The following is a 370394-nucleotide window of genomic DNA, read 5'->3' as shown; positions in this document are numbered from 1 at the left end:
ACACCGCCGGACCACACCACGGGTCGAGCCCCCGCACCACCACGGTGCGGGGGCTCCCCACATTAACCACCCCACCACCACAGCGCCCCTGCGGGGCACATTCCGCGGCACAGGCCCCCACCAACACCGGTGCCGGGCCTGACCCGTACCCACCACCGGCCGGCACCACCGGTCCCGCACAGGCCCCCACCGGACACGGTGCGGGGCCCTTCCTCATGCCACGGGGGACGCCCGTGGCGGTCTGTCGAGGAGCTCCCAGAGAGACGGCCGAAGTGGAGGTCGGCTTTCCTGTCCGGGGAGACACGCGGCTCTCCGGCGCCGTGGTGATCAGCCAGTTGCCGGCCTCACGGGCGGTGTCGTGCGTGCGCCGGGGGAACTACGAGGACCTCGGGGAGTCCTGGGAGCAGCTCGCCCGATGGGCCGAGGACCAAGGCCTGGTGCTGGGCGAGCACCTGGGGGAGGTCTACGTGACCGAGCCACGCCCGCGCGACGCTCCGGTCGACATGGTCGCGGAACTGTACTGGAGCGTGTCGAGCTGAGGCCGCACCGGATGCCTTGTTCGCGATGACGACGAAGGCCCCGACCGCACGGTCCGGGCCTTCGTCGTCATGGTCGAGCCGGTGCTCGGAGGGTCACCGTGCGGAGGAACCGCCGACCACTTCGACATCGTCCGCAACCGGACCGCTCGGCGCCCCACGATCGCCGATGAGCTTGTCCATGACGACCGCGATGGCACCGTCCCCGGTGACATTGGTCGCCGTGCCGAAGGAGTCGATGGCGATGTATGTGGCGATCATCAGGGCCACCGCCGTCTCGTCGAAACCGAGCATGCCCTGCAGCACTCCCACGGCCGCCATGATCGCACCCCCCGGGACTCCGGGTGCCGCGACCATCGTCACGCCCAGCATGAGGATGAACCCGAGATAGGTGAGGTCGTCGATCGGCATGCCCGTGATCGTCATGATCGCCACGGAGAACAGCACGATCTTCATGGTGGAGCCGGCGAGGTGGATGGTGGCACTGAGCGGGACGACGAAACCGGCCACGGACGAGCGGACGCCGTTGGCCTCGGCGCACCGCAGCGTGACCGGGATCGTCGCGGCCGACGACGACGTACCCAGGGCGGTGGCGAACGCCGGGAGCATGTTCTTGGCCAGCACCGCGGGGTTGCGGCCGGCGTAGGCTCCGGCCACCACGTACTGCAGGCTCAGCAGCACGGCGGACAGGACCACGGCGAGCACCACGACCTTCAAGAACGTCGCGACGACCGTCAGGATCTGCCCGTTCATGGTCAGGCTCATGAACATCCCGAAGATGTAGACGGGCAGCAGCGGGATGATGACCAGCTCCACGATCCGCATGATGATCCGGCGCAGGTCGTCCATGGTCCGGTGGAGCGTGTCGCCGGGGATGAGGGTGATCCCCACGCCGAGGCAGAAGGCGAGGAGCAGCGCGGTCATCACGCCGAAGACGGGTTCCATCTCGAGCGCGAAGAAGCCGGTGAGCGCGCTGTCCTCGGGGTTGGCCAGGGCATCGACCTCCTGCGCCCCGCCGAGCAGCCACGGGTAGCTGCCGCGGGCCACCACATAGGCGAGCACTCCGGAGAGGACGGTGGAGGCATAGGCGATGGCGGCGGTGACAGCGAGCCATCTGCCGGCTCCCCTGCCGAGGTCACCGATGGCCGGAGTGACGAGTCCGACGATCAGCAGCGGGATGAGGAAGCCGAGGAACGCGCTGAAAAGTCCGTTGAACGTGAGGAAGACACGTGCGAGCGGTTCGGGGAAGAACAACCCGCACGCGATGCCCAGGACGATGCCGAGGAGCACGCGCACCAACAGGTGGGACGTGAGGGGTTTTTTGGTCATGGATCAATCATCGGCCGCGGACGGAGGGCGGTCGAATCGGGCGGGCGGCCACCGACCCTGCTTATACAATGGGGGACGATCAAAATGGCGGTCCGTTCCCCGGTCACCGCCGACATCCACGAGAGTCGACCCGCAGCGCGTCGGCACAGAGGAGCGGTACGTGACCGATTCTTTCCAGCACGGTTCCCGGGACGAGCGCCGGAGCGGGCAGTCCGGCGACCGCCGGTCCGGCAGCGGCGCGGGCGGTGACCGCTCCGATTCGTCGTCCCGCCGACGCGACGACGGGCGGGCCGGCTACTCCCGCGACGCCCGTGGCGGCGCGCGGAACGGTGAGCAGGGACGCGGCCGTGACTCGGCTGAGAGGCGCGGCTCGGGTGAGGGTTTCCGTGGGCGCCGGGACGACCGGCAGGACGACCGCGGTGACGACCGCCGTGGTGGGTACGCTCCTCGCGGTGACCGGCGTGATGACCGGCAGGGTGACCGCGGTGACGACCGTCGTGGTGGGTATGCCCCTCGTGGTGACCGGCGTGATGACCGGCAGGGTGACCGCGGTGACGACCGTCGTGGTGGGTACGCTCCTCGCGGTGACCGCCGCGACGACCGGCAGGGTGAGCGGGGTCCGCGCCGGGACGGTGAGGGTTTCCGTGGGCGCCGGGACGACCGGCAGGGCGACCGCCGTGGTGGGTACGCTCCTCGTGGTGACCGGCAGGGTGACCGCGGTGACGACCGTCGTGGTGGGTATGCCCCTCGTGGTGACCGCCGCGACGACCGGCAGGGTGAGCGGGGTCCGCGCCGGGACGGTGAGGGTTTCCGTGGGCGCCGGGACGACCGCCAGGGCGACCGCCCGGGTGGGTACGCCCCTCGCGGTGACCGCCGCGACGACCGCCAGGGTGAGCGGGGTCCGCGCCGGGACGGTGAGGGTTTCCGTGGGCGCCGGGACGACCGGCAGAGCGACCGCCCGGGTGGACACGCCCCTCGCGGAGACCGCCGCGACGACCGCCAGGGTGACCGCGGTGACGACCGCCGTGGTGGGTACGCCCCTCGCGGTGACCGGCGTGACGACCGGCAGGGTGAACGGGGTCCGCGCCGGGACGGTGAGGGTTTCCGTGGGCGCCGGGACGACCGGCAGAGCGACCGCCCGGGTGGATACGCCCCTCGCGGAGACCGCCGGAACGATCGTCAGGACGACCGCCGTGGTGGGTATGCCCCTCGTGGTGACCGGCGTGACGACCGGCAGGGTGACCGCCGCGATGACCGTCGTGGCGGGTTCCCCGACCGGGGCGACGGCTACCGTGGCCGCCGGGACGACCGCCGTGACGACCGCCGTGACGACCGGACGGACATGTCCACCCACCGGCACCCTGCTCCCGAGATCGACGAGGACGTCACGGGCCGGGAGCTCGACAAGCCGACCCGTGCCCAGCTGGGCGCCCTCGAGCCCCGCAACGCCGAGGCCGTCGCCAAGCACCTGGTCATGGCCGGGCGCTACCTGCTGGACGACCCGGAGCTCGCCCTCGAGCACGCACAGGCCGCCGGCCGCCGCGGCGGCCGCATCGCCGCCGTCCGCGAGGCCGCGGGCGTCGCGGCGTACGAGGCGGGGGACTACGCCCTGGCCCTCAAGGAGCTGCGCACGTTCCGCCGGATGACCGGCGCCGAGATCCACCTGCCCCTCATGGTCGACTGCGAACGCGCTCTCGGGCGCCTGGACAAGGCCGCCGAGCTCGCGACCTCCGAGGCGGCCTCCACCCTGGATTCCAGCGAGCAGGTCGAGCTCGCCATCGTCCTCGCCGGCATGCGCCGGGACCAGGGGGACGCCCAGGGAGCTGTCGACGCGCTGAGCATCCCTCAGCTCGACAAGAACCGGGGCTTCGCCTACAGCCCCCGCCTGTTCCGCGCCTACGCCGAGGTCCTGCGGGGAGTCGGCCGGGACCGGGAGGCGTTCACGTGGGACCGGCAGGCCGTCGTGGCCGAGGCGGCCCTCGGGACGGGCCAGTTCGCCGAGCCCGAGATCGTCGACTTCGACGACGAGGACGAGACCGAGCAGGCGCCGGCCACCGGCGTCGCCCTGCCCGAGCCGGAGACCGCCGCCGGGGAGTCCGACGAGGACACCGCTGCGGCGGGTGCCGCCACGGCCGCCGACGCCGGCCCGCTGGACGAGACGGCCGACGACGCGGACGGCGACTCCGACGCCGTGCTCGACGAAGGCACCGACGAGGAACCCGACGAGGAGCTCGACGACTCGGAGGAGGACCTCGACCCGGACGACGACTTCGAGGGCGGCTCCGAGCCGGACCTCGACCCGGACGACGACGAGGACCTCGTGGACGACGACGCCGAGCCGGGCGACTCGGACGGCGGCGACGGGGCGCGTGGTGCCCAGCATGGCTGAGCGGCTCCTCGACCGCTACGACGCCGTCCTGAGCGACCTGGACGGCGTCGTCTATGCCGGTCCGCACGCGATCCCGGGAGCCCCGGAGATCCTGCGCACGATCGCCTCGGACGGAATGCCCGTGGTCTATGTGACCAACAACGCCTCGCGCTCCGTCGCGTCGGTCGCCGCCCACCTCACGGACCTGGGCGTGCCCACGGGCTCCGACGGCGTCGTGAGCTCGGCCCAGGCGGGGGCCGAGCTGCTGGCGCGGCGACTGCCCGCCGGGACGAAGGTGCTCGTCACGGGGTCCGAGGCCCTCGCCGAGGTCGTCGCGGACGCGGGCCTGGTCCCGGTCCGGACCCAGTCCGAGGAGCCCGGGGCCGTGATCCAGGGCTTCGATCCCGGTCTCGGCTGGGCGCAGCTGGCCGAGGCGTCCTTCACCCTCGCGGACCCCGCCGTGCTGTGGGTCGCGACCAACACCGACCTCTCCATCCCGCAGGCGCGTGGACTGGCCCCCGGCAACGGGACCCTGGTGGCGGCGGTCGCCGCCGCCACCCGGCGGACGCCCGTGGTGGCCGGCAAGCCCGAGGCGCCCATCTTCCGCACGGCGGCCGAGCGGGCGGGCAGCACGCGGCCCGTGGTGCTGGGGGACCGCCTCGACACCGACATCCGGGGCGGCAACGCCGCGGGGTTCGCGACCGTGGCCGTCCTCACCGGCGTGGACACGCTCGAGACCATCCTGGCCGCCTGCAGCGCGGAGCGCCCCGACCACGTCGTCGGGACCCTCGAGGCGCTGTTCCAGCCCTATCCGGACGTCGAGGTCTCCGCCTCGGACCGCGGTCACACGGCGCGCTGCGGAGCCGCGTGCGCCGAGACGGACGGCTCCCGGCTGCGGGTCGAGGGCGACCGGGAGGACCTCGACGCCTGGCGCGCCGCCTGCGGGGCGTGGTGGGCCGCGCACCCCGACGCGGAAGCCCCCGTGACCCCGGAGCTGGAGTGGGAGGTCGGGGCGTGAGCGCCGACCCGGCGCGGAGCACGGACCTGGCGTCCCCGCCCGCGCCCCCGACGGGTCACGCCCGCGTGGACGCCGTGCTGGACCGCGCCGCGGAGCTGGACGTGCTGCCCGTGGCCGAGCATCCCGCGCGCTACGAGGAGCTGCACGCCGTGCTCGTCGCCGAGCTCAGCGCCGAGCCCGGGACCGTCCCGGCCGGTCCGGCCCCCGGCGGGGGACCCGGGGCCGGGCCGAGCGGGCAGGGGCCGAGCGGACCGCCATGAGCGCCCGCCTGGACCAGGAACTGACCGCCCGGGAGCTCGCCCGCTCCCGGACCGTGGCCGCCCGCTGGATCGCGGAGGGCAGGGTGCTCGTCAACGGCGAGCCCGCCACCAAGCCGTCCGCCCGCGTCGGGGCCGGCGACCGGTTGGAGGTCCGGGCGGCGGAGGTCCCCGACTACGTCAGCCGCGCCGGGCACAAGCTGGCCGGTGCGCTGGCGGCCTTCCCGGACATCACGGTGGCGGGCCGGCGCTGCCTCGACGCCGGGGCGTCGACGGGCGGCTTCACCGACGTGCTGCTGCGGGCCGGTGCCCGGGAGGTGGTGGCGGTGGACGTCGGCCACGACCAGCTCGTGCCCTCGTTGCGCCATGACGCCCGGGTCCGGGTGTTCGAGGGCACGAACGTGCGCTGGCTGCGGCCCGAGGACATCGGCGGCCCGGCCCAGCTGACGGTGTGCGACCTCTCCTTCATCTCGCTGACCCTCGTCGTCGCCCCGCTCGCGGGGGCCACGGTGCCCGGCGGGGATCTCGTGCTCATGGTCAAGCCGCAGTTCGAGGTCGGCGCGGACCGGCTCGCCCGCACGGGCGTGGTCACCAGCGAGGAGGAGCGGGCCCGGGCGGTCGACGCCGTGGCCGCCGCCGCACGGGCCTGCGGTCTGACGGTGCTCGGACGGGAGCGCAGCCCGCTGCCCGGCCAGGACGGCAACCACGAGTTCTTCCTGTGGTGCCGCCGGGACGAGGTGGAGGGGAACCCCTGAGAGTTCCCGCCCTCGCGTAGGGTGGTGAGCGGTGCCCGGTCCCGGGCACGGCGCGCAGCACGGGCCGGTCCCGGTACCGACGACGCCCGCGTGCACCGAGCAGTCGAGAACGGGGGGATCCTGTGAGCAGGAAGATCCTGGTCATGGCCCACATGGGCCGGCAGGAGGCCAAGGACGCCGCGCGCGACTCCTGCCGCCAGCTCCACGACTCCGGCCTCGTGCCGGTGATCTCGCGGGACGACCTCGAGTCGCTCCAGGAGGACGAGGAGCCCCTCGTGCCCGTGGAGGTCATCGAGGAGGATGTCTCCCTGCGGGAGATCGAGCTCGTGATGGTGCTCGGCGGGGACGGGTCGATCCTGCGCGCCGCGGAACTGGTGCGCAGCATGGACACCCCGCTGCTGGGCGTGAACCTGGGCCACGTCGGCTTCCTCGCGGAGAGCGAGCGCTCGGACCTCAGGGAGTCCGTCGAGGCGATCGTGGACGGGCGCTACACCGTCGAGCAGCGGATGACCATCGACGTCACCGTGTGGCAGGACCAGAAGAAGGTCCTGCACACCTGGGCCCTGAACGAGGCCTCGGTGGAGAAGGGCGACCGCGAGAAGATGATCGAGGTCGTCGTCGAGGTGGACCGGCGCCCGCTGAGCACGTTCGGCTGCGACGGCGTGGTGCTGGCCACCCCGACCGGCTCCACCGCCTACGCGTTCTCCGCGGGCGGTCCCGTCGTGTGGCCGGAGGTCGAGGCGCTGCTCCTCGTCCCGCTGAGCGCCCACGCCCTGTTCTCCCGGCCCCTCGTCATCTCCCCGAACTCGATGATGGCCGTGGAGGTCCTCACCCGCACGGACGCCCGCGGCGTGCTGTGGTGCGACGGGCGGCGCACCACCGAGCTGCCGCCCGGATCCCGGATCGAGGTGGTGCGCTCCCCGAAGGCGGTCAACCTGGCCCGGATGCACCGCACCCCCTTCTCCGAGCGGCTCGTCCGGAAGTTCGAGCTGCCGACGACCGGCTGGCGCGGTCCCGTGCCCTCGCACGAGGCGACCGCGGCCCGGACCGCGGTCCTGCCCACCGTCAGCGCCGACGGCAGCGGTGCCGGCCGGCCGGCCCCGCTGCCGAAGTCCACCGTGGGGCACGAGATGCCCCACGGGTCGGAGCCGGCGCCCGTCGGGCCACGGAACGAGATCGCGGAGGCCGACTGAATGATCGAGGAGATCCACATCCACGACCTCGGCGTCATCACCGATGCCGTGCTGCCCCTCGGGCCGGGGCTGAGCATCCTCTCCGGTGAGACCGGCGCGGGCAAGACCATGGTGGTCACCGCCCTCGGGATGCTGCTGGGCAACCGCTCCGACGCCGGGGCGGTGCGCTCGGGGGCGCCCCGGGCCGTCGCCGAGGCGGTCGTGCGGGTCCCGGCCGGGCACCCGGCCGCGGCGCTCGTGGAGGACGCCGGCGGAGCCGTCGACGTCGAGGCCGTCGGGGACACGGACGAGGCGCTCGTCACCGTGGCCCGGACGGTGACCGCGGAGGGCCGCAGCCGGGCCCACGTCGGTGGCCGCTCCGCCCCCGTGGGCACGCTCTCCGCCGTGGGGCAGACCCTGGTGGCGGTGCACGGGCAGTCCGACCAGCTGCGGCTGAAGTCCGCGGCCGCCCAGCGCCACGCCCTGGACCAGTACGCGGGGGAGGAGCTGTTCGCGGAGCTCCGGCGCTACCGGGAGCTGCTCGCCGAGTACCGCACCGTGCAGCAGACGCTGCGGGAGGTCACCGAGCACGGCCGCGAACGCGCCCTCGAGGCCCAGACCCTGCAGGGCGCCCTCGAGGAGATCGACGCGGTGGACCCCCAGCCGGAGGAGGACCAGCGGCTCGACCAGGAGAGCCAGAAGCTCACCAACCTGGAGCAGCTGCGCACCGCGGCCCTCAGCGCGCACGCGGCCCTGAGCGGCGGGGAGTTCGCCGACGGCGACAGCGCGGACGCGATCGCCCTCATCGCCGGGGCGCACCGGGCGCTGGACCAGGAGGCGGACTCCGACCGGGACCTCGCGGAGCTCTCCGCGCGGGTCGCCGAGCTCGCGGTGCTCGTCAACGACATCGCCGCCGACCTCTCCGGCTACGCCTCCGGCCTCGACGACGAGGGCCCCGCGCGCCTGGCCGAGGTCGAGGCCCGGCGGGCCAAGCTCAAGGGGCTGACCCGCAAGTACGGCGCCACCGTGGACGAGGTCCTCGTGTGGGCGGAGCGCTCGCGGGCCCGGCTCGACGAGCTCACCGACGACCCCGCCCGGGAGCAGGAGCTGCGCGCACGGCTGGAGCGGCTGCACACCGGGCTGAGCGAGCTGGCCGCGCGGATGACCGAACGGAGGCAGGGCGCCGCGCACCGGCTCTCCGAGGCCGTCAGCGCGGAGCTCACGGCCCTGGCGATGCCCAACGCCTCCCTGGTCATCCGGGTGGAGCCCACCGAGGAGTTCTCCGCCCACGGACGCGACGAGATCGCGTTCCTGCTCGAGCCCCACGCCGGCGCCGCCCCGCGGCCCCTCGGCAAGGGGGCCTCCGGCGGTGAGCTGTCCCGGCTCATGCTGGCCATCGAGGTGGTGCTGGCCGCCGTCGACCCCGTGCCCACGTTCGTCTTCGACGAGGTGGACGCGGGCGTGGGCGGCAAGGCCGCCGTGGAGATCGGACGCCGGCTGAAGATGCTCGCCCAGCACGTCCAGGTGCTCGTGGTGACCCACCTGCCGCAGGTGGCCGCCTTCGCGGACCAGCACATCCTCGTCACCAAGAGCGAGGACTCCACCGTCAGCGACGTGCGCGTGCTCGACGAGGAGGAGCGCGTCGTGGAGCTGGCCCGCATGCTCGCGGGCCACGAGGACTCCGCGGCGGCGCGCGAGCACGCCCGTGAGCTGGTCCGCGACGCGGCACTCTGAGACCTCGTCCCGTGCGGCCGTCCGCACGGTGATCCGCAGCACGCAACCGGTGTCCCGGGAGGACAAGAATGATAGGGTCGAATTCCGTGGTGAATGCAAACGAAGCCGCCCACGGGGCCGGCGCACAGCAGACCGAAAACCAGCGACCGGGCAAGGTGACCCGCCAGATCTTCGTGACGGGCGGCGTGGCCTCCTCCCTCGGCAAGGGCCTGACCGCCTCGTCCCTGGGCATGTTGCTGCGGGCCCGCGGGCTCTCCGTGACGATGCAGAAGCTGGATCCGTACCTCAACGTCGATCCGGGCACCATGAACCCCTTCCAGCACGGTGAGGTCTTCGTGACCGACGACGGGGCCGAGACCGACCTCGACATCGGCCACTACGAGCGGTTCCTCGACGAGAACCTCGACGCCTCGGCGAACGTGACCACCGGCCAGGTGTACTCCACGGTCATCGCCAAGGAGCGCCGGGGCGAGTACCTCGGGGACACCGTCCAGGTCATCCCGCACATCACGGACGAGCTGAAGAACCGCATGCGCCGCCGGGCGCAGGGCGACGACCAGCCGGACATCATCATCACCGAGATCGGCGGCACGGTCGGCGACATCGAGTCCCAGCCGTTCATCGAGGCGGCCCGCCAGGTCCGCCAGGACGTCGGCCGCCGCCACGTGTTCTACCTGCACGTGTCCCTGATCCCGTACATCGGGCCCTCGGGGGAGCTCAAGACGAAGCCCACCCAGCACTCGGTGGCCGCCCTGCGCGGGCTCGGTATCCAGCCCGACGCGCTCGTGCTGCGCTCCGACCGGCAGGTCCCGGACGCGATGCTGCGCAAGATCGGCAACGCCTGCGACGTCGACCACGACGCGGTGATCTCCTGCCCGGACGCCCCGAGCATCTACGACATCCCCAAGACCCTGCACTCCCAGGGGCTGGACACCTACATCCTCGACTACCTGGGCCTGGACTACGAGGACGCGGACCTGGGGCAGTGGGAGCGGCTGCTCAAGGCCGTGCACGAGCCCGCCCACTTCGTCACGGTCGCCATGGTCGGCAAGTACATCGACCTGCCGGACGCCTACCTCTCCGTCTCGGAGGCCCTGCGGGCGGGCGGCTTCGCCAACGACGCGCGCGTGAAGATCAAGTGGGTCGCCTCGGACCTGTGCGAGACGCCGGAGGGGGCCCAGCGGGAGCTGGGCGACGTGGACGCCATCTGCATCCCGGGCGGCTTCGGCATCCGCGGGATCGAGGGCAAGCTCGGCACCCTGCGCTTCGCCCGCGAGCACCGCATCCCGACGCTGGGCCTGTGCCTGGGCCTGCAGTGCATGGTGATCGAGTACGCCCGCACCGAGCTCGGCCTCGCCGGGGCCTCCTCGAGCGAGTTCGAGCCGGACACCGACTTCCCGGTCGTGGCGACCATGGACGAGCAGAAGCAGTTCGTGGAGGGCGCCGGGGACCTGGGCGGCACCATGCGCCTGGGCCTCTACGACGCCCACCTGCGCGACGGGTCGGTGGTGGCCGGCGCCTACGGCTCCACGGTGGTCAAGGAGCGCCACCGCCACCGCTACGAGGTCAACAACGAGTACCGCGAGCAGCTGGAGCGGGCCGGGCTGGTGATCTCCGGGACCTCGCCCGGCGGCACCCTCGTGGAGTTCGTGGAGCTGCCCGCCGAGGTGCACCCCTACTACGTGGGCACCCAGGCGCACCCCGAGCTGATGTCCCGCCCGACCCGCCCGCACCCGCTCTTCGACGGCCTCGTCAAGGCCGCCCTCGAGCGCCGGGAGGCCGAGGGGCGCTGAGTCCCGGCCCGTGCCCGCACGGGCCGCAGGCGCCGCGTCCTCGTCCGGACGCGGCGCCTGCGCCGTCCTCCCGCCGACCCCTCCGCTGCCCGCTCCGCTCCGTCCCCCTCGGACGGCCGACCCGGAAGGACCACCATGGACATCCGCCACCTCGCCCCCGAGGAGCTCACGGACCGGCTCAGCGACCGCCGCACCGTGGCCTCCGAGACGGTCTACGAGGGCTACATCTGGAACGTCCAGCGCGACGAGTTCGAGCTCGCCCAGGACACCGACCCCCTCCGGCGCGACTACATCACCCACCCCGGTGCCGTGTCCGTGCTCGTGCTCGACGACGACGACCGGGTGCTGCTGATCAACCAGTACCGGCGCCCGGTCGGCATGACGATGTGGGAGGTCCCCGCCGGCCTGCTCGACGTCGAGGGCGAGGACCCGGCCGCGGCCGCCCGGCGGGAGCTGGCGGAGGAGGCCGACCTGCAGGCGGAGCGGTGGGACGTCCTGGTGGACTTCCACAACAGCCCCGGCTCCTCCTCGGAGGCCAACCGGATCTTCCTGGCCCGGGGCCTGAGCGACGTCCCCGAGGCCGAGCGCCACGAGCGCGACGGCGAGGAGTCCGAGATCCACGGGGCCTGGGTCCCGCTCGACGACGCCGTGCGGGCCGTGCTCGAGGGGCGGCTGAACTCGCCCTCCGCGGTGGTCGGCCTGCTCGCCGCGCACGCCGCCCGCGCCGACGGCTACCGCTCCCTGCGCGCGGTCGACACCTCGTGGCCCGGCCACCCCGGGCTGCGCTGACCGGGGGCCCCGCGGGCCCGGACCCCGGTCCTGCCCCGTCCGGCCCCGTCCCGGGTCCCCGTTCCGGCACCTGATGCCGCACGGTGCCCTGCCCCGTCCGGGCCTCCCGGTCACACATCGGCCGGTGCTGTGCCGCGGGCCACGACGGGTCTAGCCTGGACGCACGCACAGCCGGTGCGCCCGGAGGGACGGGGACGTCATGCGAGAGAACACACGCGTCACTGCTGGAGTGCGCCGGGCGCTGCTCGCCCTGCTGTGCTGCCTGGGCCTGCTGGTCGGGCCCGTGTCGGCGCCGGCGTTCGCCGCCACGGCCATCGAGGCCGAGCACCAGCGCCTCGGCGGGGCCGGCGGCCGGCTGGGCGCGGCCCTCGGCCCCGAGCGCTGCGGCCTCGTCCGCGGCGGGTGCTACCGGAGCTTCGAGCGGGGCAGCATCCACTGGTCCCCGAAGACCGGGGCGCGCGCGACCTGGGGGGCGATCCGCGGCGCGTGGGCCGCACAGGGCTACGAGCGGGGCCGCCTGGGCTACCCGGTGGGTCGCGAGACCTGCGGGCTGCGCGACGCCGGGTGCTACCAGGGCTTCGAGGGCGGGGTGATGCTCTGGTCCCGGGCGAGCGGGGCCCACCCCACGATCGGCGGCATCCGGGCGGCCTGGCTGCGCGAGGGCGCCGAGCGGGGCGCGCTCGGCTATCCGACCTCGGGGGAGGCCTGCGGGGGCGGGACCTGCCGCCAGTCCTTCCAGCGCGGGTCCATCACGTGGACCCAGGGCGCCGGGACCCGGGTGCACCGGGAGATCGACCGGGCCGCGTCGGTGTACGTCGTCGTCAACAAGCGCCGGGCCCTGAACCCCGTCGACCACGTCCCGCGCGACCTCGTGTCCGTGGACGGGCAGCTCCTGCGCGCGGACGCCGCGGCGGCGTTCCGGCGGATGCGCGCGGACGCCGCCGCGGCCGAGGCCCCGATGACGGCGGTCAGCGGCTACCGCTCCTACACCACGCAGGCCGGTCTCTACCGGGACTACGTGGCCCGCTACGGGCAGGAGCAGGCGGACCTGATCTCCGCCCGGCCCGGTCACAGCGAGCACCAGACCGGACTGGCCGTCGACATCGGCAACCCGGACGGGGCGTGCGGGCTGCAGAGCTGCTTCGCCGGGACCCCGGCCGGGGCGTGGGCGCGGGCGCACGCCCACAAGTACGGCTTCGTCGTGCGCTACCCCTCGGGCTGGACAGCGACCACCGGCTACACCTACGAGCCCTGGCACCTGCGCTACGTCGGCGTGCACGTGGCCACCGGCATGGTCACCCAGGGCATCCCCACGCTGGAGCACTACATGGGACTGCCGGCGGCGCCCTCCTACTGAGCGGTCCCGGCCCCCGGCAGGTGCCGCTCGTCGGGGCCGTTGTACTCGGACAGGGGGCGGATCAGAGAGTTGGCCGCCACCTGCTCCATGACATGGGCGGTCCAGCCCGTGATCCGGGCGGCGACGAACAGCGGGGTGAAGGTGGGGACGTCGAAGCCCATCAGCCAGTAGACCGGTCCGGCCGGGTAGTCGAGGTTGGGCTTGATCCCCTTGGCCTCGTCCATGGACCGCTCCAGCCCGTTGTACAGGCCCAGCAGCTCCGGGCGCCCGTAGTGGTCGATCATGGTGTCCAGGGCCGCCTTCATGGTCGGCACCCGGGAGTCGCCGTGCTTGTACACGCGGTGGCCGAAGCCCATGACCTTCTTCTTCTGCGCCAGGGCGTCGTCCATCCAGGCCTTGGCGCGGGCCTCGGCGTCCTCGGCGGACTCGTCGGCGCGGACGCCGAGTTCCTCGAAGGTGCGCATGACCGCCTCGTTGGCCCCGCCGTGCAGCGGCCCCTTGAGCGCGCCGATGGCCGCGGTGACCGCCGAGTGCAGGTCCGAGAGGGTGGAGGTCACCACGCGGGCCGTGAACGTCGAGGCGTTGAAGGAGTGCTCGGCGTAGAGGATCATCGACACGTCGAACGCCGCGACGACCTCGGGGGCCGCCTCCTCGCCGAAGGCCATCCACAGGAAGTTGGCCGAGTAGCCGAGGTCGGCCCGGGGCTCGACCGGCTCCTGGCCCCGCCGGCGCCGCTGGTCGTAGCACACGACGGCCGGCATGGCCGCGAACAGCTTCTGCGCCTTGGCCAGGTTCGCCTCCGGCGAGGAGTCCTCGGCCTCGGGGTCCTGCGCGCCCAGGACGGACGCCGCGGTGCGGCACACGTCCATGGGGTGGCACGTGGTGGGCAGCGCGTCGATGATCGCGCGCAGCTCGGGGGTCAGGGCGCGGTGCTCGCGCTCGCGGGCGGTGAACTCCGCCAGCTCCTCGTCCGTGGGCAGCTCGCCGTTCCACAGGAGCAGGGCGACCTGCTCGAAGGAGCAGTGCGCGGCCAGCTCCTGCACGGGATATCCGCGGTAGAGCAGGGAGTTGGTCTCCGGGTTGACCTTGGAGACGGCCGTGTAGTCGGCGACGACGCCGGCCAGTCCCTTGCGGACCTCGCTGTGGGTCTCGGTCATGGTGGTCTCCTTCTCGTGGTCGGGCGGTGGGCGGTCAGCGGTGCAGGCCGGGCACCTCGAAGTCGAAGACGCCGGCGTCGAACTGGTTGTAGCCGTTGTAGTCCACCAGTTCGTAGAGCCGGGCGCGAGTGAGCATGTCCGGCACGGCCGCCTCCTGGGTGCCGTCCTCCCGGATCGTGGACAGCACCCGCTCCATGGCGCCGAGGGCGGAGCGCATCAGCGTCACGGGGTAGATGATCATGTTCACGCCCGCCTCCTCGAGCTGGGCGGCGGTGAACAGCTGCGACTTCCCGAACTCGGTCATGTTCGCCAGGATCGGCACGTCCACCGCGGCGCGCATGGCCTCGAACTCGGAGAGGTCGGCCATCGCCTCGGGGAACACCGCGTCCGCCCCGGCGTCCACGAGGGCCTTGGCCCGCTCGGTGGCCGCGGTCAGGCCCTCGACCCCCCGGATGTCGGTGCGCGCCATGATCAGGAAGTCCGGGTCCCGGCGGGCCTCGGCCGCGGCGCGGATCCGCTGCACGGCGGTGTCGAGGCCCACCACGGACTTGCCGTCCAGGTGGCCGCAGCGCTTGGGGTTGAACTGGTCCTCGATGTGGCAGCCGGCCAGGCCGGCGTTCTCGAGCTCCTGCACGGTGCGGGCCACGTTCATGGGCTCCCCGAAGCCGGTGTCCGCGTCGACGATCGCCGGCAGGTCCGTCACGCGGGCGATCTGACCGGCACGCTGGACCACCTCGGCGAGACTGGTCAGGCCGATGTCGGGGAAGCCGAGCTCGTTGGCGAGCACGGCCCCGGAGATGTAGACGCCGTCGAAGCCCTGCTCCTGGATCAGCTTCGTGGACAGCGGGGTGTAGGCGCCCGGGAACCGGACGATCCGCGGGCCGGCCAGCATCTGCCGGAGGGCCACGCGCTTCTGCTCGGGGGTGGTGGCGGAGAACAGCATGCTCAGAAGATTCCCTTCGTGCCGGTGCGCAGCTCGACGCCCGCGGTGACGTTGAGGGCGCCGAGCTCCCCGGGGCCGAGGTCCCGGAGGTTCTCGGCGGCCCCGACGAAGCGGTCGAGCTCGTCGGGGTCGACGAGCCCCTCCGCGAGGGTGCGCAGCTTGGTGATGTACTGCTCGCGGGCGAACGGGCGCGCGCCCAGCGGGTGGGCGTCGGCCACCGCGATCTCCTCGACCACGGTGGAGCCGTCGCTCAGCAGGATCTCGGCGCGCCCGCCGAAGGCCTTCTCCTGCGGGTCCGGGGAGTGGTAGCGGCGCGTCCACTCCGGGTCCTCCGCGGTGGTGACCTTCTGCCACAGCCGCACCGTGTCGGGGCGCCCGGCGCGGGCGGGGGCGTAGGAGTCCACGTGGTGCCACGCCCCGTCCTGCAGCGCCACCGTGAAGATGTAGGGGATCGAGTGGTCGAGGGTCTCGCGCGTGGCCGTCGGGTCGTACTTCTGCGGGTCTCCGGCGCCGGAGCCGATCACGTAGTGGGTGTGGTGGGAGGTGTGCAGCACGATCCGCTCGATCCGCGCCGGGTCGGCGAGCTCGGGGCGCTCGCGGTGCAGCTTCCGGGCGAGGTCGATCCAGGCCTGCGCCTGGTACTCCGCGGAGTGCTCCTTGGTGTAGGTGTCGAGGATCGCCCGCTTGGCCTCGCCCGGGGCCGGCAGCGGCACCTCGTAGGCCGCGTCCGGGCCGTCGAGCAGCCAGGCGACGACCCCGTCCTCGCCCTCGTAGATCGGGGTGGGAGAGGTCTGCCCGCGCATCGCCCGGTCCACGGCCTCGACGGCCATCTTCCCGGCGAACGCGGGGGCGTGGGCCTTCCAGGTGGAGATCTCGCCCTTGCGGGACTGCCGGGTGGCGGTGGTGGTGTGCAGGCCCTGGCCGATGGCGTGGAAGATCGTCGCGGTGTCCAGGCCCAGCAGCGTGCCGATCCCGGCGGCCGCGGACGGGCCGAGGTGGGCCACGTGGTCGATCTTGTGCTGGTGCAGGCAGATCGCCTTCACGAGGTCGACCTGCAGCTCGTAGCCGGTGGCGATCCCGCGCACGAGGTCCGCGCCGGTCGAGCCCACGTGCTGGGCGACGGCGAGGATCGGGGGGATGTTGTCCCCGGGGTGGGAGTACTCCGCGGCCAGGAACGTGTCGTGGTAGTCGAGCTCGCGCACCGCCACGCCGTTGGCCCACGCCGCCCACTCGGGGGAGACCGCGGTCCGTGCCGCGGGGACCCCGTAGAGCGCGGCGCCGGAGCCGCCGGGGGTCGGGGCGTGGGCGAGGGCCTGGTCCCGCGCCGAGACGATCGGGTCCCGGTTCAGGGAGGCGATCGCGACCGAGGCGTTGTCGAGGACACGGTTGATCACCATCTCGGCCACCTCGTCGCTCACCTCGACCGGGTCCGCGGCGACCTCCGCCATCTTCCAGGCGAGCTGGTCCTCGCGGGCCAGGTTGTCCTTGGACGGGTGGACGCGCACGTGGTGGGTGACGGTCATGGAACTTCCTCTCGTGGGGACGGACGTCCACCGGCGGCGGACGGATGGGGTCCTGCTCAGCCGGCGGCCTCGAGCGGGGGAGCGGGTTCGACCCACTCGCGGACAGGGGTGGTCAGGACCGCGTGCAGCGAGTTCGCCAGGTGCACCCGGGTCGCGGCCTCGGCGAGCTCCTCGGAGCCCTCCGCGATCGCGCGCGCGATCTGCGCGTGCTCGGCGGCAGCCCGCGCCAGGCGCTGCGGATTGGTCCGGGACAGCTTGCGCACACGCGCCAGGTGCAGCCGCAGGGACCGCTGGGCGGCCGTGAGGTAGGGGTTGACCGTGGCGTCGTCGACGGCCTGGTCCATGCGCTCCACGAGCTCGTAGTACGCGGAGCGGTCGGTGTCCGGGTCGCGGAGCCGGTCCACGCAGGCCTCGAGCTCGGCCGCCAGCCGCTGGAACTCGGCGGCGTCCCGGCGCCGGGCCGCGAGCCGGGCCGCCCGGCAGTCGAGGGCCTCGCGCAGCTCGAAGAGGGCCCGGACGTCCTCCAGGGAGACCTGCGAGACGACCACGCCCCGGCCCCGGTGGGCTTCGGCGAGCCCGTCGGCGGTGAGCCGGCTGAGCGCTTCGCGGATGGGTGTGCGGGAGATGCCGAAGCGCTCCGACTGCTCCACCTCGCCCAGCACCTGGCCGGGAAGCAGCCTCCACTCGACGATGTCGCTGCGCAGGGCCTCGTAGGCGCGGTCGCTGGCGCGCACGGCTCCCTCCTCACTTCTGCGGCCCCGGGGCCGCAGAACCGGCGGGAGCCATCGGTGACCGACCTCACACTTCTCCGTCAGTGTATACACGTAACGACGCCGGGAGCCAGGGATTCGGGAAATACTGGAACATTGTCGCGTCAATGTATACAGCAGTATTGTCTGTTGTGATCTGCGCCACTAGGGTGACCGGCAGGACCGCGACGCCCCGGAGGAACCCATGAGCACCGACCACCAGACCACGCAGGCCGAGGACTACAGGGAGGTCTACCGGCGCAGCGTCCAGGACCCGGAGCGGTTCTGGCTCGAGGCGGCCCGGGCCGTCGACTGGACCCGAGAGCCCACCGTGGCCCTCGACGGGACCACGGCTCCGCTCTACCGCTGGTTCCCCGACGGCGAGCTCAACACCTCCTACAACGCCCTCGACCGCCACGTGGAGGCCGGCCACGGCGAGCGCACGGCGCTGATCTACGACTCCGCGCTGCTGGGCGTCCAGGAGCGCTACAGCTACGCGCGGCTGCGCGACGAGGTGGCGCTGTTCGCCGGGGCCCTCGCCGCCCGCGGGGTGGGGCGGGGCGACCGGGTGCTCGTCTACCTCCCGATGATCCCGCAGGCGGCCGTGGCCATGCTCGCGTGCGCCCGCCTGGGGGCCGTGCACTCCGTGGTCTTCGGCGGGTTCGCCCCCAAGGAGCTGGCCTCGCGCATCGACGACTCGCGGCCCCGGGTGGTGGTGACCACGACCGGCGGGCTGGAGCCGAAGCGGCGGATCGAGTACATCCCCGCGATCGAGGAGGCCCTGCGGCTGTCCCGGCACGTGCCGGAGACGGTGGTCGTGCACGAGCGGCCCGGCTTCGAGACCACCGTCGGGCAGGCCCGGGACCGGGCCGGGCGCGGCGAGCAGCCGCCGGCCGAGTGGCTGAGCTGGGCCGCCGCCGTCGAGGGCGCCGAGCCCGCGGCGCCGGTGCCCGTCGCCGCGACCGACCCGCTCTACGTGCTCTACACCTCCGGCACCACGGGCACCCCGAAGGGGGTGGTCCGCGACAACGGCGGGCACGCCGTGGCCATGGCGTGGTCCATGCGCCACGTCTACGACGTCGGTCCCGGCGAGGTGATGTGGACGGCCTCCGACGTGGGGTGGGTCGTGGGCCACTCCTACATCGTCTACGGCCCGCTGCTCGCCGGCGCCACGACCGTGCTCTACGAGGGCAAGCCCGTGGGCACCCCGGACGCCGGCGCGTTCTGGCAGCGCGTGGAGGACCACGGTGTGAAGGTGCTCTTCACCGCACCCACGGCCCTGCGGGCCATCCGCCGGGCGGACCCCGAGGGCGAGCTCGTGCGCCGGCACGACATCGGCTCCCTGCAGGCGCTGTTCGTGGCGGGGGAGCGGCTCGACCCGGAGACCTACGGCTGGGCCTCCCGGGTGCTGGGGGTGCCGGTGGTCGACCACTGGTGGCAGACGGAGACGGGGTGGGCGATCTGCGCCAACCCCTTCGGGATCGAGCGGCTGCCCCTGAAGCCCGGTTCGCCGTCCGTGCCCGTGCCCGGCTACCGGGTGGAGGTCCTCGACCCCCTGGGGCAGCCGGTCGCGGCCGGGGAGGAGGGCAACATCGCCCTGCGCCTGCCCCTGCCCCCGGGCACCCTCACCACGCTGTGGGGCGACGACCGGCGCTTCGTGGAGTCCTACCTCACGGCCTTCCCGGGCTGCTACGCCACCGGCGACTCCGGCCACGTCGACGAGGACGGCTACGTCTACGTCATGGGACGCACCGACGACGTGATCAACGTGTCCGGCCACCGGCTCTCCACCGGGGCCATGGAGCAGATCCTGGCCGCGCACCCGGCGGTGGCCGAGTGCGCGGTGATCGGGGTGGCGGACCCGCTCAAGGGCCAGCGGCCGGCCGGCTACGTCGTGCTCAAGACCGGGGCGACGATCCCGGGCGAGCAGCTGCGGGACGAGCTCGTGGCCCTGGTGCGCCGGCAGATCGGGGCGGTCGCCGACTTCAAGGACGTGACGGTCGTGGACGGGCTGCCCAAGACCCGCTCGGGCAAGATCCTGCGCAAGACCATGCGGCAGATGGCCGACGGCGAGGACTACGCGGTGCCCTCGACGATCGAGGACGCCTCCGTGCTCGAGTCCCTCGAGGACGTGCTGCGCCCGCCGCGGGCCGGCTGAGGGACCGGCGCGCCGCGCACGGTGGCCCGGGTCAGATCGGGGTCTGGGGGGCGGCCTCCTCGGTCCCGGTCTCGCGCACGGCCTTGCGCCGGCGGGCGCGGTCGAGCACGGCGATGACCGGCCCGGCGGCGACGCCGTGCACCACGACGGACATGACGATCACCAGGCCCACGATCCGCCACAGCGTCTGGTCCTCCGCGAGGAACTCGCCCTCGGCCAGGGCGTAGCCGAGGTAGTAGACGGATCCGATGCCGCGGACGCCGAAGAAGGCGATGACGCCGCGCTCCCACGGACCGGTGCGGCCCCGGGCCAGGGCGATCCACCCGGCCACGGGCCGGACGAGCAGCAGGAAGGCAGCGGCGACGAGCACCTCGCGCCAGCTGAGGCCGGCGAGCAGCCCCCGGGCGACGGCGCCGCCCAGGAGCACGAGCACCACCACCGTGAGCAGCCGCTCGAGCTGCTCGATGTAGCTGTGCAGCACGCCGTGGTAGCCGTGCACCCGCTCGCCCGCCCGGATGGTCACCGCGCACACGAACACGGCCACGAAGCCGTAGCCCTCCACCATCTCGGTGATCCCGTAGGTGAGGAAGGTCGCGGCTAGGGCGACGAACCCCTCGGAGTGGGAGGCCATGCGGACGCTCTCGATCGGGGAGCGGAAGAAGACGCGCCCCAGCAGCTTGCCCACCGCGTACCCGGCGAGGCAGCCGATGGCGATCCGCCAGGCCACGTCCACGAAGAAGAAGTTCGGCACCCACGCCGCGGGCGACGTCCCCACGACGCTGAGGGCGATGGCGAGGTAGACGAACGGGAAGGCCAGCCCGTCGTTGAGCCCCGCCTCCGAGGTGAGGCCGAAGCGCACCTCGTCCTCGCCGTCGAGGTCCTCCTGGGCCTCGGAGGGCGCCCCGACCTGGACCTCGGAGGCCAGGACCGGGTCGGTGGGGGCCAGGGCCGCGGCCACGAGCACGGCGCCGGCCACGCTCAGCCCCAGCACCGACCACCCGAGCAGGGTCAGCCCGATCAGGCACAGGGGCATCGCGATGCCGAGCAGGCGCCAGGTCGTGGCCCACCGGGCGCGCCCCAGGGGACGGTCCAGGGCCAGGCCGGCGCCCATCAGGGAGATGATGACGCAGATCTCGCTCAGGTGGACGGTGATGTCGCTGTAGACCACGGGGTCGGGATCGGGAAGGGAGTCGGCGACGGAGAAGACGGCCATGCCCGTGGCCAGGAACACCATGGGCATCGAGATGGGGGCGCGCATCAGCAGGCGCGGGAGCAGCGCGGCGGCGAACACGGCCAGACCGGCGGCGGCGAACATCAGGCTCGGTGCTTCGAACACCTGGACCTCGTCTCTTCAGCGGGTGGGGGCGACCCTCGTGAGACTACGCACTGCGGGCCCAGGTGCGCACCGGTCCGCCCGCACCGGTTCCTCCCCGGCGGCGTCCGGGGACGCCGCCGGCGGCTCAGCCGGCCCAGCCGTACTCGAGCTCCGGGCGCCCGGGCGTGCCGTAGCGCGAGCGCCGGTGCACGAGGCCGCGCTCGGCCAGGTGCTCCAGGTAGCGCCGGGCCGTCACCCGCGACAGCGTGCTGCGCTCGGCGACCTCCCCCGCGGAGAGCCACTCCCCGCCGCGCACGAGGTCCGTGACGGCGGCCAGGGTCCCGGCGGAGAGGCCCTTCGGCGCGGGCGGCCGCACCGGCGAGCCCAGGGCGGCGAACGCGCGGTCCACCTCGGCCTGGCCCACGGCGCCGCCCGTCCCGAGGGCCGAGCGGTAGCTGCGGTAGGCGGCGAGCTTCTCCTCGAACACGGCGTAGGTGAAGGGCTTGATCAGGTAGCCGACGACGCCGAGGGTGGTCGCCTCGCGGACCGTGGCCACGTCCCGGTGCGCCGTGATCACGAGCAGGTCCACCGACTCGCCCCGGGCCCGGAGGGTGCGCGCCACGTCGAGCCCGGTCATGTCCGGGAGGTTCACGTCCAGCAGCACCAGGTCCACGGGCTGCCCCGCCCGCCGGGCGGCCTGCACCGCCTGCACGGCCGTGCGCCCGGACACGGCCGTGGCCACGGCCCGGAAGTCCTGGGAGCGCTCGACGTACTCCGCGTGGGAGGCTGCGGTCAGCGGCTCGTCGTCGACGACGAGGACCCGCACGGGCCCCGTCACGGGACCTGCTCCGGCACGGCGTCGCGAGGGGCCGGGATCGTCACGGTGAACACGGCCCCGCCGTCGTTGCCCAGCTCGATCCGGGCGCCCCACCGCTCCACGACCTCGCGCACCAGGTGCAGCCCGACGCCCCGGCCCTCGGGCCCTGCCGGCTTCGTGCTGACCCCGAGGTCGAAGACCCGGTGGGCGAGCTCGTCGGGGACCCCCATGCCGGTGTCGGCCACGGTGATCACGGCGGTGTCCCGGGCCGGGTCGGCGTCGTCGGGCGCCCCGGTGATCTCCACCTCGACGACGGGGCGCACTCGCGCCGCGTTGGCCGCGGCCGCCTCGACGGCGTTGTCCACGAGGTTGCCGACGAGGCTGACGAGGTCGGCGGGGGAGACGGGCAGGCGCGGCACGTCCGGGCCCACGACGACCTCCAGCTCCACCCCGCGCTCGTGGGCCGCGGCGGTCTTGCCCACGAGCAGGGCGGCGAGGAAGGGGTCGTCCAGTCGGGCGAGCAGGTCCTCGGACAGCCCCCGGGTGCGCTGCCGGTCCGCGGAGGCGAAGTCGAGGGCCTCCTCCTGGTGGCCCAGCTCCAGCAGGGAGACCACCGTGTGCATCCGGTTGGCGTGCTCGTGCGTCTGGGCGCGCAGGGCCCCGGCCAGCGCCGACGTGGCGCGCAGCTGCCCGGAGAGCCGGGAGATCTCGGTGTGGTCGCGCAGGATCACGACCATGCCCCGCCCGGCGAGCGCCCCGCGGGCCGGCAGGCTCGAGACGATCAGCGTGCGCTCGCCGGCCACGACCCACTGCTCCTGCACGGCGGCCCCCGAGCGCAGCACGGCCTCCAGCGCCAGGGGCAGCCCGAGCGAGCCGAGCGGCAGGGCGGTGCGCCGGCCGGGCCCGGGCGCCTCCGGGGGGATCCCGAGCAGCTCGCGGGCCCGGGCGTTGAGCACCGGCACCGTGCCCGCCGTGTCCACGAGCAGCAGCCCCTCGGTGGCCTCGTTGAGCACGGCGTCGTGCAGCGCGTGGACCTGGGCGAGCTCCTCCGGTCCCCACCCGTGCGTGACCCTGCCCAGGTAGCGGGCCGCCAGGGCCGCGACCGTCGCCGAGGCCGCGAGCAGCAGCAGGCCCACGAGCAGCACGGCCGGCAGCTGGGCCAGGGCCTGCTGGGACAGGGCCTCGAGCAGGACGCCCGTGGCCACGAGCGCCACGACCGTCCCGTCCTGGTCCCGGACGGGGGCGATCGTGCGCACCGACGGGCCGAGGTTGCCGCGCTCCGTGCTCGTCCACACCTCGCCGGCGAGCGCGTGCGAGCGGTCGCCCCGGTAGGGGTCGCCCACCGAGGAGGGCCAGGGGTGCGTCCAGCGGGTGCCGTCGGGGGCCATGATCGTGACGAAGTCGAGCCCGGTGTCCTCGAGCAGCCGGTCCGTGAGCGGCTGCAGGGCGGGGTGCGGGTCCGGGGTGCCGGCGGCCTCGAGCACGTACGGGTCGTCGGCCAGGGCCGTGGCCACCGCCCGGGTCACGGCCTCGGCGCGCTCCTGCACCGCGCTGCGCTCCTGGGCGAACAGCACGAGGGAGACCGTGACGGTCACCAGGGCCACGACGGCCAGCTGGAGCAGGAGGAAGCGCCTGGCCACCGACATGCCCGCGTCCTCTCCTCCTGCCCGTCGTCCGTCTGTGGTGGGCGTCACGACCATTATGACCACAACGCGACAGGGCGCCGGCCGCCGGTGAGACTCGTCACATCGCCCGAATCCCGGGCCCCGCGCGCCACCCACCCGCACCGTCAGGAGAAGCATGGCCACCGTCGCCACGGACCCCGTCGACCCGCAACGGCCCGTCCAGAAGCCGAAGAAGGACAAGACGCACTACCTGTACGTCTTCGTGATCATCGCCGTCGTCGCCGGCGCCGTCCTGGGTCTCGTGGCCCCCGAGTTCGCCCGGACGCTCAAGCCCGTCGGCACCGCGTTCATCGCCCTGATCAAGATGATGATCGCCCCCATCATCTTCTGCACGATCGTCCTGGGCGTCGGCTCCATCGCCAAGGCGGCGACCGTCGGCAAGGTCGGCGGCCTGGCCCTGGCCTACTTCATGGCGATGTCCACCGTCGCGCTGGCCATCGGCCTGGTCGTGGGCAACCTGATCCACCCGGGCGAGGGCCTGAACATCCAGGGCTCCGAGTACGAGATCACGGACACCGGCCACGGCGACGGCGAGGGCGGGACGATCGGGTTCCTGCTCGGCATCATCCCCACCACGCTGCTGTCCTCCCTGACCGCGGGCAACATCCTGCAGACCCTGTTCGTGGCCCTGATCGTGGGCTTCGCCCTGCAGCAGATGGGCCCGGCCGGCAAGCCCGTGCTCCAGGCCGTCGGCTACCTCCAGGCCCTGGTCTTCCGGATCCTGATCATGGTCATGTGGGTCGCCCCGATCGGCGCCTTCGGCGCGATCGCCGGCGTGGTCGGCGAGACCGGCGTGCAGGCCATCGTCTCCATGGCCACCCTGATGGTCGCCTTCTACCTCACCTGCGTCCTGTTCATCGTGCTGATCCTGGGCGGGCTGCTCAAGGCGGTCACCGGGATCAACATCTTCCGGCTCATGAAGTACCTGGGGCGCGAGTACCTGCTGATCTTCTCGACCTCCTCCTCCGAGGCCGCCCTGCCCCGGCTCATCGCCAAGATGGAGCACGCCGGCGTCTCCAAGCCCGTGGTCGGCGTGACCGTTCCGACCGGCTACTCCTTCAACCTGGACGGCACCGCCATCTACCTGACCATGGCCGCCCTGTTCGTCGCCTCCGCCATGGGCAACCCCCTGGCCCTGGGTGAGCAGGTCTCCCTGCTGGTGTTCATGATCATCGCCTCCAAGGGCGCCGCCGGGGTCACCGGCGCCGGACTGGCCACCCTCGCCGGCGGCCTGCAGTCGCACCGCCCGGACCTGGTCGACGGCGTGGGCATCATCGTGGGCATCGACCGGTTCATGTCCGAGGCGCGCGCCCTGACGAACTTCACGGGCAACGCGGTCGCCACCCTGCTGATCGGCAAGTGGACCCGCGAGATCGATCTCGCCCAGGTCGAGCGCGTGCTCTCGGGGCAGGACAAGTTCGACGAGTCCACCATGACCGCCCACTCGCACGGCGGCCCCGAGCGCGGCTCCGACGCCGCCCCGGTCGAGGACTCCGTCGCCGAGAAGGTCGAGGCCGCCGCCGGCGCGCGCTGAGCGCCGGTCCCCGCCGCCCGCGCCCGCCGCACCCCACCGGGTCCGGCGGGCGCGGGTCGTCCGCGTCCGGCCCGGGCCCGCCGCCGCGGCAATTCGGGACCGGCAGGCCGCGGCGGTACGCTGGTGGCTGATCGAGTCCAGGAAAACCCCAGGTCGGCCGCACCGGCCCGGGCCGCCCCGCGCCCGGGCCGGCCCACCCACGACAGCGACCACGAACGAAAGAGCGGTGCCACGAGTGAGCCAGCGAAGCGACGAGAGGATCCCCGGAACGGGCGAGACCGCGGCGGGAGACCTGGGCCACACCGGCCGCCCCGTCCGCAGCTTCCCCGAGCCGCCCGAGCTCTCCTCCCACGGGCCCGCCCGGATCATCGCGATGGTCAACCAGAAGGGCGGGGTCGGCAAGACCACCTCCACCATCAACCTCGGGGCCGCGCTCGCCGAGCTGGGGCGCAAGGTGCTGCTCGTCGACTTCGACCCGCAGGGCGCGCTCTCCGCCGGTCTCGGCGCGAACCCGCACGAGCTGGAGCTGACGGTCTACAACGTCATGATGGACCGCGCCGTGGACGTGTGGGACGTGGTCCAGGAGACCGACGTCGAGGGCATCGACCTGCTCCCCGCCAACATCGACCTCTCCGCGGCCGAGGTGCAGCTGGTCACCGAGGTGGCCCGCGAGCAGGTCCTGGCGAGCGCGCTGCGCAAGCTCGAGGAGCACTACGACGTCATCATCATCGACTGCCAGCCCTCGCTGGGCCTGCTCACCGTCAACGCGCTGACCGCCGCCCACGGGGTGGTCATCCCGCTCATCGCCGAGTTCTTCGCGCTGCGCGCCGTGGCGCTGCTCGTGGACTCCATCGAGAAGGTCCAGGACCGGCTCAACCCCCGCCTGCAGATCGACGGCGTGCTCGCCACGATGTTCGACTCCCGCACGCTGCACTCGCGCGAGGTCATGGCCCGGATCGTCGACGCGTTCGGGGACAAGGTCTTCGACACGGTGATCAAGCGCACCGTGAAGTTCCCGGACGCCACGGTGGCCGCCGAGCCCATCCTGTCCTTCGCCACCGCCCACCCGGGCGCCGAGTCCTACCGCCAGCTGGCGCGGGAGCTGATCTCGCGCGGCGGCGCGCCCTGATGCACTCCCAGGAGCTGCCGGAGCCCTCGGGGCCCGGCGGCTTCGCGGTGCGGCTGGAGGACTTCGCGGGGCCCTTCGAGGTGCTGCTGTCCTTGATCGCCAAGCACGAGCTGGACATCACCCGGATCGCGCTGGCCACCGTCACCGACGAGTTCCTCCAGTACGTGCGCGCCCTGCACGACGTCGGGTCGGCCCGTGCCCTCGACGAGGCCAGCGAGTTCCTCGTGGTCGCCGCGACCCTCCTGGACCTCAAGGCCGCCCGGTTGCTGCCCCGCGGCGAGGTCGAGGACGAGGAGGACGTGGCCCTGCTCGAGGCCCGGGACCTGCTCTTCGCCCGGCTGCTGCAGTACAAGGCCTTCAAGGAGGTCGCCGGCCTGCTCGACGAGCGGATGCGGGCCGAGTCCGCCCGCCGGCCCCGGGTCGTGCCCCTGGAGCCCGAGGTCGCCGCGGTCCTGCCCGAGCTCGACTGGCGCACCACCCCCGAGCAGCTCGCCGGGATCGCCCGCGCGGTGCTCGAGGCCCGGCCGGGGACGCCCGCGGAGGTCGGCCTCGACCACCTGCACGGGGCCGCGGTCACCGTCCGGGACGAGGCCGGGACGCTCGTCGGGCTGCTGGAGGACGGGGTGCCGCGCTCCTTCCGCGCGCTCGTGGCCGGTGCCGGGTCCACCCTGGCCGTGGTCGTGCGCTTCCTGGCGCTGCTGGAGATGTTCCGCGACGCCGTGGTCGAGCTCTCCCAGGAGACCCCGCTGGGGGAGCTCACGGTGCGCTGGACCGGTGCGGACAGCGGGTGGACCGCCGAGCGTCTCGCCGCGGACGGGGCCGCGGAGGGCACCACGGACGACTCCGCGAGCGCCGGTGGCGCCGCGGCCTGTCCCGTCAGCACCGCGGCCGGGACCCCGGTGGGGGTGCCCGCGTGAGCGCCGGGACCGGTCCGGTCCTCGAAGGGCTGCCCGGCGGGGTGCAGGCCGCGGTCGAGGCCATCCTGATGGTCGCCGACGAACCCGTCAGCGAGTACGAGATCGCCGCCGCCCTGGTGGTCCCCGTCGCCACGGTGCAGCGGGTCCTGGATCGGCTCCGCGCGGAGTACGACGGACGGGCGGCGGATCTGGGGTATGCTGGAACGTTGGTGCCGCGCGGGTTCGAGCTGCGCAGCACCGGTGCCGGTTGGCGGATCTACTCCCGCAGCGAGTTCGCCCCCGTCGTCTCCGCGTTCGTCGCGGAAGGACAGACCGCCCGGTTGTCCCAGGCGGCCCTGGAGACCCTGGCCGTCGTGGCGTACCGCCAGCCCGTGAGCCGAGGGCGGATCTCCGCGATCCGCGGGGTGAACGTCGACGGCGTCGTCCGCACCCTCGTGCAGCGGGGGCTGATCCGCGAGCTCGAGCGGGACGGCGAGTCCGGTGCCCTGCGCTACGGCACCACCACGTTCTTCCTGGAGAAGATGGGCATCGGGTCGCTCGACGAGCTCCCCGACCTCGCTCCTCATCTGCCGGGCATCGACCAACTCGACCACTACGAGGACTGAGACACCACCATGGCCACTTCACGTTCATCATCCGGCCGCCCTGGGCCCGGCGGCCGCCGGGGCCCCGGCGCCCAGGGCGGAAAGCCCCGGACCGGCCAGGGCGGCAAGACCTTCCAGGGCGGCCGCGGCGGGACCGGCCGCGGTGCGGCCTCGGGCGGTACCACGCGGGGCGGGTCCGCCCAGGGCGGCACCGCGAAGGGCGGCGCGGCCAAGGGCGGTGCCGCGAAGGGCGCCGCCCCGGAGCGCGGCCCCCGGCCGTTCGCCTCCTCCGAGAAGAGCGCCCGGCGGATGCCGGCCACCCCCTACCGCCCGCCGCACCGCAAGCGGCGGCCCAAGAACCCGCCCGTGGACCGGCTCGACCAGCACGACCCGAACGGGGTGCGCCTGCAGAAGCTCATGGCGCAGGCCGGGGTGGCCTCGCGACGGGTGTGCGAGGAGATGATCGAGGCCGGCCGGGTGCAGATCAACGGGGAGACCGTCACCGAGCTCGGCATCCGCGTGGACCCCGCCACCGTCGAGATCCACGTGGACGGCGTCCGCGTCCAGCTCGACGAGAACCTGGTCTACTACGCCTTCAACAAGCCCGAGGGCGTGCTCTCCACCATGGAGGACCCCGAGGGCCGCCCCTGCGTGGCCGACTACCTGAACAACCAGAAGAACGAGCGAGTGTTCCACGTGGGCCGGCTCGACGTCGAGACCGAGGGCCTGCTGCTGCTCACCAACGACGGCGAGCTGACCAACCGGCTCACCCACCCCTCCTACGAGGTGCCCAAGACCTACCTCGTGCAGGTCCGCGGGCCCATGGACAAGGGCATCGGCGCGGCCATGAAGGCCGGCGTCGAGCTCGAGGACGGCATCGCCTCCGTCGACTCGTTCCGGCTCGTGGACTCCACGCCGGGCCACCTCCTGGTGGAGGTCGTCCTGCACTCCGGGCGCAACCGGATCGTGCGCCGCCTCTTCGACGCGGTGGGCCACCCCGTGGAGAAGCTCGTGCGCACCCAGGTCGGTCCCATCCGGATCGGCGACCAGCGCCAGGGCACGATCCGCAGGCTGTCCAGGACCGAGGTCGGACACCTCCTCGCCTCGGTGGGCATGTAAGGAGCACCGGTGACGCAGACCTCCTCCGCCCGGCCGGCCCCCGCGGCGACCACCGGTCCCGTCCTCGTGGTGGGCGCGGGCCTGCTCGGCGCCAGCATCGGGCTGGGCCTGCGCCACCTGGGCGTGGACGTGTGGCTGCAGGACGCCTCGCCCACCGCCGAGGCCGTCGCCCAGGACATCGGCGCCGGCCGCTCCTGCCGCGCCGCCGGGCCGCCGCCGGAGCCGGCCCTCGTCGTCGTCGCCACCCCGCCCGACGTCACGGCGCAGACCGTGACCGAGGCGCTGGGCCGCCACCCGGGCGCCGTCGTCCTCGACATCGCCTCCGTCAAGGAGGCCGTGCTCGAGGGCGTGCGCGAGCTCGGCGGCGACCTCGCCCGGTACGTGGGCACCCACCCCATGGCCGGGCGCGAGAAGTCCGGGCCGGTGGCCGCCCGCGGCGAGCTGTTCACCTCCATGCCCTGGGTCGTGTGCGACTCCGGGAGCTCCTCGCCCGCGGCGCTGGCCGCGGCGAAGAACCTCGCGGTGGACCTCGGGGCGACCGTCACCTTCATGGACGCCCGGGAGCACGACGCCACGGTGGCGCTGATCTCCCACCTGCCGCAGGTGATGTCCTCGCTGCTGGCCTCCCGGCTGCAGGACACCCCGTTGCACCACCTCTCCCTCGCGGGGCAGGGCCTGCGGGACACCACCCGCATCGCGGCGTCCGACCCCCACCTGTGGGTCCAGATCCTCTCCGCCAACGCCGGGCCGCTCGTGGCGTCCCTGCACGGGGTGCGCCAGGACCTCGACCGCCTCATCGCCACCCTCGAGGGCCCCGAGGCCCCCGGCGCGCGGCTGGACATCGCCCAGCTGATCGCCGAGGGCAACGCGGGCCGGGCCCGGATCCCGGGCAAGCACGGCGGGGCGCCGCGCGCGTTCGCGACCCTGACCGTCCTCGTGGGCGACGTGCCCGGGCAGATCGCCCGGCTGCTCACCGAGATCGGGGAGATCGGCGTCAACCTCGAGGACCTGCGCCTCGAGCACTCCCCGGGCCAGCCCGTGGGCCTCGCCGAGGTCTCCGTGCTGCCCAACCGCCGCAAGGAACTCGTCGAGGCGCTCCAGGAGCGCGGATGGAAGGTCGTGCAGTGAACACCGGAACGAACACCGCCGCCCCGCAGGGCGGGGCACCGCTCCCCGCCCCGGCCGGGCACGAGCTCGTCGTCGCGATCGACGGGCCCTCCGGCTCGGGCAAGTCCAGCGTGTCCAAGGAGGTGGCCCGCCGCTTCGGGCTGGCCTACCTGGACACCGGGGCGATGTACCGGGCGCTGACGTGGTGGTGCCTCGACCGCGGGGTGGACCTCGCCGACGCCGACGCCGTGGTGCAGGCCGCCCGCAGCTTCCCGCTCGACCAGGGCACCGACCCCGACCGGGAGCAGGTCCTCGTGGACGGCACCGACGTGGGCGCGGAGATCCGGGGCGCCCGCGTCACCGGGGCGGTCAGCGCCGTGGCCACCAACCCGGCGGCCCGCGAGGTCCTGGTGGCCCGCCAGCAGGACCTCATCGCCGGCAGCGGCCGGCGGATCGTGGCCGAGGGGCGGGACGTCACCACCGTGGTGGCCCCGGACGCCCACGCCCGGATCCTGCTCACCGCCGACGAGCGGGCCCGGATGGCCCGCCGCGGCCTGCAGAACGGCGGGGTCGAGGACGCCGAGCAGCTGCGGGCCCAGGTCGTGGGCCGGGACGCGAAGGACTCCACGGTCGTGAACTTCACCGAGGCCGCCGACGGCGTCGTGACCGTCGACTCCTCCGAGCTCACGGTCGAGCAGACCGTCCAGGCCGTGATCGACGTGGTCGTCCGGGCCGCCGGCCGCCCCGCCTAGACTGGCCCCGGGTCCACCCCCCTCACCTTTTTCACGCACCCCGACCGGCCGCACCCGGCCCAGCGAAGGACAGCCATGACCGGCAACCCCGACAACTCCGCGCCCGAGGGCGCCCACGACCCGTACGAGGCCGAGATCCTCGGCGGCACCACCGACGACGTCGCCGAGCGGCTCGCGGCCATCGGCGACGAGGAGGCCGAACAGCGTGCGCAGGCCCTGCGGGCCGGGCTCGAGGACTACGAGCTGGACGAGGAGGACGCCGCGCTGCTCGCGGAGTGGGCCGAGGGCGAGGACCAGGCCCCGGTGCACCGCCCCGCCCCCGTGCTCGCCATCGTGGGCCGGCCCAACGTCGGCAAGTCGACGCTGGTCAACCGCATCCTCGGCCGGCGCGAGGCCGTCGTGGAGGACACCCCGGGCGTGACCCGGGACCGCGTCTCCTACCGGGCCACCTGGAACGGGCGCAACTTCACCCTCGTGGACACGGGCGGGTGGGAGTACGACGCCAAGGGCATCAACGCCCGCGTCGCCGAGCAGGCCGAGATGGCGGTGGAGTTCGCCGACGCCGTCCTGCTCGTGCTCGACGCCACCGTGGGCGTGACGGCCGCCGACGAGGCGATCGTCAAGATGCTGCGCCGGGTCAAGAAGCCCGTGATCCTGGTCGCCAACAAGGTGGACTCCCCGCAGCTCGAGGTCGAGGCCACCTACCTGTGGTCCCTGGGCATGGGGGAGCCGCACCCGGTCTCCGCCCTGCACGGGCGCGGCGCCGCGGACGTCCTGGACGCCGTCCTGGACGTGCTGCCCGAGTTCTCCGCCGTGGCCGAGACCGAGCTCACCGGCGGCCCCCGCCGCGTGGCGCTGATCGGGCGCCCCAACGTGGGGAAGTCCTCGCTGCTCAACAAGCTGGCCGGCTCCGAGCGCGTCGTCGTCGACCCCCTGGCCGGGACCACCCGCGACCCGGTCGACGAGCTGATCGAGCTCGGCGGCAAGCCGTGGCGCTTCATCGACACGGCCGGCATCCGCCGCCGCGTGCACATGGCCCAGGGCGCGGACTTCTACGCGTCCCTGCGCACCCAGGCCGCCCTCGAGCGCGCCGAGGTGGCCGTGGTGCTGCTGGCCTCCGACGAGGTGCTCTCCGAGCAGGACGTGCGCATCCTGCAGCTGGCCGTGGACTCGGGGCGCGCCCTGGTGCTCACGTTCAACAAGTGGGACCTCATGGACGAGGACCGCCGCTACTACCTGGAGCGGGAGATCGACCGCGACCTCGCGCACGTGGCGTGGGCGCCGCGGGTGAACGTCTCCGCGAAGACCGGCTGGCACAAGGACAAGCTGGTCCCCGCGCTGGAGACGGCCCTCGCCTCCTGGGACACCCGCGTCCCCACCGGCCGGCTCAATGCCTTCCTCGGCGAGATCGTGGCCGCCCACCCGCACCCCGTGCGCGGTGGCAAGCAGCCCCGGATCCTCTTCGGCACCCAGGCGTCCTCGCGGCCGCCGCGCTTCGTGCTCTTCACCACCGGGTTCCTCGACCCCGGGTACCGCCGCTTCATCACCCGCCGGCTGCGGGAGACCTTCGGCTTCGAGGGCACCCCGATCGAGGTCAGCATGCGGGTGCGCGAGAAGCGCAGCCGCAAGCGCTGAGCCGCGGTGCGCCCCGAGATGAATTCCGCCCCGGGTTCCTGTAATGTGATGCGAGTGCTCGGGGCGGAGACGTACTGAGCACTTCGGGCTGTGGCGCAGCTTGGTAGCGCACTTGACTGGGGGTCAAGGGGTCGCAGGTTCAAATCCTGTCAGCCCGACGATTCGAGGCCGGTGGACCGCGGGAACGCGGGCCACCGGCCTCTGTCGTGCCCGGGTCCCGGGCCGGGTGCTCAGCCCGTGAGGTCGTCGTCGGTGACGAAGAACCGCACGCGCCCCGGGTCCTGCGGGAACTCCTGCACGAGCTCCGCGGTGAGGTGCAGGCCGTCCCGGGAGGCGGTGAGCAGCTCGCCGCCCGCGAGCCGTTCGGCCGGGACCTCCGGGGACGGCCGCTCCTCCTCGGGGCCGGGCAGCGGTGGTTCGTCGAGGACCTCCACCTGCCAGCCCTCCTCCTGGAGCTGCGGCCCGTAGTGTGCCTGGAGCTCGACGAGCGACAGGTCCGTGCCGAACTCCGCGTAGCAGCCGAACTCCATCCTGCCGTCGGGCTCGAGCGGCTGCCCGGCCGGCGTCGAGAGCTCCGCGAGCGCCGACTCCTCGGCCTCGCCGCACTCGGTGAGCGGAGCCGTGGCGACGCCCAGGGCGGCGAGCCCGGCGGTGAGGGCGCCCGAGACCAGAGGGACGGCCAGCACGGCCCAGCGGCGCCGCGCCGTCAGGAGCACGATCAGCACGAGCGCGAGCAGCGCCTGGAGCATCGCCAGGACGTGGGACCAGCCGCCCCAGCCGAGGCCCATGACCAGGGTGAGGAACAGGACGAGCAGCTGCAGGGCCACGGCGGCCACGACGGCGGGCCACCACCCCGGGGAGGTGCTGCGGGCACCCGTTCCCGGGCGGTCTGAGGAGGCGGCCATGGAACTCCTCTCCCTGCGGCGGGCCGGCGTGCCCGCGTGCGCACAAGCTACTCCTGCTGCGCCGGTCCCTGCGCGCGCCGCGCCGCGGCGCGCAACCGGTCGAGATCGAGGTGCGGCCGGCCCCCGGCCGTGCCGACCCCAGTGCCTCGGCCACGGCGGGGCGTCGACCGGCGCGTACACTGCTCGGGACGTCGAGCGCTCCGGTCCCGGAGCCGGACCGCGAAGGAGCACCACGAGTGAAGGACCTGTACACCCTGCCGAAGGCCGAGCTGCACCTGCACATCGAGGGCACTCTGGAGCCCGAGCTCGCGTTCGAGCTCGCCGCCCGGAACGGGGTGGAGCTGCCCTACGGCTCGGTGGGGGAGCTGCGGCGGCAGTACGACTTCGAGGACCTGTCCTCCTTCCTGGAGCTCTACTACGCCACGATGGCCGTGCTGCGCGAGGCCGCGGACTTCGAGCTCCTCACCCGTGCCTACCTCGACCGGGCGGCCGCCCAGGGGCTGCGCCACGTCGACGTCTTCTTCGACCCGCAGGCGCACGCCGCCCGCGGGGTGGGCCTGCCGACCGTGATCGACGGCATCCGCGCCGGCCTCGACGCCGCCCGCGCGCAGCACGGCATCACGAGCACGCTGCTGCTGTGCTTCCTGCGCGACCGGCCCGCCGCCGAGGCCCTCGCGCTCTTCGACTCCCTCGGGGACCAGCTCGCCCGCATCGACGGGATCGGCCTCGACTCGGCCGAGGTGGGCCACCCGCCGGCCCTGTTCGAGGAGGTCTACGCCCGGGCGCGGGCGGCGGGGCTGCACGTCGTCGCCCACGCGGGGGAGGAGGCCGGTCCCGAGTACGTCCGGGAGGCGCTGGACGTGCTGCGCGTGGAGCGGGTGGACCACGGGATCCAGTGCCTGCAGGACCCGCAGCTCGTGGACCGTCTCGTCGCCGAGCGGGTGCCGCTGACGGTGTGCCCGCAGTCGAACGTGCGCCTGCGCGTGGTCGGCGCGCTCGCGGAGCACCCGGTCCTGGAGATGCTCGAGCGCGGGCTCGTGGTCACGGTCAACTCGGACGACCCCGCCTACTTCGGCGGCTACGTCGGGGACGCCTTCCAGGGCCTGCGCGAGGCGCTCGGGCTCACGGACGAGCAGGCCGCGGCCCTGGCCCGCAACGCGGTGGACGCCTCGTTCGCCGGGACGGCGCGCAAGCGGGCGATGCACGAGGAGATCTCCGCGTGGGAGCAGGACTGATCCCGGGGGTCGCCGCACCCGGACCGGCGGGGTGGTCTGTGCCATAATCGAGCCGACCGTGCACGCCCGACCAGGAGTGACCCATGAGCAGCATCCCCGCCGACCTGTCCTACACGGCCGAGCACGAGTGGGTCACGACCCCCGGCGCCGACGGCGTGGTGCGCATCGGCATCACGGACCACGCCCAGAGCGAGCTGGGCGACGTCGTGTTCGTGCAGCTGCCCGAGGTCGGGGAGACGGTCGAGTCGGGCGCCGCCGTGGGCGAGATCGAGTCCACCAAGTCGGTGAGCGACATCTTCGCCCCGGTCTCCGGCGAGGTCACCGCGGTCAACGACCGTCTCGAGGAGGAGCCCGCGGCGGTGAACACCGAGCCCTACGGCGGGGGCTGGCTGTTCGAGGTCCGTCCCGCCGACGAGGACTACCGCTCCGGGCTCCTGGACGCGGAGGGCTACGCCGCGCAACTGGGCTGAACCGGGCCGGGCCGGTCCCGGTGCACCGGCGGCCGGGACGTGTCCCGGCCGCCCTGTCCTGTCGCCCCCACCCAGTACACTGAAAAGTGCAACCGGGTGGCTCCGGCCGCCCGCCGGGAGACCCCCGGGACGGGCGGTCGCGGGGTCGGGATCCCACGGGATCCGCCAACCATCACGTCACCAGTCGAGGGAAGAGATGTCCAGAACCCAGAACGGCTCGAACGCACCCCACGGGGAGCCGGAGACCACGTCGATCCAGATCGTGGCCGAGGTGCTCTCCCACGCCGCTTCCCACAAGCTCTCGCCGGAGGAGAACGCCGCCGTCTCGGCCCTGCCGCCGCGCAGCGCCCTCCTCGTCGCCCACGACGGCGCCGGCACCGGCTCCCGTTTCCTCCTGGACCGCGACGAGGTCCCCGCCGGGCGCCACCCGTCCTCCGAGATCTTCCTCGACGACGTCACCGTCTCGCGGCGGCACGCCCGGTTCGTCCGCCGGGGCGAGACCTTCGAGCTCATCGACTCCGGTTCCCTCAACGGCACCTACGTCAACGGGGACCGGGTGGACAGCGCGGAGCTCGACAACGGCGACGAGGTCCAGATCGGGAAGTTCCGGTTCACGTTCTACCGTTCGCTGCGCACGCAGTCGGACCAGTAGAAGGGAGCCATGGCCGACCCCGCCGAGCTCGACCCGCACCGGGACGACGTCCAGCACGAGCCCCGGGTGGGCATCAGCGCCGTGCTCAGGGAGCTCGGCGCCGATCACCCCGGCATCACGGCGTCCAAGCTGCGCTTCCTCGAGGACAAGGGACTGGTGCACCCGGCCCGTACGGCCTCGGGCTACCGGAAGTTCTCCCGGGCCGACATCGAGCGGCTGCGCCGCATCCTGGAGCTCCAGCGCGACCGCTACCTCCCGCTCAAGGTCATCCGCGAGCGCCTGGACGCCGACGGGGACCCCCGGGACGGCGACCACCGGCGCGCCCCGGAGCCCGCGGGCCCGGCCTCCGTCCCGACCGCCTCCGCACCGCCCGCCTACAGTCTTCGGGAGCTGGCCGCACGCACCGGCGCCGGGATCCCGCTCGTGCGCGAGCTGGTGAGCTACGGGCTGATCCGGGAGCAGAACGGGGTCTTCGACACCCACGCCCTGGCGATCACCCGCGCGGCGCACGCCCTCACCGCCCACGGGCTGGAGCCGCGGCACCTGCGCCCCTTCAAGGCCGCGGCCGACCGCGAGCTGGGGCTGGTGGAGCGAGCCGTGGCCCCCCTGACCTCCCGACGGGACGCCGCCTCGCGCGCCCGCGCCGTCGAGCGGGCCCAGGAGATCTCCGGGCTGTGCCTGACCATCCACACCTCCCTCGTGAGGTCCGAGATCGCCGCGCTCCAGGAGCGCGCCGCGGTGGAGAACTGACATGGCCGTGCACCAGGTCCTGATGGAGATCGCCGGCGTGCGCATGGACGTCCCCTCCGCGCAGCCCGTCGTCGTGCTGCGCGAGGTGGAGGGCGGACGGCACCTGCCGATCTGGATCGGCACGAACGAGGCGACGTCGATCGTCTTCGCGGTGCAGGGCATCGAACCGCCCCGGCCGCTGACCCACGACCTCCTGCTCTCGGTGGCCACCGCCTTCGGGCGCACGCTCACCCGGGTGCGGATCCACACCGTGGAGGAGGGCGTCTTCCACGCCGCGCTCGAGTTCTCGGACGGGACGGTCGTGGACTCCCGCGCCTCGGACGCGATCGCCCTGGCCGCGCGCACCGACTGCCCCATCCTGTGCACCGAGACCGTGCTGGACGAGGCCGGCCTCGTGATGAGCGGGGACGGCGAGCTGCGCGAGCCGTCGCACCGCTCGGGCGAGGCCGAGCAGCAGCTGCCGCCGGAGGCGCAGGTCGAGCAGTTCCGCGACTTCCTGGACAACGTCGACCCCGAGGACTTCTGACCGGACCGGCCGGCCGCCGGGCCGACACGGGGCCGGGGGCGCGGATGTCTTTGACCCCGTCACCGGCGAGGTCTAACGTCGGTGCTGTGCTCGAGGTGTCCCCCGGGGGGCCGGACGTCCGAGCGAGTCCATCCATTCCCGGCGCCGCGAGGACCGGATCCACGAGCGAGGAGGCGGCGTGAGCGAGCACGAGCGGCCCGGCGGCCCGGCCGGTCCCGACCGTCCACCCGCGCAGGGCACCCAGGGGGTCCTCTTCGCCGACTCGGTGGTCCGGGACGAGTCCGTGGGCTACCGCGGCCCCACGGCGTGCAAGGCCGCCGGCATCACCTACCGGCAGCTCGACTACTGGGCGCGCACCGGTCTGGTGGAGCCCACCGTCCGCGGTGCCGCCGGCTCCGGGACCCAGCGCCTGTACAGCTTCCGGGACATCCTGGTCCTCAAGATCGTCAAGCGGCTGCTGGACACGGGCGTCTCCCTGCAGCAGATCCGCACCGCCGTCGGGGCGCTGCGCGCGCAGGGGGTGGAGGACCTCGCCCAGCTCACGATGATGAGCGACGGCGCGAGCGTCTACGCCTGCACCTCGCCGCACGAGGTCATCGACCTGGTGCAGGGCGGCCAGGGCGTCTTCGGGATCGCGGTCGGCCGGGTCTGGCGCGAGGTCGAGGGCACACTCGCGGCGATGCCGGGGGAGCACATCGGGCAGGAGGCCGGCCCGCCCGTCCCCGACGACGAGCTCTCGGCCCGCCGGGCCCGGCGGCAGAGCGCGGGCTGAGCGACGCAGGGCTCCGCCGCTCTCAGGGCGAGCGGTCCAGCAGTCCCCGCAGGATCGCCGTGAACCGGCCCGACAGGTCCTCGGCCTCGGACCCCGGCCAGCGGTGGATGGGCCAGGCCGCGCCCTGCGCCTGCTGCCACACGGGCAGGTCCGGGATCACGGGGTTCACCAGCAGCGGCCCGAAGAGCTCTCGCAGCTCCTCCAGCCGGTGGCGGTGCTCCACCGACGCGTGCTGGACCTTGTTCACCACCACTCCGGCGGAGGGGACGGCCCAGCTGCGGCTCTGCTCGAACTGGGCGATGGCGGTCATCGTGCGCTTCGTGCCCGCGACCGAGAACAGGGAGGGCTCCGCGACCGAGAGCACCTTGTCGCTGGCGGCCCAGGCGGTGCGGGTCAGGGCGCTCAGCGTCGGAGGGCAGTCGACCAGCACGAGGTCGTAGCCCGGGACGCCGGCGAGGACCCGTTCCAGCCGGCCCAGGTCCTTGTCCCGGAACTCGGAGCGCTCGAGGTGGGACGAGCGGGCGGAGCCCGGGGCCACGTCGAGGGCCTTCGCGTCGAGACCCTCCCGCACCGCCCAGGCCGAGGCCACGACCACGCGCTCGAGGGCGCCGCGGCGGGGCCGGCGCAGCGCCTCGCCCACGTCGTGCCCCCGCTCCGGCTGCACGCCCAGGCCGGTCGTGGCGTCCGCGTGCGGATCGAGGTCCACCACGAGGGTGGGCACTCCCGCCCGGAGCGCCGCCGAGGCGATCCCGAGGGTCACCGAGGACTTGCCGACACCGCCCTTGAGGCTGCTGACGCTGACGATCTGCACGGAGGGGACACCCTTCGCTCGCGGGGAAACAGGGGAAGCGGCCCCTCGTGCCCGGGATCGGGGGCCGCGGCGAGGAGACGGTCCGCGCCCATCGTAGCCGGGAGGCGGGTCCGCCCCCGGTGCGGCACGGGACGCCCGCGTGGCCCTCTGTGACGGGGCTCACGGCTGCGTGCCGGGCGGCGTGGTTCACTTGTGGCACGGCTCACCGGGCGCGACCCGGCCGCAGCCCGTGGCGCCCATGACCGGCATGGGCGCCACGCAGCCCTGCACGACTCGAGGAAATGAGCGCCCGGGCGTCCGCGAGACGCGCCGGGCGCGGAACGGGTGTAGATGTTCTCCAAGATCCTGGTGGCCAATCGCGGTGAGATCGCGATTCGCGCCTTCCGCGCCGCGTACGAGCTCGGCGCCAAGACGGTGGCGGTGTTCCCGTACGAGGACCGCAACTCGATCCACCGGCAGAAGGCCGACGAGGCCTACCAGATCGGTGAGGAGGGCCACCCGGTGCGGGCCTACCTCGACGTCGAGGAGATCGTCCGGGTCGCCAAGGAGTCCGGGGCGGACGCGATCTACCCGGGCTACGGGTTCCTGTCGGAGAACCCGGAGCTGGCCCGGGCCGCGGCGCGGGAGGGGATCACCTTCGTGGGCCCCCGGGCCGAGATCCTCGAGCTCGCCGGGAACAAGGTCGCGGCGCTGAAGGCCGCCAAGCGCGCCGGGATCCCGACGCTGGCGTCCACGGAGCCCTCGGCGGACCCCGAGGAGCTGCTGGCGCAGGCCGAGGGGATCGGGTTCCCCATCTTCGTGAAGGCCGTGGCCGGCGGCGGCGGGCGCGGGATGCGCCGGGTGGAGACCCCGGAGGCCCTGCCCGAGGCGCTGGCGGCCGCGATGCGGGAGGCCGACACCGCGTTCGGGGACCCCACGGTGTTCCTGGAGCAGGCCGTGCTGCGGCCCCGGCACATCGAGGTGCAGATCCTCGCCGACAACGAGGGCGGGATGGTGCACCTGTTCGAGCGCGACTGCTCGCTGCAGCGCCGGCACCAGAAGGTCGTGGAGATCGCCCCGGCCCCCAACCTCGACGAGGGCATCCGCCAGGCCCTGCACCGTGATGCGGTGAAGTTCGCCAAGGAGCTGGGCTACGTCAACGCCGGCACCGTGGAGTTCCTGGTGGACACCGCCGGGGAGCGGGCCGGGCAGCACGTGTTCATCGAGATGAACCCGCGCATCCAGGTCGAGCACACCGTGACCGAGGAGATCACCGACGTCGACCTCGTGCAGTCCCAGCTGCGGATCGCGTCGGGGGAGACCCTCGCCGATCTCCGGATCGCCCAGGACGAGCTGCGCGTGCGGGGCGCGGCCCTGCAGTGCCGGATCACCACCGAGGACCCCGCCAACGGGTTCCGCCCCGACGTGGGCAGGATCTCCGCCTACCGCTCCGCCGGCGGCGCCGGCGTGCGCCTGGACGGGGGCACCGTCTACGCCGGTGCCGAGATCTCCCCGCACTTCGACTCCATGCTCGTGAAGCTCTCCTGCCGGGGCCGGGACTACCCGACCGCGGTGCACCGGGCCCAGCGGGCGCTGGCGGAGTTCCGCATCCGCGGGGTGGCCACCAACATCCAGTTCCTCCAGGCGGTGCTGGCCGACCCGGAGTTCCTGGCCGGCAACGTGGCCACCGACTTCATCGAGCGCCGCCCCGAGCTGCTGGAGGCGCGGACCTCCGGGGACCGGGCCACCAAGGCCCTCACCTGGCTGGCCGAGGTCACGGTCAACCAGCCCAACGGGGAGCGGGTGGAGGGCATCGACCCGCGCACCAAGCTGCCCCACTACCCGGGGGACAAGCAGGACGAGCCGCTGCGCTCCCCGTTCGACGGGCCCTCGACCCACGAGCCCCCCGCCGGGTGGAGGCAGCGGCTGCTGGAGCTGGGGCCCGAGGGCTTCGCGGCCGCCCTGCGCGAGCAGTCCGCGGTGGCCGTGACGTCGACGACGTTCCGCGACGCCCACCAGTCCCTGCTCGCCACCCGGGTGCGCACCCGCGACCTGCTGGCCGCCGCGCCGGCCTACGCCCACACCCTGCCCCAGCTGTTCTCGGTGGAGGCCTGGGGCGGGGCCACCTACGACGTGGCGCTGCGCTTCCTCGGCGAGGACCCCTGGGAGCGGCTGGCCCTGCTGCGCGAGGCGATGCCGAACATCCCGATCCAGATGCTGCTGCGCGGGCGCAACACCGTGGGCTACACCCCCTACCCCACGGAGGTCACCGACGCGTTCGTGGCCGAGGCGGCCGCGACGGGAGTGGACATCTTCCGGATCTTCGACGCCCTCAACGACGTCGAGCAGATGCGCCCGGCGATCGAGGCCGTCCGCAAGACGGGCACCGCGGTGGCCGAGGTCGCGCTGTGCTACACCGGCAACCTGCTGGACCCGGCCGAGGACGTCTACACCCTGGACTACTACCTCGACCTGGCCGAGAAGTGCGTGCAGGCCGGGGCGCACATCCTGGCGATCAAGGACATGGCCGGGCTGCTGCGCCCGGCTGCGGCCGCGAAGCTGGTCACCGCGCTGCGGGAGCGCTTCGAGCTGCCGGTGCACCTGCACACCCACGACACCGCCGGCGGGCAGCTGGCCACCCTGATGGCCGCCATCGACGCCGGGGTCGACGCCGTGGACGTCGCCGACGCCTCCATGGCCGGCACCACCTCCCAGGTCCCCGCCTCGGCGCTGGTCGCGGCCCTGGAGAACACCGAGCGGGACACCGGCATCCCCCTGGAGGCCGTCACGGACCTGGAGCCCTACTGGGAGGTCGTGCGCAAGATCTACGCACCGTTCGAGTCCGGGCTCACCGCGCCCACGGGGAGGGTCTACCGGCACGAGATCCCCGGCGGGCAGCTGTCCAACCTGCGCCAGCAGGCCATCGCCCTGGGCCTGGGCGAGCGCTTCGAGGCCATCGAGGACATGTACACCGCCGCCAACGCCATCCTCGGCGGGCTGGTGAAGGTCACGCCCTCCTCGAAGGTCGTCGGCGACCTCGCGCTCCAGCTCGTGGGCATGGGCGTGGACCCGAAGGAGTTCGAGGCCGACCCGCAGAAGTTCGACCTGCCCGACTCGGTCATCAGCTTCCTGGCCGGGGAGCTCGGCACCCCGCCGGCCGGCTGGCCGGAGCCGTTCCGGTCCAAGGCGCTGGAGGGACGCACCGTGAAGGTCGGGGTCACCGAGCTCGCCGCGGAGGACCGCGAGGGCCTCGGCGGGGACTCCGCCACGCGCCGGGCCACGCTGAACCGGCTGCTCTTCGCGGGTCCCACCCGTGACTTCGAGGCCAGCCGCGCCAAGTACGGCGACCTCGCCCTGCTGCACACCCGCGACTTCCTCTACGGGCTGACCACCGAGCACGAGCACGTCATCTCCCTGGGCAAGGGCGTCCGGCTCCTCGTCACCCTCCAGGCCGTCTCGGAGCCGGACGAGAAGGGCATGCGCACCGTGATGCTCACCCTTAACGGGCAGCCGCGCATGGTCGAGGTCCGCGACGCCTCGGTGGCCTCGGCGGTGCCCGCCACCGAGAAGGCCGACCCCACCGCCCCCGGCCACGTGGCCGCTCCCTTCGCGGGCGCGGTCACCGTGACCGTGGCCGAGGGCGACGCCGTCGAGGCCGGTGCCCAGGTCGCCACCATCGAGGCCATGAAGATGGAGGCGTCCATCACCGCCCCCACCGGGGGGACGGTCAAGCGCGTCGCGCTCCCGGGCGTCACCCAGGTGGCCGGCGGGGACCTGCTGCTGGTCCTCGACACGGCCGGCTGACACGGCCGGCACGAGCCGGGCGGGCCCACCGGTCGGGGCCCGCCCGGCTCACGCCGACCAGACCTCGCGGAACTTCCCGCTCGGGTCCGGCCGGGGCGGGTCGGGGGAGCGCTCGACGCCGACCGCGCCCAGTCCCCGCTCCGCGAGGAAGGCGCGCACCCGGGCCTCCACCGCGGCGCCGACCCGCCCGGGATCCACGCCCGGCTCGGCCTCCAGCCGCACGGCCAGCGCTCGCGGCCCGGTGCGGACCGCCTGGAACCGGTGCACCCCGGGCGTCTGCCCGACGACTTCCGCGAGCGCCCGGGGCAGGACGGCGACCTCCCGCCCGTCGGCCGAGCGGAACCGCAGGACGTCACCGGCGCGGCCGTCCACCCGGACCGGCGGCAGCGGGCTGCCGCACGGGCACGGTCCGGGCAGGACGGTCACCCGGTCCCCGAGGTCGTAGCGGATCAGGGGCTGGACCCGGTTGGCGAGGTTGGTGACCAGCACGGTGGCGGAGGTCTCGCCCGCCGGCACCGGGCGGCCCGCCTCGTCGACCGGCTCGAGCAGGTACCGGTCGGCGTTGACGTGGAGCACCCCGCGGTGGCACTGCACGGCCAGCCCGGGCACCTCCGAGGCGGCGTACTCGTCGAGGACCGCGCAGCCGAAGGCGTCCCCGATCCGGTGGCGGGCCGCCCCGGAGAGGGTCTCGCCGCCGGCGGCGACCAGCGCGGGCGCGATCCGCAGCCGTCCGGCCCGCAGCTCGTCCGCGAGCACCTCCAGCGTGCTCGGGAAGCCCAGGAGCACCGTCGGGCGGTAGTCGTCGAGCTCTGCCACCAGCTGCGGGACCGGGCGCAGCACGGAGAGCACACGGATCTGCCGCGCCCGGCGGCGGCTCCGCCGGCGCATGGCCTCGGCCGTGCTGACGGCGGCGAAGTGCCCGCCGGTGGCCAGGACCGCGGCGGCGCGCACGCCCTGGCGCAGCACGGGGCCCAGGACGTCGGGGCGCAGGACCGTGCGCCGGGCCCGGACACCCAGCACGGCGCCGGCCACCGTCCACGACGAGCGGTCGTGCACCAGCACGACCGGCTCCCCGCTGGTGCCGGAGGTGGTGAACACCCGGTAGCGGCCGAGGTACAGGGTGCCCACCAGGGACTCGTCGGCCAGGTGGTCGCGGCGCAGGGCCTCCAGGCCGACCTCCGGGTCCGTCACCCACTCGTCGAAGCGGGCCATGAGCGCGCCCTTGCTGACGGGGGGCAGCAGCCGGGGCTCGTCGACGCCGGCCGGCAGGCCACGGTAGAGCGCACGGTAGTACGGCGAGGCGCGCCGCGCGTGCTCGACGAGGCCGGCGAGCCGGGTCCGCTCGCGCCGGGCGACCGCGCCGGGCCCGCCCCGTTCCGTCCGCCACGCGTCCCACGCGGCGGCCGGGGCGCCGAACCCGTCCTGCACCATGCCGCCCTCCCCGCCGTCCCGGTCGCCCCACTGTAGGACGGGCCGTTCCGGTCCACCAGGCCGGACGGCGACCGCGCATAGGATGGGCGGCATGCGGACATTCGACCTCATCATCATCGGCTCCGGCTCCGGCAACTCGATCCTCAACGAGGACTACGAGGGCCTGGACGTGGCCATCATCGACGGAGGGACCTTCGGCGGCACCTGCCTGAACGTGGGCTGCATCCCCACGAAGATGTACGCCTACCCGGCCACACTGGCCCGGCACACGGCGGACGCCGACCGGCTGGGGGTCCGTGCGCAGGTGCAGGACGTGCGCTGGCGGGAGATGCGCGACCGGATCTTCGGGCGGATCGACGCGATCTCCCACGGGGGCCTCGAGTACCGGCGGACGCTGCCGCACGTGACGGTCTACCAGGAGCACGTGCGCTTCACCGGCCCGCGGGTCCTGTGCACCGCCTCGGGCGAGGAGATCACGGCCCCGCAGATCGTGGTGGCCTCGGGCTCCCGTCCGCTCCTCCCCGACGTCCCCGGGATCGACCTGCCGCAGGTGCACACCTCGGACACGGTCATGCGCATCGACGAGCTGCCCCGCCGCGTGGTGGTGGTCGGCGGCGGCTACATCGGCGCCGAGTTCGCCCACGTGTTCTCCAGCCTCGGCTCCCGGGTCACCCAGGTGAACCGCACCCAGCGCATCCTGCGCTACCACGACCCCGAGATCGCCGAGCGGTTCGCGCGGGAGGCCTCCCGGCAGTGGAAGCTCGAGACCGGCTGGACGCTGTCCGAGGTCGAGGAGTGGGACGGCGACGAGTGCGCCGCGATGGTCACCTTCCGCGACCCGCAGGACCCGGAGCTCGTCCTGCGCCTGCCCGCCGACGTCGTGCTGGTGGCCACGGGGCGGCAGCCCAACACGGACGTCCTCGACGCCCGGGCGGGCGGGCTCGACGTGCGCGAGGACGGCCTGCTCGCCGTCGACGAGTACCAGCGGGCCCTCTCCGGCGGAGCGCCGGCCGAGGGCGTGTGGGCGCTGGGGGACATCAGCTCGCCCTACCAGCTCAAGCACGTGGCCAATGCCGAGGCGCGCACGGTCCAGCACAACCTGCTGAACCCGGGCGACCTCCGGGCCTCCGACCACCGCTTCGTCCCCTCGGCCGTGTTCACCAGCCCGCAGATCGCCTCCGTGGGCATGACGCAGGAGGAGGCCGAGCAGTGGGCGGTCGAGCACGGCACCGAGATCACGGTGAAGGTGCAGGACTACGGGGCCACGGCCTACGGGTGGGCCATGGAGGACCGCACAGGACTGTGCAAGCTGATCGCCGAGAAGGGCACTGGCCGGCTGCTGGGGGCCCACCTGATCGGGGAGGAGGCCAGTCTGCTGATCCAGCCGATCGTGCAGGCCATGTCCTTCGGCCTCGACGCCCACACGATGGCCCGGGGCCAGTACTGGATCCACCCGGCGCTGAGCGAGGTCGTGGAGAACGCCCTGCTGGGCCTGGAGGTCCCGGAGCACTCGCCGCTGGGCGCGGAGGAGCTGGTCGGCGGCCGGTGATCCCACCGGCCGCCGCGCGGCTCAGCCCTCGCCGCGGCCCGGCAGGTGCGCCTGGGAGAGCTTCTCCTTGATCCGCTCCGCCGGGGTGGCGGGGGCCGGCTCGGGCGCCGGCCGCGAGTAGATCTCCTCGATCCGGTCCGCGAAGTCCTGGGCGATCTTCGCCCGCTTGATCTTCATGGACGGGGTCAGATGGCCGGAGGCCTCCGTCCAGTCGACGTCGAGGATCTCGAAGGAGCGGATGCTCTCCGCCCGGGAGACGGCCTTGTTGGCCTGGTCGACGATCTCCTGCACGTGCTCCACGATCCTCGGGTGCCGGGCGGCCTCGGTCACGGGCATCGCGGGGTCCAGGCCCATCAGCTCCAGGCGCGCGGGCAGCACGTCCTGGTCCAGGGTCACGAGGGCCGCCACGAACGGGCGGTCGTCGCCGACCACCATCACCTGGGAGACCACGGCCGACGCGCGGATGGGGTCCTCCAGCACGTTCGGCACCACGTTCTTGCCGCCGGCGGTGACGATGATCTCCTTCTTCCGGCCGGTGAGCGTGAGCGCGCCGTCCTCGTCGAGCGAGCCCAGGTCGCCGGTGCGGAACCAGCCGTCCTCGAACGCGGCCGCGGTCAGGTCCTCGCGCCCGTGGTAGCCGCGCATCACGTGCGTGCCGCGGACCTGGACCTCCCCGTCCTCGGCGATCCGGACCTCGTTGCCGGGCAGGGGCAGGCCCACGGTGCCGATCTTGCCGACCTCCGGGGTGTTCACGGCGATCGGGGCGGTCGTCTCGGTGAGGCCGTAGCCCTCGACCACGTACACCCCGATCCCGTTGAAGAAGTGGCCCAGACGGGTCCCGAGGGCCGCTCCGCCGGAGACGGCGTGGGTGACCTCCCCGCCCATCGCCGCCCGCAGCTTCGAGTAGACCAGCCGGTCGTAGAGGGCGTGCCGGGCGCGCAGCAGCGGCAGCACCCGGCCGCTCTGCTCGGCCCGGGAGTGGGCGACCGCGGTGCGCACCGCGCGCTCGAAGATCAGGGCCTTCGCCTTCCCGCCCTTCTCGGACTTGAGCCGGGCGCTCTGGTAGATCTTCTCGAACACGCGCGGCACGGCCAGGATGAACGTGGGACGGAAGGACTCGAGGTCGCCCATGAGGTTCTTCACGTCCGGGGTGTGCGCCAGGACGGTGCCCGAGTACAGGGCGATGACCTCCACGAAGCGGGCGAAGACGTGGGCCAGCGGGAGGAACATCAGGGTGCGGGCCCCGGGGCGGATGATGTCCGAGACCACCAGGGTCGTGTTCTCGCACAGCCGCACGAAGTTCCCGTGGGTGAGCTCGCAGCCCTTGGGCGGGCCGGTGGTGCCGGAGGTGTAGATGATCGTGGCGATGTCCTCGAGCCCGCGCGACGCGCGCCGCGCCTCGAGCTCGTCGTCGGAGACGCCCTCCCCGGAGCGGGCGAGCCCGTCCAGGTCGGCGCCGGTGCCGTCCAGGCGCCAGACCCGCTCCGCCGCCGCGAAGGGCTCCTCGCGGGCGGCCTCGGCGACGGCGTCCTCCAGCTCCTGCGTCTCGACGAAGACCGCCTTCGCGTCGGAGTCGGCCATGATCCACCGGATCTGCTGGGCCGAGGAGGAGTCGTAGACCGGCACCGGGACCGCGCCGGCGTACCAGATCGCGAAGTCCACGAGCGTCCACTCGTACCGGGTGCGGCTGAGGATCCCCACCCGGTCCCCGGGCCCGATGCCCGCCGCCACGAGTCCCTTGGCCACCCCCTGCACCGCTGTGCGGAACTCCCGGGCGCGCACCTCGCGGGAGGACCCGCCCGGTCCCAGGACCGTGTACAGGTGCGGGTCGCCGTCCTTGTCGGCCTGCATCAGCAGGAAGTCGGTGATGCTGCGGTGGACGGGCGGGTCCACGAGGGCGTCGGTTGCGACGTGGCGCATGGGGTTCCTCCTCAGGTTCGGGGTCGGCGTGCCGTTACTGCTCAGTCTAGTGAGTTGGCTCACGCAAATTCGGTCACACGCGGGCGCCGTCGTCATGATCGTCACGGTCCTCGGGCAGGGACGTCAGGAGGTGGCCGATCGCCGTGACCACGGCCACGAGCCCGGCCACGACCGCCCACCAGGGCAGGGACCCGGGCATCAGGCCCAGGACCAGCAGGAGCAGGGGCACGCCGATCAGCACGGTCCAGGACAGGACGGCCCCGGCGCCGAGCCCCTGCGTGACGGGGCCGGGATCGGGGGAGTAGGGCTCGTCGTCGTCCTCCGCGTCCTCCGCCCACGCGGGAGGCCCGCCGAAGACCGCCTCCTCGGGCGACCAGTCCCGGGGCCCGGTGAGGTGCCGGTCCCCGGCCCGGCGGACGTCCTCGAGGCCCGAGACGATCTCCGTCCACTCGTCCTCGGGGCCCGGCCCGGGGCCGCCGGGGGAGCCCGGGCGCGCGCTCATCGTCCGGCTCCTCGTCCGGCGGAGGGAAGGGGCAGACCGGTGACCGGGTTGCGCCCCGCCACGAGGTCGGCGACGAACCGCGCCGACCGGGCGTGCAGGACGTCCGCCTCCCGGTCCAGGGTGGCCACGTGGAAGCTCTCGGTCAGGCGCACGATCTCCACGTCCCCGGCCACGCGCCGCAGCACGTGGGCGTGGGAGGCGTCGGAGACCACGTGGTCGTGCTGCGAGCGCAGGAGCAGGACGGGGGCGGTGACCGCGGGCAGGAGCTTGCGCGTCCTGGCCATGAACCGGCCCAGCTCGGCCACCCCGGCCACCGGGGTGCGCGGATAGGCGTACTCGGTCACGCCCGGGAGGCTGATGTCGTCCGCCACGGAGGGCACGGAGGGCACCGCGCGGCGCAGCGCGGGGGCGAAGCGCGCCGTGCGGCTGACCAGGGACAGAGCGGGGTTCAGGGCCACGACCCCGTCGACCGGCAGGAGCGCGGCCAGGTGCAGGGCGAGCGCGCCGCCCATGGACAGCCCGCAGACCACCACGACGTCGTGCCGCGCGCGCAGCTCCCGGACGTGCCGGGCCGCGTGGTCGCGCCACTGCTCCCACCGCACGGCGGCGAGGTCCTCCCAGCGGGTGCCGTGGCCGGGCAGCAGGGGCCCGACGACATCGGCGCCGGCCTCGTGCAGGGCCCGGCCCCACGGGCGGACGCTGAACGGGACGCCGGTGAAGCCGTGCAGCACGAGCACGCCGACCGGGCCAGCGGCCGGATGGTGGAAGGGAGCTCCGGGGGACCCGGCGGCGGGCGCCGCGGGCCCGGCCACGGCCGGGGCGGGCGGGCGGTGGTCCTCGACCGAATGCGTCATGCGTCCATGATGGCAGGGCGGGGCCCGGACCGGTCCCTCTGGCGCTCGCGGGCGCGCGGACGTGAGAGAATACCGGAGGCCGGACCCGGTCCGAGCGGCACGGACCCCGCGACATCCCGATCAGCACGAATGGAGTCCCCTCCCACATGGTCTACATGTTCTTGAAGCGCTACGTCGTCGGACCCCTGATCAACGCCGCCTTCCGTCCCGAGGTCCACGGCCTGGAGCACGTGCCCGGCGAGGGTCCTGCGATCCTCGCGAGCAACCACCTGTCCGTGTCCGACTCCGTGTTCATGCCCGTGGCCGTGCCGCGCCAGGTGTTCTTCCTCGCGAAGTCCGACTACTTCAACAGCCCCGGCGTCAAGGGCCGCATCATGGCGGTCTTCTTCCGTGCCATCAACCAGATCCCCATGGACCGCTCGGGCGGCCGCGCCAGTGCGAAGTCCCTGAGCAACGGGGGGCGCAAGCTGGCGGAGGGCGAGCTGCTCGGCATCTATCCGGAGGGCACCCGCTCCCCGGACGGGCGGATGTACAAGGGCAAGATCGGCGTGGCCCGGCTCGCCCTCGAGACCGGTGCGCCCGTCGTGCCCGTCGCCATGGTGGGCACCGACAAGGTGCAGCCGCTCGGTGCGCGGCTGCCGCTGCCCCGCCGCTCGGCGCGGGTGGCCACGATCTTCGGGGAACCGCTCGACTTCTCCCGCTACCAGGGCCGCCAGGGCGAGCACGCCCTGCTGCGCGAGGTCACCGACGAGATCATGCACGCCATCCAGGCCCTCTCGGGCCAGGTCCGTGTGGACGTCTACGCGGCCGAGCACAAGAAGCACCTCATGGAGCAGCACCGGCAGGAGACCAAGCAGGCCGCCGTGGAGTTCGTGGACAGCGCCAAGGACCGGGCGCGCACGGCCGCCCACTCCGCGAAGCACGCCGCCGACTCCCTGACCCACCGCGACCGTCCCGCCGCCACGGACGACGACGCGTCGCGACCCACCGCACCCTGATCCCCCGCCCGGGCCCGTCCCGGACGAGACCATAGGAAGACATGATGCTCGACTTCACCGTTCCCGACAGCCTCCGCAACCTGGCCTCCCCCGTGCCCTCGGCGGCCGACTACCCCGGGCTGGACGACTGGCGCGAGCTCTCCGCCGACCAGCAGCCCACGTGGCACGACCACCCCGACTTCGCCACCTCGATCGCGGAGCTCAACGCCGTCCCGCCGCTCGTCTTCGCCGGGGAGGTGGACCAGCTGCGCGAGCGTCTGGCCGAGGTCGCCAGCGGCAGGGCCTTCTTGCTGCAGGGCGGCGACTGCGCCGAGACCTTCGAGGGGGCCACGGCCGACCGGATCAGCGCGCGCGTGAAGACCGTGCTGCAGATGGCCGTGGTGCTCACCTACGGCGCGTCCATGCCGGTCGTGAAGATGGGCCGGATGGCGGGCCAGTTCTCGAAGCCCCGCTCCTCCAACGACGAGACCCGGGACGGCGTGACCCTGCCGACCTTCCGCGGGGAGATGGTCAACGGCTTCGACTTCACCGAGGAGTCCCGCGTCCACGACCCCCGGCGCATGGTGCGCGGCTACCACACCTCCGCGTCCACCCTGAACCTCATCCGGGCGTTCACCACGGGCGGCTTCGCCGACCTGCGCCTGGTGCACGCGTGGAACATGGGCTTCACCACGAACCCCGCCCACGCCCGCTACGAGTCCCTGGCCCGCGAGATCGACCGCGCCGTGAAGTTCATGGACGCGTGCGGCGCGGACTTCGACGCCCTGCGGACCACCGAGTTCTACGCCGGGCACGAGGCGCTGCTGCTGGACTACGAGCGCGCGCTGAGCCGCATCGACTCCCGCACCCACCTGCCGTACGGGACGTCCGGGCACTTCCTGTGGATCGGGGAGCGGACCCGGGAGCTCGACGGCGCCCACGTGGACCTGCTCTCGAAGCTGCGCAACCCCATCGGCGTCAAGCTCGGCCCGAAGACCACCGGGGACGACGCCCTCGCGCTCATCGACAAGCTCGACCCGCAGCGCGAGCCCGGCCGGCTGACCTTCATCACCCGCATGGGGGCGAAGAACATCCGCGAGAAGCTGCCCCCGCTGGTCGAGGCCGTCGAGCGCTCCGGGGCCAAGGTCGTGTGGGTCACCGACCCCATGCACGGCAACACCGTGTCGCTGCCGTCCGGGTACAAGACCCGCAACTTCGACGACGTCGTGGACGAGGTCCGCGGCTTCTTCGAGGTGCACGAGGCCATCGGGTCCTTCCCCGGCGGCATCCACGTGGAGATGACCGGCGACGACGTCGCGGAGTGCCTCGGCGGCGCCGACCCCGTGGACGAGTCCTCGTTCGAGGACCGGTACGAGTCGCTGTGCGACCCGCGGCTGAACCACATGCAGTCCCTCGAGATCGCCTTCCTGGTGGCGGGCTACCTCTCCCGCCGCTGAGCGGGGACCGGGCCGACGGGGCCGGACCGGCCGTCCGCTGCTGGACGGTCCGGCCCGGCCCCGTCCGTCGTCCGGGAGGAGCACGTGGCTGAGGGGCGGCGAGGCTCTCCGCGGGGCTCCGGCCGCCCGGAGGAGTCGTCCGCCCGGAGGAGTCGTCCGCCGCCGGGGCGGCGAGCTCGGGTGCGGTGCTCCGCTACGGGCCGGTCGAGACGAACAGGACGACCTGCTCCGCGGGACGCACGGTGGCCGCCGCGCCCGGGTCGGTGCCGATCACGGTGCCCGCGGGGGCCAGCGGGTCGGGGGTCTCGTGCACGGCCACGTTCTCGAGCCCGGCGCCGGCCAGGTACTGGCGGGCCAGCTCCGGGCCGGTCCCGCGGACCTCCGGCACGCTCGCGGTCCCGCCCGGGCCGGAGCCGATCAGCCAGCCCAGGAACGCCGCCGCGGCCACCGCCAGCGCGGCCAGCGCCAGGTGCGCGGCCGTGCGCAGCGGACGCGCCGGGCGCAGCTCGACCTCGGGCCGCCACGGGTCGGACGAGCCGCCCGGGTGCACCCCGCCCGGCCGTGCTGCCGGGTCCGAGCGGTGCAGGGCCTCGGTCGCGGCCGCGGACGGGCGGAGGACCTCCGTGGCGGCGCCGGTCCGGCCGATCGCCTCGGTCGGTGCCGTCGGCGGGCCCAGCGTCTCCCTCCGGGAGCCCTGGCCTCCGGCCCCGGTGCCCGAGGTCTCGCTCCGGGTGCCTGCGGGGACCTGGGCCTGCACGGGTGCGCCGCCGCGCGGCGGACGGTGCACCGGAGCGCGGTCCAGCTCCTCCGGGCGCAGCTGTGCCCGGACCGCCCGCAGCCGCCCGAGGAGGTCCCCGGCGTCCGCGGGACGGTGCTCCGGGTCCCGGGCCGTGGCCCGGGCCACGAGACGGGCCAGGGCGGCCGGCACGCCGGGCTCGAGGGAGCGCAGGTCCGGGATCCCGCCCTCGGCGTGGGCGCGGGCCACGGCGAGCGGGGTCCCCTCGAAGGGGCGGCGCCCGCACAGGAGCTCGAAGAGCACGATCCCCGCCGAGTAGACGTCCGCCCGCGTGTCCACCCGCCGCCCGGTGACGAGCTCCGGGGAGGCGTAGCCGACGGTGCCGAGCACGCTCCCGCTCGCGGTGTGCTGGTCGACCGCCCGGGTGAGGCCGAAGTCCGCCACGGTGACCCGGCCGCCGGCCGCGATCAGCACGTTCTCCGGCTTGACGTCGCGGTGCACCAGTCCTGCCCGGTGGGCCGCGGCGAGCCCGTCCACGGCGGCCTCCATCACCTCCAGCGCCTCGCGGGGGGTGAGGGCGCCGCGCCGGCGCAGCAGGTCCCGCAGCGTGGAGCCCTCCACGTGCTCCATGACGAGGTAGGGCACCCCGTCCGGGGCGTGGCCCTGGTCGAGCACGGAGACGACGTGGGGGTGGGACAGCCGCGCCGCGGCCCGTGCCTCGCGCACGAAGCGCTCGGCGGCGGCCGGGTCCTCGGCCAGGTGCGGGTGCATGAGCTTGACGGCGACGGTGCGCTCGAGGCGCGTGTCGACCGCGCGGTACACGGTGGCCGTGCCGCCGCGGGCGATCCGGGGGCCGAGCTCGTACCGGCCCTCCAGGAGGGGGCCGGTCAGGTGGTCGGGGAGCGCGTGCTGCACGGGATCAGTCTAGGCCCCGGCGCTGTGCGGCCCCTGAGCCGGGTTCACCCGCCGAACGACCGGCGGTGGGCCTTGACGCTCTTGACGTACTTCTTGGTGTCGTCGTACATCCCGTACTTCTTCACCCCGTGCAGGCCCTGGTAGTACGCGGCGATGGCCACGTCGGTGCTGGGGGCGCTGCGGCCGAGCTGGCGGATGATCGCGACGCCCGCGGTGGCGTTGTCGTGCGGGTCGATCAGGTCGAGCCGGCGGCCCACCAGCCCGGACGCCCACTCGCCGGCGTCCGGGATGACCTGCATGGTGCCCACGGCGTCGGCGGGGGACACCGCCCGGTGGTCGAACCCGGACTCCTGCTGGGCGTGGGCCAGCGCGAGGGCCGGGTCCACGCCCATCCGCACCGCGGTGTCGTGGACGATCTGCCGCATCTGCTCCCGGGACGGAGCCGGCCGGGAGGCGAGCTGCTCGTGGTGGCGGTTGGCGGACTCCACCACGTCCCGCTCGTACGTGCGGCCGAGGAACGTGTCCCCGACGGCCTGCTCGGGCGCGGCCGCGGGCTCCGGCGCGGGCTTCGCCGCCGCGTCCGGGACGGCCGCGGGCCGGGCCGGAGCGCCGCCGGCCACCGACAGCCTCTGACCGGGGCGCAGGAGGGAGCCGACGGTGAGGTCGTTCGTGTCGAGGAGGTCCTGGACCGACACGTCGTGGGCCTGCGCGATGCTCCAGAAGGAGTCGCCGGAGCGCACGACGTAGTCCGCGCGCGCGGCGCGGTCCTCCGGGGCGGCGTCCTCGGCCGGCTCGGGCCCCGGGGCGTCCGGGCCGGCCAGCCGCAGGGTCTGTCCCGGCAGCAGCAGTGCGGCTCCGGACAGGTCGTTCCACCGCATGAGCTCGTCCACGGCGACACCGTGGTGCTGGGCGACCGCCCACAGGGAGTCGCCGGGGGCCACGGTGTGCTCGGCGGACTTCGACGTCCCCTGCCCGAGGACGAGGGGCGTCGGGGCCACCTGGGAGGTCTGCACCGGCGCGGCGTGGGCCACGGTGCCCCCGCCCAGCGCGGCCATGGCGGCGACGGCGGTCACCGCCGAGCCCGTCCTCGCGCGGCGGGCCCACCGGGGGGAGCGGTCGTCCCGGGTCCCGGGGCGCTCGGCCGGGCCGTCGGGGCGGGAAGCGGGGGAGCAGTGCGGTGCGTCGTTCGGGTCGGTCGTGTCGCTGTCGGGGGGATACGGCATGAAGTGGCTCTCTGACGCTGATCGGGGAAGAGGCGGAGGTCTCAGCGGTCTCCGCGGGTCCGAGCATACCGTGACGGGCCCGCGTGGCACGGGCACCGGCGGACGTGGCACCCTGGGACCGTGAAGAAGACATCCGGAAACACCACCGAGGAGTTCGACCGCCTGGACGGGCTCGTCCAGGACTGGCTGCCCCTGCCCGACGTCGCCGAGCGGCTCGGGCTCGTGGTCACGCGCGTCCACGGCCTCATCGACGACGGGACGCTGCTCGCCGTGCGCAACCCGCACGACAACATCCGACGGGTCCCGGCCGCGTTCCTGCTGGACGGCGCCGTGCTCGACTCCCTGAAGGGCACGGTGGCGGTCCTGCGGGACTCCGGGTACACCGACGTCGAGGCGATCGCCTGGCTGTTCACCGAGGACGAGTCCCTGCCGGGCCGCCCCGTCGACGCCCTGCGCGACGGGCGCAAGACGGAGATCCGCCGCCGGGCCCAGGCCCTGGGCTGGTGACCCGTGGGCCCCGGCGGGTCGGCTCGCCGGGGCCCACGGGGCACTGCCGCGCCCCCTGCCGCGCCTGCCCGGCGGGACGGCTCACGAGGAGCGGCGCACCGCCGCCGCGGCGAGTCCCCGCAGCGCGGCCAGGGGCACCGGCCCGGCCCCGAGCCGGTCCAGGGCCGCGAAGGCCTCCTCGCTCAGCCCGTCGATGAGCTCCTCCGTGGCGCGCAGGGCGCCGCAGCCCGTGATCAGCGCGCGGAGCTCCTCGACGTCCTCCTCGGTGAGCTCCGGCCGGCCCAGGGCGGCCTCGAGCCGGGCGATCTGCTCCTCGTCGCCCAGCCGGCGCACGTAGCCCACGAGCACCGTGCGCTTGCCCTCGCGCAGGTCGTCCCCGGCGGGCTTGCCGGTGGTGGCCGGATCGCCGAACACGCCCAGGATGTCGTCGCGCAGCTGGAACGCCTCGCCCAGCGGCAGCGCGAACGCCGAGCACCGCTCGAGCTCGGCCTCCGGGGCCCCCGCGAGGGCGGCACCGAGGACCACCGGGTGCTCCACCGAGTACTTCGCGGACTTGTACCGGATCACGTCCAGGGCCCGCTGCACGGCGCCCGCCCGGTCCTGGCCCGCCCCGGCGACCTCGCCCTGCACGTCGAGGTACTGCCCGACCATCACCTCCGAGCGCATGAGGTCGAAGACGGCCCGCGCCCGCGGGGCCCCCGGGGCGGCGGCCCCGGCGAACAGCTGCTCGCTCCAGGACAGGCACAGGTCCCCGGACAGGATCGCGGCCGCGAGGCCGAACGCCGGGCCGTCCAGGGACCAGCCCCGCTCGGCGTGCAGGGACTCGAAGCGCCGGTGGACGCTGGGCGCGCCGCGGCGCGTGTCCGACCGGTCGATGACGTCGTCGTGGATCAGGGCGGCGGACTGGAAGAGCTCCAGCGCCGCCCCGGCCCGGACCACCGCGGCGTCCTCCGGGTCGCCGCCCGCCGCCCGCCAGCCCCAGTAGCACAGCCGAGCGCGCAGCCGCTTGCCCCCGGCGGAGAGCGCGGCGACGGCCTCCAGCAGCGGCAGGGTCTCCGCCGAGATGCCGCCGAGGACCTCCCGCTGCCCCGCGAAGAAGTGCTCCAGCTCGGCGTGCAGCCGGTCGACGAAGCGCGCGTCCTCGGCACGGAAGGCGTCCTCCGGCGCCCCGTGCGGCACGGAGCGGGGGGGTGCGCCGGACGGATGCGGCAGGGACGGTGGCGTCATGGGCGGGTCGACCTCGATCTCGGGCGGCGGGGGACGGGCCGGGCGGCCGTCCGCGGTCTCCGGCCAGCCTAGCGAAGGGCCGTTCCCGACGCCCCGCCCCGGCCCGGGCGGGCGCCGTGGGCACGATGTCCGGACCGGGGCCTATGCTGTGCCGGACGCGAGAGCCGGACGCGAGAGGAGGACGGGGTGACCGAGACGCCGAAGGACCGGCTGGACCGCTGGCGGGCGTGCGCCGTGATGCACGTCGACATGGACATGTTCTACGTCGGTGTGGAGCTGCTCGCGGCCCCGCAGCTGCGGGGCCGGCCCGTCGTCGTGGCGGGCGCGGGCAACCGCTCCGTCGTCCTCTCCGCCTCCTACGAGGCGCGGGCGTTCGGCGTGCGCTCGGGCATGCCCCTGGCCCGGGCCCGCGCCATGTGCCCGGGCGCCGTCCTGATCGAGCCGCACCGCGGTGCCTACGAGGCCTACTCGCGACGGGTCATGGCCATGTTCGCGGAGATCACCGACCGCGTGGAGCAGATCAGCGTGGACGAGGCCTTCGTGGACGTCTCCGGGGCCGTCCGGCGTCTCGGCCCGCCGGTGGGCATCGCCCGTGCGCTGCGCGCCCGGGTGCAGGAGGAGCTGGGGCTCACGGCCTCCGTGGGCATCGGGGTCAACAAGACCGTCGCGAAGATCGCCTCCACCCGCTCCAAGCCGGACGGGCTGCTGCTCGTCCAGCCGGAGGACACGCTCGCGTTCCTCGCGGAGCTGCCGGTCACCGCCCTGTGGGGCGTCGGCGGACGCACGGCGGAGGCCCTCGTCGGCGCCGGCCTGCGCCGGGTCGGGGACCTCGCGGCGGCGCCGCTGCCGGAGCTGACCCGCGTGGTCGGCCGGGCGGCGGGCCACCACCTGCACGAGCTGGCGAACGGCCGGGACCCGCGCCCGGTGGTCCCCGTGCGGGAGGAGAAGAGCGTGGGCGCGGAGGAGACCTTCCCCCACGACGTCTCCGACGACCGGGTGCTGCGCGAGACCCTGCTCCGCCTCGCCCACCGGACCGCCTCGCGGCTGCGGCGCCACGGCCTGCGCGCCCGCCGGGTGGGGCTCAAGCTGCGCTACGCGGACTTCACGACCATCACCCGCTCGCGCACCCTGTCCCAGCCGTTCACCTCCGCGCACGACCTCCTCCAGCACGGCGTGGGCCTGCTCGAGGAGCTGGGGGAGCGGCCGCAGGCCGTGCGGCTCATCGGCGTCCGGGCCGAGGCCCTGGAGCAGGCCACGGGCGCCCTGCAGCTGAGCCTGGACGGCCGCGAGGAGGAGTGGGGGGCGGCCGAGGAGGCCATGGACCGGGTGCACGCCCGCTTCGGGTCGGACCGGCTGGGCCCGGCACGGCTGCTGCCCACCGGACCGCGGCACCAGCAGGGCGATTCCAAGGGTGTTGACAGCCGCGCGCGCGGTGCAAAATCGGCAGCCGACGGTCTATCCTGGTATCAGGCGGCGCCGGAACAGCCGGGGATTTCCGCACCCGAAGGATAGAGGAGGGCTACCGTGCCACTGTCCGAGCACGAGCAACAGCTCTTGGCCCAGCTCGAGAAGCAGCTCCACGCGGACGACCCGCGGTTCGTGACGAGCATGGGATCCCGTGCCGTGAAGGGAGCCTCCACCCGGAACATCGTCCTCGGGATCGTGATCGCCGTCGTCGGCCTGCTCGTCCTCCTCGGCGGAGTCGTCCTCAAGTCCGTCCTGCTGGGAGTGCTGGGCTTCGTCGTCATGGGCGCCGGCGTCTATGTCGCCACGTTGCGCTCCGGCAAGCCCCGCTCCGACGGCGCGGGAGGCAAGGCAGGACCGCCTCGGCGCTCCTCGCCGTTCCTGCAGAACCTGGAGCAGCGCTGGGACCAGCGCAACTCCGGCGGCCAGCCCTAGCCCGCCGACCCGCAGGGACCCCGCCCTCCACGACCCACCACCCCGCACCACTTCCGATCGGCTCCCCGGCGTCCCGCCGGGGAGCTTCTTCGTGCCGGGGCCCTCCCGCCGCCGGATCCCTCCACCGCCCGCCCCACTTCCCTCCCCGCCGGCACCGCGCCCCGCCGCACCTGCGGCGACGCCGGCAGGGCGCCCCGCCGGCGCCGCGCCACGCCGTGCCGGGCGGGGCCCGTGTTCGTTGACCGGGGAGTGAAGTGGAGTAAAGTGGGGCGAAGAGAAGGATCTGGGAGAACTCTCGGGCTGGAGAGGGCGGTGAGCATGTTTCTCGGAACGTACTCACCCCGTCTCGATGAGAAGGGCCGTCTGATCCTGCCGGCGAAATACCGGGAGGAGCTCGCCGAGGGACTGGTCCTGACGCGCGGCCAGGAGCGGTGCCTGTACGTCTTCAGCACCCGTGAGTTCGAGCGGGTCCACGAGCAGCTGAGGGCGGCACCGCTGTCCTCGAAGCAGGCCCGGGACTACATCCGGGTCTTTCTCTCGGGTGCCTCCGACGAGGTCCCGGACAAGCAGGGCCGCGTCACCATTCCGCCGCCGCTGCGGGAGTACGCCGGGCTGGACCGGGAGCTCGCAGTGATCGGCGCGGGCACCCGGGCGGAGATCTGGGACGCCCAGGCGTGGAACGAGTACCTGAACGAGAAGGAGGCCGTCTTCTCCGAGACCGAGGAGGAAGTGGTGCCCGGGCTCTTCTGAGCGCAGGGTCGCCGACCACCACCGCGAGGCGCGGAACCGCTTCCCGGATGAGATCTCCAGCCGCACAGCCGTCACCGTCCTGACTCAACTTCCCCTGAGCCAGGCCGGATTCGAGGGAGGGCCAGCGGATGGGGTTCTGATCCTGGAACGCCTGCGGCCGCACCACGGCGTCGACCCGGCGCCGGCCACCCCGACCGACCGACCGCCGAAGAGAGAGGGCCCATGGCGCAACGCCCAGCCGAGCAGCTCCACGTCCCCGTCCTGCTCGAGCGCTGCCTGGACCTGATGGCTCCCGCGCTCGCCGAGGACGGTGCCGTGGCGGTGGACGCGACGATGGGCATGGGCGGTCACTCCGAGGCGCTGCTGCGCCGCTTCCCCGGGCTGCAGCTCGTCGCCGTCGACCGGGACCCGCAGGCCCACGCGCTGGCCGGCCCGCGCCTGGCCCCGTTCGGAGACCGGTTCCACCCGGTGCACACCACCTACGATCGGATCCCGGAGGCCCTGGCCCAGCACGGCTTCGACCACGCGGACGCCGTCCTGTTCGACCTCGGCGTCTCGTCCCTGCAGCTGGACGAGCGGGAGCGCGGCTTCGCCTACTCCTACGACGCACCCCTCGACATGCGCATGGACTCCACCGCGCCGGTCACGGCCCGGGACGTGGTCAACGACTACAGCGAGGCGGACCTGCGCCGGATCCTGCGCGACTGGGGCGAGGAGCGCTTCGCGGCCCGGATCGCCCGGGCCCTCGTCGAGCGCCGGGCGCAGGCCCCGCTGCGGACCACGGGCGAGCTCGTGGAGGTCGTCCGCGCGGTGGTCCCGCAGGGGGTCCAGCACCGCAAGGGCCACCCGGCCAAGCAGACCTTCCAGGCGCTGCGGATCGAGGTCAACGAGGAGCTCGACGTCCTGCGCCGGGCGATCCCCGCGGCGCTGGACGCCGTGCCCGTCGGCGGGCGGGTCGTGGCGATGAGCTACCACTCCCTGGAGGACCGGATCGTGAAGCAGGCCTTCGCCCGGGGGGCCACCTCCACGGCGCCCAAGGGCTTCCCCGTGGAGCTCGACGAGCACAAGCCCACGCTGCGGATCCTCACCCGCGGCACCGAGACCCCGACCCCCCGGGAGATCGACGAGAACCCTCGGGCCGCCTCCGCGCGTCTGCGGGCGGCCGAACGGATCCGGCAGAACCCACCGCACCCATCACAGAACGCGCAGAGGTACAAGGCATGAGCGGCACCGGACTCCAGCGACGACCGGCCCGTCCGGCCCCTCCGCGCAGCGGCATCGGCGCCTGGGCGGCCCGGCGCGGCCAGCGCCCGCCGGTGGAGGGCAGCTCCGCCCGCCAGTTGGAGACCCCGGCCCCGCCCTCGCCGGGGACCGGCGGCTCCACCCGCGCGCCCCTGTCCGTGGTGCCCGGCCGGGCCCGGCGCGGACGGGTCTCGGCCGTGGTGCTCAGCCTGATCGCCCTCGTGGTCGCCCTGGCCTCGATCCTGGTCCTGAACATCCAGATCTCCGGCGGCCAGTACCGGCTCGTCGAGCTGCGCGCCCAGGAGCAGGCGCTCAGCCAGCAGAACGAGGCCCTCACGCAGGACCTGGAGTTCTACGGGGCCCCGCAGCACCTCGCCGTGATGGCCCTGGACCTCGGCATGGTCCCCGCCCAGGGCTCGGGCACCGTGGACCTCACGACCGGGTCGGTCGAGGGCGACCCGCTGCCCGCGCAGCCGCAGGAGAACCACGAGATCCTGGTCGACCGGGCGCACCAGACCGGTTCGGAGGCCGCGGACCGCGCCGCCCAGCGCGCGGAGGAGCGCGAGCAGGAGAAGGCGGAGCAGGAGCGCGAGGACGCCGAGCGGCGGGCCCGTGAGGACTCGGCCCCCGCCGGGGAGCTCGGCGGGGGGTCCCTGCCGGCCCCCCAGCAGCGCCTCCCCGGGGAGTGAGCGGGGCGCAGGTCCCCGCCCCCGCACGCAGCACCTCCCCGGAAACCCCCCAGCCGAGACCAGGAACGAGGCAGACACGTGGCACGCGCACGCTCGACGTCGACGGGTGACACCCCCGGCTCCCTCGGCATCGGCCGCAGCCACATCGGCATCGTCCTCGTGCTCGGCCTGCTCGTGGTGCTGGGGCTGCGCCTCGTGTGGGTGCAGGGCTTCGACGTCGCCGGGCGGGCCGAGGCCGCCGCCACGGACCGCTCCCGCACCGAGGTGGTCCCCGCGCTGCGCGGGGAGATCCGCGACACCGACGGCAACGTGCTCGCCCGCACCCTCCAGCGCTACGACGTGACGGTCGACCAGAGCAAGGTCCGCGAGTTCCAGCGCCTCCAGGCGGACGGCACCGCCGAGACCGTCACGCCCACGCAGGCCGTGTACCAGCTCGCCGACGCCCTCGAGCTCGAGGACACCGAGGTCAAGAAGTCCCTCGACGGCGAGAAGCAGTTCGAGTACGTCGCCCGCGGCGTCACGCCCGAGCAGTGGAACACCGTGCGGGAGCTGGACCTGCCCTACGTCTACGGCCAGCCGTCCTCGGACCGGATCTACCCCAACGGACCCGTGGCCGGCAGCGTGGTCGGCTTCATGGGCGGCGACGACGAGGCCCTGGGCGGGATCGAGCAGACCCAGGACGAGCTGCTGCGGGGCACCGACGGCAGCCGCACCTTCGAGATCAGCGCCGACGGCGTGCGCATCCCGGTGGCTCCCACGGAGGAGAGCCCCGTGACGGACGGCTCCTCGGTGCAGCTGTCCATCGACAGCGACGTCCAGTTCATCGCCCAGCAGGCCGTCACCGAGCGCACCGAGGAGCTCGGCGCCGACTGGGGCACCGCCGTGGTGATGCGCATCGAGGACGGCGCGGTGCTCGGACTGGCCGACTCCTCGACGGTCGACCCCAACGACCTCGGGTCCGCGGCCCCGGAGGACCTCGGGGCCCGGGCCGTGACCCAGGCCGTGGAGCCGGGGTCCACCCAGAAGATCCTCACGGCCGCGGCCGCCGTGGAGGAGGGCCTCGTCACCCCCCGGACGGAGATCACGGTCCCGCCGTTCCTGGAGATCGACGGCGAGAAGATCACCGACTCCTTCGACCACGACGAGCAGGACCGCACGTTCGCCGGGATCATCGCCGACTCGATGAACACCGGCACCGTGATGGTCGGCAGCAAGCTCTCCCCGGAACAGCGCCACGCGTGGCTGCAGCGCTTCGGGGTGGGCGAGACCACGGGGATCGAGCTGCCGGGGGAGTCCCGGGGCATCCTCGCCCCGGTCGACCAGTGGGACAAGCGCCAGCAGTACACCGTCCTCTTCGGCCAGGGCGTGTCCCAGACGCCCCTGCGCACCGCCACCGTCTTCCAGGCGATCGCCAACGGGGGCGTCCAGGTGGAGCCGCGCGTCGTCGAGGCCGTCGTCGACGCCGACGGCACGCGCACCCCGGTGGAGCGCCCGGAGGGGGAGCGCATCGTCTCCGAGGAGACGGCGCAGCAGATCCTGGACCTCATGGAGGTCACCGTCACCGAGGGCGGGGCCAAGGAGGCCGCCGTCGAGGGCTACCGCGTGGGCGGCAAGACCGGCACCGCCGAGGCCCCCGGCGCGGAGGGCGGCTACGACGGCTACACGACCTCCTTCGTGGGCGTGGCGCCCATCGAGGACCCGCAGTACCTCGTGGCCGTGACCCTGCAGCGGCCCGAGGGTGACGTCCGCACCATCGGGGCCACCGGCACGTTCAGCAAGATCATGGGCCAGGTGCTGCGCCACTACGGCGTCCCGCCCTCGACGACCGATCCCGTGGAGATCCCGCTGCGCACCGACGAGCCCGAGAAGACCGCGCCCGAGGACGCCCCGCCGGACGTCGTCGGGACGGACGACGCCACGGACGACACCGGGGACAGCACCACGGAGGGCACCACGGCCACCCCTGACCCGAGCGCCACCGCGAGCGGGTCCGCCTCCCCGAGCCCGTCCCGGCCGGCCGACGAGGGCGACTAGACTTCCGTATCGCTGTGCCCGGACACCCCCTGGGCGCCTCCCCCCAGCACCCCGGCGGCCCACCCACCCGCCCCCAGACCACGAAGGACGTTGATGGACGCGACAGCCCAGCAGGGACACGACGCGCAGACGATGCGCCCCGCCAGGCCCCGGCCGCTGAGCCTCGCGGAGACGGCCCGGCTCGCGGACGGCACCGCACCGGTCCGCGCCGTGGACGTCACCGGCATCTCCCTGGACTCCCGGCAGCTGCGCCCCGGCGACCTCTACGCGGCCCTGCCCGGCGCCCGCGCGCACGGTGCGCAGTTCGCGGTGCAGGCAGCGCGCGCGGGCGCGGTCGCGGTGCTCACCGATGCCGAGGGCGCCGCGCTGCTCGAGCGCGCCGGTGTGGACCTGCCCGTGGTCGTGGCCCCGGACCCCCGCCGGTCGGTCGGGGCGATCGCGGCCCGGGTCTACGGCTCCCGCCCGCAGGACGGCACCGCCCCGGTGCTGTTCGCGGTCACCGGCACCAACGGGAAGACGACCACCACCTACTTCACCAACTCGGTGCTCCGCGCGCTCGGTCGCCGCACCGGGCTGATCGGCACCATCGAGATCCTCGCCGGCGAGCAGGCCATCCCCTCGCGGCTCACCACGCCCGAGGCCCCGCACGTGCACGCGCTGCTCGCCCTGATGCGGGAGCGAGGCATCACCGCGGCGTCCATGGAGGTCTCCTCCCACGCCCTCCAGTTCCACCGGGTGGACGGGGTGCGCTACGACGTGGCCGGGTTCACCAACCTCACCCAGGACCACCTGGACCTGCACGGGTCGATGGAGGAGTACTTCGCCGTCAAGGCCCAGCTGTTCACCCCCGAGCGCACGCGCCGGGCCGTGGTCGTCGTCCAGGACGAGGACGACGCCTGGGGCCTGCGGATGGCCGAGCACGCCCGGGAGCAGCTCGGGGCCGAGCACGTGGACACGGTCGCCCTGCGCGGCGACGTGCCCGGCGACCGCGACGCCGGCCCGGACCGGCACGGCGCCGACTGGACCCTGACGGCCCTGGGCCGCCGCGGCATCGGGCACTCCTTCGCCCTGCTGCACCGGGACGGGCGCTCCCTGCGCGTGTCCACCGCCCTGCCGGGCGACTTCAACGTGGCCAACGCCGCCCTGGCCGTGGTGATGGTCGTGGCCTCCGGGGTCGACGTCGCGCGGCTGCAGCGGGTGCTCGACGAGGAGGACCCGCTGACCACGGACGTGCCCGGCCGGATGCAGCTGATCGGCACCGAGCCGACCGCCGTCGTCGACTTCGCGCACAACCCCGACGCCCTGCGCCGGGCCCTGGGCGCCGTGGAGCCGCCCGCGGCGGAGGGCCGCGTGCTCGTGGTCTTCGGCGCCACGGGGGAGCGGGACCGGACCAAGCGCCCCGTCATGGGCGAGGTCGCGGCCCGGCACGCCGACGTGGTGATCGTCACCGACGACGACCCCCACGACGAGGAGCCGGCCGGGATCCGTGAGGAGGTCGCCGCCGGGGCGCGGGCGGCGCGCGCCGCCGGCGCCCGCGCCCAGGAGGTGCTCGTGCTCGCACCGCGGGCCGTGGCCATCCGGGCCGCGGTGGCCATGGCGGGTCCGGCCGACTCCGTGCTCGTGGCCGGCCGCGGGCACGAGACGGTCCAGGAGATCCGGGGCGTGGACCACCCGCTGGACGACAGGGAAGAGCTGCGGGCCGCACTGGCCGACGCGCAGCAGGGCCGTTGGGAGGACCGATGATCGAACTGACCGCTGCACAGATCGCGCAGATCACGGGCGGGCGCGCCGTCGGCGACGCCGCCGCGCGGGAGGTCGTCGTCCAGCACGTCACGACCGACTCCCGCGAGGCCCGTCCCGGGACGCTGTTCGTGGCCAAGCCGGGCGAGGTCACCGACGGCCACGAGTTCGTGGGCGCGGCGTTCGCCGCCGGGGCGGTGCTCGCGCTCGTGGAGCGCGAGGTCGCCGACGCCGCGGACGTGGCCTACCCCGGCGTCCTCGTCCCCGACGTGGTCGAGGCGATGGGCCGGCTGGCGGCGTGGGTCGTGGCCCAGCTGCGCGCCGACCACGAGGTCACGGTCGTCGCGGTCACCGGCTCCGTGGGCAAGACCACCACCAAGGACCTCCTCCGGGGCGTCTTCGCCGAGGAGGGCCCCACGGTCGCGCCCCGCGGCTCGTACAACGGCGAGGTGGGCGTGCCCCTCACGGTCTTCGAGTGCACCTCCGAGACGCGCTACCTCGTCGTCGAGATGGGCGCCACCAGGATCGGCAACATCGACTACCTGTGCCGCATGGTCCGCCCCGACATCGGGGTGGTGCTGTGCGTCGGCTCAGCCCACGCCGGCGAGTTCGGCGGGGTCGCCAACATCGCGCGCGCCAAGGGGGAGCTCGTGGAGTGCCTCCGCGCGGACGGGGTGGCCGTGCTCAACGACGACGACGCCCTGGTGCGCCAGATGCACGGGCGCACCGCCGCGCCCGTGCTGTACTTCGGGGAGTCCCCGGCCAACGTCCTGCCGGACGTGCCGGCTGCCCGCGTCCACGCCTCCGGGGTGCGGCTCGGGCCCGGCGGCAACCCCGAGTTCCTCCTGCACCTGCCCGACGGCTCCGAGCACCGGATCGTCTCCCGGCTCATCGGGGAGCACCACGTGACCAACCTCCTCGCCGCGGCCTCCGCGGCCTTCGTGGCCGGGGTCGCCCCGGAGCGGATCGCGGCCTCGCTCAACGCCCAGGGCGCCGGGAGCCGGTGGCGGATGGAGCGCACCGAACGGGCCGACGGGGTGACCGTGGTCAACGACGCCTACAACGCAAACCCGCAGTCGATGCGGGCCGCGCTGCAGAGCCTGGCCCAGCTGGGCCGGGGGGCCGACGGGTCCGCGCCCCGCCGCACGTGGGCTGTGCTGGGAGGCATGCTCGAGCTGGGGGACAGCACCGTCGAGGAGCACGACGCGCTGGGACGCATGGTCGTGCGGCTCAACATCTCCAAGCTCGTCGCGGTCGGCGATCTGGCCCGACCGGTCTACGACGCCGCCCAGCTCGAGGGCTCGTGGGGCAACGAGGCCACGTGGGTGGCGACGGCCGAGGAGGCCGAGGAGATCCTGCGCGAGGAACTGGCCCCGGGCGACATCGTCCTGTTCAAGTCCTCCAACGCCTCCGGCCTGCGGGTGCTGGGCGACCGGGTGGCGGCCACCGCCCACGGCGGCGCCGACGGGCCCGCCCCCGGCAACGACGCCCCCGCGCGGGGCGACCACTGGCGCTCCGCCGGGCCCTTCGTCAACGCCTCCCTCGACCCGAGTGGCCGGCCGGTCACCCCGGGCCGCGCCGCCGAGAGGGACGAGCAGGCATGATCCAGATCCTCATGGCCGCCGGACTCGCGCTCGTGCTGTCCCTGTTCGGGACCCCGGCCTTCATCAAGTTCCTCGCCCGCCGCGGCTACGGCCAGTTCATCCGCGACGACGGCCCCACGAGCCACCACACCAAGCGCGGCACGCCCACGATGGGCGGGGTCGCGATCCTCGGCTCCGTGGTGCTCGCCTACGGGCTCACGCACCTGGTCTCCGGCCTCGTGTGGCCGTCCTACGGCGGGGTGACCCTCTCCGGGCTCTCCGCGCTGCTGCTGATGCTCGGCATGGGCCTGGTCGGGTTCGTCGACGACTACAAGAAGATCGCCAAGAAGCAGAACCTGGGCCTGAGCCCCATGGGCAAGATCGTGCTGCAGGGGCTCATCGGCACCGCCTTCGCGCTGCTGGTGCTGCTCGTGCCCGACCAGCAGGGCTCGACCGCCGCGTCCTCGGCGATCTCCTTCACCCGGGACACCGTCCTGGACCTCGCCTTCGCCGGCCCCGTGCTCGGCGCGGTGCTCTTCGTGGTCTGGGTGAACCTCATCGCCACGGCCACCACCAACGCCGTCAACCTCACGGACGGCCTGGACGGGCTCGCCACGGGAGCGTCCATCCTGGTGTTCAGCGGCTACATGCTGATCGCCATGTGGCAGAACACCCACCTGTGCGGGTCCGTGTCCGCGGGCGTGTGCTACGAGGTGCGCGACGCCGCCGACCTGGCCATGACCGCGGCCGCCCTCGTGGGAGCCCTCGTCGGCTTCCTGTGGTGGAACACCTCCCCGGCCAAGATCTTCATGGGCGACACCGGCTCCCTCGGCCTCGGCGGGGCGCTGGCCGCGTTCGCCGTGCTCACCCGCACCGAGCTGCTGCTCGTGCTCATCGCCGGGCTGTTCGTGGTGATCACGATCTCCGTGATCCTGCAGGTCGGCTACTTCAAGCTCTCCGGCGGCAAGCGCATCTTCAAGATGGCGCCCCTGCAGCACCACTTCGAGCTCAAGGGCTGGAACGAGGTGACCATCGTGGTCCGCTTCTGGATCATCGCCGGGCTGTTCGTCGCGGCCGCGCTCGGCGTCTTCTACGGCGACTGGCTGCTCTCCCACGGAGGAATGATCCAATGATCCACGCGAGCAACGACAACCCCGTCCTGGACCGCCCGCGCCTGGCGGGGCTCACGAGCTGGGACGCGGACTGGGCGGGGCTGCGCGTGGTCGTGGCCGGGATCGGGGTCTCGGGCTTCGCCGCGGCGGACACCCTGATCGAGCTGGGCGCCCGCGTCGTCGTCGTCGACGGGGCGGACACCCCGGAGACCCGCGGCAAGGCGGACACCCTGCGGATCGTGGGGGCGGCGGACGTGCTGCTGGGCCAGGAGCACCAGGGCACGGTGCCCGACGTCGACGGCGCCCGCCCGGAGCTCGTGGTCACCTCCCCGGGCCTGCGGCCCGACCACCCGCTGCTGGCCGCCGCGGCCGCCGAGCGGATCCAGATCTGGGGCGACGTCGAGCTCGCCTGGCGGGTCCGCGAGCGCGCCGGGCGGAAGACCGCCGAGTGGGTGTGCATCACCGGCACCAACGGCAAGACCAGCACGGTGGGGATGACCGATTCGATGCTGCGGGCCGCGGGGTTCACGGCGGCGGCGGTGGGCAACGTGGGCACGCCGATCCTCGACGCGCTGCGCGAGCCGGTCGAGCACGACGTGCTCGCGGTGGAGCTCTCCAGCTTCCAGCTGCACTGGGCGCACTCGGTGTCCCCGCTGGCCTCGGTCGTGCTCAACGTCGCCGAGGACCACGTGGACTGGCACGGCGGCTACGAGAACTACGTCGCGGACAAGTCCCGGATCTACGAGAACACCCGGGTGGCCTGCGTCTACAACGCCCAGCAGCCCGAGACCGTGCGGATGGTCGAGGAGGCCGACGTGGTGGAGGGCTGCCGCGCCGTGGGCTTCACCCTGGACACCCCCGACGTCAGCATGCTCGGGGTGGTGGAGGACCTGCTCGTGGACCGGGCGTTCCTGGAGGACCGCCGCGGCTCCGCCCTCGAGCTGGCCTCCGTCGTGGACACCGGCACGATTCCGACCCCCCACGGCGTGGCCAACGCCCTGGCCGCCGCCGCTCTGGCCCGCGCCGCCGGCGCGCCGCCGGAGGCCGTGCGGGACGGGCTGCACGCGTGGGAGCCCGGCGACCACCGGATCCAGGCCGTCGCCACGACCCACGGCGTCGTGTGGGTCAACGACTCCAAGGCCACCAACCCGCACGCCGCGGACGCCGCTCTGTCGGCGTTCGGCTCGGTCGTGTGGATCGCCGGCGGGCTGTCCAAGGGCGTGTCCTACGACCGGCTCGTGGCCCGGCACGCGGAGCGGCTGCGCACCGTGGTGCTCATCGGCACCGACAACGAGGCGCTGCTGGCGGCCCTCGCCGAGCACGCCCCCGAGGTCCCCGTCCTGCGGGCGGGCGAGGACGGGACGAGCGACGGGGACGCCGTGATGGCCGGCGCGGTCCGGCTGGCCCACGGGGCGGCGCAGCACGGTGACACCGTGCTGATGGCCCCGGCGTCCGCGTCGATGGACCAGTTCGGCTCCTACGCCCACCGCGGCGACGCGTTCATCCGCGAGGTCGTCGAGCTCGTGGAGCGGCTGTCGTGACCCAGCTCCGGGACCGGACGGGGGACCGGGAGCCCGTGCACGGGCCCCGGGGCGGGCTGCGGCGCTTCTGGCGCGCGCTCGTGGACGGCCCGCTCGTCCACTCCTACTACGCGCTGGCCGGATCGGTGCTGCTGCTCACCGGCATCGGCATCATGATGGTGCTTTCGGCCTCCGCGGTGGAGTCCATCTCCGTCCAGGAGTCCGCCTACTCGTACTTCCTCAGGCAGGCCACGTACGCGGGCCTGGGCATCGTGCTGATGTTCGGGCTCTCCTTCGTGCCCACGTCCTGGTACCGGCGCGGCGCCAACGGGCTGCTCGTGCTCTCCGTGGTGCTCCTGCTGCTGGTCTTCACCGGACTGGGCCAGGAGATCAACGGCAACCGGAACTGGATCGTGGTCGGCGGGCAGTCCTTCCAGCCCTCCGAGGCCGCGAAGCTCGCCGTGTCCGTGTGGCTCGCGGTGGTCCTGGCCCGGCAGGGGGACGCCGTGCGCGACTGGCGCCAGGCCCTGTGGCCCTCGGCGCTGGGCATCGGGATCCCCACCCTCCTGGTCGTGCTCGGCGACGACGTCGGCACGGCCCTGGTCTTCGCGCTGATCTACGCCGCCGCGCTCTTCTTCGCCGGGGCCCCGCTGCGGCTGTTCGCCGTCGCCGCCGCCGGGGCGGCCGCGCTGGGCGCGCTCGCGGTCGCCGCGGCCCCCCACCGCGTGGACCGCATCACCGGCTGGCTGTTCGGGGAGTGCGGGGCCACCGACGCCTGCTACCAGGCCGACCAGGGGCTCAACGCCCTTGCCTCGGGCGGTTGGTGGGGCGTGGGCCTGGGCCAGTCCCGGCTCAAGTACAACTACGTCCCCGAGGCGCACAACGACTACATCTTCTCCATCATCGGAGAGGAGCTGGGTCTGCTGGGGACGGTGCTGATCCTCGCCCTGTTCGCGGCCATGACCCTGGCGATGGCACGGATCATCCTGCGCGCCCGCAGCCGGTTCGTGCGGATCGCCACCGCGTGCGTCGTGACCTGGCTCGTGGGCCAGGCGTTCATCAACATCGGCATGGTCACCGGGGTGCTCCCGGTGATCGGCGTCCCCCTGCCGTTCATCAGCTACGGTGGGTCCTCGCTGCTGATGAGCCTGGCCGCCGTCGGTGTGGTGATGTCCTTCACCCGCCTGCCGCGCCGGATCCCGGTCCCCTCCCGCACCCCCCGCCCCCGCACCCCGAACGAGGATCGCGCATGACACCGTCCCGACCGACCTCCGAGCGCACCGCGCCCTCGGTCCTGCTCGCCGGCGGTGGCACCGCCGGGCACGTGAGCCCCCTCCTGGCCGTGGCCGCCGCCCTGCGCGAGCAGGCCCCGCAGGCCCGGCTCACCGCGGTGGGCACCGCCTCCGGCATGGAGACCCGGCTCGTCCCGCAGGCCGGGCTCGAGCTGGAGCTCGTCGACCGGGTGCCCCTGCCCCGGCGGATCTCCGTGGACCTCGCCCGGCTGCCCGGGCGGCTGCTCGGCGCCGTGCGGCAGGCGGGCGAGATCCTGGACCGGGTGCGCCCCGACGTGGTCGTCGGCGTCGGCGGATACGTCTGCACCCCCGTCTACCTCGCGGCCGCCCGGCGCGGCCTGCCCATCGTGATCCACGAGGCCAACGCCCGCCCCGGCCTCGCCAACCGGGTGGGCGCGCGCTGGGCCCGGACCGTGGCCACCGCGTTCCCCGGCACGCCCCTGCGCGGCGCCGTGACCGTCGGCATGCCCATGCGCCGGGAGATCTCCGGCCTGGACCGGGCGGGCCTGTGCGCCGAGGCGCGCCGCTCCTTCGGGCTCGACCCGGACGTGCCCACCGTCGTCGTGACCGGCGGCTCCTCCGGGGCCCTGAACATGAACCGGACCGTGGCGGGCGTGGCGGAGGAGGCCGCCGGGCGGGGCCACCAGCTGCTCCACGTCACCGGCCGCGGCAAGCAGCTCACCCGCGACGACGGCACGCTGCTCGAGGCCCCCGGCTACGTGCAGGTCGAGTACGTCGACGGCATGGAGCGCGTCTACGCGGCCGCGGACCTGCTGGTGGCCCGGGCCGGCGCCGCGACCGTCTCCGAGGTCGCGGCCGTCGGCCTGCCCGCCGTCTTCGTCCCCCTGCCCGTGGGCAACGGCGAGCAGTCCCTCAACGCGGCCTCCCTCGTGGCCGCCGGCGCGGCGCAGCTGGTCCCCGACGACGCCTTCACCCCCGCCTGGTACCGCGGGCACGTCCACCCGCTGCTGGCCGCGCCCGAGCGCCTGGCCGCCATGGCCACCGCGAGCCGCGAGCACGGCGTGCGCGACGCCGACGCCGTCGTGGCACGCCTCGTCCTCGAGGAGGCCTCCCGTGGGCGCTGAGCGCGAGACCGACCCCGCCCGGCTGGGCCGGGTCCACTTCATCGGCATGGGCGGGGCCGGGATGTCCGCCGTCGCCAAGCTCATGCTCGCCCACGGCGTCCCCGTGAGCGGCTCCGACCGGCAGGACTCACCGGCGCTGCGCCAGCTCGAGGACCTGGGCGCCACGGTGTTCGTGGGACAGCGGGCCGAGCACGTGGCCGGGGCCCGGACCGTGGTCGTCTCCACCGCGATCCCGCCCGAGGACCCCGAGTACGCCGCAGCACGCGCCGCCGGGCTGCGCGTGCTGCACCGCTCCGACGGGCTGGCCGCCACGATGCACGGCCGCGACGTCGTGGCCGTCGCCGGCACCCACGGCAAGACGACCACCAGCGCCATGGCCGCGCTCGCCCTGCAGTCCGCCGGCCTGCACCCGTCCTGGGCGATCGGCGCGCACGTGGCCGACCTCGGCGCCAACGCGGCGCTCGGGGACGGCCGGTGGTTCGTCGCCGAGGCGGACGAGTCCGACGGCTCCTTCCTCAAGTACGGGCCCCGGGTCGCCGTGGTCACCAACATCGAGCCCGACCACCTCGACTTCTATCCGTCCCGCGAGGCCTTCTACCGGGCCTTCGACGACTTCGTCGCGACCATGCCCGAGGACGGGCTGCTCGTGGCCTGCCAGGACGACGCCGGCTCCCGGGCCCTGGCGCAGCGGCACCGGGCCGCCGGCGGGCGCGTCGTCAGCTACGGTGCGGACGCCGGGGCCGACGTCCGGGTGCTCCCGGGCGAGGCCGACGGGCTGCGCACCCGCAGCACCCTGGTGCTCGGGGAGGGCGCCGACCGCCGCGAGGAGCAGCTCGAGCTCGCGGTGCCCGGCCGGCACAACGTCCTCAACGCCACGGCCGCCTTCTGCGTGGCGCTCGAGGCCGGCGTCCCGCCCGCGGACGCGGTGCGCGGGCTGGCCGGGTTCCATGGCTCGGCGCGGCGCTTCGACCTGCGGGGCGAGGTGCGCGGCGTCCGGGTCTTCGACGACTACGCCCACCACCCCACGGAGGTCGTCGCGGCCCTCACCGCGGCCCGCGAGGTCGCGGGCGGCCACCGGGTGATCGCGATCTTCCAGCCGCACCTGTTCTCCCGCACCCGGGAGTTCGCCGCGGAGTTCGCCGAGGCGCTGTCCCTGGCGGACGAGAGCCTGGTCATCGACATCTTCGCCGCCCGCGAGCAGCCCGTCGACGGGCTCAGCAGCGAGGTCATCACCGATCGTGCCCCGGCCCACGTCCGCTACGTCCCCGACGGCGCGGAGGCGGTCGCCGAGGCCGCCCGCGCGGCCCGCGCGGGGGACCTGGTGCTCACCGTGGGCGCCGGCGACGTCACCCGCCTCGGCCCCACGCTCGTGGACCGGCTCGGGGAGAGCTGATGAGCCGGCACGGCCGCCCGCACCAGCCGCGGTTCGGGGAGGACCCCCGGGACCCCGGTGGCACCGGCACCCCGGGAGCGGGGTCCGGGACCCCCGGGGAGCCTCCCGCGGGTGCCGACCCGGAGGGCGCCGCCGACGCGCCCTCCGCACCGGCGGCGGGCACCGCGCCGGGGCCGCCGGACTCCGGGCCCCCCGCGCCGCGGGGCGGGCGGGTGCGCGTGAACGACGGGGGCAAGGTCACCCCGCTGTCCGACGAGGACGAGCTCGAGGAGGTGCCCGCGGCGGGCGGCCGGTTCAGCGCCTGGCGACGGCACCGGCAGGAGCGCGCCGGCTCCCGGACGCTCACCGCGTCCCGGCTGCCCGCCGACGTGGAGCCCGCCCGCGCCGGCTCCACGGCGGTCGGGGCCACCGTCGTCGCCTTTCCCGGCTCGCCGGGCGCCCGGCGCCGCCGGCACCGGCTCGCGGCGGCCCTCGGCGTGCTCGCGGCCCTCGCGGTGCTGGCCGGCGTCCTGTTCCTCTCCCCGGCCCTCGCCGTCCGGGACATCTCCGTGCGCGGCGGCGAGCTGACCGACCCGGCCAGCGTCGAGGAGGCCCTGGACGGCTACCGCGGCGTCCCGCTGACCCGGATCTCCAAGAGCGAGGTCCGGGAGCGGGTGGGGGCCATCCCGCAGGTCCGCTCGATCGAGGTCCTGTTCGAGCCGCCGCACCACCTCGTGGTCGAGCTGCACGAGCGGGTGCCCGTGGCCGCGGTCCAGGACGGGGACGAGTTCGCCGTCGTGGACTCGGAAGGCGTCCGGCTCACCACCGTGGCCTCCGCCGAGGAGGCCGGCGTGCCCGTGGTCACCGGGGACCGCGACGTGCTCGGGAGCGAGCGCTTCGAGGCCATCGCCGACGTGCTCGCCGCCCTGCCGGAATCCGTCCTCGCGCAGCTGCGCACGGCCTCGGCCGAGTCGCTGTCCTCCGTGGAGCTGGCCTTCGCCGACGGCCGCACCGTCGTCTGGGGCACGGCCGAGGACAGCGAGCTGAAGGCGCAGGTGCTGCGGGAGCTCGTCGAGGCCCGCGGCGCCGACAGCGGGATCGAGACCTACGACGTGTCGAGCCCCACGCGCCCCGTCGTGCGCTGAACGCCGCGCAGATCCGTCAGGTTCCACCGGAGGTTTAAAGATGGATCCGACTACACCACGGCCTGCTGTTTTGGCGAAAAGTGTCGAAAGCGGTATGGCTTGTCGTGCAGGCGGTCCCCTCGGTTGTTAGGCTTGACCTCGACATCGAACCGCCAGGAGAAGCAGCTGACGGCCTGACGTTCGACCTTCGATCAAGGGTTGAGCAACGGCTCGCGACCCCGGCCCCGAACCATCTCGAGTTAGGTACCCATTGGACTCCTCCACCCCTCAGAACTACTTGGCCGTCATCAAGGTCGTCGGAATCGGCGGCGGCGGCGTCAACGCCGTCAACCGGATGATCGACGAGGGCCTGCGCGGCGTCGAGTTCATCGCGATCAACACGGACGCCCAGGCCCTGCTGATGAGCGACGCCGACGTCAAGCTCGACGTCGGGCGCGAGCTCACCCGCGGCCTGGGCGCCGGCGCCAACCCCGATGTCGGGCGCCAGGCGGCGGAGGACCACCACGAGGAGATCGAGGAGGTCCTCAAGGGGGCCGACATGGTCTTCGTGACGGCCGGCGAGGGCGGCGGCACCGGCACCGGCGGCGCCCCCGTGGTCGCCCGGATCGCCCGCTCCCTCGGGGCCCTGACCATCGGCGTGGTCACGCGCCCGTTCACCTTCGAGGGCCGCCGCCGGTCCAACCAGGCGGAGAACGGCATCGAGACCCTGCGCGACGAGGTCGACACCCTCATCGTCATCCCGAACGACCGGCTGCTGTCCATCTCCGACCGCAACGTCTCCATGCTGGACGCCTTCAAGTCCGCGGACCAGGTGCTGCTCTCCGGCGTGCAGGGGATCACCGACCTGATCACCACGCCCGGTCTGATCAACCTCGACTTCGCCGACGTGAAGTCCGTGATGCAGGGCGCCGGCTCGGCCCTCATGGGCATCGGCGCCGCGCAGGGCGAGGACCGTGCTGTCAAGGCCGCCGAGCTCGCGATCGCGTCCCCGCTGCTCGAGGCCTCCATCGACGGCGCGCACGGCGTGCTGCTGTCCATCCAGGGCGGCTCGGACCTCGGCCTGTTCGAGATCAACGAGGCGGCCCGCCTGGTGCAGGAGGTCGCCCACCCCGAGGCGAACATCATCTTCGGCGCGGTCATCGACGACGCCCTGGGCGACCAGGCGCGCGTCACGGTCATCGCCGCGGGCTTCGACTCCGTGAGCCCGGAGACCAACGCCAACAACACCAACGCGGCCGCCCAGCAGGCCGCGAGCACCCGTGCCGCCTTCGGCTCGGGCGCCGGCCAGCCCGCCGGTCTGGCCCGCTCCCCGCAGCGCGGCGGCGCCCCCTCCCTGAGCCAGCCCGTGAGCTCGCAGCGGTGGGCCCAGCCGGCGGCCAACGACGACGTCCCCGACGACGCCGGCTTCGACGTCGACCTGCCCGCCGAGGCCGAGGCCGGCTCCGCCGCCGGGTCGTCCCGGAAGGACTCCCTGGACTTCCCTGACTTCCTGAAGTGAGGTCCGGCCCGGGGGCGGACGCGGAGCACCGCGTCCGCCCCCGGGCGCTTTAACGCCGTCCCGCCCGGCGGGGCGTGCGGCAGGACGGGAGCACCGGCGGGACCACCCGCCCGGTGCGGCACGACGACCGGCGGGACGGCCGGTGCGGCACGACGGAGGAGGAGCACGGTGTTCTGGTGGCAGGACGAGGTCGGGCACGGCGTCCGGGTGGCGTTCACGGACCGCGGCGCGGGCAATCTCGCGCTGCACACGGGTGACGACCCGGCCGCGGTGCGGGAGCGCCGGGCGGCCCTGGAACGGGAGATGGGGGTGGGGGGCGGTTCCCTGCTCTTCCTCGAGCAGGTGCACGGCACCGAGGTCGCCGACGCGGACCGCCCCGACCGCCCGGCCGTGCCGACCGCGGACGCCGCGGTCACGGCCACGGGCGTGCCCTTGGCCGTGATGGTCGCCGACTGCCTGCCCGTGGTCCTGGTGGCCACGGGGCCCGAGGGGCCCGTCACGGCCGTGGCGCACGCCGGTCGGCGCGGGCTGCTCGACGGCGTGCTGGAGCGCACCGTGGAGCGGATGCGGGCACGGGGCGCGCACGGGGTCGCGGCCTGGATCGGGCCCTCGGTCTGCGGGAGCTGCTACGAGGTGCCCACCGCGATGCGGGAGCAGTCCGCACGGCGGATCCCCGCCGTGGCGGCCACGACGGCCTGGGGCACCCCGGCGCTGGACCTGCGCGCCGGCGCCCGGGACCGGCTCGCCGGCCTCGGCGTCGACGTGACCGAGCCGGCGGCAGCCGGCCCGCCCTGCACGCTCGAGAACGAGCGGCTCTCCTCGCACCGGCGGGACCCCCGCTCCGGGCGGTTCGTCGGCCTCGTCTGGCGGGGCACCCCGGGCGACCGGGCGGAGCGGGCGGCATGAGCGCCGGCGGGGAGGACCCGCGCGGCCGGGAGCTGGCCGAGGCGCTCGACCGGGTCCGCGCCCGGATCGCCGGCGCGGCCCGGGCGGCCGACGCCACCGTGCAGCCCACGCTGATCGCCGTGACGAAGTTCTTCCCCGCCGCGGACGTGGTCCGGCTGCACCGGCTGGGCGTGCGCGACGTGGGGGAGAACCGGGACCAGGAGGCGTCCGCGAAGGCCCGGGAGGTCGCGGAGCTCGTGCCGGCGCCCCTCGCCTGGCACTTCGTCGGGCAGCTGCAGTCGAACAAGGCGAAGTCCGTCGTCCGCTACGCCTCGTGGGTGCACTCCGTGGACCGGGCCTCGCTGGTCACCGCCCTCGGCAAGGCCGTGCTGCGGCACCGGGACGAGGCCGCGGCCGGGCAGGCGCCCGCCGGGCCCTGCACGGAGCAGGACCTCACCTGCCTGGTGCAGGTGTCCCTGGACGCCGAGGAGCACCGGGGCGGCGTCCGCCCCGAGGACGCCGTCCGGCTCGCCGAGCAGATCGCCGCCACGGAGGGTCTGCGCGCCGGAGGGGTCATGGCCGTCGCCCCGCTGGGGGCGGCCGCCGGCCCCGCCTTCGACCGGCTGCGGGTCGTCTCGGAGCAGCTGCGGCAGTCCCTGCCGGAGGCCGCCGCGATCTCCGCGGGGATGAGCCAGGACCTCGAGGAGGCGGTCGCCCGGGGAGCCACGCACGTGCGCGTCGGCTCCGATATCCTCGGCCCCCGCCCGCCCGTAGGATAGCTTGGAGGACGGCCCCGCGGGGCCAGGGCCGTACCGCGATCCGTGCAGCACGACGGGTGCCGGGCGGTCCGAGGATCCCGGAACTTCCCCCACCGCCGATATCCGCACAGACAGTCAAGGAGAGCACCATGGCCGGAGCGTTGCGCCGCACCATGATCTATCTCGGCCTCGCCGAGACGGACGAGGACTACGACGACCCGACGCCTGCCCGCCAGGAGCACCAGTCCGCCGTCGCGGTCCGCGAGGAGCCGCGCGACGCCCGCGCGCAGGGGTCCACGGCCGTGGCCGTGCCGCGCGGGTCGGCCGAGTACAGGGCGCCGGTCACCCCCATCAAACGCGCCCCCTCCAGCTCTCGAGAGGACAGCTCGACCTTGCGCACGATCACCACGGTCCACCCCCGTTCCTACAACGACGCCAAGTCCATCGGCGAGGCCTTCCGCGAGGGCACCCCCGTCATCATGAACGTCAGCGACATGGGCGACGCCGAGGCCAAGCGGCTGGTGGACTTCTCCGCCGGCCTGGTCTTCGCCCTCCACGGCTCCATCGAGCGGGTGACCGGCAAGGTCTTCCTGCTCACCCCGTCCTACGTCGAGGTCGTCGGCCACCCCGCCGGCGGCGACGGCGAGGACGGGTCCGACGACCACCCGGAGGACTGAGGCTGACCGATGGATCTGTTGCTCTCGCTGCTCTACCTCGCCCTGCACCTCGTGTACGTGGCGCTGCTCGCCCGCCTCGTCCTGGACTGGGTGCAGATGTTCGCCCGCAGCTGGCGGCCCCACGGGATGGCGCTCGTGGGCGCCTCGGCCGTGTACACCGTCACCGATCCCCCCATGCGGTGGCTGCGCCGGGTCGTGCCGCCGCTGCGCTTCGGCGGGGTGGCGCTGGACCTCGGGTTCCTCATCCTGATCTTCGCCGTCAGCATCGTCCAGGGCATCGTCGGCTCGCTGCTGATCTGAGCCGGTCCCGCCCTGCCTGTACCCTTTAACCGCACGACCCGCCGGGGCCCTGCCCCGGTCGGACGGAACCCCCGTCGCGGGCCGCGCCCGCGCCCCGCCCCAGGAGGAATGCACCCATGGCCCTGACGCCCGAAGACGTCATCAACAAGCGGTTCCAGCCCACGAAGTTCCGGGAGGGCTACGACCAGGACGAGGTCGACGACTTCCTCGACGAGATCGTCGTGGAGCTGCGCCGCCTCAACCAGGAGAACGCGGACCTCAAGCAGCAGCTCGAGACCGCCGGCCGGCCCGTCGCACCCCGGGACGCCGCGCCCTCGGCGGGCTCCGAGCCGGGCCCGGCCGCCGCCGAGCACCCGGCCGACGAGCGGCCCGCCGGCGCGGAGCCCATCGAGGCGCGGTCCGCGGGGCCCGTGGCCGAACCGGCCGCCCCGGCCGTGGCGGAGACCACCCCGGCCACCGGGGCGGCGCAGTCCGCCGCCGGTGTCCTGGCGATGGCGCAGAAGCTGCACGACGACTACGTCGCCGAGGGCACCGCCGAGCGCGACCGGCTCGTCGCCGAGGCCCGCGTCCAGGCCGAGGAGCTCGTCGAGGACGCGCGGCGGACCCGCGAGGAGACCCTCACCGCCCTGCGGGACGAGGAGGCCGAGCTGCAGCGCCGGGTCGCCGGGCTGCGCGGCTTCGAGCAGGACTACCGCGACAGCCTCAGAGGCTTCATCCAGGACCAGTTGCACGACCTCGAGACCACACCGGCCCTCGAGCCCGTGTCCGCCGCGGACGCCGACGGGGTCTCCGCCGCGGCTCCGGCCCGCGAGGCCTGAGCCCCGCTCCCCGCGGAAGAGCCCCGACGGAGGGACCGGCCACGCGGCCGGTCCCTCCGTCGTCGTCCCGGCCCGTGCCCGCCCGGCGGGACGTGGCACCATGGAGCGGGGCCCGTGACCGGCCCCGCCACCCGACCCCTCCCGAGGAGAGCATGAGCGAGCACCCCGAAGCCCCCGCGGGCACGACCGGCCGCGCGGCCCCGCGCGGCGTGCTGCTCGTGGCCGCGGCCGCCGCCCTGCTGGTCTACGTCCTCGACCAGCTCACCAAGTGGTGGGTCGTGGCCACCATGGAGCCCGGCCAGCGGACGCCGGTGGTCGAGGGCCTGCTGTGGTGGCAGTTCATCCGCAACCCCGGGGCGGCCTTCTCCCTGGGGGAGGACGTCACCTGGCTCTTCACCATCGTGATGACGGTCGTCTCCGTCGTGATCGTGCTGACCCTGCGCCGGGTGCGCTCGGCCGCGTGGGCCCTGGCGCTCGGCCTCGTCCTGGGCGGGGCCCTCGGCAACCTGACCGACCGCCTCCTCCGGGAGCCGGGATTCGCGGTCGGCCACGTGGTCGACTTCATCGCCGTGCCCCGCTTCGCGATCTTCAACGTCGCCGACTGCGGCGTGGTCGTGGGCGTGTGCCTCGTGGTGCTCCTGACCCTGCTCGGCCGGGAGCTCGACGGCACCCGCGCCGCCGAGCGGCTCGGGACCGCGCCGGGGGAGGAGAGCACCCGTGCCTGAGCCCGAGCACACCACCGAGCACACGGTCGAGCGCTTCACCGTGCCGCCCGAGCTGGAGGGCCACCGCGCGGACGCCGCGGTCGCCGTCCTCACGGGTCTCTCGCGCTCCGCGGCCGCCGGCCTCTGCGCCGAGGGGCGCGTGCTGCACCGCGGGCGCCCGGTCACCAAGTCCTTCCGGGTGGAGGCCGCCCAGACGCTCACGGTGCACGTCCCCGTCCCCGAGGACCCGTCGCGGATCGTCCCGCAGCTGGTGGAGGACTTCCGCGTGGTCCACCTGGACGACGACATCGTGGTGATCGACAAGCCGCCGGGGGTCGCCGCCCACCCGTCGCCGGGCTGGAGGGGCCCCACCGTGGTCGGCGCCCTGGCCGGGGCCGGCGTGGCCGTGAGCACCTCCGGGGCCCCGGAGCGGCAGGGCGTGGTCCACCGGCTCGACGTCGGCACGTCGGGGCTGATGGTCGTGGCCCGCACCGAGCGCGCGTACACCGCGCTCAAGCGGGCCTTCAAGGAGCGCACGGTCACGAAGGTCTACCACACCGTGGTGCAGGGCCTGCCGGACCCGCTGCGCGGGACCGTCGACGCCCCGATCGGGCGCCACCCCGGCTACGAGTGGCGCTTCGCCGTGGTCGAGGGCGGGCGCCACGCGGTCACCCACTACGAGGTGCTCGAGGCGTTCGGGCGCGCGACCCTCGTCGAGGTGCACCTGGAGACCGGGCGCACCCACCAGATCCGCGTGCACTTCTCGGCGCTGCGCCACCCGTGCTGCGGGGACCTCACCTACGGTGCGGACCCCGCGCTGTCCGCCGGACTGGGCCTGACCCGGCAGTGGCTGCACGCCAAGGGGCTCGGCTTCGAGCACCCCGGGACGGGGGAGCCGGTCGAGTTCGGGAGCCCGTACCCGGCGGACCTCTCGTTCGCCCTGGAGAGCCTGCGGGACGGCGGGCCGGCCTGACCCGGCACGGCCCCGGCGACGCGGAGCGGTCGGTGCGGGCGACTACACTGGTCGGGTGACGACGGCTACCGGCAAGAACAGCTTCACCCACCTGCACGTGCACACCGAGTACTCCATGCTCGACGGTGCGGCACGCCTGGACGACCTCTTCGAGGCCTGCCACGAGATGGGGATGTCCTCCCTCGCGACGACCGACCACGGCTTCGTCTTCGGTGCCTTCGACTTCTGGAACAAGGCCCGCAACGCGGGGATCAAGCCGATCATCGGGGTCGAGGCGTACCTCACCCCGGGCACCGCCCGCTCGGACCGCACCCGCGTGAAGTTCGCCGACGGCGGCCGCGACGACGTCTCCGGCGGCGGCGCCTACACCCACATGACCCTGCTGGCCGAGACCACGCAGGGCATGCAGAACCTGTTCCGGGCCTCGTCCCTGGCCTCCCTCGAGGGCCAGCTGTACAAGCCGCGCATGGACCGCGAGCTGCTCAGCACCTACGGCAAGGGCCTGATCGCCACCACGGGCTGCCCCTCGGGCGAGGTCCAGACCCGGCTGCGCCTGGGCCAGTACCAGGAGGCCCGCCAGGCCGCCGCGGAGTTCCGCGACATCTTCGGGCCCGAGAACTTCTACTGCGAGCTCATGGACCACGGCCTCGCGATCGAGAAGAACGTCACCGGCGACCTCCTGAAGCTCGCCAAGGACCTGCAGCTGCCGCTCGTGGCCACCAACGACCTGCACTACACCCACGCCGAGGACGCGAAGTCCCACGCCGCGCTGCTGTGCGTGCAGTCGGGCTCCAGCCTGCAGGACCCCAAGCGGTTCAAGTTCGACGCCGACGAGTTCTACCTGAAGTCCCCGGCCGAGATGCGCGAGCTCTTCCGCGACTTCCCGGAGGCCTGCGACAACACCCTGGAGATCGCGGAGCGGTGCAGCGTCGACTTCGACACCTCCGCGAACTACATGCCCCGCTTCCCGACCCCCGAGGGCCACGACGAGGACTCCTGGTTCGTCGAGGAGGTGCAGAAGGGGCTGCACCACCGCTTCCCGGGCGGGATCCCCGAGGACGTGCAGCGCCAGGCGGACTACGAGAAGGGCATCATCCTGCAGATGGGCTTCCCCGGGTACTTCCTGGTGGTCGCCGACTTCATCAACTGGGCGAAGAACAACGGGATCCGCGTGGGCCCGGGCCGTGGCTCCGGGGCCGGGTCCATGGTGGCCTACGCCATGCGCATCACCGAGCTGAACCCCCTCGAGCACGGGCTGATCTTCGAGCGCTTCCTCAACCCGGACCGCGTGTCCATGCCCGACTTCGACGTCGACTTCGACGACCGCCGCCGCGCGGAGGTGATCCACTACGTCACCGAGAAGTACGGGGACGAGCGCGTGGCCATGATCGTCACCTACGGCACCATCAAGGCCAAGCAGGCCCTCAAGGACTCCTCGCGCGTGCTCGGCTACCCCTTCTCCATGGGGGAGAAGCTGACCAAGGCCATGCCGCCGGACGTGATGGGCAAGGGCATCTCCCTCAAGGACGTCTACGACGAGAGCGCCAAGCGCCACGGCGAGGCCGACGAGCTGCGCGAGGTCCTGGCGCAGGACCCCGAGGCGAAGAAGATCTTCGAGACCGCCGAGGGGCTCGAGGGCCTCAAGCGGCAGTGGGGCGTGCACGCCGCCGGCGTGATCATGTCCTCGCACCCGCTGATCGACATCATCCCGATCATGCGACGGGAGCAGGACGGCCAGGTGATCACGCAGTTCGACTACCCCACGTGCGAGGGGCTCGGACTGATCAAGATGGACTTCCTGGGGCTGCGCAACCTGACGATCATCTCCGACGCCCTCGAGAACATCACCCTCAACCAGGACGGGTTCGTCCTGGACCTGGAGAACCTGGGCCTGGAGGACGCCGAGTCCTACGAGCTGCTGGCCCGCGGGGACACCCTGGGGGTGTTCCAGCTCGACGGCGGGCCCATGCGCCAGCTGCTCAAGATGATGCGCCCCGACAACTTCGAGGACATCTCCGCGGTCATCGCCCTGTACCGGCCGGGGCCGATGGGCGCGAACTCGCACACGAACTACGCCCTGCGCAAGACCGGCCAGCAGGAGATCACCCCGATCCACGCGGAGCTCGAGGAGCCGCTCGCGGAGATCCTCAACACCACCTACGGGCTGATCGTCTACCAGGAGCAGGTCATGGCGATCGCCCAGAAGGTCGCGGGCTTCACCCTGGGCCAGGCGGACATCCTGCGCCGCGCCATGGGCAAGAAGAAGAAGTCCGAGCTGGACAAGCAGTACGCGGGCTTCCACGGGGGCATGGTGGAGCGCGGGTACTCGGAGGGCGCCGTCAAGGCCCTGTGGGACATCCTCCTGCCGTTCTCCGACTACGCCTTCAACAAGGCCCACTCCGCGGCCTACGGGCTCGTGTCCTACTGGACCGCCTACCTCAAGGCCCACTACCCGGCCGAGTACATGGCCGCGCTGCTCACCTCGGTGGGCGACGACAAGGACAAGCTCGCCCTGTACCTCACCGAGTGCCGCAGGATGGGCATCACCGTGCTGCCCCCGGACGTCAACGAGTCCGCGCTGAACTTCACCCCGGTCGGCACCGACATCCGCTTCGGCATGGGCGCGGTGCGCAACGTGGGCGCCAACGTGGTCGGCGCCATGGTGGATGCGCGGGACGAGAAGGGCGCCTTCACGTCCTTCAACGACTTCCTCGCCAAGGTCCCCGCGGTGGTGTGCAACAAGCGCACGATCGAGTCCCTGGTCAAGGCGGGCGCCTTCGACCGGCTCGGCCACACCCGGCGGGGCCTGGTGCTGTGCCACGAGGAGGCCGTGGACGCCACGGTCGCCGTCAAGCGCCAGGAGGCCGCGGGACAGTTCGACCTCTTCGGCGGGATGGGCCTGGACGAGGACGACCCCACGACGTCGCTGACGGTGGCGGTGCCCGACGTCCCCGAGTGGGAGCGCAAGGACCTGCTGGCCTTCGAGCGCGAGATGCTGGGCCTGTACGTCTCCGACCACCCGCTGCGCGGGCTCGACGAGGCGCTGGGCCAGTACGCCGACACCTCGATCCAGCCGCTGCTCGGGGAGGACGGCCGGCCCGACGGCGCGGTCGTGACCGTGGCGGGCATGATCACGTCCCTCTCGCGGCGGATCGCCAAGACCTCGGGCAACGCCTACGCCCGGGTGGAGCTCGAGGACCGGACCGGTTCCATCGAGGTGATGTTCTTCGGCAAGGCCTACGCCCCCATCGCGGGGGTGCTCGCGGAGGACCTGATCTGCGTGATCAAGGGCCGGCTGCAGCGCCGGGACGACGGGTCGGTGACCATCTCCGCCCAGGAGCTGACCGTGCCGGAGCTCACGGCCGACGGGCACAGCGGACCCGTGCTCATCGCGCTGCCCGAGTTCCGCGCCACGGAGGCCACCGTCAAGGAGATCGGGGCGGTGCTGCGCAACCACCGCGGGGACTCCGAGGTGCGCATCCACCTGGAGACCCGGCAGAAGGTGCAGGTCCTGCGCCTGGGCCCGGACCTGCGGGTCAACCCCTCGCCGGCCCTGTTCGGGGACCTCAAGGTGCTGCTGGGCCCCACCTGCCTGGAGGTCTAGCCGACCGGGCCGCGGAGCGCAAGACCCGGGCCCCGGCGGGGCGGTGCGGTGGAATACCATGGACAGCGTGACTACTGCTGAGACGACCACGACTCCCGCCCTGCGCACGATCGACCTCCGCGGCCGGCGGCTGTCCTGGGCCGAGCTGCGGGCGGTCGTGCCCCGGCAGAGCCCCACGTCGCTCGCCTCGGCCCAGCAGGCCGTGGAGGAGATCATCGAGGCCGTGCGCACGGAGGGCGCCGTCGCCCTGCGCCGGTACGCCCAGCGCTTCGACGGGGTGGAGCAGCAGCGGCTGCGCGTGGACCCCGCCGAGATCCGCCGGGCCGTCGACGGTCTCGACCCCGCGGTGCGCCACGGCCTCGAGACCGCGATCGAGCGCACCCGGGCCTTCGCGGCGGCGCAGCGCCCGGCCGACGCCCGCATCGAGGTGGCCCCCGGCGCGGTCCTGGTCCAGCGGTGGACCCCCGTCCGCCGGGCCGGGCTGTACGTCCCCGGCGGACTGGCCGTCTACCCCTCGTCGGTGGTGATGAACGTCGTCCCGGCCCAGGCGGCCGGGGTCGGCTCGATCGTCCTGTGCAGCCCGCCGCAGAAGGAGTTCGGCGGGCTGCCCCACCCCACGATCCTCGCCGCCGCCGGCCTGCTCGGCGTGGACGAGGTCTGGGCGATCGGCGGGGCCCAGTCGCTCGCCGCCATGGCCCACGGCGTGACCGACGGCGAGGACGTCCTCGAGCCGGTGGACACGGTCACGGGCCCGGGCAACGTCTACGTGGCCGCGGCCAAGCGCCAGCTGCGCTCGGTCGTGGGCGTCGACGCCGAGGCCGGCACCACCGAGATCGCCGTCCTCGCCGACGACACCGCCGATCCGGCCTACGTCGCCGCCGACCTCATCTCCCAGGCCGAGCACGACCCCGCCGCAGGGTCCGTGCTCATCACCCACTCGCCGGACCTCGCGCAGCGGGTGGCCGCGGAGCTCGCCGTGCAGGTGCCCTGCACCAGGCACCGCGAGCGGGTCGCGACCGCACTCTCCGGGCCGCAGTCCGGAGCCGTGCTCACCGACGACCTCGACGCCTCGATCGCCGTGGCCGACGCCTACGCCGCGGAGCACCTGGAGATCCATACCGCCGACGCCCAGGAGGTCGCCGCCCGGGTGCGCAACGCCGGCGCGATCTTCGTGGGCCCCTACAGCCCCGTTCCACTGGGCGACTACGCCGCCGGGTCCAATCACGTGCTGCCCACCGGTGGCACGGCCGTGCACACGCAGGGTCTGTCCACGACCTCCTTCCTGAAGGCCGTGCAGGTCGTGGAGTACTCGAAGGAGGCCCTCGCCGAGATCGGCGAGGACGTCGTGGCCCTGGCGGAGTCCGAGGACCTGCCCGCGCACGGGCGGGCCATCACGATCCGCACCGGGGGCTGATCCGACCGTGCACTGCCCGTTCTGCCGTCACACCGACTCCCGCGTCGTGGACAGCCGCACCACGGACGACGGGACGGCGATCCGCCGCCGCCGCCAGTGCTCCGAGTGCGGCCGCCGGTTCACCACGCTCGAGACGACGACGATCTCCGTCATCAAGCGCTCCGGCGTCACCGAGCCCTTCGACCGGCAGAAGATCGTCAACGGGGTGCGCAAGGCGTGCCAGGGGCGGCCGGTGAGCGAGGACGACCTCGCGATGCTCGCCCAGGAGGTCGAGGAGACGATCCGCGCGATGGGCGCCGCGGAGATCGAGGCCCACGAGGTGGGGCTCGCGATCCTCGCCCCGCTGCGCCGCCTGGACGTGGTGGCCTATCTCCGCTTCGCGAGCGTCTACCAGGCCTTCGACGGCCTCGGGGACTTCGAGCAGGCGATCGACCTCCTGCGCCAGCAGCAGGCCGAGCAGTCCGGGCAGCAGACGATCCCCGCCACCGTGGAACCCGTGGGGAGCGGGGCGAAGAAGCGCACCGGCCGCCGGTCCCGGGCGAAAAGCCTCGACGGCGTGTCCCAGCCGAGGCTGCTCTGAGCGCACGCCGCGCCGCGTTGACATGCCCCGGCGTGTCTCTTGCCGCAGGCCGGACGAGGGTCGTAGAGTAAGGACCACAACAGGCTCCCGCCGGGGGCTGCGGAGGGGAAGCCGCGGCCTTCGGCGGGTTTTTTCTGCCCCGGCCCGTCCGAGCACCGCCGTCGACGGCGACGCCCGGGCACCTCCTCGCGGAGGCGCCCGGGCGTCGTCGTCGGAGGGGCCGGGCTCAGCTCTCCGGCTCGTGCGGGATCCCGGCCCACAGGGCCGCGCCCACGATCCCGGCGTTGTTGCGCAGCTCGGCGACCTTCACGGGCGTGCGCAGCTCGAGGAACGGGAGGAACTTGTCGGCCTTCTTCGACACGCCGCCGCCCACGATGAACAGGTTCGGGGAGAACAGGAACTCCACGTGTCCGAAGTAGCGCTGCAGCCGGGTGGTCGCCCACTGCTTCCACGGCATGTCCTCGCGCTCGCGCGCCGAGGCGGACGCCTTGGTCTCCGCGTCGTGGCCGTCGATCTCCAGGTGGCCGAGCTCGGCGTTGGGCACGAGCTTGCCGTTCAGGATCAGGGCGGAGCCGATCCCGGTGCCCAGGGTGATCACGATGACCAGTCCCCTGATCCCGCGCCCGGCGCCGTAGACCGCCTCGGCCAGACCGGCCGCGTCGGCGTCGTTGAGGGCCTCGACGGGCCGGCCCAGGCGCTCGGTCATCAGCGCGTCCACGTCCGTGCCGATCCACGACTTGTCGATGTTCGCCGCGGACAGGGCGACGCCCTCCTTGATAATCGCCGGGAACACGATCCCCACCGGGGAGTCCGGGGCCGGGGCCTCGGGACGGGACTGCAGCTCCGCGACGATCTGCTCCACGACCTCCGCCACCTTCTCCGGCGTGGCCGGGCGCGGGGTGGGGATGCGGAAGCGCTCGCCCACGAGCTCACCGGTGTCCAGGTCGACGATCCCGCCCTTGGTCCCGGTGCCGCCGAAGTCGATGCCGATGACGCGGCGGCTCGGTACGGCTGCGACGTCGCGGTCTGGTGTGGTCATGGGGCGGTCCTCCCGGGGTGCCGTGGTCGTGTGATCAGTGCGCAGTCTACGGCAGGGGCTACGGCAGGGTGAGGACGTCCACGCCGTCCTCGGTCACCGCCATCGTGTGCTCGAACTGCGCGGTGCGCATCCGGTCCCGGGTGGTGATCGTCCAGTCGTCGTCCCACTGGTCCCACTGGATCGTGCCCAGGGTCAGCATCGGCTCGATCGTGAAGACCATGCCGGGGACCATGAGGGTGGAGTAGGACGGCGCGGCGTCGTAGTGCGGGACGATGAGCCCGGAGTGGAACTCGCGCCCCACGCCGTGGCCGGTGAAGTCGCGGACCACGCCGTAGTCGAAGCGCCGGGCGTACTTCTCGATCACGCGGCCGATGACGTTGATCTCGCGGCCCGGCCGGACCGCCTTGACGGCCCGGTTCAGCGCCTCCTCGGTGCGCTCCACCAGCAGCCGGGACTGCTCGTCGACCTCCCCCACGAGGAACATCCGGTTCGTGTCGCCGTGGAAGCCGTTCTTGTAGGCCGTGACGTCGAGGTTGATGATGTCCCCGTCCTCGAGCGCGGTGGAGTCGGGGATGCCGTGGCAAATCACCTCGTTGAGGGAGGTGCAGATCGACTTCGGGAAGCCCCGGTAGCCGAGGCAGGACGGGTAGGCGCCGTGGTCGCACATGTACTCGTGGGCGATCCGGTCGAGCTCGTCGGTGGTGGCGCCGGGCACGGCGGCCCGACCGGCCTCCTGCAGGGCGCGTGCCGCGATCCGGCCGGCCTCCCGGATGAGCTCGATCTCCTCCGGTGGGTAGACGTTGCCGCCCCGGCCCTCGTCGGGCTCGTCCCGGCCCACGTACTCGGGCCGGGGGATGGACGCGGGGACGGGTCGTCCGGGGGTCGGGGACCCCGGGGCGAGCGTTCCGACGGGAGCGGTGCTGCCGGGGGCGGTGAGATTGTGCGTGGGCACGGGGGTCTGGACCTCCTGGATCGGGTGTGCCGGCCCCGTCCGGGCCGGTCCGGGCCTAGGATCTACCCTAACGCGCCGGGGCCCGGCCCGGCCCGGTCGAGGACGCCCCGGCGGTCCGGGAGAGGAGAGGTCATGAGCGAGTTCTGGTTCAACGTCTACACCCACGAGGTCGAGGAGGGCCCGCAGTCGGACTACCGCAAGCTGCTCGGCCCCTACGCGACCCGCCAGGAGGCGCAGAACGCCCTGAAGACCGCGGCGGAGCGCACCCGGAAGTGGGACGAGGAGGACCGCGCCTTCGACGAGGGCTGATCGGCGCGGACGGTGCTCAGAAGCTGTGCTCGGGGCCCGGGAAGGTCCCCGAGCGCACGTCCTGCACGTAGCGGCCCACGGCCTCGGTGACCACGCCGTGCAGGTCCGCGTACTGCCGGACGAAACGGGGCGTCCGCCCGCGGCGCAGGCCCAGCATGTCCTGCCACACGAGGACCTGCCCCGTGGTCCCGGCTCCCGCGCCGATCCCCACGGTCGGGACGTCCACGGCGGCGTCCACCGCCTCGGCGGCCTCGGCCGGGACCATCTCCAGCACCAGGCAGAACGCCCCGGCGTCCTCGAGGGCGCGGGCGTCCTCGACCAGGGCCTGCGCGGCGTCGCCGCGGCCCTGCACCCGGTAGCCGCCCAGGGCGTGCTCGCTCTGGGGCGTGAAGCCCAGGTGCGCCACGACGGGCACCCCGGCCTGGACCATGGCCTGGACGTGCGGGGCGAACCAGGCCCCGCCCTCGAGCTTCACCGCGTGGGCGCCGCCCTCCTTGAGGAAGCGCACGGCGGTGGCCACCGCCTGCTCCGGGGAGGCCTCGTAGGAGCCGAAGGGCAGGTCGACGACGACGAACGCGCGCTCGGCGGCCCCGGACACGGCCCGGCACATGGGCAGCAGCTCGTCCACGGTCACGGGCAGGGTGGTCGAGTAGCCCAGGACGTTGTTGCCCGCGGAGTCCCCGACGAGCAGCGTGTCGACGCCGGCGGCGTCGAAGATCGCCGCCGTCAGGGCGTCGTAGCACGTGAGCATGGTGAACTTCTCGCCGCGGCGCTTCGCCTCGCGCAGGTGGTGGGTGCGCACCCGGCGCACGTCGAGCGCGCCCGGCTCCGGGCGGGGGGTCTCCTGGGTCATGGGCCCAGCCTAACCGGCGGGTCCCGCGCGCCCGGCGGGCGGGCGGGGCCAGCGCGTTAGAGTGGGCAGGACAACAGGAGTGCCCGTTCGGCACGGCACACGCGGGCGGCCGCAGCCGCGGGCAGGAAGACGAGGAAGACAGCCATGGACCGTCAGCAGGAGTTCGTCCTCAGGACCATCGAGGAGCGAGACGTGCGCTTCGTGCGGATGTGGTTCACGGACGTCGTGGGCACTCTCAAGTCGGTGGCCCTGGCCCCGGCGGAGGTCGAGGCGGCCTTCGAGGAGGGGCTCGGCTTCGACGGGTCCTCCATCGAGGGCCTGTCCCGCGTCTCGGAGGCGGACATGCTGCTGGAGCCGGACCCCTCCACGTTCCAGATCCTGCCCTGGCGGGGGGAGACCGAGCCCACCGCCCGCATGTTCTGCAACATCCTCACCCCGGACGGCGAGCCCTCCTCCTCCGACCCGCGGGGCGTGCTCAAGCGCGTCCTGGAGAAGGCCTCGGACATGGGCTTCACCTGCTACACGGCCCCCGAGATCGAGTTCTACCTGCTCGAGTCCGCCGACCTCGCCGCCGACGGGCAGCCGGTGCCGGTCGACCACGAGGGCTACTTCGACCACGTGCCGGGCGGCGTCGTGCAGGACTTCCGCCGCAAGGCCGTCAACATGCTGGAGGCCGTCGGGATCTCCGTGGAGTTCTCCCACCACGAGGCCGGCCCCGGGCAGAACGAGATCGACCTGCGCTACGCCGACGCCCTGCAGACGGCGGACAACATCATGACGTTCCGCACGGTGATCAAGGAGGTCGCGCTCTCCCAGGGGCTCTACGCCACCTTCATGCCGAAGCCCTTCACGGACCACCCCGGCTCCGGGATGCACACCCACTTCTCCCTGTTCGAGGGGGACACCAACGCCTTCTTCGACGGCGGCTCCGAGTTCCGGCTCTCCCGCACGGCCGGCCACTTCATCGCCGGCATCCTGCGGCACGCCCCGGAGTTCACCTCGGTCACCAACCAGTTCGTCAACTCCTACAAGCGGCTCTGGGGCGGGGGAGAGGCCCCCTCCTACCTGTCGTGGGGGCACAACAACCGCTCCGCCCTGGTGCGGGTGCCGCTGTCCAAGCCGGACAAGGTGCAGGCCGCCCGGATCGAGTACCGCGGCATCGACTCCGCCACGAACCCGTACCTCTCCTACGCCGCGCTGATCGCGGCGGGACTGCAGGGCATCGAGAAGGAGTACGAGCTGCCGCCCGTGGAGCTGGACGACGTCGCCGCGATGAGCTCGGCCGAGCGCCGGGCCCTCGGCCACAACCCGCTGCCCTCGAGCCTCTACGACGCCATCCGCGAGACCGAGGAGTCGGAGTTCATGGCCGAGCTGCTCGGGGAGCAGGTCTACGACTACTTCCTGCGCAACAAGCGCCGCGACTGGAACGACTACCGGCGCGTGGTCACCCCCTTCGAGCTCAAGAACAACCTCGGCATCCTGTGAGGCCGGGACGGAGCCAGTCATGACGCACCCTCCCCAGTCGACGGCCCCCACGGACCCCATCGCCTCCGGCCGGCTCATCAAGGTCGGCTTCGCGGACACGGGCAACGCCCAGCGCTGGCTCGGCTTCCCCGAGCTCGTCCGGGTGGACGTGGACCGGCTGCTGGAGGGGCTCGCCCTGGCCGCCTCGCCCGACGTCGCCCTGCAGCTGACCGTGCGGCTGCTGGAGGGCTCGCCCCAGCTGGCCGAGCGGATCAACGCCGGTCCGGAGGCCTCCGAGACCATGTTCCGGCTGCTCGGGGCCTCCGAGGCCCTCGGCGAGTTCCTGCTGCGCCGGCCGGAGCAGCTCGACCTGCTCGAGGAGCCGGCTGCCGCCGAGCCCGAGGAGATCCCCGCGGAGCAGTTCCGCACGGCCCTGCTGCACGCGGTGGGAGCGGACCCGGCGGCCCGGACCCCGGTGGCCGGGCCGACCGGCGACGAGGCCTACACCGCGATGCGCGTCGCCTACCGCCGGGAGCTGACCCGCATCGCGATCCGTGACGTCGGCGCCCTCTATCCCGCCGACCACATGCCGGCGGTGGGCCGGCAGCTGGCGGACCTCGCCGCCGCGGCGCTCGAGGCCGCCCTCGCCGTCTCGCGCGCGGAGGCCGCGCAGAGCTGGGCGCCCGAGCTCGTCGACCGGGTGCGGCTCGCCGTCATCGGGATGGGCAAGTGCGGGGCCCGGGAGCTCAACTACATCTCCGACGTCGACGTCGTCCACGTCATGGCCGTGGACGGCCCGGCGGACGGGGGCTCCGACGAGGACGGCCCCGGACCGGACGGCGCGGAGGCGACGACCATCGCCACGGCCCTGGCCGCGGGCACCGCCCGGGCGATCATGGCCCGGGCGGCCGAGCCCCCGCTGTGGGAGGTGGACGCCAACCTCCGCCCCGAGGGCAAGGACGGGCCGCTCGTGCGCACGCTGGAGTCGCACGTGCGCTACTACGAGCGCTGGGCGGAGTCCTGGGAGTTCCAGGCCCTGCTCAAGGCCCGGCCGATCGCCGGGGACCCGCAGCTCGGGGAGTCCTACCGGGCGGCCATCCAGCCGTACGTGTGGAGCAGCGCCGCGCGCGAGGGCTTCGTCGAGTCGGTGCAGGCCATGCGCCGCCGGGTCACGGACAACATCCCGTCCGCCGAGGCCGAGCGGCAGATCAAGCTGGGTCCGGGCGGCCTGCGCGACGTCGAGTTCACCGTCCAGCTGCTCCAGCTCGTGCACGGGCGCACCGACGAGCGGGTCCGCACCCAGGCCACCACCGACTCGCTGAGCGCCCTGTCCGAGGGCGGCTACATCGGACGCGGCGACAGCGAGCAGTTCCACGCCCACTACCGCTGGCTGCGCCTGCTCGAGCACCGCATCCAGCTCTTCCGGCTGCGCCGCACCCACCTCATGCCGCGCGGCGAGCGGGAGCTGGGCATCATCGCCCGCTCGCTGCGGGGCGCGGCGGACACCGCGCGCCCCTCGGCTGAGTCGCTGCTCGAGGAGTGGCGCAAGGTGAAGCGCAGCGTGCGGGGCATGCACGAGCGGATCTTCTACCGGCCGCTGCTCGCCGCGCTGGCGCACCTGCCCGAGACCGAGACCAGCCTCTCGCCGGAGTCGGTGCGGGACAGGCTCGCCGCGCTGGGCTACCGGGACCCGAAGGCCGCCGTGCGGCACATCGAGGCGCTCACCCGTGGGGTGAGCCGGCGTGCCGAGATCCTGCGGACCCTCCTGCCCGTGCTCCTGTCCTGGCTCGCGGACGGGGTCGACGCCGACGCCGGCCTGCTGGGCTTCCGGCGGCTCTCGGAGTCCCTGGGGACGACCCCCTGGTTCCTGCGGCTGCTGCGCGACTCCAACGCCGCCGCCGAGCGGCTGTGCCAGATCCTCTCGAGCTCCCGCTACGTCGCCGACCTGCTGGAGAACTCCCCGGAGGCCACCGCCTGGCTGGGCCAGGACGACGACCTCTGCCCGGTCCCCTTCGACACCATGTGGAGCGAGATCCGCTCCCAGATGGCACGCCACCCCGACTCCGGCGAGGCCGTCCGGATGATCCGGCTGATCCGCCGCCGCGAGGAGCTGCGCGTGGCGCTCGCGGACACCTCCGGGCTGCTCGACGTCGAGCAGGTCGCCGCGGCGCTGTCCGACATCGACCGCGCCTGCATCCTGGGCGCCCTGCACGTCGCCGAGCGCGAGGTCTACGACCGGTCCGGCCGGCTCGCGGAGGTCCTGGTGGTCGCGATGGGCCGGCAGGGCGGCCGGGAGATCGGCTACGGCTCGGACGCCGACGTGATGTACGTCTACGGCCCGGTCGGCGACGCGGATCCGGCCGCGGCCCGGGAGCAGGCCGAGGTCCTGCTGCAGCGGATGGTCCAGCTGCTCAAGGCACCGTGCACCCCGCCCATCGTGGCGGAGCGCGTGCTGGAGATCGACAACGACCTCCGGCCCGAGGGCAAGCAGGGTCCCATGGTGCGCTCCGTCGATTCCTACGCCGAGTACTACGCCCGGTGGGCGCAGACCTGGGAGTTCCAGGCCCTCACCCGGGCGATGCCCATGGCCGGCAGCGACGACCTGGCGGAGGCGTTCCGCCGCGTGATCGACCCCCGGCGCTATCCGGCAGAGTTCACGGAGCGCCAGTTGCTGGAGATCCGCCGGATGAAGGCGCGGGTGGAGAACGAGCGCATGCCCCGGGGGGCCGACCCCTCCCGGCACGTGAAACTGGGCCGGGGCGGGCTCTCGGACGTGGAGTGGCTCGTGCAGACGCTCCAGCTCCAGCACGCCCACCGGGTTCCGGGCCTGCGGACCACGAGCACGCTGGGGGCCCTGCGGGCCGCCGAGGAGGCCGGGCTGGTCACGGCCGAGGACGCCGCCGCTCTGGCCGCCGCCTGGCGCCTGGCCACCGCGGTGCGCAACGGCAACGTCCTGCGCACGGGCCGGCCCTCCGACGCCCTGCCCTCCAAGCGGGGGGACCTGGAGGCGGTGGCCCGCTGGTGCGGCTACGGCCACGGCGGTGCCGGCCGCCTCGAGGAGGACTACCTGCGGACCACCCGCAAGGCCCGCGCGGTGTTCGAGCGGGTGTTCTACGGGCACTGAGACCCCCGACGCCGGACCGTTCCCGCACGGGGAATCCCCCGGACCCTCACGGGATCCGGGGGCTTCCTGCACCGGTTCCGGCTAGGCCAGTTCGGCGCAGATGTCCCGCTGCCGGCCGGAGGTACTGACCAGGGTCCACACGCCGTCCGTTCCTATGGTGTAGACCACTCGTCCGAGGTAATGAGTGGTGCTGGGGCCGGAGATATGCCGGTCACGACGAGAGCGCAGGCGAGGGCGGCCGGGGCCAGGACGCGCTTGGTCGAGATTTTCATGGTCGTGTCGATCCTGTGCGGAAGAGCGACGCTGGTGGGGAGGCAGCACCTGGTGGTCGTCACAGGTTCATGGCCTCGACGGGACGAGCCCTGATAGCAGTCCACCGGATCGGCTGCTCGGCACCCGGTCTCGAGCACGTGGACCGGGGCTCCCACGGTAGACCCTGTTCCAGGGTTCGGAACCGTGTGACGCGGATGTTTCCGCACGTGGGAAGGCCCCGGACCCTTCGACAGGGGCCGGGGCCTTGCCCGTGCTGCGGTGGAGATCCGAGCGGATCAGACGCCGTAGTACAGCGAGAACTCCAGCGGGTGCGGGACCACGGAGAGCGGCTTGAGCTCGAACTCGCGCTTGTACTCGATCCAGGACTGGATGGTGTCCTCGGTGAAGACGTCCCCGGCGAGCAGGAACTCGTGGTCCTCCTCCAGGGCCAGCAGCGCCTCCTCGAGCGAGGCCGGGGCCTTCTTGATGTCCTTGGCCTCCTCGGCGGGCAGCTCGTAGAGGTCCTTGTCGATCGGGTCGGTCGGCTCGATGCGGTTGCGGATCCCGTCCAGGCCCGCCATGAGCTGGGCGGCGAACGCCAGGTACGGGTTGCACGAGGGGTCCGGGGCGCGGAACTCGAGGCGCTTGGCCTTCGGGTTGGTGCCCGTGATCGGGATGCGGATGCCGGCGGAGCGGTTGCCCTGCGAGTAGACCATGTTGACCGGCGCCTCGAAGCCCTTGACCAGGCGGCGGTAGGAGTTCACGGTCGGGTTGGTGAACGCCAGCACGGCCGAGGAGTGCTCGAGCAGGCCGCCGATGTACCAGCGGGCGAGGTCGGACAGTCCCGCGTAGCCCTTCTCGTCGTAGAACAGCGGCTCGCCGCCCTTCCACAGCGACTGGTGGCAGTGCATGCCGGAGCCGTTGTCGTTGAAGACGGGCTTGGGCATGAACGTGGCCGACTTGCCGAAGGCGTCCGCCGTGTTCTTGATGACGTACTTGAACTTCTGCAGGTCGTCGGCGGCCTTGGTCAGGGTGTTGAACCGGTAGTTGATCTCGGCCTGGCCGGGAGCGCCCACCTCGTGGTGAGAGCGCTCGACCTCAAGACCCACCTCGTCGAGGGCCACGCACATCGCGTCGCGCAGGTCGGCCTGCTTGTCCACCGGGGAGACCGGGAAGTAGCCGCCCTTGGTGGCGGTCTTGTTGCCCAGGTTCCCGCCCTCCTCCTTGCGCCCGGTGTTCCAGGCGGCCTCGTCGGAGTCGATGGCGTAGAAGGAGCCCTGCGGCTGGACGTCGTAGCGGACGTCCTCGAAGATGAAGAACTCGGCCTCGGAGGCGAAGTTGGCGATGTCCGCGATGCCGGTGGAGGCCATGTAGGCCTCGGCGCGCTCGGCGACGCCGCGGGGGTCGCGGTGGTACGGCTCACCGGTGCGGGGGTTCACGATCGAGCAGGTGACCACGAGGGTCTTCTCGACGCGGAACGGGTCCACGAACGCGGAGGTCGGGTCCGGGATCAGCTGCATGTCCGACTCGGCGATGCCCTGGAAGCCCCGGATGGAGGAGCCGTCGAACAGCTGCCCGTGCACGAAGAAGTCGTCGTCCACCGACTTTGCCGGGAGGTTGAAGTGCTGCTGCACGCCGGGCATGTCCGTGAACCGGACGTCGACGAAGACGATCTCCTCGTCCTTGATGAACGCGAGGACTTCCTCGGGTGTCTGGAACATGTGCTGTTCTCCTTCTCAGATGGGCTGGACCGCCGTGCCGAGAGGTTCGTGCGGCGTCCTTTTCCGGGGACCACGCTACGGACCGGGCATTAAGGCTCCGTGTCCCGGGTGTTTCCTCGGTGTTACGCGGTGCGGCCCGGGGGAGCCACGGTCTGGCGCCAGTCTAGGGGAGTCCGTTCCCGATACCCTGAGGACATGATCGACAGACGCGACGTGGGCTCCTGGCTCGAGGGACCGGGGACCGGCCGGCAGCAGTACCCCGGGGAGCGCCTGGGACGCCCGGCGGAGGGGCCGGGCTCGGTGGGCCGCGTGGGTCGGCGGATCGTGGCCCTGGTCCTGGACTGGTACCTGTGCTGGGCCCTCGCCGAGTGGCTCGCGCCGCAGTGGAACGAGCACGGGCTCGTGACCCTCGCGCTCCTGTTCCTGCTCAACGTGCTCCTGGTCGGTGCCACCGGGCACACCCCGGGTCACTGGCTGACGGGCCTGCAGGTGCAGACGCTGGACGGCCGGCCCGCCGGATTCGCGCGGGCGGCGGTGCGCTCGCTGCTGCTGTGCCTGCTGATCCCGCCGGTGGTCTTCGACCCGGACCAGCGCGGTCTGCACGACCGGGCGGTGGACACGATCCTGGTGCGCACCCGCTGACGGCGTTCCCCCGACGACGACGGAGCCCCTCGCCTTCCAGCGGAAGGCGAGGGGCTCCGTCGTCGTCGGGGTGCCGGGTCAGCGCCCGCGCATGGACTTGCGGTCCGGACGGGCGCGCATCGGGTCGACGCCCTTGGGGATCGGCAGCCGGTTGCCGAGGGTGGTGATCCGCTTGTGCACGGTCTGCACCTCCTGCTGGGTGAGCTTCTTCTCCAGCTTCCGCATCCGCTGGGACAGCTCGCGCAGCGGCACCTGCCCCTCGCCCTTGCCGGTCTTGATGACGTGGATCGGCACGTTCGGGATCACCGGACCGATCCGGCGGCGCTCCTTCGAGACGAGCTTGTCGACCCGGCCGGCGGGCCCCTCGGTCACGAGGACCACGCCGGGACGGCCGATGGCGCGGAAGATCAGGTCGCGGGTGCGCGGGTCCATGGCGGCCGGCTGCTCCTCCACGATCCAGCCGCGGCGCAGCGCGGAGAGCGCCGCCCCCGCGGCCCCCGGCTGGTCCTCGATCCGGGCGAACGCGGCGCGCTCCGCCCGCCGCGAGAGCAGGAAGGAGGCCGCCAGGGCGGCGAACGGCAGGCCGATCAGCAGGCCGGTGATCCAGTTGCCCAGGAGCACACCGATAAGCAGGAAGACCAGCAGCACCCCGAGGCCCAGCAGCAGCATCCACCACCCGATGTTGGGCTCGACCTTGCGGGTCATCTGGAAGACCTGCTTGATCTGGTTGAGGAAGCCGGGGCCCTTGCCGGCCTTCCGCCGCTTCTTCTCCTCGCGCTTCTGGGCCCGGGTCGGCTTCCCGGCCGGCTTCCCGGGGGAGGAGGATCGCGACGCGGGGCGCGACTTGGCGTGGGAAGGTGACACGGTGAGACCTCGTCCTGTGGTGCGGTGGCTGTGTTTCGGAGGGACCGGCGGCGGAGCGCGCCCGGGCGCCCGCCGTGGTCCGTCCTCCAGTTTAGCGGGTGCGGGTCACCATGACCGGCCCGGCCTCAGCCGAGGCGCTGCACGAGCGAGGAAGCCTCCTGGGAGGCCGAGCCCTCGTCCTCGATGTGCGCCAGGTGGGCGGGGATCTCCCGGCCGGACTTCTCCATCGCCCGGGCCCACAGCCGGCCGGCACGGTAGGAGGAGCGGACCATCGGCCCCGCCATGACGCCCAGGAAGCCGATCTCCTCCGCCACCCCGGACAGCTCCACGAACTCCTCGGGCTTCACCCAGCGGTCGATGGGGTGGAAGAGGGGCGAGGGGCGCAGGTACTGGGTCAGCGTGATGATGTCGCACCCGGCGTCGTGGAGGTCGCAGAGGGCCTCGTGGATCTCCTCGTTGGTCTCGCCCATGCCGAGGATGAGGTTCGACTTCGTGATCATGCCGGCCTCCTTGCCCTGGGTGATCACGTCCAGGGAGCGCTCGTACGTGAACGCGGGGCGGATCTGGCGGAAGATGCGCGGGACCGTCTCGACGTTGTGCGCGAAGACCTCCGGCTCGGCCTCGATGACCTGCCGCAGCCGGTCCGGCTTGCCCTGGAAGTCCGGGATGAGGATCTCCACGCCGGTGTTCGGGTTCAGGGTGTGGATCGCCCGGATGGTCTCGGCGTAGAGCCAGGCGCCGCCGTCGTCGAGGTCGTCGCGGGCCACGCCGGTGACCGTCGCGTAGCGCAGGCCCAGTTCCTTGACGGACTCGGCGACCTTGCGGGGCTCCGTGACGTCCAGCAGGTCGGGCTTGCCGGTGGCGATGTCGCAGAAGTCGCAGCGGCGGGTGCACTTGGACCCGCCGATCAGGAACGTCGCCTCCCGGTCCTCCCAGCACTCGTAGATGTTGGGACAGCCGGCCTCCTCACACACGGTGTGCAGGCCCTTGCCGCGTGCCAGCGACTTCAGCTCCTGGAACTCCGGGCCCATGCGGGCGGTGTTCTTCAGCCAGGAGGGCTTCTTCTCGATGGGTGTCTCGGCGTTGCGCGCCTCGACTCGCAGCAGGCGGCGGCCCTCGGGGGCAACGGTCATGGTCGGTCTCCTTGTCGAGATGTCGACGGTGGGGCGCTCACGGTCCCGGTGGTGCCGGGGGCGGCGCGGATCAGCTGACGGCGGTCGGCCAGGGCAGCGGGCCCGGGGTCGCGGACGGGTGGAACTGTTCGCACAACTCGTCCTGGCGGGCGGATATTTCCTGCTCCACGCGATCCACCACGTCCTGCGGCGTGATCAGCCGCCCGGTCTCCTGCGACAGGCTCGTGACGGAGGCATCGGTGATGCCGCAGGGGATGATGTTGCCGAACGGGCGCAGGTCGTTGGAGCAGTTCAGGGCGAAGCCGTGCATGGTCGTGCGCTTGGAGACCTGGACGCCGATCGCGGCGATCTTGCGATCGGGCCCGCGCTCGTCGGCGAGCACCCACGCTCCCGAGCGGCCGGCCACGGTGTCGGCCCCCACCCCGAAGTCGGCGACCACCGCCAGGATGATCTCCTCCAGCAGACGCACGAAGCGCACGACGTCGATGGGCGTGGTCAGCCGGACGACGGGGTAGCCCACGAGCATCCCGGGCCCGTGGTAGGTGAGCTTGCCCCCGCGCCCGATCTCCACGACCTCGGTCCCGTCGGACGGGTACTCGTGAGGTTCGGTGCGGCGGCCCGCGGTGTAGACGGGCGGGTGCTCCAGCAGCAGCACGGTGTTGTCCCGCTCGCCGGCGACGACCTCGCGGTGCACGTTCTTCTGCAGCTCCAGCGCCGCGCGGTAGTCCACGAGGTGGGGGTCGAAGCCGAGGCGTTCGAAGGAGAGGGGCATGGGCCCAGCCTATCGCGCGGCGGCGACACGCGTGCCGGGCCGGGGCTGTGGACGGCCCCGGCGGGACCGGGCCCCGAGCGGGCATGCTGGGCCCATGGACGACGGCCTCGCCGCACCGGGCGGCCAGCACCCCGACCCCCGGCCCGTTCCTGCCTCCGCACGGGCCCGGCTCACGGCCGCCGTGCGCGACGACGCCCGCGGCCTCCGCCCGCTCCCGCCGGGACCGACGCCCCGGGCGGCGGAGGAGCAGCTCCCGCAGCTGCCGCCGGAGGAGGGTCTCGAGCCGGTCCGGCGACTCGGCCACGTCTCGTGGCTGGTCCGCGAGGCCCGCTCGGGGGAGCCCTTCGTCCTCCGCCCGCACACCGGGACGGCGGACCCGCAGCGGGCCGCCTCCGCGAGCGCCCTGCGAGCGCTCGCCGTCGACCTGGCCGGCCGGGAGGACCCTCACCTGGTGGCCGTGCGCGGACTGCTGGGCCCCGCGGCCGATCCGGTGGGACTGGTCGAGGAGTTCCTCCCGGGCGGCTCCCTCGCCGATCGGCTGGCCGAGCACGGGCGGCTGGCCCCGGACGAGGTGGCGGCGGTGCTCCGCGACGCCGCGGCCGGCCTGGCCGTGCTGCACGGCCTGGGCCGGTGCCACGGGCGGCTCACGGCCCGCCAGGTCCTCTTCCGCGGCGCCGGGCCCGGCGCCGGCCTGCCCCCGGCGGCCGTGCGGCCGGGCACCGCGGCCGGCAGCCCGGCGGACGACGTGCGCGCTCTCGGCGCCGTCGGATGGGCGGCCCTCACGGGACGGGCCCCGGCCGTCGGCGACCACCGGGTCCCCCTGGCACGGCTGTGCCCGGAGGCCCCGCCCGGGCTGCTGCGCGCCGTGGAGACCGCGCTCGCCCCCGATCCGTCGGACCGGCCCAGCGCCGCGGAGCTGGCCGCCGGGCTCCGGGCGCCGGCGGAGGCCGATCCGCCCGGGGCCGGTCCAGGAGGTTCCGAGGCCGGGGTGCGCACCCGCGGGCGCACCCCGGCCCGGGCGTCCCGTCGGCGGGCGGCGCTGCTCCCCGCGGCGGCCGTGCTCCTGCTGGCCACCGGGACGGTGGTGCTGCGGGCGGCCCCGGACTCCGTGGCTCCGTCGCCCGCGGCACCGGCGGGACCCGCCGTCCGCACGCCTCCGGAACCGGCCGTCCCGTCGGCCGTTCCGGAGCCGGCGGTCCCGGAGCCGGTGCCGTCCGGACCGGCCACCCGGGACGGGGACGCGGCCGGGGGGCCGCACGAGGCCCTGCGCCGGCTCGTGGCACGCCGGGGCGAGGCCCTGCGGACCGGGGACGTGCAGCTGCTCGGGCAGGTCTACGCTCCCGGGGCCGAGGCCGCGGCGGCCGACCGTGCCACCATCCACCGCGCCGCCAGGACGGGGGACCGGGCCTTCGCCGACCTCACCCTGGAGGCGGGACCGATCCGCGGGGCCGCCCCGCCCCCGGGCCTCGCCGAGCCGGGCGGCATCGCGCTCGAGACCGAGGTGCGGGTGGAGGGCTACCGGGGCGAACCGGGCCCGGCCCCGTCCGTGGTGCCCGCGGGCGAGGGGTGGGTGCAGAGCGTCGTCGTGGTCCTGGTGCGGGGCGAGGAGGGGTGGCGGCTGGCCGCCGTGGAGCCGGTGCAGGACAGGGGCGCGGTGGCCGGGCCGGCAACGGGAAACCCCCGGCACTGACGGGCAGCACCGGGGGTGGCGTCGAAACGGACACGGCTCACCAGAGGGTCGCGACCGCCATGTTGATCAGAGCGAACCCGCCCACCGCGTGGGCCAGGCCGGTCGAGACCGGCTCGCCGCGCCTGGTCCGCCGTTGGCCCACGAACGCGGCCACCGCCACCGCGAGGGCCACGAGCAGCTTGACGGCGATCTTTCCGTGGTTGACGTCCCCGTCGCCCATCTCGTGGATCGCCACGAGCAGCAGGCCCGTGACCAGACTCAGCAGCGAGGCGTGGAACTGACCCGGGGAGACCGTGGGGCGCTTCATGGTGTAGATCCAGGTGCCCACGATGATCGCGGCGCCGACGAGGTGCAGGAAGACGAGGAGTCCGGTCAGGAAGGTCATGATTCCGAGCCTAACCGAGCCGCCCCGGCGCACGACGAGAGGGCGTGCCCCCTGTGACCAGGAACACGCCCTCTCGCGCCGGGGTGCTCCCGGCGCGGTGCTCGGACCGCGCCGGGACGAGCCGCCGGACCGGTCAGAGGCCGACCTCGGACTCGAAACGGCCCTCCTGCAGGCGCGCCTTCAGCGCCTGCAGGAAACGGCCGGCGTCCGCGCCGTCGACCAGACGGTGGTCGTAGGTCAGCGACAGGTAGCACATCTGCCGGACGGCGATCGTGTCGTTGCCGTCGGCGTCGGCGACGACCATCGGCCGCTTCACGATCGAGCCCGTGCCCAGGATGGCCACCTGCGGCTGGTTGATGATCGGGGTGTCGAACAGGGCCCCGAAGGAACCGATGTTCGTGATCGTGAACGTGCCGCCGGTGAGGTCGTCCGGGGTGATGTTGCCGTCCTTGGCCCGGGAGCCGAGGTCGGCGATCTGCTTGGCCAGGCCGCCGAGGTTGAGGTCGCCGGCGTTCTTGATGACCGGGACGAGCAGACCCCGGGGGGTGTCCACCGCGATGGCGATGTTCTCGGAGCCGTTGTAGACGATCTCCTTCTCCGCTTCGCGGAAGGTGGCGTTGAGCTTGGGGTGCGCCTGCAGCGCCTCGGCCACGGCCTTGGCGAAGAACGGCAGGAAGGTGAGCTTGGCGCCCTCCCGCTCCTGGAACTTCGCCTTCGCCTTGTCGCGCAGCGCCGCCACGCGCGTCATGTCGACCTCGGTCACCTGGGTCAGCTGGGCCGACTCCTGCAGCGACTCGCGCATCCGCTGCGCGATCGTCATCCGGATCCGCGGGGCCTTCTCGGTGGTCCCGCGCTTGGCGTCCGGCTTCGGCGCGGCCTCGGGGGCCTTCTGCGGCTGCTCGGCGGCAGGCTGCTCGGCCGGGGCCTCGGCCGCCGGGGCCTCCGCGCCCTTCTGCTGCTCCGCGGCCGCCAGCACGTCCTGCTTGCGGATGCGGCCGCCCACACCGGTGCCGGTGATCGTGGAGAGGTCGACCCCCTCCTTCTTGGCGAGCTTGCGCACGAGCGGCGTCACGTAGGCCGAGTTGTCACCGGTCGGGGCCTCGGACGCCCCGTCGGTGTTCTCGGTGCGGGCGCCGTCGCGCTCCGCGGCGTCCTGCTGCTCGTCGCCGGAGGTGTCCGCGAGGACGGACTCCTCGGTCTCGACCAGGGCCTCGTCGCGGGACTGCGCCTTCTCGGGCGCGCCCGAGGCCGAGCCCTCGTAGCCCTCGCCACCAGCGGACTGCTCCGTGTCCTCGGCCTGCTCGGCGGAGGGCTCGTCCTGGGACGGGGCGGAGCCGGAGGGGGCGGAGCCGGAGCCGATAATCGCCAGGACCTGGCCGACCTCGGCGTCCTCGTCCTCCTGGACCCGGATCTCGAGCAGGGTGCCGGCCGCCGGGGAGGGGACCTCGGTGTCGACCTTGTCGGTGGAGACCTCCAGCAACGGCTCGTCGACGGCGACCTCGTCGCCGACCTGCTTGAGCCACCGGGTCACGGTGCCCTCGGTCACGGACTCGCCCAGGGCGGGCAGGGTGATCTCGGTGCCCTCGCCGCTCTGCTGGGCCTCGGCCTGCGGAGCCTGCTCCTGGCCGGAGTCCTCCTTCTTCGGGGCCTGCTGCTCGGCGGCCTCGTCGGTGGCCTCCGGGGTGCCGGCCTCGGTCGCGGCGTCCTCGGCCTGCTCGGCGGAGGGCTCGTCCTGGGACGGGGCGGAGCCGGAGGGGGCGGAGCCGGAGCCGATAATCGCCAGGACCTGGCCGACCTCGGCGTCCTCGTCCTCCTGGACCCGGATCTCGAGCAGGGTGCCGGCCGCCGGGGAGGGGACCTCGGTGTCGACCTTGTCGGTGGAGACCTCCAGCAACGGCTCGTCGACGGCGACCTCGTCGCCGACCTGCTTGAGCCACCGGGTCACGGTGCCCTCGGTCACGGACTCGCCCAGGGCGGGCAGGGTGATCTCGGTGCCCTCGCCGCTCTGCTGGGCCTCGGCCTGCGGAGCCTGCTCCTGGCCGGAGTCCTCCTTCTTCGGGGCCTGCTGCTCGGCGGCCTCGTCGGTGGCCTCCGGGGTGCCGGCCTCGGTCGCGGCGTCCTCGGCCTGCTCGGCGGAGGGCTCGTCCTGGGACGGGGCGGAGCCCGAGCCGTCGCCGATGACGACCAGGGGAGCACCGACCTCGACGTCCTCGTCCTCCTCGACGAGGATCTCCTCGATCACTCCCGCCACGGGCGAGGGGATCTCCGTGTCGACCTTGTCGGTGGAGACCTCCACCAGGGGCTCGTCGACGGCGACCTCGTCACCGACCTGCTTGAGCCACCGGGTCACGGTGCCCTCGGTCACGGATTCGCCCAGTGCGGGCAGGTTTACGGTTTCTGACATGGTCCGACCGTCTCTCTTTCGGTGCCTTCGATGGTGCGGTCCGGGCGCCGGGCCCGGTGCCGGGGTGCTGGGGAGGCCCCGCCCTCCCGGGCGGGGCCTCGACGCGGTCAGCCGTGCAGCGGCGTGCCCGCGAGTGCCATGGCGGCCTCGCCGATGGCCTCGTTCTGGGTGGGGTGGGCGTGCACGAACGCGGCGACGTCCTCCGGGTAGGCCTCCCAGTTGACGATGAGCTGGCCCTCGCCGATCTGCTCGCTGATCCGCTTGCCGATGGCGTGGAAGCCGATGATGGGCCCGTCCTTCTCGCGCACCAGCTTGATGATGCCGCCGGTGCCCAGGATGGAGCTCTTGCCGTTGCCCGCGAGGTTGTACTCGGCGACCTCGACGTTGTCCTCGCCGAACTTCTCCTTCGCCTTCGGCTCGGTGTAGCCGACGGAGGCGATCTCGGGCTCCGTGAACGTCACCTTGGGGATGTTCACGTCGTCGACGACGGCGGGGTTCAGCCCGGCGATCTCCTCGGCCACGAACCGGCCCTGCTGGTAGCCGCGGTGGGCGAGCTGGACGCCGGGGACGATGTCGCCGATCGCGTAGATGTTGCCCACCCCGGTGTGCAGGCGCTCGTTCGGGGTGACGAAGCCGCGGTCCATGGGGATGCCCTGCTCCTCGTAGCCCATGTCGGCGGTGTTCGGGCCGCGGCCCACGGCGACGAGCACGATGTCCGCCTCGAAGACCTTGCCGTCGGCCAGGGTGACCTTCGCGCCGCTGTCGTCCTGCTCGACCTTCTCGAAGAAGGTGCCGAGGCTGGACTTGATGCCGCGCTTCTTGAACTCCCGCTCGAGGATCTTGATGAGCGCCGGGTCCTCGTTGGCGACCAGGTGGGGGAGGCCCTCGATCACGGTCACGTCCACGCCGAAGGACTTCCACATGGAGGCGAACTCGCAGCCGATCACGCCGCCGCCGAGCACGATCGCGCTCTTGGGCACGAAGTCGATCTCCAGGGCCTCGGTGGAGGTCATGATCCGGCCGCCGATCTCGACCCCCAGGGTCTTGGAGATCGAGCCCGAGGCGAGCACGATGTGCTTGCCGGTGTAGGTGGTTCCGTCGACGTCGACGGTGTTCTCACCGGTCAGCTTGCCCACGCCCTCGATGACCGTGATCTTGCGCATCTTCATCAGGCCGCTGAGGCCCTTGAACTTGCCGGCGACGATCTTGTCCTTGTACTCGCGCACGGCCGCCATGTCGATCGAGTCGAGCGTGGTGTGGATGCCGTACTTGGAGCTCTCGCGGGCGTCCTCGGCCAGCTCGGCGGAGTGCAGGTACGCCTTGGTCGGGATGCAGCCCCAGTGGAGGCAGGTGCCCCCGAGCTTGTTCTTCTCGACCAGGGCCACGGTGAAGCCGAGCTGGACGGCCCGGAGCGCCGCGGCGTAGCCGGCGCTCCCCCCGCCGAGGACGAGGATGTCGAATTCGTTGTCGGCCACGTGTTTGGCTCCCTTGCGCGTTGACGTCGTTCCGAGTGCGTGCACCCGTACGGTGACGGGTTGGTTTCGTACATACCTTAGCCCCACGGCGGAGGGAGCGACCAGGCGGGCGCTCCCTCCGCCGCAGGGTGTCGCGGGAGCTCAGCCGCGGGCGGCGGCGGCGTCCTCGAGCAGCCGGACGAGCGTGCGGACGCCCGCTCCGGTGCCCTCGGCGGGGGTGTACCCGTGGGGGGAGCCCTCGTTGTAGGAGGGGCCGGCGATGTCCACGTGCGCCCACGGCACCCGGGCGCCGTCGGGCCCGCCGACGAACTCGCGGAGGAAGAGCCCGGCCACGAGCATCCCGCCGTTCTTGTCGCCGATGTTCTTGAGGTCGGCGACCTTGGAGTCCAGGGATCCGCGCAGGTGCTTGGGCAGGGGCATGGGCCACCCGTCCTCGCCGGCGGCCCGGGCGGCCTCGGCCACGGCCGCGCGCAGGGCGTCGTCGCCCATGATCCCGAAGGTCCGCGCCCCCAGGGCCACCATCTGGGCGCCCGTGAGGGTGGCGATGTCGACGACGGCGTCCGGGGCCTCCTCGCAGGCGGCCACGAGCCCGTCGGCGAGCACGAGCCGGCCCTCGGCGTCGGTGTTGAGCACCTCCACGGTGCGGCCCCCGCGGATGGTGATGACGTCGCCGGGGCGGGTGGCCGTGGACGAGGGGAGGTTCTCCGCCAGGCACAGCCAGCCGGTGACCTTGACCGGCAGGCCGAGCTCGGCGGCGGTCAGGACGGTGGCGAGGACGGCGGCGGCCCCGGCCATGTCCGACTTCATGGTCATCATCGAGGCCGGCGGCTTGAGCGAGAGCCCTCCGGAGTCGAAGGTGATGCCCTTGCCCACGTAGGCGTAGTGCCGGGCGGCGCGCGCCGGGGAGTACTCGAGCTTGACGAGGCGGGGACCGTGCACCGAGCCCTGGCCCACGCCCAGCAGACCGCCGTAGCCGCCCTTGGCGAGGTCCTTCTCGGCCAGCACGGTCACGGAGACCTTCGTGCCCCGGGCTGCCTGCCGGGCGTACTCCGCGACGGCCTCGGGGTAGATGACGTTGGGGGAGAGGTCCACAAGGGTCCGGGCGGCCCGGACGCCCCGGCCGAGGGCGGCGGCGCGGTCGAGGCAGCGGCTCAGCGTGGCGCGTGCGACGTCCGGGGCGTGCACGACGGCGGAGGCCAGCGGCGCCTTCACGGAACCGGCGGTCACGGCCCGCTGGTGGGAGAACGCGAAGGCGCCCAGCGCCGCGCCCTCGGCGACCGCCGCGGCGTCCTCCTCCGAGGCCGCGGGCAGCGCGAGCACGGCGGACTCGGTGCCGGCGAGGCGGCGCACGGCCGCCCCGGTGGCCCGGCGCAGCGCCTCGGCGCGCTCGGGGCCGCCCTCGGGGAGATTGCCGACCCCGGTCAGCGCCACCACCGTGAAGGGCAGCGTGCCCGGTGCGGGGACCAGGGTCACCTCGTCGGCGCCGCCGCCCACGCGCAGGGCCGCAGCGGCGTCCACCACGGAGGAGAGCCTGCGCTGCTCACCGGCGGGCAGCACGACGCGGCCGGCGCCGTCGCCCTCCGTCCCCGTCTGCACGGCGAGCACGAGGGCGTGCGCCGGAGTGCGGCTCAGGGACTTGTGGGTGGCGGTCAGCTCGATCCCCCGGGGCTCGAGCAGGTCCTGTACATCGGGCATGGGTCGTCCTTTCGCTGGGGTCTGGGCCGGCGGGGCCGGGCCGGGCCGTGCGTGGCGGTCCCGGCCCGTCCGGCAGGCGTGCTGTCGATCCTAGCCCCGGGCCCGTCCGGGTCCCGGTCCCGCCCGGGCCCGGACGGGGAATAACAGGGGGTCCGCGGACGGTTGACATGAACCAGGGCACGCCGCCGGAGGCGTGCCTCCCGGTTCCGTCGATGACGCCCGGACCCCCGCCCCACCCCAGGAGGAAGTCGCCGTGCTGGATCCCACCTCGCTGTACCTGAGCAACCCCGCGCTGCTCGAGGACGCCCGGGTCCGTGGCCTGCCGCTGATCGTCGCCCTGTCCGGCTACGCGGAGGCCGGGCACGTGGCCGTGCAGCTCGAGCAGACCATCACCGACGCCCTGCCGCACGAGGTGATGGCGCGGTTCGACCTGGACCAGCTCTACGACTACCGTGCCCGCCGCCCCCACGTGCGCTACGTGGAGGACCACTTCGAGGACTTCTAGGAGCCCGAGCTGTCCCTGCGGCTGGTCACGGACCCGCTGGGGCGCAGCTTCGCGCTGCTCACCGGCCCGGAGCCGGACCTGCAGTGGAACCGCTTCACGGAGGCCGTCGTCGGCCTGGCGCGGAGGATGGGCGTCTCGCTCGTCGCCATCGTCTCGGGCATCCCGATGCCCGTCCCGCACACCCGTCCGTTCATCGTGTCCGTGCACGGGAGCCGGACCGATCTGCTGCCCGTCAAGCACGCCTGGCGGCCGGTGGTGGAGATGAGCTCCTCAGCCGCGCAGCTGCTCGAGATCCGGCTGGGCGAGGCGGGGATCGACAACATCGGCTTCACCGTCCACGTCCCGCAGTACCTGGCGGAGGCCCACCTGCCGCACGCCGCCGTGGCCGTGCTCGAGCACATCAACGCCGTGACATCGCTCACCCTGCCCTCGGACGAGCTGCGCGAGGCGGCCCGCGAGATCGAGCGGCAGATCGACCAGCAGGTGGGTGCCTCGCCCGAGGTGCAGGCGGTCGTGGCAGGTCTGGAACAGCGCTACGATGACGTCGTCGATGCCTCGGCCCCCCGCTCCCTGCTGGTGGGGGACGAGTCCGAGCTCCCCGACGCCGACGAGATCGGCGCCGCGGCCGAGGCCTTCCTGGCCGCCCAGGAGCACGAGCAGGACTGAGCCCCGCGCGGGCGGGACCGGCCTCGTCCCGGGACGGCGCTGCCGTCCCGGGCCCCCGGCCCCGTCCTCCCGAGAGCGAAGTGCATGACGTCCGACCGGTCCCGACCCCCTGAGCCCGGGAAGGACTCCCGCCGCGCGTACCTGATCTTCGGGATCGGCATCTTCGCCTACTTCAGCGCCGTGGCGCAGCGCACGAGCTTCGGCGTCGCGTCGGTCGACGCCGCCGAGCGGTTCGGGACGGCAGCCTCCGCGCTGTCGCTGTTCTCCCTCATGCAGGTCCTGGTCTACGCCGCCCTGCAGATCCCCGTGGGCGTGCTGGTGGACCGGTTCGGCTCCCGGACCATGATCTCCGCGGGGGCCCTGCTGATGACCGCCGGGCAGGTGCAGCTGGCCCTGGCGGACACGGTCGGGGAGGGCGTGGCGGGCCGTGTGCTGGTGGGGGCCGGGGACGCCGCCACCTTCGTCTGCGTGATGCGGCTCATCCCCGCATGGTTCTCCGCGCTGCGGGTCCCGCCGCTCACCCAGTTCATGGGGGTCGTGGGCAACCTCGGCCAGCTCGTCTCCGTGCTCCCGTTCGCCTGGCTGCTGGATCTCACCGGGTGGTTCCCGTCCTTCCTCGGGCTGGCCGCGCTCGCGCTGCTCGCCGCGGTGCTCTCCGCGGCCGTGCTGCGCAACGCGCCGGCGGGGGTGGACGTCCTGAACCGGGAGCTGGGGCTGCGGCGCACCGGGCAGGTGCTCCGGGAGAGCCTGGCCGAGCCGGGGACGCGGCTGGGCTTCTGGGTGCACTTCACCACCCAGTTCGCCGGCAACACCTTCGTCCTCATGTGGGGCTATCCCTACCTCGAGTACGCGCAGGGGCTCCCGGACGCCACGATCTCCCTCGTCATGACCTCCTTCGTGCTGACCAACCTGGCCGTCGGCCTCGTCCTGGGCGGGCTGACGGCCCGGCGCCCCGAGCGCCGCGTGCGGCTCGCGCTCACGGTCACCGCCTGCATCTTCGCGGCCTGGGCCGTGCTGCTGGTGTGGCCGGGCACGGCCCCGGCGGCCGTCGTGCTGACCGCCGTGTGCGTCATCGCGATCAGCATGCCCGCGTCGATGATCGCCTTCGACGTCACCCGCAGCTTCAACCCGGCCCGGCGCTCGGGCACGGCCATGGGCATCGTCAACGTCGGCGGGTTCACGGCCTCGGTGCTCGCCATCTTCCTGGTCGGGTTCGTCCTCGACCTCCTGTACGCCGCGGGGTTCCGCGACGAGCTCTACGCGCCGGACGCTTTCCGGATCGCCGTCGCGGCGCAGTTCCTCATCGCGGCCGGCGGGACCGCCGGCGTCCTGGTCACCGCCCGTCGGGTGCGCCGTCGGCACGGGTCCGGCGCGGTGTGAGCCGCCGCCCGGAACACCGTCGTCCGGGCGCACCCGCACTGCACCGGCGGCTCGCCGCCGTGCCCCTCCGCCGGCACGTCCACAGGGCACCGCCCGCCCGTCCGCCGCCGGGCCGGACCGCCCAGGCTGGGCGCATGAGAGAGCACCCCGCCCGTGACCCCTTCGTCCCCGTCGTCCGCTGCGCCGCCGACCTCCTCGCGGTCGTGCCGCACACCCTCGGCTACTGGCCCGCCGACTCGCTCGTCCTGTTCGCCGCCGGCGGCGGCACGGCCGGGGCCTGCGTGCGGGTGGACCTCCCGGCCGACCCGGACGACGAGCGCTTCGCGGAGGCCTTCGTCACGGAGCTCGCCGAGCTCGTGGGCCACGACGCCCTCAGCGACCGGGTCTTCGCCATCGTCTACGCGCCCGGTGGTCCGGAGGCGCCCGTGCCGCCGACCGCTCCGGTGGGCCCCGTGCTCGCCCTCGTGGACGAGGCCGCCCGTCGCGCCGGCCGGGCCGTGGCGGCCCGCTGGGTCGTGGCCGGCTCGCACTGGTGGCCGGTCGAGGACCCCACCGACGTCCGGGACGTCGCCGGGATCCAGGACAGCGCCGTCAACGCCGCTCTCGTGGCCGCCGGGAGCTCCTACGCGGCGGCCCCGCGCCTGGCCATGGACCACGAGTACGGTGCGCTGCCGGCCGGCACCCGCCGCGACGTGGCGCGGGAGGCCGTGCGCTGGGCGCGGTCCGGGCAGGGCGGGTGGCACCACCTCGACCGCCTCGCGCCCACCCTGGCCGTGTGGGAGGACGTCCTGTCAGGGGTCCGGGACGCCCCCGCGGACTGGCTGCCCGCGGTCCTCGCCCACGACGACGACCTCCTCGGCTTCCTCGCCGCGGGCCTGTCGGACCCCGTGCTGGCGGACCTGCTGCTCGCGGCCTGCGCGACGGACGACCTGACCGGTGTCCTCGCCGGGGCGGCCCTGTGGGCGCGGCTGTGCGCGGAGGAGCTCGTCGGCGCGGACGTCGCCGACGACCCGACCGGGCCGTCCTGCGCATCGGCACCGCCGGGTGCGGCGCCTGTGCCCCCGCGGCCCCGCGCTGCGGGCCACGGGGGCGGCCCCGGTCCGGGCGCCGTCCGGGTGCCCGCGCCCGACGCCGGGGAGCTCATCCGGCTCTCCCGCGTGCTCGCGGGGGAGTGGGACGAGGCCCCGGACTGGTCCCGGCTCGACGCCCTGTACCGGGTGCTGCAGGCCCTCGGCTGGCTGCTGGACCCGGTCCGGACCGCACCGGAGGAGCCCGGGGTGGACCCCGCGGCGCAGGGCGCCGTGCTCGCGGGCGTGCTCGTGGAACTGGCCCAGCTCAACCGGTTCCGCGCCCGCGGCTCCCACACCGCCCACTTCGTGCGCCGCGCCACGGCACTGATCCCCGGCCACCCCGCCGCGCTGCGCGTCCTGCGCCTCGCGGACGCCCGGCCCGTTCCGCTCTGGGCCCGGGACCGAGCCACCGCCTGGCACTGCTGAGCGCCGGTTCCCGACCTTTTTCCGGATCCCCGGTCCGGGCGGGAACAAATCCCGCACGACGGTGGTTCCGGCTGTCAGGACCCTTCAAGACCTGCCGCGCCGGACGTTGCCCGGAGCACGGACTTGACAGGGTCATAGGCGTGTTGCCCCGAGGGCGGGCGCCGTGACCGTTCAACGAAAGGCTCTCAGTGTCACCTTCCGCCAGCAAGAAGACGACGGACACCGCCGCCGAGGCTCCGGACACCGGGGACGCTCGGTCGCCGTCCGGCACCGCGGGCACGTCGCCGCGGGCGAAGACCGCCGCCGCGAAGTCCACCGCGGCCAAGAAGACCGTGGCGGCCAAGAAGACCACGGCCACGAAGTCCACCGCCACGAAGTCCACCGCCGCGAAGTCCACCGCCACGAGGTCGGCCGCGCCGAAGGCGGCACCGGCCGGGGCCACGAAGCCGGCTCCCGCCCGGTCGGCGGCGACCCGTACCGCCGCGGACGGGACGCCCGTGCCCGCCGCCGGCCCCGGAGAGGAGAAGGCGCCGGCCGCCAAGAAGCCCGCGGCCCGGAAGAAGGCCGCCCCCAAGAAGAAGACGGACCAGGACGTCACGGCCGAGCTCGAGGACGACGTCGAGGTCACCGACGACGCGGACCTCGAGACGGGCCTGACCGACGAGGCCGGGGTCGTCGAGCCCGCCGTGGACGAGGACGACGAGGCCGAGGAGCCGGCGGCGCCCGAGGACGAGGCCGCGGCGCCCGTGCGCAAGGACGAGAAGACCTCCGGCTTCGTCATCACCGCCAACGACGACGACGACGCGCCGGCGCAGCAGGTCGTCTCGGCCGGCGCGACCGCCGACCCCGTCAAGGACTACCTGAAGCAGATCGGCAAGGTCGCCCTGCTGAACGCCGAGCAGGAGGTCGACCTGGCCCTGCGGATCGAGGCGGGCCTCTACGCCGAGCACAAGCTCGCCGACGAGAAGGAGAGCCTGGACCCGCAGACCCGCAAGGAGCTGCGCTGGGTGATCCACGACGGCAAGCGGGCCAAGAACCACCTGCTCGAGGCCAACCTGCGCCTGGTCGTCTCCCTGGCCAAGCGCTACACCGGGCGCGGCATGCTCTTCCTGGACCTCATCCAGGAGGGCAACCTCGGGCTCATCCGCGCGGTGGAGAAGTTCGACTACACCAAGGGCTTCAAGTTCTCCACGTACGCCACGTGGTGGATCCGCCAGGCCATCACCCGCGCCATGGCCGACCAGGCCCGCACCATCCGCATCCCGGTGCACATGGTCGAGGTCATCAACAAGCTCGCCCGCGTCCAGCGGCAGATGCTGCAGGACCTGGGCCGGGAGCCCACCCCGGAGGAGTTGGCCAACGAGCTCGACATGACCCCCGAGAAGGTCGTCGAGGTGCAGAAGTACGGCCGCGAGCCGATCTCCCTGCACACCCCGCTGGGCGAGGACGGCGACTCCGAGTTCGGCGACCTGATCGAGGACTCGGAGGCCGTGGTCCCGGCCGACGCCGTGAGCTTCACGCTCCTGCAGGAGCAGCTGCACTCCGTCCTGGACACCCTGTCCGAGCGGGAGGCCGGCGTCGTGGCGATGCGCTTCGGCCTCACGGACGGCCAGCCCAAGACCCTCGACGAGATCGGCAAGGTCTACGGGGTGACCCGTGAGCGCATCCGGCAGATAGAGTCCAAGACGATGTCCAAGCTGCGCCACCCGTCCCGCTCGCAGGTGCTGCGCGACTACCTCGACTGACCGGACGCCCCTGTCCCGGATCCGCCCGGGACAGGGGCCCGGCAGCGGCACCGCGTCCCGGCGTGGTGGCCGCGGCCGGACGTGCAGAAGGGCCCCGACACCAGGTGTCGGGGCCCTTCTCGCGTCGGGCGCTCGGCCTGGAGCGCCCGGCTCAGGAACCGATCCGCTCCGTCTCGTCCTGCCAGGTGGCCGCCAGGGGCCGCAGCTTCTGCTCGTTCTTGCGCGCGTGGTGAGCGCAGAAGAGAAGCTCACCGCCCGTCGACTCGAGGATCACTCGGACGTAGGCCTGGGCGCCGCACGCGTCGCAGCGGTCGGTCGCATTGAGTTCTCGGCTTTCCAATGTTGCGTTCACGGGATCCTCCTCCTGTGTCGTACGCGGTGCACGGAGGCCGCAGACCGCCGATGCAGGTACCCGGGGTCACGTGGACGCTTCGGGGTACTGCTACATACAACCACGACCGTCGGACATTCGATCCCGCGGGGGACGTTTTTTCGCCCGGGGCGTAGGCCCCGGCGCGGGTCGCCGGTGCGGGCCCCGGCGGGGCCCCCGCCCCGGCCCAGGGTGTCCGCCGCCCCGACTACAGTGGTGGGGAATCCCACCGTCCCCCAGGAGTCGTATCCCCGTGACACCGTCCCGTTCCGAGTACAACGCCCGCCACCTCTCCGTCCTCGAGGGCCTCGAAGCCGTCCGGAAGCGGCCCGGCATGTACATCGGCTCCACCGACTCCCGCGGGCTCATGCACTGCGTGTGGGAGATCATCGACAACTCCGTGGACGAGGCCCTCGCCGGGTACGGCCACCAGATCACGGTGATCCTGCACGCCGACGGCGCCGTGGAGGTGCACGACGACGGCCGCGGCATCCCCATCGACATCGAGCCGCGCACCGGGCTGAGCGGCGTGGAGGTCGTGTTCACGAAGCTGCACGCGGGCGGGAAGTTCGGCGGCGGCTCCTACAGCGCCTCCGGCGGCCTGCACGGCGTCGGCGCCTCCGTGGTCAACGCCCTCTCCGCCCGCCTGGACGTGCAGGTGGACCGGGGCGGGAAGACCCACCAGATGTCGTTCCGCCACGGCGAGCCGGGCCGCTTCCTCGACAAGGGCCGGCCGTCCCCGCACGCCCCCTTCGAGCCGTTCGTGGAGGGTTCGGTGCTCGACGTCGTGGGCAAGGCCAAGCGCGGCGTCACCGGGACCCGGATCCGCTACTGGGCCGACGAGCAGATCTTCACCACGGACGCCCGGTTCAGCTACGAGGAGCTGGCCAAGCGCGCCCGCCAGACGTCCTTCCTGATCCCGGGACTGCGCATCACCGTGCGCGACCAGCGCGGCCTGCCGGGCACCCCGGGGGAGTTCGGCGCCCATGAGGAGGTCTTCCAGCACGACGGCGGGATCTCCGAGTTCGTGGAGTACCTCGCCGCCGACAGCTCCGTCACGGACGTGTGGCGCTTCCAGGGCGAGGGCCGGTTCACGGAGACGGTCCCCGTCCTGGACGAGAACGGCCGCTCGAAGCTCACCGAGGTGGACCGCACGTGCGAGGTGGACGTCGCCCTGCGCTGGGGGATCGGCTACGACACGTCCCTGCGCTCGTTCGTGAACATCATCGCGACGCCCAAGGGCGGCACCCACCAGGCCGGGTTCGAGGCCGCCCTGCTCAAGACGTTCCGCAAGCAGATCGAGGCCAACGCCCGCAAGCTCAAGCCGGGCAACGACAAGGTGGAGAAGGACGACGTCCTGGCCGGTCTCACGGCCGTGCTGACCGTGCGGCTGGCCGAGCCCCAGTTCGAGGGCCAGACCAAGGAGATCCTCGGCACCCCGGCCGTGCGCCAGATCGTGAACCGGGTGATCGAGAAGGAGCTGACGGCCAAGCTCACGTCCACCGCCCGGAACGACAAGCAGCAGGCCGGCCAGCTGCTGGAGAAGGTCGTGGCCGAGATGAAGTCGCGCGTCTCCGCCCGGGTGCACAAGGAGACGCAGCGGCGCAAGAACGCCCTGGAGACGTCCTCCATGCCGGCCAAGCTGGTCGAGTGCCGCTCCAACGACGTCGAGCGCTCGGAGCTGTTCATCGTGGAGGGCGACTCCGCCCTGGGCACGGCCCGGCTGGCCCGGTCCTCCAACTACCAGGCCCTGCTGCCGATCCGCGGCAAGATCCTCAACGTGCAGAAGGCCTCCCTCACCGACATGCTCGCCAACGCCGAGTGCGCGGCGCTGATCCAGGTGATCGGCGCGGGCTCGGGCCGGACCTTCGACCTCACCGCCGCCCGCTACGGCAAGGTCATCATGATGACGGACGCCGACGTCGACGGCGCGCACATCCGCACCCTGCTGCTCACGCTGTTCTACCGCTACATGCGCCCGCTCGTGGAGGCCGGGCGGGTCTACGCCGCCGTGCCGCCGCTGCACCGGGTGGAGATCGTCAACCCGGGCGGCAAGGCCAACGAGACGATCTACACCTACTCCGAGCGGGAGCTCGCCGACCTGCTCGGGCGGCTGGAGACGGAGGGGCGCCGGTACAAGGAGCCCATCCAGCGCTACAAGGGCCTGGGCGAGATGGACGCCGACCAGCTCGCGGAGACGACCATGGACGTCCGGCACCGGATGCTGCGCCGGATCCGGGTCGAGGACGCCGAGGCCGCCGAGCACGCGTTCTCCCTGCTGATGGGCTCCCAGGTGGCCCCGCGCAAGGACTTCATCATCGAGGGCGCCACCCAGCTGGACCAGGAGCGGATCGACGCCTGAGCCCCGCCCGCGACCCGGGCGGGGCCACTACGCTGGGCAGGGACGACCGTCCCCGAGGAAGGACCCCGGCATGACCGACTCCAGCCCGCACCCCCGCCCCGACGGACCGCGCCGGACCCGCCCCGCGACCGTCACCGTCACCGGCGCCGCCGGGCAGATCGGCTACGCCACGGTGTTCCGGGCCGCGGCCGGCGACCTCCTCGGCCCCGGCACGCCGATCCGCCTGCACCTGCTCGAACTGCCGCAGGCGCGGCGGGCGGCGGAGGGCACGGCCCTGGAGCTCCAGGACGGCGCGTTCCCGCTGCTCGAGGGCGTGGAGGTCTTCGACGACGCCGACGCCGCCTTCGACGGGGCCTCGGTGGGCCTGCTCATCGGGGCCCGTCCCCGCTCACGGGGCATGGAGCGCGCCGACCTGCTCGAGGCCAACGCCGGGATCTTCTCGGTGCAGGGGCGGGCCGTCAACCGGGGCGCGGCGGAGGACTTCCGGGCGGTCGTGGTCGGCAACCCCGCGAACACCAACGCCTACATCGCCGCCTCCCACGCCCCGGACGTCCCGCGCGAGCGCTTCACCGCCCTCACCCGGCTCGACCACCACCGGGCGGTCGCGCAGCTGGCCGCGGCCACGGGAGCGCGCGTGGCCGAGATCGAGGGCGTGGCGATCTGGGGCAACCACTCCGCGAGCCAGTACCCGGACCTGACCCACGCCACGGTCGCCGGCCGCCCGGCCCTGGAGGTGCTGGCCGGGAAGGGCCTCGACCTGGACTGGGTGGACCACACCCTCATCCCGCGCGTCGCAGGGCGCGGCGCGGAGATCATCGACGTGCGCGGCGGGTCCTCCGTGGCCTCGGCGGCCCACGCCGCCCTGTGCCACGTGCGCGACTGGGTACTGGGCACCCCGGGGGACGCGTGGACGTCCATGGCGGTGCCCTCCGACGGCTCCTACGGCGTGCCGGAGGGCCTCGTCAGCTCGTTCCCCGTCGTCTGCCGGGACGGGCGCGCCGGGATCGTCCCGGACCTGGAGCTCGACGAGTTCTCGCGGTCCCGGCTCGAGCGCTCCGTGCGGGAGCTCGAGGAGGAGCGGGACGCCGTGCAGCAGCTCGGGCTGGTCGGCCCCCGGCGCTGAAGGCCCCCGGGCCGGGGACTCAGGAGTAGGCCGGGCCCACCGCGTCGATCGCCTGGTCGGTGGCCACCCCGGAGCCGTCCCGGCTGCCGTGCTCCGTGGGCAGGGCCCGGGCCACGCCCGTGGCGGAGACGGCCTTGGCGGGACCGTGCCCCGCCCAGGCGAGGGTCAGCCCGGTCTCGCCCTTCAGGAACCGGTGGGCGCGCACCCCTCCGGTGGCCCGGCCCTTGGGCGGGTACTCGGCGAAGGGCGTGACCTTCACCGAGTACCGGGACATCCCGGGCAGCACCTCGTCCGCCCGCGCCACCGTCACGACCACCGGCGTCTCGTCGGCGGCTCCCACGGTCCCGAAGAACAGCACGGCGTCGCCCGCGGCGAGCTTGATCCCCGCGACGCCACCGGCGGTGCGGCCCTGGGGGCGCACCGCCGCCGCCTCGAAGTGCAGCAGCTTCCCCTCGCGGGTCACGAACACCAGCTCGTCGTCCTCGGCCGAGGACTCGGCGAGGCCGACGACCTCGTCGCCGTCCTTGAGCGTGATGACCTCCCACTCCCCGCGGTTGAGGGGGTACTCCGGGTTGACGCGCTTGACCACGCCGTTGCGCGTGCCCAGGGCGAGCACCGCCCCGAGCGGTGCCAGGCCCACGAGCCGCTCGCCCCGGCCCAGCGTGAGGAACTCCTTGACCGGCACGCCGTCGCCGAGCTTGGGGGTGCCCTCGAACGCGGTCAGCACGGGCACGTCCATCACCTGGACGCGGAGCATCCGACCGGACGAGGTGACGGCCCCGATCTCCGAGCGCGCGGTGGCGGACACCACGGAGGCCAGGGCGTCGTGCTTGATCCGCCGCGGGGGATCCACCAACGGGTCCCGGGAGGACGTGCGGGCGAGCTGGCCGGAGGTGGAGAGGAAGACCCAGCACGGGTCGTCGGCGATCTCCAGGGCGAGACCCCCGCTGCCGCCCCGGCCCGGGGCGGGCGCCGCGGCGGCCGCGGCCGGACCGGGCAGCGCCTCGGACTCGAGCAGCGCGGTGCGCCGGTCGTCGCCGTGCACCGCGGCGACCTCGGCGAGCTCCGCGGAGACGAGCGCCCGCAGCCGGGAGTCCGAGGCGAGGACCTCCTCCAGCTCGGCGATCTCCCCGCGCAGCTCCTCCTGCTCCTTCTCGAGCTCGATCCGGGAGTACCGGGTGAGCTGGCGCAGGCGCAGCTCCAGGATGTGGTCGGCCTGGACCCGGGTGAGGTCGTAGGCGCCCATGAGCCGTTCCCGGGCCGCGGCGGTCTCGTCGGACGAGCGGATGATCCGGATGACCTCGTCGATGTCGACGATCGCCACGAGCAGGCCCTGCACCAGGTGCAGGCGGTCGCGCCGCTTGGCCAGCCGGTAGCCCGTGCGCCGCCGGACCACGGAGAGCCGGTGCTCCACGTAGACCCGCAGCAGCTCGAGCAGGCCCATGGTGCGGGGCCGCCCGTCCACGAGCGCCACGTTGTTGATCCCGAAGGAGTCCTCCATCGGCGTGTACTTGTACAGCTGCTGGAGCACCGCCTGGGGGTTGAAGCCGTTCTTGACCTCGATGACCAGGCGCAGGCCGTTCTTGCGGTCGGTGAGGTCCACGACGTCGGAGACGCCCTGCAGCTTCTTCGCCTGCGCGGCCTCCTTGATCTTCTCGGTGACCTTCTCCGGGCCCACCATGTAGGGCAGCTCGGTGACGACGATGCCCTGCTTGCGCGGGGTGACCTGCTCGATCGAGACCTTCGCCCGGGTCCGGAAGGACCCCCGCCCGGTGCGGTAGGCGTCCCGGATCCCGTCGAGGCCCACGATCCGCCCGCCGGAGGGCAGGTCCGGACCGGGGACGAAGCGCATGAGCTCCTCGAGGGTCGCCTCGGGGTGCTCCACGAGGTGGCGGGCCCCGGCCACGACCTCGCGCAGGTTGTGCGGGGCCATGTTCGTGGCCATGCCCACCGCGATGCCCGACGAGCCGTTGACCAGCAGGTTCGGGAACGCCGCGGGCAGCACGCCCGGCTGGAAGAACTGGTTGTCGTAGTTGGGCACGAAGTCGACGACGTCCTCGTCGAGGTCGGCCGTCAGCGCGAGGGCGGCGGGCGCCATCCTGGCCTCCGTGTAGCGGGAGGCGGCGGGGCCGTCGTCGAGGGAGCCGAAGTTGCCGTGCCCGTCCACCAGCGGCAGGCGCATCGCGAAGGACTGGGAGAGGCGGACCATCGCGTCGTAGATCGCGGAGTCCCCGTGCGGGTGCAGCTTGCCCATCACCTCGCCCACCACGCGGGCGCTCTTGACGTGGCCGCGGTCCGGGCGCAGCCCCATCTGGTTCATCATGAACAGGATGCGGCGCTGGACGGGCTTGAGCCCGTCCCGGGCGTCCGGCAGGGCGCGGGAGTAGATGACGGAGTAGGAGTACTCGAGGAAGCTCGTCTCCATCTCGGAGGTCACGTCGATGTCGACGATGTTCTCCCGGAAGTCGGCGGGCAGCTCGTCCTCGGCGGACGGGTGGGAGGACGCACGGCGTCGGGCCATCAAAGCGGGGGGTCCTTCGGTCGGGGATCGGCCCGGGCGGACCCGGCGACTCGACGGGCGAGATCGCGCGGGGACGCACCGGGACGCACCGTTGACGGTGCGGGTTTGTCTACTAGCCTGAAGTCTATGGTTCCAGAGACCGCAGACACGGAAGACGCCGGCCGGTACCCCGCGTACTGGGAGGCTGACGTGATCCTGCGCGACGGCGCGACGGCGCACCTGCGCCCGATCGCCCCGGAGGACCGCGACGCCCTGCTGGCGTTCCACCAGTCGCAGTCCGAGAACACCATCTACCTCCGCTTCTTCTCCTACAAGCCCACCCTCTCCGCGCGCGAACTGGACCGCTTCACCCGGGTCGACCACAAGGACCGCGTCTGCTTCGTGCTGCTGCTGGGGGAGCAGATCATCGGGGTGGGCCGCTACGACCGCACGGACGATCCCCACGACGCCGAGGTCGCGTTCATGATCTCCGACGCCCACCAGGGCCGGGGGATCGGCTCCGTCCTCCTGGAGCACCTCGCCGCCGCGGCCCGGGAGAACGGGATCGACCACTTCTCCGCCGAGGTGCTCCCCGAGAACCGCAAGATGCTCCGCGTGTTCGCGCAGGCCGGCTACGAGCTGTCCCGCCGCTTCGACGACGGCGTGGTCGTGGTCGGCTTCGACATCGACCCCACCGAGAAGTCGCTGGCCGTGATGGCCGCGCGGGAGCACCGGGCGGAGGCCCGCTCGATCGCGGACCTCGTCTCCCCCTCCTCGATCGCGGTGATCGGCGCGTCACGGGACCCCGGCCACGCCGGGCACGCCCTCGTCGAGCACCTGCTCGCCTCCGGTTTCGCGGGCCGGCTGAGCGGGGTGAGCCCCACGCCCTTCGAGCGCGAGGGCATGACCCACGCCACCTCGATCGGCGCGGTCGCCGACGGCGTGGACCTCGCCGTGATCGCCGTGCCCGTCGACCAGGTCGCCGACGTCGTGGACCAGTGCGGGGCGGCCGGGGTGCGCGCCGTCGTCGTGGTCACCGGGGGCTACGCCGAGGCGGGTGCGGAGGGCCAGGCCCGGCAGACCGAGCTCGTGCGCCGGGCCCGCTCCCACGGCATGCGCCTGGTCGGGCCGGCGAGCCTCGGGCTGTACAGCACGGCCCCGGAGTGCCGCTTCAACGCCTCGGTGCTGCCCGCGACGCCCCGCGAGGGCCCGCTGGGGCTGTTCAGCCAGTCCGGGGCCATCGGGATGATGCTCAACGCCGCCGCGCTGCGGCACGACGTGGGCGTGTCCACCTACCTCTCCGCCGGCAACCGCGCGGACGTCTCCGGCAACGACATGATGCAGTACTGGGAGGACGACGCCGCGACCCGCGCCTGCGGGCTCTACCTGCAGTCCGTGGGCAACCCGCGCAAGTTCTCCCGCATCGCCCGCCGGCTGTCCCTGACCAAGCCCGTGATCGTGGCCAAGAGCGAGGTCACCGGGGTGCGGCTGCCCCCCGGCCACACCGGGCGCACCACCCAGGCGCCGCCGGGCGCCCTCGACGCGATGTTCCGGCAGGCCGGGGTGATCCGCGCCGACACCAGCGAGCACCTCATGGACGTGGCCGGCATCCTCGCCGGTCAGCCCCTGCCCGCCGGGCCGCGCACGGCGCTCGTCTCCAACGCCCTCGCGCTGGGCCAGCTCATGGAGGACCGGTGCACGCAGCTGGGCCTGGAGACCGCCGTGACCGAGGCGTCCGTGCGGACCACCGAGGGCGGGGACGGCGCCCTCGAGGCCCTGCGCGCCGCGGTCGCCCGCAGCCTCGGCGCCGACACCGTCGACGCCGCGGTGGTCACTCTCATGCCGATCCCGGGCACCACCCCGCAGCAGGTCGCGGAGGTCGTGGGACGGGCGGGCCGCGAGCTCGGCAAGACGGTGGTCGTCGCCTTCACCGGCAGCACCGAGCCGGGCGCGGCCTCCGTCCTCCACCACGCCGACGACGGCCTGGACGTGCCCTGCTTCGACTCGCCAGGGGCGGCCCTGCGCGCGCTGGCCAAGGTCGTGGACTACACCCGGTGGCGCGCCCAGGACCAGGGTCGCTTCGCCGAGCCGCCGGGGATCGACGCGGAGGCGGCCGAGACCTTCGTGGAGACGATGCTGCCCCGGGTGCCCGGCGACGGGCTGCTCGAGCTGGACGCCGACCGGGCGCGGACGCTGCTGAGCAGCTACGGGATCGGACTGCTGCCCAGCGCACGGTTCACCGACCCGGCGGACGCGCTCGCCGCCGCCGAGCGGCTGGGCTACCCGGTGGCGCTGAAGACCACCGACCCCAACCTGCGGCACCGGCTGGACCTCGGCGGCGTGCAGCTCAACATCCAGGACGGGGAGCAGCTGCGGGCGGCGATCTCCACCATGCACCGGACCCTCGCCGCCTTCGGGTCCTTCGACCTCGAGGTCCAGTCCATGGCGCCCACGGGCCAGGCCGTGGTGGTCCGCGCCATCGAGGACCCGCTGATCGGTCCCGTGGTCTCCTTCGGGATGGTCGGGGACGCGGTGAACCTCCTGGAGGACTGGGCCCACCGGGTCCCGCCGCTGACGGACCAGGACGTGCGGCGGATGGTCCGGGAGCCCAAGGCCTCCCGGAAGCTCTTCGGCTACCAGGGGGTCCCCGCCGCGGACGTGGACCGGCTCGAGGACCTCGTCGCGCGGGTGGCCCTGCTCAAGGACCGGCACCCCGAGATCGCCCGTGTGGAGCTCAACCCCGTCCTGCTCTCGAGCGACTCCCTCACCGTGCTCGGCGCGTCGGTGGGGCTCGGCAACCCGCGGCAGCGGACGGACAGCGCTCGCCGGGCGATGCGCAGCTAGGCGGATCCGGACCTCGTGGCGGACACCATAGCCGGCCGGTACACCCTCATCGACCCCATCGCGCGCGGCGGGAGCGGCTCCGTCTGGCGCGCGTGGGACGGCCGGCTCCAGCAGCTGTGCGCCGCCAAGGTGCTGCGCCAGCGGGACTCCGCGGACCTGCTCCGGTTCGCCCGCGAGCAGTCGGTGAAGCTGGACCACCCCCACGTGCTCGCCCCGTACGGCTGGGCCGCCGAGGACGCGCACGTGGTCATCGCCATGCCGCTGATCCACGGCGGGACCCTCGAGTCCGCCCTGCTGGACAACGGGGCCGCCTCGGCGCAGCTGACCGAGGAGGTCCTGGCCCAGCTGCTGCGGGCTCTGCAGTTCGTGCACGCCCAGGGGTGGGTGCACCGGGACGTGAAACCGGGCAACCTCATGCTCGACAGCACGGGCACCGGCCGGCCCCACGTGTTCCTCTCCGACTTCGGCATCGCCGTGCGCGTGCAGGACGCGCGGCTGACCCGGACGGGCACCGTCGTGGGCACCCCCGGCTACCTGCCGCCGGAGGTCTACGGCCTCGCCGACCCGGACCCCGCGCAGGACCTCTACGCGGCGGGGATCACCGCGCTGCGGATGCTGGATCCCGCCCTCGAGCCGGAGGGCAGCCTCGGGCCCAACGACGCGCGCGCGGTCGTGGGGGAGCAGGGCGACCTGGCGGAGCACCTCGCGGCCCTGCTGACCCCCGACCCGGCGCTGCGCCGCGACGCGGCGGTGTCCGTGCTGGACGCGCTCACCGCGGGCGCGGCCGGGCGCACCTTCGCCCCGGCCCTGACCCGTGACGGGGAGCCGTTCGAGGTCTTCGACGTCCTCGACCCGCTGCCGGAGCCCTGGGCCAGCCGGGTGCTGAACGGCTGGGACGGCCCGGGCGGCGGCGGGGCGGAGACGCCCTCCCCGGGCGACCGAGCACCGGGCGCCGAGGACGGTGGCCCCGACACCGTGGCCCCGGCCGCCACGACTCCGGCCGCCGTGACCCCGGACCCCGGCGGCCCGGTCACCGTGGCCGCCGCGGCCGGCCGCGACGGGCACGGCCGCGCCACCGGAGCGGCACCGTCGCGGGCGCACTCCGCCCCGGGGAGTGCCCGGACCACAGGTGCTGCGGCCTCGACGACGGAGACCTTCCTCGCCCCGCCGGACGGGGCCGCGCCATCGCGGCGGCGCGGCGGCGCGCTGAGGGGACTGCTCGCGGCCCTCGCCGGGGTGACGGTCCTGGTCGGCGGCTACCTGGCGCTCGACGTCCTGGGGCTCGCGGAGCAGGTGTCCGCCCCCACCGGCACGCCCTCGGTGTCCCGGGACGCGGAGCCCACGCCGAGCGCCACTCCCGAGGAGACACCGGTGCAGCTGGAGGAGGTGTGCGAGGACATCGGCGGCGGCGAGCAGAGCTGCTCCTTCCGCGTGCCCTGACGGCCGGTGTTGGGCGAGGACGCCGACGTGGGGGAAAATGGTCCCCATGACGTATTCAGGTGAGCGCGGCCAGCGGCTGGTCGAGGACATCAACAAGGCCGGCTTCTACCCGCAGCTGGTGATCGACGTGGTCCAGGACTCCCTGGACGGCCGGTCCCCGGTCTCCCACCTCGTGCAGCTGGAGACGCACATCGACCGGACCGAGGTGCACCGCCACATCACCGTGCTCGTGCTGGCCGAGGACGTCCTGCACGTCACGCACGTGGACGACGAGGAGTTCGACGAGAGCGGCCGCGACGTGGTCGCCCGGGTCTCGACCGAGACGGTGGGGATCTCCCAGATCCGCTCCGTCACGCTCAGCTACTCGTACTACCAGCCGGCCAACTACCGGCCGGACAGCCCCATCTCCGAGGTGACCTTGGCGATCGCGTGGACCGGGACGCTGCACGTCGACCTGGCGCCGGCCCTGTGCGACGACCCGCAGTGCCAGGCCGACCACGGCTACACCGGCACGGCCTCCCGGGAGGACATCGTGCTGCGGATCAGCGCGGAGGCGGACGGACCGGCCGCCGTCGAGGGGGCGCGGGAGTTCGCCCGCACGCTGCGCCGCGCCAACCTCTCCCCGCTCACCGACGGCGCCCAGATCGCCCAGCCGGCGCACGGCCGCGTGCCCGCCCCGCGGCGGACGTCCGCGACGACCCCGCGCCCGCGGTTCACCGACCGGTTCACCGGCCGGGACGGCGGCGCCGCCCGATGAGGGCGGTCCAGGACGTCCTGCCCGGTCTGCCCGCCGACCTGCCGAAGCCTCCGCGCTACGGACAGCGCACCGTCGCGGAGGTCCTGTCCTCGGCCGCCGGGTCCCTGGGCGTGCCCGGCTTCGAGGACGTGCTGGGGCTGCCCGCCGCACGCCGCGTCGTCGTCGTGCTCGTCGACGGCCTCGGGCGCGCCCAGCTGCGCGCCCGCGCCGGGCACGCCCCGACCCTGGCCGGTGCCACGAACCTGGCCACCCTGGACGCCGCGTTCCCCACGACGACGGCCTCCTCCCTCGCGTCCCTGGGCACGGGCGCCGCCCCCGGGGCGCACGGGCTCGTGGGCTACGACGTGCTCGACCCGGACCGGGACACGGTCGTGAACCAGCTCGGCGGCTGGGACGCCGCCGTGGACCCCCACACGTGGCAGCCGCTGCCCACGGTGCTGGAGAGCGCGGCCGAGCACGTCGACGTGGTGACCGTCAGCCGGCACAAGTTCGCCGACTCCGGGCTCACCAACGCCGCTCTGCGCGGGGGGCGGTTCGTGGCCGCCGAGGGACCCGCGGCACGCGTCAGCACCGCCCTGGACCAGCTCGCCGCGGGCCGGGACGCCCTCATGTACTTCTACTGGGACGAGCTCGACCGGACCGGGCACGCCAAGGGCTGGGAGTCCTGGGACTGGACGGCCCAGCTCGAGGAGCTCGAGGCGTCCCTGCGCCGCTTCGTCTCCCGCGTCCCCGCCGGCACCACCGTCCTGGTGACCGGCGACCACGGCATGGTGGACGTGCCCGTGGACGCGCGCGTCGACGTCTCCGGGGTGCCCGGGCTGCTCGACGGCGTCCGCCACACGGCGGGCGAACCGCGCATGGTGCAGCTGCACCTCGAGCCGGACGCGACGGCGCCGGACGTGCAGGCGCTCGTGGCGGCCTGGCGGGAGCAGTTCGGCTCCCGGGTCTGGCTGTTCTCCCGGGAGGCGGCCCTCGCGGCCGGCTACTTCGGGCCTCCCGGGCTGGTGCGCGAGACCGTGCGCGCCCGGATCGGCGACCTCCTGGTCGCGGCCAAGGACCCGCTCGCGCTGTTCGACCTGAGCAGGCTCCGGCCCAGCGTCCTGTCGATGGTGGGCCAGCACGGCTCGCTCACGCGGGCCGAGCGGGAGGTGCCGCTGCTGCGCCTGGCCTGAGCGGCCGGGCGCCGCACGGTCAGGGGGAGCCGGGGAAGTCCTCGTCGGCGTTGTCCGCAGGCGTCTCCCCGGCCGCCGCCTGGTCGGCGAGTTCGTCCTCGGGCGCCTCCTCGGGCACGTCCTCGGCGTCGTCCGGCACGTCCGGGGCGGGGCTGCCGGTGCCCGGCGCCGGGCTCTCGGCCGGAGCAGCGGGGGCCGGGGCGACGGGTGCGGGGGCCGGGGCGACCGGTGCCGGGGGCGCGGGGGCCGGTGCGACCGGGGCCGGTGGCACCGGTGCCGGAGCCGGCGCCGGGGCGACGGGTGCGGGAGCCACGGGCGCGGGGGCCACGGGCGCCGGTGCGACCGGTGCCACGGGTGCCACGGGTGCCGGGGCGGCGGGCTCCGGCTCCTCGGACGGGCTCGGCGTGGGCGAGGGCGTCCGGCTCGGCGTGCGGGAAGGGGTCGGTGTGGGCGAGGCAGTGGCGGAAGGCGTGCGGGTCACCGCGGGGGCGGGGACGAACTCCCCTTCCCTGCCGGCGCCGAAGAGGTCGCGCCCCACCCCGCCGAGGTAGAGGGCACCGACCCCGGCCAGCACCACGAGCACGACCGCGCCCAGCACGAGCCCCGCGACGATCCGGCCCGGCCCGGAGCCCTGGACCGGATCAGCGAACGCCCCGGCCGCACCGCGGTCGTCCGGGACCCCGGATGTCGTCGACCCGGGGACTGCGTCGCGCTCGTCCTCGCCGAAGAGGTCGTCCTCGATCGAATTGCCCATGACCTGCTGCCCCTGACGTGGTCTCGTGCTTCCCGGCCGCGCGCAGGATGGGGGAGCGCACGAGCCCGCGGGGGCGGAGCGGCCCCTGCTGCGTGCACTCTATCCCGGGGCCGTGCGTCCCGGGGCCCGGACGGCGCGCTCCGGCGCCGGGCGATCAGTCGCCGGAGCTGCCGAAGACGATCTCGTCCCAGCTGGGAACGGAGGAGCGGGTCGAGCGGCGGGCCTTGGCGGTCCGGTTGCGCGGACGGGGCCGCTCGGGCGCGCCGCTCTCGTCCTCGGCGCCGGCCGGGCCCGAATCCGCGCTCCCGCTCTCGGTGCCGGCCGGGTCGGGGTCCGCGCTCCCGGTCTCCGCCCCGACGGCGCCCGTCGTGGCGGTGTCCGTCCCGGCGGCGTCGGTCGACGCGGACGTCTCGTTCGACGGCGCGGGCTCGGGCGCGGGCTCCCGCACGGTGTTGGCCTGTGCCGCGGCGGGCGCGGCGGCGGCACCGCGGTCCGCCGCACGCCCGGCGCCGGGGACCGGCGTCTCGCCGGACAGGTCCTCGTGCGCGCTCCCGTCGGAGTCCTCGTCCGGTGCGGCCGGCTGCGCTGCAGGGTCCCCGGCCGGGGCGGGGTCGCCGGCATCGTCGTCGGGGAACCGCGTGGCGGGCTGGAAGGGCCGGTCGAACACCGGGGTGTCCTCCGGCGCGGCGAGCGGACGGGGCCGGTGCTCGACGTGCCCCATGCCGCGGCCCAGCAGCTCGGCCAGGGCGTCGTCGCCCTCCGCGTCCTCGCCGATGCGCTGGCCCCGGCGGGCCTGCAGGACGTCGAGCAGGTCGTCAGCCTCCACGGCGGATCGGCGCAGCTGCGTGAGCTCCGGGTCGAGCCCGCCGTCCAGGAGGCCGAGGCCGGTGCCGAGCGGCGTGTCGGGGGTTCCGGGCTCGGTGAGGGCCTCGGCCCAGGGGTTGCCCGGCCGGACGCTCTGGTTCGCCGGGTTGTAGAGCCACTCGGCCTGGGGCTCGTCGTCGGACGGGGTCGCCGAGGAGTCGAGCACGGAGAACCGGGCGACCACGGTCCACAGGTGGTCCTCCCGCTGCCAGGAGTCCCACTCGAGGGACGAGGGGTCCACGCCGAGGTCGCCGGCCCGGTGGGCGACGGCCCGGCCCAGGGTGAGGGGCTCGCCCTCGAAGACCGAGTGGTAGCCCCGGTGCGCGGAGCGGTCCTCGATCTCGACCTTCTGCGCCTCGGTGGCGACGTGGGCCCGCTCGGCGAGGATCGGCCACTCGTAGCGGCGGACCCGGGAGGCCTCCCAGCCGCTCTCCGCCACGATCTCCTCGACCGTGGCGCCGCTGCGGAAACGGGCCTGGATCTCACGGGGGCCGAACTGGCCCGTGTTCCGGGGGCGGGCGCCGGCGAGCCGCCGGGCGCGCTGGACGGCCAGGCGCAGCTCCTGGTCGATCCGCAGCAGGTGGCGGGTGCCTGCCTCGTCCTCGACGACCAGGTGCTCACCGTCGTCGTGCACACCTGCCAGGCGCAACTGCTCCATGCTGTCATTCCTCCGGGGTGGTTCTCGGGTGCGCTCGCGGTCGTCGAGCGGGGAGTGCGGGGCGGGGCCGGCGGCCGCAGGCGTGGTGCCGGTGCGGCCCTGCGCCCCAATCCTACTGGCCGCCCCGCAGGGGGCGCCGGACGCGGTGCGGGAACCGCCTCGGCCGCGTGTTCGCGGGAGGGGAGCACGGTTGGATTTTTGCCCTCACATGGTGAACAATCTACGCGATACAGAGCCCGGGGGGCGGCGTGGAAGCCGCCCCGGAGCTCACCCTGGGACCCATCTTGGAGCGAAGACCGACTATGGCCACTGATTACGACGCGCCGCGCAAGCAGGACGACGAGCTCAAGGAGGACTCGATCGAGGAGCTGCAGCAGACGCGTCGCAGCGACCCCCAGTCGGCCAGCGTCGACGAGGACGAGGCCGCGGCGGCCGAGAGCTTCGAGCTCCCGGGAGCGGACCTCTCGAACGAGGAGCTCTCCGTCGTCGTGCTGCCGGCCCAGGAGGACGAGTTCACCTGCGGGTCCTGCTTCCTGGTGCGCCACCGGTCCCAGATTGCCCAGGAGAAGAACGGCGCCAAGTACTGCGTCGAGTGCGTGGGCTGAGCACCGCACCGCTCGATCCCGTCCGAGGAACGGAAGAACCCCGCCGCGACATCCGTCGCGGCGGGGTTCCTCCGTTCGGGCGCCCGGTCGGGACGCGGGGCTCAGGCGTGCCGGGCGAGCACCTCGACGACCCGCTCCGGGTGCCGCGTGGAGCTCAGCCAGTACGGGGTCGGGTCGACGGGGTCGGTGATGCGGATCCGCACCACCGGGCCCACGGACACCCGGAAGTTCATGAAGGCCCTGCCGTCGAGCTCGGGGCCGCGCACCCGGCGCACGTCCTCGCCGCGGAAGGCCTCCGCCTGGCCGACGAACCGGCGCTCGATGCGGGCCCGGCCGACCTGCAGCGACTCGTCGGTGATGACGATGGAGGTCGTGGAGGCCAGGAGCGCCACGGTGGTGCCCCCGGCGACGACGACGGCGGCCGTCCCGGCCACCCACAGGTCGACGGGCGCGAGCGCCACGAGGGCGACCAGGCCGGCGAGGAGGACGAGGAGCCACATCCACCACGCGGGGGAGAGCTTCTCCTCGTAGAGCACCTCGGCCCCCGGGACCGCGGGCGAGGAGGGGCGGGGGACACGGGGTCCGTCGGACGGTGACGCACTGGAGGAAGCAGGGTGGGACATACGTCAAGAGTCTCACGACTGCGGGCGTGGTCCGGCGCGTTAGAGTGGGGCACTGTGAACGACCAGTCGACAGGCCACCGGCCGCCGTCGGGCAACGGGCGCCCGCTCAGCATCGCGCTGCAGGCCCTCGACCCCGACCTCCCCCTGCCCCTCTACGCGAAGCCCGGCGACGCCGGCGCGGACCTGCGCTCGCGCGCGGACGTGACCCTGGGCCCCGGCGAGCGCGCCCTGGTGCCCACGGGCGTGGCCATCGCCCTGCCGGAGGGGTACGCCGGGTTCGTCCACCCGCGCTCCGGGCTCGCCGCCCGCCACGGCATCACGGTGGTCAACGCGCCGGGCACGGTGGACGCCGGCTACCGCGGGGAGATCATGGTGACGCTGCTCAACACCGACCGCGCCGAGGCCTTCCGGGTCAACCGCGGGGACCGCATCGCGCAGCTCGTCGTGCAGCGCGTCGAGCAGGCCGTCTTCGAGGTCGTCGACGCCCTGCCGGGCTCCGAGCGGGGGAGCACGGGCTTCGGCTCCAGCGGCACCGCCTGACCACGAGCTGACCCGAGAGCTGACGCCACGAGCCGGCACCGCACGCCGGCGGAGGAGAACGAGAACATGTTCGGTCGCAAGAAGAAGAAGCCGACGGCGCAGGACGCCGCGCAGCAGCAGAACGCCCCGGAGGAACGGCAGGACGGAACTGCGGAGCCGCCCGGGGAGCCGCAGGGGCCGCTGGACGTGTCCCAGCTCGAGAACCGGGACGGCTACCTCGATCTCGGGGCCCTGCTCGTGCGCGCCCGCCCCGGGCTCGGCGTGCGCCTGGAGGTCGACGAGCGGACCCAGCGCCCGCGCGCACTGGCGCTGGACCTCGCCGGCGGTTCCGTGCAGGTCCAGGCGTTCGCCGCCCCCCGGTCCGAGGGGCTGTGGGACGAGGTCCGCCGCGAGCTCGTGCAGTCCCTGCGCACGGGCAACGGGGAGCCCACGGTCGAGGAGGGGCCCTTCGGGCTCCAGGTGCTCACCCGCTTCCCGGCCACCGCCTCGGACGGGACCCAGGGGTTCCGCCTCGCGCGCTTCGTCGGCATCGACGGGCCCCGCTGGTTCGTGCGGGCCGTGTTCACGGGCACCGCCGCGGTGACGGCCGAGCCCGCCGCCGCCCTCGAGCAGGTCGTGCGCGAGCTGGTCGTGGTGCGCGGGGACCGTCCCATGCCCCCGCGGGAGCTGCTCCCGCTGACCGTCCCGGAGGGCTCCGTCCGGGCCGCCGCGCCGCCGCAGGACGGGGCCCCGGCGCAGCCGCAGGACGGGGCCGTGCGCCCGCCGCAGCGCGGGCCCGAGATCACCGAGATCGGCTGAGCCGTGGGACGCCGGCACAGCAGCTCGCCCCGCGCGACCTCGGCGACGGGAGCGATCGACGTGGTCACCGAGGAGCCCGTGTGCGCCGGGGACCTCGACCCGGCGACGGCCGCCGGCGGACGCCACCGGGTGATGGCCACGGGCCAGGTGGTCGAGGTGACCGTGCCCCCTGTGACGGGGGTGCAGAACTTCACCGCGCTGCTCGTCCCCGAGTGCGCGCAGGACCCGGGGGCGCAGGGGCGCGCCGAGCCGCGCCCGCTGCTGCTCGTGTGGCAGGGCCAGCGCAGCGTGCCCGGCGTGACCGCCGGGACGCGGCTGCGCTGCGTGGGGATCGTGAGCTTCCGGGACGGCCGCCCCACCATGTTCAACCCCCGCTACGAGATCATCGCCAAACAGGTCAGCAGATAGGACGGATCCGCCCATGAACCAGGTCGACGGATGACGCAGCCCCGGGAACCGGACGAGGCGGGCGTCGCCCCGCGCCGCGGCGGCGTGGAGGACGGGATGGCCGCCTACGCCGCCCGCTCCGGGATGCGCCGCAAGGACAACGGCCAGCTCGACGTGCTGCACGCGGTCGGCGGCTGGCGCGGCCTGGCCGAGACCGTCCTGCCGGGGTTCGTGTTCCTGGTCGTGCTGCTGGCCGGCAACACCCTGGGCGTGGCCCTGCTGGCCTCCCTCGGGACCGCGGCCGCCTTCACCGTGCTGCGCCTGGCCCAGCGCCAGAGCCTCGTCCAGGCCGCCTCCGGCGTCGTGGGCGTGGGCGTGTGCGCCCTGTTCGCCCGGGTCACCGGTGAGGCCCTGGACTACTACGTCCCCGGGTTCTGGATCAACACGGTCTCGTTCGTGGGCCTGGGGATCTCGCTGCTGGCCGGCTGGCCGCTGCTCGGTGTCTTCTACGGCTACATCCGCGGGGAGGGCACGCAGTGGCGCGACGTCCCGGTGCGCCGCCGGGCCTACCGGGTGGCCACGATGATGCTCATGGCCCTGTTCGCCGCGCGGCTGCTCGTGCAGGTGCCGCTGTACTTCGCGGAGAACCTCACCGGGCTGGGCGTGGCCCGGCTCGTCATGGGAGTGCCCCTGTACGCGCTGACCCTGTGGCTCGCCTGGCTGGTCTCCCGGCCGCCGGAGCAGATCGCCGCCGAGGAGGACGACCCCCGCTGAGGACGGCCGGGGTCGTCCTCAGCCGCAGGCCCCGCCGGGCTCAGGCCTCGTGCGGCTCGCGCTGGTCGGCGGTCGTGAACATCGCGCGCAGCTGTCCCTCGCCCGCGGCGGTGGAGACGAAGAAGAGCTGGTCCGCGCCCTCGAGCACGTCGTCCCCGGACGGGGTGATCGGCACGCCGTCGCGCAGGATCGCCACGAGGGTCACGTCCGGGGGCCACGGCACCTGGGAGACCATCGAGGCGATGACCGGGTGCTCGTGCGGGACGGTGTAGGCGGCCAGCGTGGCCCCGCCGGTCTGCAGGGTCAGCAGGCGCACGACGTCGCCCACCTCCACGGCCTCCTCCACGAGCGCGGTCATCAGCCGCGGCGTGGACACGGCGACGTCCACGCCCCACGCGTCGTCGAAGAGCCACTCGTTCTTGGGGTTGTTGACCCGGCCCACCGTGCGGGGCACCCCGAACTCGCTGCGGGCGAGCAGGGAGACCACGAGGTTCGCCTTGTCGTCGCCCGTGGCGGCGACCACGACGTCGGTCTCCTCCAGGCCGCCCTCCCGCAGGGTCGAGAGCTCGCAGGCGTCCCCGATGATCCACTGGGCGCCGCGCAGGTCGGAGCGCCCGATCACCTCGGGCTTCTCGTCGAAGATCACCACCTCGTGGTGGTGGGTGAGCAGCTCCCGGGCGATCGAGGCGCCCACGGCGCCCGCGCCCACGACGACCACGCGCATCAGTTGCCTCCCGGGTAGCTGCGGTCGGGCTCCGGCGCGTCCCCCGCCTCCCGGCGCAGGGAGTTGGCGAAGTCCAGCACCTCAGGATCGGGCGGGCGGGCGAGGATGCGGGAGACCGCCTCGACCTCGCCCGTGCGCATCATGGCGTGCACCACGTCCCCCTGCTGGTAGCTCGTGTCCGGGCCGGGCAGCACGCCCTCGCCGAAGCGCGTCACGAAGGCCACGCGCACGCCGGCGGCCTCCTCGATCGCCTCGAGGTGCAGGCCCGACCACGAGTCGTCGAGGGAGAGCTCGCCGAGCTGCAGCCGGCCCGAGGCCTCCCGGAAGTCCGCGGTGATCGACTGCTCGGGCAGGATCCGGCGCAGCGCCTGGTCGGCGCTCCAGCGCACGGCGGCCACGGTGGGGATGCCCAGGCGCTGGTAGAACTCCGCGCGCGAGGGGTCGTAGATGCGGGCCACCACGTGACGGACCTTGAACGTCTCGCGCGCGACCCGGGCCGCGATGATGTTGGAGTTGTCCCCGCTCGAGACCGCCGCGAACGCGTAGGCCTCCTCGATCCCGGCCCGGCGCAGGACCTCGCGGTCGAAGCCGAGGCCGGTGACCTTCTTGCCCTCGAACGACTTGCGCAGCCGCCGGAAGGCCCGGTCGTCCTGGTCGATCACCGCGACGGTGTGCCCCGCGTCCTCGAGGGCGTGGGCGACCATCACGCCGACGCGCCCCACTCCCATGATCACGAAATGCGCCATGCTCTCAGCCTAGGCCACACCGGGCGGCGCACCGGGCCGCAGCGGGCGGTGCACCTCACGCCCGGCCCGGCGGACAATCGGGACCGGACGGACTACCGTGGGGAGCCGTGCAGAGCATTCCCGGGGCCCTCCGCCGCGCAGTCGTCGGCAAGCCCATCCACAACGAGCGGTTCAACGACGCCGTGCTGCCCAAGCGCACGGCGCTGCCGGTGTTCTCGGCGGACGCGCTGTCCTCGGTCGCGTACGCCCCGGACGAGATCATCCTCACGCTCGCCCTGGCGGGGACCACCGCGGTCGCCGTCTCCCCGTGGGTCGGCCTGGCCGTGCTCGTGGTGCTCGCCGTGGTCATCGCCGCCTACCGGCAGAACGTGCGCGCCTACCCCTCCGGCGGCGGGGACTACGAGATCGTCTCCAAGAACCTCGGCCGCACCGCGGGCGTCGGCGTCGGCGCGGCCCTGATGGCCGACTACGTGCTCGTCGTGGCGGTGTCCATGGCCACCGCGGCGCAGTACGTCTCGGCCGCGCTGCCCGGCCTGGCCGAGCGGCGGGTGGAGCTCGCGGTCGCCGGGATCCTGCTGGTCGGGCTGCTCAACCTGCGCGGGCTCGCGTTCATGGGCCGGGCCTCCGCCGTGCCCACCTACTTCTTCCTCGCCGTCCTCGCCGCGCTCCTGCTCGCGGGCCTCGGCCAGGACCTCGCGGGGTCCCTGGGCGACGCCCCCAGCGCCGACCGGGAGGTCCTCCCGTCCGCCGGCTTCGACGCGGGCCTGACGGGGCTGGCGGGGGGGCTGCTGGTGCTCCGGGCCTTCTCCTCCGGGGCCGTGGCGCTGACCGGCGTCGAGACCATCACCAACTCCGTGCCCTACTTCCGCAAGCCCCGCGCGGCCAACGCCGCCGCCACCCTCGGCGTGCTCGGCGCGCTCTCGGCGGCCACGCTCGCGGGGGTCATGTACCTGGCGGACCGCACCGGCGTCGTCGTCGTCGGCAACCCGGAGGAGCAGCTGCTCGTCGACGGCAGGCTCCCGGACCCCGGCTTCTTCCAGGACCCCGTCCTGGGCCAGCTCGCCAAGACCGTCTTCGGCACCGACTCGCTGTGGTTCTACGTGCTCGTGGCCGCCACCGTCGGCGTGCTGGTGCTCGCCGCCAACACCGCCTTCTCCGGGTTCCCCACGCTGGCGTCCCGCCTGGCCCGTGACGCCTTCCTGCCCCGGCAGCTGCAGGCGCGCGGCGACCGCTTCGCCTTCACCAACGGCATCCTGCTGCTGCTGCTCGTCGCCGTGGTGCTCACCGTGGCGTTCGGCGCCAACGTCAACAGCCTGATCCAGCTCTACATCGTGGGGGTGTTCGTCTCCTTCACCCTCACCCAGGCCGGCATGGTCCGGCACTGGGCGCGGGTCCGGCGGACGCGGCCGCACCCCGGGGTGCGCCGCGAGCTGTTCGGCCGCCGCGCGGTGGCGATGATCGCGTTCGTGCTGTGCGCGGCCGTGCTCGTGGTCGTGCTCGTGACCAAGCTCACCCAGGGCGCCTGGATCACCATCGTGGCGATCCTGGTGCTCAGCGCCGCCATGGCGGGCGTCCGCCGGCACTACGACGCCGTGGACGCCGAACTCGCCCTCCAGCCCGACTCCCCGGTGCGGGCCCTGCCCTCCCGGGTGCACGCCATCATCTACGTCTCCTCCGTGCGCAAGCCCCTCATGCGCGCCCTCGCCTACGCCCGGGCCTCCCGGCCCTCGACCCTCGAGGCCGTGGTCGTGGACACCAACGCCGCGACCACCCGGCGGATCCTCGACGAGTGGCAGCGCCTCGAGATCCCGGTGCCCGTCACCGTGCTCAACGCCCCGTACCGGGACACCATCGGCCCCGTCGTCGACCACGTGCGCGGGGTCCGCCGCAAGTCCCCGCGGGACCTGGTCGTGGTGTACCTGCCCGAGTACGTCGTGCGCCACCGCTGGGAGCGGCTGCTGCACAACCAGGCGATCCGGCCCCTGCGCGCCCGCCTGCACCAGGAGCGCGGGGTCATGACGGCCTCCGTGCCCTGGCACCTGTCCACCGCCGCCGGCCACGACGTCGGCCCCGAGTCCGCCCCCGCCCCCGAGCAGAGAGCCTCCCGCCCGTGACCTCCCCGCACCCCCCGGCCCCGGCCGGTCCCGACGAGCTCGAGCTGCGGCTCGGGCCCATCGCCCACGGCGGCCACACCGTGGCCCGCACCGGCGAGGGCCGCGTGGTCTTCGTCCGCCACGGCCTGCCCGGCGAGCTGGTCCGGGTCCGGCTCACGGAGGCCGGGCCCGACGCCCGCTTCTGGCGCGGCGACGTCGTGGCGGTCCTGGAGGGCGACGCCGGGCGCCGCGACCGGCACGTCTGGGCGCCGGCCGACTCCCTGCTGACCTGGGGGCGCGGCGAGCCGCCCGTGGGCGGGGCGGAGTTCGGCCACGCCGAGCTCGCGCTCCAGCGCCGGCTCAAGGCGGACGTGGTCGCCGAGCAGCTCGCCCGCCTCGCCGGGCTCGAGACCGGTGTCGACGTCGAGGCGATGCCTGGGGAGGACCCCCAGGGCCTGGGCTGGCGCACCCGCGCGCACTTCGCCGTCGACGCCGCAGGACGGATCGGGATGCACCCCCACCGCAGCGCGGAGGTCGTGCCGGTCGACCGCTTCCCGCTCGCCGTCCCGGCCCTCGACGGCCTGCGCCTGGCGGAGCTCGACCTGCGGGGCGTGGAGCGCGTGGACGTCGCGGCCCCGGCCGACGGCGGGACGCCCCTCGTCCACCTAAGTCTGGCCGCCGGGGCCGACGAGCCCCGGCTGCGCCGGGAGCTGGCCCGCCTCGCCGCGGACCGGGACGTGTCCGTGACCGCCCGCGCCGACGGCGCCCGGGAGCTCGGGACGTGGGCGGGCCGGCCCTCCGTCATCGAGCACGCCGGCGCCCACCGGTGGGAGGTCTCGGCCGAGGGCTTCTGGCAGATCCACCGCAGCGCCCCGGGGCTGCTGCTCGGGGCGGTCCCGGAGGCGGCCGGCGCCCGCCCCGGGGAGCACGCCCTCGACCTGTACGCGGGCGCCGGGCTGTTCACGGCGGCGCTCGCGGACGCGGTCGGCGACGCCGGGTCCGTGGTCGCGGTCGAGGGCTCGCCGGTCACGAGCGCCGACGCCCGGCGCACCTTCGCCGGGCGCTCCACGGTGCGGGTGGAGCGCGGCAGCGTCGACAAGGTCGCGGCCCGGCTGTGGCCGGGGGCCGCCGCACCGTCCCGCGGGCGCCGCCGCCCGGCGTCCGGCAGGGCCGCCGCCCGCCCGGACGTCGTGGTGCTGGACCCGCCCCGGGCGGGTGCCGGACGGGTCGTCGTGGACCAGCTCGTGGCCCTGGCGCCGCGCCGGATCGCCTACCTCGCCTGCGACCCGGCGACCCTGGCGCGCGACCTCGGCCGGTTCCGCCGCGCCGGGTGGACGGTGCGGCAGGTGCGCGCCTTCGACATGTACCCGAACACCCACCACGTCGAGACCCTGGCGGTCCTGGAGCCCTGACCGGCGCGGCACGTCCGGATGTGTCGGTGGCGGGAGCGCTCCTCGGAAGTGGGCGGGTGCACAGCGGCTACACTGACAGGTGACTGTTCGCGGGAGAACCCACGGCACTGTGCCGGGCTCCTCCCACGGGCGTTTCCAAGACGGTGGCGAGAGGAGTTCCACGCACATGAGCACAGTGGACAGCTTCGGAGCCAAGGGCGTTCTCGACGTCAAAGGCACCGAATACGAGATTTTCCGACTGAACACGCTGGAGGGTGCACAGAAGCTCCCGTACAGCCTGAAGGTTCTGCTCGAGAACCTGTTGCGCACCGAGGACGGCGCCAACATCACCTCCGAGCACATCGAGGCCCTGGCCGACTGGGACCCGGAGGCCGAGCCGAGCATCGAGATCCAGTTCACCCCGGGCCGCGTGATCATGCAGGACTTCACCGGCGTGCCCTGCATCGTCGACCTCGCCACGATGCGCGAGGCCGTCGCGGACCTCGGGGGCGACCCCGCCCGCGTGAACCCGCTCGCCCCGGCCGAGCTCGTGATCGACCACTCCGTGCAGATCGACTCCTTCGGGACCTCGGACTCCATCGGCATCAACATGGACATCGAGTACCAGCGCAACGGCGAGCGGTACCAGTTCCTGCGCTGGGGCCAGACCGCCTTCGACGACTTCAAGGTCGTCCCCCCGGGCATGGGCATCGTCCACCAGGTCAACATCGAGAACCTGGCCCGCGTCGTGATGACCCGGGAGGTCGACGGCGTGCTGCGCGCCTACCCGGACACGTGCGTGGGCACCGACTCGCACACCACCATGGAGAACGGCCTGGGCGTGCTCGGCTGGGGCGTGGGCGGCATCGAGGCCGAGGCCGCGATGCTCGGCCAGCCCATCTCGATGCTGATCCCGCGCGTGGTCGGCTTCAAGCTGACCGGCCAGATCCCGGCCGGTGCCACCGCCACCGACGTGGTGCTGACCATCACCGAGATGCTCCGCGAGCACGGCGTGGTCGGCAAGTTCGTCGAGTTCTACGGCGAGGGCGTCGGCGCGGTGCCCCTGGCCAACCGCGCGACCATCGGGAACATGAGCCCCGAGTTCGGCTCGACCGCCGCGATCTTCCCGATCGACGAGGTCACCCTGGAGTACCTGCGCCTGACCGGGCGCACCGACGAGCAGGTCGCGCTCGTCGAGGCGTACGTCAAGGAACAGGGGATGTGGCACGACCCGTCCGAGGAGATCGCGTTCTCCGAGTACCTCGAGCTGGACCTCTCCACGGTGGTGCCCTCCATCTCGGGTCCCAAGCGCCCGCAGGACCGGATCGCGCTCACCGAGGCGAAGGCCCAGTTCCACGAGGACATCAAGAACTACGCCACCCACGTCGACGAGGACGTCACCGCCGGCAACTCCGCCGACGACGCCTCCGCCCAGTCGTTCCCGGCCTCCGACGCCCCGGCCTACAGCCCGGGGGACAGCCAGGACGAGGAGGACCGCCCGCGCGAGCACCACGCCCACGTCGAGGACGGCCGCCCGACCAAGCAGGTCCCCGTGAGCATGCCCGACGGCCGGGAGTTCGAGCTCGACCACGGCGCGGTCTCGATCGCCTCGATCACCTCCTGCACCAACACCTCCAACCCGTCGGTCATGATGGCCGCGGCGGTGCTGGCGCGCAACGCCGTCGAGAAGGGCCTGAAGGCGAAGCCGTGGGTCAAGACCTCGATCGCCCCGGGCTCCAAGGTCGTCACCGACTACTACGAGAAGTCCGGTCTGGTCCCGGCGCTGGAGGAGCTCGGCTTCTTCATCGTGGGCTACGGCTGCACCACCTGCATCGGCAACTCGGGTCCGCTGGAGGAGGAGATCTCCCAGGCGATCCAGGACAACGACCTGGCCGTGACCTCGGTGCTCTCCGGCAACCGCAACTTCGAGGGCCGGATCAACCCGGACGTGAAGATGAACTACCTGGCGTCCCCGCCGCTGGTCATCGCCTACGCCCTGGCCGGCAACATGGACTTCGACTTCGAGTCCGAGCCCCTGGGCCAGGACGCGGACGGCAACGACGTGTTCCTCAAGGACATCTGGCCGGACGCCACCGAGGTGCAGAAGATCATCGACGCGTCCATCGACACGGAGATGTTCACCCGCGAGTACGGGGCCATCTTCGACGGCGACGAGCGCTGGCAGAACCTGGACACCCCCACCGGCAAGACGTTCGAGTGGAACCCGCAGTCCACCTACGTCCGCAAGCCCCCGTACTTCGAGGGCATGACGATGGAGACGACCCCGGTCGAGGACATCACGGGCGCCCGCGTGCTGCTGAAGCTGGGCGACTCGGTCACCACCGACCACATCTCCCCGGCGGGCTCCTTCAAGTCCGACACCCCGGCCGGCAAGTACCTCATCGAGAACGGTGTCGAGCGCAAGGACTTCAACTCCTACGGCTCGCGCCGCGGCAACCACGAGGTCATGATCCGCGGCACCTTCGCCAACATCCGGATCAAGAACCAGCTCCTCGACGGCGTGGAGGGCGGCTACACCCGCGACTTCACCCAGGAGGGCGGTCCGCAGGCCGCCGTGTACGACGCCTCGGTGAACTACCAGGAGGCCGGCGTCCCGCTGGTCGTGCTGGGCGGCAAGGAGTACGGCTCCGGGTCCTCGCGCGACTGGGCCGCGAAGGGCACCTCCCTGCTGGGCGTCAAGGCCGTCATCGCCCGGAGCTACGAGCGCATCCACCGCTCGAACCTGATCGGCATGGGCGTGCTGCCGCTGCAGTTCCCGGCCGGGGAGTCCGCCGACTCCCTGGGCCTGGACGGCACCGAGACCTTCGACATCCAGGGGGTGACCGGGCTCAACGAGGGCAGCATCCCGAAGACGCTGCGGGTCACCGCCACGCAGGAGGGCGGCTCCACCGTCGAGTTCGACGCGGACCTGCGCATCGACACGCCGGGCGAGGCGGACTACTACCGCAACGGCGGCATCCTGCAGTACGTGCTGCGGCAGATCGCCAAGTAGCCCCCCGGGCGCGCGACGGCGCGCCGGGGAGCACGGGCGACCACCCGCCCGGTCCTGATCCAGGACGCACGAGGGGCCCGGTCCGGGAACGGACCGGGCCCCTCCGTGTCGACCGGGGGTGTCGGGGCGAGCGAGTAGGATCGGGAGGACGTGCCGCCCCGGCGACCCCGGAAACGGCACGGCCGACCACGACGCCGAGGAATGCGGGAGGAAGCATGAGCGTGCTGGAACGGGTCTCCGGGCCCGAGGACCTCGCGGGGCTGACCCGCGCGGAGCTGACCGAGCTGTCCGCCGAGATCCGCGACTTCCTCGTCACCCACGTCTCCGCGACCGGCGGGCACCTCGGCCCGAACCTGGGCGTCGTGGAGCTGACCATGGCGGTGCACCGGGTCTTCGACTCGCCCCGGGACTCCGTGGTCTTCGACACCGGCCACCAGTCCTACGTCCACAAGCTGCTCACCGGCCGCAAGAACTTCTCGACCCTGCGCCAGGAGGGCGGGCTCGCCGGCTACCCGGACCGCGCGGAGTCCGTGCACGACATCGTCGAGTCCTCGCACGCGTCGTCCTCCCTGTCCTGGGCGGACGGCATCTCCCGCGGCTACGCGATGACCGGGCAGAGCGACCGGCACACGGTCGTGCTCGTCGGCGACGGCGCGCTCACCGGCGGGATGGCCTGGGAGGCGGTCAATAACATCGCCTCCGACCGCGACCGCAAGGTCGTGATCGTGGTCAACGACAACGGCCGCTCCTACGCCCCCACGGTGGGCGGGTTCGCCAACCACCTGGCCGAGCTGCAGGCGAGCGTGCAGCAGGGCGTGGACGCCGTGCGCACCGACCGGCGCTACGAGCAGACCCTCGAGTCCGTGAAGAGCCTGCTCCAGCACTCCGGGCCCGTGGGCGAGATGCTCTACCGCGGCCTGCACGGGATGAAGCAGGGCCTCAAGGACGTCGTGGTCCCGCAGGGCATCTTCGAGGACCTCGGCATGAAGTACGTGGGTCCCGTGGACGGCCACGACCTGGAGGCCGTCGAGCAGGCGCTGAGCAACGCGAAGAACTACGGCGGGCCCGTCATCGTGCACGCCATCACGGAGAAGGGCCACGGGTACGCGCCCGCGATCGCCAACGAGGACGACCAGTTCCACGCCGTGGGGGTCATTGACCCCGTCACGGGCCGCTCCACCGCGACGAGCTCCGAGCGCAGCTGGACGGCGGTGTTCCGCGACGAGATCGCCCGAATCGCCGACGAGCGCGAGGACGTCGTCGGCATCACCGGGGCCATGCTCATCCCCGTGGGGCTGCAGAAGATGCAGGCGGCCCACCCGGACCGGGTCGTGGACGTCGGGATCGCCGAGCAGCACGCCATCGCGATGGCCGCCGGCATGGCCTACGGCGGACTGCACCCCGTGGTCGCCCTCTACGCCACGTTCCTCAACCGCGGCTTCGACCAGCTGCTCATGGACGTGGCCCTGCACCGGGCCGGTGTCACGGTGGTCCTGGACCGGGCCGGGGTGACCGGACCGGACGGGCCGAGCCACCACGGCATGTGGGACCTCGCCCTGCTCCAGATCGTGCCCGGGCTGCACCTCGCGGCCCCCCGCGACGAGCCGACCCTCGCCGAGGAGCTGCGCGAGGCCGTGGCCGTCGACGACGCCCCCACCGTCATCCGCTACCCCAAGGGCTCCGTGGGCACCCCCGTGCCGGCCGTCGAACGGCTGGCCGACGGCGTGGACGTCCTCGCCCGCCGCGGCGGGGAGGGCGGCACCGCGGGCGCCCGCCGCGACGTGTTGCTCGTCTCCGTCGGCGCCATGAGCGGCCTCGCCCTGGACGTCGCGGACCGGCTGGAGGCCCACGGGGTGTCCTCCACGGTCGTGGACCCCCGGTGGGTGCTCCCGGTGCCCGGGTCGGTCATCGAGCTCGCCGCCCAGCACCGGATCGTGGTCGTGCTCGAGGACGGCGTGCGCGCCGGCGGGATCGGCTCCCGGATCCGGCAGGAGATGCGCGCGGCCGGGGTCGACACCGCCCTCAACGAGGTCGGCCTGCCGACGCAGTTCCTCGTGCACGGCTCCCGCTCCCAGGTGCTGGCCCGGGTGGGCCTGACCGCCCAGCGGGTGGCCCAGGACACGCTGGCCTCCGTGCTCGGCACCCGGGTGCCCTACGCCCGTCCGGTCGAGACGGACGAGGCCGAGGTCCTCCCGGACACCGCCGGCGACGCCCGGGGAGCCTCCCTGCCGCGGTCGCGCCGCAACTGACCGGTCTCAGCCCAGGACGACCCGGCCCTCCCGGACGGACACCGGGTACGGCGTGAGGCCGGTCCGGGCGGGTCCGCCCCGGACCTCGCCCGTGGCGAGGTCGAACTGCGACGCGTGGCACGGGCAGACGTAGAGCTGGTCCTCGGGGACCACCATGCAGCCCTGGTGGGGACAGACGGGGGAGAACGCGACGACCGTGTCCTCGGCGGGCCGACCCACCACCGCCTGGACGCCGTCCTGGTCCACCTTGACGCCGGAGCCGACGGGCACGTCCTCGGCCGGGCCCGCGTCCAGGGTCTTCGCGGGGCCGGCGGCGTCCTGCGCCCCCGTCTCGCCGGCGCCGCACGCGCTCAGCGCCACGACCGAGCCGAGACCCGCGCAGGCCACCCCCAGCACCCCGCGCCGGGGAAGATCGGGCGGAGCGGTCGGGGGAACGGGCGCGGTCATGGCGGTCCTCTCGTCGGCGGTCCTGGGCTTCCGCCGCCAGTCTAGGCGTCGGGCGGGCCCGGCCCGGGCCCGCCCGACGCCGGGCGGTCCCGGCGCCGCGGGTGATCGCTCTCAGCGGAGCCGCACGGCAGCGGTGTCGGCCGCACCGGTTCATCAGTAGGATGATGGTCACAACAGACACCGGGGACGAGCCGTGCACCAGTGGCTCCGACCCGTTCCCGGCGGCAGCGCCGGGACGGACGGAAGGACAGCACCATGATCAAGCGACTCATCTTCGTGACCGGTTTCGGCGCCGGCTTCGTGGTCGGCTCGGCCTCGGGCCGCAAGAGCTACGAGGCCCTGAAGCAGAACGCCCTGAAGACCTGGCAGGACCCCAAGGTCCAGGAGAAGGTCTCCGAGGGCACCGACTGGGTCAAGTCGGAGGTGCCCGTGGTCGGCGGCAAGCTCGCCGACTCCGCCAAGAAGGCCGCCGACACCGTGGGCACCAAGGCCTCCGACGCGTCCTCGAGCGTGAAGGGCAAGGTCTCCGGTTCCTCGGGCGGGACGGACTCCTCGGACGCCGCGACCTCCTCCACGGGCTTCGCGGACCTGCAGACGGCGAAGCCGGTCACCCCGGAGAGCCCCATGGACCCGGCCGAGCCGCACCCGGCCCCCGGCGACACCCAGCACTGATCCGCGGCATCCCCGCGCGACGGGCCCCGGCCGACGGCCGGGGCCCGTCGTCGTGCCGCGCCCGCTCCCAGGCTGGCGGGTGACCCCGGCCGTGGCCGCCGGCGCGCCCGGGGGCGGCAGTCAGGCGGCGGGGAGGTCCTGGCCGCCGCCCGGGGCGTGCTCGGCCTGACGTGCGGCCCGCTTGAGGGCCCGCAGCTCCCGCCACGCGGAGCCGAGCACGGGCGCGGTCAGCTCCACCTGCCACGGGCGGGCGCCGAGGTCCCGCAGCCGGTCGGCCACGGCATGGTCGGCGGTGCTCTTGGGCGGCTGCCAGCAGAAGCGCCGCAGGTGCTCCGGGGTCAGCAGGTTCTCGGTCGGCAGCCCGTGCTCCTCGGCGAGCTCGGTCACCGCCGGCTTGAGGACCTTCAGCCGGGCGGCGGCCTCCGGCCGCTTGACCTCCCAGGCCTTCACGGGGGGCAGCGCGTCGGAGCGCACGGTGACCGGGACGAGATCCGTGGCGTTGCGGGCCTCCGCGATCGCCCGCAGCCACCGGGGGGCCTCCCGCGCGGCCTGGCGGCCGTGGAACCCCGGGGTGGCCAGCAGCTGCGGCACGGTCCGGGGCATGGCGGAGGCGGCCGCCACGAGGGCGGCGTCCGGCAGCAGCCGGCTGGGGGAGAGGTCCTTGTACTGGGCCAGCCGCTCGCGCTCCTCCCACAGCAGGCGCAGCGCGGTGAGCTGGCGGCGGCCCTTGACCTTGTTGATCCCGGACGTCCTGCGCCACGGGTCCTTGCGCGGCGGCGCGGGCGGAGCGGTGCGCACGGCCTCGAACTCCTGCAGGGCCCACTCCAGCTTGCCCTGCTCCCGCAGCAGCTCCTCCATCGCCCAGCGCAGCGGGATGAGCATCTCCACGTCGAGCGCCGCGTAGTTGAGCCAGTCCCGGGGCAGGGGTCGCTTGGACCAGTCGACGGCGGAGTGCTCCTTCGCCAGCGTGTACCCCAGCAGCTCCTCCGTCTCGGCGGCCAGGCCGACCCGCGGCAGCCCGGCGATGCGCCCGCCCAGCTCGGTGTCGAAGAGCCGGTCCGGCTCCATGTCCAGCGCCCGCAGCGAGGGCAGGTCCTGGGTCGCGGCGTGCAGCACCCACTCGACGCCGGAGAGCGCCTCGCCCAGCACGGCCAGGGAACCGGTGGCCTCCGGGTCGATCAGCACGGTGCCCACGCCCTCACGGCGCAACTGCACGAGGAAGGCGCGCTGCCCGTAGCGGAAGCCGGAGGCGCGCTCGGTGTCGATCGCGGCCGGGCCCGTGCCCCGGGCGACCGCGTCGGCGGCCCGCTCGAGCCCCGCCACGGTGTCGATGACGGGCGGGATCCCGTCGAACGGGGCCGCGAGGTGGACGCTGTCGGGGATCTCGTAGTCCTCGAAGCCGGCGAGCACCGGGGTCGAGGGCTCGTCGGGCGCGGATCGGCGGTCGGCTGGGCTGGTCAAGGAGCGTCTTCGATTCTGTGTCGGCCCCGGCGGGGCGCGGTCGGTTCGGTGGTCAGCGGCGCGGGTGCAGCACGGTCACGCCGCGCGGGTAGGGCGGCAGGCCGGCGAACGCGCAGACCGTGTCCGCCCAGGCGGCGAGGTGGGGCTCCACGTCGGGCCCGTCCGGCGTCCAGGACGCCCGCAGCTCGACGTCGGCCCCCTCGGCCTGGTCGCCCAGGCTCCCGAAGCCCTCGGCGAGGACCCGGGACGCGGTGCCGCCCTCCCGAGAATATCCGGCCCGGTGGCGATCCAGGGCCTCGAGCAGACGGGACCAGGCCAGCACGCCCGCCGTGTCGTCGCAGCCGATCTCCCGGTCCGCGGCGGCCCGGGCCCAGGTGACGATGCGGAAGGGCCCGCCCCACGCCTCCGGCTCGGACGGGTCGTACAGGAGCACGAAGCGCCCCGTGGCCAGCTCGTCGTCCGGTCCCCGGGCACCGGGCTCCGCGCTCGGGAACGGTGCGCCCGCCCGGGGCACGACCACCACCCCGGGCGCCGGGGCGTCGAGCAGGTCCGGCCGCCGCACCTCCGCCCGCACCGCGGCGGCGAACGGGGCCAGGTGCGTGGGCGCGGGGATCTCGGTGAGCTCGACACCCGCCCGGTACGGGGTGCGGCGCAGGTGGCCCAGGGCCTCATGGAAGTCCTGGGACATCCCTGACAGGTCGTTCACGGAGCTCACACTGGAAGGGTAGGCCGTCCGGGCGCCCGCGTGGCCCGTGCCACGCCGCGGGACCGCCGGCGGCGTGCCGGCGCGGGCACCGGTCCGCTCGTCCCCGGCTCCCCGTCCCGGTCGTCCCGGTCAGGACGCCGGGGCCAGCCGGACGGAGACGGAGTTGATGCAGTACCGGAGGTCGGTGGGGGTGGGGAAGCCCTCCCCGCCGAAGACGTGGCCCATGTGGGAGTCGCAGGTGGCGCAGCGCACCTCCACGCGCTCCATGCCCATGGCGGTGTCCTTGATGTAGCGCACCCGGTCCTCCGCCAGGGGGGCGTAGAACGACGGCCAGCCGCAGTGGGAGTCGAACTTCGTCTCGGAGCGGAACAGCTCCGCCCCGCACGCGCGGCACTCGTAGACGCCCTCGGTCTTCGTGTCCCAGTACTCGCCCGTGAAGGGCCGTTCCGTGCCGGCCTCCCGCAGCACGTGGTACTCCTCGGGGGACAGGATCGAGCGCCAGTCCTCCTCGGTCCGTCCGCCGGGCTCGGGCCGGTCGTCGTGCCTGGTGGTCTCGCTCATGGTGTCGTCCTCCGGGATCTCGTCGGTGCTGGTGAACTGGTGGGTGTTCCGCTCGGCGGCGCACCGCCCGGGCGGTGCGCCCCGGTGCCGGGGACGGCACCCGGAGCTCCCGGCATGGACAACGACGTGCCTCCCCCGGTTATGCCCGCGGCTCGTGGGAGACTGGGGGACATGCCTCGACGCTTCCTCCCGGCGCCCGCCGCACCCGCTCCCGCGACGGCACCCGCTCCCGCGACGGCGTGGGCGCGCGGCGCGGTGGTCGGCGCCGCCGTCACCGTGGGCGCCGCCTCCCTGACCTTCGGCCTGTCCAGCGCCGCCGCGGCCTACTTCGCCCGCCAGGTCGTGGTCCCCCCGAAGTACCGCTCCGAGGACCTGCCGATCCTCGGACTCACCCGCACCGGGGAGGACGGGGACCCTGCCGCGACGACCCTCGTGAAGCTGCCGGCCACGGTCGACACGACGGTCTCCGGCACCTACAGCCTGCGCTTCGACGGCGGCCGGGGCCACGCCCGGATCGGGGCCATCCGCTCGTACTCCCCGCAGGAGGGGACCGTGACCCGGGTGGTCGAGGAGGTCTACACGGGGGAGCTGGCGAAGGCCTCCCGCGGCTTCTGGTCCGGGACCGTCTATCCGGACCCCGGCGCCGCCGGGCTGCCCTTCGAGGAGGTCGAGATCCCCATCGAGGTCGGTCCCGCGCCCTGCTGGGTGGTGCCCGCCGAGGGCGGTCCCACGCCCGAGGGCGAGCGACCGCGGGAGTTCCCGGGACCCTGGGCGATCATGGTGCACGGGCGCGGGGCCAGCCGGATGGAGACGGTCCGCGCCGTGCCGGTGGCCCGGGAGCTCGGGCTGACCTCCCTGCTGATCTCCTACCGCAACGACCGCGAGGCCCCGCCCACCCACGACTTCCGCTACGGGCTGGGCTTCACGGAGTGGAAGGACGTGCAGACGGCGATCAGCTACGCCAAGTCCCGCGGCGCCACGCAGATCGTGCTCTTCGGCTGGTCCATGGGCGGGGCCATCTCCCTGCAGACGGCGGACCTCTCGTTCTACCGGGACGACATCGCGGCCCTCGTGCTGACCGGTCCGGTCGTGGACTGGTTCGAGCTGATCGCCCACCACTCCCGGTCCCGGCGCATCCCCTCCGGGATCGGGATGCTGGCCACGAACCTGATCTCGCACCCGGCGGGGCGGATGCTGACCGGCCTCGCCGCGCCGGTGGACCTGAAGGCCCTCGACTGGCTCTCCCGCAACGAGCACCTGCGCACGCCCACCCTGGTCCTGCACTCCCTGGACGACGAGTTCGTCCCGGCCGCCAGCTCCCGCCGGCTCGCGGAGCTGAACCGGCTGGTGGAGTTCGTGCCGTTCACCCGGGCCCGGCACACCAAGGAGTGGAACGTGGACCCGCAGCGGTGGGAGGACGCGGTGCGGCGCTGGCTGCCGGCCCGGCTGGCGCAGGACGCACGGTCGGCCGGGGGAGCCGGGGTGCTGCGGCGCTGAGCCCGGTCAGGACCGCAGCCCGGCCGTGCGCCCGCCCGTGAGCCGCAGCAGCTCGGCCGGCGCCAGCTCGACGTCGAGGCCGCGCCGCCCGCCGGAGACCAGCACCGTGGGCCACGCGAGCGCCGAGTCGTCCAGCAGCGTGGGAGAAGGGGTCTTCTGGCCCAGCGGCGAGATCCCGCCGACCACGTAGCCGGTGCGCCGCTCGGCGAGCCGGGGCTCGGCGAGCGCGGCCCTCTTCCAGCCCAGGGCGGCCGCGGCGGCGCGCACGGACAGCCGGGCGGAGACGGGCAGGACCGCCACCGCCCAGTCGCGCTCGTGGACGAGCATCAGCGTCTTGAACACCTGGCCCGGATCGCGGCCCAGGGCGGCGGCGGCCTCCAGGCCGAAGGAGGCCGCCGCGGGGTCGTGCTCGTACTCGTGCCGGGAGTAGGCCACGTGCTCGCGCTCCAGGAGCGCGACCGCCGCGGTGGGGCCGGCGCCGCGCGTGGTCCTGGCCACGGCCGGGCGCTCAGGCGCCCTGGAGCTCGCGGACGCGGCGCTTGACCCGCCCGAGCATCGCCGACATCCCGCGCATGCGCAGCGGGGAGACGAGCTGGGTCAGGCCGAAGCGCTCCGGCAGGTCGTCCGGGATCTCCAGGACCTGCCGGGCGGGCAGACCGTCGAGGCCCTCGTGCAGGATCGAGGCGAACCCGCGGGTCGTGGGCGCCTCGGCCGGCGCCGAGAAGAACAGGCGCACCGGGGTCTCGGGGCCCGGCTCGGCGCCGTCGTCCCACTCCACGGCCAGGAACAGCGGCGACTGGCACTCGACGACCTGCTCCAGCTCCTCCGGGTGCTCGCCCAGCCGGGCCGGCAGCTCCGGGAGGGAGCGGGAGAACTCGAGCAGCAGCTGCAGCTTGTCCTCCTCCGGGACCGCGGTGAAGTCCTCCACGAGCTCCTCGAGCTGGGTCGGGAGGGCCCCGCTCACCGGGCCGCTCCCGGGACCTCGCCGCGCTCCTCGCCGAGCACGATCGGCACCCGCACGGAGTTGCCCCACTCGGTCCACGAGCCGTCGTAGTTGCGGACCTTCTCGTAGCCGAGCAGGTACTTCAGCACGAACCACGTGTGGCTGGAGCGCTCGCCGATGCGGCAGTAGGCGATGATGTCGTCGTCCTCGGCGAGGCCGACCTCGTCGCGGTAGACGGCCTCCAGCTCCTCGCGGGAGCGGAACCGGGCGTCCTCGGCGGCGGCCCGGGCCCACGGCACGGAGGCCGCGGTCGGGATGTGCCCGCCGCGCAGCGTGCCCTCCTGCGGGTACTCGGCCATGTGGGTGCGCTCGCCGGTGTACTCCGGCAGGGAGCGGACGTCGATCAGCGGCTGCTCGCCGAGGTGGGCGAGCACGTCCTCCTGGAAGGCGCGGGCGCGGGCGTCGTCGCGCTCGACCACCGGGTAGTCCGCGCGCTCGGGCACGACCTTGTCGGTGGACAGCTCGCGGCCCTCGGCGATCCACTTGTCCCGCCCGCCGTTCATCAGCCGCACGTCCGGGTGGCCGAACAGCTCGAACACCCACAGGGCGTAGGCGGCCCACCAGTTGGACTTGTCCCCGTAGACGACGACGGTGGTGTCGCGGGAGATGCCCTTGCGGGACATCAGCTCGGCGAACCCGGCGCCGTCCACGTAGTCGCGGGTGTCGGGACGGTTGAGGTCGGTGTGCCAGTCCACCTTCACGGCGCCCGGGACGTGCCCGGTCTCGTAGAGCAGGACGTCCTCGTCGGACTCGACCAGGACCACTCCGGGGTCGTCGAGGTGCTCGGCGACCCACTGCGTGGACACCAGGCGCTCGGGGTGCGCGTACTGCGCGAACTCTTCGTTGTTCTCCACGGCAACGCCCATGGGGGCTCCTTCCGGGGTGGGGATCGGATTCTCCCCCAGCGTAGTGCTCCGGGGCGGGGGCCGCCTCCGCCCACGGGGTCCCGGGCCCGGACGGGGCCCGGATTTCGCGGCGGGCGCACCGGTGGCCGCGGGGGGACGGGCTAAAATCGCCGGAGCACGCGCGTGCGCCGCCTCGGCGCGCCGTACCAGCGAGCCGCCGTGCCCGGCGGACAGAGAGGTCTCCCGTGAGCATCCAGATCGAACACCTCACCGACCGGCGGCCGAATGTGTCGGCCGATGAACTGCTGGCGGCGTTCCGCCCGTCCGAGCGCTTCGGCGAGGTCTCGTTCGACACCTACCGCCCGGATCCCCAGCAGCCGTCCCAGGCGGAGGCGGTGCGGAAGCTGCGCGCCTTCGCGGACACCGTCGGGCGGGCGGGCTCCGGCGGGGGGTTCTTCAGCAAGCTCTTCGGCGGGGGGTCCCGCCCGGCCGGGGTCCGGACGGGGATCTACCTCGACGGCGGCTTCGGCGTGGGCAAGACCCACCTCCTCGCCTCCCTGTGGCACGCCGTGCCCGGGCCCAAGGCCTTCGGCACCTTCGTGGAGTACACCAACCTCGTGGGCGCCCTGACGTTCCGCAAGGCCGTCGACGCCCTGAGCACCTACCAGCTGGTGTGCATCGACGAGTTCGAGCTCGACGACCCCGGGGACACCGTGCTGATGTCCCGCCTGATGCGCGAGCTCGCCGACGCCGGCGTCCGGATCGCCGCGACCTCCAACACGCTGCCCGGCTCCCTCGGCGACGGCCGCTTCGCCGCCCAGGACTTCCAGCGGGAGATCCAGGTGCTGGCCGACCAGTTCGAGGTGGTGCGCATCGACGGCGAGGACTTCCGCCACCGCGGGCTGCCGCAGTCCCCGGCGCCGCTGTCCGGCGACGAGCTCGAGCGCGCCGTGGAGGAGCGGTTCGCGGGCCGGGTGGTGGCCGCCGACGCGTTCGCCGAGCTGATCGACCACCTCTCCGGAGTGCACCCCTCCCGGTACCGCAAGCTCATCGAGGGGATCGACGCGGTGGTGTGGCAGGACGTGCGCACCATCGAGCAGCAGGCCGTGGCCCTGCGCTTCGTCGTGCTCGCCGACCGTCTCTACGACAAGAACGTGCCGATCATCGCCTCCGGCAAGCCCTTCGACGAGGTCTTCACCGCCGAGATGATGGCCGGCGGCTACCAGAAGAAGTACTACCGGGCGGTCTCCCGGCTCACCGCCCTCGCCCGCGAGGGCATCCTGGGGGACGTCTCCACCGTCTGAGACCACGCCACGGGAGGCACGCCGCGCGGGAGCGGCGGGGGCACCCGTCCGGCCGCGCCCGTCCCATGGTCCCGCTCCGGCGGGGCGGTGGGGCGGGCGCCGTCGGCTCCGGGGCCTTCCGCGGACCGGGCGGGCCGTCCCGGCCGGGACAGCACGACGACGAGGGCCCCGGCTGGAATTCAGCCGGGGCCCTCGTCGGTGCTCGTGCGCGATACTGGGATCGAACCAGTGACCTCTTCGGTGTGAACGAAGCGCGCTACCGCTGCGCCAATCGCGCTCACTGCTCGAAAACCATAACCCACATCCCGCCGCGGGGCCAATTCGGCGTCCCGGGGCAACCGTCCGCCGCGGATTTGGCGATCCGGAAATCGGTCCCGTACAGTCTTCCCCTGTCAGGAACACGGACGGGGTCCGGCGAACGGACCGGCCGCGGGGCCGGGGCGCTCCACGATCCCGTCGACCGTTGCACGCCCGGCGCCGGTGGGAACACCGGAAAGGTGCTGTGATAGAGTTCCAAACCGGAAGATCGAGAGATCGACCGGCAAAGACATGCGGACGTAGCTCAGCTGGTAGAGCACCACCTTGCCATGGTGGATGTCGCGGGTTCGACTCCCGTCGTCCGCTCGGAGTGATCGGCATGTTCCATGCCGTGACCAACGGCCCTGTCCGCGAGGACGAGGTTCCGGTGGGGTGGCCGAGTGGTTAGGCAGCGGCCTGCAAAGCCGTCAACGCGGGTTCGAATCCCGTCTCCACCTCGGTGCACATCCCACCATGCTTGACGGTCTCCGCGGAGACCGCCGGTCAAGCGCGATTGGCGCAGCGGTAGCGCGCTTCCCTGACACGGAAGAGGTCACTGGTTCGATCCCAGTATCGCGCACCACCTGGAAGGCCCCGGCTCGACGAGCCGGGGCCTTCGGCGTTCCCGGGCCGCCGTCCCCGGCATCCGTCCTCCGCGGGGGACGGCGGGCGTGCGCGGCCCGCTCCCGTGTCCGAGGCGGTCGGTAGCCTGCGGCCCAGGACCCGGAGCACCGGGTCCTCCCCGCACGAGCCGGGGACCCGACGGAGAGGCGACGAGCAGCGTGACACAGCCCAGGCTGGCGGAACAGACCGAGTACGGACGGATGTACGCGAGGTCCACCTCGGAGCAGGCGACCGTCCCCTCCATCACCACGGTGCTCTCCCGGGCCGCCAACGACCTGGACGGCTGGTACGGCTACTCAGCCGCGCAGGCGGCCGTGCGGGACGACCGGCTGCGCGCGGCCCTCGGCTCTCCCGCCCAGCTGCGCGCCGTCGTGCGGGACGCGGCCAAGGCCGCCGAGCGCCACCGGGACGACGCGGCGGCCCGCGGGGACCGCGTGCACACCTACGCGGAGCAGATCGCCCTGCGCGCGCTCGGGAGGCCGCACCGGGCCGTCGAGGCGCGGGCGGCCCTGGCCGAGCACGGCGAGGAGCGCTTCGCCTCCCGCTTCGACGAGTGGTGGGACCTCTACGCCCCCGAGCCGCTCGCCGTGGAGGTCACGGTCTGGAACTCCACGGTGGGCTACGCGGGCACCCTCGACCTCGTCGCCCGGATCGCGGGCAAGGTGTGCCTGATCGACTACAAGACGAAGGGCACGGACCGGGACGGGCGCGTGAAGTCCCTGGACGCGAAGGTCGTCACCCAGCTCGTGGCCGGGCTCAAGGCCGAGGAGTCCCTCGTGGACGCCGAGGCCGGCACCTGGGAGCCGTGGGCCTACGGCGACGCGGACCTGCTGCTGGGGGTCGCGGTGGGGGAGACGGAGGTCGTGCCCGTGCAGGCCGTGCCGGCGGTGCTCGAGCAGCACTGGTACAAGTTCTGCGCCCTGCACCGGCTGTGGACCCAGGAGACCGCCCTGGCCGCGGCCGGCCCCGCGCTGCGCCCCGTGCCCCCGCCCCCGCCCCCGCCGCGCGAGCCGTCGTAGGGCGCCTGCCGGGCGGCCCCGCCCCGGTGGGCGGCGGGCGGCGGGCGGCCCGTAGACTTGTCGGGTCGAGAGCGAGGTTGCCCCATGCCCATCCTGCCCATCCGTACCATCGGCGATCCGGTCCTGCGCACCCGCGCGTCGGAGGTCGTGGAGTTCGACGACGCCCTGCGCCGGCTCGTCGCGGACATGACCGAGACGATGCTCGACGTCGGCGGCGTCGGCCTCGCCGCGCCCCAGGTCGGGGTCAGCGTGCGCCTGTTCACCTGGGCGCTCGAGGGCAGCGCCGGGCACGTCGTTAATCCGGTGCTGGAGGTGGGCGACGAGCCCCAGGAGGGCAGCGAGGGCTGCCTCTCCGTGCCCGGACTCGGCTTCGGGACCCCGCGCGGGAACTGGGCCCGGGTCACCGGGCTCGACCAGGACGGGCACCCCGTCACCGTCGAGGGCACGGGCCTGCTCGCGCGCTGCCTGCAGCACGAGACCGACCACCTGGACGGCCGGCTCTACGTCGACCGTCTCGTCGGGGCGGCCAGGAAGGAGGCGATGCGGGCCATCCGCGCCGCCGACTACAACGGGGTGGTCAGCGGTGTGGCCGGGCAGCGGGCCGCGACCGTGGGCTCCTCCTTCGGCACCGGCTCCTCCTCCCGGGCCGGCTCCGCCTTCGGCGCCGGCCGCGCCTGACCCGCACCCGCACCCCGTCCCCACCCGTCTGGAGAGCAGTGAAGATCCTCTACGCCGGCACGCCGTCCGTCGCCGTGCCACCCCTGGCCCACCTGGCCGAACGTCCCGGGACCGAGGTCGTGGCCGTCCTGACCCGCACCGACGCGCCCGTGGGGCGCAAGAAGGTGCTCACTCCCTCGCCCGTGGCGCAGGAGGCGCAGGAGCGGGGCCTGCCCGTGCTCAAGGCCAACCGGATCGACGCCGAGCTGACCGAGCGGATCCGCGGCCTGGGCGCGGACGTGGCCGCCGTGGTCGCCTACGGCGCCCTGGTGCCCCGAGCCGCGCTCGACGCCGTCCCGCACGGCTGGATCAACCTGCACTTCTCCCTGCTCCCGCAGTGGCGCGGCGCCGCCCCCGTCCAGCGGGCCCTGATGGCGGGTGACACGGTCGTGGGCGCCAGCACCTTCCTGCTGGAGGCGGGGCTGGACACCGGCCCCGTCGTCGGGACGATGACCGACGAGCTCCGCCCCGAGGACACCGCCGGCACGGTCCTGGAGCGGTTGTCCCGCACGGCGGCGCCCCTGCTGGCGGACTCGCTGCGGGCGGTGGTCGAGGGCACGGCCCGCCCCACCGCCCAGCAGGGCGAGGTGAGCCTCGCCCCCAAGCTCACCGCCGAGGACGGGCGGGTCCGCTGGACGGACCCCGCCGTGGCCGTGGTCCACCGGGTCCGCGGGGTGACCCCCGAACCGGGGGCCTGGACCCAGCTCGACGGCCGCCGGCTCAAGCTCGAGCGCGTCGTGGCCCGCCCCGACGAGCGCGAGCTCGCGCCGGGGGAGTGCGTCCTGCGCGGCGACGCCGTGCTGGTGGGCACCGGATCGTACGCGGTGCAGCTGACCACGGTGCAGCCCGCGGGGAAGAAGACCATGGACGCCGCCGCCTGGGCGCGGGGCCGGAGCACGGAGGACGAGGTGGTGTTCGAGTGAGCGAGCACGAGAACTGGGCACGCGACGACCGCCGGGGCGGCCGCGACCGGCGCCCCGGGGGCGATCGGCGCAACGCCAAGGGCCACGAGCGCAACCGGCGCGCCCGGACGGAGCGGACGTTCTCCTCCGCCGCGCCGTCCGGCCGGACGCGGCGCGCCGACCCGGCCCGGCTGGCCGCGTTCGAGACCCTGCGCGCGGTCTCCGAGGAGGGCGCCTACGGCAACCTCGTGCTCCCGAAGGCCGTGCGGGCCCACCGGCTCGACCGGCGGGACGCAGGCTTCGCCACCGAGCTCGCCTACGGCGCCCTGCGCTGGCAGGGGACCTGGGACGCGGTGCTGGCCCGGTGCGTGGACCGTCCGCTGGCCGACCTCGACGGCGCGGTCCTGGACGCCCTGCGCCTGGGCACCCACCAGCTGCTGGCCATGCGGGTGCCCGACCACGCCGCCCTCGACCAGACGGTCGGGCTGGTGCGGGCCGTGGTGGGCGCGGGTCCCGGAGGCCTCGTCAACGCGGTCCTGCGCAAGGTCGCGGCCCGCGACCTCGGCGCGTGGATCGCCGAGCTGAGCACCGACGTGGCCGACGAGACCGCGCGGCTCGGGCTGGCCCACGCCCACCCCGCCTGGGCGGTCCGGGCCCTGCGCCAGGCGCTCGTGGCCCACGGGCGGACCGGCACCGAGATCGAGGCCCTGCTCGGTGCGGACAACGACGCGCCCGTGGTCAACCTCGTGGCCCTGCCCGGCCTCGGCGACCTGGCGGAGGCCCTCGACACGGGGGCCGAGCCGGGCGGGCTCGTCCCGGACTCCGCGCTGAGCAGCGGCGGGGACCTGCACCGGCTCTCGTCCGTGCGCGCGGGCGGGGTCCGGGTCCAGGACGCGGGGTCCCAGCTGGTCGCCCGTGCCCTGGCCGCGGCCGGCGACGGGGACGCCGAGGGTGAGCGCTGGCTCGACCTGTGCGCCGGCCCCGGCGGCAAGGCCGCGCTGCTCGCCGCGCTGGCCGCCCGGCGCGGCGCGCACCTGACGGCCAACGAGGTGGCCCCGCACCGCGCCGAGCTCGTGCGCCAGGCCCTGCGGCCCGTCCCGTCGCACGCGTGGACGGTGCGCACCGGCGACGGCCGCGACGCGCACGAGCTGCTCGGGGGCCGCACCGCCGAGGAGGCCGGCTTCGACCGGGTGCTCGTCGACGCGCCGTGCACCGGGCTCGGGGCGCTGCGCCGGCGGCCGGAGTCGCGCTGGCGGCGCAGCCCGCGCGACCTCGCCGAGCTGGGGCCGCTGCAGCGGGAGCTGCTGGAGGCCGCCCTGGACGTCACCCGGCCCGGCGGGACGGTCGCCTACGCCACGTGCTCCCCGCACGCGGCCGAGACCCTCGCGGTGGTCCAGGACGTGCTGGGCCGGCGCCGGGACGCGGAGCTCGTCGACGCCCTGGGCCCGGCCCGGGCCGCCGCCCTGCCCGGCTCCCTCTCGGGGGACCGGGACCCGTCCCGCCCGTGGGAGGGCCCGGCCGGGCCCGCGACCGTCCAGCTGTGGCCGCACGTGCACGGCACCGACGCCATGTTCCTGGCCCTGCTGCGCAGGCGCTGACCCGTCCCCGTTCCCGACCACCCAGGAGCCCACCGTGCCCCGCACCTGCATCCACCCCTCCATCCTCTCCGCCGACTTCGTCAACCTCGAGGCCGAGCTGGCGCGGATCAGCACCGCCGACGCCGTGCACGTGGACGTCATGGACAACCACTTCGTCCCGAACCTGACCCTGGGCCTGCCCGTGGTGGAGCGGCTGCTGGCCGTCAGCCCGGTCCCGCTCGACGTGCACCTGATGATCGAGGACGCGGACCGCTGGGCCACCGGCTACGCCGAGCTCGGCTGCGAGTCGGTCACCTTCCACGCGGAGGCCGTGCGCGCCCCGCTGAAGCTGGCCCGCGAGCTGCGCGCCCACGGCGCCCGGGCCGGTCTCGCCCTGCGCCCGGCGACCCCCGTGGAGCCCTACCTGGACCTGCTGCCGGAGCTGGACATGCTCCTGATCATGACGGTGGAGCCGGGCTTCGGCGGCCAGGCCTTCCTCGACGTCACGCTGCCCAAGATCCGCCGCGCGGCCGAGGCGGTCCGCGCCGGCGGCGGACGGGTGGCCCTGCAGGTGGACGGCGGGATCACGGAGGAGACCGTCGTGCGCGCCGCGGAGGCCGGCGCGGACACGTTCGTGGCCGGGTCGGCCGTGTACGGCGCGGGAGACCCCGAGGCCGCGATCACGGCGCTGCGGGACGCGGCCCGCGCCCGTCAGTCCTGAGCGAACCCGGTGCGGCCGGCCCGTGCGGGCTGTGCCATAATCGGGCTCAACAACAACGTGTTCCGGGGTCGGTGCAAGTCCGAACCGGCGGTCACAGTCCGCGAACCGTGCGGCGCCCCAGCGGGGCGGGCACGGCCGAACCGGTGGAACTCCGGTACCGACAGTCAGAGTCTGGATGGAAGGCAACACGTTCGACGGTCCTCGTGGCGCGCCGGGAGCGCGTGCCACGTCGCCGGTCGTGGCTCCACGGGGCCCGGACGGCGGTGCCGTCGTCCTGAACCCCGGAACCCACCCGGGAAAGGACGGCGCGATGGACCCGCAGCACCGGCCCGGCGCAGACGCCGAGCGGTCGATCATGCGGACCGCCCTGCACGCGGCGGCGCGAGGACCCCGCGGCGCCAACCCCCTCGTCGGGGCCGTCCTCGCCGACGCCGCGGGCGGGATCCTGCACGTCGGCCACCACCGCGGGGCGGGCACCGTCCACGCCGAGGTCGACGTCCTGCAGCGCGCCGCCTCCGCCGGCACCGACCTGCGCGGCAGCACCATGTACGTGACCCTCGAGCCCTGCAACCACTGGGGCCGCACCGGCCCGTGCGCCGAGGCGATCGTGGAGGCGGGCGTGCCCCGGGTGGTCTTCGCCGCCCCCGACCGCACGGCCGCCGCCTCCGGTGGGGCGGCCACCATGCGCGCCGCCGGGCTGGAGGTGCACTCGGGGCTGCTCGCCGACGAGGCCGAACGGCTCAACGACCGCTGGGGCGAGACCATGCGCGCCCAGCGCCCGTTCGTCACCCTCAAGGTCGCCCAGACCCTCGACGCCCGGATCGCCGCGGCGGACGGGACCAGCCAGTGGATCACCTCGTCCTCGGCGCGCGAGCACGGCCACGAGCTGCGCGGCCGCGCCGACGCGGTGCTCGTGGGCACCGGGACGGTGCTGGCCGACGACCCGCGGCTCACCGCCCGCACCGGCGACGGCGCCGCCGTCCCGCGGCAGCCGCTGCGCGCGGCCATGGGGCTGCGCACCGTCCCCGCGGACTCCGTGATCCGGGGCACCGACGGCCGGTTCCGCCACCTCGCCACCCACGACCCGCACGCGGCCCTGGCCGAGCTCTACGACGCCGGGGTGCGCCACGTGCTCATCGAGGGCGGGGCCACCGTCGCCGCGGGCTTCCTGCGCGCCAACCTCGTCGACGAGATCGGCCTCTACCAGGCGCCGCTGCTGCTGGGGGCCGGGCGGCCGGCCTTCGCCGAGCAGGGCATCGGCACCCTCGCCGACGCCTCCCGCTGGCGCCTGGACCCCACGGGCGGGGGCCCCGTGCAGCAGCTGGGCCCGGACCTGTGGATCCACCTGCGACCCGCCCCCGCGGACTGACCGGCCCGCCCGGCGACCGCCAGACAGACCGACAGAAGCACAGACCGACAGAAACAGAGGACAGACCGCATGTTCACAGGAATCGTCGCCGGCCGGGGCACCGTGCGCTCGGTCGACGCCCGTCCGGACGGCAGGAGCGCCCGCCTCCTCGTGGACGCCGGCCCGCTCGTCGCCGACCTGCCGCACGGCGGCTCCCTCGCCGTGAACGGCGTGTGCCTCACGGCCACCCGCACCGAGCAGATCGGGACCGGGCAGTTCCTGGCCGACGTCATCGGCGAGACGCTCGCGCGCACCAACCTCGGTGCCCTGGCCGCCGGCGACACCGTGAACCTCGAGCGCTGCGTGCCCGCCGGCGGGCGCCTGGACGGCCACGTGGTCCAGGGCCACGTCGACGGCACCGGCACCGTCGCCTCCCGGGAGGACCTGGGGGAGTGGGAGCGGGTGCGGGTCGCCGTGCCCGCCGAACTCGCCCCCTTCGTCGCCGAGAAGGGCTCGATCGCCGTGGACGGGGTCTCCCTCACGATCACGGCGGTCAGCGAGCCGGGCGCGGCGGAGCCCTGGTTCGAGATCGGGCTCATCCCGGCCACCCTCGCCGAGACCACGCTCGGGGCGCGCCCCGTGGGCTCGTCCGTCAACATCGAGGTCGACGTCCTCGCGAAGTACGCCCAGCGCCTGCTGGCCTTCGCCCGGCCCGACAGCACCCCGGCGCCGGACGCCGGGTCCACGCCAGGAGAAGGAGCATGATGCGGACCAGCAGCACCCCGACGGGAACGGGCCCCGGCGCGGGCGGAACGGACGAGGAGATCCGCCTGGACCCCGTGGCGGCGGCCGTGGAGGCCATGGCCCAGGGGCGCCCGGTCGTGGTCGTGGACGACGCCGACCGCGAGAACGAGGGCGACATCGTCTTCGCGGCCCAGCACGCCACCGCCGAGCTCATGGGCTTCACCGTCCGGCACACCTCGGGGGTCGTGTGCGTGCCCATGACCGGGGACCGCGCGGACGCGATGCGCCTGCCCCCCATGGTCCTCGTCAACGAGGACTCGAAGGGCACCGCCTACACGATCACGTGCGACGCCCGCCACGGCGTGAGCACCGGCATCAGCGCCGCCGACCGGGCGCTCACCGCCCGGCTGCTCGCCGACCCCGCCGCCGGGCCGGAGGACCTCACCCGCCCCGGGCACATCCTGCCCCTGCGCGCCGCCGACGGCGGTGTCGCCGCCCGCCGCGGGCACACCGAGGCCGCCGTCGAGCTGTGCTCCCTCGCGGGCCTGGAGCCCGTGGGCGTCATCGCCGAGCTCGTCCACGACGAGGGCGAGATGATGCGGCTGCCGGCCCTGCGGGCCTTCGCCGACCGGCATGGGATCCCGCTGGTGAGCATCGAGGACCTGGCGGCCGAGCTGCGTGGGGGCCGCCGATGAGACCGGACGCGCCCCTGGTCGGCTCCGAGCCCGTGGTGGTGCCCACTCCCGAGGGCCGCTTCGAGGTCGTCGGCTGGCGGCTGCCCGGCGGATCCGGCGACCCGGCCGCCGAGCACCTCAGCCTCACCGCCCCGTCCTCGGACCGGGTGCCCGTGGGGCAGCCCCCGCTCGTGCGGCTGCACTCCGAGTGCCTCACCGGGGACGTCTTCGGCTCCTACCGGTGCGACTGCGGTCCCCAGCTGCACCTGGCGCTGCGCCGGATCGCCGACGACGGCGGCACCCTGCTGTACCTGCGCAACCACGAGGGCCGCGGCATCGGCCTGGTCAACAAGCTGCGCGCCTACAAGCTCCAGGACGCCGGGGCGGACACCGTGGAGGCCAACGAGCTGCTCGGCCTGCCCGCCGACGCCCGGGACTACACCGCCGCGGCGACGATCCTGCACCGCCTGGGGCTGACCCGGATCCGGCTGCTCAGCAACAACCCCGCCAAGGCGGAGCGGCTGGCCGAGCTGGGCATCGACGTCGTCGCGATGGTGCCCAACGAGGTCCCGGCCCGCCCCGAGAACCACGACTACCTCGCGACCAAGCGGGACCGCATGCGCCACCGCCTGCGCCACGTCGACGACACCACCGCACACCCCGACGGACCGGCGCACGCCGCCGACCGCACCAACAGCACAGGAGACCTCACCCCATGAGCGGACACGGCGCCCCCGACATCGACCTCAGCACCGCCGACGCGAGCGGGCTGCGCGTCGCCGTCGTCGCCTCGAGCTGGCACACGGTGATCATGGACGGGCTGCTGGACGGCGCCCGCCGCGCGCTCGCCGACGCCGGCGTGACCGACGCCCGGGTCGTGCGCGTGCCCGGCAGCTTCGAGCTGCCGGTCGCCGCCGCCCGCCTGGCGCCCGGGCTGGACGCCGTGGTGGCCCTTGGCGTGGTCGTGCGCGGCGGCACGCCGCACTTCGACTACGTCTGCTCCGCCGCCACGCAGGGCCTCACGGACGTCACGGTGCGCACCGGAGTGCCCGTGGGCTTCGGGGTGCTGACCTGCGACACCGAGCAGCAGGGCCTGGACCGCGCCGGGCTCGAGGGCTCGAAGGAGGACAAGGGCTACGAGGCCACGGCCGCCGCGGTGCAGACCGCCCTGCTGCTGCGCTCGCTCGGGGTCTGAGGTCCCCGCCCTCCCGCTCCGGCGGTGCCCGGCCCCCGGAGGACGCCGGTCGGGAGGGCTCCGCCGACCCATTACCCTGGTAGTCGTGAAAACCTTCGAGACCCTCTTCGCCGAGATCAGCGACAAAGCCGCGACCCGACCGGACGGCTCCGGCACCGTCCGTGAGCTCGACACCGGCGTGCACGGGATCGGCAAGAAGGTCGTCGAGGAGGCCGCCGAGGTCTGGATGGCGTGCGAGTACGAGACCTCCGAGCAGGCCGCGGAGGAGATCTCCCAGCTGCTCTACCACCTGCAGGTCATGATGGTCGCCAAGGGCCTGACGCTCGAGGACGTCTACCGCCACCTCTGAGCACCGCCCCCGCACCCCGCCCCACCGAAGCCGAGAAGGATCCCCATGCTGCGTGTCGCAGTGCCCAACAAGGGCGCCCTGTCCGAAGCCGCCGTCACCATGCTCAAGGAGGCCGGGTACCGGCAGCGCCGGGACTCCCGCGAGCTGGTGCTCGTGGACCCGGAGGCCGACATCGAGTTCTTCTACCTGCGCCCGCGCGACATCGCGGTGTACGTGGGCGGAGGCACCCTCGACGTCGGGATCACCGGCCGGGACCTGCTGCTGGACTCCGGGGCCCACGCGGACGAGGACCTGGCGCTGGACTTCGCCCGTTCCACGTTCCGCTTCGCCGGTCCCGCCGGGCAGTACTCCACGATCGCCGAGCTGGCCGGCAAGCGCATCGCCACCAGCTACGACGGCCTGCTCCGCGACTACCTCGCCGAGCGCGGCGTGGAGGCCTCGGTGGTCCGCCTCGACGGTGCGGTCGAGTCCTCCATCCGGCTGGGCGTGGCCGACGCGATCGCGGACGTGGTCGAGACCGGCAACACCCTGCGCGCCGCCGGGCTGCAGGTGTTCGGCGAACCCATCATGACCTCCGAGGCGCTGCTCGTCCGCAGCCGCACCGCCGAGGAGCCCGAGGGCCTGGCCGTGCTGCGCCGCCGTCTGCAGGGCGTGCTGGTGGCCCGGCAGTACGTGCTGATGGACTACGACGTCGCCGACGACCTCATCGAGGCCGCGAGCCGGATCACCCCCGGCATGGAGGGCCCCACCATCTCCCCGCTCGGCCGCGGCAACGCCTCTGCCGTGCGCGTCATGGTCCGGAAGTCCGAGACCAACAAGATCATGGACGCCCTCTACGACGTCGGGGCCCGCGCGATCCTGGTCTCCCCGATCCAGGCCGCCCGGATCTGAGCCGTTCCCCACCCACCGCCGAGGAGGTCCCGCCCGTGGGCGTTGCCGTACGTGTCATCCCGTGCCTGGACGTGGACGCCGGTCGCGTCGTCAAGGGCGTCAACTTCGAGAACCTGCGCGACGCCGGGGACCCGGTCGAGCTGGCCAAGCGCTACAACCAGGCCGGCGCCGACGAGCTGACGTTCCTGGACGTCACGGCGTCCTCGGCCGCCCGCGCCACCACCTTCGACGTCGTCTCCCGCACCGCCGAGCAGGTCTTCATCCCGCTCACGGTGGGCGGCGGCGTGCGCGCGGTGGCCGACGTCGACCGGCTGCTGCGCTGCGGGGCGGACAAGGCGTCCATCAACACCGCGGCGGTCGCCCGCCCCGGGGTGATCGACGAGATCACCGGGCACTTCGGCAGCCAGGTCCTCGTGCTCTCCCTCGACGCCCGGCGCACGGGCAACACCCCCTCGGGCTTCGAGGTCACGACCCACGGCGGACGCACCCTCACCGGCCTCGACGCCCTGGAGTGGGCGCGGGAGGCCGCGGACCGTGGCGTGGGGGAGATCCTGCTCAACTCCATGGACGCGGACGGCACCCAGGAGGGCTTTGACCTGGAGATGATCCGGGCCGTGCGCTCCCGGGTGCACGTGCCGCTCATCGCCTCGGGCGGGGCCGGGTCCCCCGAGCACTTCCCGCCGGCCGTGGAGGCCGGGGCGGACGCCGTGCTGGCCGCCTCGATCTTCCACTTCGGGCCGGTGCACGCCATCGCCGAGGTCAAGGACGCCCTGCGCGCGGCGGGGCACGAGGTCCGCTGAGGCGACCGTAGCCGTGGACGAGCGCCGGGCGTACAGTCGGAAGTGAGCTGACGACAGTCGCTCGACAGGCCGACCACCAAGGAGTCCACCGTGGGACTGAACAGCATCATCAAGAGCTTCACCGGACGGGGCACCGGGCGTGCCACCGGAGGTCGCCGGGCGACCGGCGGCATGAACGCCACCGGTCAGGCCGGTGCCGGACGCAACGCGGGCCGCGGTCTCGGGGGCAAGCTGCGGGGCCTCCTCAACCGCCGCTAGACCACGCACCGCCCGGACCGGGCGACCCCGACGGGGTCGCCCGGTTCAGCGCGTGCCCCGGCAGGTCCCGTCGAGCCAGTCGCGCACCGGCGCGAGCGCCTCGTCCAGGGCCGCGCCGTCGAACCGGGCTCCCGGGTCGTCCGCGAGCTCCTCGCTGTAGGAGTCCACGAGCAGCTGGACCCGGGACAGGTCCGCGGTGAGCTCGGGGGGAGCGGCGGCGAGCATGCCGGCGATCTCGTCCTCGACGGCCTGCACCTGCTCGGGGCGCGGCGCGGCGGAGAGGCTGGCGGGCAGCAGGGCGATCGCCAGGAGGTCCTCGGCCATCGCGGCGCACGCCTCCGCGCGGTCCGCGTAGGCCCCCCACGGCCCGCGGGCGGGCGGGGAGCTCGCCCGGGGGGTGGACGGAGCCGCCGACGGCGCAGCGGCGGAGGTCCCGTGGGTCGAGGGCGCGTCGGCGGACGGCGCGGGGCTGCCGGCAGGGTCCCCGGGGGCGCCGGGTCCGGCGCACCCGGCCAGGAGCAGGCCCGTGAGGACCGCTGCGGCTGCGCGGCGCCGTCGCCGCGTCGTCCTGGGGTGCATCGTCGTGGGTGTCCTTGCCCGCCGTGCCGAACCGGTTCTTCCCCCACCATAGGTGCTGGCTCCCGCTCCCGGCAGACCGGCGGACACGCTCGCAGGGCTCCCCTATCCTGGGGGCGGACGGCCGGGAGGAGGCACACGTGCGAGTCGTCGTCGTCGCGCTGCGGGTCGCGGCCCTGGCCGTCGCGATCTGGGCCCTGGTCTCGCGGGCCGACTGCGCGTTCGTGACGCGCACCTGCCTCGGCTCCAACCTGTTCAGCTACTTCACGATCCACAGCTCGTTCCTGCTGGTCCTGGCCGTGCTCCTGGCCGTGCTGCACACGGCCTCCGGGCGGCAGGAGCCCGGCTGGCTGACGGGGCTCCGGGCCCTGTCCACCACCTACACGGTGGTCTCGGGCACGGTCTTCGCGGTGCTGCTGGCCAACGCCGAGCTGTTCGGCCACCTGTTCCTCGTGCCGCTGTCCTCGAAGGTCCTGCACTTCGTGCTGCCGGTCTACGCGGTGCTCGACCTCCTGCTGGCCCCGGGCCGGAACCGGCTGCGCTGGGCCACCGTCTGGGTGGCCACCGTGTTCCCGGCGCTGTGGGCCGTGTACACCCTGGTGCGGGGACGCATGGTCAACTGGTACCCCTACTTCTTCCTCGACCCGGACCTCGTGGGCGGCTACCGGGCCGTGGGCACCTACGCCCTCGGGCTGTCGATGTACATCCTGACCGTGGCGTTCCTGACGGTCGCCGCCACCCGGCTGCCGGCCGTCCCGGCGCGCTCCGCGGGCCCGGCACCCGGACGGGCCCGGCCCCGCCGGCGGCGGGACTCCCCGGAAGCACCCCCGGCGCGGGACCGCGGGACGCGCGAGGGCGGAGCCCGGGAGGACGGGGCGCGGACGGCAGGAGTGCGGGCGGCCGGGACACCGGCCCCCGGAACGGGTCGATAGGATGGGGGGCGATGAACGAGCAGAGCCCCGACCCCGGAACCGACGTCCTCGATCCTGCCGTGGCGCAGCGACTCAAGCGGGACCCGGCCGGTCTCGTGGCCGCCGTGGTGCAGCAGCACGACACCCAGGAGGTGCTGATGCTGGGCTGGATGGACGACGAGGCCCTGCGCCGCACCCTGACGGAGGGCCGGGTGACGTTCTGGTCCCGCTCCCGCCAGGAGTACTGGCGCAAGGGCGACACCTCCGGGCACGTCCAGCGCGTGCACAGCGTGAGCCTGGACTGCGACGGCGACGCCCTGCTCGTGCAGGTCGCCCAGACCGGCGCCGCCTGCCACACCGGCACCCGCAGCTGCTTCGACGGCCGCGACCTCGGCGCCGTCGCCACCTGCTGAGCCGCACCCCCTCCGCACCCCCCGTCCGCCACCAGGAAGTCAGGTCGACACCCATGCAGGACCTGGGCACCATCAGCCCCACGCTCGAGGAGTTCCGCGCGCTCGCCGCGGAGCGCCGCGTCATCCCCGTCCGGGTCAGGATCCTCGCGGACGCCATGACCCCGATCGGCCTCTACCGGGCGCTCGCGCTCGAGAACGGCGCGGCCCGCCCCGGCACCTTCCTCCTGGAGTCCGCGGCCGCGGGCGGTGTCTGGTCCCGCTACTCGTTCGTCGGCGCCAACTCCCGGGCCACGCTCACGGCCAAGGACGGGCAGGCGCACTGGATCGGGCGGGCGCCGGCCGGGGCCCCCACCGGCGGCAGCCCGGTCGAGGCGCTGCGGGACACCATGGCGCTGCTGCACACGGAGCGCTTCGAGGACGTCCCGCCGCTGACCTCCGGGCTCGTCGGCTTCGTGGGCTGGGAGGCCGTGCGCCGCTGGGAACGGCTTCCGCACCCGCCGGAGGACGACCTGCGCCTGCCCGAGCTGGCGATGAACCTCGTCTCGGACATCGCCATCCACGACAACACGGACGGCACCGTGATGCTCGTGGCCAACGCCGTCAACTTCGACGACACCGACGAGCGCGTCGACGAGGCCTGGGCGGACGCCGTGGAGCGGGTGCACGCGATGCTCGAGAAGCTCGCCCGGCCGGCCGGCCACGTCACCGCCTCGACGCTCAGCGGCACCGACGAGATCCGGGGGGACCTCGAGTCCAAGGTCGCCCAGAGCTGGGACCGTGAGCTGTTCATGAACTCCATCGTGGAGGGCAAGAAGGCCATCGTCGACGGCGACATCTTCCAGGTCGTGGTCTCCCGCCGCTTCGAGACGGAGTGCGGGGCCGACTCCCTCGACGTCTACCGCATGCTGCGGGCCATCAACCCCAGCCCCTACATGTACCTGTACAGTTTCGAGGACGCCGACGGGCGCCCCTTCTCGATCGTCGGATCCTCCCCGGAGGCGCTCGTGACCGTGACGGGCGACCAGGCCGTGACGCACCCGATCGCCGGGTCGCGCCCCCGCGGGCGGACCGTGGAGGAGGACCTCGACCTGGAGCGGGACCTGCTCCAGGACGAGAAGGAGCGCTCCGAGCACCTCATGCTCGTGGACCTCGCCCGCAACGACATCTCCAAGATCGCCGTCCCGGGTTCCGTGGAGGTCACGGAGTTCATGGAGGTCGAGCGCTTCAGCCACATCATGCACCTGTGCTCCAACGTCGTCGGGCGGATGCGCCCGGACGCCACCGCCTACGACGTCCTCGCCGCGACCTTCCCCGCCGGCACGCTCTCCGGCGCGCCCAAGCCGCGCGCCCTGCGCCTGCTCGACCAGTACGAGCCGCTGCGCCGGGCCGTCTACGGCGGGGTGGTCGGCTACCTCGACTTCGCCGGGGACATGGACATGGCGATCGCCATCCGCACCGCCCTGCTCGTCGACGGCAAGGCCTACGTGCAGGCCGGCGGCGGCATCGTCGCCGACTCGGACCCGGAGGCCGAGGCCCTCGAGTCCCTCAACAAGGCCACCGCGCCCCTGCGGGCCGTGCTCCTCGCCGAGCGGCTGCGCGAGCTCGACCTCGAGCGCACCGCCGTGCCGGGCGCCGGTGCCGGACGTGGCTGAGGCCCCCGCGGCCCCCCGGGCGCGGCTGTCCCGGAAGTCCAGGGTGGTGACCGCGACGCTGCTCGCGGCGCTCGCCGTCTTCGCGTGCTCGGCGGCCACGTGGATCTCGGCCACGGTGCAGACCACGCTGGAGCCCGTGACCGTGGACGTCGCCGGCTCCGAGGCGGCCCCGGCGGTCACCGCCCTGGGTCTCGTCGCGGCCGCCGGGGCCCTCACCACGGCGATCTCCGGGCGGGTGCTGCGCCCGGTGGTCTCCGTGGTGGTGGTGCTGGCGGGTCTCGGCGCCCTGGCCGCGTCCGCGGCCGTGCTGGCCGACCCGACCGGCGCCGCGCGGACCGCCGTGGGGGAGTCCACCGGCATGGTCAACGCCGGCGGCGAGTTCGCCCTGACGCCGTGGCCCTGGCTCGCGGCCGTCGCGGCCGTGCTGGTCGCCCTGTGCGGTGCCTGGGCCCTCCTGGCGGGCCGGTCGTGGACGGCGGCCCGGCGCTACGAGCGCACCGGGACGGAGCCGGCCGCGGGCGGGCCCGCCCGCGACGGGGACGAGATCGACTCGTGGGACGCTCTCACGGAGGGGCGCGACCCCACCGCCTGAGCCGGCCGCCCGAGCCCCCCGCACCGCACCGGGGGCGCGGGCGCGCAGCCCCGGTGCGGCGGTCGCACCGCGCCGCGGCGCGGTGCGCGCCGGGCGCCGCGGAGTGGCACAATGGGGCGAGACAGACTGTCAGCAACCGCCGTTCCCCCGACGGGGCCCGGCGAGCGGGGCCGACCGGCCCCGGCAGGGAAATCAGGAGTGCAGCAATCATGGCAAACGGCAACGAGATCGTCCTCGACCACACGGGCTTCGTGGGGCACGGCAACACCCTCGCCGCCTGGGTGACCGTCGGCATCATGTCCGTGGGCGTCATCGTCGGCGTCGTGGGCTTCACCCTGGGCACCACGCCCCTGCTCATCGTGGGCATCGGCCTCGTCGTCGTCGGCCTGATCGCCGGTGCCGTGCTGCGCTCCATGGGCCACGGGGCCGGTTCGGAGCAGCGCAAGCACGAGGCCAACGACCACCAGGGCTGACCCCGGCCCGGCCCGCGCAGCACGCGCCCCGGCCGGACCCCCTCCCGCACGGAGCCGGTCCCCGTCCCGGCACGACCGGGGCGGGGACCGCACGTCCCGCAGCACGCACGAAGGCGGCCGTCGCCGCCGAGAGGACAGGAATCCATGTCGCAACAGAGCACCGGGACGGTCCTGGACACCATCATCGAGGGCGTCCGCGCGGACCTGGCGGAGCGCCGGGAACGGGTCGGCCTCGAGGAGCTGCGGGAGGCGGCGGCCCAGCGCCCGCCGGCGCTGGACGCCGAGTCCGCCCTGCGCGGGCCGAGCCGGGACGCGGTGCAGGTCATCGCGGAGGTCAAGCGCTCCAGCCCGTCCAAGGGCGCCCTCGCGCCGATCGCCGACCCGGCCCTGCTCGCCACGGCCTACGAGCGCGGCGGGGCCTCCGTCATCTCCGTGCTGACCGAGCAGCGCCGCTTCAACGGGTCCCTGGCCGACCTCGACGCCGTGCGCGCGGCCGTGGGCGTGCCCGTGCTGCGCAAGGACTTCACGGTCGACGAGTACCAGATCTGGGAGGCGCGGGCGCACGGCGCCGACCTGGTCCTGCTGATCGTGGCCGCGCTCACCGACGAGCAGCTGCGCCGGTTCCTCGATCTGACCCACGAGCTCGGCATGCACGCCCTCGTGGAGACCCACACTCCCGAGGAGATCGAGCGAGCCGTCGCGGTGGGCGCCCGGATCGTGGGCGTGAACGTCCGCGACCTCAAGACCCTCGACACCGACGTCGAGACCTTCGGCCGGCTGGCGGGGCTCCTGCCGCAGGACGCGGTGCTCGTCGCCGAGTCCGGGGTGGAGGGCGAGGAGCAGATCGAGCTCTACGCCTCCCACGGGGCGAAGGCCGTGCTGGTCGGCGAGGCGCTCGTGCGCAGCGACGACGCCGCGGCCACCATCGCCGGCTTCCGCACCGCGGGCGCGGCGGCCCGCGCCCGCCGGCACGCCTCCGCCGCCGAGGCGGCCGCCGCGGAGGCGGCGTCCCTGCGCGGTGCGCCGGGCCCCTACTTCGGGGACTTCGGCGGGCGCTGGATGCCCGAGTCCCTCGTCGCCGCGCTCGACGAGCTGACGGACACCTTCGACAAGGCCAAGGCGGACCCCGAGTTCACCGCGGAGTTCCAGCGGCTCTCCCGCGACTACTCGGGCCGTCCCTCCCTGCTCACGGAGGCGCTGCGGTTCGGCGCGGAGGCCGGGTGCCGGGTGTTCCTCAAGCGCGAGGACCTCAACCACACGGGCTCGCACAAGATCAACAACGTGCTGGGCCAGGCCCTGCTCGCCCGGAGGATGGGCAAGACCCGGCTGATCGCCGAGACCGGCGCCGGCCAGCACGGCGTGGCCTCCGCGACCGCGGCCGCGCTGTTCGGCATGGAGTGCGTGGTCTACATGGGCGAGGAGGACACCCGCCGGCAGGCCCTCAACGTGGCCCGCATGGAGCTGCTGGGCGCCACCGTGGTGCCCGTGACCAACGGCTCCCGCACGCTCAAGGACGCCATCAACGAGGCCCTGCGGGACTGGGTCGCGTCCGTCGAGCACACCCACTACCTGCTCGGCACCGCGGCCGGTCCCTACCCGTTCCCGGCGATGGTGCGCTACTTCCACGAGCAGATCGGGGAGGAGGCCCGCGCCCAGGTCCTCGAGCAGGCCGGTCGCCTGCCGGACGCCGTGGCGGCCTGCGTGGGCGGCGGCTCCAACGCCATCGGCATCTTCCACGGCTTCCTGGACGACCCCTCGGTGGAGCTCCACGGCTTCGAGGCCGGCGGCGACGGCGTGCAGACCGGCCGGCACGCGGCCACCATCTCGCTGGGCCGGCCCGGCGTGCTGCACGGCGCCAAGACGTACCTCATGCAGGACGAGGACGGGCAGACCCTCGAGTCCCACTCCATCTCCGCCGGCCTCGACTACCCGGCCGTCGGCCCCGAGCACTCCTACCTGCACGACATCGGGCGGGCCCGCTACGAGGCGATCACCGACACCCAGGCGATGGACGCGTTCCAGTTGCTGTGCCGCACGGAGGGCATCATCCCCGCGATCGAGACCTCCCACGCCCTGGCCGGGGCGCTGGAGCTCGGCCACCGCTGGGTCGAGGTGCTCGGCGCGGAGGCCGCGGCCGAGAAGATCATCGTCGTCTCCCTCTCCGGGCGCGGCGACAAGGACGTGGCCACGGCCGCGGAGTGGTTCGGGATGCTCCCGGACGACAGCGCCGAGGCCGAACTCGGCGAGAAGGGCGAGCGACTGTGAGCACCACCCACCAGGCGACCGGCGGGGCCGACCTCGCCTCCCGCATCCTGCCCGCGGACCTGCGCAGCAACCCCGACTCCCGGCTCGCCGCGCGCCTCGCCGCGTGCCGCGAGCAGGGCCGGCCCGCGCTCGTGGGCTACCTGCCCGCCGGCTTCCCGACCGTCGAGGAGTCGGTCGAGGCGGCGGTGGCGCTGGGCCGCAACGGCGCGGACGTCATCGAGATCGGCATCCCGTACTCGGACCCGGTCATGGACGGCCCCGTGATCCAGCACGCGACGACGACGGCCCTGGCCAACGGCTTCCGCGTGGCCGACGTCTTCCGCGTGGTCCGGGCCGTCTCGGAGCGCACCGACGCGGTGCCCGTGGTGATGACCTACTGGAACCCCGTCCTCCAGCTGGGCGTCGACACCTTCGCCGCGCGCCTCGCCGAGGCCGGGGGAGCGGGGATCATCACCCCGGACCTCATCCCGGACGAGGCGGCCGACTGGTTCGCCGCCTCCCAGGCCCACGACCTGGACCGGATCTTCCTGGCCGCCCCGTCCTCCTCCCGGGAGCGCCTGGACCTGGTGGTCAAGGCCGCGAGCGGCTTCGTCTACGCGGTCTCCGTGATGGGCGTGACCGGAGCCCGGGACGCCGTCTCCGACGTCGCCGAGCAGCTCGTCGCGGACACCCGTGCCGCCGGCGCGCAGCACGTGTGCGTGGGCCTGGGCGTCTCCCGCCGGGCGCACGTCGAGGAGATCGGCGCCTACGCCGACGGCGTGATCGTGGGCACCGCGCTGGTCAAGGCGCTGGCCGACGGTGGCCCCGAGGCCGTGGGCGCCCTGGCCCGGGAACTGGCCGGTCTCGCCTGATAGCGTGACGGGGCGGACCGGCCGACATCGGTCCCCGCCCCCCACGTCCCGACGAGCCGAGGCCCCACCGCATGCTGCTGAGCGCCGTTTCCCCCGTTCCCGTCCTGCTGGGCGTCCCCGTCCGGCAGGGCATCCCCTCCCCGGACTGGTCGGGCTTCTCCGTCGGCCCGCTGACCGTGCACGCCTACGCCCTGTGCATCCTCGCCGGCATCGCCGCGGCGATGTGGCTGACCACGCGGCGCTGGGCGGCGCGGGGGCGGGACCCGGAGATCGTGTGGGACATCGTCATGTGGGCGGTGCCCGCCGGCATCGTCGGCGCCCGGCTCTACCACGTGCTGATCACTGACCCGGCCGGGTACTTCGGTCCCGGCGCCGACCCCCTCGACGCCCTGCGGATCTGGGAGGGCGGGCTCGGCATCATCGGCGCCGTGGCCTGCGGGGCGCTGGCCGCGTGGTGGGTGTGCCGCCGGCACGGGATCCCCCTGGCCGTGTTCGCCGACGCCGCGGCGCCGGGCCTGCTCCTGGCCCAGGCGATCGGGCGCTGGGGCAACTGGTTCAACCAGGAGCTCTTCGGCCGCCCCACGACCCTGCCGTGGGGCCTGGAGATCGACCCCGCGAGCGCCAACTTCCCCGCCGGGCTGCCCGCCGACACCCTCTTCCACCCCACGTTCCTCTACGAGTCCCTGTGGAACCTGCTGGGCGTGGTGCTGCTGCTGGCCCTGGACCGGAGGTTCCGGCTGGACGGCGGCCGGCTGTTCGCCCTCTACCTGGTCCACTACGGGGTCGGCCGGATGCTCATCGAGCTGTTCCTGCGGATCGACCCCTCCCTCGTGCTGCTGGGCCAGCGCGTGCACGTGTGGACCTCGCTGGGACTCGTCCTGCTCGGCCTGGCGCTGCTCGTGGGGATCACCCGGCGCCGCCGGGCCCGCAGGGCCGCCGTGGAGGCCTCGCGCACCTGAGCCGCCGCGTGATACCGGACCGGGTCCGGGAGTTTTCAGACTTGTAACATCCGGGTGCTAGATTTCACTGGCGCTCGACTGGGGGCGGGTGAACCACGCCCTCCACCGCTGCGCACGCCACGATCGTCCATCGTCGGACATTCCTGGAACGGGGCCCTCCCACCGTTCGGCATCGCATCGACCACCGATCGAGGACGCCGGCGGCGGCTCACGAACCGGCGGCACCTCCCGACCGGAGCTCTGCTGCGGGGGCCGCTCCTGTTGACCGCATCTCATGGTGAGGAGACGTCTGTCATGACCTCTACCCCCGCCGGCACCCCCGGTGACAATTCTGCCCAGCACGGCACGGACCCGCGTCCGGCCGCCCCGGCCGAGGCCGCCGAGGAACAGGCGACGTCGCCGTTCGAGCAGTTCTCGAACGCGCCCGAGGAGCAGGGCCTCTACCACCCGGACGAGGAGAAGGACGCCTGCGGCCTCGCCGTGGTGGCGACCCTCAACGGCGCGCCCACCCACGAGATCGTCGACGCCGCCCTGACGGCCCTGCGCAACCTCGAGCACCGCGGCGCCGTGGGCGGCGACGAGGGCACCGGGGACGGCGCCGGGCTGCTCACCCAGCTGCCCGACGCGTTCTTCCGGGCGGTCGTGGACTTCGAGCTGCCGCCCCTGGGCGGCTACGCCGTGGGCACCGCGTTCCTGCCCCACGGCGGGGAGAACGCCGACCAGGTCCAGGCCGCCCTCGAGGAGCTGGCGGCCTCCGAGGAGCTCCAGGTCCTCGGCTGGCGCCCGGTCCCGGTCGCCGAGTCCGTGGTGGGCCGCTCCGCCCTCGAGGTCATGCCCTACTTCGTGCAGCTCTTCGTGGCCGAGACCGCGCCGGCCCCCGAGGACGAGGCGGCCCGGCGGCGACTGGACCAGAAGGCGTTCCGGCTGCGCAAGCGGGCCCAGAACCGGTCCGGCGTCTACTTCCCGTCCCTGTCCTCGCGGACGATCGTCTACAAGGGCATGCTGACCACCCAGCAGCTCGAGCCCTTCTACCCGGACCTGTCCGACGAGCGGTTCACCACCGAGCTCGCGATCGTGCACTCCCGGTTCTCCACCAACACCTTCCCCTCGTGGCCGCTGGCCCAGCCCATGCGCACGCTCGCCCACAACGGCGAGATCAACACCGTCAAGGGCAACCGGAACTGGATGCGCGCCCGCCAGTCTCAGCTGAAGTCCCCGCTGCTGGGCCGCAACCCCGAAGAGCTGTTCCCGATCTGCTCGGAGGGCGCGTCCGACTCGCAGTCCCTCGACGAGGTCGCCGAGCTGCTCGTGCTCTCGGGCCGGCCGGTCACCCAGGCGATGATGATGATGATCCCGGAGGCCTGGGAGAACCACGAGACCATGGACCCCGCCCGCAAGGCGTTCTACCGCTACCACGCCTCCTTCATGGAGCCGTGGGACGGCCCGGCCGCGGTGGCCTTCACCGACGGCGTGCAGGTCGGCTCCCTGCTGGACCGCAACGGCCTGCGTCCCGGCCGGTTCTGGGTCACCGACGACGGTCTCGTCGTCTTCGCCTCCGAGGTCGGCGTCGTCGACGTCGGGGACCGCAAGATCGTCCGCAAGGGCCGCGTCTCCCCGGGCACGATGTTCCTCGTGGACACCGCCCGCGGGCGGATCGTCGAGGACGCCGAGATCAAGGCCGAGATCGCCTCCGCCGAGCCGTGGGAGGAGTGGGCCGACGCCAACATCGTCGACATCCGGGAGCTGCCCGAGCGCGAGCACATGGTCCACCCCCGCTCCTCCATCACCCTGCGCCAGAAGACCTTCGGGTACACGCAGGAGGAGCTCAAGATGATCGTGGGCCCCATGGCGGCCAAGGGCGCCGAGCCCATCTACGCCATGGGCACCGACACCCCGATCGCCGTGCTCTCGGAGCGGTCGCGCACGCTGTTCGACTACTTCGTGCAGTCCTTCGCGCAGGTCACCAACCCGCCGCTGGACGCGATCCGCGAAGAGCTGGTCACCAGCCTGCGCAGTTCCGTCGGGCCGACCGGCAACCTGCTGACCACCGAGCGGGTGCGCACCCACCAGATCGCCCTGGACTTCCCGGTGATCGACAACGACCAGCTCGACCAGTTCCTGCACATCGAGGACGCCGACGGCATGCCCGCGGCGCTGAAGGTGCGCGGGCTGTACCGACCCGACGGCGGGGCGGAGTCCCTGCGCGCCCGGATCGCCGAGATCTGCGAGAAGGTCTCCGCGGCCGTGGCCCGCGGCGTCGAGTACGTCATCGTCTCGGACCGCGACTCCAACGGCGCGTGGGCTCCGATCCCGTCGCTGCTGCTGACCTCCGCGGTGCACCACCACCTCCTGCGCTCGGCCACCCGCACCAAGGTCGCGCTGATCGTGGAGGCCGGCGACGTCCGCGAGGTCCACCACGTGGCCCTGCTCATCGGCTACGGCGCCGCCGCCGTGAACCCGTACCTGGCGATGGAGTCCGCGGAGGAGCTGGTGCGCTCGGGCGACCTCACCGGGATCACCACCGAGCACGCGGTACACAACCTGATCAAGGCCCTGGGCAAGGGCGTGCAGAAGATCATGTCCAAGATGGGCATCTCCACGGTGTCCTCCTACTGCGGCGCCCAGGTCTTCGAGGCCCTCGGCCTGTCGCGGGAGCTCGTGGACGACTACTTCACCGGCACCCACACGCAGATCGGCGGCATCGGCCTCGACGTCATCGCCGAGGAGACCGCGTCCCGCCACCGCCGGGCCTACCCCGAGGACGGCGTGACCGAGCCCTACCGGGACCTCGAGACCGGCGGCGAGTACGACTGGCGCCGGGACGGCCCGCCGCACCTGTTCAACCCGCAGACGGTCTTCCGGCTGCAGCACGCCACCCGCAGCGGCCGCTACGACATCTTCAAGTCCTACACGAAGCTCGTGGACGACCAGACGAAGAAGCTGCTCACCCTGCGCGGGCTGCTCGGCTTCGCCTCCGACCGCACGCCGGTGCCCCTCGAGGAGGTCGAGTCCGTCAGCTCGATCGTCAAGCGCTTCCAGACCGGTGCGATGAGCTACGGCTCCATCTCCCAGGAGGCGCACGAGACGCTGGCCATCGCCATGAACCGGATCGGCGGCAAGTCCAACACCGGTGAGGGCGGCGAGGACGTCGAGCGCCTGCTCGACCCGCAGCGGCGCTCGGCGATCAAGCAGGTGGCCTCCGGCCGCTTCGGCGTCACGAGCCTGTACCTCACCAACGCCGACGACATCCAGATCAAGATGGCCCAGGGCGCCAAGCCCGGCGAGGGCGGCCAGCTCATGGCGCAGAAGCTCTACCCCTGGATCGCCCAGACCCGCCACTCCACCCCGGGCGTATCCCTGATCTCGCCGCCGCCGCACCACGACATCTACTCGATCGAGGACCTGGCGCAGCTGATCTACGACCTCAAGCGCTCCAACCCGCGGGCCCGGGTGCACGTGAAGCTGGTCTCCGAGATCGGGATCGGCACCGTGGCCTCCGGCGTCACCAAGGCCAAGGCCGACGTGGTGCTGGTCTCCGGGCACGACGGCGGCACCGGCGCGGCCCCGCTGAACTCGCTCAAGCACGCCGGCGCGCCCTGGGAGCTCGGCCTCGCCGAGACCCAGCAGACGCTGATGCTCAACGGGCTGCGGGACCGGGTGGTCGTCCAGGCCGACGGGCAGATGAAGACCGGGCGCGACGTGATCATCGCGGCGCTGCTCGGGGCGGAGGAGTTCGGCTTCGCCACGGCCCCGCTGATCGTCGAGGGCTGCATCATGATGCGCAAGTGCCACCTGGACACCTGCCCGGTGGGCGTGGCCACCCAGAACCCGGAGCTGCGCCAGCGGTTCACGGGCAAGGCCGAGCACGTCGTGAACTTCTTCGAGTTCATCGCCGAGGAGGTCCGGGAGTACCTGGCCCAGCTCGGGTTCCGCTCGATCGAGGAGGCCGTCGGGCACGCCGAGGTCCTGGAGACCAAGGCGGCGATCGACCACTGGAAGGCGCACGGGCTCGACCTCTCGCCGATGCTGCACTCCACGGTGCTCGAGCACCGCGGCGCCGCCGTGCGCAACACCCGCAGCCAGGACCACGAGCTCGAGAAGCACTTCGACAACGAGCTCATCCGGCTCTCCCGGGCCGCCCTGGAGAAGCGGGAGCCGGTGCGGATCCAGCAGCACATCATCAACACGGACCGCGCCGTCGGCACCATGCTCGGGCACGAGGTGACCAGGACGTTCGGCACCGACCTGCTCGCCCACGACACGATCGACGTGACGCTCACCGGCCAGGCCGGGCAGTCCCTCGGCGCGTTCCTCCCGCAGGGCATCACCCTGCGCCTCGAGGGCGACGCCAACGACTACACCGGCAAGGGCCTCTCGGGCGGGCGGATCATCGTGCGCCCCGAGCGGGACGCGGTCTTCGAGGCCTCGGAGAACGTCATCGCCGGCAACGTGATCGGCTACGGCGCCACCAGCGGCGAGATCTTCCTGCGCGGCACCGTGGGCGAGCGCTTCCTGGTGCGCAACTCGGGCGCCACCGCGGTGGTCGAGGGCATCGGGGACCACGGCTGCGAGTACATGACCGGCGGCACGGCCCTGGTGCTGGGCCGGACCGGGCGCAACTTCGGCGCCGGGATGTCCGGCGGCGTCGCCTACGTCATCGACCTCGCCGAGACCTCGGTCAACAAGCAGGCGCGGGACACCGGGGAGCTGCAGCTGCTGCCCCTGGACGAGGCGGACGCCGAGACGGTGCTCGCGCTCATCACGAAGCACGCCGAGGAGACCGGCTCCGAGCTCGCGGACCGGCTGCTGGCCGATCCGGTGGCCACCCTCGGCCGGTTCACCAAGGTCCTGCCGCGGGAGTACGCCGCCGTGCAGGGCATCCGCGAAGAGGCCGTGACCCAGGGGCAGGACCCCGACGGTGACGAGGCCTGGCACAAGATCCTGGAGGTGACGACCCGTGGCTGATCCGCGCGGTTTTCTGAAGGTGACCGAGCGCGTCGACCGCCCCAAGCGGCCCGTGCCGGTCCGGATCATGGACTGGAAGGAGGTCCAGGAGGCCCAGGACCGGGGGGTCCTGCAGAAGCAGGCCGGCCGGTGCATGGACTGCGGCATCCCCTTCTGCCACGAGGGCTGCCCCCTGGGCAACCTGATCCCCGAGTGGAACGACCTGGTGTGGCGGGGCCTCGACGCCGAGGCGGTCGAGCGCATGCACGCCACCAACAACTTCCCGGAGTTCACCGGGCGGGTCTGCCCGGCTCCGTGCGAGTCCTCGTGCGTGCTCGGGATCAACCAGCCCGCGGTGACCATCAAGCAGATCGAGTACTCGATCGGCGAGATGGGCTTCGACGAGGGCATCATCAAGCCGTTCGTCCCCCAGCGCCTGGTCGGCAGGACCGTGGCCGTCGTGGGCTCCGGCCCCGGCGGGCTCGCCGCGGCCCAGCAGCTGACCCAGGCCGGGTTCACGGTGGCCGTCTACGAGCGCGACGACCGGATCGGTGGGCTGCTGCGCTACGGCATCCCCGACTTCAAGATGGAGAAGGAGGTCCTCGACCGCCGCCTGGACGTCATGCGCGCCGAGGGCACCCGCTTCCGCCCGGGGGTGGAGATCGGCAAGGACATCACCTGGGACCAGCTCAAGCGCCGCTACGACGCGGTGGTGGTCGCCACCGGCGCCACCCGGCCGCGCGACCTGGCCATCCCGGGCCGCGACCTCGAGGGCGTGCACTTCGCGATGGACTACCTCGTGCCGGCCAACCGCGTGGTGGCCGGCGACGAGGTCGAGGACCAGATCTCGGCCGAGGGCAAGCACGTGATCGTGCTCGGCGGCGGCGACACCGGCTCCGACTGCATCGGCACCGCCAACCGGCAGGGCGCCGCGTCGATCACGTCCCTGGCCATCGGGCGCCAGCCCGCGGCGGACCGCTCCGACGCCGACCCGTGGCCGATGATGCCGAGGGTCTTCGAGGTCTCCACCTCCCACGAGGAGGGCGGTGAGCGCACCTACATGGCCTCGACCGTGGAGTTCGTCGGGGAGGACGGCAAGCTGACCGGTCTCAAGGTCGCCGAGACCGAGTACCTGCCCGACGGCCGCCGCGCCCCGCGGGCGGGCACGGAGAAGGTGCTGCCCGCGGACCTGGTGTTCCTGGCCCTGGGGTTCACCGGCAACGAGTCCGAGGACATCACCGAGCAGATCGGCGCCGAGCTGGACGGGCGGACCAACGTGGCCCGCGACGACCGGTACATGACCAACGTGGACGGCGTGTTCTCGTGCGGCGACGCCGGCCGGGGCCAGTCCCTGGTCGTGTGGGCGATCGCCGAGGGCCGGGCCTGCGCCGCCGCCGTCGAGCGCTACCTCATGGGCTCCACCCGCCTCCCGGCGCCGGTGGCCCCCACGGACCGGGCCATCGACCTCAGCCTGTAGGGCGACCGGCACGGCGCGGGCGGCGCCCCCACCCGGGGGCGCGGCCCGCGCCGTCGTCGGAGCCCCCGGGCCGGCGGCCTCGACACGGCGGGCCGCGTTGATAGGCTGGGAAGGACCTCCCCGCTCCGGGGCAGGACAACCAGGCAGAGCGGCCGGGAGCTCCGCCGCGCCCGCGCGGCGTCCCGGTCGTTTTTCCTTGCGCGTCCTCCCGCGGTGACACCCCACAACCCAAGGCGGCACACATGCGACGAGCAAAGATCGTGGCCACGATCGGCCCGGCCATCTCCTCCTACGAGAACCTCTCCCAGGCGATCCGGTCCGGCATGAACGTGGCCCGGCTCAACATGAGCCACGGCGACCACTCCGTCCACGACGCGTCCTACGAGAACCTGCGGCGCGCCGCGGCCGACGCCGGGGCGACGGTCGCGATCCTCGCGGACCTCCAGGGACCCAAGATCCGGCTCGGCCGGTTCGCGAACGGGCCCCACGAGCTGCTGCCCGGTGACGTCTTCTCCATCACCACCGAGGACATCGAGGGCACCCAGGAGCTGTGCTCCACCACCCACAAGGGCCTGCCCGGGGACGTGAACGTGGGCGACCCCCTGCTGATCAACGACGGCCAGATCGCCCTGCGCGCCACCGAGGTCTCCGACACGACCGTGACCACCGAGGTCGTCGTCGGCGGGGCGGTGTCCAACAACAAGGGCATCAACCTGCCCGGCGTGGCCGTGAACGTCCCGGCGCTGTCCGAGAAGGACGAGGACGACCTGCGCTGGGCGCTGCGCCGCGGGGTGGACCTCATCGCCCTGTCCTTCGTGCGCGACGCCAAGGACATCGTGCGGGTGCACGAGATCATGGACGAGGAGGGCCGGCGCCTGCCAGTGATCGCCAAGATCGAGAAGCCGCAGGCCGTGGACTCCCTGCACGAGATCATCGACGCGTTCGACGGCATCATGGTCGCCCGCGGCGACCTCGGCGTGGAGCTGCCCCTGGAGCAGGTGCCGATCGTGCAGAAGCGCGCCATCGAGCTCGCCCGGCGCTGGGCCAAGCCGGTGATCGTCGCCACGCAGGTGCTGGAGTCGATGATCGACAGCCCCCGCCCCACGCGCGCCGAGGCCTCCGACTGCGCCAACGCGGTGCTCGACGGCGCCGACGCCGTGATGCTCTCGGGGGAGACCTCGGTGGGCAAGTACCCGATCGAGACCATCGAGACCATGGCCCGGATCATCGAGGCCACCGAGAGCCAGGCGCTGGAGCGCGTCCCCGCGCTCGGCACGGAGCCGCGCACCCGCGGCGGCGCCGTGACCCGTGCGGCCGTCACCATCGCCCGGCAGCTCGACGTCAGCTACATCTGCACGTTCACCCAGTCCGGGGACTCCGCCCGCCGGCTCTCCCGCCTGCGCCCGGCCCACCCGATCCTGGCCTTCACCCCCGAGCCGCTCGTCACCGCGCTCATGTCCCTGCTGTGGGGCGTGCAGCCGATCCAGGTGGAGGAGGTCGCCCACACGGACGACATGACCAAGCAGGTGGACCGCCACCTGCAGGAGGAGGGGCTGGCCGGCAAGGACGACCTCGTGGTGATCTGCGCCGGCTCGCCCCCCGGGGTCGCCGGCACCACCAACCTCGTGAAGGTGCACCGCGTGGGCGACGTCAGGGACGCCGGGGAGCTGCTGAGCAGCCAGCGCAAGCGCGAGCACGTGGGGCCGTGGCGCGAGTCCTGAGCGGGCGCGCCGGCATGGGCCCCGAGGAGCACTCGCGCGAGCTCAGCGAGCACGGCGTGCCCGAGGAGCTGCACGCCGTCTTCCCCGGGCACGGGATCGGCGGCCTGGCCCGGGCGATGGGCATCCGGTTCACGGAGCTCTCGCCCGGGCGGGCGGTGGCCACGATGCCGGTCGAGCCGAGCACCCAGCCCGGCGGGGTCCTGCACGGGGGAGCGCACTGCGTCCTGGCGGAGACCCTGGCCTCCACGGCCGCGAGCGTGCACGCCGGTCCGGAGCGCTTCGCGGTGGGCGTCGACATCAACGCGACGCACCAGCGCGGGATCTCCTCCGGGACGGTCACGGGGACCTGCACCGCGCTGCACCTGGGCGCCACGCTGACCGTGCACGAGGTCGTGATGACCGACGAGCGGGGGCGCCGGCTGTCCACGGCGCGGGTGACGAACCTGCTCCGCGACCGGGCTCCCGGGACGGACTGAGGGCACGAGAGAACCCCGGACCGCCGGTCCGGGGTTCTGGTGCCCAAGGTGGGACTCGAACCCACACTCCGAAGGAACCGCATTTTGAGTGCGGCGCGTCTGCCAGTTCCGCCACTTGGGCCTTCGTCCGCAGTGCGCGCGGCCCGGGGGAGGGCGGCTCCTGCGCTCGATCACTCTACAACAGTTATAGGCTGGGACCGATCGGACGGCACGTGCGGCATCGGGCAGCCCCGAGCCGGCCGTGCCCCAGGACGCCCCTGCGGTCCCGCCTCGGCGGGACCGCCCCACCAGCAGGCAAGGAGTCACCGTGACGGAGCAGCCGAACCCCTCCCCGGTGGAGGAGCCCGAGCACAGCGCGTTCCCCGGGGAGGACGCCGGGACGTCCCTGCGCCCGCCCCACCGGGTGGTGGTGGCCGAGGACGAGACCCTCATCCGCCTCGACATCGTGGAGATGCTGCGGGAGGCGGGCTACGACGTGGTCGCGGAGGCCGACAACGGCCAGCTCGCGGTCGAGCTGGCGCGCGAGCACCGCCCGGACCTCGTGCTGATGGACGTCAAGATGCCCGTCCTGGACGGGATCACGGCCGCCGAGCAGATCGCCTCGGACCGGATCGCCCCGGTCGTCCTGCTCACGGCCTTCAGCCAGCGCGAGCTCGTCGAGCGGGCCCGTGAGGCGGGCGCCATGGCCTACGTGGTCAAGCCGTTCACCGTCGACGACCTCGTGCCCGCGATCGAGATCGCGATCTCCCGCTTCGAGGAGATCGCCGCGCTCGAGCGCGAGGTCTCCGACATGAAGGAGCAGTTCGCCACCCGCAAGCTCGTGGAGCGGGCGAAGTCCCTGCTGACCACCAAGATGGGGCTGACCGAGCCCGAGGCGTTCCGCTGGATCCAGAAGACCTCGATGGACCGGCGGCTGTCCATGCGCGAGGTCGCCGAGGCGATCATCAACCAGGTCGCCTGACCCGGCCGGGTCGGCCCGCGGGGCCGGTCCGGCGTCCTGCCCGGGCCCTAGGATGGGTCCGTGAGTGAAACGACGCAGCAGACCCAGCCCGACACGAGCCCCGACACCGGCGTGCGCACGGTGACCGTGGGGGCGGAGACCGACCACCCGGTCGACGTCGAGATCCCCCGGCCGCTGTCTCGGCCGGACCGGAAGCTGCTGCTGGTCGACGGCCACTCCCTGGCCTTCCGCGCGTTCTTCGCCCTCTCGCGCGCCGCCGAGTACGGCGGCGGCCCGGCGTTCGTCACCTCCGACGGCCGCCACACCGAGGCCGTCTACGGCTTCGTGAACACGCTGGTGAAGCTGGTGCGGGAGCAGCGGCCCACGCACCTGGTGGTCTCCTTCGACCTCGAGGGGCCCACGTTGCGCTCCCAGGAGTACGAGCAGTACAAGGGCGGGCGCGACGAGACGCCCGAGGAGTTCCACGGCCAGGTCCCGCAGATCCGGCGGATCCTCGACGCCCTGGGCGTGCCCGTGGTCACCGCGGAGGGCCACGAGGCCGACGACGTCCTGGCGACCCTGGCCCGCCGCGGCGCGGAGCAGGACTACGAGGTCCTCGTCTTCTCCGGGGACCGCGACGCCTTCCAGATGATCGACGAGCACGTCACCGTGGTCTATCCCGGGCGGACCCCCTCCGACCTCAAGCACATGGACGCGGCCGCGGTCGTGGAGAAGTACAAGGTCCCGCCGCAGCACTACCCGGACCTCGCCGCGCTGACGGGGGAGCAGGCGGACAACCTCCCGGGCGTGCCCGGGGTGGGGGCGGGCTTCGCCGCCAAGTGGATCCTGGCCTACGGGGGCGTGCCCTCGCTGCTCGAGCACGCGGACCGGATCAAGGGCAAGAAGGGCGAGGCGCTGCGCGAGCACCGCGCGGACGTGGAGCGCAACCGGCGGCTCAACCGGCTGGTCACCGACCTCGGGCTCGGGGTCGACCTCGCCGACGCCGGGCTGCCCGTGCCCGACGCCGAGGCCGTCGGCGAGGTCTTCGACGACCTCGAGTTCGGCGAGGGGCTGCGCAACCGGCTCTTCGACGCGTTCGGCCGCCCGCAGGACGAGAGCACGCCGACCGCCGACCTCGGCCTCGGGGAGGTGGAGCGCCCCGGCACCGGCGAGGAGCTGGAGCGGTGGCTCGCCGCGGGCGAGCAGCCGGTGGTCCTGCGCCCCCTGCACCGCGACGACGACCCCGGGCTGCCGGGCGCCCGCGAGCTCTCCGGGCTGGTCCTGGCCCGGGGCGGGCACCGGCCCTCCGCCGTGTTCCTGGATCTCTCCGCCGCGGACGAGGCACTGGAGTCCGCCCTCGCCGGCTGGCTCGCGGACACCGGGCGGGCCAAGATCGTGGACGGGCTCAAGGACGTCTGGAAGTCCCTGGCCGTGCGCGGGCTGACGCTCGCGGGCGTCGTGGACGACCCGCAGCTCTCCGCCTACCTCCTGCAGCCCGCGCGGCGCAGCTACGAGCTGCCGGCCCTGCTCGAGGACCGGCTGGGCCTGGCGGTCGCCTCCCCGGAGGACGCGGCCGCCGCGGCGGACGGCCAGCAGGAGCTCGCCCTGGGCGAGGAGCCCTGGCCCGTTCCGGCGCTGCTGCACCGGGAGGCCGAGCTCGCGGTGGCCACCACGCAGCTCTCCGCGCACCTGCTGGAGAAGCTCGAGGAGATCCACCAGACCGCCCTGCTCACCGACCTGGAGCTGCCGCTGGCGGTCGTGCTGGGCCGGATGGAGCTGGCCGGGATCGCCGTGGACCCGGACGGCGTCCAGGTCCTGCTCGACGACTTCGCCCGGGTGATCGAGCAGGCGAAGGAGGAGGCGCACGCCCAGATCGCCGAGCCCGTGAACCTGGGCTCCACCAAGCAGCTGCAGCAGGTGATGTTCGAGGAGCTGGGCCTGCCGAGGACCAAGAAGATCAAGTCCGGCTACACCACCGACGCCGACGCCGTGGCCGAGCTGCTGACCCGCACCGACCCGGACTCCCAGGGGCACCGCTTCCTCGCGAGCCTGCTGGCCTACCGGGACGCCAACAAGCTGCGCCAGACCGTCGAGGGCCTGCAGAAGGCGATCGCCGAGGACGGGCGGGTGCACACCACCTACATGCAGAACGTCGCCGCCACCGGCCGGCTGTCCTCCACCAACCCCAACCTGCAGAACATCCCGGTGCGCACCGAGGAGGGCCGGCGCATCCGCGCCCTCTTCGTGGTCGGGCGCCCCGAGGAGGGCCGTGAGTGCGAGCAGCTGCTGACCGCGGACTACTCCCAGATCGAGATGCGCATCATGGCGCACCTGTCCGGGGACGAGGCGCTCATCGAGGCGTTCCGCAGCGGCGAGGACCTGCACCGGTTCGTCGGCTCCAAGATCTTCGGGGTGGCCCCGCAGGAGGTCACGGCGCCGATGCGCTCCAAGGTCAAGGCCATGAGCTACGGGCTGGTCTACGGGCTGAGCTCCTTCGGGCTCTCCAAGCAGCTGCGCATCCCCGTGGACGAGGCCCGCACGCTGATGAGCGACTACTTCACCAGGTTCGGGGCCGTGCGGGACTACCTGCGCGGGGTCGTGGAGCAGGCCCGCGCCGACGGCTACACGGCTACGATCGACGGCCGCCGCCGCTACCTCCCGGACCTCTCCAGCGACAACCGGCAGCTGCGGGCCGTGGCCGAGCGCGCCGCCCTCAACGCGCCGATCCAGGGCTCGGCCGCGGACATCATCAAGAAGGCGATGCTCGGCGTGGACCGGCGCTTCGCCGAGGAGGGCCTGTCCTCCCGCGTGCTCCTGCAGGTCCACGACGAGCTCGTCGTGGAGGTCGTCCGCGGGGAGGCCGGGACCGTGGAGCAGGTGCTGCGCGAGGAGATGGGCGGTGCCGCCGAGCTCGCGGTGCCGCTGGAGGTCAACGTGGGCGCCGGGCGGTCCTGGCACGAGGCGGCCCACTGACGGCTCCAGGTGTGATTGGGCCCGGCATGCTGTGTCCGACTCCGGGAGACTGGTTCCATGACGTTGCATGTCCGATCCCTCAATTGAGCTGAAGGCAGCCGTTGTTAGCATAGGACTCCAACCGGTGAATAGCTCTTCCGCGTGACTTCGGGTGGTCCGCGACCATGCCAGGTGCAGACGGAAGGGGCCGGGGGTAATCGGCAATGGGGGCAGCATGGCCAAGAGGAAAGGCCCGCCCGCGACCGCCCGCTACGGGGGGTTCTCCGGGATCGCGGGTCCTGTGGTCCGGGGCCTGGACCGCGTCGTCTTGCGACTGACCGTCTCTGGTAGGCAACGTCTCATCCTCGTCGTCCTGCTGACTGCCAACGCAGTGGCCGTCGTGGCCTTCACGTGGGTCCTCGTCCAGCATGCAGCCATTCCCGACGGCCCGCTCGAGGCCGAGGTTGTGGTCAGCTGGAGCCTGCTTGTGGTGGTGGTGGCAATGGAGCTGCTCCGTCTGGTGCAGACCTGCGGTCTGTGCGTCTTCGCGTGCCTGGCCCGAGATCCCGTGCCGATGGAACCGTTGCACGGAGCGCGCGTGGCCTTTCTGACGACGATCGTCCCCACCCGAGAACCGGTCAACCTGGTGTTAAAGACACTCCGAGCCATGCGGCAGGTGGTGCACGAAGGGCCCATGGACCTGTGGATCCTGGACGAGGAGAACGACCCCGACGTGCGGGGCGCCGCGGCGCACCTCGGGATCAAGCATTTCAGCAGGCACGAGCGCCCCGAGTACAACACGAATGCCGGGGAGTTCCGCGCCCGCACAAAGGCGGGCAACCACAACTCGTGGCGTGCTGAGCACGGTGCCGAGTACGACATTGTGGCCCAGGTGGATCCCGACCACGTGCCCCGGCCGGAGTTCCTGGCCCGGACGCTGGGATACTTCCGGGATCCCGATGTCGCCTTCGTCGTGGCTCCCCAGGTGTACGGCAACACCGCAGATAGTTTCGTGGCGCACGCGGCCGCCGCGCAGGGGTACGTGTTCACGGGAATCGTGCAACGCGGCGGTAATGGGGTGGGCGTGCCCTTGCTGATCGGGACGAACCACGTGTACCGCATGGACGCGTGGGCACAGGTCAACGGGTACCAGGACTCGATCATCGAGGACCATCTGACCAGCATGGTGGTCCATGGAACCGTCAACCCGCGGACAGGCAACAGATGGGTGGGGGTGTACACCCCTGACATCCTGGCCGTCGGCGAGGGGCCGTCGACGTGGTCGGACTTTTTTCACCAGCAGGAACGGTGGTGCTCCGGGATCTGGCAAATCCTTTTGAGAAGGCGAGGGCCCACCAGGAGACGACTGAGCGTGCGGCAGAGGCTCGCTTATGCCTTCCTTCAGTCGTTTTATCCCGTGGTGGGGATGTGCTGGTTCCTCGGAAATCTCGCCACCGTCGGCTATGTCACCGGCATGGCACAGCATCCCGCCCCGGACCGTGCGGGGTGGACCTCGATGGGTATGTGGTGTCTGGTCATGATCAGCTGGGTCGCCCTGTTCGGCCGGCTTCGGCGGTGGTACCTGTGCCCAGCTGAGCGCAGCGAGTCCGTCCTGCGCCCGTGGCTCATCACCGTGCTCGCGGCCCCCGTCTACGCGCGGGCGGGCCTGAGCACGGTGCTGGGACGACAGCTGGGCTATGTGGTCACGGGCAAAGGCGACCTCCGCACCGGTGACACGCCATGGACCTTCAGGACGCACCTGGCGTGGGCCCTGGTCCTAGTGCTGGCTCTCCTGGGCGGTGTCGCACTGGAGGGGGGTGGACCGGTCAGCTACTTCTGGGCGGTGGTGGGCCTCGCCGTGTGCCTGGGCCCACCGAGCGCCGCGATGCTCCGGGGAGCTATACGGTACCCAGATGGAAAGCTTCCAGCGCGGAGGTCCCGTGAAAGCCCGCTCCGTAGCCGCCCACGACGTACAGGTGCAGGTCCACGACGGCCGCCCCCAGGCCCGCCCGGCCTTCCGGCAACGGCGCAAAGTCGTCGTAGCCGGACAGGCACTGCACGTCCCCGGTGAGTCCCGCTCCGGTGTCCCCGCCGATCACGCAGACGCCGGCTCCTGGAATCCAGGCGGCGGCGGCGCTGTGGACGGGATAGATGGATGTTCCCGCACTGACATGGTCCACCTGGACCACGTCGACCGTCCCGAAGGCGGGCACGCCGGATTTTCGGTCCCGCCCGCCCAGCAACCAGACGGTGCCAAACTCGTCACTAGCCGCGACGATTTTCTCGCGGGCAATCTGCAGTTCGCCGATCGGTCGCCAACGACCGTTCTCGAGCGCGTAGACGTCATCCGACACACCGTGGTCCCGGCCTACCCCTCCCGCATAAACTATCCGACTGCCGTCCCAAGCTGCTGCCCCGGCCTCCCGCGGCTCGGGCAGTGGGGCCTCCTCCACCCATGTGCCTGTGTCAGCGTCGAGCCGAAGGACCGAGTCGACCGCGCCGTCCGCGACCTGTCCCCCCAGCAAATAGAGCTGGTCGCTGGCGACCACGAGGGGGGCAAAGGCGACGGGGCGGGGCAATGGAGGGCCCTCGGCCCAGGTGCCGGTCATGGGGTCGAAGACGCGGACCGTGTCGAGGAGGGGACGGCCTTCGGCGGCGGACACTCCTCCGGCGACCCACACGCGGCCCTCGAACGCCACAGTTCCGGCTCCTTCGAACTCAATGGGGGCGGGGGGCAGTTTGTTCCACTCCGGGGCGCGCACTTGCTGCAGGGTCCATGGGACGAAGAGCGCCACGACCAAAATCAGGCTCCCAAGGGAGATCCAACGGTACCGGCGCTTCTGGAGCCGTGCCCTGTCGCGTCCGGGTTGGGGTCGGCCGCCGCGCGACCCGGGACGCGCACGGTTCCCCTCGGGCGGGGACACGCTGACGTCCACGGCTTTCTCAAGGGCGCTCACCAAGCGACCGGCATCGTATTTGTAACGGCTCGACGTGAGCTCAATCGCCTGTCGGCTTAAAAGCGGCTGGAGGGAGGGCGGTAGCTCGTCGGCGGCCGGCATTGCCGCGCCGTCGACGAGAACAGGGAAGATGGAACAACCTGAGGAGATCGCCTGTTCGATCTCGAGCCGTACGTAGTCCTCGGGGTTGTCTAGCCGACGTGTATCGTTCTCCGTCCTAACGGTGGCCCAAGTGGGAGCAATGACCACGACCACGGCCTGGCACTGGAGGAGCGTTTCCGTCAGCACGGCCGCGAACTCGTCCCCGGGCTCAATGGAGTCAACGTCCATAAAGACGTGCTCCTCGCCGAAGTGGGCGGTCAAGGTATCGTAAAGACGGCCTGTGGTGCCGGCCGAGTCGGACCGTCTGTAGCTGATGAAAATGGCGAGTGGCATTCTTCTTCGCTCCGACTCTGACAGAATTGCTCAGGACGCAACGGTCTGCTCCTGCCACCCTCGCCCCAGGTGTAGCTTTCTATCTCCGATGGTGGCATGGGCACTCGCCGGCTTCAAGACCGAGTATGCTACCGGACCCGCGCTCCCTCCGGTCCGGACGGTTGCTCGGTTGCGCCACGTTCCGACCAACTGATTAGATCGACGGCAACAGGGCATTCCGCTTCGGGAGCACTGCGGCGATAATCAGGCGGGAACATACGGTGGCGGATCTGAACCCGGGTGACCACACTGGCGCGCCGAAGGCGCCGGGTAGGGTGACCGAGTCCTACTCGGCGGGCGGGCACGAGTACACCTTCGCGGAGTTCGGCGTGGGCCCCGGCGGCGTCGCGGAGAACCCCGCCGCGGTGGAGTGGGTCCGGGCGATCCGCCAGGGCTTCCACCAGGCCGAGCCGACCGACGAGACCCTCGAGCGCACGCTGTCCTGGATGCACGCCGAGCGGGTGCGGCTGCGGGCGGCCTATCCCCACGCCGTGCCGGAGGCGGCGCTGCCCACGCAGCGGCCCGTGGCGACGTTCACCTCGTGGGAGGGCTCGCTCAACGTGGGACGCGGCCGGCTGCTGCGCGCCCGGCTGATCTCCGAGGTCACGGTCCGCCCCACGCACAGCCGCCGGGGCCTGCTGCGCCGGCTGATGACGGGCGACCTCGACCGCGCGCAGCAGGACGGCTACCCGGTGGCGCTGCTGACCGCGACGGAGGCGACCATCTACGGGCGCTTCGGCTTCGGCGCGGCCACGTTCAACCGCGAGGTGAACGTGGACGCCACCACCCGGCTGCAGCTGAAGGCCGGCACGGTGGGCACCGTGGAGATGGCCGACGGCGAGGCGGTGCGCCGGCTCGCCCCCGTGCTCTTCCAGCGCTTCCACGAGAGCTCCCACGGGTCCGTGAGCCGGGTCGCCTACCACTGGCCGCAGTACACGGGGGAGTACGCCATCACCCCGCAGAAGGCCGACCCGGAGGTGCGCTGCGCGGTGCACTACGACGACGCCCTGCGCCCGGACGGCTACGTCACCTACCGGTTCGAGCCCAACACCTCCTACCCCCTGACCCTGACCGTGCTCGACCTCGTGGGCGCGTCCCCGGACGTCTCGCTCGCGCTGTGGGAGTTCGTCACCTCCTTGGACCTCGTCGACCGGGTCCGCTTCGGCAGCGCCCCCGTGGAGGACCCGCTGGTGTGGGCGATGGCCGACCGCGCGAAGTACCGGGTCACGGCGGAGTCGGACAGGGTGTGGGTCCGGATCCTGGACCCTGCCGCCGCCCTCGAGGCCCGCCCCTACACCGCGCGCGGGCGGATCGTGATCTCCCTCGTGGACGCGATGGGCTACGCCGACGGCGTCTGGGCGCTGGACACCACGGGCGGCAGCCCCGTGGTGGAGCGGGTCGCAGACCGCCCGCGCACCGCCGACGACGAGGCCGGCCGCTCGGTGCCCGCGGTAGAGCTGCCGGACGGGGCCGACGTGGCGATGCGGGTGGACGTGCTGGGGTCCCTGTACCTCGGGGCGGTCAAGGCCAGCACCCTGGCGCAGGCGGGGCTGATCGTCGCCCGGGACGAGGACGCGCTGCGGGACCTGCAGGACTTCATGGAGACGCCGACCGCTCCCTACGGGGTCACACAGTTCTGAGCGGCACCGGGCGCGCCGGCGCGTGTTGATTCCTTTTCGGCGCATCCGTAGACTGACCCGGTGCGTGCCCTGTACGCACTCTGTCCAACAATCCTTCGGAACGGCCGCGGCCGGCCGGCATGAGCCGTTCCGACTGATCAGAATCTATCCACATCGGAGCCCCTACTACATGACCACCACCACCCCGCAGGTTGCCGTCAACGACATCGGGTCCGCGGAGGACTTCCTCGCCGCTGTCGACGCGACCATCAAGTACTTCAACGACGGCGACCTCGTCGAGGGCACCGTCGTCAAGGTCGACCGCGACGAGGTCCTTCTCGACATCGGCTACAAGACCGAGGGCGTCATCCCGTCCCGCGAGCTGTCCATCAAGCACGATGTCGACCCCGACGAGGTCGTGACCGTGGGTGATGAGGTCGAGGCTCTGGTCCTCACCAAGGAGGACAAGGAAGGCCGCCTGATCCTGTCCAAGAAGCGGGCTCAGTACGAGCGCGCCTGGGGCGACATCGAGAAGATCAAGGAAGACGACGGCGTCGTCACCGGCACCGTCATCGAGGTCGTCAAGGGCGGCCTCATCCTGGACATCGGCCTGCGCGGCTTCCTGCCCGCCTCCCTCGTCGAGATGCGCCGCGTGCGCGACCTCGCGCCGTACATCGGCCAGCAGATCGAGGCGAAGATCATCGAGCTCGACAAGAACCGCAACAACGTGGTCCTGTCCCGCCGTGCCTGGCTCGAGCAGACCCAGTCCGAGGTCCGCTCCAACTTCCTGCACAAGCTCGAGAAGGGCCAGGTCCGCACGGGCACGGTCTCCTCGATCGTCAACTTCGGTGCCTTCGTGGACCTGGGCGGCGTCGACGGCCTGGTGCACGTCTCCGAGCTGTCCTGGAAGCACATCGACCACCCCTCCGAGGTCGTCGAGGTCGGCCAGGAGGTCACCGTCGAGGTCCTGGACGTCGACATGGACCGCGAGCGTGTCTCCCTGTCGCTGAAGGCGACCCAGGAGGACCCGTGGCAGCTGTTCGCCCGCACCCACGCCCTCGGCCAGGTCGTGCCGGGCAAGGTCACCAAGCTCGTTCCCTTCGGTGCGTTCGTGCGCGTCGAGGACGGCATCGAGGGTCTGGTGCACATCTCCGAGCTGGCCCAGCGCCACGTGGACATGGCCGAGCAGGTCGTCTCCGTGGGCGACGAGCTGTTCGTCAAGGTCATCGACATCGACCTGGACCGCCGCCGCATCTCGCTGTCGCTCAAGCAGGCCAACGAGGGCGTGGACCCGGACTCCACCGAGTTCGACCCGGCCCAGTACGGCATGGCCGCCGAGTACGACGAGCAGGGCAACTACAAGTACCCCGAGGGCTTCGACCCCGAGACCAACGAGTGGATCGAGGGCTACGAGACCCAGCGGGCCGCCTGGGAGCAGCAGTACGCCGACGCCCAGTCCCGCTGGGAGGCGCACAAGGAGCAGGTCCGCAAGTCGATCGCCGAGGACGCCGAGGCGGCCGCCGGCGGCACGACGAGCTCCTCCTCCTCGTCCTCGTCGTCGCCCTCCTCCTCGTCCGGTCCGGCTCCGACCAGCTACTCCTCCGAGGCCCCGGCCGCCGACTCCGGCACCCTGGCCTCCGACGAGGCCCTGGCCGCGCTGCGCGAGAAGCTCACCGGCGCCTGAGCCGACAGGCACCGGCAGGCAGTTCCGCACTGCACCGACGACGGCCCCCGCCCCTTCGAAGGGCGGGGGCCGTCGCCGTGTCCGCACCCGGGCACGCCGGAGCCGGCCCCGCCCCGGCGTGCCCGGCACCGGCCGATCCTGGCGCGGGAGGGCCCGGCCGGAGCGGGGCAGGGCCGGCCCCCGGGCCTGACCGGGCGCGTCCCCGGTCAGGCCCGGGAGACGGCGGGGGAGTCCACCCAGTCCACGCCGTCCGGGCGCAGCGCCCCGGCGCCGGAGGTCAGCGCGGCCACCCGGGAGTGCGCCGCGGCGACGGCGGTCTCGTCGTCGGGCAGGGCGAGGCCGATCTCGGCGCCGGCGGCGGCGTAGGGGGTCTCCAGCACGGTGGTGCCGGCCGCGCGGAGCTCGTTCTCGATCCGGCCCGCGTCCGCGTGGGAGGCCGGCAGGCGGTAGAGCCGCTGCCGCTGCCGGGAGACCAGCCGCGCGTCGTCGAGGGCCTGGGACACGGCCTCGGAGTAGGCGCGGACCAGCCCGCCGGCCCCCAGCAGGGTGCCGCCGAACCACCGCACCACCACCGCGCTGACGTCCGAGAGGTCGGTCAGATCCGCGCCCCGCGGGTCGGTGCCCGTGCGGCGCAGCACCAGCGCCTCGAGCATCGGGATGCCGGCAGTGCCGGCCGGTTCGCCGTCGTCGGAGGAGCGCTGGACGTCCCGGTCGGGGCCCAGGACGAACGCGGAGCAGTGGTGGCGGGCGTCGCGGAAGCCGCGGCGCAGCTCGTCCACCAGGGTCCGGGCCTCGGCCTCCGTGCCGGCCCGGCGCACCACGGCCAGGAAGCGGGAGCGCTTGATCTCCAGCTCGGCCACCGCCTCCGTGCCCGCGGCGAGCGTGGTGTAGCGGGTGGCACGGCTGAGCAGGGGGTCCGGATCCATGGTGCCCACTCTAGGGCGGGACCGTGCCCCCGACCGGCGCCGGATAGCATGGCCGCATGCTCAGCATCGGACTCACGGGCGGCATCGCCTCGGGCAAATCCACGGTCTCGCGGCGGCTCATGGAGCTCGGCGCCACGGTGGTCGACGCCGACGCCATCGCCCGGGCCCTCCAGGAGCCCGGGCAGCCCGGGCTGGAGGGGATCGTCGAGGAGTTCGGTCCCTCGGTGCTGACCCCGGACGGCCGGCTGGACCGGGCCGCCCTCGGCACGCTGGTGTTCGGCGACCCGCAGGCGCGGCAGCGGCTCAACGGGATCGTCCACCCGCTGGTCCGGGCCGAGGCCGGGCGGCTCGCCGCCGCGGCGGGGGAGGACGCCGTGCTCGTCGAGGACATCCCCCTGCTCGTGGAGACCGGCCAGCACGAGCGGTTCGACCTCGTGCTCACCGTGCAGGCCCCCGTGGAGGAGCGGGTCCGGCGGATGGTGGAGGACCGCGGGATGACGGAGGCGGACGCCCGGGCCCGGATCGCCGCCCAGGCCACGGACGCGGAACGGGCCGCGGTCTCGACCAGCGTGCTCGTCAACGACGGCTCGGTGCAGCGGCTGCTCGACCGCGTCGACGCGTGGTGGGAGTGGCACGTGGAGCCGCGCCGGCCGTCGCCCGCCCGCGCCGATGCCCTGTAGTCCCCGGTGACCGCACGGTAGGGTCGGGCTCGACCGAAGCACACATCCGAGACACGGCAGCCGTCCCCCCGACGAGGCCGGCGGCCGGGGAAGCACTTCGATGTTGAACAGACTGCACGACGCCCTGCGGCTGCGGACCAGCCCCACCATCTTCTTCGGCTCCGCGCTGGTGATCATCGCCTTCGTGGTGCTGACCCTGGTGTTCACAGAGTCCATGGACGCGTTCTTCGCGGAGGGCTCCACCTGGGTCATCGACCAGCTCGGCTGGTTCTACATCATGGGGGTGACCGTCTTCCTCCTGTTCCTCGTCTACCTGATGGTCAGCCGGTTCGGCCAGGTCCGGCTCGGCGCCGACGACGAACGCCCCGAGCACACGAACCTGTCCTGGTTCTCCATGCTCTTCGCGGCCGGGATCGGGACGATCCTGATGTTCTGGGCCGTCGCCGAGCCGGTGAACCACTTCGCGAACCCGCCCCGGCAGGGCGTGGAGCCGGCGTCCCTCGAGTCCGCGACCGAGGCCATGGGCTTCACGCTCTACCACTTCGGGCTGCACACCTGGACGATCTTCACCCTCCCGGCCCTGGCCTTCGGCTACTTCATGTACAAGCGCAACCTGCCGCCGCGGGTCAGCTCCATGTTCCAGCCGCTGCTGGGCGAGCGGATCCACGGCCCCGTCGGCCGGGCCATCGACATCCTCGCGATCGTGGGCACGCTCTTCGGCGTCGCGGTCTCCATCGGGCTGGGCACCATGCAGATCAACAGCGGCCTGGCCCGGCTCCTCGGGATCTCCGAGTCCGCCCTGTCCCAGATCCTCATCATCGCCGCGGTGAGCCTCGTGGCGTCCGTCTCGGTCGCGCTCGGCCTCGACCGGGGCATCAAGCGGCTGTCCAACACCAACATCCTCATCGCGATCGGCCTGCTGGTCTTCATCCTCATCTCCGGACCCACCGTGATGATGCTCAAGGGCATGGTCGAGTCCGCCGGCACGTACCTGTCGATGCTGCCCGCGCTCGCCTTCTGGAACGACACCCTCGCGGACACCGGGTGGCAGAGCGGCTGGACCGTCTTCTACTGGGCCTGGACCATCACCTGGTCCCCGTTCGTGGGCATCTTCATCGCCCGCATCTCCCGCGGCCGCACCATCCGCCAGTTCGTCTCCGGCGTGCTCGCCCTCCCCACGCTGTTCTCCGTCATCTGGTTCGGGATCTTCGGCATGGGCGTCTTCGACATCGAGCTCAACGGCGGGGGCGGGCTGGTCGAGGCCGTCGTCGACGAGGGGGACATCCCCGGCGCGATGTTCGTCTTCCTGGAGAACTTCCCGTTCTCCACCGTCACCTCCGCGGTGGGCGTGCTCATCGTCGTGCTGTTCTTCATCACCTCGATCGACTCCGCCGCCCTGGTCATGGACACCATGGGCAGCGGCCACGAGGAGGAGGCCCCGGTGCACCAGCGGGTGTTCTGGGTGGTGGCCATCGGGCTCATCGCCGCGATCCTGCTGACCGCCACCGGCGCCACGGGGTTGGCCGCCCTGCAGAACGTGGCCATCCTCATCGGCCTGCCTTTCTTCGTGCTGGGCTACGTGATGATCTACTCGCTGCTCAGAGCCCTGCGCGAGGACGCCGGCGAGGTGGGCGTCCTGCCCACCCGCCAGTGGCGGCGGGTGCTGCCCCCCGAGGAGTTCCAGCGCCGCACCAGCACCGGTGAGGTGGACGAGGAGGTCGTCGTGGCCCCCGACTACGTGCACGGGTCGGAGCCGGACAACGCCCCGAGCATCGAGCACCCGGAGCAGCCCCACTACGTGCTCGAGTACCGCACCAATACCGGTTCGTTGAAGCGGGTCCGCGACGTCGAGTAGCTCCCCGCAACCCGTGGACCGGGAGCGGTCTCCCGGCGCCACCCGCCGGGAGACCGCTCGATCCGTGCCCGGCGCCGACGATAGAATGGTGATCACCATCACATCGACATCGGGGGACGTCATGGCGAAGGACAAGCAGGCCACGGGACCGGGCGGGGAGCAGCAGCACCGCATCCTCGACAAGCTCAACCAGATCGCCATGCGGGTCTACGGGCCCGGGGACCACTCTCCTCATGACGCGCAGGGGGAGTCCATGAGCCAGGAGACGGAGGAGTGGTACCAGAACGTGCAGGAGCACTTCTACGTGGAGAAGGACCAGCACGGCAACGAGTACCTCTACCACAAGGACGACTCCCCGGAAGGGCCCCGTGGCAGCACCGAGCGCAACTGGTGAGCGGACGCGGTGAGCGGGGAGCCTGTCGACGGCTCCCCGTTCTTGCTGTCCGGGTCGGGCGCTGAGGGGCCTGCCCCCGGCCCTGCAGTGCCGGGCCTGATGGACCGAGAACCAGTTCGGGCACCCGTCCCGCCACCCCGTTGGCAAGATGCCATGTGCGGCGTCGCATGGCACCACGAACATCTGTCCATCGGGTCTGCGCCGCGGAGCTGACAAGCAGGACTTGAGAATGGCTTGTCCTGCGGACGCGGGTGACCGCGATCGGACCGGACGAGCCGTCGCCGGAAGGGGTCGACGTTCTCATGCTGCTTGCCGTCATCATCGTGCTGGTGGGGTGGTTCACGTGCGGACACCGCCAGCGTCGCTCTCGTGCGGGTCCTGCCCGCTCCTCTGGTGAGAAGAGCGAGCAGGCGAACGCTCCCGGTCGCTAGCGGGACCGCCGCGGAGCCGTGGAGCGCTCGGCGTCCTCGCCGGTGAGGGAGCCGGTGGCGGCCAGCTGCTCGGCGACGTCCCGGAGCTTGGTGTTCGTCTGGGAGCTGACGGTGGTGAGGATGACGAACGCCTGCTGGGACGTGATCTTGAACCGCTCCATGAGGACGCCCTTGGCCTGGCCGATGAGGTCCCGTGTGGCCAGTGCCTCGTGGAGGTGGCTGACCCTCAGGGTCTCGGCGAAGGCGACGGCCGCGTGCGCGGCCACCAGCATCCCGATCTCCTCCGACTCCTGGGTGAACGCGTCGACCTCGGCTCCGTAGAGGTTGAGCGCCCCGAGGATGTCCCCGTCGGTGTAGAGCTGGAAGGCGAGCATGGACGTCGCCCCGGCCTGCAGGGCGGCCGGGGCGAACCGCGGCCACCGGTCCTCGTGCCGGAAGTCGGGGACGCGCACGATGCGCTCCTCGTAGGCGGCGTCCAGGCAGGGTCCCTCTCCGGTCTCCTGCTGCAGCTCGTCCACCCGGCGGGGCATCTCGCCGGAGGCGGCGTGGGACTCGACGGTCCGCCGGTGCTGGGCGACCGAGATCGAGGCCCCCGCGACCCCCGGGATGAGCTCCAGCGCCGCGTGGACCATGGCCTGGAGGGTGCCCTGCAGGTCCTCCTCCGTCTGCAGGGCACGGGCCAGGTCGCCCAGCCGTTCGGCCAGCTCGCGATCGATGCTCCCTGACCGGTGCTCGCCGGGGGTGGGCCTGGTCATCCGCTCCTGTTCGGTGCTCATTGCTCCAGTCTTCCCCATGGCCGGTCCTCAGGAGCCCCGGAGCGGGAAACTCATTGCAGACGGGAACGGGTCCGGACCGCTCCGGGCCCGCCGCGCCGAGGCCCGGCTCGTCGGGAGAGCGGCCGCCGAGGTCGCGAAGCCGGGAGGCGGACGCCGTCACCCCGTGGTCAGTGCGGCGCACGCGGCTTCGATGGACTCCGGGGACAGGACGTGGTCGATGGCCAGCACGGCCGCGCCCGTCACACCGGCCCGGTCCCCGGCGACCGAGGGCACGATCCGCAGGTGCTCGGTGGCCAGGGGCAGGGAGCGTTGGTAGACGACCTCGCGGATGCCGGCCAGCAGGTGCTCCCCGGCCTGGGCCAGGCTGCCCCCGATCACGATCACGGACGGGTTGATCAGGTTCACACAGGCGGCCAGCACGTCCCCGATGTCCCGTCCTGCCTGGCGGATCACCTGCACCGCTCCGGCGTCACCCGAACGGACGAGCTCGATGACGTCCTGGCTCGACGTGAGCGTCCCGCCCGTCCGCTCGTTCAGGGCCGCCACCAGGGCGGGCCCCCCGGCCAGTGCCTCGAGGCACCCCGTGTTGCCGCACCGGCAGACGACCTCGCCCCCGTACGCCACGCGGACGTGACCGAGATCCCCGGCGGTTCCCTGGGCGCCGCGCTGGAGCGAGCCGCCGGAGATGATCCCGGCACCGATCCCCGTGGCCACCTTGACGAACATCAGCTCGGTGGTCCCGGGCCAGTGGAAGCTGCGCTCGCCCAGGGCCATGATGTTGACGTCGTTGTCCACCAGGACGGGAACGTCGTAGCTCTCCTGCACCCGGGCGGGGACGTCGAACCGGTCCCACCCCGGCATGATGGGCGGATTGATGGGCCGGCCCGTCCGGTGCTCCACCGGTCCAGGGAGTCCGATGCCGATGGCGGCCAGCTCTGAGGCCGGGAGACCGCCCCGGGCGAGCAGCGTCCCGACGGTGCCCGCGAGCCAGCCCAGCACCGCGTCGGGCCCGTCGCCGATCGTCAGCGCCTGGCGCTCCTCGGCGAGCTCCCGGCCGGAGAGGTCCGCCAGGATCGCCCGGGCGTGCGTCGCCCCGATGTCCGCCGCGACGACCGCTCGCGCACCGGGATTGAGCGCGAACAGTGATGGCGGCCGCCCGCCGGTGGAGGCGGCGCCGCCGTAGGGGGCGACGAGGCCCAGTCCCATGAGGGTGTCCACGCGGGAGGCCACGGAGGAACGGGCCAGTCCGGTGAGCTGAGCGAGCTCCGCCCGGGTTCTCGGCTGCCCGTCGCGCAGCAGCTGGAACACCTCGCTCGCCCCCGGAGCGGGCGAGATCGCAGGACGCGGCGACGTCGCCCGGGGTTGACCCTTCAGCACTTTTTCAGTAGAGCATGGTGACTTAGGGGGGTCAAGCACGTCACATACGCACATGGGCGTGACACCTTTTGTCGGACCATCGACAGAAGTCTGTGGTGCGTGTCACAGTGACGGCATGAACGAGCCCACGAGCTCCCCGGTGCTGACCGTCACCGGGCTGTCCAAGTCCTTCTTCGGGGTGCCGGTGCTGGAGGACGTGACCCTCCGGTTGCACGCCGGCGAGGTGCACGGTCTGGTCGGCGAGAACGGTGCCGGGAAGTCGACCCTGATGAAGATCCTCGCCGGCGTCCACGACCGGGACGCGGGAACCGTGGAGATCGACGGCACGCCCGTCGAGTTCCACCACCCCACCCAGGCCCACGAGGCCGGGCTGTCGACGGTGTTCCAGGAGTTCAACCTGCTGCCCGACCGCACGGTCGCCGAGAACGTGTTCCTCGGCCGCGAGCCGCGCAGGGGCCTGCTCGTCGACAAGCGGGCCATGAACACGATGACGAGCGCCCTGCTCGAGGACCTGGGCATCACCAGCATCCGGCCCACCACCACGGTCGGCTCGTTGTCGGTGGCGCAGCAGCAGGTCGTGGAGATCGCCAAGGCCATCAGCTACGACGCCCGCATCGTCTCCATGGACGAGCCGACGGCGGCCCTCGCGGGCCCCGAGGTGGACCTGCTGTACGCGATCATCCGCCGGCTCCGGGCGCGCGGCACCGCCATCCTGTACGTGTCCCACCGGCTGAAGGAGATCTTCGACCTCTGCGACACCATCACCGTCCTCAAGGACGGACACGTCGTCGGCACCGAGCCCGCGTCCGCCATGGACGACGCCGCCCTGGTGCGCATGATGGTCGGCCGGCCGATCTCAGCCTACTTCCCCGAGGAGCGGCCCGGCACCGCGGTGGGGCCGGCGCTCCTGCGGATCGAGGGCGGCGGCAACGACCAGCTCGACGCCGTCGACCTGACGCTGCGCGCGGGGGAGATCGTGGGGGTGGCCGGGCTGCAGGGCTCCGGGCGCACGGAACTCGTGGAGGCCGTCTTCGGCGTCCACCCGTTCACCCGCGGGCGCATGGAACTGGACGGCGAGCCGTACTCGGCGTCCTCGCCGCGCCAGGCGGTCCAGCACGGCGTCGCCCTGATCACGGAGGACCGCAAGTCCCAGGGCCTGAGTCTCGACCAGTCCGTCCTGGACAACGCCCTGGGCGTCATCCGCTCCGTCTTCCCGCGACGGACGGCCGCGGCCCGGAGGGAGGTCCCCGGGGTGCTCTCCTCGCTCGAGGTGGTGGCCCGGGACCTGGACCAGGAGGTCCAGTACCTCTCGGGCGGCAACCAGCAGAAGGTCGTCCTGGCCAAGTGGCTGGCCGTGGACCCGCGCGTCGTGCTGCTCGACGAGCCCACCCGCGGGATCGACGTGGGCGCCAAGCTCGCCGTGTACGACCTGATGCGCACGCTCGCCGCCGAGGGCAAGGCCATCCTCATGGTCTCCAGCGAGCTGCCGGAGGTCCTGGGCATGTCCAGCCGGATCGTCGTCATGCGGGACGGCCGGATCGCCGGCGAGCTGCCGCCGGACTCGACCGAGGAGCAGGTGCTGCAGCTGGCCACCGGCGCCCGCACGGAGAGGGCGACGCCATGACCGCGTTCTCGAGGCTCAGCTCCACCCACATCGTCTACCTCGTGGTGCTGCTGACCTTCGTCGCCGGCACGGTGCTCGTCGGGGCCGCCGGGCGCAGCTTCGTCAGCGCGGGGAACATCTCGGCCGTCCTCACCGGCACGAGCGTGCTCGGGTTCATCGCGATCGGCCAGACGCTCGTGATCCTGGTGGGGAGCCTGGATCTCTCCGTCCCCTACGTCGTCAGCCTCGCGAGCCTGCTCTCGGCCGGGATCATGGCCAACCAGCCGGGAAACATCCTGCCCGGCGTGGCCGCGGCGCTGCTCGTCTCGGCGGGCATCGGCCTGGTCAACGGCCTGGTGGTGTCCGGGCTGAAGGTCCACGGGTTCATCGCCACGCTGGGCACCGGGCTGATCGTCAGCGGCTACCTCGCCACCAACTACAAGGGCAGCGCGGGGCAGACACCCGTGGCCTTCCGGTTGGTCGGAGCCACCGGCATCGGTCCCGTCCCGGTCTCCACGCTGATCATGCTGGCCTGCGCGGCCGCGGTGCTGCTGATGCTGACGCGCACGCGCCTGGGGCACCACATGTACGCCGTGGGCGGGGACATCAGGGTCGCCCGGATGTCCGGGATCCAGACCGGCACCCCCATCGTCGCCGCCCACGTGATCTGCTCCGTCATGGCCGGCCTCGCGGGACTGCTCCTGGCGGCGCGGCTCGGCGTGGGCAGCCCCACGATCGGTGCCCAGGGCGGCTACGACCTGCTCTCCATCGCCGCCGTCGTCCTCGGCGGGACGCTCCTGGCGGGCGGCAAGGGCTCCCTGGTCGGGACGCTGGGCGGCGTGCTGATCTTCGCGATGATCGACAACATCATGAGCGTCATGCAGATCAACCCGTTCCTCAAGGACGTCGTCCGCGGCATCGTCATCGTGGTCGCCGTCGCCGTGTACGCCCGGCGCAGGGTCGCCCGCCGGGCCACCCGCTTCGACCACCACGAGCACGTCCGGAACGAGCAGGAGGTCCCGGCATGAGCGCCGCCGTCACGGACCGGGCCGCGGTCCTGCAGCAGAACCGTGCGCCGCGGCACGAACGCGGGCTGCGAGCCCTGCGCACGCCCGGCGGAGCCGTCTTCGTGCTCCTGCTCCTCCTGCTGCTCGCGGCGGTCGCCGTCAACCCGTCCTTCGGGGAACCGGGGTCCCTGATCCGGTTCGTCGGCCGCACGGCGCCGATCGCCATCGCGGCCATCGGCCAGTACTTCGTGATCGTCTCCGGGGAGTTCGACCTGTCCATGGGCTCGGTGGTCACCGCCCAGGTGTTCGTCGCCGGCAACCTCATCGGCCAGGACGACAGCCGGACCGTGCCCGTCCTGGTGCTGATGCTCGTCCTCGGCGCCCTCGTGGGCCTCGTCAACGGCCTGGTGACCACGCTGCTGAAGGTCCCGAGCTTCATCGTGACCCTCGGCACCATGCTCGCCCTGCTCGGCCTGGTGCTCTACTGGACCGGCGGCGCCGCCACGGGCAACCCCGCGGACAGCTTCCGGCAGATCGGCCGCGGCGGCATCCAGGACGTCCCGGTCCTGGAGGTCCTGCCCTATCCGGTGGTCCTCGTGACGGTCATCGCGGCCGGCGCCGTCTGGCTCATGCGCCGGCCCTACGGCCGCACGCTCGTCGCCGTGGGCGACAACCCCCAGGCCGCGGCGCTCACGGGGGCCCGGGTGTGGTGGGTGCGCACCCGGGCGTTCATGCTCTCCTCCCTGGCCGCGACCGTGGCGGGGATCATCCTCGTGGGCTACGCCGGTGTGCACCCCTCCGTGGGGCGCGGCTACGAGTTCACGGCCATCACCGCCGTCGTCCTCGGCGGGGTGGTGCTGGGCGGCGGGCGCGGCTGGGTGCTCTCCGCGGCGGCCGGCGCCTTCGCGCTCGAGACGCTCTTCGCGCTCCTGAACTTCCTGGGCGTCCAGTCCACCTGGCGGGACACCGTGCAGGGCGTGATCATCATCCTCGCCGTCGCCGCCGGGACGCAGACGTGGCAGCGCCGCCGGCGCGGTCGCCCCGCACCGGCCCAGGCCCCGAAGCATGTCATCGCAGCACAGCCCACTCCGGGCTCCGACCAGGAAGGAACATGATGCGCCGTAGCATCCAGTCCCAGGCCACCGTGGTGGCAGCGGCAGCGCTGCTGGCACTGACCGCCTGCACCACCGATCAGTCGATCGAGAACCCGCCCGCGGCCACCGAGGGCGGGGAGGCCGCCGCGCCCGAGGAGGGCGGCGCCACCCCCGCCCCGGAGGGCGGTGACGAGTGGTTCGACCAGGCGGAGTACGACGAGCAGTTCGAGCAGCGCTCCGCGTCCTTCGAAGGTGATCCGGAGCAGCCCTGGACCCAGTACATCGACGGGGAGATGACCGCGACCGCCGAGTTCGCGGCCGACGAGCCGCAGAAGGTGTGCTTCTCCAACGCCTCCATCTCCAACCCGTGGCGCCAGACCGGCTGGATCACCATGAACGAGCAGCTCAAGGTGCTCCAGGACTCCGGGGTGATCTCCGAGATGGAGACCCGCGACGCACAGGACGACGACAACACGCAGATCGCCGACATCGACTACTTCATCGCCGAGGGCGGCTGCGACGCGTTCATCATCTCGCCCAACTCGACCGCCGCCCTGACGCCCGCGGTGGAGCGCGCCTGCGAGACCGGCAAGCCGGTGGTGGTCTTCGACCGGGGCGTGGAGACGGACTGCGCGACGACGTTCATCCACCCGATCGGCGGCTTCGCCTGGGGCATCGACTCGGCGAACTTCCTGGTGGACAACCTCCAGGAGGGCGACAAGGTGGTGGCCCTGCGCATCCTGCCGGGCGTCGACGTGCTGGAGCAGCGCTGGGCCGCGGCCGAGAAGATCTTCGAGGAGAACGGGATCGAGGCGACCGACTACTTCACCGGTGCCGATCCCACCGAGATCAAGAAGATCATCTCCGACGAGCTCGCCACCGGGGACGTGCAGGGCGTGTGGATGGACGCCGGGGACGGCGCCGTCGCGGCCATCGAGGCCTTCGAGGACGCCGGCGCGGACTACCCCGTGATGACCGGCGAGGACGAGATGAGCTACCTGCGCAAGTGGGAGGACACCGGCCTGACCGGCATCGCCCCGGTGTACTCGAACTTCCAGTGGCGCACCCCGCTGCTGGCGCTCGAGCAGATCTTCGCCGGCGAGGAGATCCCCGCGGAGTGGGTCCTGCCGCAGGAGCCCATCACCGAGGACCAGCGGGCGGGGTACCTCGCCGACAACGAGGGGATGCCGGACGGCCACTACGCCAAGTTCGGAGGCGAGGACCTGCCGGGCTACCCCGAGGTCTGGCGGGAGCGCATCATCCCCTGACCCGCACGGCCGACGCCCTGCCTGCCACCGGCCCGGCCCCGGGGGCCGCCGACGGCGGGCAGGGCGCCACCCACCGCACCGCACCGCACCGCACCGCACCGCACCGCACCGCACCGAGAGGAGACAGCCCCGTGCAGCGCTTGATCGGCATCAACACCTGGGTGTGGGAGTCCCCGCTCACCGACGCGAACCTGTCCCCGCTGCTGGCGAAGATCGCGGACATGGGCTTCGACGCCGTCGAGCTGCCGCTGGAGAACGTCGGCGACCTCTCGGCCGGCGCCGTGCGGGACGCGCTCGGCGGGCTCCGGCCCTGGATCGTGGGCGCCATGGCCCCCGGGCGCGAGCTCGTCCTGGCCGACGACGCCGTGGTCCTGCGCACCCAGCGCTACCTCAGCGCGTGCATCCAGCTCGCCCACGACGTGGGAGCGCCCGCCGTGTGCGGTCCCTTCTACGCGCACACGGGCAGGCTGTGGCGGATGGACGCGGCCCAGCGTGAGCAGGCATACGGGCAGCTGCGCCGGAACCTGGCCCCGCTGGCCGCCGAGGCCGAGGCCGCCGGCGTGGTCCTGGGCATCGAACCGCTCAACCGCTACGAGACGTCCCTGCTCAACACCACCGCCCAGGCCCTGGACGCCCTCGGGCCGCTGCTCGGCCACGGGGTGGGCCTGGCCCTGGACACCTACCACCTGAACATCGAGGAGCGCTCCTCCGCCGGGGCCGTCCGCGCGGCCGGGGAGCACCTCGTGCACCTGCAGGTCTGCGGCAACGACCGCGGCGCGCCGGGCGGGGACCAGACGGACTGGCCGGGCATCTTCGACGCACTGGACGCCGTCGGCTACACCGGCGCCCTGAACATCGAGAGCTTCACGGCGCTGAACGCCAGCATCGCCACGGCGGCCTCGATCTGGCGGCCCCTGGCGCCGACCCAGGACCAACTCGCGGAGCAGGGGCTGGCGTTCCTGCGCTCGGCCCGTGACCGCTCTCCAGGAGGAGCCCCATGACCACCCCCGTGCCAGACCCCGTCGCCGCTGCCGGGCGGGCACCCGCCGCCGGAGTCCTCGGGGTGGCCGTGCTCGGCTACTCCTTCATGGGCAAGGCCCACTCCAACGCGTGGCGCAACGTCAACGCCTTCTATCCCACCCTCCGGGTGGCGCAGAAGGTGCTCGTGGGCCGGGACGCCGGGCACGTGGCCGAGGCCGCGCGGCAGTACGGCTGGGAGGAGAGCGGCACCGACTGGCGGTCGGTGCTGGAGCGGGACGACATCCACGTCGTCGACATCTGCACCCCCGGTCACCTGCACGCCGACATGGCCGTCGCCGCGCTCGAGGCCGGCAAGCACGTCCTGGTGGAGAAGCCGCTGGCCAACTCGGTGGCCGAGGCGGAACGGATGGCCGCGGCCGCCGCCGCCGCCCGGGCCCACGGCGTCCGCAGCATGGTCGGATTCAACTACCGCCGGGTGCCGGCCCTGGCGCTGGCCCGGACGATGATCGCCGACGGGCGGGTGGGGGAGGTCCGGCAGGCCCGCGTGAGCTATCTGCAGGACTGGCTCGCCGACGAGCACGCCCCCATGACGTGGCGCCTCCGCCGGGAGACCGCCGGGTCCGGCGCGCTCGGCGACCTCGCCTCGCACGCCGTCGACCAGATCCGCTTCCTCCTGGGCTCACCGGTCGACTCCGTCTCCGCGACGGTCACCACGTTCGTGGGCACGCGCCGGGGCGCCGACGGACCGGAGCGGGTGAGCGTCGACGACGCCGCCTGGGCCACGCTGCGCACCGCCTCCGGGGCGGTGGCCAGCCTGGAGGTCTCCCGTTGCGCCACCGGGCGGAAGAACGCCCTGCAGATCGAGGTGTACGGCTCGCTCGGCGGCCTGCGCTTCGACCTGGAGCGGTTGAACGAGCTCCAGTTCTTCGACGCCACCCTGCCCGGGGAGGTCCAGGGCTACAGCCGGATCCTCGTCACCGAGGACTCCCACCCGTACGCGGGGGCGTGGTGGCCGGCGGGGCACACCCTCGGCTGGGACCACACCTTCACCAGCCAGGCCGCCGACTTCCTGCGCGCCATCGGGTCGGGGGCCCCCGCGGCACCGGACTTCGAGGACGGGCTGGACGTCCAGCGGGTGCTGCACGCCGTGACGGACAGCGCGGCGCGGGCCGGCGCCACCGTCCACCTCTGACCCCCGTCCGCTCCTGGACCACCTCCCGACCGACCGGAGACCTCCTCTCCCCGACACGAAGGACCGCCATGGGACACCCCTACACCCTCTTCACCGGCCAGTGGGCCGACCTCCCCCTCGAGGAGGTCGCGGAGCTCGCCGGCACCTGGGGCTACGACGGCCTGGAGATCGCCGTCTCCGGCGAGCACCTCGACGCCTGGCGGTGGGACGACGACGCCTACGTCCAGGACCGGCTCGACGTCCTCGAGCGCCACGGGCTCGAGGTCTGGGCCATCTCGAACCACCTCAAGGGCCAGGCCGTCTGCGACGACCCGATCGACTTCCGGCACCGGGCCATCGTCGGACCCCGGGTCTGGGGCGACGGCGACCCGGAAGGCGTGCGGGCCCGCGCCGCCGAGGAGATGAAGCTGACGGCGCGGCTGGCGCAGAAGCTGGGGGTGGACACCGTGGTCGGCTTCACGGGCTCCTCCATCTGGCAGTACGTGGCGATGTTCCCCCCGGTCTCCCAGGACGTGATCGACGCCGGCTACCAGGACTTCGCGGACCGCTGGAACCCCGTCCTGGACGTCTTCGACGAGTGCGGGGTGCGCTTCGCCCACGAGGTCCACCCGTCCGAGATCGCCTACGACTACTGGTCCACCCACCGGGCGCTGGAGGCGGTCGGCCACCGCGAGGCCTTCGGGCTGAACTGGGACCCCAGCCACTTCATGTGGCAGCAGATCGACCCGGTGGCGTTCATCTCCGACTTCGCCGAGCGCATCTACCACGTGGACTGCAAGGACACGAAGATGCGGATGGGCGGCGGGCGCAACGGCATCCTCTCGTCCCACCTGCCCTGGGGCGACCCCCGCCGGGGCTGGGACTTCGTCTCGGCCGGCCGCGGCGACGTGCCCTGGGAGGACAGCTTCCGCGCCCTCACCGCCATCGGCTACGACGGACCGATCTCCGTGGAGTGGGAGGACGCCGGGATGGACCGGCTCCGGGGGGCTCCGGAGGCGCTGGCCTACCTGAAGCGCTTCGACTTCGCGCCCCCCGAAACCTCGTTCGACGCCGCCTTCGAGCAGTAGGAGACGCCCCCGGCGGGCTGCCCCGGCGTCAGCCGAACGGCGTCGTGGACAGGAGCCGTCCCCGGGCGCAGGATGAAGACCTAGCTTCCAGGAGGAACCATGGGCGAGGTCGGACGTCAGGCGAAGAGGGCGGCCGGCGCGGCCGACGACGCCACGGACTCCCGCGGGTTCGTCCTCGCCGCGCGCGCCGGGTACGTGGCCGCGGGTCTGCTGCACATCATGATCGGGGTCATCGCGTTCCGCGTGGCCCGCGGCGGCTCCGGCTCGGCGGACCAGTCCGGTGCCGTCGCGGCCCTGGGCAGCAGCCCCGGCGGCACCGTCCTGCTGTGGGCCTGCTTCCTGGGCTGCGCGGCGCTCGCCGTGTTCCTGCTCAGCGACGCGTTCTTCGGCGCGAAGCGGCTCTCGGGCGAAAACAAGCTCAAGCACCGGGCCAAGACCGGGGGACAGGCCGTGGTGTACGGCGCGATCGGCGTGGTCTTCGGCATCTACGCCCTGGGCGGCTCGAGCGACAGCAGCGAGTCCACGCAGTCGATCAGTGCCCGGCTGATGGCCCACCCGGCCGGCACGGTGCTGCTCGTCGCGGTCGGCGTGGGGCTCGTCGTCGCCGGCGGCTACTTCGTCCACCGGGGCGTGACCCGCACGTTCACGCAGAACCTGACGAGCCTGCCCCCGGGCACGGCGGGCACGGCCGTGGTCGGCCTGGGCGCGGTGGGCTACGCCGCGAAGGGCGTGGCGCTGGCGGTGCTGGGCGGGCTCTTCGTGGTGGCCACGCTCCAGCACGACCCCGCGGAGGCGACCGGACTCGACGGAGCCCTCAAGTCCCTGCAGGGACAGCCGTTCGGGGCGTGGCTGCTCGGGGCCGTGGCCCTCGGACTGATCTGCTACGGGGCGTTCATGGTGGTCCGCGCCAAGTACCAGCGCATGTGACCGGTGCCGGCGTGCTCCCGCCCCCGGCAGCGCGTCAGGGACCCACGGGGGCGGTGCCCCGGTGCCGGACGGTGAGATGCAGCCGGTGCGCCGTGATGACCAGCGCCAGCCACGCCGCCCCGAGGGTCTGGGCCACGAGCACGTCGGTGAACCAGTGGTGGCCCAGGTACACCCTGCTGAGCGCCATGGTGGTCGCGAAGACCGCCGCGGCGGCGATCGTCAGGACCCGGGACAGCCGGGCGCGCTGGCGCAGGACCAGCAGATAGGCCACGGTGCCCGCGACGACGAACGAGTTCAGGGAGTGGCCGCTGGGGAAGGACGCCGAGTACTCGTAGGGCGGGACGGCGTCCTCCAGCGGCGGCCGGGCCCGGCCGATCAGGGGCTTGCCGGCGACGGTCATCAGCAGGGAGCCCGCCGCGGCCGCCGTGATCAGGACGACCGGGGTCCAGGACCGCCGGACGAGGGCGAGCGCCACCATGACGGCCACCGCCAGGATCGGCATCCCGACCACCCCGCCCACGTGCGTGTAGGCCGTGACGACCGTGTCCAGCACGGGCGAGCGCACCGCCATCGCCGCCTCCAGCAGGGGCTCGTCCAGGGCCGCGGCGTCGTCCTGGTCCATCACGGACTCGTAGACCTCCGCCGAGGCGACCGTCATGGTCACGGCGATGCCGAGCCCGACCACGAGGGGGACGAGGACGGCCGCGTGGGGCCCGAGCCGCCGGGCCAGCCACCGGACGCACCGGACGAGGGAGCGGCCGAGGCGCGTCCGCCAGGTCGTGAGGTCCTGCTCGCCCACGAACCGGTCCGCGTGGCTCCCGCCCGGCCGACGGTCATCGGTCACGACCTCCTCCTGTTCCTGCGCCCGGACCGCCTGGCGGCGGAGCGTGCCGGGGCGCCCGTGAGGGAAGCCTACGGTGTCCCGGGAACCGGACTGATCGCCTCCGGAGGAACCAGGTTCCCGTGTCCGGGGCGGCGCGTAGCCTGGACCCATGAGCCTGGCCCAGAAGATCAACCGTGTCGTCGCCCCCTTCGAGGTCATCTCCGACTACGTCCCCGCGGGCGACCAGCCCCGGGCGATCGAGGAGCTCGCCACGCGCGTCGAGGCGGGCGAGAAGGACGTCGTCCTGCTCGGCGCCACGGGCACCGGCAAGTCGGCGACCGCCGCGTGGCTCATCGAGCGGGTCCAGCGGCCCACCCTCGTGATGGTGCAGAACAAGACGCTCGCCGCGCAGCTCGCCAACGAGCTGCGCGAGCTGCTGCCCAACAACGCGGTCGAGTACTTCGTCTCCTACTACGACTACTACCAGCCCGAGGCCTACGTCCCGCAGACGGACACCTTCATCGAGAAGGACTCCTCCATCAACGAGGAGGTCGAGCGGCTGCGCCACTCCGCGACGAACGCCCTGCTGACGCGGCGCGACGTCGTCGTGGTCGCCACCGTCTCCTGCATCTACGGCCTGGGCACCCCCGAGGAGTACGTCGCCCAGATGGTGACGCTGCGCCAGGGCCAGGAGATGGACCGCGACGAGCTGCTGCGCCGGTTCGTGCACATGCAGTACGCGCGCAACGACGTCGACTTCCACCGCGGCACCTTCCGCGTGCGCGGGGACACGGTGGAGATCATCCCGATGTACGAGGAGCACGCGGTCCGCGTCGAGTTCTTCGGCGACGAGATCGAGTCCATCTACACCCTGCACCCGCTGACCGGGGAGATCATCCGGGAGGAGACCGAGATGTACGTCTTCCCGGCCTCCCACTACGTGGCCGGCGCGGACCGGATGGCCACCGCCGTGAAGTCCATCGAGGACGAGCTCGCCGGCCGGCTCCAGGAGCTGGAGTCGCAGAACAAGCTCGTCGAGGCCCAGCGGCTGCGCATGCGCACCACGTACGACCTCGAGATGATGGAGCAGATGGGCTACTGCAACGGCATCGAGAACTACTCGCTGCACATCGACGGCCGCCCGCGCGGCTCCGCGCCGCACTGCCTGATCGACTACTTCCCGGACGACTTCCTGCTGGTGGTCGACGAGTCCCACGTGACGATCCCCCAGATCGGCGGCATGTACGAGGGCGACATGTCCCGCAAACGCACCCTCGTGGAGCACGGCTTCCGGCTGCCCTCCGCGATGGACAACCGGCCGCTGAAGTGGGACGAGTTCCTCGGGCGCATCGGCCAGACCGTCTACCTCTCGGCCACCCCGGGCAAGTACGAGCTGTCCCAGGCGGACGGCTACGTCGAGCAGATCATCCGCCCCACGGGCCTGGTGGACCCCGAGGTCGTCGTCAAACCCACCAAGGGGCAGATCGACGACCTGCTGGACGAGATCAACGTGCGGGTGGAGCGCGACGAGCGCGTGCTGGTCACCACGCTGACCAAGCGGATGGCCGAGGACCTCACCGAGTACCTGATGGAGCACGGGGTCAAGGTGCAGTACCTGCACTCCGACGTCGACACCCTGCGGCGCGTGGAGCTGCTGCGCGAGCTGCGGATGGGCACGTTCGACGTCCTGGTGGGCATCAACCTGCTGCGCGAGGGCCTGGACCTGCCCGAGGTCTCCCTCGTCGCGATCCTCGACGCGGACAAGGAGGGCTTCCTGCGCTCCACGACCTCCCTCATCCAGACGATCGGGCGCGCCGCGCGCAACGTCTCCGGGCAGGTGCACATGTACGCCGACCGGATCACGGCCTCGATGGCCACGGCGATCGAGGAGACCAACCGGCGCCGGGAGATCCAGGTGGCCTACAACACCGAGCACGGGATCGACCCGCAGCCCCTGCGCAAGAAGATCGCGGACATCACCGACCAGCTCCAGCGCGAGGAAGAGGACACCCGCGAGCTGCTCGCCCAGCGGGCGGCGGCCGGCAAGAAGACCGCGGCGACCGGGCGGAAGGGCGGGCGGGACGCCGCCGCGTCCGCCGAGCAGAAGCTGCGCCAGGACGGGATCGCCGCGGCCCCGGCCGAGGACCTCGTGGACCTCATCGCGCAGATGACCGAGCAGATGCAGGCCGCCGCCGCCGAGCTGCAGTTCGAGCTGGCGGCGCGGATCCGCGACGAGCTCTCCGACCTCAAGAAGGAGCTGCGGCAGATGCAGCAGGCCGGGCACGCCTGAGCCCGGCCCCGCCGGGAACGGACACCGGCGTGGGCTCCGTTCCCGGCGTCCTCCCAGGATCGGGTAGAGTCCACCCCGCGTAGGGGAGTATCCCTCAGCGCTGCGATCGTCAGCACGCCGGGCAACGGAGCCGGGCCGGTCGCAGCGACCGCACCACGGCATCCGGGCCCCGAGCCCACCGCGGACGGTGGAGAGACTTGCGGCTCATCGTGCTGCCCCGGTCCTCCCGTCTCCTCGGACGACGCCGGCCCGCGGGCTCACCCATCTCCAAGCGAAAGTACTCGCGTGAACACACAACTGCCCGCGTGGTTCCAGATCGGCGCCTTCGTCGTCCTCGGCTGCATCCTCCTCTTCGACCTGATCATGGTCGCCAAGCGCCCGCACGAACCCTCCATGAAGGAGGCCGGCATCTGGGTGGGCATCTACGTGGCCCTCGCACTCGTCTTCGGCGGCCTGATGTTCGTCTTCGCCGGCGTGGAGCCGGGAACCCAGTTCATCGCCGGCTGGGTCACGGAGTACAGCCTCAGCATCGACAACCTGTTCGTGTTCATCGTGATCATGACGCGCTTCGCGGTGCCGCGGAAGTACCAGCAGGAGGTGCTGATGGTGGGCATCATCATCGCCCTGGTCCTGCGCGGGATCTTCATCCTGCTGGGTGCCACGATCATCGCGAACTTCTCCTGGGTCTTCTACATCTTCGGCGTCTTCCTGCTCTGGACCGCGTACCACCAGGCGAAGGACGACGGGGAGGACGAGGCGGGGGAGAACGCCGTCATCCGCAAGCTCCGCACGGTGGTCCCCATGACGGACCAGTACGACGGCAACAAGCTGCGCACCCTGGTGAACGGCAAGAAGCTCTTCACGCCGATGCTCGTGGTCTTCGTGACGATCGGTCTCACCGACCTGATGTTCGCCTTCGACTCCATCCCGGCGATCTTCGGCCTGACCCAGGACCCGTTCATCGTCTTCACGGCCAACATCTTCGCCCTCATGGGCCTGCGCCAGCTCTACTTCCTGCTCGGCGGGCTCATGGAGCGGCTGATCTACCTCAAGCACGGCCTGTCGCTGATCCTGGCGTTCATCGGCGTCAAGCTCATCCTGCACGCCATGCACGAGAACGAGCTGTCCTTCATCAACGGCGGCGAGCACATCGAGTGGGCTCCGGAGATCCCCACGTTCGTGTCCCTCGGCGTCATCGTGTCCATCATCGCCGTCGCCACGGCCGCGTCGATGCTCAGCCCGAAGGGTCGCTCCGCCCACGCCGTCGCCGAGCTGCACCGGGCCATCGAGGTCTACCGGGGCATCCCGGAGGGCACGCCCACCCAGGAGATCCGGATCGTGCAGGCCGAGCTCGTGAAGAAGCACCACGTGGCCCGCGGCGCCGCCGAGCGCTCCGCCGTGACGCTTCCCGACCTCCACGAGCACACGGGCAAGAGCTTCGAGGAGCACCACACCGAGAGCCGGCACCCGGCGCCCGCCGAGCAGGGCAACGGCGAGCGCTGAGCGCCCCCGCCGGCTGAGCGCCAGGGCACCGTCGCCGACGGGTCCGGACGGGCACGGCCCCGGCCCGCCGCACGGCGGGCCGGGGCCTTCGCCGTCTGTGAGAGAGCACACGTATAGACTGTGCTCAGCCTAGGGGAGTATCCCTCAGCGCTGTGGACGTCAGCACGTCGGGTCCCCGGACCCGGCCGGACGCAGCGGCCGAACCAGTGCGCCGGACCGGACCGGTCCGGCGCGTACGGCGGAGAGACTTACGGCTGTCCCGTACTCGACCCCGAAAGCAGGATCATGGAAGTCTCACTCACCGTCTGGATCGTCACGATCGCGGCCATCGTCGGCCTGCTCCTCTTCGACTACGTGTTCCACGTGCGCAAGGCGCACGAGCCCCAGCTGAGGGAAGCCGCGATCTGGTCGGCGATCTACGTGGGCCTCGCCCTCCTCTTCGGCCTGTTCGTCCTGGTGGAGTGGGGTGGTCGCTACGCCGGTGAGTACTACGCCGGGTACATCACCGAGAAGGCGCTGTCCGTGGACAACCTCTTCGTCTTCCTCATCATCATGGCGTCCTTCAAGGTGCCGCGGGCGGACCAGCAGAAGGTGCTGCTCTTCGGCATCACCTTCGCCCTCGTGGCCCGCACCGCCCTGATCTTCGTGGGCGCCGGGCTGATCAACCAGTTCGCGTGGGTGTTCTACCTCTTCGGCCTGATCCTGCTGCTCACGGCCGGCTCGCTGATCAAGGGCGAGCTCTCGGACGCGAAGCACGACGAGGCGGACAACTTCGTGGTGCGCCTGGCCAAGCGCTTCATCCACACCACCGACCACTACGACGGCGACAAGCTCTTCACGGTGCACAACGGCAAGCGGGCGATGACCCCGATGCTGCTGGTCATGGTCGCGATCGGCGGCACGGACGTCCTGTTCGCCCTCGACTCGATCCCGGCAATCTTCGGCCTGACCCAGCAGACCTACCTGGTGTTCACCGCCGTGGCGTTCTCGCTCATGGGCCTGCGCCAGCTCTACTTCCTCATCGACGGGCTGCTGGACCGCCTCATCTACCTCTCCTGGGGCCTGGCGATCATCCTGGGCTTCATCGGCATCAAGCTCATCCTGCACGCGCTGCACGAGAACAACCTGGGGTTCATCAACAACGGTGAGCACGTGGAGGTCGTCGAGGTCAGCATCGCCCTCTCGCTGACCGTGATCGTGGGCGTGCTCGTGATCACGGTGCTCGCCTCGCTCTTCAGCCCCAAGGGCCGTGCGCTGCGGGTGCTCAACGGTCTGCAGACCGTCGCCGAGCAGTACGTGACTCTGCCCCAGGACGCGTCCCCCGAGGAGCGCCAGAAGCTCGCCGACAAGGCCGCCAAGTACCAGCGGCAGATGCCGAAGATCTCCGACAAGCACCGCGAGGAGCTGCTCGAGTCCGAGAAGCACTTCCACGAGCTGCTGGACCGCGCCCGCGGCAAGCACCGGGAGTTCGAGCGCACCGGGGTGGGCCCGGAGCCGGACGTGGTGCCGGCCCCCGAGGCCGAGGCGATCCGCGGCGAGCACGTCGAGACGCAGGACGCCGCCGGCACCACCACGCCGGACGCCCCGCGCGGCGGGAGCACCGGACACTCCGCCTGACGCGGAGCCCGCCGCCGACGACGGAGGCCCCCACCCGACCGGGTGGGGGCCTCCGTCGTCGGCGGGTGCGGCGGTTCAGCGGCCCGTCTCGGTGACCGGCCCCACGTTGTCGAGGACCACGGCGGGGAAGCCGTCCGCGTCGGAGGCGCGCAGGTCGATGCGGGCGTTGATCCCCCAGTCGTGGTGGCCGTCCGGGTCGTCGAAGACCTGCACCACCGTCCAGTACCCGTCCAGGCCCTCGGGCCGCTCGTCGATGCGCACGAGACCGGGCCCCCGGGACTGGGGGTCCGTGTAGATGTCCTCGTGCTCCTGGAAGTACGCGTCCATGGCGTCCGCCCACCGGTCCCGGTCCCAGCCGTGCTCGCCGTCCAGGGCCCCGAGCACCTTGTCCTTCTCGTCCGCGAAGAGCTCCACGCGCTGGAACAGGGCGTTGCGGACCATGACCCGGAACGCCCGGGGGTTGGACGTGATGGCCGGCGGCTGCTCGTCGATGAGCTCCTCGAGGGAGTCGGCCGAGGTGCTCATGGGGGACTCCTCGCCGGCGGCGAGCTTCTCCCACTCGTCCAGCAGCGAGTTGTCGGTCTGCCGGATGAGCTCGCCCAGCCACTCGACGAGGTCCTCGAGGTCCTCCCGCAGCAGCTCGTGCGGCACCGTCTGGCGCAGCGCCTTGTAGGCGTCGGAGAGGTAGCGCAGCAGGATCCCCTCGGAGCGGGCGAGACCGTAGAACTGCACGTAGTCCCCGAAGGTCATGGCCCGTTCGTACATGTCCCGGACCACCGACTTCGGCGTCAGCTCGAACTGCGCGACCCACGGCGCGCCGGAGCGGTAGGTCTCGAAGGCCTGGGTGAGCAGCTCCTCGAGGGGCTTGGCGTAGCTGACGTCCTCGAGCTCCTTCATCCGCTGCTCGTAGTCCAGGCCCTCTGCCTTCATCGCCGCCACGGCGTCCCCGCGGGCCTTCTTCTCCTGCATGTTGAGCACCTGGCGCGGCTTCTCGAGGGTGGCCTCGATGACGGAGACGACGTCGAGCGCGTAGCCGGGGGACTCGCGGTCCAGCAGGGTGAGGGCGGCCAGGGCGAAGGGGGACAGCGGCTGGTTGAGCGCGAAGTTCTCCTGCAGCTCCACGGTCAGCCGCCAGGTGCGGCCCTCCTCGTCCGGGGTGTCCAGCTTCTCGACGACGCCGGCGGCGCGCAGCTCCTTGAGGATCCCGATCGCCTGCCGGACGAGGGCGCGCTGGCGCTGCCGCGTCTCGTGGTTGTGGGTCAGCAGGTGCCACGCGGCCAGCACCGGGTTCTCGGGCCGCTGCAGGAGGTTGAGCAGCATCGAGTGCGTCACGGTGAAGGAGGAGGTCAGCGGCTCCGGCTCCGACGCCACGAGCGTCTCGAAGGTCGGCTGGCCCCAGGACACGAAGCCCTGCGGCGGCTTCTTCCGCACGACCTGCCGCAGCTTCTTCTGGTCGTCGCCGAACTTCGCGTGGGCCTTCTTCATGGCCTTGTTGTTCTCGATGACGTGCTCGGGGGCCTGGACCACCACGGTGCCCGCGGTGTCGTAGCCGGCGCGCCCCGCCCGCCCGGCGATCTGGTGGAACTCCCGGGCGTTGAGCCGGCGGGTGCGCTCGCCGTCGAACTTGGACAGGGCCGTGATGACCACGGTGCGGATGGGCACGTTGATGCCCACCCCGAGGGTGTCCGTGCCGCAGATGACCTTGAGCAGGCCCGTCTGGGCGAGCTGCTCCACCAGCCGGCGGTACTTGGGCAGCATCCCCGCGTGGTGGACGCCGATGCCGTGACGGACCAGGCGGTTGAGGGTCTTGCCGAAGCCCGCGGAGAAGCGGAACCCGGCGATGAGCTCCCCGATCCGCTCCTTCTCCTCCTTGGACAGCACGTTGACGGACATCAGGTTCTGGGCCTGGTCCATGGCCTGCAGCTGGGAGAAGTGCACCACGTAGACGGGGGCCTGGTTGGTGCTCAGCAGCTCCTCGAGGGCCTCGTGGATCGGGTCCTCGGACCAGTAGTGGTGCAGCGGGATGGGCCGCTCGGCGGAGGAGACCGTCGTCGTCGGCCGCCCGGTGAGCTCGGTGATCCCCTCCTCGAAGCGGGACACGTCCCCGAGGGTGGCGCTCATCAGCAGGAACTGCGCCTGCGGCAGCTCCAGCAGCGGCACCTGCCACGCCCAGCCGCGCTGCGGGTCGGAGTAGAAGTGGAACTCGTCCATCACCACGGGGCCGACGTCGGCGTCGCGGCCCTCGCGCAGGGCCACGTTGGCGAGGATCTCCGCGGTGCAGCACACGATGGGGGCGTCCGCGTTGACCGCGGAGTCGCCGGTGACCATGCCGACGTTCTCCGCGCCGAAGATCTCCACGAGCGAGAAGAACTTCTCCGAGACCAGCGCCTTGATCGGGGCGGTGTAGTACGAGCGCTGCCCGGCGGCGAGCCCGGCGAGGTGCGCCGCGACGGCCACGGTCGACTTCCCCGACCCGGTCGGGGTCGCGAGGATCACGTTGGAGCCGCTCGCGAACTCCAGGACGGCCTCGTCCTGGGCCGGGTAGAGCTCCATGTCCCGCGAGGCGATCCAGCCGAGGAACCCCTCGTAGACCTCGTCCCCGGACAGCGGGTTGGAGGCGAAGTCGCCGCGGTAGTACGGGTGGCCCGGGGTGCCGAGCTCGGGGGAGAGGGTTTCGAGGAGTTTCATCGTCCCCAGCTTATCCGCGCTCCCGCCCGGGCCCGGGCGGGAGCAGCTCGTCCGCAGGCTCCCAGGCGCGCAGCATCCCGTTCCGCGGCGACCACCACAGCACCGCGGCCCAGCCGAGCACGGCCGCGGCGAGGCCCGCGCCGTGGTGGCCGGTCAGCGAACCGGCGACCCACAGCGCCCCGGTCCCGGCCGCTGCCGCGGCGGCGGTCACGAGCACGGCCCAGCCCGGCCGCAGGAAGCCCGTGAGGGCGAGCGCTCCGAGCACGGCCAGCACGCCGGCCGGCACGAGCAGCGCCGGGCCGCCGGCGGGGACCGGGGCGGGCAGGGGACCGGCGACGAGGGCCGCGAGGGCCCACGCGGCCACGGCGGCGAGCACGACGACGGCCGCGCGCACCACTTCGTCCACCGGCTCCCGGCCCGGCACCCGCAGCGCCACGGCGGCGGCGCAGCGCTCGAGGCCGAGCGCGCCCGCCAGGAGCAGGACGGCGAGCGGGGTGTGCCCGCCCGTGGCGGCGGCCGCCGCGGGGAGGAGCAGCGCGGCCGCCGCGGCGGCGCAGGCCCCCGCCCGGCGCCGGGCGGCGTCCCGGGCCGTGCGGACGAGCGCGAGGGTCCCGGGGTCGGGGGCGGGGCGGGCGTCGGAGACCGAGCCGGAACCGGTGCCGGCGCGGGTCTGCGGGACGGTGCCGGGGTCCCGCACGGAGCCGGTGTGCGTGGTGGTGCCGGGGTCCGGCAGGGTGCCGGGGCCCGGGCCGGTGTCCGCGACCGGGAACGCCGCGGGCGGGGCGCCGGCGGCGGCCTCGAGCACCCGCGACCAGCGGCGGCGGGTGCGGCGGGCCGTGCGCAGCAGCGAGAGGGCCAGCAGCGCCGCCGCCGCGGCGGCGGCGAGTCCTCCGCTTCCGGCGCCGTCGAGGGAGTCCGGTGCCCGGAGCAGCGCGAGCCCCACGGCGGCCACCACGAGCGCGAGGGCGGCGCGGACGGGGGCGAGCAGGAGGGGCGCGAGCACCAGGACGGGCTGGAGCGCGAACAGCAGCAGCTCCCACACCCCACGGGGCAGGTCCGGGGTGCCGGCCAGCGCCCGGCCGAGCACGCGCAGCCCGCGCGAGGCCAGGGAGAGCCGGTACCCCGGCGCCAGGCGGGCCAGACGGTCCCCGCCCGCGCCCAGCACCGCGAGGGCGTGCTGCCGGTTCCCGTCACCGAGTTCGGCCAGCAGGCTCTCCTGGAGCACGGCAGCGGCCTCCGGCGCGGTCCCGTCCTCGACCGGTCCGTCCTGCACCGGGTTGCTCGCCGCCGGCGCTGGCTCTGTCTGCTCGTGCTCTGCCCGCCCGTGTGCTGCCGATCCGTCCCGCGCCGGGCCGGGTCCCGCCGGGACGTCCTCCGCCGGCCCGGCCGGGGCAGCGCGGTCGGGCCGGGCGGGCAGCCCACGGAGGAAGGCCGCCGCACCGGCCGCGGCGTCCAGGCGGCCCCACCACCAGTCGTTGGCGCGCCACTCGGCGGCGAGGAAGCCGCGGAAGTTCAGCAGGCCGGCACCGGCGAGCTTGTCCTGCGCGGGGAGCCGGCCGGTGTCGGGCGCCAGGATCTCGCGCAGCCGTGCGTCGGTGACCCGGGGGGCCTCCGTGGCGTCGAGGGCGCGCTGCAGCCGCTGCTCCGCCCAGGACCGTGGCAGGGTCCCGAGGTCCACGGGCCGGGCGGGCGCGCGGTCCCCGCGGATCTCCCCGTAGGTGATCCCGGAGACCGCCGTGGGGATCCCGGCGGCCGCGAGCAGCGGGGGCAGGTCCGCGGCGCCCGGCCCCGGCCCGGTGCCGGGCACGGTGGACCACGGCGACTCCCGCCAGGTCGTGCGCCAGGCCTCCTCGGGGCCCTCGCGCCGGCCGGGGGCCGGGGCGGCCCGGTCCTCCGTCCCCAGGTGGGCCTCGACGGCGGTGTGGACCCCGCGCAGCTCGGCGACCACGGCGTCGAGCTCGCGCCAGGCCTCCCCTCCGGCGCCGGGCACGGGGGACCGGTCGTCGAGCCAGGCGGGGACCGCGGCCGTCACCGGGGCCGCCGGGTCCTCGCAGGCCTCCAGCACCGCCGCGAACAGCCGGTCCCGCGCGTGGCCGGCCGCGGCCAGCACCCGGTACGCGCGAGCCCGGGCGGGCGCCGGGTCGAGGCCGGCCAGCGGGGCCGGCACGGCCCCCGGTCCGAGTGCCAGGGACTCCAGGAACCGGACCCAGGTGAGCACGCAGGACGCGGCGTCGGCGAGGGCCTGCGGCCCGCAGAGCACCGCGGCGGCGTCCGGGTCCGTCAGCGGCCCGCGGGACAGGGCCCCGTAGCGCTGCGCCAGCTGCGCCCGCAGCGGGTCGAGCTCGGTCGGGCGCCGGGCGCGGGCCTGCTCCCGCCGGGGGAGCGTGGAGGTCAGCTGCCACTGGGCCGGCCGGGTGAGCAGGTGGCCCAGCCGGGCGGCGTCCGCCCGGGCCCGGAACCGCACGTACGCGCGGCGCCGCTCCTCGACGGAGACCGGGTCCCAGGCGCCGGCCAGCGCGGCGAGGGAGTGCAGACGCCCGTCGGCGAGCAGCCGGGCGTCCCGGCGGTCGGACAGGGCCAGTACCTCGTCGTCGCCCGTCTCCCGCCGGCGCAGCCGGGACACCGTGGCCCCGAGCGTGCGCACCAGGCGCGGCAGGTCCAGGTCGCCGGAGCGGACCTCCTGCGGGGCGGGCGGGTCCGGGTCGAGGTAGAGCAGGCAGCGGTCGGCGTGCCGCAGCGACGTGCGGGCGCCGGCCGCCGCCACCGCCCGGTCGATGGGGACGTTGTCGAAGATGCCGCCGTCGATCACCCGGAAGGGCAGCTCCTCGGCGGTGCGGTGGGCGGAGAACGCGTGGCTCAGGTCCGGGAGGGGATGTCCCCCGAGCCGCCCCTCGGTCGGCGCCGACCACACGGAGGCGGGCTCGAACGCGCCGGGGAAGGACGAGGTCGCACGGGCGGCGTAGGCGAGGCGGGCCAGGGAGGCGGCGCGGAAGGCGGCCTCCTCGGGCGTCTCCGGGGCGCTCCCGCCGTCCGCCCCGGGGCGGGCCGGGATGGCGTTGCCCAGCCGGGGTGCGGGACTGCCCGGTTCCGGGGTCGTGAAGTGGAACCCGCCCCGCCCCTCCGCGGCACCGCTGTGGGGCGACGGGTCGCTGTCCAGCACCGTGGCGGACAGGTCCACGGAGACGTGCTCGGCGACCAGGTCCGGGTGGTGCCCCGCGGCGGCGTGCACGGCGAGGAGGAGCTCCTGCAGGCGGGGCCACAGGTAGGCGTCGCCCTGCAGCAGCGAGTCGACCGGCCGGGTGCCCAGCGGACGCAGCAGCCGGCCCAGCCCCGCGTGCTCCTCCCACAGCAGGCCCAGGGGGCCCATCCCCGTGCCGGCGCGCTGGGCCACGGCGTGCACCACGCCGTTGAGCCCGCCCGCGCTGGCCCCCGCGAGGAGGTCGAACTCCACCCGGTCGTAGCCCGCGTCCGCGAGCAGTCCCGCGTACACCCGGGCGCGCTCGGCGGCCCGGGGGCCGGGAGCCTCCGCCGGGTGCAGGAGATAGGCGTGCAGCTCGCCCGACGGGTCGCGGTGGATGCGGATCCGGCGCAGCAGGTCCAGCTCCGCGACCGTCCCGCCGATCCACACGGCCAGGCTGACCCCGCCGCGCATGGCCAGGGCGAAGCGGAGGGTGCGCCCGAAGGCCGGGGGCCGCCCCGCCGTGGCCTCCGCCAGCCGCCGGTCCGGGGGCAGGACCGTGAGGCGCGGCCCGGGTCGCTCGGGAGCCCTGCCCGGGCCCGTCCCGGCGCGCTCAGCCGACAAGGGCCGTGAACGCGCGCTCGGGACCGGGGCGGCGGGTCAGCCGGTGCCGCAGCTGCTCGAGCAGCTCACGCCGCCCGTGCTCGAGCAGCGCCGCCGTGGCCTCCCGCACCTCGGCCGCGGTGGCGGCGTTGGGATCCAGCACGGTGCCCAGCCCCGCCGCCTCGAGGGCCGCCGCTCCCGCGAACTGGTCGGTCGACAGCGGCAGCAGCAGCAGGGGCACCCCGGCCGTGAGCGCCTCGGTGACGCTGTTGTTGCCGCCGTGGGAGATCGCCGCGCTCGCCCGGCGCAGCAGGGTCACCTGCGGCAGGGTCGCGCGCACCAACCAGGAGTCCGGGAGCGGTCCCAGCGCCGCAGGCGGCGTCGCTCCGGCGGCCAGGGCCACCCGGACGTCCAGGCCGCGCAGGGCCTCGGCCACGGTGGCCAGCACGTCGGCGCGCACGGACAGGAAGCTGCCGAGGCTCACGTACACCACCGGGCGGTCCGAGGCGGCCAGCCACGCGGCCACCTCGGGCTCCTCCGCCTCCTCCCGCACGGCGGAGCCCAGGAACGTGTGCGCGGGCAGGGCGCGTGTCCGGGACGGGTCGTGCAGCTCGCCCGGGTAGTTGAGCAGCAGGTCGTCGCCGGACTCCGCGAAGGCGTCCGCGCTCGCCGGGGCGCCGGGGGCGAGCTGCTGCAGCGCGTCGTTCCACTGCTGCGTGAAGTCGTCGCGCACGGCGGAGCACAGCCGGTGCAGGGCCGCGAGGGCCGCGGGGTCCGGGCGGAGCCGGCCGGGCCAGGCCGGGGGGTGCCCGTACACCTCGCCGGCCACGGTCAGGGCGGAGGGGTGGCCGAGCACCACGTCGGCGTGCCGGACGCCGCTGCCGGTGAGCGCCAGGCGGGCGCTGAACGCGAGGTGGTCGACGACCACCTGGTCCGGGCCCACGCGCTCCACCACGGTCTGGACCCGCCGGGCCGTGCCCAGCGGGTCCCACAGCAGGTCGTCGCGGCGGGCCCGGGCCTGGAAGCACAGGGTCTCCACGGGCCCGCGCCGGGTCGCGGCGAAGAACCCGCGCAGGGCGTAGTCCTCCCCGGTCGGCTGCTCCTCCGCCCGGATCACCCCGGGGTTGGAGCCGCGCCCCAGCGGGAGCAGCTCCACGTCGTAGCCGAAGTCCCGGGCGAGGGGAGCGGTCGCCGGCCCGGTGGCCACGACCACCCGCTCCCCGGCGTCGCGCCAGGCGGTGGCGAGGGTGGCCAGCGGGAGCAGGTGGGAGGCGTAGTCGGGGCTGATCACGAGCAGGGTCACGGGGAGGGGCTCCTGTCGGCGGCGGCGAGGTCGTAGACGGTGCTGAGGGCCTCCGCCATGCTCTGGACGCTGAACCGGTCGCGGACCATGGCGTGCGCGGCGGCGGCGGCGCGCCCGGCCCCGGGGGCGGCGGCGAGGTCCAGGGCGCGGCCGGCACCGCGGGCCAGCGCGGCGGCGTCGCGGGTGTCGACGAGGACCCCGGTCGCCCCGTCCTGCACGAAGGTCGCGGGCCCGCCGGACGCGGGAGCCACGACGGGCAGACCGCTGGCCAGGGCCTCGACGAGCGCGACCCCGAACTCCTCCTTCACGCTGGCGCACACGTACGCGCCCCGGGGAGCGCTCAGCCCGGGCCGGCCCCGGCGCACGGCGGCGAGCCAGACGGCCACCGTGCCGTGGGGGCGGTGGCCGGCCAGGAGCAGGCCGCGCTCCGCGGCCTGCTCCCGTGGCACGGCGGCGTCGATGCGGGTCAGCTGCTCGCGCTCGTCGGCCGAGGGGGCCGTGAGGTCCCCGCCGACGACGAGGAGGTTGCACCGTTCGCGCAGCACCTCGTCGGCGGCCCAGGCCTCGACCAGGACGGCCGTGCCCTTCACCCGGTGGACGCGCCCCACCGTCGCGAGCAGCGGCAGTCCGCGCCGCTCGGCCGGGAGGCCGGCGAGGACGGCGTCGAGCTCCTCGAGCGCCCGGCCGGTGCCCTCCCGCGCCTGCGCGGCGGCCCGGTCCACCGAGCCCAGGTCGATCCCCTCGGGCACCACCGTGCAGCGGCCGGGCTCGTCCGGGTCGAGGCCCAGGAGCTCACGGGCGTCCCGGGCGAGGTCCGGGCGGGGGAACAGCACCACGTGCTCGGCCCCGGCGGCGAGGTCGGCGAGCAGGCGCACCCGGAACCAGAAGTGCTCCACGGCGTCGGCGGCGCCGAAGTCCTCCCGGGTCAGGGCGCCGGCCGCCTCGCGGGCCGCGACCAGCGCGTGGGGGTCCGGGGCCATGGTCAGCACCCACGGGACACCGAGCCCCGCGGCCACGGCCGCGGCGGCCATGGACCCGACGTCGGCCATGCGCAGGTGCACGACGTCCACGGGTCCCGCCGTGCGCAGCACGCGCCGCAGCCCGCGCTCCGCGGCGACCCGCCGCGGCCAGGCGTCCGCCAGGTGCACGGGGGCGCCCTGGAACGGCACGGTGCCGAAGACGTGCCCCGCCCCGGCCGGCCCGGGCAGCGCGGCCCGGGCGTCGTCGTGCGTGCCCCGGGAGACGGTCACCACCCGCGAGACGCCGTGGCCTCGCCGGGGGCGGTGCCCGACGAGGGCGTCGCCGAGCTGGGCGAGCAGCGTGGCGATCCCGCCGTTGTCCCCCCGCCCGGAGAAGGTCAGGTCCCGGTCGATCTCCGCGTGCAGGAACGCCTGGAGCACGGTGAGGCCGTCCCCGGCCGGCGGGGGAGCAGCGGGGCCCTCGGCCAGCTCCGCCAGCGCCAGACGGGCCGCCGCGGCGAGCGGTCCAGGCACGCGTGCGCATTCCGCGGCGAGGGCGTCCGGGCGCGCAACGCCCGCCGGATCCGCCCGGTGCCGCTCCACGAGGGACTCCAGGGCGGCCCCGCGGACCTCGTGGCCCTCGCCGGGGTCGCCGGCCAGCGCCCGGAGCTGCTCCGTGGGAGCCGCCCCGGGGACCAGTCCGAGGGTCTCGGCCAGACGGGCCCGGGCGCCGGGATCGGACGTCCCGGTGAGCGTGTGGACGAGGGCTCCGCCCACGTCGTCCGCGGCGGTGCGGGCCCACGCCTGCAGGGTGCGCTGGGCCAGCATGCCAGGGAACCCGCCGGAGACCACGAGATGGGCCAGGGGGAGCACCGCGCGGGCGACCGGGGGGCGCCCGGCGAGGGACCACGCCGTGTGCTCCCGCACCCACATGGCGTCGTCGTCGAGCAGCGCGGTGAGCAGCGTGTCCACCCGGCGCCCGGGCACGGCGGCCAGGGCGCGGACGGCGGCGAGCACGGCGACCTGGTCCTCGCCCCGGCGGATCTGCTGCGCCAGCACCGGCAGGGCCTCGTCGGGCTCCTCCCGGGCGGCCGTGACGAGCCGGTCGGTGCGGCGGATGCCCTCGAGGATCGTGGGCGCGGTCCGGACGGCGTCGAGGGCTGCCCCCGGGCGCGTGCCGGTGCGCCCCGCGGTGGTGTCCGGTGCGCAGGGCGCGACGAATGTCATGTGCTCACGCTAACCGAGGTGCGCCCTCCGCCGGTCCGGCCGGTCCGGATTCTCAGGAACCTGGGAGCCGGTGGGCGGCCCGGGCGTCGGCCCTGCGGCAGACCAGGGCGAACACCGCGCCGGAGAGGTTGTGCCACACCGAGAAGACCGCTCCCGGCAGGGCCGCCAGCGGGTTCATGTACTGCGCGGCGAGTCCGGCGGCCAGCCCGGAGTTCTGCATCCCCACCTCCACGGCGATGGTGCGCCGCGCGGCGGGCGGGCGCCCGGTCAGCACGCCCAGCAGATGGCCCAGCAGCAGGCCCAGCACGTTGTGCAGCGCCACGGCCGCGAGCACGAGCAGGCCGGCCTCCACGATGCGGTCCGCGCTCGCCGAGACGACGATCGCCACGATCAGGGAGATGGCGGCGACCGAGACCCAAGGCAGGACGGGCAGGGCGCGCACCACCAGCCGGGGCACGAGCAGGCGCACGGCGAGGCCTGCGACGACGGGCAGGAGCACGATCTTGGTGATCGCCCACGCCATGGCCGCCCCGTCCACCGGGAGGTACTGCCCGGCGAGCCAGAGGGTCAGCAGGGGAGTGAGCACGGGGGCGAGCAGGGTGGAGATCGAGGTCATCGCCACGGAGAGGGCCACGTCCCCCCGGGCGAGGTAGGCCACCACGTTCGACGCCGTGCCGCCCGGTGCGCAGCCCACCAGGATCACACCGGCCGCGAGCTCCGGGGGCAGGCGCAGCACGAACACGACGAGGAGGGCGACGAGCGGCATCAGCACGTACTGGGCGGCGACGCCCAGCAGCACCGGCAGCGGGTTCCGGGCCACGAGCGCGAAGTCCACCGGGCGCAGGGTCAGCCCCATGCCGAACATCACCAGCCCGAGGAGGGGGTTGATCCAGCCGGACAGGCCGCTCACCGCTCCGGGGGTCAGGAAGCCGACGAGCCCGCCCGCGAGCACGAGGACGGGGAAGATCAGGACGGCGGCGTAGGCGCCGCGGTCGGCCGCGGCGGTCTCCGGGGCGACGGCGGGTCCGGAGCTCACCATCCCCGGGCGCGCCACTCGTCGAGGTGCGGGCGCTCGGCCCCCAGCGTGGTCGGCTTCCCGTGGCCGGGGTGGATGATGGTGTCGTCGTCGAAGCGCTCGAAGATCCGCTCGGTCACGTCGTCGAGCAGCTGCCGGAAGTCCTCCGGGCTGCTCGTCCTGCCCACGCCGCCGGGGAAGAGGGAGTCGCCGGAGAAGATGTGCGCCGGGCCCTCCGGGTCGCGGTAGACCAGGGCGATCGAGCCCGGGGTGTGCCCGCGCAGGCCGATGACCTCGAGGTCGAAGCCGTCGAACTCGGCGGTGTCCCCGTCCTCGAAGGTCAGGTCCATGGGGACGGCGATGTCGGCCTCGTCCTCGGCGCCGCAGGCGGTCATGGCCTCGGAGCGGGAGCGGACCTCGTCCAGCGCCCGCACATGGTCCCAGTGCGAGTGGGTGGTGATGATGAGCTGGAGCTCGCCGTAGGACTTCGTGCAGTCGCCGTTGCCGGCGCCCACCAGGCCCGCGATGGCCCGGGGGTCGTCGGCGGCGTCGATGAGGACCTGGGTGCCCTCGTCCTTGGACGTGAGCAGGTAGACGTTGTTGTCCATCTCGCTCACCGAGATCCGGCGGATCGTGAGCTCCGGGAGGTCGGTGACCTCCGTCTTCGTTGCGATCATGAGGGACAGGCTACTCAGAGGTCTCCGACGGAACCAACCGAGCTGCGTACTCCACATGTGCCGACCCGTACTGCAACGAGGACGCCAACGGGGTCATGCACTGCTGCACGCCCGTTCCCTGACTCCATCTCCCTCGGACCTGGGTCGAGAACGAGCATCGCTGAGGAACGACACTCCGGACGCCAAAGGGGCTGTCACTAAGGGGGCTGTCACTCGATGCGCCGATGCCATGGCGCCGGCCCATCGCGGGTGCCCGACCCCGGACGCGGGAAAGGCGCCCGTCCCTGGTGGGAGGGGCACCCCGGGTGCTCCGGACGAATGCGGACGTTTGTGTCGGCCCATCGGTGCACGCGGTCCGGTTCCGGCCGGACCGATCGACGGAGGCGGCCCGCTCGGGACCAGCGGCCACGATGTCCGCGTCGACCACGCCTCGCATCCACCGCGTCCCGGAGCCCGGCCCCGGCCGCTGTGATCTGGCGGGGCTCGTCAGCGCCGGCCGCGACGCCGACCGGGCCGTCCCGGACGTGCGACGGGGCCCGGGCAGGACCTGGCGTGCCGTCGCCGGCAGCACGGCGGCGGGGGCTGTGGGAGCAGAGACCCGATCGTGACGTGCGCGGTCTGGGCTGCGGTGTTCGCAGTAGGGAACATATGGGTGGCGCGCTCGCCCGGGGGTGCCGTCGACGGGGGAAGGACAGTGCTGTGCTGAAGAGGTTGTCGATCGTTCTGGTCCTGGGGGGTCTCGTCCTGACCGGCTGCAGCGGAGACCCGGAGCCTGCGGCAGGAGGTGGCGGCGCCTCGCCCACCGCAACCGCCACGTCCGGCGCATCGTCGCCGGCGACGCCCAGGACGACGCCGACGCCGTCCGCGCCGGCGTCACCTGCCACGCCCGAGGCGCCGCCCACACCCGCGCCTCCGGCGGCCGATCCGCAGGCGGTGGTCGACCTGTTCGTGCGCAGCGGGGGGATCTGCCACTCGGGTCACTTCGGGGACGTGGTGACGACGCCGGAGAACATCCGGATCGTGCAGGAGTACTGCGCGACCCAGCCGCTGCCCGCGCCTCCGGCGGCCGATCCGCAGGCGGTGGTCGACCTGTTCGTGCGCAGCGGCGGGGTCTGCCGTTCCGGCAACGGCGGTGCCGTGGAACCCACACCGGAGAACCTGCGCATCCTCCAGGACTACTGCAATGCGCAACCCCTGCCGACGGGCTCCGCCCAGTAGTCGCCCACCGAAGTGCCACGGGGTCCTCCGCGCAGGCGGAGGACCCCGTCCGTGTGTCCGAGGGCACGGGCCCGTGGGGTTGTCCCAGCGGCTCTGCCGCAATAAAGTTGCGTGCGGCAACAAATTGTCCGGGCATTCGGTGGATGACGCCGTCGTCGTCGACCCGGACCCCGCGAAGAGCCGGCGGAGCGCCCACCGGGTGCCCGCTCGTCGTTGCCCCCGCCCCAATCCGTCCACGACTTCCCGAGGAGCCCTCTTGCCCGTCTCCCACGACACCGCCGTGGAGCTGGTGCGCGACCTGCTGGAGCTGCAGCGGGTCATGAGGCGCGTGACCAAGACCGACGCCGGCCAGCGCCAGCTCAACCCCACGGCGATCGCCCTGCTGTACTACCTCGACGGCATGGGCCCTCGCCGAGCCACCGTCATGGCCACGGACACCGGGCTCGGCCCCTCCGGGCTGAGCCGCCAGCTCGCCGGGCTGGAGGACGCAGGACTCGTCGAGCGCACCCCGGACCCGGGGGACGGGCGCGCCGCCCTGGTCGCCATCACCGAGCAGGGGCGCGAGCAGGTCCGGGCCGTGGTGGAGCAGGACGCCCAGCGCCTGGCCCTCCGGCTCGAGGACTGGGACGAGGACCAGGCCCGCGCCAGCCGCGGGGCCATCAACGAGATCACCACCGTCTTCCTGGACTCCCTGGGCGCGGAGCGCACCACCTCGTGCCGTGGGGCCAGGACACCGCCGCGCAGCGACCCGGCCCCCGCCGGGCACAGCGGCGCCGCAGACCGGCAGACCCGGGAGAACGAGGAGGAGACCGCGTGATGACCGCACCGCAGCCGGGCGCAGCACCGGGCGGGGGGACCGGCGCCTCCCACCGGGACGTGCTGCGCGCCCTGACCGCCATCCTCTCCGTGTTCTTCATGGCCATGGTCACCCTCACCATCATCGGCACGGCCCTGCCCGTGATCATGGCCGACCTCGGCGGGGACCAGACCTCCCTGTCCTGGACGGTCACCGGAACCCTCCTGGCCAACGCCGCGACGACACCCGTGTGGGGCAAGCTCGCCGACCTCTTCGACAAGAAGAAGCTGCTGCAGCTGTCCATCGTGATCTTCGTGCTCGGCTCCGCCATGGCCGGGCTGTCCCCGACCATCGAGTTCCTCATCCTGGCCCGCGTGGTCCAGGGCATCGCCATGGGCGGGATCATGGCCCTGGCGATGACCATCATGGGCACGATCATCCCGCCGCGGGAGCGCGGCCGCTACGCCGGCTACATGGGCGCCGTCATGGCCGTGGCCACCTCCGCCGGCCCGCTGCTGGGCGGGCTGATCGTGGACCTCTTCGGCTGGCGCTGGGTGTTCCTGATCCCCGCCCCGCTCGCCGTCCTGGCCGCGGTGCTCGTCCACCGCACCCTGCAGCTCCCCCCGCAGGCGCCGCGGAAGGTGAGCATCGACTGGCTCGGCATCGTCCTGCTCGTCGTCTCGGCCTCCGCGCTGCTGCTGTGGGTGTCCCTGGCCGGTCAGCCTGGCATGTTCGCATGGGTCTCCGGGACCTCCGCGGTCCTCGTGGCGACCGCGCTCCTGGGCACCGTGCTGTTCGTGCTCGTCGAGCAGCGCGCCACGGAGCCGGTGGTGCCCATCCGGGTGGTCACGGAGCGCACCACCGCGCTCGCCATCGTGGCGGCGATCGCCACGGGCGGGGCCATGTTCGCCTCGACCACCTACCTGGGCCAGTACTTCCAGCTGGGCCAGGGCTTCAGCCCCACGATGGCCGGCGTGCTCATGCTCCCGCAGGTCTTCGGCTCCCTGGTGGGCGCCACGGTCGCCGGGCAGCTCATCACCCGCTACGGGCGGTGGAAGATCATCCTGGTCGTCGCCGCGGTCCTCATGTCCACGGGCCTGTTCCTCGCCGCCTCGCTGACGCACGACACCCCGGTCTGGGCCGTGAGCGTCTTCATCCTCCTCGTGGGCCTCGGCATCGGCGGGCTGAACCAGAACCTGGTCCTGGCCGTGCAGAACACGGTGGGGCTCAAGGACATGGGAGCGGCGTCCTCGTCGGTCGCGTTCTTCCGGACCATGGGCGGGGCGGTGTCGGTGGCCGTGTTCGGCGCGCTCATGAGCTCGCACCTGGCCGCGGAGCTCACGGCGGGCACCCGGGCCCGGGGCGGGGACCCCGCCGCCGTGGACTCCTCCACCATGGACCTCGAGTCCCTGCCCGCCTCGGTGGAGGACATCGTGCGCGAGGCCTACGGCACGGGCACCGGGCTGATCTTCCTGGTGGCGGCCCTGGGCTCCATCGTCACGCTGTTCGCCGTGCTCCTGATCAAGGAGGTCCCGCTGCGCCGCACCGTGGACATCGTCGAGGTGGATCCGCAGACGGGCCGGCTCAAGGTCGTCACCCGCGCCCTCGACGCCCAGGAGGTCCGGCGCCGCCGCGAGGCCACGGCCGCCGGGGCGACGCGGGAGGCCCCCGAGCAGGACGCTGCGGCGCAGGATCCCGCGGCGCAGGGCACCGGGGGAGACGCCGCGCCGCAGCGGGTGCGCGAGGACACCTCCACGGGCCCCGTGGACCGGGTGTGAAACCGCCCACGGGGCCTGCGGCGATGTCCGGGGCCGGTACTAGAGTGGAGGGCGTGTCTGAGCCGATCCCCACGTCCACCCTGGTCCTGAACCCCTCGACCGAGCCGCCCGAGCCCGGCGCGGGGGCCGCCGCGTCCGCCGCCACCCGGGCCGCCCACAAGTCCGATCTCACCGAGATCGTGGTCCAGGGGGCGCGCGAGCACAACCTCGACAACGTCTCGCTGACCGTGCCCCGGGACGCGATGGTCGTGTTCACCGGCCTGTCCGGCTCCGGGAAGTCTTCGCTGGCCTTCGACACGATCTTCGCCGAGGGCCAGCGCCGGTACGTGGAGTCCCTGTCCTCCTACGCCCGGATGTTCCTGGGCCGGGTGGACAAGCCCGACGTCGACTTCATCGAGGGTCTGTCCCCGGCGGTGTCCATCGACCAGAAGTCGACCTCCCGCAACCCGCGCTCCACGGTCGGGACCATCACCGAGATCTACGACTACATGCGCCTGCTGTGGGCGCGCATCGGCCACCCGCACTGCCCCGTGTGCGGCGAGAAGATCGAGAAGCAGACCCCGCAGCAGATCGTGGACCAGCTGCTGGAGATGCCGGAGAAGACCCGTTTCCAGGTCCTCGCGCCCGTGGTGCGCGAGCGCAAGGGCGAGTTCGCCGACCTGTTCCAGGAGCTCTCCACGAAGGGCTTCTCACGGGCCACCGTGGACGGTGAGGCCGTCCAGCTCTCGGACCCGCCCAAGCTCAAGAAGCAGTACAAGCACACCATCGAGGTGGTCGTGGACCGGCTCGTCGTCAAGGAGGGCATCCGCCAGCGCCTGACCGACTCCGTCGAGACGGCGCTGGGCCTCGCCGAGGGGCGCGTCGTCGTCGAGCTCGTGCCGCGCTCCGACGAGGAGATCGCCCACCCCCTGGAGCTGCGCCGGCCCTTCTCCGAGAACCTCGCCTGCCCCAACGAGCACCCCCTGCAGGCCGACGAGATCGAGCCCCGCTCCTTTTCCTTCAACGCCCCCTTCGGGGCGTGCCCGGAGTGCGACGGCATCGGCTCGCGCCTCGAGGTCGACGAGGAGCTCGTGGTCCCCAACCCCGACCTCTCCCTCGTGGAGGGCGCCATCGCGCCGTGGTCACTGGGCAAGGCGACCAGCGAGTACTGGAACCGTCTGCTCGCCGGGCTCGGCCAGGAGCTCGGCTTCGACCTGGTCACCCCCTGGGGGAAGCTGCCCGCCAAGGCGCGCAAGGCGGTCCTGGAGGGCAAGGACTACCAGGTCACCGTGGCCTACCGGAACCGCTTCGGCCGGGAGCGCCGCTACACCCAGGGCTTCGAGGGCGTGATCGGCTACATCAAGCGCAAGCACGCCGAGACCGAGTCCGACAACGCCAAGGACCGCTACGAGCAGTACATGCGCCAGGTGGCCTGCCCTGCCTGCGACGGCGCGCGGCTGAACCCGACCATGCTCGCCGTGACCGTCGGCGGCCGGAACATCGCCGAGACCACCCGCATGCCCATGCGCGAGGCCCACGAGTTCTTCCGCGACCTCGAGCTGAGCACCCGCGAGGCGCGGATCGGCGACCAGGTGCTCAAGGAGATCCAGGCCCGCCTGACGTTCCTCGTGGACGTGGGCCTGGACTACCTCAACCTCGAGCGCGCCGCCGCGACGCTCTCCGGCGGCGAGGCCCAGCGCATCCGCCTGGCCACGCAGATCGGCGCCGGGCTCGTGGGCGTGCTCTACGTCCTCGACGAGCCGTCCATCGGCCTGCACCAGCGGGACAACCGCCGGCTCATCGAGACCCTCACCAAGCTGCGGGACATGGGCAACACCCTGATCGTGGTGGAGCACGACGAGGACACCATCCGGGAGGCCGACTGGATCGTCGACGTCGGCCCCGGTGCCGGGGAGCACGGCGGGCGCGTGGTGCACTCCGGGACCTACGAGGAGCTGCTCGCCAACGAGGAGTCCGTCACCGCCGACTACCTCTCCGGGCGCAGGGCGATCGCCGTGCCCGCGCAGCGGCGCGCGATCGACCGCGGGCGCATGCTCAAGGTCGTGGGCGCGCGCGAGAACAACCTGCGCGGCATCGACGTCTCGTTCCCGCTGGGCGTGCTCACCGCGGTCACCGGGGTCTCCGGGTCCGGGAAGTCCACGCTGGTCAACGACATCCTGTACACGTCGCTGGCGAACAAGCTCAACGGGGCCAAGCAGGTCCCGGGCCGGCACAAGCGGATCGACGGCGTGGACCAGCTCGACAAGGTCGTGCACGTGGACCAGAGCCCCATCGGCCGGACCCCGCGCTCCAACGCGGCCACCTACACCGGCGTGTTCGACCACATCCGCAAGCTCTTCGCCGAGACCCCCGAGGCCAAGGTCCGCGGCTACCAGGCCGGGCGGTTCTCCTTCAACGTCAAGGGCGGGCGCTGCGAGGCGTGCTCCGGCGACGGGACGATCAAGATCGAGATGAACTTCCTGCCCGACGTCTACGTCCCGTGCGAGGTGTGCAAGGGCGCCCGGTACAACCGCGAGACGCTCGAGGTGCACTACAAGGGCAAGACCATCGCCGAGGTGCTGGAGATGCCCATCGAGGAGGCCGCGGAGTTCTTCAAGGCCTTCGGCCCGATCGCCCGGCACCTGAACACCCTCGTGGACGTCGGCCTCGGCTACGTCCGGCTGGGCCAGCCCGCCACCACCCTCTCCGGCGGCGAGGCCCAGCGCGTGAAGCTGGCCGCGGAGCTGCAGAAGCGCTCCAACGGCCGCTCCATCTACGTGCTGGACGAGCCCACCACCGGACTGCACTTCGAGGACATCCGCAAGCTGCTGCTCGTGCTCCAGGGCCTCGTGGAGAAGGGCAACACCGTGATGACCATCGAGCACAACCTGGACGTCATCAAGTCCGCCGACTGGGTCGTGGACCTCGGCCCCGACGGCGGCTCGGGCGGCGGCCGGGTGATCGCCGAGGGCACCCCCGAGCAGGTGGCCCGCAACACGAACAGCCACACCGGCCGGTTCCTCGCCGAGGTGCTCGGCGGGCGCCCCCGCCCCGTGGGAGCCGCCCGGTGACCGCGCCCGTGGTGCTCTGGGACCTCGACGGCACCCTCCTGGACCCGGCCGGGGCCATCACCGGGGGCATCGCCCGGGCGCTGGCCGAGCACGGGCACGCCATGCCCGAGGACCTGCGCCGCTTCGTGGGCCCGCCCGTGGGCTGGTCCCTGCGGGCGTTCACCGACGTCCCGGAGCAGGAGATCCCGCGCGTGGTCGCCGCATACCGGGCCCGGTACCGCACCGAGGGCCTGGCGCAGACCCGGATCTACCCCGGGGTGGAGGAGCTGCTGGCGGGCCTGCACGCCGCTGGCGTGCGGATGGCCGTGGCCACGCAGAAGCCCGAGCCCACGGCGCAGCTGGCCGTCGAGAGGTTCGGCCTCGGCCGGTGGTTCGAGACCGTATCCGGGGCCGCCGACGACCTCGTCGCACCGGCCCCGGTGGCCGGCGCGCAGCCGGTGCACGACAAGCCCGCGATCATCGCCGAAGCCCTGCGCCGGCTCGGCGTGCGGTCCCCGGACCCGGCCCGCACGGTGATGATCGGGGACCGCAGCTACGACGCCGAGGGCGCGGCCGCCCACGGGATCGACTGCCTGGGCGTGGCGTGGGGCTTCGCCTCCGAGGGCGAGCTCGGGACGGGCTTCGCCGCCGTGGCCGGGGACGCCGACGAGCTCGGCGAGCTGCTGGCCCGGTACACCGCGCCCGCCCCCACGGGCCGCTGAGGGAGGGCCGGACCGTGGCCGATCCGGAGAGCTACCGCCCTGCCCGTCAGGACATCCCGACCGACCCGGGCGTCTACCGCTTCCGGGACGAGTACGGGCGCGTGATCTACGTGGGCAAGGCCAAGAACCTGCGCAACCGGCTGAGCTCGTACTTCGCGCCCCCGCACGCCCTGAGCCCCAAGACCCGCGCCATGGTCACCACCGCCGCCGGCGTGGAGTGGACCGTGGTGGGCAGCGAGCTGGAGTCCCTGCAGCTCGAGTACACGTGGATCAAGGAGTTCAAGCCCCGCTTCAACATCGCCTACCGGGACGACAAGTCCTACCCCTACCTCGCCGTGACGATGTCCGAGGCGGTCCCGCGCGCCCAGGTGGTGCGCGGCGAGAAGAAGAAGGGCAACCGCTACTTCGGCCCGTACTCCCAGGCGTGGGCGATCCGCGAGACGCTCGACGCCCTGCTGCGGGTCTTCCCGGTCCGCACGTGCTCCAAGGGCGTGTACCGGCGCGCCGAGCAGTCCGGGCGGCCGTGCCTGCTCGGCTACATCGACAAGTGCTCCGCCCCGTGCGTCGGGCGGATCTCGGAGGAGGACCACCACGCCCTCGCCGAGGACCTGTGCCGGTTCATGGCCGGGCACGCCACCCCCTTCATCAAGGAGCTGCAGCGGCAGATGCAGGAGGCCGCCGCGGAGATGGACTTCGAGACCGCCGCCGCGCGCCGCGACGACATCGCGGCGCTGGAGAAGGCCTTCGAGCGCAACGCCGTGGTGCTCTCCGACAGCACGGACGCGGACTTCTTCGCCCTCGCCGAGGACGAGCTGGAGGCCGCCGTCCAGGTCTTCCACGTGCGCGGCGGGCGCATCCGCGGCCAGCGCGGGTGGGTCACCGAGAAGGTCGAGGAGGCCGACGGCGGGCGGCTGCTCGAGCAGCTGCTGGAGCAGGTCTACGGCGAGACGGCCGCCGAGGCCGCCGAGAGCGCCGCCATCGCCGGGGCCGCCGCGCCGCCCGAGCCGCGCGGGTCCAAGCACCGGCCCTCCGCCGAGCTCGCCTACCGCGAGGACGCCATCCCGCGCACGGTCCTGCTGTCCGAGCCGGCCGACAGCGCCGACCGGCTCGAGGAGTGGCTCTCCGGGCTGCGCGGCTCCCGGGTCTCCATCGCCGTCCCGCAGCGGGGGGAGAAGGCCCACCTGATGGAGACGGTGCGGGAGAACGCCCGGCAGGCGCTGAAGCTGCACAAGTCCCGGCGCGCCGGGGACATCACGACCCGCTCCGCGTCCCTGCAGGAGCTGCAGGAGGCCCTCGGCATCCCGGTGCCGCTGATGCGCATCGAGTGCTACGACATCTCCCACGTGCAGGGCACCAACGTCGTGGCGTCCATGGTCGTTTTCGAGGACGGACTGCCGCGGAAGGCCGACTACCGCAAGTTCTCCATCACCGGGGAGGCGGCCCGGGACGACACCGCCTCGATGTACGACGTCATCTCCCGGCGCTTCCGCCGCCACCTCGAGGAGCAGGCCGAGCGGGAGGCGGCCGGGCCCCGCACCGGGCAGGTCGAGGCCCGGGGCGAGGCGCCGGAGCGGGCCCGGTTCGCCTATCCGCCCAGCCTCGTGGTGGTCGACGGCGGACCCCCGCAGGTGGCCGCGGCGGCCCGGGCGCTGGCGGACCTCGGCATCGACGACGTCCACGTCGTCGGCCTCGCCAAGCGGCTGGAGGAGGTCTGGGTCCCGGACGACGAGTTCCCGGTGATCCTGCCGCGGGCGAGCCAGGGGCTGTTCCTGCTCCAGCGGATCCGGGACGAGGCCCACCGCTTCGCGATCACCTTCCACCGCAAGAAGCGCTCCTCCGCCATGACCGTCTCGGTGCTCGACGAGCTGCCCGGGGTGGGCCCGGGCAAGCAGAAGGCCCTGCTGAAGCACTTCGGCTCGGTCAAGAAGCTCAGGGCGGCCCGCGTGGAGGAGATCGAGCAGGTGCCCGGCTTCGGACGGGCCCTGTCCGAGAAGGTGGCCGCCGCGCTCCAGGCCCAGGAGGGGGAAGCCGCACCGGCGATCAACATGACCACGGGCGAGGTGCTCTCCTGAGCGCACGGTCCGGCGTCGTCGCGGGCGGGAACGGCCCCGAACTTCGTTAGGCTGGGGCGGGACCGCCGCGAGGTCCCGGCCGGCAGCGGGGCACGGGCGCGGCGGGCACGGACCATCGGGCGCAGGGCAGGACGACGGGAGACGGATCGGACATGAGCGAGCACACCGCCGGAGCGGACGTCGGCACCGTGGACGGGCCCGGCCAGGCGAAGCCCACCAACTCGGAGCTGCTGATCGTCACCGGGATGTCCGGGGCCGGGCGCAGCACCGCCGCGAACGCCCTGGAGGACCTCGGCTGGTACGTGGTCGACAACCTGCCGCCGCAGATGCTGCACACCCTCGCGGACCTCGTGTCCCGCACGCCGCAGGCCCTGCCCAAGCTGGCCGTGGTCATCGACGTGCGCGGCAAGGCCCTGTTCAACGACATGAAGGAGACGCTCGCGGCCCTGGAGGCCTCCGACGTCGACTTCTCGGTGCTGTTCCTGGACGCGGCCGACGAGGTGCTGGTCTCGCGCTACGAGCACCAGCGCCGGCCCCACCCGCTGCAGGCCGGCGGCCGGATCCTCGACGGGATCCGGGCCGAGCGGGCGCTGCTGCAGGACCTGCGCGAGTCGGCCGACGTGGTGCTGGACACCTCCGGGTTCAACGTGCACGCCCTGTCCAAGGCCGTGGCCGACCTCTTCTCGACCAACGGGCCCGTGGTGCTGCGCCTGACGGTGCTCAGCTTCGGCTTCAAGTACGGGGTCCCGGCGGACGCGAACTACGTGGCCGACGTCCGCTTCATCCCCAACCCGCACTGGGTCCCCTCCCTGCGGCCCCGCACGGGCAAGGACCCCGAGGTGCGGGACTACGTGTTCCAGGACGAGGCACCCCGGCAGTTCGTGGACCGCTTCGTCGCCATGCTCGAGCCGGTCTTCACGGGCTACCGTACGGAGAACAAGCACTACGCCACCATCGCGATCGGCTGCACGGGCGGGAAGCACCGCTCCGTGGCCGTGAGCGAGGAGGTGGCCCGCAGGCTCGCCAAGCTGCCGCTCGTGACCGTCAACATCCAGCACCGGGACGTGGGCCGGGAATGACCGGCCGGCGCTGACCCCATGGAACCCTCGATGACCTCTCCCCCCACCGGCGCGTTCCCCCGGCTGCCGCTGAGCAGCCGCGCCGACGTCGACCCGCACCACTCCCCGGACCCGTCCGCCCGGCGACCCGGCGGCGGGAGCCCCTCCGTGGTGGCCCTCGGCGGCGGGCACGGGCTCTCGGCCAACCTGGCCGCGCTCCGGCGGATCACGCCCCTGCTCACGGCCGTCGTGACGGTCGCCGACGACGGCGGGTCCTCCGGCCGGCTGCGCGACGAACTCGGTGTCCTGCCCCCGGGGGACCTGCGGATGGCCCTCGCCGCGCTGTGCGACGACTCCGAGTGGGGCCGGACCTGGCGCGACGTCATGCAGCACCGGTTCAGCAGCACGCCGGAGCGCACCACGGCCCTGGACAACCACGCGCTGGGCAACCTGCTGATCGTCACGCTGTGGGAGCTGCTGGGGGACCCGGTGGCGGGACTGGAGTGGGCCGGCGCCCTGCTGGGCGCCCGGGGCCGGGTGCTGCCGATGTCCACGCAGCCCCTGGTGATCGCCGGGGACGTCCCCGACCTCCCGCCCGGACGCCGGCCCCGGGACCGCCCGGCGGGCCCCGGCACGGCCCGCACCATCACGGGCCAGGCGCTCCTGGCCAAGCAGGCCGACGTGTGCAACGTGCGGCTGCTCCCGCCCGACGCCACGGCGTGCCCGCAGGCCGTGGAGGCGGTGGGGCTCGCGGACTGGGTGGTCATGGGCCCGGGCTCCTGGCACACCTCCGTGCTGCCCCACCTGCTGCTGCCGGAGCTGCGCCGGGCGATCTGCGGGTCCGGGGCCCGCCGCTGCGTCACCCTGAACCTGTCCCCGGACACCGAGACCCGGGGCAAGACCGCCGCCGACCACCTGCGGGTCCTGCGCGCGTACTGCCCCGACCTGACCCTCGACGTCGTGCTGGCCGACCCCTCGGCCACCGAGGACCGCGGCGACCTCGAGGAGGTCGCCGGGTCCCTGGGCGCCGAGGTCTTCTACGCCGACGTCCGGGCCCACCCCGGCACCGCCGTGCACAACACGCTGCGGCTCGCGGCCGCCTACCAGGAGATCTTCGAGCGGCACGGCTGAACCCGGGCCGCCCCCGCACTGCTCCACCGCACCACCCCGTCCCCGAGAGCTCCCAGGAAAGGAACCGCGTGGCCCTGACGTCATCGGTCAAGGAAGAACTGTCCCGCCTCGAGATCAAGAAGTCCTCCGAGCGGCGCGCCGAGCTGTCCGCGCTGCTGCGCTTCGCGGGCGGTCTCCACATCGTCTCGGGGCGCATCGTCGTCGAGGCGGAGGTGGACCTCGGCGCCACGGCCCGCCGGGTGCGCCGGGCGATCGGCGAGGTCTTCGGCCACGAGAGCGAGATCGTCGTCATCTCCGGCGGAGGACTGCGCCGCGGCAGCTCCTACGTGGTGCGCGTCGTCGAGGACGGCGAGGCCCTCGCCCGGCGCACCGGGCTGCTCGACTCGCGCGGGCGCCCGGTCCGCGGGCTGCCGCCGGCCGTGGTCAACGGCGCCGTGGCCGACGCCGAGGCCGTGCTCCGGGGCGCCTTCCTGGCCCACGGCTCGCTCACGGAGCCCGGGCGCTCCGCCGCGATGGAGTTCACCTGCCCCGGCCCCGAGGCCGCGCTGGCGCTCGTGGGCGCGGCGCGCCGGCTCGGGGTGCTCGCCAAGGCCCGCGAGGTCCGCGGGGTCGACCGCGTGGTCGTGCGGGACGGCGACGCGATCGCCGCCCTGCTCACCCGGATGGGGGCCCACCAGACGCTGCTGCAGTGGGAGGACCGGCGGATGCGCAAGGAGGTGCGCGCCACGGCCAACCGGCTCGCCAACTTCGACGACGCCAACCTGCGCCGTTCCGCCCAGGCCGCCGTCGCCGCCGGCGCCCGGGTGGAGCGGGCCCTGGAGATCCTCGGCGACGACGTCCCCGAGCACCTGCGGCAGGCGGGGGAGCTGCGGCTGTCCAACAAGCAGGCCAGCCTGGACGAGCTCGGCCGGCTGGCCGACCCCCCGCTGACCAAGGACGCCGTGGCCGGACGGATCCGCCGGCTGCTGGCCATGGCCGACCGCCGGGCCGAGGAGCTCGACATCCCGGGCACGGACGCCGGCGTGGCCGCGGACGCCATGCCCTCCTGAGCGGCGGCCGGGCGGCCCTCCTGAGCGGCGGCCGGGCGGCCCTCCGGAGCGCCCGGCTGTTACCGCTCCCGAGGACGGACTCCCACCTGACTCCTCGTGGGTTCGCGATGGTCTGCATGCTGATATGTGGTTTTGTGTGGGATTGAAGGCGAATTTGGGTTGAATCTTTCATGACCCCAAGACAACCCATCGATAACCACGTAGAATGGAGGCGGTTCAACGATCCAGATCCCGACCCAACACAGGAGAACCCAGTGACCATTCGAGTGGGCATCAACGGCTTCGGACGCATCGGACGCAACTTCCTCCGCGCCGCGCGCGAGCAGGGCAACGACATCCAGGTCGTGGCCGTCAACGACCTCACGGACCCGGAGGCCCTGGTCCACCTCTTCAAGTACGACTCGATCATGGGCCGCTTCCCCGGCCAGGTCTCCCTCGACGGCGACACCATGGTCGTGGACGGCGACGAGATCAAGTTCCTCGCCGAGCCCGACCCGTCCAAGCTGCCCTGGGGCGAGCTCGGCGTCGACGTCGTCGTCGAGTCCACCGGCCGCTTCACCAACGGCTCCAAGGCCAAGGCTCACCTGGACGGCGGCGCCAAGAAGGTCGTCCTCTCCGCCCCGGGCAAGGAGATCGACGGCACCTTCGTGCCGGGGGTCAACCTGGACAGCTACGACTCCGCGTCCATGAACATCGTCTCGGCCGCCTCCTGCACCACCAACTGCCTGGCCCCCATGGCGAAGGTCCTCAACGACGCGTTCGGCATCGAGCGCGGTCTGATGACCACCATCCACGCCTACACCGCGGACCAGAACCTGCAGGACGGCCCGCACAGCGACCTGCGCCGCGCCCGTGCCGCCGCCCTGAACATGGTGCCGACCACCACCGGCGCCGCCGCCGCCGTGGGCCTGGTCCTGCCCGAGCTCAAGGGCAAGCTGGACGGCTTCGCCGTGCGCGTCCCCGTCCCGACCGGCTCCGTGGTCGACCTGACCTTCGAGGCCTCCCGGGAGGTCAGCGTGGAGGCCGTCAACGCCGCCATGAAGGAGGCCGCCGAGGGCCCGATGAAGGGCATCGTCAAGTACACCGAGGACCCCATCGTCTCCTCGGACATCCAGGGCGACAGCATTTCCACGATCTTCGACGCCCCGCTGACGAAGGTCATCGACAACCAGGTCAAGGTCATCGCCTGGTACGACAACGAGTGGGGCTACACCTCCCGCCTCGTCAACGTCGTCCAGCACGTCGGCGACCAGCTCTGAGCCGCGGCGGCGCGCCGGTCCCGGGTAGGGTGAGTGGCATGGCTCATGCACTTGACGAACTGATCGCCGACGGCGTCGCCGGACGCCGCGTCCTGGTCCGCTCCGACCTCAACGTCCCGCTGGACGACTTCACGGTCACCGACGACGGGCGCGTCCGCGCGTCCCTGCCGGTCATCGAGAAGCTCGCCCGCGCCGGGGCCCGCGTCATCGTGATGGCGCACCTCGGCCGGCCGAAGGGGCAGGTCGACCCGAAGTACTCGATCGCCCCGGCCGGGCAGCGGCTCGCCGACCTGGCCGGGGTCCCGGTGCGGATCGCGACCGACGTCGTCGGGCAGGACGCCCGGGACAAGGCCGGGGCCCTGGTCGACGGGGAGGTCCTCGTGCTCGAGAACGTGCGCTTCGACCCCCGCGAGACCTCGAAGGACGACGCCGAGCGCGGCGCCTTCGCCGACGAGCTGGCGGCCCTGACGGGCGAGGGCGGCGCGTACGTGGACGACGCCTTCGGTGCGGTGCACCGCAAGCACGCGTCCGTCTACGACATCGCCCACCGGCTCCCGGCCTACCAGGGCGACCTGGTGAAGCGGGAGCTGGACGTCCTCACCAAGGTCGTCTCCGACCCGGAGCGGCCCTTCGTGGTCGTCATGGGCGGCTCAAAGGTCTCCGACAAGCTCGCGGTGATCGCGAACCTGATCGGCAAGGCCGACTCCCTGCTCATCGGCGGCGGCATGGTCTTCACGTTCCTGGCGGCCCAGGGCCACCGCGTGGGCGGGTCGCTGCTGGAGGAGGACCAGATCGAGACCGTCAAGGGCTACCTCGAGAAGGCGTCCGAGGCCGGCACGGAGATCGTCCTGCCCGTCGACGTCGTCTACGCGGCGACCTTCGCCGCCGACGCGAAGCACGAGGTCCGCCCGGTCGACGCCATCGAGTCCGGCGAGATCGGGGACTCGGGCCTCGGCCTGGACATCGGCCCGGAGTCGGCGAAGCTGTTCGCCGAGAGGATCAAGGGCGCGAAGACCGTGTTCTGGAACGGGCCCGCGGGCGTGTTCGAGATGGAGGCCTTCGCCGGCGGCACGCGCGCGGTGGCCGAGGCCATCGTCGCCTCGGAGGCCATGAGCGTGATCGGCGGCGGCGACTCCGCCTCGGCCGTGCGCAACCTGGGCTTCTCCGACGACCAGTTCGGCCACATCTCGACCGGCGGCGGCGCGTCGCTGGAGTTCATCGAGGGCAAGGAGCTGCCCGGCGTCGTCGCCCTCGGCGTCTGACCCGGGCCCGCACCGCCCCGCACGGAAGGGCACCCCGCAGCACCGCGCCCGGGGTGCCCTTCCGGCCCACCGCACCGATCCCGCAGAGCACCACGAGCGGCGCACCCGCCGCGGACAGGAGCGTCTCATGACCTCGCAGACCAACGGACAGTTCGACCGCACGCCCCTCATCGCCGGCAACTGGAAGATGAACATGGACCACGTCCAGGCCATCACGCTGCTGCAGAAGCTCGCGTGGACCCTCGACGACGCCAAGCACGACTACTCCCGCGCCGAGGTGGCGGTCTTCCCGCCCTTCACCGACCTGCGCTCGGTGCAGAGCCTCGTCGACGGCGACGACCTGCGCGTCGTCTACGGCGCCCAGGACCTCGCTGACAAGGACTCCGGCGCCTACACCGGGGACGTCTCCGGCCAGTTCCTCGCCAAGCTGGGCTGCACCTACGCGCTCGTGGGCCACTCCGAGCGCCGCACGATCCACGGCGAGACCGACGAGCAGTGCAACGCCAAGATCGCCGCCGCCCACCGCCACGGCCTCGTCCCGGTGCTGTGCGTGGGCGAGGGCCTCGAGGTCCGCCAGGCCGGGGAGCACGTGGAGTTCACCCTCGAGCAGCTGCGCGGCTCCATCGCCGGGCTCGAGGCCGACCGCGTGGCCGAGCTCGTCGTCGCCTACGAGCCCGTCTGGGCCATCGGCACCGGTGAGGTCGCCGGCCCCGAGGACGCCCAGGAGATGGCCGCTGCCATCCGCGCCGAGCTCGCCGGGCTCTACGACGACGCGACGGCCGCGAGGACCCGCATCCTCTACGGCGGCTCGGCGAAGGCCGCCAACGCCGGGGCGATCCTCAAGGGCAAGGACGTGGACGGCGTCCTGGTGGGCGGCGCCAGCCTCGACGCCGAGGAGTTTGCTAGCATTGCCAGGTTCGAGCAGCACCTCGTGACCGACTGATCACGACCCCCTGACCGGCCGCGCCGTCCCGGCGCGGCAGCTCGACGGACACCCCGAGGGAAGGCCCCAGTGGAAATTCTGCAGAACGTGCTCCTGGCGATCATCGTGCTCACGAGCCTCCTGGCCGTCCTGCTCGTGCTCCTCAACAAGGGCAAGGGCGGCGGGCTCTCCGACATGTTCGGCGGTGGGATGACCCAGTCGCTCAACACCTCGGGGGTGGCGCAGAAGAACCTCATCCGACTCACCACCGCCACGGCCGTCGTGTGGGTGCTGTCGATCGCCGCGTACGCACTGACCATGCGCTTCGCCGAGGTCGCTGCCTGACCCGGTCGCGCCGAGCCGCCGACCCCGGCCTCCCGGACCACGCCACGGCGCGGTCCGGGAGGCCGGGGTCGTTTCGTAGGTGCCCGTGAGGCCGGCGCTCAGGTGTTCATCGGGAGCTTGTGCTGCCCGGCGGCGAAGAAGCCGGTCCCGGGGCCCGACGGGAACCGGAGGCCCACCGACGTGACGAGCTCGACGATGTGCGGTGACGGACGAGCACCGAGCTCGTCGGCCAGGACGGTGGCGTACTCGTGGAAGATGGCCAGTGCCGTCGCCTCGTTGTCCATCGCCAGGTGCGCGCGGATGAGGATCCCGGTCGCGCTCTCCCGGAGGGGATCGATGCTTCGCGCCACCTCCGCGAGGTGGCGGGCGTGGAAGTGGTCGTCGCGCGCCAGCGCCGTCTCGGCGAGGCACTCGGCGGCCGTGAGGTAGAGGTCGTGGAGGCGGCGCTGCTCCGTGACCACCCAGTCGTCGTACCATCCCGGCAGCAGATCGGCGCTCGAGGCGCTCGCGAACCACCACGGGTCGGCCACCGCCGTCTCGAAGACGGTGCTCGCCAGTGCCCGGCGCAGGCGGTGCAGGTCCACGTCCACCGCGTCCCCCAGCCGCAGGTCGCTTCCCGAGCACACGAGCAGGCCCGGCAACCGGCGGGAGACCGTGAAGACGGCCGCGCGCAGGCTGCCGAGGGCGTGGGCCTCGGTGCACTCCGGCCACAGCCGCCCGGCGAGGAACCGGCGGGAGCGCGGCCCGAAGACGGCGAGCGCGGCGAGGAGTCTCTGCTGCCGGATCCCCATCGGGTGGACGGCACCGCCCACCCTGAGCTGCCAGCCTCCGAGCAGCGTCAGCTCCGCAGGTCCCTGGACGTCCATGGCCACTTTCCTCCTGCCCGGTGGGTCGGAACGGGGCCGGATGCCCGCCCGTGCACAGCGTAGGCAGAGGGTGCCGCCGGGCCGGCCGTCGGTGCTGATCGGGAAACGCGTCTTGACGTGCAGGGACGTAATGTGGTTGCCGTCGGCGCGACTCCGGGGTGTCATGTAAGAGCATGAGGTCGGCGTCGGAAGGGGCTCGCCATGGACCTGAGCCTGGAGCAGCTCGAGGACTTCGTGGTGCTCGCGGCCGAGCGGCACTTCGGCCGGGCCGCCGCGCGCCGGAACCTGAGCCCGTCGGCGCTGTCCAAGCGGCTGCAGCGGCTCGAGCACCAGGTCGGGGTCCGTCTCGTGGAGCGGGACGGCGGCGGGGTCACCGATCTGACCGACGCCGGACGGCGGTTCCTGCCGCACGCCCAGGACACGCTGCGCGACGCGGCCCGGGGCCGGCGCGCCGCCCTGGGCGTGGTGGGCACCGAGCCGCTGCGCCTGGGCATACCGGGGTCTCCGGGTGACCACCTCTCGCCGCGGGCGTGGCAGGCGCTCGTCGCGGGCCTGGAGCTGGCGCTGCCCGGACGCTGTCTCTGTGCCCGCGGCGTTCCCTACGGGCAGCTGGCGGACGGCGTGCTGACCGGCCGGGTGGACGTGCTGCTGACGACCGACGGCGTGGACCATCCGGGCCTCGTCACCGTGCCGCTGACGACGATGGGACGGGTCTGCCTGCTGCCTCCGCACCACCCGCTGGCGGGTGCGCCCACGCTGACCGTGGCGGACGTCGCGGACCTGCCGATGATCGTGGAGCCGACGGCGTCGCCGGAGTGGATGGCGCCCTGGGTGCTCGGGGACCTGCGTGCGCGGCGCGGGACCAGGACCGTCGAGGTCCGGGCCCGGTGCCTGACGGACGTGCGGGCGGCCGTCCTGGCGGGCACCGCGGTGACCCTGGCCACGGACACCCTGCCCCCGTCCGCCCGGTCGCGGCTGTGCGCGCCCGCGCTCACGGACGCACCGCCGATCCAGCTCGGGGCCGTGCGCCGCCGGGGCGACGACCGCGACGAGGTGCTGGCCCTGCTCGAGGTGCTGGGCCTCCTCGCGGCGCTGGCCGGGATCGGCCGCTGAGACCCGCAGCCGGAGGGGCCGGCGTGCCCGGTGGCCGGGCGGACGGGGAGAGCTCAGCCGCCGAGCGCGTCCTGGGCGACCAGCAGCAGCGTCTCCTCGTTCCCCCGCACGCCCGCACCGGGCGTGCGCTCGAGCGGCGCGCCCGAGCGCACTGCGGCGACCGCCTCGGCCTTGTCCGCGCCCGCGACCAGGAACCAGACGCGGTCCGCCGCGTTGACGAGGGGCAGCGTCATGCTGATCCGGTCCGGCGGGGGCTTGGGGGAGCCGTGCACCGCGACCACCGTGGCCTCCGTCTCGTGGACGTGCGGCAGGCCCGGGAACAGGGAGGCGACGTGGCCGTCCGGACCGAGGCCCAGCAGGGAGAGGTCGAAGCGGGGAAAGGCCTCCGAGCGCAGCTCGGCGTCGGCGGCGGCCGCGAGCTCGCGCCGGTAGTCGAAGGCGGCGTCCTCCGCCGTGGCGAACTCGTCGGCGCTGCCCATGTAGTGCACCCGGTCCGGGTTCAGGGCCAGCGCACCGCCGAGGGCCTCGACGGCCTGCACGCAATTGCGCTCGGGGCTGTCCTCGGCCACGAACCGTTCGTCGGACCACCACACGTTCACCCGCGACCACTCGACCTCGTCCTTCCGGGGGGAGGCGGCGAGCGCGGCGAGCACCGCGGAGCCCATGCTCCCCCCGGTCAGCACGACCGTGGCCTCACCGCGTTCCGCCTGCGCGTCGACGAGCACGGTGAGGGCGCGCTCGGCGCTCTGCGTGGTGAGCGCGCCCTTGTCCGGGTGGGGGACGGTCTCCAGGCCGGCGCTCATGCGCGCTCCTCTCGGGGGCCGGGGACGAGCGGCTCGGCGGCCGGGACCCCGTCGGACTCCGGCACGGGCAGGGCCATGACCACCTCGGCAGTGTCCTCGGGCGTCGCCGGCGTCTCGGCACGTCCCCCGCCGTGCTCGGCCAGGAACCGGGCCGCGCCGGGGGTCAGCTCCCCGCTGGTGTCGACGATCCGGGCCACCTGCACGTCCCGCAGCCCGTTGGTCAGCACCTCCCCGTACACCTCGTCGGGATCGAGGCGGCGCAGCTCCTCGGCGATGCAGGCGTTGAGGTCCCGCACCGGCATGGCGATCTGCTGGTCCGGCTGCCCGGGCTGGCGCAGCATGGCCACGGAGCGGCCGGGCCGCTCGAGCACGATCTCGCCGTCGTCCCGGACCAGGGTTACCCGCTCCAGGCGGCGGGGGCCGGGGTTGTTGACGAAGGTGACCTCGGAGCCGAGCCGGGTGCCCAGCCACGTGCCGAGCAGCACCACGCTGGGGGAGCGGCCGGAGCCCTCGACGACGACCTCGCGCACGCGGGCGGGCTCGGCCTGGTCGAGGACGGCCGCGAGCTGGATGCGCCAGTTGGTGACCCGCGTCCAGGCGAGGTCCGTGTCGCCGGGCACGTACCGGTGCCGGAGCTCGGCGAGCGTCTCGTAGGCGTCGTCGCTGCGCGCGGAGTCCATGATCCTGCGGTGGGCGATGCCGGCGATCGACGAGGTGTGCGCCGAGGGCGGCGGCACGGTGTGCGGCCACCACGCCACGATGGGCGCGTCCGGCAGCAGCAGCGCGGAGAACAGCGTCTCCGTGGGCTCGGCCAGGTCGCCGTAGCCGTGCAGCACGATGACCTCCGACGCGCCCGCGTCCCCGCCCATGCGCAGCTGGGCGTCCAGCCGGGTCTCCTCGGACGAGGAGTGCCCCACGTGCATGAGGATCCGGCACGGGTGCTCGTGGCTCGCGAAGTTCGCGGCCTCGAGCGCGGCCTCCGAGTGCCCGGCCTGCGCCAGGATCACCAGCGTGAGCACCCGCCCGAGCGTCACGACGCCGTGCTGGTCCCTCAGCTGGTTCAGCTTCTTGTCGATGGCCGAGGTGGTGGTGTTCTCCATCGAAACGATCACGGTCGCCTCCAGACGCGTCCGTCGCGGGCCAGCAGCTCGTCGGCGGCGGCGGGTCCCCAGGACCCCGGCGCGTACGGCTCCGGCATGATCTCCTGCTGGGTCCAGCACTCCTCGAAGGGGTCGAGGATCCGCCAGGACAGCTCGACCTCCTCGTGGTTCGGGAACAGCGGTGGTTCCCCGAGCAACACGTCGAGGATGAGGCGCTCGTAGGCCTCGGGGCTGGACTCGGTGAACGAGTGGCCGTAGCCGAAGTCCATGGTGACGTCGCGGATCTCCGACTGCGTCCCCGGCACCTTCGAGCCCAGCCGGATGGTCACGCCCTCGTCGGGCTGGATCCGGATCACGATGACGTTCTGCCCGAGGTCCTCGTGCCCGTTGTCCCCGAAGAGCAGGTTGGGGGAGTTCTTGAACTGCACCGCGATCTCGGTGACGCGCCGGCCCAGCCGTTTCCCGGCCCGCAGGTAGAAGGGCACGCCCGCCCACCGCCGGTTGTTGATGTCCAGGCGCAGCGCCGCGTACGTCTCGGTGCGCGAGTCGGCGGGGATGTCCTGCTCCTGGTGGAAGGCCCGGACGCGCTCCCCGCCCTGCAGGCCGGCCCCGTACTGGCCGAGCGCCGAGTGCGCCGCCAGGTCCTCCGGGATCGCGACGGAGGCGAGCACCTTCGCCTTCTCGGCGCGCATGTGGTGGGCCTGGAAGGACAGGGGCTCCTCCATGGCCGTCAGGGCCAGCAGCTGGAGGAGGTGGTTCTGGATGACGTCGCGGGCCGCGCCCACGCCGTCGTAGTAGCCCGCGCGGGAGCCGATCCCGATGTCCTCGGCCATGGTGATCTGCACGTGGTCCACGTAGCGGGAGTTCCACAGGGGCTCGAACATCTGGTTGGCGAAGCGCAGCGCCAGGATGTTCTGCACCGTCTCCTTGCCCAGGTAGTGGTCGATCCGGAACACCGAGTCCGCCGGGAACACCCGCTCGACGATGGCGTTGAGCTCCTGCGCGGACTCGAGGTCGTGGCCGAAGGGCTTCTCGATGACCACGCGCCGCCACCCGGAGGCGTTCTCGTGCTGGGCCAGGCCGTGGTCGGCCAGCTGCTGGCAGACCGTCTCGAACGCCTTGGGCGGGATCGAGAGGTAGAAGGCGTGGTTGCCGCGCGTCCCGGAGTGGACGTCCAGCTCCTTGAGGGTCGACTTGAGCGTCTCGTAGGCCTGGTCCTCGTCGAACTCGCCGCGCACGAAGCGCACGCCGGAGGAGAACTGGCGCCACACGTCCTCCTGGAACGGGGTGCGGGCGTGGGCCTCGACGGACTCGCGCACCACTTCGCGGAACTCCTCGTGGGACCAGTCGCGGCGGCCGAAGCCGACGAGCGCGAACGACGGCGGCAGCAGCCCCCGGTTCACGAGGTCGTACATCGCCGGCAGCAGCTTCTTCTTCGCGAGGTCGCCCGTCACGCCGAAGAGCACGAGCGCCGACGGGGCGGCGACCCGGACGAGCCGCCTGTCCCTCGGGTCCCGCAGGGGATTGCGGGCATTGTTGTCTGGCAACGGTACTCCTTCACGTCTCTGCGGGCCCCGCGGGCGGGGGCCGCCTGCGAGGTCCTTCACGCACGACGGTCGGCGCGGGGTCACCCCGCGCCGACCGTGGCGTCCTCCCATTCTAGGACAGGGTCCGGGTCGCGCCTGCCGGCTACCGGCGCAGGGCCTCGACCGCCTGCCGGAGCCGGGCCACGCCCTCGGCGCGGTCGGCGAGCCGCAGGCGCAGCACGGGCCGGCCGTGGTCGGCGAGGACCTGGGCGTCCCCGTCCGCCTGCGCGGAGATCAGCTCGCCGAAGCTGAACGGGCTGTCCGGGATGTCCAGGTCGGTCTCCGAGGCGGCGGTGATCTGCAGGTAGACGCCCTCGGCGGGCCCGCCCTTGTGGTACTGGCCGGTGGAGTGCAGAAACCGCGGGCCCCAGCCGAACGTCACGGGACGGCCCGTGGCGCGGGCGAGGACGGGGCGGATGCCCTCCAGGTCGGCCCAGGCCAGCCGGTCGAAGTACGCCTGCACCGAGAGGTAGCCGCTCTCGGGCAGCTGCGCGAGCAGCTTGCCGAGGGCGTCCTCGACCGTCCGCGCGCCGTCGAGCAGCTCCTGGGCGCCGCGGATCTCCACCGGGCCGTCGACGACGTCCGCGGGCGTCGGCTCCGGCTTGTCCTCGAGCAGGGCCCGGGTCGCGTTCTTGGCCGACTCCACGTCCGGCTGGTCGTACGGGTTGATGCCCAGCAGACGGCCGGCCACGGCGGTGGTGACCTCCCAGAGCATCAGCTGCGAGCCCAGGGAACCGGCGACCCGCACGACGTCGCCCTCGGGCGTCTCCTCGGCGTCCTCGGGGACGAGCTCCACGACGAGGACGTCGGCGGCACCCGAGGTGGCCTCCGGGGCGTCGTCGCCGACGACGACGGGCAGCACGCCCTGGCCCTCCTTGCCCGTCGACTCCGCGATCAGCTGCTCCGCCCAGTCGGCGAAGCCGGCGATTCCGGAGCCCAGGTCCCGGAACACGATCTTGTTGCGCAGCGGCTCCGTCCCGCCCAGGGCCGCCCCGAGGTGCAGGGCGGGGTTGTCCTCGGCGTCCTCGCGCAGCACCTCGCCCGCCTCGTCGGCGTCGTCGAGCAGCGCCTCCACGTCCACCCCGGCCAGGCCGGAGGGCACCAGGCCGAACGCGGTGAGCGCGGAGAAGCGCCCGCCCACGGTCGGGTCGGCGGTGAAGACCCGGCGGTAGCCGGCCTCCCGGGCGGAGGACTCCATGGGGGAGCCGGGGTCGGTGACCACGACGATGCGGGAGGCGGCGTCGATCCCGGCGTCCTCGAACGCCCGGGCGAAGACCCGGCGGGCCGAGTCCGTCTCCACGGTGGAGCCCGACTTCGAGGACACCACGATCGCGGTCCGCTCCAGCCGGTCGGCCAGGGCCGCCCCGACCATCTCCGGGTCCGTGGAGTCGAGCACGAACAGCTCGACGCCGGCGGTGCGGGTGATCACCTCGGGGGCCAGCGAGGACCCGCCCATGCCGGCGAGCACGAACCGGTCCACCCCCTCGGCGGCGAACTCCTCGCGCAGGGCCGTGATCTCGGCGACCAGCGGGCGGGAGACCTCGGCGGCCTGCACCCAGCCCAGCCGCTTGGCGGACTCGTCCTCCGCCGCGGGGCCCCACAGCGTGGGGTCCTGGGCGAAGAGCTTCGAGGCGAACCCGTCGCCCACCAGGGCGGGGACGTGCCGGTCGACGGCCTCGCGGGCCGCGCCGGAGGTCTGGACGGACAGGGAACTCATGGGTCTCCTTCGGGTCGGACGGGACGGAACGGGGCCGGGACGGCGGAGCCGGCTCAGCGGGCGTTGTCGAGGGCGGCGCGGACGGTGTCGAGCAGCTCCGCCCAGGAGTCCTCGAACTTGGTCAGGCCCTCGGCCTCGAGCTTGTGCACGACCTCGTCGTAGGAAATCCCCACGCCGGCGATCCGGTTCAGGAGCTCGTTGGACTCCTCGTAGGTCCCGGTGATGGTGTCGCCGGTGACCTCGCCGTGGTCGGAGGTCGCCTCGAGGGTCTTCTCCGGCATGGTGTTGACGGTGTTCGGGGCCACGAGCCCGGTCACGTAGAGGGTGTCCGGCAGGGACGGGTCCTTCACTCCGGTGGAGGCCCACAGCGGGCGCTGCGGCTTGGCTCCGGCCGCGGCCAGGCGCTTCCACCGCTCGGTGGTCAGGGAGTCCTCGAAGACCTGGTAGGCCAGCCGGGCGTTGGCCAGCCCCGCCCGGCTCTTGAGCTCCTTCGCCTCGTCGGTGCCGAGGCCGTCGAGGCGCTTGTCGATCTCGGCGTCGACGCGGGAGACGAAGAAGGAGGCCACGGAGTGGATGCCGGCCAGGTCCTTGCCGTTCTCCAGGGCCTGCTCCAGGCCCAGCAGGTAGGCGTTGATGACCGCGCGGTAGCGCTCGAGGGAGAAGATCAGCGTCACGTTGACGGAGATCCCCTCGGCGATGGTCGCCGTGATGGAGGGCAGCCCGGCCTCGGTCGCCGGGATCTTGATCAGCGCGTTGTCCCGGCCGATGGTCTGGGACAGGCGCTGGGCCATGGCGGCGGTCGCGTCCGCGTCCTGGGCCAGGCGCGGGTCGACCTCGATGGACACCCGCCCGTCCACGCCCTGGGTCGCCTCGGCGATCGGGGCGAACAGGTCGCAGGCGTCGCGGACGTCGTCGGTGGTGATGGCCAGCACGGCCTCGTCGACTTCGGTGCCGGCGGCGGCGAGCTCCTGGACCTGGGCCTCGTAGGCGTCGTGGGCGGCCAGGGCGGCGGCGAAGATCGTCGGGTTCGTGGTCACGCCCACGACGTTCTTCTCGTCGATGAGCTGCTGCAGGTTGCCGCTGGTGAGGCGTTCGCGGGAGAGGTCGTCCAGCCAGATCGAGACGCCGGCGTCGGAGAGCTTCTTGGTGGGAGTGGTCATGTCTCAGTCAGTCCTCGGGATCGGAGGGAAGTGCTCGGTGGGTGCGCGCCGGGGCTCAGCGGTTCGCGGAGACGGACTCCTGGACGGCGGTCAGGGAGTCCTGGGCCGCGGAGGCCACGGCCTCGGCGGTGATGCCGAACTCGCGGTAGAGGGTCTGGTAGTCGGCGGACTCCCCGAAGTGCTCCAGGGACACGGCCCGCCCGGCGTCGCCGAGCAGGTCGTGCCAGGACATGGCGATCCCGGCCTCCACCGTGACCCGGGCCTTCACGGCGGCGGGGATCACGGACTCGCGGTAGTCGGCGTCCTGGGCGTCGAACCACTCCCGGCAGGGCATGGAGACCACCCGGGCGGCGATGCCCTGCTCCTTGAGCAGCTCACGCGCCTCGACCGCCAGGGACACCTCCGAGCCGGTGCCGATCAGCACCACGTCCGGGGTGGACTCGGTGTCGGCCAGGACGTAGCCGCCGCGGGCCACGCCCTCGGCGGAGGCGAACTTCTCGCCCTCGGCGTCGGGGTGGAGGTCCTGGCGGGCGAAGGTCGGCACGTTCTGGCGGGTCAGGGCGATCCCGGCCGGGCGCTCGTGGCCCTCCAGGATCGTCCGCCAGGCGACGGAGGTCTCGTTGGCGTCGGCCGGGCGGACCACGTCGAGCCCGGGGATGGCGCGCAGGGCCGAGAGCTGCTCCACGGGCTGGTGGGTGGGCCCGTCCTCGCCCAGGCCGATGGAGTCGTGGGTCCACACGTAGATCGAGGGGACCTTCATCAGCGCGCCCAGGCGCACGGCCGGGCGCTGGTAGTCGGAGAAGATCAGGAACGTCCCGGAGAACGCCCGGGTCTGGGAGGACATGGTGATGCCGTTGACGATCGCCGCCGCGGCGTGCTCCCGGATCCCGAAGTGCAGCACCCGCCCGTAGGGGTGGCCCGTCCACTTGTCCGTGGAGCGCGCCTCGGGGATGAAGGACGCGGCGGACTCGATGGTGGTGTTGTTGGACCCGGCCAGGTCGGCGGAGCCGCCCCACAGCTCCGGGAAGGTGTCGGCGATCGCGTTGAGCACCTTCCCCGAGGCCGAGCGGGTCGCCACGTCCTTGCCCGCCTCGAAGACGGGGAACGCCTCGCGGTGGTTCTCGGGCAGCTCCTCGCTGCGGATCCGGTCGTAGAGCTTCGCCCGCTCCGGGTTGGCCTCCCGCCAGGCGGCGAACTTCTGCTCCCACTCCTGCCGGTAGTCGCCCATCCGGTCCTGGATCGAGCGCGTGTGGGCCAGGACCTCGTCGGCCACCTCGAAGGTGGCCTCCGGGTCGAAGCCGAGGATCTTCTTGGTCTCGGCGACCTCCTCGGCCCCGAGCTTCGAGCCGTGGATCCCGCCGGTGTTCTTCTTGTTCGGGGCCGGCCAGCCGATGATCGTGCGCAGCGCGATCATCGAGGGCTTGGAGGTCTCGGCCTTGGCCGCGCGGATCGCCGCGTAGAGCTCCTCGACGTCCTCCACGTAGTCCCCGGACTTCGTCCAGTCCACCCGGGCCACGTCCCAGCCGTAGGCCTCGTAGCGCTTGAGCACGTCCTCGGTGAACGCCACGTCGGTGTCGTCCTCGATCGAGATGTGGTTCTGGTCGTAGATCACCACCAGGTTGCCCAGCTCCTGCACCCCGGCCAGCGAGGACGCCTCGGAGGTGATCCCCTCCTGCAGGTCCCCGTCGGAGGCGATGACGTAGACGGTGTGGTCGAAGGGCGACTCCCCGGCCGGTGCCTCGGGGTCGAACAGGCCCCGGGTGTAGCGCTGGGCGTAGGCGAAGCCCACGGCCGAGGCCAGGCCCTGGCCCAGCGGGCCGGTGGTGATCTCCACCCCGGTGGTGTGCCGGTACTCCGGGTGCCCCGGGGTCTTCGCCCCCCAGGTGCGCAGGGACTTGATGTCCTCGAGCTCCATCCCGTAGCCCGACAGGAACAGCTGCAGGTACAGCGTCAGGGAGGTGTGCCCGGGGGAGAGGATGAACCGGTCCCGGCCCGTCCACCGGTCGTCCGTGGGGTCGTGGCGCATCACCTTCTGGAACAGCAGGTAGGCCGCCGGGGCCAGCGACATCGCCGTGCCCGGGTGGCCGTTGCCCACCTTCTCCACCGCGTCCGCGGCCAGCACCCGCACCGTGTCCACGGCGCGCTGGTCCTGCTCGTTCCATGTCAGCTTCACATCGAGATCGGTCACGAAAATCAGAGCCCTTTCTGCTGGGAGCCGCTGCCGTGCGCAGCGGACGCCGGTCGCAGACCGGCGGTCTGGGTCCAGCTTAGGTCACGCCGATTTCCGGGACGTGACCGACGGCACCGGTCCGGGGCGGCGGCCCCGCCGGATCCGGACGTCTCCGGGGCGGGAACGGGCGGTGCCAGGCGCTATGCTGTATAGGACCTTCTTCCGCGCCCGCGAGCTGCTGCGCCGACCGTCGCCGTGTCGACGACGCGCGGTCTCCGGGCCTCCTCGCCCACCGAGCGGGGGACACCACCGCAACCGGGAGCAATGATTTCGTGAACTCACTCGAGACGTCGGGCACCGCAGGGCGATCGGTCCTCGGCACCGAGCACGAGGGTGGGGCGGCGGCCTCCCGGCACGAGGGACGGATGTCGTTCTCCCGGAAGCTGCGGGCCTACGTGGCGCTCATGAAGCCGCGGATCATCGAGCTGCTGCTCGTGGCGACCGTCCCCACCATGATCTTCGCCCAGCAGGGCATGCCCGACTTCTGGCTGATCCTCAACACGCTCGTGGGCGGCACGCTCGCGGCGGGCGCCGCCGGGGCGTTCAACTGCTACATCGACCGGGAGGAGGACCGGGTGATGCGGCGGACGGCCAAGCGCCCGCTCGTCACCGGCGAGGTCACCGACCGGGAGGCGCTCGTGTTCGCCTGGGTGGTGGCGGTGCTCTCGGTCGTGTGGCTCACCGTGGGCGTCAACGTCCTCGCGGGCGTCCTCGGCGTCGTGGCCATCTTCCTGTACGCCGTGTTCTACTCGATCGTCCTCAAGCGGCGCACCGCCCAGAACATCGTCTGGGGCGGGGTGGCCGGGTGCATGCCGGTGCTCATCGGCTGGGCCGGGGTGACGGGCGGCCTCGACTGGCCGGCCCTCGTGCTGTTCCTCTTCATCTTCCTGTGGACACCGCCGCACTACTGGCCGCTGTCCATGAAGTACGCCGACGACTACTCCCGCGCCGGGGTGCCCATGCTGGGCGCCGTCTCGAGCGCGCGGACCGTGGGCAGCCAGGTGGTGCTCTACGCGTGGGCCACGGTGGTCTGCTCGCTGCTGCTCGTGCCGGTCGGCGGCGCCGGATGGGTCTACGCCGTGACCGCGCTGGCCTCGGGCGGGTGGTTCGTGTGGCACAGCCACAAGCTGCACGCCCTCGCGGTGGCCGGCCGCCCGACCGACAAGCAGGCGATGTACGTCTTCCACGGCTCGATCGCCTACATCACCTTCGTCTTCCTCGCTCTGGCCGTGGACCCGTTCGTGGGCGGGCCCGTCCTCTGAGGCCCGCGCGGCGGCGCCGCGGACCGGGCGCCGCGCCCGGCGGTCCTAGGATGGTCGCATGCTCAGCATGACCTTCACCGGGCTCGTCGCCTACCCGATCACCCCGTTCCAGCAGGGCGGACGGCTGGACCTGGAGTCCCTCGAGCGCTACGTCGGGCGGCTGGCCCGCTCCGGGGTGGACGCCCTGGTGGTCCTGGGCAGCTCCGGGAGCTTCGCGTACCTCTCCGGCGCGGAGCGGGCCGAGGTCGTGCGTGTCGCCGTGGAGGCCGCGCGCGGCTCGGGCGTTCCGGTCGGGGCGGGGATCTCGGCCATGACCACCCGCGAGGTGCTCGAGATGGCCTACGCCGCCGAGAACGGCGGCGCGGACGGGCTCGTGCTCAATCCGCTGTCCTACATCCCCCTCGTCTCCGAGGAGATCGCGGACCAGGTGGAGACCGTCTCCGCGGCCGTGTCCCTGCCGCTGTGCATCTACAACAACCCGACGACGACGGGGTTCACGTACCCGGTGCAGCTCGCCGCCGAGCTGTCCTGGCTGGAGAACGTGAACGCCTTCAAGGACACCGCCGGCTCGTCGGCGGAGTGCGCCGGGCGCCGCGCCCGCTTCGCGGAGCTGGCCGAGCCCGGGACCGCCCACGGGGTCAGCGGCGAGCGGCTGCTGCACGAGGCGGCGCCGGACGCGGCGGGGTGGCACTCCGGGATCGCGGCGGTGCTCCCGCGCCAGTACAGCGCGTTCCGCGCCGCGGTCGTCGAGGGCGACGAGCGGACCGTGCGCACGTGGCAGGCCGCCCTGGCCCCGCTGATGGAGATCCTGCGCCAGGAGCGCCCGCTCAGCTCCCTCTACGCCCTCGCGGAGGTGTGCGGCGTGAGCACGGCCCCGCCGCGGCGGCCGCTGCTGCCGATCCCCTCGGCGAGCCGGCAGCGGCTTGCCCAGGCGGTGGAGGAGCTGCTCGACGAGGCCCCCGACGAGCGCAGCTGAGCGCGCTCAGCCGCGGGCGGGGGCTCCGGCGGCCTGCGGGTCGCCGGTGGCGCGCACGACCGCGTCGGGGGTGCGGGTGACCGCGAAGCCCTTCTCGACGGTCCGCGCGGCGGCCCAGACCAGCGCGGCGGAGCCGATCAGGTGCAGGGCCACGGCCACGACCGGCAGGCCGTTGAAGTACTGGTAGTAGCCGATCAGCGCCTGCAGGACCAGCACGGCCAGCACGGCGTGCAGCGCGGAGGCCACGGGCACGGGCCAGCGCCGCCGGCGGGCGAGCACCAGGCCCGCGAGCACGGTGCCGACGAGCAGGTACACCGGCACCGCGTGGGCCCGGGTGATGAGGTAGGCGTCGAAGGCGTGCCGGGCGCTGGAGTCGTCCCCGGCGTGCGGGCCGGTGCCGGTGACCAGGGTGCCGAGGTAGAGGACCAGTGCGGTGAGCACGCCCACGGCCACCATCAGGGCGCGGAGCAGGCGCCGCTGGGCGAGGGCCTGGCCCGGGCGCTCGGCGTCCCGCACGGCCGGCAGGGAGCGCCGCCGGGTGCGGTTGACCAGGACGGTGGACAGGGCGATCATCCCGCTCGAGATCAGGTAGTGGACGCCCACCAGCCACGGGTTCAGCCCGGTGTGGACCACGATCCCGCCGACCACGGCCTGCAGCGGGATGGCGAGCCCGAGCGTCAGCGCGATGAGCATCAGGTCCCGGTGCCGGTGCCGCAGCCGCAGCACGGCCAGGAAGGTCAGGACCGCCACGAGCGCCAGCACGAACGTCAGCAGGCGGTTGCCGAACTCGATCACCCCGTGCATGCCCATCTCGGGGGTGTTCGTCCAGGACGCGTCCGTGCACCTCGGCCAGGTGGGGCAGCCCAGGCCGGAGCCGGTCAGCCGCACGAGCCCGCCGGTGAGGATGAGCAGGGAGTTGGCGAGCAGGGAGGCCACAGCCATCCACCGCACCCACGGGGTGATCCGGGTCGGCAGCAGGAAGCTGCCCTCCGCTCGGACGTCGGCGTCGGTGGGGTCGCTGGCGCGGGTCATGGCTTCACTTCCGGAGGGTGTCGGTGCGTGGGAGTTCCGGGCCCAGTTTATCCGCGTCCCCGCGGTCCCGCTCCCGCCGCCGGACCGGGCGCCGCCGGTCGGCGGGGCGTCAGCTCCAGCGGAACCAGCGCACCGCGCCCGCCCACGCGGCGGCGGCCCAGACGGCGAGCACGAGCACCGGCAGCAGGGAGGGCGCGCCCGTGAGGAAGGTCTCGCGCAGGGCGGTCCCCAGGGCGCCCGAGGGCAGCAGGTCCACCAGCCACGCCAGCGACTCCGGGAGCGTGCGGGACGGGAAGAGGGTCCCGCCGACCGCCGCGAGGAGCACCCAGACGAGGTTGGTCACGGCCAGGGTGGCCTCGGCGCGCACGGTCCCGGCCAGCAGCAGGCCCAGCCCCGTGAACGCCGCGGCCCCGAGCAGCAGCACGGGCACGGAGACGAGCACCGCCGCCGGGTCCGGGCGCCAGCCCAGGGCCGCGCCGAGGGCCGCCACCAGCACGTACTGCACCGCGAGCACCGCCACGATGGCCAGCAGCTTGCCGGCGATCAGCCCGCCGCGGCCCAGGGGAGTGGTGGACAGGAAGCGGAGCACGCCGTAGCGGCGGTCGAAGCCGGTCTGGATGCCCTGTCCGGAGAACGCGTTGGAGAGCACGCACAGCGCGAGCACCCCCGGCACCGCGACGTCCACGCGGGAGGCGCCGGCCGGCACGCTGGCGTCGAGCAGGTCGGTGAGGGTCAGGGCCACGAGCGCCATGAGCGGGAGGATCACGAGCAGCAGCAGCTGCTCGCCGTTGCGCAGCATCGTCAGCGCCTCGTAGCGGGCCTGCGCGGCGACCCGCCGGGCCAGGGGAGCCGGGTCCGAGCGCGGGGGCGTGGAGCGGGGCTGGGCGGGTGCGGTCATCGGATCTCCCGTCCGGAGATGTCGAGGAAGACGTCCTCGAGGGTGCGGGGCTGGAGCGACAGGGACTCGGGCATGGTCCCGGTGGCCGTGAACCAGCGGGTCACGGCCTCGAGCAGCGCGGGGGTCAGCGGGCCGGTCAGGGTCACCGTGCGCTCGGCGCGGCTCGCGCGGACGTCCTCGAAGCCGGGGCCCTCCCACGGGAACGGGCCCGCGTCGAGCTGCTCGGGCGCCAGGGTCAGGGCCAGCACGGCCGGGGCGTCCGCGCCCGGGGCCACCAGCTCGGCCACGGAGCCCTGGGCCATGACCCGGCCGTGGTCCACGATGTAGACCTGGTCGGCCAGGCGCTGCGCGTCGTCGAGTAGGTGCGTGGTCAGGATGATGCACACGCCCTCGCGGCGCAGCTGCTGGACGAGGTCGAAGACGATGTTGCGGGACTGCGGGTCCATCCCGGCCGAGGGCTCGTCCAGGAACAGGACCTCGGGGCTGCCCGCGAGCGCTGCCGCCAGGGCGACGCGCTGGCGCTGGCCGCCGGAGAGGCGGCGGACCACCGTGCGGTCGAAGCTGTTGATGCCCAGCCGCTCCACGAGCTCGCCCATGTCCCGGGGGCTGCGGTAGAGGGACGCCACGTGCCGCAGCAGCTCGAGGGGGCGCACAGCCTGCGGCAGCCCGCCGTCCTGGAGCATCACGCCCACCCGGGCGCGCAGGTCGGGGTCCGCCCGCCACGGGTCCTGCCCCAGCAGCCGGACGGTGCCCGCCGAGGGCCGCTGCAGGCCCTGGGCGCACTCCAGGGTGGTGGTCTTGCCTGCCCCGTTGGGCCCGAGCAGCGCCGTGATCTCGCCGTGCCGGGCGGTCAGGGACAGGCCGTCGACGGCCTGCACCACGTCGGCCGCCCGGTCCGGGCCGCGGCGTCGCCGGCGGACGGGGAACTGCTTGACGAGGCGCTCGATCGCCAGCGCGGGCGAGGACGCGGGGGGACTCTGGACGGGCACCGGACCAGTGTAGTGGGGCGCGCCGGGGCCCCGGGTCCCTTGGCCCGGCCGCACGGGCGGGTTATTATGAGTAAGTCGCGATTTTCGGTCGAAGGACCCGGTAAGGGTCAACTTACTGGCCGCACCGGAATGAATAAGGACATACTTCGGTTGTGTATTCAGTGGGTTCGCCACGGGATCCACGAGACCACCTTCCCCACCTCCGACCAGGAAGCACAGGGTTCACCCATGACTCAGACCACGGACGTCCGGAGCAGGTCCCGCTCCGCGGGCGGGCCGCGGGCCGAGCAGGAGGAGAACACCCGCTCCCGCGTGCTCGGGGCGGTCCTCGAGCACGGGCCGGTCTCGGCCGCCGATCTCGGCGAGATGCTCGAGCTCACCCCGGCCGCCGTGCGCCGCCACCTCGACGCCCTCGAGCAGCAGCACTTCGTCGAGGTCACGATGGTCCGCCGCCGCACCGGCGGCGCCGGGCGCCCGGCCCGCCGCTACGTCGTCGCCCCCGAGGGGCACGCCAAGCTCGGCGACGACTACCTCGAGATCGCCACCGACGCCCTCGAGACCATCCGGCGGGTCGCCGGGCCCGAGGCCGTGCGCGCGTTCATCCAGGAGCGCGTGGACCGGCTCGAGGCCGCCTACCGCCCCGAGGTCGAGGCCGCCGGCCCCGAGGTCGCCGACCGGCTGCCGGTGCTCGTGCGCCTGCTGAGCCAGGACGGCTTCGCGGCCTCCACGAACGAGGTGGCCGTCGGCCGCGGGGACCGGCGCACCATCGTCTCCGCGCAGCTGTGCCAGGGCCACTGCCCCGTGCGGGACCTGGCCGCGCGCTACCCGCAGTTCTGCGAGCTGGAGACCGAGCTCATCGCCCGCCTGCTCGGCACCGACGTCCGCCGGCTCTCCACGCAGGCCGCCGGCGCGCACGTGTGCACCACGCACGTGCCCCTCGCGCGGCCGGGACCCGCCGCGGCACCCGCTTCCACGGACCACACCACAGACCAGACAACAGAGGAAGGCCGTCATGACTGAACAGATCGCCAGCGGCAACGACACTGTCATCTCCGACATCCTGGAGAAGAACCCGGAGCTCGAGGGCATCGGCACCTACGAGTACGGCTGGGCCGACTCCGACGTCGCCGGCGCCTCCGCGCGCCGCGGTGTCGACGAGGACGTCGTCCGGGACATCTCCGCGAAGAAGAGCGAGCCGCAGTGGATGACCGACCTGCGGCTGAAGGGCCTGAAGTTCTTCGACCGCAAGCCCATGCCCACGTGGGGCGCGGACCTGTCCGGGATCCACTTCGACAACATCAAGTACTTCGTGCGCTCCACGGAGAAGCAGGCCGCCACCTGGGAGGACCTGCCCGAGGACATCCGCAACACCTACGAGAAGCTCGGCATCCCCGAGGCCGAGCGCGGACGGCTCGTCTCCGGCGTCGCGGCCCAGTACGAGTCCGAGGTCGTCTACCACCAGATCCGCGAGGACCTGGAGGAGCAGGGCGTCATCTTCCTGGACACGGACACCGCGCTCAAGGAGCACCCCGAGATCTTCGCCGAGTACTTCGGCACGGTCATCCCCGTGGGGGACAACAAGTTCGCGTCGCTGAACACAGCCGTGTGGTCCGGCGGCTCCTTCGTCTACGTCCCCAAGGGCGTGCACGTCGAGATCCCGCTGCAGGCCTACTTCCGCATCAACACCGAGAACATGGGCCAGTTCGAGCGGACGCTGATCATCGCGGACGAGGACTCCTACGTCCACTACATCGAGGGCTGCACCGCGCCGATCTACAAGACCGACTCGCTGCACTCCGCCGTGGTCGAGATCATCGTCAAGAAGAACGCCCGGGTGCGCTACACGACCATCCAGAACTGGTCGAACAACGTGTACAACCTCGTGACCAAGCGCGCGATCGCCCACGAGGGCGCCACCATGGAGTGGATCGACGGCAACATCGGCTCGAAGGTCACCCAGAAGTACCCGGCGGTCTACATGACCGGCGAGCACGCCCGCGGCGAGACCCTCTCGATCGCCTTCGCCGGCGAGGGCCAGCACCAGGACACCGGTTCGAAGATGGTGCACATCGCCCCGAACACGTCGTCGTCGATCGTGTCCAAGTCCGTGGCCCGCAACGGCGGCCGCGCCGCCTACCGCGGTCTCGTGCAGGTCCGCGAGGGCGCCCACGGCTCGAAGTCCAGCGTGGTCTGCGACGCCCTGCTGGTCGACACGATCTCCCGCTCGGACACCTACCCCTACGTCGACATCCGCGAGGACGACGTGAGCATGGGCCACGAGGCGACCGTCTCGCGGGTCTCCGAGGAGCAGCTGTTCTACCTGATGCAGCGAGGCATGGCCGAGGACGAGGCCATGGCGATGATCGTGCGCGGCTTCGTGGAGCCGATCGCCCGCGAGCTCCCCATGGAGTACGCGCTCGAACTCAACCGCCTCATCGAACTGCAGATGGAAGGATCCGTTGGCTGACATGACCAAGCTGAACGAAACGATTCGCAACGCGGCGGAGGCCGCCGCCTCCGCCGCCACCGCGGTGGCCGAGAAGGCCGTCGACACGGCCAAGGACGCCTACGGCAACCTGGGCGAGAAGGTCGACGGGGTCCCCACCGGGGACGGCCGCGTCGCCATCCCGGGGATGGACCAGGAGGGCGAGCGGCTCGCCCGCGACAAGGTGGAGAACGACACCCTCGTGCGGGAGTCCGCCCGCGGCGGCAGCGCCGAGGGCCCGGACTCCTCCCGTGCCGGGCGGCGCACCTCCTACGACGTCGCCGACTTCCCGAAGCTCACGGGCAAGGAGGAGGACTTCCGGTTCACCCCCCTCAAGCGCCTCAAGGGCCTGCACGCCGACGCCCTGACCGGCCCGGCGCCCGCGGTCACCGTGGACTCCGACGCCGTGCGCCTGGAGACCGTGGGCCCCGACGACGCCCGGATCGGCAGCGCCGGCATCCCCGAGGACCGGCTCTCCGCCAACGCGTGGAACAGCGTCACCGGGGCCACTGTGCTCACGGTGCCGCAGGAGGCGGAGATCGCCGCGCCCGTCCTCGTCGACATCCACGGCTCGGACGCCACCCCGGCGGCCCAGCACCTCGTGATCGACGCGCAGCCCTTCTCCAAGGCGCTCGTGGTGCTGCGCCACCACGGCACCGCGGTGCTCTCGCAGAACGTCGAGTTCCGCGTGGCCGACTCGGCCAACCTCACCGTCGTGACGCTGCAGGAGTGGGACGACGACGCCGTGCACGCCTCCTCCCAGCAGGCGCGACTCGGCAAGGCCGCCTCGTTCAAGCACGTGCTCGTCTCCCTCGGCGGCGACCTGGTGCGCGTGACCCCGTCCACACGCTTCGACGCCCCCGGCGGGTCCGTCGAGATGTACGGGCTGACCTTCGTGGACGCCGGCCAGCACCTGGAGTCCCGGCTGTTCGTGGACCACTCCCAGCCGAACTGCACCTCGCGGGTGACCTACAAGTCCGCGCTGCAGGGCGAGAACGCGCACGGCGTGTGGATCGGCGACGTCCTGATCCGCGCCACCGCGGAGGGCACCGACACCTACGAGCTCAACCGGAACCTGATCCTGGGCGACGGCCCGCGGATGGACTCCGTGCCGAACCTCGAGATCGAGACCGGCCTCATCGCCGGCGCCGGCCACGCCTCCACCACCGGGCAGCTGGACGACGAGCACCTGTACTACCTCATGTCCCGGGGCATCCCCGAGGACGAGGCGCGCCGGCTCGTGGTCCGCGGCTTCCTGTTCGAGATCATCCAGCAGATCGGCGTCCCGGACATCGAGGAGCGGCTGCGCGAGTCCATCCAGGACGAGCTCGCCGCCGCGAACTACTGAGCCCCTTCCCCACACTTTTTTCGACCCACAGGAGAACCATCCATGGCAACTCTCGAGATCAAGGACCTGCACGCGTCCGTCGTGCTCGACGACGAGACCACCAAGCCGATCCTCAAGGGCGTGAACCTGACCATCACCTCCGGTGAGGTGCACGCGATCATGGGCCCCAACGGGTCCGGCAAGTCCACCTTGGCCTCCACCATCGCCGGGCACCCCAAGTACGTCGTCGACTCCGGCGAGGTCCTCCTGGACGGCGAGAACGTCCTGGAGATGTCCGTGGACGAGCGCGCCCGCGCCGGTCTCTTCCTGGCCATGCAGTACCCGGTGGAGATCCCCGGCGTGACGACCTCCAACTTCCTGCGCACCGCGAAGACCGCGATCGACGGCGAGGCCCCCTCCCTGCGCACGTGGACCAAGGACGTCAAGGCCGCCATGGAGCAGCTGAAGATCAGCCCCGACATGATCCAGCGCAACGTCAACGAGGGCTTCTCCGGCGGCGAGAAGAAGCGCCACGAGATCCTCCAGCTCGAGCTGCTCAGGCCGAAGATCGCCCTGCTGGACGAGACCGACTCCGGCCTCGACGTGGACGCGCTCAAGGTCGTCTCCGAGGGCGTCAACCGCGCCCTCGAGACGAACGACATGGGCGTCATGCTCATCACCCACTACACCCGCATCCTGCGCTACATCAAGCCGCAGTTCGTGCACGTGTTCCACGACGGCCGCGTGGTCGACGAGGGCGGTCCCGAGCTCGCCGACCGGCTCGAGAACGAGGGCTACGACCGCTACCTGGCCGCGGCCAAGTAAGCTCCGTGCCCCACAGCTCCGAAAGGAGGCCAGCGATGGCCGAAACCCCTGCTGAGACCCCCGTCGACAGCTCCCAGGCCCCTGCGGGCCAGATCTCCGCGGAGGAGGTCGAGGAGGCGCTCAAGAACGTCATCGACCCCGAGCTCGGCGTCAACATCGTCGACCTGGGCCTGCTCTACGGCTCCAAGTGGGCCGAGGACGGCGCCCTGGTCCTCGACATGACCCTCACCACCGCGGCCTGCCCGCTGCAGGACGTCATCGAGGACCAGTGCGCCGCGAACCTCGACACCCTGGTGGACGAGTGGCGCGTCAACTGGGTCTGGATGCCGCCGTGGGGTCCCGACCGGATCACCGAGGACGGCCGCGACCAGATGCGCGCCCTGGGCTTCAACATCTGATCGTCCTCCCGGCACGACGACGGCGCCCCGACCACCTCTCGCCAGGTGGGCGGGGCGCCGTCGTCGTGCCGCTTCGCCCCGGGCACACGACGCCACGAGTAACCTTCCGGCTTCCGGGTCCGGGTGCCCGCCGGGCTCCTACACTGCGGTCATGGTCCAGACGCTGATCTTCGGGATCGTCGCCTCCAGCGCCCTGGTCATCGGGGCCCTGGTGGGGGTGCGCTTCGAGCTGCCCAAGCGCGTCCTCGCCGTCCTGCTGTCCTTCGCGGCCGGGGCGCTGATCACCGCGCTGGCCTTCGAGCTGTTCGAGGACGCCTACGAGCGCGGCGGCCTCGTGCTGGCCGTGGTCGGGCTGTTCGCGGGCGCCGTGGTCTTCACGGCGCTCAGCGCCCTGCTCGACCGCTGGGCGCAGCCCGGCCCCCGCGCCGAGGAGGCCGAGAAGGAGGAGGGCAGCGCCAAGCTGGACACCGATGCCGCCGCGGACGAGAGGGCGCCGACGTCCGCCTCCGCCGGAGGGGCCGCGGGCCTGGCGCTGCTGGCCGCCGTCACCCTCGACGGCGTGCCCGAGAACGTGGCGCTCGGCGTCTCGCTCACGGAGGGCACCGGCGGACTGGCGCTGCTCGCGGCGATCTTCGTGTCCAACCTGCCCGAGTCCCTGGTGGGGGCGGCCTCGATGCGTGAGCAGGGCATGTCAAAGGGCAAGGCCGTCCTGCTCTGGACGGTCTGTGGTGTGCTCCTGGTGGCGGCCGTGCTGATCGGCGCCGGACCGCTGGCCGGCAGCGACCCCGAGACGATCTCCCTGCCGCTGGCCTTCGCCGCCGGCGCCGTGATCGCGTCCCTGGCCGACACCCTCATGCCCGAGGCCTACGAGAACGGCGGCCCGGCGGTGGCGCTGAGCACCACGGCGGGCTTCGCGCTGTCCTTCGCGCTGTCGCTGGCCTGAGCGTTCAGCACCGTTCCTCGCGCCGGGAGTCTGCAGCGTGTCCCCCTGTTCGTTCGTGCGCCCTCCGTGACAGAGTCGTCTCGTGAGCACCGAGGAGAAGCGCATCGCGCTGCTGATCGACGCCGACAACGCGCCGGCGGCCAAGATCGACGTGGTCCTGGCCGAGGTGGCCCGCCACGGGGCCGCCAACGTGCGCCGGGCCTACGGCGACTGGAAGAGTCCGCGCCTGCAGCAGTGGGAGGCGGTGCTGCACGCGTACGCGATCCGGCCGATCCAGCAGTTCGCCTACAGCACCGGCAAGAACGCCTCCGACATGGCCATGGTGATCGACGCCATGGACCTTCTCTACGCCGGATCGGTGGACGGGTTCGCGATCGTCTCCAGTGACGCCGACTTCACCCCGCTGGTGATGCGCATCCTCACCGACGGGCACAAGGTCTACGGATTCGGCCAGCGGCAGACACCGGAGCCGTTCATCAACGCCTGCTCCCAGTTCACCTATGTGGAGAGCCTGGGGGAGCCCGCCGCCGAGGCACCGGGTGAGGCCCCCCTGGCGACGCCCCAGCAGGCGCTGCGCGGGGACGCCCGGCTGGTCAGGATGCTGCGGGGCGCGGTGGACGCCGCCAGCGGCGACGACGGCTGGGCGCACCTCGGGGCGGTCGGTCAGCAGATCGGCAACCAGGCGTCCTTCGACTCGCGCAACTACGGGTACCGCAAGCTCAGCGACCTCATCGAGGCCACGGGCCTCTTCGACGTCCGGCGGCAGAATCCGGGCGTGCAGGTGCGGGACAGCCGCCGCAGGTGACCGCGCACGGGGTTCACCCAGGACGGCAAGCCGGCGTGGGTCCACTACCAGCCCACCCAGCACCGAGTCCCCAGTCCGAGCTTCGAGTCCCCAGTCCGGTGGCAGATCCCCAGCGCGGATCGTGGGGATCTGCCACCGGACTGGGGACTCGGCGCGTGGGGGTGCCGTGGGCGGAGGAGCCGGCGCTCGGGAGGGCCTGCTAGAAGGCCGGCGGGTCGTCCAGGTCGCGCACCGAGAAGGTGTCGCACTGGTCGAGGTCGCCGGTGCGGTACCCGGCGTAGAACCACAGCTGCCGCTGGCGGGAGGTGCCGTGCGTGAACGCCTCCGGGTTCACCCGGCCCTGCGTGGTGGCCTGGATGCGGTCGTCGCCGATGACCTCGGCCGCGTCGAGCGCCTGCTCGAGCTGCTCGGGTGTAATCTCATCCAGGTCGACCGTCCCCGAGGTGTCGCCGGAGGCGCCGCGCGCCCAGAGCCCGGCGAAGCAGTCGGCCTGCAGCTCGACCCGCACGGCCCCGGACTCCGGTCCCTGCGGGTCCTGCTGGGCGTAGCCCAGGGTGCCGATCTGGTGCTGGATGTGGTGGCCGAACTCGTGGGCGAGCACGTACTCCTCGGCCAGCGGCCCGCCCTCCGCGCCGAACTGGGACTGCAGCTCGTCGAAGAACCCTACGTCGAGCCACACGGTCCGGTCGGCGGGGCAGTAGAAGGGACCCACCGCCGCCGACGCGGTCCCGCAGGCGGTCGAGTCCCGGCCCCGGTACAGCTCCAGGCCGGGCAGCACGTAGCGCTCCCCGGCGGCCTGCGGCAGGTAGGCCTCCCAGAACTGGTCGAGGCTCTGGGCGGTCGCGATCATCCGGCAGTCGCTGTAGCGGTTGGCGTCCGCCCCGGTCTCGCAGTGCGCGAACTGCTCCTGCCCGGAGGCGGCGCCCCCGGCGTCCTGGCCGTCGCCGATGAGGGCGTCGATGCCGTCCTGGCCGAAGAACAGACCGACGACCAGCAGCAGCAGCGTGCCGCCGATCCCGCCGCCCACGGCGACGCCACGGCCGCCGCCACCGCCGCCGACCCGCCCGGGGTCCAGCTGGGAGTCGTTGCTGAAAGTCATGGGGAAAGCATAAGGGCACTGATGGTCGTGCGGCGGCGCTCAGTCGAAGCCGCGGGCCGCCAGGGCCTGGCCGGTGCGCTCGGCGTAGGCCACCGTGGAGATCACGGCGGGCGTGACCAGCAGCACCGGGTTGGGCCGCAGGCCGCGGGCGCGCACGGCGTCCCGCAGCTCGCCCACGGCGCCGACGATGAACGGGATCGAGCGCAGCATCAGGGAGATCGCGAGGCCGATCCGCTCGGGGTCCGCACCGACGAGCCGCACCGGGGTGCACAGCCGGACGACGCCGTCGAGCAGCACGGCCAGGGGGGTGGTGTGCATCAGCACGCGGGTCAGCACGAGGAACACCACGATGGTGCCCACGACGTCGGCCGCCTGCCCCGGCCCGGCGGTGAGCACGTGGTAGACGGCCAGGAGCACCAGCACGGGCAGCGCGGGGGCCAGGCCGCGCCACCACTCGCGGGCGCCGACCCCGGCTGCCGTGCCTGCCGCCAGGAGGGCGGCGGTCAGCACGGCGGGCACCGGCCACGCCGGGGCGAGCACCACGACCACGGTCACGACGACGATGCCCGCGCCCTTGCCCCACAGCGGCGCCCGGTGCAGCAGGCTCGTACCGGGGGAGTAGCTGCCGAACAGGTCCGGGCCCCGGCTCACGGAGCGCGCTCCTGCGGGAAGCCGTCCGCGCACCAGCGCTCGTAGGCGGGCAGGACCTGCCCGGGGCGGCCGTCCGCCACCAGCCGTCCCTCGTGCAGGACCAGGACGCGGGGCGCGGTCGCCGCGAGTCCGAGGTCGTGCGTGGCGAGCAGCAACTGGTGCGGGAGCCCGTCGAGCAGCTCGATCATCCGCCCCCGGTTGCGCAGGTCGAGCAGGGTCGTGGGCTCGTCGAGCACGAGGACGTCCGGCTCCACGGCCAGCACGGCCGCGAGGGCCGCGAGCTGGCGCTCCCCGCCGGAGAGGTCGTAGATGCTGTGCTCGGCGCGGTGGGCGATCCCGACGCGCTCGAGCAGCTGCAGCGCCGCCGTCCGTCGTCGGGCCCGGGGGAGGCCGGCCCCGCGCAGGGACAGCTCGACGTCCTCCACGGGGGTGGGCATCACCAGTTGGGACAGTGGGTCGGTGAAGACGAAGCCCACCCGCCGGCGGGCGCCGCGCACGTCCCGGGCCACGTCCGTGCCGTGCACGGTGACGGTGCCCGAGGAGGGGCGGGCGAGCCCGTTGAACAGGCGCAGGAACGTGGACTTGCCGGACCCGTTGAGTCCCACGACGGCGGTTCGCCGCCCGCTCAGGGTCACGTCGATGCCGTCCAGCAGGGTCAGGTCACCGGAGGCGGTGGGGGCCGTGACGGTGACGCCCGTGCACACGAGGGCCGGGGCCCCGGGGGAGCCGGGCACGGGTCAGCGCGTGCCCGCGATCCGGGGGAACGCCTTGTGCACGCCCACGGCGATGACCGCGGCGAGCACGCACTTCACGAGGTCGCCGGGCCAGAAGACGAGGTCGGCCAGAAAGGCGTCCTGGAACGGCAGCCGGGCGTTGAGCACCAGGCCGATGATCCCGCCGATCCGGATCACGACGAAGCCGGCGAGGGTCGCGAGCAGCAGCCGGAGCGTGTAGGTGCCGGTGCGCGCATAGCGGGCGTTCGTCGCGCCGCCGTCGTTGGCCCGGCGGGCCGGGATCAGCCACTGTGCCAGGTAGCCCGCGGCGGCCGCCGCGAACGGGAAGGCCAGGATGTAGCCGGCGGAGGGGCCGGCGAGCACGCCCAGGCCGCCGCGGAAGCCGGCGAAGACGGGCACGCCGATCAGCCCGACCAGGACGTAGAGCGCCACCGCCAGCAGACCGCGGGTCCCGCCCAGGACCAGGCCCGTGAGGAACACGGCGAGGGTCTGCAGGGTCAGCGGCACCCCCGCCGCGCCCAGCGGGATGCCGGGCAGGACGGACAGGGCGGCGGTGAGGGCCGCGAAGACGGCGATGTTCGCGAGGTCCTCGGCGGTGACGGATCGGCGGCGTTCGGTGTTGTTGCTCATGGGGGCCAGCCTAGGGCCTGTCCACGGGATCAGAGGGACGCCGACGTGTCCGGGTGCCCGCCGAGGGGCTCAGCGCTGATCGGCCCCCGGCAGCACGCCGCCGTCCCCGGCGCTGTCCGGGCCGACGACCGACAGGGTGCCGTCGGCCTCCAGGACGACGGCCCCGGCCTCCTGCAGCGAGCCCAGGCCGTGCTTGCGCACCGCGCCCCCCAGCTCCTTCTCCGTGATCCGCGCCCGGCGCAGGGCGTGGTGCAGCACCTCGCCGCGGTGGAGCAGCAGGGTCGGTTCGGCAGTCACCAGCCGGTTGAACCGGCGCGAGTGCACCTGCAGGGTGGCGACGACGTGCTGCAGGACGATCAGCAGCGCGAACGCGGCGACGGCCTCCAGCAGCGGCACGTCGCGTGCGGTGAGGATGCGGCCGAAGGACGCTCCGACCGCCACGGTGATGACGAAGTCGAAGCTGTTCATCTGGGCCAGGGTGCGCTTGCCGGAGACCCGCAGCAGCAGGACCAGCGCCGTGTAGCCGAGGGTGCCGACCACCAGGATCCGGGCGACCGGCTCCCACCCGTCGAAGAAGAAGTTCACCATGAGGGGGCCTCCTGCTGCCGGGCCGTGAGGCGGTCCGGCAGGGCTGGTCAGGACCGGTCGTCGTCGCCCTGCCGGGCGGCGTCGCGCTCCGTGGCTCCGAGCCGGCCGCCGAAGGCCTGCTGGTAGCGCATCCGCTGGTACTTCCAGCGCTCGGACATCGTGGCCTTGGCGTCCACGCGGTCTCCGGGGTTCACTGGGTCCGGACCGAGCACGGGGTCGTCGCCGATCTGGTAGCCGTTGCTCCAGATCTGGATCACGGCCCACGCGACGGCGGTGTACGGCACGGCCAGGATGGCGCCGAAGATTCCGCCGACCAGGGTGCCCACGGTCAGGGCGAGCAGCACCATGAGCGCGTGCAGGCTGAGCGTGCGGCCCATGATCACGGGCTGCAGGATGTTGCCCTCGATCTGGTTCACGAGCACGATGATGCCCACGACGATCAGAGCCTCCGTGGGACCGTTCGTCACCAGGGCGACGAGGGCCGCGATGACGCCGGCGAGGGTTGCGCCGACCACCGGGATGAAGGCGGTGACGAACACCAGCACGGCCAGCGGCAGGGCCAGCGGGACGCCCACGATCACCAGGCCCACACCGATGAAGACGGCGTCGATGAGCGCGACGAAGGCGGTGCCGCGGACGTAGCCGCCCAGCACCTGAGCGCCGCGGTCGATGGACTCGGCGAGCTTGGCCCGGCGCTCCCCGCGGAACCAGCGCAGCGTGAAGTTCCACATCTTCTCCGCGTCCTTGAGGAAGAAGAAGAGGATGACGATCATCAGGACGAGCCCGGTGACGAAGGTCGCCGCCGCGGAGAGCCCGCTGAGGGCGCTGCCGGCGAAGCTGCCGCTGGTGACGAACTCGGTGCCCTGGCGCACGGCGGCGTCGACGCTGGCCGTGTCGACCGGCAGCGGCGTGGACTCGACCAGGCGGCGCAGCTCGTTCCAGCCCTCCGACGCCTGCGCGGTGAGGGTCTCCCACTGGCTGATGACCGTGAGCACGATGCCCGTGATCACGCCGCCGAGCAGCAGCAGGATGCCGAGGAACGCCGCGAGGGTGGCCAGCAGGTTCGACCAGCCCTTGCGCTCGAGCCACTTCACGACCGGTCCCACGGCCGAGGCGAGGATCAGGGCGACCATGGCCGCGATGACCACGACCTTGACCTGCAGCAGGACCCAGACGAGGCCGACCACCACGGTGGCCACGAGCAGCGTCTGGGCGGCCCGGGAGCCGGCCCGGCCGAGCGAGTCCGCCCACGGTCCGACGGCGGGGGCCAGGGCCTGGGTCGTCTCGTCGAGGCCGGCGGGTTCGGTCCCGGGGCCCGCGGCGGGGATCGTGCTCGTTCCGGGGTCGGCCTTCCCGCCGAGGACGCTCTCGGCGAGCAGCGGGGCGCTCGACGAGCCGCCGCCGGGGCTGCGGGGTGGTTGTTCCGGGCGGGACGACGTGGCCATGCGGGGCTCCTCGGGGAAGGCTGCGGTCGGGGGTGCGGTCGTGCGACGACGACGGCGCTCGCCCCAACCATAAGGCGGCTGTCGGAAGGGTGTCCACCGGCCGGGGCCGCCCCGGGACCGGTGCCGTGCCCGTCAGGACCGGCCGTCGACCTCGAACACGGCGGTGAGGACGTGCCGGCGGCGGGCGGCGACGTCGTGCATGAGCGCCGGCGCGTCGTCGAAGCCCACGACGTCGCTGATCAGGTGCTCCCGGAACTCCCCGGGGTGGGCGTCCAGCAGCCGGATCGTCTCCGCGGAGAGCCGGGCGCGGTCCCAGGTGTGGGCGAGGCCGCGGGGCACCCGCCCGATCTGCGCGCACCGCAGGCTCAGCCCGTTGTGGTGGAACTCCTCGCCCAGCCGCACCGCGTCGGCGCCCTCGGTGTAGAACGCCAGGTCGACGACGCTGCCCTGGGGCCGGGCGGCCCGCAGCGCCGCGTGCAGCGCCCCGGCCTTGCCGCGGCACTGGAACACCACGTCCGCCCCGTGCTCGCCCGGGCCGTGGCGCCAGCGGGTCTTGAGCACCCGTCCCGGGTCGTCGTCGAGGTCCAGGGGGAGGAAGCCCAGGCGCTCCGCGACCGCCCGCCGGCGCGGGTCGGCGTCGGCCACGGCCACCTCACGGGCGCCCAGGGCGCGGGCGAACAGGGCGGTGACCAGGCCCACCGGGCCGGCTCCGGTGACCAGGACGAGCCGTCCGGCCACGCCGTCGCCCAGACCGCTCACCGGCCCGGCGTCGGCGGCCGCGTGGAGCAGGCCGTTGGCGCAGATGGGGCCGAAGTGGGCCACGAACACCCCCAGCAGCGGATCGAGCCCGGCGGGCAGCGGCACCAGGTGCTCGGTCAGCGGGTCGGCCACGTGGGCGGTGGCGTGGCCGTAGGCCGCCGCGAGGACGTCGCCGGCCCGGAAGGCGGGGGTGCGGGACTCGGCCACCCGGGCGACCTCCATGTAGCCCAGCCGGCGCACGGGGTAGCCCTGCTCCGCGACGCCACGGCGGAACAGGCCCAGCTCGGTGTCGTGCCGGGAGTGCAGCCCGGGGTGGTCCCCCTTGACGAAGGCCAGCTCCGTGCCCGCCGACAGACCGGTGACCAGCGTCTCCAGGAGCAGCCCGCCCTCCGGGACCGCCGGCAGCATCTCCTGGGCGATCTCGACCCGGCCCCGGGCGGGGACCACGAGGTTCCGCCGCGCGCTCATCGGGCGTCCTCCGGTCCGGCGTCCACCAGCCCGACGGGCCGGCCCGTCCGGGCGGACCGGGCGATGGCGCAGGCGAGCCGGTGCGTGCGCAGCGCCTCGCCGTAGGGCGCGCGGGTGGACCCGCGCTCGCCGCGCACGGCCTCGAGGAACTCCCGGTCCACCGTGACCTTCGGGTCCTCAGCCGGGGCGTGCTCGGTGCGCTCGGCCGGCCAGAAGGCCGTGAGCCGTCCGTCCTCGGCCAGTTCCAGGACCAGCCCCCGGCTGACGGTGTGCAGGGCGGCGCGGTGCTTGACGGCCAGCGCGGAGGTCGCCGCGAGGGTCGCCACGGACCCGGAGCGGAAGCGCACGGTGGCGGCGGTGGCGTCGTCGACGTCGTCCTCGTCCGGCGCGGTGCCGTCCGGGGTGCCGCGGACCCCGGCGGCGTAGACCTCGACCGCCTCGCCCAGCAGGAACCGGGCCATGTCCAGCACGTGCGTGAGCTGCTCGACGACCTGCCCGCCCGAGCGGTCCGTCCGGCCCCACCAGGGCACCGGCGGGCGCTTGTCGAGCCAGTAGCCGTTGGCCAGCAGCGGCGGGGCCTCCGCGAGCAGGTCCCGGGCCAGCACGGCGGTGTCGAGGCAGCGCCAGTGGTAGCCCGTGCCCGTGACGACCCCGGTCTCCTCGACCCGCCGCCCGATCTGCTCGGCGACGTCCAGGCCGAGCCCCACGGGCTTCTCCACGAACAGCGCCTTGCCGCGCTCCAGCGCGGCGAGCTCCGCGGGGCCGTGGGCGAACGGGGGCACGCAGACGTAGACGGCGTCGGCCTCGGCCGCGTCGAGGGCCCGGGCCGGGTCGGTGAAGGCCGGGACCTCGAGCTCGGCGGCGAGGGCCTCGGCCGCGGGCCGGTGGGCGTCGGTCACGCTGACCACGCGGGTCCCGCCCAGCCCGTGCAGCACGTCGAGGTGGCGCCGGGCCACGGAGCCGGCTCCGACGAGGGCGATCCTGAGCGTCATGCGGGGTTCTCCTCCAGCAGCCGGTGGTACAGGTCCAGGTAGCGCCGGGCCATGCCGGCCGGGGTCCACTGCTCGGCGGCCTCCCGGCAGGCCTCCGGGTCCAGGGCGTCCAGCTCGTGCAGGTGCCGGACGAGGTCGTCCTCCTCCGCGGCCAGGAAGCCGGTCCGCCCGTGCTCCACGAGCGAGGGCAGCACCCCGCGGGGCGTCCCGACCACGGGCACGCCCCGGGCCAGGGCCTCGACGACGCCGGTGGCGCCGGGCTCGGCCCAGCGGATGGGGGTCAGCAGGGCCCGCGACGAGCGCAGCAGCCGTTCCTTGCGCTCGCCGGCCACCCCGCCCACCCATGTCACCGACGTGCCGTCGACCAGGGGCCGCACCTCGTCGAGCCAGTAGCGGACGTCGGGGTGGGCGCGCAGGGCCTCGTCGCCGTCGGCGAGCCGGCGCTCGAGCTCCTCCGGGTCGTCGATGCCGGCGACGGGGCCGGCCAGGACGAGCGGGACCCCGGCGCGCCGGCAGACGCGGGCGGCCACGTCCTGGGCCTTGTCGGCGGTGATCCGGGCCAGCACCAGGACGTGCTCGCCCGGTGCCGCCTCGACGTCGAGCGGCGGGGGCGCGGCCAGCGGGACGACGCCCAGGGTCTGCCGCCGCAGGTTGGCCGGCGCCCGGTCGAGCTGCGAGGCGGAGACCGCGGCGAAGCGCACGCGCCCGCGGCCGTCGAAGCCGGAGTAGAACTCGGGGTGCTTGCGCAGGTCCCAGTGCAGGGTCTGCAGGGTCGGCGGGGCGGGCGGGCCCATGGCGCCCAGCACGGACGGGCCCACGACCTCCAGGTGGTCGTGCACCAGGTCCCACCGCCCACCGTCCCGCAGGGCGTCCACCAGGCCCTGCATGTGGGCGTGGGCGATGCCCGAGACCCGGTTGTAGGGCATCGCGATGGAACGGAACGCCGGCTCCGGCAGCACCCGCAGGTGCTCGTCCGCCTCGAGGGTGCTGGGCCCCACGGTGGCCAGCGTGACGTGGACCCCCGCCCGCCGCAGCTCCGGCACGAGGGTGGCGACCACCGTCTCGATCCCGCCGTAGCCGGCCGGGGGCACGGGCAGCCACGGGCCCGCGTTGACGAGCACCCGCAGCCCGCTCATGCGACGCGGCCGGCCGGCTGGGCCCGGTACTCGGGGACCTGCGCCATGGGCGGGCGCTCGAGGACGCCGATGTCGTGGGTCTCGGAGAGGAACCGCTCCCCCTGGCGCAGGAACTGCGTCAGCTGCCCGCCGCCGGCCACCGGGGAATCGCAGCGCAGGCGGGCCTGGACCGTCAGCTGGATCTGGGCGGCCATCCGCGCCAGGGCGGCGTCCGAGGAGTTGCGGTGCGAGCGCACGCCCAGGTCCACCTGGGCCATGGCGTCCAGGCCCACGAGCTCGAGGACGTCGATCAGCATCGCGATCTCCACCCCGTACCCGGAGACGAAGGGCACGCGTTCCAGCAGGGACCGGCGCCCGGCGTACTCCCCGGCCAGGGGCTGGACGAGACCGGACAGCTGGGGCCAGAACAGGTTGAGCAGCGGCCGCGCCACGAGCTCGGTGACCCGGCCGCCCCCGGCCGGCAGGATCGTGGCGCCGTCGTGCAGGGGGCGGTCGTAGCAGCTCTTGACGAACTGCACCCCCGGTTCGGCGAGCAGCGGCCCCAGCAGACCCACCGCGAACTGCGTGTCGAACTCCCGCAGGTCGGCGTCGACGAAGGCCAGCACGTCGCCGCTGGTCACGGCCAGGGACTTCCACAGCGCCTCGCCCTTGCCCGGGACGTTGCCGTGGGCCGGCAGGATCTCGGCCTGACGGTGGACCTGGGCCCCCGCCGCCGCTGCGACCGCGCCCGTGCCGTCCGTCGAGTCGGAGTCGATGACGACCAGCTCGTCGATCAGGGGGACGTCCTCCATGAGCTCGCGCCGCAGCGCGGCGACGATCTGTCCCACGGTCGCCGCCTCGTCGCGGGCGGGCAGCACCACGCTGACCCTGGTCCCGCGCTTCCGCTGCAGGAGCTGCTCCGGGGACCACTGCGTGCCGTGGTAGCTGCGGGTGGCGAACCACTCCTGGACGTCCTGTTGCATGGCGCTCGCTTCCGACGGTTCTGGGCAATCGCAGAACGGATGCTGGTCCGAGCCGGACATTACAGAGCGATGTCTCCGCGCGGAAGATGCGGGACGGGGACACCGGGTGAATGTTTCGTGCGGTCCGTCGCGCTCGCCGGGCGCGCGGGACCTGGCCGGGGCGCCGGGCCTGCGCCATCATGGGAACGAGCCGGGTCCCGCCCGGAGTTCCGTGACGAGAGGTGCCGATGAACCAGCCGAGGACGACTCCGGGACAGGACCGACGACGCCTGGTGCTGTGGCGTCACGGGAGGACCTCCTGGAACGTCCAGGACCGGGCCCAGGGCCAGGCCGACATCCCCCTCGACCCCGTGGGCCGGCGCCAGGCCCGGCGGGCAGCGCCCGCCCTCGCCTCGTTCGATCCCGCGTTCATCTGGTCCAGCGACCTGGACCGCGCGCACGCCACGGCCCGCGAACTGGCCGCCCTGACCGGTCTCGAGGTGCGCCTCGACGCCCGCCTGCGCGAGTACCACGTGGGCATCCGCCAGGGGACCACCTTCGCGGAGTTCCGCGACAGCCACCCCGAGATCTACGAGCGGTTCTTCACCCAGGAGGACTACCGGGTGCCCGGCGCCGAGCTCCCCTCCGAGGTCGACGAGCGGATGGCGGCCGTGCTCCACGACGCCGCGGCCGCGCTGGACGCGGGCCGCACCGGCGTGCTCGTCGGCCACGGCGCGGCCCTGCGCAGCGGGGTGCTGGCCTTCCTGGGGGTCCCGCCCCGGCTGCGCGACATGTTCGCCGGGATGGCCAACTGCGCGTGGACCGTGCTCCAGGAGCACCCGCACCGCGGCTGGCAGGTCGCGGACTACAACGCCCGCACCCTGCCGGGTGAGTCCTCGGCGCTCGCCGACGAGATGCCGGTCCACCACGTGAGCAAGAACGCGGACCCGGCCGGCTGAACGGGGTGCCGCCGGCGGAGGGGGACCGGTAGGATGGATTGGTTGCCCGTCCGGGCGCATCCTGCCGCCCCGCAGTCCCTGCCGAAAGGTCTCCTCCGTGATCACTGTCCAGAACCTCGAACTGCGTGCCGGTGCCCGGCTGCTCATGGACGAGGTCAACTTCCGGGTGGACAAGGGGGACAAGATCGGTCTCGTCGGCCGCAACGGCGCCGGCAAGACGACGATGACCAAGGTCCTCGCGGGGGAGACCCTGCCGGCGGGCGGGTCGGTCACGCGCACCGGGGCGATCGGCTACCTCCCCCAGGACCCCAAGGTCGAGGACATGGAGCAGCTCGCCCGGGACCGGATCCTCTCCGCCCGCAACCTCGCGGGCGTCGTCGCCCGGCTGCGCGCGGCCGAGCAGGACATGGCCTCGGAGGACGAGGCGGTGCGGAACAAGGCCATGCGCGGCTACGACCGGCTCGAGTCGGAGTTCCTCGCCGGCGGCGGCTACGCGGCGGAGTCCGAGGCCGCCACGATCACGTCCAACCTGGACCTGCCGGAGCGCATCCTCGGCCAGCCGCTGCGCACCCTCTCCGGCGGTCAGCGACGCCGCGTGGAGCTGGCCCGGATCCTGTTCTCGGACGCCGACATCATGCTCCTCGACGAGCCCACCAACCACCTCGACGCCGACTCCGTGGTGTGGCTGCGGGACTTCCTGAAGAACTTCCAGGGCGGACTGCTGGTGATCTCCCACGACGTGGAGCTGATGGAGATGGTGGTCAACAAGGTCCTGTACCTGGACGCCAACCGCTGCGTCATCGACCTGTACAACATGGGCTGGAAGAACTACCTGCTCCAGCGCGAGCAGGACGCGCACCGCCGCAAGCGCGAGTACGCCAACGCGGAGAAGAAGGCCACCGCGCTGATGGACCAGGCGAACAAGATGCGCGCCAAGGCCAGCAAGGCCGTGGCCGCCCAGCAGATGATCAAGCGCGCCGAGCGGCTCATGAATGGCCTGGAGGGCGAGCGCCAGGCGGACAAGGTCGCGAACATCCGCTTCCCCAAGCCCGCCGACTGCGGCAAGACCCCGCTGACCGCCCGGGACCTGTCCAAGTCCTACGGCTCGCTCGAGATCTTCAACGACGTGGACCTGGCCATCGACCGGGGCTCCCGGGTGGTCATCCTCGGCTTCAACGGCGCCGGCAAGACCACGCTGCTGCGGATGCTGGCGGGCGAGGCCCAGCCGGACACCGGTGAGGTGGTCCCCGGGCACGGGCTCAAGCTCGGCTACTTCGCCCAGGAGCACGACACCCTGGACCCCGACCGGACGGTGCTGGAGAACATGCGCTCCGCCGCCCCCGACCTCGCCGACACGGAGGTCCGCAACGTCCTGGGCTCGTTCCTGTTCCAGGGCGACGACGTCTCCAAGCCCGCCGGGGTGCTCTCCGGCGGTGAGAAGACCCGCCTGGCGCTGGCGACGCTCGTGGCCTCCTCGGCCAACGTGCTGCTGCTCGACGAGCCCACCAACAACCTGGACCCGGCCTCCCGCCGCGAGATCCTCAACGCGCTGCGCACCTACGAGGGCGCGGTCGTGCTCGTCTCCCACGACGAGGGCGCCGTGGAGGCCCTGGACCCCGAGCGCGTGGTGATCCTGCCCGACGGCACCGAGGACCTGTGGAGCCAGGAGTACCAGGACCTCATCTCCCTGGCATGACCAGGAGGCCGAGGGCCGCGCCGATCCCGGCGTCACCGACCCCGGAGCGCGGGCCCGCGGAGAACTCCCTCCCGGACCGGATCCGCACGGACCTGCGCCGGCACGACCTGGAGCACGTGCAGGAGCGGGTGCTGCAGTGGTCGCTGTCGGAGCAGGTCGACCTCATGGAGCGGCTCCCGCCCCGGGACCGCGCCGTGGTGTTCCGGCTCCTGCCGCGCTCGGCCGCGTTCCAGGCCTTCGTCCGCCTCGACGCCTCGCTGCAGAGCGAGCTGCTCACGGCACTGCGCACGGACGAGGTGCAGGGCCTCGTCGCCGAGCTCGACCCGGACGACCGGGTCCGCCTCCTCGACGAGCTGCCGGCACCGGTGGTCCGTGCCCTGCTCTCCGAGCTGTCCCCGCAGGACCAGGACACCACCGGGGTCGTCATGGGGTACCCGGCCGGGTCCGTCGGCCGGCGGATGAGCCCCGAGTTCGTCGCCCTCGGCCTGGACACGACCGTGGCGGACGCCCTGGCGGCCGTGCGCGAGCGGATCGACGACGCGGAGACCGTGTACGCCCTGCCGGTCGTGGACCAGGACCAGCGCGTGGCCGGCGTCGTGGGGTTGAGGCGGCTCCTGGCGACCGACGGGGACGTCCCCGTCGCCGAGATCGCCCGGGAAGCCGTGACGGTGGGCGCGCAGACCCCCGCCGAGGAGGCGGCCCGGCGGTGCGCGAAGGAGAAGCTGCTGGCCCTGCCCGTGCTCGACGGCACCGGGAGGGTCGTGGGCATCCTGACCTTCGACGACGCCCTGGACATCCTCGAGGAGGCGGAGACCGAGGACGTGGCCCGCTCGGCCGGCGCCGAGCCGCTGCGCCGCCCGTACCTCGCCACGCCGGTGCCCTCCGTCTTCCGCGCCCGCGTCGTGTGGCTGCTCGTCCTGGCCGTCGGGGCGAGCCTGACCGTGCGCGTGCTCGAGGTCTTCGAGTCCACCCTGGAGCAGATGGTGGTGCTGAGCGTGTTCGTGCCGCTGCTGATCGGCACGGGCGGCAACACGGGCAACCAGGCCGCGACCACCGTGACCCGCGCTCTGGCACTGGGGGACGTGCGGGTCCGGGACGTCGGCCGCGTGGCGCTGCGCGAGGTCCGGATCGGCGCGCTGCTGGGCTCCACCCTGGGCGCCGTGGGCTTCGCCGGGGTGGGCGTGATCTACGGCTGGGACGTCGGGGCGGTGATCGGGCTCACCCTGCTGGCAGTGTGCGTGCTCGCCGCCACGGTCGGCGGGGTCATGCCGATGGCCGCCCGTGCCCTGAAGGTCGATCCTGCGGTGTTCTCCAACCCGTTCATCACCACGTTCGTGGACGCCTCGGGCCTCGTGGTGTACTTCCTCATCGCCAGGGCCGTGCTCGGGCTCTGACGGGGCGGCCGGGAGGCGGCACCGCCGGCTACCGTCCGTGGTGCTCGAGCCGGCCGCCGTCCTCGAGGGCGTCCAGCAGGGCGTCCTCCTCGTCCTCCCACGTCGGGCGGTGGCGCCGGCGCTGCGGCTTCGGGCGCATCAGGGACTTCAGGTGGGCCGGCATGTCGTCGGCCATCTCCAGCTGCCGGACGACGAGCTCCTCGTCGCCCTCGCCCACGTAGTTGCCGTCCTCGTCGTAGAACCGGGAGAGGCGGCGCTCCATCTCCGCGGCGTACTGGCGGTCCCACTCGTCGTTGCGGGCCTGCTGCCGGGCGGCGTAGCCGTAGGCCACGAAGAACAGGGCGGCGAACGCGTACCACTGCAGGGAGTAGGACAAATGCGGGCCGGAGTCGATCTCGGGCTCGGGCGCGGGCGCCGGCGCCCCGGACGGGGCCGGGTCCTCGGCGAAGACCTCGGCGTAGGCGGCTGTGCCGATCGGCAGACCCCAGCGCTCCTGCAGCTCCTCGAGCTCGATCGTGGCGATCTGGCCCTCCGGGGCGCCGCGGTCCACGGCCGGCTCCCCGGGCCGCAGCCGCGCGGTGACGGTCACCTCCCCGGCGGGCGGCTCCGGGACCTCGTCCGGCATCCCGTTGGCCGCCGAGCCCGTGGGGATCCAGCCGCGGTCCAGGACGACGACGTCCCCGCCCTCCGTGCGGAACGGGACGAGCACCTCGTAGCCCACCCGCCCGTTCTGGGGCCGGTTGCGGACGAGGACCTGGTCCCCGGGCAGGTACTCGCCGGTCAGTTCCACCGGGTGCCAGGTGAGCCGCTCGTCGTGGGCGGCGAACTGCGCACTCGCCTCGTCCCCGGTCAGGGGCTCGGCCCGGTAGTTCTGCGTGACCTTGGTGTTCTCCCCGACCAGGTGGTCGTTGCGGTCCATCTGCCAGCCGCCCAGGTACAGGGAGAGCGCCGCGGCGGCGCACGCGAGCAGGAACCAGCCGATCCACGTGCCGCTGAGCAGGAAGCGGTAGCCGCTCACGGCCGGTCCTTCCCGGCGTGGCCGAGCGGAACGGTGTCCTTCCAGAAGCCGCGGGCGCCGAGGAACTGCTCGAGGTCCCCGCGGTGCTCGGGGCACGCGAGCCAGATCTTGCGGCGCTCCGGGGTGTGGATGCGCGGATTGTTCCAGCGGATCTGCCACGCGGCGTCGGCGCGGCAGCCCCGGCGGGAGCACTGCGGGGTGTCGGGCCCGGCCGGCGGAGCGTCGGATCCGTGCGGGGACAGCGATCCGAGCAGGTCGAACTCCACGGCGGTCGTGCTCCTCAGGGTCTGCGGTCGAGGTCCCGGGACGGCCCGCGGCGGGCTCAGGCCGCGCCGCGGCGCCGGGAGGTGTCGTCCTCGACAGTAGCGGAGGAAGCCGGGTCCCCGCTGGGAGCGGCCGTGCTCCCGGCCCCGGTCCGCCCGGTCCCGGGGTCCTCCGCGTCGTCGTCCGCGTGGCCGGCGACGAACTCGCCCTCCAGCACGAAGCCGATCGCGAGCGGCTCCGCCGGCCGACCCGGCTCGGGTGCGGCCGCCAGCGCCGGGGCGGACGGCGGCTCGTAGTAGTGGCTGGTCCGCGTGGAGCGGTCGTTGCTGTTCGCCAGCAGGACCGCCATCCACGGCAGCACGGCCACACCAAGGATCGCGACACCGCGGACCCAGATGTTGTCCACCGCGACGAAGACGATCAGGCACAGGATCCGCAGGCCCATCTGGACGCTGTAGACCTTCATCCGGTGGCTCATGTCCTGCGTGTGCGCCCCGGCCGTGGCGGTGATGGAGTGGACGTCGTCCTGACCGGCGGTCTCGCCGGTCGTCAGATAGCGGTTGCTCATGGTCCTCCCAACAGACATCTCATTCTCTCACCGGGGTCCGACATCGGGCAGACCCCTCCAGGGGCTACCGGGCGGTCGCCCCGGCCGACCGGTAGGATCGGAGGGATCCTCCTCGGGACCCGCCTCCGGCGCGGACGGCGGTGCCCGGCGACCTCCGACCGAAAGGCCCCATTCCCCATGGCAGACGAGCAGCGCAGCCCGGCCCCCCGCACCGTCCTCGTGACCGGCGGCAACCGCGGGATCGGGAGGGCCATCGCGCAGGCGTTCCAGGACGGCGGTGACAACGTGGCCGTCACCTACCGCTCCGGCGAGGCCCCCGAGGGCTTCTTCGCAGTGCAGGCCGACGTGACCGACGCGGCGTCGATCGACGCGGCGTACAAGGCGGTCGAGGCCGAGTTCGGCCCCGTCGAGGTCGTCGTCGCCAACGCCGGGATCACCCGCGACACCCTGCTGCTGCGGATGAAGGAGCAGGACTTCCAGGACGTCGTGGACACGAACCTCACGGGGGCCTTCCGCGTGGTCCAGCGCGCCGCCAAGGGCTTCATGCGGCTCAAGCGGGGCCGCGTGGTGCTGATCTCCTCGGTGGTGGGCCTCTACGGCTCGCCCGGGCAGGTCAACTACGCCGCGTCCAAGGCCGGGCTGGTCGGCATGGCCCGCTCGATCACCCGCGAGCTGGGCGGGCGCAACGTCACCGCCAACGTCGTGGCCCCCGGGTTCATCAACACCGAGATGACCGCGGCGCTGCCCGAGGACACCCAGCAGAACTACCGCGCCTCCATCCCCGCCGGCCGGTTCGCCGAGCCGGAGGAGGTCGCCGCCGTCGTGCGCTGGATCGCGTCCGACGAGGCCAAGTACATCTCCGGCGCCGTCATCCCCGTGGACGGCGGCCTGGGCATGGGCCACTGAGCCCCGCCGCACCCGTTCCCCGCACGTTCCACCGAAGGAGCACCATGAGTTCACTTGCAGGCAAGACCGCCGTCGTCACCGGGTCCTCGCGCGGCGTCGGCGCCGACACCGCCAAGCTGCTCGCCGCCGAGGGCGCCAACGTCGTCGTCAACTACCGGCAGAAGGCGCCCCGCGCCAACAAGGTCGTCAAGGAGATCGAGGCGGCCGGCGGCCACGCGATCGCGGTGCAGGCCGACATGACGGCCCCCGAGGACGTCCGCACCCTCTTCGCCCGGGCCGTGGAGGCCTTCGGCGGCGTGGACGTGCTGGTGCTCAACGCCTCCGGGGGCATGGAGACGGACCTCGGCGAGGACTACGCCCTCAAGCTCAACCGGGACGCCCAGGACGACACCCTCACCGCGGCGCTCGAGCACCTGCCCGAGGGCGGGCGCGTGGTGTTCGTGACCAGCCACCAGGCCCACTTCATCAACGACGTCGAGACCATGCCGGAGTACGTGCAGGTCGCGAAGTCCAAGCGCGCCGGCGAGGACACCCTCACCGCCCGCGTCCCGGAGCTGGACGACAAGGGCATCACGTTCGTGGTGGTCTCCGGGGACATGATCGAGGGCACGGTCACCGCGACCCTGCTCAACCGGGCCCGGCCCGGCGCGCTCGAGCAGCGCCGCGAGGCCGCCGGCAAGCTCTACTCCGTGCACGAGTTCGCCGAGGAGATCGCCCGCATGGTCACCGCCGACGTCCCCACCGGGCACGTCGAGCTCGTGGGCGGCGCGGACGACTTCCTGGCCCAGGCCGGGCAGAAGTAGTCCGGCCGGGGCCCTCCCGGCACCGCGCCGTCCCCGTCCCGGGGACTGGTGCGCTGTCCGAGGCGGGTGGGATGCTCCTCCCATCGCCGATCGGACGGCCGGGCGCAGGACGGGACCGGCCGGGGACAGGGGCGGGTGCGCCCCGGAACGGAGCCACACCATGACAGGTCCACTGATCGAGGTCGAAGGCCTGACCAAGACCTACCGCTCCCGCTCGCGCACGGTCCATGCCCTGGCGGGTCTCGACCTGTCCGTGCCGGAGGGGATCGTCAAGGGCCTGCTGGGCCCGAACGGAGCGGGCAAGACCACCGTGGTCAAGGTGCTCACCACGCTCATCACCCCGGACGCCGGGACGGCGCGGATCGACGGGGTCGACGTGGTCGCGGAGCCCGCCCGGATCCGGCGGATGATCGGCGCCTCGGGCCAGTACGCCGCGGTCGACGAGAACCTCACCGGCACCGAGAACCTGCGGATGGTCGGCCGGCTCTACCACCTGGGCGGGGCGGCCGCCCGCCGCCGGGCCGCCGAGCTGCTGGAGCTGTTCGACCTCGAGGAGGCCGGGGACCGTCCCGTGAAGGGCTACTCGGGCGGCATGCGGCGCCGGCTGGACCTCGCCGGGGCGCTGGTGATCCGGCCCCGCGTCCTGTTCCTGGACGAACCGACCACCGGCCTGGACCCGCGCAGCCGCATCGGTCTGTGGGACGTGATCCGATCCCTCGTCCAGGACGGCACCACGGTGCTGCTCACCACCCAGTACCTCGAGGAGGCCGACCAGCTCGCCGACGAGATCTCCGTGATCGACGACGGCAGCGTCATCGCGGCGGGCACCCCCGACGAGCTGAAGACGCAGCTCGGCGGGCACCGCGTCGTCGTCATGCTGCAGGACGGGGCCGATGCCGCCCGGGCTGCCGAGGTGCTCGCCCGCCACGGGGAGAGCGCCCCCACGCTCGACGAGCAGGGGCGCGAGCTCCAGGTCCCGGTCCGGCAGGGCCCGTCGGCGCTCCAGCGCATCCTCGCGGACCTCGACGCCCAGGGAGTGGCCCTGCACGACGCCGGGATGCGCCGCCCCACCCTCGACGACGTCTTCCTCTCACTCACCGGGCACACGACCGCCCCGGCCGCCGGCCCGGACGACCGGGCTCCCCACGGCGCCGTGGCCCCGACCGGCGGAGGGCAGCAGCGATGAGCATCCACACCCTGCCCGGGGCGACGAGCCCCGGCGTCAGCCTCGGCAGCTGGGCGGCCGACGGCTGGACGATCACCCAGCGCAACCTCATCAAGCTGCGGCGCTCACCGGACATGCTCGTCTTCGCCGTGCTCCAGCCCGTCATGTTCGTCCTGCTGTTCAGCCAGGTCTACGCCGGGTCGATCCGGGTCGAGGGCACCGACTACACCCAGTACCTGATGGCCGGGATCTTCGGCCAGACCGTGCTCTTCGGCTCCACGTTCTCCGGGGCCGGAATGGCGCAGGACCTCAAGGAGGGCATCGTCGACCGGTTCCGGACCCTGCCGATGAGCCCGTCGGCGGTCCTGATCGGGCGCACCAACAGCGATCTGGTGCTCAACGCCGTGTCCATGGTCATCATGATCGCCACGGGGTTCGTGGTCGGCTGGCGGTTCACCACGTCGCTCGGGTCGTTCCTCGCCGGGATCGCCCTGCTGCTGCTGTTCAGCTACGCGTTCAGCTGGGTCATGGCGCTCGTGGGCATGAGCGTGCGCAGCCCGGAGACCGTCAACAACGCCTCGTTCATCATCCTGTTCCCGCTGACGTTCATCTCCAACGCCTTCGTGCAGTCCCAGAACCTGCCGGGCCCGCTCGAGACCTTCGCCAACTGGAACCCCGTCTCCGCGCTCGTGCAGGCCGCCCGCCAGCTGTTCGGCAACACCGGGTCCGCACCCGTGCCGGACGTGTGGCCCATGCAGCACCCGGTCCTGACCGTGCTGGCCGGCAGCCTGCTGCTGCTCGTGGTCTTCGTGCCGCTGTGCCTGCGCAAGTTCGCCACGGTCAGCTCACGGTGACCGGGACGCCGCGCGCGGTGCCGGAGCGCATCCGGTGGGCCGTCGAGCACCTGGCTCTGCGGCCGGGCTGCCGCGTGCTCGAGGTCGGCTGCGGGTCCGGGGCGGCGGCGCAGCTCGTGTGCGAGCGGTCCGGCGACACGACGATGCTCGCGATCGACCGCTCCGCGACGGCCGTGGCCCGCACCACGGAGCGCAACCGCCGGCACGTGCAGGCGGGCACGCTCACCGTGCGGCAGGTGGCCCTCGCCGGGCTCACGGTGCCGGCGGCCTCCTTCGACGTCGCCTTCTCGGTGGACGTCAACCTCTTCTGGACCAGCACCGCCACCACGGAGCTGTCCGTGCTGCGGCGGGCCCTGGCCCCCGGTGGCTCGCTGCTCATCGCCTACGGGGCGGGACCGCGCCCCGACCGGCAGGCCGAGCTGCTCGAGCGGGTGCGGGCCGCGGTGGAAGCGCACGGGTTCGCGGCGCCGGTGGTACTCCGGGAGGAGCGGGGCAGCGGCATCCGGGCGCGCGCCTGAGCCGGCCGCGCCGGAGCCCACCGGACAGCTCGACCCCGCGGGCCACCCCGTCCTGACCCATCAGGTACTCCGCGGCGGGGATGCAGGATTCCGCTGAGGCCGGGAGCGGGCCCCGCGACGCGGGGTGGAGCACTCAGGACGTGCCGTCACCGATGCTGAGCATCCAGTGGATGCCGAACCGGTCGGTGCACATCCCGAACAGGCCGCCCCAGGGCGCCGGTTCCAGCGGCATGGTGACCGTGCCGTCCGCCGTGAGCCCGTCCCACCAGCGGCGCAGCACCGCCTCGTCGTCGCCGCCGACGGAGACCGACACGTTGTCCCCGACGGTCAGGTCCAGGCCGTCCGGAGTGTCCGAGGCCATGAGCACCAGGCCCTCGCCGGTGGTCAGCATCGCGTGCATGACCTTGTCCTGCTCCGCGGGGCCGTCGTCGGCGCCGTACTCGCCGAACCTGCTGATCGACAGCTCCCCGCCGAACACGGAGCGGTAGTAGGTCATGGCCTCCTCGGCCGTGTCCCGGAAGGTGAAGTAGGGATTGAGCATCATGGGCATGGGTCGGCCTCCGCCTCGATTGGATCGATGGGCCCATCATGGCGCGGACCGGCCAGGAGGAGGAAGGCCGGGCGCGTCCGTGACGGGTCGCCGGGGACGGGACGGACCCGGCGGGCGGACGCCGCTCGCAGGTGGTCGCCGGGGACGGGCCTCGCGCCGGGCACGGGCGAGGGAGCTCAGGCCGGCGCGGTGCGGGGGAGCCCGTACCAGGCCGCGGCGTTGTCGTGCAGCACGGCGGTGGCGGCGTCCTCCCCGAGGGTTGCGGCGACGAGGTCGACGTCCTCGTCCCGGAAGGGCCGCCGTGCCCGGGTGCTCGGCAGATCGGTGCCGAACAGCAGCGCGGCCGGGTCCGCGGCGTGGATGCTCCGCAGGGTCCGCGGCACGTCCAGCTCCACCCGGCCGAAGCCGGTGGCCTTGACCTTGGCGCCGCGCTCGACGAGCTCCAGCAGCCGTGGCAGCGCGTCGGCCGTCATGCCGAGGTGATCCACGCTCACGCGCGGCAGACGCCGCAGCACGGGGGCGAGCAGCTCCAGGGCGGGCCCGTCCAGGTAGAACTCCGCGTGCCACCCGGCGAGCTCGTGCACGCGCCGGGCGAGTCGCTCGATCCGCTCCGGTTGCGCGTCCCCGCCCCGGCGGAGGTTGAAGCGCACCGCGCGCACCCCGGTCCGGTGCAGCTCCAGGACCTGCTCGTCCGGCACCGAGGGCGGCAACTGCGTGACCCCGGCGAAGCCCGGGCCCAGCTCGGCCAGCGCCGCGCGCAGATGGTCCTGGTCGTGGCCCTGGAAGGAGCCGCTGACCACGGCGCCGCCCACCACGCCCAGGGAGCGGGTCCGGCGCGTGTAGTCGGCGGCCGTGAACACCGGCGGCACGTAGCCCTGGTTGGGCTCCAGCCGGAACCGCGGATCGATGACGTGCAGGTGGGCGTCGATCATCCGGCCATTGTGCCGGACCCGGCCGGCGGCTCGCCGGTCCCTGCACGGGATCCGGTGCCGGCACGCATAGTATTCATGCCGATGAATACGACCGTCCTGACCCCCGAGGAGACGCTGCAGGCCGCCGAGGACGCCCTGGAGCGGGCCCAGCGGACCTACGCGAAGAAGCTGCTGCGCCTGGTCGCCGAGGCGCTCACCCACCACCATCCCGAGGCCGTGCGCCTGGACGTCTTCGCCGACACCGGCGGCGAGGAGCTCGACTACGCCCTCGACGTCCTGCGCGACGCCGACGGGGAGCCGTCGTGGGTCGACCCGGGACGCGTCGTCGTGGTGCGCGAGACGGCCGACGACGCCCTCGGCGGAACGGTCACCGTCGCGACCCGCGACGTCCGGGAGCTGGTCCTCCGGGCCTTCGAGGTCTACGAGGGCCCGGTGGTCAAGCTGCTGCGCCACGACACCGCGCAGGACGTGTACTGGCTGGACCTGCGCCGGGTCTGATCCGGTCCCGGGCGGACCGGGACGGGCCCACCGGTGCACCGTGGTCGTGCCCCACCGGCCGCCCCGAGCCGGTACCGAGCCGACAACGGGGCGGGGGCGGGCCCGCGCCGCCGGACGGTCAGGAGCCGGTGGAGGTGATCTCGCCGCCGAGCTCCTGCTGCACCGGGTCCAGCAGGGCGCGGTCGTCGGTGGCGACCGCCCAGTTGCCCGCGTGCAGGTAGTGGATGCCCTCGATCGACTCGAGGTTCGACCTCAGCTGCTCCGTCATCTCGTCGCCGTCCGCCACGGCCAGCAGCAGGTTGTAGTCGCACGGGAGCAGGGTGCTGCCCGTGCCGCCCTGGGTGTCGCGCAGCTGCTGGTCGCCCGGGCACTCGACGCCGGCGTCGACGACGGCCTCGCGCAGCGCCAGGGCGTCCTCGAAGGTGGGCCCGTCGGCGGAGATCCGGGCGGCGATCGCGTCGGTGGTGGGCCCGCACCCGGTCAGAACCACGGAGGCGAGTGCGGCTGCGGCGAGCGCGGCGGCGGGAGGACGGCGCATGAGGTGGGGTCCTTGTCGGTGGAGGGCGGGAACCGGGGCGTCCGAGCAGGTGCACTCGGTCGTGCCTCACGGGGATCCTATGCGTTCGGACCCCCGCGACGCCCAACGTGACGGGCGCACGGCGTGACGGGCGCCCGCCGGGCACGGAGCCGCGGCTACGGGGCGGCGGGCCCGTAGCGGTGCTCGGGCCGTCCGGTGCTGCCGTAGCGCAGCTGGATCTCCACGGACCCGTCCTCGGCCAGCGCGGAGAGGTAGCGCTGGGCGGTGGCCCGGGAGATGCCGACCTTCCGCGCGATCTCCGCGGCCGAGAGCGGGGCCCCCGGTTCGAGGGCCGCCAGCACCGAGGACTCCGTCGCGGACCGGGGGCGCTCCCCGGGGGCGGCCTCGGCCGGGTGCAGCGCGTGCAGGGCGCGGTCCACGCCCTCCTGGGAGAGCCCGTCCCGGTCCGCGAGCAGGCGCCGGTACCGGGCGTAGGCGCGCAGCGTCCGCGCGAGCCGCTGGCCGGTGAACGGCTTGATGAGGTAGGCGAGCGCTCCGCGGCGCACGGCGGTCCGCACGGAGGCGGGGTCGGCTGCCGCGGTGAGCATGATGACGTCCACGTCGAGGGCGCGCAGCAGGTCCAGGCCGAGGGCGTCGGGCAGGTAGACGTCCAGCAGCACGAGGTCGGGCTGGTGGGCGTGCACGGTGCGCATGGCCTGTTCGGCGGTGCCGACCGGGGGCAGGGCCGTGAACCCGGGCACGGCGTTCACGTAGCCGGCGTGCAGCCGTCCCACGTGGAAGTCGTCGTCGACCACCAGTACCACCAGGTCGTCGCTCATCCCGCTCCTCCCGGTCCTCCGCCTGATGCTCCGCCTGTTCCGCCGCCCCGTCCGGCGGAGCCCGTCCGCTCCCCGGCCCGGCTGCCCCGGACCACGGTGCCGGGCAGCCGCGCGCAGAACACGGCGCCGGGCCCGCCCGGCCGGCCCGGGTCGGCCACCCACACGTCCCCGCCGCGGCGGCGGGCCAGCTCCCGGCTCAGGGACAGCCCGAAGCCCTGCCCGTGGGCGTCCGGCAGCACGGACGGCGCCGCGGCGCCGTCCCCCGCCGCGCGCGGCGCCGCGGTGGACCAGCCCTGGGCGAAGACGGGCTCGGGGTCGGCCACCGGCAGGCCGTCGCCGGAGTCGGCGACGACGAGGTGCAGCGTGCCCGTCCCGCCGGTCCACTCGTCCAGCAGCTCCACCTCGACCCAGCGGTCCTCGGCCACGCCCTGGACCGCCGCGCGCACGGCGTTGTCTACGAGATTGCCGATCACGGTGGTGACGTCCTGCGGATCGGTGATCTGCCCGCGGATCAGGGTGTCCTCGCCGATGCGCAGGACCACGCCCCGTTCGGCGGCCTCGACGCTCTTGGCGCCGAGGAAGGCCTGCAGGTAGGGGTCGCGCAGCAGCCGGGCCTGCTCGGCGGGATAGGTGAGCGGTCCGGTCTCGGTCACCTCGGCGACGTAGCGCCCGGCCTCCTCGGCGTCGCCGAGCGCGAGCAGGCCGGAGATGGTGTGCAGGCGGTTGGCGAACTCGTGGCGCTGGGCGCGCAGGGCCGTGCTCAGGGCGCCCACGGCGTCCAGCTGGCGGGTCAGGGACTGCAGCTCGGTGCGGTCCCGGACGAGCACCACCCAGCCCAGGCCGGGCAGGCCCGGACCGGCGGGCCGGACGGCGCGCGCCGAGAGGATGAGCACGTGCGGGCCCACGACCTGCTCCACCGCGGGGGACTCCGGGGTGGCCGCGGCCAGCAGAGCGGGGAAGGAGTCCGGCAGGCCGGCCCCGGCCAGGGGCGTGCCCACGAGCCGGGCCGGGTCCGCGACCCCCAGCAGCCGCCCGGCCTCCTGGTTCATCACTGTGATGCGGTGCTCGGGGGAGACGCCGATGACGCCCTCGTCGACCCCCCGCAGCACCGCCTCCTGGTCCTGGACGAGCTCGGCGATCTCCTCGGGCTGGAGCCCGAGGGTGAGGCGCTTGAGCCGGCGGGCGATCGCGGTGGAGGCCGCGGCGCCCAGGGCCAGCGCGCCGACGGCGGTGGCGGCCACCGGGGTGATGTCCTCCTCCAGGGTGGCGAGCACGTCCTCGCGGGAGATGCCCACGCTGACCGCGCCCACCACGGCGGAGTCCGGGCCCGGCGCGTACACGGGGACCTTCGCGCGGGCGGAGTGCCCGAGCGTGCCGCGCTCGTGGCTCGTGACCTCGCGCCCGGCCAGCGCCTCGGTCGGGTCCGTGCTGACGGGCCGGCCCAGCTGCGCGGGATTGGGGTGGGACAGCCGCAGCCCGGCGTCGTCGGTGATCACCACGAAGAGCGAGTCCGTGCGGCGACGGACCTCCTCGGCGGCGGTCTGCAGGGCACCCCGGGACAGCACGTCCGGGTCGAGGTCCCCGGGACCGGCGTCGACCAGGGTCGCCACGCCCGCGCGGACGTCGTCGTCGGCGGCCACCGACCGGGCGATCGACAGGGCCTGACGCTCGGCGTCGCGGCCCAGCCGTTCGTAGGTCAGCCAGCCGTAGACCCCGCCGCAGAGCAGCACGACGAGCGCGACCACGGCCAGGTGCAGCAGCAGCATCCGGGCCAGGAAACCGGGGCGTGCGCGGCGTGTCGTCACGGTCCCTCCTCCGGCCGGGCGGTCGTGGCGGTCCGGGACGGGCCGCCGGGGGGCGGAGCTGCCGAGGGCGGATCCTCGGCTCACAGGTCCGCGAAGAAGCGGACCGCGTCCAGGTTGGGCAGGTTGATCTGGGCGTCGGCGGCGGAGCGCAGGGCGGGCTTGCCGTTGTAGGCGATCCCGAGCCCGGCGCTCGTGAGCATGTCGATGTCGTTCGCGCCGTCGCCCACGGCGATGACGTCCTCGAGGGCGACGTCCAGCTCCGCGGCCCAGGTGCGCAGGCAGCGCTCCTTGACCGCGCGGTCGACGACCTCCCCGAGCACCCGGCCGGTCAGCCGGCCGTCGGCGACCTCCAGGACGTTGGCGGCGTGCCGGGTGAGCTCCAGCTGCTCGGCCAGCGGGGTGAGCACGCCCTCGAACCCCCCGGAGACGGCCGCCACGGCGTGGCCCTCCCGCAGGAACGCCTTGACCAGCACGTCCGCCCCGGGGGACAGCCGCACGGCGGCGCGGACCTCGTCGAGCACGCCCGCGGGCAGTCCGGCGAGGGTCTCGACGCGGGCGTGCAGGGACTGGGCGAAGTCCAGCTCCCCGCGCATGGCGGCCTCGGTCACGGCGGCGACCTCCGCCTCCCGTCCGGCGTGGGCGGCGAGCAGCTCGACGACCTCCTGCTGGATGAGCGTGGAGTCCACGTCCATGATCAGCAGCTTCTTGCGCCCGGGGTCGAGCAGGGTGGTCGGCACGACGTTGACGTCCACGCCCGGCAGCATCTGGGACAGGGGGTCGGGGCGCAGCGCGGCGAGCAGGGCGGTCGCCTCGGAGCCGTGCACGCGGGCGGTGAAGGCGTTGTAGCCGGGCACCCGGGAGTCCGGGCCCGCGGAGCCGGGGCCGGTGACCCGCACGGTGGAGAACCGCTCGATCTCGGCGCCGGCGTCCCGCACGAGGGTGAGGATGCGCTCACGGGCCTCCGGGTCCGGATTCTGTGCAAACGCGATCACAGCGAGGTCGGTGGTCATGCCGCCAGTGTATCCGGGCGCCCGGGCGCCCCCGGCCGGTGCGGGCCGCGAGCACGGGACGGCGGGCCCCGGTGGCCTACAGTGTCGGATATGAGTGCTGTGGTGGAGATGGTGGACGTCAGCGTGGTCCGTGGACAGAAGACCCTGCTGGAGTCCGTGGACTGGGTCGTCAACGAGGGCGAGCGGTGGGTCATCCTGGGCCCCAACGGCGCCGGCAAGACCACGCTGCTGTCGATCGCGGCCGCCCGGCTGCACCCGACCCGCGGCATGGTGGACATCCTCGACGAGATCCTGGGCGCGGTGGACGTGTTCGAGCTCCGCCCCCGGATCGGGCTGAGCTCCACCGTGCTGGCCGCCCAGATCCCCGAGGGGGAGACCGTGCTCAACTGCGTGGTCACCGCCGCCTACGGCGTGACCGGGCGGTGGACCGAGAGCTACGACGACGCCGACGAGGCCCAGGCGCACGAGCTGATGGCCGCCTGGGGGATCGGCCACCTGGGGGAGCGCCGCTTCGGCTCCCTCTCCGAGGGCGAGCGCAAGCGCGTGCTCGTGGCCCGGGCGCTGATGACCGACCCCGAGCTGCTGCTGCTGGACGAGCCGGCCGCGGGCCTGGACGTGGGCGGCCGCGAGGACCTGGTGGCCCGGCTGGACGAACTGGCCCGGGACGGTGCCGCCCCCGCGATCGTCATGGTCACCCACCACCTGGAGGAGGTGCCCGACGCCTTCACCCACGCCCTGCTGCTGCGCGAGGGCCGGGTCGTCGCCTCGGGACCCGTGCGCGAGGTCATGACGCAGAGGAACCTCTCCGAGACCTTCGGCGTGCCCCTGAAGCTGGTGCGGGTCGGCGACCGCTACGCGGCCTTCGCCCGCTCCTGACCGGCGGCCCCGTACATGGAGCACCTCGCCGAGTTCGTCGACGCCGTGCCCTTCGAGCCCTGGCAGGTGGGACTGATCCTGCTCGCCGGGGTGTGGGCCGGGCTGATCAACACGATCGTGGGCTCGGGCACCCTCGTGACCTTCCCCGTGCTGGTGACCATGGGCGTGCCGCCCGTGACCGCCTCGATGTCCAACGCGATGGGTCTGATCGCCGGCAACCTCACCGGCGCCTGGCACTACCGCCACGAGCTCCGGGGAGTCGAGCGGACCCTGCTCAAGCTCGTCCCGTTCTCGGTGCTGGGCGGGGTCATCGGGGCCGCCCTGCTGCTGCGCCTGCCGGAGACCGTGTTCGGCTACGCGGCGCCGGTGCTGGTCCTCGTCTCCCTCCTGTTCGTCGTGTTCCAGCCCCGGCTGCAGGCCGTGGTGCGCCGCCGGAAGCAGCAGCAGGCGGACGCCGCGGACGCCGCGGCGTCCGCCCGGGGGGAGGCCCCGCGGCCCCTGGACCCCGACCGTGCCCCGCAGCCGGCGTCCCTGTACGCCCTCGTCTTCCTGGCCGGGATCTACGGCGGCTACTTCGTGGCCGCCCAGGGGATCCTGCTGCTCGGCATCCTCGGCGTGTTCCTGCTCGCCTCCCTGCAGGCCGCCAACGCGGTCAAGGTGGTGCTCGTGGCGCTCGTCAACATCGTGGCCGCCGTCTCCTACGTCCTGTTCGCCCTGGACCGGATCGACTGGTGGGTCGTGCTGTTCATCGCCGTCAGCTCCACCGCCGGGGCCTGGGCCGGGGCCAAGATCGGTCGGCGCCTGAGCCCGGTGGTGCTGCGCACCGTGATCGTCGCGCTCGGCCTCGTGGCCCTCGTCAGCCTGGTCTCCGAGCTGTTCTGAGGCGCCCGCGCCCGCCCGGGACGGCACCGGCTACGATCGTGGCGGCCTTCCTCCTCCGACCCCGAAAGAACCCGTGACCGACTTCCCCCACCTCGTCCGCCTCGAGAGCGCCGACGACCCCCGGGTGGCCGACTACGCCCGGCTGACCGACGTCAGGCTGCGGCGCAAGCTCGAGCCGGAGCGGGGCCTGTACATCGCCGAGTCCTCCAAGGTGCTGCGCCGCGCGCTCGCCGCCGGGCACCGGCCCCGCTCCTTCTTCATGGCGCAGAAGTGGCTGGAGGACCTCGCGGACGTGCTCGCGGCGCACCCGGACGTGCCCCTGTACGTCGGCCCCGACGAGGTGCTGGAGCAGATCACCGGCTTCCACCTGCACCGCGGCGCCATCGCGGCCATGCAGCGGCCCGAGCCGGTGGCGCTGGAGCGGCTGCTCGCGTCGTCGTCCCGCGTGGCGGTCCTCGAGGACATCGTCGACCACACCAACGTCGGGGCGATCTTCCGCTCGGCCGCGGCGCTGGACGTGGACGCCGTGCTCGTCACCCCGCGCTGCGCCGACCCGCTCTACCGGCGGGCGATCCGGGTGTCCATGGGCACGGTCTTCCAGGTGCCGTGGGCGCGGCTGGAGCACTGGACCGCGGACCTGCAGCAGATCAAGGACGCGGGCTTCACCACCGCGGCACTGGCCCTGAGCGACGACTCGATCACCCTCCAGGAGCTCTCCGCCCGCCGCGACGAGAAGCTCGCCCTGGTGCTCGGCACGGAGGGGGACGGGCTCAGCGCCGCGACCGTCCACCACGCGGACCTCACCGTGCGGATCCCGATGTCCCACGGCGTCGACTCCCTCAACGTCGCCGCGGCCTCCGCCGTGGCGTTCTGGGAGACCCGCCCGGTCCGGTCCTGAACTCCCCGCAGTAACGGTTCGGGTGTCGATCGCGACCTGACCAGTGACGTTGGCATTCGTGAATTCTATTCTGGGGGTGTCTGCCAGGCCCGGTCCCACAAATCGCGGCACCAGCCGGCGTCCGGGGGCAGACGGGGGAACCGAGAAGGCACATCATGAAGAAACTGATCGCGTGGTCGGCGGCACTCGCGCTGGCCGCGGGGGCGGGGACGGTCGTCCCGGCCGCCGCCGCCGAGCCGTACTGCGGCATCACGTGGGGCTCCACGGACGAGCAGTCCGTCTCCAGCCCCGTCCACGAGACCCACCTCGTGGACGTCCGGGCCGGACGCCACGAGTGCTTCGACCGGCTGGTCGTCGACATCGAGGGCTTCACCGGCAGCTACTCCGTGGGCTACGTGGACGAGGTCACGGGCATCGGGTCGGAACTGCCGATCCCGCTGCGCGGGGACGCGGACCTGAGCATCCTCGTGGAGTCCCCGGGCCACGACTCCGACGGCGACGCCACCTACCGGCCGGCCGACCCGCAGGAGCTGGTCGACACCACGGGCCACGACACCTTCCGCCAGGTCGCCTGGGCCGGCAGCTTCGAGGGACAGTCCAAGATCGGACTGGGCGTGCGGGCGCGCCTGCCGTTCCGGACCTTCTTCCTCACCGGCCCCGGCGAGACGACGCGCGTGGTGATCGACGTCGCCCACCAGTGGTGAGGCCCCGGGGTCGCTGACGGGCGGAGGGGACCGGGCCCCGGCCGGGTCCCCTCCGCCGCCGGGCGTGAATTGCGGGCCCGGATCCGGTAGGCTGGAGCGTTGGTGCCTCCCGCACGGGACCGCGCCCGCGCCCTCCCGTGAGGACCGCGCGGCCGGACGACGACGGTGCACCGCCCACCGAGCGAAACCGTGCCTGGCAAAATCCAGGCACCTACAGAAGGTTTGAACCCCATGAAGACTGACATCCACCCGGACTACCACCCGGTCCTCTTCCGCGACCTGGCCTCCGGCAAGACCATCCTGACCCGCTCCACCGCCACCTCGCAGAAGACGGAGACGTGGGAGGACGGCAACGAGTACCCGATCATCGAGGTCGAGATCTCCTCGGAGTCCCACCCGTTCTACACGGGCAAGCAGCGCATCATGGACTCCGCCGGCCGCGTGGAGCGCTTCAACGCCCGCTTCAAGAGCTTCGGCAAGTCCGGCAGCTGACGCCGGCCCCGCTCGCGGGGTCCCCGCAGCACCGCACGCAGGCCCGGACCGCATCGGTCCGGGCCTGCGTCGTGCCCGGCACCGGCCCGGCTCCGGCCCGCACCGGGTCGGCACCGTTCCCGCGCCGGGCCCGCATCCGGCCCGGCGTAGGCTGACCCGGGACCACGACCAGCACGCACGACAGGAGAACGCGGATGGAGCAGCAGCACCGGCACGGGGAGTTCAAGGTGCGGGGCGGCAAGCTCGTGGTCGCGGACCTCCGTGTGGTCGACGGGCGCCTGGCCGACGTCTCCGTCAACGGGGACTTCTTCCTGGAGCCCGACGAGGCCCTCGAGGTCATCAACGCGGCGCTCACCGGCCTGCCCGAGGACGCGCCCCACGAGGAGATCGCGGGGGCCGTCCGGGCGGCCCTGTCGGCCGACGTCGTGCTGTTCGGCTTCTCCCCGGAGGCGATCGCCACGGCCGTGCGCCGCGCCCTGGCCAGGGCCACGACCTGGGAGGACCACGAGTGGGAGGTCATCCCGCCCACCGTCCGGCCCACCCTGGAGAACCTGGCATTGGACGAGGTGCTCGCCCGGGAGGTCGGGGCCGGGCGGCGCCGGCCCGCGCTGCGGCTGTGGGACTGGGAGGAGCCGTCCGTGGTGGTCGGGTCCTTCCAGTCGCTGCGCAACGAGGTGGACGCCGAGGGGGCGCGGCGGCACGGCATCTCCGTGGTGCGCCGGGTCTCCGGCGGGGGAGCCATGTTCATGGAGGCCGGCAACTGCATCACCTACTCGCTCTACCTGCCCCAGACGCTCGTGGACGGGCTCAGCTTCTCGGAGTCCTACCCGTTCCTCGACCAGTGGGTGATGCAGGCGTTCCAGGAGATGGGGCTGGAGGCGTTCTACGTCCCGCTCAACGACATCGCCACGGAGCACGGCAAGATCGGCGGCGCCGCGCAGAAGCGCTTCGCCGGCGGCGGCATGGTCCACCACGTGACGATGAGCTACGACATCGACGCCCAGAAGATGACCGAGGTCCTGCGGATCGGCAAGGAGAAGCTCTCCGACAAGGGCCACCGCTCGGCCAGGAAGCGGGTGGACCCGCTGCGGCGGCAGACCGGCATGGCGCGCGCCGACGTCGTCGACAGACTGATGGAGGTGTTCACCCGGCGCTACGCGGCCGTGCCGGGCGCGGTCGGGGAGGACGAGCTCGCCATGGCCCGCGAGCTGGTGGCCGCGAAGTTCGGCACGCAGGAGTGGACCGCCCGCGTGCCCTGAGCGGAGGCCGCGGCCGACGACGGCTCGCCCGCCCTGCCCCGCGGCCGGCGAAGGCCTCGACGCGCCGCGGACCGGGCGGATGTCTTGCTACGCTGAACCCGACGATCAGCAGTTCCCCCCGCCGGACTCCCCGGTCCGGCGAGGAGCACCTCCCCCGCCCGCAGCACGCCCCGTGATCGACCGGGACGGCCCCTCTTGACCCCCGCGAGAGAGCCATGCCGCACACCCCCCGACCCTTCCGCCCGGACGCCGAGACCGACGCCACCCGGCGGCCCGCAGCCCGCCTGCTGACCGCCGTGGCGTCCCGGCGCGCCGCCCGCGCCCTGCTGCGCAGCCCCTGGCCCGGGGCCGCGACGGACGCGCACCTCGACGCCCGGCTGCGGCGGGCGCAGCAGCGCCGGCTCACCGCCCGCACCGCCCACCACCTCGCGGAGCTCGCCGTCGCCGCGGGCCGGATCGCGGAGGCGGACCGGCTCCTCGCCCTCGTGCCCGCCGGCACGAAGGGCCTCGCCGGCACGAGGGCCAGGCGGCACCGCCACGTGGGCCGGATCTCCGAGGCCGTGGTGGGCCTGCGCCGCGCCGCGTCCGCCGGGCGGGCCACACCCCGGGAGCGGCGGCAGCTGCACGAGTACGAGGACGAGCTGCGGCTGCTCTCCGGCTGGCGTCCCGTGCTGCCCCCGGTCGTGGGCTACCGGCCGGAGCCCGCCTCGATGCTGCACCTGCTCCCCGGCACGCCGGCACACCGCCGGAGCCGCCGCGCCCCGCGGGCGCACTCCCTGCTCTCCGCGACCGTGGCCCAGGGCTGGACCGTGACCGCGGTGACCCGCCCCGGCCCGGTCCCGGACACCGGTTCCCCGCAGCCCGTGGCCGCACGGATCGTGGACGGCGTCGCCTACCACCGGATCCTGCCCGCCCGCCGGGTGCGCACGGCCACCGGGCGGCTCCAGCAGGAGGCGCAGGCGCTGCTCGAGCTCGCGCTGCGGTCCCGGCCCGCCGTGCTGCGCACCACGAGCCACGCCGGCAACGCCCTCGTCACCCGCGCGGTGGCGGAGGCCCTGGGCATCCCGTGGGTGTACGAGGTGCGGGAGCTCCCGGCCGACCGGTGGGCGGCCTCCCGGCCCGCCGAGGCCGCCACGAGCGAGCGCTACCGGCTGTGCTGCGCCCGCGAGGCCGAGCTCCTGGCCGCCGCGGACGACGTCGTGACCCCGAGCCGGGCGATGGGCGAGCGGATCCGTGAGCTCACGCGGGCCCTGCCGGCGGGCCCGGTGCCGGCCCGCGTGGCGCCCCCGGCGGTGGACGGGCCCTACCTCGCCGACCCGCGCCCCCTGCGGGAGGCCCGCCGCGTCCTGGGGCTGCCGGAGTCCGCCCGGGTCGTGGGGGCCGTCGCGGAGCTGCTCGAGCGCGAGGGCCTGGACGACCTGCTGCGCGCGGCCGCCCTCGTGGCCGAGGAGGTGCCCGAGCTGCTCGTGGTGGTCGTCGGCGACGGTCCCGCCCGCCCGCGGCTGGAGGCCCTCGCCGCGCAGCTGGGGCTGGCGGGCCGCGTGCGGTTCGCGGGCCGGGTCCCCGACGAGCAGGTGGTGCTCTACCACCAGGCGTTCGACGTGTTCGCCGTCCCGCGCAAGGACGGGGCGGGCACCCGGGCCGTGGTCCCGACCGAGTCCGTGGAGGCGCTGGCCACCGGCACGCCCGTGGTCGCCTCCCGGCTGCCGGTGCTCGCCGAGACGGTGGACGACGGGATCACCGGGATGCTCACCCCGCCCGAGGAGCCGGAGACGCTCGCCGCGGTCCTGCAGATGATGCTCGAGTGCCCCGCGGTGCGCCGCTGCCTCGGCGACGAGGGCCGGCGCCGCGCGGTCCCCGCGCGGACCTGGCACACTGTCGCGGCCGACGCGGCCGAGGCCTACGACCACCTGACGGGCCGCGCGGGACCGCAGGAGGCCACGGCCTGAGCCGGCTCGCGCCCCGGCGGCGCAGGGCCCCCGGGCCGGCCGGTGCCGCGGGCGGAGGCACGGTTTCCCCGCAGCGGCCCGCCGGGCAGGCCTCAGAGCAGGCCGAGACGCCGGAGCCGCCGGCGGGCCGCGGCCTCGCTCGGCCCGGTCTCCCCGAGCGCCCTGCCCACGACCGAGAGGGTCAGCCCGGCGGCACCCCGGGTCGGCAGCGGCACGGGGCCCAGCCGGGGGCGCCGCAGGCCGAGCAGCTCCAGGCGGTCCTCGGGCAGGGAGTCCACGACCGCCGCGAAGAGGGCGCGGTAGCCCGGGAGCAGCATCGGGTCCAGGGGCGGGCGGCGCAGGAACCCCACGACGTCGTCCACCCGGGGCCCGCCGGCGAGCCGGGGGCCGAAGGACCGGATCCGTTCGTCCAGCTCCGCCTCGGAGCGCGGCGGGTCGGCCACGCCCATCAGCCGGCCGGCCACGGCCCACTCCCGCACGTAGGCGTCCGGGCCGCCCGGGATCGGCCCGCCCCACCGCTGGTGGGAGCGCAGGAACGCGTCCGTGAACGCGAGGTGGACCCACTCGGCGAGGTCGGGGTCGTTGGCGCAGTAGGGCCGCCGGAGGCCGTCTGCCCCGGTGTAGGTGCCGTGCACGCTCTCGTGGATCCTGCGCACGTGGGCCGAGGCCCGGTGCGCGGCGGACGTGTCCCCGTAGGTGACGGTGAAGATCCAGCGGATGGTCCCCGCCAGGCGCCCCAGCGGATCCCTGCGGTAGTCGGAGTGCTCCACCACCCCGGCCAGCGCCCCGGGGTGCAGCGCCTGGGTGAGCAGCGCCCGGACCCCGGCGGGGATGGTGGCCATGGAGCCGTGGACCGCCCACACCGCGGAGCCGGGCCGGAAGTGGCCGGCGTCCTCGCCGTCGGCCAGGGCCAGCTCCCACGCCGGGACGCTGTCGGACTGTCCCGCGAAGGTGGTCCGCAGCCGGTCCTGCAGCGGTGTCATCAGTCCCACGTGTGCGTCCTCCCGGTCCGTGCGCCTCGGAGGTCCCAGTATGGGTCCCGGCTCCGACACCCGTTGCGCGGGAGGCGGGGGTGCACCAGGGTGGGGGCATGAGCGAACTGCGAACGACCGACGAGTCCGGCCCCACCGAGGTGCGCGTCAGCGCCGTGGTCGACGCCCCCGTGGAGCGGATCTTCGAGCTGCTGGCCGACCCCGCACGGCACGGGGAGCTCGACGGCTCCGGCATGGTCCGGGCGGCCGAGGGCACCGGGCCGCTCACCGGGGTGGGACAGCGCTTCGTGATGGAGATGCTGTGGACGGACGGGGTGCGGGAGTACCGGGTCGAGAACCACGTCACGCGCTACGAGCCCGGACGCGCCCTGGAGTGGCTCGTGGCCGACCACGGCCACGACCCGCAGGGCTGGCGCTGGGGATGGGTCCTCGAGCCCCGCCCGGACGGCTCCACCGCCGTGGCCAACTACTGCGACTGGTCGGCCGTGACCGATCCCGAGGTCCTGCGGGCCAAGGGCTTCCCGGTGGTCCCCGCGGAGCAGGTCGCCGCGACGGTGCGGCGGCTGGACGAGGCGGTCAGGCCGGTTCCGGGTCCGAGCTGACGAGCGACGCCAGCGGCCCGCCCGCCAGGAAGCGCAGGAGGGCGGGGGAGCGGGCGACGACCGCCTCCTGGTAGTGGCCCGGCGTCTCCGGGTCCTTGCCGATGACCAGCTGCTCGACGTCGTCGTCCGCGAACATGGACATGGTGCCGCGCAGCAGGTCCAGCGTGGTCCCGTCCTCCGTCCACGCCCGGACGGTGCCGGGCACCCGGACGGCGCGCGCGCCGTCGAGCACGACGTCGGCGAAGTCGGGGCTGTCGCTGTCCACCCACCGCGCCGAGGTGGCCGCGGCGAGGGCGCCGACGGCCTCCACGGCCGCGGTCACGACGATCGTCGCCTGCATCAGGGCCGCCCGGCTCCCCTCCGCACGGCGCCGGTCGCGGCCGCGCCGCCAGCGGCTGGGCGGGGTGCGGTCCACCACGAGGTACTCCAGCTGCAGCCTGCCGGCGTCCTCCTCGAGGAACGACACGGTGACCGTCTCCGTGGGCACGTCCCCGCGCACGGCCCGGTAGGCCAGGCGGAGCAGGTCCTGCAGATCGGTGGAGGCGCGGCTGAGCGTGCGTCCCGAGAGGCTCACCGGGCGTCCACGGGCGTCGCGGAAGCGGACGACGATCGGCACGCGGGCCACCGCGGTGACGAGAGGGGTGTCCACGGGGTGATCGAGCCTTCCTGCCGTAACCGGGGGGTGAGCTCCATCATAGATGCACACGCATCCGCCGGAGTCAGCGACTTGTCACCGCTTGTGGGGACAACAGCACGCTCACTGGGAGGGATGCGCCGGCGGCCGGGCCCGGGGCGGCGCCTCTCCGGAGCCGGCCGCCGCGCTCAGCCGATCACGGCCAGGAGCCCTCCTCGGCGTGGGCGATGAACAGCTCGCGGATCTCGCAGCCCCGGGGCTGGGAGAGGGCGAACAGGACCGCGCGGGCCACGTTCTCCGGGTCGTTGAGCTGGGAGTCGTCCTGGGGCTTGTACTGCTCGTCGCGGTCGTCGAAGAAGCGGGTCTTCATGCCGCCGGGGATGAGCTGGGTGACACCCACCTCGCCCTTGAGCTCGGCGGCCAGGGCCTGGCCGAAGCCGAGCACCCCGAACTTGGACGCGCAGTACGCCGTGGCGTCGGAGACCCCCTTCAGGGCCAGGGTCGAGGCGACGGTGACGACCCGCCCGCGGGACTCCCGCAGGGCGGGCAGGGCCGCGCGGACGGTCGAGACCGTGCCGAACAGGTTGACCTGCACGACCTTCTCCCACTCGGCGATCTCCACGTCCTCAAGCCGGCCGCAGCGGTCGATGCCCGCGGCGGTGACGACCGCGTCGAGACCTCCCACGGCCTGCACGGCCTGCTGGACCGCCGCGGTCACGGCGGCCGTGTCGGCGACGTCCACCTCGTAGGCCGTGACGCCGCTCAGCGCGCTGATGTCCCGGTCCAGGACGATGGGGGTGCCGCCGTTGTCGCGGACGGCCTCGGCCACGGCGGCGCCGAGCCCGGAGGCACCGCCGGTGATCAGGACGCGACCGGGGTTGGTGGGCTGGGAACTCATGCAACTTCCTCTCTGCTGGACACTGCTCCGCCCGCGGCCGGTGCCGCGGGCGGGCGTGCTGCTCCTCGTCGGAACACGGGGGCAGGCCCCCGCGGGTGCGGCGGCCTGGTCCCTGCTACCGTAACCGGTCGCAGGCCATCGGTAAGTATGCTCATCGGGACAGCCCCCGGACCCGCCGGCCCCTCCGCGGCCGGCGGGCGTCCGCTCGCCGGAGAAGGAGATCCATGACCACCGCAGCACCCACCACCGAGCTCACCGTGCTGGACCCGCGCGACGGCTCCGTCGTCGGCACCGTGGCCGCCGCCACCGAGGACGAGGTCCGCGGCGCGGTCGCCGCCGCCCGCGCCGCCGCCCGCGACTGGGCGCGCACCGCCCCCGAGCAGCGCGGCAAGGCCCTCCGGGCCGCCGCCGACCGCCTGGCGGAGCACGCCCGGGAGCTCGCCGAGCTCAACACCCGCGAGACGGGCAAGCCCTTCGAGGATGCGCTGGGCGGGGTGGAGGCCGGGATCGGCACGCTGTACCAGTACGCGGAGCTGGGCCCGGTGCACCGGGGCCGCAGCCTGCGCGGCGACGTCCTGGCGTCGGACTACACCGTGGCGGAACCGCGCGGCGTCGTCGTCGCCCTGACCCCCTGGAACGACCCCGTCGCCGTGGCCGCCGGCCTGCTCGGGGCGGCGGTCGTCGCGGGCAACACCGTGGTGCACAAGCCCAGCGAGCGCTGCCCGCACGTGGGGGCCCGGCTCGGGCAGATCCTCGCCGAGGCGCTCCCGGCCGGCGTGCTGGGCACCGTCAACGGCGGCGCGTCCGTCGGCGGGCTGCTCACCGGCCTCCCCGACGTCGACGTCCTCGCCCACGTGGGCTCCACCGCCACCGGCGAGGCCATCGCCCGCGCCGCCGTGGGCACGGGAGCCCACGTCATCCGCGAGAACGGCGGCAACGACGCCCTCGTCGTCGACGACGACGTCGACCCCGCCTGGGCCGCCGGGCAGGCGGCCCTCGGCGCCTTCGCCAACGTGGGCCAGATCTGCGTGGCGGTCGAGCGGATCTACGTCCACCGCGCCGTGGCCGAGCCGTTCCTGACGGCCCTGGCCGGGGAGGCGCGCCGGCGCAACGCCGAGGGCTCGCTCGCCCCGCTGGTGGACGAGCGGATGCGGGACGAGGTCCACCGCCAGGTCGCGGACAGCGTCGCCGCGGGCGCGGTCGTGCTCGAGGGCGGGCAGCTGCCCGACGGGCCCGGCGCCTTCTACCCCGCCACCGTGCTGCGCGAGTGCGCCCCGGGGATGACGGTGATGACGGAGGAGACCTTCGGGCCGGTGGCCCCCGTCCAGGTGGTCGACAGCTTCGAGGAGGGGCTGCGGCGGGCCGCGGACGACCGCTACGGCCTCGCCGCGACCGTGCTGACCGGGCGGATCGCCCACGCGCAGCAGGCCGTGGCGGAGCTGCCGGTCGGCACCCTGAAGGTCAACAACGTCTTCGGCGGTGCCCCGGGCGGTGCGGCGCAGCCGCGCCGGGCGTCCGGCGCGGGCTTCGGCTACGGCCCGGAGCTGCTCGACGAGATGACCCAGGTGAAGGTCGTGCACATCGAGATGCCGCCGGTCCGCGGCTGACCCCTGCCGCCCCGCCCCCGCAGCAGGGCGGGGCGGCACCGGACGGGCCGCCGTGGCACCGCCGCCTCGTGGGCCGGGCCCCGTCGCCGCCGGGCGGAGCAGGGCCCGGGCGGGCTCAGAAGCGGCGGCGGGCCCGGACGGTGGCCGCGAGGCGCCGGACCCGGGGCACGTTGGTGGAGAGCACCAGGTACCCGGCGAGGGTGCCCACGGTGGTCGCGCCGCCGGCGATGAGGGGCGTGTGGTAGCGGCGCCACCGCTCCGGGTCCGAGGCGAGGATGTGGGCCATCCCGTTGATCGACGCGGCGATCACCGCCCCGGCCACCACCTGGTGGCCGACCTTCTCGCCGCGCCGGAGCAGCGGCTCGATCTCGTCGGCGCGCAGGTGGACGTCGAAGCCGCCGCGCTCCAGGACCACGATGAGCCGGCGCAGGTACTCGGGCGCCTCCACCCCCATCTGCACCGCGTCCTCCAGGACGTCCCGCAGCCGCTTGACGAGCACCTCGGGGGAGAGCCGGTGCAGCACGAAGCGCTGCGCGTACGGGGTGAGGACCGTGACGAGGTCGAAGTCCGGGTCCAGGCCGGTGCCGACGGACTCTGCCGTGACGAGCATCCGCAGGAACAGGGCGGACTCGCGCGGCAGGTGCATCCGGTAGCGGCGCAGCAGCCGGATGAGGTCGCCCATGAGGTGGCCCACGCGGACCTCCTGCAGCGGCTTGTTGGCGTAGCGGCGCAGCATGAGCGCCACGTCCCGCTCCAGGTCCTTCTTGTTGACGTCCTGCTCCTGGAACGTGAGCCCGAGCAGCCCGGCCGCCGCGCGCCGGGGGTTCTGCTGCACCACGCCGAGCATGAGGGTGACCAGGTGGTCCCGGAACTCGTCGGTCAGGGCGCCCATCATGCCGAAGTCGATGATGCCGATCCGCCCGCCGGTCTCCACGAAGAGGTTGCCCGGGTGCGGGTCGGCGTGGAAGAAGCCGTGCTCGAAGATCATCCGGCAGATGGCCTCGGTCGAGTCCACGGCCAGCAGGTGCCGGTCGAGCCCGGCCGCCTCGAGCGTGGGGTAGTCGTTGATCTTGGTCCCGTGGATCCGCTCCATGGTGAGGATCCGGGAGGTGGAGGCGTCCCAGAAGATCTCCGGGATGTGCACCCGCGGGTCGCCCCGGAAGTTCTCCGCCATCCGCTGGGCGTTGCGGGCCTCGGTGAGGTAGTCGAGCTCGTCCCGCAGGGACTGGGCGAACTCGTCCGCGAGCCCCACGAGGTCGAAGTGCTCCACGGCGGGCCAGTAGGTGGACAGCAGCTTGGCGAGCTCGGAGAGGATCTCGAGGTCCCGGTTGACCTCCTCGACGACGCCGGGGCGGCGCACCTTCACGATGACGTCCACCCCCTGGTAGACGGCCGCGTGGGCCTGGCCGATCGAGCCGGTGGCCAGGGGGACGGGATCGATCTGGGCGAGGATCTCCTCCGCGGCCGAGTCCGGCTCGGACTCGATCATCGCGCGGATCCGCTCCGGCGGCACCGGGGGCGCGTCGTCCTGCAGCCGGGCGAGCTCCTGCATGTACCGCGGCGGCAGGAGGTCCGGTCGGGTGGACACCAGCTGTCCCAGCTTCACGAACGTGGGCCCGAGCTCCTCGAGGGCCTGCCGCAGGTGCACCGGCTGGCTGTAGAGCTTGTTCGGATCGATCAGGCGCACGCGGGCCAGCGGGGCCCGCCACTCCTCCTTGATCCCGCCGAGGGCGAATCCGAAGCCGTGCTTGGAGAGCACCTCGAGGATCTGCAGGAAGCGTTCGCGGCGGCTGATCATCGGCCGGCCACTCCGGTGCTCATCCGGGTCAGGTAGAAGGACATGAAGCCGGTGGCGACCGCCACGATGAAGCACAGCGCGCTCACCAGCGGCTCGATCCCCAGGAACACCGCGCCGACCCCGGCCAGCAGGAGGGTCATGGCCAGCAGCGCCCACACCGCCACGCCCACCCGCCCCAGCGCACGGGAGCGCGGCCGGACGGAGGAGCGCTGGGCGCCGACGTCGTCGTCGTGGGCGGAGCGCTCGGGACCGGGGGCCGCCGCGCCGGACACGGCCAGGCCCTTGCGCCACTTCTTGGCGTTGCGCGAGCGGTCCGCCTCGGCCGGCACGTAGGCGTCCGGGACCGGGTGGCTCTCGGCGGGCGGCAGCAGCTCGGGGACGTCGTTGGGCAGGCGCTCGAACCACTCCGCGGGGATCTCCTCCGGGCGGGCGGCCTGGATCGTCATCGACACCTCGAAGGCGGAGCCGCGGATCGTGCCCCACACGGCCGTGAGCAGCTCGTGCTGGAACGCGTGGTCGATGATCGGGATGAACTGCTGGGACATCTGGGTGGACAGCCGGCCCACCTGCCGGCGCTCGTAGAGCACGTCCACGATGTCGAGGACCTGCCCGTGGTGGTTCTTGACCTTGTTGGTCTCCAGGGTCAGCATCACGCGGCCCTCCCCGGACGGCGGGACGACGCTGTGCAGGTACTCGGCGAACTCCTGCTCGTCGAGGACCTTGATCGAGGGCCCCTGCGGCAGCACCGCCGCGTGCGTCGGGGGCGTGTTCAGCGGGAACAGCAGGTCCGGGGCCGCGATCGACAGCCTCGCCGTCGCCTCGACCTCCGCCTGCCCGTCCTGGCGCAGCACGGTGGCGTCCAGCTTCAGCGGGGCCACCGGCGTGTAGCCCGAGGCGATCACGCGGGCCAGGTAGGGCCAGTACCGCTGCGCGTCCTGCTGGGCGAGGTGGCCGATCTTGTTGGGGCCGATCCGCACCGAGACGGTGTGCGGGTCGAAGGGGTTGTCCGGTTCCGGAACCAGGGCCGCGTTGCCCGTCCAGGTGCGCAGCTTGCCGAAGGACAGACCGCCGAACACCCGCATGATCTCGGTGTCGTAGAAGTTCTCCGTGACGATCTCCAGAGAGCCGCGGTCGTTGAGCGCGTAGTCGGTCATGGTCTCCCTCGATGGAGCTGGGGCGTCGAGTCGTCAATAGCTTCTCACGATTCCCGGGGCACCCCGTTCATCGCCGGGCCCCTACGGTGTCCGGGCCGGCTGGTGCAATGGGCACCGGTCCAGAGACCGATCAGGACACCGGGCGGGCCCCGGTGCGAGCCCCGGAACGAGAGCCGGACCGGGGCCGGAGAGGAGGCGTGCGGATGTCCCAGGGCCAGGTCCCCCCGCCCGAGCCCGAACGCACGGCCGTGGACGTCGACGTGCTGCGCACGCTGTTCCTCAGCCCCCGCGACTGGATCCACCGCCGCGTGGAGTCCGTGCTCATGAGCCCCGACGGCGTCACCCGGCGGAAGGTCTCCCTCGACGTGGACCTCGCCGCCCACGACCCGTGGCCGGCCGACGCCGCCGGCCGGCTCCTGGTGCCCGTGACCATCCAGGCCAAGCAGCCTCTGCGCAACTTCGACGCCGTGTGCGAGGGCGAGCCCGCGCCCGTGCTCAGCACCGAGGACAACGGGGCGCTCGCCGAGGCGCTGCTGCGGGGGCTGATCCCCGAGCAGCTGCCGCCGGCGGAGGCCGCCGTCCTGGCCGAGCAGCACGTGCCCGCGGTCGTGCACGTCCCCGAGCTGCTCGTCGAGGACGCCCTCGACGGGTTCTGGGCCCACTGCGAGCACCTGCGCGCGGATGTGCAGGAGCTGATCGACCGGGGACGGCTCCCGGCCGAGGACGCCGAGAACTGGGACGGCGACTTCGCGCTGTTCACCACGGTGGCCGACCAGCTGGCCCGGGGCTTCCTGCTGACCTTCGCGCTGCCGGCCGAGCTGGCGGGACGGCGGCTCGTGCTCAAGTACGCGATGGACGAGCAGTACGCCGCCGGCAGCCGGCCGCGGGCGCGCGACCGGCTGCGGCACTGCTGGATGCCCTGGGTGGGGCGGGTGGGCCTGCACGACCTCGCGTCCTGCCGCAGCTTCCACCTGGAGCTGACGGTGCCGGCGGAGGTGCGGCTGCACGAGTTCACGGTCCTGTCCTCCGACGACGACCGCCCCGCCGCCCCGGCGGGCTCGCACCGGGCGGTGCACCGGGTCCTCGCCGAGGACCGGACCGTGCGGCGGTGGCCGGGCGCGGTCCGCGGGCACCTGGCGCTGCGGCCCACGTCCCGCTTCGACGACGCCTTCTGCGAGATGGTGATCCTGCCGGCGCGGCAGGGGATCACGGCGTTCGCCTCCGTGGCGGTGAGCCTCGTCACCGCGGTGCTGCTGCTCGTGGGCGTCGTCGCGCTCGTGCCGCAGCAGGTGCTGGGGCCCGGCTGGCAGGTGCCCTCCGCGGCGGCGTCGATCGTGATGTCCGTGGTGGCGGTGCTGCTGTCGTGGATCAACCGGCAGCCCGAGCACGACCTCTCGGTGCGGGTGATGCGCCCGCTGCGCTACGCGCTGAACCTGGAGGCCTTCGTGATGCTGATGCTCGCCGGCGCGGCGTCGGTGCCGTTTACCGCCGCGGCCGCCGGGGCCTACTGGGCCCTGCTGCTGCTCGTGCACGTGCTCTCGCTCGTGCTGGTCGTGCGCACCTGGTGGGTCCGGCGGGCCGTGGACCGGGGCCGCTACACGGCGCGGGCGCGGCGGCACGGGCCGTGAGGGGCGGCGCTCTGTTCAGTGGGTCGGCGGCCTCCTACACTGGAGGGGTCACGGAAAGGACCCACCATGGCCTATGACGCACGGACCGGCCCGCAGACGCCGCAGCCGCGCCGCGAGCGCCGCAACGACTCCAAGGTGAACGTGCTGCAGATGGGCAACTCGTCGATGTCGCTCGGCCAGAGCCTGGACCGGCGGATCTTCAAGTCCAACGAGGACGCCCAGCGCGCCGTCGAGCGCGTGCTGCGCCGCTCGGGCCGCCGGGCCGGCTGAGGCTCCGTAGCCCGGTCTCCGTCCCTGCGGGCCCAGGACCGGCACCGGCGAGGAGGACCTGGCCTGCGGGTCGCCGTCAGTCCCGCGCCGCCGCCTGCGCCCGCAGGGCGCGCAGCAGGTGGTCCTGCTCCTCGACCAGGATCCGGCGCAGCGCCGCCGGCGCACCGGCGTGGTGGCGCAGCCACAGCTCCGTGCGGGCCACCACGGGGTGGTGCTCCGGGTCGCGGCCCGGCTCCAGGTCGGCGTCCGAGGGATAGAGCCCCTGGACGGTGCGGGTGGCCATCCCGATGGACCGTCGCGCCCACACCTCCTCGAGCATGGCGAAGTACGGCTCCCGGTAGGGCTCCACGAGCTCGTCCGGTCCGAGCCGGAAGCCGGCGATCGTCGCCGTCAGCAGGTCGTTGGACAGCCCCTCGCCGGTGATCGCCTCCCACGCCTCGGCCTTCGCCTCCGGGGAGGGGCGGGCGGCGCGGGTGCGGGCCCACCCGATCTGGCCGGTGCGGGTCCGGTCCGCGGCGTGCTCCTGCTCCACGGCGGCCTCCAGCTCCGGGTCCGCTCCGTGGGCGGTCGCCACCAGCGCGGTCCACAGCGCCCAGCGCAGCTCGGAGCCCAGGGCCAGCCCGGGCAGGGTGTCCGCCCCGGTGAGCAGGTCCCTCAGCCAGCCGGCGTGGGAGCGGTCGTGGCGGGCCAGGCGCGCGGTGAGCCGGGCGAGGGCGAGCTGGCGGTCGCTGCCGGGACCGGCCCGGCGCAGCTCGCGCACCGCGGCGTCCAGCAGCCGCCCGCGCAGGCGGTCCCGCCGGGCGGTCGGGGTGAAGCGCTCCACGGCCTGCACGGCGTGGTCCACGGCGTTGGAGAACATCCCTGCCTGCTGCTCGGCGAAGCCGTGGTCCAGGACGGCCCCCACCCAGTCCCCGGGGTCCAGCGCGGCGTCGCGGGTGGCGTTCCACAGCGCGGACCACAGCTGGGCGCGTGCCATGGCGTCCTCCACGGAGGACAGGGAGCTCAGGGCCGTGGTGAGCGTGAGCGGGTCCAGGCGGATCTTGGCGTAGGTGAGGTCCTCGTCGTTGACCACCAGCAGCGGAGCGGTGGAGCCCACCAGCTCGGGGACCTCCACGCAGGCCTCGGCGGGCAGGTCCACGCTGACCGTCCCGGTGCGCACCAGCACGTCCCCGGGGCCACGCTCGTAGCCGCCCAGCAGCAGCCGGTGCGGGCGGAGCACCCCGGGCCCGGGCTCCTGGAGCAGCGCCGCGAACGTCACGGCCCCGTCGTCGTCCCGGGCGAGGTCCAGAGCGAGGGTGGAGACCCCCGAGGTGGCCAGCCAGGACTCCGCCCAGCCGCGCACGTCGCGCCCGGAGGCCTCCTCGAGCACGGCCAGGAAGTCCTCCAGGGTGGTGGACCCGTAGGCGTGGCGGTGGAAGTAGGACCGGCAGGCGTCGATGAACGCCTCGTAGCCGACGAACGCCACGAGCTGCTTGAGCGCGGCCGCGCCCTTGGCGTAGGTGATGCCGTCGAAGTTCTGCCGGGCGGCCTCGAGGTCGGTGATGTCCGCGACCACCGGGTGCGTGGTCGGCAGCTGGTCCTGCTGGTACGCCCAGGCCTTGCGCCGGTCGGCGAACGCGATCCACGCCTCCTCGAAGTCGGTGGCCTGCACGGACGCGTGGGCGCCCATGAACTCCGCGAACGACTCCTTCAGCCACAGGTCGTCCCACCAGCGCATGGTCACGAGGTCCCCGAACCACATGTGGGACATCTCGTGCATCAGGGTGTTGGCCCGGCCCTGGTGCTGGGCCCGGGTCGCCCCGTCGGGGAACAGGTACTCCTCGGTGAAGGTCACCAGGCCCGGGTTCTCCATCGCCCCGAGGTTGTACTCGGGCACGAAGGCCTGCTCGTACTTGCCGAACGGGTACGGGTGGCCGAACAGCTCGGTGAAGAACGTCAGCCCCTGGCGGGTGAGGTCGAACAGCTCACGGGCGTCCAGGTGCTCGGCCAGCGAGGCGCGGCAGTACAGGGCCAGCGGCACGCTCATCCGGCTGCCGTCCTCGAAGGAGTGCCGCCACTCGCCGGCCACCCGGTGGTACGGGCCCGCCAGGACCGTGGTGATGTAGGTGGAGATCCGCTCGGTGCTGGAGAACTCGTGGCGCAGCGCACCGGGGCGCTCGGCGTCCGGGGCGGCGGACGTCGCCATGCGCACCCCGTTGGACGACACCTCCCAGCCCTCGGGGGCCAGGACCGTGAACCGGAACGACGCCTTGAGGTCGGGCTGCTCGAAGCCGGCGAACACCCGGCGGGCGTCCGCCGGCTCGTACTGCGTGTAGAGGTAGGTCCGCCCGTCGGCGGGGTCCACGAAGCGGTGCATGCCCTCCCCGGAACGCGAGTACCGGCCCCGGCCGGCCACCGTGACCTCGTTGCGGGCCCCGAGGGACGGCAGCCGGATCCGGGAGCCCTCCACGACGTCGTCCGGGTCCAGGGCCCGGCCGTTGAGGGTCACCGACTCCACCGAGTGCGCGATGAAGTCCAGGAAGGTCCCGGCGCCCTCCGCGGCCCCGAAGCGCAGCGTGGTCACGGACCGGAAGGAGTCCGCCTCCGGGTCCGGGGCGGCGGACACGTCGAGCAGGACGTCGTAGTCCTCCACGGTGATCAGCTCGGAACGGTCGGCGGCCTCGCGGCGGGTCAGGTTGTCGTTGCGCACGGTGCCATTGAACCATCCGGGTCCGGCCCGGGGCCGCCGTCCCTGGACAGCAGGCTGACGGTGCCTAGGCTGGAGACGACTACCGCCCCGACCGAAGGAGCCCCCGATGGCCGATGCCTCCGCCGCCCGGAGCGGGCGCGCGCCCGAGCCCGCGGACCCGGCCCGGCAGGACCGCCGCAGCGTGCTCTCGGGCGTGCTGCTGGGCGCCGGCATCGCCGCCTCCGTGGTGGACCTCGCCGTGTTCCACCTGATCCTGCACTGGCACCACTTCTACGACCTCTCGACCACCGGCGTCGCACTGTTCTCGGACGGGATCTTCCACGCCTTCGGGTGGTTCGTGACGGTGGGCTCCCTGTTCCTGCTCGCCGACGTCCGGCGCCGGGGCCCTGCGCCCTGGGGCCGCTGGACCGGGGGGCTGCTCGCGGGCCTGGGCGGCTTCCAGCTCCTCGACGGCGTGGTCCTGCACAAGGTGCTCCGGATCCACCAGATCCGCTACGACGTGGACCTGCTGCTCTACGACGTCACCTGGATCGGCACCGCCGTGCTCGCGCTCGCGGTGGGCCTGGCGGTGCTCCACCGCACCCGGCCCGCCCGGTGAGTCCGCACCACGGCGGCGCGGGCTGGGCGGTCCTCGACGCCGTGGCCGTGCTGGTGCTGGCGGCGGGCGCGGCCGGCTACGCCGCGGCCCTGTGGTGGTCCCGGCACCGCAGCCCGTGGCCGCACGGCCGCACGGTCCTGTGGTTCGCCGGGCTCGGCTGTGCGGGGGCGGCCCTGCTGGGCCCCCTGGCCCGCGCCGCCCACGGCAGCTTCCCGGCCCACATGGTGGTGCACCTGCTCCTCGGGATGGTGGCGCCGCTGCTGCTCGTGCTCGCCGCCCCCGTGACCCTGGTGCTGCGCGCGCTGCCCGTCGCCGGTGCCCGGACCCTGACCCGGTTCCTGCGCACCCCGCCGGTGCGGGTGGTGACCCACCCGGTGGTGGCCGGGACGCTCGACGCGGGGGGCCTCTGGCTGCTGTACACGACCGGGCTGTACGCCGCGATGCACACCTCGGCGCTCGTGCACGCCGCCGTGCACGCCCACGTGCTGCTCGCCGGGTACCTCTTCACCGCGGCGGTCGCCGGGGTGGACCCGGACCCGCACCGGGGGTCGTTCCGGCTGCGCGCGGCCGTGCTCGTCGGCTTCCTGACCGTGCACTCGGTGCTCGCCAAACGGCTCTACGGGGACCCTCCACCCGGGGTGGGCGCCGCCGACGCGGAGCTCGGGGCTCAGCTCATGTACTACGGCGGGGACGCCGTGCACGTCGCCCTGCTCGTGGTGTTCTTCGCCCGGTGGTACGCGGCCGGCCGCCCGCGGGCGCGTCCGGCGGCGGCCCGGGCGAGCCCGGTCAGTCCGCCGTCGCGGTCCCGCCCCGGGACTCCAGCTCGGCGACGAGCTCCTCGTGCCGGTCCTGGGTGACGGGGTGCGGACCGCCCGGTTCGGTGAGGTACTCGTGCTCGAGCTGGCACACGATCCTGCTGTGCAGCACCTGCAGCTCGGTGAGGGACAGCTCGGCGAGCTCGGCCGGGAACGCGCACTGCGGGCCGAGGGACGTCCCGCAGTCCGGCGTGCCTCCGGTGCCGGGGCCCGCGGGCGACGGGACGACGTCGAGGCCGCTCACGCCGCCACCCCACCGCGATCGGCGGTGCCCGCGAGCGCCGGGGCGGACCGGGCGGGGCATCCGGTGGCAACCGGGTGCACGTCGCCGGTGTCCGGGCCGAGCGGCGTGACGGCGGACAGCTGGTGGTCCATGGAGGGGTCCTTCCACGACGGGATGTCACGGCCGGCTGCTTGACCCATGAACTCGAGCCTAGTCCCGTGTGACCCGGGCCACCAGCCGTGGTGCGGAGTCGTTATCGGGCGGGCGGCGCACCCGCCCGCCCGTCGCGCGGGGTGCGCCGCCCGGCCGGGAGCGGCCGGTAGCCTCGGGACATGCGCACACTCGTGGTCGGTTGGTCCAGCGTCCTGCACGGCGAGGCGACGGCCGGCGACGTCCTCGCCACGGAGGCCGTGGCCGAGGCCCTCGACGCGGCGGGCATCCGGTACGACGTCGCCTGGAGCGCGGTGATGTGCCCGCCCGGCGGGCTGCGGCTCGACGACGCCGATCCCGGCCGGTACACCCACCTGGTGTTCGTCTGCGGCCCGGCGACGGGCCGTTCGATCGCGGAGCTGCACGAGCGCTTCGCCCACTGCCGCCGGATCGCGGTGGGGGTCAGCGTGCTCGACCCCGGGGACCCCGTGACCTCCGGGTTCCACCGGGTGATCGCCCGCGACCGTCCCGGGGTGCTCGCCCGCCGCGACCTGGCCGCGCGCCCGGTGCCGCAGCTCGTGCCCGTGCTGGGCGTCTACCTCACCTCCGGCCAGCACGAGTACGGTGCCCGCCGCCGGCACGAGACGGCGCGGGCCGGGCTCGAGGAGTGGCTGGGCGGCCTCGACGCGGCGCGGCTGCCGCTGGAGACCCGGCTGGACCCGCGCGACTGGCGCCTGCCCGCGACCGCCGCGCAGGTCGGCTCCGTCATCTCCCGTCTCGACGCCGTGGTGAGCATGCGCATGCACGGTCTCGTCCTGGCGCTGCGGGCCGGCGTCCCGGTCCTCGCCGTCGACCCCGTGGCCGGCGGCGGGAAGGTCACGGCGCAGGCACGGGCCTGGGACTGGCCCGCCGTGGTCGGGGCCGAGGAGCTCGGGCCGGGGCGCCTCGGGGAGCAGCTGCGCTGGTGCCTCTCGGCGGCCGGGCGGAAGGCGGCCGAGGCGCGCTCCGCGAAGGACCCCAGCGGCGCCGAGCAGCTCCACGACCTCGTGCGGGAGCTCGGCGGGACCCCCCGGCACGACCCGGCCGGCCGGCCCGCCGGGGTGCCGGTCGAGGAGCCGGTCGAGGAGCCGGTCGACGAGCGCCTCGAGACGGCCGGAGTGCCCTGGCACCAGCGGTGACACGGCGCCAAAGTCAGCCGCCTGATCAGTCTGTGCAATACTCCGATCCATGAACTACCTGGGCATCAACGCGATTTTTCACGACCCCGCGGCGGCGCTCGTCGTGGACGGCAGAGTGGTGGCGGCGGCGGAGGAGGAGCGGTTCTCCCGGCGCAAGCACGGCAAGCGGCCCGTGCCGTTCTCCGCGTGGGAGCTGCCCGAGCAGGCGATGCGCTGGTGCCTCGCCGAGGCCGGGCTGACCCCGGCGGACCTGGACGCCGTCGGCTACTCCTTCGACCCCGCGATCGCCGCCGAGATGCCGGACGACCCGTACGACCCGGTCCGGGTGGACTACGCCCGCCGCGCCCCGGGGTTCATCGCCGAGGCGCTGCCCGGCCTGGACCGCGAGAAGGTCCGCTTCGTCGAGCACCACGTCGCCCACGCCGCCTCCGCCGGTCTGGCCGCACCCTCCCGCACGAGCAGCGTCCTGGTGGTCGACGGCCGCGGCGAGGCGCACTCGCACCTGGCCGGGCGCTACCGCGACGGAGAGCTCGAGATCCTGCACCGCCAGGCCCTGCCGGAGTCCCTGGGCCTGCTCTACGAGTCCCTCACCGACCACCTCGGCTTCCTGCGCTCCTCCGACGAGTTCAAGGTCATGGCGCTGGCCTCCTACGGCGAGCCCCGCTTCCTGCCCGAGCTGCGCGAGACCGTCCGCGCCACCGGCGACGGCGGCTTCACGGCCCAGGCCCCGGACTGGGCCCGCTTCGCCCCGCGCCGGATCGACGACGGCACCTGGGGCGGCGACCACGCCGACCTCGCCGCCTCGGTGCAGGCCGTGGTCGAGGAAGTCCTTGTGGACCTTGCCACCTGGCTGCACGGGCAGACCGGCGACCGGGTGCTCACCATGGCCGGCGGCACGGCCCTGAACTGCGTGGCCAACTCCCGGATCTGGCGGGACACGCCCTTCGACGAGGTCTGGGTCCAGCCCGCCTCCGGCGACTCCGGGACCGCCCTGGGGGCCGCCCTGCACCTGGCCCAGGAGGCCGGGGACCTCGGCGAGCCGCAGCCCACCGCGGCGCTCGGGCGCAGCTGGTCCGGAGAGGAGCTCGCGCAGTGGCTGACCACCGCGCAGGTGCCCTTCACGACGCCCGAGGACCTCGCCGGCGAGGTCGCCGACGTCCTCGCCGACGACGGGGTGGTCGCGTGGTTCGACGGCCGCAGCGAGTTCGGCCCCCGTGCCCTGGGCCGCCGGTCCCTGATCGCCAACCCCATCCACGCCGAGAACCTCGAGCGGCTCAACGACGTCAAGGGCCGGGAGCAGTTCCGGCCGGTGGCGCCCATGGTCCTCGAGGAGCGCGCCGCCGAGATCTTCAGCGGCGGTCCGATGCCCAGCCCGTTCATGCTCTTCGTCCACGACGTGGCCCCCGAGTGGCGGGAGAGGATCCCCACGGTCACCCACGTGGACGGCACCGCCCGCATCCAGACCGTCACGGACGAGGACAACGCCGGCATCGCGGCCCTGCTGCGCGCCTTCGACGAGCGCACGGGCGTGCCCGTCGTCGTGAACACCTCGCTCAACACCGCCGGCCGCCCCATGGTCGACGACCCGCGCGACGCCCTCGAGCTCTTCGGCTCCGCGCCCGTGGCGGCGCTCGTGCTCGGCCCGCACCTGGTCCGCCGCGCCTCCTTCTTCCAGGAGGCCCGATGACGCCGGCCCCCGCCGCTCCGGCGGGCTACGCCGTCGTCGTCCCCTCGGTGGGGCGGGCCACCCTGCAGTGGCTGCTGGACACCCTCTCCGCCCAGGACGTCGACGCGCAGGCTCCCGGGCCCCTCGAGGTCGTCGTGGTCGACGACCGCCGCGGGGACGTGGAGCCCCTGCGGCTGACGGTCCCGGACACCGTCGCCTGGACCGTGCGCACGGTGCGCGGCTACGGGCGCGGCCCGGCCGCGGCCCGCAACCGCGGCTGGCGCGCCGCCCGGCGCTCCGGCGCCGAGTGGATCGCGTTCCTCGACGACGACGTCGAGCTGCCCGCCGGCTGGGCCCAGCGCCTCGCCGAGGACCTGGCCGCCTGCGGCCCGGAGGTCGGCGCGACCCAGGGCCGCATCGACGTCCCGCTCCCGGACTCCAGCCGGCCCACGGACTGGGAGCGCAACACCGCCTCCCTGCAGAACGCCGACTGGGCGACCGCGGACATGGCCTACCGCGTGGCGGCCCTGGAGGCCGTCTCCGGCTTCGACGAGCGCTTCCCCCGGGCCTACCGCGAGGACGCCGACCTCGCCCTGCGCGTGCGCCGGGCGGGGTGGCAGCTCGTGCACGGCCGGCGGCGGATCACCCACCCGGTCCGTCCCGCCGACGACCTCGTGAGCCTGCGCGTGCAGGCCGGCAACGCCGACGACGCCCTGATGCGCCGGCTGCACGGACCCGGCTGGCGCGCGGCGGCAGAGGCCCCCGCCGGCGGCTTCCCGTGGCACGTCGCGACCGTCGGCGCCCTGGCCGCCACCGGGACCGGACTCGCCGCCGCCCTCGTCGCCGCGGCGCGGGGCCGGGGCTCGGGCGCCCGCACCGCCCTGACCGGCGCCGGCGCCGGCGCGGCGGCCTGGGCCTGGCTCACCGGCCGGTTCGTGCTGCTGCGCATCGGGCCGGGCCCGCGTCCCGGGGACCCCGAGTTCCTCCCGGAGCTCAGCCGGATGCTCCGCACGAGCGCGGTGATCCCCGTCGCCGCCGTGCAGCACAAGCTCCGCGGACGGTGGCGGCACCGCGGGACCGGCCCGTGGCCCGTCCCGGTCCGGGCGGTGCTCTTCGACCGCGACGGCACCCTCATCCACGACGTGCCCTACAACGGCGACCCGGCGCAGGTCGAGCTCGTCCCCGGGGCGCAGGAGGCCGTGGACGCGGTGCGCGCGGCCGGGCTGCCCGTGGGCGTCGTCTCCAACCAGTCGGGCATCGGCCGCGGTCTGCTCACCCGCGGACAGGTCGACGCCGTCAACGCCCGCGTGGCCGAGCTGCTCGGCCCGTTCGACACCTGGCAGCTGTGCCCGCACGCCCCCGAGGAGGACTGCGCGTGCCGCAAGCCCCGCCCCGGGATGGTCCTCGCCGCGGCCGCCGCGCTGGGCGTGGACCCCTCGGAGTGCGTGCTGATCGGGGACATCGGCGCCGACGTCGAGGCCGCCCAGGCCGCGGGCGCCCGCTCCGTGCTGGTGCCCACGCCCGTGACCCGCCCGGAGGAGGTCGCCGCCGCGCCCGCCGTGGCCACCACCCTCACGGACGCGGTCGCCTCCGTCCTCGGCGCCGCCACGGCGGCCACGACCGAGGTCCCGGCCCCGTCGGCCGCGGCCCGGGGGTGAGCATGGGCCGCACCCTCGCCGTCCGCCTCGACTCGGACGGGGACGTCCTGCTGACCGGTCCCGCGGTCCGGGCCCTGGCCCGGACCGGGAACCCGGTGGACCTGCTGGCCTCGCCCTCCGGGGCGGCCGCCGCCCGGCTGCTGCCGGACGTGGCGGAGGTCCTCGAGTACTCCGCCCCCTGGTCCGGGTTCCGGCCGCCGCCGCTCGACCGGGACGCCACGCTCGGTCTCGTCGGCGACCTGGCCGCCCGCGGCTACGACCTCGCGGTGGTCTTCACGTCCTTCCACCAGAGCCCGCTGCCCATGGCGCTGCTCGCCCGCCTCGCCGGGATCGGCCGCGTGGTGGCCACCAGCGAGGACTACCCCGGCTCGCTGCTCGACGTCCGGCACCGCCGCGCGGACCCGCCCGGCGGCGGGCACGAGGTCGAGGCGGCCATGGAGCTCGCGGTCGCGGCGGGCGCCCCCGCGCCCGGCGAGGCCGACCTGCGCCTGGCCGTGCGCCGCCCGCTGCCCCCGCTGCCGCAGGAGCTCCCCGCCGCGCTGCGGGACGGCGGCTACGTGGTGCTGCACCCCGGGGCCTCCGTCCCGTCGCGCGGGCTGACCCCCGAGCACGCCGGCTCCCTGGCCGCCGGACTCGCGGACGCGGGGCACACGGTGGTCCTCACCGGGGGCCCGGGGGAGCGCGCGCTCACCGCCGCGACCCTGGCCGCCGCACGGGACAGGGTCCCCGGCGCGGCCGTGCTGGACCTCGCCGGGCGGACCGACCTGCCGGGCCTGGCCTCCGTGCTGGACGCCGCGGCCTGCGTCGTCGTCGGCAACACCGGACCCGCCCACCTCGCGGCCGCCGTGGGCACCCCGGTCGTGTCCCTGTTCTCCCCGGTGGTCCCGCCGGAGCGGTGGGCCCCCTACGGGGTGCCCGTCGTGCTGCTCGGGGACCGGACCGCGGACTGCCGCGGCTCCCGGGCCCGCGACTGCCCCGTCCCGGGGCACCCGTGCCTGTCCTCGGTGCCCCCCTCGGACGTGGTCGCCGCCGTCGAGGACCTGGCGCACCGCGCCCCGGGCGCCCCCGCCACCGTCCCCCAACCGGAAGGAGGACCCCGGTGCGCATCCTGATCTGGCACGTCCACGGCTCGTGGACGACCTCGTTCGTCCACGGTCCCCACACCTACCTGCTGCCCGTCGTCGAGGACCGCGGCCCCGACGGCCGCGGCCGCGCCGAGACCTGGGAGTGGCCGGCCTCCGCCGTGGAGCTGAGCCCCGCGCAGCTGGCCGACGCCGAGATCGACGTCGTGGTGCTCCAGCGCCCGCACGAGCTCGAGCTCCTCGAGCGCTGGACCGGGCGCCGGGCGGGCACCGGCGTGCCGGCCGTGTACGTCGAGCACGACACCCCGCGCGGGCCCGCGGTGGCCACCCGGCACCCGCTGGCCGAGCGCACCGACATCCCCGTGGTGCACGTGACGCACTTCAACCGGATGATGTGGGACAACGGGGCCGCCCCCACCGCTGTGGTGGAGCACGGCATCCTCGACCCCGGCCCGCTCTACACCGGGCGCACGGCCAGCCTGGCGGCCGTGGTCAACGAGCCCGTGCGCCGTGGCCGGATCGCCGGCACCGACCTGCTCACGGCGCTGGCCGAGGAGCTGCCGGTGGACGTGTACGGCATGGGCATGGACCAGCTCGCCGCGCATGCGCCCCACATGGCCGGGCGGTTGCACGAGAACTATCCTCAGGAGAGGCTGCACGGGGCCCTCGGCGCCCACCGGGCCTACTTCCACCCCTACCGGTGGACGAGCCTGGGGCTCGCGCTGCTGGAGGCCATGACCATCGGCATGCCGGTGCTCGGCCTCTCGACCACGGAGGCGCCGCGGGCGGTGCCGCCGGGGGCGGGGCTGCTCTCCAACGACCCGGAGGCCCTCGCGGCGCAGGCCCGGCACTGGCTGAACGACCACGACGCGGCGGCCGCCGCGGGCACCGCCGCCCGCGAGCACGCCCTGAGACACTACGGTCTGGACCGCTTCCTCGCGGACTGGGACCGCATCCTGGAGAAGGTGACAGCATGAGAATCGCAATGGTCTCCGAGCACGCCAGCCCCCTGGCCGCGCTCGGCGGGGTCGACGCCGGAGGGCAGAACGTCTACGTCGCCGCCCTGGCCACGGGGCTCGCCCGTCTCGGCCACGAGGTGGCGGTCTACACCCGACGCGACGACGCGGTGAGCCCCGACGTCGTCGAGCTGGCGCCAGGAGCGCGCGTGGTGCACGTCCCGGCCGGGCCCCCGAGCCCGTTGCCCAAGGACGACCTCGCCCCCTACATGGACGAGTTCGGGCGCTGGCTGGCCCGCGACTGGGCGCGCGACGGCGCCCCCGACCTCGTGCACGCCCACTTCTGGATGTCCGGGATCGCCGCCCGCCGGGCCGCCGAGACCCTGCAGATCCCGGTGGTGCAGACCTTCCACGCGCTCGGGGCCGTGAAGCGCCGCCACCAGGGCGCGGCCGACACCAGCCCGGCCGGCCGGCTCGCGGTCGAGAACGAGATCGTCGCCGCGGCGGACCTGGTCCTGGCGACCTGCCGGGACGAGCGCGCGGAGCTGCTGGCCCTGGGCGGGGAGGACTCCCGGCTCGACGTGGTGCCGTGCGGGGTGGACCTCGACGCGTTCGTCCCGGCCCCGCCGCCCACCGGGCCGCGCCGGCCCCGGATCCTGGCCCTGGGCCGGCTCGTGGAGCGCAAGGGCGTGAACGTCGTCGTGCGCGCGCTGGCCGAGCTGCCCGGCACGGAGCTCGTCGTGGCGGGCGGGCCGGATCGCGCCGCCCTCGACCGCGACCCCGAGGCCCTGCGCCTGCGGGCGCTGGCCCGCGAGCTCGGCGTGGACGACCGGGTGGAGCTGCTCGGCCGCGTGGACCACGACGACGCCGCCGCCCTGCTGTCCTCCGCGGACGTCGTCGCCTGCACCCCCTGGTACGAGCCGTTCGGCATGGTCCCGCTCGAGGCGATGGCCTGCGCCCGCCCCGTGGTGGGCACCGCCGTGGGCGGGCTGCTGGACAGCATCGAGGACGGCGTGACCGGGCTGCACGTCCCCCCGCGGGACGTCGCCGCCACCGCCACCGCCCTGCGCACCCTGCTCGAGGACCAGGAGCTGGCCGCCCGGATGGGCCGCGCCGGCCGCGAGCGCGTCGAGCGGCTCTTCGGCTGGCGCCGGGTCGCCGAGCAGACGGAGCGCGCCTACGCCCGGGTCGTCGAGCGCCACCGCCGCGAGCACCCGCCCCTGCGCGCGCAGACCGAGCGCTGGCTGGGCACGCACGCGGACGAGCTCGCCGTCGCCGCCCGCGAGGCCGCCCAGCACGCCGACGTCGTGGACCGCTGGGGCGCCCGCCTGGCCGGGCTGCTGACCGACGGCGGGCGCGTGCTCGCCGCGGGCAACGGCGGCAGCGCCGCGGAGGCGCAGCACTTCACCGCGGAGCTCGTCGGCCGCTTCGTCGACGACCGCCGGCCGCTGTCGGCCGTGTGCCTGTCCGCCGAGACCTCGAGCCTCACCGCCATCGTCAACGACTACGGCCCGGAGGAGGTCTTCGCCCGCCAGGTCGGCGCCCACGGCCGGGCCGGCGACGTCCTGGTCGTGCTCTCCACCAGCGGGCGCAGCCCCAACGTGCTGGCCGCGGCCGAACGGGCGCGCGAGCACGGGCTGCACGTCTGGGCTCTCACCGGCCCGGGCCCCAACCCGCTCACCGAGCTGGCGGACGAGGCCCTCACGGTGGCCGCGCCCAGCACCTCGGTGATCCAGGAGGTGCACCTGATGCTGCTGCACGCCGTGTGCGCGGCGGTCGACGCCCGGCTGGCCCCGGCCGGACCCCCGGCCGCGCGCGAGCGGACCGACGGGACACCGGCGCGCACCGCCGTCCGGGCGGGGGTCGCATGAGCACGGCACGCATCGTCGTGGTCGGCGACGCCCTGCTGGACCGGGACGTGGCCGGCACCTCGACCCGGCTCAGCCCCGACGCCCCGGTCCCCGTGGTCGACGTCGACGCCGTCTTCGCGAGCCCCGGCGGGGCCGGCCTGGCCGCCCTGCTGTGCGCGGAGCCGCCCTCCGTCGGGGCCGTGCCCGCGCGGGCCGCGGTGACGCTGCTGGCGCCGGTGGCCGACGACGAGGCCGGCCGGCAGCTGGCCGACGCGCTCGGCGAGGTCCGCCTGGAGCGGCTGGGCCACGAGGGCGGGACGCGCACCAAGACCCGCATCCGCAGCGCGGGCCAGACCCTCGTGCGCGTGGACGAGGGCGGGCCCGGCACCCCGGTCGGCGTCACCGCCCGGCACGTGGCCGCGGTCCTGGCCGAGGCCGACGCCGTCCTGGTCTCCGACTACGGGGGCGGGGTCACCCGCGACCCCGCCGTGCGCGCCGCGCTCGAGGAGCACGCCCGCACCGGCGTGGTCGTCTGGGACCCCCACCCGCGCGGCGGGGCCCCGGTGCCGGGCTGCACGCTCGTCACCCCCAACGCCGACGAGGCCGCGGCGGTCCTCGACGGCCCGGGCGCCCCCCGGGAGCTCGCCGGCGCGCTGCGCCGGCACTGGGCCGCCGCCGCGGTGGCGGTCACCGCCGGCGCGGACGGGGCGTACCTGGCCACGGCCACCGGGACCGAGCTGGTCCCCGCGGCACCCGTGCAGAACACCGACCCCTGCGGCGCGGGGGACCGGTTCGCCTCCGCCGCGGCCCTCGCCCTCGGCGGGGGCACCCACGTGACGGCCGCCGTGGAGACCGCCGTCGAGGCCGCGGGCCAGTGGGTCGCCGCGGGCGGCGCCGCCACCTACCGCACCCGCCGCGCCGCCGGCGTGCACGTCCGCCCGGCCCTGCACCCGGGCGCCGAACGGCTGCCCCGCGAGGTGCAGGAGCTGCTGAGCGAGGTCCGCGGCCGCGGCGGGACCGTGGTCGCCACCGGCGGCTGCTTCGACGTCCTGCACGCCGGGCACATCGCCTCCCTCGACGCCGCGCGTCAGTTCGGCGACGCCCTCGTGGTGCTCCTGAACGCGGACGACTCCGTGCGCCGGCTCAAGGGAGCGGGCCGCCCGGTGGTCGGGGAGGCCGACCGGGCCCGCGTGCTGGGCGCCCTGCGCAGCGTCGACGCGGTCGTCGTCTTCGACGAGGACGACCCCCGCGCCGCCCTGAACCTGCTCCGTCCCGACGTGTGGGTCAAGGGCGGGGACTACACCCCCGAGCAGCTGCCCGAGGCCGCCGACGTGCGCGGCTGGGGCGGGCGGGTGACCGTCCTGCCGTACCTGTCGGGGCGCTCCACCACCGCCATCCTGCAGAAGGCCGGCCGTGAGCGCTGAGCCCGGCAGCGCGTACGTCCTCCCCGCGCCCGGCCCGTGGACCGTGGACCCCGCCACGGTCGGCCCCGGGGACGTCCTGGTGCTGCGGGCACTGGGCCTCGGGGACGCACTGACCGCCGTGGCCCCGCTGCGGGGCGTGCGCCGGATGCTGCCCGGCCACCGGATCCTCCTCGCCGCCCCGGCGGCCGTGGGCTCCTGGCTGGCCGGGCTCGGCGTCGTCGACGGCGTGCTGCCCCTCCAGGGGCTCGTGCCGCTGCCGCCGGTGCGCGGCGGGCACGTCGCCGTGAACCTGCACGGGCGCGGCCCGCGCAGCCACGAGCTGCTCCTCACCACCGGGCCCGAGCGGCTGGTCGGCTTCGCCGCCCCGGAGGCCGGCCACGACGGCCCGGCCTGGCGGCGGGACGAGCACGAGGTGCACCGGTGGTGCCGCCTGGTGCGCGAGGCCGGCGGGCCGTGCGGTCCCGAGGACCTGCGCCTGCGGGACCACCGCCCCGCGCCCGCGGACGCCCCCGTGCTCATCCACCCGGGCGCGGCGTCCGGGGCCCGGCGGTGGCCGGCGGAGCGGTGGCGCGAGGTCGCCCGGGCGCTCGTCGAGGACGGGCACCGGGTCCTCGTCACGGGCTCGCCGGCCGAGGCGGAGCTCGCCGCCGCCGTGGTGGACGGCGTGGACGGCGCCGAGAACCGGTGCGGCACCCTGAGCCTGGCCGGGCTGGCGGAGACCGTCGGCGGGTGCGCCGCGGTGCTCAGCGCCGACACGGGGGTGGCGCACGTGGCCACCGCGCTGGCCGTGCGCTCCGTGGTGCTCTTCGGACCGACCCCGCCCGCGTGGTGGGGTCCCGCCGTGGACCCCGGCCTGCACACCGTCCTGTGGCACGGGGACCCGGGCGCGCACGCCTGGGGCGACCCCCACGCGGACGAGCTCGACGAGCGCCTCGGCGCCGTCACCCCGGAGGAGGTCCTGGCCGCGGCCCGGGCCCAGCTCGACGCGGTCGCCCGCACCTGACCCGGCCGGAGCCGCGGTCCCCGTGCGCGCCGGCCTCTCCACCCGCTTTCGACCCAGAGGAGCACCGTGAACCCCACGCCAGACGTGACCACCAGCCCGGGCGCGGCCCGGCCGATCCGCCGCGCCGTCGTGACCGGCGGCGCCGGCTTCCTGGGCAGCCACCTGTGCACCGAGCTGCGCCGCCGCGAGGTCGAGGTCGTCTGCCTCGACAACTTCCTGACGGGCTCCGCGGCCAACATCGAGCACCTCGTGGGCGACCCCGGGTTCCGGCTCGTCCAGTGCGACGTCACCGACTACGTGCACGTGCCCGGCGAGGTGGACCTCGTCCTGCACTTCGCCTCCCCGGCCTCGCCCATCGACTACCTCAAGCTGCCCATCCACACGCTGAAGGTCGGCTCGATCGGCACCCACCACGCCCTGGGCCTGGCCAAGGACAAGGGCGCGCGGTTCGTGCTGGCCTCCACCTCCGAGGTCTACGGGGACCCGCAGGTCCACCCGCAGCCGGAGAGCTACTGGGGGCACGTCAACCCCGTGGGACCCCGCGGGGTGTACGACGAGGCCAAGCGCTTCGCGGAGGCCCTCACGGTCGCCTACCGCGCGCAGCACGGCGTGGACACCGGGATCGTGCGCATCTTCAACACCTTCGGCCCGCGGATGCGCCCCTTCGACGGCCGCGCCATCCCCACGTTCATCCGGCAGGCCCTCGCGGGGGAGCCGCTCACGGTGACCGGCGACGGGGCGCAGACCCGCTCCGTCTGCTACGTCTCCGACCTGGTGCGCGGCATCCTCGCCCTGGCCGGCAGCGGGCACAGCGGGCCGATGAACATCGGCAACCCGCACGAGCTGTCCGTGCTGCAGATCGCCCGCGACGTCATCGCCGCGACCGGCTCCTCCTCGGCCGTGGAGTTCGTCGACCGCCCGGTCGACGACCCCATGGTGCGCCGGCCCGACACCACGCTGGCCACCGAGGTCCTCGGCTGGGACCCCGAGGTGCCGTGGACGGAGGGCCTGGCGCGCACGGTCGAGTGGTTCCGCACCTCGACCGGTGCTCCGCAGGCCGGCGCCGCGAGCCGGGCCGGCTGACCGCCCGGCCCCTCCTCGTCCCGTCGCTGCCGGTGGCCTCCACCGGAGCGCTCAGCTGACGTAGCGACGAGCGGCGCTGCTGCGCTGGGACTCCTCCAGCGCCCGGAAGCGCCGCTCGACGCGCTCGGGGAGGGGGCGCCGCTCGCGCAGCACCCACGGAGCCCCGCGCACGGCGTCGAACAGGCCCAGGGCCGTGACCCGGTCCCGCGGCGCGCCGCCGAGCACGTCCCGGGTGCGGCGCAGCGCGGCCCGGAGGGGGCGGCGCAGCCAGATGAACCACAGCGTGTTGCGCAGCCCGTGCCGCCGGCGCAGGTGCGGGTCGCGGACCTTCGAGGCCTGGTGGTGGACCACGACGTCGGGCAGGTGCACCAGCTCCCACCCGGCGGTCGCGAGGTCAGCGGCCAGCAGCTCCTCCTCGCCGCCCAGCCACAGCCGCTCACTGAACCCGCCGACCTCGCGGAACGCCGTGCGGCGTACCACGGAGGCGCCCGCCAGGAAGCTGCCCAGGGCCGGTCCGGGCATCCATGCGGGCCCCTCGACGGGGGAGTGCAGCAGCTCCGCGTTGATCGCGTCCTCACGGGCACCGGGCTCCACGAGGATCCTGCCGGTGACCACGCCCAGGCCGGGGTGGGCTTCCAGCGCGTCGGCCGCCCGGCGCAGCGACCCCGGCTCCCACCAGGTGTCGTCGTCGCAGAAGGCCACGAAGGGAGTCCGCACCCGGTCCATCGCCACGTTGCGGCCCACCGCGCCGAGGTTGACCGGGCTCGCGACCAGCTCCGCCCAGGGGTGCTGCTCGCGGACCGCCTCCGCGGTCCCGTCCTCCGAGCCGTTGTCGACGACCACCACGTACGGCTGCTCGGGCAGCTCGCGCAGCCGCGCGAGCGCCAGCAGCGCCTCGTCCCGGCGGTTGTAGGTGATCATCACGACCGCCACGCGCTCGTCGGGGCCCGTGCCCTGCACGGTGTCCGGGGTGGGGTCGGTCTCGGTCACGGGCTGTCCTCCGTCGGGGTCGGGGCGTTCGGGGTCGGATCGGCCGGGGCGTGCAGCAGGGCGAGCGCGGCCTCGGTGGTGGGGGAGACGCGGCGGCGGGCGCGCAGCGCGGCCGGGACCCGCGGCAGGGCCCCGAGCAGCCCGCGGCGGCCCGTGCGCCCGGCGCGCAGGGCGCAGCGCAGCTCGTGCGCCACCACCCGCCACGGCCGGCGCATGAGCGCGGTGAGCAGGCGGCTGCGCACCAGCTCCCGCTGCCGGCGGTCGCCGGTCTCCCGGCGCGGCGAGGGGTGGTGGTGGGCGCGGATCTCCGGCACGTAGGACAGGCGCCAGCCGGCGTCGAAGAGGTCGAGGGCCAGGCGCTCCTCCTCGCCGGGGAAGCGCACGACGTCGTCGAAGCCGCCCGCCTCCAGGAACGCCGAGCGGCGCACGATCGCCCCGCAGCCCACGAAGCCGAGCAGGGCGGGGCCCGGGCACCCCGTCGGGATGCCCAGGGGGGAGGCCGCCAGCACGGCGTTGAGCGGGTCCGGACGCTCCTCGGGCCCCACGGCGATGGAACCGGCGAGAAGACCGAGCCGGGGGTGGGCGTCGAAGACGGCGGCCGCGCGGACGAGCGCGCCGGGGGCCCACCAGGAGTCGTCGTCGGCGAAGGCCACGTACGGGGTGCGGGCCAGGCGCACGCCCACGGTCCGGGCCACTGCACCGACGTTGCGCGGCAGGGGCACCACCCGCACCCGGGGGTGCGCGGCGTGCACCGCCTCGACGGTGCCGTCCGTGGAGGCGTTGTCGACGACGATCACGGGCCCCTCGTGCCGGCCGAGGTGGGCGACGAGCTCCTCCCGCCGGTTGCGGGTGGCCACGACCACCGTGACGCGGTGCTGGGGGTCCGGGGCGTCCATCGGTTCCTCTCCGCTCGTGGCGGCCGCGGCGGGCGCGGCGGCGCGCCCGCCTCGCGCGGGCGCGCCATCCCATCGTAGGGGCACGTCGTCCGGTGTCCTGCGGCGCGGCGCGTGACAGAATCGGAAGCGCGCCCGGAACCCCGGTTACCGTTGCGAAATACGGCCCGTCCATACTTCGGGCAACGACCGCCACGACCCCGAAAGGCGTGTGATCGCCCGACATGCCCGACCTGTTCGACCACTATGCCGCCGACATGTCCGGCGCGGCGGCCTACGACGAGATGTTCACCCAGGACCAGCGGGCCAGGGCCGGCTACGAGCGGATCGGCGGGGTGCTGGGCGAACTGTCCCTCAGCGACGTCAACACCCGCGCGGACTCGATGGCCCGGTCCTTCCTGGACCGCGGCGTGACCTTCGACTTCGCGGGGGAGGAGCGCCCGTTCCCCCTGGACATCGTCCCGCGCGTGATCACGGCCCGCGAGTGGGCCGTGATCGAGCGCGGCGTGAAGCAGCGCGTCCGGGCGCTGGAGTGCTTCCTCGACGACGTCTACGGGGAGCAGCGGGTCGTGGCCGACGGGATCGTGCCGAAGGCGCTGATCACCTCCTCCGCCCACTTCCACCGCGCGGTGTGGGGGTTCCGCCCGCCCGGCGGGGTGCGGATCCACGTGGCGGGCATCGACGTGGTCCGCGACCAGGACGGCGTGTTCCGCGTGCTGGAGGACAACGTGCGCGTGCCCTCCGGCGTCTCCTACGTGATCGAGAACCGGCGGGCCATGGCGAAGGGCCTGCCGGAGGCGTTCATGTCCCAGCCGATCCGCGCCGTCGAGGCCTACCCCCGGCACCTCTACCGGGCCCTGCGCGCCACCGCCCCCGAAGCGGCCGAGGACCCGGTGGTCGTGGTGCTCACCCCCGGCGTGTTCAACTCCGCCTACTTCGAGCACACCCTGCTGGCCGGGCTCATGGGCGTGGAGCTCGTGGAGGGCCGCGACCTCGTGGTCCGCGGGGACAAGGTCTACATGCGCACCACCGACGGCGAGCAGCGCGTGGACGTGATCTACAAGCGCATCGACGACGAGTTCGTGGACCCGCTGCACTTCCGCTCCGACTCGGAGCTGGGCTGCTCCGGGCTGGTCAACGCGGCCCGGGCCGGCAACGTGAGCATCGCCAACGCGATCGGCAACGGCGTGGCCGACGACAAGCTGACCTACTCCTACGTGCCGGACCTGATCCGCTACTACCTCGACGAGGAGCCGGTGCTGCCCAACGTGGACACGTACCGGCTCGAGGAGGACGAGGCCCGCGCCTACGTCCTGGACCACCTGGACGAGCTCGTGGTCAAGCCCGTGGACGGCTCCGGCGGCAAGGGCCTGGTGATCGGCCCCCAGGCCACCGCGGCCGAGCTCGAGGAGCTGCGGGCCAAGGTGCTCGCCGACCCGCGCGGGTGGATCGCCCAGCCCGTGCTGCAGCTGTCCACCGTGCCGACGTTCGCCGACGGGGAGTTCAGCCCCCGCCACGTGGACCTGCGTCCCTTCGCGGTCAACAGCGGCGAGGAGGTCTACGTCCTGCCCGGAGGCCTGACCCGCGTGGCGATGCAGAAGGGCTCGCTGATCGTGAACTCCTCCCAGGGCGGCGGCTCGAAGGACACCTGGGTGCTCGGCCAGCCGCAGATCCAGGACCTGGACGCCGGCCAGGCCCCGCCGCCGGACGTGGACGCCTCGGTGCACACCTGGCCGGTCTCCGCGTCCTGGCAGGACGAGGGGGACAGCGACCAGCAGCAGCAGCAGCAGCAGGCGCGCTCCGCCGCCACGACCACCGCCCGCGCCGGGAAGGGGCCCTCATGCTGAGCCGTATTGCCGAGTCGCTGTTCTGGATCGGCCGCTACGTCGAGCGGGCCGACGGCGTCGCCCGGATCCTCGACGTCCACCTGGAGCGCATCACCCAGCTGCCCGTGGGCGAGCAGGAGGCCGAGGTGCGGCGGATCATGGCGGTCATGGGCGTGGAGCCCGCCGACGGGGACTACAGCGTCCGGTCGATGATCCACGAGCTCGCCTGGAACAAGGACTGCCTGACCTCGATCTCGGGCTCGCTGCACGCGGCCCGCGAGAACGCCCGCCGTGCCCGGGAGACCGTCTCCTCGGCCATGTGGGAGTCGCTGAACTCCACCTACTACGGCCTGGGCCAGCACCGCCGGGACGTCGTCGGGACGTTCCGCGTCTGCCACTGGACCATCGAGCGGATGGCGACCGTGCGCGGGCAGGTGCAGATGACCATGTCCCACGACGAGTCGTGGATGTTCCTGTCCCTCGGCGCCGCGATCGAGCGGGCGGACATGACGTCCCGCCTGCTGTGGACCCGGTCCACGTCCACCTCGGGCATGTCCTGGGTGTCGATCCTGCACTGCGCCGGCGGCTACGAGGCGTTCCTGCGCACCCGCTACGGGACCTTCAGCGACGAGTCCGCCACGCAGTTCCTGCTGCTGGACCGGCTCTTCCCCCGTTCCATCCTGCACGCGCTGACCACGGCCGAGGAGATCCTCGTGAACCTGGAACCGGGCCTCCAGCGCGTCGGGTTCAAGGACGACGCCCGCCGGATCATCGGCGAGGCGCGCACGGCCCTGGAGTTCCACCACGCGGAGGACCTCATCGCCGTGCTGCCCGAGCACCTGAACAACGTCCAGGCCGCGTGCGCGAAGGCGTCCGAGTCCGTGGGCGCCAAGTACTTCTCGCACGCCCTGGAGGCGTCCTGGTTCGGAGGCATGCTGTGACCCGGCTCAAGATCGACCACGTCACCCGCTACGACTACAACGACAGCGTCTCCAAGTCCTACAACGAGGCCCGGATGACGCCCCTCACCGACGACGAGCAGATCGTGCTCGAGGCGGAGCTGACCCTGAGCCCCGGGATCGCCACGGTGAGCCACTACCGGGACTACTGGGGCACCCGGGTCGCGGCCTTCGACATCCAGGGCCGGCACCGGCACCTGGAGATCCGCTCCTCCGCCACGGTCGAGGTCAACCGCCGGCCCGGGGACGAGGCCTCCGACGGGCTCGGCTGGGCGGACCTGGCGGACCCCCCGGTTCTGGACGCGGTCTCCGACCACGTGCCGCAGACCCCGCTGACGCGGATCGGGCCCGAGCTGGAGCGGGTCGCCGAGGAGATCCGCAAGGAGTCCGCGGACCCCGCCGCCGCCGCGGCCGCGATCTTCGCCGGGATCGCCACGCACATGCAGTACGTCCCGGGCGTCACCGGGGTGCACACGGACGCGGAGGCCGCCTGGCGTGAGGCCAAGGGCGTGTGCCAGGACCTCGCGCACGTGGCCATCGGCATGATGCGGCACATCGGGATCCCGGCGCGCTACGTCTCCGGCTATCTGCACCCGGACTACGAGGCGGGCATCGGCGCGACCGTGCCGGGGGAGTCCCACGCCTGGGTCGAGTGGTGGAACGACCGCTGGTACGCCTATGACCCCACCAACCACACGAGGCTCACCGACTTCCACGTCACGGTGGGCCGCGGCCGCGACTACACCGACGTCACCCCGCTCAAGGGCATGGTCACCGGCGGCGGCGGGACCTCGGGGCTCGACGTCACGGTCGAGGTCACGCAGACCGCATGACGACGGCGGAGCCGCCCACCTCCCGGAGGTGGGCGGCTCCGCCGTCGTGCGGGACTCGGCTACCGCTCGAAGCGGAAGTTCTTCGGGGCGACCGTCAGCCCCGAGGGCGTCACCGTCAGGCCGCGGTCCCGGTCCAGCTCACGGTCCACGCCCACCTGCACGCCCGGGGGCACCACCACGTTCTTGTCGAGGATGCACCGGTCGACCACGGCCCCCTCGCCGATCTGGACGTTGGGCAGCAGGACCGACTGGTTGACGGTGGCGTCGTTGTGGACCAGCACCTTGGGGGAGAGCACCGACTCGGTCACGCGTCCGCCGGTGACCAGCACGCCGCGCGAGAGGATCGAGTCCGTCGCGATGCCGCCCTCCCCGTGCGGGCCGCGCACGAGCTTCGCCGGCGGGGCCTGCATCTCGTTGGTGTAGAGCGGCCAGTCGTAGTTGTACAGGTTGAACACGGGCAGCGGACGGATCAGGTCCATGTGCGAGTCGTAGTACGAGTCCAGGGTGCCGACGTCGCGCCAGTACTGCCGGTCCCGGTCCGTGGAGCCCGGGACGTCGTTCTCCGTGAAGTCGTAGACGGCCGCCTCGCCGCGGTCCGCGAACCAGGGCATGATGTCCCCGCCCATGTCGTGGCTCGTGTCCTCCTTCGCCTCGTCGGCGCGCAGGGCCTCGACGAGCGCGTCGGTGTCGAAGACGTAGTTGCCCATCGAGGCGAAGAACGCGTCCGGGTCGTCGGGCAGGGGAGCCGTGCTCTGCGGCTTCTCCACGAAGCGGGTGATCTTCGTGACGTCCTGCGGGTCGGTCTCGATCACGCCGAAGGACGTCACCATCTCCATGGGCTGGCGCACGCCCGCCACGGTGGCGCGGGCCCCCGACCGGATGTGGAAGTCCACCATCGACGAGAAGTCCATCCGGTACACGTGGTCCGCGCCGACCACCACGACGATGTCGGGCTTCTCGTCCTCGATGAGGTTCATCGACTGGAAGATGGCGTTGGCGGAGCCCAGGAACCAGTCCTTGCCGCGCCGCTGCTGGGCCGGCACGGTGACCACGTAGTTGCCCAGCTGGGCGGAGAGGCGCCAGGTCTGGGTGACGTGCTGGTCCAGGGAGTGCGACTTGTACTGCGTGAGCACCACGACCTGGAGGTAGCCGGAGTTCACGATGTTGGACAGGGCGAAGTCGATGAGCCGGTAGCCGCCCGCGAAGGGCACGGCCGGCTTGGCGCGGTCCTCCGTCAGCGGCATCAGGCGCTTGCCCTCGCCTCCGGCCAGGACGATCGCGAGTACCTTCTTGCGGTGGGGCATGGGAACCTCTCTGACATCTTCGGCAACGGGCGCATCCACTCCGCCTCGCGGCGCGGAACCACTCGACAGTGGCCTTCATTGTGTCTTAACCGACGCGAAGGGGCGTGACCCCCGGCACAGGTAACCCGATGTGTCACCAGAACTGGGGATGTCGACCCCTCGCCGCGTCCTTCCCGTGGCAGGGACCGGATCCTGCAGTACGCTCGGAACCGTGCGAGTCGATATCTTGTCCAAGGAATTCCCGCCCGAGATCTACGGCGGCGCCGGAGTCCACGTGTCCGAGCTCTCGCGGGTCCTGGCCCCGCTGGTCGACCTGAGGGTGCGGTGCTTCGGTGCCCCGCGAGAACCCCGGGTGAACGGCGTCGAGGTCCAGGCGTATCCCGTGCCCGCGGAACTGGGCGGGGCCAACGCCGCGATCCAGACCCTGGGCGTGGACCTCGCCATGATCGACGACATCGCCGGCGCGGACGTGGTCCACTCCCACACCTGGTACGCCAACATGGGCGGGCACCTCGCGTCGCTGATGCACGGGATCCCCCACGTGCTCTCCGCGCACTCGCTGGAGCCCCTGCGGCCCTGGAAGGCCGAGCAGCTCGGGGGCGGCTACGCCGTCTCCTCGTTCGTGGAGAAGACCGCCTACGAAGCCGCCGCCGCGATCATCGCCGTGTCCGACGGCATGCGCAACGACATCCTGCGCTCCTACCCCGACGTCGACCCCGAGCGCGTGCGGACCGTGCACAACGGCATCGACGTCAGCCAGTGGGTCCGCGACGAGGACACCGACGTCCTCGAGTCCTACGGCATCGACCCCGCCAAGCCCTCCGTGGCGTTCGTGGGCCGGGTGACCCGGCAGAAGGGCGTGCCCTTCCTGCTGCGCGCCGCCGCCCAGCTGCCCGACGACGTCCAGCTCGTGCTGTGCGCCGGTGCGGCCGACACCCCGGAGCTCGGCGCCGAGGTGAACGCGCTGATCGACGAGCTGAAGGCGACCCGGTCCGGGGTCGTGCTCATCGAGAAGATGCTGCCGCGCCGGGAGATCGTCCAGATCCTCTCCGGGGCCACGGCCTTCGCCTGCCCCTCCGTCTACGAGCCGCTGGGCATCGTCAACCTCGAGGCCATGGCCTGCGGCACGGCCGTCGTCGCCTCGGCCACGGGCGGGATCCCGGAGGTCGTCGTCGACGGCGAGACCGGCCGGCTGGTGCCCCTGGAGCAGACCCAGGACGGCACCGGCACGCCGCTGGACCCGGAGAAGTTCGTGGCCGACTTCGCCGCCGCGCTCACCGACGTGGTCTCCGACCCGGCACGGGCCCGCGAGATGGGCGCGGCCGGCCGGCGCCGGGCGGAGGAGCACTTCGCCTGGGAGTCGATCGCCGAGCGGACCGTGGAGGTCTACCGCTCCGTGCTGTGAGCCCGCCGGCGTCCTGCCGCCCCGGCGCTCCGATGTGAACTGCGCGCCCGCATGTGGTAACTTATTTCCTGTTGCGTTCAGGAAAGAACGGCCGGAAACGGCGGGACGTTCCTCCTGGATCCACTCGCGCGGGTGGCGGAATAGGCAGACGCGCTAGCTTGAGGTGCTAGTCCTCGTATTAGAGGGTGGGGGTTCAAGTCCCCCCTCGCGCACAGAGCAGGGCCGGAGCGATCCGGAGACGGAGGCCCCGTCGCCGACAGGAGAACGAATCCTGTGGGCGGCGGGGCTTCTGTCATGGCCATGGCCGGCTTTGGAGAGCGTTCGCGCGAGGACGGCTCGGTGACCCGGGCGGCCGTGGGCTCAAGGATCTCGTCCACACCCGGCCCGGGAGAGGCCACGCGCGCAACGGATCGTTCCACGACCATGTCCGGGGCCCGGCGATGGAGGAAATCGAGGGGCAGGGTGCACTGTCGGATCGGCCGGTACTGCACGATCTATGCCAGACCCATGCCACCTGCCTACTTGCTCGGGATGTGCCCATTCACGCGGTGTCGGCCCGTTTGGGCCACGAGTCCATCACCACGACGGTCAGCACCTATGGTCATCTCGTCGACGACGCTGACCGGCTTGCTGCCGACGCACTCGACGGAACCTGACTCCAGGTGCGCCCATGCACTGAAGGATCAGCGCTTGCCGCGGCCTCCGCGAAAGCTGCGCCGGCGGATGTGGGAGCCGGGCTGACGCTTTCCTGCAACGTTGCGCTTCGGTGACTGCTCCGGGCCCGAGAGTACGCTGCTCCGGCCAGCAGTGTGGCGGTCGTCGCCAGCACCCCGCCGTTGTTGTCCAGCACGTCCGGGTTCAGCACGATCGCCGACGTCCGGTCGGCCAGGTCGTTGGTGACCCGACGGTGAAGCCGGTGACCGCACCGGTCGCCGGGACGGTCTCGACCCGCTCCACCGATGATCTCCATCCCGGCCATCGTCTGGTCGGTGAGCCGGTACTCCTCCAGCACCCTCGCACATCCGTTCTGGAAGGCAAGGGTTAAGAGGCACCTTGGTTGCGAGATGTTCCCAGACCGGTTGGTCCGACCCCGTAGAGGACGTGGCGGCCTGCTCGGTGGGGCCATGACCGTAGTGTCCGGGTGCGCCCGACATAGGTGCTCAACCCGCCGGCCGGGCTCCTCCCCGGTTCCGGAATAGGCCGGTCCCCGGCCCGCCGTGGGGCGGGACGGGGACCGGACGGGGGACGGGTGCGTGCGGTGACCGCGCTCAGTAGGAGTGGCGGGCGTTGCGCGCGGCCTTCTTCGTCTCCGGGGTGGCCTTGCCGCGGTAGCCGCGGTAGCGGGGGCCGCGTTCGCCGTTCTTGCGCTGCTTGTGCTGGTTGTGCTCCCGGCCGGGCTTGTCGTAGACGACACCGGGGAACTGCGGTTCCTCGTCGCGGTCCACGGCGAAAACCTGCGCCACGGACGGCCGCGCCACGGACCACTCCCCGTCGCCCTGGCGGGTCTCCACGACGTAGTCGGGGAAGTAGGAACGGGGCTCCTCGAAGGAGCCGTCCTCGCCGGGGTGCTGCACGGCCACGTAGATCATCCGTTCCTGGTCGTGGATCACGGGCCCGCAGGTCTCGGCGTCCTGGGGCACGGCCAGGAACTGCTGGACGTTGCCGCGGTTGCCGCCGGACAGGCCCACCTTGAACAGGCCGTCGTTGTAGCCGATCGTGCTGGGGGCGCCGTCGGTGGAGATCCAGAGGTTGCCCTCGGAGTCGAAGGCCAGGTTGTCGGGGCAGGAGATCGGGGAGACCTTCTCCGGGGGGAAGCCGGAGAAGTAGGCGGAGGTGTTCTTCGCCGGGTCCCCGGCCACGATGAGGATATTCCAGTCGAACTCGAGGGCGTCGACTCGGTTGCCCCGTTCGGTGAGCTCAATGACGTGCCCCTCGCGGTTCTGCGTGCGGGGGTTCGCCTCGTCCGGACCGGCCTTGCCCTCGGTGCCGCGCTCGGTGTTGTTGGTCAGCGCCATGTAGAGCTTGCCCGTCTGCGGGGACGGCTCGACGTCTTCGGGCCGGTCCATCTTGGTGGCGCCGACCTTGTCCCCGGCCAGACGGGTGTGGACGAGGACTTCCTCGACCGACATGCCCCCGACCGCGGAGGCGCCGTCGACGACCAGGGGCAACCACTGCCCGGAACCGTCGAACGCCCCGTCGGAGGGCAGCCGGCCCGAGCCGTCGATCTCGGCGACGGTGTCACCGGTGAACTTCGCGACGTAGAGGTCTCCCTCGGAGAGCAGGGTCATGTTGTGCGCCCGGTCGCCTTCCACGTACTTCTTGGCCGAGACGAACTTGTACACGTATTCGAAGCGCTCGTCGTCGCCGGAGTAGGCCACCACGGTGCCGTCCTCGCCGATCCGCACGGTCGCGCCCTCGTGCTTGAACCGGCCCAGGCTCGTGTGCTTGACCGGAGTGGAGGAGGGATCGTGCGGGTCGATCTCCACGATCCAGCCGAAACGGTTGGGCTCGTTCACGTACCCGGGCGCGGTCGCGTCGAAGCGCGGGTCGACCTCGTGCCAGCGACGCGGCGGGGCCTCCTCCGAGATCCCGTAGCGGCCGTGCTCCTTGGAGGCGAGGCCCTTGAAGTACTGGTTGAAGTTCTCCTCCCCGGACAGGATCGTGCCCCACGGGGTGGTGCCGCCGGCGCAGTTGTTCAGCGTGCCCAGCACCACGGTGCCGGTGGGGTCATCCACGGTCTTCAGCAACTCGGAGCCGGCGGCCGGGCCGTCGACGGCGAATTCGGTGTGCGCGGTGATCCGCCGGTTGCGGAACCCGCCGCGGACATAAGACCAGGGCTCGCCCACCTTGGTGCGGGTGATCTCGACCACCGACATGCCGTGGGCCGCCATGGCCACCCGCGCCACCAGCTGCACGTCCTCGCGCTGCTCGGCCGGGAACATGAGGTCCTCGTTGGTGTACTCGTGGTTGTTCACCAGCACCCCGGTGCGCCCGCCCCGGTCCTGGAGGATGTCCAGGTAGTCACAGTTGTAGCCGAACTGGCCCGACTGCGCCTCCGCCGTCTGGTGACGGGGATCGAACTCCGCGGAGTCCGTGAACAGAGGATCGCCCCAACGGATGATCGGAGACCAGTCGAAGCCCTCGGGCACGGTGAGGTCGTCCACGGTGTTCGGCACGGGCGCGATCGGGGTGAACGACAGCCCCGAGTGACCACGCCCGTGGGCCAGGGCCGCCTCGGGGGTGGCGCCGACCACGCCGACGGTCACGGCCGCCGCCGCCCCGAGACCCAACGCGGAACGGCGGGTCAGCGCCGCACTGGCAATGTCGCGGAAGTAGCCGTTGGGTGAGGAGTTGCACCCTGGACCGGCGCAGGCATCGCCGCACTTGAGCTGACAGGTCACAGGGCTGCGCTTGCCGCGGGTGTGCCCCAGCATCGGCAGGAGGGTGCGCTTGGCGGTTTCGGTCATGATTCCCCCAGGAGATCGGGCCCGCGGAGAACCGCGGCCGAGAAACGGTGCACCCTCACTGCACCACCGCCGGGTGAGCCGGTCAAGACTTTTGCGTGGGGTCTGAGCTGGGTGGCACGTCCAGGCGGGGTCAGGTGCTGAGCGCGCCTGTGAGGTGTCGATCACAGACAAGTCTTCTTGCGTGGATGCTACTGCGGGACAAGGGGGGCACAAAAAGGGGTGCATTCTGGGAAGCCAGGCTTATGCCGGGATGCCGGGATGCCGGGATGCCGGGATGCCGGGATGCCGGGATGCCGGGATGCCGGGATGCCGGTGACGGTGACTGTGACTGTGACTGTGTCCAGGCTGCCTGCCTCGACCTGTCACGACTTCGTGCATCAGTTTCCCGCCACACTCAGGTGCATGCCATCCAGGGGACGACCTGTCTGGTTTCCAGACGTCCCGGAAGGCAAGGGTTACGAGGCGCATTAGTTGTGAGACATGCAGAACGGTTCGTAGGGCCGGCGTTTCGGGTGGTTCAGCAGACGCCGCCGCTGGGTGTGTACGGAGGGCGTAGAAGCGTTGCTCGCTCGGGTGTTCTGCTAGTTCTTCACACCCGAGCAGGGGCGTGGTGCGGTCTGGGGTTCCGGCGCAGACTGGGCGTATGGAGTTCGTCCGGCACTTACCTCCACCGTTGTTGGCTCCCTTCGTGACCGCAGCCCATGGCTACCGCGTGCCGAGCTATCCCTTGGGTGTGCACCGGGGATTGCCCTCGTCGTCGATGACTCTGGTGTTCGAGCTGGGTGGACGGTTACGGATCACTGGATTGAGTGCGGCGATCAGCTCACACGCGGTGGTGTGTGGATTGCACACGCGTGCGGCGCTGATCGACGCGCGTGCGCCGATGGACGGGGTGCAGTACGCCCTGACGCCGTTGGGGGCTCGCGCGGTGCTGCGCGTGCCGGCTGCTGAGCTGCATGATCGCCCGGTCGATCTGGCGGAGGTGCTGGGGCCGGCGGCCGCTGATGTGGTGGACCAGCTGCATGAGGCCTGTACGTGGGCTGAACGGTTCGCCGTGGTCGACCGGGCCCTGGTGGGCCACCTCGAGGACGGCGTGCCGCCGGTGCCGGCCGAGGTGTGCGAGGCGTGGCGGCTGATTCTGACCGGTCGGGGCCGGTTGCCGGTGTCCGCGGTCGCAACGCAGGTGGGCTGGAGCCGGCGGCACCTGTCGGAACGGTTCCGGGAGGCGACCGGGCTCACCCCGAAGCAGCTCTCTCGGGTGGCTCGCTTCGAGGCCGCACGCGCCCTGCTCACGGGTCCCGCTCCGTGGCCGCTGGCGCGCACGGCCGCGCTCACCGGATACGCCGACCAGTCCCACCTGGATCGGGAGTGGCGCGCGCTCACCGGCTGCAGCCCGACGACGTGGATGCGTGAGGAGCTCCCATTCGTCCAAGACGACACCCCACCTTTCGCGGCAGACTCACCAGCATGAACGAGAACAACGACCAGCACTCCACCGGCTCACCGGCTCCGACCGTGTGGCCCAGTATCGGGTTCACCGATGTCGCCGCCGGTGTCGACTTCCTCACCCGGACCCTCGGATTCACCGTCACCACCCAGTACCAGGACGAGGACGGAACCGTGCAGCACGCCGAGGCGCGCTGGCCCGACGGTGGCGGCGTCATGTTCGGCTCCCGCGGAAAGATCGGTGCGTGGGGCGCCCTGGGCCCCCAGGGGGTCTATGTCGTGGCCGCGGAGCCCGCCACCGTGGACAGGGCCTGGTCCCGGGTCCAGGAGAACGGGTGGGCCGAGGTCCTGGAACCGCTGACGGACACCGACTACGGCTCGCACCAGTTCACCGTCCGCGACGGCGGCGGCAACCTGTGGACCCTGGGAACCTACCGCGGCGCATGAACCGGTGCAGGCCATCGGGAAGATGCTGAAGGGCCTACACCGGCCGCTCTCTTGGGCCTCGTCGCAGTCTGCTCAGCGGCTATTGCGCCTGTGGCCGAGGAGGGGTCACGGCCGCGGTAGTCGTGTCGATGGCGGGCAGTGCTGTGCTCAGGTGCGGGGCAATCTCAGCGACCCGGGCCAGGTATCCGTGGGTGTGCAGCTCGTTCAAGGCAGTGGGAACGCGGATTCTCGGTGTGCTGGCCCGAACGGCGAGGCCGGCCAGGCTCAGGGTGTCCTGGGGCCGGGTCCCGGTGATGGCGCGCAACACTCGACGGGCATCGAGACTTAGGCGCGGATCGGTGCCGGCTTGGGATGCCAACGTGTCCAGTGCTGGGCCGAGGGCTGCGAAGGCTGCGGCCCGGGCCGGCGCATCCACCAGGGATGCTGTGGGAGCTTCTGCGCTGTGCGGGGCGTGATGGCCGGGCATGTGTGGCTTGCTCCTTCAGCTCCTCGGGTGGTGTCTGCAGCAGTTCGCGTGCCTCCCCAGTGAGGGCGGGGCCCGGGTGTGCCCTGGAGATACGGCTGCCGACCACCAGCGCTTCGGGAGTCAGTCCCGCGGACCACGGGGTCCTGCCTCGCAGAATCGGTGGGAAGGGTGACGTGTTGGCCTGCTGGGTGCAGAGGTGCCCTGGTGAGCAGGGTGGTGCGGTGGTGTGGTCGCCGCGCCCTGGTGGTTTCAGGAGTCGTCCCCCAACGACTGACCGCAGATGACCGGTCACGTGGTCCTGTGCCACCAGGGCGGCGGCGTCATGATCGACGCCCAGGATGGCCGGCCCCCCGACCGATCACCTGAGTGCGATCCACGCCGGCGTTTCAGCCCCCCGGCTGATCCTGCCCGTGCGCGATAGCTCGAGATTACCAACGAGTAGACAGATGATCGATACTCATGATGTCCCCACTTCCGCACCCCCATTCGCGCGGTGCGGTGGCCTTTCGGCCCACAAAGCGTTGAGGTGTTGGCTCCGAAACGGCGAGAATCCCTGAGGCGTGGCCAGGGCGGCGAAGGAGAAGGCTAATCCGTTGCTGGTTCTCCCGCACTGACGGGCGAAGGCATAAGGCACCCCATCACGGCGAGGGGATATTGGGCCTGCCTTTAGGTCCGGACAGTGTTGTCCGGCATCCGGTCCTTCGTGACCGGTAACGGTCAAAGGCCCTGCAGGAGGCATTCCTGCAGGGCCCTGCCGTGTGTATGCGCTTTCGAACGCCGCTTGAGCGGCGCCGGTTCAAATGCCCCGGCGCATTCTGTCGACGGCCCATTCCAGCATGAAGCTGCACCGTGGCCAGGCCGCAAGCTGTAGGGGTCTATCCCAATGGCCGGACATGACCCGGTGCCGGTATGGGTGGTGCCGGGTCAGTGGGCGGCGTAGTAGGCGTCCTTGACGGACTGGTGGATGCGGCCGCGGTCGGAGACCTCGTGGCCGTTCTCCTTGGCCCAGGCGCGGATCTTGGCGGTGTCCGGGTCCGACTTCGAGGCCCGTGCCCCGGTGCTGCGGGCCGGGGCGCGGCCGGCTTTGCGTCCGGCGGCGGCGTAGGGGCGCAGGGCTTCGCGCAGCTTATCGGCGTTGGCGGTGGTCAGGTCGATCTCGTAGTCCTTGCCGTCGAGGGAGAACTGGACGGTCTCGTCCGCTTCCCCGCCCTCGAGGTCGTCTTCCAGGATGATCTGCACGCTCTGAGCCATTCTGCTGCCTTTCCCTACTGCTTTTGTTTTCGCATCGACAATGTGCACACGTTGGTGCGCGCATTGATATCGACCTTACCCCCGTGGTGCGGAAAGTGACAATTAGCCTGGGTGGACATCACCATGGCTGAGAAGTCACAGGGAAGCAGGGGCAGCCCACCGTCGATGCGGCATCGGGTCATCTGTCTGCCGCAAACTTCTAACGGGGGAGTAAGAGCGAGCAATGGAATACTTTACCTGAGAAGAAAGCCTTTATGGGCATCCGGCCAGACAGGGGCACCTCATGGTGCCAAGAGTGCATCCCTCGGCATTCGGGGTCAGTGTGAGGGGCTGTGCGCTCTTCACGAGGAAGTCCTGGGCCATCTCGCCGGTGGCATCGCCGGGGGTGTTCTCGAGACCCCTGCAGCGCACACCATGGGACCCAAGGTCGAAGTCAGTCCTCTTCAGCGGCTGCTGTGTCTTCAGCGTCTGGGGAGGTGTCAGCGTCCTGAGTGGCGGATGGGGTGGCATCGGAGGCGTGGGGGTCGGTCCCGGCATCCGGGGTGGATGGGGTGCGGTTCTTGGCGCGGTTGCCCTCGATGACGGTGCCCGTCTGCGTGAGGTCGATGCACAGCATCCCGTCCTCCACGAAAGGCCGCCACCGCCTGGTCACCGTGGTGTCGATTCCGTAGTGCTGGGTGAACGCGGTGGCCGAAACCATGGCCTGCCCGGGTCCCTTCGTCGACCCTGTCCGCACACCGTAGGCGTGCGGTGAGGTGTCATCGGCCGGGCGCAACGCCATGACACTGCGTTGCGCATCGAAGAGCAGCTCCACCGTCTCCGGTGAGTCGATGAGCTCATGGGCTGCCCTGTTCAGCGAGATCACCCCACGCTTCTGAATCTTCACGGCCGGCGCCTTCGCCAACGGAGTCATCCTCTTGTCGAACACCTCAAACGCCACCATGGTCTCCCCTCAATACAAGGGTCCTGAACTAGACCAGTGGTTTCAGCGTAATCATTGCACCGCCGATTCGACCATAATCCGGACTCATGTCCTGCACGCCCTGCACCGCATGCACCTTCTGTAGCGTATTGAACCCCTCCGTGTCTGTCACATATCATCGGAATTTGGCCCTTTGTATGACGTAGGATAAGTAACGGGTTAAGTGACACAGAAGTGGCGTTGCCGGATTCACGGTGGCTTTGTAACGCAAACGGTCGTATAAGTGATGGGGGGTCAGCGCCATGCTGGTGGGCTACATGCGGGTGTCGAAGGCCGACGGGTCCCAGACCACCGACCTGCAGCGCGACGCGCTGCTGGCCGCCGGCGTCGAGAACGACGCCCTGTACGAGGACAGGGCTTCCGGGGCGAAGGACGACCGTCCGCAGCTGGCGGCGTGCCTGAAAGCGTTGCGGGCCGGGGACACGCTGATGGTGTGGAAGCTCGACCGGCTGGGCCGCAACCTCCGCCATCTGGTGAACGTGGTGCACGAGCTCACCGAACGCGGGATCGGACTCAAGGTTCTCACCGGGCAGGGCGCGGCGATCGACACCACCACGGCTTCGGGGAAGCTGGTGTTCGGGATCTTCGCCGCCCTGGCGGAGTTCGAGCGCGAGCTGATCTCCGAACGCACCACCGCCGGTCTGGCCTCCGCCCGGGCGAGGGGACGCAAGGGCGGGCGCCCCTACAAGATGACGCCGGCCAAGGTGAGGCTGGCCGCCGCCTCGATGGGCCAGGCCGGCACCAACGTCGGGGAACTGTGCCAGGAGCTCGGGGTCACCCGTCAGACCCTCTACCGCCACGTCTCACCGACGGGGGAGCTGCGCGAGGACGGGGCCAAGCTGTTGGCCCACAGCCGGAGCGGGTGAATTCTGACAGCAGAAATGGGTGACGGCCTTCCGGTTGAGATGAACGGCGGTTCCAGGATTCCCCAAGCAGCCTGCCGCGGGTGGCGCGCTGCTTACACCAAGTGGGCCGTCTTTGAACCATCTAAACGCTTGATCGGGTGGGACCATGGGTTATGGCAAATCATCCTGCGGCCCCGCTGCTGTTGCGGGAAGGCGACCGGGAGAAGTTGACCCGGTTGGTGCGCTCCACTTCGGTGCGGGCCGGGCTGGCGGGCCGGGCGCGGATCGTGCTGCTGGCCGCCGACGGGATCTCGAACACGGACATCGCCGAGAAGGTGGGCACGACCCGCACCACGGTGATCGCCTGGCGGGCCCGCTACACCGAGGCCGGCATCGAGGGGTTGGCCGACCACGACCGGTCGGGCTGGCCCCTGCGGATCGACCACCGGGCGATCGTCTCGGCGACTTTGATACCGCCGCCGAAGAGGCTCGGGGTCACCCACTGGTCCTCCCGGCTGCTGGCGACCCGGTTGGGGATCGACCACAGCACGGTGGCGAAGGCCTGGTGGGAGTACGGGGTCGCCCCCTGGCGGGAGGGGACCTTCAAGTTCTCCACCGACCCTTCAGCTGGTGGTCAAGGTCGTCGATGTGGTGGGGCTCTACCTGGCCCCGACTTAAGAACGCGGTGGTGGAAGTGCGTGGACGAGAAGTCCCAGATCCAAGCCCTCGAGCGCACGGCACCGGGGATGCCGATGCAGCCCGGGAAGCCGGCGGCGCGCACCCACGACTACATCCGGCACGGGACCTCCACCCTGTTCGCGGCCCTGGAGATCGCCACCGGTCATGTCACGGCCGCGTGCAAGCCTCGGCACCGTCACCAGGAGTTTCTGGCGTTCCTCAAGCAGGTCGCCCGGGCCTACCCGCAGGGGCAGCTGCACCTGGTGATGGACAACTACGCGGTGCACAAGACTGCCGAGGTGAAGGCCTGGCTGGCGGAGAACCCCAGGTTCCGGGTGCACTTCACCCCGACCTCGGCCTCATGGCTGAACCAGGTCGAGGTGTGGTTCGGGATCGTCGAACGCCAGGCCCTGCACCGGGCCGACGTCGCCTCCGTGGCCGAGCTCAACCAGACGATCCGGGCCTTCGTCACCGGCTGGAACGACCGCTGCCACCCGTTCGTCTGGACTAAGACCAGCACCGAGATCCTCAAGAAAGCCAACCGACCAACCACTTCAAAGACGGGCCACTAGTTGCTCTCACCGAGCTCGTCACTCTGGAAAAAATACTGGAAATGTATGCCGAGGACATCCAAAGCCACTCTTAACCGGCTGCGCAATAGCCATGGGCCCACCGAGGCGATGAACGGACGCCTGTAACTCCTGCGCAAATCTGCCATCAGCTTCCACAATCTCACCAACTACATCGCCAGACCGCTCTTCGAGAAGGGCAGATTCAGGTCACGCCTACACCCGTGTTTGCGATAAGCCCTTTACTGCTGGCCCACAAAGCTCGGCCAGTTAAGCGCGCCATTCGTCGCAAACGTTCAAGCTCTCCGTGCCGCGCTGATTCGCAGGAAAAATTACATAGGAGGCAGTTCACACTGCATATTCGTTACAAACCCCGCAAGAACCGTCAAGAACTATCAAATATTACGAAGGTACCAAGAAGTAGTAACGCTGCAGTAACCATGTACCCGATAATACTAAAATTCTCCTTCGACCAAAAACATATTACTTCGATGATCGATGAACCCACGTCTAACGAAAACAGTCATTTGGCGCACTCGATGGGCAATTGCAAACTATTTCATTCCCTAACCTGTAAATGCACTACTTGTTTCCTAGGATTATAATGGTAAATTTCAATTCTCAAGCACAGCAGTTTTCACTCGATCTAGCCAATGTCGTCAACAATTTGGGGCTAAGCATACAGGGAATTGAGGTAACCCAATGTGTACAGTATTACGAGGCCGACGATCATCTCACGGATTCCGCTGACCGCGGTGAAAACAACAGCATTAGGTTAGTATCTGGAAAACCAGCCTGGGTGAGAGTATATTTATGGAGCGCCTTCGAGACTCCTCTCCAGTCTGGCACCCTGGAGGTTCAACGGAGGTCGCATGGAATTTTATGGAATACCGTAACCACGCTTTCTCCAGATCCGTCATCGGCGACTTCCATACCTGCCTTACCGCAGTACGACGCGACGCGGGGCGACCTGTCGAGAACGCTAAATTTTATTATCCCTGCTGATGAGATGATTGGACAGTTGCGCCTAGTTGCTCGCGCAGAATCTAAAAATCGGACTGCTCAGGGAATGGTCGATATAGCCGTCACCCTGCGTCAAACACTTCGTATTGCTGGCGTCATGATCGCTTACAACGGACCTGCATCAAATGCTCCGAACGCGCCAAACCTTACGATTGCTGCACCAACGTTGGCGGATTTACAAGCGATCTCGGTCACCGCCCTCACGATGTTTCCTGTTCAAACTACAGCGATTTATAGAGCCGCGAGCACTCTGACGCAAAGTCAAAGCCTAATGGTAGGGAGTTTTCCAACGTCAGGTTGCGGCGCGCCGTGGGATATCTTGCACGCGCGCGTGGCCAACGTGCGTGTTGGGGATGGCAATCCGCCAGGGTGGATATATTACGGTCTCCTGCCGAATGGTGTACCGACAGACTTCATCGGAGGGTGTGGTGGAGGCGGAGTTGCTGTGGGCCCCCCAGATGCGGGCACATTTGCCCATGAAGTGGGGCACGCGTGTGGGTTGGGACACGCCCCGGACGGTATCGCACCGAATCCCGATCCTTCCTATCCGGCCTATGAACCCTATGATCCGGTCGACACACCACGAGCTTCCACTGGGGAGTTTGGCCTTGATATTAACAACGGTCGAATTTTTACGCCGCGGTTTTTCCGTGATTTTATGTCCTACAGCGTACCAGATTGGATTTCTCCGTACCACTACACTCGTTTATTGGATAACGCTACGCTTGACCCGGTCACGGTCGGCATCGATTATCCGTGGTGGAAAGACCTTGTGTGGGAAGAAGTCCGGAAGTGGCCGGAAATTCCTGAGATGCACGACGAGCTGGAACTCCCAGTTTTCCCCCCTTCGCGACGCGTCAATATTATCTCACTTATCGCCCGCATCGACTTTGGAGAAATTACTGAGGTACTGCACGTGATACGGGCTAATGCCTATGTCCATCAACCACGCACATCGGGCACACCTTTTATCGTCCGCCTTCGAGATCAAAATGGACAGGTTTTGTCGGTAGGTTCTCTTACGCAACTTCGCTCTAATTTATCTTGCAACTGCGGCATCGACGAAAAAGCGACCTCTTATGTGGCTCAGGCACTACTACCCGATACTGCCCCTGGTTCTACTCTCGAAATTTATGACGGGGACACAATAGTTTGGAGTCGATCCGCTCCGAACAGTCCTCCGCAGGTTGGCGATACACATGTCGACGTTGACGAGACTGGAGTTGCCAACATTTCTTGGGAAATGCGCGAAGGATCTGCCGAACCACTGCAACTTTGGCTGCGGTGGTCGCGTGACGGGGAGGTATGGCGGTCCGTCTTGACCGAACTGAGTTCTCCTCCGATTGAAATTTCTGTTGATCAGTTGCCACAAGGTGAAGGACTACTGCAGATAGTCGCGCACGACGGATTCTTCTCTAGCTACGGAGAACCTGTGTCCTTGACGATTCCGGACCGTCCTGCCCGCGGGGTCATACTTCACCCCGTGCAGGACCATACCTATGTTGCAGGTCAAACCATCCGCCTATGGGCTTCAATTATTGATGATGCGGACGATGGGACTGAGAATGCGGTGTGGTCGGTCGACGGAACTGTGGTGGGGCAAGGAGTGGACACCTGGACGGTCCTGGAGGCCGGCAGAAGGACCGTTGCCTTCCGCGTTGGTCCGAACGGAGTCGAATCAGCCATCACCATCAATGTTAATACGTAGGAGGAAAGGCCATTCTTGGGAAAAGCTGAGCCCCGGTGAAACCGGGGAAAATAGAATGTAGTCTCAATCGGCCATCAGTTTGTCGACGGCAAGGCAATGCTATCTTGGCTCGTCGCTTGAACAGTGCTGCCAGTGAGCCATGCGGATGCACCTTATCATCCAGTATAAAGTTGAATATCGCGTAATTCATACACCTGGTCTCATGACTTATAGCTCGATTGTTCGGTTTTGTCCGGGGAGGTTTTTAAGCGTATTATCGTGAAGCACTGGGGGATTACCGTGGCTTAGGTGCTATCAAAGCGAACTTTAGGACGCTTGACGCGCAGCACCCAAAACATTCTACAGTTCACCACCCGGCGATGCCGTCCCAGATGGATCTTGTTCTCGACAGCGCCCGAGCAATCGGCACCTTTATATCTTTTTCTGTGCAGGTGGCGACTGCACTTCATGTAGTTGCGAGCATTGTCCGTGTACATCCTGCCCTGACGTCTTCGTCGCCAGCACAGTATTCAACAGGGTATCGTTTTCCGCGACCGCTCAGGTTGCTTTGTCGAACTGCGGATGGAAGTCACGTGCTCCGGACACTCCATGGTCGACGTAGAAATCATCGCGTCATACACCATCACCGGGCGGATCAGTCCCTTGGCGTACCGCGTACTGCTCGCGTGTCCTACTCGCACATTTTAGTTAGCTTTCCCACGTCAACCTCTATGCGTCTTGCAACTAATTTGTAGTACCCAGTTTTAGGCACCTAAATAAAGCACGTAGCTGCGCGACAGATTGGATTTCCGAAACATGCGGGTGCAAATTCTATCGACGAGACGTCTTACCTCCTTTTCTTCCTTTCTTAGCGCCAGCGATGCTTAAGTTAAACCATCAAAGTGGCTAACGACTCTAGTTTTGCGCGACATGGTTATTGCCTGGATTCGCTCGGGTGGGCCTCGGCCGCGCTGATTGTGCCGCTCATGGGTGAGTGGGGACGCCAGGCGATATGTCGGCCGTTGTATACGGGTCAGAAGTACTTGAGCAAAAGTGCCATGTTCGCGGTGTCCTCTATCGTGTCGGTGTCTTTGTTGTGGCGCCTGAGTGCGTAATTAGGCGCCTCTTGGTTATGCCACCATGTAGGTTCTCCGGAGGCCCACCACAGCGCGCCTAGGCAGGTTGATTGATGCTCGGCCACATAGGTGGCTACCTGTGCCACGGCCGCATCCGCCTCCGGCTCTTCTGCCCAGACCGCGAACTCTCCGATCAGCACCTGATATCCCTGCGCTGCGCCCTCCTCGATGGCGGGGGACAGACGCTGGTGCCTTCTATTTTCATCAACAATTTCGTTTGTCTTACCGGAGCCTTCGTTGTCAAAATAGAGGTGGACCTGGGCTGCGGTCTTATGCAATGGGTCCCATAGGGGTTGGCCGGGGCCGTTGGCGTTGAGCCACCCGTAGGCGTTCGATCGCTGGGGTTGGCCGGCGGGCACGTGGTCGTACCAGTCTTGTTTCCAGGAGCCGGCCCCTGACCAGCCGTTGCCCTCCACATAGATGCGGGTGGAGGCCCCGGCTCGGCGAATGTAGTCGATGCACTTCTGTGCGGTCACCCACCAATCCATGGTGGACATGCCGTTGGGTTCGTTGACCAGCCCGTACTCCACCAGGGGAATGTCACGGAAGATCGTTGCCATTTTGGCCCAAAAATCAGCAAACGCGTAGCGGTCCACTTGGGGGGAGCCCACCAATTGCCCGCGCCACCGCGCCCCTCCGGCTACGCCGTCCTCCTCGGGATCCGTAGAAGGAGGTCCAGCTTGCCACGGCTCGATCAGTACCGTGGCACCCCGGCCGGTCAGGTGATTGACCGTCCGTTGCAGATGACCGAAGTATGTCTGGTATCCCTGCCCCTCGGCTGGCACCGGCCCCCAAAGCCTGGACTGGATCCGGTCCCAGGAGAACGGCAACCGTATGTGCGTAAACCCCTTGCTCACGTAATAGTCCATGAGCTCCGTGGAGTACACCGGGTAATGCTGACCGGCCACCGGTCCGGTCTCCTGAGGCCACACTTCTCTGGGGTTGTGACTCTCCCCGTAACCGCCATTCATTCCCGCCATGTTCATACCGCGCACAGAATCCACTCCTTTTCTCCGGGACCCGTAGCGCGCCCCACGTGAGAACCGCGCACCTATCCAGCCCACTGGTAGCCAGCTGCCGAGCGAACAGGATCTAAGGCCCTGTATTGTCCTCGAAGTCCCACTACGCTCTTCCAAGCGTTACTGGTTCGTTATTATTTTCGCCGCATTACCGTACTCCTCCGGCCAACGCCAGAGAAGGCGCAGATGAACGGGGGACTGATGAGCAAATAGGAGACAGCCGCAACGCGGACATGTCTCACAACTTATCCGACTCGCAACTCATGGGTTATAAGACGGTTAGGTTGCAAGACAGGTGTGTGTTGCCTCGTTATGTCAGGGCAGTGGATCAAGAGCCTGCAGGGCGGTGTGGTTCCCGCACATGGCGTGTACTGGTCGCGGGGGCGGTTGTGGCTACGGTCGGTCTAGGGGGTGCTCATCGGCTCTGTGTCGCAGGCTGTGATCCATGAGTGTGGGGCTCCATGTTGATTCTCATGGCTCGTCACGGGGCTTGATCGCATGCCTGATGTGGTGCGTTGGGAAGTTCTTGCCGTTGTCGGTCCGGTGGCACTGGCCAACTACGGCTGGGCGCCCGCATGCTGATCCCAGGACACGTTGAAGGAGATCCCCATGCCGCCCCTGATGCCAATGGAGGCCTTCAGCGATCCGTCCGCAGTCGGTCCTCTCCTGTGGGTGATCGGCGCGGCTGTTGCCGTGGTGGGCGTGGTGATCCTCGTTCGCCTCTACTGCCTGAAGCACTTGGGTGAGCGCACCGGCGCCGATGGTGGAGCGGCCACCGGCTGCATTGGGGCCGGGGTCTGGGGGTACAGCCCCGGGGATGCCGGGGAGGGTTCCGACGGTGGCGGAGGTGGTGGCCAGTGCTGAGTCCGCCCCGGCGGGGAGCGGGTCGGTGATGTCCGAGGTCAGCGGGCTCGAGGCCTGGGCTTTCTTCCTGCTGCCTTTGATCGGTTACCCGGTGCTGATCATCGTCCAACTCATCGTCGAAACCCCCGTCTTGGGCCGTGAACCGGCCACGCAACGCCGGCGCAATGCTGCGACCGTGCTGGCGGTCATCTCGCTGGTCGCCGCGGCCCCGCTGCTGGTCATGGGGTGGACGCTGGGTGCCTTTGGGGTGTTGTTGCTGGGTGGTCTGGTGGTTCCGGCGGTGCTGACTCTCGCACGCCTGCGGCAACCACCACCGGCCACCACGACCCTGTGATCCCAGCACCTCCCGGGATGATCACCCTATGCCACGACGGGCAGGGGTGAAATCATGCTTCCCTGAAGTGAGCGCAGCCACGTTGGCCACGGGGGCGAGGTGGGCCAGCGTGCCCACTGTGCCGGCGTCTCTGACCTCAAGTGGTGCACGAACTATAGGCCTAGACGGCCACCATGGTCCGGTGCCGCCGAGGCCGTAAGGACGGATGCCCGCCGACTACCAGCCAGGTCACCACGATCATCAGACGGCGCACCCGCGTCGAGGACTGGTCGCTGCCTCGAGCCTTGCGCTGTCTGCCGGCGCTCATTTCCCTGTCGAACTGGCCAGTGACCACGGCCAAGCACGAAGGGCCGCTATTTCTCGGTCGTCGTGATTGTCGTGGTTGTCGTACTGGTCGGGGTCGACGTTCGTTCCTCGGTCGTTGTCGTCTTGCCGTCGGAGGAAATAGTAGTGACAGTGGTCGTGATCGTGTCGCCGGATATGGCGATGGTCACCTTGATCTGCGTTCCCATGAGGTTCTCGCCGCGCGCAGTCCTGGTCTCGTCGGAGACTTCAACCCGCAGCGCGACGGCGCCGGCATCGATTTTGTGCTCCTTGCCGTCCACGGTGACGCTGCCAATGAGTTTCATGACGGTTCAACTCCTCGAGTTCGTGTCAGGCCGTGCTCTCGCCGGAAGCGGCGTTGACTGGTGGCGACGTGATCTTCCAGGGGCTGTTCATCACGCGCTCTAGGGTGCTTGCTCAGGGAACCGGCTCGGGCTCCGGTTTTACCTCGACCTGGCCCTCCCCGCCGGTTTCGGTGATGATGACGATCGCAGTGGTCGTGAGCGCGACGATGGCGACGATCGTCACGATCGCCATGATCGCCACGATCGATACGGGATCCACCGCCCTTTCCGTGCGGCGCTCATCCACCAGGGAAAGAACCGCCATGACCTTCTCCGTTTCTATGTGCAGGGCTCCGGCGCCGCTGATAGGCACGCATCTCACCACGGCCCGCTGGTTGTCGCTCTTGACTTGGAAGGTCGTCGGCTCGCTCAGGAGTCTCGCGTTCAGCGACTCGAGGAAAGCTTCGCCCGTGACGATTCGGCTCCTAAAGGCCGACGTTTCCAGTTTCTGGACGTCACCGAGCGGCACGGTGGTCATGTTCCAGGTGCCACGGCGTTGCTCGAGCCGGACCCACTCTGGTGCTTCCTGTTTTATCTGACGAACGGCATATGCATCACTCATGGCTCATCGCTCCTTCTCCGTCGGCATGGTGTGGTTATTGGAGGGCAGCTAATTCGGTTTTTCGGCGCTGGCTTCGACCTTGACATCGGTGTTGCCCTGCCCGCTGCTGGCAGAACCGCTGAATGTGCCGTTCATTGCCACTACCGCGACGGCTCCGATCGTGAGAATGGCCGTGGCGCCCACGAAAGCCACCGCAACCACTACTCCCACTGCCATGGGCGTCGAGCTCTCGTCCTCTCCTGACGACGCCGCGATCAGCGTTTGGCCATTGCCGGCCCGGAAAGTGACCACTTCCTCGGTCTGACGGACCGTGACTGTATGCACCTCCCCGCTGCTGTCCTGGACCTGGAGCTCTACGGGGCCCTGCGCCAGATCAGCGGTGACTGACGCGGGGAAATCCGGGTTGCTGAAGGTCATGTCCAGTTGAAGAAGCGCGTTCTGTGATGGATCGTCGAACGGGACCACAAGTCCGTGGAAACGATTGCTGTCCGTGGTCGACCGGAGCAGATAGATCCTGGTCGTACCGTCCTGCAGATGATGAGCAATATGGAGTGTGGCCATTGGGACGTGATCCTTTCGAACGATGCAACGACATTGCCGTAAGCGTTAATTGCTGGTCGCATCTGACCATGACCGCGGGCACCGAGGATTTCCAGCGGCAGTATCGCAGCCACGGCGTGATCGCGGTGTTACTGGGCAGCGCCGCTACCCGTGGGCGGCATGCTTGGAAGGGCCAGAAACCGTCCTACGAGGCGGCTTGGACCCGCACGCCGGGGCAGTTGAGCCGCGAGCTCAGTCCTTCAGGGCGGACTGGTTCAGACGTCATAGAGCTTGCGCATGGCGGTGTCGAGTTCGGTGGTGCTGGTGAAGTTCTCGATCACCTCCACGGGAATGCCGACGTCCTCCAGGGCGCGGGCAATCTCTCCGGAGGTGAGGATGAAGTCGGTCTCCTTGGCCTTGCCTTGGGCGGAGATGGTGTCGATACCTCCACCGTGAGATACGGGCTCCAACCCCAGCGGTCGAAAACCTGCTCCAACGGCGATCGCTTCGCGGCACGTTGAGCGGGTTCGGGCAATACTGTGCATTTCAGCGGGAACGTGGCAGGGCCTGTTGTCACTGACCTGCAACGCCTTAGCGGGACATCGGGATGGTCGCTCAGCATGCAGGAGTCGGACATCTCTCCAAACATCGCCTCGCGAGGGTCTGGCCTACTGGGTGCAGGACCGCCCTATGTAGCAGCAGTGCACTGTGCGTCGCGGCCCAGGCCCGCTTGAACAGTCGCCCGGAAACCCTTCGTCATGTTAATCACACGTCATTGCAAATCTATATCTATGACTAGACATAGGCCTAACTTCACCTGAAAGGGGAAGTTGCAGATAAGAGCGACCATGCTCGACATCCTTGTGGGTGCTGGGCGGGTGCTCATTGCGGTCGCACTGCTCGAGATGGTCGTTGATGTCTTAACAAGGGAGGGTCCCAGTGATCCTTTGATGGCGTTCATGGCGCTTGGGATGGTCGGCGCAGTGACCGGCATCGTGCACCGCTTCGAACAAGGTGCCGCTCAACAGCCAGCCTCCCAGGAAGCGCTGTTGTAGGCCCGGAAGTGGCATGCCGAGAGGATCGACAGTGACCGTCCCCCTGGCGACATCCGGAGAACCGATGTAGCCACCTACAACCTGTAAGGCTCCGCTGATGAGCTATTCGGCCTCGGAATGGCAATTCTCGGGGTAGTCCCCCTGAAGGATTGACTATCAAACCAAACTGAGTCACGTCATTCGGGGACGTCTTCCAAGCTAAGGGATGCAAAACCTCTCATTATGGCGAAACTGCTGGGTGCCCCAGGATCTGCGCAAAGCAGTGGCGTTGACGGTCGTAATGATCGACTACACCCACCATGGGGTCGGGGCATACGGAGGCGGATACTAGCTGTGTAGGCCGGGGCGTGGGAACCTGCCGCCGATAAGTTCCCAGAAGCGTTCACGGTACACCGGCTGGTGTGCGGTTGCCGCTTCCTGCATGCTGCGCTGGACCCTAAAGACGCTTTTCCTCTGCCCCATCTCACCCGCGCGACCTTCAATCGCCCAACTACGATCAGTCCGCGACATGCATCACGGCGTGCTCCAATAAAGCGGTCTATTAATCTGCTACCGTCAGTCAATCTACTTATGGGATAATTTATTACTTCAGAAAAGCCAATCAAGGATTTTGAGAACTAGTAGAATCATCAAAAGGAGGATGAAAAGCCCACCGAGATTATCGCACTCCTCCTTCGTCGGACAGTGAGTCGATATCGGATTGCCGTGGGCATCTTCTTCTATGATCGTGCAATGTTCGCAGAGGGTGGGATCCTGGGGAGGCTGAAGAGCTACCCAATCAATTTCCTTCGTTCTGGCGCGTAATTTATCCGCATAGGCTGGGTTGATCATGGCTATTTCCAAAGCGGTCACGGCCGATTGCCCGATTTGAAGTAGCGCTGGTTCCAGCAGACGTTCAGCGGTTCGAATAGTATCAGGACCGAACCTTTGTGGATCTATAAACTCATCACTGGCCTGCAATCCTTCAATAGCAGCGTCGTATAGAAAAACCAGGCCGGCGCTCATCGACCAAGGCATGGTCCCAATCTGGATCCCCATCTGCTCGGCCCCTTGCTCTTTAAGGGCCGCCAGGCGGCGGGCGTCTTCTGAGGTGTTGATGCTTCCTTTAAAGCTCATTTGGAAACTAGTGAAAGCAGCCGCCATCTCGCGATCAGTTCTAACTGCCATCAGGAAGTCTCTAACAAGCACGTCAAAGGCTGCGGCAGGGTTGGAGCGACGAAGGAGTGCGAACTGTGATGTTGAAGTTGGCATGATATTTCACTTTCTAAGAGTGTCCACTGTAATCCGACATCATTGATTGTTATTTATAATCATGCGGCGCATGGAACAGCTCTCCAGGTGCTATAAGTGTGACATGATCCCGTTACTGCTGCGTTATCGTATTGATTTTCTGGGATGAATTTGCGCCCCAGGTTTTAGAGTTCTGGGGTGGTGGAATGAACACTCGCCGTTTCCCCAAGGCATCTGCTCGAACTCCATGCCCAGGGCCCGGTAGTCCCTATTGCTGTGCTCATTACGGAACTCCTCGTTTGCTGTACTTGAAGTGGACGGACTGACGGGTGATACCCAGGACGTCCCCGATCTGCTGCCAGGACTAGCCCCGAAGGCGGGCCTGCACCACCTGATGAGCCTCGACCTGTTCCGCCAGGTGGTGCAGTGCCAGCATGGCCCGCAACCCCTCGGCCGGGTCTTCGGTGGCCAATGCGGTACCATTTGCTCCTATTGCCGAGGGGTTGAAGTACCTCAGCAGTTGGCGCGGTGGGATCCTGAGTTATGGCGAATCATCCTGCGGCCCCGCTGCTGTTGTGCCAGGGAGACCGCGAGGCGTTGCAAAAACTGGTGCGCTCACCTCGGTGCGGGTGGGTCTGGTCCAGCGGGCGCGAATTGTGCTGCTGGCCGCCGACGGGGTCTCCAACACCGAGATCGCCGAAAAGGTCGGGGCCACCCGCACCACGGTCATCGCCTGGCGGGCCCGCTATGAGCAGGCCGGCATCGCCGGGCTGGCCGACCACGACCGGTCAGGCCGGCCGCGGCGGATCGACCACCGGGCGATCGTGGCCGCCACCCTGCGGCCCCCACCGAAGAAGCTCGGAGTCACCCACTGGTCCCCCCGCCTGCTGGCCTCCCGGCTGGGGATCGATCACACCACGGTGGCCAAGGCCTGGCACGAGTACGGGGTGGCGCCGTGGCGGGAGGGCACCTTCAAGTTCTCCACCGACCCGGAACTGGTCGCCAAGGTGGTCGATGTGGTCGGTCTCTACCTGTCCCCACCGGAGAACGCGATCGTGCTCTGCGTGGATGAGAAGTCCTAAATTCAAGCGCTCGAGCGGACTTCCCCGGGGGTGCCGATGCAGCCCCGGAAGCCGGCGGCGCGCACCCACAACTGCATCCGGCACGGGACCTCCACCTTGTTCGCGGCCCTGGAAATCGCCACCGGCCACGTGACGGCGGCCTGCAAGCCACGGCACCGGCGCCAGGAGTTCCTGGCCTTCCTCAAGCAGGTCGCCCGGGCCTACCCGGACCAGGAACTGCACCTGGTGATGGACAACTACGCGGTGCACAAGACTCCTGAGGTCAAGGCGTGGCTGGCCGCCAACCCCCGGTTCCGGGTGCACTTCGCCCCCCACCTTGGCGTCCTGGCTGAATCTGGTCGAGGTGTGGTTCGGGATCATCGAGCGTCAGGCCCTGCACCGAGCCGATGTCGCCTCGGTGCCTGAGCTGAACAAGCGGATCCGGGCCTTCGTCACCGGATGGAACGACCGTTGCCATCCGTTTGTGTGAACCAAGACCAGCCCCAAGCTCTTCAAGAAAGCCAACCGCTCAACGACTTCAAAGACAGGCCACTAGTTCTCCAGGGCAGACGGGCGAAGGATCGAAACACCCCGCCCCGACACGGAATATTAGTACCGCCTTCAAGCCCGGGCGATATTGTCCGGAATCCGATAGTTAGTCATCGGTAACGGCCAAGGGCCCTGCAGGAGACATTCCTGCAGGGCCCTGCCGTGTGTGCGTGTTGAACGCAGCTTGAACGGTACCGGGTTAGTGGGCGGCGTAGTAGACGTCCTTGACGGACTGGTGGATGCGGCCGCGGTCGGAGACCGGGTGGCCGTTCTCCCTGGCCCAGGCGCGGATCTTGGCGGTGTCCGGGTCCAACTTCGAGGCCCGTGCCCCAGTGCTGCGAGCCGGGGTGCGGGCGGCTTTGCGCGCGGCGGCCGTGTAGGGGTGCAGGGCTTCGCGCAGCTTCTCGGCGTTGGCGGTAGACAGGTCGATCTCGTAGTCCTTGCCGTCCAGGGAAAACTGCACGGTCTCGTCCGCCTCCCCGCCCTCGAGGTCGTCCTCCAGGGTGATCTGCACGCTTTGAGCCATTCTTGTCCCTTTCCCTACTGCTTTTGCTTACGCATTGACAATGCGCACACGCTGGTGCGCACATTGATATCGACGTTACCCCCGTGGTGCGGAAAGTGACAATTAGCCTGGACGAAACTCCCAATTGTCGAGAGGTCACAGGGAAGCAGATGCAGTCCCCCTTCGATGCGGCACTTGGTAATCTGTCTGCTGCAAACTTTTGATGGGGAAGTCAGGGTGGGCAACGGAATAAATTCCATGAGAAAAAGCCTGTTATGGACATACGGCCTGGCAGGGGCACCTCATGGTGCCAAGAGCGCTTCCCGCTGTATTCAGGACCAGTGTGAGGGGTGGGGCGCTCTCCACGAGGGGGTACTGGGTCAGCTTGCCCTTGGCGTCGCTGGGAGGTGTTCTTGAGGTCCCTGCGGCGCACACCATGGGACCAAAGAACGTCGTAGTCAGTCCTCTTCCGTGGCTGCTGTGTTCTAACCATCTGAGGCAGTGTCAGCGTCTTGAGGGGAGGACGGGGTGTCATCAGAGGCTTGGGGGTCGATCCCGGCATCCGGGGCGAACGGGATGCGGTTCTTGGCGCGGTTGCCCTCGATGACGGTGCCCGTCTGGGTGAGGTCGATGCACAGCATCCCGTCCTCCACGAAGGGCTGCCACCGCCTGGTGGCTGTGGTGTCGATTCCGTAGTGCTGGGTGAACGCTGTGGCCGAGACCATGGCCTGCCCCGGTCCCTTCTTCGATCCGGCCCGCACGCCGTAGGCGTGCGGTGAGGTGTCATCGGCCGGGCGCAAGGCCATCACCTGGCGGTCGGCGTCAAAGAGCAACTCCACCGTGTCGGGGGAGTCGATGAGTTCATGGGTTGCCTTGTTCAGTGAGATCACTCCGCGCTTCTGGATCGTCACGGCCGGCGCCTTCGCCAACGGTGTCATCCTCTTGTCGAACACCTCGAACGGCATGTCACTCTCTTCTCTGCCTGGACTGCTGGAAACGAATCCATACTAAGCTTGTCGTTTAACCCTTGATTTACCGGTGTTCTGCATCGGTGGCGTCCCGTGTGGCGTTCTTGCCGACGTCGTGGCGGGCGGCTCGGTGCCGGTTCTTCACCCCGGGTGGGCGTCCCGGGCCCGGGCGGGATGGTTTCGGTGCACTGGCCGGCCGAGAGGTCTTCACGCGTAGGTGCCGGAACCCCCGCCGCACCCGGGCCGGAGTCAGCCGATCCAGCGGCAGGGGCTTCTCCCACGGCCGGCGCAGATCAACAGCCCGGTGACGAGCCAGGCGCAGCTGGGTGTGAGCAACGATCACCAGCCAGGTCCAGCGCTCACCGGCCTGAGCGGAGCGGATCTTCGGGGCCGTCCACCCCAGGGTCTGCTTCCAGAATCGGAAGGTGTGCTCCAAATCGAAACGGCGGAGGTAGGCCTGCCAACATCGGGTGATCTCCCCGGCGTCGGCACCGGTCGTCGAGGACCACAGCCACACCGGGGCGGCCTCACGCTGGCCGGGCAGATGCTCGACGGCCAGCCGGATCACGGTGCCCTCCACGACCGGCAACGGCCCGTCATAGCGGGCCCAGGACCCGCGATGCGTCAGCCGCGGATGCATCCGATCCCAGGAGCCCACCCGCGCTATCCCGTAACGCTCGGTGAGTGAACTGGCCTGGGTGTTCGGCACCGACCAGGTCCTCGGATCGGCCAGGGCCATGAGAGATCCGTGTTTACGAGGTCTTCCACCGCGAGGGTCGGTACTACGTGGCGGGGTGGGACCGCGCATGATTCGATCGGCGCGGATGCGCCCACAAGATGCACCGGCAGGTCCGCCAGCACGAACGCCAGCCGGGCTACGTCGTAACCTTCAGTCCATCACCACCATGATCGCCGGGTCCCCGTCATGCCAGTGCCCAGCGTCCTGCAGCCGTCCCACGACTGCCCGCAGTTGGGCCGCGGTGACCGAGGTCGCGTCGTCATCCGGGCCCAGCCGGACCGCGTCCAGGATCGCTGTCCAGCTGATGGGCCCGCTCTCCAGGGCAGCCACCACTTGGTAGGGCCAGCCCGGGATCCGCTGATCGGCCGAACGTCCGCGTCCGCGCCCGTAGACGTGGCAGAACATCCTGTCCGGGCAGGTCGTAGCGTCTGGGCGCAGCCACGGTGAGACGTCAATGGCCAGCACGATCCGTGTCCCGAACATCCGCGGCACCGGAAGCCTCGACAACTGCCCGCGCAACCGCTCGGCATCGACCTGGCCACAATTGAGCCCGTCGTAGAGAGCGCCGTGGCCCCGGCGATGCTCGGGGGCAAGGCTGAGGTCCACCAAGGTCTTCACCGGGCCCTCAGCGCACAGCACCGCCTCGGTCAGCTCGAACAACTCATCAGCACGTCGGGTCAGGCACCGGTACAGCTCACCGCGGAACTGGCGCAGCTCATCAGCACCGGGATCAGAGCACTGGTCAACGCCAGTGCTGAGGACCATACTGCTCATTACGGCCACCGCCCTTGCCTTGAAGCCTCGCAACTTCCAAGGATCATGCGGTGGCCGCCCTCATGCCAGACCCCGCCCGCAGCCCACCGGCACACCAGCATCAAGGGTTAAACGGCAAGCTAAGCAGAGGACATAGGAGGGGCGGCGCAAACAGACCGCGTCCCGGCGGACCGAGGAAACAGTATGCTCTCGGCGTTCATGCAAACCGGAGTGAACAGGAGTTCAAGGGAATCCATCAATGCCAGGGCTTCCATCGTGCTTACATGCCCTGGGTTGGCGCCAGATGCAGTGAACAGTGGCTCGCAAGCCAAGGGATGCGAGACGTCTCATCATGGAAATTTACGCCCGCATGATTCCGCGGTGCGGCCTGTCTCGTAGCTATGTGCTTTATCCATGGCTTTAGAATTGGATATTCAACGTTAGTTGCGAGACAGATGAGGTGAACATGGGGAAGCTGATCGGGTATGCGCGAGTGTCGACGCGACAACAGGATGCAGATCGCCAAGTGTCTGACCTCCTGGGCGCCGGCGTGCGACGCGATGACGTTTATGTTGACAGTGGAGTGTCTGGAAGTCGTGCGTCGCGTCCGCAGTTCGACCGAGCGGTGGCCGCGCTCGAAGAGGGCGACACACTGGTCATCACCACGCTGGACCGGCTGGGGCGATCGACGCAGAACATGCTGGCCTTCGCCGAAGCACTACGGGGGAGGGGCGCCGGGCTTCGGGTGCTGAATCTGGGTGGGGGAGACGTGGACACCGCCACCCCAATGGGCTCAATGGTCTTTACGGTCATGGCGGCGCTGGCGCAGATGGAGCTGGAGATCAAACGGGAGCGGATCACTGATTCGGTGGCCAAACGCCGGGCCGCCGGCAAGGACCTGGGCGGGCGCCGTCAGACCTTCACCGACTCCCAAATCCGCAACGCCCTGCGATTGATCGAGGGCGGGGAGCCGGCCACTCAGGTGGCCAAGGACCTCGGCATGTCCCGCGCGACCTTGTACCGGCGGATCCGGGAGCTGCCGCAAGCGACGACCATCTGAGGCCGTCGTCGCCGGTGGATATCGTGGTGCGTATGACGCACCTGAGCGAGCTTTTCATCGCACGGGGCAAACGGGCATGGCAACCACCCCCGGTTGCCTGAGCTCCGCATGGGGGCATCCGGGCCCGCTCGAGGTCCCTTTGCGGGCGCCCTCGGCCAAGGCGGAATATGCGAGTCTTCGCCGAAGCGCTGCGGGGCACAGGTGCCGGGTTGCGGGTGCTGGACCTCGGTGGGGGAGACGTGGACACCGTCACCCCGATGGGTTCGATGGTCTTCGCTGTCATGGCTGCCCTGGTGCAGATGGAACTGGAGATCAAGCGGGAGAGGATCACCGACTCGGTGGCCAAGCGCCGGACGGCCTGCCAAGACCTCGGCGGACGTCACCCAACCTTCACCGACTCCCGGATCCGCCAAGCGCTACGGCTGATCGAGTCCGGGGAGCCGGCCACCCGGATAGCACGGAACGTGGGCATGTCCCGGGTTGCCCTGTACCGCCGCATCCGCGAGCTGCCACCCCGGCCACGGTGTGTGCTCGGGCACCCCGGCCGCGGTGTGCGTTCGGGCGCACCGGCCGTGGGGTGCTCTGCCAGTACACCTCTCAAGAGGGACTCCCTCACCTTTGTTCTCCCTGATGGGATGGTGCAGTCGCTCCTCCGTCGGGCTTTGCCCGCACGCACGGGCAACCGCACGGACGGGCAACCCACCACGTCCGCCCGATCCGTTCCTCTGCCCCCACCGCATCAGGAGATCCTCTTGCTGACTGTCAACGCCTACGCCGCCCCCTCCTCGACCGCGCCGCTGGAGCCGACCACCATCACCCGCCGTGCGGTGGGCCCCCACGACGTGCTGATCGAGATTTCCTACGCCGGGATCTGCCACTCCGACATCCACACCGTCAACGGCGACTGGGGACCCCAGCCCTACCCCCTGGTGCCCGGTCACGAGATCGTGGGCGTCGTCGCTGAGGTCGGTTCCGAGGTCACCGGCCACGCCGTCGGGGACCCGGTCGGGGTGGGGTGCATGGTCGATTCCTGCGGACAGTGCACGAACTGCCGCAACGGTGATGAGCAGTACTGCCTGGCGGGCATGGTGCCCACCTACGGCGGGGCTGACCTGGATGGGACCATCACCCAGGGCGGCTATTCCACCCACGTGGTCGTCGACGCCGGCTTCGTGCTGTCCGTGCCCGAGTCCCTGGACTTCGCCGCCGTCGCGCCGCTGCTGTGTGCGGGGATCACCACCTACTCCCCGCTGCGCCGCTGGGGCGCCGGCCCAGGCCGGAAGGTCGCCGTCGTGGGCCTGGGCGGGCTGGGACACCTGGGCGTGAAGATCGCCCACGCGATGGGCGCGGAGGTGACCGTGCTCTCGCAGTCGCTGAAGAAGAAGGAGGACGGGCTGCGGCTGAGGGCGGAGCACTACTTCGCCACGTCGGACCCGGCGACCTTCGAGCAGCTGGCCGGTTCCTTCGACCTGGTCCTCAACACCGTCAGCGCCGTGATCGATGTGGACGCCTATCTGTCGCTGCTCACCGTCGACGGTGCGCTGGTCAACGTCGGGGCCCCGGCGAAGCCGCTGAGCCTCAACGTGTTCTCCCTCATCGGCGCCCGCCGCACCTACGCGGGGTCGATGATCGGCGGCATCGCCGAAACCCAGGAGATGCTCGACTTCTGCGCCGAGCACAGCATCGTCCCGGAGACCGAACTCATCGACGCCTCCTATATCAACGAGGCCTACCAGCGGGTGCTGGCCTCCGACGTGCGCTACCGCTTCGTCATCGACACCGCCACCCTGGCCTGAGCCCATCCCCAGTGCGGATACGCTCCGTGGCGTAGGCATCGCGGCCCATGTCCGCGTTGCCGGCCGAGGGAACACCAAGGGCCGGTCCTGCCGCCTTCGCCCTGCGCGCCCGCCGCACGGCCGTGATGCTCCTGGCCGTGATGACCGCGACACTGACTGCATGCAGCACCGCCGGCCCCAGCGGCCCCACCGCTGAGCCCCATCCCGCATCGATCCCCGCCACGAGGGAGGACACCGAGGACATGAGCACCCCATCCGCGGGAGCAAGCACCCCGATCACTCTCGACATCGAGGGCACCACGGTGACCGCGACCCTGTTCGACAACACCACCGCTCGCTCCCTGATCGACCAGCTGCCCCTGGAGCTGTCCTTCACCAACTACGGCGGCCAGGAAAAGATCGCCACCCTGCCGGCGCCGCTCCTACTCGAGGGAGTGCCGGCCGGGAACGACGCCGACCCCCTGACCAACGGCTACTACGCCCCGGACCAGGCCCTGGTGCTCTCCTACGAACACGTCGGGTACTACAGCGGCATCGACCGCCTGGGCGAGTTCGACGACCTCGAGGCGGTCCGTGACCACGACGGCGCCTTCACCGCCCGTCTGAACCGCAATGACTGAGGAACTCACCCACCTCGGAGCGCCTGTGGAGGCACCTCGCGCGACCACGGCAGGCCTTCCTTCATCCCGGTCGGATGCGTGCTGGATTCCTGCCGTCAGCGCAGAGAACCGTGCTGAGGGGTGTACTGGCAGGGTCTCCCTCGCATGCTGAGAGCGACCTACTCTGGCGGGATGGACAACCGCACCGAGGTCCGCGAGTTCCTCGTCTCGCGCCGGGCCAAGCTCACCCCGGACCGGGCCGGTCTGCCGGCCGGGGGCAACCGGCGGGTGCCGGGACTGCGCCGGAGCGAGGTCGCGGCCCTGGCCGGGGTGAGCGTGGAGTACTACGCCAAGCTCGAGCGCGGGGCGATCGCCGGGGCCTCCTCCTCGGTGCTGGAGGCGATCGCCGCCGCCCTGCGCCTGGACGACACCGAACGGGCGCACCTGCTCGATCTGGCGCGTGCGGCCGACGGCGTGTCCGCCGCTCGGCGCCCGCGCCGCCGGGCCTCGAAGCAGGCAACAGTCCGGCCGAGCCTGCAGTGGGCGCTGGAGTCGATCACCGACGGGGTGGCCTTCGTGCGCGATCAGCACCAGGACCTGCTGGCCACCAACGCCCTGGGCCGGGCCTTCTACGCCCCGCTGATCGGCGACGGTGGGCGCACCCCCAACCTGGCCCGCTTCCAGTTCCTGGATCCGGCCTCCCGGGACTTCTACCCCGACTGGGAGGTGTTCGCCGGCATGTGCGTGGCGATCATGCGCGCTGAGGCCGGGCGCGACCCGCACGACCGCGGCCTGCAGGACCTGGTGGGGGAGCTGTCCACCCGCAGCGAGACCTTCCGCACCCTGTGGGCCGCCCACGAGGTGCGGACCCACGGCACCGGCACCAAGCGCTTCCGCCACCCGTTGGTCGGGGAGCTGAGCCTGGCCTACGAGGAACTGGCCGTCACCGCCGAACCCGGGCAGGTCCTGATGATCTACACCGCCGAGCCCGGCTCGGCCTCGGCCGAACGGCTGCGGCTGCTCGCCTCCTGGGCCGCCGAGCACCCCGCCGCCGTCACCAACCACTGACCCGAGCTCCGGATCACGGGGCATCCACTGACGCGTCCACCCGCAGGACGCAGGCCGGACCGAATATCCGGATGCTGGAGCTGCGGACCCCGCTGGCCGAACACCATTGAAAGGACACCATGGAACTGACCGATCTTCTGCAGGAGCTCAACGCCGGGCGCACGATCACGGGGGACTCGCCCCTGCACGAGGTCATGCACCGGATCAGCCAAGAGGCCCTGCGCATCACCGGGGAGCTCAACAGCGGATACCAGGAACCGGCCCGGGTGCGGGAGCTGCTGGCCCAGCTCACCGGCAAGCCGGTGGACGAGTCGGTGACGGTGTTCCCGCCCTTCTACGCCGACTTCGGGAAGAACATCTCCCTCGGGAAACGGGTCTTCATCAACTCCGGGTGCACGTTCCAGGACCAGGGCGGGGTGGTCATCAGTGATGACTGCCTGATCGGGCACAACACGGTGCTGGCCACCCTCAACCACGACCTCGCCCCCAGCCGCCGGGCGGACATGCACCCGGCGCCCATCGTGATCGGGCGCAATGTGTGGATCGGGTCCAACGCCACGATCCTGCCCGGGGTGACGATCGGTGACGACGCCGTCGTGGCCGCTGCGTCGGTGGTGACCAAGGACGTGCCGGAGAAGTCCGTCGTGGTGGGCTCCCCAGCACGGATGGTGCGCTCCGTGAGCGACTGAACCGCACCGGCACCGCTTCGGCCGGGGAGCGACTCACACCTCGTCAACACCGACTGGTTTCTCCACGAAACCCCGGACAGGATCACGCGAATCCGCCGAGCCAGCGAGTGATCCACCGGTTCAATTCCAGCACGCACGGTGGGCGTCCTGCGTTCAAGGACAGAAGCGGTAGTCGCCATTGCGGGACCGACCAAATGACCAGGGATGGACGGGAAAGTACGAGGGACCCGAACCCTCCGCTTTACATATGGCCCCATATGGGCCGTTCATCTGAGGCTTCAAGGATGCCGAGGGCGGCGGAGCTGGCAGTCGTCGGCGCAGAGCATTTGTCGTTCCCCGGTTCTGATGTCTCGGATCCACACCACGTTGAGCCTAGGCATGGTGGCGAGGACGGTCCCGCTGTAGGTGGGGAAGCCGAACCGGTGGATGTCGAGGTGGTCCCCGCAGTGCAGGGTGGAGACATCGCGGACAGGCCGCAGGTCGGTCAGCATGGCGGGCTGTTCCTTCTCATGCGGGGCAACAACGGGTCGGGCCAGGCGGCATGCCCGGTGGGGCGAGGTGGCTGAGGTGTCGTGTGGCGCTGCCACTGATCGGTGGAACCGGCCGGTGGCAGCGTCTGGCGTCCTGGGGTCAGTGGACCAAAGTGGGGATCTTGGCGCGCAGTCCGGCTTCGGTCTGCTCCTGGGCGCGGGTTTTCTCCAGGGTGGTGGTGATCAGGTGCTTCGGGACCACCACGATGCCGTCGCTGTCGCCGATGATGGCGTCGCCGGGGTGGCAGACCACGTTGCCGCAGGCCACCGGGGCCCCGATGGTCCCGGGTCCGTATTTGAAGGGTCCGGCCGGGCTGATGCCGCGGGCGTAGGTGGGCAGGCCCATCGCCTGCAGTTCGGCGACGTCGCGGGTGGCGCCGTCGATGACGACTCCGGCGATGCCGCGGGCGATGCAGAGCTCTCCGAGGATGTCGCCGAAGCAGGCGCGGTTGGTGTCGCTGTTGGCGTTGATGACCAGCACATCACCGGGGCGGGCGTCGTCGAGGGCTCGGTGGATGGCGAGGTTGTCGCCTTCGCGGGTCTGGATGGGCAGCACGGTCCCGGCCAGGCGCAGTCCCGGGGTCACGGGGCGGATTGCGGCGTGCATGAGACCCATCCGGGACTGGGCGTCGCCGATGAGGGCGACCGGGAACTGGGCCAGTTCCTGGATGGGCCTCAGGGCTGGCCGGTCCCAGTCCGGGGTGAGCTGGAGGCTGTCGGTGGCTGCGGTGATGATCATGGTGGTTCTTCCTGGTGGTCTGGTGAGGGGATCAGCTGTAGGACGGGGCGGTGACGTCGTTGACCGCGGTGGCCGGGCGGTCCCCGGCCACCACCTGACGGATCGCGGCCAGAGCGTCGGTGCCGGCGGCCAGAAACGCCTCGGCGGTCTGCCCGGCCACGTGCGGGGTGACGACGAGGTTCGGCACCTGCGCCACATCGATCACCGAGTGAGGCAGCGGGTTTTTCATGTCCACGGACTCGCCCTCGAGCACGTCCAGACCGGCCCCGGCCAGGTGTCCTTCGACCAGGGCCTGGGCCAGGGCGGCCTCGTCGACCAGTCCACCGCGGGAGGTGTTGATCAGCACCGCCCCCGGCTTCATCGACGCCAGGGTGGCCGCGTCGATGAGGTGGGTGGTCTGTGGGGTCAGCGGTAGGTGGAGGCTGAGCACGTCCGCCCCGGTAATGACTTCCTGAGCGGTGGCGGGCCGGGCGCCGGTGGCCTCGACGGCGGCATCCTCCACGTAAGGGTCGTGGGCGACCACGTCCATGCCGAAGCCGTGGGCGATGGTGGCGACCATGCGGGCGATGTTGCCGAAGCCCAGCAGGCCCAGGGTGCGTCCGTGGAGTTCGAAGCCGTTGATCTGCGGTTTGAGCTCGGCCCAGGCTCCGGCGGCGGTGCCGGTGGCCCCGTAGGGGGTGCGGCGGGCCAGGGAGAGCAGCAGGGCGAAGACGTGCTCGGCCACGGCCCGGCTGTTGGAACCCGGGGTGGTGGTGACCCAGATCCCGGCGGTGGTGGCGGCGTCGATGTCGACGTTGTCGGTGCCCACCCCGTGGCGGGCGATGATGCGCAGGCGAGGGGAGGCGGCGATCTTGATCGCGTCGAAGCGTTCGGCCCGCAGCAGGACCGCTTCGACCTCGTGGCTGACCTCGGTGTAGTCCACGGCGGTTTCGCCGTAGCCCCGGTGCACCTGGCCCAGGGTGGTCAGCTCGGCGAGCACCTCGGGGTGGATGGGGTCGGAGACGTAGATGGTCGTCATGGGGTTCCTCGGTGGTGGGATCGGCCGCGGGTCAGCGGTAGAGGTGGGAGGAAGTGGTGGTGGTGTTGGTGCGGACCGCGCCCAGCACCACGGCCAGGCCCATCACCCCGAAGACCACGAGCATGTAGGCCGGCACCAGGGTGTTGCCGGTGGCGTCGATCATCCAGGTGGCGAAGTAGGGGCCTCCGGCGCCACCGATCACGGCTCCGACGCTGTGGCCGAAGGCCACCCCGGTGTGGCGGACCTCGACGGGGAAGAACTCGGGCATCGAGGCGTAGGTGCCGGCCTGGCAAAGGGCGTAGGGCACCATCCCGATCAGCAGCCCGATCATGGCCAGGGCCACCGAGCCGTTGTTCATGAGCATGAAGGAGGGGATGGTGACTGCGATGTAGAAGAGGTAGGAGGTGACCAGCACGCGCTTGGCGCCGATGCGGTTGCCCAGCTGCCCGGCCAGAGGAATCAGGAAGGCTGCGGCGACCACGGCGATGAGCACGATGTAGGAGGCTTCGGCCTTGGTGTAGCCCAGCACGGTGCTGAAGTAGACGGCGACGTAGACGGTGCCGATGTAGGTGCCCATGTTCTGCACCAGGGAGATGAAGAAGACCTTGGTCAGCGGCTTGCGGTGCTCACCGATCAGCCGGCCGAAGGGGGAGCCGGTGGTCTCCTTGGCGGTGGCGGCATTGGCGGTGAACTCGGGGCTGTCCTCGATCTTCAGGCGCATGATCAGGCACAGGATGCCCAGCGGAACGGCGATCATGAACGGGATCCGCCAGCCCCAGGACTCCATCGCCTCGGCCGGCACCAGGGTCGCGGCCAGGGCGGCCAGGCCGGCCGCGGACCCCTTGCCGAGCACGGCGATGCTGGGGATGAAGGAGATGTAGAGGTTGCGCCGCTCGATCGGTGCCCACTCGCGGATGTAGCTGGCGGCCCCGCCGATCTCACCGCCGGCGGAGAAGCCCTGGAGCATCCGCAGCACCCCGAGCAGGATCGGGGCCCAGATCCCGATCTGGGCGTAGGTGGGCAGTCCTGCGATCAGCCCGGCGGCGGCACTCATCAGAAGGATGGAGCCCACCAGGCTGGTGCGGCGGCCCATCCGGTCTCCGATCCAGCCGAAGAAGATCGCCCCCAGCGGGCGGACGATGAATGCGGTGCCGAAGATCAGGAACGTGTTGAGCAGCCCGGCCACCGGGTCGTCGCTGGGGAAGAACACCACCGCGATCGTGGCGGCCACGTAGCCGAAGACGCTGAAATCGTAGTACTCGATGAAGGTGCCGAAGGCCGCCACACCGGTGGCCTTCTTCGCCTTACGCTGCCGCTGGGGATCCACCGCGGGGGCGGTCAGCTGTGATGCCTGAGCCATCCGAACTCCTAAAAAATGGGACACTGTCCTGAAATGTCGATACAGTGTGAGTCGGGGCACGTAAAAGTGTCAAGGGCCACATCCTGACTGCGTCATGCCGGCTCAGAGGGTGCGGAGCTGGTCGGCAGTGCCCGGGCGGTAGCGTGATGAACGCGGTCTTGGCTCTCGCGGGGACCGGTGGGAGAAGAGCGAGCAGGCGGAGGGCAGGCGTGAACGAAACCACGGCATCGAGCAACGACCGGATCGTCGAGGTCCTGCATGCCTTGGTGGTCCGCCAAGAGGCGGCCGGGGTGCGGGAGCTGGCCGAGGAGCTGGGGGTCAGCCGCAGCACCGTCAACCGCATCCTGCTGGGACTGGTGGAGCAGGAGTTCGCTCTGCCCACTGCCAGTGGGGCCTACCGGGTCGGTCCGCGCCTGCGGGTGCTGGCTGCCGCACTGCACGCCCGCCACCCGCTGCTGGCCCGCAGCGGAGAGATCATCGAGGAGCTGGCGGAGCAGTCGGAGGCCACCGTGATCGTGGCCGTCCACGACGCCCCGCGCCCGCAGGCCGTGGTCGTGGCCCGACGGCGCCACCCCGCACCGGTGGCCTACTCCCTGGAGCCGGGCACGGTGTTGCCCTTGCACGCCGGGGCCACCGGGCGCGCCATCCTGGGTCGCACCGGCATCGATGCCCTGGGGCCCGAAGCACTGGAAGCCCGCACACCCGAAACCGTCACCGACCGGACCGAACTAGCCGAGCTGCTCAAGCAGGACCGCCGTGCCGGCTACGTCATCAGCATCGGCCAGCAGTTCCCGCTGGCCGCCGGGGCCGCTGCCGCCTTCTCCTGCCTGGGGCTGACCGGGTCGGTGTCGATCACCAAACCGCGCTACCTCACCGATGACGAGGATTTGGCTCGCTTCGGCCCGATGGCTCAGACGACCGCCCGAGCGATCGAAGACCAGTGCCCCACCCCACCGGTGCCGGCGAACCTCCCCTCGGGCACCACCCACCCGGCCGGGGGCACCGCCCTGGAGCGGATGACCCGGTTGCTGGCCATCCTGGTGGCCGAACCGGCCGGGGTCCACCCCGGCCAATCCCTGGCACGAGCGATCGGGGCGAACATCGCCACTACTCACCGGCTGGTCGCCACCGCCACGGCCACCGGGCTGGCCCTCACTGACGGCACGATCCTGCACCCGGGCCCGCGCCTGTTGCACTGGGCGGCCCGGTTAGGCCCCACCCGTGACATCGGCGCCCTCACCGGCCACATCCTGCGCGAGGTGGCCGAGACCACCGGGGAGACCATCGGGCTGGCCCAGCTGGAGCCCGCCACCGGCACCGTCGAGATGACCACCGTGATCAACGGCGTCCAGCCGCTGCACTACGGGCTGGCCTCCGGGGTGCACATTCCTCTCTACGCCGGGGCCGCCGGCAAGGCCATCCTCGCCCACTGCCCACCTGACACCCTTGAGCATCTCGAGTTGGAGCCGCTGACCGAGCGCACCCCCATCGACCGGCAGGCGCTGATCGATGACCTGCAGGCCATCCGTGACCGTGGCTGGGCCACCGCCGACGGTGAACGCATCCCCGACGCCTACGGACTCAGCGCCCCCTACTTCATCGACGGCACCATCGCCGGATCCATCACCGCCACCGTCGCCCGCTTCCGCGTCCCCCACCTCGACCTCGACGCCCTGGCAGACACCATGCAGGACGCCGCCCACCGCATCACCCGGCTACTCTCCCTTACCCCCACCCTTTGAACTTTCGAGGGCGCCCCGCCGGAACACCATCCAGCACGGGACGTCCGACGCCGGCCCCCGGAACGCGATCGAGGGCTCGCCGGATCCCGACGGGAGCGTCTGCATCGGCAGGGCGCCTCCGAAGTGGTCGGAAGGCGCCCTACGGGATGACAGCTGGTGACCGGCGTGCGGGCGAGGGCCTCAGATGGGATGTCAGGCGACGGTGGCGTGCTGCTGGGTGCCTGCGACGGCGGAGCTGCCCAGGTCGCTGCCGGGCAGGGGCTGTTGGGCGTTCAGGGCCTGGACCCAGGCGGCGGTCGAGGCGACGGCGGCCCAGTTGGAGTGCAGCAGGGTCATGAGCGTGGTGTGCACGGTCTCGGCGTTGACGGAGCCGGCCTCATTGGTGAGGTTGACCGCGCCCGTGGCGTCGGCGAGGACCTCGGTGGTGAAGCCGAGCCCTTCACCCTCGACGGCCGAGGCCAGGACACAGTTGTTCGTCATGTATCCGACCAGCGTGACGGTGTCCACGCCCTGCTCGCGAAGCCAGATGGAGACATCGGTGTCGGTGTAGACGGAGCCGTAGTGCTTCACGACGGTCTTCCAGTGCTCGGTGCGGCGCTGAGCCACCTCGGGGTGCAGTTGGAAGCCGGGCTGGGTCGGGTCGAACACCGGGGCGCCCTCACCCATCGTGTGCTGGACGGCGACGACGGGGATCCCGGCGGCGTGAGCCGCCTCGATCGCCTGGACGATGCGCGGGACCGACTCGCTGTGCGGCGGATGCTGGATCTCCAGTGGGCCGCCGCCGAAGTAGTCCTGCTGGACGTCGATGAGGACGAGTGCGCGCTGAGGGCTGGTCACGGGGGACTCCTTGGGGTTGTGGCGGTCGCGCAGCTGCGACCGCTGAAGCGGTACTTCTCCATCCTGAAGACACCCGCCAGGAACCACTAGTGGCGCAAAGGCCGACATACGATGAGATCGCGCCAAGGGTGAAGGGGGGCGGATGCGGATCGGGATCTACGCCTTCGACGGGATCACCATGTTCCACCTGTCGGTGCCGCAGATGGTCTTCGACGAGGTCGCCCGGCAGGGTTTGGGGGACTGGGACACCTTCCTGTTCGGCGACCGTCCGGGCAGGATCCGCAGCGCAGAGGGGTACGGCATCGAGGGCATCCACGGCCTCACGGCCGCAGAGGACGCCGATGTCCTGGTGATGCCGTCGTGGTTCCTCGACGGGCGCCCGGCCAGTGAGGCGGTGCGCGGCACGCTGAGGTCAGCCCATGCCGCCGAGGCCACGATCGTGGGCCTGTGTCTCGGGGCGATCCCGGTGGCCGATGCCGGACTGCTCGCCGGGCGCCCGGCCGTCACGCACTGGCAGGCCTTCGAACTGCTGGCGCAGCGGCACCCGGAGCTCGCCCTGGACGAGTCGGTGCTCTACCTCGACCACGGCGACGTCCTCACCTCGGCGGGCACCGCATCGGGGCTGGACGCCTGCCTGCACCTGGTCCGGTCACGCCTCGGGGCCGAGGCTGCGAACAGGGTGGCTCGGAGCCTGGTCATCGCCCCGCACCGTGAAGGCGGACAGGCCCAGTACATCGAGCGCCCACTGCCTCCCCGGCCCGACGACCACGCGATCTCCCGGGTCATGGACTGGACCGGGCAGCATCTGGGCGACCCCCTGTCGATCGAAGTGCTGGCCGCTGCGGCGCACATGAGCACCCGGACCTTCGTGCGCGCGTTCCGGGCGGCGACCGGGACCACACCGGCCACCTGGGTGCGGACACGGCGCCTGGACGAGGCCCGCCGGCTGCTGGAGACCACCGACCGGCCGATCGACACGATCGCCGCTGAGTGTGGCATCGGCAGCCCCGTGACACTGCGCCAAAACTTCGCAGCCGCCTTCAAGACCTCACCCTCGCAGTACCGTGCACGCTTCCGAGCCGAGGCAACCGACACCGGGAAGTGACCCCGCCGGTTCCGACGGGCAAGCGGTCGCTGGGTAGGCGCGTCAACGGTCATCTCTCGGGTGAGGTTGCGGGGAGACCGGACCGTGGCTGAGCGGTTCCCTGAGGGGCGATGCCCTTGTCGATGCGCCGGGAGAGCGTCCGCGGATCTTTCACCTCGCTTGACATGTATACCCCCTGGGGGTAACAGTAGGACGCAGTAATACCCCCTAGGGGTATCGCATAGTGGCGTGGTGGAATCTGCGCACCCTGTTCTGAGGAGCTCTCCGATGCCTGCTGCTGCCTCCGCCGTCGTGCGGCCCGACACCTCGAGGGGTTCTCGGGGTGGGCTGGTCCCGCTGTTGGTGATCGCCACCGCCCAGCTGATGCTGGTGCTCGACGACTCGATCGTGAACATCGCCCTGCCATCCATCCAGCGCGAGCTCGGGGTCTCGGCGGTGCACCTGCCGTGGGTCGTCAACGCCTACATCCTCGCGTTCGGGGCGCTGCTGCTGTTGGGCGGGCGGATCGGGGACCTCTGGGGGCGTCGCCGTACCCTGCAGGTCGGCATCACCGTCTTCATCATCGCCTCCCTGGCCGGAGGCCTCGGGCAGAGCACCGCCATGCTCGTCGTGGCGCGGGCCGTGCAGGGGATCGGCGCGGCGATGACCGCACCGAACGCCCTGGCCCTGATCGCCACGACCTTCTCCGATCGAAAGACGCGCGATCACGCGCTGTCGCTCTACGGGGCGATGTCCGGTCTGGGCATCGTGGTCGGGCTGCTGTTGGGCGGGGTGCTCACCGGCACGCTGGGCTGGCGGTGGGTGTTCTTCATCAACGTCCCCATCGGGCTGCTCGTCCTCCTGGGCTCGCGCACCCTGGTCGGTACCGAGCCGCACACCGGCCGGCTCGGCACCGTCGGGGCGGAGTTGGGTACCAGCGGGATGGTGGCTGTGGTGTACGCGATCACCCGGTTCGGTGAGGAGGGGTTCATCGACCCCCTCGCCTGGAGCCTCGTGGCCGCCGGGGTGGTGCTGCTGGCCGCGTTCACTCTCACGCAGTCGCGCAACCGCAGCCCTCTGGTGCCGTTGAGCCTGTTCCAGGACCGCAACCGCTCCGGGGCCTACCTCACCATGCTCCTGGTCGCCATCGGCCCGATGGGCACCTTCTACGTCATCACCCTCTACCTGCAACAGGTGCTCCAGTTCAGCCCGCTGCTCACCGGGATCTCCTGGCTGCCGTTCGCCCTCGGCATCGTCGTCGGTGCCGGGACCGCACCCAGTGTGTTGCTGCGCGTCGGCCCGCGCTACATCGCAGCACTGGGTGCGCTGCTCAGCGCCGCGGCGACCTTCTGGCTCTCGAGGATCACCGTTGAGGCCAACTACTGGGTGGATCTGGCCCCGGCGATGTTCCTCCTCGCCGTTGGCTTCGGGTCTGTCGCGGTCACCCTCACCCAGGCCGCGGTCTACCGTGTCGATCCGGACAAGGCCGGGATCGCCTCGGCACTGCTCAACTCCGCCCAGCAAATCGGCGTCGCTCTGGGCCTGGCCGTCCTGGCCGGGATTGCGGCCACCGTCTCCGCCGCCCCGCCGAACATGGCGTTGTCGACCGGGGAAGGCCTGGTCGCCGGATACGGCACCGCGATGGCCGTGGCCACCGGGCTCCTCCTCGCGGCCGCAGCACTGGCCCTGACCACCCTCAACGCCCGACCGGCGACCGAGGAGGAAACACCCGATCCTGCCGACGCCCTACCCGAAACGACACGCTGACACAGGCCCCAATATGGCCTGAGCCTGAATAGCCGCCTTGGGCGCCAACTCGGGCTTAGGACACCACTTTGCATATGGCCGGTTCTCGGACACCCGCAAGAGCGGCATTGCAGTAGGGGTTCCTCATTGGCACTCGATGCAGCACAAGTTTCAGGTTTGTTGGTGAGCCCTTGTCCGAGGAGAACACCGCCGGGCTCCGGGCACCATCATGGTTGTGCGATGTGGGTGTGCATGCGGACCCCTTCGTCGTTAAAAATGCTGAGCACCTGGGCGGGGTGTTTGCCGGTGGCGTTCATGGCGTGGGGCACGCGGGTGTCGAACTCGGCTGCTTCGCCGCGGGTGAGGACCAGGTCCTGCTCGCCCAGACGAAGCCGGAGCTTGCCGCTGAGCACGTAGAACCACTCGTACCCGTCGTGCACGCGCAGCTCCGGCAGCGTGTGCACGGGTGGGTAGGTGATCTTGTAGGTGTGGATCGCCGCTCCCTCCGGGGCGAGGGGGGCGATAGTGAGCCCGTCGCGGTGGACGACCGGGCGGCGCACCCGCGGATCGCGGGCCTGGGGCTGGAGCAGGTCGTCGATGCGGATGCCCAGCAACCGGGTCAGGGGCACCAACAGCTCCAGCGACGCCTGGCGTTTTCCCGACTCCAGCCGCGACAGCGTGCTGGCGGACATTCCGGCCTGCTCCGCGAGGTCATCCAAGGTCAGCCCGCGGGCGTGGCGTGCCGCGCGCAGCCGCGGTCTGACCTGCTCGAGTTCGTCATTCATCACGTCTCCCGTGCTCCGCCAGCAAATCCACTGTTTGCTGAATCTGCAAAATAGTTTGCCATATCTTCGATGCACTGCCCAGACTGGTCGTATGGAGAACACACAGTGGGATGTTGTGGTGATCGGTGGCGGTGCCGCGGGGCTCAGTGCCGCCCTGATGCTGGGGCGGGCGCGTCGGCGCACCCTGGTGGTTGACGCGGGCAGTCCCCGCAATCGGTACGCCGCGCACATGCACGGGGTGCTGGGCAATGAGGGCATGCCACCGGGGGAGCTCCTGGAGCGAGGCCGGGCCGAAGTGGCCGCCTACGCAGTGGAAATCACAACCGGGACGGTGGAGCGGGTGGATGAGACCATGGCCGGTGTCGAGGTGGCGCTGCACGGTCGGGCGCCGGTGCGGGCGCGGGCGGTGATCGTGGCGACCGGGATGACCGACGAGCTGCCCGAGGTCCCGGGACTCGCCGAGCGGTGGGGCACCAGCGTGCTGCACTGCCCCTACTGCCACGGCTGGGAAGTGGCCGATCAGCGGCTCGGCGTGCTCACGACCTCACCGCTGGGACTGCACCAGGCCCAGCTCATCCGGCAGTGGAGCCCGGACGTCACGGTATTCACAGCCGGGCTGGGACCTGTGGACATGGCCACCGAGTTCCGGCTTCGGGCCCGTGGCATCAACCTGGTGGCCTCCCCGGTCGTGGAGATCCTCGGGGTGGACGAGACCATCGAGGCGGTGCGCACCGCTGACGGCACGCTCACCCCGATTGACGCGCTCTTCACCGCCGGCACACCACGGCCCCACACCGCTTTCCTCGCCCACCTCGGCCTGGCCACCACGGACACGCCGATGGGCCGATTCCTGGAAGTGGATGCGACGGGAAAGACCAGCAGTGACCGCCTCTGGGCGATCGGCAACGTCACCAACCCGGTGCTGACCGTGCCCATGGCCATCGGCGCGGGCGCCCTCACCGGCGGGGCCGTCAACGCCGCCCTGGTCGCCGAGGACTTCGACCGCGCGGCCGCCGACCCCACCAACTGGGCAGGAGTCGCGCCGGCCGAGTTCTGGGAGCACCGCTACACCTCCTCCCGGCAGGTGTGGTCCGGGCGCGTCAACCAGGTCCTGTCCGAGACCACCACCGGCCTAACACCGGGCCGTGCCCTGGACCTGGGGTGCGGTGAAGGCGCAGACGCGATCTGGCTCGCCCAGCACGGCTGGGAGGCCACCGGCATCGACATCTCCGACACCGCGATCCGCCGCGCCACCGACGCCGCCCGCGCGGCCGGGATCCCCGAGGAACGGATCACCTTCACCGCAGTCGACCTCACCACCCTCGACCCGGGGGACCGGTACGACCTGGTCACGGCCAGCTTCTTGCACTCCCCGGTCGAACTGCCCCGCACACGGATCCTGCGTGCCGCCGCCGAGCACGTCGCACCGGGCGGGCACCTGCTCATCACCGCCCACGCCGCCGCCCCCAGCTGGGCGAATCTGCCAGAAGCCCTCGAGCCGAGATTCCTCACCCCGGCCGAAGAGATCGAGGAACTCGACCTCGACCCGGCACAGTGGAGGGTCCGCCTCGCCGAGACCCGCCCCCGGGAAACCACCGACCCCCAAGGAAACCCGGCGAGCATCGACGACTCGATCGTGCTCCTCCAACGCCGCTAGCTGTGTCCGGTGGCATCCCAGCAGCCCCATGCGCGTAGGACATACACATGGGGCCGCCGTGAAGAAACCCCAACCGTCAAAGCGCTGCACACATGCCCGGCTACCGGCCATTTTCCACGAGGCGATGTCGCAGTTGGGGTTCGGCGGATTCTGGCGGTCATTGCAACAACAGGTCGCCGATCACCTCGATCGGTTTTTGGAACTCTAGGCGTTTTCGGGGTCGGTCGTTGAGTTCGGCGGCCGCCGC

The 370394-nt window shown here is 72.6% G+C and carries 314 protein-coding genes, 7 tRNA genes, 6 pseudogenes and 1 riboswitch; of the genes and pseudogenes, 211 read left to right on the top strand and 116 right to left on the bottom strand.

What is annotated here, in order from left to right:
• Nucleotides 1–215: 215 nt before the first annotated feature.
• Nucleotides 216–539 carry a GyrI-like domain-containing protein gene (locus RE027_RS05595; RefSeq protein ID WP_368807266.1) on the top strand — a complete coding sequence of 108 codons (324 nt, stop codon included), beginning with the start codon at nt 216–218 and terminating at the stop codon, nt 537–539.
• 93 nt (nt 540–632) lie between these two features.
• On the opposite strand, the gene RE027_RS05590 is transcribed toward RE027_RS05595, so the two are convergent.
• A complete protein-coding gene (locus RE027_RS05590) occupies nt 633–1865 on the bottom strand; it encodes a dicarboxylate/amino acid:cation symporter (RefSeq protein ID WP_368807249.1) in 1233 nt (410 codons plus the stop codon).
• A 103-nt stretch (nt 1866–1968) separates the two neighbouring features.
• Entirely contained in the window at nt 1969–3219 is a 1251-nt protein-coding gene (locus RE027_RS05585; RefSeq protein ID WP_368807248.1) for a hypothetical protein, read from the bottom strand.
• Between RE027_RS05585 and RE027_RS05580 the strand changes: the two genes are divergently transcribed.
• The 9 genes from RE027_RS05580 to RE027_RS05540 all read left to right on the top strand — a co-directional run bounded on the left by RE027_RS05580 (nt 3208) and on the right by RE027_RS05540 (nt 13108).
• A complete protein-coding gene (locus tag RE027_RS05580) occupies nt 3208–4254 on the top strand; it encodes a hypothetical protein (RefSeq protein ID WP_368807247.1) in 1047 nt (348 codons plus the stop codon). The two genes, RE027_RS05585 and RE027_RS05580, sit on opposite strands and share 12 nt — an antisense overlap.
• Nucleotides 4247–5251 (top strand): HAD-IIA family hydrolase, encoded by a 1005-nt coding sequence (locus RE027_RS05575; RefSeq protein ID WP_368807246.1) that lies wholly within the window; start codon nt 4247–4249, stop codon nt 5249–5251. Before RE027_RS05580 ends, RE027_RS05575 begins: the two co-directional genes overlap by 8 nt.
• Entirely contained in the window at nt 5248–5511 is a 264-nt protein-coding gene (locus RE027_RS05570; RefSeq protein ID WP_368807245.1) for a hypothetical protein, read from the top strand. Before RE027_RS05575 ends, RE027_RS05570 begins: the two co-directional genes overlap by 4 nt.
• Nucleotides 5508–6263: a TlyA family RNA methyltransferase gene (locus RE027_RS05565; RefSeq protein ID WP_368807244.1), complete on the top strand. Its 756-nt coding sequence runs from the start codon at nt 5508–5510 to the stop codon at nt 6261–6263. Before RE027_RS05570 ends, RE027_RS05565 begins: the two co-directional genes overlap by 4 nt.
• Nucleotides 6264–6385: 122 nt before the next feature.
• Nucleotides 6386–7456: an NAD kinase gene (locus RE027_RS05560; RefSeq protein ID WP_368807243.1), complete on the top strand. Its 1071-nt coding sequence runs from the start codon at nt 6386–6388 to the stop codon at nt 7454–7456.
• A complete protein-coding gene (recN, locus tag RE027_RS05555) occupies nt 7457–9169 on the top strand; it encodes a DNA repair protein RecN (RefSeq protein ID WP_368807242.1) in 1713 nt (570 codons plus the stop codon).
• 68 nt (nt 9170–9237) lie between these two features.
• Complete coding sequence (pyrG, locus tag RE027_RS05550; RefSeq protein ID WP_368807241.1) at nt 9238–10962, top strand: CTP synthase; 1725 nt, start codon at nt 9238–9240, stop codon at nt 10960–10962.
• A gap of 135 nt (nt 10963–11097) precedes the next feature.
• Complete coding sequence (locus RE027_RS05545; RefSeq protein ID WP_368807240.1) at nt 11098–11751, top strand: NUDIX domain-containing protein; 654 nt, start codon at nt 11098–11100, stop codon at nt 11749–11751.
• A 199-nt stretch (nt 11752–11950) separates the two neighbouring features.
• Nucleotides 11951–13108, top strand: coding sequence for a D-alanyl-D-alanine carboxypeptidase family protein (locus tag RE027_RS05540; RefSeq protein ID WP_368807239.1), 1158 nt, complete (start codon nt 11951–11953; stop codon nt 13106–13108).
• Here the strand turns inward: RE027_RS05540 and RE027_RS05535 are convergent.
• The 4 genes from RE027_RS05535 to RE027_RS05520 are packed head-to-tail and all read right to left on the bottom strand — an operon-like array spanning nt 13102 to nt 17465.
• Entirely contained in the window at nt 13102–14265 is a 1164-nt protein-coding gene (locus RE027_RS05535; RefSeq protein WP_368807238.1) for a bifunctional 2-methylcitrate synthase/citrate synthase, read from the bottom strand. The genes RE027_RS05540 and RE027_RS05535 overlap by 7 nt on opposite strands.
• Nucleotides 14266–14299: 34 nt before the next feature.
• Entirely contained in the window at nt 14300–15208 is a 909-nt protein-coding gene (gene prpB / locus RE027_RS05530) for a methylisocitrate lyase (RefSeq protein WP_368807237.1), read from the bottom strand.
• Between the two features lie 2 nt (nt 15209–15210).
• On the bottom strand, nt 15211–16731 hold the full coding sequence (locus RE027_RS05525) for an MmgE/PrpD family protein (protein ID WP_368807236.1): 1521 nt from the start codon (nt 16729–16731) through the stop codon (nt 15211–15213).
• Between the two features lie 56 nt (nt 16732–16787).
• A complete protein-coding gene (locus RE027_RS05520; protein WP_368807235.1) occupies nt 16788–17465 on the bottom strand; it encodes a GntR family transcriptional regulator in 678 nt (225 codons plus the stop codon).
• Between the two features lie 220 nt (nt 17466–17685).
• Here RE027_RS05520 and RE027_RS05515 point away from each other — a divergent pair, with 220 nt between their 5' ends.
• On the top strand, nt 17686–19638 hold the full coding sequence (locus RE027_RS05515; protein WP_368807234.1) for an AMP-binding protein: 1953 nt from the start codon (nt 17686–17688) through the stop codon (nt 19636–19638).
• Between the two features lie 31 nt (nt 19639–19669).
• Here the strand turns inward: RE027_RS05515 and RE027_RS05510 are convergent, their stop codons facing one another.
• From RE027_RS05510 to RE027_RS05500, 3 genes are all read right to left on the bottom strand, one after another.
• Nucleotides 19670–20974, bottom strand: coding sequence for a cation:proton antiporter (locus RE027_RS05510; protein WP_368807233.1), 1305 nt, complete (start codon nt 20972–20974; stop codon nt 19670–19672).
• A 124-nt stretch (nt 20975–21098) separates the two neighbouring features.
• Complete coding sequence (locus RE027_RS05505; protein WP_368807232.1) at nt 21099–21791, bottom strand: response regulator; 693 nt, start codon at nt 21789–21791, stop codon at nt 21099–21101.
• The gene (locus tag RE027_RS05500) at nt 21788–23416 is read right to left on the bottom strand and encodes a sensor histidine kinase (RefSeq protein ID WP_368807231.1); all 1629 of its coding nucleotides are present in this window, start codon (nt 23414–23416) and stop codon (nt 21788–21790) included. The genes RE027_RS05505 and RE027_RS05500 overlap by 4 nt, the downstream gene beginning before the upstream one ends.
• 154 nt (nt 23417–23570) lie before the next feature.
• Here RE027_RS05500 and RE027_RS05495 point away from each other — a divergent pair, with 154 nt between their 5' ends.
• From RE027_RS05495 to RE027_RS05455, 9 genes are all read left to right on the top strand, one after another.
• Complete coding sequence (locus tag RE027_RS05495; RefSeq protein WP_368807230.1) at nt 23571–24989, top strand: cation:dicarboxylate symporter family transporter; 1419 nt, start codon at nt 23571–23573, stop codon at nt 24987–24989.
• A gap of 235 nt (nt 24990–25224) precedes the next feature.
• Entirely contained in the window at nt 25225–26118 is an 894-nt protein-coding gene (locus RE027_RS05490) for a ParA family protein (RefSeq protein ID WP_368807229.1), read from the top strand.
• Nucleotides 26118–27035 (top strand): segregation and condensation protein A, encoded by a 918-nt coding sequence (locus RE027_RS05485; protein ID WP_368807228.1) that lies wholly within the window; start codon nt 26118–26120, stop codon nt 27033–27035. Before RE027_RS05490 ends, RE027_RS05485 begins: the two co-directional genes overlap by 1 nt.
• A complete protein-coding gene (gene scpB / locus RE027_RS05480) occupies nt 27032–27640 on the top strand; it encodes an SMC-Scp complex subunit ScpB (RefSeq protein WP_368807227.1) in 609 nt (202 codons plus the stop codon). The genes RE027_RS05485 and scpB overlap by 4 nt, the downstream gene beginning before the upstream one ends.
• 9 nt (nt 27641–27649) lie before the next feature.
• The gene (locus RE027_RS05475) at nt 27650–28738 is read left to right on the top strand and encodes a pseudouridine synthase (protein ID WP_368807226.1); all 1089 of its coding nucleotides are present in this window, start codon (nt 27650–27652) and stop codon (nt 28736–28738) included.
• 9 nt (nt 28739–28747) lie between these two features.
• Complete coding sequence (locus RE027_RS05470; protein ID WP_368807225.1) at nt 28748–29866, top strand: prephenate dehydrogenase; 1119 nt, start codon at nt 28748–28750, stop codon at nt 29864–29866.
• Nucleotides 29863–30597 (top strand): (d)CMP kinase, encoded by a 735-nt coding sequence (gene cmk, locus RE027_RS05465; RefSeq protein WP_438612415.1) that lies wholly within the window; start codon nt 29863–29865, stop codon nt 30595–30597. Before RE027_RS05470 ends, cmk begins: the two co-directional genes overlap by 4 nt.
• 75 nt (nt 30598–30672) lie before the next feature.
• Nucleotides 30673–32232: a ribosome biogenesis GTPase Der gene (gene der, locus RE027_RS05460; protein ID WP_368807224.1), complete on the top strand. Its 1560-nt coding sequence runs from the start codon at nt 30673–30675 to the stop codon at nt 32230–32232.
• A gap of 84 nt (nt 32233–32316) precedes the next feature.
• Nucleotides 32317–32390, top strand: a tRNA-Pro gene (locus tag RE027_RS05455).
• 72 nt (nt 32391–32462) lie between these two features.
• Here RE027_RS05455 and RE027_RS05450 read toward each other — a convergent pair.
• Complete coding sequence (locus RE027_RS05450; protein WP_368807223.1) at nt 32463–33137, bottom strand: hypothetical protein; 675 nt, start codon at nt 33135–33137, stop codon at nt 32463–32465.
• A gap of 236 nt (nt 33138–33373) precedes the next feature.
• On the opposite strand from RE027_RS05450, the gene RE027_RS05445 reads away from it, so the two are divergent.
• The 6 genes from RE027_RS05445 to RE027_RS05420 all read left to right on the top strand — a co-directional run bounded on the left by RE027_RS05445 (nt 33374) and on the right by RE027_RS05420 (nt 37542).
• On the top strand, nt 33374–34372 hold the full coding sequence (locus RE027_RS05445; protein WP_368807222.1) for an adenosine deaminase: 999 nt from the start codon (nt 33374–33376) through the stop codon (nt 34370–34372).
• A gap of 83 nt (nt 34373–34455) precedes the next feature.
• Entirely contained in the window at nt 34456–34842 is a 387-nt protein-coding gene (gene gcvH, locus RE027_RS05440; RefSeq protein WP_368807221.1) for a glycine cleavage system protein GcvH, read from the top strand.
• A gap of 196 nt (nt 34843–35038) precedes the next feature.
• A complete protein-coding gene (locus tag RE027_RS05435; protein ID WP_368807220.1) occupies nt 35039–35494 on the top strand; it encodes an FHA domain-containing protein in 456 nt (151 codons plus the stop codon).
• Between the two features lie 9 nt (nt 35495–35503).
• A complete protein-coding gene (gene ftsR / locus RE027_RS05430; protein WP_368807219.1) occupies nt 35504–36244 on the top strand; it encodes a transcriptional regulator FtsR in 741 nt (246 codons plus the stop codon).
• A 1-nt stretch (nt 36245) separates the two neighbouring features.
• The gene (locus RE027_RS05425) at nt 36246–36770 is read left to right on the top strand and encodes a bifunctional nuclease family protein (protein WP_368807218.1); all 525 of its coding nucleotides are present in this window, start codon (nt 36246–36248) and stop codon (nt 36768–36770) included.
• A gap of 178 nt (nt 36771–36948) precedes the next feature.
• On the top strand, nt 36949–37542 hold the full coding sequence (locus RE027_RS05420) for a MerR family transcriptional regulator (protein ID WP_368807217.1): 594 nt from the start codon (nt 36949–36951) through the stop codon (nt 37540–37542).
• A 22-nt stretch (nt 37543–37564) separates the two neighbouring features.
• Here RE027_RS05420 and RE027_RS05415 read toward each other — a convergent pair whose 3' ends face one another.
• Nucleotides 37565–38353 carry a ParA family protein gene (locus RE027_RS05415; protein ID WP_368807216.1) on the bottom strand — a complete coding sequence of 263 codons (789 nt, stop codon included), beginning with the start codon at nt 38351–38353 and terminating at the stop codon, nt 37565–37567.
• 330 nt (nt 38354–38683) lie between these two features.
• On the opposite strand from RE027_RS05415, the gene RE027_RS05410 reads away from it, so the two are divergent.
• Nucleotides 38684–42136, top strand: a complete 3453-nt coding sequence (locus RE027_RS05410; protein ID WP_368807215.1) for a pyruvate carboxylase — start codon at nt 38684–38686, stop codon at nt 42134–42136.
• Between the two features lie 48 nt (nt 42137–42184).
• Here the strand turns inward: RE027_RS05410 and RE027_RS05405 are convergent, their stop codons facing one another.
• A complete protein-coding gene (locus RE027_RS05405; RefSeq protein WP_368807214.1) occupies nt 42185–43660 on the bottom strand; it encodes a phenylacetate--CoA ligase family protein in 1476 nt (491 codons plus the stop codon).
• Here RE027_RS05405 and RE027_RS05400 point away from each other — a divergent pair.
• Complete coding sequence (locus RE027_RS05400) at nt 43659–45116, top strand: mycothione reductase (protein ID WP_368807213.1); 1458 nt, start codon at nt 43659–43661, stop codon at nt 45114–45116. The genes RE027_RS05405 and RE027_RS05400 overlap by 2 nt on opposite strands.
• Nucleotides 45117–45137: 21 nt before the next feature.
• Here RE027_RS05400 and RE027_RS05395 read toward each other — a convergent pair whose 3' ends face one another.
• From RE027_RS05395 to RE027_RS05385, 3 genes are all read right to left on the bottom strand, one after another.
• Entirely contained in the window at nt 45138–47036 is a 1899-nt protein-coding gene (locus RE027_RS05395; protein WP_368807212.1) for an AMP-dependent synthetase/ligase, read from the bottom strand.
• A gap of 73 nt (nt 47037–47109) precedes the next feature.
• Nucleotides 47110–47538 carry a hypothetical protein gene (locus tag RE027_RS05390; RefSeq protein WP_368807211.1) on the bottom strand — a complete coding sequence of 143 codons (429 nt, stop codon included), beginning with the start codon at nt 47536–47538 and terminating at the stop codon, nt 47110–47112.
• Entirely contained in the window at nt 47535–48392 is an 858-nt protein-coding gene (locus RE027_RS05385) for an alpha/beta hydrolase (protein ID WP_368807210.1), read from the bottom strand. The genes RE027_RS05390 and RE027_RS05385 overlap by 4 nt, the downstream gene beginning before the upstream one ends.
• A gap of 146 nt (nt 48393–48538) precedes the next feature.
• On the opposite strand from RE027_RS05385, the gene RE027_RS05380 reads away from it, so the two are divergent.
• Together RE027_RS05380 and RE027_RS05375 are read left to right on the top strand one after the other, a co-directional pair.
• Nucleotides 48539–49390 (top strand): lysophospholipid acyltransferase family protein, encoded by an 852-nt coding sequence (locus RE027_RS05380; RefSeq protein WP_368807209.1) that lies wholly within the window; start codon nt 48539–48541, stop codon nt 49388–49390.
• A 41-nt stretch (nt 49391–49431) separates the two neighbouring features.
• Nucleotides 49432–50826: a class II 3-deoxy-7-phosphoheptulonate synthase gene (locus tag RE027_RS05375; RefSeq protein WP_387919742.1), complete on the top strand. Its 1395-nt coding sequence runs from the start codon at nt 49432–49434 to the stop codon at nt 50824–50826.
• Between the two features lie 193 nt (nt 50827–51019).
• Here the strand turns inward: RE027_RS05375 and RE027_RS05370 are convergent, their stop codons facing one another.
• The gene (locus tag RE027_RS05370) at nt 51020–52477 is read right to left on the bottom strand and encodes a protein kinase domain-containing protein (protein ID WP_368807208.1); all 1458 of its coding nucleotides are present in this window, start codon (nt 52475–52477) and stop codon (nt 51020–51022) included.
• 44 nt (nt 52478–52521) lie between these two features.
• Nucleotides 52522–53700, bottom strand: a complete 1179-nt coding sequence (locus tag RE027_RS05365; protein ID WP_368807207.1) for a lytic transglycosylase — start codon at nt 53698–53700, stop codon at nt 52522–52524.
• A 120-nt stretch (nt 53701–53820) separates the two neighbouring features.
• On the opposite strand from RE027_RS05365, the gene RE027_RS05360 reads away from it, so the two are divergent.
• On the top strand, nt 53821–54207 hold the full coding sequence (locus tag RE027_RS05360) for an Rv2175c family DNA-binding protein (RefSeq protein ID WP_368807206.1): 387 nt from the start codon (nt 53821–53823) through the stop codon (nt 54205–54207).
• An 81-nt stretch (nt 54208–54288) separates the two neighbouring features.
• Here RE027_RS05360 and RE027_RS05355 read toward each other — a convergent pair whose 3' ends face one another.
• On the bottom strand, nt 54289–55434 hold the full coding sequence (locus tag RE027_RS05355) for a polyprenyl synthetase family protein (protein WP_368807205.1): 1146 nt from the start codon (nt 55432–55434) through the stop codon (nt 54289–54291).
• A gap of 186 nt (nt 55435–55620) precedes the next feature.
• On the opposite strand from RE027_RS05355, the gene dinB reads away from it, so the two are divergent.
• The 25 genes from dinB to nrdR all read left to right on the top strand — a co-directional run bounded on the left by dinB (nt 55621) and on the right by nrdR (nt 85108).
• Nucleotides 55621–56946, top strand: coding sequence for a DNA polymerase IV (dinB, locus tag RE027_RS05350; protein ID WP_368807204.1), 1326 nt, complete (start codon nt 55621–55623; stop codon nt 56944–56946).
• A gap of 12 nt (nt 56947–56958) precedes the next feature.
• Nucleotides 56959–57333 (top strand): SCO2097 family morphological protein, encoded by a 375-nt coding sequence (locus RE027_RS05345; RefSeq protein WP_368807203.1) that lies wholly within the window; start codon nt 56959–56961, stop codon nt 57331–57333.
• Nucleotides 57334–57651: 318 nt separating this feature from the next.
• Entirely contained in the window at nt 57652–58083 is a 432-nt protein-coding gene (gene mraZ, locus RE027_RS05340; protein ID WP_368807263.1) for a division/cell wall cluster transcriptional repressor MraZ, read from the top strand.
• Between the two features lie 222 nt (nt 58084–58305).
• Complete coding sequence (gene rsmH, locus RE027_RS05335; RefSeq protein WP_368807202.1) at nt 58306–59307, top strand: 16S rRNA (cytosine(1402)-N(4))-methyltransferase RsmH; 1002 nt, start codon at nt 58306–58308, stop codon at nt 59305–59307.
• The gene (gene ftsL, locus RE027_RS05330) at nt 59304–60014 is read left to right on the top strand and encodes a cell division protein FtsL (RefSeq protein ID WP_368807201.1); all 711 of its coding nucleotides are present in this window, start codon (nt 59304–59306) and stop codon (nt 60012–60014) included. The genes rsmH and ftsL overlap by 4 nt, the downstream gene beginning before the upstream one ends.
• A gap of 78 nt (nt 60015–60092) precedes the next feature.
• A complete protein-coding gene (locus tag RE027_RS05325; RefSeq protein ID WP_368807200.1) occupies nt 60093–62048 on the top strand; it encodes a peptidoglycan D,D-transpeptidase FtsI family protein in 1956 nt (651 codons plus the stop codon).
• A 93-nt stretch (nt 62049–62141) separates the two neighbouring features.
• Nucleotides 62142–63791, top strand: coding sequence for a UDP-N-acetylmuramoyl-L-alanyl-D-glutamate--2,6-diaminopimelate ligase (locus tag RE027_RS05320; RefSeq protein ID WP_368807199.1), 1650 nt, complete (start codon nt 62142–62144; stop codon nt 63789–63791).
• Complete coding sequence (locus RE027_RS05315) at nt 63788–65392, top strand: UDP-N-acetylmuramoyl-tripeptide--D-alanyl-D-alanine ligase (RefSeq protein ID WP_368807198.1); 1605 nt, start codon at nt 63788–63790, stop codon at nt 65390–65392. The genes RE027_RS05320 and RE027_RS05315 overlap by 4 nt, the downstream gene beginning before the upstream one ends.
• On the top strand, nt 65389–66504 hold the full coding sequence (gene mraY / locus RE027_RS05310; RefSeq protein ID WP_368807197.1) for a phospho-N-acetylmuramoyl-pentapeptide-transferase: 1116 nt from the start codon (nt 65389–65391) through the stop codon (nt 66502–66504). Before RE027_RS05315 ends, mraY begins: the two co-directional genes overlap by 4 nt.
• Complete coding sequence (gene murD, locus RE027_RS05305) at nt 66501–68024, top strand: UDP-N-acetylmuramoyl-L-alanine--D-glutamate ligase (RefSeq protein WP_368807196.1); 1524 nt, start codon at nt 66501–66503, stop codon at nt 68022–68024. The genes mraY and murD overlap by 4 nt, the downstream gene beginning before the upstream one ends.
• Entirely contained in the window at nt 68021–69256 is a 1236-nt protein-coding gene (ftsW, locus tag RE027_RS05300; protein WP_368807195.1) for a putative lipid II flippase FtsW, read from the top strand. The genes murD and ftsW overlap by 4 nt, the downstream gene beginning before the upstream one ends.
• A complete protein-coding gene (gene murG / locus RE027_RS05295; RefSeq protein WP_368807194.1) occupies nt 69253–70380 on the top strand; it encodes an undecaprenyldiphospho-muramoylpentapeptide beta-N-acetylglucosaminyltransferase in 1128 nt (375 codons plus the stop codon). The genes ftsW and murG overlap by 4 nt, the downstream gene beginning before the upstream one ends.
• Nucleotides 70370–71773: a UDP-N-acetylmuramate--L-alanine ligase gene (murC, locus tag RE027_RS05290; RefSeq protein WP_368807193.1), complete on the top strand. Its 1404-nt coding sequence runs from the start codon at nt 70370–70372 to the stop codon at nt 71771–71773. Before murG ends, murC begins: the two co-directional genes overlap by 11 nt.
• Nucleotides 71773–72897 (top strand): cell division protein FtsQ/DivIB, encoded by a 1125-nt coding sequence (locus RE027_RS05285; RefSeq protein WP_368807192.1) that lies wholly within the window; start codon nt 71773–71775, stop codon nt 72895–72897. The genes murC and RE027_RS05285 overlap by 1 nt, the downstream gene beginning before the upstream one ends.
• A 250-nt stretch (nt 72898–73147) precedes the next feature.
• Nucleotides 73148–74395 (top strand): cell division protein FtsZ, encoded by a 1248-nt coding sequence (gene ftsZ / locus RE027_RS05280; protein ID WP_368807191.1) that lies wholly within the window; start codon nt 73148–73150, stop codon nt 74393–74395.
• Nucleotides 74396–74563: 168 nt separating this feature from the next.
• Nucleotides 74564–75301, top strand: a complete 738-nt coding sequence (locus RE027_RS05275) for a purine nucleoside phosphorylase YfiH/LACC1 family protein (RefSeq protein ID WP_368807190.1) — start codon at nt 74564–74566, stop codon at nt 75299–75301.
• The gene (locus RE027_RS05270; protein WP_368807189.1) at nt 75298–76059 is read left to right on the top strand and encodes a YggS family pyridoxal phosphate-dependent enzyme; all 762 of its coding nucleotides are present in this window, start codon (nt 75298–75300) and stop codon (nt 76057–76059) included. Before RE027_RS05275 ends, RE027_RS05270 begins: the two co-directional genes overlap by 4 nt.
• 128 nt (nt 76060–76187) lie before the next feature.
• The gene (locus RE027_RS05265; RefSeq protein WP_368807188.1) at nt 76188–76715 is read left to right on the top strand and encodes a cell division protein SepF; all 528 of its coding nucleotides are present in this window, start codon (nt 76188–76190) and stop codon (nt 76713–76715) included.
• A 9-nt stretch (nt 76716–76724) separates the two neighbouring features.
• Complete coding sequence (locus RE027_RS05260; RefSeq protein WP_368807187.1) at nt 76725–77015, top strand: YggT family protein; 291 nt, start codon at nt 76725–76727, stop codon at nt 77013–77015.
• A 116-nt stretch (nt 77016–77131) separates the two neighbouring features.
• On the top strand, nt 77132–77833 hold the full coding sequence (locus RE027_RS05255) for a DivIVA domain-containing protein (protein ID WP_368807186.1): 702 nt from the start codon (nt 77132–77134) through the stop codon (nt 77831–77833).
• A 152-nt stretch (nt 77834–77985) separates the two neighbouring features.
• On the top strand, nt 77986–78558 hold the full coding sequence (lspA, locus tag RE027_RS05250) for a signal peptidase II (protein ID WP_368807185.1): 573 nt from the start codon (nt 77986–77988) through the stop codon (nt 78556–78558).
• The gene (locus RE027_RS05245) at nt 78551–79510 is read left to right on the top strand and encodes an RluA family pseudouridine synthase (protein ID WP_368807184.1); all 960 of its coding nucleotides are present in this window, start codon (nt 78551–78553) and stop codon (nt 79508–79510) included. The genes lspA and RE027_RS05245 overlap by 8 nt, the downstream gene beginning before the upstream one ends.
• Nucleotides 79511–79565: 55 nt before the next feature.
• Nucleotides 79566–83114: a DNA polymerase III subunit alpha gene (dnaE, locus tag RE027_RS05240; RefSeq protein ID WP_368807183.1), complete on the top strand. Its 3549-nt coding sequence runs from the start codon at nt 79566–79568 to the stop codon at nt 83112–83114.
• Between the two features lie 58 nt (nt 83115–83172).
• Nucleotides 83173–84528 carry a histidinol dehydrogenase gene (gene hisD / locus RE027_RS05235; protein WP_368807182.1) on the top strand — a complete coding sequence of 452 codons (1356 nt, stop codon included), beginning with the start codon at nt 83173–83175 and terminating at the stop codon, nt 84526–84528.
• A 7-nt stretch (nt 84529–84535) separates the two neighbouring features.
• Nucleotides 84536–85108, top strand: coding sequence for a transcriptional regulator NrdR (gene nrdR / locus RE027_RS05230; RefSeq protein ID WP_368807181.1), 573 nt, complete (start codon nt 84536–84538; stop codon nt 85106–85108).
• 226 nt (nt 85109–85334) lie between these two features.
• On the opposite strand, the gene ppgK is transcribed toward nrdR, so the two are convergent.
• On the bottom strand, nt 85335–86147 hold the full coding sequence (ppgK, locus tag RE027_RS05225) for a polyphosphate--glucose phosphotransferase (RefSeq protein WP_368807180.1): 813 nt from the start codon (nt 86145–86147) through the stop codon (nt 85335–85337).
• Between the two features lie 58 nt (nt 86148–86205).
• The gene (gene map / locus RE027_RS05220) at nt 86206–87099 is read right to left on the bottom strand and encodes a type I methionyl aminopeptidase (RefSeq protein WP_368807179.1); all 894 of its coding nucleotides are present in this window, start codon (nt 87097–87099) and stop codon (nt 86206–86208) included.
• A gap of 132 nt (nt 87100–87231) precedes the next feature.
• On the opposite strand from map, the gene RE027_RS05215 reads away from it, so the two are divergent.
• Nucleotides 87232–87408 (top strand): SPOR domain-containing protein, encoded by a 177-nt coding sequence (locus tag RE027_RS05215; protein ID WP_368807178.1) that lies wholly within the window; start codon nt 87232–87234, stop codon nt 87406–87408.
• Between the two features lie 16 nt (nt 87409–87424).
• Here RE027_RS05215 and panB read toward each other — a convergent pair whose 3' ends face one another.
• Entirely contained in the window at nt 87425–88261 is an 837-nt protein-coding gene (gene panB / locus RE027_RS05210) for a 3-methyl-2-oxobutanoate hydroxymethyltransferase (RefSeq protein ID WP_368807177.1), read from the bottom strand.
• Between the two features lie 144 nt (nt 88262–88405).
• Between panB and glnA (RE027_RS05205) the strand changes: the two genes are divergently transcribed.
• Nucleotides 88406–89746, top strand: coding sequence for a type I glutamate--ammonia ligase (gene glnA / locus RE027_RS05205; RefSeq protein ID WP_368807176.1), 1341 nt, complete (start codon nt 88406–88408; stop codon nt 89744–89746).
• A 19-nt stretch (nt 89747–89765) separates the two neighbouring features.
• Nucleotides 89766–92849, top strand: coding sequence for a bifunctional [glutamine synthetase] adenylyltransferase/[glutamine synthetase]-adenylyl-L-tyrosine phosphorylase (locus tag RE027_RS05200; protein WP_368807175.1), 3084 nt, complete (start codon nt 89766–89768; stop codon nt 92847–92849).
• Nucleotides 92850–93397: 548 nt separating this feature from the next.
• Here the strand turns inward: RE027_RS05200 and glnA (RE027_RS05195) are convergent.
• On the bottom strand, nt 93398–94822 hold the full coding sequence (glnA, locus tag RE027_RS05195; RefSeq protein WP_368807174.1) for a type I glutamate--ammonia ligase: 1425 nt from the start codon (nt 94820–94822) through the stop codon (nt 93398–93400).
• 195 nt (nt 94823–95017) lie between these two features.
• On the opposite strand from glnA (RE027_RS05195), the gene RE027_RS05190 reads away from it, so the two are divergent.
• A complete protein-coding gene (locus tag RE027_RS05190; RefSeq protein WP_368807173.1) occupies nt 95018–95464 on the top strand; it encodes an RDD family protein in 447 nt (148 codons plus the stop codon).
• Nucleotides 95465–95542: 78 nt separating this feature from the next.
• On the opposite strand, the gene RE027_RS05185 is transcribed toward RE027_RS05190, so the two are convergent.
• From RE027_RS05185 to lipB, 3 genes are all read right to left on the bottom strand, one after another.
• Entirely contained in the window at nt 95543–96328 is a 786-nt protein-coding gene (locus tag RE027_RS05185) for a DUF4191 domain-containing protein (RefSeq protein WP_368807172.1), read from the bottom strand.
• A gap of 125 nt (nt 96329–96453) precedes the next feature.
• A complete protein-coding gene (gene lipA / locus RE027_RS05180) occupies nt 96454–97461 on the bottom strand; it encodes a lipoyl synthase (protein WP_368807171.1) in 1008 nt (335 codons plus the stop codon).
• A gap of 70 nt (nt 97462–97531) precedes the next feature.
• Nucleotides 97532–98233, bottom strand: a complete 702-nt coding sequence (gene lipB / locus RE027_RS05175; protein ID WP_368807170.1) for a lipoyl(octanoyl) transferase LipB — start codon at nt 98231–98233, stop codon at nt 97532–97534.
• A 94-nt stretch (nt 98234–98327) separates the two neighbouring features.
• Here lipB and RE027_RS05170 point away from each other — a divergent pair, with 94 nt between their 5' ends.
• Nucleotides 98328–99923 carry a protein kinase gene (locus tag RE027_RS05170; RefSeq protein WP_368807169.1) on the top strand — a complete coding sequence of 532 codons (1596 nt, stop codon included), beginning with the start codon at nt 98328–98330 and terminating at the stop codon, nt 99921–99923.
• A 37-nt stretch (nt 99924–99960) separates the two neighbouring features.
• Here the strand turns inward: RE027_RS05170 and RE027_RS05165 are convergent, their stop codons facing one another.
• From RE027_RS05165 to RE027_RS05150, 4 genes are all read right to left on the bottom strand, one after another.
• Nucleotides 99961–100308 carry a hypothetical protein gene (locus RE027_RS05165; RefSeq protein WP_368807168.1) on the bottom strand — a complete coding sequence of 116 codons (348 nt, stop codon included), beginning with the start codon at nt 100306–100308 and terminating at the stop codon, nt 99961–99963.
• Between the two features lie 133 nt (nt 100309–100441).
• Nucleotides 100442–102712 carry a 2-oxoglutarate dehydrogenase, E2 component, dihydrolipoamide succinyltransferase gene (gene sucB, locus RE027_RS05160; RefSeq protein ID WP_368807167.1) on the bottom strand — a complete coding sequence of 757 codons (2271 nt, stop codon included), beginning with the start codon at nt 102710–102712 and terminating at the stop codon, nt 100442–100444.
• Nucleotides 102713–102819: 107 nt separating this feature from the next.
• Nucleotides 102820–104187, bottom strand: coding sequence for a dihydrolipoyl dehydrogenase (lpdA, locus tag RE027_RS05155; protein ID WP_368807166.1), 1368 nt, complete (start codon nt 104185–104187; stop codon nt 102820–102822).
• A gap of 141 nt (nt 104188–104328) precedes the next feature.
• Nucleotides 104329–105882: a leucyl aminopeptidase gene (locus RE027_RS05150; RefSeq protein ID WP_368807165.1), complete on the bottom strand. Its 1554-nt coding sequence runs from the start codon at nt 105880–105882 to the stop codon at nt 104329–104331.
• Between the two features lie 253 nt (nt 105883–106135).
• Here RE027_RS05150 and RE027_RS05145 point away from each other — a divergent pair.
• The 4 genes and pseudogenes from RE027_RS05145 to RE027_RS05130 all read left to right on the top strand — a co-directional run bounded on the left by RE027_RS05145 (nt 106136) and on the right by RE027_RS05130 (nt 111674).
• Nucleotides 106136–107053 (top strand): annotated as a pseudogene (locus tag RE027_RS05145) (PAC2 family protein).
• 84 nt (nt 107054–107137) lie between these two features.
• Nucleotides 107138–108433, top strand: coding sequence for an MFS transporter (locus tag RE027_RS05140; protein ID WP_368807164.1), 1296 nt, complete (start codon nt 107138–107140; stop codon nt 108431–108433).
• A 134-nt stretch (nt 108434–108567) separates the two neighbouring features.
• The gene (locus tag RE027_RS05135; protein ID WP_368807163.1) at nt 108568–109929 is read left to right on the top strand and encodes a DUF4192 family protein; all 1362 of its coding nucleotides are present in this window, start codon (nt 108568–108570) and stop codon (nt 109927–109929) included.
• Nucleotides 109930–110117: 188 nt separating this feature from the next.
• Complete coding sequence (locus tag RE027_RS05130) at nt 110118–111674, top strand: RNA polymerase sigma factor (protein ID WP_368807162.1); 1557 nt, start codon at nt 110118–110120, stop codon at nt 111672–111674.
• A 151-nt stretch (nt 111675–111825) separates the two neighbouring features.
• Here the strand turns inward: RE027_RS05130 and RE027_RS05125 are convergent, their stop codons facing one another.
• The gene (locus RE027_RS05125) at nt 111826–112026 is read right to left on the bottom strand and encodes a DUF7455 domain-containing protein (protein ID WP_017834164.1); all 201 of its coding nucleotides are present in this window, start codon (nt 112024–112026) and stop codon (nt 111826–111828) included.
• Between the two features lie 271 nt (nt 112027–112297).
• Here RE027_RS05125 and RE027_RS05120 point away from each other — a divergent pair, with 271 nt between their 5' ends.
• The gene (locus RE027_RS05120) at nt 112298–114406 is read left to right on the top strand and encodes a DNA gyrase/topoisomerase IV subunit B (RefSeq protein ID WP_368807161.1); all 2109 of its coding nucleotides are present in this window, start codon (nt 112298–112300) and stop codon (nt 114404–114406) included.
• A 70-nt stretch (nt 114407–114476) separates the two neighbouring features.
• Nucleotides 114477–115529 carry a malate dehydrogenase gene (locus tag RE027_RS05115; protein WP_368807160.1) on the top strand — a complete coding sequence of 351 codons (1053 nt, stop codon included), beginning with the start codon at nt 114477–114479 and terminating at the stop codon, nt 115527–115529.
• Nucleotides 115530–115548: 19 nt separating this feature from the next.
• Here RE027_RS05115 and RE027_RS05110 read toward each other — a convergent pair whose 3' ends face one another.
• Entirely contained in the window at nt 115549–118050 is a 2502-nt protein-coding gene (locus RE027_RS05110; protein WP_368807159.1) for a DNA gyrase/topoisomerase IV subunit A, read from the bottom strand.
• 126 nt (nt 118051–118176) lie between these two features.
• Here RE027_RS05110 and RE027_RS05105 point away from each other — a divergent pair, with 126 nt between their 5' ends.
• Genes RE027_RS05105 through RE027_RS05090 form a run of 4 tightly spaced genes read left to right on the top strand, consistent with a single transcriptional unit; the run spans nt 118177 to nt 124242 of the window.
• A complete protein-coding gene (locus RE027_RS05105; protein WP_368807158.1) occupies nt 118177–120873 on the top strand; it encodes a bifunctional acetate--CoA ligase family protein/GNAT family N-acetyltransferase in 2697 nt (898 codons plus the stop codon).
• Nucleotides 120874–120888: 15 nt separating this feature from the next.
• Nucleotides 120889–122313, top strand: coding sequence for a serine/threonine-protein kinase (locus tag RE027_RS05100; protein WP_368807157.1), 1425 nt, complete (start codon nt 120889–120891; stop codon nt 122311–122313).
• 46 nt (nt 122314–122359) lie between these two features.
• The gene (locus RE027_RS05095; RefSeq protein WP_368807156.1) at nt 122360–123070 is read left to right on the top strand and encodes a DUF5998 family protein; all 711 of its coding nucleotides are present in this window, start codon (nt 122360–122362) and stop codon (nt 123068–123070) included.
• A complete protein-coding gene (locus RE027_RS05090) occupies nt 123067–124242 on the top strand; it encodes an alkaline phosphatase family protein (protein WP_368807155.1) in 1176 nt (391 codons plus the stop codon). The genes RE027_RS05095 and RE027_RS05090 overlap by 4 nt, the downstream gene beginning before the upstream one ends.
• Nucleotides 124243–124261: 19 nt before the next feature.
• Here the strand turns inward: RE027_RS05090 and RE027_RS05085 are convergent, their stop codons facing one another.
• Complete coding sequence (locus tag RE027_RS05085; protein WP_368807154.1) at nt 124262–124996, bottom strand: hypothetical protein; 735 nt, start codon at nt 124994–124996, stop codon at nt 124262–124264.
• Nucleotides 124997–125150: 154 nt separating this feature from the next.
• Nucleotides 125151–126518: a septation protein SepH gene (sepH, locus tag RE027_RS05080; RefSeq protein WP_368807153.1), complete on the bottom strand. Its 1368-nt coding sequence runs from the start codon at nt 126516–126518 to the stop codon at nt 125151–125153.
• A 302-nt stretch (nt 126519–126820) separates the two neighbouring features.
• Between sepH and RE027_RS05075 the strand changes: the two genes are divergently transcribed.
• A complete protein-coding gene (locus RE027_RS05075) occupies nt 126821–127123 on the top strand; it encodes a DUF4193 domain-containing protein (protein WP_368807152.1) in 303 nt (100 codons plus the stop codon).
• Nucleotides 127124–127224: 101 nt separating this feature from the next.
• Here RE027_RS05075 and RE027_RS05070 read toward each other — a convergent pair whose 3' ends face one another.
• Entirely contained in the window at nt 127225–127746 is a 522-nt protein-coding gene (locus tag RE027_RS05070) for a DUF3093 domain-containing protein (protein WP_368807151.1), read from the bottom strand.
• Nucleotides 127747–127857: 111 nt separating this feature from the next.
• On the opposite strand from RE027_RS05070, the gene dut reads away from it, so the two are divergent.
• The 4 genes from dut (at nt 127858) to RE027_RS05050 (ending at nt 130245) form a co-directional block, all read left to right on the top strand.
• The gene (gene dut, locus RE027_RS05065) at nt 127858–128286 is read left to right on the top strand and encodes a dUTP diphosphatase (RefSeq protein WP_387919979.1); all 429 of its coding nucleotides are present in this window, start codon (nt 127858–127860) and stop codon (nt 128284–128286) included.
• Between the two features lie 66 nt (nt 128287–128352).
• The gene (locus RE027_RS05060) at nt 128353–129084 is read left to right on the top strand and encodes a DUF3710 domain-containing protein (protein ID WP_368807148.1); all 732 of its coding nucleotides are present in this window, start codon (nt 128353–128355) and stop codon (nt 129082–129084) included.
• 3 nt (nt 129085–129087) lie between these two features.
• The gene (locus tag RE027_RS05055) at nt 129088–129492 is read left to right on the top strand and encodes a hypothetical protein (RefSeq protein ID WP_368807147.1); all 405 of its coding nucleotides are present in this window, start codon (nt 129088–129090) and stop codon (nt 129490–129492) included.
• A 30-nt stretch (nt 129493–129522) separates the two neighbouring features.
• The gene (locus RE027_RS05050) at nt 129523–130245 is read left to right on the top strand and encodes a DUF3159 domain-containing protein (RefSeq protein WP_368807146.1); all 723 of its coding nucleotides are present in this window, start codon (nt 129523–129525) and stop codon (nt 130243–130245) included.
• A 40-nt stretch (nt 130246–130285) separates the two neighbouring features.
• Here the strand turns inward: RE027_RS05050 and RE027_RS05045 are convergent, their stop codons facing one another.
• Entirely contained in the window at nt 130286–130969 is a 684-nt protein-coding gene (locus tag RE027_RS05045) for a potassium channel family protein (protein ID WP_368807145.1), read from the bottom strand.
• Nucleotides 130969–131715 carry a potassium channel family protein gene (locus tag RE027_RS05040; protein WP_368807144.1) on the bottom strand — a complete coding sequence of 249 codons (747 nt, stop codon included), beginning with the start codon at nt 131713–131715 and terminating at the stop codon, nt 130969–130971. The genes RE027_RS05045 and RE027_RS05040 overlap by 1 nt, the downstream gene beginning before the upstream one ends.
• A 107-nt stretch (nt 131716–131822) precedes the next feature.
• Here RE027_RS05040 and RE027_RS05035 point away from each other — a divergent pair, with 107 nt between their 5' ends.
• The 4 genes from RE027_RS05035 (at nt 131823) to dxs (ending at nt 140461) form a co-directional block, all read left to right on the top strand.
• Complete coding sequence (locus RE027_RS05035) at nt 131823–133829, top strand: APC family permease (protein WP_368807143.1); 2007 nt, start codon at nt 131823–131825, stop codon at nt 133827–133829.
• The gene (locus RE027_RS05030; RefSeq protein WP_368807142.1) at nt 133826–135220 is read left to right on the top strand and encodes a class I SAM-dependent RNA methyltransferase; all 1395 of its coding nucleotides are present in this window, start codon (nt 133826–133828) and stop codon (nt 135218–135220) included. Before RE027_RS05035 ends, RE027_RS05030 begins: the two co-directional genes overlap by 4 nt.
• A 166-nt stretch (nt 135221–135386) precedes the next feature.
• Complete coding sequence (locus RE027_RS05025; protein WP_368807141.1) at nt 135387–138212, top strand: aconitate hydratase; 2826 nt, start codon at nt 135387–135389, stop codon at nt 138210–138212.
• A 215-nt stretch (nt 138213–138427) separates the two neighbouring features.
• Nucleotides 138428–140461: a 1-deoxy-D-xylulose-5-phosphate synthase gene (dxs, locus tag RE027_RS05020; protein ID WP_368807140.1), complete on the top strand. Its 2034-nt coding sequence runs from the start codon at nt 138428–138430 to the stop codon at nt 140459–140461.
• A 6-nt stretch (nt 140462–140467) separates the two neighbouring features.
• Here the strand turns inward: dxs and RE027_RS05015 are convergent, their stop codons facing one another.
• Nucleotides 140468–140908, bottom strand: a complete 441-nt coding sequence (locus RE027_RS05015; RefSeq protein WP_368807139.1) for a Rieske (2Fe-2S) protein — start codon at nt 140906–140908, stop codon at nt 140468–140470.
• A gap of 255 nt (nt 140909–141163) precedes the next feature.
• Between RE027_RS05015 and RE027_RS05010 the strand changes: the two genes are divergently transcribed.
• Nucleotides 141164–141580, top strand: coding sequence for a hypothetical protein (locus tag RE027_RS05010; RefSeq protein ID WP_368807138.1), 417 nt, complete (start codon nt 141164–141166; stop codon nt 141578–141580).
• A 120-nt stretch (nt 141581–141700) separates the two neighbouring features.
• Here the strand turns inward: RE027_RS05010 and RE027_RS05005 are convergent, their stop codons facing one another.
• The 3 genes from RE027_RS05005 to msrB all read right to left on the bottom strand — a co-directional run bounded on the left by RE027_RS05005 (nt 141701) and on the right by msrB (nt 144308).
• Nucleotides 141701–143041: an HRDC domain-containing protein gene (locus RE027_RS05005; protein ID WP_438612414.1), complete on the bottom strand. Its 1341-nt coding sequence runs from the start codon at nt 143039–143041 to the stop codon at nt 141701–141703.
• A 52-nt stretch (nt 143042–143093) separates the two neighbouring features.
• Nucleotides 143094–143756 (bottom strand): DUF3000 family protein, encoded by a 663-nt coding sequence (locus RE027_RS05000; RefSeq protein ID WP_368807137.1) that lies wholly within the window; start codon nt 143754–143756, stop codon nt 143094–143096.
• Between the two features lie 120 nt (nt 143757–143876).
• On the bottom strand, nt 143877–144308 hold the full coding sequence (gene msrB, locus RE027_RS04995; protein WP_368807136.1) for a peptide-methionine (R)-S-oxide reductase MsrB: 432 nt from the start codon (nt 144306–144308) through the stop codon (nt 143877–143879).
• Nucleotides 144309–144479: 171 nt separating this feature from the next.
• Here msrB and RE027_RS04990 point away from each other — a divergent pair, with 171 nt between their 5' ends.
• Complete coding sequence (locus RE027_RS04990) at nt 144480–145805, top strand: alpha/beta hydrolase family protein (protein ID WP_368807135.1); 1326 nt, start codon at nt 144480–144482, stop codon at nt 145803–145805.
• 6 nt (nt 145806–145811) lie between these two features.
• On the opposite strand, the gene ybaK is transcribed toward RE027_RS04990, so the two are convergent.
• The 3 genes from ybaK to RE027_RS04975 are packed head-to-tail and all read right to left on the bottom strand — an operon-like array spanning nt 145812 to nt 147674.
• Nucleotides 145812–146303 (bottom strand): Cys-tRNA(Pro) deacylase, encoded by a 492-nt coding sequence (gene ybaK / locus RE027_RS04985; RefSeq protein ID WP_368807134.1) that lies wholly within the window; start codon nt 146301–146303, stop codon nt 145812–145814.
• 10 nt (nt 146304–146313) lie between these two features.
• Nucleotides 146314–146769, bottom strand: a complete 456-nt coding sequence (locus RE027_RS04980) for a SufE family protein (RefSeq protein WP_368807133.1) — start codon at nt 146767–146769, stop codon at nt 146314–146316.
• On the bottom strand, nt 146766–147674 hold the full coding sequence (locus RE027_RS04975) for a sulfurtransferase (protein ID WP_368807132.1): 909 nt from the start codon (nt 147672–147674) through the stop codon (nt 146766–146768). Before RE027_RS04975 ends, RE027_RS04980 begins: the two co-directional genes overlap by 4 nt.
• Nucleotides 147675–147898: 224 nt before the next feature.
• Here RE027_RS04975 and zapE point away from each other — a divergent pair, with 224 nt between their 5' ends.
• Complete coding sequence (zapE, locus tag RE027_RS04970; RefSeq protein ID WP_368807131.1) at nt 147899–148957, top strand: cell division protein ZapE; 1059 nt, start codon at nt 147899–147901, stop codon at nt 148955–148957.
• 205 nt (nt 148958–149162) lie between these two features.
• On the opposite strand, the gene RE027_RS04965 is transcribed toward zapE, so the two are convergent.
• Nucleotides 149163–149234, bottom strand: a tRNA-Val gene (locus RE027_RS04965).
• Nucleotides 149235–149508: 274 nt separating this feature from the next.
• On the opposite strand from RE027_RS04965, the gene RE027_RS04960 reads away from it, so the two are divergent.
• From RE027_RS04960 to RE027_RS04880, 17 genes are all read left to right on the top strand, one after another.
• Nucleotides 149509–149581 (top strand) — tRNA-Gly (locus RE027_RS04960).
• Nucleotides 149582–149641: 60 nt separating this feature from the next.
• Nucleotides 149642–149712: transfer RNA gene (locus tag RE027_RS04955), tRNA-Cys, on the top strand.
• Nucleotides 149713–149762: 50 nt separating this feature from the next.
• Nucleotides 149763–149837: transfer RNA gene (locus RE027_RS04950), tRNA-Val, on the top strand.
• A gap of 199 nt (nt 149838–150036) precedes the next feature.
• On the top strand, nt 150037–150897 hold the full coding sequence (locus RE027_RS04945; protein ID WP_368807130.1) for a cytochrome: 861 nt from the start codon (nt 150037–150039) through the stop codon (nt 150895–150897).
• Nucleotides 150898–150981: 84 nt separating this feature from the next.
• On the top strand, nt 150982–151575 hold the full coding sequence (def, locus tag RE027_RS04940; RefSeq protein ID WP_368807129.1) for a peptide deformylase: 594 nt from the start codon (nt 150982–150984) through the stop codon (nt 151573–151575).
• Nucleotides 151576–151613: 38 nt separating this feature from the next.
• Nucleotides 151614–152537 carry a methionyl-tRNA formyltransferase gene (gene fmt, locus RE027_RS04935; protein WP_368807128.1) on the top strand — a complete coding sequence of 308 codons (924 nt, stop codon included), beginning with the start codon at nt 151614–151616 and terminating at the stop codon, nt 152535–152537.
• Nucleotides 152534–154114, top strand: coding sequence for an RsmB/NOP family class I SAM-dependent RNA methyltransferase (locus RE027_RS04930; protein ID WP_368807127.1), 1581 nt, complete (start codon nt 152534–152536; stop codon nt 154112–154114). The genes fmt and RE027_RS04930 overlap by 4 nt, the downstream gene beginning before the upstream one ends.
• Nucleotides 154115–154148: 34 nt before the next feature.
• Complete coding sequence (gene rpe, locus RE027_RS04925) at nt 154149–154814, top strand: ribulose-phosphate 3-epimerase (protein WP_368807126.1); 666 nt, start codon at nt 154149–154151, stop codon at nt 154812–154814.
• Between the two features lie 53 nt (nt 154815–154867).
• Nucleotides 154868–155007, top strand: a riboswitch (FMN riboswitch).
• 117 nt (nt 155008–155124) lie between these two features.
• Nucleotides 155125–156183 carry a bifunctional diaminohydroxyphosphoribosylaminopyrimidine deaminase/5-amino-6-(5-phosphoribosylamino)uracil reductase RibD gene (gene ribD, locus RE027_RS04920; protein WP_368807125.1) on the top strand — a complete coding sequence of 353 codons (1059 nt, stop codon included), beginning with the start codon at nt 155125–155127 and terminating at the stop codon, nt 156181–156183.
• Nucleotides 156184–156252: 69 nt separating this feature from the next.
• Nucleotides 156253–156927, top strand: a complete 675-nt coding sequence (locus RE027_RS04915; protein ID WP_368807124.1) for a riboflavin synthase — start codon at nt 156253–156255, stop codon at nt 156925–156927.
• Nucleotides 156927–157601, top strand: coding sequence for a 3,4-dihydroxy-2-butanone-4-phosphate synthase (gene ribB / locus RE027_RS04910; RefSeq protein WP_368807261.1), 675 nt, complete (start codon nt 156927–156929; stop codon nt 157599–157601). The genes RE027_RS04915 and ribB overlap by 1 nt, the downstream gene beginning before the upstream one ends.
• On the top strand, nt 157598–158299 hold the full coding sequence (locus RE027_RS04905; RefSeq protein ID WP_368807123.1) for a GTP cyclohydrolase II: 702 nt from the start codon (nt 157598–157600) through the stop codon (nt 158297–158299). The genes ribB and RE027_RS04905 overlap by 4 nt, the downstream gene beginning before the upstream one ends.
• Nucleotides 158296–158775, top strand: a complete 480-nt coding sequence (gene ribH / locus RE027_RS04900; RefSeq protein WP_368807122.1) for a 6,7-dimethyl-8-ribityllumazine synthase — start codon at nt 158296–158298, stop codon at nt 158773–158775. Before RE027_RS04905 ends, ribH begins: the two co-directional genes overlap by 4 nt.
• An 85-nt stretch (nt 158776–158860) precedes the next feature.
• Nucleotides 158861–159124, top strand: a complete 264-nt coding sequence (locus RE027_RS04895) for a phosphoribosyl-ATP diphosphatase (protein ID WP_368807121.1) — start codon at nt 158861–158863, stop codon at nt 159122–159124.
• 45 nt (nt 159125–159169) lie between these two features.
• The gene (hisG, locus tag RE027_RS04890) at nt 159170–160015 is read left to right on the top strand and encodes an ATP phosphoribosyltransferase (protein WP_368807120.1); all 846 of its coding nucleotides are present in this window, start codon (nt 159170–159172) and stop codon (nt 160013–160015) included.
• A gap of 35 nt (nt 160016–160050) precedes the next feature.
• Entirely contained in the window at nt 160051–160815 is a 765-nt protein-coding gene (hisF, locus tag RE027_RS04885) for an imidazole glycerol phosphate synthase subunit HisF (RefSeq protein ID WP_368807119.1), read from the top strand.
• A gap of 90 nt (nt 160816–160905) precedes the next feature.
• Nucleotides 160906–161073 (top strand): hypothetical protein, encoded by a 168-nt coding sequence (locus tag RE027_RS04880; RefSeq protein ID WP_368807118.1) that lies wholly within the window; start codon nt 160906–160908, stop codon nt 161071–161073.
• A gap of 45 nt (nt 161074–161118) precedes the next feature.
• Here the strand turns inward: RE027_RS04880 and RE027_RS04875 are convergent, their stop codons facing one another.
• On the bottom strand, nt 161119–161652 hold the full coding sequence (locus RE027_RS04875; protein WP_368807117.1) for a hypothetical protein: 534 nt from the start codon (nt 161650–161652) through the stop codon (nt 161119–161121).
• A 137-nt stretch (nt 161653–161789) separates the two neighbouring features.
• Between RE027_RS04875 and RE027_RS04870 the strand changes: the two genes are divergently transcribed.
• The 12 genes from RE027_RS04870 to RE027_RS04815 all read left to right on the top strand — a co-directional run bounded on the left by RE027_RS04870 (nt 161790) and on the right by RE027_RS04815 (nt 178383).
• Nucleotides 161790–162581 (top strand): Pr6Pr family membrane protein, encoded by a 792-nt coding sequence (locus tag RE027_RS04870; protein WP_368807116.1) that lies wholly within the window; start codon nt 161790–161792, stop codon nt 162579–162581.
• 11 nt (nt 162582–162592) lie between these two features.
• Nucleotides 162593–162973, top strand: coding sequence for a phosphoribosyl-AMP cyclohydrolase (gene hisI, locus RE027_RS04865; RefSeq protein WP_368807115.1), 381 nt, complete (start codon nt 162593–162595; stop codon nt 162971–162973).
• A gap of 53 nt (nt 162974–163026) precedes the next feature.
• Nucleotides 163027–164625, top strand: coding sequence for an anthranilate synthase component I (locus tag RE027_RS04860; protein ID WP_368807114.1), 1599 nt, complete (start codon nt 163027–163029; stop codon nt 164623–164625).
• The gene (locus RE027_RS04855) at nt 164618–165217 is read left to right on the top strand and encodes a Trp biosynthesis-associated membrane protein (RefSeq protein WP_368807113.1); all 600 of its coding nucleotides are present in this window, start codon (nt 164618–164620) and stop codon (nt 165215–165217) included. Before RE027_RS04860 ends, RE027_RS04855 begins: the two co-directional genes overlap by 8 nt.
• Nucleotides 165218–165426: 209 nt before the next feature.
• A complete protein-coding gene (locus tag RE027_RS04850; protein ID WP_368807112.1) occupies nt 165427–165690 on the top strand; it encodes an HGxxPAAW family protein in 264 nt (87 codons plus the stop codon).
• Nucleotides 165691–165834: 144 nt separating this feature from the next.
• A complete protein-coding gene (trpB, locus tag RE027_RS04845; RefSeq protein WP_368807111.1) occupies nt 165835–167955 on the top strand; it encodes a tryptophan synthase subunit beta in 2121 nt (706 codons plus the stop codon).
• A 44-nt stretch (nt 167956–167999) separates the two neighbouring features.
• Entirely contained in the window at nt 168000–168806 is an 807-nt protein-coding gene (trpA, locus tag RE027_RS04840) for a tryptophan synthase subunit alpha (RefSeq protein ID WP_387919983.1), read from the top strand.
• Nucleotides 168807–168877: 71 nt separating this feature from the next.
• Nucleotides 168878–169765, top strand: a complete 888-nt coding sequence (gene lgt, locus RE027_RS04835) for a prolipoprotein diacylglyceryl transferase (RefSeq protein WP_368807110.1) — start codon at nt 168878–168880, stop codon at nt 169763–169765.
• A 294-nt stretch (nt 169766–170059) separates the two neighbouring features.
• Nucleotides 170060–174730: a glutamate synthase large subunit gene (gene gltB, locus RE027_RS04830; protein WP_368807109.1), complete on the top strand. Its 4671-nt coding sequence runs from the start codon at nt 170060–170062 to the stop codon at nt 174728–174730.
• Entirely contained in the window at nt 174723–176186 is a 1464-nt protein-coding gene (locus tag RE027_RS04825; RefSeq protein ID WP_368807108.1) for a glutamate synthase subunit beta, read from the top strand. The genes gltB and RE027_RS04825 overlap by 8 nt, the downstream gene beginning before the upstream one ends.
• A 242-nt stretch (nt 176187–176428) precedes the next feature.
• Nucleotides 176429–177907, top strand: a complete 1479-nt coding sequence (pyk, locus tag RE027_RS04820; RefSeq protein ID WP_368807107.1) for a pyruvate kinase — start codon at nt 176429–176431, stop codon at nt 177905–177907.
• Between the two features lie 14 nt (nt 177908–177921).
• The gene (locus RE027_RS04815) at nt 177922–178383 is read left to right on the top strand and encodes a PaaI family thioesterase (protein ID WP_368807259.1); all 462 of its coding nucleotides are present in this window, start codon (nt 177922–177924) and stop codon (nt 178381–178383) included.
• A 37-nt stretch (nt 178384–178420) separates the two neighbouring features.
• Here the strand turns inward: RE027_RS04815 and RE027_RS04810 are convergent.
• Nucleotides 178421–178504, bottom strand: a tRNA-Leu gene (locus RE027_RS04810).
• A 213-nt stretch (nt 178505–178717) separates the two neighbouring features.
• Here RE027_RS04810 and RE027_RS04805 point away from each other — a divergent pair.
• The 3 genes from RE027_RS04805 to RE027_RS04795 all read left to right on the top strand — a co-directional run bounded on the left by RE027_RS04805 (nt 178718) and on the right by RE027_RS04795 (nt 184346).
• A complete protein-coding gene (locus RE027_RS04805) occupies nt 178718–179344 on the top strand; it encodes an ANTAR domain-containing response regulator (protein WP_438612417.1) in 627 nt (208 codons plus the stop codon).
• Between the two features lie 60 nt (nt 179345–179404).
• Complete coding sequence (polA, locus tag RE027_RS04800) at nt 179405–182296, top strand: DNA polymerase I (RefSeq protein WP_368807106.1); 2892 nt, start codon at nt 179405–179407, stop codon at nt 182294–182296.
• Nucleotides 182297–182603: 307 nt separating this feature from the next.
• A complete protein-coding gene (locus RE027_RS04795) occupies nt 182604–184346 on the top strand; it encodes a glycosyltransferase family 2 protein (RefSeq protein ID WP_368807105.1) in 1743 nt (580 codons plus the stop codon).
• A 514-nt stretch (nt 184347–184860) separates the two neighbouring features.
• On the opposite strand, the pseudogene RE027_RS04790 reads toward RE027_RS04795, so the two are convergent.
• Nucleotides 184861–185667 (bottom strand): annotated as a pseudogene (locus RE027_RS04790) (toll/interleukin-1 receptor domain-containing protein); the annotation flags it as partial.
• Nucleotides 185668–185981: 314 nt separating this feature from the next.
• Here RE027_RS04790 and RE027_RS04785 point away from each other — a divergent pair.
• On the top strand, nt 185982–187346 hold the full coding sequence (locus tag RE027_RS04785; RefSeq protein WP_368807104.1) for a GNAT family N-acetyltransferase: 1365 nt from the start codon (nt 185982–185984) through the stop codon (nt 187344–187346).
• A 169-nt stretch (nt 187347–187515) separates the two neighbouring features.
• Nucleotides 187516–189009 carry a 30S ribosomal protein S1 gene (gene rpsA, locus RE027_RS04780; protein WP_368807103.1) on the top strand — a complete coding sequence of 498 codons (1494 nt, stop codon included), beginning with the start codon at nt 187516–187518 and terminating at the stop codon, nt 189007–189009.
• A gap of 206 nt (nt 189010–189215) precedes the next feature.
• On the opposite strand, the gene RE027_RS04775 is transcribed toward rpsA, so the two are convergent.
• On the bottom strand, nt 189216–189935 hold the full coding sequence (locus RE027_RS04775) for an IMPACT family protein (RefSeq protein WP_368807102.1): 720 nt from the start codon (nt 189933–189935) through the stop codon (nt 189216–189218).
• A gap of 56 nt (nt 189936–189991) precedes the next feature.
• Between RE027_RS04775 and coaE the strand changes: the two genes are divergently transcribed.
• The 3 genes from coaE (at nt 189992) to RE027_RS04760 (ending at nt 192864) form a co-directional block, all read left to right on the top strand.
• Nucleotides 189992–190615, top strand: a complete 624-nt coding sequence (gene coaE, locus RE027_RS04770; RefSeq protein WP_368807101.1) for a dephospho-CoA kinase — start codon at nt 189992–189994, stop codon at nt 190613–190615.
• A gap of 100 nt (nt 190616–190715) precedes the next feature.
• Nucleotides 190716–192470 carry a BCCT family transporter gene (locus tag RE027_RS04765; protein ID WP_368807100.1) on the top strand — a complete coding sequence of 585 codons (1755 nt, stop codon included), beginning with the start codon at nt 190716–190718 and terminating at the stop codon, nt 192468–192470.
• Between the two features lie 88 nt (nt 192471–192558).
• Entirely contained in the window at nt 192559–192864 is a 306-nt protein-coding gene (locus RE027_RS04760; protein WP_368807099.1) for a hypothetical protein, read from the top strand.
• A 427-nt stretch (nt 192865–193291) separates the two neighbouring features.
• On the opposite strand, the gene RE027_RS04755 is transcribed toward RE027_RS04760, so the two are convergent.
• Both RE027_RS04755 and RE027_RS04750 read right to left on the bottom strand, forming a co-directional pair.
• The gene (locus RE027_RS04755) at nt 193292–194071 is read right to left on the bottom strand and encodes a GAF and ANTAR domain-containing protein (protein WP_368807098.1); all 780 of its coding nucleotides are present in this window, start codon (nt 194069–194071) and stop codon (nt 193292–193294) included.
• A 156-nt stretch (nt 194072–194227) separates the two neighbouring features.
• Entirely contained in the window at nt 194228–195448 is a 1221-nt protein-coding gene (locus tag RE027_RS04750) for an ROK family transcriptional regulator (RefSeq protein WP_368807097.1), read from the bottom strand.
• Between the two features lie 115 nt (nt 195449–195563).
• Between RE027_RS04750 and RE027_RS04745 the strand changes: the two genes are divergently transcribed.
• The 8 genes from RE027_RS04745 (at nt 195564) to RE027_RS04710 (ending at nt 204587) form a co-directional block, all read left to right on the top strand.
• Nucleotides 195564–197072, top strand: a complete 1509-nt coding sequence (locus RE027_RS04745; RefSeq protein WP_368807096.1) for a sugar ABC transporter ATP-binding protein — start codon at nt 195564–195566, stop codon at nt 197070–197072.
• Nucleotides 197069–198079 carry an ABC transporter permease gene (locus RE027_RS04740; protein WP_368807095.1) on the top strand — a complete coding sequence of 337 codons (1011 nt, stop codon included), beginning with the start codon at nt 197069–197071 and terminating at the stop codon, nt 198077–198079. Before RE027_RS04745 ends, RE027_RS04740 begins: the two co-directional genes overlap by 4 nt.
• Nucleotides 198076–199173, top strand: a complete 1098-nt coding sequence (locus RE027_RS04735) for an ABC transporter permease (protein WP_368807094.1) — start codon at nt 198076–198078, stop codon at nt 199171–199173. The genes RE027_RS04740 and RE027_RS04735 overlap by 4 nt, the downstream gene beginning before the upstream one ends.
• The gene (locus RE027_RS04730) at nt 199173–200420 is read left to right on the top strand and encodes a substrate-binding domain-containing protein (RefSeq protein WP_368807257.1); all 1248 of its coding nucleotides are present in this window, start codon (nt 199173–199175) and stop codon (nt 200418–200420) included. The genes RE027_RS04735 and RE027_RS04730 overlap by 1 nt, the downstream gene beginning before the upstream one ends.
• Before the next feature lie 131 nt (nt 200421–200551).
• Nucleotides 200552–201421, top strand: coding sequence for a sugar phosphate isomerase/epimerase family protein (locus RE027_RS04725; RefSeq protein WP_368807093.1), 870 nt, complete (start codon nt 200552–200554; stop codon nt 201419–201421).
• Nucleotides 201418–202593, top strand: a complete 1176-nt coding sequence (locus RE027_RS04720; RefSeq protein WP_368807092.1) for a Gfo/Idh/MocA family protein — start codon at nt 201418–201420, stop codon at nt 202591–202593. The genes RE027_RS04725 and RE027_RS04720 overlap by 4 nt, the downstream gene beginning before the upstream one ends.
• 68 nt (nt 202594–202661) lie before the next feature.
• Nucleotides 202662–203660 (top strand): sugar phosphate isomerase/epimerase family protein, encoded by a 999-nt coding sequence (locus RE027_RS04715; RefSeq protein WP_368807091.1) that lies wholly within the window; start codon nt 202662–202664, stop codon nt 203658–203660.
• A 99-nt stretch (nt 203661–203759) separates the two neighbouring features.
• The gene (locus tag RE027_RS04710) at nt 203760–204587 is read left to right on the top strand and encodes a DUF1206 domain-containing protein (RefSeq protein ID WP_368807090.1); all 828 of its coding nucleotides are present in this window, start codon (nt 203760–203762) and stop codon (nt 204585–204587) included.
• A gap of 34 nt (nt 204588–204621) precedes the next feature.
• Here the strand turns inward: RE027_RS04710 and RE027_RS04705 are convergent, their stop codons facing one another.
• Complete coding sequence (locus tag RE027_RS04705) at nt 204622–205431, bottom strand: phosphatase PAP2 family protein (RefSeq protein WP_368807089.1); 810 nt, start codon at nt 205429–205431, stop codon at nt 204622–204624.
• Between the two features lie 148 nt (nt 205432–205579).
• Between RE027_RS04705 and uvrB the strand changes: the two genes are divergently transcribed.
• The 3 genes and pseudogenes from uvrB to RE027_RS04690 all read left to right on the top strand — a co-directional run bounded on the left by uvrB (nt 205580) and on the right by RE027_RS04690 (nt 210820).
• On the top strand, nt 205580–207700 hold the full coding sequence (gene uvrB, locus RE027_RS04700; protein ID WP_368807088.1) for an excinuclease ABC subunit UvrB: 2121 nt from the start codon (nt 205580–205582) through the stop codon (nt 207698–207700).
• Nucleotides 207701–207985: 285 nt separating this feature from the next.
• Nucleotides 207986–208975, top strand: a pseudogene (locus tag RE027_RS04695) (TerC family protein); the annotation flags it as partial.
• 513 nt (nt 208976–209488) lie between these two features.
• Nucleotides 209489–210820: a TerC family protein gene (locus tag RE027_RS04690; protein WP_368807087.1), complete on the top strand. Its 1332-nt coding sequence runs from the start codon at nt 209489–209491 to the stop codon at nt 210818–210820.
• 75 nt (nt 210821–210895) lie between these two features.
• Here RE027_RS04690 and RE027_RS04685 read toward each other — a convergent pair whose 3' ends face one another.
• The 6 genes from RE027_RS04685 to RE027_RS04660 are packed head-to-tail and all read right to left on the bottom strand — an operon-like array spanning nt 210896 to nt 222470.
• A complete protein-coding gene (locus RE027_RS04685; RefSeq protein ID WP_368807086.1) occupies nt 210896–213508 on the bottom strand; it encodes a DEAD/DEAH box helicase in 2613 nt (870 codons plus the stop codon).
• Between the two features lie 10 nt (nt 213509–213518).
• A complete protein-coding gene (locus RE027_RS04680; RefSeq protein WP_368807085.1) occupies nt 213519–217310 on the bottom strand; it encodes a DUF3376 domain-containing protein in 3792 nt (1263 codons plus the stop codon).
• Nucleotides 217300–218592, bottom strand: a complete 1293-nt coding sequence (locus tag RE027_RS04675; protein WP_368807084.1) for a nucleotide disphospho-sugar-binding domain-containing protein — start codon at nt 218590–218592, stop codon at nt 217300–217302. The genes RE027_RS04680 and RE027_RS04675 overlap by 11 nt, the downstream gene beginning before the upstream one ends.
• Nucleotides 218589–220778 carry a glycosyltransferase gene (locus RE027_RS04670; RefSeq protein WP_368807083.1) on the bottom strand — a complete coding sequence of 730 codons (2190 nt, stop codon included), beginning with the start codon at nt 220776–220778 and terminating at the stop codon, nt 218589–218591. Before RE027_RS04670 ends, RE027_RS04675 begins: the two co-directional genes overlap by 4 nt.
• 52 nt (nt 220779–220830) lie before the next feature.
• Nucleotides 220831–221817 (bottom strand): bile acid:sodium symporter family protein, encoded by a 987-nt coding sequence (locus RE027_RS04665; RefSeq protein ID WP_368807082.1) that lies wholly within the window; start codon nt 221815–221817, stop codon nt 220831–220833.
• Entirely contained in the window at nt 221811–222470 is a 660-nt protein-coding gene (locus RE027_RS04660) for an MBL fold metallo-hydrolase (RefSeq protein ID WP_368807081.1), read from the bottom strand. The genes RE027_RS04665 and RE027_RS04660 overlap by 7 nt, the downstream gene beginning before the upstream one ends.
• A 933-nt stretch (nt 222471–223403) precedes the next feature.
• On the opposite strand from RE027_RS04660, the gene RE027_RS04655 reads away from it, so the two are divergent.
• From RE027_RS04655 to secG, 13 genes are all read left to right on the top strand, one after another.
• Nucleotides 223404–223688, top strand: coding sequence for a hypothetical protein (locus RE027_RS04655; RefSeq protein ID WP_368807080.1), 285 nt, complete (start codon nt 223404–223406; stop codon nt 223686–223688).
• Nucleotides 223689–223944: 256 nt separating this feature from the next.
• Nucleotides 223945–224505 carry a MarR family winged helix-turn-helix transcriptional regulator gene (locus RE027_RS04650; RefSeq protein ID WP_368807079.1) on the top strand — a complete coding sequence of 187 codons (561 nt, stop codon included), beginning with the start codon at nt 223945–223947 and terminating at the stop codon, nt 224503–224505.
• Nucleotides 224505–226262 (top strand): MDR family MFS transporter, encoded by a 1758-nt coding sequence (locus RE027_RS04645; protein ID WP_368807078.1) that lies wholly within the window; start codon nt 224505–224507, stop codon nt 226260–226262. The genes RE027_RS04650 and RE027_RS04645 overlap by 1 nt, the downstream gene beginning before the upstream one ends.
• Before the next feature lie 23 nt (nt 226263–226285).
• Entirely contained in the window at nt 226286–229312 is a 3027-nt protein-coding gene (uvrA, locus tag RE027_RS04640; protein ID WP_438612416.1) for an excinuclease ABC subunit UvrA, read from the top strand.
• A complete protein-coding gene (locus RE027_RS04635) occupies nt 229309–230013 on the top strand; it encodes an HAD hydrolase-like protein (protein WP_368807077.1) in 705 nt (234 codons plus the stop codon). Before uvrA ends, RE027_RS04635 begins: the two co-directional genes overlap by 4 nt.
• Before the next feature lie 14 nt (nt 230014–230027).
• On the top strand, nt 230028–232085 hold the full coding sequence (gene uvrC / locus RE027_RS04630) for an excinuclease ABC subunit UvrC (RefSeq protein ID WP_368807076.1): 2058 nt from the start codon (nt 230028–230030) through the stop codon (nt 232083–232085).
• 152 nt (nt 232086–232237) lie between these two features.
• Nucleotides 232238–233164 (top strand): RNase adapter RapZ, encoded by a 927-nt coding sequence (gene rapZ / locus RE027_RS04625; protein ID WP_368807075.1) that lies wholly within the window; start codon nt 232238–232240, stop codon nt 233162–233164.
• 30 nt (nt 233165–233194) lie between these two features.
• Nucleotides 233195–234274, top strand: coding sequence for a gluconeogenesis factor YvcK family protein (locus RE027_RS04620; RefSeq protein ID WP_368807074.1), 1080 nt, complete (start codon nt 233195–233197; stop codon nt 234272–234274).
• Between the two features lie 68 nt (nt 234275–234342).
• Nucleotides 234343–235323, top strand: a complete 981-nt coding sequence (gene whiA / locus RE027_RS04615) for a DNA-binding protein WhiA (RefSeq protein ID WP_368807073.1) — start codon at nt 234343–234345, stop codon at nt 235321–235323.
• Nucleotides 235324–235577: 254 nt separating this feature from the next.
• Nucleotides 235578–236582 carry a type I glyceraldehyde-3-phosphate dehydrogenase gene (gap, locus tag RE027_RS04610; protein WP_368807072.1) on the top strand — a complete coding sequence of 335 codons (1005 nt, stop codon included), beginning with the start codon at nt 235578–235580 and terminating at the stop codon, nt 236580–236582.
• Nucleotides 236583–236620: 38 nt separating this feature from the next.
• Nucleotides 236621–237844 (top strand): phosphoglycerate kinase, encoded by a 1224-nt coding sequence (locus tag RE027_RS04605; protein WP_368807071.1) that lies wholly within the window; start codon nt 236621–236623, stop codon nt 237842–237844.
• Nucleotides 237845–237971: 127 nt separating this feature from the next.
• Nucleotides 237972–238787 (top strand): triose-phosphate isomerase, encoded by an 816-nt coding sequence (tpiA, locus tag RE027_RS04600; RefSeq protein ID WP_368807070.1) that lies wholly within the window; start codon nt 237972–237974, stop codon nt 238785–238787.
• A 69-nt stretch (nt 238788–238856) separates the two neighbouring features.
• Complete coding sequence (secG, locus tag RE027_RS04595) at nt 238857–239111, top strand: preprotein translocase subunit SecG (protein WP_368807069.1); 255 nt, start codon at nt 238857–238859, stop codon at nt 239109–239111.
• Nucleotides 239112–239209: 98 nt separating this feature from the next.
• Here secG and RE027_RS04590 read toward each other — a convergent pair whose 3' ends face one another.
• Nucleotides 239210–239977 (bottom strand): AfsR/SARP family transcriptional regulator, encoded by a 768-nt coding sequence (locus RE027_RS04590; protein ID WP_368807068.1) that lies wholly within the window; start codon nt 239975–239977, stop codon nt 239210–239212.
• A gap of 201 nt (nt 239978–240178) precedes the next feature.
• Here RE027_RS04590 and RE027_RS04585 point away from each other — a divergent pair, with 201 nt between their 5' ends.
• Nucleotides 240179–241090, top strand: coding sequence for a LysR family transcriptional regulator (locus RE027_RS04585; protein ID WP_368807067.1), 912 nt, complete (start codon nt 240179–240181; stop codon nt 241088–241090).
• Between the two features lie 53 nt (nt 241091–241143).
• Here RE027_RS04585 and pgl read toward each other — a convergent pair whose 3' ends face one another.
• The 6 genes from pgl to tkt form a co-directional block, all read right to left on the bottom strand.
• Nucleotides 241144–241893: a 6-phosphogluconolactonase gene (gene pgl, locus RE027_RS04580; protein ID WP_368807066.1), complete on the bottom strand. Its 750-nt coding sequence runs from the start codon at nt 241891–241893 to the stop codon at nt 241144–241146.
• Nucleotides 241890–243005, bottom strand: coding sequence for a glucose-6-phosphate dehydrogenase assembly protein OpcA (locus RE027_RS04575; RefSeq protein ID WP_368807065.1), 1116 nt, complete (start codon nt 243003–243005; stop codon nt 241890–241892). Before RE027_RS04575 ends, pgl begins: the two co-directional genes overlap by 4 nt.
• Nucleotides 243002–244513 (bottom strand): glucose-6-phosphate dehydrogenase, encoded by a 1512-nt coding sequence (gene zwf, locus RE027_RS04570; protein WP_368807255.1) that lies wholly within the window; start codon nt 244511–244513, stop codon nt 243002–243004. The genes RE027_RS04575 and zwf overlap by 4 nt, the downstream gene beginning before the upstream one ends.
• Nucleotides 244514–244682: 169 nt before the next feature.
• Entirely contained in the window at nt 244683–246296 is a 1614-nt protein-coding gene (locus tag RE027_RS04565) for a glucose-6-phosphate isomerase (RefSeq protein WP_368807064.1), read from the bottom strand.
• 53 nt (nt 246297–246349) lie between these two features.
• A complete protein-coding gene (gene tal / locus RE027_RS04560) occupies nt 246350–247456 on the bottom strand; it encodes a transaldolase (protein WP_368807063.1) in 1107 nt (368 codons plus the stop codon).
• Between the two features lie 55 nt (nt 247457–247511).
• Complete coding sequence (gene tkt, locus RE027_RS04555) at nt 247512–249644, bottom strand: transketolase (RefSeq protein ID WP_368807062.1); 2133 nt, start codon at nt 249642–249644, stop codon at nt 247512–247514.
• Between the two features lie 314 nt (nt 249645–249958).
• Between tkt and RE027_RS04550 the strand changes: the two genes are divergently transcribed.
• Together RE027_RS04550 and RE027_RS04545 are read left to right on the top strand one after the other, a co-directional pair.
• Complete coding sequence (locus RE027_RS04550) at nt 249959–250948, top strand: heme o synthase (protein WP_368807061.1); 990 nt, start codon at nt 249959–249961, stop codon at nt 250946–250948.
• Nucleotides 250949–251006: 58 nt separating this feature from the next.
• On the top strand, nt 251007–251924 hold the full coding sequence (locus tag RE027_RS04545) for a dihydrodipicolinate synthase family protein (protein ID WP_368807060.1): 918 nt from the start codon (nt 251007–251009) through the stop codon (nt 251922–251924).
• Between the two features lie 6 nt (nt 251925–251930).
• Here RE027_RS04545 and RE027_RS04540 read toward each other — a convergent pair whose 3' ends face one another.
• The 3 genes from RE027_RS04540 to RE027_RS04530 all read right to left on the bottom strand — a co-directional run bounded on the left by RE027_RS04540 (nt 251931) and on the right by RE027_RS04530 (nt 254843).
• Complete coding sequence (locus tag RE027_RS04540; RefSeq protein ID WP_368807059.1) at nt 251931–252956, bottom strand: COX15/CtaA family protein; 1026 nt, start codon at nt 252954–252956, stop codon at nt 251931–251933.
• 109 nt (nt 252957–253065) lie between these two features.
• Entirely contained in the window at nt 253066–253854 is a 789-nt protein-coding gene (locus RE027_RS04535; protein ID WP_368807058.1) for an ABC transporter permease, read from the bottom strand.
• Nucleotides 253851–254843, bottom strand: coding sequence for an ABC transporter ATP-binding protein (locus RE027_RS04530; RefSeq protein WP_368807057.1), 993 nt, complete (start codon nt 254841–254843; stop codon nt 253851–253853). Before RE027_RS04530 ends, RE027_RS04535 begins: the two co-directional genes overlap by 4 nt.
• A 228-nt stretch (nt 254844–255071) precedes the next feature.
• Between RE027_RS04530 and RE027_RS04525 the strand changes: the two genes are divergently transcribed.
• The 7 genes from RE027_RS04525 (at nt 255072) to RE027_RS04495 (ending at nt 261626) form a co-directional block, all read left to right on the top strand.
• Nucleotides 255072–255863, top strand: coding sequence for a helix-turn-helix transcriptional regulator (locus RE027_RS04525; RefSeq protein ID WP_368807056.1), 792 nt, complete (start codon nt 255072–255074; stop codon nt 255861–255863).
• Nucleotides 255856–257310, top strand: a complete 1455-nt coding sequence (sufB, locus tag RE027_RS04520; RefSeq protein WP_309032597.1) for a Fe-S cluster assembly protein SufB — start codon at nt 255856–255858, stop codon at nt 257308–257310. Before RE027_RS04525 ends, sufB begins: the two co-directional genes overlap by 8 nt.
• Before the next feature lies 1 nt (nt 257311).
• Nucleotides 257312–258676 (top strand): Fe-S cluster assembly protein SufD, encoded by a 1365-nt coding sequence (sufD, locus tag RE027_RS04515; RefSeq protein ID WP_438612413.1) that lies wholly within the window; start codon nt 257312–257314, stop codon nt 258674–258676.
• Between the two features lie 42 nt (nt 258677–258718).
• Nucleotides 258719–259480 (top strand): Fe-S cluster assembly ATPase SufC, encoded by a 762-nt coding sequence (sufC, locus tag RE027_RS04510; protein ID WP_368807055.1) that lies wholly within the window; start codon nt 258719–258721, stop codon nt 259478–259480.
• 35 nt (nt 259481–259515) lie between these two features.
• A complete protein-coding gene (locus RE027_RS04505; protein ID WP_368807054.1) occupies nt 259516–259878 on the top strand; it encodes a metal-sulfur cluster assembly factor in 363 nt (120 codons plus the stop codon).
• A gap of 151 nt (nt 259879–260029) precedes the next feature.
• Nucleotides 260030–260821, top strand: a complete 792-nt coding sequence (locus tag RE027_RS04500) for a ZIP family metal transporter (protein WP_368807053.1) — start codon at nt 260030–260032, stop codon at nt 260819–260821.
• An 82-nt stretch (nt 260822–260903) separates the two neighbouring features.
• Nucleotides 260904–261626 (top strand): NYN domain-containing protein, encoded by a 723-nt coding sequence (locus RE027_RS04495; RefSeq protein ID WP_368807052.1) that lies wholly within the window; start codon nt 260904–260906, stop codon nt 261624–261626.
• 199 nt (nt 261627–261825) lie between these two features.
• Here RE027_RS04495 and ypfJ read toward each other — a convergent pair whose 3' ends face one another.
• From ypfJ to RE027_RS04445, 10 genes are all read right to left on the bottom strand, one after another.
• Entirely contained in the window at nt 261826–262725 is a 900-nt protein-coding gene (gene ypfJ, locus RE027_RS04490) for a KPN_02809 family neutral zinc metallopeptidase (protein ID WP_368807051.1), read from the bottom strand.
• A 39-nt stretch (nt 262726–262764) separates the two neighbouring features.
• A complete protein-coding gene (locus tag RE027_RS04485; protein WP_368807050.1) occupies nt 262765–263376 on the bottom strand; it encodes an energy-coupling factor transporter transmembrane component T family protein in 612 nt (203 codons plus the stop codon).
• On the bottom strand, nt 263373–264110 hold the full coding sequence (locus RE027_RS04480; RefSeq protein ID WP_368807049.1) for an energy-coupling factor ABC transporter ATP-binding protein: 738 nt from the start codon (nt 264108–264110) through the stop codon (nt 263373–263375). The genes RE027_RS04485 and RE027_RS04480 overlap by 4 nt, the downstream gene beginning before the upstream one ends.
• 3 nt (nt 264111–264113) lie before the next feature.
• Nucleotides 264114–264740, bottom strand: a complete 627-nt coding sequence (locus tag RE027_RS04475; protein ID WP_368807048.1) for a biotin transporter BioY — start codon at nt 264738–264740, stop codon at nt 264114–264116.
• 69 nt (nt 264741–264809) lie between these two features.
• Nucleotides 264810–265328 carry a DUF421 domain-containing protein gene (locus tag RE027_RS04470; RefSeq protein ID WP_368807047.1) on the bottom strand — a complete coding sequence of 173 codons (519 nt, stop codon included), beginning with the start codon at nt 265326–265328 and terminating at the stop codon, nt 264810–264812.
• Nucleotides 265329–265375: 47 nt separating this feature from the next.
• A complete protein-coding gene (locus RE027_RS04465; RefSeq protein ID WP_368807046.1) occupies nt 265376–266773 on the bottom strand; it encodes an AI-2E family transporter in 1398 nt (465 codons plus the stop codon).
• Between the two features lie 132 nt (nt 266774–266905).
• On the bottom strand, nt 266906–268000 hold the full coding sequence (locus RE027_RS04460; protein WP_368807045.1) for a zinc-dependent alcohol dehydrogenase: 1095 nt from the start codon (nt 267998–268000) through the stop codon (nt 266906–266908).
• Entirely contained in the window at nt 267997–268992 is a 996-nt protein-coding gene (locus tag RE027_RS04455; protein ID WP_368807044.1) for a Gfo/Idh/MocA family protein, read from the bottom strand. The genes RE027_RS04460 and RE027_RS04455 overlap by 4 nt, the downstream gene beginning before the upstream one ends.
• Complete coding sequence (locus tag RE027_RS04450) at nt 268989–270128, bottom strand: glycosyltransferase (RefSeq protein ID WP_368807043.1); 1140 nt, start codon at nt 270126–270128, stop codon at nt 268989–268991. Before RE027_RS04450 ends, RE027_RS04455 begins: the two co-directional genes overlap by 4 nt.
• Entirely contained in the window at nt 270125–271090 is a 966-nt protein-coding gene (locus tag RE027_RS04445) for a glucosyl-3-phosphoglycerate synthase (protein ID WP_368807042.1), read from the bottom strand. The genes RE027_RS04450 and RE027_RS04445 overlap by 4 nt, the downstream gene beginning before the upstream one ends.
• Nucleotides 271091–271317: 227 nt before the next feature.
• Here RE027_RS04445 and RE027_RS04440 point away from each other — a divergent pair, with 227 nt between their 5' ends.
• The 3 genes from RE027_RS04440 (at nt 271318) to mgtE (ending at nt 275118) form a co-directional block, all read left to right on the top strand.
• Complete coding sequence (locus RE027_RS04440) at nt 271318–272028, top strand: histidine phosphatase family protein (protein WP_368807041.1); 711 nt, start codon at nt 271318–271320, stop codon at nt 272026–272028.
• 97 nt (nt 272029–272125) lie between these two features.
• Nucleotides 272126–273724 carry a ribosomal protection-like ABC-F family protein gene (abc-f, locus tag RE027_RS04435; protein WP_368807040.1) on the top strand — a complete coding sequence of 533 codons (1599 nt, stop codon included), beginning with the start codon at nt 272126–272128 and terminating at the stop codon, nt 273722–273724.
• The gene (mgtE, locus tag RE027_RS04430) at nt 273721–275118 is read left to right on the top strand and encodes a magnesium transporter (protein WP_368807039.1); all 1398 of its coding nucleotides are present in this window, start codon (nt 273721–273723) and stop codon (nt 275116–275118) included. The genes abc-f and mgtE overlap by 4 nt, the downstream gene beginning before the upstream one ends.
• 28 nt (nt 275119–275146) lie before the next feature.
• On the opposite strand, the gene RE027_RS04425 is transcribed toward mgtE, so the two are convergent.
• The 3 genes from RE027_RS04425 to RE027_RS04415 are packed head-to-tail and all read right to left on the bottom strand — an operon-like array spanning nt 275147 to nt 276968.
• On the bottom strand, nt 275147–276136 hold the full coding sequence (locus RE027_RS04425; RefSeq protein WP_368807038.1) for an SURF1 family cytochrome oxidase biogenesis protein: 990 nt from the start codon (nt 276134–276136) through the stop codon (nt 275147–275149).
• Nucleotides 276133–276402, bottom strand: coding sequence for a hypothetical protein (locus RE027_RS04420; RefSeq protein WP_368807037.1), 270 nt, complete (start codon nt 276400–276402; stop codon nt 276133–276135). Before RE027_RS04420 ends, RE027_RS04425 begins: the two co-directional genes overlap by 4 nt.
• A gap of 56 nt (nt 276403–276458) precedes the next feature.
• A complete protein-coding gene (locus RE027_RS04415) occupies nt 276459–276968 on the bottom strand; it encodes a DUF3099 domain-containing protein (protein WP_368807036.1) in 510 nt (169 codons plus the stop codon).
• Nucleotides 276969–277145: 177 nt separating this feature from the next.
• Here RE027_RS04415 and RE027_RS04410 point away from each other — a divergent pair, with 177 nt between their 5' ends.
• The 5 genes from RE027_RS04410 (at nt 277146) to RE027_RS04390 (ending at nt 281214) form a co-directional block, all read left to right on the top strand.
• Complete coding sequence (locus RE027_RS04410; protein ID WP_368807035.1) at nt 277146–277874, top strand: beta-ketoacyl-ACP reductase; 729 nt, start codon at nt 277146–277148, stop codon at nt 277872–277874.
• A 44-nt stretch (nt 277875–277918) separates the two neighbouring features.
• The gene (locus tag RE027_RS04405) at nt 277919–278677 is read left to right on the top strand and encodes an SDR family oxidoreductase (RefSeq protein WP_368807034.1); all 759 of its coding nucleotides are present in this window, start codon (nt 277919–277921) and stop codon (nt 278675–278677) included.
• A gap of 160 nt (nt 278678–278837) precedes the next feature.
• Nucleotides 278838–279863, top strand: coding sequence for an ATP-binding cassette domain-containing protein (locus RE027_RS04400; protein WP_368807033.1), 1026 nt, complete (start codon nt 278838–278840; stop codon nt 279861–279863).
• A complete protein-coding gene (locus RE027_RS04395; protein WP_368807032.1) occupies nt 279860–280696 on the top strand; it encodes an ABC transporter permease in 837 nt (278 codons plus the stop codon). The genes RE027_RS04400 and RE027_RS04395 overlap by 4 nt, the downstream gene beginning before the upstream one ends.
• Complete coding sequence (locus RE027_RS04390) at nt 280693–281214, top strand: class I SAM-dependent methyltransferase (RefSeq protein ID WP_368807031.1); 522 nt, start codon at nt 280693–280695, stop codon at nt 281212–281214. The genes RE027_RS04395 and RE027_RS04390 overlap by 4 nt, the downstream gene beginning before the upstream one ends.
• A 133-nt stretch (nt 281215–281347) precedes the next feature.
• Here RE027_RS04390 and RE027_RS04385 read toward each other — a convergent pair whose 3' ends face one another.
• Both RE027_RS04385 and RE027_RS04380 read right to left on the bottom strand, forming a co-directional pair.
• Complete coding sequence (locus tag RE027_RS04385; RefSeq protein WP_368807030.1) at nt 281348–281764, bottom strand: VOC family protein; 417 nt, start codon at nt 281762–281764, stop codon at nt 281348–281350.
• 176 nt (nt 281765–281940) lie between these two features.
• On the bottom strand, nt 281941–282696 hold the full coding sequence (locus tag RE027_RS04380; RefSeq protein WP_368807029.1) for an amidohydrolase family protein: 756 nt from the start codon (nt 282694–282696) through the stop codon (nt 281941–281943).
• 81 nt (nt 282697–282777) lie between these two features.
• On the opposite strand from RE027_RS04380, the gene RE027_RS04375 reads away from it, so the two are divergent.
• Nucleotides 282778–283194 carry a hypothetical protein gene (locus RE027_RS04375; RefSeq protein ID WP_368807028.1) on the top strand — a complete coding sequence of 139 codons (417 nt, stop codon included), beginning with the start codon at nt 282778–282780 and terminating at the stop codon, nt 283192–283194.
• A gap of 118 nt (nt 283195–283312) precedes the next feature.
• Here the strand turns inward: RE027_RS04375 and RE027_RS04370 are convergent, their stop codons facing one another.
• The 4 genes from RE027_RS04370 to serB form a co-directional block, all read right to left on the bottom strand.
• A complete protein-coding gene (locus RE027_RS04370) occupies nt 283313–283732 on the bottom strand; it encodes a hypothetical protein (RefSeq protein WP_368807027.1) in 420 nt (139 codons plus the stop codon).
• Between the two features lie 155 nt (nt 283733–283887).
• Nucleotides 283888–284550 (bottom strand): response regulator, encoded by a 663-nt coding sequence (locus tag RE027_RS04365; protein WP_368807026.1) that lies wholly within the window; start codon nt 284548–284550, stop codon nt 283888–283890.
• Entirely contained in the window at nt 284547–286316 is a 1770-nt protein-coding gene (locus RE027_RS04360) for a sensor histidine kinase (protein ID WP_368807253.1), read from the bottom strand. Before RE027_RS04360 ends, RE027_RS04365 begins: the two co-directional genes overlap by 4 nt.
• A 119-nt stretch (nt 286317–286435) precedes the next feature.
• Entirely contained in the window at nt 286436–287365 is a 930-nt protein-coding gene (serB, locus tag RE027_RS04355) for a phosphoserine phosphatase SerB (RefSeq protein WP_368807025.1), read from the bottom strand.
• 90 nt (nt 287366–287455) lie between these two features.
• On the opposite strand from serB, the gene RE027_RS04350 reads away from it, so the two are divergent.
• The 7 genes from RE027_RS04350 to RE027_RS04320 all read left to right on the top strand — a co-directional run bounded on the left by RE027_RS04350 (nt 287456) and on the right by RE027_RS04320 (nt 294425).
• A complete protein-coding gene (locus RE027_RS04350) occupies nt 287456–288241 on the top strand; it encodes an ABC transporter ATP-binding protein (protein ID WP_368807024.1) in 786 nt (261 codons plus the stop codon).
• Between the two features lie 15 nt (nt 288242–288256).
• On the top strand, nt 288257–289123 hold the full coding sequence (locus RE027_RS04345) for a sulfite exporter TauE/SafE family protein (protein ID WP_368807023.1): 867 nt from the start codon (nt 288257–288259) through the stop codon (nt 289121–289123).
• Between the two features lie 73 nt (nt 289124–289196).
• Nucleotides 289197–290021, top strand: a complete 825-nt coding sequence (locus RE027_RS04340; protein WP_368807022.1) for a TrmH family RNA methyltransferase — start codon at nt 289197–289199, stop codon at nt 290019–290021.
• 155 nt (nt 290022–290176) lie between these two features.
• The gene (locus RE027_RS04335) at nt 290177–290725 is read left to right on the top strand and encodes an AMIN-like domain-containing (lipo)protein (protein ID WP_368807021.1); all 549 of its coding nucleotides are present in this window, start codon (nt 290177–290179) and stop codon (nt 290723–290725) included.
• Nucleotides 290726–290956: 231 nt separating this feature from the next.
• Complete coding sequence (locus RE027_RS04330) at nt 290957–291217, top strand: type B 50S ribosomal protein L31 (protein WP_368807020.1); 261 nt, start codon at nt 290957–290959, stop codon at nt 291215–291217.
• 194 nt (nt 291218–291411) lie between these two features.
• Nucleotides 291412–292476 carry a lipoate-protein ligase LplAB gene (gene lplAB, locus RE027_RS04325; protein ID WP_368807019.1) on the top strand — a complete coding sequence of 355 codons (1065 nt, stop codon included), beginning with the start codon at nt 291412–291414 and terminating at the stop codon, nt 292474–292476.
• A 215-nt stretch (nt 292477–292691) separates the two neighbouring features.
• Nucleotides 292692–294425: a glycosyltransferase gene (locus RE027_RS04320; protein ID WP_368807018.1), complete on the top strand. Its 1734-nt coding sequence runs from the start codon at nt 292692–292694 to the stop codon at nt 294423–294425.
• 92 nt (nt 294426–294517) lie between these two features.
• Here the strand turns inward: RE027_RS04320 and RE027_RS04315 are convergent, their stop codons facing one another.
• A complete protein-coding gene (locus RE027_RS04315; protein WP_368807252.1) occupies nt 294518–295408 on the bottom strand; it encodes an oxygenase MpaB family protein in 891 nt (296 codons plus the stop codon).
• Nucleotides 295409–295515: 107 nt separating this feature from the next.
• Here RE027_RS04315 and RE027_RS04310 point away from each other — a divergent pair, with 107 nt between their 5' ends.
• On the top strand, nt 295516–296019 hold the full coding sequence (locus RE027_RS04310) for an SRPBCC family protein (RefSeq protein WP_368807017.1): 504 nt from the start codon (nt 295516–295518) through the stop codon (nt 296017–296019).
• Here the strand turns inward: RE027_RS04310 and RE027_RS04305 are convergent.
• Nucleotides 295994–296668, bottom strand: coding sequence for a hypothetical protein (locus tag RE027_RS04305; RefSeq protein ID WP_368807016.1), 675 nt, complete (start codon nt 296666–296668; stop codon nt 295994–295996). The two genes, RE027_RS04310 and RE027_RS04305, sit on opposite strands and share 26 nt — an antisense overlap.
• 181 nt (nt 296669–296849) lie before the next feature.
• Complete coding sequence (locus tag RE027_RS04300) at nt 296850–297551, bottom strand: SDR family oxidoreductase (RefSeq protein WP_368807015.1); 702 nt, start codon at nt 297549–297551, stop codon at nt 296850–296852.
• A 224-nt stretch (nt 297552–297775) separates the two neighbouring features.
• Between RE027_RS04300 and RE027_RS04295 the strand changes: the two genes are divergently transcribed.
• Nucleotides 297776–299158 carry an aldehyde dehydrogenase family protein gene (locus RE027_RS04295; protein WP_368807014.1) on the top strand — a complete coding sequence of 461 codons (1383 nt, stop codon included), beginning with the start codon at nt 297776–297778 and terminating at the stop codon, nt 299156–299158.
• Nucleotides 299159–299273: 115 nt separating this feature from the next.
• Here the strand turns inward: RE027_RS04295 and RE027_RS04290 are convergent, their stop codons facing one another.
• Nucleotides 299274–300956: an ABC1 kinase family protein gene (locus tag RE027_RS04290; protein ID WP_368807013.1), complete on the bottom strand. Its 1683-nt coding sequence runs from the start codon at nt 300954–300956 to the stop codon at nt 299274–299276.
• Complete coding sequence (locus RE027_RS04285; protein WP_368807012.1) at nt 300953–302110, bottom strand: hypothetical protein; 1158 nt, start codon at nt 302108–302110, stop codon at nt 300953–300955. The genes RE027_RS04290 and RE027_RS04285 overlap by 4 nt, the downstream gene beginning before the upstream one ends.
• Before the next feature lie 203 nt (nt 302111–302313).
• Between RE027_RS04285 and RE027_RS04280 the strand changes: the two genes are divergently transcribed.
• Nucleotides 302314–303738, top strand: a complete 1425-nt coding sequence (locus tag RE027_RS04280; RefSeq protein ID WP_368807011.1) for a hypothetical protein — start codon at nt 302314–302316, stop codon at nt 303736–303738.
• A gap of 66 nt (nt 303739–303804) precedes the next feature.
• Entirely contained in the window at nt 303805–304008 is a 204-nt protein-coding gene (locus RE027_RS04275) for a hypothetical protein (protein WP_368807010.1), read from the top strand.
• Between the two features lie 76 nt (nt 304009–304084).
• Here the strand turns inward: RE027_RS04275 and pepN are convergent, their stop codons facing one another.
• Nucleotides 304085–306697: an aminopeptidase N gene (gene pepN, locus RE027_RS04270; protein ID WP_368807009.1), complete on the bottom strand. Its 2613-nt coding sequence runs from the start codon at nt 306695–306697 to the stop codon at nt 304085–304087.
• Nucleotides 306698–306803: 106 nt separating this feature from the next.
• Here pepN and RE027_RS04265 point away from each other — a divergent pair, with 106 nt between their 5' ends.
• Nucleotides 306804–307295 (top strand): DUF2243 domain-containing protein, encoded by a 492-nt coding sequence (locus RE027_RS04265; RefSeq protein ID WP_368807008.1) that lies wholly within the window; start codon nt 306804–306806, stop codon nt 307293–307295.
• Nucleotides 307292–308152, top strand: coding sequence for a cytochrome c oxidase assembly protein (locus RE027_RS04260; protein WP_368807007.1), 861 nt, complete (start codon nt 307292–307294; stop codon nt 308150–308152). Before RE027_RS04265 ends, RE027_RS04260 begins: the two co-directional genes overlap by 4 nt.
• Here RE027_RS04260 and RE027_RS04255 read toward each other — a convergent pair.
• Nucleotides 308082–308354, bottom strand: coding sequence for a hypothetical protein (locus tag RE027_RS04255; protein ID WP_368807006.1), 273 nt, complete (start codon nt 308352–308354; stop codon nt 308082–308084). The genes RE027_RS04260 and RE027_RS04255 overlap by 71 nt on opposite strands.
• Nucleotides 308351–308485: a hypothetical protein gene (locus tag RE027_RS04250; protein WP_368807005.1), complete on the bottom strand. Its 135-nt coding sequence runs from the start codon at nt 308483–308485 to the stop codon at nt 308351–308353. Before RE027_RS04250 ends, RE027_RS04255 begins: the two co-directional genes overlap by 4 nt.
• Before the next feature lie 180 nt (nt 308486–308665).
• Between RE027_RS04250 and RE027_RS04245 the strand changes: the two genes are divergently transcribed.
• From RE027_RS04245 to RE027_RS04205, 9 genes are all read left to right on the top strand, one after another.
• Nucleotides 308666–309661: a polysaccharide pyruvyl transferase family protein gene (locus RE027_RS04245; RefSeq protein ID WP_368807004.1), complete on the top strand. Its 996-nt coding sequence runs from the start codon at nt 308666–308668 to the stop codon at nt 309659–309661.
• Between the two features lie 49 nt (nt 309662–309710).
• Nucleotides 309711–311348: a carbamoyltransferase family protein gene (locus RE027_RS04240; RefSeq protein ID WP_368807003.1), complete on the top strand. Its 1638-nt coding sequence runs from the start codon at nt 309711–309713 to the stop codon at nt 311346–311348.
• Nucleotides 311345–312985: an HAD-IIIA family hydrolase gene (locus RE027_RS04235; RefSeq protein WP_368807002.1), complete on the top strand. Its 1641-nt coding sequence runs from the start codon at nt 311345–311347 to the stop codon at nt 312983–312985. The genes RE027_RS04240 and RE027_RS04235 overlap by 4 nt, the downstream gene beginning before the upstream one ends.
• Nucleotides 312986–312987: 2 nt before the next feature.
• Entirely contained in the window at nt 312988–314097 is a 1110-nt protein-coding gene (locus RE027_RS04230) for a glycosyltransferase family 9 protein (protein WP_368807001.1), read from the top strand.
• Complete coding sequence (locus RE027_RS04225; protein WP_368807000.1) at nt 314085–315044, top strand: glycosyltransferase; 960 nt, start codon at nt 314085–314087, stop codon at nt 315042–315044. Before RE027_RS04230 ends, RE027_RS04225 begins: the two co-directional genes overlap by 13 nt.
• Nucleotides 315041–316894 (top strand): glycosyltransferase, encoded by a 1854-nt coding sequence (locus RE027_RS04220; RefSeq protein ID WP_368806999.1) that lies wholly within the window; start codon nt 315041–315043, stop codon nt 316892–316894. The genes RE027_RS04225 and RE027_RS04220 overlap by 4 nt, the downstream gene beginning before the upstream one ends.
• Entirely contained in the window at nt 316891–318297 is a 1407-nt protein-coding gene (locus tag RE027_RS04215) for a PfkB family carbohydrate kinase (protein WP_368806998.1), read from the top strand. Before RE027_RS04220 ends, RE027_RS04215 begins: the two co-directional genes overlap by 4 nt.
• Nucleotides 318287–319300 (top strand): glycosyltransferase family 9 protein, encoded by a 1014-nt coding sequence (locus tag RE027_RS04210; protein WP_368806997.1) that lies wholly within the window; start codon nt 318287–318289, stop codon nt 319298–319300. The genes RE027_RS04215 and RE027_RS04210 overlap by 11 nt, the downstream gene beginning before the upstream one ends.
• Nucleotides 319301–319366: 66 nt before the next feature.
• On the top strand, nt 319367–320383 hold the full coding sequence (locus tag RE027_RS04205) for a UDP-glucuronic acid decarboxylase family protein (protein WP_368806996.1): 1017 nt from the start codon (nt 319367–319369) through the stop codon (nt 320381–320383).
• A gap of 51 nt (nt 320384–320434) precedes the next feature.
• Here RE027_RS04205 and RE027_RS04200 read toward each other — a convergent pair whose 3' ends face one another.
• The gene (locus RE027_RS04200; protein WP_368806995.1) at nt 320435–321373 is read right to left on the bottom strand and encodes a glycosyltransferase family 2 protein; all 939 of its coding nucleotides are present in this window, start codon (nt 321371–321373) and stop codon (nt 320435–320437) included.
• Nucleotides 321370–322269, bottom strand: coding sequence for a glycosyltransferase family 2 protein (locus tag RE027_RS04195; RefSeq protein WP_368806994.1), 900 nt, complete (start codon nt 322267–322269; stop codon nt 321370–321372). Before RE027_RS04195 ends, RE027_RS04200 begins: the two co-directional genes overlap by 4 nt.
• A 221-nt stretch (nt 322270–322490) precedes the next feature.
• On the opposite strand from RE027_RS04195, the gene RE027_RS04190 reads away from it, so the two are divergent.
• Genes RE027_RS04190 through RE027_RS04180 form a run of 3 tightly spaced genes read left to right on the top strand, consistent with a single transcriptional unit; the run spans nt 322491 to nt 325884 of the window.
• Nucleotides 322491–324113 carry a circularly permuted type 2 ATP-grasp protein gene (locus tag RE027_RS04190; protein ID WP_368806993.1) on the top strand — a complete coding sequence of 541 codons (1623 nt, stop codon included), beginning with the start codon at nt 322491–322493 and terminating at the stop codon, nt 324111–324113.
• Entirely contained in the window at nt 324107–325033 is a 927-nt protein-coding gene (locus RE027_RS04185; protein WP_368806992.1) for an alpha-E domain-containing protein, read from the top strand. Before RE027_RS04190 ends, RE027_RS04185 begins: the two co-directional genes overlap by 7 nt.
• Nucleotides 325030–325884, top strand: a complete 855-nt coding sequence (locus RE027_RS04180) for a transglutaminase family protein (RefSeq protein ID WP_368806991.1) — start codon at nt 325030–325032, stop codon at nt 325882–325884. The genes RE027_RS04185 and RE027_RS04180 overlap by 4 nt, the downstream gene beginning before the upstream one ends.
• A 59-nt stretch (nt 325885–325943) precedes the next feature.
• On the opposite strand, the gene glgC is transcribed toward RE027_RS04180, so the two are convergent.
• Nucleotides 325944–327188: a glucose-1-phosphate adenylyltransferase gene (gene glgC / locus RE027_RS04175; RefSeq protein ID WP_368806990.1), complete on the bottom strand. Its 1245-nt coding sequence runs from the start codon at nt 327186–327188 to the stop codon at nt 325944–325946.
• Nucleotides 327189–327399: 211 nt separating this feature from the next.
• On the opposite strand from glgC, the gene glgA reads away from it, so the two are divergent.
• The 3 genes from glgA to RE027_RS04160 all read left to right on the top strand — a co-directional run bounded on the left by glgA (nt 327400) and on the right by RE027_RS04160 (nt 329249).
• Complete coding sequence (gene glgA, locus RE027_RS04170; protein ID WP_368806989.1) at nt 327400–328593, top strand: glycogen synthase; 1194 nt, start codon at nt 327400–327402, stop codon at nt 328591–328593.
• Nucleotides 328594–328719: 126 nt separating this feature from the next.
• Nucleotides 328720–328805, top strand: a tRNA-Leu gene (locus RE027_RS04165).
• A 228-nt stretch (nt 328806–329033) separates the two neighbouring features.
• Nucleotides 329034–329249 carry a tyrosine-type recombinase/integrase gene (locus RE027_RS04160; RefSeq protein ID WP_368806988.1) on the top strand — a complete coding sequence of 72 codons (216 nt, stop codon included), beginning with the start codon at nt 329034–329036 and terminating at the stop codon, nt 329247–329249.
• Between the two features lie 612 nt (nt 329250–329861).
• On the opposite strand, the gene RE027_RS04155 is transcribed toward RE027_RS04160, so the two are convergent.
• Nucleotides 329862–332060, bottom strand: a complete 2199-nt coding sequence (locus tag RE027_RS04155) for a PhoX family protein (RefSeq protein ID WP_368806987.1) — start codon at nt 332058–332060, stop codon at nt 329862–329864.
• A gap of 643 nt (nt 332061–332703) precedes the next feature.
• Between RE027_RS04155 and RE027_RS04150 the strand changes: the two genes are divergently transcribed.
• Both RE027_RS04150 and RE027_RS04145 read left to right on the top strand, forming a co-directional pair.
• Nucleotides 332704–333531: an AraC family transcriptional regulator gene (locus RE027_RS04150; RefSeq protein WP_368806986.1), complete on the top strand. Its 828-nt coding sequence runs from the start codon at nt 332704–332706 to the stop codon at nt 333529–333531.
• Entirely contained in the window at nt 333528–333953 is a 426-nt protein-coding gene (locus RE027_RS04145; protein WP_368806985.1) for a VOC family protein, read from the top strand. Before RE027_RS04150 ends, RE027_RS04145 begins: the two co-directional genes overlap by 4 nt.
• A 1390-nt stretch (nt 333954–335343) precedes the next feature.
• Here the strand turns inward: RE027_RS04145 and RE027_RS04140 are convergent.
• Both RE027_RS04140 and RE027_RS04135 read right to left on the bottom strand, forming a co-directional pair.
• On the bottom strand, nt 335344–335670 hold the full coding sequence (locus tag RE027_RS04140) for a histone-like nucleoid-structuring protein Lsr2 (protein WP_368806984.1): 327 nt from the start codon (nt 335668–335670) through the stop codon (nt 335344–335346).
• A 433-nt stretch (nt 335671–336103) separates the two neighbouring features.
• On the bottom strand, nt 336104–336613 hold the full coding sequence (locus RE027_RS04135) for a hypothetical protein (protein ID WP_368806983.1): 510 nt from the start codon (nt 336611–336613) through the stop codon (nt 336104–336106).
• A 281-nt stretch (nt 336614–336894) separates the two neighbouring features.
• Here RE027_RS04135 and RE027_RS04130 point away from each other — a divergent pair, with 281 nt between their 5' ends.
• The 4 genes and pseudogenes from RE027_RS04130 (at nt 336895) to RE027_RS04115 (ending at nt 341475) form a co-directional block, all read left to right on the top strand.
• Complete coding sequence (locus tag RE027_RS04130) at nt 336895–337518, top strand: recombinase family protein (RefSeq protein WP_368806982.1); 624 nt, start codon at nt 336895–336897, stop codon at nt 337516–337518.
• A 218-nt stretch (nt 337519–337736) separates the two neighbouring features.
• Entirely contained in the window at nt 337737–338747 is a 1011-nt protein-coding gene (locus tag RE027_RS04125; RefSeq protein WP_368806981.1) for an IS630 family transposase, read from the top strand.
• Between the two features lie 87 nt (nt 338748–338834).
• Nucleotides 338835–338981: pseudogene (locus RE027_RS04120) on the top strand (ISL3 family transposase); the annotation flags it as partial.
• 367 nt (nt 338982–339348) lie between these two features.
• Nucleotides 339349–341475: a M66 family metalloprotease gene (locus RE027_RS04115; RefSeq protein ID WP_368806980.1), complete on the top strand. Its 2127-nt coding sequence runs from the start codon at nt 339349–339351 to the stop codon at nt 341473–341475.
• Nucleotides 341476–342487: 1012 nt separating this feature from the next.
• Here the strand turns inward: RE027_RS04115 and RE027_RS04110 are convergent.
• On the bottom strand, nt 342488–343576 hold the full coding sequence (locus RE027_RS04110) for a glycoside hydrolase family 5 protein (RefSeq protein WP_368807251.1): 1089 nt from the start codon (nt 343574–343576) through the stop codon (nt 342488–342490).
• 642 nt (nt 343577–344218) lie between these two features.
• Between RE027_RS04110 and RE027_RS04105 the strand changes: the two genes are divergently transcribed.
• Both RE027_RS04105 and RE027_RS04100 read left to right on the top strand, forming a co-directional pair.
• Nucleotides 344219–344473, top strand: a complete 255-nt coding sequence (locus RE027_RS04105) for a hypothetical protein (RefSeq protein ID WP_368806979.1) — start codon at nt 344219–344221, stop codon at nt 344471–344473.
• 28 nt (nt 344474–344501) lie between these two features.
• Nucleotides 344502–344807, top strand: a complete 306-nt coding sequence (locus RE027_RS04100) for a hypothetical protein (protein ID WP_368806978.1) — start codon at nt 344502–344504, stop codon at nt 344805–344807.
• A gap of 353 nt (nt 344808–345160) precedes the next feature.
• Here RE027_RS04100 and RE027_RS04095 read toward each other — a convergent pair whose 3' ends face one another.
• From RE027_RS04095 to RE027_RS04080, 4 genes are all read right to left on the bottom strand, one after another.
• On the bottom strand, nt 345161–345436 hold the full coding sequence (locus tag RE027_RS04095; RefSeq protein WP_368806977.1) for a hypothetical protein: 276 nt from the start codon (nt 345434–345436) through the stop codon (nt 345161–345163).
• 112 nt (nt 345437–345548) lie between these two features.
• A complete protein-coding gene (locus RE027_RS04090; RefSeq protein WP_368806976.1) occupies nt 345549–346037 on the bottom strand; it encodes a hypothetical protein in 489 nt (162 codons plus the stop codon).
• Nucleotides 346038–346085: 48 nt separating this feature from the next.
• Entirely contained in the window at nt 346086–346598 is a 513-nt protein-coding gene (locus tag RE027_RS04085) for a hypothetical protein (RefSeq protein WP_368806975.1), read from the bottom strand.
• 254 nt (nt 346599–346852) lie between these two features.
• Nucleotides 346853–347047, bottom strand: coding sequence for a PTS sugar transporter subunit IIB (locus RE027_RS04080; protein ID WP_368806974.1), 195 nt, complete (start codon nt 347045–347047; stop codon nt 346853–346855).
• 378 nt (nt 347048–347425) lie between these two features.
• Between RE027_RS04080 and RE027_RS04075 the strand changes: the two genes are divergently transcribed.
• Nucleotides 347426–347632, top strand: coding sequence for a hypothetical protein (locus RE027_RS04075; RefSeq protein WP_368806973.1), 207 nt, complete (start codon nt 347426–347428; stop codon nt 347630–347632).
• Nucleotides 347633–348220: 588 nt separating this feature from the next.
• Here the strand turns inward: RE027_RS04075 and RE027_RS04070 are convergent.
• Nucleotides 348221–348883: a hypothetical protein gene (locus RE027_RS04070; protein WP_368806972.1), complete on the bottom strand. Its 663-nt coding sequence runs from the start codon at nt 348881–348883 to the stop codon at nt 348221–348223.
• A 522-nt stretch (nt 348884–349405) separates the two neighbouring features.
• On the opposite strand from RE027_RS04070, the pseudogene RE027_RS04065 reads away from it, so the two are divergent.
• Nucleotides 349406–350413, top strand: a pseudogene (locus tag RE027_RS04065) (IS630 family transposase).
• 258 nt (nt 350414–350671) lie between these two features.
• Here RE027_RS04065 and RE027_RS04060 read toward each other — a convergent pair.
• The 4 genes from RE027_RS04060 to RE027_RS04045 all read right to left on the bottom strand — a co-directional run bounded on the left by RE027_RS04060 (nt 350672) and on the right by RE027_RS04045 (nt 353458).
• Nucleotides 350672–350998: a histone-like nucleoid-structuring protein Lsr2 gene (locus tag RE027_RS04060; protein WP_368806971.1), complete on the bottom strand. Its 327-nt coding sequence runs from the start codon at nt 350996–350998 to the stop codon at nt 350672–350674.
• A gap of 464 nt (nt 350999–351462) precedes the next feature.
• Entirely contained in the window at nt 351463–351942 is a 480-nt protein-coding gene (locus tag RE027_RS04055) for a hypothetical protein (protein WP_368806970.1), read from the bottom strand.
• A gap of 67 nt (nt 351943–352009) precedes the next feature.
• A complete protein-coding gene (locus tag RE027_RS04050; protein WP_368806969.1) occupies nt 352010–352684 on the bottom strand; it encodes a hypothetical protein in 675 nt (224 codons plus the stop codon).
• Nucleotides 352685–352834: 150 nt separating this feature from the next.
• The gene (locus tag RE027_RS04045; protein WP_368806968.1) at nt 352835–353458 is read right to left on the bottom strand and encodes a transposase; all 624 of its coding nucleotides are present in this window, start codon (nt 353456–353458) and stop codon (nt 352835–352837) included.
• A 445-nt stretch (nt 353459–353903) separates the two neighbouring features.
• Between RE027_RS04045 and RE027_RS04040 the strand changes: the two genes are divergently transcribed.
• From RE027_RS04040 to RE027_RS04015, 6 genes and pseudogenes are all read left to right on the top strand, one after another.
• A complete protein-coding gene (locus RE027_RS04040) occupies nt 353904–354497 on the top strand; it encodes a recombinase family protein (RefSeq protein WP_368806967.1) in 594 nt (197 codons plus the stop codon).
• 167 nt (nt 354498–354664) lie between these two features.
• A pseudogene (locus RE027_RS04035) lies at nt 354665–354979 on the top strand (recombinase family protein); the annotation flags it as partial.
• 270 nt (nt 354980–355249) lie between these two features.
• The gene (locus tag RE027_RS04030; protein ID WP_368807250.1) at nt 355250–356293 is read left to right on the top strand and encodes an NAD(P)-dependent alcohol dehydrogenase; all 1044 of its coding nucleotides are present in this window, start codon (nt 355250–355252) and stop codon (nt 356291–356293) included.
• A gap of 242 nt (nt 356294–356535) precedes the next feature.
• Nucleotides 356536–356913 carry a cyclophilin-like fold protein gene (locus tag RE027_RS04025; RefSeq protein WP_368806966.1) on the top strand — a complete coding sequence of 126 codons (378 nt, stop codon included), beginning with the start codon at nt 356536–356538 and terminating at the stop codon, nt 356911–356913.
• 171 nt (nt 356914–357084) lie between these two features.
• A complete protein-coding gene (locus RE027_RS04020) occupies nt 357085–357960 on the top strand; it encodes a helix-turn-helix domain-containing protein (RefSeq protein ID WP_368806965.1) in 876 nt (291 codons plus the stop codon).
• Nucleotides 357961–358079: 119 nt separating this feature from the next.
• The gene (locus tag RE027_RS04015; protein WP_368806964.1) at nt 358080–358649 is read left to right on the top strand and encodes a DapH/DapD/GlmU-related protein; all 570 of its coding nucleotides are present in this window, start codon (nt 358080–358082) and stop codon (nt 358647–358649) included.
• A 278-nt stretch (nt 358650–358927) separates the two neighbouring features.
• Here RE027_RS04015 and RE027_RS04010 read toward each other — a convergent pair whose 3' ends face one another.
• The 4 genes from RE027_RS04010 to RE027_RS03995 all read right to left on the bottom strand — a co-directional run bounded on the left by RE027_RS04010 (nt 358928) and on the right by RE027_RS03995 (nt 362296).
• Nucleotides 358928–359140 (bottom strand): hypothetical protein, encoded by a 213-nt coding sequence (locus RE027_RS04010; protein WP_368806963.1) that lies wholly within the window; start codon nt 359138–359140, stop codon nt 358928–358930.
• A gap of 139 nt (nt 359141–359279) precedes the next feature.
• Entirely contained in the window at nt 359280–359918 is a 639-nt protein-coding gene (locus RE027_RS04005) for an RraA family protein (RefSeq protein ID WP_368806962.1), read from the bottom strand.
• Between the two features lie 31 nt (nt 359919–359949).
• Entirely contained in the window at nt 359950–360936 is a 987-nt protein-coding gene (locus RE027_RS04000; protein WP_368806961.1) for a hydroxyacid dehydrogenase, read from the bottom strand.
• 31 nt (nt 360937–360967) lie between these two features.
• Nucleotides 360968–362296, bottom strand: coding sequence for an MFS transporter (locus tag RE027_RS03995; protein WP_368806960.1), 1329 nt, complete (start codon nt 362294–362296; stop codon nt 360968–360970).
• Between the two features lie 209 nt (nt 362297–362505).
• Here RE027_RS03995 and RE027_RS03990 point away from each other — a divergent pair, with 209 nt between their 5' ends.
• On the top strand, nt 362506–364038 hold the full coding sequence (locus RE027_RS03990; RefSeq protein ID WP_368806959.1) for an IclR family transcriptional regulator: 1533 nt from the start codon (nt 362506–362508) through the stop codon (nt 364036–364038).
• Nucleotides 364039–364230: 192 nt separating this feature from the next.
• Here RE027_RS03990 and RE027_RS03985 read toward each other — a convergent pair whose 3' ends face one another.
• Nucleotides 364231–364875, bottom strand: a complete 645-nt coding sequence (locus RE027_RS03985; RefSeq protein ID WP_368806958.1) for an isochorismatase family protein — start codon at nt 364873–364875, stop codon at nt 364231–364233.
• Nucleotides 364876–365017: 142 nt separating this feature from the next.
• Between RE027_RS03985 and RE027_RS03980 the strand changes: the two genes are divergently transcribed.
• A complete protein-coding gene (locus RE027_RS03980) occupies nt 365018–365980 on the top strand; it encodes a GlxA family transcriptional regulator (protein ID WP_368806957.1) in 963 nt (320 codons plus the stop codon).
• A gap of 267 nt (nt 365981–366247) precedes the next feature.
• Nucleotides 366248–367726 (top strand): MFS transporter, encoded by a 1479-nt coding sequence (locus tag RE027_RS03975; RefSeq protein WP_368806956.1) that lies wholly within the window; start codon nt 366248–366250, stop codon nt 367724–367726.
• 206 nt (nt 367727–367932) lie between these two features.
• On the opposite strand, the gene RE027_RS03970 is transcribed toward RE027_RS03975, so the two are convergent.
• On the bottom strand, nt 367933–368490 hold the full coding sequence (locus tag RE027_RS03970; protein WP_368806955.1) for a helix-turn-helix domain-containing protein: 558 nt from the start codon (nt 368488–368490) through the stop codon (nt 367933–367935).
• A 91-nt stretch (nt 368491–368581) separates the two neighbouring features.
• Here RE027_RS03970 and RE027_RS03965 point away from each other — a divergent pair, with 91 nt between their 5' ends.
• Nucleotides 368582–370147, top strand: coding sequence for an FAD-dependent oxidoreductase (locus RE027_RS03965; protein WP_368806954.1), 1566 nt, complete (start codon nt 368582–368584; stop codon nt 370145–370147).
• The last annotated feature ends 247 nt before the right edge of the window (nt 370148–370394 follow it).

The organism is Kocuria sabuli (assembly GCF_040981185.1).
Taxonomy (GTDB): Bacteria; Actinomycetota; Actinomycetes; order Actinomycetales; family Micrococcaceae; genus Kocuria; species Kocuria sabuli.
Note: the sequence above shows the minus strand (reverse complement) of the source record. Positions and strands in the feature narration are given on the sequence as shown.

What these genes read in the sequence shown, in the direction of transcription:
- RE027_RS04620 (WP_368807074.1), top strand. Translation starts at nt 233,195, where the DNA reads ATGACCTCTCCCCCCACCGGCGCGTTCCCCCGGCTGCCGCTGAGCAGC.
- RE027_RS05265 (WP_368807188.1), top strand. Translation starts at nt 76,188, where the DNA reads ATGGCCGGAGCGTTGCGCCGCACCATGATCTATCTCGGCCTCGCCGAG.
- RE027_RS04380 (WP_368807029.1), bottom strand. Translation starts at nt 282,696, where the DNA reads ATGATCGACGCCCACCTGCACGTCATCGATCCGCGGTTCCGGCTGGAG.
- lipB (WP_368807170.1), bottom strand. Translation starts at nt 98,233, where the DNA reads ATGCCCCTCTCCTTCGAACGCCTCGGCTTCGACCCCCACCTCGTGGAC.
- RE027_RS05010 (WP_368807138.1), top strand. Translation starts at nt 141,164, where the DNA reads ATGATCAAGCGACTCATCTTCGTGACCGGTTTCGGCGCCGGCTTCGTG.
- RE027_RS04285 (WP_368807012.1), bottom strand. Translation starts at nt 302,110, where the DNA reads ATGACCGACTACGCGCTCAACGACCGCGGCTCTCTGGAGATCGTCACG.
- RE027_RS04345 (WP_368807023.1), top strand. Translation starts at nt 288,257, where the DNA reads ATGGAGCACCTCGCCGAGTTCGTCGACGCCGTGCCCTTCGAGCCCTGG.
- RE027_RS05450 (WP_368807223.1), bottom strand. Translation starts at nt 33,137, where the DNA reads ATGGCCGCCTCCTCAGACCGCCCGGGAACGGGTGCCCGCAGCACCTCC.
- RE027_RS04815 (WP_368807259.1), top strand. Translation starts at nt 177,922, where the DNA reads ATGGGCCCCGAGGAGCACTCGCGCGAGCTCAGCGAGCACGGCGTGCCC.
- uvrA (WP_438612416.1), top strand. Translation starts at nt 226,286, where the DNA reads ATGTCCGGGGCCGGTACTAGAGTGGAGGGCGTGTCTGAGCCGATCCCC.
- RE027_RS05070 (WP_368807151.1), bottom strand. Translation starts at nt 127,746, where the DNA reads ATGTCCCACCCTGCTTCCTCCAGTGCGTCACCGTCCGACGGACCCCGT.
- RE027_RS04350 (WP_368807024.1), top strand. Translation starts at nt 287,456, where the DNA reads ATGAGTGCTGTGGTGGAGATGGTGGACGTCAGCGTGGTCCGTGGACAG.
- RE027_RS04025 (WP_368806966.1), top strand. Translation starts at nt 356,536, where the DNA reads ATGAGCACCCCATCCGCGGGAGCAAGCACCCCGATCACTCTCGACATC.
- lipA (WP_368807171.1), bottom strand. Translation starts at nt 97,461, where the DNA reads ATGACCGTTGCCCCCGAGGGCCGCCGCCTGCTGCGAGTCGAGGCGCGC.
- RE027_RS04230 (WP_368807001.1), top strand. Translation starts at nt 312,988, where the DNA reads ATGGGCCGCACCCTCGCCGTCCGCCTCGACTCGGACGGGGACGTCCTG.
- RE027_RS05495 (WP_368807230.1), top strand. Translation starts at nt 23,571, where the DNA reads ATGGCCACCGTCGCCACGGACCCCGTCGACCCGCAACGGCCCGTCCAG.
- sucB (WP_368807167.1), bottom strand. Translation starts at nt 102,712, where the DNA reads ATGTCAGAAACCGTAAACCTGCCCGCACTGGGCGAATCCGTGACCGAG.
- RE027_RS04150 (WP_368806986.1), top strand. Translation starts at nt 332,704, where the DNA reads ATGGAGTTCGTCCGGCACTTACCTCCACCGTTGTTGGCTCCCTTCGTG.
- RE027_RS04265 (WP_368807008.1), top strand. Translation starts at nt 306,804, where the DNA reads ATGGCCGATGCCTCCGCCGCCCGGAGCGGGCGCGCGCCCGAGCCCGCG.
- RE027_RS04370 (WP_368807027.1), bottom strand. Translation starts at nt 283,732, where the DNA reads ATGCGCCGTCCTCCCGCCGCCGCGCTCGCCGCAGCCGCACTCGCCTCC.
- RE027_RS04320 (WP_368807018.1), top strand. Translation starts at nt 292,692, where the DNA reads ATGCCGCACACCCCCCGACCCTTCCGCCCGGACGCCGAGACCGACGCC.
- rapZ (WP_368807075.1), top strand. Translation starts at nt 232,238, where the DNA reads ATGAGCGAGCACACCGCCGGAGCGGACGTCGGCACCGTGGACGGGCCC.
- RE027_RS04310 (WP_368807017.1), top strand. Translation starts at nt 295,516, where the DNA reads ATGAGCGAACTGCGAACGACCGACGAGTCCGGCCCCACCGAGGTGCGC.
- RE027_RS05425 (WP_368807218.1), top strand. Translation starts at nt 36,246, where the DNA reads ATGGCCGTGCACCAGGTCCTGATGGAGATCGCCGGCGTGCGCATGGAC.
- RE027_RS04540 (WP_368807059.1), bottom strand. Translation starts at nt 252,956, where the DNA reads ATGACCCGCGCCAGCGACCCCACCGACGCCGACGTCCGAGCGGAGGGC.
- RE027_RS04050 (WP_368806969.1), bottom strand. Translation starts at nt 352,684, where the DNA reads ATGGCCCTGGCCGATCCGAGGACCTGGTCGGTGCCGAACACCCAGGCC.
- RE027_RS04085 (WP_368806975.1), bottom strand. Translation starts at nt 346,598, where the DNA reads ATGGCCACACTCCATATTGCTCATCATCTGCAGGACGGTACGACCAGG.
- RE027_RS05380 (WP_368807209.1), top strand. Translation starts at nt 48,539, where the DNA reads ATGGTCTACATGTTCTTGAAGCGCTACGTCGTCGGACCCCTGATCAAC.
- RE027_RS04240 (WP_368807003.1), top strand. Translation starts at nt 309,711, where the DNA reads ATGAACTACCTGGGCATCAACGCGATTTTTCACGACCCCGCGGCGGCG.
- RE027_RS04545 (WP_368807060.1), top strand. Translation starts at nt 251,007, where the DNA reads ATGCTCAGCATGACCTTCACCGGGCTCGTCGCCTACCCGATCACCCCG.
- RE027_RS04745 (WP_368807096.1), top strand. Translation starts at nt 195,564, where the DNA reads ATGAACGAGCCCACGAGCTCCCCGGTGCTGACCGTCACCGGGCTGTCC.
- RE027_RS04670 (WP_368807083.1), bottom strand. Translation starts at nt 220,778, where the DNA reads ATGACATTCGTCGCGCCCTGCGCACCGGACACCACCGCGGGGCGCACC.
- RE027_RS04040 (WP_368806967.1), top strand. Translation starts at nt 353,904, where the DNA reads ATGGGGAAGCTGATCGGGTATGCGCGAGTGTCGACGCGACAACAGGAT.
- coaE (WP_368807101.1), top strand. Translation starts at nt 189,992, where the DNA reads ATGCTCAGCATCGGACTCACGGGCGGCATCGCCTCGGGCAAATCCACG.
- RE027_RS05085 (WP_368807154.1), bottom strand. Translation starts at nt 124,996, where the DNA reads ATGGGCAATTCGATCGAGGACGACCTCTTCGGCGAGGACGAGCGCGAC.
- RE027_RS04660 (WP_368807081.1), bottom strand. Translation starts at nt 222,470, where the DNA reads ATGATCGCAACGAAGACGGAGGTCACCGACCTCCCGGAGCTCACGATC.
- RE027_RS04990 (WP_368807135.1), top strand. Translation starts at nt 144,480, where the DNA reads ATGCCTCGACGCTTCCTCCCGGCGCCCGCCGCACCCGCTCCCGCGACG.
- RE027_RS05285 (WP_368807192.1), top strand. Translation starts at nt 71,773, where the DNA reads ATGAGCCGGCACGGCCGCCCGCACCAGCCGCGGTTCGGGGAGGACCCC.
- RE027_RS04075 (WP_368806973.1), top strand. Translation starts at nt 347,426, where the DNA reads ATGCTCGACATCCTTGTGGGTGCTGGGCGGGTGCTCATTGCGGTCGCA.
- RE027_RS05410 (WP_368807215.1), top strand. Translation starts at nt 38,684, where the DNA reads ATGTTCTCCAAGATCCTGGTGGCCAATCGCGGTGAGATCGCGATTCGC.
- RE027_RS04155 (WP_368806987.1), bottom strand. Translation starts at nt 332,060, where the DNA reads ATGACCGAAACCGCCAAGCGCACCCTCCTGCCGATGCTGGGGCACACC.
- RE027_RS04365 (WP_368807026.1), bottom strand. Translation starts at nt 284,550, where the DNA reads ATGAGCGACGACCTGGTGGTACTGGTGGTCGACGACGACTTCCACGTG.
- RE027_RS05395 (WP_368807212.1), bottom strand. Translation starts at nt 47,036, where the DNA reads ATGCGCCACGTCGCAACCGACGCCCTCGTGGACCCGCCCGTCCACCGC.
- rpsA (WP_368807103.1), top strand. Translation starts at nt 187,516, where the DNA reads ATGACCACCACCACCCCGCAGGTTGCCGTCAACGACATCGGGTCCGCG.
- RE027_RS05475 (WP_368807226.1), top strand. Translation starts at nt 27,650, where the DNA reads ATGGCCACTTCACGTTCATCATCCGGCCGCCCTGGGCCCGGCGGCCGC.
- RE027_RS04190 (WP_368806993.1), top strand. Translation starts at nt 322,491, where the DNA reads ATGCCCGACCTGTTCGACCACTATGCCGCCGACATGTCCGGCGCGGCG.
- glgC (WP_368806990.1), bottom strand. Translation starts at nt 327,188, where the DNA reads ATGCCCCACCGCAAGAAGGTACTCGCGATCGTCCTGGCCGGAGGCGAG.
- RE027_RS05075 (WP_368807152.1), top strand. Translation starts at nt 126,821, where the DNA reads ATGGCCACTGATTACGACGCGCCGCGCAAGCAGGACGACGAGCTCAAG.
- RE027_RS05170 (WP_368807169.1), top strand. Translation starts at nt 98,328, where the DNA reads ATGGACGACGGCCTCGCCGCACCGGGCGGCCAGCACCCCGACCCCCGG.
- RE027_RS04685 (WP_368807086.1), bottom strand. Translation starts at nt 213,508, where the DNA reads ATGAAACTCCTCGAAACCCTCTCCCCCGAGCTCGGCACCCCGGGCCAC.
- sufD (WP_438612413.1), top strand. Translation starts at nt 257,312, where the DNA reads ATGACCAAGCTGAACGAAACGATTCGCAACGCGGCGGAGGCCGCCGCC.
- RE027_RS05150 (WP_368807165.1), bottom strand. Translation starts at nt 105,882, where the DNA reads ATGCCCGATGTACAGGACCTGCTCGAGCCCCGGGGGATCGAGCTGACC.
- RE027_RS05525 (WP_368807236.1), bottom strand. Translation starts at nt 16,731, where the DNA reads ATGACCGTCACCCACCACGTGCGCGTCCACCCGTCCAAGGACAACCTG.
- hisG (WP_368807120.1), top strand. Translation starts at nt 159,170, where the DNA reads ATGCTGCGTGTCGCAGTGCCCAACAAGGGCGCCCTGTCCGAAGCCGCC.
- RE027_RS05215 (WP_368807178.1), top strand. Translation starts at nt 87,232, where the DNA reads ATGAGCGAGTTCTGGTTCAACGTCTACACCCACGAGGTCGAGGAGGGC.
- RE027_RS03965 (WP_368806954.1), top strand. Translation starts at nt 368,582, where the DNA reads ATGGAGAACACACAGTGGGATGTTGTGGTGATCGGTGGCGGTGCCGCG.
- lgt (WP_368807110.1), top strand. Translation starts at nt 168,878, where the DNA reads ATGCTGCTGAGCGCCGTTTCCCCCGTTCCCGTCCTGCTGGGCGTCCCC.
- der (WP_368807224.1), top strand. Translation starts at nt 30,673, where the DNA reads ATGACCGGCAACCCCGACAACTCCGCGCCCGAGGGCGCCCACGACCCG.
- murG (WP_368807194.1), top strand. Translation starts at nt 69,253, where the DNA reads ATGACACCGTCCCGACCGACCTCCGAGCGCACCGCGCCCTCGGTCCTG.
- RE027_RS04475 (WP_368807048.1), bottom strand. Translation starts at nt 264,740, where the DNA reads ATGAGCAACAACACCGAACGCCGCCGATCCGTCACCGCCGAGGACCTC.
- RE027_RS04235 (WP_368807002.1), top strand. Translation starts at nt 311,345, where the DNA reads ATGACGCCGGCCCCCGCCGCTCCGGCGGGCTACGCCGTCGTCGTCCCC.
- RE027_RS04605 (WP_368807071.1), top strand. Translation starts at nt 236,621, where the DNA reads ATGGCTCATGCACTTGACGAACTGATCGCCGACGGCGTCGCCGGACGC.
- RE027_RS04565 (WP_368807064.1), bottom strand. Translation starts at nt 246,296, where the DNA reads ATGAGTTCCCTGTCCGTCCAGACCTCCGGCGCGGCCCGCGAGGCCGTC.
- RE027_RS05015 (WP_368807139.1), bottom strand. Translation starts at nt 140,908, where the DNA reads ATGACCGCGCCCGTTCCCCCGACCGCTCCGCCCGATCTTCCCCGGCGC.
- RE027_RS05140 (WP_368807164.1), top strand. Translation starts at nt 107,138, where the DNA reads ATGACGTCCGACCGGTCCCGACCCCCTGAGCCCGGGAAGGACTCCCGC.
- RE027_RS05400 (WP_368807213.1), top strand. Translation starts at nt 43,659, where the DNA reads ATGCGGACATTCGACCTCATCATCATCGGCTCCGGCTCCGGCAACTCG.
- RE027_RS05500 (WP_368807231.1), bottom strand. Translation starts at nt 23,416, where the DNA reads ATGTCGGTGGCCAGGCGCTTCCTCCTGCTCCAGCTGGCCGTCGTGGCC.
- RE027_RS04315 (WP_368807252.1), bottom strand. Translation starts at nt 295,408, where the DNA reads ATGACACCGCTGCAGGACCGGCTGCGGACCACCTTCGCGGGACAGTCC.
- RE027_RS05355 (WP_368807205.1), bottom strand. Translation starts at nt 55,434, where the DNA reads ATGACGCCACCGTCCCTGCCGCATCCGTCCGGCGCACCCCCCCGCTCC.
- mraY (WP_368807197.1), top strand. Translation starts at nt 65,389, where the DNA reads ATGATCCAGATCCTCATGGCCGCCGGACTCGCGCTCGTGCTGTCCCTG.
- RE027_RS03995 (WP_368806960.1), bottom strand. Translation starts at nt 362,296, where the DNA reads ATGGCTCAGGCATCACAGCTGACCGCCCCCGCGGTGGATCCCCAGCGG.
- RE027_RS04015 (WP_368806964.1), top strand. Translation starts at nt 358,080, where the DNA reads ATGGAACTGACCGATCTTCTGCAGGAGCTCAACGCCGGGCGCACGATC.
- hisD (WP_368807182.1), top strand. Translation starts at nt 83,173, where the DNA reads ATGGACAGCGTGACTACTGCTGAGACGACCACGACTCCCGCCCTGCGC.
- RE027_RS04395 (WP_368807032.1), top strand. Translation starts at nt 279,860, where the DNA reads ATGAGCATCCACACCCTGCCCGGGGCGACGAGCCCCGGCGTCAGCCTC.
- RE027_RS04445 (WP_368807042.1), bottom strand. Translation starts at nt 271,090, where the DNA reads ATGCAACAGGACGTCCAGGAGTGGTTCGCCACCCGCAGCTACCACGGC.
- RE027_RS04905 (WP_368807123.1), top strand. Translation starts at nt 157,598, where the DNA reads ATGAGACCGGACGCGCCCCTGGTCGGCTCCGAGCCCGTGGTGGTGCCC.
- RE027_RS04415 (WP_368807036.1), bottom strand. Translation starts at nt 276,968, where the DNA reads ATGAGCAACCGCTATCTGACGACCGGCGAGACCGCCGGTCAGGACGAC.
- RE027_RS04020 (WP_368806965.1), top strand. Translation starts at nt 357,085, where the DNA reads ATGGACAACCGCACCGAGGTCCGCGAGTTCCTCGTCTCGCGCCGGGCC.
- RE027_RS05375 (WP_387919742.1), top strand. Translation starts at nt 49,432, where the DNA reads ATGATGCTCGACTTCACCGTTCCCGACAGCCTCCGCAACCTGGCCTCC.
- RE027_RS04465 (WP_368807046.1), bottom strand. Translation starts at nt 266,773, where the DNA reads ATGGCCACGTCGTCCCGCCCGGAACAACCACCCCGCAGCCCCGGCGGC.
- RE027_RS04360 (WP_368807253.1), bottom strand. Translation starts at nt 286,316, where the DNA reads ATGCTGCTGCTGCACCTGGCCGTGGTCGCGCTCGTCGTGCTGCTCTGC.
- RE027_RS04070 (WP_368806972.1), bottom strand. Translation starts at nt 348,883, where the DNA reads ATGCCAACTTCAACATCACAGTTCGCACTCCTTCGTCGCTCCAACCCT.
- RE027_RS05320 (WP_368807199.1), top strand. Translation starts at nt 62,142, where the DNA reads ATGGACGCGACAGCCCAGCAGGGACACGACGCGCAGACGATGCGCCCC.
- RE027_RS05060 (WP_368807148.1), top strand. Translation starts at nt 128,353, where the DNA reads ATGTTCGGTCGCAAGAAGAAGAAGCCGACGGCGCAGGACGCCGCGCAG.
- RE027_RS04290 (WP_368807013.1), bottom strand. Translation starts at nt 300,956, where the DNA reads ATGATCAGCCGCCGCGAACGCTTCCTGCAGATCCTCGAGGTGCTCTCC.
- lspA (WP_368807185.1), top strand. Translation starts at nt 77,986, where the DNA reads ATGAGCGAGCACCCCGAAGCCCCCGCGGGCACGACCGGCCGCGCGGCC.
- glnA (WP_368807174.1), bottom strand. Translation starts at nt 94,822, where the DNA reads ATGTTCCAGACACCCGAGGAAGTCCTCGCGTTCATCAAGGACGAGGAG.
- RE027_RS04645 (WP_368807078.1), top strand. Translation starts at nt 224,505, where the DNA reads ATGACCGCACCGCAGCCGGGCGCAGCACCGGGCGGGGGGACCGGCGCC.
- RE027_RS04585 (WP_368807067.1), top strand. Translation starts at nt 240,179, where the DNA reads ATGGACCTGAGCCTGGAGCAGCTCGAGGACTTCGTGGTGCTCGCGGCC.
- RE027_RS05545 (WP_368807240.1), top strand. Translation starts at nt 11,098, where the DNA reads ATGGACATCCGCCACCTCGCCCCCGAGGAGCTCACGGACCGGCTCAGC.
- RE027_RS05045 (WP_368807145.1), bottom strand. Translation starts at nt 130,969, where the DNA reads ATGCGCGTGGTCGTCGTGGGCGCGGGCGCCGTGGGCGCCTCGATCGCC.
- RE027_RS04690 (WP_368807087.1), top strand. Translation starts at nt 209,489, where the DNA reads ATGGAAGTCTCACTCACCGTCTGGATCGTCACGATCGCGGCCATCGTC.
- RE027_RS05105 (WP_368807158.1), top strand. Translation starts at nt 118,177, where the DNA reads ATGGTTCCAGAGACCGCAGACACGGAAGACGCCGGCCGGTACCCCGCG.
- RE027_RS04715 (WP_368807091.1), top strand. Translation starts at nt 202,662, where the DNA reads ATGGGACACCCCTACACCCTCTTCACCGGCCAGTGGGCCGACCTCCCC.
- RE027_RS05390 (WP_368807211.1), bottom strand. Translation starts at nt 47,538, where the DNA reads ATGAGCGCGCGCCCGGGCTCCCCCGGCGGCCCCGGGCCGGGCCCCGAG.
- RE027_RS05025 (WP_368807141.1), top strand. Translation starts at nt 135,387, where the DNA reads ATGAGCACAGTGGACAGCTTCGGAGCCAAGGGCGTTCTCGACGTCAAA.
- RE027_RS04535 (WP_368807058.1), bottom strand. Translation starts at nt 253,854, where the DNA reads ATGACCGCACCCGCCCAGCCCCGCTCCACGCCCCCGCGCTCGGACCCG.
- rsmH (WP_368807202.1), top strand. Translation starts at nt 58,306, where the DNA reads ATGGCGCAACGCCCAGCCGAGCAGCTCCACGTCCCCGTCCTGCTCGAG.
- RE027_RS05595 (WP_368807266.1), top strand. Translation starts at nt 216, where the DNA reads ATGCCACGGGGGACGCCCGTGGCGGTCTGTCGAGGAGCTCCCAGAGAG.
- RE027_RS04875 (WP_368807117.1), bottom strand. Translation starts at nt 161,652, where the DNA reads ATGCACCCCAGGACGACGCGGCGACGGCGCCGCGCAGCCGCAGCGGTC.
- RE027_RS04335 (WP_368807021.1), top strand. Translation starts at nt 290,177, where the DNA reads ATGAAGAAACTGATCGCGTGGTCGGCGGCACTCGCGCTGGCCGCGGGG.
- lplAB (WP_368807019.1), top strand. Translation starts at nt 291,412, where the DNA reads ATGGAGCAGCAGCACCGGCACGGGGAGTTCAAGGTGCGGGGCGGCAAG.
- RE027_RS04765 (WP_368807100.1), top strand. Translation starts at nt 190,716, where the DNA reads ATGTTGAACAGACTGCACGACGCCCTGCGGCTGCGGACCAGCCCCACC.
- RE027_RS04045 (WP_368806968.1), bottom strand. Translation starts at nt 353,458, where the DNA reads ATGAGCAGTATGGTCCTCAGCACTGGCGTTGACCAGTGCTCTGATCCC.
- RE027_RS04730 (WP_368807257.1), top strand. Translation starts at nt 199,173, where the DNA reads ATGCGCCGTAGCATCCAGTCCCAGGCCACCGTGGTGGCAGCGGCAGCG.
- RE027_RS04755 (WP_368807098.1), bottom strand. Translation starts at nt 194,071, where the DNA reads ATGAGCACCGAACAGGAGCGGATGACCAGGCCCACCCCCGGCGAGCAC.
- murD (WP_368807196.1), top strand. Translation starts at nt 66,501, where the DNA reads ATGATCCACGCGAGCAACGACAACCCCGTCCTGGACCGCCCGCGCCTG.
- sepH (WP_368807153.1), bottom strand. Translation starts at nt 126,518, where the DNA reads ATGGAGCAGTTGCGCCTGGCAGGTGTGCACGACGACGGTGAGCACCTG.
- ppgK (WP_368807180.1), bottom strand. Translation starts at nt 86,147, where the DNA reads ATGACCACACCAGACCGCGACGTCGCAGCCGTACCGAGCCGCCGCGTC.
- RE027_RS05485 (WP_368807228.1), top strand. Translation starts at nt 26,118, where the DNA reads ATGCACTCCCAGGAGCTGCCGGAGCCCTCGGGGCCCGGCGGCTTCGCG.
- RE027_RS04775 (WP_368807102.1), bottom strand. Translation starts at nt 189,935, where the DNA reads ATGGATCCGGACCCCCTGCTCAGCCGTGCCACCCGCTACACCACGCTC.
- def (WP_368807129.1), top strand. Translation starts at nt 150,982, where the DNA reads ATGCCCATCCTGCCCATCCGTACCATCGGCGATCCGGTCCTGCGCACC.
- RE027_RS04300 (WP_368807015.1), bottom strand. Translation starts at nt 297,551, where the DNA reads ATGAGTTCCCAGCCCACCAACCCCGGTCGCGTCCTGATCACCGGCGGT.
- RE027_RS03970 (WP_368806955.1), bottom strand. Translation starts at nt 368,490, where the DNA reads ATGAATGACGAACTCGAGCAGGTCAGACCGCGGCTGCGCGCGGCACGC.
- pgl (WP_368807066.1), bottom strand. Translation starts at nt 241,893, where the DNA reads ATGAGCGCCGGCCTGGAGACCGTCCCCCACCCGGACAAGGGCGCGCTC.
- RE027_RS04115 (WP_368806980.1), top strand. Translation starts at nt 339,349, where the DNA reads ATGGTAAATTTCAATTCTCAAGCACAGCAGTTTTCACTCGATCTAGCC.
- RE027_RS05200 (WP_368807175.1), top strand. Translation starts at nt 89,766, where the DNA reads ATGACGCACCCTCCCCAGTCGACGGCCCCCACGGACCCCATCGCCTCC.
- RE027_RS04720 (WP_368807092.1), top strand. Translation starts at nt 201,418, where the DNA reads ATGACCACCCCCGTGCCAGACCCCGTCGCCGCTGCCGGGCGGGCACCC.
- ribH (WP_368807122.1), top strand. Translation starts at nt 158,296, where the DNA reads ATGAGCGGACACGGCGCCCCCGACATCGACCTCAGCACCGCCGACGCG.
- RE027_RS04460 (WP_368807045.1), bottom strand. Translation starts at nt 268,000, where the DNA reads ATGAGCGCGCGGCGGAACCTCGTGGTCCCCGCCCGGGGCCGGGTCGAG.
- RE027_RS04385 (WP_368807030.1), bottom strand. Translation starts at nt 281,764, where the DNA reads ATGCCCATGATGCTCAATCCCTACTTCACCTTCCGGGACACGGCCGAG.
- RE027_RS03980 (WP_368806957.1), top strand. Translation starts at nt 365,018, where the DNA reads ATGCGGATCGGGATCTACGCCTTCGACGGGATCACCATGTTCCACCTG.
- RE027_RS05260 (WP_368807187.1), top strand. Translation starts at nt 76,725, where the DNA reads ATGGATCTGTTGCTCTCGCTGCTCTACCTCGCCCTGCACCTCGTGTAC.
- RE027_RS04735 (WP_368807094.1), top strand. Translation starts at nt 198,076, where the DNA reads ATGAGCGCCGCCGTCACGGACCGGGCCGCGGTCCTGCAGCAGAACCGT.
- sufC (WP_368807055.1), top strand. Translation starts at nt 258,719, where the DNA reads ATGGCAACTCTCGAGATCAAGGACCTGCACGCGTCCGTCGTGCTCGAC.
- RE027_RS04185 (WP_368806992.1), top strand. Translation starts at nt 324,107, where the DNA reads ATGCTGAGCCGTATTGCCGAGTCGCTGTTCTGGATCGGCCGCTACGTC.
- RE027_RS04130 (WP_368806982.1), top strand. Translation starts at nt 336,895, where the DNA reads ATGCTGGTGGGCTACATGCGGGTGTCGAAGGCCGACGGGTCCCAGACC.
- RE027_RS05540 (WP_368807239.1), top strand. Translation starts at nt 11,951, where the DNA reads ATGCGAGAGAACACACGCGTCACTGCTGGAGTGCGCCGGGCGCTGCTC.
- RE027_RS04375 (WP_368807028.1), top strand. Translation starts at nt 282,778, where the DNA reads ATGAATACGACCGTCCTGACCCCCGAGGAGACGCTGCAGGCCGCCGAG.
- RE027_RS04280 (WP_368807011.1), top strand. Translation starts at nt 302,314, where the DNA reads ATGTCCCAGGGCCAGGTCCCCCCGCCCGAGCCCGAACGCACGGCCGTG.
- RE027_RS04215 (WP_368806998.1), top strand. Translation starts at nt 316,891, where the DNA reads ATGAGCACGGCACGCATCGTCGTGGTCGGCGACGCCCTGCTGGACCGG.
- RE027_RS04220 (WP_368806999.1), top strand. Translation starts at nt 315,041, where the DNA reads ATGAGAATCGCAATGGTCTCCGAGCACGCCAGCCCCCTGGCCGCGCTC.
- ftsL (WP_368807201.1), top strand. Translation starts at nt 59,304, where the DNA reads ATGAGCGGCACCGGACTCCAGCGACGACCGGCCCGTCCGGCCCCTCCG.
- hisI (WP_368807115.1), top strand. Translation starts at nt 162,593, where the DNA reads ATGAACGAGCAGAGCCCCGACCCCGGAACCGACGTCCTCGATCCTGCC.
- RE027_RS04095 (WP_368806977.1), bottom strand. Translation starts at nt 345,436, where the DNA reads ATGAAACTCATTGGCAGCGTCACCGTGGACGGCAAGGAGCACAAAATC.
- RE027_RS05515 (WP_368807234.1), top strand. Translation starts at nt 17,686, where the DNA reads ATGAGCACCGACCACCAGACCACGCAGGCCGAGGACTACAGGGAGGTC.
- dxs (WP_368807140.1), top strand. Translation starts at nt 138,428, where the DNA reads ATGAGCGTGCTGGAACGGGTCTCCGGGCCCGAGGACCTCGCGGGGCTG.
- RE027_RS05115 (WP_368807160.1), top strand. Translation starts at nt 114,477, where the DNA reads ATGACCGACTCCAGCCCGCACCCCCGCCCCGACGGACCGCGCCGGACC.
- RE027_RS03975 (WP_368806956.1), top strand. Translation starts at nt 366,248, where the DNA reads ATGCCTGCTGCTGCCTCCGCCGTCGTGCGGCCCGACACCTCGAGGGGT.
- RE027_RS05365 (WP_368807207.1), bottom strand. Translation starts at nt 53,700, where the DNA reads ATGCCGTATCCCCCCGACAGCGACACGACCGACCCGAACGACGCACCG.
- RE027_RS04160 (WP_368806988.1), top strand. Translation starts at nt 329,034, where the DNA reads ATGGAGGAAATCGAGGGGCAGGGTGCACTGTCGGATCGGCCGGTACTG.
- RE027_RS04055 (WP_368806970.1), bottom strand. Translation starts at nt 351,942, where the DNA reads ATGCCGTTCGAGGTGTTCGACAAGAGGATGACACCGTTGGCGAAGGCG.
- RE027_RS04710 (WP_368807090.1), top strand. Translation starts at nt 203,760, where the DNA reads ATGGGCGAGGTCGGACGTCAGGCGAAGAGGGCGGCCGGCGCGGCCGAC.
- gltB (WP_368807109.1), top strand. Translation starts at nt 170,060, where the DNA reads ATGACCTCTACCCCCGCCGGCACCCCCGGTGACAATTCTGCCCAGCAC.
- serB (WP_368807025.1), bottom strand. Translation starts at nt 287,365, where the DNA reads ATGACCACCGACCTCGCTGTGATCGCGTTTGCACAGAATCCGGACCCG.
- prpB (WP_368807237.1), bottom strand. Translation starts at nt 15,208, where the DNA reads ATGCTGTTCTCCGCCACCACCCCCGAGCAGAAGCGCGTGGCCCTCCGG.
- RE027_RS05090 (WP_368807155.1), top strand. Translation starts at nt 123,067, where the DNA reads ATGAGGGCGGTCCAGGACGTCCTGCCCGGTCTGCCCGCCGACCTGCCG.
- RE027_RS04005 (WP_368806962.1), bottom strand. Translation starts at nt 359,918, where the DNA reads ATGATCATCACCGCAGCCACCGACAGCCTCCAGCTCACCCCGGACTGG.
- RE027_RS04000 (WP_368806961.1), bottom strand. Translation starts at nt 360,936, where the DNA reads ATGACGACCATCTACGTCTCCGACCCCATCCACCCCGAGGTGCTCGCC.
- RE027_RS04275 (WP_368807010.1), top strand. Translation starts at nt 303,805, where the DNA reads ATGGCCTATGACGCACGGACCGGCCCGCAGACGCCGCAGCCGCGCCGC.
- ftsR (WP_368807219.1), top strand. Translation starts at nt 35,504, where the DNA reads ATGGCCGACCCCGCCGAGCTCGACCCGCACCGGGACGACGTCCAGCAC.
- ypfJ (WP_368807051.1), bottom strand. Translation starts at nt 262,725, where the DNA reads ATGACTTTCAGCAACGACTCCCAGCTGGACCCCGGGCGGGTCGGCGGC.
- RE027_RS04105 (WP_368806979.1), top strand. Translation starts at nt 344,219, where the DNA reads ATGCCGCCCCTGATGCCAATGGAGGCCTTCAGCGATCCGTCCGCAGTC.
- RE027_RS05255 (WP_368807186.1), top strand. Translation starts at nt 77,132, where the DNA reads ATGGCCCTGACGCCCGAAGACGTCATCAACAAGCGGTTCCAGCCCACG.
- RE027_RS04060 (WP_368806971.1), bottom strand. Translation starts at nt 350,998, where the DNA reads ATGGCTCAAAGCGTGCAGATCACCCTGGAGGACGACCTCGAGGGCGGG.
- RE027_RS04295 (WP_368807014.1), top strand. Translation starts at nt 297,776, where the DNA reads ATGACCACCGCAGCACCCACCACCGAGCTCACCGTGCTGGACCCGCGC.
- RE027_RS04145 (WP_368806985.1), top strand. Translation starts at nt 333,528, where the DNA reads ATGAACGAGAACAACGACCAGCACTCCACCGGCTCACCGGCTCCGACC.
- pyrG (WP_368807241.1), top strand. Translation starts at nt 9,238, where the DNA reads ATGATAGGGTCGAATTCCGTGGTGAATGCAAACGAAGCCGCCCACGGG.
- RE027_RS05050 (WP_368807146.1), top strand. Translation starts at nt 129,523, where the DNA reads ATGACGCAGCCCCGGGAACCGGACGAGGCGGGCGTCGCCCCGCGCCGC.
- RE027_RS04400 (WP_368807033.1), top strand. Translation starts at nt 278,838, where the DNA reads ATGACAGGTCCACTGATCGAGGTCGAAGGCCTGACCAAGACCTACCGC.
- RE027_RS04850 (WP_368807112.1), top strand. Translation starts at nt 165,427, where the DNA reads ATGGCAAACGGCAACGAGATCGTCCTCGACCACACGGGCTTCGTGGGG.
- tal (WP_368807063.1), bottom strand. Translation starts at nt 247,456, where the DNA reads ATGACCACTCCCACCAAGAAGCTCTCCGACGCCGGCGTCTCGATCTGG.
- RE027_RS05405 (WP_368807214.1), bottom strand. Translation starts at nt 43,660, where the DNA reads ATGCCGCCCATCCTATGCGCGGTCGCCGTCCGGCCTGGTGGACCGGAA.
- tpiA (WP_368807070.1), top strand. Translation starts at nt 237,972, where the DNA reads ATGACCTCGCAGACCAACGGACAGTTCGACCGCACGCCCCTCATCGCC.
- RE027_RS04250 (WP_368807005.1), bottom strand. Translation starts at nt 308,485, where the DNA reads ATGGACCACCAGCTGTCCGCCGTCACGCCGCTCGGCCCGGACACCGGC.
- RE027_RS04440 (WP_368807041.1), top strand. Translation starts at nt 271,318, where the DNA reads ATGAACCAGCCGAGGACGACTCCGGGACAGGACCGACGACGCCTGGTG.
- RE027_RS04590 (WP_368807068.1), bottom strand. Translation starts at nt 239,977, where the DNA reads ATGGACGTCCAGGGACCTGCGGAGCTGACGCTGCTCGGAGGCTGGCAG.
- RE027_RS05575 (WP_368807246.1), top strand. Translation starts at nt 4,247, where the DNA reads ATGGCTGAGCGGCTCCTCGACCGCTACGACGCCGTCCTGAGCGACCTG.
- RE027_RS05165 (WP_368807168.1), bottom strand. Translation starts at nt 100,308, where the DNA reads ATGACCTTCCTGACCGGACTCCTCGTCTTCCTGCACCTCGTCGGCGCC.
- RE027_RS04470 (WP_368807047.1), bottom strand. Translation starts at nt 265,328, where the DNA reads ATGGTGAACTTCTTCTTCGACGGGTGGGAGCCGGTCGCCCGGATCCTG.
- RE027_RS05095 (WP_368807156.1), top strand. Translation starts at nt 122,360, where the DNA reads ATGACGTATTCAGGTGAGCGCGGCCAGCGGCTGGTCGAGGACATCAAC.
- RE027_RS04405 (WP_368807034.1), top strand. Translation starts at nt 277,919, where the DNA reads ATGAGTTCACTTGCAGGCAAGACCGCCGTCGTCACCGGGTCCTCGCGC.
- gcvH (WP_368807221.1), top strand. Translation starts at nt 34,456, where the DNA reads ATGAGCAGCATCCCCGCCGACCTGTCCTACACGGCCGAGCACGAGTGG.
- RE027_RS05565 (WP_368807244.1), top strand. Translation starts at nt 5,508, where the DNA reads ATGAGCGCCCGCCTGGACCAGGAACTGACCGCCCGGGAGCTCGCCCGC.
- RE027_RS04100 (WP_368806978.1), top strand. Translation starts at nt 344,502, where the DNA reads ATGTCCGAGGTCAGCGGGCTCGAGGCCTGGGCTTTCTTCCTGCTGCCT.
- mgtE (WP_368807039.1), top strand. Translation starts at nt 273,721, where the DNA reads ATGACCAGGAGGCCGAGGGCCGCGCCGATCCCGGCGTCACCGACCCCG.
- mraZ (WP_368807263.1), top strand. Translation starts at nt 57,652, where the DNA reads ATGTTTCTCGGAACGTACTCACCCCGTCTCGATGAGAAGGGCCGTCTG.
- RE027_RS04505 (WP_368807054.1), top strand. Translation starts at nt 259,516, where the DNA reads ATGGCCGAAACCCCTGCTGAGACCCCCGTCGACAGCTCCCAGGCCCCT.
- RE027_RS04110 (WP_368807251.1), bottom strand. Translation starts at nt 343,576, where the DNA reads ATGAACATGGCGGGAATGAATGGCGGTTACGGGGAGAGTCACAACCCC.
- RE027_RS04135 (WP_368806983.1), bottom strand. Translation starts at nt 336,613, where the DNA reads ATGGTGGCGTTTGAGGTGTTCGACAAGAGGATGACTCCGTTGGCGAAG.
- RE027_RS05040 (WP_368807144.1), bottom strand. Translation starts at nt 131,715, where the DNA reads ATGGCGCATTTCGTGATCATGGGAGTGGGGCGCGTCGGCGTGATGGTC.
- trpB (WP_368807111.1), top strand. Translation starts at nt 165,835, where the DNA reads ATGTCGCAACAGAGCACCGGGACGGTCCTGGACACCATCATCGAGGGC.
- RE027_RS05135 (WP_368807163.1), top strand. Translation starts at nt 108,568, where the DNA reads ATGAGAGAGCACCCCGCCCGTGACCCCTTCGTCCCCGTCGTCCGCTGC.
- RE027_RS05110 (WP_368807159.1), bottom strand. Translation starts at nt 118,050, where the DNA reads ATGGCCCGACGCCGTGCGTCCTCCCACCCGTCCGCCGAGGACGAGCTG.
- RE027_RS04140 (WP_368806984.1), bottom strand. Translation starts at nt 335,670, where the DNA reads ATGGCTCAGAGCGTGCAGATCATCCTGGAAGACGACCTCGAGGGCGGG.
- RE027_RS05190 (WP_368807173.1), top strand. Translation starts at nt 95,018, where the DNA reads ATGATCGACAGACGCGACGTGGGCTCCTGGCTCGAGGGACCGGGGACC.
- RE027_RS05535 (WP_368807238.1), bottom strand. Translation starts at nt 14,265, where the DNA reads ATGACCGAGACCCACAGCGAGGTCCGCAAGGGACTGGCCGGCGTCGTC.
- RE027_RS04740 (WP_368807095.1), top strand. Translation starts at nt 197,069, where the DNA reads ATGACCGCGTTCTCGAGGCTCAGCTCCACCCACATCGTCTACCTCGTG.
- RE027_RS04450 (WP_368807043.1), bottom strand. Translation starts at nt 270,128, where the DNA reads ATGAGCGGGCTGCGGGTGCTCGTCAACGCGGGCCCGTGGCTGCCCGTG.
- RE027_RS05580 (WP_368807247.1), top strand. Translation starts at nt 3,208, where the DNA reads ATGTCCACCCACCGGCACCCTGCTCCCGAGATCGACGAGGACGTCACG.
- RE027_RS05435 (WP_368807220.1), top strand. Translation starts at nt 35,039, where the DNA reads ATGTCCAGAACCCAGAACGGCTCGAACGCACCCCACGGGGAGCCGGAG.
- ribB (WP_368807261.1), top strand. Translation starts at nt 156,927, where the DNA reads ATGCGGACCAGCAGCACCCCGACGGGAACGGGCCCCGGCGCGGGCGGA.
- RE027_RS04665 (WP_368807082.1), bottom strand. Translation starts at nt 221,817, where the DNA reads ATGGTGAGCTCCGGACCCGCCGTCGCCCCGGAGACCGCCGCGGCCGAC.
- msrB (WP_368807136.1), bottom strand. Translation starts at nt 144,308, where the DNA reads ATGAGCGAGACCACCAGGCACGACGACCGGCCCGAGCCCGGCGGACGG.
- RE027_RS04455 (WP_368807044.1), bottom strand. Translation starts at nt 268,992, where the DNA reads ATGACGCTCAGGATCGCCCTCGTCGGAGCCGGCTCCGTGGCCCGGCGC.
- ribD (WP_368807125.1), top strand. Translation starts at nt 155,125, where the DNA reads ATGGACCCGCAGCACCGGCCCGGCGCAGACGCCGAGCGGTCGATCATG.
- RE027_RS04410 (WP_368807035.1), top strand. Translation starts at nt 277,146, where the DNA reads ATGGCAGACGAGCAGCGCAGCCCGGCCCCCCGCACCGTCCTCGTGACC.
- RE027_RS04500 (WP_368807053.1), top strand. Translation starts at nt 260,030, where the DNA reads ATGGTCCAGACGCTGATCTTCGGGATCGTCGCCTCCAGCGCCCTGGTC.
- RE027_RS05270 (WP_368807189.1), top strand. Translation starts at nt 75,298, where the DNA reads ATGAGCGCCGGCGGGGAGGACCCGCGCGGCCGGGAGCTGGCCGAGGCG.
- RE027_RS04525 (WP_368807056.1), top strand. Translation starts at nt 255,072, where the DNA reads ATGACTCAGACCACGGACGTCCGGAGCAGGTCCCGCTCCGCGGGCGGG.
- RE027_RS04010 (WP_368806963.1), bottom strand. Translation starts at nt 359,140, where the DNA reads ATGCTGACCGACCTGCGGCCTGTCCGCGATGTCTCCACCCTGCACTGC.
- RE027_RS04915 (WP_368807124.1), top strand. Translation starts at nt 156,253, where the DNA reads ATGTTCACAGGAATCGTCGCCGGCCGGGGCACCGTGCGCTCGGTCGAC.
- RE027_RS04245 (WP_368807004.1), top strand. Translation starts at nt 308,666, where the DNA reads ATGCGCACACTCGTGGTCGGTTGGTCCAGCGTCCTGCACGGCGAGGCG.
- RE027_RS05315 (WP_368807198.1), top strand. Translation starts at nt 63,788, where the DNA reads ATGATCGAACTGACCGCTGCACAGATCGCGCAGATCACGGGCGGGCGC.
- RE027_RS04975 (WP_368807132.1), bottom strand. Translation starts at nt 147,674, where the DNA reads ATGGGCGTTGCCGTGGAGAACAACGAAGAGTTCGCGCAGTACGCGCAC.
- RE027_RS05385 (WP_368807210.1), bottom strand. Translation starts at nt 48,392, where the DNA reads ATGACGCATTCGGTCGAGGACCACCGCCCGCCCGCCCCGGCCGTGGCC.
- RE027_RS04090 (WP_368806976.1), bottom strand. Translation starts at nt 346,037, where the DNA reads ATGAGTGATGCATATGCCGTTCGTCAGATAAAACAGGAAGCACCAGAG.
- RE027_RS04330 (WP_368807020.1), top strand. Translation starts at nt 290,957, where the DNA reads ATGAAGACTGACATCCACCCGGACTACCACCCGGTCCTCTTCCGCGAC.
- sufB (WP_309032597.1), top strand. Translation starts at nt 255,856, where the DNA reads ATGACTGAACAGATCGCCAGCGGCAACGACACTGTCATCTCCGACATC.
- glnA (WP_368807176.1), top strand. Translation starts at nt 88,406, where the DNA reads ATGGACCGTCAGCAGGAGTTCGTCCTCAGGACCATCGAGGAGCGAGAC.
- RE027_RS05590 (WP_368807249.1), bottom strand. Translation starts at nt 1,865, where the DNA reads ATGACCAAAAAACCCCTCACGTCCCACCTGTTGGTGCGCGTGCTCCTC.
- recN (WP_368807242.1), top strand. Translation starts at nt 7,457, where the DNA reads ATGATCGAGGAGATCCACATCCACGACCTCGGCGTCATCACCGATGCC.
- RE027_RS04195 (WP_368806994.1), bottom strand. Translation starts at nt 322,269, where the DNA reads ATGGACGCCCCGGACCCCCAGCACCGCGTCACGGTGGTCGTGGCCACC.
- uvrB (WP_368807088.1), top strand. Translation starts at nt 205,580, where the DNA reads ATGAGCCTGGCCCAGAAGATCAACCGTGTCGTCGCCCCCTTCGAGGTC.
- panB (WP_368807177.1), bottom strand. Translation starts at nt 88,261, where the DNA reads ATGACCCAGGAGACCCCCCGCCCGGAGCCGGGCGCGCTCGACGTGCGC.
- pyk (WP_368807107.1), top strand. Translation starts at nt 176,429, where the DNA reads ATGCGACGAGCAAAGATCGTGGCCACGATCGGCCCGGCCATCTCCTCC.
- RE027_RS04860 (WP_368807114.1), top strand. Translation starts at nt 163,027, where the DNA reads ATGCAGGACCTGGGCACCATCAGCCCCACGCTCGAGGAGTTCCGCGCG.